Consider the following 461373-nt stretch of genomic DNA (forward strand, 5'->3'; position numbering starts at 1 on the left):
TTCCAGTTTGGGGCGGTGGCCACCATCAACATCTTCGTGGCCTTCGCGGTGTCGTTTATCTTGATGCCGATTGTGTTCACCATTCTGCCGCCGCCCACGCCCAAGCAGCTGGAGCACCTGGAAGCCAAGCCGCTGATGAAGCTGCTGGAGTTCTTCGATTATCTGGTGCTGGAGCGCCGCCGCACGGTGTACATTGCGGCGCTGGTGTTTGCGGTGCTGGCCGGATTTGGCGTGAGCAAGGTGCGCTCGGTGAGCTACATGGTGGATGATCTGCCCAAGGATTCGTCGGTGAACTCCGACCTGAAGTTTTTCGAGCAGCACTTCAACGGCGTGATGCCGCTGGAGCTGGTGGTGGACACGGGCAAGCCCAAGGGCCTGCTCAAGCTCAAAAATCTGGAGAAGATTGACCGGCTGGAAAACTACCTGCGCACCCAGCCCGTGCTGACGACCCCGGTAAGCGTGGTGACCTTCCTGAAAGCCTCCACCCAGGCCTTCTACAACGGCAGCCCTGACTACTACCGCCTGCCCGATAACTCCGAGAAGAACTACGTATTCAGCTACCTGGCCCGCTCCCAGAGCACTAAAGGCAGCGAAGGAGCCCTCACCAGCAAGCTGCTGCGCTCCTTCACCGACAGCACCATGCAGCGGGCCCGCATCTCGCTGAAGATTGCCGACATCGGCTCCCACAACCTCGATACGCTGCTCAACAACGGCATCCGGCCCGAAATCCGCAAGATTTTCAACGGCACCGGCATGGACGTGAAGCTCACGGGCACCACCATCATCTTCACCAAGGGCAACGAATACCTGATTGGTACGCTCAAGGAAAGCCTGCTGATTGCCTTTGCGCTGGTGGGGTTGGTGGTGCTGATCCTGTTCCGCAGCATCCGGGCGGTGTTCTTCACGCTGCTGCCCAACTTCTTCACGCTGCTGCTAACGGGCGGCATTATGGGCTACTTCGGCATCCCGCTCAAGCCCAGCACGGCCCTCATTTTCAGCATTGCGCTGGGCATCGACGGCGACAACTCCATCCATCTGCTGGCCAAGTTCCGGCAGGAAATGGCCGCAAACGGCCGCCGCGTGAAGGCCGCCATCAGCACCACCCTCAGTGAGGCCGGCACCAGCATGATTTACACCAGCATTGTGCTGTTTCTGGGCTTCTCGGTGTTTGCCTTCTCGGAGTTTGGCGGCACTAAGGCGCTAGGCCTGCTGATGTCGGCTAGCTTGCTGATTACCAACTTCTCCAACCTGATTCTGCTGCCCTGCCTGCTGGTTACCTTCGAGCACGGTAAGGACGAGGACGTCATCGACCAGTCGGGCATCAAGCACTACGACGACAACTACCACGAGGAAGACGACGACCTGGAGCTGAACCTAAGCCGCATGCAGATGCAGCCAAAAAGCCTCACGTAGTTGCCTCACTCCTGGGACCTCACCCCCTAGCCCCCTCTCCAAAAGAGAGGGGGAACTAGCTTTAAAAAAGTAGTTTTTAATTCACATTCTCTGCCTCACTAGCCACCCGCTTCTAGTACTAGATAGAAAACTAGTGCTAGTTCCCCCTCTCTTTTGGAGAGGGGGCTAGGGGGTGAGGTTTTCGCAAGAACACCCACAAATGAACTACCCCGAATTCAAGCAGCCGCTCAACTACGGCCAGGTCGGCACCGATATCCTGGCGTGGTGGAAGCAGAACGGCATCTTTGAGAAGAGCGTGAGCACCCGCGAAGGGCAGCCCACGTTCGTGTTTTACGAGGGCCCGCCCTCGGCCAACGGCGCCCCCGGCATTCACCACGTGATGGCCCGGACGGTGAAGGACATCTTCTGCCGCTACCAGACGCTGCTGGGCAAGCAGGTGCACCGCAAAGGCGGCTGGGACACCCACGGCCTGCCCATCGAGCTGCAGGTGGAGAAGGAGCTGGGCATCACGAAGGAGGATATCGGCAAGAAAATCAGCATTGAGGACTACAACCAGCGCTGCCGCGAAACCGTGATGCGCTTCAAGGCCCAGTGGGACGACCTCACCGAGAAAATGGGCTACTGGGTGGACCTCGACGACCCCTACATCACCTTCGAGCCCGAGTACATCGAGAGCTGCTGGGCGCTGCTCAAGAAGCTCTACGACAAAGGCCTGCTCTACAAAGGCTACACCATCCAGCCCTACTCGCCGGCGGCCGGCACGGGCCTGTCGTCGCACGAGCTGAACCAGCCCGGCACCTACCGCGACGTGAAGGACACGACCGTAGTGGCCCAGTTCAAGGTGAAGCGCGACGAAAAATCGGAGCCGTTGTTTGGTAATGTGCAGCTTGACGAAGTGCCCTTGGCGGCCCTCTACGGCGACAATGCCTCGGAGCCGGACGTGTACATCCTGGCCTGGACGACCACGCCTTGGACCCTGCCCGCCAACACCGGTCTGGCTGTGGGCAAGAATATCCCGTACGTGCTGGTGAGCACCTTCAACCCCTACACCTACGCGCCCATCCGGGTGGTGCTGGCGGAGGCGCTGGTGGGCAAATACTTCTCCGAGAAAGGCAAAGAAGCCTCGTTTGAAGACTTCAAGCCCGGCGACAAAGTGCTGCCCTGGCGCATCGAAAACACCTTCAAAGGCTCCGACCTCGTGGGCATCAACTACGAGCGGCTGTTCGGCCAGAACAAAGGCTATCCGGCGTTTGAGGGCGAGGAAAACGCCTTCCGCGTCATCAACGGCGACTTCGTAACCACCGAGGACGGCACCGGCATCGTGCACATCTCGCCCACGTTTGGTGCCGATGACTTCCGGGCTGCCCAGCTGGCCGGCGTGCCCGCCCTGCTGGTAGCCGACGACGAAGGCAAGCTCGGCCCCATCGTGGACCGGACGGGCCGCTACGTGGCCCAGATGGGCGAATTCGGCGGCCGCTGGGTGAAAAACTACGACGGCCACGACGAGTCAGGCGCCGACTACAAAACCCTCGACGAAAGCATTGCCATCCGCATGAAAGGCGACGGCACGGCCTTCAAAGTGGAGAAGTACGAGCATACCTACCCGCACTGCTGGCGCACCGACAAGCCCGTGCTCTATTACCCGCTCGACTCCTGGTTTATCAAAACCACGGCGGTGAAAGACCGGCTCATCGAGCTCAACAAAACCATCAACTGGCAGCCCGCCAGCACCGGCACCGGCCGCTTCGGCAACTGGCTGGAAAACCTGGTGGACTGGAACCTGAGCCGCTCGCGCTACTGGGGCACGCCCCTGCCCATCTGGCGCACCCAGGACGGCACCGAGGAAATCTGCATCGGCAGCATCGAGCAGCTGAACGCCGAAATCGAGAAGGCCGTCGCCGCTGAAGTCATGACCCACAACCCCTACCAGCTGGTGGATGGTAATTGGGTAATGGCCAACGGCTCGACGAACCAAACAACTAAAATCGACCTGCACCGGCCCTACGTAGACGACATCTTCCTGGTGTCGCCCTCCGGCCAGCCCATGTACCGCGAAACCGACCTCATCGACGTGTGGTTCGACAGCGGCGCCATGCCCTACGCCCAGTGGCACTACCCGATTGAAAACGAAGGGCAGTTCCAGAAGAACTTCCCCGCCGATTTCATTGCCGAAGGCGTGGACCAGACCCGCGGCTGGTTCTTCACCCTGCACGCGCTGGCCGTGATGCTGGAGGACTCAGTGGCCTACAAAAACGTGATGGCCAATGGCTTGGTGCTGGACAAGAACGGCAACAAGATGAGCAAGCGCCTCGGCAACGCCGTGGATCCGTTTGCCACCATCCAGCAGTTCGGCCCCGACGCCACGCGCTGGTACATGATTGCCAACGCCCAGCCCTGGGACAACCTGAAGTTCGACGTGGCGGGCATCACGGAGGTACAGCGCCGCTTCTTCGGCACGCTCTTCAACACCTACTCGTTCTACGCCCTCTACGCCAACCTCGACGGCTTCCAGGCCCGCGAGTTTGACCGCACGCCGCACGCCGAGCTGAGCGAGCTGGACCGCTGGATTCTGAGCAAGCTCCAGTCGCTGATTCTGGAAGTGCGCGGCCATTACGACAGCTACGACCCCACGAAGGCCGCCCGCGCCATCCAGGACTTCGTCACCGACCAGCTCTCCAACTGGCACGTGCGCCTCTCGCGCCGCCGCTTCTGGAAGGGCGAGCTGACCGCCGACAAGCGCGCCGCCTACGAAACCCTGCAGGAATGCTTGGTGGTAGTGTCGCAGCTCATGGCCCCGATTGCGCCCTTCTTCGCCGAGTGGCTCTACCAGAACATGACCAACGGCATGCGCGCCGAAGCCATCGAGCGCAACACCCCGCTGGCCGCCGAGTCGGTGCACCTTACGCTGCTGGTAGAAGCCGACGAAACCCGCATCGACAAGGCCTTGGAGGAGCGGATGGAGCTGGCCCAGCGCATTTCCTCGCTCACGCACTCGCTCCGCAAGAAGTCGGTGCTGAAGGTGCGGCAGCCGCTGCAGCGCATCCTGGTGCCGGTGTTCAACGAGAGTACCCGCGCTCAGGTGGCGTTGGTGGAAGACCTGATCTGCGCCGAGGTGAACGTGAAGCACGTGGAGTTCCTCGATGATGCCAGCGGCGTGCTGGTGAAGTCGGTGAAGCCCAACTTCAAGCGCCTGGGCCAGCAGTACGGCGCCAAGCTGAAAGCCGTGGGTGCCCGCATCCAGCAGATGAGCGCCGAGGAAATCAGCACCCTCGAAAAAACCGGCCAGCTGGCCGTGGAAATCGACGGCGAAGCCTACACCCTGGCCCCCGACGACGTGGAAATCCGCACCCAGGACCTGCCCGGCTGGCTGGTAGCCACCGATGGCCCCCTCACGGTAGCCCTCGACGTGACTCTGACCGACGAGCTGCGCCAGGAAGGCGTGGCCCGCGAGCTGGTGAACCGCCTCCAGAACCTGCGCAAAGACAGCGGCCTGGAAGTGCAGGACAAAATCCGCGTGACGCTGCAGCAGCAGCCCGAGCTGGAAGCCGCTGTGCAGAGCTTCGGCGGCTATATCCGGGAGGAAGTGCAGGCTCTGAGCCTGGATTTCGCCCCAGAAATCAGCGGCGGCGCGGTGCTGGAATTCGATGAGTTTTCCGTGCCGGTGCTGCTGAACGTAGCAACTGCCTAAGCCTCAGGTGCCAACCGCTGCCCCCAAAACGGCGGTTGGCACACCGGCGCACAAAGCGCAAATCCGACCCCCGAATCCGGCTTAAAACGGCATAAACTGCCACCCGAAACATATACCAACGACGCACCGGCCCGGCGCTCAGCTCCGCGGCCGAAGTCTAAAATTCTGCGTCACTTTGTGCCACGAGAGGGGAGAGGGACTAGTTCTGACAAGACGTCAGCTCAGCGTCTCACTTCTCACTTCTAACCTCTCACTTCCGAAGAATGAAGTACTGGAAATACTACCTCGTGGCCGTGCTGGTCATCGTCATTGATCAGCTCTCCAAGTGGGCCGTGCACCGCTACATGCCGCTCGGCATGCCCGGCGAAATCCCGCTGCTCGGCGACTGGCTGAAGCTGCACTACACCACCAATCCGGGCATGGCCTTCGGGGTGGAGCTGCCCGCGCCCTACGGCAAAGTGCTGCTCACGCTGTTCCGGCTGGTGGCCGTGACGGGCATTGCTTACTACATTCGGCGGCTGTGGCAGCAGCGCGCGCCGCAGGGCCTGATGGTGTGCATTGCCCTGATTCTGGGCGGCGCCATCGGCAACCTTGTGGATTCCATCTTCTACGGCATTGTGTATGGCCCCGCCCTCACGGTGTACGGCGCCCCCACGCCCTGGCTACACGGGCAGGTGATTGACATGATTTTCGTGGATTTCCCCGACGGTTTCTTCCCCGCCTCGTGGCCGCTGGTAGGCGGCCAGATGATTCCGGACTTCCCTATCTTCAACATCGCCGACTCCAGCATCTTTGTGGGCGTGGTGCTGATTCTGCTGTTCCAGAACCGTTTCTACAGCACCGAAGACGAAAAAGCACACCCGCTGGCCGCCAACGACCCCGCCGCCGCCCAGGCCCGCCACGACGCCGAAGCCTCGTCGGAAGTGGTGTAGCGGCCTATGCCTATATCTTCTGAACAGCCCGCCCCGTTTGGTGCGGGCTGTTTTGCTTATAGCTTTGGCCTGTCAAAACCTTTATCCGCTATATGAAAGCCTTTCTTGCAGCTATCTGCTTACTATCTGTGATGCTTTGTTCGGGCTGCAACAGCGAAACCGAATCAGCTGGTATCAATGCTGTGCTCGGCTTTTATGGCGGCCAAGTGAGCTATTCCAAGGGCGTTAAAAAAACGACTGAAGAAGAGTTGCAAGGCCGCTATTACGAAATCAAACTGAGCGGCGTGGAGGAAAAGATGAAGCAACACTTTTTCTCTCTGAAATTGCCGGCTTCTAACTGTGCCTATTTATTCTATCATGCATTGGCTGCTGATGAAAAGGCCAAATACTCTTTCGTCCGCGTTATCATTCAGGGGGATAAGACAAGCAGTCAATACGATTTCCCTATTGATGACTTGGCTAAAGCGGAAAAGAGCGCCCTGTTAGCTGAGCGTGCGGCAGAGAGTATAAAAACCGGTAACTACGACGCCCTATTATCAAGCTGTAACCCCGAGGCAGCTCCGATGGCTGAATGGAGAAAAATGGGAAAACTATTTCAGCAAATAGATAATGCGTATGGTAAGGTTCAGCAGTTTAGCTTGCAGGGATTTGATTGCCAGACCTCGAATCTTGCCGGAGGTGTAAGGCATTTAGTTCGTTTATCTGGTGTGTTAGTTCGGGACAAGCAAAGCACTGATTTCTCCCTTATGGTAGATCCTTCAGTTTCTGCACAAGGACCATATCTGTACGGACTTACTTTTCAGAAATAGCATAAGCGCAGCATGGTTGGCGCCCAACACAAGTTTACCGCGACGCTGAAGATTTGGAAGTAGCGTAGTAACTCCCCTTTTGCCTGAAAGCGGCCCGCCGGAATCGTTCTGGCGGGCCGTTGTGTTGTAGCGCGAAGCCTTTGCTCCGCGTCTCGTTGTGCAGTTGGCGCTGTGTGGTTCAACTTCTACTGCGACACGCGAAGCAAAAGCTTCGCGCTACATTCGTTTCCCGATTCGTACCTGCTATGTCCCAGCCCATCCTTTCCGTTCGCAACCTCACCATCGACTTCAACAGCCACCGCGGCAACACGCGGGCCGTGCAGGACATTTCCTTTGACCTGCACCGGGGCGAGACGCTGGCCATCGTGGGCGAGTCGGGCTCGGGCAAGTCGGTGACGTCGCTGGCGCTGATGGGGCTGATTCCGCTGCCGCCCGGCCGTATTGTGAGCGGCGAAGCGCGGTTCCAGAGCGAGGCGCTAGGGGAGGTGGACCTGCTGCAGCTCACGGACAAGCAGCTGCAGCAAGTACGCGGCAACGACATCGGGATGATTTTTCAGGAGCCGATGACTTCCCTGAACCCCGTGTACACCTGCGGCAGCCAGGTAGTGGAGGCGTTGCGCCTGCACACCACGCTCAGTGAGAAGGAAGCCGAGGCCCGCACCGTGGAGCTGTTCACGATGGCCCAGCTGCCGCGCCCCGAAAAAATCTTCACCAGCTACCCCCACGAAATCAGCGGCGGCCAGAAGCAGCGCGTGATGATTGCCATGGCCATGGCCTGCAACCCCGCCATCCTCATTGCCGACGAGCCCACCACCGCCCTCGACGTAACGGTACAGGCCCGTATGCTGCGCCTCATCGACGACCTGCGCCGTCAGCACAACACCGCCGTCATCTTCATTACCCACGACCTGGGCGTAGTGGCCGAAATTGCCGACCGGATTCTGGTGATGTACCGCGGCCGGGTGGTGGAGCAGGGCGCCGTGCTCGACATCTTCACCAATCCGCAGCATCCCTACACCAAAGGCCTGCTGGCCTGCCGTCCAAAACTTTCCGTAGGCCGAAAAAAACTTCCTGTAGTGGCCGATTTCATGCGTGAAACGGCCGAAGGAGGCTTTGTCAGCACTGACGCTGACTTCACGCAAGTAGCTGATGGTCTTGTTGCTGAAGCCCCCGCTTCTACCTCTCACAACGATGGTGAAACCGCCAAAACGTTCCCCGTGGAACATCGTGTTTCACGCCCCGAAACCCCGGAATTTGGCCTAGAAACGGCCCCCAGCCTGGAATCCGGCCAACCCCTGCTGATCAGCAGTGGCGCCACCAGTGGTGCTACGAATTCCCCGGAGGGGTTCGTAGTACCACTACCGTTGCACGAACCCGCCACGTCCGCTGCGCCCGCTGCCGCCTCGTTCAACGATAGAGTTACCACGAGGCCTTCGACAACTCGTGGCACCACAGCCCCCTTGCTGCAGGTCGAGAACCTGAACGTGCACTTCCCGATTCGCAAGGGCTTTTTCAACCGCAAGCCCGAGTTTGTGCGGGCCGTGGATGGCGTGAGCTTCGAGGTGTATCCGGGCGAAACTGTCGGGCTGGTGGGGGAGTCGGGCTGCGGCAAGACCACGCTGGGCCGGGCGCTGCTGCGGCTGGTGGAGCCCACCTCGGGCAGCATCCTGTTTGAGGGCGAAGACCTGGCCCGCCTGCCGGCCGAGCAGCTACGCCGCCGCCGCCGCGAGTTTCAGATGGTATTCCAGGACCCCTACGCCGCCCTCAACCCGATGATGACCGTGGGCGAGGCCATTCTGGAGCCCATGCGCGTGCATAACGTAGGCGGCACCCGCCAGGAGCAGAAGGCCCGCGTGCTGGAGCTGCTGCGCACCGTCGGCCTCACCGAAGCCCAGTACCAGCGCTACCCGCACGAGTTCAGCGGTGGGCAGCGCCAGCGCATCTGCATTGCCCGCGCCCTGGCCCTGCAGCCCAAGTGCATCATCTGCGACGAGTCCGTGTCGGCCCTCGACGTGTCGGTACAGGCCCAGGTGCTCAATCTGCTCAACGACCTCAAGCGCGAGTTCGGCATCACCTACCTGTTCATCACCCACGACCTCTCGGTGGCCCGCTTCATGTCCGACCGGCTGCTGGTGATGCGCCAAGGCCAGATCGTGGAAAGTGGCCCCGCCGCCGACATCTACGCAAACCCCCAGCACGACTACACCAAGCAGCTGCTGGCCGCCATCCCTAAAGACACACCTGCCGACATCCGCGCCGCCGTGGCCAGCCGGGCGTAGGAGGGAAGCAGCAGGGTGGAGCCTAGCTTAGCGCGCACTGGCGTTATAGTGGCTGATGCAACGCGCCCCCGGCTGGAAAATCCGGCACTTATCCAGCCGGGGGCGCGTTGGCAGTCGTATTAAGCAATACGCCTGCTTGCCCACCCGATACGATGGCAAGCGGCTGACTGGTCTCAGATAGCTAAGCCATCTTATGCAGCGCCTTCCGGCCTCTGCGTAACGCAACCATAACCGGGTATTTTCAGCCCGGAATAGTTATTGCTCTCTATATTTCGTATCATCTTTCCGAAGCCCGTAAGACGGCCGATATTCCTCATTACGGAAGGTGCGCCGGTTCTGGCCGCTGCTTTCCCATCAACCCCCGCCGCCTGCGAAAACGACAACTTCTGGCGGCTCCCATTTTCTAAATGAAAAGAAAAGACGACTCCGCCGCCCCCCGCGCCAACCGCGCGAAGGCAGCCTCCGGCAGCCCTGACGCTGCCCTCATTTCCCAGGACCTGGTCTTCCGCATCTTCCGCGACAACCCCGAGAAGGTGCTGGCCTACCGCCAGATTTCCCGCCGCCTGGGCGTCACCACCCGCGAGCAGCGCGACGAAGTATTCAGCCACCTGAAGGCGCTGAAGAAAGCCGGCCTGCTGACGCTGGTGCAGAACGACGAATACCGCCTCACCGACCCGGCCAACGCGCCCGCCGCTACGGACGCGGGCAGTGGCCGCAGCTCGCGCAAAAACGAAGCGGCCCCCGCCCGCCGAAGTGCCCGCTCGCCCGAGGCCGAGTTCGGCCAAGACCCCGTGGTGCACCGCCGCCGCGAGGCCGGCTTCGACTTCCCTGACGCCGCCAGTACAACCGACTCACGCCGCCGCCACGCCTCCCACGCCGACACCATTGTGGGCACTGTGGCGCTGGCCACCGACAAGTTTGCCTTCGTGATTTCCGAGGAAAGTGAAAGCGACGTGCGCGTGTTCACGGACCGCCTGCGCTTTGCCATGCAGGGCGACACAGTGCGCCTGCGCCTGCGTGGCTCCCGCGACGGCCGCCCCGTCGGCGACGTGGTGGAGGTGCTCAAGCGGGTGCGCCCCGAGGTGGTGGGCCGCCTGCAGGTGCGCGGCGGTATCGGCTTCGTGAAGCCCGACAACCGCAAGATGTACTTCGACGTGTTTGTGCCCTTCGAGAACCTGCACGGCGCCGTGGACGGTGAGAAGGTGCTGGTGCGCGTCACGGAGTTTCCGGAGGATGATGCCGGCCGCTCGCCTCTAGGCGAGGTGGTGCGCAGCTTCGGGCAGGCCGGCGCCAACGAGGCGGAGATAAACGCCATCATGGCCGAGTTCGGCTTGCCGTTTGAATTCCCGGCCGAAGTGGAGGAGGAGTCGGAGTCGATTTCCGAAATCATCCCGGCCTCGGAAGTGGGGCGCCGCCGCGACTTCCGCCACATCACCACCTTCACCATCGACCCCGCCGACGCCAAGGACTTCGACGATGCCCTGAGCATTCAGAAGCTGGAAAACGGCCACTGGGAAATTGGCGTGCACATCGCCGATGTGACCCACTATGTGCGGCCCGGCACGGCGCTGGAAGAGGAAGCCAAGCACCGCGCCACCTCGGTGTACCTCGTCGACCGCGTGATTCCGATGCTGCCGGAGCGCCTCTCCAACGGCCTCTGCTCGCTGCGTCCCAACGAGGACAAGCTGACTTTCTCGGCCGTGTTTGAGCTCGACGAAAACGGCAAGCTCTACGAGTCGTGGTTCGGCAAAACCATCATTCACTCCGACCGCCGCTTCGCCTACGAGGAAGCCCAGGAGCGGATCGAAGGGCTGGAGTCGGACTACACGGCCGAGATTCAGCTCATGAACAGCATCGCCAAGAAGCTGTGCGCGCAACGCTTCAAGCAGGGCGCCATCAGCTTCGAGACGCAGGAAGTGAAGTTCAAACTCGACGAGAACGGCAAGCCGCTGGGCGTGTACGTGAAGGAGCGCAAGGACGCGCATAAGATGATTGAGGAGTTCATGCTGCTGGCCAACCGCAAGGTGGCCGAGTTCGTGTTCAAGCTCAAGGCCCGCAAGCCGCGCTTCACGATGGTGTACCGCGTGCACGAAGCCCCCGACCCGGACCGCCTGCAGACCTTCGCGCTGTTCGCCAAGAAATTTGGCCACCACCTCGACCTAGCCAACCCCAAAAAGATCAGCACCGAGCTCAACGACCTCTCGATGGAGGTGATGGGCCGGCCCGAGCAGAACGTGCTCCAGACCCTGGCCGTGCGCACCATGAGCAAGGCCATCTACACTACCGAGCCGCTGGGCCACTTCGGCTTGGCCTTCGAGCACTACTCGCACTTCACCTCGCCCATCCGCCGCTACCCCGACATGATGGCCCACCGCCTGCTGGAGCACTACCTGGAAGGCGGCAAGAACGTGGACGTGGAGCCCGTGGAAGAAGAGTGCAAGCACTCCTCGGAGCGCGAGAAAGTGGCGGCCTCCGCCGAGCGCGCCAGCATCAAATACAAGCAGGTGGAGTTCATGTCCGAGGTTATCGGCGAGACGTTCACCGGCGTGGTGTCGGGCCTCACGGAGCGCGGCATGTACGTGGAAATCGAGGAGAACAAGTGCGAAGGCATGGTGCGCCTGAGCGAGATTCCCGGCGACCATTTCGAGCTGGACCGCGACAACTACCGCATCGTGGGCCAGCGCACCAAGCGTATTATTCAGTTCGGCGACGAGCTGCAGGTTATCGTGAAATCGGCCAACCTGCTAGACCGCACCATCGACTTCGAGCTGGTGGACAACCGCCCCGACGCCGTGAAGCAGCGCGAGTTGCAGGAGCGCCGCGAGAACAGCAAGCCCCGCGGCTACCGCCCCGAGCGCAGCAGCGGCGGCGGCGGTCGGCCCGGCGGCGACAAAGGCAAGCGCCGCCGGTAGGAGGATGCTGCCGCAAGGCCGCCTGTCATCCTGAGCAAAGCGAAGGACCTTATTACGTTGAAACGGTTAATGCCATAACGGCCCGTTCTGACGTGATAAGGTCCTTCGCTTTGCTCAGGATGACAGACGTTTTTCGTGGCTTACCAGCCTGCTCAGTTACTCAGCCACTCAGCTACTCTTCCGTACCTTTCCTCTCCGAACCTTTACCCGTTTCTGTGGACCTTACTGCCCTCTCCAACAAACTCACGGCGGCTCTGGCCGAGCTGCACTACGGCGACCAGCCCACGGCCCTCTACGAGCCCATCCGATACATCATGGCCCTTGGCGGCAAGCGCATCCGGCCGCTGCTCACGCTGCTGGGCGCCCAGCTCTACACCGATGACCTGGACGTGGCCCTCAAGCCTGCTCTGGCCGTGGAGGTATTCCACAATTTCACTCTGCTTCACGACGACATTATGGACCAGGCCCCGCTGCGCCGCGGCCAGCCCACGGTGCACGAAAAGTGGAACCCCAACGTGGCCATCCTGAGCGGCGACGTGATGCTGGTGCGGGCCTACGAGCTGCTGTTTGATATGCCGCCCGCCCTGCTGGCGCCCATGCTGCGCCGCTTCAGCCAGACGGCCGCCGAGGTGTGCGAAGGCCAGCAGTGGGACATGAACTTCGAGACGGAAACCGAGGTCAGCATCGACCAGTACGTGGACATGATCCGGCTGAAGACGGCCGTGCTGCTGGGCTTCGCGCTGGAGCTGGGCGCCCGGCTCGGCGGCGCTTCCGAGGAGGATGCCGAGCACCTGCGCCTGTTCGGCGAGGGCATCGGGGTGGCTTTCCAGCTCCGCGACGACCTGCTCGATGTGTACGGCGACGCCGCCACTTTCGGCAAGCGCGTGGGCGGCGACATTCTCAGCGACAAGAAAACCTTCCTGCTGCTCACGGCCCAAGCCCAGGCCAACGACGCGCAGCGCGCCCAGCTGGCCCGCTACATCGGCCAGCCCGTCCAAGATGCCGACGCCAAGGTGCAGGCTGTGCGCGCCCTCTACGACGAGCTAGATATCCGCCCCCAGACCGAGGCCCGCATCAACCACTACTTCGAGGATGCCCTGCAGCACCTGGACCGAGTGAGCGTGCCAGCGCCCCGCAAAGAGCCTCTGCGCCATCTGGCCCTGCAGCTGCTAGAGCGCGAAAGCTAGGCTATTACGCTGTGGCGCGGACTTCAGTCCGCAGCCCCCACGCCTGCGCACGCCGCGCCATTCGTATAGACGAAAGCCGCACCGCACAACCGTGGCGTCGACTTCAGTCCGCAGCCCCTCCGCCTGGGTACATTGCGCCACTTGGGCAGGCATGAGGGCTGCGGACTGAAGTTCGCGCCACATCCACCCGTTTCGGGCGTTTTGCGGGCTTCTGAGCGGCATCAGGCGTACGGCGCTTCCTGAGGCCCACAGTGCGCCTGACGCGACTTAAACGCGCTTATTTTCTTCTCTATCCCCCTCGCATGTCCTTCCTCAACCCTATTCTGATTCTGATAGCCCTCACAGCCGGCATTTCGATGTACGCGTGGTCGAACCGCGCGCTGCTCGATGGCTGGATTCTGAGCCCCTATCTGATGCAGCAACGGCAGCAGTGGTACCGGTTCCTCACCTCCGGTTTCCTACACGCCGACCTGACCCACCTGTTGTTTAACATGTTTGCCTTCTACTCCTTCAGCCCCATTGTGCTGCGCGAGTACGTGGCCGGCTACGGGGTGGGAGCGGGCATCGGGTTCTTCCTGCTGCTGTATCTGGGCGGGATTATTCTGTCGTCGGTGCCCACGTTTTTCCGCCACCGCCACAACCCCGGATACCACAGCCTAGGCGCTTCGGGCGGTGTGTCGTCGGTGGTGTTTGCCAGCGTGCTGCTGTTTCCGGTGGCGCCCGGCGGCGGCGGCATCTACATCTTCCCACTCCCGATTCCCATTCAGCCCTTCATCTTCGGGCTACTCTACCTGGCTTATTCCTACTACATGAGCCGCCGCAACGCCGATAACATCAACCACGATGCCCACTTTTATGGCGCTTTGTATGGTGTGGTGCTCACGTTGGCCATGCTGCCTTCGTCGGCGCTGGACTTCTGGCAACAAGTGCAATCTTATTTAAGTAATGTATTGTAAATCAATTGATTGAATAATTAATATTATGCTATGTATATCTATTCCGGCTACCGGCCCGTAAACGGCCTTCAAACACCAACTCTCTACTCCCATGAATAAGCTCAAAACTCTCGCTAGCCGCCTGCCGGTTGGTATGCTTTCCCTGGCCATGGCTTTTTCGCTGCTGCTTAGCAGCTGCGCTGGCCGCAACAGCAACGGCAACCTCACCATCTTCGGGGTGTTCTACATCATCCTGGCGGTGGCTGCTTTCCTGAGCCTGATCAAGCAGGACTGGTCGACGGGCAAGAAAATCATTTGGGGCCTGATCATCTGGTTCTTCCCCTTCGGTGGTTCCATCATCTACTTCCTGTTCTCAGGTCGCCGCTAGATTCAGGCAACCTCTGCAAGTAAAAAGCCCCGGCACGATTTCGTGTCGGGGCTTTCTGTTGGTGGTGTGGTAGGTGCTACAGGCCTTTCAGCAGGCGCTGCTTTTCCAGCCGCGCTACGTGCTTCAGCAGCTCGCCGGTGTTCGTGATTTCCTTCACCTGCCAATGGTCGCCCTGGTTGCGCATCTTCAGCTCCACCACCAGCGTGGTGTCGTACTTGGGCTGCGTGAATTCCAGGCCTACCAGCGCCTGCTCGCCCTGCTCGGTCACGTACTTGATGTCCTTGAACTGGCTGTCGGGGTTCACCACCTTACCGGCCAGCCCCAGCACCGACACGTTTACCAGTCTATCGGGAGCCGCAGCGGCCGCGGCTTCCACCGAGCCGGTTTCGATGTAGCGCTGCAGCTCCTGGCGGGCCGACTGCGCCAGCTGGGGCTTGAGCAGACGCAGCGCCCCCTTGAACATCATGCCGCCCGGGTTCAGCAGCCCCAGCGCCGAGCCCTGGCTGGTGGCCTGGTCGACGAGGCTGCCGGTTACGCTGCTCACATCGACGTAGCGCTCGAAGTCGGCCATGTCGTGAGTACGCACGGCGTTGGCGGCCTGCATCAGCGCGTATTTAGGGCTTGCCTTCAGGCTCTGATAGTAGAGGTAGCCGCCGGCGGCCAGGGCCACCAGCACGGCCAGAATAATTAATCGTTTCATTAGAGAGAGGAAAGAAGTTGCCAGCGAAAATACAGGATTCGGCTGGTCTTTGTGCGGCGTGGCCGGCCCCGGTCCAGCAGCCTGTCAGCTATCCGGGCAGGGCCTGCGTACTGCTGCTTATGTCTACTCTCACGCCTTCTTCCGCACCTCCCGAAGTGCATGGCCACCGGGGCTGCCGCGGCCTGTTTCCGGAGAATACGCTGCCCGCTTTTCTGCACGCTGTCCGCCTTGGGGTGGCCGTGCTGGAGTTGGATGTGGTGTTGTCGGCCGATGGGCAGGTGGTGGTGTCGCATGAGCCTTGGATGAGCGCCACTATCTGCCTCGACCCCGCCTGCCAGCCTATTCCGGCCGCCACCCAGCAGCAGCACAATATCTACCAGATGCCCTACGCCCAGGTCAGGCGCTACGACTGTGGGCAGCTGCCGCACCCCGCTTTTCCGGCGCAGCAAAACCTGCCGGCGCACAAGCCGCTGCTCCGCGAAGTCGTGCTTGCCGTGGATGAATTGGCCCGGAAGCTGGGCCGGATGCCGCCCCGCTTCAGCCTCGAAGTGAAGAGCGAGCCGGCCGGCGACAACCTGTTTCACCCGGCCCCGGCGGCCTACGTGGCAGTGGTGGTAGAGGAGCTGCGGCGCCTCGGACTGGTGCCGCGCACCACGCTTCTAAGCTTCGACGGACGCATCCTGCAGCAGGTGCGGCGCCAGCTGCCGGAGCTGCCGTTGTGCCTGCTTATCGAAGACGAAGTGCCCCTGTCCAGCCATCTGCAGCAGCTCGGTTTCACCCCGCGGGTGGTAGGCCCGCACCACGCGCTGGCGACGCCGCAGCTGGTAGCCGAAGCCCGTCAGGCCGGCATGCTGGTAGTGCCCTGGACGGTGAACAACCCCGCCGATATGCTGCGCCTGATGGCGCTGGGCGTAGCCGGAATTACCACCGATTATCCCGACCGGCTGTTGTCGCTTTACCCCTCCGGACAGGGCGCAGAGTAGGCCGCTTCCGCGCCCCATCACGCCCTTGCGGGCAGGATATTTACTACCGCATTATCTGAAGCGCCTGTGGCAAATTGTTACAGGTGCTTTGTGTTTTGCTGAACGACCCTCTGGTCGCTGTAAGCGCAGTTGTGGGCGTAACACGAATCATATTGTAATACTGTATCTGTATCAATGAGCACAGTGTGTAATATGTAAAACGTGTAAATATGTATCATGTATACGTGTAATGTGTATCCTGTAACACCCGTTTATTTGTATTCCTGCTTTTGTTATGTGAAACACAATTGTCATATTTACAGACACAACAAATCAGGACGCGTTACTATGCCGCATCAAGGCGAAATACTGCAGGAAACCATCAAAAACAGCGGAATTTCCATCACGCGTATCGTGGACGGACTCGGTATTACACGCCCTACCATATACCGCAAGTTCAAGGAAGAGACACTGGATTACGCATTCGTAAAGCGAGTGGGTGATATTATCGGACACGACTTTTCCATCGACTTTACAGTTGTTCAGCAAGTGACATTGCCTTTTGTAACACAACGCGCCGATGTTACACCTTTACAAACTGTAACGAGCAAGCCTGTCTCTGTATCACAACCTGAGCCAGAGTGCTCCAAACAGCTTTTGGCTCTCCAAACCAAGTACATTTCCCTGCTGGAGGCCTATAATGAACTACTGCTGAAAGTGTATGGCCCCAGGTAACAAAAACGTTCCACGTGAAACATTTTTGTCTGTATAACGGTAGCAATTGTTGCCTGAAATGATAAGCAAGACCAGCCGACGGCGGCCAGCCACAAGGGCCAATCGGTAGGGTTGTAAGAAGGCAAAAGCAGCGGGGCGCAGCAGATTCAATCTGCTGCGCCCCGCTGCTTTTGTTGGCTATAGATACCGGGGTAGGGAAGGGGCTAGTACCCCAGCTGGCACCGCTCAGTTTCGAGCAGGTGCAGCAGGCTGTCGGCTTGCATGCCGGTTCGGGCATCGTTGAACTGGCGGTGGTAGTCGGCGTTGAATTCGCGCCGCTTGATGGCCTCCACAAAGCGTCGGGTATCGTCGGGAGTTTCCAGCAGCAGGCCCGGCACCGGAGTCGGGTTGCCGTCGTCGTCTTTGGCCACCATCGTGAAGTAGGAGGTGTTGGTGTGCTTCACGGTTCCGGTCCGCACGTCCTCGGCAATCACCTTAATGCCGACCAACAGCGAAGTGCGCCCCACGTAGTTCACCGAGGCCAGCAACGACACCAGCTCGCCCACCGCCACCGGCTGCAGGAAGTTCACGCCGTCGACGCTCACCGTGACGCAGTAGGTGCCCGCGTGCTTGGAGGCCGCCGCGTAAGCTACCTTGTCCATGAGCGAAAGCAGGATGCCCCCGTGGATCTTGCCGCCGAAGTTGGCGTAGGAAGGAATCATGAGCTCGGTGAGCGTTACCCGGGAATACGACACGGGCCGGAAGTCGGGGAGAGGGTAGGGAGGCATAGGCACAGCAAGTGGAGGGAGAAACATTCCGGCAGTAGCATTGCCGGACCTGTGCAAGATAAGGGGGCATGCCAGGTCGAGACACCATGCGGTATGCCTGCCGCTATACTGGCCCGGACTCAGGTAGCGGCGGGCACAGCCGGACGCGGCCGGGCCACAGTGGCAAGCGGCGCAGCTCAAGCTAAGCTAAGTTGCGGAGGGTTCCGGTCCGGGGGCTTGGCTGGCCGTGGAATGCACGATGTGGCTGCAGCTAGCAAGGTGATGCGTCTACGCCTGCCACGACCGGCCAGACAGCTAAAAGAGCCGCCGGACCGGAACTCTTGCCAGTGGCCGCCGCGTCATCCGTCACTTAGTTCTGCTAAGCTAGCATGCGAGGTGAGCCAAGCCGCGCACGGCACGGCTAGATAAAATGCTCAATAAATGCTGGTGCAAGCTGCGCTTACGGAGAGAAGCCTGATATGGCGGAGTTCCGCAGCCGGGACGCGAAGCGCTATAGGAATACCACTTCCTTGATGACTGCCTCGCCTACCTCGTCGTTGATGAGCTGCATCACCCGGGTCTTGGCCATCACCAGTTCATGCTTGAGCGGGGCGGAAGAAAGCCGCACGAAAAGCTTGCCGTTGCTCACGTACACCTCCTGGGTTTTCAGCGCCACGGCCTTGCCCATCACTTTCTCCCAGCTGCCCACTACCGTCACCTCGTTGAGCTTGCCCTGCAGCCGGTAGGCCTTCAGCAACGACTGAATACTGTCTTTGAGGGACACGATATCGGCACGACGCGAGTTTTCGGAGTTGCTTGGTTTTTTCACGTCGGGTCGATATACTAATGCGCGGAGAATGCCGCTGCGCCTAGAGCGGCGGCTACGCAAAGGTAAGGCGCCCACGCTCGGCTTACACGGCGCGCACCGTGCCGGCCTCCACCCGAAACCGGTTGATCTGCTCGGTGATGCTGGACAGCGCCAGGTCGGTACGGTCGAGGTGAGTGTCGGTGAGAAAGATCTGCCCGAAGGTATGGTCGGCTACGAGTTGCAGCAACCGCACAATGCGCTTCTCATCCAGCCGGTCGAAAATGTCGTCGAGCAGGAGCAGGGGCTTCTGCTGCTTGCGCGCTGCCAGAATTTCAAACTGCGCCAGCTTGAGCGCAATGACGTAGGACTTCTGCTGGCCCTGCGAGCCATAGCTCTTCACCGGCAGCCCGTCCATTAGAAACACGAAGTCGTCTTTGTGCGGGCCGGCGGTAGTGCGCTGCAACGCCAGGTCTTTGCGCTCCTGCACCCGAAGTAGCTTGGCAAAGTCGGTTTCGGGCAGCTGACTCTTATAGGTAAGCAGCACCTCTTCCCGGCTGTCGGCCAGCAGCTGGTAGTGGCGCTGGAAGAGCGGCTCGAAGTCCAGCAGAAACTGCTGGCGGGCCGCCACCAGCTGCAAGCCCAGCGGCACCAGCTGTTCGTCTAGCACCAGCAGGTAGTCCCGGTCGTATCCGCCTTGGCGCTCGGCGGCCAGCTTCAGCAGCGAGTTGCGCTGCCGCAGCACATGGTTGTAGGAGATGAGGAGCTCCAGGTAGGCATGGTCGAGCTGCGAGATGAGGCTGTCGAAATACTTGCGGCGCTCCTCGCTGCCCTGCCGGATCAGGTCGGTGTCGTAGGGCGAGATGAGCACGGCGGGGTAGCGGCCGATGTGGTCGGCTATCCGGTCGTAGGGCTGCTTGTTGCGGGCCACCACCTTTTTCTGTCCAGCCCGCAAGCTCACCTGAATAGCCTCCGGACCAGCCGCCTCGGCCGCCTCGTCGGCGGGCTGGAAGCGGCCCTTCACCACGAAGAACTCCTCGCCCTGCTTGATGCTCTGGGCATCGACGGAAGTGAAGGCGCTCTTGGTAAGCGAGAGGTAATGGATGGCGTCGAGCAAGTTGGTCTTGCCGCTGCCGTTGTCGCCGATGAAGCAGTTGATGCGCGGCGACAGGCGCAAATTCGCTTCATCGTAGTTTTTGAAGAACAGCAGCTGCAGGCTTTCCAGTATCATGCTCAGGGGTTCGGAATTGCAATCATTTTACGTACTTTCGCATCCCAAACGCGAACAACTGAAAGCAAGATGGCGGAGACGAAAGTAAAGGCTGCCCCCAAGGCTTCCAACTCGGCGAAGAAAACGTCGACCCAGAAGGCCGTGGCCAAAAGTGACGCGGTTACCAAAACGGTAACTCAGCCTGATCCGGTGTTGCCGCCCGCCAACGGCGCGGCTCCTGCCGTTACGAAGAAAGGCGGCAAATCGGCGAAAGGGGCTGAGCCTGCCAAGCCAAAGTTTTCCAAGGAAACCTACCTGCGCTGGTACGAGCAGATGCAGCTCATGCGCAAGTTTGAGGAGAAGGCCGGCCAGCTCTACGGTCAGCAAAAGATCAAAGGCTTCTGCCACCTTTATATCGGGCAGGAAGCCTGTGCCGCTGGTGCGGCCTCGGCCCTGACCAAAGCCGACAAGTGGATTACCGCTTACCGCGACCATGCGCACCCGCTGGCCTTGGGCACCTCGCCCGACGCAATCATGGCTGAGCTGTACGCCAAGGCTACCGGCTGCTCGAAGGGTAAAGGTGGCTCGATGCACATCTTCGATAAGGAGGTGAACTTCATCGGCGGCCACGGCATCGTGGGCGCGCAGGTGCCCATGGGCGCCGGCATTGCCTTCGCCGAGAAATACAACAAGACGGGCAACGTGTGCATCTGCTACATGGGCGACGGCGCCGTGCGCCAGGGCGCCCTTCACGAAGCCTTCAACATGGCCATGCTCTGGAAGCTGCCCGTCATCTTCGTGGTGGAAAACAACGGCTACGCCATGGGCACCTCGGTGCAGCGCACGTCCAACGTGACGGAGCTTTACCACATCGGCCGCGGCTACGACATGCCGTCGGAGCCAGTGAACGGCATGAGCGTGGAAGACGTGCACGACGCCGTGGCCCGCGCTGCTGAGCGCGCCCGCGCCGGCGAAGGTCCCACGTTCCTGGAGTTCAAAACGTACCGCTACAAAGGCCACTCCATGAGTGATCCGGCCAAGTACCGCACCAAAGACGAGCTGGAAGATTACCGCTCGCGCGACGTCATCGAATCGGTTCGCCACACCATTCTCACAAACAACATGGCTACGGAGGACGACCTTACGGCCATTGATGAGAAGATCAAGGCGCAGGTACTGCAGTCGGTGGAATTTGCCGAGACGTCTCCTTATCCTACTGCCGACGAGCTCTACAAAGACGTGTACGTGCAGCAGGACTATCCTTACATTCGCGACTAGTTCTGCCGCGAGCCTCCCCAGGTTTCGGCCCTCGTTTTCCAGTTACTTCTCATGTCGAAGATTCCTTACACGGGTAAAACACCCGGCGCCCGTCAGCCTCAGCAGCCCGTATCGGCCGATCCGCTAGGGCAAGAAACCTATGCTGTGGAACATCCGCTGCTGGAAGATCCGGACGCGCTGGCCGTACGCCTAGCCGATTCCGAGGACTTCCTGCGCCGCAACAAGAACGTGCTGCTGGGTTTGCTGACGGTAGTGGTGCTGGCCGTGGTTGGCGCATTTGCCTTCTACACCTGGCGTTCTTCGCAGGACACCAAGGCGCAGGCCGTGATGTTCCAGGCCGTGAACTACTGGGAGGCTGACTCGCTGCAGAAGGCCATGAAAGGTGACGGCCAGAACCCCGGGCTGGAAACGGTAGCCAACGAGTACAGCGGCACCAAGGCCGGCAACCTCGCCAACTTCTACGCCGGTGTGGCCGCCCTCAAGCAGGGCCAGTACAAAGCTGCCGCCGATTACCTCGAAGACTTCTCGTCCGACGATCTGCTGGTGCAGGCCCGCGCTTACTCGCTGCTCGGCGACGCCAACCTGGAGCTGAACAAGCCTCAGGAAGCTGCCGACTTCTACAGCAAGGCTGCCAACCACAACGCCAACGAGCAGTTCACGCCGGTGTACCTGCTGAAGGAAGCCACCGCCCGCGAGCTAGCCAAAGACACGGAAGGCGCCCTCAAGGCCTACGACCGTATCATCACGGAGTACCCCGCCTCGTTTGAGGTGAACGAGGCCCGCCAGTACAAGGCCCGCGTGGAAGCCCTGAGCGGCAAGTAGAACCGCAGATTTTGCAGAGTAAAAGGATTGCACATATAGCAGAGGAAAGGACGGTCCGGTACCGTCCTTTCCTTTTTAATGCTCCCTGAGTGGCTTCGACTATTCTGCGTTCTGCGTGTTCAAGCCCAGGCCAACCAGCTAGCTCACCAGCCGGCCTGTCTTTAAATCTGTGTAATTCCCTCTAATCAGCAAAATCTGCGATTCATGGCGACTGCCCTTAAAAACCTGAGCGACTACAGCTCCGACCATTTCATCGATATTTCCGACAAGCGGTTCGGGCTGGTGGTGGCCGAGTGGAACCGCGAAATCACCGACACGCTGGCGCAGGGCGCCTACGATACGCTTATCAAGCACGGCGCCAAGGAAGAGAACATCTTCCGCAACACCGTGCCCGGTAGCTTCGAGCTGACGCTGGGCGCGCAGTTGCTGGCCCAGCACGAGCAGATTGATGCTGTCATCTGCCTGGGCGTGGTCATCAAAGGCGAAACCAAGCACGACGACTACATCTGCCACGCCGTGGCCAGCGGCATCACCAATGTGGGCCTCAAGTACAATAAGCCCGTCATCTTCGGCCTCGTGACCACCAATACCCTGGAGCAGGCTTGGGACCGGGCCGGTGGCAAGCACGGCAACAAAGGCGTGGAAGGCGCCGTGGCGGCCATTCATATGCTAAGCTTCTGAGGCGAAGTCCGCGCAACGCCAAAAACCAGGCGCACACCAAGTGATTGTCAGACAAAAGCGTAGCTTTGCGCCCGAAAAAGGGGATAGGGCCCGTTGCGTTCAGGCAGATACTGCCTGCGGTGTAGGCACAGGGATAAACTAATTTCTGCAGCCTGCTGTTAGCGCAAACATCCGGACGGAGGCCCGCCACTTTTATCGTAGCATTTTCTCTCTCCCATTCTTAGTTTACTTTTTCTGACCCCGACATGAGTGACGAAACCATACGCTATTCCAGAGAGGATTTGGCTGAGTTTGAGCAAATCATTCAGGATAAGCTAACCGCCGCCCGCAAAGAAGTATCCTTCATCAAGGAAACCCTGAGCCGCAAAAACGACTCGGGTACCGACAACACCGCCTCGTCGAGCAAGGTGCTGGAAGACGGCGCCGACACGGCCGAGAAGGAGAGCCTCAACCAGCTGGCTTCGCGCCAGATGAAGTTCATCCAGCAGCTCGAAAATGCGCTGGTGCGCATCAAGAACGGCACCTACGGCGTGTGCATCGGTACCGGCAAGCTGATTCCGAAAGAGCGGCTGCGCGCCGTACCGCACACCCAACACTCCATTGAAGCCAAAATGGCTCGTCGCGACTAGTTCCGGCGGCTTTAGTACCAGCGCCCGGGTTTTCGGCCGGCCTTCCCCTGTTGTGGAAGTCAGGCCGTGAGCCCGGGCACTGTTTTCTGGTTGGGTTCGTTAATATCGGGGCCCAACCGGCTATCTTACTGATACATCTGTTTTCACCTGTACCGTAGCGATACGGCACTCATCCTTGCAACCATGGGCAAGAAGCACAATTCCGGCAATGCAGCCGGCGGCCGCGGCCGCACCGACCGTCCTTCCAGCAGCGCTGGCGGCTCCGGCTTTTATCAGAAATTCTCCGCTCCGCGTGGCGCGGGCAGTGGCTCGGCCGGCGAAGGCCGCCCCCCCCGCTTTGGCGGCGACCGTGACCGTTCGGGTGGCCGCTCCGGCGACGCGCCCCGCGGCGACTTCTCTTCGCGTCCTTCCTTCGGGCGTGGCCCCGCTGACCGCACGGGCGGCAGCGGCTTCGGCGGCCCCAAGAAATTTGGCAATGGCGGCGGCAGCTTTGGCGGCCGCAGCGAAGGGGGCTTCGGTGGTAACTCCCGCCCCCGCGACAACGGCGGCGACAGCCGTTCGTTTAGCAGCCGCCCTTCGGGTGGCCGCGACTTCGACCGGGGCGGCTCGCGCCGGGAAGACAGCCGCAGCGGCGGCTTCGGTGGCCCGCGCCGTGACAACGACGACCGCCGCAGCGGTGGTTTCGGAGGTGGTGGCCGTCGCGACGACGACCGCCGTGGTGGCTTCAACTCGACCCCGCGCCGCGACAACGACGACCGCCCGGTGCGGCCGTTTGAACCACGCAAAACCTGGGACGGCCAGCCTTACCGCCAGGAAGGCCGCCCGGCGGTGCCCCGCGGGGCTGCTGGTGAGCGGAACCGCAAGTTTGTGAAAGCCGACCCCAACCAGCCAACTGCCCCCACGGGCTACACGCCGCGCCCGGCCAGCTTCGAGCCGACCCCACGCCTAGAGGATGCCAAAGACCAGGGCCCGGACCGCGCTATCCGGCCGGCCCGCCCGTTTGATTTCCGCAGCCGTCCCGAGGGCCTCGACGCCGAGCGCCCCGCCAGCCCCCGCCCCGAGCGTGGCGCCGATTTCGGGGACCGGCCGCGTGGTGCGTTCAACGACCGCCGCGAGTCGGGCTTCAAGCCCCGCAGCACCGGCGAGCGTCCGGCCTTCGGCAACCGCAGCTTCAACGAGCGCTCGGAAGGTGGCTTCGGCAACCGCAACAGTGCCGACCGCCGCGAGCCCAGCCGTGGCGCCTCGGATGCCGACCGCGACGCCCGCCCGTATGGCACGCGCCCGGAGCGTCCGGCCCCCAAGCGTTTCGGCCATGACGCCTCCACGCCCAACCGTGCCGACAAGCTGAAGCGCGGCGAGGTGGCCGGCCAGGCCCCCGACTATAAAAACCTCAAGCATTACGAGGACGACAAAAGCCGCGGCAACAAGCGCCGCCGCGAAGAGGAAGACGTGAAAGGCGACGAGCTGCGCCTGAATCGCTACATCGCCAACGCGGGCGTTTGCTCGCGCCGTGAAGCCGACTCACTGATTGCAGCCGGCGAAATCAAGGTGAACGGCGAAGTGGTGACGGAAATGGGCTACAAAGTGCAGCCTACCGACACCGTGCAGTACGGCAAAACCAACCTCAACCGCGAGAAGCTGGTGTACGTGCTGCTCAACAAGCCCAAAGACACCATCACGACCACCGAGGACCCCGAAGGCCGCCGCACGGTGATGGATCTGGTGAAGGAGTCATCGAAGGAGCGCATCTTCCCGGTGGGCCGCCTCGACCGCAACACCACGGGACTGCTGCTGTTCACCAACGACGGTGAGGTGGCGCAGAAACTTTCGCACCCTTCGCACCGCAACAAGAAGATCTACCAGGCTGAGTTGGACAAGCCGCTCACCGAGGAGCATCTGGGCATGATTGCGGCCGGCATTGAGCTGGAAGATGGCAAGGCTGAAGTGGACGACGTGGCCGTAGTGGCCGGAAACCCGCACTTTGTGGGCATCGAAATCCACATCGGACGGAACCGCATCGTGCGCCGCATCTTCGAGCACCTCGGCTACGACGTGGTGTCGCTGGATCGGGTGCAGTACGCGGGCCTCACCAAAAAGGACCTGCCACGCGGCAAGTGGCGCTTCCTCAACGAGAAGGAAGTGATTCGCCTGAAGTATTTCATGTAATACGCAACCGCCGACCGGCGGTGTGGCTCTTAGTGGCGGGATGATGCGCGAATGATAGGAGAGAAGGAGGCGGTTTTGCCGGCATTAGCTGCCCGGCCCGACAGCCCGCCTGGCTCCTGCGGTGCGCATCGTCCCGCCACTTTTTTTTTGTTCACCTTTCACGCTTACCTGACTTGCGCACGTTTGCCCTTGATATTGGGAATACGGCCGTGAAATACGGCTGCTTCGACGGGCCGGTGCTGCTGGAAACGGCCACCGGCCAGACGGCGGCGCAGGTAATGGCCGCCGTGGAGCGCCTGCAGCCGCAACATGCCATTGTGGCCTCGGTGGCGGAGCCTACCTCCGACTGGGCAGCTACGCTGCGCCGGCGCCTGCCGGGCACGGTGCTGGAGTTCAGTTCCGCCACCACGCCGCTGCCGCTGCGCAACGCCTACGCCACCCCGCACACGCTGGGCGCCGACCGGCTGGCGGCGGCCGTGGGTGCGGCCTGGCTGCGGCCCCACCAGCACATCCTGATTGTGGACGCCGGCACGGCCATCAAGTGCGACCTGGTGGAAGGTGGGCACACGTTTCGGGGGGGCAGCATTGCGCCGGGGCTGCACATGCGTTTTCGGGCCCTGCATACGTTTACGGGGCGCCTGCCGCTGGTGGAAATTCCCGCTGACGGTGCGGCCCCGCTGCCCCTCACCGGCGACGATACCACTTCGGCTATCCGAAGCGGGGTGCTCAATGGGGCCGTGGCCGAAGTGAACGGCTTCATTGCCAGCTACCAGGCGCAGTATCCGGGCCTCAGCGTGGTGCTGGCCGGCGGCGACGCTGCTTTTTTCCAACCCCGGCTGAAAGGCCCTATCTTTGGCATTCCGGAGCTCGTGCTGATTGGGCTCCACCGTATATTGGCATACAATGTTGAACTCTAAATACGCCGGGCTGCTGGGCCTAACGCTGCTGAGCCTCGGGGCTGCCACGCGCGGCCAGGGCCAGGGCCTGGGCAATTCTCCTTATTCCCGCCTCGGGCTGGGCGACACGTACTTCAACGCGGGCGGTATCCGGCAGATGGGGATGGGCGGTGTCGGTATTTCGGCCCCCAACGGCACCCAGGTAAACGAGCTGAACCCGGCGCTGCTTTACTACATGAACCGCACGACGTGGGAGTTTGCGGCCGTAGGGCAGTACAAAACCATCGAAAACAACCAGACGTCGCAGAAGACGGGCACCGGCAAGCTGAACTATCTGGCGCTGGCCGTTCCGCTTTCCAGCCGCTGGGGAGCAGCCATCGGCCTCAAGCCCTTCAGCTCCGTCGATTTCGAGTCGGTGGAGTCGCAGCGCGTCAACAACGACCCGACGCTGGCGCAGGTGGTGAAGCAGTACCGCGGCACCGGCGAGCTGTCGGAGGCCTACTTTGCGCAGGGTGTGCGGGTGGCCAAAGGCCTCTCGGTGGGCGTGGTAGCCTCCTATGTGTTTGGCAGCATTGACGTGAGCACCGGCACGCAGGTGGTGCCCGACGTGGTGAGCGAAAACGACGCGCTGGAAAAAACCGTCCTGCTCGACCACATTCACTACTCCGACTTCAAGTTCCGGGGCGGCGCCCAGTACCGCAGCAAGCTCAACAGCACCCTCAACTACAACCTGGGCGCAGTCTACAGCTTCCAGACCCAGCTCAACGGCGAGCGGAGCCTCACGCTGGACCGCCAGGCCTTTGCCGGCAACCAGGTGGAGAGCCTCGTGCTGGAAAGCGGCGAAGGCTCGGCCAACCTGCCGGCGCTGGCTCAGTTCGGCGTCAGCCTCGACAACAACAAAAACTGGTCGGCGAGCCTGGACGTGGCCAACCAGCAGTGGTCGAAGTTCCGGGCGTTCAATGAGCGCGGCGGCACGGTGGGCGTGCCCCTGAACAACACGTGGCGCGCGGGCCTGGGCGGCGAGTTTGCCCCCGACCCGACTTCCGTGGATAAATACTTCCGGCGCGTGACGTACCGGGCCGGCGTATCGGTGGCCGAAATGCCCTACCGTCCCGGCGGGCAGGTGCTCTACGACCGGGCCGTGAGCTGGGGCTTCTCGTTCCCGGTGTCGGCCTCGGCGCTTGATGCCACCACGCTCAACATGGGCTTCACCTATGGCCGCCGCGGCAACACCGACGTGCAGCAGCTGAGCAGCGGCGCTACCGAGCGCAACATCCAGGAAAGCTACATCCGCGCCCAGCTGGGCATTTCGCTCAACAACCGCTGGTTTATCAAGCGTCGCATTGAATAAGCTGCCCATGGCTGCCTGCTCGTTTCTGATTCCTGGCCGGCTGGGGCTGGTGGCGCTCTTGGCCGCCGGCCTGCTGGCGGCTGGCTGCCAGAAAAAGGACCCGGCCGCCAGCAAAAAGGAGGTGGAATACAAAGGCCCGCTGCTGGAAACCACCAACGTGCTGACGCTCTACAGCGACTCGGCCAAGCTGCAGATCAAATACACGGCCCCGCTGGAGCAGCAGTTCGAAAGCGGCGACAAGCTCTATCCCAAGGGCATCGACGTGACCTTCTACACTAAGGGCGGCGCCAAGGTGCTCAACACGCTGCGCGGCAACTATGGCCGCTACGACAAGGCCAAAAACCTGTACCTGATCCGCGGCGACGTGCGCGTGAGCAACGTGGAGAAGCAGCAGTCGATGAAAACGGAGGAGATGTACTTCGACCAGAACAAGCAGCTGATCTACAACGACACCACCCAGCTCGTGCGCATCCAGACGCCCACCGAGGTGCTGACCGGCTACGGCCTCACGGCCAACCAGGACTTCTCGCGCTACACCATTCTCAAGCCGGAGGGCGTGTTCACCATCGACCAGGCTGCCACGCAGCCGGCGAAATAACCTGTTTGCATGAAACGCTTCTGGAGTCCCGGCCTCGGGCGCACCATTCTGTTTTCGCTGGCCGTGGTGTCGTTTGTCATCGGCACTTACGAAACCGTCAGCCGCATCGACGACAAAAACGCCCTGCGCGACAATTACTGGCTGTTCATGGTGTCGTTTTCGTGCGTGATGCTCTACCGCTACCTCAAGCCGGAGCCCGAGCCGAAAGCGCCCGCCAAGCAGCCGCCCCAGGCGCCTGCCAAGCCCGTACCCCGCAACAAGCGGCGCAGCTAGCCCCAAATAGCCGCCGCCTGAAACAGCCTGCTGTCCTGCCCTTGCGCCGGATGGCAGGCTGTTTTGGCATGATAGCCTAGCCTTCACTGACTCACCGGATTACCCAATCGGCCCATTGCCTTTGATTCTCCCGCGGATTCTGGTTATTTTGCACCTCTTTCCGCTTTTTCAACCTGCGCTTTTTTACAAGTAAATGGCATTAATTAACACGATTCGAGAAAAATCAGGCTGGGCCGTGGGCACTGTCGCCATCGGCATGCTCTTCTTCATCGTGGGCAGCGACCTTGTCGGGGGTAAAAACCGGCTTTTCAACCGCAACGAAAACGTGGTGGGCGAAGTAGCCGGCGAAAAAGTGGAGCTGGCCGATTTCAACAACACCCTGGAGCAGGCCAAGCAGAGCTTCGTGCAGCAGCAGGGCCGCCAGCCCGACGAGCAGACGATGGGCTACCTGCGCGACCAGGCCTGGAACCAGACCATCTACCGCATTGCCTTCCAGAAGGAGTTCGACAAGCTCGGCCTGTCGGTGTCCGACGACGAGCTGACCGACATGGTGCAGGGCAAGAACATCCACCCCAGCATCCGCCAGGCCTTCACCGACCAGCAGACCGGCCAGTTCGACCGCGCCAAAATCATTCAGTACCTGCAGGGCCTCGACAAGCTGCCGCCCGATGCGCAGGCTGCCTGGCGCAACTTCGAAGCCAACCTCGGCCCGGAGCGCGTAGGCCAGAAATACAACAACCTGCTCAAGCTGAGCACCTACGTAACGTCGGCCGAAGCCAAGCGCTTCGATGAAGACCAGAACACCCGCGCTTCTATGCGCTACCTGTTCGTGCCTTACTTCTCCATCTCCGATTCGGCGGTGAAAGTAACTGACGACCAGCTGCAGGCCTACCTCGACAAGAACAAGGGCCGCTACAAAGTGGAAGACGGCCGCACCATCGAGTACGTGAGCATTCCGGTAACGGCTTCGGTGGAAGACAGCACCGCCGCCCGCCAGGCTGTCGATCAGCTGGCCACGCAGTTTGCCTCGGCTCCGAATGACTCGCTGTTCGTGAAGCTCAACTCCGACCAGCCGTACAGCGCTGCCTACGTGTCGCCGGCTGATATGCCGGAGAAGCTGCGCCAGCAGCTGCCGCTCACGGTGGGCAAGGTATACGGCCCGTTCTCGGAGAACGGTACCACCAGCCTCTTCAAAGTGACGGGTGCCAAAGCCGGTGCTCAGGCTGCCGCCCGCGCCAGCCACATCCTCATCAAGCCCGAAGGCACCACGCCGGAGGCTGATGCGGCGGCCAAAGTGAAAGCCACCGACATCCTCAACAAAATCAAAGGTGGCGCTGACTTCGCGGCTCTGGCCCGCCAGTTCGGCACCGACGGCACCACCGCCACCGGCGGCGACCTGGGCTGGTTCCAGCAGGGCCGCATGGTTCCGGAGTTCGAGAAAGCCGTATTCGGCGCCACCTCGGCTGGCCTGCTGCCCAGCCTCGTGAAAACGTCGTTCGGCTACCACATCGTAAAAATCACCGCACCTAAAACCAGCCAGACCTATCAGGTAGCTGCGGTGCAGAAGCGCATCACGCCTTCGGAAGCTACCAACGAAGCCGCCTACGCCAAGGCTCAGGCCCTAAAAGGTGAGATTACCGATCTGGAGTCGTTCCGCAAGGCGGTAGCCAAAGACAAAACCCTGCAGAAGCAGGAAGCCAAAGGCCTCGGCCGCGGCGAGCGGGCCGTAAACAACTTGCAGAACGCCCGCGAGATTGTGCGCTGGGCCTACGGCACGGCCGGTAAGGAAACCGCCATCGGCGATGTGTCCGAGGTGTTCGACATGGGCGACCAGTACGTTATTGCGGTCCTGACCGGCGAGCGGAGCAAAGGTACCGCCGACGTAGCCAGCCTGAAGCCTGAGCTGCAGGCCGCCGTGCGTAACGAAGAAAAGGCCAAGCAGATCATGGCCAAGCTGCAGGGTAAGACCGGCACGCTGGAGCAGATTGCCGCTACCTACGGCGCGCAGGCCCAGGTGAAAACGGCCGACAACGTGGTGCTGGGCACTGGCACCATTCCGGGCCTGGGCGGCGAGCCGCTGGCCGTGGGCAAGGTATTCGGCCTGAAAGCCGGGCAGAAGTCGGCCCCCATCCAGGGTGAGCAGGGCGTGCTGATTGTGGAGCCGGTGAGCGTGCAGAAGCCTGCCGCCGCCTCCGACGTAGCCGCCATCAAGAAGCAACTCATGGCCCAGCGCCAGAACCGCGCCGACGGCCTCATCTACGAAGCCGTGAAAGCCAACGCCAACATCAAAGACGAGCGCAACAAGTTCTTCTAGGCCTTGCCGCTCCGCAACAGGAAAGCCGCTTCTTCGGGAGCGGCTTTTTTTGTGCGGTGGCAGGGCGGCAGGGTGTGGTGCCACGAGGTGCCGAAGGCCTCGTGGTACCACTACTCGTTGGACGACCACCAGCTGCGCCGTGCAACGATAGTGGTGCCACAAGGCCTTCGGCAGCTCGTGGCACCACACGGCCACCCCACTATTTTCCTGCGTACCTTGAAATGAATCCGACCTGGTAGCCGTTGCTGCTGAATAGCCCTGTTTGTATGCGTCGTTTCCGTTTTGCTTTGTTTCTGATGCTGCTCTCGGCGCCGGCGGTGGCCCAGCAGGAGAGTGGCAATATCTCGCTGGCCAAAGAGTACACCCGTAAGGGCGAGCACGAAAAGGCGGCGTTCCTGTACGCCAAGCTGCCCACTAATGCTCAGCTGGCCTCCAACGTGCTGCCCGACTACCTGGAAACCCTGCAGCAGCTCAAGCGCTACAAAGACGCCGAAAAGCTGGTGAAACGGGCCCAAAAGGCGCACCCTGAGGAGCCCTACGGCGTGACGTTGGGCGCGGTATACGCCGCCGCCGGCGACCAGGCCGCCGCCACCAAGCAGTACGAGCGGGTACTGAGCCAGCTCACGGCCCAGCAGGTGCTGCCCGTCGCGGCCGAGTTTCAGCGCCGCCAGTTGCCCGACTGGGCTGAGAAAACCTATCTGCGCGGCCGGGCGCTGTCCAAAACCGACACCGAATACGGCCCGCAGCTCATCCAGCTCTACACTCAAAGCGGCAACTCCGAGCGCCTGATGGCCGAAACCCTGCGCCTCGTGCAGGACGACGAGCGGCAATTGCCGTTCGTGCGCAACATGCTGCAGAACTCGCTGCAGGATGAGAAGGGCTTTGAGGCGCTGGAACGGGAGCTGCTGAGCAGCGTGCAGAAATATCCCGAGCGCACCGTGTACAGCGAGCTGCTGCTGTGGCTACAGGTGCAGCGCCGCGACTTCACGGGGGCACTGGTGCAGGCCAAGGCCCTGGACCGCCGCGGCCGCACCGAGGGCAGCCGCGTGATGGAGTTGGCTGCCATTGCCCAGCAGAACAAAGACTACGAAAGCGCCATCGGCGGGTACGAATACGTGCTGCGCGAGTACCGCAGCGGCCCGTTCTACGCCATGGCCCGGCAGCGGCTGGTGCAGACCCGCGAAGCCCAGGTGCGTGACACGTACCCGATTGAAACCGCCAAAATCCGCAGCCTGATAGGGGAGTACCAGCAGGTGCTCACAGAGCTGGGCCGCACGCCCCAGACGGCCCCGGTGCTGCGTAGCATGGCCGTGCTGCACGCCTTCCAGCTAGACGAAAAGCCCGAAGGAATCAAGCTGCTGCAGGAGGTAATTGACATGCCCCGCGCCAGCCTCGACGTGGTGGATCAGGCTAAGATTGACCTGGCCGACATCTACCTGCTCCGCGCCGAGCCCTGGGAAGCCACGCTACTGTATTCGCAGGTGGAGAAGTCGCACAAAGACTCGCCGCTGGGCTACGAGGCCAAGCTCCGCAACGCCCGCCTGAGCTACTTCGCCGGCGACTTCAAGCTGGCCAAAAGCCACCTCGACATTCTGAAAGAAGCCACCACCCGCGAAATAGCCAACGACGCCATGCAGCTCTCGCTGCTCATCACCGACAACACCGCCCAGGACACCGCCGGCGTAGCCCTGCGCGACTACGCGGCCGTGGAGCAGCTGGTGTTCCAGAACAAGCTGCCCGAAGCTCTGCGCGGCCTCGATGCGCTGCTGCAGAAGTACCCCGGCCACGCCCTGCAGGACGAAGCTTGGCTGCTGAAAGCCCAGCTGCAGCGCCGCACCGGCGACTACAAAGGCGCCGTGGGCACGCTGGAGAAAATCACGGCCAACCCCAAGTATGACGTGCTCAGCGACGATGCTCTGTTCCTGCTGGCTACCATTCAGGAAGACAACCTGCAGGACAAGGAAGCCGCTAAAACCCTCTACAACCAGCTGCTGGTGAAATACCCCGGCAGCATCTACGTGGCCGAAGCCCGCAAGCACTTCCGCAAGCTCCGCGGCGACAGTTTGTAGTGCGCGCGAGTGGCAGCCCGTCATTCCGAGTGCAGCGAGGAATCTCGCTAGTGTGCTAATCTTATCATGCTTCGCTTTGCTCTGCGTGATGCGACCTTCCGACTACCTGAAAAACAAAAACATCAGCCCCAGGGCCACGATGAAAATCAGGTACATGAGCCCATCGGAGAGGACGTACTGGCCGTATTTTCGGAAGAACTCGCGGAAGCTGGGCATGGCTTAAAGGTACGACAACGGGGTGGCAGGGCGCGGTTTTCTTTGTACTTTTGAAGATAACGCCTACCCGAGCCGCCCTATTTGTTATGGAAAAACGATGGATTCGCAAGCCAGCCCCCGACGCTGAAAAAGTCCGGCACCTGGCCGACGCCCTGCGCGTTAAGGAAGCCATTGTAGCGCTGCTCTGCCAGCGCGAAATCAGCTCTTTCGAGGAAGCCCGCGCCTACTTCCGGCCCGACCTGAGCACCCTGCCCGACCCGCTGCTGATGCGCGACATGGACCGCGCCGTGGCTCGCCTGCGCGAAGCCCTGCACGCCGGCCAGAAGGTGCTCGTGTTCGGCGACTACGACGTGGACGGCACCACCTCCGTGGCGCTGGTGTACAGCTTCCTGCTGCCGTATTTCGGCCCGGAGCGCATCGACTACTACATTCCGGACCGCTACAAAGAAGGCTACGGCGTGTCGGAGGCCGGCATCGACTTCGCGGCCGCCAACGACTACGCGCTGATTATTGCGCTGGACTGCGGCGTGAAATCGGTGGATAAGGTGGCCTACGCCAACGACCGGGGCGTGGACTTCATCATCTGCGACCACCACTTGCCGGGCACCGAGCTACCAGCCGCCGTGGCCGTGCTCGACCCCAAGCGCGCCGACTGCCCTTACCCGTTCAAGGAGCTGAGCGGCTGCGGCGTAGGCTTCAAGCTGATGCAGGCCTTTGCCGAAGACCAGGGCCTCGACGAAGCCCCGCTCTATGACCTGCTCGACCTGGTAGCTGTGAGCATTGCCGCGGATATCGTGCCGATTGTGGGCGAAAACCGCACGCTGGCCTACCACGGCCTGCGCCTGCTCAACGACCCCCAGCGCCCTCAACGCGCCGGCCTCGACGCCCTGCGCGAGCTGGCCGGCCTGCAAACCGCGGAGCTGAACATCAGCAGCCTGGTATTTGGCTTCGCGCCCCGCATCAACGCTGCCGGCCGCATGGGCGACGCCAAACGCTCGGTGGCTATGCTGCTGGCCGGCAGCAAGCAGGAAGCCTTCGACAAGGCCGCCGTGGTGGATAAAACCAACCAGGAGCGCCGCGGCTTCGATACCAGCATCACGAAGGAGGCCTTGGATATGATCGAGGCCGATGCGCTGTTCCAGGACGCCCACACCACGGTGCTGTTCAAGCAGGACTGGCACAAGGGCGTGGTGGGCATCGTGGCCTCGCGCTGCCTCGACAAGTACTACCGGCCCACCATCATCCTCACCGAAAGCAACGGCAAAGCCACCGGCTCGGCGCGCTCTGTGGCGGGCTTTGACGTGCACCAGGCTATTGAGGAGTGCGCCGATTTGCTCGACCAGTACGGAGGCCACATGTACGCGGCCGGCCTCACGCTGCCCGTGGAAAACGTGCCTGCTTTCCGTGAGAAGTTCGAGCGGATAGTGGCGGGCCGCATCCGGCCGGAGCAGATGATTCCGCCCGTGGATATTGACGCCGAACTGCCGCTGCACGAGGTGACGCGCAATTTCCACAAGCTGCTGTGCCAGATGGAGCCTTTCGGGCCCGGCAACAGCAACCCCACCTTCATGGCCCGCAACGTGTACGCCGCCCCCGATTCGGCGCGCGTCGTGGGCAACTCGCACCTCAAGCTGGCCCTCACCCAGGACGGCCACCACGTCGTGGACGCCATCGGGTTTGGCCTGGCCGAGCACCTGCCCCAGATTCAGCAGGGCCAGCCGTTCAGTGTGTGCTACACGGTGGAAATCAACGAGTACCGCGGCGTAAAAACCCTGCAGCTCCGCGTGAAGGACATTCGCTGGGAGTAACGCGAAGCTCCGCTTCGCGACGAGCGTAGCGAGTAGCCGGCGTTACAGCAGGCAGCGCAGTACTGCATACTCGCTCGTCGCAAAACAGCTTTTCGCGTTACTTCCGCACCCACCACACCCAGGCCACCAGCACCGCCTGCAATGGCAGCCGAAGCCAAAGCGCCCACAGCGGCACCGCCAGGCCTGCGCCGTGGCTTTGCAGCATGTACACGTTGGCCGGAAACACGGCTATCAGCAGCAAAACCAGGCCCCAGGCGGCCCAGCGGCGGGTGGCGGGCAGCAGCAGCCCCAGGCCGCCGGCAATTTCGGCCACGCCGCTCAGGTACACCAGCAGCAGCGGCGCCGGCAGATACGGCGGCACGATGCGCATGAAAGCGGCCGGCGCTACGAAATGGGTAATGCCAGCCCCCACAAACAGAAAGGCCAGCAGAAAGCGGCTTAAGCGGCGAAAAACAGGCATGGCAGGCGAAAGAGTTGCTCACAAGATACGCGCCGAAGTAGGTGGCGGCCGAAAGGCCCGACAATACGCATTCGGCAACCCGTTTTTTGCGTTGTAGGGCCGGGCGGCGTCAGGCCGCGCCGCTTCGTTACCTTTGCCGCACGATGATTCTCAGAGCTGAACACCTGGTTAAGAAGTACAAGGCCCGCACGGTCGTCAACGACATGTCGCTGCACGTGGAGCAGGGCGAAATTGTGGGGCTGCTGGGCCCGAACGGTGCCGGCAAAACCACCTCGTTCTACATGACTGTGGGCATGGTGAAGCCTGACGGCGGACGCGTGTTTCTGGACGACCAGGAAATCACGAAGATGCCCATCTACCAGCGCGCCCGCCTCGGCATCGGCTACCTGGCCCAGGAGGCCAGCGTATTCCGCGACCTGAGCGTGGAGGAAAACATCCTGGCGGTGCTGCAGATGACCAAGATGCCCAAGCAGGAGCAGCTCGACAAAGTGGAGTCCCTACTCAACGAGTTCAGTTTGACCCACGTGCGCAAAAACCTGGGCAAGGTGCTGAGCGGCGGTGAGCGGCGGCGCACCGAAATAGCCCGCGCCCTGGCCGTCGACCCCAAATTCGTGCTGCTCGATGAGCCCTTTGCCGGCGTCGACCCGATTGCCACTGAGGAGATTCAAAGCATCGTGGCCCGGCTCAAGCACAAGAATATCGGCATCCTCATCACCGACCATGACGTCAACTCCACGCTCAGCATCGTGGACCGGGCTTATCTGCTTTTCGAGGGTAAGCTGCTGAAAGCCGGCACCGCCGAAGAGCTGGCCGCCGACGAAACCGTACGCCGCGTGTATCTGGGCAAGAATTTCGAGCTGAAACGCAAGCTGTAAGCGCCGCATAGAAGGAGCTTACATAGCTTGCCAGCGTATGGAGGCTGCTGATCTGCGCCGGAGAATTCAGGCCAAGCAGATTGGTAATAGCCCAAACCCACGCGGCGCCCGGCCCGCCAGGGCAACCTTGCCAGCTGTAGTGAAGTAAGGAAAGCCGCTCAACTTCCTGTTCTATCTGTTCTCCTGCCTGTGATTAACGGCATACTCTCCTGGGCCGTTCAGCGCCGCTTAGCCAGCATCTACCACTTCCGCGACAACCCGATGGAGGTGCAGCACACCGTGCTGAAAGAGCTGCTGCACACAGCGCGTACCACGGAGTGGGGCCGCCGCTACGGTTTCGCCGACCGGCCCACGGCCGGCGAGTTTGCCCGGCGGGTGCCCGTGAGCAGCTACGAGCAGCTGGTGCCCGACTTAGAGCGGGTGATGCGTGGCGAGGCCGACGTGCTGTGGCCCGGCCGGGTGCAGTGGTTTGCCAAAAGCAGCGGCACCACCAACGCCCGTAGCAAGTACATCCCGGTCACGCGGGAAGCCCTGCACCAGTGCCACTACCGCGCCGGCCGCGACATGGTGGCGCTTTCCACCCTGCACTACCCCGAGGCACAACTGCTGGGCGGCAAAACCCTCTCGCTGGGCGGCACGCACACCCCCAACCCGCTACGCCCCGAGGACCCCACGTCCCGCGCCGGCGACGTATCGGCTGTCATCATGCAGAACCTGCCTGCCTGGGCCGAGTATATTCGCACGCCGCCGCTGGAGCTGGCCTTGCTGGATGAATGGGAGGAGAAGATTGAGCGGATTGCGCGCCACGTGCAGCACCAGGACGTGCGCGCCCTAGCCGGCGTGCCCACCTGGATGATTGTGCTGCTGCGCCGCGTAACGGAGCTGGCCGGTGCCGCCAATATCACGGAAGTGTGGCCCAACCTGCGGCTGTTTCTGCACGGCGCCGTGGCGTTCGGGCCGTACCGGGAGCTGTTCCGGCAGCTGATTCCGGGCCCGCAGATGCAGTATCTGGAGGTTTACAACGCTTCCGAAGGCTACCTGGCCCTGCAGGACGAGCCCGACTCCGAGGACCTGCTGCTGCTGCTCAACCACGGCATCTACTACGAATTTCTGCCCGCCGACCAGTGGGACGCTGCCGAGCCACAGACCGTGCCGCTGGAGGTCGTGGAGCTGGGAAAAAGCTATGCTCTCATCATCAGCACGAATGCGGGGCTGTGGCGCTATAAAATCGGGGATACGGTGCGCTTCACGAGCCTGCGTCCCTATCGCATCCGCATCACGGGCCGCACCAAGCACTTCCTGAATGCCTTTGGCGAAGAAGTGGTGGTGGAAAACGCCGAAGCCGCCATGGCCGCCGCCTGCCAGGCCACGGCCGCCACCGTGCGCGACTTCACCGCGGCCCCCATCTATTTCGCCGGCGCCGCCGACGGCTCCCGTGGGGGGCACCAGTGGCTGGTAGAGTTCCTGGCGCCGCCCCACGATGCCGCCCACTTCGCCGCCGTCCTCGACCAGACCCTGCGCCAGCTCAACTCCGACTACGACGCCAAGCGCCACCGCGACTTAGCGCTGGTGGCCCCCACGCTCACGGTAGCCGCGCCGGGGCAGTTTGAGCGGTGGCTGGCCCGCCGGGGCAAGCTGGGCGGCCAGCACAAAATACCCCGCCTGAGCAACTCCCGCGACCTGCTGGAGGAGATTCTGCGGGAAAGCGAGTAGGCCGCCCGGTGCTGGTATTCCAGCTTCATGGCCAATATCTTAGCCGAAGTGACGTTGCTATCAACGTCAGGCTTATAGTATTGCTCTATGCGTTGTGTCCTAGCTATACTCACGATAACGGTAGCAATCAGCGGTTGCCGAATGCTGAAGGCTAAAGGCCCCGTCGGCTTCTGGTCAGACCACCGCTACGACCGTGACCTGCGGCCCCACGGTCCCTGGCGCACATATTATCCTGCGTCGGCGCGGCAGGTGTCTGGGCGGGAACGGTACCGGCACGGGCGCCTCGTGGGTACCTCCCGCTTCTATGGCGCCAATGGCGTGCTGGAGCGCAAGGAAGTGTATGTTCGCGCTGCTGAAGGTCTGATGCGCATCACGTACTACCATCCCAACGGCCGCATCTGGCGCACCGGGCAGGCGCGCATCGTAGCCGAGCCCGACGGTTCCCACTTCTACTGGTTCGGCGACTGGCCGGTGTACTCCGCTGCCGGCAAGGCCGAAAAGCTGGAGCACTACGAGGCCGGCAAGCTGGTAAGGGTGCTCCCCGCGGCCGCGCAGCCAGTGCTCCGCCCAAAGTAGCATCTGGCCCCACAAAGCCCCGCAACAAAAGTCACCACCCGGGCTGCCTTTCCAAATAAGCCAATACGATAGAGCACATTGCGCGCTACAGCATAAAGCATGGTCCTCTACTCAGAAAAATCTATATATTAGGGGATTCGTTATAGCTCACTGCTCCCACCGTGTCCGCTTCCGATTCCTCCCACCGCCCCTACGTTTCCCGCCGGAAACGCCGCCGTCTCTCCGAAGAAGTTCCGTTGCTCAGCAACCGCTCCATGTTAGGGCTGCTCGGCCTGCTGGTGCTGGGCCTGATTGTGAGTCTGGGCATCATTGCTGTACAGATGGCCGACCCCGAAATCGAGACGACGGGCCAGCAGTACAGCGCGGCCCCAGCCACCAAAGCGGTGAGCCAGTAGCCGGCTGATATACTACCGAATCCTGCTTATTGGTCGAAGGCGCCCATCAGGTTGCCTAGGATGCCGCCGCTTTCCTTCTGGGCGTTGCCGCCGGTAGGGGCCAGCGCCTGAATCAGCTTCTTCACGGGCATCGACTGTAGCCACACGCGGCCGGTGCCGCGCAGCGTGGCCAGCATCAGGCCTTCCCCGCCGAAAATCATGGACTTGAGGCCCCCAGCGCGGGCAATACTGAAGTCGATGCCGGGCTCGAAGGCGACCACGCAGCCAGTGTCTACCCGCAGCAGCTCGTTGTTGAGGCGCTTCTCGATGACGGTGCCGCCCGCATGGATGAAGGCCTTGCCGTCGCCGGTAAGCTTCTGCAGAATGAACCCTTCACCGCCAAACAGGCCCGCGCCCAGCTTCTGGTTGAAGTGGATGCTGATGCGCGTACCGCGCGCGGCGGCCAGGAAGCCATCTTTCTGCACGATTAGGCCCTGTGGCAGCGTGCCTAAGTCCAGCGGGATGATGGTGCCGGGGTAGGGGGCCGAGAAGGCTACTTTGCTCTTGCCGTAGCTGCCGCGGTGCGTGAAGTGCGTCATAAACAGCGACTCGCCCGTAATCAGGCGCGTGCCGGCCGAAAACAGCTTGCCCATCAAACCTTGGTCGGGCTCCGAGCCGTCGCCCATCTTGGTTTCAAACGCAATGGCTTCCTCCATGTACACCATGGCGCCCGCCTCGGCAATGACGGTTTCGTTGGGGTCCAGCTCCACTTCCAGCACCTGAATGTCGTTGCCCAGAATCTGGTAATCTACGTCGTGCGAGTTCATCGCCATGAGAGAATGAGTGAGGTGAAAAGGTGCCTCAAGTATAGCGAAAACGCAGGGCTTGTAGCATGGGCTTCAGCCGGTGCCGTGGGTTGCCCAGGTGGTAGCGCGTAAATAACCATCCTCACGAAAAAAGCCCTGCCGGCAGCAGGCTACGAACCTCCTGATGACAGGGCTTTTTGTAGGGGCTACTTGAGATGGTATCAGGCAGCTGACGGCACAGGCTGAAGCCTATGCTACATTTCATTCCTCGGGCAGCTCGGCGCGGGTGTCGGCGGCTTCGGCAGCGGCGTCGGGCTCGGCTTTCGCGCCTTTTTTGCGGCTCTCGCGGCTGGTGCGGCGCATAAAGTCCTCTTCCGACTCTTCCGGCTCGATGGCGGCGGCATCTTCCAGCGGAAACTCTTCGTCGTCTTCGGGCTTTTCGCCGAACTGGCCGTCGCGGTTCACCAGTTTCTTGTCGCGCACGTGGCGGTTGAGGAACTGGTTGATGTCTTCGATGGAATAGTTGGAGGTGATTTCGCCGAGCGGATTGACCTTGATTTCAAACCCCTCCAGCTCCTTATGCACGCGGGCTTTCTTCTCGGGGTCGTTCTTTTTCTTTTTCGGGCTGACGGGTTTCTTGGCCATGATAAGCAGACGTAAGGCGTAGAGCGGCAAGCCGGCCGCCCCTGACACACAGCGGGGCCGCTTCCTAGCATCACACTACGAAGCGGCCCCGCTGGCGGATACCAAACGTGCCCTAAACTTTATGGCCCGGCCTTGCTAAGCCGGCAGCGCCGCCACGGCGGCCTCAATACGCTCGGCGGTTTCCTGCGTGCCCAGAATGCTCATGATAGCCATCAGGTCGGGGCCGGCGGCGGCACCCGTGACGGCCACGCGCAGGGCCTGCAGCACCTGGCCAAGCTTCAGGCCCTGGCCTTCCACTACCTGCGTGAGCAGGGCTTTGATGCCGTCGGGCGTAGTGTCGGGGGCGGTGGGCAGCTGGCGGGCAAACTCGGCGAGGGCGCCGGATACCTGGGCGTTCCACTTCTTGCTGATCACCTGCTCGTCGTAAGCGGAAGGGCGCTGGAAGAATAGCTGGGCCTCCTTGGCCAGGTCGGCGGGGAAGGTGGCGCGCTCTTTCACCAGAGCCGCAATCTGCTCAGCCTTATCGGCGGAAACCTCTAGGCCCTGGGCCTGCAGGTCGTGGATGAGATACTGGGCCAGCTCGGCGTCGGGCTTGGCGCGCAGGTACTGCTCGTTGTACCAGCGCACTTTGTTCTGGTCGAAACGGGCCGGGGACTTGCTCACCCGCTCAATCGAGAAGTTCTCAATCAGCTCGTCCATCGTGAACAGCTCCTGCGTGGTGCCTGGGTTCCAGCCCAGGAAGGCCAGGAAGTTGATGAACGCCTCGGGCAGGTAGCCCGACTCGCGGTAGCCGCTGCTTACGGTTGGCTGGCCGTCGGCATCGGTGCCGTGGAATTCCAGCGGGAACACCGGGAAGCCGAGCTTGTCGCCGTCGCGCTTGCTGAGCTTGCCGGTGCCGTCGGGCTTCAGCAGCAGGGGCAGGTGGGCAAACTGCGGCATGGTGGCTTCCCAGCCCAGGTAGCGGTACAGCAACACGTGCAGCGGTGCCGAGGGCAGCCACTCTTCGCCCCGAATAACGTGCGTGATTTCCATCAGATGGTCGTCCACGATGTTGGCTAGGTGGTAGGTCGGCATGCCGTCCGATTTCATCAGCACCTTATCATCCACGGCCGAAGAATGCACCACCACCCAACCCCGGATGAGGTCGTTGAAGCGGATTTCTTCCTTGCGGGGCACTTTCAGGCGAATCACGTAGGGCGCACCGCTGTCCAGCAGCTGCTTCACCTCTTCGGCGGGCAGCGTGAGGGAGTTGCGCATCTGGGCGCGCGTGATGCTGTTGTACTGCGGGTTGGGCACCTTGGCGGCCGTCAGGCGGGCGCGCATGGCATCCAGGTCCTCGGCCGTATCAAACGCATAGTAGGCGTGGCCGCTGTCGATGAGCTGCTGGGCGTACTGGCGGTACATGGGCTTCCGCTCGCTCTGGCGGTAGGGCGCGTGGGGGCCGCCCTGCTCAATTCCTTCGTCGATTTCGATGCCGCACCAGCGCAACGAGTCCATAATGTACTGCTCGGCGCCAGGCACAAAGCGGTTTTGGTCGGTATCCTCAATGCGGAGCAGCATCTTGCCGCCCAGCTTGCGGGCCAGCAGGTAGTTATACAGCGCAGTGCGCACGCCGCCGATGTGCAGCGGCCCCGTGGGGCTGGGCGCAAAACGCACCCGTACTTCTCTTTCCATAAGTCAGTCAGTTCGCGGCGTCTTCGGGATAGAAAAACGCGCCGCAAAGATACGAGAGAGTAGCTGAGTAGTGGAGTAGCTGCGTAATTGTGCTGGCTGGCAGAACCACTTACTCACTGCTGTTACGCGGGGCGTCGGTTTCAGTGACGTTGGGGCAGTAGCGCGAACTTTGTAGTTCGCGTCTCCGCGCCGTTCAGATGATTTGAACGGCGCGGAGACGCGAACCACAAAGTTAGCGCTACTCCCGCTTCCTAACAGCAGTTAATCAGCTACTCGATTACCAGGGCATACTTGGTGAGCAGGCCCGGCAGGCTGTGGCGCGAAAAGCGGGCCTGCCGCACCTCGTTTTGCTCGGGGTCTAGCTCCACGCCGTGGGCGGTCCGGAAATCGGTGCCCACCAGAATGCTCTGGCGGAAAATGGCGCGGGTGAGCTGGCAGTCGTCGAACACGGCTGCCGTCAGGTTGGCCTGCGAGAAATCCGCTTCCTGCAGCGAGCAACCCACGAAGCGAGTAGCCGGCAGGGCGCGGCCCAGAAACGACGCATAGTCCAGCTGGCACCTATCAAAATGCACCCCAAACAGCATATCACGGCAGGCGTGGAAGGGCAGGCCCAGCAGCTTGCAGCCCTCAAAGGCCACGTTTTGCAAAGCCGTTTGGCTGATGTTAGCGCCGGCCAGGTTGCAGTTCTCAAACAGACAGTCGCTGAACCGGATGCCGGCCAGATTGGCTTCGCTGAAGTCGATGTTGCGGAACCGGTATTCCTCGAACTCGCGCTGCCCGGCCAGGGCCGGCGGCAATGCCCGTTCCAGCACGTTTTCGGGCGGGAAGTAGGTGGGCCGGGCCAGTGGCTTCGGGGGCTTGGCAGAAGCAGGACGGCGCATCAGTCGCGGTTGCGGAAGCTCAGCCACAACAGCAGCCCCACCAGCGTGATGCCGCCCCGGATCAACAGCGAGGTGGAGGCGCCCCATTGCTCAATCCAGGTCAGAAACATGAATTTCATGCCCAGAAAAGGCAGCACCAACGACACCAGGCCTACCAAAAACAGGCCAAGTCCAAGTTCTTTCATAACCAGCTGACAGAAAACGGAGAATAGCTACCGAAACTCAGAATACTAGCCGGCCACGGCCACGCACGAAATTTCCACCTGCACGTCTTTGGGCAGGCGGCTTACTTCCACGGTTTCGCGGGCCGGGGCGTAGTCGGGGGTGAAGTAGCTGCCGTAGATTTCGTTGATCAGGCCGAAGTTGCCGAGGTCCTTCACAAAGATGCTGCACTTCACCACGTCGCGCAGCGTGAGGCCGGCCGCCTGCAGTACGGCTTGCAGGTTACGCATCACCTGGTTGGTTTCCTGGGCTACGTCGCCGCCGCCTACCACCTGGCCGGTTACGGAGTCGAGGGCAATCTGGCCGGAAACGTACACGGTAGCACCGGCCTGAATGGCTTGGCTGTAGGGCCCGATGGGAGCAGGGGCCTGGTTGGAATACACAACGGTATGGGGCATAGCGGAAGAAGAAAAGGGTGGGTTTGGAGGAGCTCTAAAGTAAGCGGAAAATATTGGCCGCCCGAGCCGCCACAGGCCGTAGACGGCAGAAAAACCAGCCAGAAAACAAAAAAGTCCACCGGCCGGAGCCGATGGACTTTTGCAAATAGCAGGCTGAAAAAGCGCCTTATTCCACCGTCACCGATTTTGCCAGGTTACGGGGCTGATCCACGTTGCAGCCGCGCAGCACGGCAATGTGGTAGCTCAGCAGCTGCAGCGGCACCACCGATACCAGCGGCACCAGCACCTCCGACGTATGGGGCACCTCAATCACGAACTCGGCCATGGCCGGAATAACCGTGTCGCCTTCCGTCACTACGGCAATGATGCGGCCTTTGCGGGCCTTCACCTCCTGGATGTTGCTCACCACTTTCTCGTACGAGCTGTCCTTGGTGGCAATTACTACCACGGGCATATTCTCGTCGATGAGGGCAATCGGGCCGTGCTTCATTTCAGCAGCCGGGTAGCCTTCAGCGTGGATGTAGCTGATTTCCTTTAGCTTGAGCGCGCCTTCCAGCGCCACCGGGAAGTTGTAGCCGCGGCCCAGGTACAGGAAGTTCGGCACATCCTTGAACGTCTCAGCAATTTCCTTGATTTCGTCGTTGAGCAGCAGCGCCTTCTCGACTTTCGCCGGAATGTTGTTCAGCTCCACCATCAGCTCGCGCAGGCGGGTATCAGACAGGGCACCGCGCTTGTGGCCCACAATCATGGCCAGCAGCGTGAGCACCGTTACCTGCGCCGTGAAGGCCTTGGTCGAAGCCACCCCGATTTCCGGGCCGGCGTGCGTGTAGGCACCGGCGTCGGTAGCGCGGGCAATGCTGCTGCCTACCACGTTGCAGATCCCGAAGATGGTAGCGCCTTTGCTCTTGGCCAGCTCAATGGCGGCCAGCGTGTCGGCCGTTTCACCGCTCTGCGAAATAGCAATAACGATGTCGCGCTCCGTGATGATGGGGTTGCGGTAGCGGAACTCCGACGCGTACTCCACTTCCACCGGAATGCGGGCCAGATCTTCGAGCAGATACTCGGCTACCAAACCAGCGTGCCACGAGGTGCCGCAGGCTACGATGATGATGCGGTCGGCGTTCATGAACTTGCGCTCGTAGGCCCGGATGCCGCCCATGTTCAGGTGGCCGGCTTCCAGCTCCAGACGGCCGCGCATCGAGTCGAGGATGGAGCGGGGCTGCTCGAAAATCTCCTTCAGCATGAAGTGCTCGTAGCCGCCTTTCTCAATGCTGTCGAGCGCCATTTCCAGCTTCTGGATGTAGGGCGTCTGTTGCACATCTTCCTTGGAACGGATGTCGAGCTTGCCGTCTTTGATAACCGCAATTTCGTAGTCGTTCACATAAATCACCTCGTTGGTGTACTCGATGATGGGCGTGGCGTCCGAAGCCAAGAAGTACTCATTCTTGCCGACCCCAATTACCAGCGGCGAGCCTTTACGGGCGGCAATCAGCTGGTTGGGCTCGTCGCGGCTCAGCACCACAATGGCGTAGGCCCCTACTACTTCGTGCAGCGCCAGGCGAACGGCTTCCTCCAGCGTACAGTGCTGCTGCTTCTGAATTTCCTCAATTAGGTTCACGAAAACCTCCGTGTCGGTATCCGAGTGGAACACGTGGCCCTGCTGCTGCAAATGCTCTTTCAGCGCGGCATAGTTCTCAATGATGCCATTGTGAATGATGGCAATGCGCTCCGACGTGGAGTAGTGCGGGTGGGCGTTGGAGTCGTTAGGCTCACCGTGGGTAGCCCAGCGCGTGTGGCCCATGCCAATCTGCGCCTGTGTGTCTTTGCCTTGCAGGAAGGCTTCCAGCTCAGCTACCTTCCCTTTTTTCTTGTAGACATTAAGCGAACCGTTCAGCAGCGCTACGCCGGCCGAGTCATAGCCCCGGTATTCGAGGCGGTGCAGGCCTTTAAGAATGATCGGGCAGGCTTCGCGGTGACCGATATAAGCAACAATTCCGCACATAAGTAGGGAAGCAAAAGAGAGTTTCGTGAAAAAATGGCAGTGAGCCGCGGCATAGCAAATGCTATGCCGCGGCTCAGCAGACATAAAAGCAAAGCAAAGTTAGCGCAGCTGCGAGTAGTATACGCGGAGCTTAATGTTGTTAGCATCCAGTACGGCCCGGTCCAGGCTGAGGCCATAGGAATTGCGCAGCGACGGCGACAGAATAAACGCCGCTGGTGAAACGCCGCCCAGCTTATCATACACGTACGCCTGCACGTAACCAGTCATGATCATGCTGAAGTTCTGGTTGGCATCCGACAGCGTGTAAAGGCGACCGTTGGCAGCATTCTGGTAATACCCTAGCTTATTCGTCGCATCGTCTACAATAGACGACAAACCCGCACCTGTTTGTGGAACACCATCGCGTAGGACAATGCGCTCCACCCGGGTATTGAGCAGAGGGCGGTAAAGCGACTGGTTATTGGCGTTAACTTCGTACAAGAAGCTACTATCCGGCAGCGAAAACAGCAGGTTAGCATAGGGCCGTACCGGAATCAATAGCTCGGCGCGGTTAATGGCAATAGCCGGGTTGCCATTGGCCTGCGGGGCTGCCAGGCCGCGCAGTATCTCGAGGCCCGGAATTTCAAGCTTGGCCCCGAAACCGTTGCCACCCTGCATGTATACCAAGCCATTCGTTTCAGATGCCGCCACCGACTGCGTAGCGCCAGCTGGGCCGCCCAACCGGCTCAGAGGAGAGCCGGTTGGCAACTCGTTGGTCACCTGCGTGAAGTACCGCGGGGCGTCGTTAATCGTCAGCCGGGTCCAGCTGCCTTTGCTGAACGGAATGCTGTAGCGGCCGCTGAGCTGGCCGGTGTTTTTCTTGTTCGTGTAACGGTAGTAGAATACAGCCCGCGTCGTTACAGCGGCCCGCAGCCCTACTACGGCCGTATTGAAGTCGGCCGCCGGCTGCAGCGCAATACCTTTCCAGAGGCCATCCAGCGCAGCCTGGTTGAAGCCGGTCGCTTTAAGGCGCTCGAAAACGGTGGTGGCCAGCGTCGACGTCTGCCCGCCGCCATGCAGCTTCAGGCGCACCGTGCGGTCGGGCACCGTCACCTGAGTTCGATTAGGCTTCGTGCCGACCGAGTCTTTGCGGGTGCCGTTGAGACGAGCGGAAAGCCCACGGGCTATTTCCGGGCCTAAGGCTACCGAGGAGGACGAGTTGTAAGTGGTCCGGTCGTCCAGGGGCTGCGCCAACTGATACACATTCACCCGCAGCGGCGTAGCAGAAGAACCCGACACCTCATCAAACGGCATCTCCAGCACCAGCGAGTCCAGGATGGCGTTGGGGGCCACGACCGTTTCGGCCCGTTTCACCTCGGTTGGGAGCGAGTCTACCGCCAGCGGCCGCAGCTTCAAGTTCAGAAACGCCGTAGCGGCGGTGGAGCCTAGCACGTTTTCGCGCACCCGGCCTACCAGAAACCGGTCGGCTTTCTGCGTTTCGGTGGAGTCGCGCAGGACGGTAGAGGCCGTTACAGGGAAGTCGCGGTATTGGGTATCGGCATTTGCGGTGCCAGGTAATTCCACGCCCAGATCGTTGGCGTCTTCGCAACCGGCCGCCGTAAACAGCAGCGTTGCGGAAAGAAGGGAAACCGACGCGAGCCGGCAGGCACTAATTGGCCAATTCATTATAGAGTGCGTAGTAAGAGGTTAGTAGGTTTTCGTCGGCTCCTACCTGCCCGATCTGTTTGTTCTTCTTGTTCTGCGAGTACTCGGTGAAGATGGCGTTCAGGTTGTCGCTAAAGTCTTCGTCCGATTTCACGATGGTATCAGCGTATTCCATGCCGATTTTGATGAAGCCACCAAAGTCAGCCGTCTTCAGGCCAGCCAGCATGTCGTCATCAATATCCAGCATTTTAGCTTTTTCGATGATATCGCCGCCAAATTTGTGGTCGAATTCGTTGTTGTAAATCGTGAATACCGACTTGGCATCCTTGAAAATCGGGTCCTTCTTGTAGGTCGTTTTCAGGTACATCGGAATCAGGCCCGTCATCCAGTCGTTGCAGTGCACGATGTCAGGAGCCCAGCCTAGCTTCTTCACGGTTTCCAACACCCCTTTGCAGAAGAAGATAGCCCGCTCGTCGTTGTCGGCGTGGAACTTGTCGTTCTTATCAACAAGTACCGACTTGCGGTGGAAATAGTCTTCATTATCAATGAAGTACACCTGCAGCTTTGCGTTCGGGATGGAAGCCACCTTGATGATGAGCGGCTTCTCATCTTCGCCTACGGCAATGTTGATGCCGGAGAGGCGTACTACTTCATGGAGCCGGTTTTTCCGCTCGTTGATGATGCCGAAGCGGGGAACGAAAATGCGGATTTCCATCCCCATTTCCTGCATGCCCTGAGGCAGGCGCCGCAAAAATTCCGCTACTTTGGTGGTCTGCAAAAACGGATCAATCTCCGTAGCCGCGTAGAGGATTCTCAACTTGGACATATCAGTCAGAAAAGGGTAGTTGGGGAAAGGCAACACGTTGGGGAGCACAAAATTAAACAAATTTGGGCGAAAATTCAACTAAACCCCTCTGGGGCCTGTCCAACAAGGCTACTACATCGATGGAGATACTGCACACGGCTGCCGCGTTGCATGCATACACAGAAAATTGCCGGCGCGCCGGTCAGCGCCTGGGCCTGGTGCCTACCATGGGCGCGCTTCATGCCGGCCACCTGCAGCTGGTGCAGGCCGCCGCTGCCGCCTGCGACGTGGTGGTGGTCAGCATTTTTGTGAACCCCACCCAGTTCAACAACCCCGACGACTTCCGGCTCTACCCGCGGCTGCCCGAGGCCGACGCCGCCCTGCTGGGCCCGGCCGGCTGCACCGTGCTGTTTCTGCCGTCGGTGGAGGAGATGTATCCGCAGCCCTCGGTGTTGCACTTTGACTTCGGGCCGCTGGAGCGGGTGATGGAGGGCGCGCACCGGCCCGGGCATTTCAACGGCGTCGCTACGGTGGTCAGCAAACTGTTTCATATGTGCCGGCCGCATCAGGCCTACTTCGGCCAGAAAGACTGGCAGCAGGTGGCCATTGTGCGGCAGCTGGTGCAGGACCTGTCGTTTGATCTGGAGCTGGTGTCGTTCCCGACCGTGCGCGAGCCGGATGGGCTGGCTATGTCTTCGCGTAACCGGCGACTGTCGACGGAGGCGCGGGCGGTGGCGCCGCGCCTCTACGAGGCCCTGGAGCAGGCCGCGGCCGGTGTGCGCAGCGGCGTAGCGCCAACCCAAGTGCAGCAGCAGGCCGCGGCCTACATCATGGCAGAGCCGGCCTTCACGCTGGAATACTTTGAGGTGGCTGATGCCCAGACCCTGCAGCCAGTGGAAGCCTGGGAACCGGGCCGCTCGGTGGTGCTGTGCCTAGCCGCGCATCTGGGCGGCGTGCGCCTGATCGACAACGTAGTGGTAGAGTAACCCTGCTGGCAACCGGCGGGCTTCCCCATCTGCGGGTTTGTATCTTTGCCGCCCTATTCGTCATTTGCTTTTTTTCATGCACATCGAGGTCCTCAAATCGAAGATTCACCGCGTTAAGGTCACGCAGGCCGAGCTGCACTATGTAGGCAGCATCACCATCGACGAAGACCTGCTGGACGCGGCCAACATGGTGGAAAACGAGAAGGTCACCATTGTCAATATCAACAATGGCGAGCGGTTCGAGACGTATACCATCAAGGGCGAACGGGGCTCGGGCATGATCTGCCTGAACGGCCCGGCTGCCCGCCGCGTAGCCGTGGGTGACATCGTCATCATCATTTCCTACGCCCTCATCGACTTTTCCGAAGCCCGGGCGCATCAGCCCACCATCATCTTCCCGGACCAGCACAACCGACTGGTTTAATGGCTAAAAGGCTGCATTGTTAAATGGTTGGCTGTTGCGGGGTTTTTCGTAACAGCCAACCATTTAGCTATTACCTATTTCAACAGTTTCGTTAGTGAAGCAACTTCTAAACATTCTCAAATACGCCCTGCTGCTATCCGTTTCGGGGCTGCTGATGTGGTATGCCGTGCGCGGCCAGGACTTGAGCCGCATCGTGGACACGGTGCAGGGAGCCAACTACTGGTGGCTGATGCTCACGATGGTGCTGTCGGTGCTGGGCTACCTGAGCCGGGCCTACCGCTGGAAGATGCAGCTCGACCCCACCGTAACCGGCTCGAAACCGGCTTTCTGGGACGTGTACCACGCCATGATGGTCGGCAACCTGGCCAACATGGTGCTGCCCGGGCGGGTAGGCGAGGTGGTCCGCTGCTCGCTACTGCAGCGTACTAGCAAGGTGCCGGTGCAGGTGTCCTTGGGCACCGTGATTACCGAGCGCATCATCGACGTGCTGGTGCTGCTGGGTTTGCTGAGCACGGTGCTGCTGCTCGATTTCAAGACGTTCTGGGGCTTCGCCGATACCTACCTGCTGCAGGGCAAGGCCGATGCACTGGCCCGCAACCGCAATGCCCTGGTGGCAGCGGCCGTGGTGGCCCTGCTTGCGCTGCTGATTTCCGGCTACCTGCTGTGGCGCAACCTGGAGCGGCTGCGCCAGAACACCGTGTTCAACAAGATGCTGAGCTTCGTGAAAGGTTTGCTGGCGGGCGTATTCAGCATCGTGCGCATGCCCAATAAAGGCGCTTTCCTGCTGCACACGTTCTTCACGTGGCTGGTCTACTACCTCATGGATTACCTGGTGTTTTTCGCCTTCCCCGAAACCTACGACTTGGGCATGCGGGCAGCGTTGGCAGTTCTCACCTTTGGGGCCTTCGGGATGGCCGCGCCGGTGCAGGGCGGCATTGGGGTGTTCCACCTGCTAGTGCAGAGCACTTTGCTCGTATACGGCATCAGCAAGGAAGGCGGCATTGCCTACGCCCTGGTGGTGCACGGCGCCCAGACGCTGCTGGTGGTGCTGATGGGCGGCATCAGTTTCCTGCTGAGCATGATGAAATCGGGGCAGCTGGCGCGCCGTGGCGCTGTGCTGCCTCTCGAAACTACTGAGCTACCTGCCGATGTGGAGCAAAGATAAAATCCTGACCCGTGCCCAGCTGCTGCCGGTAGTGGCGGCCTGGAAAGCCGAAGGCCAGCGCGTCGTATTCACCAACGGCTGCTTTGATCTGCTGCACCTGGGCCACGTTGACTACCTGGAGAAGGCGCGCCACCTCGGCGACAAGCTGGTGCTGGGCCTCAACACCGACGCCTCCGTTAGCCGCCTCAAGCCCGGCCGGCCCCTGCAGGACGAAATGGCACGTGCCCGCATTCTGGCGTCGCTTTTGTTTGTGGATGCCGTAGTGCTCTTCGATGAGCAAACCCCGCTGGCCCTGATTGAAGCCGTGCTGCCCGACATCCTGGTGAAAGGCGACGACTACCCGATCAGTGGAATTGTAGGCCACGAAGTGGTGTTGCAAAATGGCGGGCAGGTGCTGACCGTGCCGCTGGTGGCCGGCTACAGCACCTCGCGCATCGTCGAGCGAATCCTGACGGGCGCGTAGCTGCCGGTTCTGGTGGGTTGTGGGGGAGGCGTAAGTCTTCCAACCGTCAGAATGGCAGCCGGCTACCGTTCTTCACCCTCTTCCATCCCTCTCACCAATGTACAGTATGAATCCGGCCTATATCATCGTTCTGCTCACCATGCTGGCCAGCTGGCTGATCCAGCGCCGCCTGCAAAGCAAGTTTGAGCAGTACTCGCGGGTGGGCCTGCAAAACGGCCTCTCCGGCCGGCAGATTGCCGAGTTGATGCTGGCCGACCACGGCATTACCGACGTGCGCGTCATCAGCACCGAAGGCCGCCTGACCGATCACTACAACCCCGCCGACAAAACCGTGAACCTGAGCGAAGCCGTGTTTGCCGAGCGCAGTGCCGCTGCCGCCGCCGTAGCGGCTCACGAGTGCGGCCACGCCGTGCAGCACGCCACCGCCTACAGCGCTTTGCAGTTCCGCTCGGCCATGGTGCCGGCCCTGAGCGCCGTGTCCAAGTTCATGCCCATTCTGCTGTTTCTGGGCGTGATTATGCTGCGTACCACGCCGCTGCCGCTGGGCATTGGTGTAGCCTTCTTCGCCCTTACCACGCTGTTTAGCTTCGTGACGCTGCCTGTGGAGTTTGACGCCTCCAAGCGGGCCCTGGCCTGGATGGACAAGCGCAACATCGTAACGCCGCAAGAACACGTGATGGCCAAAGACGCTCTGAAATGGGCGGCCATGACCTACGTGGTAGCGGCGCTGGGCTCCCTGGCAACGCTGTTCTACTACGCCACCCTGCTCATGGGCCGCCGCCGCGACTAACCGTTCGGGCTGGATTTCCGGCCGCTTGCCTGTTGCCGGCCCGCTGGCAAACAAAATAGCGGGTCTGCAGCTTTTCAGGCCGGATTCCGGTAAAAAATCCGGGCGGCGCGCCCAATCTGCCGAATCTGCGCTTTAATTTTGAGGACAGTTTGGCTGCGGTGCAGCCAATATGCTCTGACGTTTTCCCCATCCCACCTCCCCTTACCGCATGGATTTCCAGCTCACCGAAGAACAACTCGCCGTGCAGGCGGCCGCCCGCGACTTTGCCCAGAACGAACTCTGGGACGGCGTGATTGAGCGCGACGAACACCAGAAGTTTCCTGCCGAACAGATCAAGAAAATGGGCGAGCTGGGCTTCATGGGCATGATGGTAAGCCCCGAGTACGGCGGCGGCGGCATGGACACCGTGAGCTACGTGCTGGCCATGGAGGAAATCAGCAAAGTGGATGCTTCGTGCTCGGTTATCATGAGCGTGAACAACTCGCTGGTGTGCTGGGGCCTAGAGAAATACGGCACCGAGGAGCAGAAGCGCAGGTACCTGCCTGGCCTCACGTCCGGCGAAATCATCGGTGCCTTTGCTCTGAGCGAGCCCGAAGCCGGCTCCGACGCTACTAGCCAGCGCACCACCGCCGAAGACAAAGGTGACTACTACCTGCTCAACGGCACCAAAAACTGGATTACCAACGGCACCACGGCCTCGGTGTACCTCGTAGTGGCCCAGACCAACCCCGAGCTGAAGCACCGCGGCATCAACGTGCTGATTGTGGAGAAGGGCATGGAAGGCTTCCAGACCGCTCCCAAGGAAAACAAGCTCGGCATTCGCGGCTCTGATACCTGCTCGCTGCTGTTCACCGACGTGAAAGTGCCCAAGGCCAACCGCATCGGTGAGGACGGCTTCGGCTTCAAGTTTGCCATGCAGGTGTTAGCCGGTGGCCGCATCGGTATTGCGGCGCAGGCGCTGGGCATTGCGTCTGGCTCGTATGAGCTGGCCCTGAAGTACTCCAAGGAGCGTAAGGCCTTTGGCGTGCCGATTTCGCAGCACCAGGCCATCCAGTTCAAGCTGGCTGATATGGCTACCAACATCGACGCGGCCCGTCTGCTGTGCCTGCAGGCTGCTCACGACAAGGATTCCGGCCAGGATTTCGCCAAGTCGGGTGCCATGGCCAAGCTGTTTGCCTCGAAAGTAGCCATGGATACCTCCGTGGAGGCCGTACAGGTGCACGGCGGCTACGGCTTCGTGAAGGAATACCACGTAGAGCGCATGATGCGCGACGCCAAAATCACCCAGATTTACGAAGGCACTTCGGAGATTCAGAAAATTGTAATCTCTCGGGAAATTCTGAAGTAGCAGGCGAATTGCCTAAAAGTCAGAAGTATTGCATTAAACCCAGTCGAATTTCGGCTGGGTTTTTCGTTTTTGTGAATTTTTATATCTTAATTTGCATTACATAAGTCCGGCCACCCCCAATACCGGGTTTACCTCAGTACCCAACCTGCCCTACGAAGATGGAAGATTACAATAAAGTGATAGAGTCGCTTGGCGTACGCTACATAAAAGCGAAGAATTTGGTGCTGCAGCAGCCGTTCACGGTGCGCAACTCCTACGATGTCGGCAACAACCTGATTCTGCTGCACAAAGGCCGTATTACGTTCGGTGAGGAAGAGCAGGTGGTAGAAGAAGGCGAAATGCTCTTCATCCCCGGTGGCCGTGCTACCAAGGTGAACTATGGTGATTCGGCCGGCAAGGTTATCACCAACGACGACCTGATCAGCAACAAAGACAAGTTCTTCCACTCCAACTCCGACCTCGACCTGATCGGGGATGCTGAAGAGAGCCACTCGTTCGTGAGCTTTGAGGCCAAGGTGTTCGATTCGGTGAACTTCTTTGCCTCGCTGGACGTGCCGGCGTTCCTGATTTCCAACAACTCCAAGCTGGGCAACCTCATCATCAAGGTGGTGGAGGAGAGCCTGCAGGAGCTGCCCGGCCGCGAGCGGCTGATTACGATTTACACCGAGAACATCGTGGTGGAAATCGTGCGCTACATCCTCAAAAACAAGATGTTTGTAGAGCAGCTGGCTACCAACAGCACCTACTTCAAGGACCCGCGCCTGATCGACCTGTTCAACTACATCAAGGAGAACATCGGCGGCGACCTGTCCAACAAAGTGCTCAGCAACGTGGCCAACGTGAGCGAGGACTATGTGGGGCAGTATTTCAAGATGCTCACCGGCATCAACCCCCAGGATTACATAGAGTACCAGCGTATGGAGCGCGCCGTATTCCTGCTGCGCACCACTAAGAAGAGCATCCGCGACATCGGCAAAGAAGTCGGCTATAAGGACACGGCGTACTTCTGCCGTCGCTTTAAAATGATGTTCGGGATTCCGGCCGGCAAGATGCGCCGCCGCGAATCGGCCATGAATATCTAAGCTTCAGCAGCGCCATTATTGGCGGTTTTTGCAACAAAAAGCCCCTTGCTACTGAAGTAGCAAGGGGCTTTTTGTTGCTATGGGCGGCCGGAGCCGGGTGGTACTCTGCGGGTGCGGCGCTGGGCTACGCTACGTCGGCCACGGTGTTGAACGATTGCACTACACGGGATACTTCGCCCAGAAACTCCGGGTTCTTCTCTACCTGGTTGCCGACTACAATGACATCGGCTCCGGCGGCAAGGGCGGCCTGGGCTTTATCGGCAGTATTGATGCCGCCCCCCACGATGATGGGTACGTCGACGGCCTGGCGTACGGCCCGGATGGTGGCTGCCGACACCGGGTACATGGCGCCGCTGCCTCCGTCGAGATACATCAGGCGCAGGCCAAGCTGCTCGCCGGCCATGGCCGTGCAGGCGGCAATGGTGGGTTTGTCGTAGGGGAGGGGCGTGGTGCCGCTCATGTAGCTGGCCGTGGTCTGGCGGCCGGTATCTACGAGCAGGTAGCCGGTGGGCAGAATCTGCAGGTTGCTTTGGCGCAGCAGCGGCGCTGCAATGACGTGTTGCCCGATCAGAAACTCTGGGTTGCGCCCTGAAATTAGGCTCAGCAGCAGAATCCCGTCGGCCTGCGGATCGAGGTGCAGGCTATGACTGGGAAAAAGCAGCACCGGCACCGCCGAATGCTGCTTAATCTGCTGGATGAGGGCAGTCTGGTGCGAGTTCATCACCAGACTGCCGCCCACAAAGAAATAATCTACCGGGTGCGTTTCGCTTAGCGCCAGCACCTTGCGGCAGCCTGCTTCAGTCAGATTATCAGGGTCGAGCAGGATAGCCAGGGATTTGCGGCCGTGGGAGCGGCGCTTGCTGAGGCCATCATAGAGGCTGGTGAGGCGCATTCGCGTCGTCGTGGTGATAAGTAAAGTCGATGTCCCGGGTTTCCGGCTCCGCTGGAGAGGTTGCAAGGTCGGGATTTTTGAGCATCGGCAAATACTCATGCACTTTTTTGGCTACTATCCCCATCAACAGGGCCGAAGCCTGGGCTACCAGCATCTTGCCGGTGTCGGACTGCATGAAGGCGCGGAACGTATCGGCCACGATAGAAGAAGCCGCGGCCGGTGCTGGCTCATGCGGGGCATACGCTGCCTGCCGGGCCGGCGCATACGACGACGGTGCAGTGGCGCTGACAGGCTGGAACGGGTCATGCGAAGCATCGTCGTCGGAGGAGGCCAGGGGCATGGCGTGGTATACGTCGGGGGCTAGCTGGGCTCGCTCGTGGTGGGTTGGCTGCTGGCCGCGGTCGGCGTGGTGGCCGGTGCTGAAGCCCAGGTCGTCGGCAGCGAAGCCGGACAGGGCCTGGCGGTTTTTGCGCAGCGAACGGCTGGAGGCTTTGCCGGGCAGGCCCTGCGGAGCCGGGCCGCCACGCAGCACCTTGTCCTTCTTGCCGCCAAACGCCTTCGACAGCAGCCACGCACCGGCCAGAATGCCGGCCCCGATGGCCACGTACTTGCTGGCTTGCTGGGTTTTCTCCTTTATCTCCTCCACGTCGCCCATCAGGGCGCGCTCGTATTCCAGCTTCTGGCGCTCCAGAAACTCTTTTTCGTCTTCAAACAAAGGGTTGGTCAGTTCGGCCATGTCGGATTAGGCTTGACGTTTGTCGGATTTGTAGATGGTGTTGTCGAGCAGCTTATCGGCCACGCCCTGAAATACTTTCTTATCAACGCCTACTAGAAACACAATCAGCAGCACCAGATAGAAGCCGGCCACGATGCCAAAGCCCCAGTAGGAGCTGTCCAGCTGCTCGTTGAGCAGCAGGGCAATAAACAGGTTCAGGAACAGGAAGAACACCAGCCCGATGCCTGCCATAGCCGCGCCGTGCATGGTGCCCACCATGGCCACTTTCACTTTCTGCTGTACTTCCAGCCGCGCCAGGTCGATGCGGGTATCCAGATACCCCTTTAGGTTGCCGATGATATTGTCGGTGCGGGGCGTTTTAGTAGCGTCGTCGTCGTCGGAGAAAAGGCCCATGAGCGGGAGATAATTTGCGGAAAACCATGTTTGGAAAAAAGGCCCTGAACTCCGGGCCCCTGGCCTGGTTTTCAGATAGCCCCTTCATACGGGAAAACCGTGCGCGTGTCTGAAACCCGGCGTATTTTTACCCGCAAGCAGCTGCATCTTGAGCCAGAATCATTACCACGTATTAGGCATAGCCGCCACCGCCACCGCCACCGACGTGAAGCGCGCCTACAAGCGGCTGGCCGTGGAGCTGCACCCCGACAAGCACGGCGGCAGCGCCTTGTACGAGGAGCGGTTTAAGGCCGTGGCCGTGGCCTACGGGGTGCTGGGCGACCCCCAGCGCCGCGCCGCCTACGACCAGCAGCTGCGCCAAGCCGCCCAACGCGCCGCCGAGCAGCAGCGGCAGCAGCAGTACCGCGCCCCCACGCAGCACGTGTACGGGGTGCCCATGCCGCCGCCGGCGCCCCTGCGCACCCGGCGGCCGGCCGGCTCCGGCGAGCGACACTACCGCACCATTCCCAAGCAGCGCCGCTTTACGCGCCGCGACTATTTGCTCACGTTTGGGCTGCTGGCCGCCATTCTGGCGTTTGTGCTGGGGGGCAAGCTGATCATGGACCACGTAACGGCCGTCAGCAACTACGAGGATGGCCTACGGGCATACCGCCGGGCGCGGTGGTCGGCGGCGCACGCCTACTTCACGCAGGCGCTGCACTTCAAGCCCGAGTTCGGGGCCGCGCTGCGGCGCCGGGGCGAGATTGAGCAGCTCATCAACCGCGACTATGCCGCCGCCCGCGCCGACTACGAAGCCGCCCTGACCGATGCCGAGCCGGTTGCCGAGCGGGCCCATCTGCTGTTTCGGGTGGGGCAGTGCCTGGCGGGCCTTGGCGAGGCGGAGGCTGCCGAGCAGAGCTTCACCGTGTCGCTGGCGCTGGATTCCACGCAGAGCACGGCCTGGCTGGCCCGGGGGGAGGTGCGCCTGTTTGAGCAGCAGACCTTCGAGAAGGCTGCCGAAGACCTGAGTACCGGCCTGCGCCTGCGTACCCGCGCCGGGCGCCCGCTGCCCCTCAAATACCTGACGTACCGGGGCCTGGCCTACTACAAAATGCAAGACCTGACCCAGGCCCGCGCCGACTATCGCCAAGTGTTGGAAGCCAATCCAAAAAATGGGCAGGTGCATTTTCTGCTGGGCCGGCTGGCGCAGCAGGAAGGCAACGCCCCGGCCGCCTGCGAGTTTTTCGAGCGGGCCGTGCGCCTCGGCTACACCTACGCCGACGAGGCCCGCCGTCAGAATTGCCCCTGAGTTTAGTTTTTCGTTGTCAGTACAGTTCTGACAACGAAAAACAGACAACGAGCAACTGACAACTACTATCAACCAAAAAAAGCGCCTTCCCAGCCGGGAAGGCGCTTTTTTGCTGGTGTCGAAACACCGGTTGGATTAGGGCATCAGAACTTTGTCGATTACGTGAATCACGCCGTTGCTCTGAGTCACATCGTAGGTGGAGATGGTCGAGACGTTGCCTTTCTCGTCAACCAGCACTACGTTTTTGGGGCCGTTCATCATGGCTTTCAGAGTGCCGCCGCTTACGGTTTTGAGGCTGGCGGTGCCTTTGCCGGCTTTGATGGCGGCCATAATCTTGTCGGCGGTCATGTTGCCGGCTACCACGTGGTAGGTCAGGATTTTGGTGAGGGTCGCCTTGTTCTCGGGTTTCACCAGCGTTTCAACGGTGCCGGCTGGTAGGGCGCTGAAGGCGGCGTTGGTAGGAGCGAATACCGTGAAAGGACCTTTGCCCTGCAGGGTTTCCACGAGGCCGGCGGCTTTCACAGCAGCTACCAGTGTGGTGTGGTCGGCCGAGTTGACGGCGTTTTCCACAATGTTCTTATTCGGGTACATGGCCTGGCCGCCCACCGATACGGTGCCGGGCGTCATCTTGGCCTGAGCCTGAGCCGAAGAAACCGAAGCAGCGCCCATAAAGGCCATTACAGCGAAAGAAAGAAGGGTCTTTTTCATAATCAGGGAAGAAAGAAGAAGGGGGGTGGTTGATTTGAAAGCACTTACGCCCCTGCCTGGATAATTGGATTTATCGGACGTGAAAAATATTTTGACGTAGCGCTAAAAGCAGCCCGTAAGTGCGTGGGCTGCTGCATAAACTGGGGAGGTGCTCCACCAGCGCGCTGCCCACTCAGCCTGCCACCGGCAGCGTGAAGCGGAAGGTGCTGCCGGTGCCCAGCTCGCTTTCCACCCACAGCTGCCCGCCCTGGCTGCCGATGAACTCGCGGGCAATGCTCAGGCCCAGGCCCGAGCCGCCGCGGTAGCCGGTTTTGTCGGGAATCTGCACGAAGCGCTGGAAGATTTTTTCCTGGTACTGGGGCGCAATGCCGGGGCCGTGGTCCTGCACCAGCACCTCCACCTGCTGCCCGCCCGGGGCCAGCGCCGCCCGAATGTGCAGCTGCCCCTGCTCGGGCGAATAGCGGATGCCGTTGGCCAGCAGGTTCAGTAGCACCCAGGTGGTTTTCTCGATGTCGGCGCGCACGGGGGGCAGCTCGGCTGGCACCTGGATGTCGAGGGTGAGCTGCTTGGGCTGGAGCTGGAGCTGAATGGTATCGGCGGCGAACTGCACGATGTCGCGCACCTGGGTGGGCTGGAAGTTGAGCTGGATGTTGCCCGATTCCAGCCGCGACACGTCAATCAGCTCGCCCACCAGCTTCAGCAGCCGCTGGTTTTCCTGCTTGATGGTGGCCAGAATGCGCTGCTGCTCCTCGTTTACGGAGCCCACTTTGCCGTTCTGCAGCAGCTTCAGGCTGAAGTTGATGCTGGACAGCGGCGTTTTCAACTCATGCGACACCGTGGCCAGGAAGTTCGACTTGGCCTGGTCCAGCTTCTTGAACTCCGACACGTTGTGCAGGGTGAGGATAGAGCCCACGAATTCCATCTTATCCAGCGCCTCGTTGAAGCTGATGACGTCGTTCACGGCCACGCGGTAGTACACTTCCTCGTCGTTGCGGGCCAGGGTGAGCACCGGGGCGGCCTCCTGGGGGCGCTGGGCGGCGGGCGTATCGAGGTGGCGCAGCAGCTCCCGGAACAGGTCGTTGTGGCGGGCTACTTCGTCGGCCGGCTGGCCCAGCAACCCGGCAGCCGGTTGGCCCAATAGCTCGGCCGCAACGGGGTTCACCAGCAGCACCCGGCGGTGCTCGTCCACCAGCAGCAGGCCCTCATCGAGGTTGTTCACGATGCTGGCGGCGCGGTTGCGCTCGGCCATCAACTGGGCCAGCGTGGAGGTACGGTAGTCCTGCAGCTGCACCAACATGCGGTTGAAGGCCCGCGCCACGGTGCCAAACTCGTCGTGGCTTTCCACCGGAATGGAGGACGAGTAATCCTGGTTGGTGGCGTTTTCGATGCTGGCCGTGAGCTTGCGCAGGCCCCCCACGGCCGCCTCGGGCACGCTCAGCACAAACAGCAACGAGGTCAGCAGGGCGAAGGTGAGCAACGCCAGCACGTAGCGTTGCTGCTGAGTGGCGGTGCGGTTGGCGGCTTCGTTTTTACGGGTGAGGGCCTGGGTGTTCAGGTCAATCATGCGGTAGGTGAGCGTGCGGAGCTGGGCGGCGTTAGCGGCCTGGGGCAGCCGCTCGTAGCGGGCCAGCGTGGCCGTGAGGCTATCCACCACCGCCTGCTCACCCACTTCCGTTACGTTGCCGGCCTCGCGGGTGAGGGCCTCCCGGAAGCTGGCCAACGCCACCGGCGGCGCGGTCTGCACGCTGTCCAGGGCGCGCAGCATGCGCTGGCCCAGCTCTACGGAGTAGAAGTTGTCCTGCAGCACGTTGCGCGCCGTGCGGTCGAGGCGGTTGAGCGAGAAAAGGGTAAACGCACTCACCCCCAGCAGCAGCAGCAGCATGGTGACGAAGGCCAGGGTGATTTTGGTTTTGAGGTTCATGGGCAGTAGCGCGAAGCTCTGCTTCGCGTATGGTTGAGCAAGGGGCAGCGGGCTGGCGGGGTAGTAGCGCGAACTTTGCGGTTCGCGCCCCCGCGCCGTTCGGATATATATCGTTCTGGGGCGCGAACTACAAAGTTCGCGCTACTGTCCGGGCGCAAAAGCAGATCAGTAACTCACCAGAAACACGTCCACATCCAGCGGGGAGCGGGCTACGGAGCGGATGAGGCGGCGCGTGACGCCGGGGCGCAGCAGGCGCTGCCACCAGCTTTTCTCGCTGGTGACGCCGCAAATCAGCAGCGTGACGCCTTTTTCCTGGGCTACGCGCAGGATTTCGGGCACCGCGTCGGTGGCTTTCACGCGCAAAATCTGGCCGCCCAGCTCGGTGGTGAGCTGCAGGTTGTTGAGCAGGTGGCGCTGGGTGGCTAGGTTGATGCGGTCGGCCGATTCGCGGGGCGTCTGTACGTAGAGTACGGCCCAGGAGGCGGCCGAGAGGCGGTCGGCGAGGCGGCTGGTTTTGCGGATGATTTCCTTGGCTGCCGGGGCGTTGGCGTTGATGCAGGCCAGCAGGCGGTCCTGGTTGCGGCGCTCGGGCGCTACGGGCGCGGCCCCGCCGCCGTCGGTTTCAATCTGGCGGCTGATGAGGTTGGCGGTTTCGCGCACGGCCAGCTGGCGCAGCTGCAGCAGGTTTTCGGCCTGAAAGAAGTTCTGCAAAGCCGTGGGCACCTTGGCCGCATCGTAGATTTTGCCTTCTTCCAAGCGGGCGCGCAGCTCGCCCACGGTCAGGTCCACGTTCACTACTTCGTCGGCCTGCTTCAGTACCTGGTCGGGCACGCGCTCCGTCACGTCGGTGCCGGTGATGCGCAGTACCTGGTCGTGCAGGCTTTCGAGGTGCTGAATGTTGACGGCCGTGAGCACCGAAATACCGGCCCGCACCAGCTGCTCCACGTCCTGCCAGCGTTTCTCGTTTTCGGAGCCGGGCACGTTGGTGTGGGCCAGCTCATCCACCACCACCACCGAGGGCCGGCGCTGCAGAATGCCCTGCACATCCAGTTCCTCCAGCATGCGGCCCTTGTAGAAGATGTGCTTGCGCGGCACGGTGGGCAGGTCGCGCAGCTGGGCCACGGTGCCGGGGCGGCCGTGGGTTTCCACGTAGCCCAGCACCACATCCACGCCGTGGGCGCGCAGCTCGTGGGCCTCCTGCAGCAGGCGGTAGGTTTTGCCCACGCCGGCGGCCAGCCCCAGGTACACCTTCAGCCGCCCGCGCCGCCGCTGCTGCACTAGCCGCAGAAACCGCTCAGCCGATTGGTCGCGCTGTTGGTCGTCGTTCATCGGTGAAATGGTGAGGTGGTGAAATGGTGAGTTTGATGTTCGATTGGCGCGAGTTGGACCGGTCGGCCGGCTACGTTATTTATTCTGGTTTTTCTGGAGGCAGCAGCATGATGCGCCTGATCGAGCCTCAGGCGCGACAGACTCACCATTTCACCACCTCACCATTTCACAGCTAGTCCCGCTGCAACTGCAGCTCGGGGCGGGCGGGCATGTGCAGGGGCACGTTTTCAATGACGAAGGAGCTGTTGTCGAGGCCGAAGCTTTCGGTTTCGGAGGCACCGAGGCGCTTCAGCCAGCCGTGCAGGCGCAGGGCCAGCCGCTGCCAGCCGCGCAGCAGGTACTCATAGGGCAAGGTTTTGTTGAGAATCACGAACTGGAAGTCGCCGGTAACGTCCTGGCCGCGCAGGCTTTCGTAGCGGCTGGTGATGTCCACTTCCCCGTTGCGCACCAGCTCCGACACCACCTGCCGGAACATGTAGTTGAGGGCGTGGTCGATGCGGAAACCCAAGTAGAAATCAATGCGCACCAACTCATTGGGCAGCACGTGCGTGACGTGGTAGCGGCGGGTGTACGGGTCGTCGGTGGTGTGCACGTGGATGAGGTAGTACACATCGGCCCGCTTGGGGCGCTTCTTGAAGATGCTGTGGATGATGCCGTTTTCCACCTGCCGCGCGTCGTCCGACTTGGTGAGGTACACCAGGTGGGTGGCGTACTTGGGCACTGAGGCGTCGTTGCTGAGCTCCTGCAGCAGCGGCAGGTAATCGGCCAGCGGGGTGAATTCGGTGAGGTCGTTGCGCACGCGCTGGCCCACAATCCAGCTCAGCATCACCAGCAGAATCACCGCCCCCAGCAGCACCGAAAGCCAGCCGCCGTGGGTGAACTTGGCCAGGTTGGCCACCAGGTACGAGCCCTCGATGAGCACGTAGGTGCCAATCAGCAGCGCAATCCAGACCGGATTGACGCGGCGCATACGCAGGTAAAACGCCAGCAGGGCCGTGGTCATGAGCATGGTCACCGTCACGGCCAGCCCAAAGGCCGCCTCCATGTTGCCCGACTCGCGGAAGTACAGCACCACGCCCACGCAGCCGGCGCACAGCAGCCAGTTCAGGCTCGGCACGTAGGCCTGCCCGCGCAGCTCGGTAGGGTAATCGACCTTCACCTTGGGCCAGAAATGCAGGCGCAGCGCCTCAATCACCAGCGTAAACGAACCCGAAATGAGGGCCTGCGAGGCAATGATGGTCGCCAGCGTGCACAGCCCAATAGCCGGCAGTAGCGCCCACTGCGGAATTAGGAGAAAAAACAGGTTCTGCTCGCCCAGCGGCGGGCCCAGGTGTTGCAGCAGCCACGCCCCTTGCCCCAGGTAGTTGAGCAGCAGGCAGGTTTTCACGAACGTCCACGACAGGTAGATGTTGGGCCGGCCCACGTGGCCCATGTCGGCGTACAGGGCCTCGGCGCCGGTGCTGCACAGGAAAATGGAGCCCAGCAGCCAGAACGCGCCCGGCACCTGCGTGACCATGTGCAGGGCGTAGTAGGGATTGAAGGCGCGCAGAATGCTCAGGTCCTGCCCCAGATGGTACACGCCCAGCACAGCCAGCATCGAGAAAAACACCGTCATGACGGGCCCGAACAGCTTGCCGATGATCTGGGTGCCGAACTGCTGAAACGCAAACAGCGCCACCAGAATCCCGATGACGATGGGCACCGTGTTGAGGCCGGGCCGGAGGATGCGCAGCCCCTCAATGGCCGAGGCCACCGAAATGGGCGGGGTAATGATGCCGTCGGCCAGCAGGGCGGCGGCCCCTACAATGGCTACCAGGTAGAGGCGGCGCACCGGTAGCCGCCGCAGCCGGGCGTACAGGGCCAGAATGCCACCCTCGCCGTGGTTGTCGGCGCGCAGGGCAATGAGCACGTACTTCACCGTGGTGAGCAGCGTGAGCGTCCAGATAACACAGGAAATGGTGCCCAGCACCACGTCCTCCGTCACGGGCCGGCTGGCAAACACCCCGCGCACCGTGTACAGCGGCGAGGTGCCAATGTCCCCGTACACAATGCCCAGGGCCACCAGCACCCCGGCCGGGGTGGCGCGCCGCAGCGCTGCCGAGGAAGAAGATGAAGTTGTCATGCCCGCAAACTACACGTGAAAGGCCGGCAACTCAACCGGCCTGCCCGTTGGCCAGCTCATCGGCGGTGCGCTGGAGCTGCCGGGCCTGCCGCTGCAGCTGGGTGGCCAGGTGGCGGCGGCGGGTCAGGTCGTCGGCTGCATCGGGCGCGGAGCCGGGGCGCAGGTGGCTGGTTACTAAGTCGAGGGGGCCGCTGGAGTCGATGCGGGGCGTGCCGTCGGCGGTTTCGTAGCCTTCGAGGCGGCGGGCCATGTCGTTGAAGGCCTGGGCCACGGGCGCAAACTCGTCGTGGGCGCGCACGGGCAGGCGCTGGTCGTAGTGGCCCTCGGCTACCCGCCGGATGCCGGCCGTCAGCTCCTCTACCGGCCGGGTGAGGTAATCAGGGAAGCTGAAGATAAAGGAAACCGTAGCCAGAATGCCCAGCGTAGCCAGCAGCCCCAGCGTGCCGATGGTGCGGTTGGCAATGCGGCGGGTGCGCAGGCTTTGCTGCTCAATGGCCCGCAGATTCAGGGTAGCCACCCGGCCCACCTGCCCGCGCACCTGTTGGTAGAGGCCGGCCGGCGCGGCGGCCTGGGCGGCGTACTGCCCAAACGAGGCCGCCAGCGAATCGGCCAGCTCCTGCTCGCCGGGCTCGGTGATGTTGCCCTGTTCGGCCCGCAGGCTGCGCCGGAAGGTGGCCTCGGCCCGGACTACTTCAGCAGCTGGCCCCGCCCGCCGCGCCTCCCGCACATCCGACAACGCATCGGACATGGCCCGGGCGTAGGCCACCGAGCGGTAGTTGTCCTGCAACGTAGCGGCCGAGCTGCGCGAGAGTTGGTAGAGGAAGTACGCCCCCACCCCGCTCAGCAGCAGAATAATCACGAACAGAAAGCTCAGGCCCAGCGTGAGGCGGGCTTTGATGGTACGGGCCATGATGCGTGGTAAGCTAAAGGGTGAAACCATTGCCCAGCCGCCGAACGGCTGGTAGTGAGTACTGGGTAGTTAGTATTGAGTGTTTGGCATTTGTATCTTTAATAAAGCGCTGTCTTACAAATAATTAACATTACTACTCTTTGAAGCTATTCAGGAAGTCGTAAGTAATCAACAGCACGTCATGCTGAGCTTGTCGAAGCATCTCTACCGCTTCGCCAGATAGTATGCAACGAAGCGGTAGAGATGCTTCGACAAGCTCAGCATGACGTGCTTTTCAAGTTCCCAAACACGCTCTAAAACGACAGCGCGATGCTGCTGGTGAGGTTGCCGTAGTTGCGGGTGGGGTTGCCGTTGCGGTCCGTCAGGAAGGGCTGGCGGCCGTGGAAGGTGCGGCCCTCTACCCGAAACGTCACGTTGCTGGTGGGCGCGTAGTCGAGGTTGAGCGAGGCGGCCTGCACCTTGAAATCGGTGGCGGCGGCTACCGGCGAAATGGAGCTGATGATGACGCCCCGGTCGGCGTTGTAGTACTCGGCGCGGGCGGCGGCGGTCCACTTATCGGCCAGCTTGTAGCGCACGAAGGCCGCGCCGGTGTGCCAGGTATCGGCCTTGCCGCCGCGTTGCTCGCTTTCCTGCTTGCCCACGTCGAACACCAGGGCCAGGCTGAGGCGGTCGGTGGCGGCGTAGCTCACGTAGAAATCGTGGAAGTAGCGGCGGCGGCGCACCGAGTCCTGGGGCTGCTCGTTGCCGTAGAAGGTGCTGCTGTTGATGAGCAGCTTATCGGTGGGCTTCCACTGAATCTGGGTGCCCACAGCTTTAGCCTGGTTGTTTTCGCGGATGTTCTGCCAGCCGTTGAGTACCAGCCCGGTCAGCGTCAGCTTGGGGCTCACCTCGTAGGTCAGCCGCGCCCCGGCCTCGTAGTACGGCGAGTTTTCAGCCATCAGGGAGCGGGTCAGCGTCCAGTTGTCCTTGCTGATAGCCGACTCAAACCCGATGTGCGAGCCGAAAATGCCCACGTCGAGCCAGGCTTTTTTGAAGGGGCGGAAACCCGCGTAGGCCTCGTAGAGGTGTTTGAGCACTTGGTCTTCAGCCGCGTAGTTGGCCGATACGTAGGTGCCCGCGTGCAGGCCCAGGGCCCCGCGCACCTGCCCATTGTCGTAGCGCAGACCGATAACGGCGTTGTTCACCGTAAACTCGTTCTGGCGGTTGTGCGAGTACAGGAAGCCGGGCCGCTGGTTGGTGGCCGCGTGCTTGAAATCATAGCCATAGTAGCCATCCACAAACCCGTAGGTAGTAAGCGGATTGGCCGGAGCCGCCGCAGCTGCCGTGGAATCGGGCGCGGTTTGGGCCATAGCAGCCGAAGCCGTGAGCAGTGCAGTAGCGGTAAAAAGAACCAGTGGTTTCATTGGGAGAGAAAGAATGCGGAGGACCTCACCCCCCGGCTCCCGGTTCGCTTGATGCGCGAAGCTTCGGGGAGAGGGGGAACCTGACGTTTTTTGATCAGGCGGGTGGCGGGGAAGTAATACGGAATTGAGGATGTAAAGCAACGAAAACGAGCCGGGAGGCAGTAGCGCGAACTGTGTAGTTCGCGCCCCAGAACGACAATCGTTGCAACGGCGCGGGGGCGCGAACTACAAAGTTCGCGCTACTGGCTATTGCCTCAGGCTACCAGTTGCAGCAGCAGCCACAGCAGCGCCAGGGCCAGCAGGGTGTAGCCGGGGCGGAAGCGGCGGCCACGGTGCCGGTGGGCCCGCAGCCGCCAGTGGGCGCGGGCCCGGTGCGCGGAGGCAGCCACCGGCTAGCGGTTCTGCAGGGCGTCGAGGGCCACGTTCAGGCGCAGCACGTTCACCCGGTCGGGGCCGAAGGCGCTGTGCTGGGTGTGCTCCGTTACCAGGGCCTGCACCTTGGCGGCAGCGAGGTTGCGGGCTTTGGCCACGCGGGCTACCTGCACGGCGGCGGCGGCCGGCGAGAGGTGCGGGTCGAGGCCCGAGCCGGAGGCGGTGAGCAGCTCGGCCGGTACCTGGGCCTTGGTTACGCCGGGGTTCTGTACCAGAAACGTATCGAGGCGGGCCTGCACGGTGGCCAGGTAGTCGGGGTTGCTGGGGCCTTTGTTGGAGCCGGCCGAGCCGGCGGCGTTGTAATCCACGGCCGAAGGGCGGCCCTGGAAGTATTCGGGCCGGGTGAAGTTCTGGCCCACGTTATCGTAGCCTACCACGCGGCCCTTGTGGCTGATGGTTTCGCCCTGCCCGCCGGCCGGGGCCAGCTGGGCACCGGCCCACACCATCACGGGGTAAATTAGGCAGCAGATAACCAGCAGCACAAGGGTCAGGCGGAATGCGGGAAGCAGGTTCTGTTTCATGTTGATTTTATGTTGTTTGTCATGCTGAGCTTGCCGAAGCATCTCTACCGCTTCGTTGAGTTGGTATTGAATACTACTGCGGTAGAGATGCTTCGACTTCGCCTCCGGCTCCGCTCAGCATGACGTTCTTTTTTATCTGTTCAAACGTCAGCTTGCTACAAAAACAGCCCCACCACCAGGTCAATGACCTTGATGCCAATGAAGGGGACGATGACACCGCCCAGGCCGTACACCAGCAGGTTGCGGCGCAGCAGGGCCGAGGCCCCGATGGGCTTGTAGGACACCCCGCGCAGCGCCAGCGGCACCAGCAGCGGAATAATCACGGCGTTGAAAATCACGGCCGAGAGAATGGCCGACTGCGGCGACTTCAGGCCCATGATGTTGAGCGCGCCCAGGGCCGGAATGGCCACCATGAACAGCGCGGGCACAATGGCGAAGTACTTGGCTACGTCGTTGGCAATGCTGAAGGTGGTGAGCGTGCCGCGCGTCATCAGCAGCTGCTTCCCAATTTCCACCACCTCAATGAGCTTGGTGGGGTCGTTGTCGAGGTCCACCATGTTGCCGGCCTCTTTGGCGGCCTGAGTGCCCGAGTTCATGGCCACTCCCACGTCGGCCTGGGCCAGGGCGGGGGCGTCGTTGGTGCCGTCGCCCATCATGGCCACCAGCTTGCCTTGCTGCTGCTCGCGGCGGATGTAGGTCATCTTATCCTCGGGCTTGGCCTCAGCAATGAAGTCATCCACGCCGGCTTTTTCGGCAATAAACTTGGCCGTGAGCGGGTTGTCGCCGGTTACCATCACGGTTTTGATGCCCATTTTGCGCAGGCGCTCAAACCGCTCCTGAATGCCGGGCTTGATGATGTCCTGCAGCTCCACCACGCCCAGCACCTGGTCGTTCTGGCTGACCACCAGCGGGGTGCCGCCGTTGCTGGCAATGGCCTCCACGCGCTGGGTGGTTTCCTGGGGGAAGGGCTGGTTGGCGCGGGCGGCCAGCTGCCGGATGGCGTCGGAAGCGCCCTTGCGCAGGCGGGTGCCGTCGGGCAGCGTCACGCCCGAGCTGCGGGTTTCGGCCGTGAACTTGATCAGCTCAGCGCCCTGCAGGCGGGTGCGCAGACCGGCCACGTCGGAGCGGCGGGTTTCGCCGGCCAGCTCCACAATGCTCTTGCCCTCGGGCGTTTCGTCGGTGAGCGAGGCCAGGGTGGCGGCCTCTACCATCTGAGCCTCCGTGATGCCGGGCGCGGGCCAGAAGTGGGTGGCTTTGCGGTTGCCGATGGTGATGGTGCCGGTTTTATCGAGCAGCAGCACGTCGATGTCGCCGGCCGTTTCCACGGCTTTGCCGCTTTTGGTGATGACGTTGGCCCGCAGGGCGCGGTCCATGCCCGCAATGCCGATGGCCGAGAGCAGCCCGCCGATGGTGGTCGGAATCAGGCACACAAACAGGGCAATGAAGGCCGAAATGGCAATGGGCGTGTTGGAGTACTCGGCAAACGGGGCCAGCGTCACGCACACCAGCACAAACACCAGCGTAAACCCGGCCAGCAGAATGGTAAGGGCAATTTCGTTGGGCGTTTTCTGCCGCGAAGCGCCTTCCACCAAGGCAATCATCTTGTCCAGAAACGACTCGCCAGGGGCCGTCGTCACCACCACCTTAATGCGGTCCGACAGCACCTTGGTCCCGCCCGTCACGCTGGACTTATCCCCGCCGGCCTCCCGAATCACCGGGGCCGACTCGCCCGTAATGGCCGACTCGTCAATGGTAGCCAGGCCCTCGATAATCTCCCCGTCGGTGGGGATGATTTCGCCGGCTTCCACCAGGAAAATCTGGCCTTTCTGGAGCTGGGAGGAGGAAACCGACGACTCCTGACCGTTGGCATCAAGCACGCGGGCGGGCGTTTCCTCGCGGGTTTTGCGCAGGCTTTCGGCCTGGGCCTTGCCGCGGGCTTCGGCAATGGCCTCGGCGAAATTGGCGAACAGCAACGTCAGGAACAGCACCACAAACACGGTGAAGTTGTAGCCGAACGAGCCCTGGGCGGCATCGGGCTTCACCAGCAGCCCCAGCGTCACGAGCAGCATCACCACCGTCCCGATTTCCACGGTGAACATCACCGGGTTGCGGAACATGATGCGCGGGTCTAGCTTCACGAACGCCTGTTTCACGGCCTCCGACACCAGCGCGGGTTGAAAGAGAGATTGAGATTTAGTTGACATTGGGAGTTGAGAAGAAAGAGATTAGAATGAGTTGCAGATATGCCTGAACTCGTCTCATTGCCAGAATACTAGTTGCTATTAATTGCTGCCTCTGGGCACTTACTTTGTGTATCTGAAAATAGCTTTGTATAGACTCGTAGTTATGTGCGAATTATCTATTAATGTCAGCTCACTAAAAGGAGAATTTGAAGGCCACACCGAAATTGATATTTCGGGTACCACTGCTGATTTTCTGAGCTTCTCCTACTGCCTGACTGAATTCCCAACGAAAGAATTTTCACTCAGACAAAGACCTACTATTTACTATCCTATATCATTACACCACCTGTCATTAGAGTTGGTTGACCAGTCAAATCAGCTGATTACAATGCAGATAGAGGGTGTAGGTTTCAAGATTACAGGTGACCTAGAAGCATTCCAGAAACTGAGGAGCTTTTTAGAAAGTCTATCTAACCTGAGACCCGGTGAGCATTTCCATCTTGATTGGTTTGCAGACGAAGATTTACTGGCACCAGCAACTACTATTTCGTCTTTCATCTTTTCAGTTCTGGCAGAAGACCAGAGCAGGATCTGACCCACTACTCAATACTCCCTACTCGATACTAGTAGAGCGAGAAATGCTCGGCCAGCGGCCCCAACGCCAGGGCCGGGAAGAAGGCCAGGGCGGCAATGATGACGATTACGGCCAGTACCATCACCCCGAAGGTGGCCGTGTCGGCGGGCAGGGTGCCGGCGCTTTCGGGCACGTACTTCTTGCGGGCCAGCAGGCCGGCAATGGCGACCGGGCCCACGATGGGCAGGAAGCGGGCCAGCAGCAGCACTACGCCGGTGCTGATGTTCCACCAGGGCGTGTTGTCGCCGAGGCCCTCGAAGCCGGAGCCGTTGTTGGCCGAGGCGGAGGTGAACTCATACAGCATCTCGGAGAAGCCGTGGTAGCCGGGGTTGGCCAGCCAGCCGCTGTACTCGGTGGGGTTGCCGGCGTAGAGGTGGGCCGTGAGGGCCGTGCCGGCCAGAATCAGCAGCGGGTGCAGCAGCGTCACGATGACGGCAATTTTCATCTCGCGGGCCTCAATTTTCTTGCCCAGCAGCTCGGGCGTGCGGCCCACCATCAGGCCGGCAATGAACACGGCAATAATCAGGTAGGCGAAGAAGTTGAGCAAACCCACCCCGCAGCCGCCGTAGAAGGCGTTGGTCATCATGCCCAGCATCTGGCTCATGCCCGAAATCGGCATAAACGAGTCATGCATGGAGTTCACCGAGCCGCAGCTGATGATGGTGTTGGTGATGCTCCAGTAAGCCGAAGCCGCCGCCCCGAGGCGGATTTCCTTGCCCTCCATAGCCCCCAGCGCCTGGTCGACGCCGAGCTTGGCAATGGCGGGGTTGCCGTGCATCTCGTAGTACACCGTGGGGGCCAGCAGGGCCACAAAGCCCACCGTCATCACCCCGAAAATCATGTAGGCCAGCTTGCGGCGCTTCAGGTAGAAGCCCAGCGCAAACACCATGGCAATAGGGATAATCACCAGGGCAATGTTCTCGACGGCGTTGGTGATAAAGTTGGGGTTTTCGAGGGGGTGGGCCGAGTTGGCCCCGTAGAAACCGCCCCCGTTGGTGCCCAGCTCCTTGATAGCCACCATGGCGGCCACCGGCCCGCGGCTCACCGCCACCGAGTCGCCCTGCAAGGAAATCAGCTCCTGCTTGCCCTGCAGTGTCATGGGCGTGCCGTTGAAGGCCAGGATGAGGGCAATCAGCAGCGAACCGGGCAGCAGCAGGCGGGTGAGGCTCTTCACGAAGTAGTCGTAGAAGTTGCCCAGCTTCTCGGTGGTGCGCGTCTGGAGGGCGTTGAACACCACCACGGCCGCCGCAATACCAGTCGCGGCACTCACGAACTGCAGGAAGGTAATCACCACAATCTGGGAGAGATACGACAGGCCCGACTCGCCGGAATAGTGCTGCAGGTTGCAGTTCACCAGAAAGGAAATGGCCGTGTTGAAAGCCAGATCAGGCGACATCGAGGGGTTGCCGTCGGGGTTGAGCGGCAGGCTGCCCTGGGTGCACAGCACCAGCATGGCCAGCAGGAACCACACCAGGTTGATGGTGAGCAGCGCCACCATGTGCTGCTGCCACGTCATCTCGCGGCGGGCATCAATGCCCGAGAGCCGGTAGATGCCATTCTCGACGGGCCGCATGAAGTCGAGCAGGTTCTTTTCGCCCCGGAACACCCGGGCCAGATACGCGCCCAGCGGCAGGGCCAGCACCAGCGTGATGAGGTATATTCCGCCGATGCTGAGTAGTTCGTTGTTCATCTTGGTTGAGTTGCCGGTTGCCGGTTGCCAGTTACCAGTTGTCAATCGTCGAACGACCTGACAACGGGCAACGGGTAACGGGCAACAGAATTAGAATTTCTCCGGGCGCAGCAGCACGTAGCAGAGGTAGCCGAACGTGGCGAGGGAGAGGAAAAACAGGGTGACCATCATGGCGCGACAGGGTTAGATCTGGTCGAAGAAATCGACGGACTTGTAGAAGAGCCAGAAACCGGCCAGGCCGGCGGCCGTGAGCACGGGAATCATCAGGAGCGGAGCCATTGGCAAAGCGGAAAAGCAGCGGCCCTAGGGCAGCATGGTGGTGTGCGGATAGTGGTAAGTCTGGTAGAGGCGGCTGGGCATAAGCTGACGGGCTAGCTGGTTGCCGTAAGTGCTGCCATCGAGGTGCAGGCAGTGCAGGTACACGTTTTCGATGGCGCGGGCCAGGTAGGCGTCGCCCTGGCGCAGCAGGCGGTCGGCCACCTCGAAGCAGCGTTTGAGCAGGGCCAGCTGGCCGGCCTCGGCGGCTTCGCGGGTGAAGGTGGCAAAGCAGCTCAGCTGCCGGTACAGGCTCTGGCGCGTGGCCGGCACCTGCAGTTCCGCCCCCAGTTCGGGGAAGCTTTCCAGCAATAGGGTGGCGGTTTCGGAAGAAGAAGTCATCTGACGAGATGAAAAGAAGTGGAACGGGTCCGTGAGTGAGCCGTGCGTCGGCGGGGCATGGCGCTGGGCTGGTTGTCAGGCACCCCAGCGCCGGCCCCGGTTCGGTCCGTTTGCCGAATCGACGAATGGCTCGGGCGGCTTCTTGCCAATCCAGGCCCACATCCGGCCAGTACCCACTATTTTCATCACATCGACCTGATTATCAGGTCGAAATATTTTCACCTCTTGCCTGCCTCACACATCGGGCACAAAAAAACCGGGTCATTCTGACCCGGTGTGGCGGTCAGAATAACCCGGTTTGGTAGAGTGCTTGTGTCCCAGGGCTTCAGCCCTGGGACGCGCAGGCAGCGTCGTTCAACGACGAGACGCAAGATGTTGCGTCTCTACAGCCCATACTCCTGAATCTTGCGGTAGAGCGTTTTGGTACCGATGCCGAGCTGGCGGGCGGCTTCCATCTTGTTGCCACCGGTATCGTGGAGCACCTGGCGGATCTGGCGCTTTTCCAGGGTGCGCAGGCTGTTGTCGGAGGCTTCGTCGGTGGTGGGGGCGGCGGGCAGGTAGTGGAACTCGGCGGGCAGGTCGTCGGTGGTGAGCGTGTCGCCATCGGCGAGGATGGCGGCGCGTTCCAGCACATTTTTCAGCTCCCGCACATTGCCACGCCAGTCGTGGCGGCGCAGCTGCTCCAGCACCTCGGGCTCCAGGCCGCGCAGGCGGCGGCGCAGCTTGCCTGCAAAGAATTGGAGGAAGTACTCAGCCAGCAGCGGCACGTCCTCGCGCCGCTCGTTCAGGCCCGGCACCGGCACCGTAAACACGGCTAAGCGGTAGTACAAATCGGGCCGGAAGTGGCCGGCTTCGGCTTCCTGGCGCAGGTTGCGGTTAGTGGCGGCCACGATGCGCACGTTCACGCTGGTAGGGCGGGTGTCGCCGAGCTTGGTGAACTGCTGGGTTTCCAGCACCCGGAGGAACTTGGCCTGCACGTTCAGCTCCAGCTCCCCGATTTCGTCCAGAAACAAGGTGCCGCCGTTGGCTTCTTCCAGCAGACCCTTCTTATCCGTCAAAGCCCCCGTAAACGCGCCCTTCTTGTAACCAAACAGCTCCGATTCCAGCAAATCCTTGGGAAAAGCCGAGCAGTTGACGGCCACAAACGGCTTGCTGCGGCGCGGACTGGCCTGGTGAATGGCCTGGGCAAACAGCTCTTTGCCCGCGCCGGTGGGGCCTTCCAGCAGCACAGTGCTGTCGGTGGGGGCGGCGCGCTCGGCCAGCTTGCGGGCCTGCAGCAGCGCCCCGGAGCGGCCAATCATGCTGTCGAAGCTGTACTGAGCGCCTACTTTCTTTTCCAGGTCGGCCACGCGGCGCTGCAGGCGGGCTTTTTCGGCGGCGCGGTCCACTACCACTAGCAGCTGGTCATCGGAGTCGCCCTTGGTGAGGTAGTCGAAGGCGCCCTCCTTCATGGCCCGCACGCCGTCGGGAATGGTGCCGTAGGCGGTCATCAGAATGACTTCGGCCAGCGGAGCCACCTGCTTGTAGCGCGGCAGCAGGTCGAGGCCGTAGCCGTCGGGCAGCTTCACGTCGCTCAGAACCACCAGCACGTCCTCGGCGTAATGGCGCAGCAGTTCCAGGCCGCGGCGGGCGTCGGGGGCCTGCAGCACGGTGTAGTCTTCCAGCTCCAGCACCCGGGCCAGCATCTGGCGCAGGCTGGTTTCGTCGTCGATGAGCAGCAGGGTTCCGTTGGGCATGGGCGGGCAGCAGTAGGAGGGAAGCGCCACGAAGGTAGCCGCCCGGCCGCTAGGCGCGAAACCACCGGCAACTCGCACGGGCTCCGGAAAGCGCCGCCGCTACCGAAACCACCCAAAAACAGCCCGGCCGAAGCAGAAATAAATCCGCTTCGGCCGGGGTAGAAATTCGATAACCAACTCTCAACCCGCAGAAGCAGGGAATGTGGTTTTCGGTGAACAGGAACCGGACGGGGTGGGGCAGACGTCCGGGTAATCACTGTGGGAATTTGCTACCACCCGGCGGGGGGGATTCACCGTGTGATAGCCGGAACAATATTAAGCAAAGAATCCGGGCCGGCATGGTGAGTATCTGCTTTTTAGGTGAGTATTCACTCACTTATAATCTCTCATAAATACGTAAGTGATTTGTTTATAGATATTTGAACAAATCAGGTGGAAAGCCAAAAGCCGGAATTTTGTAAGTGGTTCAACTAACGAATGTTTGTTTGGAGCTCAACGCTACGTACTTTTGATGGCCTTGCGAATGAGTTGTTGGTGGTTTCCTAGACCGGGTGAAACGGTTGTCGGGCTGCTCAGCACTTACATGCAGATGGTGCTACTTTCCATTCATGGCCAAAAAAACCAAGTCCAATAAGCGCCAGATTATTCTGGAAGAAGCCGCCAAGCTGTTCAAGGCCCGCGGCTTCAGCGGTGCCTCCATGCGGGAGCTGGGCGCGCAGGTGGGCATGGAGGCGGCCAGCATGTACAACCACATCAGCTCCAAAGACGAGCTGCTCGACCACATCTGCTTCCACGTTTCCGATACCTATATCTCGCAACTGGCCGAGATTGAGCGCACCGAAGCCTCGTACGTCGACAAGATCAAGGCCCTGATCCGCCTGCACATCCGCCTGATGGTTGAAGACGGCGCAGCCGTGTCGGTGGCCAACAACGACTGGAAGTACCTGCCCGAGCCGCGCCTGACCGAGTTCAAGGAAGCCCGCAAGAACTACGAGAAAGGCTTCGCGGCCCTCATCGAGCAGGGCATCGAAGCCGGCGAGCTGCAGCCCGTAAACGTGTCGGTGGCCCTGTTTACCATTCTGTCGGCGGTGCGCTGGGTGGAACTGTGGTACCGCCCGGGCCGCGGCGTCACGGCCGAGGAGCTCGAAGAAAACATCATCACCATGCTCCTGTCGGGGCTGAGGAAACAGGATTTATAGGGCTTAGTGCTTGGTGCCTGGTGCTTAGGTCGTTCTAGCAATGAAGATAAGAGCGGACAAAGCCCCAGTCACTAAGCACCATGCACCATGCACGAAGCACTAAAAAAATGAGCCGCTTTCATACGCTTAAAGTCAAGAGCATCACCCGCGAAACGCCCGACTGCGTGAGCGTGGCGCTGGATGTGCCCGCCGAGCTGCGCGACACGTTCCGGTTCCGGCAGGGCCAGTACCTCACGTTTCGGCGGCACCTGAACGGCGAGGAAGTGCGCCGCAGCTACTCCATATGTAGCAGCCCGCTGGAGGGTGAGTGGCGCGTGGCCATCAAGCAGGTGCCGGAAGGGCGCTTTTCCACCCACGCCGTGCAGCAGTTGAGCGTGGGCGACGAGCTGGAGGTGATGCCGCCGATGGGCCATTTCACTACCGAACTGCACACCGACCAAGCCAAACAGTACGTGCTGTTCGCGGCCGGTTCGGGCATCACGCCGGTGCTGTCCATCCTGAAAACGGTGCTGCTGACCGAGCCCAATAGCCGCGTGACGCTTATTTACGGCAACCGGGGCCGCAATTCCATCATCTTTAAGGAAGAAATCGAGGGCCTGAAAAACCGATTTCTGCAGCGCCTGAGCGTGTACCACGTGCTCAGCCGCGAGCAGGGTGATACTGACCTGCTGTTCGGCCGCATCGACGGCGCCAAAGCCCGCGTGTTCCTCGACAAGATTATCCCGGCCCAGAAAATCGACGAGGTGTTTCTGTGCGGGCCCGAGGAGATGATTCTGGAGGTGAAAAGCGTACTGCTGGAAGCCGGCGTTGCACCCGAGAAGGTGCATTTCGAGCTGTTTGCCTCGGCCGCTGGCGCCCAGAAAGCCGCCGCCCGGCAGGCCCAGCGCCCCGCCGGCCAAGACGACAAGCACAGCCAGGTAACGGTGCAGCTGGAAGGCACGAAGCGCGTGCTGGAAATGTCGTACTACGGCGACACGATTCTGGACGCGGTGCTCGAAACCGGGGCCGACGCGCCGTATTCGTGCAAAAACGGCATGTGTAGCACCTGCCGCTGCCGCGTGACGGAAGGCACCGTGGAAATGGACGTGAACTACTCGCTTTCCGAAAAGGAAGTGGCCCAGGGCTACGTCCTCAGCTGCCAGGCCCGCCCCACCTCAGAACGGGTAGTGGTGGATTTCGACCAGTAATCGATGGCCTCGTAAATAGAACGTCATGCTGAGCTTGCCGAAGCATCTCGCGTGCTGACGTTGTAATACTAATTTGATTACTGCTGCACGCGAGATGTTTCGACTACGCTTTCAGCTTCGCTCAGCATGACGTTCTTTTAAGATGCTGCAGGCCAGCAGCCCAAATTTTTCCTTACATTTAACTAACGATTGTTAGTTAACCTTTGTTGAAGGCGCATGGAAACCCTAGAACTCACCCAGGAAGAACAGTTTCAGGCCCGCATTGATGCCGATGTGCGCATCGAGCCCAAGGACTGGATGCCCGAGGCGTACCGCAAGACGCTGATCCGGCAGATTTCGCAGCACGCGCACTCCGAGCTGGTCGGCATGCTGCCTGAAGGCAACTGGATTACCCGTGCCCCTTCGCTGAAGCGTAAATCCATCTTGCTGGCCAAGGTGCAGGACGAAGCCGGCCACGGCCTCTACCTCTACTCGGCTGCCGAAACCCTGGGCACCACCCGCGACCAGATGCTGGCCGACCTGCACTCGGGCAAAGCCAAATACAGCAGCATCTTCAACTATCCCACCCTGAGCTGGGCCGATATGGGCTGCGTGGGCTGGCTGGTAGATGGCGCCGCCATTCTGAACCAGGTGCCGTTGTGCCGCACCAGCTACGGCCCCTACGCCCGCGCCATGGTGCGCGTGTGCAAGGAGGAAAGCTTCCACCAACGCCAGGGCTTCGAGATTATGCAGACCCTGTGCGAAGGCGCGCCCGAGCAGAAAGCCATGGCCCAGGAAGCCCTCAACCGCTGGTGGTGGCCCACGCTGATGATGTTCGGCCCCGCCGACGCCGACTCGCCCAACACCGAGCAGAGCATGAAGTGGCGCATCAAGCGCTTCACCAACGACGAGCTGCGCCAGAAATTCGTGGACATGATGGTGCCCCAGGCCGAGTTCCTGGGCCTCACGGTACCCGATGAGAAGGTGCGCTGGAACGAGGAGCGCCAGGCCTACGATTTCGGTGAGGTGAACTGGGAGGAGTTCTGGAACGTGGTGAAAGGCAACGGCCTCTGCAACCAGGAACGCCTGCAGGCCCGCGTAGATGCCTGGGAAGAAGGTGCCTGGGTGCGCGAAGCCGCCCTGGCCCACGCCGCCAAACGCGCCGGCCGCGAGTTGGCCAAGTCGGCCGCGTAGGGACAAGCTTTGATTTTCAGGAACGTCATGCAGAGCGGAGCGAAGCATCTCGCGTGCTGACGTTGCAAGAGTACTCCAGCGTCAGCACGCGAGATGCTTCGCTCCGCTCTGCATGACGTTCTACTAAGCACAAAATGATGACGCAACAAGAATGGCCGCTGTGGGAAGTTTTTATCCGCAGCAAACAGGGCCTCGACCATAAGCACGTGGGCAGCCTCCACGCCGCCGATGCCGCCATGGCCATCCAGAACGCCCGCGACGTGTACACGCGCCGCCTCGAAGGCGTGAGCATCTGGGTGGTGGAAAGCACGCACGTGCACGCCTCCAACCCCGACGACGCGGCCGCTTTCTACGAGCCCGCCAACGACAAAATCTACCGCCATCCGACCTTCTACCAAGTGCCGGATTCCATCAAGCACATGTAACCGATGACGGACGACTTCACGCCCACGCCGGCCCTGGCCACTGTCACCGAAACGCAGCGGCAGCTGCTGCCCTTCGTGTTGCAGCTGGCCGATACCAGCCTGATTCTGGCCCACCGCCTGAGCGAATGGTGCGGCCACGGCCCCATTCTGGAGCAGGATCTGGCCATGGCCAACATTGCGCTGGATCTGCTGGGCGAGGCCCGCAGCTACTACCAGTACGCCGCCGAGCTGGAAGGCCAGGGCCGCACCGAGGACGACCTGGCCTACCTGCGGCCCGCCGTGGAGTACCGCAACCCGCTGCTGGTGGAGCAGCCCAACCAGGATTTCGCCCACACCATCGTGCGGCAGTTTCTCTACGACGCCTTCCACTACCACCTGCTGCTTCAACTCCAGCAGGGCCCCGATGCCCACCTGGCAGCCATTGCCGAGAAATCGGTGAAGGAGGCGGCCTACCACATCAAATGGAGCTCGGAGTGGGTGATTCGCCTCGGCGACGGCACCGATGAAAGCCGGCGGCGCATCGAGAAGGCCATCCGCAACCTGTGGCGCTTCGGCGGCGAGCTGACCACGCCCACCGCCACCGAGCACACCCTGCAAGCCGCCGGCCTCGTGCCCGACTACGCCCCGCTGCAGCAGCAGATACACGCCCACGTTGCGCGCGTATTCGAGGAAGCCACCCTGCCCGTGCCGGAAAACGTGTTTGCCCAGCAAGGCGGCAAAGACGGCCGCCACTCCGAGCACCTGGGCTACCTGCTGGCCGAGTTGCAATACATGCAGCGGACGTATCCGGGCATGCAGTGGTAGACTAACTAGCCCGTCATGCTGAGCTTGCCGAAGCATCTCTACCGCTGACTACATCAGTCGTGAGGACGAAGCGGTAGAGATGCTTCGACTTCGCCTCCGGCTACGCTCAGCATGACGTTCTGACTTTCATCCTCTATGTCCTACCAACCCCACGTAATGCCCACCGAAGCACAGATCTGGCAGCTGCTGGAAGAGGTTTCCGACCCCGAGGTGCCGGTGCTCAGCATCCTGGATCTGGGCATTGTGCGCGGGGTGCGGCTGGAGGGCGAGCAGGTGCACGTCACCATCACGCCCACCTACTCGGGCTGCCCAGCCATGAACACCATTGCCACCGAAATCCGGCTGCGGCTGCTAGCCGAGGGTCTCACCCAGGTGCACATTCACAACCAGCTCAGCCCCGCTTGGACCACCGACTGGATGAGCCAGGCCGGCCGCCAGAAGCTGGAAGACTACGGCATTGCCCCGCCCGTGGATGGCACCGCCACCGGCCACGTCCTCAACCTGTTCGGGGCCGATACGGCCGTGCGCTGCCCGCTCTGCAAGTCCACCCACACCCACTTAGTCAGCCAGTTCGGCTCCACCGCCTGCAAAGCCCACTACCAGTGCGACGACTGCCTGGAGCCGTTCGACTACTTCAAGTGCCACGCGTGATGCAACTGGTATAAGAACGTCATGCTCCATCTGGCGTCCGCTTGCCGAAGCATCTCGCGTGCTGACGTTGCAACGGTAATCCAACGTCAGCATGCGAGATGCTTCGACTTCGCCTCCGGCTACGCTCAGCATGACGGCCGTTTTTCATCCTGTCCCACCCTACTCCCGAACTATGTCCGAAACTTCCTCCCTACTCTTCTCCCTCGAAGCCGGCGTGGCCACTATCCGCTTCAACCGGCCGCAGGTGTTCAACAGCGTCAACAAGGAAGTGGCCCTGGCCTTACAGCAGCGGCTGCGCGAGTGCCAGCAGAACCCCGAGGTGCGCGCCGTACTGCTCACCGGCACCGGCAAAGCCTTCTGCGCGGGCCAGGATCTGGCGGAAATCACCGGCCCCGACAGCCCCGAGGTAGCCGAGATTGTGGAGCAGCTCTACAACCCCATCGTGGAGTTGATTCGGGCCCTGGACAAGCCGGTAGTAGCGGCCGTGAACGGTGTGGCCGCCGGCGCGGGTGCCAACCTGGCCCTGGCCTGCGACATCGTGGTGGCCCGCGAATCGGCCTCGTTTATTCAGGCGTTCAGCAAAATCGGGCTGATTCCCGACAGCGCCGGCACCTACTTCCTGCCCCGCCTCATTGGCCTGCAACGCGCCACCGCCCTGATGATGACCGGCGACAAAGTATCGGCCCCGGAAGCCGTGCAGATGGGCATGATCTATAAGGCCTTCCCCGACGACCAGTTCGACGCCGAAGTAGATGCCCTGACCCGTAAGCTGGCCGCCATGCCCACCAAGGGCCTCGCCTACACCAAGCAGCTGCTCAACGGCACCTTCTCCAACACCCTCACCCAGCAGCTGCGCGCCGAAGCGGACTACCAGCTCCGCGCCGGCAGCACCGCCGACTACAAAGAGGGCGTATCGGCCTTCATGGAAAAGCGCCAGCCGACGTTTACGGGGCAGTAGAACAAGTATTGTACGGCGTAGAGACGCAATATTTTGCGTCTCATCATTGCTGATGTTGTTAAGCCCCACGGTTCCGGGCGGTTCAACGACGAGACGCAAAATATTGCGTCTCTACGCCGTTCACCTGAGTACTAAGCACTAAAAGAATGACCATCGGAATTATCGGGAGCGGGGCTATGGGGGCGGGGATTGCGCAGGTGGTGGCCCAGGCCGGCCACCCGGTGCGCCTGCTCGATCAGAACACGGCCGCGCTGGAACGGGCCGTAGCCGGCATCCGTGGCGGATTGCAGAAGCTCGCGGAGAAAGGCAAAATCACCCCGGAAGCGGCTGAAGCCGCTACGGCCCGCGTGCAGCCCACCACCGACATCAACCAGTTTGCCGACTGCGGGCTGGTGCTGGAAGCCATTGTGGAGGACCTGGGCGTGAAGCAACAGTTGTTCCGGGAAGTGGAGCTAGTGGTGTCGGAAACCTGCGTTTTGGCCTCCAATACGTCCTCGTTGTCGATTGCCAGCATTGCGGCGGCCTGCCAGCGGCCCGAGCGATTTATCGGCATCCACTTCTTCAACCCGGCCCCGCTGATGCAGCTGGTGGAAATCATTCCGGCGGTGCAGACCCGCGCTGGGCTGGCCGAGGAAATCCGCCAGCTGGTGCAGAGCTGGGGCAAGCTGCCGGTGCTGTGCAAAGACACGCCGGGCTTTATCGTGAACCGCGTGGCGCGGCCCTTCTACGGCGAGGCCATCCGGCTGCTGGAGGAGGGCGTGGCCGACATGGCTACCATCGACTGGGCCCTGACCGAACTGGGCGGCTTCCGAATGGGGCCGTTTGCGCTGATGGATTTCATCGGCCACGACGTCAACTACCGCGTCACGGAGTCGGTGTTTACCTCGTTCTTCTTCGACCCGCGCTACAAGCCCAGCTTCACCCAGAAACGCCTGTTCGAGGCTGGCTACTACGGCCGTAAATCGGGCCGCGGCTTCTACGATTACCGCCCCGGCGCCACCCCGCCCGAACCCACCCGCGACGAAGCCCTGGGCCGGTACATCGTGCAGCGCGTGCTGGCCATGCTCATTAACGAAGCCGCCGATGCGCTGGCCCTGAATGTAGCTTCCCGCCAGGACCTGGAGCTGGCCATGACCAAGGGCGTAAACTACCCCAAAGGGCTGCTGGCCTGGGCCGACGAGCTGGGCCTGCAGAACGTGCTGACCACCCTCGACGACCTCTACGCCGACTACCACGAGGACCGCTACCGCGCCAGCCCGCTGCTGCGCCGCCTCGTCCGCTCCGGCCACACGTTTGCCCAGCATGAGCCAGCCGCCCGCTAGCGCCGCCGTGCAGCGCGCCGAAGCCGTGAAAGACCAGATGCTGCAGCACGACGCCTTCAGCCACTGGCTGGGGCTGGAAGTGCAGGAAATGGGCCCCGGCTACTGCCGTCTGCAGTTTCGGGTGCGCCCCGAGATGCTCAACGGCTTCGGCATTCTGCACGGCGGCGTGGCCTTCGCCGCCGCCGACTCGGCCTTTGCCTTCGCCTGCAACAGCCACGGCCGCCAGAGCGTGGCCCTCAGCGCCACCATCGACTACCTCGAACCCGGCCGCCCCGATGACCTCATCACCGTGGAAGCCCGCGAGGAAAGCCTCAAGCACAAAATCGGGGTGTACCAGCTGCGCCTCACCAACCAGCACGACACCCCGCTGGCCCTGTTCAAAGGCACCGCCTACCGGACGAGCAAGGAGGTGCTGTGAGAACGTAAGAGCCAACCAACTAAACCATTCCTTTCCACTGGCACTGCCCAATCGTCCGGCTCCCCTTCTCCTTTTCCGGAGAGGGGGCCGGGGGGTGAGGCGAACCGCCAGAACGACCCCACCCACCCCATGACCCAAGCCTACCTCATCGACGGAATCCGGACGCCCATCGGCAACTTTGGCGGTACGCTCTCGGCCGTGCGGCCCGACGACCTGGCGGCCCACGCCATCCGGGAGCTGCTGCGCCGCCACCCCAGCCTCGACCCCGCCGCCGTGGCCGATGTGCTGCTGGGCTGCGCCAACCAAGCCGGCGAGGACAACCGCAACGTGGCCCGCATGGCCCTGCTGCTGGCCGGCCTGCCTACCACCGTGCCCGGCGAAACCGTGAACCGCCTTTGCGCCTCCGGCCTCTCGGCCAGCATTGCCGCCGCCCGCGCCATCCGCAGCGGCGACGGTGACCTGTTCATCTCGGGCGGGGTGGAAAACATGACCCGTGCCCCGCTAGTGGTATCCAAGCCCAGCAAAGGCTTCGGCACTGACTCGCAGATGTACGATTCCAGCTTCGGCTGGCGCTTCATCAACCCCCAGCTGCAGGCTCTCTACGGCACCGACGCCATGGGCGAAACTGCCGAGAACCTGGTGGACCAGTACCATATCAGCCGCGACGACCAGGACCAGTTTGCGCTCCACTCGCAGCAGAAAGCCGCCGCCGCCCAACAGGCCGGCCGCCTGGCCGAGGAAATTGCGCCGGTACCCATTCCGCAGCGCAAGGGCGAACCGCTGCTTTTCGCCGCAGATGAGTTTTTGAAGCCCGACACCAGCCTCGAAGGCCTCGGCAAGCTGCGTCCGGCTTTCCGCAAAACCGGCACCGTCACGGCCGGCAACGCCTCCGGCCTCAACGACGGCGCGGCAGCTCTGCTGCTGGCGTCGGAAGACGGCATCAAGCAGCACAACCTCACGCCGCTGGCCCGTATCGTGAGCATGGGCGTGGCCGGCGTGGAGCCGCGCATTATGGGCATCGGCCCGGTGCCGGCCAGCCAGCAGGCCCTGCAGAAGGCCGGCCTCACCCTCAACGACATCGATGTAATCGAGCTGAACGAGGCCTTCGCGGCCCAAAGTCTGGCCTGCCTGCGCGCCCTGCACCTCGCCGACAACGACCCGCGCGTGAACCCCAACGGCGGCGCCATTGCCCTGGGCCACCCGCTGGGCATGAGCGGCGCCCGCATCCTCAACGCCGCCGCCCGCGAGCTGCACCGCCAGCACAAGCGCTACGCCCTCGTGACCATGTGCATCGGCGTGGGCCAGGGCTACGCGGTAGTGCTGGAGCGGGCGTAACCTCACCCCCTAGCCCCCTCTCCAAAAGAGAGGGGGAACTAGCTTTTAGTTTTCTAGAGCTAGTTCCCCTCCTTGGAAAGGAGGGGTTAGGGGTGGTTGACGACGTTAGAACGACGCACAAAAGAGCCGTTTGCGTTAGTTTGCGAAACCCAAGCACGATGTAGAGACGCGACACTTCGCGTCTCCCGTTGAACGACCCGAAACCGCACGACCCCAACAACCTCAGCAATGACGAGACGCAAGATATTGCGTCTCTACACCCCAAACTTCCCACCCACAAACCTCACAACCCGCCCAGCTAGAAAACTAGTCCCCCTCTCCCCAAGGAGAGGGGGCTAGGGGGTGAGGTCCTCCAAATCCACCAATGGCACAACTACTCGAAAACTACGCCCTGGGCCGCTGGACGGCGGGCTCCGGCGACCAGCACGAACTCTACGACGCCTCCACCGGCGAGGTGGTAGCCATTGCCGACGGCGAGGGGCTCGACTTCGCGGCCATGCTCGACTACGGCCGCCGCGTGGGCAACCCCGTGCTGCGCCGCATGACCTTCCACGAGCGAGGCCGCATGCTCAAGGCCCTAGCCCTGCACCTCGACAGCAAAAAGGAGGATTTCTACACCCTCAGCTACCGCAGCGGCGCCACCCGCGCTGACTCCTGGATTGACATCGAAGGCGGCATCGGCAACCTGTTCGCCAATGCCTCCCTGCGCCGCAAATTCCCCGATACGCCGTTCTACGCCGAGTCGGACCCGATTGCGCTGTCGAAGGCCGGCAACTTCATGGGCCACCACCTGATGGTGCCCAAGGAGGGCGTGGCCGTGCACATCAACGCCTACAACTTCCCCATCTGGGGCATGCTGGAGAAGATTGCCGTGAACCTGCTGGCGGGTATGCCGGCCATCGTGAAGCCGGCTTTGCCCTCGGCTTACCTCACGGAGGCCGTAGTGCGCGAAATCATCCGGTCGGGCATTCTGCCGGAGGGCGCGCTGCAGTTGGTGGTGGGCACGGGCCACGGCCTGCTCGAGCACGTCACGTACCAGGACGTCGTCACGTTTACGGGCTCGGCGGAAACCGGCCGCAAGCTCAAGGGCCACCCGCGCATTCTGGCCGAGTCGGTGCCGTTCAACATGGAGGCCGACTCGCTGAACGCCGCCGTGCTGGGCCCCGACGCCGTGCCCGGCACCGTGGAGTTTGACCTGTTCATCAAGGAAGTACGCAAGGAAATGACGGCCAAAGCCGGGCAGAAATGCACCGCCATCCGCCGCATCATCGTGCCCGAGAACCTAGTGGAAGATGTGCAGATTGCCCTGGGCAAAGCCCTGGCCCAGACCACCGTGGGCCATCCGCAGGCCGAGGGCGTACGCATGGGCGCCCTGGCCGGCCTCGATCAGGTGAAGCGCGTGCGCGAGCAGGTGCAGCGCCTGGCCCAGAATACGCCCATCGTGTACGGCGACTTGGACAACGTACAGGTTATCGGCGGCGACTGCAAAACCGGCGCGTTCATGTCGCCGATTGTGCTGCTGAACTCCGAGCCGTTCAAGTTCACCGACTCGCACGAAATCGAGGCCTTCGGGCCGGTGAGCACGCTGATGCCCTACAAGAACGTGGGCGAAGCCATCGAGCTGGCCAACATGGGCCGCGGGTCGCTGGTGTGCTCGGTGGCCACCAACAGTCCCGCCACCGCCACCGAGTTTGTGCTGGGCGCGGCCACGCACCACGGTCGCATTCTGGTGCTCAACGGCGAGGTTGCCAAGGAAAGCACTGGTCACGGCTCGCCACTGCCGCTGCTGGTGCACGGCGGCCCCGGCCGGGCCGGCGGCGGCCAGGAAATGGGCGGTCTGCGCGGCGTGGAGCACTTCATGCAGCGCGTGGCCATCCAGGGCTCGCCCAGCATGATTACGGCCATCACCCAGGTGTACCAGCCCAAGGCCAAACAGATCGAGAAGGACAAGCACCCCTTCCAGCACTACTTCGAGGAGCTGGAAATCGGGCAGACTTACACCACCCACCGCCACACCGTGTCGGAGGCCGACATCACCAACTTCGCGCAGGTATCGGGCGACAATTTCTACGCCCACGTCGACGCCACTTCCCTGGACGGCACGCTGTTTACGGGTCGCGTGGCCCACGGCTACTACGTGCTCAGCAAGGCCGCCGGCATGTTCGTAGACCCGCGCAAAGGCCCCGTGCTGCTCAACTACGGCCTCGATGAGTGCCGCTTCACCAAGCCCGTCTACCCCGGCATGACCATCGGCGTGAAGCTCACCGTCAAGGAAAAAATAGCCCAGGAGAAGCGCGATGAGCAGGATGTAGCCAAAGGCATCGTGCGCTGGCTGGTAGACGTGTCCGACGAAACCGGCGAAACCGTAGCTGTCGCTACCATTCTGACGATGGTGAAAAAGAAAGACCAGGAGTAGCCTTTAGAACGTCATGCAGAGGCGCAGCCGAAGCATCTCGCCAGAGGCTAACCATCATGCTGAGTGCAGCCGGAGGCGAAGTCGAAGCATCTCTACCGCTTCGTTGGGTCACTACTGCAACGAAGCGGTAGAGATGCTTCGGCAAGCTCAGCATGACTGACTATTTGCAGCATGACGTTCTTTTTACAACTCAATTCCCCCAATGACCACAGGAACCGTTACCACCCACACCACCGCGGAAGGCATCAGCACCATCCGCTTCTTCCATCCCTCGCACAACTCGCTGCCGGGCGCGCTGCTCACCCAACTGGCCGCCACCATCACCCAGACCGCCCAGGATGAAGCCACCAAAGTCATCATTCTGGAAAGTGAGGGCGAGAAGACCTTCTGCGCTGGGGCCAGTTTCGATGAGCTGATTGCCATTGAGGACGCCACCCAGGGCCTGGAATTCTTCTCCGGCTTCGCCAAGGTGATTAACGCCTGCCGCACCTCGCCCAAAATTATCATCGGGCGGGTGCAGGGCAAGGCCATTGGCGGCGGCGTGGGCGTGGCCGCGGCCACCGACTACTGCTTTGCCACCACCAACGCCAGCGTGAAGCTGAGCGAGCTGGTGGTCGGCATCGGGCCGTTTGTGGTGGGGCCGGCCGTGGAACGCAAGATTGGTACGGCCGCCTTTGCCCAGCTGGCCCTCGATGCCGGTGAGTTCCGCCCCGCCGAGTGGGCGTTGCAGAAAGGCCTCTACGCCGAGCTGCACGATTCCGCCGAAGCCCTCGACGCGGCCGTGCTGGCCTTTGCCCGCAAGCTGGCCGCCTACAACCCCGAGGCCCTCACCGACCTCAAGCGCGTCATCTGGCAGGGCACCGACCACTGGGATGCGCTGCTGCCGGAGCGCGCCGCCATCAGCGGCCGCCTCGTGCTGTCCGACTTCACCCGCGACGCCATCCGCCAGTTTAAGAGCCGGTAAAACGAAGGGTAGCGTAGGCTGCGGCCTGCGCTGCCCTTATGCCGCTTGTAATTCCTTCGTTTGGCAGTTTTGGATGGAGACAATCTGCAGGCCTACCAAACATGGGCTGCGGAATTGTTCGTAGAGGTCGGCGAAGACCTCGCTCACTTCTGAAGTGGCGCTTAGAAGCTGATGTTCAGTGCGTTTGGCGGTAACTATTTCTCCGCAATCCGTCTGCGCAGTTATCACTTGGCAGTGCACTTGGTAGCTGAGATTCTGTTTCATAGCGAGAAGGAGCAGTCAGATCATACAGTAGTCAAAAATACTAATAAAAATAGCAAAAACAACTAATGCCGTGAGCGGGTTTAGTTGTGTAGGCAGTAGGGGATAGTGTAAAAACAAAAAACCCTCTCTGCGCTTTGCAAAGAGGGCTTTCGTGGTAATGATTGGAATCGAACCAACGACACCAGCATTTTCAGTGCTGTGCTCTACCAACTGAGCTACATTACCAGCTCTGGGTGCCCCGAGTGCGTTACCGCCGTTGGGGAGCACAAAAGTAGTAAACCATTTTCAACCTGCAAGCCTAAGCTCAAAAAAATCTTTCAGCTGAAAAGTATGCGGGCAAATTCTGCAATTTGTTATGCATACCGAGTATATTTCGGATCCAACTCCAAACCTACCCTTTCCTGTGCATTTCTCTATTCAAAACCTCCTCTTCCTGCTGGTGGCGGTAGCGGGCTTCGGCCTGTTTGCCTGGCAGGCGCGGAAGATCCGGGCCAATATCCTCGTCGGGCGCGACCGGGACATGAGCGGCCACGTTAATGAGCGCCTCTGGAAGACGCTGCTGGTGGCCTTCGGGCAGCAGAAGATGTTCAAGCGCCTCACGCCGGCTTTCCTGCACCTGATTGTCTACGTCGGCTTCATCGTCATCAACATTGAAGTCATTGAAATCATGGTGGACGGCCTGTTTGGCACCCACCGGTTTCTGCAGTTTCTGGGGCCGCTCTACGATGCCCTGACTGCCACCAACGAGGTACTGGGCGCACTAGTGGTGCTGGCCGTGGTGGCCTTCTGGTGGCGCCGCAACGCCAGCGTGGTGCGCCGTTTCACCGGCCCCGAGCTGCGCGCCTGGCCCAAGCTCGACGCCAACGTGATTCTGTACGTGGAGGTGATTCTGATGGTGGCTCTGTTCACCATGAATGCCGCCGACCTGAAGCTGCACCAGCTGGAAGGCAAGGACCTACCCGGCGCGTTTCCCATCAGCAGCCTGCTCACGGGTCTGTTCCCGGACAACCTCACGGCCCTGGCCGTGCTGGAGCGCGTGGGCTGGTGGGCGCACATTGTGGGCATCCTGCTGTTTCTGAACTACCTGCCCAGCAGCAAGCACTTCCACATCATCATGGCCTTCCCGAACGTGTTCTACTCCCGGCTGGTGCCGCAGGGGCAGTTCTCGAACGTGGACAGCATCACCTACGAGGTGAAAGCCATGATGGACCCCAGCTACCAAGTGCCCGCTCCGGCCACCAACCCCGATGGCTCGGCCGCCGCGCCCACACCCTTCGGCGCCAAAGACGTGGACGACCTGGCTTGGACCAACCTGCTCAACGCCTACTCCTGCACCGAGTGCGGCCGCTGCACCTCGGTGTGCCCGGCCAACCTCACCGGCAAACTCCTCTCGCCCCGCAAAATCATCATGGATACCCGGGATAGGGTAGAGGAGAAGTACAACTCGCCGCTGATTTTCCACCCCAGCCTGTACGGCCCCGAGGCCAAGCACAACCCCCAGGAGCAGCTCGACAAGGAAAACCACACCCTGCTGCGCGGCTACGTGACGCCCGAGGAGCTGTGGGCCTGCACCACCTGCAACGCCTGCGTGGAAGCCTGCCCCGTGAACATCAATCCTCTGGAAAGCATCATCGAGATGCGTCGCTTCCTGGTGCTGGAAGAGTCGGCCGCCCCCAACTCCCTGAACGTGATGTTCAGCAACATCGAAAACAACGGCGCGCCGTGGGCCTTCTCGCCCTCCGACCGGTTCAACTGGGCCGACGACCTGTTCGTGACGGAAAAAACGCCGGTAACGGCCTAGTGTAAGCAGAACGTCGGGTCGCGCGGAGCAAACAGCTCGTGCGCTGGCGTTGTAATCGTAATCAGACATCAGCACGCGAGATGCTTCGGCTCCGCCTCTGCATGACGACCCTAACCACCTCAATATAATGGCTGAGCAAACTGCCAAGCGTCCCGTATCTGTTCCGTTGATGGCCGACCTGGCCGCCCGGGGCGAGTCGCCGGAAATCCTGTTCTGGGTGGGCTGCGCCGGCGCCTTCGACGACCGGTACAAGCGCGTGACCCGCGCCTTCGTCCGTATTCTGGAGCACGTGGGCGTGAGCTACGCCGTGCTGGGCATGGAGGAATCCTGCACCGGCGACCCGGCCAAGCGCGCCGGCAACGAGTTCCTGTTTCAGATGCAGGCCATGACCAACATTGCCACCCTCAACGGCTACGGCATCAAGAAGGTGGTAACGGCTTGCCCGCACTGTTTCAACACCATCAAAAACGAGTACCCCGCGCTGGGAGGCGAGTTTGAGGTGATTCACCACAGCACTTTCCTGCAGCAGCTCATCAACGAGGGCAAGGTGACGGCCAAAGGCGGCGAGTCTTTCAAAGGTCGCCGCATCACCTTCCACGACTCCTGCTACCTGGGCCGCGCCAACAACATATACGAAGCGCCCCGCGAGGTGCTGGAGGTGCTCGATGCCGACCTGCTGGAAATGAAGCGCTGCAAAACCAACGGCCTCTGCTGCGGAGCCGGCGGTGCCCAGATGTGGAAAGAGCCTGAGCCCGGCAAAAAAGACGTGAACGTGGAGCGCGCCGAGGAAGCCCTGGCCACCCTCGATGGCGACGCCGACGTGCTGCTGAACCTGCAGGGCGTGGAAAGCACCGCCCCAGTGCTGCCCGCCGGCTCCAACCGCGGCGGCAGCGTCATTGCCGTGGCCTGCCCCTTCTGCATGACCATGATGGCCGATGGCGTAAAGAACAAGGAGCGCGAGTCCGACGTGCAGGTGTTCGACCTAGCCGAGCTGATTGCCTCCGCCGAAGGCCTCAACGCATAATGAGTTGTCGGTTGTTAGTTGTCAGGACGATGCTGGCAACTAACAACTATAAACTAACAACGAAACAGCAGCCCCGTGCCGGAACTTCCGGGCGGGGCTGTTTCTTTGTATCAGTAGGGGAGGATGCCGCAGGGCGTTCGGCCCCGGTTTTCCCAGATCCTCCATCCTATGTACGTTCCTTTCGACCAGCTGCCGGCCAGTGCCCGTATCTGGATATACCAGGCCAACCGGCCCTTCACGGCCACTGAACTGGAAAACCTGCAGCCGGCGCTGAGCCGTTTCGCCGATGAGTGGACCAGCCACGGCCGTGCCCTAGCCGCTTCGGTGGCCGTGCTGCACCAGCAGTTTCTGGTAGTAGGGCTGGACGAGGCCGTGGCCGATGCCAGCGGCTGCTCCATCGACGCGTCGGTGCGTTTCGTGCAGGGCATCGAGCAGCAATTGGGAATACAACTGCTGGAAAAGTCGCGCATGGCGTTCCTGCTGGACGGCACTGTAACGCTCCTTGACCGCACGGCTCTGAAAGGTGCCGTGGCCGCGGGGCAGCTCGCCGCCGAAACTCCTTACTTCGACGCTACGATAGCGCAGAAGGGGCAGCTGGCTGCTGCGTTTCCGGCGCCGGCAAGCCAGACCTGGCTGGGCCGGTACTTCCCATCGGCAGGCTAATTTTTGTTTTTCGACTATTATACTGTACAAACTTAGTATTATTAGGGCCGGGTTTGCTGACTTGACAGCTAGCTTGTTATCCACTCCATCGTTCACCACCTATGAAGAAATTACTACTGGTCTGTGCTGCGGCCGGCTCTGCCGCCTTATTGAGCGGATGTGCTACCTCCGGCAGCGCCAGCAAAGCAGATAAGCGCTTTGCTCAGGGCGAGTACGAAACCGCTATTGAGCTCTATAAAGCCGATGTTGCGAAAGGTAAAAACGTGGCAACGGCCAACTATCGGGTGGCAGAAGCATACCGGCTGTCTAACCGCATTGAGCAGGCAGAAAGCTTTTACAAAGCGGCAATTGACGGGGGCGTAAAGGCGCCCGACGTGCTGTTCTACTACGGGCAGGCCCTGAAGGCCAACGGCAAGTTCGACGAAGCCGCCCAGCAGTTCGACGCTTACACCCAGGCCAGCGCCGGCCGGGCGCTGGCTCCCCGCGCCGAGATGGAATCCCGCAATGCCAAGATGGCCAACACCATCATGGCGATGCGCTCCAACAACGAGGTGATGGCGCTGGACCAAGTGAACACGCCTTCCTCGGAGTTCGGCTCGACCCTGATGCCGGACACCAAGGAGCTGGTGTTTGCCTCCGGCCGCGAAGGCAAGAAGTACCTGGGCAACGGCGAGAACTTCAGCGACCTATACGCCGTGAAGTTTGATGATGCCGAGAAAATGACCGGGGGCTCGGTGCGCAAGCTGGAGGCTCTCTTCAACACTGAAGACAAGCACGAGGCCAGTGCCACCTACACGCCGGATGGCAAAACGATGGTGTTTGCCCGCTCCAATAACGGCTCCAAAAAAGGCCTGCTGAGCGTGGATCTGTGGATTTCCTACTTCAAGAATGGCGCTTGGAGCGAGCCGGTACTGGCCAACATCAACGACCGTACGGCCGACGATTTCTCGCCGGCTTTCAGTGCCGACGGCCAGACGCTGTACTTTGCCTCGGGCCGCAAAGGAGGCCTCGGCGGCAACGACATCTACAAAGCCACGCTGGGCCCCAACGGCCGCTTCTCGCCCGCCGAAAACCTGGGCGACCAGGTGAACACCGCCGGCAACGACAACTTCCCGGCCGTAGCGCCGGATGGCACGCTCTACTTCTCCTCCGACGGGCAGCCCGGCCTGGGTAAGCTCGACATATTTATGGTGGAGAAGGGCAAGGTGAAAAACCTGGGCACGCCCATCAACAGCGCCGGCGACGACTTCGCACCGTTTTTCACCAGCAAGAACGGGGGCGTGTTTTCCTCCAACCGCGCCGGTGGCAAGGGCTCGGATGACCTGTACATGTTCCGCCAGAAGCCGCTGCGCCTCGTGACCTTCTACGCCGATGGCACGGTGATGACCCGCAACGAGAAAACCGGTGCCATGGCCCCCGCCAGCGGCGAAACCGTGACGTTGTACGGCCGCAACGGCCAGAAAATCCAGGACGTGACGGCTGATGCCGAAGGCAAGTTCAGCCTGAAGCTAGATTCGGCAGCGGCCAACTACGCGCTGGTAGCCGACCGGCCGGGCTTCTTCACGGCCCGGGCGCCGCTGAGCACCGTGGGGCGCAAGCCTGCCCAGGACCAGCTGGTGAACGAAATGACCGACGTGCGGATTCCGGTGGCGCTGACGCTCACGGAAATCGTGAAAAACAAGGCCATCCGCGTCGAGAACATTCTTTACGACTATGATAAGGCCGATATCCGTCCGGATGCGGCGCTGGAGCTGGATAAGCTGGTGGAAACCCTCAACGACAACCCCGCCATCACCATCGAGCTGAGCTCCCACACCGACTCGCGCGGCAAAGACGCCTACAACCAGGCCCTGTCGCAGCGCCGGGCGCAGTCGGCCGTAGACTACATCATCTCGAAGGGCATTGACAAGGCCCGCATCACGGCCAAAGGCTACGGCGAGAGCCGGCCGGAGGTGAAGGACGCCAAAACCGAAGACCAGTTCCAGCGCAACCGCCGCACCGAATTCAAGGTGACCAAGATTGCCGAATAGTATCGCAGATGGTGCAGATGAATGGATAGCGCAGATGAGGACAGTATGTGTGTTGTTTGGTTCAGATGCCTGTTTATAAGCTAGTTGAGTTCTGTTTTTTTAGATTAAAGGAAAGGCCGCTTTATTTAAGGCGGCCTTTCTTTTTATGCCGGTTTATGTCGGCGGGCAGGCCGGCGGAAATACGACGGCGCATGGCCACGCCGCCTGCATCTGCGTCATCCGCATCTTTATCTGCAACATCTGTGATTTGGCATAATCCTTGGCTTAGGTATATAGACGGAGGCAGATGGGCTGCCTTCGGCCAACGACCTACTGCCATGAAAAAGGCGCTACTCTTCTGCCTCAGCCTGCTGCTGCTGACGGCCGCCCACCTGCAGGCCGCTCCGGCCAACATGAACATCACCTCGGAGCGGGGCGTGCCCTTCAATCTGCGCTTCGATGGCCGCACCCTCACGCGCGGCGGCGCCCGCCAGGTACACCTCGACCGGGTTGCGGCCGGCGTACACTGGGCCGAGTTTATGATTCCGGTGAGCTACGGCCGCTCCGTCAGCTACCGCACCCGCGTATTTTTGGACCCCGGCCTGGAAACCAGCTTCGTGCTCCTGACGCGCCCCGGCCGTGGGCCCGAGTTGCGCAAAGTGGCCGCCGTGCCGCTGCGGGGCGGCTACGGCAACGGAGGCTACGGAAATGGCGGTTATGGCAATGGCAGCTACGATGGCTACGGTTATGGTAGTGCACAGGGCAACAGCCAACAGGGCGCTGATGAGGACTACGACGACGATGCTTATGGCAACCAGCCTGCTCCCGGCCAGCCCGGTGGCTACGGTAGCAACGGCTACCCCAACGGCGGCAGCAACAACGGTTATCCTAACGGCAATGGCTACCCCAGCGGCGGCATCAACGGCGGCGGCTACTACCCCGGCAGCAGCGTGAGCTACAACCGCGTGATGGCTCCGCAGGACGTAGACGCCCTGGTGGCCGCCGTGCACCGCCAGTCGTTCGATAAAGACAAGCTGCCCATGGCCCGCCTGGCCCTCAGCGAAACCGGCTTGCGCGCCGAAGACCTGACCCGTCTGATGAAGGAGCTGAGCTTCGAGGACTCGAAAATGGAGCTGGCCAAATACGGCTCCAGCCGCGTAGTAGACCGCCAGAACCTGTACCGCCTCAACGAAGGCTTCACCTACTCGCACTCAGCCAACGAGCTGCAGGAATACCTGGCTCAGCAGGCCCCGCGCTAAGCGTCCTCTCTTCCGAAAACAAGCATATAAAAAGGGCTTCCACGCGAGTGGAAGCCCTTTTTGTTGTGTACTGGAAAGCGTGAATCGCCTACCGAAGGCGGTCCATGCTGCGTACCAGCTGCTCGTCGCGGCGGATGAAGCGGTTGGCCAGCAGGTTCAGCAGCAGCGCCAGCGTGGGCAGGTAGAAGCCGGCCTGGTAGGAGCCCAGCATCTTCACGTTGAGCGCCTGTTCGCCCAGGGTGGAGAAGTAGAAGCCAGCCCCGATGGTGCACAGAATCAGCAGCAGGTTGAGCATGCCCAGCTTGAGCTGCAGGAACCGGTTGCGGAACTGGAAAATCTCGAACAGCGCCACCGCCGCCGAAGCCGCTGCAAACGCTGCAATAACCCAAACTGTGCCGGGTGGCGTGAGGCCTGCGCCGGTTTTGTTGTAGCTAAATCCCAGAGCCGTCATGGTCAGCTCCTGGCCGGTGGTGGGGTCGACTTTGTGCCAGAGGGGCAGAAACAGCACGGCTATCATGCACAGCGCCAGCAGCAGCAGGAATACGCTTTGGATTCTTTGTATCATCTTTGTGTTTTGTCAGTTTAGGCCGTCGGCAGTGCCGCCGGGCCGGCAAAAGTAGCCAACAACGACTGGAATAACTGCATCTGTACATACCAATGCCTACCGCTTACATAGTTGACGCCGTCCGGACGCCCATTGCCCGTTTCGCAGGCGCCCTGAGCAGCGTCCGTCCCGACGACCTGGCCGCCCACATTCTGCGCGAGCTGCTGCGTCGCAACCCTTCCCTCGATAAAAGCGCGGTAGAAGACGTGATTATCGGCGCCGCCAACCAGGCCGGCGAAGACAACCGCAACGTGGCCCGCATGGCGGCGCTGCTGGCCGGCCTGCCCATCACGGTGCCCGGCTGCACCGTGAACCGCCTGTGCGCCTCCGGCCTGCAGAGCATCACCGATGCCTCGCGTGCCATCATGGCCGGCGAGGGCGACGTGTACCTGGCCGGCGGGGCCGAAAGCATGACCCGTGCCCCGTTCGTGATGGCCAAGTCGGAAACCGCCTTTGGGCGCGAGCTGACGGCCCACGACACCACCCTGGGCTGGCGCTTCGTGAACCCCAAGCTGAGCAAGATGCACCACCCGTTTGCCATGGGCGAAACGGCCGAAAACGTGGCCCGCAAGTACGGCATCACGCGCACCGAGCAAGACGAGTTTGCCTTCGATTCGCAGCGCAAATACCACCGGGCCGCCGAAAAAGGGCGCTTCCGCAAGGAAATTGCGCCGGTGTTTGTGGCCAACCCCAAAGGAGCCGCCGCGCTGTTCGACACCGACGAGCCGCCCCGCCTGAGCAGCATGGAGAAGCTGGCCGCCATCCGGCCGGCATTTCAGCCCATTGATGGCACCGTGACAGCCGGTAATTCGGCTGGCATCAACGACGGCGCCGCGGGCGTACTGGTGGTGAGCGAGGCGGCCCTCAAGCGTTTCAACCTCAAGCCGATGGCCCGCGTGGTAGCGTCGGCAGTGGCGGGCGTCGACCCGGCCTACATGGGTCTGGGCCCGGTGCCGGCCACCCAGAAGGTATTGCAGCGCGCCGGCCTGACCTTGCAGGACATCGGCCTGATTGAACTCAACGAGGCCTTCGCCGCCCAAAGCATTGCCTGCGTCCGCGACCTGGACCTGAACATGGATATCGTGAACGTGAACGGCGGCTCCATTGCCATCGGACACCCGCTGGGCGCGGCCGGCTCGCGCATCACGGCCACGCTGCTGCACGAAATGCAGCGCCGCGAAAACGTGCGCTACGGCCTCGTGACCATGTGCGTAGGCGTAGGGCAGGGCGCTTCCGTGATTTACGAGCGGATGTAGATTGGCTGTTGGTTGAGGGATTCTATACGAACGTCATGCTGAGCTTGTCGAAGCATCTCGCGTGCTGATGTTGCAACGGTGTCCAGACGTCAGCACGCGAGATGCTTCGACAAGCTCAGCATGACGTTCGTATGGAAACCAGCAACTGAAACCAACAACCTAATGGCCAACCTGCTGCTTACGCCTACGCTTCCTCTGCCTCAGCCGGGCGCGTGCCTGCGGCCCTGGCAGCCGGCCGATGCCCCGGCCCTGGCTGGCTACGCCAACGACCGGAGCATCTGGCAGAACCTGCGCGACACGTTTCCGCATCCTTACACCACCCACGACGCCGAGTACTTCCTGGCCGCCGTGGCCGACAACCAGCGCGACCTGCACCTGGCGTTTGCCGTTGACGGCGTGGCCGTAGGCAGTATTGGGGTGCATTTTAAGAGCGACGTGCGCCGCCGCTCGGCTGAAATCGGCTACTGGCTGGCGCGGCCGTATTGGGGGCAGGGGCTGGCTACGGCGGCCGTGCAGGCCGTGGCGGCCTACGTGCTGGCGAACTTCGACGTCTGCCGGCTGTATGCCGTGGTGTTTGAGCCCAACGCCGCCTCGGCGCGGGTGCTGGAAAAGGCCGGCTTTGCGCTGGAAGCCACGATGCGCAAAAGCGTGGTGAAAGACGGCCAGATGCTGGACTCCCGCCTCTACGCGCTGGTGGTGTAAACTGTAGCATAGGCTTTAGCCTGTGCCGCGGACCTCACCCAAACCCCTCTCCAAAAGAGCGGGACTCTGGTTTTATAGTATTAGCAGCTAGTTCCCCCTCTCTTCTGGAGAGGAGGCCAGGGGGGGAGGCCCCCGTCATCCCTTCATCACCTCATCACCCAAAACAGTGCGCTACTTCCTTCATCTGGCCTACGACGGCACCCGCTACCACGGCTGGCAGGTGCAGCCCAACACGCTCACGGTGCAGCAGGAGTTGGACCGCTGCCTGTCGCAGGTGCTGCGGCAGCCGGTGTTCTGCCTGGGCAGCGGCCGCACCGATACCGGCGTGCACGCCAGCCACCAGGTAGCGCACTTCGAGGCCGAGTTGCCGGAAACGCTGGACATCAAGACCCTGCTCTACCGCCTCAACCGCGCCCTGCCGCCCGACATTGCCGCCTACGCCCTGCACCCGGTGCCGCCGCAGGCCCACGCGCGCTTTTCGGCCGATGCCCGCACCTACGAGTACTACGTGCGCCAGGTACCCGACCCGTTCAGCGTGGGCCGCGCCCTCTATCTTGACCTTGACCTCGACGTGGCCGCCATGAACGAAGCCGCTGCCCACCTGCTCGGCTCGCGCGACTTCACGGCGTTTTCCAAGGTGAAAGGCGGCGAAAACCACTATGTCTGCGTGGTGTACGAGGCGGGCTGGCACCCCATGCCGGGCGGGCTAGTGTTCCGCATCCGGGCCAACCGCTTTGTGCGCGGCATGGTGCGACTGGTGGTGGGCACGCTCCTGAGCGTGGGCCGCGGCAAAATCACGCCCGCTCAGTTTCAGCAGATTCTGTGGGCCCAGAGCCGCGTAGACGCCAGCGGCGCCGCCCCGGCCCAGGGCCTCTACCTGAGCCGCGTGGAATACACGCCCGATGTGGTGCCCGCCGACCTGGTGCCGCCCGGTTTGCCGTACTTTGTAGGCCGGTAGCCCGTTAGGCAGCGCAAGAACTTCAGGCAGCGGCGCAGGAACGTCATGCAGAGGCGCAGCCGAAGCATCTCGCCCGAGGCTATTGTCATTCCGAACGCAGTGAGGAATCTGGCTTATCTAGTGTTCTAATAAGTTACTGCGCTGGCGAGATTCCTCACTGCGTTCGGAATGACGTTCTACTAAGGTCGTTCTGCCGACCGCTGCAACTTCCCACCGCTGGCCCCGGTTACTACGTTTCACCCCACCCGCTACTTTGGACCCGACTACTGCTACCCCCGCCAAATCCGGCAACATCTTCGACTGGCAGGTGCTGCGTCGGCTGATGGTGTACGTGCGGCCCTACCGGCGCATCTTCTATTTGCTGGTGTTCCTGACCGTGGCCACGGCTGTGCTGGGCACGCTGCGGCCCTTCCTCATTCAGCGCATGGTCGATGTGACCATTGAGCAGAACGACTGGGTGGGGCTGAACCGGGGCTTCGGCATCTTGCTGGTGCTGCTAGTGGCGCACGCCTTCGTGAGCTACCTCCAGACCTACTTCGGCGGTTGGCTGGGCCAGTATATCGTGCGCGACATCCGCGTGGACCTCTACAAGCACATTCTCAACCTGCGCCTCAAATTCTTCGACCGCACGCCCATCGGCGTGCTCGTCACGCGCAATATCTCCGACGTCGAGACGCTTTCCGACGTGTTCAGCGAGGGGCTGGCGGCCATGATCGGCGACATTCTGCAGATCGTGTTCATCATGGCCTTCATGTTCTACATTGACTGGCGCCTGACCTTGGTGAGCCTTTCCGTGATTCCGCCGCTGCTGTTCAGCACCTACGTGTTCAAGGAAAAGGTGAAACGCTCGTTTCAGGAGGTGCGCACGGCCGTAGCCGGCCTCAACGCCTTCGTGCAGGAGCACCTGACGGGCATGAACGTGGTGCAGATCTTCAACAACGAGCAGCGCGAATACCGCAAGTTTCAGGCCCTCAACCAGGAGCACACCCGCGCCAACATCCGCTCGGTGCTCTACTACAGCATCTACTTTCCGGTGGCCGAGGTGCTGGCGGCGGTAGGGGTGGGGCTGCTGGTGTGGTACGCCGCCCAGGGCCAGATCGAGGGCACCATCTCCAAAGGCGCGCTCATTGCCTTCATCATGTACAATGCACTGTTCTTCCGGCCCATCCGCCAGATTGCCGACCGGTTCAACACGCTGCAGCTGGGGCTGGTGAGCACCGAGCGCCTGCTCAAGCTGCTCGACAGCCAGGAGTTTGTGCCCAACAACGGCACGCTGGCCCCGGCCACGCTGCGCGGCGAAGTGGAGTTCGAAAACGTCTGGTTTGCCTATAACGACGAGGAGTGGGTGCTGCGCGACATCAGCTTCCGGGTGGAGCCCGGCCAGACCGTGGCCTTCGTGGGCGCTACCGGGGCCGGCAAAACTAGCATCATCAACCTGCTCAGCCGCTTCTACGACATCAACAAGGGCCACATCCGCATCGACGGCCACGACCTGCCCCTCTACGACCTGAGCGTGCTGCGCCGCCACATCGGGGTGGTGCTGCAAGACGTTTTCCTGTTCGCGGGCACCATCCGCGACAACATCACGCTCGGCCACGAAGACATCACCGACGCCCAGATCTGGGAAGCTGCCGACCTAGTGGGCGCCCGCCGCTTCATCGAGCGCCTGCCCGGCTCCCTCGACTACCCAGTGATGGAGCGCGGCGCCACGCTTTCCGTGGGCCAGCGCCAGCTCATCAGCTTCGTGCGGGCCATGGTCTACCAGCCAGCCATCATCATCCTGGATGAAGCCACTTCGTCCGTCGACTCCGAAACTGAGGAGCTGATTCAGGAGGCCATTGAGAAGCTGATGCAGGGCCGCACCGCCCTCGTCATTGCCCACCGTCTGAGCACCATCCAGAAAGCCGACCGCATCATCGTGCTCGACCGCGGCGAAATCAAGGAATCGGGCCGCCACGAGGAGCTGCTCCGCCAGGACGGCTACTACCGCCAGCTCTACCAGATGCAGTACAAAGACGTGCTGGCCGGCTAACGCCAGCCAAGGTCTACCGGGGCTGGCTTGCCGAAACTACCGGGCCGGGCCCCCTCGCCCACGCTGCTGCCAAACGCACCGTGGCATCTTCAGAAATGCCAGTTGCGGCGTAGCTTTGCTGCTTTCACACTCTTTTGCCGATGGGCGCGTGCAACGCGCCCCTACTTCCTGATTTATGAACCGAATTTTCCTGCTGCTTTCCCTGCTGCTGATTGTGGCCGCCGGCGTGGCCTATTACATGCTGGGCGGCCTGAAAAAAGCCGAGGTGACGCTGGAAACCACCAGCCAGCCCATCTTCCTGGCCGGCCGCTACTTCGAGGGCCCGGCCAACAGCGAGCAGTTCGGCGACCTGACCCGTCAGGCCTACGAGCTGCGCACATCCGGGAAGCTGCGCGGCACCTTCGGCAACCTGTTCTACAACGACCCCGTCAAGGCCAGCGACGACGCCAAGGTGTTCGTGGGCCTGATCCTCGATGATACCGTGTCGCAGCCGCTGCCGCAGGGCTACCGCCACCGCGTCTTTGCCGCCGGCCAGCGTGTGCTGCACGCCCGCATCGAGGCCAGCTACCTCGTGGCCCCCGATAAGCTCTACACCGGCGTGAAAGACTACGCCAACCAGAACAACCTCACCCTGCAGAACATCTATCTGGAGCGGTTCCCCACCACCGGCCCCGTGGAAGTGTGGGCCGTGGTGAAGTAAGAAGCAACAGTTAGCCGCCAATACAACGGCCGCCTCATCCATCGGTTGAGGCGGCCGTTGTGCGTACATAATAGGCTGTTAATTGCTGCCTAAGTAGATAGATGCTCCAATGTTGAGGTTCTGCAAGCCGAAGTATGCACCAAAGCCCGAGGACTTGTTGTCTTGCCCTATTCTTTGCCGCGTTGGTTCCTGCGTGTTTTTATTGTTGTAATAGCCAATGCTGCCAGACGTCAGTTCCAAGCCAATTTTGGGCGTCGGAAAAAAGACAAAGCCAGGCGTCAGATTAGCATATGAGCCTCTATACTTACCATCTGAGCCCTCAAAAAAAGGAGCATTGCTTTCTGAGCGTGAGCGCCCTGTCCGATATCCCCCCGCAAGCTGGCCATAAAACCCAGCTTTTTCGCCTATCATCTTATAGTAGCGAACAAACGGGCCTATGGATTTATAAGACCCGGTGGATTCAAATCTGTAAGTTGAGGGTACTCCTTGGTCATACTCAGTGTAAGGCTGCTTCGTCTTATTGGTCTGGAGGTCTGCTATGAGGCCAACAGCAAGATTATCGGCTACGAAGTAACCTACGCTTGGCGAGAAGCGGAATTCACGCTGGGTTCTTTCCGAGCTAGAAGAGCCAAGGGAACTGGGGGAATACTCCTCTTTAGAAGAACTGTACCCGACGTTGCCGCCAAGCAATACAGTTCCAGCAGATGTTTGAGCGTGGGCCGCTGTGGCCGCACCAAGTAATAGCAAGCTGGTAGCAAGCTTTTTCATATAAGAAAGGATAAAAATGTACAGCGGCGGGCGCTGCAAGTATTAAGCCAGTGATATGTGTAGGGAGGCTCGAATCTATAGATATGTTACTCTTACTCAGACTTTCAGTGTGTTATAAACGCAAATAAAAAAGGCCCTACCGAACATATGTTCAGCAGGGCCTTTTCTTAAAACGAAGTCGGGGTGGCAGGATTCGAACCTGCGGCCTCCTGCTCCCAAAGCAGGCGCGATACCGGGCTACGCTACACCCCGAACTGTGCCGTTGGTGCGATGATCTGCACCGGGCAACTCAGTCGGTTTTGCCGAAAAAAGCCTCCGGGTGGGGTTCCCAGAGGCTTTTCGGGCAAGAAATTCTTCGGTCGGAGTGGCAGGATTCGAACCTACGACCTCCAGCACCCCATGCTGGCGCGATACCAGGCTACGCTACACCCCGATAGAATTGAGACACAAAGGTAAGCGAAGAAGTGAGAGTTGCGCAATAGCTGCCGAAGAAAATTGCGTCTGCGGCGCCCACAGCCGGCTTTTTGGACTCGTTTCCGGGTTGATTTTGCCCTGAATGCGCCTCATATTCTGCAGCTTGTGTTGTGGCACGGCGCCTATGAACTCCGATAAAAAAACTTACGCCGGTATTAGCCTACCCAAAAAAACCGCCCCTTCCGCAGAGCAGAAGGGGCGGTTTTTTTGAGGATGACCCGGATAGAAGCCTAGGGGCGGCGGTTCACGGCGTTCAGGTCTTCGAAGGCCTGCTTGAGGCGGGCAACGAAGGTTTTTTCGCCTTCACGCAGCCATACGCGTGGGTCGTAGTACTTCTTGTTGGGCGAGTCGGCGCCGTTGGGGTTACCGATCTGGCCCTGCAGGAAGCCCTCGTTTTTCACGTAGTTGTTCTTGATGCCTTCCCAGAACGCCCACTGCAGGTCGGTGTCGATGTTCATCTTGATGGCCCCGTAGCTGATGGCCTCGCGGATTTCCTCCTGCGTCGAACCCGAGCCGCCATGGAACACGAAGTCAACGGGCTGCGGGCCGGTGTTGAAGTGCTCCTGCACGTAGAGCTGCGAGTTATGCAGAATCTTGGGCTGCAGCTTCACGTTGCCGGGCTTGTACACGCCGTGCACATTGCCGAAGGCCGCGGCCACCGTGAAGCGGGGGCTCACCTCGCTCAGCTCCTTGTAGGCATAGGCCACTTCCGAGGGCTGGGTGTAGAGCTTGGAACTGTCCACGTCGGAGTTGTCCACACCGTCTTCCTCGCCGCCGGTTACGCCCAGCTCGATTTCCAGCGTCATGCCGATTTTGGCCATGCGCTCCAGATAGCGCTTGCAGATTTCGATGTTCTCCTCAATCGGCTCCTCCGACAGGTCGAGCATGTGCGAGCTGTAGAGCGGCTGGCCATACTGGGCGAAGTGCTTTTCGCCGGCCGTCAGCAGGCCGTCGATCCAGGGCAGGAGCTTTTTGGCGGCGTGGTCGGTGTGCAGGATCACTGGCACATCGTAAAGCTCGGCCATGGCGTGCACGTGCTGGGCGCCCGAGATGGCACCGGCAATGCTGGCGCGCTGGCCATCATTGGAAGGATACTTGCCCGCGAAGAACTGGGCTCCGCCGTTGGAGAACTGAACGATAACCGGCGAGTTTACCTCATGCGCGGCTTCCAGTGCGGCATTTACCGTGTTGGTGCCCGTTACGTTGACGGCCGGCAGCGCAAACGAATTTGCCTTGGCATATTGGAACAGGGATTGAACTTCGTCGCCGTGCAGGACGCCGGCACGCAGCCCGGTCAGTGATTGTGCAGCCATTGCAGGAAAGATGGAGATGGAGTTTGTGAGGCTTCGAACTTACTCACTTTCTGCTTAGCAGCCGCCATCGGGCGCCGTTGGGGCCCAGTGGCGGGCCGTTCACTGCTTCGTCTGGAAAGGATTAATTTTTATCATAAACATTTGATAGTCAATTAATAATGCTTAATGCGCTTTAGGGCTTACGGGAGGCGGACGGCGCTGACTTGTACGGATTGGTTCTGGCACAAAATTCTGGCTCTGGCACGGCTACCCGGCCGGCCGCTCCGGTTCCGGCAGGCCACTGCGTCGATATGAAATATTGGAGAGGCGGAATATTGAAAAATCTGATGGTGAGAACTTTACCAATAGGGTAGCAGTCCGATGTGAATATTGGCTATCTTTACCCGATACTAGCCCTCATCCCTTTCGCGTTAGGCGTGCGTATGAAAACACTCGTTACTCTCGTTTGCCTGGCAATTGCTACAGCATTGTCGGTATCTGCTCAGGCCCAAACCAAGCCGGCCGCCAAAAAGCCCGTGCCCGCCGCGAAGAAGCCCGTAGCAGCCCGTCCGGGCGCCGCAAAGCAGGTAGCCAAGCCCGCCGCGCCGGCCGCCAAGAAGCCAGCCGTGGCCACGGCAGCCAAGCAGGAGGAAGCTCCTGCCGGCCCGCCCGCCCTCGTAACCGACAAAATGGTGCAGCAGCCCACCAATACGGGCCCGCTGAAAGTACGTGCCGAAGCTAACCCCGTGACCAAGCGTCTCACGGTGCGCACCAATTCCAGCAACCCCACCCGCGTGGAAATCAACGGCCCTGACGGCCGCCCCGTCATTACCCGCGACCTGCTCAACAGCAACGAGGTAGCCACCCTCGATGTAAGTAAGCTACCAGCCGGCGCTTACCTGGTGCAGTGCACCTCGGGCGAGCGGCGCGGTATGAAGCGTGTGATGGTAGGGCGCTAGGCGTTGCCCGTCAAAATTCAAAGGCCCGTCTGGCTTACGCCGGGCGGGCTTTTTTGTGCCCGCACTTTGGCGCAAAGCCGCGCGGTCCCTTACTTTTCCGGCATGAGCATCTCAAGTCTTTCCTATTGGGAGCACCAGACGTTTCTGCAAGGCTTCGATGTGATAGTCATCGGGGCTGGTATTGTGGGGCTTACGGCCGCGCTGCACCTGCGGCGCCTACGCCCCACGGCCCGGGTGCTGGTGCTGGAGCGCTCCGTGCTGCCCAACGGGGCCAGCACCAAAAACGCTGGTTTCGCCTGCTTCGGCAGCGTGTCGGAGCTGCTGGAGCAGGAGGCGCGGGGCGGCACGGCCGCGCTGCTGGCCGTGGTGCAGGCCCGCTGGGAAGGCCTGGCCGAACTGCGGGCCCTGCTCGGCGACGAGGCGCTGCAGTACCAGCCGGTAGGAGGCTATGAGCTGTTCCGGCCCGCCGAGGCCGAGCTGGCGGCCCGCTGCCGCGCTGCCCTGCCGTATTACAACGAGCTGCTGTCCCCCATCATCGGCCGCCCCGACGTATTCCGCGACGCCACCGCGCAGGTGCCCGCCACCGGCTTTGCGGGCGTAAGCACCATGCTGGAGAATACGGCCGAAGGCGCGCTGCACACTGGCCGGCTGATGGAGGCGCTGCTGCGGCAGGCCTGGGCGGCGGGCGTGGTGGTGCTGCACGGCTGCGCGGCCCTGGGGCTGGAGCCGGGTCCGGCGCAGGTCCGCATCCGGACGCTGCTGGGCGAAATCCAAGCGCCGCAGGTGCTGCTGGCCACCAACGCCTTCAGCCAGCAGTTCTTCCCGGAGCTCGACGCCCAGCCCGGCCGCGGGCAGGTGCTGGTCACGGAGCCCATAGCCGGCCTGCACCTGCCCGGCACCTTCCACTACGACCGCGGCTATACCTACTTCCGGCAGATCGACGGCCGCATCCTGCTCGGCGGTGGCCGCCACCTTGATTTCGCCGCCGAAGCCACTACCAAGCCCGGCCTCACGCCTCGGGTGCAGCAGTATCTGGAGAAGCTGCTGCGCGAGGTAATCCTTCCCGGCCGCGCCGTGCGCATCGAATACCGGTGGAGTGGCGTGATGGCCTTCGGGGCTGATTTGGAGCCGATTGTGCGGCCGCTGGCGCCGGGCGTGTTCGGGGCGCTGCGCTGCAACGGGATGGGCGTGGCGCTGGGCGCGGGGGTGGGGCGGCGGGCGGCCGAGATGGTGGTCAGCGCGTAAAAACGCGCTGGGCTCGGCTGAGTTGCTCGCAATGCACAGCAAGTGACGCATTGTTTGCAATCAATATTTCACGATCCATTTTACAGCCGAATTCAGTCAGTGAACATTGTTTCCCAAGTTGGCTCCGGTGCAAATAAGTAGTTTTGCAGAATATTCCCGCTGATTTCTTATGTCCGATATTCTGACGAATTGGAGTAAACTACCCCGCTGGTTCTGGCCACTACTCATCGGGTTGAATTTCCTGTTGCACGCGCCCTTCTTCAGCCAGCCTCCGGTAGGCCTGCATACCTGGAGGCAGAGCAATACCATGGCGGTTATCCGCAATTTCTACGAGGAGGATATGAACATCATGCGGCCGCGTGTAGACCGCCGCAACGAGTCGGACGGCGTAACCGGGATGCAGTTTCCTTCCTACGAATGGACAGTAGCGGCGGTATGCAAGGCTGTTGGCTTTCACGAGGGCGTGGCCCGCGTAGTGAACTGGCTGATTTTTGCGGGCGGCGTAATTTTTTGCTACCACCTTTTTCGGCGCATCACTCAGTCGGTGTGGATGGCGGCCGTGGCGGCGTGGTGCCTGTCCTGGAGTCCGGAGTTGTTTTACCACTGTATTAGCGCCTTGCCCGATGTGTTGGCCTTAAGTGCATCGTTGGGTGGCTTGTGGCTGTTTTTGCGGTGGTGGGATACCCGGCACAGTCTGTCTTTCTGGGGTAGTTTGCTGCTGACCACGCTAGCCGGCGCTACGAAGCTGCAGTTTCTGCTTATCGGGTTTCCCATAGCCGGCTTGGTTGTGCAGGCACTATTGAGCCGGCAGTTCGACTGGCGCCGCAGCTTGCTACCCTTGTTCTTTTTCGCGGTAGTGTCCGTCGGCTTACCATTGGCCTGGTACGCCTATTCCCTGCGCTTGATTGAAACCTCAGGGCTGGCTGATTTCGGCCTGGAAGTCCGGCCGGCCGACGACTTGCGCACAGGATTAGGTATCCTGTTGTTTAATATTAAATCGGACTGGCCGGAAATGCTGCTAGGCTACGGGTCGGCGGTGATGGTGCTGGTAGGTGCAGGGCAGATGCGTTTGGCTGGAGTACGCCGCAGCCCGTGGATGTGGCCGGCGCTGCTGTGGGTAGGCGGAGTCGCAGTGTACTACGTATTTGAGCTTCGTCAAATGAAGGACCATGGGTATTATATGCTACCGCTGCTACCCCTGTTTGTGTGGGCCGCCGCCAAGGGCAGCGAGGTACTGCGCCGCAATGTTCGGTGGCACTGGCTGCTGGCGCTCATCCTGTTTTCGCAGCCTGTATGGGCTGGTGTACGGGTGATGAAATACTGGTTGCGCGGGCCGCGCGACGTCCCGTCGGAAATGTACTATCCGCAGAGCCGCGCCCTATTGGAAAACGCGGTTCCCAATGATGCCTTATGTTTGGTCGGGCCCGACGAATCCGGGTGCAAACAGTTTTACTTCGTGCATAAAAAAGGCTTTGGCCTGGAAAGCAGCGAGCGACTAAGCTGGCCCACCACTACGGGCGAGCCATACGTAGCCGATTGTATTGCCCGTGGCGCTCAGTATCTGTATTTGTCTGATAGCACGTTGCTGACCAATCCCTATCTGGCGCCTTACGTTGGGCCACGGGTGGTGCGGGTAGGAGCAGTGCAGGTATTCAAACTACAAATGCCAGCCGGGCGCTAAGCCGTAAAGGCCCCTTGTAAGAGGCTCTGCCTACGCCGCGTCCTCGCTTTGCAGCTGGCGCTCATACAGCGCCCGGTACAGGCCGTTTTCGTCCTGCATCAGGGCTTCGTGGGTGCCGTGTTGTACAATCTGGCCGTCGTCGAGCACCAGAATTTCATCGGCCAGCTTCACGGAGCTCACGCGGTGCGAGATGATGAGGCTGGTGCGGTTGTGCATGATGCGCTGCAGGGCGCCCAGAATGGCGTTTTCGGTGTTGGTATCCACGGCCGACAGCGAGTCGTCGAGGATCAGGATTTTGGGCTCTTTCACCAGGGCCCGTGCAATGCTGACGCGCTGCTTCTGGCCGCCCGAGAGCGTGATGCCCCGCTCGCCCACTTTCGTATCAAAGCCTTCGGGGAAGCGCATGATGTTGTCGTAGACGTTGGCATCTTTGGCGGCTTGCTGCATACGGGCCTCGTCGGGCTGGTCGAGGCCGAAGTTGATGTTGTTGCGGATGCTGTCCGAGAACAGGAACACGTCTTGGGGCACGTAGCCGATTTGCTCGCGCAGGCTGGTCAGGGCGTAGTCGCGCACGTCCACGCTGTCGATTTTGATGGCGCCTTCGCTCACGTCGAACAGGCGGCAGAGCAGCACGGCTATGGTGCTTTTGCCCGAGCCGGTGTTGCCGATGACGGCCAGCGTCTGACCCGGCCGGATGCGGAAGCTCACGTTGCGCAGGGCCTGAATGCCGGTGTCGGGGTAAGTGAAGCTGACGTTGTCGAAGACGATGTCGCCCTGAATTTCCTGCTGCACGTTCTCGCGCAACACGATGTCGGTTTTCTGGTCCAGAAACTCGTTGATGCGGGCCTGCGAGGCTTCGGCGCGCTGCACCAGGCTGCTGGTCCAGCCCAGCGCCGTGACGGGCCAGGTGAGCAGGTTCACGTAAATCAGGAACTCGGCAATGCTGCCCGTGGTGATGGTGCCCCGGATAACCTCCTGCCCGCCTAACCATACCGTGACGATGGTACTGAGGCCCACCAGAAACAGAATCAGCGGGAAAAACAGCGAGTTCACAAAGTTAAGGCTCAGTGACTTGTCCTTGTAGTGCTCCGAGGCAATGGCGAACTGCCGGTGCGAATCCTGCTCCCGCACAAACGACTTCAAGACCCGAATCCCCGAAAACGCCTCCTGCACGAAGGTGGTCATGGCCGCCAAAGAGCGTTGGATTTCGTCGGACTTGCGCTCAATCAGCGTGTTCACGTAGAAAATGCTCACGCTCAGTACCGGCAGCGGCAGCAGCGTATAGAGCGTCAGCTTCACGTTCACCATCAGCATCAGCGGCACGATGAGGATGAACAGGATAACGAGCTGCATGAAATACATCAGGGCCGGCCCGATGTACATGCGCACCCGTCCCACGTCCTCCGAAATGCGCGACATCAGGTCGCCGGTGCTGTGGCGGCGGTAGAAAGCCAGCGGCAGGCTTTGGTAGTGCTGGTAGATTTCGTTTTTCTGGTCATTTTCCACCAGCCGGCTCATCACGATGAGCGTCTGGCGCATGAAGAACAGAAATACGCCACGCAATAGCGCCAGCACAATAATGAGCGTGCCGTAGAGCAGCACGTTGCGCCCGAACAGCGAGTACACCTCGCCCTGCGCCGACGTGCCCGCAAACAGGTGGTACAGGTCGATGCCCTCGCTTACCAGATCGAAGGCGTAGCGCACAATCTGGGCCGGGAAAATGGCCAGCAGCGTGCTCAGGGCCACAAACAGCACGCCGCCTAGGAAGTGCCATTTATAGCGAAACAGGTATTTGTTGGTAGCGGAAAGTGCGCGCACGGCAGAGGAGGATAGAGGCCGGCCACTCTACGGCCCGCCAGCCACGAAGGTAGCGCAACCGATGGCCGGAACCGGAAATAGGGTTACTTTTGCACCCGAATTGAGGCCTGTGCCTCGTCGTGGGGTTCTATACGTACGAAACAGCGGGCAGCACCAAACTGCTCAACTTCAACGTAAATGAAGTCTCGCTTCGCGCTACAGCGTCCAAAGTTACACGCCCCGCTCTCTTCCCTCTCCCTCCTCCTCCCACCCACCCCCATTTCTTCATCCAATGGTTGAAATCCAGCAAGTGACCGATACATCGGTCTTCAGTCAGATTGCCGAGCACCAGCACGAGCAGGTGGTATACTGCCACGACCACGAAACCGGGCTGCGCGCCATCATCGGCATCCACAATACGGTGCTGGGCCCGGCCCTAGGCGGCACCCGCATGTGGCACTATGCCTCCGACGCCGAAGCCCTCAACGACGTGCTGCGTCTCTCGCGCGGCATGACCTACAAAGCCGCCATTTCGGGGTTGAACCTGGGCGGTGGCAAGGCCGTCATCATCGGCGACCAGAGCCTGAAGACCGAAGCCCTGCTGCGCAAGTTTGGCCGCTTCGTGAAAAACCTCAACGGCAAGTACATCACGGCCGAAGATGTGAACATGACCACCAAGGACATGGAGTACATCCGGATGGAAACCAAGCACGTGGCGGGCCTGCCCGAAAGCATGGGCGGCTCCGGCGACCCCTCGCCGGTGACGGCCTACGGCACCTACATGGGCATGAAGGCCGCCGCCAAAAAGGCGTTCGGGTCTGATTCGCTGACCGGCAAGCGCATTGCGGTGCAGGGCGTGGGCCACGTGGGCACGTATCTGCTGGAGTATCTGCAGAAGGAAGGCGCCCAGCTGGTGCTCACCGACTACTACGAAGACCGCGCCCTGGAGGCCGCCGCTCGCTTTGGCGCCCGCGCCGTGGGTCTCGACGAAATCTACGACCAGGACGTGGACATCTACTCGCCCTGCGCGCTGGGTGCTACCATCAACAACGACACCATCGATAGGCTGAAGTGCCGCGTGGTGGCGGGATGCGCCAACAACCAGCTCCAGGACGAAAACACGCACGGACCGGCCCTCGTGGAGCGTGGCATCGTGTACGCCCCCGACTTCCTCATCAATGCCGGTGGCCTGATCAACGTATATTCGGAAGTTATTGGGGGCAGCCGCCAGTCGGCCCTCACCCAGACTGAGAAAATCTACGACATCACCACCCAGGTTCTCAACAAAGCCGAACAGGAGCAAAGCCACCCACAAGCCGCCGCCACCCGGCAGGCCGAGGAGCGCATTGCCTCGCTCGGCAAAGTCAAATCCACTTTTTAAATGGTTGAATGGCTTAATGGTTAAATGGCTGATCGGGCAACGAGTTAGCTGAACGACCAGCCATTTAACCATTAAGCCATTCAACACCCAATTCAATGCTCAACCGTCGCACGCTCCGCATCAAGGTCATGCAGGCCCTGTACGCCTACCATCAGGCCGTCGGGTCCGATTTTTTGTTGGCCAATGACCGGATTGCGGATGCCTTCGCGCCCGATCTGACTTCGCCCGAACCGCAGGACCGGCGCAAGCTGCAGGGCCAGCGCAAGTTGGCGGAGGTGGTGTTCAAGGACTGGCACAAAACCGGCGAAGAACCCGAAAAGGGCGACGACGCTGCCATCCATTCGGCCGTGCAGGACGCCATCAGCTTTTACAAGAAGGCCATTGCCAAAGACGGCACCTTCTACGGCGGCCAGATGGTGCACGCCGCCGAGAGCATTCACGACCAGTACCTGCACCTGCTCAACATCCCCGAGTCGCTGCTGCAGGTGATTGAGGAAGACAAGGCCCGCGCCGCCCGCAAGCACATTGCGTCTGCGGAGCCGGCCCTGGACACCACGCGCCTCGAAGAAAACCTGGTGATTCAGAAGCTTATCGGCAATACGCAGCTGCAGGCCCTCACCATCCGGCGGGCCCAGCAGTGGCACGGCGAAGAGGAAATGGAGGCCCTGCGCATGGCCTGGCGCAACGAAATGCGCCAGGACCCCGAGCTGATCAGCTACCTGGCCGCCCCGGCCGGCAACTACACCGAGGACCAGGAGATGCTCAAGCACCTCTACAAAACCTACGTGTTCAAAGGCGAAAACCTGCCCCGCTACATCGAGGAAGACGACCTGAACTGGGAGGAAAACCGGTCCATCGTGAAAAACCTGGTGCTCAAGACGGTGAAGATGCTCGACGAGCCCGCCACCGAGGAGTTGGAGCTGATGGCGCTGTCGGCGAACTGGGCCGAGGACAAGGAGTTTGCCGAAAGCCTCTATCAGCAGACCCTAGCCGACGACGACAAGTACGAGAAGCTGATTGCCGAATCGGTGCAGAACTGGGACGTGGACCGCGTGGCCCTCACCGACAAGATTCTGCTGAAGATGGCCCTCTGCGAGATGCACCTGTTCCGGGGTATTCCGGTGAAAGTGACCATCAACGAGTACATCGAAATCAGCAAAATCTACAGCACGCCCAAGAGCAAGCAGTTCGTGAACGGGATTCTGGATAAATTAGCCCAGGACCTGACCGCCAGCGGCGCCATACGCAAGTCGGGCCGTGGCCTGCTCGACAACCAGTAAGGCGTGGTGGGAGCCTGGTATCGGGCAAGCAGAGCAGGCGGCGCCGGTTTTGCTGACCCCGGGCAAGTTGCATCTCGTTTGTGCGTTACTTCGTACTCAAGCTCATCAAGTTTGTCTCCTTACTCCCTACTTCATACTCAAGACTAAAAAAATGGGTAGCAAAACCACTACCGGTATTCTGTGCTTCGCGGGCGGAGCCCTGGCCGGCGCCGCCATTGGCCTCCTGTATGCGCCTGAAAAAGGCCGCGAAACCCGCAGCTGGCTGAGCTATCAGCTGGAGAAGTACCGCGAAACCCTGGCCGACCTCACCGAAAACCTGGTGACCAACCGCGCCGACCAGGGGCCCAGCTCGGCCAAGAGCGAAGGCCAGCGCGTGATTCAGGACGCCAAGAGCAAGGCCGAGCAGCTGCTCGGCGACGTGGATCAGCTCATCAACCAGATCAACTCGCGCAAGACAGTTTAAGTGACCAACCGAACGTGACGATGTGCTGAGGTGCTGCGTGCAGGAAACTGTCGGCAGCGCGTCAGCACATTTTCATTTTCAGCACCGGCCGCGCTTGGGTACCTTTGCGCTGCCGATGGGCAACGCTGGTCCTGGCGGCACCTTAGTACATCAAACAATCAGCAAATCAATACAATGCACCTTATCACCCTCATCCCCGGCGACGGCATCGGCCCGGAAATCACGAAAGCTGTTACGGACATCTTCACGGCGGCCCAGGTGCCGGTGCAATGGGAAGAGCAGAACGCCGGCCAGACCACCTTCGACCAGTCGGGCGAGCTGATTCCGCAGGCGCTGCTGACGTCGCTGGAGAAAAACCGCGTGGCGCTGAAAGGCCCCATTACGACGCCGGTGGGCAAGGGCTTCCGCAGCATCAACGTGACGCTGCGCCAGAAGTACGACCTCTACCAGAACGTGCGCCCGTCTAAAACCACCGACGGCATCAAAACGCGCTACGAGGGCATTGATCTGGTGCTGTTCCGCGAAAACACCGAGGGCCTGTACTCGGGCCTGGAAGTGTACGATGAGCGCCTGGGCATTGCCGACTCGTTCAACCGCATCACCAAGGAAGGCTCGCGCAAAATCTGCCGCGCCGCCTTCGCCTACGCCGACAAGCACGGCCGCAAGAAGGTGACTCTGGCCCACAAAGCCAACATCCTGAAGATGGCCGGCACCCTGATGCTGAACGCCTGCAAGGAAGCCAGCAACGAGTTTCCGCACATCGTGTTCGAAGACAAGATCATCGACAACATGTGCATGCAGCTGGTGGGCAAGCCCGAGCAGTTTGATGTGGTGGTAACCACCAACCTGTTCGGCGACATCCTGTCTGACCTGTGCGCCGGCCTCGTGGGCGGCCTGGGCGTGGTAGCCGGTGCCAACATCGGCGACGACATGGCCATCTTTGAAGCCGTGCACGGCTCGGCCCCCGACATTGCCGGCCAGGGCAAAGCCAACCCCACGGCCCTGCTGCGCTCGGCCCTGATGATGCTGCACCACCTCGGCGAGCACCAGCACGCCGACCGGATTGAGAAGGCCCTGGAAGCCACCCTCAAGACCAAGGAAAAATGTACCGGCGACCTGGGCGGCACGGCCTCGACCAGCGAGTTCACCCAGTCGATTATTGCTAATTTGCAGTAGCACCAAGTAGCCCAGGCTCCCGCCTGTGCTGCCGGTCAGCCGAAGCGTGTTTGACCGTTTTCGGGCGGCCGCTTGTTGTGCTGCTATCCGGCCCCGGCGGAAGCCTTGGCTACATTCCAACTCTCATTCCATGAAACGCACGTTCCTTTTCCTGCTGGCCGGCACTCTGCTGACCAGCGCCTGCAACACCGATAAAACCACGGAAGTGGGCGCCGAAGGCATGAATGCCGCCGCCACCGAGGCTGCCGCCAACCCCACCGTGGACAACCCCAACGTGACCAACGAAACGGAGGTGCCCAACCCCAACGCCCCGGTGATGACCTTCGCCGAGTCGGACCACGACTTCGGCGACATCCAGCCCGGCTCGGTGGTGAAGCACACGTTCACGTTCACCAACACCGGCAAAACGCCGCTGCTGATTGGAAACGCCACCGCATCGTGCGGCTGCACCACGCCCAACTGGACCAAAGAGCCGATTGCGCCCGGCGCCACCGGCACGATTGACGTGCAGTTCGACAGCCACGGCAAGTCGGGCATGCAGAACAAGCAGATTTCGGTGCAGGCCAACACCACGCCCAGCACCACGGTTATTGCCATTAAGGCCAACATCCTGCCCGACGGCGCGCAGGGCCCGGTTCGGCAGTAGTGCCTCTTTGCTGAGCCTGGCCGACCCGCCAAGCTGCGCTGCGCCAAGGACCTTATGGCAGCGGAATGCGTCGCGACAACGTCGGCGGTTCTGCTGGCATAAGGTCCTTCGCGTTACCCCGGATGGCAGTACCTTGCCACCTCATTCTTTTTCACCTCCTCACGCCTTTTTACATGTTTGCTACCCTTTTGCTGCAGGCTGCTGCCACCAACGAGAGCTTTATGTCGTATCTGTTTCCGGTGGCCATTGCGGTGGTGCTCTACTTCTTCATGATCCGGCCCCAGCAACGCAAAGCCGCCGAAGCCAAGAAATTCCGCGAGTCGATTGGCAAAGGCGCTACCGTGGTAACCATCGGCGGCCTGCACGGCAAAGTGGTGGACCTGACCGACGAAGCCGTTATCATTGAAGTGGACCGCGGCACCAAGCTCAAGTTCGACCGTTCGGCCATTGCCCGCGAAGTGAAGCCCGCCAAGGACAGCGTAAAAGACACTGTAGCGTAAGCCAGACCCGGGACGAAGGACAACGCCGACAGTGAGTTGCCTTCGTCCTGGCTTGCCAAGCCCGAAACCTTACTCCGTACCCAATGCCGCTAAACCGCTCTGCCCAGTTGATGCGCTGGTTTTTCAGCCCGTTTTACGGGCAGGAGCGGAGCTATTGGCGGGCCGTGACGGCGTGCTTTCTGGCGGCCAGCACGTTCTGGCTGCTCAATGCCCTCAACAAAACCTATACTACCCGCATTGCCTATCCGCTGGCCTGGCGCTACGATGCCACGCGCTACGTACCGGTGCAGCCGCTGCCCACCGAGGTAGCTGTGAACGTGACAACCCGGGGCTGGAAGCTGCTGCGCAAGCACCTGATGCTGGACATGAAGCCCGCCGAAATCACGCTGCCCGGGCTGCCCGCCACGCGCTACGTGACGGGGCGGGTGGTGCGGCCGGCGCTACAGGCCTCCATGGAAGGGCTGCAGTTCAACTACCTGATTTCTGATACCCTGTGGGTGGCCTTCGACCGGCTGCTGAGCCGCCGGCTGCCTTTGGCCCTGAGCCCCGCCGCCGACGGCTCGGCGCTGCCGTTTGCGGCCCGATTTACGCCGGCTTCGGTGGTGTTTCGGGGGCCGGCGCGGCAGGTGCTGGCGCTGTCCAACCCCTACCCGGTGCACCTGCCCCGCGCCCCGGCCAGCAGCTCCAACGGCGACATGAGCGTGCCCATCGGCGGGCCCGACCTGGTGAAAACCAGCGTGCCCGAGGTGCGCGTGCGCCTGCAGCCCCGCCCGCTGGTGAGCGTGCTGATGCGCATTGTGCCCGAGCTATCCGGATTTCCGGCGGGCCGGGAGTACCAGCTGCGGCCGGCCACGGTGCAGGTGCGCCTGCAGTGCTTCCCCGAGGACAGCGCCCGCCTCAGCCAGCAGCGTAGCCAGGTTCGCGTGCAGCTCCACTACGGCCAGTTCGCCGGCCCCGATTCCAGCCTGCAGCCCGTGCTGGCCCAGGTGCCGGCCCTCGTCCGGGGCCGCCGCGTCATCACCCCCACCGTCCGCGTATCTGTGAGTGGGGGTGGGGTGATGAAGTAGTGGGGTGATGGGGGTTATGAAGTAATAGGGTAAAGGAAGAACGTCATTCCGAGCGGAGCGAGGAATCTCGCGTGCTGACGTTGGATTATTATTGCAACATCAGCACGCGAGATTCCTCGCGCTGCTCGGAATGACGTTCTTCCTTTACCTGTCACCTGTCACCTGTCACCTGTCACCTGTCACCTGTCACCTCATCACCTCATCACCTCATCACCCCATCACCCCATCACCCCATCACCAAATAAAATATGCTTCGAATTGGAATTACGGGTGGGATAGGCTCGGGTAAGAGCGTGGTGTGCCGGCTGTTTCAGGTGCTGGGCGTGCCCGTGTACGACTCAGACTTCCGGGCCAAATGGGTGATGGCCAACGATGCGCAGCTGCGCGACGAGCTGGTGGCCGCCTTCGGGCCCGAAACCTTTGACGCGGCCGGCCAGCTGAACCGCGTGCACCTGAGCCGCGTCGCCTTTGCCGATGCCGCCGAGCTGGCCCGCCTCAATGCCCTGGTGCACCCCGCCGTCGGCCGCGACTTTGCTGCCTGGAGTGCCGCCCGCGCCCAGGAAGGCCACCGCTACACACTGAAGGAAGCTGCCCTGCTCTTTGAATCGGGGGCGTACAAGGGCCTCGACCAGATCATCACCGTGTTTGCCCCGCTGCCCGTGCGCCAGGCCCGCGTGCTGCGCCGAGACCCCCACCGCACCCCCGCCGACATCCTGGCCATCATCGGCAAGCAGCTCAGCGAAGAGGAAAAGATGCAGCGCGCCCACTACATCGTTCGCAACGACGACGAGCATCTGCTTATTCCGCAGGTACTTGAGCTGCACGCACAGTTCAGCAAATAGCCTGTCATTGCGAGCGGAGCGAAGCAATCCTTCCTCTCCGTGAGACAAGCGACCCTCAGCAGAAAGCCCTCCGGCAGTAGTGTGGTGCACTAACGCCGGAGGGCTTTGCGGTAAGGAAAGTGCCTGCCACGAGAGGAAGGATTGCTTCGTCCTTCGTCCTCGCAATGACAGGTGTGCAACGACAGTCTACTACCGGATAATCGGGCTGCGCTCGAATGGCCGGTTCCGGTCGAAGAGGTAGCGGTAGGTGATGTGCGTTTTGTAGATGCGCGCCCCGATGGAGCGGATAACGGCTAGCATGCGCGGGTTGAAGTCGCCGATCCAGTTCATTTCAAACTCGGTGTAGCCGGCCCGCATCATCTCGGCGCGGGCGTGCACCATCAGGGCCAACTCGATGCCCTTGCCCTGCCACGCCGGCACCACCCCGAAAATCACGCCGAAGCCTTTTTTGTCGGTGCGCTGCTCGTAGCGGTGCTTCAGCCACAGGAAGCGCAGCTTGTTCCAGAGGTTGAAGTTGCGGCTCACCTGCTTGAACAGCTGGTTCAGCTCAGGCAAGCTCACGAAGAAGGCAATTGGCTCGTCGTTATGATAGGCGAAGTACACCAGGCGCTCATCCAGCACGGGCTTCATCTGGCGCACCAGGTCGCGGGCCTTTTCCAGGGTCATGGCCGCAATGCCGCTATGGTTGGCCCAGGCCAGGTTATACACGTGGTGGAAGTCGCGGGCCATGCGCTCTGGGTCGCGCTTGCTGGCGTGCCGGAACTGGAACTCCGGAAACTGCGCGGCGTAGCGCTCGGTTGCCTCGAAGAAGCGGGCGTGCAGCGGCGCGGCTATTTCGCGGTAGCAGGTATACTGCTTGAAATACAGCTGAAAGCCGTAGGTTTCAAACAGCTGCTGGTAGTAGGGCAGGTGGTAAAACATGCCGTAGTTGGGCTCGGTGAAGCCGTCTGTCAGCAGCCCCCAGTACCGGTCCCGCTCGCCGAAGTTGATGGGGCCGTCCATGGCGTCCATGCCCCGCGCCGTCAGCCACGTCCGGCAGGCCTCGAAGAGCTGGTTGGCCGCCGCTTGGTCGTCAATGCACTCAAAAAAGCCCATGCCGCCGGTGGGCAGCGCCGGCTCGGCGTGGGCGGTGCTGCCGTTCACGAAGGCCGCCACCCGGCCCACTACCTCGCCGGCCTCGGTGGTCAGAATCCAGCGAATGGCCTCACCGTGCGCGAAGTTGGGGTTCTTCTTCGGGTCGAAAACAGCCTCCAGTTCGTGGTCGAGGGGCGCAATCCAGTTGGGGTGGCCGTGGTAGAGGCGAACGGGCAGGTCGCGGAACTGGCGGGCGCGGGCGGTATCCGTAACTTCGAGCAGGAGCATGGCAGGCAGAATAGAAGGAAAGGGGAGCAGCTATACGCAACCCGGCCGCCGCATAGGCAACACTCGCCCGCTGCCAGCCGGCCGGAAACAAAAAAGGACAGCCGGTAGGGCTGTCCTTTTGGGGTGTGGGAGATACTGGGTTCGAACCAGTGACCCTCTGCTTGTAAGGCAGATGCTCTGAACCAGCTGAGCTAATCTCCCGATAGGGTAATGTACTAAAATAAAAAAGTGGGAGATACTGGGTTCGAACCAGTGACCCTCTGCTTGTAAGGCAGATGCTCTGAACCAGCTGAGCTAATCTCCCGTTGGGCGTGTCCCGTTGGGGATGCAAATATGGCAGGTCGTTTCTGATTACGCAACACTTTGTGCGAACTTTAGCACAGAAAAATGTTCGGGACCGGGCTGATTTGCAGGCAACTCTTTTAGAGTCAGAAATTTTCGAAGATTGGGAAAGCTGCGGCGAGTGCTATTTTTTTTTCTGACCGGGCTGGTTTTGCTGGTGGCGGCGGTGGTTGGGGGCGTGTGGCTGGGGCAGGAGCGCATCATTGCGCTTTTTGTGCAGGAAGCCAACCGCTACCTGGCCACGCCCGTGCAGGTGGGCCGCATGGAGGTGTCGGTGCTGGACCAGTTTCCGCGCGTTTCCATCACGCTGCATGAACTGCGCGTAAGCGGCTCGCTGCCCCAGGACACGGTGCCGCTGGCCCGGGCGCGCCGCCTCTACTGCGCCTTCGACGCTTGGGACATGCTGCGCGGCCACTACCGCATCCGGGCCGTGACGCTGGCCGACGGCCGCGTGTGGGTGCGCCACGATGCCCAAGGCCGCCCCAACTACGACGTGCTGCGCTTCGATACCACCGCCGCGCCCAGCAGCCAGCCGCTGGCCTTCGCCCTGGAAAACATCCAGCTGGAGCGCGTGAACACTGTGTACGCCGACGACCAGCGCCAGCAGCGCTACACCGTGCAGGCCCACGACGTGCGCGCCCAACTGGACGTGCAGGGCCCGCTGGTGGATATCGTGGCCCAGGGCCGCACCCATGTGGATGCCCTGCAGCTGGGCCCCGACGCATACTTCCAGAACAAGCCCCTGACCCTGAACACCCGCCTGCGCGTGGACCGGGACGCGCGGCTCGTGACCCTGCAGCCCTCAGAATTGCGCGTGGGGGCCGCATCCTACGAGCTGGGCGGCCGGATTGACTACCGCCGGGCCGTGCAGCTGGATCTGCAGGTGGCGGGCCGCAACACCGATGTGCAGTCGGTGCTGGCACTGCTGCCGGCGCGGGTGGCACGGCGGCTGCGCGCCTACCGCAGCCGCGGGGCCGTGTACTTCGGCGGGACGGTGCGCGGGGAGCTGTCGGGGCGGGCCAGCCCGCGCATTGAGGCCCGGTTTGGTTGCCGCGACGCTTCCTTCTACCACCCCGAGTTGCGGCAGGCCGTGGAGCACGTGTTTCTGGCGGGCACCTTCAGCAACGGAGCGGCCCAGGCGGCGCGGACCTCGGTGCTGAGCTTGCGGGAGGTGCGCGGCACGCTGCGCGGGCGGCCTTTCAGCGGCAGCTTGCGCTACGCCAATTTCCAGGACCCTACCGTGCAGCTGCAGGTGCGCGCCGACCTGGACGTGGCGCAGGCGCTGCAGTTCTACCCGGTGGCGGCCGTGCCGGGCGGGCAGGGGCAGGCCCAGCTGCTGCTGGCGTTTGCCGGCAACCTGCGGCAGTTTCGGGCCCGGCCGGCTACGGCGGCGGTGCAGGCCAGCGGCACGCTGCAGCTCCAGAACGTGCAGCTGCGCCTGCGCGACCTGCGCCAGCCCCTCACGGGCCTTACAGGCAGCTTCCGGCTGCAGGGCCGCGAGGTGGAGGTGGCCGGCTTCACGGGCCGGGTGGGCGGGTCGGATTTCCGGCTGCAGGGGCGGCTGCGCAATGCTTTGGCCTGGGCGCTGCTGCCCAACCAGACGCTGCTGCTCGACGCCGACCTGACGTCGCAACTCCTGGATTTCGACCAGCTCCTGCGCCTTACTACGCCCGCGGGCCCTGCTGCGGCCACTAGCACCGGCGCGCCCGGAGCCGGCAGCTACGAGTTCCGGCTGCCCACCCAGCTGGCCCTGAACGTGCGGGCGCAGGTGGAGCGGCTGCGGTTTCGGCGGTTTCGGGGGCGGCAGCTGCGCGGCACCATCCGGTTGCAGCAGCAGGTGCTGAGCGCGCCGTCCCTGACGGTGCGGGCCGGCGGCGGCCAGGTCAGCTTCCGGGGCACCCTCGATGCCCGCCAGCCGCGGCTGCTGCACCTGCATTCCACCATCAGCTGCCAGCAGCTGCCGCTGGATAGTCTGTTTTACACGTTCGAGGATTTCGGCCAGCAGTTCATTACGGCTCGGCACCTGCGCGGGGCCCTCACGGCCACCGCCGAGTCGGATTTGTACTTTGATGGGGCCCTCACGCCGCTCACCAACCGTCTGGAGGCCGAGCTGAACCTGCAGGTGCGCAACGGGGAGCTCAACAACTTCGAGCCGCTGCAGAAGCTGTCCATGATTGCCGGGCGGGAACGGCTGCGGCATTTGCGCTTCGCCCAGCTCACCACGCCGGTCTACATTCAGAGCCGCACGGTGTACCTACCCGAAATGGAAATCCGCTCCAACGTGCGGGCGGCCTCCCTGATCCGGGTGACGGGCACCCACACCTTCGACCAGCAGATGGACTACCACCTCAGCATCCCGATTCTGCCCGGGCTGCTGCAGCGCACCGTGGGCATGGCCACCGGCCCCAGTTTGCTGCTGGCTATTCAGGGCGATGAAGACAACTTCCGGGTGAGCTACGACCGGCGCCCGCAGCCAGGCCGGGTGCCAACGGCCCCGCGCGAAACCGCCCGGCCCGCCAGCCGCCCCGGCTTGCCCGGGACCAGCTTGCCCGGGCCCGCAGCCCCGGCCGCACCGGCCCCGGAGCCGCGCAAACCTTTCGAGCTGAAAAAGCCGCCCGCAAAGAAGCCCGCGCAGCCCCAGACCGGCGAATACTTCGAATTTTAGCGCGGCGGGCAGTGGCGTACGACAGGGTAGGAGGCCGGGCGCTAACCAAATCAGGTAGCGTGCGTTAAGGAGTGCAGCAAATTCCCCTCCTACTTTCCAACTGCACGACGATGAGCAATTCCCAACTTCTCCAGAACTACTCCGATTCCGAAAAAGCGGCCTACCTGAGTGTTATTGCCAGCCTCGCCTCGGCCGACCGGGAAGCTTCCGCCACCGAAATAGAGTTTCTGCAACAGCTGGCCCACGAAGCTGGCCTGTCCGGCGGGGCTACCCAGCAGGTGCTGGGCGCTGCCCGCGACGCCAGCAACGAAAGCATCAAGAACAACCTCGACGCGCTCCGCAACAGCGACCTGCGCTACTCGCTCGTGACGGACCTCATCAGCTTTGCCCGCGCCGACGGCGCGTACGCCAACGATGAGGAAGCCATGATCAACAAGATTTCGGCCTACCTCGGCATCACGCCCCAGCAAACTCAGACCCTGAACCAGGTGGTAGACCAGGCGGCCCACGTGCCGCACGATGCCAGCGACCCGGCCAAGCAAGGCTTCTTCGGCGGCATCACCGACAAGCTGGAAAGCGCCGGCATCCCGAAAGGCGCACTGATGGCCGGCCTGCTGGGCGTAGTGGCCCCGATGGTATTGTCGAAGGTGATGAGTGGCGGCCGCAGCCAGAGCAGCGGCGGCGGTCTGCTGGGCGGCGCTATGGGCGGCGGCACCCTGGGCGGCCTGATGAGCGGCGCCATGGGCGGCAGCTCGATGGGCGGTTTGCTGGGCGGTCTGCTCGGTGGAGGCCTGCTGAGCGGCGTACTGGGCGGTGGCGGTTCACCAGCCGGGGCGCAGGGTTCTTATGGCAGCCTGCCGCAGCAAGGCTCGCACGTGGGTAGCGGCGGCCTCGGCTCGCTGATGTCGATTCTGGGTGGTTTGGGTGGCCAGCCTGGTTCGCAGCCCCGCAGCGCCGGCGGTGGCGGCCTAGGTGGCTTGATGAGCGGTGGCATGGGCGGCTTGCTCGGCGGCCTGCTCGGCGGCGGCCGCTAGGCGTCAGCTGTAGTTTCCGGAATATAAAAAAGGCCGGCGGCTTCCTGAGGGAGCCGCCGGCCTTTTTTATTGCCGTTTGATCTGCGCACCTTGGCTGCCCAATTCTGAATCGGGAAGCTATGCGCCAATATTTACGTGTCTTTCTGCTGCTTCTGCCCGGGGCCGCCGCCGCTCAAACCTCTACCCCGCTTGTCCCGGCCAGGCCTCCCCTCACCAGCGTAGTGGTGTACCTGAACGGGACGTCGCTGGAACATAAGGGGCAGGTGCAGCTGCCGGCTGGCCTGAGCCGGCTGGTATTCGATAACCTGTCGGCCAAAATCAAATCCGAGTCGTTGGAGCTGCAGCTGGGCCCGGCGGCCGAGCTGGTTTCATTGGATGCCGCCGATGAGCTGCCGGCCTCGCCAGCCAACCAGCCTGCCCTCGACAGCCTGCGCCGCACCCGCGACGAAATAGAGCAGGTGGAGGCCGAGCTGAAAGGGCTGGAAGAAGAGAAGGTGTTTTTGCAGGCCAACCGCACGCTGCCCGCCGGCACCCAGGCCAACTGGAGCGCGGAAGTGCAGAAAGGCGCCACCCTGCTGCGCACCCGCACGGCCGCCATCCTGCGCGAAACCCAGCGGCTGCAGCTGCGCCAGACAGAGCTAAAGAAACAGGCAACGCTGCTGGAACCCCGAACGGCCAAAGACCCTGCCGACCGGGTAGTGGCGCTGGTGCGCACCAAGCAGGCCGGGCCCGTGCCGCTCACGGTGCGCTATTACGTGAGTAGCCGCATGCCGTGGCAGCCCAAGCTGGATATCCGGGCCGATGAAGCGGGGCGGGAGCTGCGCTTCGATCCGCATGGGATGCTGCGTAATCAGTCGGGGCTGGCGTGGCAGCAGGTGCGCCTCACCATCATGAACTACGCCCTGGCCGACGATGTGTCGCGCCCGCAGCTGGAGCCCTGGGCGCTGGACTTTGCTGGCGGCGACCATATCGGCGAGGGCCGCATTGATGAGTTCGTGGTGAAAGGCACGGCCAAAGGCCAGCCCGCCAACGTGGCGCAAAGCACCCGCTACGAGGTGCCCGAGCCCATTACGCTGGCCGTAGGGGGCCGACGCGACGTCTCGTTGCCGCCCCTGCGGCTGGCGGCCCGCCCCGAATACCTGGCCCTGCCCAAACTCTCCGACAAAGTATACCTGACGGCCAAAGCCACAGGCTGGGAAGGCCTGCACCTGCCTGACGATGCGGCCGTGTACCACAAAGGCGGCTACGTGGGCCAAGTTGACCTGAACGAGCGGGCCTACAACGATTCCTTGGAAGTAACGCTGGGCTACGATGAGCAGGTGGTAGTGAGCCGCACCAAGCTCAAAGACTTCAGTGGCAAGGCAGGCCTGAGTGGTAAGCGCCGCGTGCAGCTGGCCTACGAGCTGAACGTGCGCAACCGCCACACCGAACCCATCCGCATCCGGATACAGGATCAGATTCCGGTTGCCAGCGAAAAGGAAATTGAAGTGAAAGCGCTGGAAATCAGCGGAGCCCAGCTAGACGAGCGCACCGGCCGGCTCACGTGGGTGCTGACGCTGGCTCCCGGCACCAGCCAGCGCCTGGGCTTCAGCTTCCAGGTCGACTACCCGCAGGACGAGAAAGTGGAAATCATCCAGCACCGTGCTACCATCAAGTCGCCGAAGTTCCGCTAGCCGGCCGCCCGGCTGCTACACCGTGGGCGTGCCTGCGGAGTTGAGGCCGTCGAAGCGGCTGCCGGGCGCCAGCTGCACCACGGTATTGCCGGTGCTGGCAAAGTGGCCGCCGGCTTGCTCCACCACTTCCACGAGGCGGTAGTTGAGCTCTTCCTTCACCTGCAGGTACTCGTCGTAGTTGGTGGTTTCCACGAAGTACTGCACGGTCACTTCCTTGGCGGCCGGCGTCAGGGCCGAAAACTGCATCTGCACGTCCTTGGTGACCAGCGCATTTTCGGCAATGAGGCGCTTGCCTTCCTCCACGATGCGGTTCAGCTGCTGGCTGGAGGTGGTGTGGCTCAGGGCCAGCGTGAAGCTCACGCGCCGCGCCGTGCGCAGCGAAAGGTTGTCCAGGGGCTTGTCGATCATGGACTTGTTAGGCACCGTGACGTAGCTTTTCTCGGCCGTGCGCAGGCGCGTGCTGCGGAAGCCTACCTTCTCCACCGTGCCCGCCACGCCCCCCACTTCCACCAAATCGCCGACGGCAAAGGGCCGGTCGAGGAAGATGGTGAACGAGGCAATCAGGTTTTCCAGGCTTTCCTTAGCGGCAAAAGCCACGGCCAGGCCCCCGATGCCGAGGCCGCCAATCAGGGCCGTAACATCCACCCCAAATACACGGCCCAGAATGCCCAGAAACGCCAGCACAATGATGAGCACTTTCATCAGGTCTTTGGCAAACGGCACCAGCTCGGCCTGCAGGCTGCCGCCGGCACTGGTGCGGCGCCGAAACACCAGCACCGCAAAATCGACGAGGCGCAGGGCAATCCAGGCCACACCCCAGATAATGCCGATCTGGTAGAGCCGGAACAGCGCCACTTTCGGCCAGGGCTCGTTGTGGGTCAGTTCCGAGCTGCGTACCGGGTAGTCGAGCACCTGAAACGCCAGGTAAATCGTCACGAAAAACACCACGATGGACAGCGGCCGGATCAGCAGCGCCTGAAACTGATCCTCACTGACTCCCTCGGTTTTGCGCCGGATAAACCGGAATACCACCCGCGACACCAGCCGCGACAGCAGCGTTTTGAACGCGTAGCCGAACAGCAGAATGCCCACGCACCACAGGTAGGCGGCTACGTTGTTGCCCAGAAAGCGGTAATGCAGGATTTCGGAAAGGGTCATTCTATCTGTAGAGTTTAGGGAATAGGGCTTCGGCAATAGGGCCTGGTGATATTGGGCCGTCTATTGCCTAACCACCAAGCCCTATTGCCGAAGCCCTAGTAACTATACCAGCTGGCGCAGAGCCATTTCAAACGATTTCTGGGCCACGCCGGTGCGCGAATCGCCCTGCAGGCGGGTGCGCTCCAGGGCCCGGCGGATGATGCGCGAGGTGTCGCCGAAGATGGCCTGGTCGGTGATTTCGGCGTTGGTTTCCATCAGGTAGGCAAACACGCGGGCCATGCCGCAGTTGGCCACGAAGTCGGGGATGACGGACGTGTGCTGGTCGGCAAACTCGCCGGTGGGGCCGAAGAAGATTTCCGGGTCCTGGAACGGCACGTTGGCGCCGCACGAAATCACCTCCAGGCCGCCCGCAATCAGCTGCTCCACCTGCTGGCGCGTGACGAGGCGCGAAGCTGCCGCCGGAATGAAGATTTCGGCGCCGCTGCTCCAGATGCGCTGGTTTACCTCCTCAAACGACAGCAGATCCGGCGCGGTGAGGGCGTTGCCTTCGCGCTGCAGAAACAGCGTCCGGATTTCTTCCAGCGAGAAACCCTCTTCCTTGATCAGGCCGCCGGCCCGGTCGATGATGCCGGTGATGCGGGCGCCCTGGCTGGCCAAGTAGTAGGCCGCCGCGGCGCCCACGTTGCCCCAGCCTTGCACGATGGCGCGCTTGCCGGCCACGCTCCGCTCGCCCCACAACTCGTAGTAGTGGCGCACGGCCTCAGCCACGCCGTAGCCCGTAATCAGGTCGGCGACGGTGTATTTGCGGCTCAGGTCGGGCGTGAAGGCGGCATCTTCCAGCACCTTTACCACACCTTGGCGCAGCTGGCCCAGCTTCTGAATCTTCTGGGGCTCGGTGGCGCGGTAGTGGCCGTTCACGATGCCTTCCTGCGGATGCCAGAGGCCGTAATCCTCCGTAATCGGAATTACGTCGTGGATTTCGTCCACGTTCAGGTCGCCACCGGTGCCGTAGTAGTTCTTGAGCAGCGGAATCACGGCCCGGTACCAGCGCTCCAGCACGCCGCGCTTGCGCGGGTCCTGCGGATCGAAGTTGATGCCCGATTTGGCGCCCCCAATGGCGGGGCCCGACACCGTAAACTTCACTTCCATGGTTTTGGCCAGGCTTTCCACCTCGCGCTTATCCAGGCCCTTGCGCATGCGGGTGCCGCCGCCGGCCGCGCCGCCGCGCAACGAGTTAATCACCACCCAGCCTTCGGCTTCCGTTTCGGCGTCTTTCCATTCGAATACAATTTCCGGGCGCTTATTCTCGAATTTAGCCAGCAGGTCTTTCATGGATGGGTGGAAAAAGGGTGGGGGAGGGAAGGCAATAATTTTGTTGGTCAAAGGTAAGCAGCCCCCCGTAAGAATTGGGGTCTTTGCTGCGTTAGGGCAGCAAATAGCGTTGCCTGCCTGCCCTGTATGGCCCCGGTTTTTCTGGTTCGATTTCTGTTACCGGAACTCTTTGAGGCGTAAATATCGTAGTAGGCATATTCCTGACGACAACGTCCTCCACTTCGCCACCGTAGTACCTCCTTATGAAACCTTTGCTGTCACGCGTAGAATCCAAAAAAGTAGACAAGGCTGCCGCCATGCTCAAAGTGCTGGCGCACCCGAAGCGTTTGGCCATTGTTGATTTGCTGGGCAAAGAGGATAAGATGACCGTAACGGAAATCTACCGCTCGCTCGATTTGCCACAGGCTATTGCTTCCCAGCACCTTATCACCCTCAAAGACCGCGGCATTCTGTCGTCGTTCAAGGTGGGTACCAAAATCTATTACTCGCTGTCCATTCCCAAGCTGCTCGACGTTATCGACTCGCTGGAAGAGTGCTGCGACACGATGTAGGCACTGCCTGCTCGTTCTTCTTAATCGGAAAAGACCGCCATCAGACGGTCTTTTTTCGTTGGTGGGCAGGCCATCCGCCGCAAATATGGCGGGCCCGCCGCAGGCACACTCAGCCGGCTGCCGATGGCGGCGGCAGTCCAGCGTATAGACCAGAAATCCAGAGCCTGGCCTTCCTGCCGGCCCCCGGAATCAACTCCAATACTCGTCTGTAGTCCCCGGGGCAGGCAGCAAAAAAGGCCTTCTTCCGCTGGAAAAAGGCCTTTGCGCTTATGAGGGACTTGTAGAATTGCCGCTTAGGCTATTACGCTACCGTCGGCTGGTGTTCCAGGTCAAACAGGTCGGTGAGCACGTCGATCAGCTGGTCGGCCTCGCCGCGCTTGCAGGCAGCTTTGAGCTGGATGACGGGCTGCTTGAGGATCTTCTGCATCAGCGACTTGGTAACCTCGTCCATGCGGCGGGCTTCCTCGGGACTCATCTTCTTCTGGAAGCGGTCCATTTCCTCCTGCCGGATCTGCTCCAGGGCGTTTTTGAGCTTCTGGATGGTCGGCGACACCATCATTTCCTTGCTCCAGTCGTTGAGGCCGGCAATGCTTTCGGCAATGATGGCGCGCACGTGCGGCACGGCGGCCAGACGGCGCTCCAGCGCGGCCGAGGCCTTGCTCTGGATGGCGTCGATGTTGTAGACGAGCACGCCCGGCACGGTTTCCACCTCGGCCTCAATGCTGCGCGGCACCGATAGGTCGATGAAGAACTTGTAGCTGAGCACGTCGAGGTGCTGCACCATCTCGCGGGTGAAGAAGGGCGTGGCGGCCGCAATCGACGACACGATAACGTCGGCTTCCTTCATGCCCTGCACCAAGTTCTCGAAGTCCAGCACCTTCAGGCCGCACTCTTCGGCCAGCGTTTCGGCCTTGGAGCGGGTGCGGTTGCAGATGGTTACGTCCTGAAACTGCTTGCTGTCGCCGAAGTGGCGGCACACATCGGCCCCGATTTCACCCAAGCCAACCACTAGCACGCGTGGGTTGGCGACGTCGGCGGTCAGCTCCTCTACCAGCTCCAGAGCGGCGTAGGAAGTGGAAGCGGCGCCGTCGCGGAAGCTGGTTTCCTGCTGTACGCGCTTGTTGGTGAAGAACACGGTGTGCAGCAGGCGGTGCAGAAACGGGCCGGCGGCGTCTTCGTCGGCGGCCCACTGGTAGGCCTGCTTCACCTGGTTGCTGATCTGCAGGTCACCAACTACTTGGGCGTCAAGCCCCATGGCTACCTCAAACAGGTGCTGCACGGCAGCATCCGCCTCGGTGAGCAGGTCAAAGTAAGGCTCGTAGCTGCTGGCGTCGGCCAACCCCTTGAGCTTGCCCAGGGCGGCAATAATGGCGGTGCTGTAGTCGAGGTCGGCGGAGTAGTACACTTCCGTCCGGTTGCAGGTGCTTAGCACCAGCAGGTCGGTAAGGCCCAACTCGTGGTGCAGCGTGTGCAGAAAGCGGCGGCAGGCGGCTTCGTCCAGTGCAATAAGCTCCCGAATTTGCAGGGGGGCTTTTTTGAACGAAAGACTGACTGCCTTGAAAGGATGGGACATAGCGGGTGGCTACTGCAATTGCAGAAGGCAAAATTACGGCACAATTTGGTACCGTGAAAACAGCCAGCAACCTATCCTGGTTCGAGAAAGGTTGAAATTGCGTTTTAGGGCTTTAAAGCGTCTTTTTGAATCGATAAACTGACAAAAATCAACTGATAAGCGGCCCGGTGGGTGGCCTTGGGCGTAACGGCAGCGCCCGGCGGCGCGTTGTACCTTCGTTCCGCTCGGCGGGCTTCGGGGTAAACCGGAGCCGGCGCCGCGCCCAGCGGCCCGCTGCTGCCGGACTTTCACCCGCGTTTCCTTCGTGCTTTGATAGCCATCTACGACCAAAAATCCCGCATCAAGCTGCTGATTGTAGCCGTGGCGCTGCTCATTGCGGCAGCTACCGTTATCTACACCAACATTCTGGTGCAGCGCGTATCGGAGCGGGAGCAGCAGCAGATTGCGCTCTACGCCAAGGCCCAGCGCTTCATTATCAACTCCGAGGTCGACTCGAACACCAACTTTGTGTTCGAGGAAATCATCAACGCCAACACCACCATTCCCATCATCCTCACTGATGACGAGGGCAACATCGTGGATGCCAAAAACGTGACCGTGCCCAAAGGCAGGTCGGAAAAGGCGGCCATTGCGTACCTACGGCGCGAAATTGCGGTGATGGAGCAGCAGCACCGCCCCATTATTATTGAGCTGGGCGCCGGGCTGCGCAACCGCATTTACTATAAGGATTCTGTGCTGCTGGCGCAGCTGCGCACGTATCCGCTGGTGCAGCTGGCCGTTATTGCCTGCCTGGGCGTCATTGCCTACTTCGCGTTCAGCTACTCGCGCCGCTCCGAGCAAAACCGCGTGTGGGTGGGTTTGGCCAAGGAAACCGCGCACCAACTGGGCACGCCCCTGAGCAGCCTGATGGCCTGGCAGAGCTACCTGAGCGAGAGTGAGCGGTTCAAGGACGAGCCGATTGTAGAGGAGCTGAGCAAGGACATCCGGCGGCTGCAGATCATCACGGAGCGGTTCAGCAACATCGGCTCGGTGCCGGTGCTCAAGCCCGAAAACATCCTGCGCACCACCCAGAACGCCATTGCCTACCTGCAGAGCCGCGTTTCGAAGAAGGTGACGTTTGAAATCAAGACCGACCTGCCCACCGACACGCCGGCGCTGGTGAACGTGCCGCTGTTCGACTGGGTGATTGAGAACATCTGCAAAAACGCCGTGGATGCCATGGACGGCCGCGGTAGCATCACGCTGCACCTGCGCCGCCCCGTGCGCGACAAAACCGGCATTGCCATCGACATCACCGACACCGGCAAGGGCATCCCGAAAAGCAAGATCGACAACGTGTTCCTGCCCGGCTACACCACCAAAAAGCGCGGCTGGGGCCTGGGGCTAGCGCTAGCCAAGCGCATCATCGAGAACTACCACCAAGGCCGCCTCTTCGTGAAATGGAGCGAAGTCGGGCGCGGCACCACGTTCCGGGTGGTCCTGAAGGGATAGGCAGCGGTGCCTAGCGCGCAGCCGGCGCGGCCGTGGTAGCAGTAGGCGGCGGAGTGAGCGGGTCTTTGCCAGCCTTCCCCCGATTCGTTAGCTCCACGTAGCTGTTGCCGCTTACGGGCTTGCCGTTGTGGGTGCCCTCTACCCGGCACATGCCTTCCCAATAGCGCATCTTGATGCCGGCAAACAGCTTGAGGGTCAGCTCCTGGTCTGCGACGAGGGGCGTGATGGTGAGGTCGTATTGCTGGCTGGGGATGCGCAGGCTCCACTTGCTAGGATAGCGTAGCTTGGAGTGCGGGCTGGTCCAGTATTCCAGCACATCGAGCTGAAAGTCTTTGGCTTCCAGGTCTACGGCCTGGCCCGGCTGGGGGCCGTTGTAGGTGCCGCCGTTTACTACTCTGCTGGAGTTGCGGTCGAACAGCTGGTAGGTCATGATTTCGTGGCGCGTCACGCTGCCCGGCGCGGATGCCGTACCGGCCACGGCGGCGGCAGGCTCATCGAGCTGCAGCGAAAACCAGTCCCAGCCGATGCCTTTGTTGGTGACGGAGTTGCAGTTCCACTGCCGGTCATACCACATGTCGCCGGTTACCTCGTGCACTTTGCCGTCGACTTCAATGGTGCCGGTAGTGGTCAGGCGCGGGTAGCTGTAGTAGCCGGCCTTGGCCACGTCGCCGTAATTTTCGTAGCCGGTGCCGCTGTGCAGCAACACGGGCTTCTGCGGCTTGGTGCTCAGGTTGATGGCGTAGCCTTTGTGGCTGGCCATGCGGCCCTGCAGCTGGTACTCGCCGGTGACGCCGGCCAGGGTCCAGCGCTGGTCGTCCTTTTGCATATGCAGGCTGACGGGCAGCGCCGAGTCGAGCAGCTTGGGCAGGCGCTCCACTTTGTAGTCGTAGCGGAACTGCTTGGTTTGCGGGTCGGTGATGGCGAAGTTCACCATCTGCCAGTCTTTCTTGCCGGTGATGTTGAAGTGGAAGAACACATACTCCACGCCGAACTGCTCGCCGGTTTTCACGTCGCGCAGGTGGCCCGTGAAGTACCACCACTCCAGCGAGTTCTGCTTGTGCACGGCTTCTTCCTGCGGCAGCTGGGCCCGCTCCGTGAATACGTCGTACTTATTGGTGGGCTTGAGGGCGCAGCCCGAGGTGGCAAAAACCAGAAATAAGGCGGCAAGCAACAGATTCTTCATACCCCGGAATAAGGATTTTGGGGGCAGAAAGGTTTAGGCGGCTGCTACCGAAAAGGTGCACGTACCCGATTCCAGAGGCTACGTGGGTGCCAGGGTTTTGCATAGTAACTGCGAGTTACCACTACTTCCCCCAGAGCTTGAGTAGACATTTTCAGTTCAATTGGTACGGTCAGCTGTTGGAGCACGTCCCAGCGAATATCCTGATTTTGGTAGCCGATGCAGGAGATGCTCAACGTAGTAGATGGAGTGAGGACGTAGGAATGCGCAAGGCGCAATTCAAACGTGCCATCCACATTCGTCGACGTACCGATACGTGTGCCCTGTATGAGAATCGTAACGCCAGGCAGACCGTCGCCGGTGCTGGCATCCGTGACCCGGCCGCGCACTACTTGACTCATGCTATCGGTAAGCACTTGATGCTGCGGATGGCGGATGAGCTTGCGCTGGTCCTGGGTCAGAAAATCGGTGTACACAGAAGCCGTAGGCTGCTGCCCGACGCTTTGCTCCGCCGCCAGTTCCCGCAACCCCAGCACGGCGGCCGCTGCCGCCAGCCAGGTGCGCCAGCGCGGTGCCGGCTCCGCCAATGGCCGCAACACGCGCTGCAGCTGGTCTGAGCGGAAACGGCCGCAGGGGGCGGCGGTGCGGTGCAGCAACGCCACTACCTCGGCGTCGCTGAGGGTGGTGAAGTCGATGACGACTTTGGCGCAGGCGGCGCAGTGGCGGCCCTGGGCGGCGGGCGTCATGGCGGCCCAGCTTTCGGAGCAGGACTGCGGAACGGAGAGGCGAAGCAGCTGAGGCATGGCGGGTAGTAGAAATGTTGCCCCTCTGATGCCGCCCGCTGCCCGATTCCACAGCCGTGTTCAAATTTTTTTGTCTGGATAGCTCCGGGTGTGGCACGGACTTCAGTCCGTAGCCCGACTATGTTGCGCCAGCCGGCTCGTTTGGGTGGCGCGCTCTGGCCGTTGCAGTCGGGCTACGGACTGAAGTCCGTGCCACACACAGCGGGCTACTTCAGCGGGGGCTTCTGGGGCGGGTCGTGCTGCACAATCCGGCCCATAATCTGCCCGCGGCCTTCCCGCGACTTCAGGCGCACCGTGAGCGGCGCCGGGGCCGGTGACACGGCCACGGATACCTGCTGCGCCACGAACACGAATGGGCTGTCCTGCACGCGCAGCTGCACGCTGCCGTTCTGCACGGCGGCCCACTTCTGCAGCATCACGAAGCTGAAATTGCCTTGCTCATCGGTGGTAGCGCCGTAAGGCGTGTCGCCGATGAAGATTTCGGCGCCGGGCACGCCCAGGCCGGTGGAGTCATCAAGGACGCGGCCGCGCACGGTCACTTGGCCGTTGGGGGCGTCGGCGAGGGCGTCGGTTTGGGAAGTGGGAGCGGTGCCGGCCGTGGTGGTGGGGGCCGTGGTCTGGCAGGAGCTGACCAGCGGCTTGAAGCTGAGCAGCGCCAATGACGTGAGCACCCAGCGGCGCCAGCGCGGGGCGGGCGGCGCCAGCACGGCGGCGGGCGGCGCAAACTGCCCGGCCCGGAAGAAGCCGCAGACGCTGCCCGCCGCCGGCCGGGCCAGCCAGGCCGTCACTTCGGCCTCGGTCATGCGCGAGAAATCCACGACTTCGTGCTGGCAGCTGCCGCAGTGGCGGCCGTCGGCGGTGGGCGTCATGTCGGCCCAGGCTTTGGGGCAGGGACTCGGAACGGAGAAGGCCATAGCGGAAGGGAAAGGTGAGGGAAAGTAGCAGCAGGCAAGGCAATTAGGCAGTGGCCCGGCCGCCGCCGGGGAAAGCTACCGAAAAATCAGGCCAGAGTCATCTGCCGGGGTTGTGAAGCAGCAATACGCAGCCTAGCCGCATTATTCTGTATCTTTTGCCCCTCTTACCTCGCTCCACTGCTTTGTCTAATACACTACCTCCCTCCCGTTTTGGCGGCCTGTTCCGCCGCAAAAGCCTCACTGATATCCTGCACAACCCGCCTGCCGACGCCGAAGGCCACGGCGGGGGCGGGGGCCTGGCGCGCCACCTCACCGTCCGCGACCTGACGGCGCTGGGCATTGCGGCCGTTATCGGGGCCGGTATTTTCAGCACCATCGGTAATGCCTCGCACGACGGCGGCCCGGCCGTGTCGCTGCTGTTTGTGTTCACCGCCATTGCCTGCGCGTTTTCGGCGCTGTGCTACGCGCAGTTCGCCGCCACCATCCCGGTGTCGGGCTCGGCCTACACCTACGCCTACGCCTCGTTCGGCGAGCTGGTGGCCTGGATTATCGGTTGGGCGCTGATTATGGAATATGCCGTCGGCAACATTGTGGTGGCTATTTCGTGGTCGGACTACTTCACCGGCCTGCTCTCGGGCGTAGGCTGGGATATGCCCGTGTGGCTCACGATGGGCATGCAAAGTGCCCACAAGCATTACAGCGAAGTGCTGGCCCTGATGCAGGCCGGCCAGCCCCTCTCGGCCGCCACAGCCACCCAGCTGGAAGGCTACAACGCCTGGAACTCGGCCCCCACGCTCTTCGGCGACCTGAAGCTGGTGATTGACCTGCCGGCCGGCCTGATCACGCTGCTCATCACGGCCGTGGTGTACATCGGCATCAAAGAATCCAAGAACGCCTCCAACCTGCTGGTGCTGCTCAAGCTGCTGGTGGTGGCCACGGTTATTGCCGTGGGCGTGTTCTACGTGAATCCCGACAACTGGAGCCCCTTCGCGCCCAACGGCGTGGGCGGCGTGCTCAAGGGCGTGTCGGCCGTGTTCTTCGCTTACATCGGCTTCGATGCCATTTCGACGACGGCCGAGGAGTGCAAAAACCCCCAGCGCGACCTGCCCCGGGCCATGATTTACGCCCTCATCATCTGCACCGTGCTCTACGTGGTGATTACGCTGGTGCTCACTGGCATGGTGAGCTACACCGAGCTGGGCGTGGGCGACCCATTGGCGTTTGTGTTCCAGAAAGTAGGCCTCAACTGGCTGGCGGGCGTGGTGGCCGTATCGGCCATCTTCGCCATGGCCTCGGTGCTGCTGGTGTTCCAGATCGGGCAGCCCCGCATCTGGATGACCATGAGCCGCGACGGGCTGCTGCCGCCGGTGTTTGCCCGCGTGCACCCGCGTTTCCACACGCCGTCGTTCAGCACCATCGTCACGGGCTTTTTCGTGGGCGTGCCGGCGCTGCTGCTCAACATGGACCTCGTGATTGACCTGACCAGCATCGGGACGCTGTTTGCCTTTGCGCTGGTGTGCGGCGGCATTCTCGTCATCGACCCGCACGGCCAGAGCGACGCCCGCTTCAAAGTGCCCTACATCAACGGCCAGTTTCTGGTGCCGATCATCATGCTGATCGGGCTGGGTTTGCTGTTCGCCTACAACCAGGCTGGCCTCGCGGCCTTCGGCAGCGCCGTGCGCGGCGACGGTGGCTACGAGGAGTTTCGCCACTACATCCCGATGCTGGTATTCATCGTGTTCTGCATCGGGCTGGCGTGGCTGTCGTTCCGCAAGAAGCTGAGCTTGCTGCCCACCCTGGGCCTGCTCACCAACCTCTACCTGATGACCCAGCTCGGCATCAACAACTGGCTGCTGTTCTTCGGCTGGCTGATTATCGGGCTGTTTCTGTACTTCAACTACGGCTACAAGCACAGCAAGCTGGGGCTGAAAAAAGCCGCGTAGTAGGGGTAGTTCTATAGTTCGGCCACCCTTTTTACAAACCCGCCCGCTGTTGCAGTAGGCGGGTTTGTTGTGTCAGGAAGCCGAAGCTGCCGGCTTGCCTTCATTGATTTTTATGGTGCTTTATGCCTGCTGATTCCCTCCTTGCCGCCCGCCTGGAAGCTGCCCGCCAGGAGCTGCTGGATTTGGGGCTGCGCAACCCGCTGCTCAACTTCCGGCCCTCGAAGGTGCGCGGGGTGGCAGTGGTGGGTGAAGACGCGGCGGCGGTGTACGAGCTGCTGGTGCGACGGCTGCGGGTGCTGCAGTTTGCGCCCCTGCCCGAAGCCCAGGCCGCGCCCCGCCTCGGCTGGAAAGGCGACCCCGCCCGCGCCGCCCGCCGGGCCGAAGCCCTGGGGTTGCCGCTCCCGGAGCCGGTTCCGGCCGCGCCCCCGCTGCCGCCGGTGGTAGACCCACTCGACAGCCGCCTGCAAACCGCCGAAACCGCCGACCAGCTGGAAAGCCGCCTGCTGAACACTTACTACACGGCCCGCACCAGCCTCGAAGAAACCGGCGCCAACATCCTGTACTTGGCGCTGGGCTGCCTCACCTGGTACGAAACCCCCACCAGCCCCGAGCCGCGGCAGGCGCCGCTGCTGCTGCTGCCCGTGGTGCTGGAGCGCGGCACTGTGGCCGAGCGGTTTCGGCTGCTGTATTCCGGCGCCGAGCCCGAAGGTAACCTCAGCCTGCAGGCCCGCCTGAAAGCCGATTTCGGCGTGCACCTGCCGCTGCCCGACCTCGACGAGCAGCCCTGGCCCGATTACGTGGCCGCCGTGCAGGCCGCCGTGGCGGGCCTGCCGCGCTGGGCGGTGGCCCCCGACAGCATCACGCTGGGTTTCTTCTCATTCAGCAAGCTGATGCTCTACCGCGACCTGGACCCGGCTGCCTGGCCCGCCGAAAGCCCGCTGCTCCAACACGCCGCCCTGCAGGCGCTGCTCGGCCCCGAAACCGGCTTTCAGGACCAGCCGCCCACCTTCAGTGAAACCGATTTTCTTGACGACGCTCGCCCCACTGCCGAGCTGCACCAAGTGCTGGACGCCGACAGCTCACAGCTGCTGGCTTTGCTGGCCGTGCATGAAGGCCGCAACCTGGTCATTCAGGGTCCGCCCGGCACCGGCAAGTCGCAGACCATTGCCAACCTGCTGGCCGAGGCTATCGGAGCGGGCAAGAAAGTGCTGTTCGTGGCCGAGAAGATGGCAGCGCTGGAAGTTGTGAAGCGCCGCCTCGACGCGCTGGGGCTGGGCGCCGCCTGCCTGGAACTGCACAGCAACAAAGCCAATAAGAAAAGCCTCCACGACGAATTGCGCGCTACCCTGGCCCTGGGCCGTCCGGCCGCGTCCACCGTGCTGGATGAGCAGATTGCGCAGTTGCCGCCGTTGCGCGAGCAACTGAACCGCTACGCACTGGCCGTGAATGCGCCCCTGGGCCGCAGCCGCCGCACCGCTCAGCAGGTAGCCGGGGCGTTGCTGGCCCTGCGCGAGGAAGTGGGCACGCAGCTGCTGCCGCGCCCGCCCTTCGCTGACCTCGCCACCTGGACTGACGCCGACGCCACCCGCGCCGATGTGCTGGCCGGTCGGCTCCAAGCCACCTTGCAGAAAATCGGACCGCCCCCGCAGCTGCTGTACTGGGGCTCTGGCCTCACCATGCTGCTGCCCGCCGACCAGGAAGAGCTGGTGGCGCGCCTGACCGCTGCCCGCCGGGCCGTAGAGGAATTGGCGCATACCAGCACCGTGCTGGCTGCGCTGCTGGGCTTGCCCGCGCCGCCCGATGCCGCTGCTGTGGCGGCGTTGCGGCCCGTGGCAGAGCAGGCGGAGCGGGAAGCGAAAGCCGCCCACAAGTTGGCAGCTGTGGCCGCTGTAGAGGCTTTACAGACTGCCGCCTCCGGGCTGGCCTGCCTGCTGCAGGCACCGAAACCCACCGGCCGGGCCACCACCGAAATCTTGGTAAACCTGGCCCGGCAGCGGCACGGTGAAGCGCTGGTAGCGCATTCGGGCGAGGCCGAAGCGGCCCTTGGCGCGGTGCAGACGGCATCCGCGGAAATGGCCCGGCTGCTGGGTGTACCCACTCCGCCCGACCACGCTACGGCCGCCGCGCTGCTGCCTCTGGCCGAGCATGCCGCGTTGGCTCCGCCTTTGCCCGGTGTGGCCGTTACCGACGCCTTCTGGCAGCAGCCTCACAGCCCGCTGCCTGCCGCCCAGCAGGCCGCCACTACCCTCAACGAGTTGCGCCAGCGCCATGCGGCCACATTGCTGCCCGAAGCCTGGGACCAGGATCTGGCCGCCGAGCGGGCCGTGCTGCTGACCACCGGCAGCAAGTGGTGGCGCTTTTTGAGCGGCGACTACCGTCGGGCCCGCCGCCGCCTGCAGCAGTTATGGCGGCAGCCCTTGCCTGCTTCGGCCGCCGAAGTCATGACCGTTATCGATGATATCCACGAGGCTGCCCAACACAAGCGGACCCTGCAGGAAGTCAGCCCGCTGGCAGGCAGGCTGTTTAGCACGGGCTGGTTGGCCGAGGCCTCCGACTGGCCTGCTCTCATGCGCGCCGCCGCCTACCTCACCCACACGCACCAACTGCTGACCCGGCAGCAGCTGCCTGCTGCTATCCTGCCTTATCTGGCTGCCAACCCGGAGGCCGCCTCACTGAGTGAGCCGCTGGCAGCTCTCAAAACCACTTTGCCCCGGCACCAGCAGGCGCTGCAACAAGCCGTAGCCGCGTGCCAGCCATCAGCCGATCGGCCGCAAAGCCTCACGAATCAACTGCCCGAAGCTTCATTTGCCGTGCAGGCCGCTGCCTTGGCTGCCTGGGCAAGCGCGACGCCCCGCGCCGATGCTATTGCCGCACAGGTAGCGGCCTGTTCCGCTGCTTTGCAGCAGGTGAAGCAGACGGAACAGGCTATCTGGCAGGCCGTGCCCGGTGCTTTCTTGTTCGGATTGGCTCCTGATTGGACACAGCAACCCTTCAACTCCCAAAAGGAGTTGTTGCGTGCCTGGGTAGCTGCCACGCCATTGCCTGCCGAACTGGCCGCTGCCGCGCAGGCTGTGGAAACTGCCCTGTCTGATCAGCAGCGGACTGTTATGGCGGTGGTGGCGGCATTGGCGCTGGACGAGGCACGCCGCTTCGGCCAGGCTGGCCCGCTGGTAGCGCAGCCACTGCTGGCCCAGTCCGAATTGCTAGCTGCCTGGGCTGCCGACGTGCCGGCTTTGCAGATGGCGCTGGAGTGGAACAACGTGGCCGGCGTGGTACGCACCGAGGGCCGGCCCGAACTGCTGCCGCTGGCCGAAACCTGGTCCGAAGCCCCGCGCTACTTGGTGGCGGCGGTGCGGCAAACCTGGCTGGAATACCTGCAGCGGCTGGCTTACACGCAGTTTCCGGCGCTGCCGCAGTTCGAGCGGGCCGGGCACGAGGACGTGGCCGCGCAGTTCCGCGCGGCCGACCGCGCCAGTCTGTACCACAACCGCACCCGCGCCATGACGCGGCACTTCGACAACCTGCCCAACCCGCTACTGCCCACTGCCGGCGGCCAGATGAGCATCCTTAAAAACGAGTTTGCCAAAAAGACCCGCCACCTGCCCATCCGCCAGCTGATGCAGCGGGCCGGGCGCGTGGTGCAGGCCATCAAGCCGGTATTCATGATGTCGCCGCTGTCGGTGGCCAGCTTCCTGCCGCCCGGTGCCGTGGAGTTTGATCTGGTGGTATTCGATGAAGCCTCGCAGGTGAAGCCCGTGGATGCGCTGGGCGCTATTGCGCGGGGCAAGCGGCTGGTGGTAGTCGGCGACTCCAAGCAGCTGCCGCCCACCTCGTTCTTCGACTCGCTGACCGGCACTGGCGAAGCTGCCGATGAGGAAAACGTGACGGCCGACATCCAAAGTATTCTGGAGTTGTGCAAGGCCCGCCAGATGCCCGAGCGGATGCTACGCTGGCACTACCGCAGTCTGCACCAATCACTGATTGCGGCTTCCAACCACCTGTTTTACGAGGATAAACTGGTGATTTTCCCCAGCCCCGGCGGCAAGGGCCAGCTCGGGCTGCTCTACCATCATCTGCCTGAAACGCATTACGAACGGGGTACCACCCGCACCAACCCGCTGGAGGCGCAGGCTGTGGCCGCCGCTGTCCTTCACCACGCCCGCACTACGCCCAAACTCACGCTGGGCGTGGTGGCGTTCAGCACGGTGCAGCGGCAGGCCATCCAGGATGCGCTGGAAGTGCTGCGCCGCCAGCACCCCGAAACTGAGGTTTTCTTTGCCGCACACCGCCACGAGCCGTTCTTCATCAAGAATCTGGAGAACGTGCAGGGCGACGAGCGTGACGTGATTCTGATCAGCATCGGCTACGGGCGCACTAAAGACGGTTACTTGAGCATGAGCTTCGGGCCGCTGAACGGCGAGGGTGGCGAGCGGCGCCTCAACGTGCTCATCACCAGGGCTAAGCAGCGCTGCGAAGTCTTTGCCAACCTCACGGCCGACGACCTTGATTTGAGCCGGACCCGCGCCCGGGGCGTAGCGGCGCTCAAAACCTTTCTCAACTTCGCCCAGCACGGCCGCCTCAACCAGAACGAGGAAACCGGCCGCGAAATGGAGTCGCCGTTTGAGGAATCGGTGTACCGCGCCCTCTCGGCCCGCGGCTACCAGTTGCGCCCTCAGATCGGTAGCCAGGGCTTCTACATCGATCTGGCCGTAGTCGACCCCGACCAGCCGGGCCGCTACGTGCTGGGTATTGAGTGTGACGGAGCCATGTACCACTCGGCGCGCTCGGCCCGCGACCGGGACCGGCTGCGCCAGCAGGTGCTGGAGGCCGTGGGCTGGCGCCTGCACCGCATCTGGAGCACCGACTGGTTCCGGGACCCCGGCCGCGAAACCGAGCGGGCCGTGCAGGCTATTGAAGAAGCCCGCCGCCTGGCTGCCCTTGATGAGCCCGACGAGCCGGACGCAGAGCCATTGCCCGAGCCCGCCGAGCTGGAACGGGAAGAGCCCGTGGCGCCCGACGTCAACCCGGCCGTTGTGCCCTACCAAGTAGCCTTGCTGCCCGATACCATCCGGCAGCAGGAGCTGCACCAATATAGCCTGGGCCAGGTGGTGAACTGGCTGAACGTGGTGGTAGGCGTGGAAAGCCCCATCCATATCGAGGAAGCCACGCGGCGTCTAGCCAACGCCAGCGGAGCCAGCCAGGTAGGCGCCCGCCTGCGCAAAGTGGGCCGGGATGCGGCCCTGCTGGCTCAGAACCTCCACTACCTGCGCCGGGAAGGCGACTTCCTTTGGGCCCCGGCTATGCAGCAACCTACTCTGCGCGACCGAAGCCAGCTGCCGGCCATCTCGCGTAAACTTCTTTATGTGGCCCCCGAAGAGCTGGCCCTGGCTTTGCGCACGGTGGTCGAGCAAAGCTTCGCGCTGCCTCGGGAGGCAGTGTTTCTGCCAGCCGTGCGGCTACTCGGCTTCGCCCGCCTCAGCGAGGAGATGCGCCAGCAGCTGGAGCCGGTGCTGGCCGGCCTACTGGAGCGTGGCGACTTGGTAGAAATCAATGGGATATTGAAGCCTATCAGCTAAGCAGAGCGGCTCTGCATCCTCTGCGCTAACCGCTGCGCCCTCTGCGGGCTAAAACCGTATGCTTCCACCTCCCGAAACCATCCTGCTCACGCTGCGTCTGGCGGGCTCCGTGCCGGCGCGGGCCGGCCGTGAGCTGCACGCCCAGCGCGTTGCCGCCCAGGAAACGGCGCGTGGTGCCGCCACCGAAACCGAAGCCCAGGCGGCCCACCGCCGGGCCGAGAAGGTGTTTTTTGCGGGGTTTGATGCGCTGCTGGATACCCGCACCGTGGGGCCCGACTATCTGGCCGGGAGAAGGTGGCGGAGGCCGTGGCCGGCGAGCTGCTGATGCTGGAGGAGCAGGGGCTGCGGGTGCCGTGCTTTGTGCTGCTGCCCAACCACCTGCACGCCGTGCTGCAGCTGCCGGCCGGCGCGGGCCTCTCGCTCTACAAAGCCGTGGAGCTTTTGTACCAGCGCACCGCCGCCCAGGCCCGCCGCCTGCTGCGCGGCCAGCTCCCGCCCGAAGCCGACTTCTGGCAAACAGGCTTCCACGAACTGCCCATACTGGATGTCGCCGAGCTGAGCCGCGTGCAAGCGTATCTGCTGGCTCACCCGCAGCGCCTGCGCCTGCCCGAACGGTTTCACAGCTGGCCCTATCTGCCAGAGTAGCCCCATCTGTGACACGGACTTCAGTCCGTAGCCCACCGGCACCGGCTACTTTGTGCAACGTGTTCGGGCTACGGACTGAAGTCCGTGCCACAGGGGGCAAGGCCGAAGTGCGGGCGGCTGCGTAGGTAGCGGAAAGTATTCCTGCTGATGCGCGTATTTCTTCTGCTGCTGTGCCTTACCGCCCGCCTCGCCCAGGCCCAGCGCCCGGACAGCGCCCACACCAGCCCCGACCGGCTGGTGTACTACACTTTCGCCAACGACGCCTTTTTCCGCTCCGACTACTACTTCACCCAGGGCCAGACGCTCATGCTAGTGCTGCCGGGGCTTAGCCGCTCGCCCATAAACCGCCTGCTGGGCCCCGTGCCGGCGGGCAGCACCCGCTACCACGGCATCCGGCTGCACTACGACGGCTTCACGCCGCTGCGCATCCAGGACCCGTTCATCCGGGTCGGCGACCGGCCGTATGCTTCGTATTGGTACGCCGATTTCCTGCGCATCGCCAACCAGCCAGCACGCAGGTTTCGCCTGACGACGGCGCTCAATCTGGGTTTTATGGGGCCGGCGGCCGGCGCCAAGGGCTTCCAGACCAAGCTGCACGAGTGGCTGGGTGCCCCCACGCCCCGCGGCTGGGACTACCAGATCCACAACGATCTGGTGCTGGGCTACGAGGCGCACGCCGAAAAGCAGCTGCTGGCCGTCGGGCGCGGGGCCGAGCTGATTGGGGCGGCGGATGCTTCCCTGGGCACGCTTTACACCTACGCCGGGGCCGGCGCCCGCCTGCGGGTGGGACTGCTCAACCCGTATTTCGATAACCTGGGCGTGAGCGGCCCGGCCACCCGCGCCGGCCAGCGCCGGGTGCAGCTCTACGCCGAAGGCCAACTGGAAGGTCGCCTCATCGGCTACGACGCCACGCTGCAGGGCGGCCTGCTCCGCTCCGACAACCCCTACACGCTGCCCGCCAGCGCCATCCGCCGCACGGTGGCGCGCCGCACCGCCACCCTCGGGCTCGGCTACGCCGGCGTGCGCTTAGAAGCCTCCGCTGTCCACATTTCCCCGGAGTTCGATGGTGCCCGCTCGCACAAGTGGGTGCAGTTTGGCGTGCGGGTAGGGTTTTGAGGTGCTGGAATAGAAGGGGGAGAGCGTCATCCCGATCCTGCGAGGAATCTCGCTAGTGTAGTAAAAATAGCATCACAACGTCAGCACGCGAGATTCCTCGCAGGCTCGGAATGACGTTCTTCATCACCTCATCACCTCATCACCTCATCACCTTCATCACCCAAAGCCACTTCACTTTGCCCGGTGGATGATGAAGACGCCGGCTAGGATGATGACCATGCCCAGCAGGTGCCAGAGGTTGAAGGCTTCGCCGTCGAGCACGCCCCAGGTGAGGGCCACGATGGGAATGAGGTAGGTGTTGGAGGCCGCGAATAGCGTGGTGCTTTGCTGAATCAGCTTGTTGAAGAGCACCATGGCCACGGCCGTGCTCATGGTGGCCAGCAGCGCAATGTAGCCGAGGGCCGTCCAGGCGCCCGGCACGGTGGCTAGCTTGTGCGTGAAATCGGAGACGCCGAATAGGTACAGCAGCCCCAGCGGCCCGATGCTGAGCAGCGTGAGGCTGGTGACGGCCACCGGCGACGGGCCGTGCAGGTGCTGCTTTATCACGTTCACGCTGATGCCGTAGCCGATGGTGGCGGCCACGATGTAGAGCCCGTACCAGGCGTTGGAGTCGCCGGAGGGCGTGGCCGCGCCGCCGCTGCCGCCCAGCAGCATCAGCACCACTGTGCCCACGAGGCCCAGTGCAATGCCCAGCACCCGCAAACTGGTGAGCTTCTGCCCAAACAGCACCGCGCCCACCACCAGCGTAAACACGGCCGTCAGGCCATTGAGCACCCCGGCCAGGCCCGAGGCCAGCTTGGTTTCGGCGTAGGCGAAAAGAAAGGCCGGGAAAAACGTGCCCACCACCCCGCTCAGCAGCAGCCACTTGTAGCGCTCGGCATCGACGCGGCGCACGTTGCGGAGCGCAAACGGCAGCAGCAGCAGCGCCGCAATGCTCACCCGCGCCGCCCCCAGTTCCATGGCCGAAAACACCACCAGTCCCTTCTTCATCAAGATAAACGAGGTGCCCCAGATGGTGGCCAGCACCAAAAGCAGCCCCCAGGCCGAAGCCGTAATTCGCTGCGGCGGTGGCGGCGCTACGGGCGGCAGGGTAGGAGCGGTGGCAACGGCCGGAGCAGGAGGGGTGGGCATGGGCGGGAAACTTGATCCGGCAGAACCGGAATAAAGAAAGAACGTCATGCTGAGCTTGCCGAAGCATCTCTACCGCTGGCTAACTTTCTTGATTAGCACTGCGGTAGAGATGCTTCGGCAAGCTCAGCATGACGTTCTAATGATAAAGAACTACCCCACCAAAACCGGCTCGGCGGCAATGATTTCGTTGAGGATGGCGTGTACTTCCTCGATGGAGTCGGTTTCGACGAGGCGCATGCGCCACTGCTTGGCGCCTTCGAGGCCGCGGAAGTACTGGGCGTAGTGGCGGCGCATCTCGAAGATGCCCACGCGCTGGCCTTTCCACTCGATGCTTTTCTCGAAGTGCATGCGGCACATGTTCACGCGTTCCTCCACGGTGGGCGGGGCCAGCAGCTCGCCGGTGGCCACAAAGTGCTTCACCTCCCGGAAAATCCAGGGGTAGCCGATGCTGGCGCGCCCAATCATCACGCCATCCACGCCGTAGCGGTTTTTGTACTCCACCGCCTTCTGCGGCGAGTCGATGTCGCCGTTGCCGAAGATGGGGATGTGGATGCGCGGGTTGTTCTTGATGGCCGCAATCAGGCGCCAGTCGGCGTCGCCTTTGTACATCTGCACGCGGGTGCGGCCGTGCACCGTGAGGGCCGCAATGCCAATGTCCTGCAGACGCTCGGCCACGTCCTCTACGTTTTTGGTGTTTTCGTCCCAACCGAGGCGGGTTTTCACGGTCACGGGCAGGTGGGTGTTGCGCACCACGGCGCTGGTCATTTCCACCATCTTCGGCACGTCGCGGAGAAGGGCGGCGCCGGCACCGCGGCAGGCCACCTGCTTCACGGGGCAGCCGTAGTTGATGTCGATGAGGTCGGGGCCGGCCAGCGTGCTGATGCGGGCGCACTCGCCCATCGTCTCCACGTCGGAGCCGAAGAGCTGAATGCCGATGGGCCGCTCGTAGTCGAACACGTCGAGCTTCTTGCGGCTTTTGGCAGCGTCGCGGATGAGGCCTTCCGAGGAGATGAACTCGGTGTACATCAAATCGGCTCCGTTGGCCTTGCAGACCGCCCGGAAAGGCGGGTCCGACACGTCCTCCATGGGCGCGAGCAGCAACGGAAAATCAGGCAAAGCAATGTCGCGGATGTAGACCACGGGTAGGGGAGTTAGCGGATTTTACGCAAATTTACGTCTTTCAGCGTCTTGGCAGCAGAACGTCATTCCGAACGGAGTGAGGAATCTCGCTGGTGTAGCAGAATCAGTTAGTACACTAGCGAGATTCCTCACTCCGTTCGGAATGACGTTTTAGAATGACACTACGCACTAAGCACCAATTGCCCATGAAAGGTTTCGTGTCCAGCCGCTTGCACCCAGCGGCCAATCTGCTGTTGCTGGTGGGGCTGATGCTGCTGGCGTTCTGTATTGGCAGCTTTCTGGTGATGGTGTTCAACTACCTGCTGTTTGGGGTGGGGCTGCGCGAGATTGGCGACGTCACGAAGGAGCCCTCGGGCCATCCGCAGGGCTGGGGCGTGTCGATGCTCAGCCAGGGCGTGCTGCTGTTGGTGGGGTTTGGCGGGGCCGCGCTGGCTTTGCCGCGCCTCACCGGCTATTCGCTTGCCGACTATTTCACGCCGCGCCGGCCGGTGCCGCTGGAGTGGCTGCTGGCTGCCGCCGGCCTCATCATTCTGAGCGTGCCCTTCATGTCGGGGCTGATTGAGTGGAACGCCGGCGCGCACTTTCCGGGCTTTCTGAAAGGCTGGGAAGCCGAGGCCCGCGAGATGGAAGACCGCGCCCAAGACCTGACGCGCTACCTCACGCAGTTCAGCACCGCCACCCGGTTTGTGGTGGGGCTGGTAGTAATTGGTGTGGTGCCGGCCATCAGCGAGGAGCTGGTGTTCCGGGGCGTGGTGCAGCGTAACTTGGTACAGTGGACTGGCTCGCGCCACGTGGGCATCTGGCTGGCGGCGGCCGTATTCAGCGCCATTCACTTTCAGTTCTTCGGCTTCGTGCCGCGCTTTGTGCTGGGGCTGGTGCTGGGCTACTTATATGAGTGGAGCGGCAACATTCTGGTGCCCATGGCGGCCCACTTCACCCAGAATGCCTTCCAGATCATCCTGCTCTACGCCCAGCAGCGCGGCGCGCTGGCCGGCGCCGGCTTCGACCCCGACTCGACGGAGGCGCTGCCGTGGTGGTGGCAGGTGGTGTCGTTGCTGCTGAGCGGGGCGGTGCTGTGGCTGCTCTACAAGCGTACCCGCGAGCTGCGCCCCGACCCTTTGCCCACCCAGATGCACACGCTTGGCAGTGGCGGCATGGCTATTGCCCGGCCCACAACGCCGCCCCCCGCCGCCCGTACCATCAGCCACGACGGCGTGGATACCACCCGGTAGCGCCTTTCCCGTTTCACTCTCTCCCTCCTGACTTCGGCGCGCCCCGCCCGCCCTTACGCTCCCTCCCTTGTCCGATACCGTTACCACTGCCTCCACCGACCCCGCCGCACCCGGCAAAAAGCCCATGTCCAACCTCGCGCAGCGGGTCGTTTTCGGGCTGATTGGGGCCGCCATGCTGTTGGGCAGCATCTGGTACAGTGCCTGGACGTTCGCCCTGTTTTTCGGGGCCGTGCAGATGCGGATGCTGTGGGAGTTCTACCGCATGATGCGCGAAGCTGGCTACAAACCGGCCGCGCTGCTGGGTGGGGGGATTAGCATCATAATATTCGCGTCGCTCTTCCTGGTACAGACCGGGGCAACCACAGCTACCGGCCTGAGCTATGTGGAGCCAGGCTGGCACACCGTCATATATCCCGGCAGTAGAATAGGAGCGTTGTTGGGTTTGCCGTTGCTGCTGCTGCCCACCATCCTCATCCTGCGCGAAATGGCGGCCTGGCCCCGCGAGAATCAGAATTTCTCGCCGTTTTCCAACGTGGGCGTGGCGTTGCTGGGCTTGCTCTACGTGAGCTTACCCATGAGCCTGCTCAACGTGGTGGCCTTCACCGAAACCGGCTACGACTACCGCCGCGTGCTGGCGCTGCTGTTCCTGGTCTGGTCTTCCGATACGGGTGCCTACGCGGCCGGCAAAACCTTCGGCAAGCACAAGCTGGCCCCAAAAATCTCGCCCGGCAAAACCTGGGAGGGCGCCATCGGGGGCTTCCTGCTGACGCTGGCCATGGGCTGGGCGCTGGGCTACCTGCTGCCCGAACTCTCGCTGACCTACCGCCTCGTGGTGGCTACGGCCGTGGCCATCTTCGGCCCCCTCGGCGACCTAGCCGAATCCATGCTCAAGCGCAGCGTGGGCGTGAAGGATTCCGGCCGCATCATGCCCGGCCACGGCGGCCTGCTCGACCGGTTCGATGCCTTCCTGTTTATTCTGCCGGTGCTGGCGCTGCTGCAGCTGCTCTGGGGCTGATTTCCGGGTTTCGGTAGATTTATTTCGCGGCCAGCCTCACCCAGGGCTGGCCGTTGCCGTTGAACGGTTCTGCTATCAACAGCACAAACCGAGCAGGGCTGCGGCGAGGCCTTCAACTACCAAAATCCACTCGCCCGCAACTCCACGTAAACCGTTTACCTTTGACGCCACAAATTCCCGCATAGCCGGCGGCGCATCCCCCGCAAAACCGGCCGTGTTATCCCCACCACCACCCCCAAACCCCCACTCCGCATGGCTGCCACCACGGTGTACAAAGAACCGGCCCCTAGAGTAGATGCCGAAAATCCGCTCGAATCCATGATGTCGCGCTTCAACGTGGCCACCGAGATTCTCGGCCTCGATGAAGAAACCTACGACGTACTCAAAGCCCCTGACAAGCAGGTTATCGTGCACATTCCCGTCACGATGGACAACGGCAAAGTGCGCGTGTTCGAAGGCTACCGCGTGGTGCACAACACCATCCTGGGCCCCTCGAAAGGCGGCATCCGCTACGACAAAAACGTGCACCTCGACGAGGTGAAGGCCCTGGCGGCCTGGATGACCTGGAAGTGCGCCGTGGTAGACATTCCGTACGGCGGTGCCAAGGGCGGCATCATCTGCGACCCCACGAGCATGAGCGCCGGCGAAATCGAGCGCCTGACCCGCGGCTACACGCTGGCCCTGAAAGACGTTTTCGGTCCTGATAAAGATATTCCGGCCCCCGACATGGGCACCGGCCCGCGCGAAATGGCGTGGCTGATGGACGAGTTCAGCAAGACGGTGGGCGCTACCTCGCCGGCTGTCGTGACGGGCAAGCCACTGGTAATGGGTGGCTCGCTGGGCCGCACCGAGGCTACCGGCCGCGGCGTGATGGTGTCGGCGCTGGCCGCCCTCAAAAAGCTGAACCTCAACCCCAACGAGGTATCGGCCGCCGTGCAGGGCTTCGGCAACGTGGGCTCCTGGGCTGCCAAGCTCCTGAGCGAGCAGGGCGTGAAAATCAAGTGCGTGTCGGACGTAAGCGGCGCGTACTGGAACGACAACGGCATCAACATTGATGATGCCGTGGCCTACAAAAACGCCCACAAAGGCCGCCTCGACGGTTTCACCGGCGCCACCCTCATGGACAACGCCGACGACCTGCTGACTTCCGACGTGGACGTGCTGGTACCGGCTGCCGTGGAAGACGTCATTACCGAGCACAACGCCCACGCCATTAAGGCCAAGCTGATTGTGGAAGGCGCCAACGGCCCGACTTCGGCCTCCGCCGACCCCATCATCAACGAGAAAGGCATCATGGTGGTGCCCGACATCCTAGCCAACTCGGGCGGCGTGACGGTTTCCTACTTCGAGTGGGTGCAGAACCGCCAGGGTTTCAAATGGACCGAGGAAATGGTGACCGAGCGCGCCGACCGGATCATGTCCGACGCGTTTGAGAAGGTGTACGCCACCAGCCAGAAATACAACATCCCGATGCGCATCGCGGCCTACGTGGTAGCTATCGACAAAGTGGCCCAGACCTACCGCTTCCGCGGCGGCTTCTAACCGCTTCGCCTCCCGCAGATCAGGCGGCTTTTGCTGAGTGCTTCGGTGAAATCAGTGTCTGATGGCGGCGGGGCGCGCTGTAGTGGCCTATCTGGCCGCCGCTGCTTATATTTGCTTTCGGATAGCCCGGGCCGGTGGCTCGGGCTATCTTTGTGTCAGCTGAACCCAACCGGGCTGCCGGGATGGTACCGAGGGTCGGGCGCGTACTTTTATTTTTAGAAAGTCGTCTGAATCAGCGAAATCAACGTAATCAGCGCAAATCTGCGATACATGAAGATTCATAAAGAAGGGCGACGGATACTGTTCTTTACCCTGCTGGCGCTGCTGGCTATCAACCTGCTGCTGTTTCGCGTGAATGCGCGTAACCTGCTGTTCAACCAGATTTTTGCCGGTGCCTCGGTAGTGGCGTTTCTGATTCTGCTGCAGTTTTTCCGGAGCCCGGCGCGCCGCCTGTTCACCCACGAAGACCTCATCATCGCGCCCGCCGACGGCAAAGTGGTGGTAATTGAGGATGTGCACGAGCCGGAGTACTTCGACGATATGCGCAAGCAAATCAGCATCTTCATGTCGCCGATCAACGTGCACATCACCCGCAACCCGATTTCGGGCATCGTGCGCTACTTCAAGTACCATCCTGGCAACTACCTAGTAGCCTGGCACCCCAAAAGCAGCACCAAAAACGAGCGTACCACCGTGGTAGTAGAGTCGGAGGCCGGTCCGTTTGTGCTGTTCCGCCAGATTGCGGGCGCCATGGCCCGCCGCATCGTGTGGTACGTGAACGAAGGCGACGAAGTAAGCCAGGGCGAAGAGTTCGGCTTCATCAAGTTCGGCTCCCGCGTAGATATTTTCGTGCCCATCGACACCGAGGTGAAAGTGCAGATTGGCGAGAAAGTGAAAGGCGGCCAGACGATTGTGGCGCAACTCAAAACCAACGCCCCGTCGCTGTTCTAACCCAGCTATTTGGTTGGAAAAACCACAAAAAAGCCGTTCCGCTGGACAGCGGAACGGCTTTTTTGTGTCTTGTGCTTACTCGGCAGTGTTCAGGCGATAATGCAGCAGCGTCATCCCGTCGGGCCAGGTTTGGGTGTGCAGCAGCTGCAGCGGCTGCGGGTGGTCTTGGTGCCGCCACAGCGGAATGCCAGCCCCAAGCAGGCGCGGCACTACAAACAGCATCAGCTCATCTACGAGGCCCGCGGCCAGCAACGGCGACGCTAGCGTGCTGCCGCCAATCAGCCAGATGGTGCCACCCGTCTGCTGCCGCAGCTGCGTTACGAAGGCCACCGGATCGGTGCTAACGAACTGCACCGAAGGCTCGGGCGACTCAGTGGGCGGCTTGCGGCTGAATACGTAGTTGGTGAGGGTGGGGTAGGGCCATTCGCCCAGCATGAGCACCTGCTCGTAGGTGGCGCGGCCCAGCAGCGTGGCGTCGGCGGTGGCCAGAAAATCGGCGTACCCGTAGTCCTCGCCGGGTGGGGGCGTAGGCAGCCATTCCACCGAGCCATCCGGCGACGCAATGTAGCCGTCGAGGCTGGTAGCAATGTATAATACGACTTTGCGCATAGCAGTGCAGGCCTAAAACCAGGTGGCGGCTAGCTGCATCAGCTGCTCCAGGGCCTGCTGGTCGTCTTGGTCGAAGTCGTTGAGTTGGTCGCTGTCGACATCAAGCACCGCTACCACCTGGCCATCTTTCAGCACAGGCACCACGATTTCCGACTTGCTCTCGGAGCTACAGGCAATGTGGCCGGGGAACTGCTCTACGTCGGGCACGAGCAGCGTAGCGGCCTGGGCCCAGCTGGCGCCGCACACGCCTTTGCCGTGCCGGATGCGGGTGCAAGCAATGGGCCCCTGAAATGGGCCAAGTACCAATTCTTCGCCCTTCACGAGGTAGAAGCCTACCCAGAAAAACCCGAACGCCTGCCGCAGGGCGGCCGCCGTGTTGGCTAGGTTGGCGGTGAGGTCAGGCTCCCCGGTGGTCAGGGCTTCGATTTGCGGGAGCAGCTGGCGGTATTGCTCGGCTTTGGTGAGCGTGGTGTCAAGGGTGAGTTCTTCGGCCATGATGGGTGAGTGGGTTGGGGTGGTGAGGTAGGAGGAGACGAGACAAACAGGAAATAAGTTGAAAGCAAAACCCAACGTGGGCACTAACGGTTCGGCTGCTCCCGGTCGTTTACATACACAAACAGCTCGTCGTCGCCGAGGCGGGTGTGCTGGCGCAGGCCGCAGAGGCCGGGACTGGGGGCCGCCACGCCGCCGCCTAGCCGGCGGGGGCTGCGCAGAATCCGGATTTCGTCCCAGAGGCCGTCTTTCAGCAGCGAGTTAAGCACTGTGGGCCCGCCTTCCACCAGCACCGACTGCACGTTGCGCTGGTAGAGGTTGTGGAAAATCTGCGGAAACAGGTCTTCGGCTTCCGAGAGCCGCACAAAGCCCAGGTTGTCTTTGGTGGCCCGCTCGCGGTAAGTGAAGACCACCGTGGGCTGGCGACCATCGAACAGGTGATGGGTGGGCGGCAAGCTCAAATTTTTATCGATGACCAGCCGGATGGGGTCGGGACCGGGCCACTCGCGCACGTTCAGGTGGGGGTTGTCGTGTAGGGCCGTGCGCGTCCCGATCAGGATGCCGTGCTCCTCGCTGCGCCAGCGGTGCACCGCCACGCGGGCCAGCTCGCCGCTGATGGCTACCGGCTGAAAGTAGGGCCCGGCTAGGTAGCCGTCGGCGGTTTCGGCCCATTTTAGCACCACGTAGGGGCGTTTCTTTTCCTGAAACGTGAAAAAGCGCCGGTTCAGCCAGCGGCCCTCGGCTTCCAGCACCCCGGTTTCTACTTGGATGCCGGCCGCCCGCAGCTTCTCCAGGCCGCGCCCGGCCACCAGCGGGTTGGGGTCGAGGTTGCAGACCACCACTTCCGGGATGCCGTGCGCAATCAGCAAATCGGCGCAGGGCGGGGTTTTGCCGTGGTGGGCACAGGGTTCCAGCGTCACGTAGGCACGGCTTTGGCGCAGCAGCGTCGGATCCGAAACGGCCGCCACGGCATTCACCTCGGCGTGGGGGCCGCCGTACTGCCGGTGCCAGCCTTCCCCGATAATGCGGCCCTCGTGGGTGATAACGCAGCCCACCAGCGGATTGGGCCGGGCGTAGCCGGTGCCGAGGCCAGCCAGGTCTAGGGCGCGGCGCATCATCAGTAGGTCGAAGTCGGGGGAAGCAGGCATGGGCGGGGCGGTGGGGTTGCGGAAAAGCGAAAGTAGCGCGAAGCAGCCGGTTGGCGGCGCGCCGGCCGGGTATAGAATTCCGTCCGGCCGGCTTCGGCCCTGTTCGGCAGCACTCTAAAGCCCGGTGTGGCGTCCGGCATGGGCGGCGGCCGGCCGGTGCGGGCGCTGGGTCGTACTTTTGGGCCATGCCCACGCTCCGCCAGCTCACCCACGACTTTTCTTCTGCCCTGGAAACCATCTACCCGGCTTCGGAAGCGGCCAGCATTGCGGGGCAGGTGCTGGAGCACCTGCTGCAGCTCACGCCCCTGCAGCGCCGTATGCAAGCCGATGCGCCCGTGGCGCCCGACGTGGCCGCGCAACTCCCGGCGCTGCAGGCGCGGCTGCTCCGCCACGAGCCCATGCAGTATGTGCTGGGCGTGGCCCACTTTGCCGGGCTGGAGCTGGAAGTGACGCCCGCCACGCTCATTCCGCGCCCCGAAACCGAGGAGCTGGTGCAGCTGATTGTGGAGGAGCAACGCCACCGTCCGGCGCTGTCGGTGCTGGATATGGGCACGGGCAGCGGCTGTATTCCGCTGGCGCTGTGCCAGGCGCTGGAGCCCACCCGCACCGTGGCCGTCGACATATCGGGCGAAGCCTTGGCCGTGGCGCGCCGCAACGCCAGCCGGTATGGCTGCGAAATCGACTTTCAGCAGCTTGATATCCTGACGCAAATTCCCACAATCGAGCCCCACAGCCTGGATGTGCTGGTGAGCAACCCGCCTTACGTGCTGGAAAACGAGCGGCCCCTGATGCGCCCCAACGTGCTCGACTACGAGCCCGCCACCGCCCTGTTCGTGCCCGACCACGATCCGCTGCTGTTTTACCGCCGCATTGCCGGGCTGGGCACCACGCTGCTGCGGCCGGGGGGCGCGCTCTACTTTGAAATCAACGAGCATTACGCCGCCCAGACGCTGGCCCTGCTCACCGGCCTCGGCTATACGCAGGCCGCCGCCCGGGCCGACATCTTCGGCAAGCAGCGCTTGGTGCGGGCCAGCTGGGAGTAAGCCGCGCCAGGCCCGACACGCTGCCGGTGGCTGAACTGGCTGCTTGTGCCTGGCAGCCCCGGGCATGGCTCAGGCCAAGGCTTATGCTACATGGGCATAAAGCCTTACCTTTGCCCGCTGAACCAGTTGCCCTCTATGACTGACGCCCCTGCCTACTTCGCGCACCCTACTGCCGTCCTCGACGAGGGCAGCCGTATCGGGGCCGGCAGCCGGATCTGGCACTTCTGCCACGTAAGCGCGGGCGCGGTGCTGGGCGAAGGCTGTAGTCTGGGCCAGAACGTGTTTGTGGCCGACGGCGTGATACTGGGCCGCAACGTGAAGGTGCAGAACAACGTGAGCCTCTACACCGGCGTCGAGTGCCACGATGATGTGTTCATTGGCCCTTCGGCTGTGTTTACCAACGTGCTTAATCCGCGGGCGGCCGTGGTGCGCCGCCACGAGTACCAGCCCACCGTGCTGGAGCAGGGCGTCAGCATCGGGGCCAATGCCACCGTAGTGTGCGGCGTCAGGCTGGGAAAATATGCGTTTGTGGGCGCCGGCTCAGTGGTCACGCGCAGCTTGCCGGCCTACGCGCTGGCCTACGGCAATCCGGCCCGCCAACGCGGCTGGATGAGCGAGAAGGGCCATTCGCTGGTGTTTGACGCCGCCGGCCGGGCCTCCTGCCCGGGCAGCGGGGCTGAGTATCTCCTAACCGAAGGGCAGGTTTCTCGTATTAGCCCCGATTCCTGACGCCACTGGCTTTTCGCCGGAACTCCGCTTTCAACTCTTCGAAATTCAAGACTTTACGTCCCTAAGATTCCAATCGTGTACGAGCAACTACTTCGCAAAGAGGCCAAGCTGGCCGTTATCGGCCTCGGCTACGTCGGCTTGCCCATCGCCCTCGAATTCGCCCGCAAAATTCAGGTTATCGGGTTCGACATCAACGCCAAGCGCGTGGACATGATGCGCAACCACGTAGACCCCAGCGGCGAGCTGGAAGCCAAGGATTTCGAAGGCTGCGACATCACGTTTACCGATTCGCTGGACGTGCTGCGCGAAGCCACGTTCTACATCGTGGCCGTGCCTACGCCCATCGACGAGCACGCCCAGCCCGACCTCAAGCCCCTGTTAGGCGCTTCGTCGTCGGTGGGCAAGGTGCTCAAGAAGGGTGATTACGTGGTATTCGAAAGTACCGTGTACCCCGGCTGCACCGAGGACGACTGCATTCCGGTGATGGAAAAGCACTCGGGCCTGAGTTTCGCCAACGGCGACTTCAAGGTAGGCTACTCGCCCGAGCGCATCAACCCCGGCGACAAAGAGCACACGCTCAGCAGCATTATCAAGGTAGTAGCCGGCTGCGACGCGGAGTCTCTGGACGTTATTGCCAAGACCTACGAGTTGGTGGTGAAGGCCGGTGTGCACCGCGCCAGCAGCATCAAGGTAGCCGAGGCCGCCAAGATCATCGAAAACACCCAGCGCGACGTGAATATTGCCCTGATGAACGAGCTGTCGATGATTTTCGACCGCATGAACATCAACACCTACGAGGTACTGGAAGCCGCCGGCACCAAGTGGAACTTCCTCAAGTTCTCGCCCGGTCTGGTGGGCGGCCACTGCATCGGTGTGGACCCGTACTACCTCACCTACAAGGCCAAGGAGCTGGGCTACGACGCCAAGGTGATTCTGAGCGGCCGTACTACCAACGATAACATGGGCGCCTACATCGCACGGAAAACCGTGCAGATGATGATCAAGAAAGGCAAAGACGTGGCCAAAAGCCGCGTGCTGGTGATGGGCGCGACCTTCAAGGAAAACGTGGAAGACATCCGCAACTCCAAGGTGGCCGACGTGATTCAGGAGCTGAAGAACTTCTCGGTGAACGTGGACATCGTGGACCCGCACGCCGACAGCGACGAGCTGCACCACGAGTACGGCTTCCGCCTGACGCCCGCCGCCGAAGTCCGCACCGACTACGACGCCGTCATCGTGGCCGTCAGCCACCAGCCCTACACCCAGCACGACGAAGCCTACTTCCAGTCTATCACTAGCGACAATGCGGTGCTGGTAGATCTGAAAGGCCTGTTCCGTGGCAAGGTGCAGGATATGCAGTATTGGAGCCTCTAAATCGAGTAACTGAGTAACTGAGTAACTGAGTAGGCCGTCTGGTACGCTTGGTTTGTACTCAGCTACTCAAATACTCAGCTACTCAACTATAGATGGAACGCACGAAAATACTGGTAACGGGAGGCGCGGGCTACATTGGCTCGCACGCGGTGGTGGAGCTGTACGAGGCCGGTTTTCAGCCGATTATCATCGACAACTTCAGCAACTCGCGGGAGTCGGCGCTGCGCGGCGTGGAAGAAATTCTGGGCGTGAAAGTGCCGCTGCACCGCATCGACTGCAACGACGCCGAGGCGTTGCGGGCAGTGTTTGCCGAGGAAGGCAGCCTGCGCGGCGTGATTCACTTCGCGGCCTACAAAGCCGTGGGTGAGTCGATGCAGAAGCCGCTAGAATACTACCAGAACAACGTGGGCTCCCTGCTGACGCTGCTGCAGGTGATGCGCGAGTTTGGCGTGGAGGCCCTAGTGTTCTCGTCCTCGTGCACCGTGTACGGCGTACCCGACGCGCTGCCCGTAACCGAGCAGACGCCGACCAAAAAGGCCAGCTCGCCCTACGGCGCTACCAAGCAGATGTGCGAAGACATCCTGCGCGATGTAGCCGCCGCGCCCGACAACACGCTGCGCACCATTCTGCTGCGTTACTTCAACCCGATTGGGGCTCACGCCTCGGCCAAAATCGGGGAGCTGCCGCTGGGCGTGCCCCAGAACCTGATTCCGTACGTGACCCAGACGGCCGCCGGCATCCGCGAGCAACTGACCGTTAACGGCGACACCTACGACACGCCCGACGGCACCAATATCCGCGACTACGTACACGTGGTGGATCTGGCCAAGGCCCACGTGGTAGCCGTGCAGCGCCTGCTGGACAAAACCGGCGAAACGGTGGAAACATTCAATGTGGGTACCGGCCGCGGCAACTCGGTGCTGGAAGTGGTACAGGCCTTTGAGCGCGCCACCGGGCAGAAGCTCAACTACAAAGTCGGCCCGGCCCGCCCCGGCGACGTGCCGGCCATCTACGCCGACGTCACCCGCTCGGTGGAAACCCTAGGCTTCCAGACATCTGCCTCTCTGGAGGAAGCCCTGGCCAGCTCCTGGAAGTGGCAGCAGGCCTTGGGTAAGTAAACGAGAAAAAAGAACGTCATGCTGAACGGAGCGAAGCATCCCGCGTGCTGACTCAGAATTAGTAACTCAACATCAGCACGCGAGACGCTTCGGCACCGCCTCTGCATGACGTTCTAAATACAAACGAAATCAATATGAAAATCATCATCACCGGCGGGGCCGGCTTCATTGGGTCGCACGTGGTGCGCCTGTTCGTGACCAAGTATCCGGAGTATCAGATTCTGAACCTGGATGCGCTGACCTACGCCGGCAACCTGGAAAACCTGCGCGACATTGAAAACGCGCCCAACTACCGTCTGGTGAAAGGTGACATCACCGATCAGGCCTTTGTGGACAACCTGTTTGCCATCGAGCAGCCCGACGCCGTGATTCACCTGGCTGCCGAAAGTCACGTGGACCGCAGCATCACCGACCCACTGGCCTTCGTGAAGACCAACGTGCTGGGCACGGTGCACCTTCTGAACGCCGCCAAAAACCTGTGGAAGCCCCTCAACTACGAGGGCAAGGTGTTCTACCACGTAAGCACCGATGAGGTGTATGGTTCCCTGGACTTCGGCCCCGAAATGTTCACGGAGGAAACCAGCTACGACCCCCGCTCGCCCTACTCGGCCTCCAAGGCGTCGTCGGACCACTTTGTGCGGGCCTGGCACCACACCTACCACATGCCGGTGAAGCTGAGTAACTGCTCCAACAACTACGGCCCCAACCACTTCCCCGAGAAGCTGATTCCGCTGGCTATCCACCGCATTCAGCACGGCGAGGCCATTCCGGTGTACGGCAAGGGCGAAAACGTGCGCGACTGGCTGTTCGTGAAAGACCACGCCACCGCCATCGACGCTGTGTTCCACAAGGGCACTGTGGGCGAAACCTACAACATCGGCGGCGTGAACGAGTGGGCCAATCTGGAGCTGATTCACTTACTCTGCGACACGCTGGACGAGAAAACCGGCAAAGAGAAAGGCACCTCCCGCAAGCTCATCAAGTTCGTGACGGACCGCGCCGGCCACGACCTGCGCTACGCCATCGACTCCAGCAAAATCATGAACGAGCTGGGCTGGAAGCCCTCCGTGACGTTCGAGCAGGGCCTGAGCCAGACAGTGGATTGGTACCTGGAAAACCAGGAGTGGCTGAACAACGTCACCAGCGGCCAGTATCAGGAGTACTACCAGAAGCAGTATAACCGCTAGGTCAAAAAGAACGTCATGCTGAGCTTGCCGAAGCATCTCTACTGCTGACGTTTGAGTAGTATTCAAGCGAAGCGGTAGAGATGCTTCGACAAGCTCAGCATGACGTGCTGATTATCCCCAAGAAATGTATAATACTCCTTTTCACGACCAGCCGCTCGATAACCTGAGCTTCCTCGTTACCGGCGGGGCCGGCTTCATCGGCTCGAACCTGGTGGAATACCTGCTCAAGTACGGCGCCAAAGAGGTGCGCGTGCTGGACAACTTCTCCAACGGCTTCCGCAAGAACGTGGCGCTGTTTGAAGGCAATCCGGCTTTGCGCGTCATCGAAGGCGACATCCGCGACCGGCAGACCTGCATTGATGCCTGCAAGGGTATTGATGTGGTGCTGCACCAGGCGGCCCTGGGCTCCGTGCCGCGCTCCATCAACGACCCCATCACGAGCAACGACGTGAACGTGGGCGGCTTCGTGAACATGCTGGTAGGAGCCAAGGAAGCGGGCGTGAAGCGCTTCGTGTACGCGGCCTCCAGCTCCACCTACGGCGACCATAAGGCCCTGCCCAAAGTGGAGGACCGCATCGGTAAGCCCCTCTCGCCCTACGCCGTGACCAAGTACGCCAACGAGCTGTACGCCGACGTGTTTGGCAAGACCTACGGCATGGAAATCATCGGGCTGCGCTACTTCAACATCTTCGGCCCGCGCCAAGACCCCAACGGGGCCTACGCCGCCGTGATTCCGCTGTTTATTGATGCCGTGCTGGAAGGCCGCCCGCCCCGCATGAATGGCGACGGAGGCCAGACCCGCGACTTCACCTTCGTGGAAAACTGCGTGCAGGCCAATATCAAGGCGGCGCTGGTGCAGAACCCCGAGGCCGTGAACCAAGTGTACAACGTGGCCGTGGCCGACCGCACTTCGCTCAACGACCTGTTCAACATCCTGAAGGCCGAAGCCGGCTCCGACATCACGCCCGAGTACGGCCCCGACCGCGCCGGCGACATCCGCGACTCCCTGGCCGACATCAGCAAGGCCAACAACCTGCTCGGCTACCAGCCCCATATCCGCATCCAGGAAGGCCTGCAAAAAACGCTGGAGTGGTTTAAAACCAACCAGGAGTTTATTGCCGAGCGGAATTAGTCCGTTTGTCATGCTTGATCTGGCGTCCGCTTGCCGAAGCGGTAGAGACGCTTCGGCAAGCGGACGCCAGATCAAGCATGACGTTCTTTTATCCAAGTTCCTAAGTTCATAAGACCCTGCATATGAAAGGCATCATCCTCGCCGGCGGCTCCGGCACCCGGTTGCATCCCCTTACCCTGGCCGTATCCAAGCAGATGATGCCGGTGTACGACAAGCCGATGGTGTACTACCCGCTGTCCATCCTAATGATGGCCGGCATCCGGGAAATCCTCATCATCACCACGCCCCACGACCAGGAGCAGTTCAAGAAGCTGCTTGGCGACGGCTCCAAGCTGGGCTGCCGCTTCGAGTACGTGGTGCAGGAAGTACCCAACGGCTTAGCTCAGGCTTTTGTGCTGGGCGCTGACTTCATCGGCACCGATAAAGTGGCCCTGGTGCTCGGCGACAACATCTTCCACGGTGAAGGCATGGAGGAACTGCTCAAGAGCAACAACGACCCCGACGGCGGCGTGGTGTACGCTTACCACGTGCACGACCCCGAGCGCTACGGCGTGGTGGAGTTCGATGCCAACAACAAGGCCCTCAGCATTGAGGAGAAGCCCGCCAAGCCCAAAAGCAACTACGCCGTACCCGGCCTGTACTTCTACGACAACGACGTAGTGCAGATTGCCCGCGACCTGAAGCCCAGCCCCCGCGGCGAGTACGAAATCACCGACGTGAACCAGGAGTACCTGCGCCGCGGCAAGCTGAAAGTGGGCATCCTAGGCCGCGGCACCGCCTGGCTCGATACGGGTACCTTCGAAAGCCTGATGCAGGCCGGCGAGTTTGTGCGCGTACTAGAGCAGCGCCAGGGCCTGAAGGTGGGCTCGATTGAGGAAGTGGCCTACCGCCAGGGCTTCATCGACGCCGATCAGCTGCGCAAAATCGCCGAGCCCCTGCGCAAGAGCGGCTACGGCGACTACCTCATGCGCCTGCCCGAGCAGCTGATGCTGAAAGGCTAGAAGGCATAATTCAAGAGACGTCATTCCGGGCAGAGCGCGGTGTTTCGCTGGGGTAGTAGATAATTTCGCTACTCCGGCGCAATTCCGCGCTCTGTCCGGAATGACGTTTTTTATGCTGTTCTGCTTTACGGGACAGTATGTAAGCAACGGGCTAAATTTCTGGCGGAAACATATTCCTTGGATATGCCAGACGGACACGGGACGACAGTGGCGGGCTGATTTCCGGCATTCGCCCGATTTTTCCGGCACTGACGCGAAAAGGCAGGTGGGCGCGGCCACTGCGATGCAGTTTTGGGCTGTCAATCACCTCAAAACGATTCCTAACCATGACCACCCAGCAACTTGCCCGCGACGTAAAATTCCTGAAAGCCTACGCCCTAGCTGCCACGCTTATTCCAGTGGCGGGGTTACTTTTCGCCTTCAATAAGCCCGATAAGCCCGTACGCTTCGGCGAAATAACGGTGGAGCGCCTGAATCTGGTGGAGCGCGACGGCACCGTGAAGATGATTATGAGCAACCAGGAGCGGTTTCCGCAGGGCGTTACCATCGATGGCAAACACCTCGACTACAAGCGTCCTCACCCCGGCATGCTGTTCTACAATGCCAAGGGCGAAGAATGCGGCGGCCTGATTTTCGGCGGGCAGAAAGGCCCGGATGGCAAAGTGTCGGCTGGCGGCCACTTCTCGCTCGACCGGTTTGGGCAGGACCAAGTTATTGCTCTCAACTACCAGGAGCAGGGCGGCTTCTATAAGGCAGGCCTCACGTTCAACGACGCGCCCGACGAGTCCATAACGGCCCTGGAAGAGAAATACAAAGCCGCCACGCCCGAGCAAAAGCAACAGGCACAGAAAGACGGCAAGCTGGGCCTGCAGACCCGCATGTTCGTGGGCACTACTGCCGGCCGCTCCTCAGCCATGATCATGGCCGACCAGCGTGGCGAAACCCGGGTGATGCTGGTGGCCAATACCGAGCAGTCGACGCTGGACTTCAAGGACAGCCAGGGCCGCACCCGCCTGACCATCGGCGTGGACAAGAACAACCAGCCAGTGCTGCTCTTCCTGGACGAGAACGGGCAGGCCAGCAAGCAGGCCGCCAAGTAGGCTGGTTAGCTTGTACGGCGTCTTCTATCTTGCGGCCCACAATGCGCAAACCGCCCTGGTTTTATCTGTTCGTCTTCGGCTTGGCCGTGCTGCTGGCCGTCTACACCCGCCTGACAATGGCCGTGCGGTGGGAGGATTTCTACCTGTTCCCTGACGCGCCGTTCTGGTTGTTTCTGGAGGCCTTGCTGGTGGTGTTCCTGCTCGACCGGCTGCACCTGCGGGCTACCGGCCGAGGGCGGGCCAGCGAGCGGGCGGGCTACTACTTCGGGCTGCTATGGCGCGGGGCATTGCCCTTCGTGGGGCTGCTGCAGCTGTTGCAAGGGGCGCTGATGCTGGGCCACGTCGGCCAGGGCGACTACGGCAGCTGGTACGAGCTGGTGCGCTGGCTGGCGTCCACGCTGTTTTTGTACTTGCTGGTAGGCGGCGTATACCTGCCATTTCTCTACCAGCAGCACGCCGGCCAGGTCCGGCTGGCCCTCGAGCAGGCCGAAAAAGCCGCCACCCAGGCCCGACTCCGGGCCCTACAGCAGCACGTGGATCCGCACTTTCTGTTCAACAACCTCAACATTCTTGCTTCACTCATCGAGCCCGATAATGGTGCCGCGCTCGACTACGTGAGCCACCTTGCCAATCTGTACCGCTATCTGGTGCGTGCCGGGCAGCGCGACGTGGTGCCGGTGGCCGAGGAGCTGGCCTTTGCCCACGACTACCAGTTTCTGCTGCAGCGGCGCTTCGGGTCGGCCTACCAGTTTGCCGAGGACGTGCAGCTGCCCGCTGCCGGCCAGACCGAGCGGCTCCTGCCGCCGGGTGTGCTCCAGGAACTGCTCACCAACGCCGTGAAGCACAACCTGGCCAGCCGGCAACAGCCCCTGCTTATTCGCCTCACGCTCACGCCCGAAGCCCTACGCCTGGAGCACCCCCGCCGGTTGCGCCCGGTGCCGCCGGCGGGCACCGGCAGCGGCCTGCCGGGCCTGCGTGCCCGCCTGGCCCTGCTCACGGACTTGCCCTTAGTGGTCGAAGAAACACCCGAAACATTTGCTGTTACCGTGCCGCTGCTGGCGGCCTTACCCACCCTACCTGTTGCTCATGCGCCTGCTCCTGCTGGAAGATGAAGAACCGGCGCTGGACCAGCTGCGCCGGATGGTATTGCAGTTTTACCCCGCCGCCACAGTGGTGGCCGAGTGTCAGCAAGTGAGCGAAGCCGCCGCGTTTCTGCGCACGCACCCGGCCCCCGACCTCATCCTGTCCGACATTGAGCTGCTTGATGGCAACGTGTTTCAACTGTTCAGCCTGGTGACGGTGAGCAGCCCCGTGGTATTCGTGACGGCCTACGACACGTTCCTGACCCAGGCCTTCGAGCAAAACGGTATCGGCTACGTGCTCAAGCCTCTGCGCTATGAGGCCCTGGCGGCGGCGCTGCAAAAGTTTGAGCGCCTGCGTCACGCACTCCAGGCCGATGCCCTGCGCCACCTGGCCGCGCTGGTAGCGCCTGCCCCACGCTATAAGGAGCGGCTCGTGAGCAAGGCCCGCACAGGCCTCTACCTGCTCGAGGTGGCCGACCTGGCGTACTTCCAGCTGCGCCATGGTGTCACGCATGCTGTAGACCACCAGGGGCGCAGCTTTGTGCTAAGCGAGACGCTGAGCCAGCTGGAAGCCGTGCTCGACCCGGCCGCGTTTTTCCGCCTCAACCGTAGCGAAATGGTGCATCTGCGGGCCGTGGAGCGCCTGGAGCCCTATTTCAACGATACACTGGTAGTGCATCTGAAAGGCCAGGCCACTACCCTGACCAGTAGCACTCACCGCACCCCGGAGTTGCGCCGGTGGCTGCTTGGCAGCCAATGATTGCCGGAAACAACAAGGAAGTTTAAAACACCGCCCCGGCCAGCAGCCCCGCCAGCACAATCATATAGGACGGAATCTTCTCCCAGAGCAGCACGAAAAACGTGACGCCGATGAGGGTGAGGTTGATGGGCGTGTCGGGCAGCGGGTGGTAGAGCAGGAACACGGCGGCGCACACCAGCCCGGCTGATACGGCATTCACGCCTTCCAGCGACGCTTTCACGACGCGATATTGCTTGAGCTGGTCCCAGAAGCGGATCAAAAAGAAGATGAGCAGCGTGCCGGGCATGAAGATGCCGGCCGCCGCCACCAGCGCCCCCACCACCTGCCCGCCAATGCCGTAGTCGCGCATGGCCAGGGCCCCGATATAGGAGGCAAAGGCGAAGTTGGGGCCCGGAAGCGCCTGCGTGAGGCCGTAGCCCGACAGAAACTCCGGCGCCGACAGATACTGCTTGAACTCCACAAACTCGGCGAACAGCAGCGGCGCCAGCACCTGCCCGCCCCCGAATACGAGGCTGCCGTTGCGGTAGAAGTTCTCGAACAGCAGCACCGGCAGTTCGCGGGTGTAATGGCCCAGCACGGCCGCCCCGATAAACACACCGCCCCACAAAATGAAGTTGGCCCACTCGATGCGCAGCGGCTGCTTATCCAGGATGGGGGCGTGCTTGCGGTAGCGGAAGGTGGTGACCAGGCCGCCGCCCAGCAGCAGCAGCGGCAGCACCTGCGGCAGCTGGAAGCGGTAGGCCAGCATGGCCGCCCCCACCATCAGCGCCACCGATGTTTTGGTATGGATGACTTTCTCGGAAATCTTATAGGCCGAGTACGCCACAAAGCCTACCGCAATGGGCTGCACGAAGCGCACTAGCTGCGTCACCTGCTCTTTGTCGAGGTAGCTCATGGCCACGCCGGCGGCCGTCATGATGCTCACGGCGGGCAGCATCCAAACCAGCAGCGTGAGGTAGGCCAGGTTGGGCCCGCCCAGCCGAAACCCGATGGCCGTGATGGTCTGGGTGGACGTGGGGCCGGGCAGCAGTTGGCACAGCGCCATAATTTCCAGCAGCTCGGCCGAGGTGAGGTAGCGCCGCTTGTCCACGAGCAGGCGCAGCATCATGGCGGTGTGGGCCTGCGGGCCGCCAAAGGCCGTGACGGCCAGGGCGGCCACGTCTTTCAGGAAGATAATGCCCCGAACCCGACGCGTCCGGGCACCCCGGCGGCGGGGCGGCGGAGCCAGCTGCACGTCATCGGGGGGCGGAAGGGGCGGAGTGGAAAGCACACACCTAAGGTAGCAGAAGCTTTAGTTTGTGCCGGCAGACACCAAGCGAAATATGCGGCAGGCCCTAAAACAGAACGTCACGCAGAGCGGAGCGAAACATCTCCCTAGCGTGGTAAATGACTCTACCACACTAGCGAGATGCTTCGGCTCCGCCTCTGCATGACGTTCTAGCAGACGGGAAACCGGCTTACTTCTTCTTCAGGCCCAGCTCAATCAGGCGCTCGTTCAGGAACTCGCCGGCCGTGATGTCAGCTTCCTTCTTAGGGTTTTCGGGCGTTACGCAGCTTTCCAGCGCGGCCAGGCTCATTTCCGAGCGTGGGTGCATGAAAAACGGCACCGAGAAGCGCGAGGAGTTCATTTTCTCGCGGGCAGGGTTCACCACGCGGTGAATGGTGCTCTTGAGTACGCCGTTGGTGAGGCGCTGCAGCATGTCGCCTACGTTCACCACAATCTGGTCGGGCAGGGCCGTAATCGGAATCCACTTGCCGTCGCGGCGCTTCACCTGCAGGCCATCGGCCGAGGCGCCCATGAGCAGCGTAATCAGGTTGATGTCGCCGTGCTCAGCAGCCCGAACGGCATCGGCCGGAACGGCGTCCGGATCTTCGATGGGGAAGTAGTGGATGGGGCGCAGGATGGAGTTGCCGTTGCGCACTTTGTCGTCGAAGTAGGTTTCGGGCAGCTCCAAGTACAGTGCAATGGCGCGCAGTACGTCCTTGCCGGCTGCTTCCAGGGTGCGGTAGGTGGTGAAGGTGCTCTTCTGGAAGCTGGGTACTTCCGACGGCCAGATGTTGGCGGGGTACTCCTTGCCGATGGGGTCGGTGTCATCTTCCACTTCCTGGCCCACGTGGTAGAACTCTTTCAGGTCGCCGGTGTTGCGGCCTTTGGCGTGCTCCTTGCCTTTGCTGATGTAGCCGCGCTGGCCAGCCAGCTCCGGGTTTTCGTAGCGCTGCTTGGTTTCGTCGGGCAGCGAGAAGAAGTTTTTAACGTCGTCGTACAGCGCCGTGGTCTGTTCGTCGGAGAGGCCGTGGTTCTTGAGGGCCACGAAGCCGATGCTCTGGTAGGCTTCGCCGAGCTGCTGTACGAAGCGGGCCTTGCGCTCCGGGTCGCCGGAACGGAAGTCGGCCAGGTCGAGGGAGGGAATTTCTTCCAGCAGTTTTTCTTCCATCTTAGAAAATCACTATACTTTTGGACAATGAATGCGTACCGCGCAAGGTACTCAAAAACCCAACGTTTTACCGGCGCCGGATGTTTCCGGAGGCTTCGCTCATTCCCACTTTCACACCTGTTTTCAGCGTAGTATGAACTTCTCTCCCCTGATGCTTGGCGCGGTTGTGCTGCTGGGCCTGGCTGCCTGCGACACCGCCAAGCAGGCCACGGAATCCTCGGCCTCCACCACCGATACCGCCGCCGCCACCATGGCCAACACGGCCGCTACGCTGGAAAAGAACGGCATCCGGCTTACGCCCTTCACCAACTCGCCCCGCTTCCCGGAGGCGCAGCTGGCGCTGAAGTCGCCACCGGCCGGCTCGGTGGTGCCCAGCGGCACCGTGGCCTTCGACTACGACTTGAGCAACTTTCAGCTCACTAAGATGACCGGTGGCGCGCACGCCGGCCACCTGGCCAACTCGCAGAAAGGCCAGCACATCCACAACATCGTAGACAACCAGCCCTACTCGGCCCACTACGAAACCGAATTCACCAAGCCCGTAGCCGACGGCCAGCACGTGGTGCTGTCGTTTCTGTCGCGCTCCTACCACGAAAGCCTCAAGCACCGCAGCGCCTACGATCTGCGCGTGATTACCGTCGGCAAGGCCGCCCCCGGCACGCCCGCCTTCGACCTGAAAGCGCCGCACCTGTTCTACAGCCGCCCCAAAGACGTGTATACCGGCGCCGATAAGGAGAAGGTGATGCTGGATTTCTACCTCGTGAACACCACGCTGGAGCCCGGCGGCACGCAGGTGCGCGCCACTATCAACGGCGCCGAGTTCATGCTGGACCAGTGGGCGCCCTACATGATGGAAGGCCTGCCGATGGGCGAAAACACCGTGAAGCTGGAGCTGGTTGACGCCAGCGGCAACCTCATCCCCGGCCCCTACAATTCCGTCACCCGCACGTTCTCGCTGCAGCCGTAGCAATAGGGAGTAGGGAGTAGGGCCTGGGGCTTAGGACCCAGAGGTTCGTCATCGGTTACTGAATGGCGAATTTCTGCTTCATAAGCTCCAGGCCTTATTTCTATGTCCTAATCCCTACGCCCTAAAACTGCCGCACGCGCCAAGCCATGGCCACCTCAAAATAGGGGTAGAGGTTGTGGGTGGCGCGGTCTAGGTCGTCGGGGGTGTAGCTGGGGCCTACGAAGGGGCCGGTACCGAGGCGGTAGCGGTAGAGCGTGCGCAGCTCCTGCAGCCATAGGCTGGCCGAGAGAGCCAGAGCGCCGGCCCGCCGCTCATAGGCCACGTCGGGGCCCTGCTGGCGGGTGAGGGCGCGCAGGTAGATGAGCGAGGAGCCGCCCGCGTTCTGCACCAGCGCGGCGCGAGCGTGGGTGCGCTGCTCCAGAAACCGGTAGCCGAGGCGCAGGCTGCTGGAACTGGCTACCGGCCGGCGGCGACCGGTCCAGCCGTAGCGGAGGCCGCCGCGCAGGTCGTGGGTGATGGTGGTGTCGAGGGGACTTTCCTTGAAGGCGGGCCAGCGCAGCAGCCCCACGCGGTTTTCGCGACGGGCGTAGTCCAGCACCGTGAGCAGGCGGGGCGTGAGCTGGTACGTGAGGTTCTGCTGCTGCTCCAGCACCCGGCTGGCACGGTTGCGCAGCTGCTCGCTGGCCCGGTCGCGCACCTGGTAGCTCACCCACAAGTGGTAGGTGCTCCGAATGCTGAAGCGCCCCGGCGCCCACGTAAAGCCCGGCTCCCAGTGCAGCAGCCGGTCGGTGTAGTTTTCGGCACTAAGGGCGGCCCGGATAAACACAAACTGCCGGTACTCGCCGGCCACTGCCAGGCTGGTGCGGAAGTTGCCGCGCCAGCGGCCGGTCCAGGTGAGGCGCAGCTGGTGCTGGGCCTCGTCGCGGTCCTGCTGGTTGTCTTTGCTGGGGGCGGCTACGCGCAGCAGCTGGGCCGCGCCGGTCAGGGAAAGCGCGTGGCGCGGCAGCGGCAGCCAGGTCAGCTCCCCCTGCCACTGGGTGGTTTGCTCGGTGATGTCCTTGATTCGCTCCCGGGCCAACGCCAACTCGTATTGGGCTGGCGCGAGGTTGCGGGTGTTGCGGAGGTTGTAGGCACGGTTGCGCTGCCGGTAGTTGAAGTTCAGTACGGCCTGCACCTTGCGCGAGCCCAGGCGCAGCTCCTGGCGAGTGTCCAGCTCGCGCTGGCGGTAGCCTAGGTTCTGCAGCGTGTCGGCTTCGGGCCCCAGGCGGCGGTAGGCAAAGGCCCGGCTGGGCAGCGCTACGGCATTCACCGACCGAAACGACACCTTATCCGACAGGCGGTAGGCCCAGGTCAGCTCGCCGGCCAGCGTGTCGCTCTGGATGCGCTGCACGTTGCCGGGCACGTAGTCTTCGGCGCGGTGGGCGCGGTAGGCACCGCGCAGCGTGCCGCTGGAATACTGGTCGAAGGTGTGCTCGTAGTAGCCCTCGGCCAGCAGCCGCTGCCACACGCGCGGCCCCAGCTGGGCGCGGGTGCCCAGCACGCGCAACGCCAGCGGCGGTGCAGCCGCCCCGCGCAGAAACGCCAGCGTCGAGAAGTCGAAGCCGTAGGCCGGGCCGGTGTCCTGGCGGCCGTTGCGCACATCCTGCACCACGCCGCCAAACCCAATCAGCCGTAGCACCGACAGCGAGTCGGTGGCCTGGGAGGGCAGCAGGCGGGGCAAGGCCTGCTCGTAGCCGAGGCGGGCCAGCCAGAGGCCGGTGCGGGTGGCGTTGGCGCGGCTTTGCTCGTAGCGCACAAACTGGCCCGCGCGCCAGCCCCGCCGGCCCAGATCCACGGTGTGCAGGGCGTCGGCGGCGTAGTCTTCGCGCACGAACGGCGGCTGGCCGCGCGAGTCGTAAATCCACTCGCTCAGGAGGCGGTAGCGCAGCTGCTGGCGGCGGCCCAGGTGCAGCGTGCCCAGCGCGGCCGTGCGCTGCGCGTAGGTGCTCACGCCCACGCGCCGGGCTTGTGTGGTGAGCAGCAGCAGCGAGTCGGGGGCGGGGGCAACGGTGCGGGCCAGCAGCGGCAGCGTGCCGGCGTCTACCAACGACTGCGCCAAGCCCGGCAGAGAGGCGAAAAGGAAGCTGAAAATGAGCAGGATTCGCCCCGAAAACCACGGCCGTTTTTCGGCTGTCCGGCAGGCGGTTAGCGGCCCTGCTCCGGCGCCCACGGAATTTGCAACGGAACAGAGAAACTCCATGAGGAAAGCAGCGCAGCGCCAGACGACAAGCAAGTTACTTCATCGGTTGGCGCGCCGCAACCGGCGCTGATTTTTGCGCTTTCATCAAAATTTAACGGGGCTAGGCAGCCTATGTGCGTACCTTTGAGGTTCATGCATCGGGTAGCCGCAACTTCGGAGCCCTACCTCACGTCTCCAATGGCTGGGAAGCTACTGCTTCCGGCTTGCGCGGGGGCACAAGCTCTATTTTTGCCAATCAGCTTATGAGTGTTCAGAAATTTCTACTGTCGGTAGGGTTGGTAGTGGGAGGGTTCGTGAGCGTACAGGCACAGCACGCCGTGTGGGCGGCGAAAGTCGCGGCGGTATCGTCGCAGAAAGCGGAGGGCAAAGAAGCCTTTTCGCCGGAAAAAGTATTGGGTGAGCCCAACGCCCAGCCGCTGGGCCAGGTCAGCAACGAAGCCTGGATTCCGCGCAAGGAAAGCAACGACGAGTTTATTGAGGTGCGGTTTGGCAAGTCTTTGATTGCCAAGCAGGTGACGGTGGTGGAGAACTTCAACCCCGGCTCGGTGGTCAAGATCGAGCTGATTGATACCCGCGGCGGCAAGCACCAGGTGTATGCCAACGACAGCCCGGGCCCGATTCCGGAGCAGTTTCGCTCGCTGCAGGTGACGTTTTCGCCGGGCACCTACCGCACCATCGGCGTGCTCGTGACCATGAACACCAAGGCCGTGAACGGCGTCAACCAGATCGACGCCATCGGCATTGCCGACGTGGCCGAGACGATGGTGAAGAAGGAGTTCAAGGGCGAGTCGGAAGGCGTGAAGATTGACTCGGCCATGGTGAACCTGGGCCCGAACGTCAACTCCAAGTATGTGGACACGCACCCGGTTATTTCGCCCGACGGCCGGACGCTATTCTTTGCCCGTCAGGAAAGCCCCCAGAATGCGGGCGGCGCCAACGACGTGCAGGACGTGTGGTACAGCACCCTCGGCAACGCCAAGAGCAAGGCCTGGAACCCGGCCAAAAATATCGGCGGCCCCATCAACACGCCCGGCCCCAACGGCCTAGCCTCGGTGTCGTCGGACGGTAATACGGCAGTGCTCATCAACGTCTACAACGAAGACGGCACGCTCGACCCTAAGGGAGTGAGCATGAGCAAGCGCACCAAAACCGGCTGGAGCCGCCCCGAGAAGATCAACATCGAGGATTTCTATAACGACGACGAGGAAAACGTCGACTACTTCCTGGGCACCTCGGGCAAGGTGCTGCTGATGGCCGTAGAGCGCAAAGACGGGCAAGGTCAGCAGGACATCTTTGTGAGCTTCCGCAATGCCGATGGCAAGTCGTGGAGCAAGCCGCGCAACCTTGGGCCCAGCATCAACACTAAAAAGCCGGAGTTTGCGCCCTTCCTGGCTTCTGATGGCAAGACGCTGTACTTCGCCTCGGAAGGCCACGGTGGCTACGGCAAGAGCGACGTCTTTTACAGCAAGCGCCTCGACGACAGCTGGACCAACTGGACCAAGCCCCGCAACCTGGGCCCCAACGTCAACTCGCCCGATTTCGACGCATACTACGTGGTATCGGCGGCCGGCGAGGATGCCTACCTGGTGTCGACGCGCAACGGCACTGGCAACTCCAAAGACATCTTCCGCATCGGCCTCACGCCCCAGTTCAAGCCCGAAGTGGTAACGCTGGTGCGCGGCCGGGTCTTGGACGCGGCTACCAAGAAGCCGGTACCGGCCACCATCAAGTACGAAAACCTGCTGACGGGCGAGGAAATCGGGGTAGCCGAAACCAACCCCGTGGACGGCTCCTATACCATCGTGCTGCCCTCGGGCATTCAGTACGGCTACCGCGCCGAGGCCCCCAACTACCTGGCTGAAGCCGACAACCTCGACGTGACGGACCGCCAGAAGTATTCCGAAGTCACGCAGGATTTGTACCTCGTGCCCTTCGCCGTGGGCCAGACCATCAAGCTGAACAACATTTTCTTCGCCCAGAGTAAATACTACCTGCGCGAAAACTCCTATCCCGAGCTGCTGCGCCTGGTGCGCACGCTCAAGGAGTACCCGAACGTGGAAATCAAGCTGGAAGGCCACACCGACAACCAGGGCGACCCGGCCCTGAATCTGAAGCTCAGCCAGGACCGCGTGAACGAGGTAAAGAAGTTCCTGGTGCAGAAAGGTATCAAGAGCACCCGCATTGCCACCGAAGGCTACGGCGACACCAAGCCCGTTGCCAGCAACGACCAGGAAGAAACCCGCAAGCTCAACCGCCGCGTGGAGTTCCGGATTACCAAGAAGTAGCCTCACCCCCCGGCCCCGCAAATGCTTGATGCGCATTATCCCGTGGAGAGGGGGAGCCAGCCGACTGCAACGCTGCATCTTCTGCTGGCGCCTCAGATGCTACTACCACTAAACGCAAAGCGCCCCTACTTTCCGGTAGGGGCGCTTTGCGCTTTTATGCGTTTCATTAAATCGGTAAGCCGTTGCGGAGGCGCCAGCCAACGTGGCGGCGTAGGAGTCGCCTGGCTTCCCCTCTTCACGGAAGAGGGGGCCGGGGGGTGAGGCCCTACGACAGACGCCCTTCGTCGCGGCCGGGCTTGCTGCTGCTGCTCTGACCGCCGGGGTTGGCGATGGAGTCGCGCATGTCGGTGTCGGCCTGCACGTTGCGCATTTTGTAGTAGTCCATCACTCCCAGGTTGCCGGAGCGGAAGGCTTCGGCAATGGCCTTCGGGATTTCGGCTTCGGCTTCCACCACGCGGGCTTTGGCTTCTTGGGTTTTAGCGCGGTTTTCCTGCTCTACGGCCACGGCCATGGCGCGGCGCTCCTCGGCCTTGGCTTCGGCTACCTTGAGGTCGGCGGTGGCTTGGTCGATCTGGAGCTTGGCGCCGATGTTCTCGCCGATGTCGATGTCGGCAATGTCGATGCTCAGGATTTCGAAGGCGGTGCCGGCATCGAGGCCTTTGCTGAGCACGAGCTTGGAAATCTTGTCGGGGTTTTCGAGCACTTCCTTGTGCGACTTCGACGAACCGATGCTGGTCACGATGCCCTCGCCGACGCGGGCCAAGATGGTTTCCTCGCCAGCACCGCCCACCAGCTGCGTGATGTTGGCGCGCACCGTAATCCGGGCCTTGGCAATCAGCTGGATGCCATCCTGGGCCACGGCGGCCACGTTGGGCGTGTTGATGACTTTGGGGTTTACGCTGGTCGTCACGGCCTCGAACACGTCGCGCCCGGCCAAGTCGATGGCGGTGGCCTGCTTAAAGGTGAGCGGGATGTTGGCCTTGTCGGCCGAAATCAGGGCCTTGATGACGCTGGGAATGTTGCCGCCGGCCAGGTAGTGGGTTTCCAGGTCGTTGGCGGTCAGCTCCAGGCCGGCTTTGGTGCTCGTAATCATGGAGTTGACGATGAGGGACGGCGGCACCTTGCGCACCCGCATAAACGCCAGTTGGAACAGGCTCACCTTCACCCCCGAAAACAGCGCCGTAATCCAGAGGCTGATGGGGAAGAAGTACAGGAACACCAGCAGCACAACGGCCCCGACGATAATCGGAAGGAAGGGAGGATTCATAGGGGCGAAATGTAGCACAGGCTTTAGCCTGTGCCGTGAAAGAAAAAGACCTAGCCAGCAGCTGTGGCAGCGTTGGAGGAGCTGGCCGGCGGCACAAGCTAAAGCTTATGCTACACTTTCCACCACAATGCGGTTTTGCTCGATACGGAGCACGCGCACCTCGGTGCCGGCCGCCACAAACTCACCGCGGGTGGTTACCTCACGGCGGTTTTCGGCGAAGAGCACGGTGCCGGCTGGGCGCAGAGCCGAGAGCGTGCGGCCGGTGGTGCCGGGCTGCACGTCGGGCAGGCGGGCGTCGCGTACGTGGCCGCTGTTCACGTCGTTGAGGGCCACGCGGGCCAGATTTTTGGGCCGCAGCCCCACGTACACCAGCAGCCCCGCCACCACCACCGACGAGGCCAGCAGCACGTGCCCGGTGCCGGAGCCCAGGTCGCGGTAGGCAAACCAGACGCCGGCCGCCAGCAGCGCGAAGCCCAGCAGCCCCACCACCGTCGTGCCCGGAATAAAGATGACTTCGGCCGCCAGAAACACCAGGCCAAAAAGCAAAAGCAGCGCAACGGTAAGCCAGTCCATAGCAGGGAAGGAGTTAGGTTAGGAAAAGATAAGCACAGGATCACGGATTTTTTCGGATTAGACGGATTTCACGGATTTTGTGGACGGTGCTGTGTTGCTTTCTTCAGTCGAAAACCAACGGAAATCAGCTGGAACCTACCGGAAACCAGTTAGAACCGGCCGGAAATCAGCTGAAACCCAACAAAAAGAGGCTTGCTGATGGGCAAGCCTCTTTTGCTTTAATAGAACGTCAACCGTTCACAAAATCCGTGAAATCCGTCTAATCCGAAAAAATCCGTGATTTAGTAGGCCCGGGCGAAGTACACGCGGCGCTTGCTGGGCTTGCCGGTCAGGATGCAGGTGCCGTCCTCGTCGGGTTCGGCGAGGGCCATGCACCGGATGGTGGCTTTGGTTTCCTCTTTGATGCGCTCCTCGGTTTCGGAGGTGCCGTCCCAGTGGGCCACCACGAAGCCGCCTTCGCCTTCCAGCGCCTGCTTGAACTCTTCGTAGGTATCCACGCGGTGCGTGTGGGTTTCGCGGAACTGGTGCGCTTTGCGGTAGATGCTGGTCTGGATGTCGTCGAGCAGCGCGGCTACGCTGTTCACGATGTCGGCCAGGGGCAGGTTCATCTTCTCCTTGGTGTCGCGGCGGGCTACTTCTACGGTGCCGGCGTCGAGGTCGCGCATGCCCACGGCCAGGCGTACGGGCACGCCCTTCAGCTCCCACTCGGCAAACTTGTAGCCGGGGCGCTCGGTGTCGCGGTCGTCTACTTTCACCGAAATACCGCGCTCAATCAGCCCCATCTGCATCGGGCGGATGCGCTCCAGCAGCTCGTCGAGCTGGCCGGACTTGTAGATGGGCACGATGACCACCTGAATGGGGGCCAGCTTGGGCGGCAGCACCAGGCCTTCGTCATCGGAGTGGGCCATCACGAGTGCGCCCATCAGGCGGGTGCTCACGCCCCAGCTGGTGCCCCATACGTACTCCAGGCCGCCTTCCTTGCTTTGGAACTGCACGTCAAACGCCTTGGCGAAGTTCTGGCCCAGGAAATGAGAGGTGCCGGCCTGCAGCGCCTTGCCGTCCTGCATCAGCCCTTCGATGCAATAGGTGTCCTCGGCGCCGGCAAACCGCTCGTTTTCGGTTTTCACGCCCTTCACTACGGGCAGCGCCATCCATTCCTCGGCAAACTGGGCGTACACCTCCAGCATCTGGCGGGTTTCGGCTAAGGCTTCCTCGGCGGTGGCGTGGGCGGTGTGGCCCTCCTGCCACAGAAACTCGGCGGTGCGCAGAAACAGGCGGGTGCGCATCTCCCAACGTACCACGTTGGCCCACTGGTTGATGAGCAGCGGCAGGTCGCGGTAGCTTTGGATCCAGCCTTTGTAGGTGCTCCAGATGATGGCCTCCGAGGTGGGGCGCACCACCAGCTCCTCTTCCAGCTTGGCGTTGGGGTCGACGCGGAGCTTGCCGGGATTGTCGGGGTCGGTCTGCAGGCGGTAGTGCGTTACCACCGCGCATTCCTTGGCAAAACCCTCGGCGTTTTTTTCTTCCGCCTCGAACAGACTTTTGGGGACAAACAGCGGGAAATAAGCGTTTTGATGGCCCGTACGCTTGAACATATCGTCGAGCGTACGCTGCATTTTCTCCCAGATGGCGTAACCGTATGGCTTAATCACCATGCAGCCTCGTACAGCAGAGTTCTCAGCCAGACCTGCGCGCTTCACCAACTCATTGTACCACAGGGAATAATCCTCGCTCCGCTTGGGCAAACTTTTGCTCATGTTTCAGGTATCTTTGGTAAGTTGAAAAAGTTCCCGTTTTGGCCCAAGATTTGTGCTAGACATTTCGGCACCGTTTCGTCGCCAAATTACGTTATTAAACCGGAGCCTGTCGTCTCGGTCTGCAACTGGTGTAGGCAAGTCTTCGGTGTTTGAGTAGATACTTTCTTTCGCCCGCCTCCTTTTTTGTTAGCCGTCATGAAAAAAATCCTTTCTACCCTGCTGCCTGCCTTCTCCCTGCTCACGCTGGGAGGCTGCGCAAGCACCGCCGGGCTTTCCACTACGGAAAGCGACGGCGTCTATTATTCTTCCTCTGACCGCACCACGCAAAGCGCGGCGGCGGTAGCGGCGGCCACGCCCGCCACCCGCGACGAGCTCACGAATCCTGATTACACGGAGCAAGGCAGTTCGGCTGCCACCGACGAATCTACCGAATACTACGACGACGACTTTGCGTATTCTTCGCGCATCCGGCGTTTTCACCAGCCGTACTACAGCAGCTTCGGCTACGGTTACAACGACTTTATTTTCTCCGACCCATTCTGGTATGGTGGCCCCGGTTATTACTCGGCTTGGGGGCCCAGCTATGGCTATGGTGGCTACGACCCTTTCTGGGGCTACGGTAGTGGAGTAAACATTTATGTAGGCTTTGGCAGCCCATGGGGCTGGGGCCGGCCCTGGGGCTGGAACCGCTGGGGTGGCTACGGCCGCGGTTATTATGACGGTTTCTATAACGGCTATTATGGCGCCGGCTACGGTGGATACTACAACGGCGGTGGCTATTACAACGGTGGCGGCTTCGGCGGCTACTCCGGTGGCGGCCGCTCAGTGAACCAGCGCTACGGGCCGCGCAGCAGCCGCAGCGCCGAAGCCGTTACGTCGGGCCGCACGGGCTCCGGCACCGGTGTCGGTGGTATGGGTACGAGCACCGGCGGAGGCCGGGGCCGCGTCACGGAAGGTGGCCTGGTGGCTCCGGGCGGCAACACGTCCGGCAACGTGGTGGGAAGCACCCCCGCTACCATGCCCGGCCGCCGCAACGTGCGCATGACGGATGCCGCTACCACTGGTACGCCCGGCGTCCGGGGCACCCGCAACCCTGATCTTGGTACCGATGGGGCCGCTGGCCAGACGGCTCCTGACCGCAACAATGGCATCACGCGTAGCCCGGCGCTGCAGGATGCTGCCACTGAACGGCCTACCCGCAGCTACGAAGGTCGCCGCTGGCGCGTAGGGCAGGATGGGGCCGGCAGCACGCCGCAGCCTTCCACTGACTACTCGCAGTCGCGCGGCCGGAGCCGCAGCATCTACAGCCAAAGCCCGTCGCAGCAGAGCAGCGGTGGCGAGACGATGGAGCAGCCAACGCGCCGGTCTTCGCCGCAACGCACTTATGAGGCCCCGCAGCGTAGCGCCCAACGCTCCTACGAAGCACCTCAGCGCAGCTACGAGGCGCCCAGCCGCGCTTCTGAGTCGCGCAGCTACTCGGCTCCTTCCGGTGGCGGCGGGGGCAACAGTGGCGGTGGTGGCGGCGGCGGCCGTGGCCGGGTACAATAACCGGCGCAACTCTGACCTATACTATGTGACGGGCCGCGTGGCGGCCGCCTTCCTTTCCTTCCAATGAAAAACCTGAAATACTGGCTTGCCGTGGCCTTTGCGGGCCAGGCTAGCTACGGCTTTGCCCAACAGGTAGCCCAGGGCTACCAAGTAGATGCCCTGCGCTTCTCGCAGACCCAGCCCAGCGGCACGGCCCGCACCCTCGGCATTGGCGGCGCCAACGTGGCCGTAGGCGCCGACCTGAGCAGCCTCGTCACGAACCCGGCCGGGCTGGGGCTCTACCAGCGCTCCGAGTTCAGCTTCACGCCGGGTTTGGGCCTGAGCAACGCCGATGCCACGGGCTTCGGCGCCACCACCTCCGACTCGCGCAACAGCCTGCACGTGGCCAGCCTGGGCGCCGCCTTTGTGCGGCGCCGGCCCGATGCCGACAACAATGCGTGGCGCGGCGGCACGCTGGCCATCGGCTTCAACCGCACCAACGACTACAACCAGCGTTTCCGCTACCGCGGCCAGCCCGACCCCAGCCAGGACATCCTGCAGCGCTTCAACGACCCGGAAATCAGCGTGGCCAACGCCGAACAGCAGTTCAACAGCGGGTATAGAACCTTGGATGGTCTGGCGTATGGTGCGTTGCTGACGGACTACTACTACACCAATGGCCAGCCCCGCGACAGTGTTCTAGGCTTGTCTCGGCCATTTGAGGATACGGGCCGGCTCACGCAGGACGAAGTCGTGCTGACCACCGGCTCTCAGACGCAGTTCGACATCGGCTACGGCGCCAGCTACCGCGACCGGCTGTACGTGGGCGGCGCCATCGGCATCGTGAGCACCCGCTACAACTCCACCAGCACGCTCACGGCTTCGGAAGCAGAGCCAAACGGTAACACGGCCTTCAACAGCCTCACGTACCGCGAGATTGTGGAAACCCGCGGCAGCGGCATCAATGCCCGCATCGGGGCCATCTACCGCTTCAACGACGCCGTGCGCTTCGGCGCTTCCATCCAGACGCCCACGCTGACGACGCTGTCGGAAACCTACAGCTCGTCGCTGAGCGCCAACTTCGACCGGCCGGTGCGGGTGGGCAACCAGAGCTACACCAGCCGCGAGGTGAGCACCGGCACCACGCCGTTTGATTACCTGCTGACGTCGCCGTTTCGGGCTTCGGGCGGGGTGACGGCCGTGATTGGCAAGTATGGCTTCATAAGCGGCGACGTGGAGTACGTCAACTACAGCCAGGCCCGCCTCAACACGGCCGAAAACCAAGTCGACAACGACTTCGGGCCCGACAACACGGCCATTAAGGGCTTGTACCAGTCGGCCGTGAACGTGCGGGTGGGCGGCGAGCTGCGCCTGGACGTGTTCCGTCTGCGCGCCGGCTACGCCCGCTACGGCGACGCCTACCGCCAGAGCGACTTCGACCGCACCCAGAACTACTACACGGGCGGCGCTGGCATCCGGCAAAACAACTTCTTCCTGGACGTGGCCGGCGTGTACGGCACCAGCAAGCGGTTCTACAGCCCCTACACCCTGAGCACCAACAACACGCCGGTTGTGAGCGTGGACGCAAGCCGCTTCACGACTACCGTTACGGCCGGATTCCTGTTCTAGGCTGTCATCATTAGCACAACAAAAGCCCCCGTACCAGACAGTGCGGGGGCTTTTTGCGTTTGGCGCCGGCCTATTTCGTGATGCGTACCTGCAGCAGCACGGCCGGGCGAGGAGCCGTGGGGAAATCCTCGATGTAGAGCAGGCCGGTCTTGTTGGTGATGGTGCGGAAGGCTACCACCTGGCCTTTGGTCAGCACGCCGGTGTTGGTGGTGGGGGTGAGGGGCGTGCCGGTGGCGAAGGCGTCCACCAGCTCGGCCTGGCTGTCGGCGGCGGTGAAGCCGGCCTGGTTGAGGGTGGTGCGGCGGAACTCGGTGCGGCGGCGGGTGGTCCAGGCGCGCAGCGTCAGGGCCGGGTCGGCGGGGGCGGCCAGGGCGCGGGCGCCGGCTGCCAGCGGCAGATACACCACGTCGATGGAGTCGCGGTTCTGGGCGGTGCGCGGACCCAGCGCAAACGCGGGCAGCGCCAGCCCCGCCGACAGCGCCAGGTAGCTGCGCGACTTGCGCGTGAGCGGGGCCTGCAGTCGCATCGTGTAGCGGTGATAGGTTAGCAGCGAGTCGGGGTTGCGGAGCGTGAGCACGTAGCTGCGCTGGTTGGACGCGCCTTCGGTGTCTTCTACCTGAAAATTCCAGGTTTCCTGGCCCGAGGTGCTGCGCGTGCCGGCTGTGTACTGAAACACTTGGGCCCGCTTGCCCGCCGGCAGCAGCGAGTCGAGGAACACCAGCGGATCATCTTCGGTGGGTACCTGGTCGGGGTTGTAGGGAGAGGGGTAGATGTAGGGGTTGCGGTTGCGGAAGTATTCGACGGTGATGCGCAGGCGGGTGAGGGCAGGGCCGTTCACGGTGTCGCGAGCTTCGGCAAACACGCGGGTTGAGAACGTGTCGGCGGGCACGGCGCTGGTGCGGCTGGCGCTCAGCAGCGCTGGCGTGGTGCTGCCCACCAGGTCGATGCGCGGGCCGGGGTTGGGCTCGGGGTTGCAGGCGGCCAGCAGCAGCAGGGGCGAGGCGAGAAGCGGAAACAGACGATAACGCATAGGTTCGGTAAAGATCGGGGTTTCGGGCGGATGTGCCAGGTAGCCGGGTTTTGCCGCGTCTTCCGTGCAACCAAGCCCGCGCCATTGGCTACCTTAACGTCCCGATTCCCCCAGACATTTTCCTTCTGCATGAAATTTCGCTCTTTCACGCTGGCCCTGTGGCTGGCTACCGCCGGCCCCGCGCTGGTTCCCGCCCTGCTGCCCACCGCCTCGGCCCAGCAAAAACAGAACATCACCCTCGAAGACATCTGGCAGAAAGGCACGTTTGCCGCCAAGTCGGTGCCCGGCTTCAACTGGATGAACGACGGCCGCTTCTACTCCTCGCTCGATGAGGGCAGCCTCGTGCAGCACGACGTCACCACCGGCCAGCCCGTGCAGACGCTGGTAGCGGCCACCGCCCTGCAGCTGCCCGGCCAACCCCAGCCGCTGCCCGTGGATGGCTACAGCTTCAACGCCGACGAGCAGCAGGTCCTGTTCAGCACCGCCACTGAGCCGATTTACCGCCGCTCCAGCAAGTCCACGTTCTACATCTACAACCGCCAGAGCAAGCAGCTCACGCCCCTGAGCCAGGCGCCCGGCAAGCAGCTCTACGCCACCTTCTCGCCCGACGGCAAGCGCGTGGCCTTCGTGCGCGACAACAACCTGTTCGTGACCGACCTCGCCACCATGCGCGAAACCGCTGTCACGACCGATGGCGCGCTCAACAAGATCATTAACGGCGGCACCGACTGGGTGTACGAGGAAGAGTTCGAGTTTGCGCAGGGTTTCCAATGGTCGCCGGATTCGCGCTACGTGGCTTTCTACACCTTCGATGAAAGCCAGGTGCCCGAGTACAACATGCAGGAGTGGGGCGCGCTCTACCCCAAAGACTACCGCTATAAATACCCCAAAGCCGGCGAGAAAAATTCCATCGTGAGCGTCTCGGCCTACGACGTGGCCGCCGCCAAAACCACCAAGCTGGATGTGGGCCCCGAGCAGAACCAGTACATCCCGCGCATCCTCTGGACCCAAACTGCCGACCTGCTCAGCATCCGGCGCATGAACCGCCTGCAGAACAAGCTCGAAATCCTGCACGCCAACGCCCGCACCGGCCAGAGCCAAGTGGTCCTCACCGACACCGACGCGGCCTACGTGGAAGTCAACGATGATTTGCGCTACCTGCAGGGCGGCAAGGAGTTCCTGTTCAGCAGCGAAAAAGACGGCTACCGCCACCTCTACCTCTACACCATGGGCGGCAAGCTGGTGCGCCAGCTCACCAAAGGCCCCTGGGAAATCACCAGCATCGACGGCTTCGACGAGAAAAAGGGCCTCGTGTACTACACCAGCACCGAAGCCTCGCCGCTGCAACGCCACCTCTACCGCGTGGATCTGAAAGGCAAAGGCAAAACCCGCCTCAGCGAAGCTGGCCGCGGCACCGATGCTGCCAACATGAGTGCCGACACCCGCTACTACCTCAACTACCACTCCGAAGCCGGCGTGCCCGCCGTGGTCAGCCTGCGTAGCGGCCAGGACGGCAAGCTGGTGAAAGTGCTGGAAGACAACGCCAAGCTGCGCGACAAACTCAGCCAGTACAACCTGGCCACGCCCGAGTTCTTTTCCTTCAAAACCAGCGAAGGCGTGGAGCTGAATGGCCAGATGCTGAAGCCCACCAACTTCGACGCCAGCAAGAAATACCCCGTGCTGATGCACGTGTACGGCGGCCCCGGCTCCCAGACCAACGCCGACTCCTGGGGTGGCACCAACTACCTCTGGCACCAGATGCTGACCGAAAACGGCTACATCGTGGTGATTGTGGACGGGCGCGGCACCGGCGCCCGCGGCGCGGCCTTCAAAAAGGTCACCTACGCCAACCTCGGCAAGCTCGAAACTGTGGACCAGGGCGAAGGCGCCAAATACCTGGCCTCGCTACCCTACGTCGATAAGGCCCGCATCGGTATCTGGGGCTGGAGCTTCGGCGGCTACATGACCGCCCTGGCCCTCACCAAAAACGCCGACCTGTTCAAGATGGGCATCTCCGTGGCCCCCGTTACCAACTGGCGCTACTACGACACCGTCTACACCGAGCGGTTCCTGAAAACGCCCCAGGAAAACCCCGCCGGCTACGACGACAACTCGCCCGTGCAGCACGCCGATAAGCTCAAGGGCAAGCTCCTGCTCGTACACGGCACCGGCGACGACAACGTGCACTTCCAGAACTCGGTCGCCTTCACCGACGCCATGATCAAGGCCAACAAAGACTACCAGACCCTCTACTACCCCAACCGCAACCACGGCATCTACGGCGGCACCACCCGCCTGCACCTCTACCGCCAGATGACTGATTTCGTGCTGAAGAATTTGTAGGCAAGCCTGTCATTGCGAGCGAAGCGAAGCAATCCTTCCTCTCAATGCTGAAAACGACCCTAAGCAAGAAGCCCTCCGGCAGTAGGCCAATAACCTACCGTCGGAGGGCTTCTTCTTGCTGAGCCTGTTGACACTGCTGTCACCTTTTCAACGATGAGACGTCAACTATTGCGTCTCTACACCATGTAGAACTCCCAGGCGATACGGTCAGGGTCTTTGAACGCCACATACTGCATCGGCCCCACCGTGTCTTGCTTCACGCCGGTGTTTTCCACGCCTGCCGCTTGCAGGGCGTCCGCTACACGGTGTAGTTCGGTCTCGTCTTCGCAGGCAATGGCAATATGGTCGAGGCCCACGTTGAAGGGCGTAAAGGTGCTGCCGCCGGGATGGGTGGGCTCGGCCTTTTTGAAGCCGATGAATATGGCTCCGACCAGAAAGCCCAGTATTTCGGGAGTTTCAAGCGCGATGGGGAAGCCCAGCAGGTCATGGTAAAACGCCTTGGCGCGGGCGAAGTCGGTGGTACGCAGGGCGACGTGCGCCAAACCCTTGGTTTTTGGTTGGATAGCCATGAAGAAGGGAAAAGAAAGTGTTGGTTGTCTTGAACGGTAAACCAGGGTGAACGGCCCGCCCAACCCAAATCCTACACTTACCACCTGACGCCTCTTTTTCAGCCAGCGCGCCACGTAGTTCCTGCTGAGCCACACATCATCATCCGCTCGACGGAACGCAGCCCCAGATACGTTAACCAGCATCTACCGCTTGCCAGATAGCATCTTCCACTTGCCATTTATCACCTACCAATTGCCAGTTATCATCTACTGCCTACCAGATACTATCTACCGCTTGCCAGTTATCATCTACTGCCTGCCAGTTAGCATCCACTGCCTGCCAGTTAGCATCCACTGCCTGCCAGCACAATTCTTTCGCGGGTAAATACCTATACTTGAGCTAATAATTCCAGCCAATCATCTATTCCGTACACGCAGCCTAGCCTTTTGTTCGTTTGTGCGTAGAAACCTAGCAATGCGAATACCCCGGCTTTCCTCTTTCCTGCTTGGCCTGACGCTGCTGGCCGCCGCGGCCTGCCAGCCCGATCAGCCCGCCACCACCGAGCGGCGCACCCCCGCCCTGGCCGATTCCCTGGCCCTCGATTCCCTGTCCGACCCCGTCGGCACCCTCGATACCACTCCCGTTCGCCGCGACTGGCACCGCTTGGCCCGGCCCACCTCGCGCACGGCCCCGTTGATCGTCTACCGCAGCGTGCGCCGCGCCCCGGCCGGCCTGCTCGGCAGCACCCCGCCCCCTGGCGACGCCACCCTGTTCGACGTGGCCCGCAAAGCCAGCGAGTATTTTCAGATTGATCCTACCCAGGCCGCTGAAGTGCGCGGCCGCGCCGGTACTGTGGTCCGCATCGGCGCTGGTACCTTGGTTGATGCCCAGCAACGCGCCGCCACCGGCCCCGTGTGGGTGGAGCTGAAGGAGTGCCTGACGCCCGCCGAGATGCTGCTCACCAACCTCAGCACCGCCACCACCGACGGCCAGCCCCTCCAGACGGCCGGCATGGTGCTGCTGAAAGCCTCCCAGAACGGCCAGCCCCTGCAAGTCGCCGCCGGCCGCACTGTGCGACTGGAGCTGCCCGCCGCCAACGGCCGCCCGCTGCCCGACATGCGCCTCTACCACGGCCAGGGCACCGCCCCCGTGCGCTGGGAGCTGGCCCCCGAAACCGCCGCCCCCGCGCCCGAAACCGCCGAAACCATCTACACCGACGCCCGCCCCATGCCCGCCTACGGCAGTGGCCCCGCCGACATCAACCGCTTGATCCGGTACCCCCAGCAGGCACTGGCCAGCCGCACGCAGGGCGTGGTGTTTGCCTCGTTTGTGGTGGATGAAGGCGGCAAGGTGCTTAACCCCAAAGTACTCTACGGCCTCGGCCACGGCTGCGACGAAGAGGTGCTGCGCGTGCTCCGCCAGACCTCCGGCCACTGGACGCCCGGCCAGCGCAACGGCGAGTTCGTGAAGGTGAAAATGATGCTGCCCGTACGCTTCTCCTTCAACGAAGGCCAGCTCTCCACCGCCGACAGCACCCCCACCGCCGAGCAGGCCCTGGCCGCCGACCTTCCCGCCGACGAGCCCACTGCCTCAGAACCCGAGCCCACGGACCGCTACGTATTCCACTGCGCCCAGCTGGGCTGGCTGAACGCCGACCGCCCGCAGACCGGCGCCACCACCTCGCTGCAAGCCACTGAGTCCGTCACGTCATCCGCCAATACCCCCGACGGCACCTCGGTACGGCTGGTGCTGCGCGGCGCCACGCCCACCATCCTGGCCGGCGAGGCTGGCGGTGGCAGCTACCAGTTCGACAACGTGCCAGCCGGCCGCCGCGCCGTGCTCATCGGCCTCCGCTATGAAGCCGGCACGCCCTACCTCGCCTGGCAGGAAACCACCACCGGCCAGGAGCCCGACCCGCTGGAGTTTCAGGAAATCACGCTGGACGAACTGGAACGGCGCCTGGAGCGGCTGTAAACCGGTTGTCATTCCGAGCGCAGCGAGGAATCTCGGTGAATTTGTTGCGCTGATTTACTCAGCTTCCTCGCTGCGCTCGGAATGACGGATGACTACAGCTTCACGGTCACGCTTTGCGCCTCCGTGAAGAAGCGCAAAGCCTCCAACCCACCTTCGCGGCCTACGCCGGAGTTCTTCATGCCGCCGAACGGCGTACGCAGGTCGCGGTGCAGCCAGATATTGATCCAGACGATGCCGCTGTGCAGCTGGTGCGCCACGCGGTGCGCCCGATTTAGGTCGCGGGTCCAGATGGTGGCGGCCAGGCCGTAGTCGGTGCCGTTGGCCCAGGTCAGCACTTCTTCTTCGGTATCGAAGGGCGTGAGCGTGACCATGGGGCCGAAGATTTCTTCGCGGTTGACGCGACAGTCGGGCGCAAGCCCCTCAAATACGGTGGGCTGCAGGAAGTAGCCCTCGGCGCAGCGGCCCGGCAACTGCACACGCCGCCCGCCGGCCAGCAGGGTGCCGCCTTCCTCGTGGGCCAGCGCAATGTAGCCCAATACCTTTTGCAGATGTGCCTCGCTCACCAGGGCGCCTTGGCGGCTGGTTTCCAGTTGCGGGTCAGCCACGGTCAGGCCGGCCACGCCCGCCAGAAAATCAACCTTGAACTGCTCGTAGATGCTACGCTCGATGAAGATACGCGAGCCGCACAGGCAGATCTGGCCCTGATTGGCGAAGCTGCTGCGCAGGCTGGTGCGTACGGCCTCGGCCAGGTCGCAGTCGGCGAAGATGATATTGGGGTTTTTGCCGCCCAGCTCCAGCGAGAGTTTCTTGAACATGGGCGCGGCGGTGCGGGCTATCTGTTCGCCGGTTTTGGTGCCGCCCGTGAAGCTGATGCCCTTGATGCCCGGATGTTCGATGATGGGCTGGCCCGCGCCCCGCCCCGTGCCGTGCACGATGTTGAGCACACCCGCCGGCAGCCCGGCTTCCATGCACAGCTCACTCAGCAGAAACGCCGTGTAGGGTGTGATTTCCGAGGGCTTGGCCACCACTGTGCAGCCGGCGGCCAGTGCCGGAGCAATTTTCCAGGTAAACAAATACAGCGGCAGATTCCAGGGCGAAATGCAGCCCACCACGCCCAGCGGGTGCCGCACCGTGTAGTTCAGCGCCACGCCTTCCTGGAAGTGGGTTTCCGATGCAAAGTGCTGCGCCGCCGTCCCGAAGAAGGCGAAGTTGCTGGCGGCGCGCGGGATGTCCACGGTGCGGGCCAGGCTGACGGGCTTGCCGTTGTCCTGGCTTTCGGCCTGGGCCAGACGCTCCAGGTCGCGCTCAATCAGCTCCGAGATGCGCACCAGTAGCCGGCCCCGGTCTTCGGCCGGCAGGCGGCGCCAAGCGGGCAGGGCGGCCTCGGCGGCAGCGGTGGCACGGGCCACGTCTTCGGCATCGGAATCCGGAATGTAGCTGAACACTTGGCCGGTGGCGGGCTCGATGTTGGGCAGGTAGCGGCCGGCGGCGGGCGGCACCAGCTGGCCGTTGAGGTAGTTCTGAAGGTGAAGCATAGCGAAGCGGACGGGACGGCAGGAAACCCCGAAAAGGTACGACTTAGCCGGCAACGGCTACCTTTGCCTGCCCCGGCTGAGGGCCGGCCGGCTCTCTTTTTTCTGCTGAATTCTGCATCTGTATGCCTAACACAAACACTGGTTGGCGGCTGGCGCTGGTAGTGGCTTCCTACTTGGCCGTGTTCGTGGCCTGGACCTGGCCGCTGGCCGCGCACCTGAGCACCACCTTCCCCGCCTTCGCCGACCAGGATGGCTATCTGGAGCTCTGGAATGTGTGGCACTTTCGCGAACAGGTAGCGGCCGGGCACAACCCGTTCTACTCCACCTGGCTGCTCTACCCCGAGGGGGCAGGGCTGTGGCTGCATGCTTATATCCCGATTGTGGGTATGGTCAATGTGCTGATCAACAACGAAATGCTGGCCCTCAACCTCGCGCTGGCCGCCGAATATGCGCTGTCGGGGGCGGGGGCGTGGCTGCTGGCGCGACGCTGGCTGCGGCAGCCGGCGCTGGCGTGGCTGGCGGGGTTATTCTTCGCGTTTTCGCCCTACAAAACCGTGCGGCTGCCTTACCACTACAATCTGGTGCTCACGGCTACGGTGCCGTTTTACCTGCTGGCGTTCCTGAGCGCCTTCCGGTTTGAGCCGGGCCGATTCTGGCCGCAGGTGCGCAGCTGGAAAGCCGTGGCGGCCTGCTTCGGGCTGGGCATCATCACGCTCTTCAGCGACTATTACGTGCTGTTTGCGCTGCTCTACTTCTCGCTGGCCTACGCCGCCTGGTACTGGCTGAAGTTGGGCAGCATCAACTGGCGTCACCGCCGCCCTTGGCTGATTCTGGCTGGTGTGCTGGTCGTGAGCCACCTCGTCATCCGGCTCATGCGCCTGCGCGACGTGCCCGACAACGCCGGCTTCTGGTGGGGTGGCGACCTGGCCGGCTTCTTCCTGCCAGCCGACAACAGCCGCTGGCTGAACTTCGACTGGGCTCAGCAGATCTACCACAATCCAAAGATCTTCAACATGCCGGGCTCCGTGGAAAACGTCATGTTCTTGGGCTACGCGGTGCCGTTGGTGTGCGCGCTGGCAGCGCTGTGGCCGCGGCGGCTAGCCTCCGTACGCAACCTCGACCACCAGGGCCGGCCGCTGGCGTGGGTGCTGCTGTTTTTTGTGCTGCTCACGCTGCCGGCGTTGCGGGTGCTGGGCCACATCAAGCTCAATCTGCCCAACGGCCTGCTGCACTTCATCCCGTTCTTCAATAATATCCGCTGCCCCACGCGCTGGGTGTTGATGGTGACGCTATTGCTGCCCATCGTAGGGTTTGGGGCCCTGGAAGCCGCCTGGGATGCTTCGCACCGACCAGTGCTACGCGCGCTGCTAAGCGGCGTGCTGGTGCTGGTGGTGCTGGTAGAATTCTGGCCCGTGCCACCGCCGCTGGACTCGTCCCGGAAGATGCCAGCGGCCTACCGGGCGGTGGCGGCGCTGCCGGGTGAGGCGTTGTTCACGGTGCCGTTTGGGTTGGTGGATGGCTACCGCCAGCTGGGCAAAGTGGAGCTGCGCAGCTTCCTGCACCAGCCCTACTACCGCAAGAAGATACCCTCCGCCTACATTTCCCGCGTCGGGGCCGAGCAGTTTGCCCGCTTTGAGGCCGATACCGTGGTGCACGCCCTATTGGCGCTGCAGCGCGCCCCCGCCGATACCACGTTCACCGCGCCTTCCGCCACGGCGGCGGCCCGGTTCCGGCAGCACTACCAGCCCGCCGCCGTGCTCGTCAGCCCCACTTGGCGCGACGGCCCGGCCCACCGCTACCTGCGCGCCGTATTCCCGGACTTCGCCGAGCAGCGCTTCCCTGACGGCTACGTGGTGCTGGCGCCGCGAAAGAAGGAGAAGTAGAGCGTCATGCTACCGCAACTGCTTGTCAGTCTGCGGGGCGTGCGTGATATTGGTATCGGAGATGATGTAGAGCGGGCGCTGGCGCACGTTAGCTGAGAGTCGCGCAATGTACTCGCCGATGATGCCCACGGCAATGAGCTGCACGCCCCCCAGAAACAGGATGCTCACCATCAGCGAGGCCCAGCCTGGCTGGTAGTCGCCGCTCACGAAGCGCGCATACAGCGTATAGAGCATCACCACAAAGGCCACCCCCGACACGATAAACCCACCGATGGTAGCAGCTTTGAGTGGCGCGTCGGAGAAGCCGGTGATGCCGTCCAGGGCCAGCCGGATCATCTTGCGGTAGGTGTAGCCGGTTTCGCCACCGGCCCGTTCGGCCCGATCGTATTCGATGTAGGTCTGGCGGTAGCCGATCCAGGAAATCTGGCCCCGGATGAACTTGTTCTGCTCCGGCATCTGCTTGAGGGCATCCACCACCTTGCGCGAGATGATGCGGAAGTCGCCGGTGTCTACCGGAATGGAAATGTTGGTGATGCTGGCCAGAAGCCGGTAAAAAAGCTTGGCGGTGAGCTTCTTGGCGGCACTTTCGCCTTGCCGGGAACGGCGCTTGGCGTACACCACCTCGTAGCCTTCGTGCAGCTTATGGTAGAGCGGCACAATCAGCTCGGGCGGGTCCTGCAGGTCGGCGTCGATAATGACTACGGCCTCGCCCACGGCTAGGTCCAAGCCGGCCGTCACGGCAATCTGGTGCCCGAAGTTGCGGCTGAAATCAATGAAGCGCACCCGCTCGTCGCGCAAGGCCAGCGTCTGCACCAACTGCAGGGACTTGTCGCGCGAGCCGTCGTTGATAAAGATGAACTCGTAGTGCAGCCCCATTGGATCCAGCACCCCGCGCAGCCGGTCGTAGAGCGTCGGGATGTTGCTTTCTTCGTTGTAGATGGGGATGATGACGGACAGATCCACGGGGAGCAGGGCTGGGGAGGGAAAGAAATCAGGCGCGGGGCGCTAGGGCTTGCGGGCAATGGCAAATACGCTAACCCCCACCGGCAGCGGCAGGTGCTGCAGCACCTTGTTTTCGGTTTTGAGCAGCTGGCTGAGCAATCCATTCAGCAAGGGGGGCAACTGTTTCAGGTCGCCGGTATAAGGGATATCAGAGCGGGACCGGACCAGCAGGCGCTGCAGCAGCCGCACGGCCGTAGTCGGGAAAAACAGGGTGGAGTTCCAGTACGACGTGCGCTCCAACTGCAGGCCGGCCTGCTGCAGCACGCGGCGCAGGTGGGCGCCGGTATAGCGCCGATAGTGGTGGTTCACCTCGTCGTGGCGGGTCCAGAGCATCTGAAAAGCCGGCACAAACACAATCATGCGGCCGCCGGGCCGCAGCACCCGGTGCCATTCGCGCACGGCTCGAGCTTCATCCTCGATGTGCTCCAGCACGTCGGAGGCAATCAGTAGATCGAAGGAAGCATCCGCAAAGTCCAGCCGCGCCCCATCCATCACCGATACGTTGGCAACACCGCGCTGCCGCGCCAGGGAAATAGCTTTTTCACTTATGTCAATGCCGGTAAGGTGCTGGTAGCCGTCGGATTGGAGAATCTGCTGTAATGGCCCGGCCGAACAGCCGATTTCCAGAATATCGGCCGTAGCAGGAATGCGCAGACCGTTAATCAGCTTACGAACAGCGTCGCGGCGGCCTGTAAACCACCAGTGCTGCTCTTCCAACTGATGATATTTCTGCTCATACGTAAGGTCCATAGAATCGGCAATGAGTGCGAAAGTATAAAGGTACAGGCTTGGCGCTGGCACAGGCTACAACTGCGGCAAAGTTAGTAATCTTGCCCCCTCGCCAGTATAAGCTTACCAACCATGGCATCCCATAACGCTCATTCTTCTTCCGCCCAGAAACAGACCGTACTGGTGCTGGCGGCCTTCGCTGCGGAACTCCTGTTGTTTTTCTACAGCCGCAATGCCTTCGGGCCGCTCCTGAGTCCGATCCTGTACATGGGAGCCTCCGTGCTGTTTGTTGGAGCTGCTTGGCGGGCTCTGCGCGGGCAGCCATACCTGCTGCCCACAAGCAAAAGCGGGTACGGGCGCCCTCAATGGGCCTATGTGGCCGCAATGGCAATGCTGGCGGTAGCGCTCTACCCGCGAATACAAGAAATCATAGCGCAATATCCGGTAGACGTGAAAATGTCGGATGTGCTACCTTCTCTTGAAGTGTATCTGCGGCGCCTGCAGAATGGTGAGCCAGTGTATGCGCTCATCACCGAGTTCGGGTATGATTTGTCGCCAACATATCTGCCGATGATGTGGCTGCCGTATCTGCTGCCCGATGCGCTGAACATAGATTATCGGTGGCTGGGATTGTGGGTGCTTGGTCTTGGCGCACTGCTCTACGCTTACCGGCTGGCTGCTACCAGGCCTTCGTTTTACGGTGGCATTACCAAGCTGCTGCTGCCATTGCTGCTGTTCTGGCCGCTGCTGGGGCACGACACGCACATTCTGGGTTTGTCCATCGAAACCATGATTGTCGGCTACTACTTCATTTTGGTTGCCGGAGTCCTGAGCCAGTCCACTCTGCTGCGGGCAATAGGGCTGGTGCTGTGCCTGCTTTCCCGGTTTTCCCTGCTGTTCTGGGTTCCGTTTTATCTGTGGCTCATCTATCGGCACGAAGGACCAAAACGGGCTATCTGGCTGACAGCGCTGGTTGCGGTAGGTATCCTGGGTATTTACGTGCTGCCTTTTCTATCAGCAGACTGGTCGGCGTTTATGAAGGGGCAAGGCGCCTACACCACGGCGGCGGTTGCGGAGTGGCAGAATAATCTGAACGCGGAAGGAAATCCGGCGCAGCTGTTCCGCGGAGTGGGGCTGGCTAGCTTGTTTTATACGTATGCCCCCGGCGACTTCGCCACGCGCATCAACCTGCTTCGGCTGGTGCACATGGTGGTGTCCGTTGGCTCGGTGGCGGCAGTGGCAGTGTGGTACTGGGTGAGCCGTGCCCGGCCCACGCTCGACTACCGGCACCTGGCGTTGCTGGCCCTGAAGCTGAACCTCACCTTTTTCTACGCCTTCATCCAGGTTCCCTATGATAACCTGTTGCTGCTGGTTCCTTTCCTGTCGGTTTGGATCATTATGTGCTTGAAAGAGCCTGATCCTGCTCCGGTGCAATCCTCGTAATGCCTGCTGGCGAACTGCGTATTTTCCGCTAGTTTTGGCTGTACAATTACTTTTTGCCCCTTCTTTATGAAAAAACTGCTGTACGCACTTTTGGCAGTAAGCATGGCCTCCTGCGGCGATAAGACGGCGGAACGGCCGGCCAATCAGCTTGCCGGCAACGACTTCGAATCGGTTGATGGCTGGATGGGCGACAATACGCCGAACTCCTTAACCAAAGAAAAAGCACATTCGGGACAGTACGCGCTGAAAGTAGGCCCGGCCGTTGAGTATAGCATGGGCTATAACAACCTGCTGGGTAAGCTCAGCGCCAGCAAGCTGCGCAAGATAAAGGTGCAGGCATGGGTGAATCTGCCCAATGGCAAAACCGAAGCCGTGCTGGTGACGCAGATAACGGACCCAGCCAATCCGGCCGCAAAGCCGATTATCTGGGAGGCCGTAAAGCTGACCGATCAGGTGAAGTCGTTCAACAAGTGGGTGGAAGTGGAGAAGGAGATTACCCTGCCTGACAACATCACCTACGCCAATAAAATCAGCGTGTATCTGTGGCGTACCGGCGCCGCTGAGCCCGCGTACCTTGATGACCTGATTATCAGCAAAAGCGAGTAACAGTCATTGCGTGCCGAAGCAACGCGGCTCTTTGGGGTTGGTATTTGAGCCATTCCCAAAGAGCCGTTTTGCTGTCATAGACGCTCGTTTTGTCTAGCCTGAAAGCCTGTCGGTTACGCCTTGAGCCCAGGCCAACCTGTATATCCCTAGTATGCTGCCGCAGCTTACACTGCTGGTAGCCTGCGGTTCTTTGCGCTTATGAAGTCACTTGCCTCCTATCTGCTGATTGTGGCGCTGGCACTGCTAACTGTGTTTCAGGCCCGTAAATGGGATGCCCACGACGTGCTGATCTGGGACATGGCCGGTTACTATCAGTACCTGTCCAGCCATTTTATTTACGATGACGTGGGCGACGGCACCTATACGGCCGCCGTGCGTGCCCAATACCGCCCCGACCTCGACAGCCGCTACGGCCTGGTGCCCGCACCCAACGGCCGGCAGGTGATGAAGTATTCGTTGGGTATGTCGCTGTTTTACGCGCCCGCGTTTTTTCTGGCGCACGGTATTGCCACCGCATCGGGGGCGGTGAATGATGGTTATTCTCCGCTTTACCAAAAGTCCCTGGTCTTGGTCTGCCTCAGTTACGCTATGCTGGGCTTGTGGCTGTTGCGAATTGTGCTGCGCCGGTTTTTCGACGATACCACCGTGGCGCTGACCGTCCTGGCTGTGGGGCTGGCGACCAATTTTTTCTGCTACGCCACTTATGAGTCACCGATGTCGCACGGCATCCTGTTTCTGCTCAATGCCACGCTACTGCTGCTCACGATCAGGTGGTTGGCCGCGTTTCGCTGGCGTGATGCCGCGTGGCTGGGTGTGGTGCTGGGCCTGCTTGGGCTGGTGCGCGTAACGGAACTCTGGATGGTGCTGGTGCCGGCGCTTTGGGGACTCACCTCGTGGATGGCAGTACGGGAGCGGGCCCGGCAACTCTGGCAGCATCGCGCCCAGATTGCACTGGTAGCCGGCGTAGCCGGGGCACTGCTGCTACTGCAGCCCTGGTTCTGGCACAGCGTAGGCGGTGCCTGGTTTATCGACTCTTACCCCAACGAAAAGTTCGATTTCCGCCACCCACATCTATTAGATGGCCTTTTCAATCCGCGCAAAGGCTGGCTGATTTACACCCCGATTATGGGGCTGGCCTTGCTCGGGATAGGGGTGCTGCGGCGGCAGGTGCGGGCCGCGCTGCCAGTGCTGCTGCTGCTGCTGCCGCTGGTACTCTACGTCACATGGTCGTGGTGGGACTGGGGGTATGGCGGGAGCTTCAGCCAGCGCCCGCTGATTAGTCTGTATCCGCTGCTGGCGTTGCCGCTAGCCAGCGTATTCGACCGCTGCCGCCGCTCTTACGTCTCGCTTTATGGCGTTGCTTTCGTGTTGCTGCTGTGCATTGTGCTCAATCTCACCCAAACCTGGCAGTACTACCGCGGCATTCTCCACTGCTGCGATACCACCTGGGCAATGTATAAGGACCACTTTTTCTGGCTGGAGTGGCCCCCGGCGAAGTAACCAAATCAGCAATCAAGGCTCTGTTGGCATGCGGCTCCGAATTGCCCGGCGGCGTGCGTCGGCGGCTGTAAGCGTACGGCTCCGCTGTTTGTTGCGCCTACCCGAACAGGCCGTACTTCACGATGCAGTAAATGGCCCGGAACCCGTCGCGCCAACCGATTTTCTTGCCCTCGGCATAGGTGCGGCCGTAGTAGCTGATGCCCACCTCGTAGATGCGCACGTCCTTCACCCGCGACACCTTGGCGGTTACCTCGGGCTCGAAGCCGAAGCGGTTTTCTTCCAACTTCAGGCTCTGAATGATGTCGCGGCGGAACAGCTTGTAACACGTTTCCATGTCGGTCAGGTTCAGGTCCGTGAACATGTTCGAGAGGAAGGTGAGCATCTTGTTGCCGATGCTGTGCCAGAAGAACAGGATGCGGTGCGGCTTGCCTCCCATAAAGCGCGAACCGAATACCACGTCGGCAAAACCCTTCAGAATGGGCTTGAGCAGCACGTTATACTCCTCGGGGTCGTACTCCAGGTCGGCGTCCTGAATGATGACGTAGTCGCCAGTAGCCTCGCGGATGCCGGTGTGCAGGGCCGCGCCTTTGCCCTTGTTGACGGGGTGCTGCAGCAGCCGCAAACCCATTTCGGGGTACTGGGCAGCATACGCCTCAATGGCCTGCACCGAGTTGTCAGTAGAGCAGTCGTTTACCAGGATAATTTCCTTCTTGATGTCGTTGACCAGCTTCAGCTCCCGCAGCAGGTCCAGAATCTGGTGAATGGTGCGGCCCTCATTATAAACCGGAATGACGATGGAGAGCTTGTCGATGTGTACCAAAGGGCAGGGCGTATGAAGCGGAGAGTAGGCAAAAGTAGGGTAAATGATGTAATAGCGGCATGGGTAAATGGCTGGTCGTTCAACAACAAGGCTGAAACAACCAGCCATTCCCCAGGCAATTTATAGGCTACCGGTGCGGCCGCCATCTACAGGCATATTGGTGCCGTTGATGTAGCCGGCGGCTTCCGAGGCCAGAAACGCCACGGCGGCCGCCACTTCTTCGGCCTGGGCAAAGCGGCTGGCCGGAATCAGCTTCAGCATCCCCGCCTCAATTTCCTCGATGGATTGGCCGGTCTGAGTGCTTTTCTTCTCGATGAGGGAGGTGTGGCGCTGGGTGAGGGTGGCGCCGGGCAGCACGTTGTTGACGGTGATGCCGTGTGGCCCCAGTTCGTTGGCCAGCGTTTTGGCCCAGCTGGCCACCGCCCCCCGGATGGTGTTGCTCACGCCCAGGCCCGGCAGCGGCTGCTTCACGGAGGTGCTGATGATGTTGATGATGCGCCCGTGCCGCCGCGCCTGCATGGCCGGCACCACCGCCTGTGCCAGCAGGTGGTTGCACACCAGGTGCTGCTCAAACGCGGCCCGGAAGTCCTCCACCGGCGCGTCCAGAATTGGCCCGCCCGCCGGGCCACCGGTGTTATTGACGAGGATGTGGAAGCCGTCGGGGTGCTGCTGCAGGTAGGTGTGAACCACCTGGCGCAGCTCGTCGGGCCGGGCGAAATCGGCGACGAGGTAGTGGTGCTGCTGGCCGTGGGGCGTGGGCAGGGCCGCAGATACCTCGCGCAGGCGGTCTTCGTTGCGGGCCAGCAGCACGACGGTGGCGCCGCGGAGAGCCAGCACTTCGGCCACGGCCCGGCCGATGCCCTGCGTGCTGCCGCCCACCAGGGCGCGTTGGGAAAGGAAGTCCATAGAAATAGGGTGCAGAGGTGAAGAGGGGCAAATTACGGGGCGAGCTGCAACGGACAATGCCGCGGGCGGCTTTACCATAGAATCGGCCAAACGCCTACATTCGTACTCCCACCTGTTTTTCGGTCCACCCCTTCACCTACTCTGCCGCTATGCCCGTCGCCCGCCCCTTCAACCTGCAGCACTGGATTGATGAACACCGCCATTTGCTCAAGCCGCCCGTCGGCAACCAGCAGGTGTTCAAAGACAACAAAGACTTCATTGTGATGGTAGTGGGCGGCCCCAACGCCCGCAAAGACTACCACGTGGACGAAGGCGAGGAGCTGTTTCTGCAGATCGAAGGCGACATCGTGGTGAAGATCATCGAAGACGGTAAGCCGGTGGATATCCACATCAAGGCCGGCGACATGTTTCTGCTGCCGCCCGGCGTGCCGCACTCGCCGCGGCGTCCGGCGGGCTCGGTGGGGGTGGTGCTGGAGCGCTACCGCACGGCCGGCGAGCTGGACGGCTTCCAGTGGTACTGCGAAAACTGCGGCCACAAGCTCTACGAGGAGTACGCCGAAATCACGGACATCGTGAGTCAGCTGCCGCCCATCATGAACCGGTTCTGGCTGGATGAGCACAAGCGCACCTGCCAGGTATGCGGCACCGTAATGGCGCCTCCCGCGCCGGTAGTGGCTGCGGAGTAGATGCGGGCTTCTGGTTATCTGCTCTTGCTGACGGGCGCGCTGCTGGCGCTGCTCATGTTCCAAAACCGCCGCTGGAAGCCGTTGGAGGTGTTCGGTACCGACCCCGGCGGCTACTACGTGTACCTGCCCTCGGCCTTTATCTACCACGACTTGGCCCGCGCCGACTCGCTGGAAATCCTGCACCGCACCTACAAGCCCGGCACCGACGTGAACATCGGGCTGGTGCCCGTGCCGGAGCGGGGCGGCTACATCACCAAGTACCCGCTGGGCGTGGCCCTGGCCGATGTGCCGTGGTTTCTGGGCGCGCATCTCTACGCCGGGCTGTCGGCGGGCAAATACGCGCCCGACGGTTTCTCGCGGCCCTACCAGCAGATCATCATGGTGGCGGGGCTGGCGCACGCGCTGCTGGGGCTATGGGTACTGCGGAAGCTGCTGCGCCGCTACTTCCCCGCTGATGAGCCCACCGTAGCCTGGACGCTGGCGGCCATCGGGCTGGGTACTAATTTGTTTTGCTACGCCAGCCTGGAGGCGGCTATGGCACATGCGCCGCTGTTTTTGTGGCAGGCGTCATTGCTGTACTGCACGGCGCGGTGGTACGAGAACCGGCGACCTCAGTTTCTGCTGGGCATTGGGCTGTTTCTGGGGCTGGCGGTGCTTACGCGCCCCACCGAAATCCTCTACGTGCTGGTGCCGCTGCTCTGGGGCCTGACTTCCGTAGCCGACCTGCGGGCGCGGGTGGCGCTGTGGTGGCAGCACCGCGGCCCACTGCTGGCGGCCGGGCTGGTATTTGGGCTGGTGGTAGGGCTGCAGCCGTTGTTCTGGTGCGTCACCACGGGGCACTGGCTGTTCTATTCCTACCGCAACGAGCACTTTGACTTCCTGCATCCGCACCTGCTCGATGGGATGCTGAGCTTCCGCAAAGGCTGGCTGCTGTACACGCCGCTGGCCGGGTTGGCGCTGTTGGGCGTGGTGGGGCCGCTGCGGCGGCAGCTAGCCGCCGCCTGGCTGCCGGCCCTGGCCACGGCCGTGGCAGTGGTGTACGTCACGTTCAGCTGGGAGCAGTGGTGGTACGGCGGCGGCTTCAGTGCCCGGCCGCTGATCAGCCTGTACCCATTGCTGGCGCTGGGGCTGGCCGCGCTGCTGGTGCGCGCCCGTGCCCACGGCCGCCCCGCCTACACGCTGCTGCGGGCCCTGCTGGTGCTGGGCATCGTGCTGAACCTATGGCAAACCCGGCAGTACGGCGCCGGCATTATCAGCTGGGACGACACCACTGCCGAAGCGTATTTCAGCCACTTTTTTGATGTGAAGCTGTGAGGGGGAAAGTATCGAGTATTGAGTAGCAAGTACTGGCTGCCAGGCTGCGTCCACCAGCGCAACATCGAATACCCAACACTCCCTACTAAATACTCCTTACTAAGTACTCTCTACTAAACACTCAATACTCTCTCGTGCTGTCCGTCGATATCCATACCCACATTCTGCCGGAGCGCTGGCCCGATCTGCGGGAGCGGTACGGCTACGGCGGCTTCATCCGGCTGGAGCACCACAAGCCCTGCTGCGCCCGCATGATGCAGGACGACAAGTTCTTCCGCGAAATCCAGGACAACTGTTGGGACCCCGAGGTGCGGCTGCGCGAGTACGACCAGTTTGGGGTGCAGGTGCAGGTGCTCAGCACCGTGCCGGTCATGTTCAGCTACTGGGCCCGCCCCCACGACGCCCTCGACCTCAGCCAGCTGCTCAACGACCATATTGCCAGCGTGGTGCAGCGCTACCCCACGCGCTTCGTGGGCCTCGGCACGGTGCCGATGCAGGCGCCCGACCTGGCCGTGCGGGAGCTGGAGCGGTGCATGGGCATCGGGCTGGCCGGAATCCAGATTGGCTCGCACGTCAACGACTGGAACCTGGACGCGCCCGAGCTGTTCGAGGTGTTTCAGGCGGCGGAGGAACTGGGGGCCTGCGTGTTTGTGCACCCCTGGGACATGATGGCGCAGCAGAAAATGCCCAAATACTGGCTGCCCTGGCTGGTGGGCATGCCTGCCGAAAGCACCCTGGCGCTTTGCTCGCTGGTGTTTGGCGGCGTGCTGGAGCGGCTGCCGAAGCTGCGGGTGGCCGTGGCCCACGGCGGCGGCACCTTCGCCAGCACCATTGGCCGCATCGAGCATGGCTTCAAGGTGCGCCCCGACCTGTGCGCCGTCGATAACCCCGTGAATCCGCGTGACTACCTGGGCCGCTTCTGGGTGGACTCGCTGGTACATGACCCGCTGATGCTGGACTACCTGGTGAAAACCCTGGGGCCCGACAAAATCACGCTCGGCACCGACTACCCGTTTCCGCTGGGCGAGCTGGTGCCGGGCGAGCTGATTGCCAGCATGCCCTTCTCAGTCGACCTGAAGGCCCGCATGCTGGGCCAGAACGCGCTGGACTGGCTGGGTTTGCCCGAGGCGCAGGTGGCCCAAATTCTGGCGGGCCGATAGGCGGCGGGCACCGTATCTTTGCCTTAATGACCTCCTTCGAACCCACCGCCGAATTCGCCGCCCAACTTGATGCGCAGGACCCGCTGCGCGACTTCCGCCACCAGTTTCACATCCCGCCCGGCCCCGATGGGCAGGACAGTATCTACCTGTGCGGCAACTCCCTGGGTTTGCAGCCAAAAACCGCCCGCGCCGCCGTGGAGCGCCAGATGCAGAACTGGCAGGAGCTGGCCGTGGAAGGCCACTTCCGCGGCGACACGCCCTGGATGACCTACCACGAGCGCCTGGAACAGGCCACGGCCCACATTGTGGGCGCCCAGCCGCTGGAAGTGACGGTGATGAACAACCTCACCACCAACCTGCACCTGCTGCTGGTGTCGTTCTACCAGCCCACGCCCACCCGCTACAAGGTGCTCATGGAAGGCGGCGCTTTCCCGTCCGACCAATACGCCCTCGAAACCCAGGTGCAGATGCGCGGCTTCCGCCCCGACGACGCCATTGTGGAGCTGGTGCCGCGCCCCGGCGAGCATACGCTGCGCACCGAGGACATCGTGGCCAAGATTGCCGAGCTCGGTGATTCGCTGTGCACCATCATCATGGGCGGCATCAACTACTACACCGGGCAGGTCTACGACATGGCGGCCATCACGCAGGCCGGCCACGCCGTGGGTGCCCGCGTCGGGTTTGACCTGGCGCACGCCGCCGGCAACATTCCGCTGCAGCTGCACGACTGGGACGTGGATTTTGCCTGCTGGTGCTCCTACAAATACCTCAACTCGGGTCCCGGCGGTGTGTCGGGCGCGTTTGTGCACGAGCGGTTCGCCGACCAGCCCGAGCTGCTGCGCCTGGCCGGCTGGTGGGGCTACGACGAAAAGGAGCGGTTCAAGATGAAAAAGGGCTTCCGGCCCATGCGCGGCGCGGCCGGCTGGCAACTCTCCAACGGCGCCGTGCTCACGCTGGCCGCCCACGAAGCCGCCCTCAACATCCACGAAGCTGCCGGCGGCATGGTTGCGCTGCGCCGCAAAAGCGAGCAACTCACGGCCTACCTGGAGTTCCTGATCCGGGGGCTGGCGCTGCCGGCCGGCACGCTGGAAATCATCACCCCCCAGGACCCCGCCGCCCGTGGCTGCCAGCTCTCCATCCTGGTGCAAAAGAACGGCCGCCAGCTGTTCGACTACCTGATGAGCAAAGGCATCATCGGCGACTGGCGCGAGCCCAACGTCATCCGGCTGGCGCCCGTGCCGCTCTACAACTCCTTCCAGGACGTGCAGCGCGTAGGCGCCGCCCTGGCGGAGTGGGCCGGACGGGAGTAGTAGAGCAGTAGCGCGAACTCTGTAGTTCGCGTCCCCGCGCCGCTTGGAATCGTTTGGACGGCGCGGGGGCGCGAACTACAAAGTTCGCGCTACTGCTGCCCGCTACTCAGGTGCTCCCTTACTCAGCTACTCGCTCGTGTAATATTTCGGGCATCATTTCCCCGGCCGTGCTGTTCTGCGTAATACCACCGACCTTCGATGGTTTCCTAGTTGACCCCCAGTACCATGTCTGAAGAGTACGCGGAGAAAATGCCCCGCAAAAACCTGTCTGAGCTGCTCCTGTACGTGCGCAACCGCGCTGAGTACCGGGAAGATGCCGTGCTGGCCGCTCTCGAGGAGCTGGACCGGCGCGGTCTGCCCCAGCCCGAAGCCGCCGAAATCCGGGCCGAATACGGCCCGATAGTGGGAAAGCAGGAAAAAGAAAAAAAATCCCGCGAAGCCACCGCCGCCCCGGTGCCGGGCAGCCGCCCGAATACGGTGGCCGGCCAGCCGGTTGCGGCTGAGGAGCCGGCGCTGTACTCGCCGGGCACCATTGTGCTGTTTTCCATGCTGCCCATGTCGATGATGATTGGCGGGGGCGTGCTGATGGCCATGAACCTGTTTCGGTTGGGGCGCAAGCGCGCGGTGCTGGGGCTGCTGCTGTTTATGGTGGTGTATCTGCTGGTGGTTTCCAACGTCATGGCCTGGGCCATGCTGCAGGGGCTGAACCCGTACCTGGCCATTGTGCTGTTTAACGTGCCGGCCGTACTGGCGTATTTGCTCTGGTTCTGGCCCCGCTACGTGCAAAAGGCCACGTACCGCAGCCGCAGCCTGGTGCCGCCCATGGTTATCTGCTTCGCCCTCGTCTGGGGTTTGCAGCTGCTGATGCCTTACATCCTGAAAAACCAGCCCCCGGATGTGAAGCAGCAGATGGAACAGATTATGAAGCGCCAGTAATGGCCCGCTAACCGCTCTGCCCGTGCCGCTGGTTTCCCTGCCTCTGCCCGATGCCGACGTGCTGCTCGACGAGGCGTTCCTGACGCCTGCCGCCGCTGAGGCCCTGCTCCGGGAGCTGACCGACACCATTGCCTGGCGGCACGAGCCCATCAAGATGTTCGGGAAGGAAGTGCTGCAGCCCCGCCTCACGGCCTGGCACGGCGACCCCACGGCCCGCTACCGCTACTCCGGCCTCGCGCTGGAGCCCCAGCCCTGGACGCCCGCGCTACAGCAGCTCCGCCAGCAGCTGGAAGCCGCTAGCGGCGCCCGCTTCAACAGCGTCCTGCTCAACCTCTACCGCTCCGGCCAGGACAGCATGGGCTGGCACGCCGACAACGAGCCCGAACTGGGTCCCGCGCCCGTCATTGCCTCGCTCAGCCTCGGCAGCACCCGCCGCTTCCGCCTGCGCCCCCGCGACCCGGCCCGCACGCCGCACGCCCCCGTTTCCTTGGATTTGCCCGGCGGCAGCCTGCTGCTGATGCGCGGCGCCACCCAGCAGCACTGGCTGCACGCCGTGCCCAAAACCGCCCGCTTCGCCGGCCCCCGCCTCAACCTCACGTTTCGCTGGATTGTGGGCGGGTAGTAGCTGAATATTTTAGCCTCTTGAGTACCCCGGACGCGGAAAAGCTTTATCCTTGCCGGTAGTTACTGCTACCCGCTACCCTTACCGCTGCCGCCCGCATCTATCCTTTACCGCGCCGGGCGGCGCCGCGCCTGCTTCACCTGTTGCCCCTGTTGTACTGCGCATTCCGGCTGCCACTTTGGTTGCCCGTTGCGCCGTGCATCTGGGGCTTTTTCGTGCCTTTCCTTTTTCTCTTTGTACCATGAAAACCACAGTTTCCCTCTTACTCGCCCTGGCCCTGCCGCTCACGGCCGCCGCCCAAGCCCCCGCCGACACGGCCACCACCTACAAGCACCAGCTGGGCCTGACCGCCAGCCCCGTGCTCGATGGGTTTTTCAAAAACAACCGCAGCCTGCCGCTGGGGTTGCTCTACAAGCGGCAGCTGACACCTAACAAAGCATTGCGCCTGCGCTTGGTGGGGCAGTACAGCCAAGCCGATACGGCCAACTTTCAGGATACAGCCCCTGGCTTTACACGAGGTTACGTGACCGGACCCGACCAGAGCCGATGGGGGCTGCAAGGCTTCGCAGGGTACGAGTGGCAACGTTTCTTGAGTCGAAAAGTGGGTCTAGCCTATGGCATAGAGGCTGGTATAGGCTACGAGCGGCAGCGCATAGCTTCTGCATTTATAGAAGCTTACGTCATTGAGGGATCAGTAACTACTTCCCGCGAAGCCATTACGCAGAACTGGCAGTTCCAGGCCCGGCCTTTTGTGGGCCTTTACTACCAGCCTACTTCTCGCCTGCGCTTATTTGTCGAAAGCGCCTTCGCTATAAGCTACATCCGCAGCCGCTGGGAGCGACAATCAAGATCAAAGTTCACTAAACCCAATGAGGCTGACCGCTTTCTACAAGAGCGGGCTCATACCAACCGGTTTGCGGCCACTTTGCGACCTGTGCAGTTCATTGGGGCTACTTATGCTTTTTAGTCTTTTTGCTCACCATAACCTGAAAAAGTATGAAACCGCACTTTTATTTTCTGGCCCTGCTGCTGTTGCTGCTCACGCAGACGCTACCTGCTTGGGCGCAACCCACCCCGGCCGACGCCACGCTCACGCTGCGCCAGCCGGCCGACACCCAGCTCACCCTCTACAACGCCCAGGACCGGGCTATGTACCGGGGCAAGGCCAGTGCGCAGCCCGCCCAGGTGGATACCCGCGCCTGGCCCGCCGGCCTCTACTACCTGCACACCGGCACCGGCCGCACCAGCCAGCGCCACCAGTTGCAGATTCAGCACTAAGCGTTTTCTTTTCCTCTCAAACTCCCCCGCCATGCCTACCCCCGACAACCTGCAAATCAAGCTCTCCGACGCCGACCTGAAGAAAATCACCGACGCGCTGGATGCCCTGGATGCGGCGCTGGCTCCGGTGCTCATCACGCTCACCGGCACCGAAATCAAGCGCCTGCCCAAAGCCTCCGACGCCTCGCTGCCCTTCATCCAGCAGGCCCTGGACCTGGCCGAGCAGCAGCCCCAGTTCGCGCCCGGCTACGTGGACATTCCGGGCCTGCGCCTGGATCTGGCGGCCTGGCAGCAGCTGCAGCGCGTGGCGCGGCGTCTGGAGCCGCTGGCCTCCAACCTGGCCAGCACCAACATCAAGCTGGGCAGCGAGGCCTACGTGACGGCGCTGGCCTTCTACAGCTCGGTGCAGCAGGCCGCCAAACAGGGCGTGTCGGGTGCCCAGGAAGCCCGCGACACGCTCAAAACCCGCTTCGAGCAAAGCGCGGCTAAAAAAGCCGCTAAGGCTGCCCGCCCGGCGTAGAGACGCGTATTCGCGTCTTGTCGTTGGCGCCGCCTGCGCAGGAAGGCGCAGTTCCGGTCGTTCAACGACGAGACGCGACTACGCGTCTCTACAGCGGGCGGCCCTGTCTGCCACGCGGGGCCGGATGAAGTTCATCCGGCCCCGCGTCAGTTTTACAGGAGCTCCCCTGAATTTCATAAGGGGCCACATGAATTTCACGGCAGGTCGGATGAATGGTACGGGAGGCCGGGTGAATTTTATCCGACCTCCCGTATTATTTACCGGCAACCGAATAAAAAAGACAGGAGGCCGGGTAAATTTTACCCGGCCTCCTGTCTTTTTACTGGGGCGCCCTGTCTCCGGCAGGCGGCCGCGCTGTGCGGGGTGGGGCGGCCACGTAGTTGCGGGCTATCAGCTGCTACAGCGGTTTCGCACACGATATACGCTCCGGTCCGACGCCGCAGGCGTCCGACCGGTTGCCGTCCGCGCCGTCCGCGCCGTCCGCGCCGTCCGCGCCGTCCGCGCCGTCCGCGCCGTCCGCGCCGTCCGCGCCGTCCGCGCCGTCCGCGCCGTCCGCGCCGTCCGCGCCGTAGGCGTCCGACCGGTTGCCGTCCGCACCGTTCGCGCCGTCCGCGCCACTGCAACGACACCCTCCCCCGCACGACGACGCAACAACCTCAGCATACGGCAACCGGTCGGACGCCTGCGGCGTCGGACCGGAGCGTGTACGACAACTACTTACTTCAGCTCAAACAGCAGCCCTGCGTAAGCGAGGCGGCCGATGCCGGGGCCGCCGTACACCTGCACGTTCTGGCTGTCGAGGATGTTGGACGCGCCCAGCTGCAGCGTGGCGCCCAGCTTCGGCAGCGTGTAGCCCAGGTAGGCATCCAGCGTGCTGTAGTCGGAGATAGTGCCAGTGGCGAAGGGCATTTCCTGCAGGTGGCCCTGGGTCCAGCGGTAGTTGAGGTTGTAGCTCAAGTGCTGGCCCACGAGGCCCTCGGCGCCCACATTGTACTTGTGCTTGGGGGCGTTGAAGAACGTGGCAAAGCCGGCCGGAATGTCCTTGCGGTCCAGCACGTTCAGGCTGTAGTTGGCCGACACGTGCACGGCGCGGGTGGCGTAGTAAGTCAAACCCACGGCGCCGCCCTGGGTGTTCACCCGGTCGTTGTTGTAGTAGGTGTAGATGAGGCGCGTAGGCTGGCCGGGGCCGAAGTTGGCGGCCTGCGCCGTGGCCAGCTGGGCCTGCGTGGGGCGGGTACCGTCGGTGTTGCCGATGAAGGTGGTGCCCCCGATGAAGTTGCGGTAGCGGCTGTAGAAGTAGTTCACATCGAGGTAGAGCTTGGGCACCAGAATGCCCTTGTAGCCCACTTCGGCCGTGTTTACGCGCTCCAGCTGCAGGCGGTCCAAACTCAGCTCAAACGTGCTGAGCGGGGCCGTGCCGAAGGGCTGGCCCGCCGCGTTGGTGCGGCTGTAGCCCTTGTAGCCGTTGCCGATGTTGCCCTGAATGCGGCCAAACCCGATTTCGGTGGCCGAAAACTGCTCCAGCTGCGAGGGGCTGCGGAAGGCGCGGCCGTAGCTCGCCCGGAAGTTGTGCTGCTTCTCGGCGCCTACCGAATACACGGCCGAGGCCCGCGGCGAGAAGGCCGCCTTGAAGTTGCGGAACTCATCCACGCGGCCGGCCACGGCCAGTTTCAGGCGGTCCTGCAGCAGCAGCTGCGAGAGCTGGGCGTAGCCGCCGTACTCGTAGTTGCGCAGGCGCTTGCCGTCGGTGTCCGCAAACAGGCGGCCATCGGAGCCCAGGCGGTATTCGCGGTAGGCGCCGCCCACCACCAGGTCGGTGGCGTCACCGAACTTGAACTGGTACTGGCCGCTCACGTCGTTCAGGAACGAGTTGAGGGTGTTGCGGGCGCCCTGGGTGTTGTCGGGGTTGTTGATGATGCGCTGGCGCAGCTGGCCGAAGCGCGGGTCGGAGCTTTTCAGCTGGGTGGCGTCGGCCGCGGCTTTGGCCGTGGCCTGGGCCGTGGCGGCGTCCTGGCCGGCGGCACGGGCAGCTTTGTAGGCGCTGTTGTAGCCCACCAGATACTGCTGGTAGTAGGTGGTGCTGCCGCCCTCGGCCGTGGGCGAAAGCTGCAGGTAAGCGCCCAGCAAATTCAACTCGTAGGTTTCGCCGCTGAAATCTTCCGACGAATACGCCCGCAGGAAGCCGCGTGCGCCTTTCAGCTCCACCTTATATTGGTTCAGCCCCAGGTCTTTGATGCGGAAGCGGCTCAGGTTCTGGTACGTGGACGTGCCCACGGCGTGCTTGGCGTCTAGGGTCAGCTTCAGGTCGTCGCGCAGCAGGTAGGCCACGCTGCCCTGCAGCCGGTAGGAGCGGGTTTTGTTGTCCTGGGCCACGGTTTCTTCTTCCGTGAAGCCGGGCATGTAGATGGTTTTGCCGTACAGCTCGGCGCTGGTGCCACCGGGCAGCTGCTGCTGCGGAATGTAGGTGTAGCTCAGGTCGCCGTAGCGGTTCAGAGCCTCGTAGCCCAGCGGCGAGCCCGCGGGGTTCACCGAGCCGCGGGTGGCCTCGAAGTTGCGGGCCACCCAGTCGTTGGCGGTCAGGTAGCTGCCGTTCACCTTGAAAGCGAACTTCTCGCCCAGCTTCTGGGCGTAGCGCAGCTGCCCGTCCAGCAGGTTGCGCTGGCCCCCCCGGATGCGGGCCGTCAGGCCGTCATACACGAACGGGTCTTTGGAGTTGAACAGCACCACGCCGTTGAAGGCGTTGGCGCCGTACAGCGCCGACGACGGGCCGTGCACCACCTCAATGCTTTCCATGTCCAGCTCCGGAATGCCCACCAGGTTGCCGGGGCTCAGGTTCAGGCTCGGCAGCTGCCCGTCGGCGTAGTCGTAGAGCTGAATCACACGCTCCGACTTGGCCGTGTTGAAGCCGCGGGTGCTGATGGACGTGAACAGCATGGAGGCCGAATTCACGTCGATGCCCTTGAACTGACCCAGGCCGGCCAGCACTTCCGGCGTCGAAATCCGCTCGATCTGGCGGGCCGTAATCTTCTCCACCGTTACGGGGGCGCGCATCACCTGCTCCTCCACCCGCGAGGCCGATACCACGGTTTCGTTGAGCTGGGTTGGGCTAGGCGCAAGGCCGATGTTGAGGGCGTTGTCGGGGCGCTTCACCTCGATGTCGCGCGTCTCGAAGCCTACGTAGGAGAAAACCAGCGTCACGGGGCCGTTGGTGAAGTCCACGGCCAGCGCAAACTGGCCCTGGCTGTCGGTGCTGGTGCCGATAAAGGTGCCTTTAATGAAGACCGTGGCCCCGGGCAGGCCCTGGCCTTTGTCGTCGAGTACGGAGCCAATGACGGACTTAACGGGTACATCGGGCGTGTTGCGGAGCAGGGCCGCGGTGCGGGCGGCTTTGCGCGGCTGCTTGTCGCCGGCGGAGGCGGCGGTGGCCGCCTGAGACTGTTGGAGTAGCAAGGCCGCCAGTAGGGGCGGATAAACGTGTTTCATCGAGTAGATAAGTAACCAGAGGTGTGCAGAAGCTTCAAAACTAGCTGGCACCGGGGTGAATCACTGGTACTTTTCGGTGAACCCTGTATATACAGGGGTTGAATGGCAGAATGTAGCGACGAACTTTCTCCTGATCTGAGAAAGATGCGTTTGCGGAAAATCTGTGCTTCTGCCGGTATTCGGGCGTTCCTATAGGATGGGACATAAAAAACGCCGCCTTATTCCCGATGTGGGAATAAGGCGGCGCCTTTTTTATGCGGTATTCCGAGGGGCTACTTGATGTCTACCTGCACGCCCACGAATACGAGGCGGCCGATGTTCGGGCCCCCGTATACCTGGGTGTTGGTGGCATCCAGCAGGTTGGAGCCGCCGGCCTGCAGCGTGGTGTAAAACTGCGGCAGCGTGTAGCCTACGTAGGCATCCACGGCGCTGTAGTCGGCCAGCTCACCCACGGCGAAGGGCAGCTCATAGAGGTGGCCCTGGGCCCAGCGGTAGTTCACGGCGTAGCTCAGACGGCTGTTCACGAGGCCGTTGGCGCCCACGTTGTACTTATGCTTGGGCGTGTTGAAGAACGACTGGAAGTTGTCGGGCAGGTTGCTCCGGTCCAGCACGTTCAGCGAGTAGTTGGCCGTCAGGGTCAGGGGCTGGGCTACGCTGTAGCTGGCGCCCACGGCGGCACCGCGGGTGCGCACTTCCTGGCGGGCGTTGGTCCATACCTGCAGCACGCGGGTCTGGGAGGTGCGCTCCTGGAAGGGCGTACCGGCCGGATTCTGCTGCGGGCGGGTCAGCTCCTGGTTGAGCTGCGTAGCCGTGGGGCGGCTGCCGTCGCGGTTGCCGATGAAGCGCTGCGCGCCGATGAAGTCGTTGTAGTAGCTCTGGTAGTAGTTCACGTCCAGGGCCAGCTTCTCACCCAGCGTGCCTTTGTAGCCAGCTTCGTAGGTGCTCAGGCGCTCCAGCTTGAGGGCGGCGGCACTGTATTCAAACGAGGTCAGAGAAGCGCCCGGCGTGCCAAACGGCTGGCCGGCGGCATTGGTCAGGCTGTAGCCCTGGAAGCCGTTGTCGACGTTGCCCAGCAGCAGCACCTGGCCCACGTCGAGGCGGATGTACTGGTCGAGCTGCGTAGGCGAGCGGAAGGCGCGGCCGTAGGAGGCGCGGAAGTTGTGCTGCTTGCTGGCACCGGCCGAGTACACCACCGAAGCGCGGGGCGAGAAGGCGGCGTCGAAGTTCTTGAAGGCATCCACGCGGCCGGCTACAGCCAGCTTCAGACGCTCATCCAGCAGTTTCTGCGTCAGCTGGGCATAGCCGCCCAGCTCGTGGTTCTGGATGCGGGCATCGTCGTCGGCGAAGAGGTTGCCGTTGGAACCCAGGCGGAACTTGCGGTAGGCGCCGCCCACAATCAGGTCGGTACCTTCGGCCAGCGGCAGGTTGTACTGGGCGTTGCCTTCGTTCAGCAGCGAGCTGGGGTTGAGGCGTGCCCCGCGGCCCGGCGTCGCGTCGCTGATGATCTGGCTGCGCAACTGCTGGAAGCGCGGGTCGGAAGGCTGCAGCTGGGTGGCGTTGGCCGCCGTCTGGGCGCGCTCCAGCGAGCCGGTAGCCCGGAAGGTGCCCACGTAGGTGTTGTAGAAGCGCTGGGCATAGGTCGCGCCAACCCCATCGGGCGAAATCGTCGAAGTCTGGATAAACGAACCCAGGAAGCTCAGGTCATACGACTGCGCCCCGAAGTCCTGCACCGATTGGCCCCGCACAAACCAGCGGTTGCCCTTGATTTCGCCGTGGAACTGGTTGGTGCCGAATTCCTTGAACCGGTAGCGGCTGCTGCTCTGGTAGCTGGCCGTGCCACGGCTGTAGTTGAAGCCGGCCGTCAGCTTCACGCTGCTGGTAAGCAGGTACGACAACGACGGGTGAATTTTCACCGACTTGGCCTTGTCGTCGCCGCCCACTAGGTCCTGCTCCGTGAAGCCGGGCATGAACACCGTTTTGCCGCGCAAAGCGGCGGGCGTGGTGGCGTAGGAGGGGTCGGCAGGGTTGTTGGTGAACGTGAAGCCGCCCAGCTCACCGTAGCGGTTCACGGCGTCGTAGCCCAGCGCCGAGCCTTCGGCGTTGTTGCGGCGCTCTACCAGCGTGCTGGTGGCGGCATAGTTGCTGGCCAGCCAGTCGTCGGCCGTCAGGTACGAGCCCACCACCTTGAAGGCGAACTTCTCGCCCAGCTTCTGGGCGTAGCGCACCTGGCCATCGAAGAAGCTGCGCTGCCCACCGCGCACGCGCACGCTCAGGCCCTCCGTCACGAAGGGGTCTTTGGAGTTGAGCAGTAGCACGCCGTTGAAGGCGTTGGCCCCGTACAGTGCCGAAGCCGGCCCGTGGATGATTTCAATGCTTTCCACGTCCAGCTCGGGCAGGCCGGTCAGGTTGCCGGTGTTCACGTTCAGGCTCGGCGACTGGGTATCGAAGTAGTCGGTGAGCTGAATCAGGCGCTCCGACTTAGCCGAGTTGAAGCCGCGCGTGCTCAGCGAGTTCATCAGCAGGCTGCTGCTGTTCACGTCGATGCCCTTGTAGTGATTGAGGCCCACCTGCAGGTCGGCCGTCGGGATGCGCTCTACCTGCTGGGTGTTGAGCTTTTCCACCGTCACGGGTGCCTGCAAGATGCCTTCCTGCACCCGCGAGGCCGAGGCAATTACCTCGCTGGTGAGCGTGGCATTCACTTTCAGCGTCACCTGCACGGCGTTGTCGGGCTGCGGCAGAGACACTTCACGCGTCTCGTAGCCCACAAACGACACCGACAGTACTACCGGCGGCTCCGAGAAGTCGGCCCGCAACTGGAACCGGCCTTCGCGGTCGGTGCTGCTGCCAATGAACGTGCCTTTCACGAAAACTGTGGCACCGGGCAGCGGTTCGCCCGTGTCGGTCTGTACAACGCCGCTCACCGTAACAGCTGCATCCTGGGCAAGCAGCGGGGCTGCCTGCAGCAACATAAAGAGCAGAGTGAGAAATAGATAGTAAGTTTTCTTCATAGGGAATTTAGAAGCAAAAGGGGGCGAAGTTTGAAAAAAGTTGAAAGGGAATATCCCGCAAAATTATAGTTGTTATGCCGAACAAAAAATAGGGCAAGCATTTGAAAGTCAAATCATTATTGTTAAGTGAATAATGGTATTTAAGCAATATTAAACAAGCCTGATTTTATATCCTGTGGCAGCGCCGCCAAGCCGCCCGACTTATGAATCAGAAACGACGACCCGGGAGGACAAAAAAAAGCCGCCCGAAGGCGGCAGCAAGGCGAAGTCGTCAGACATAAGGATTCATAAGTAGAGTATCTTCAATGCTCTGGCAATTAGATGCTTGAGTAAATAAGCCCAGGCTGCAGGAAAGCCGCGTAGCGGCGTCAGGATTGTATCAAGTCAGGTAGTATCTGCAACAAGCCGCACAACGGCGGCAGTGTTGTAGGAACCCGCTGTCGGCGAATCTGTCGCCTTTACGTGGCTGTTACCGGCTGTTGCTTGATGTACTGCACACTCGTCGCCGCCATGCGGCTTTTCCGCAACCAGAACAAAATCTAACTGCTGACTACTTAATAGCGGATATCGGGGTGGCCGTATAGCTCCGGGCAGTTTGCCTCGCCCACAGTGTAGTCGCCGACGCGCAGCGTGTCGCAGGCCGCCGGGGCGGCAGTCTCAGCCGGCACTTCGGCAGTGGGCTGAGGCTCAGGTACCTCGTCTGGCCCGGTTGGTAGCAGGGCCGAGCGCAGGTGAGCCCACCAGGTGACCGGGCCGGTAGGCACGGGCAGCACAGGGAACCGCAGGCGGGCAGCAGGGCAGGCAGCGAGAGGCATCATAAGCGGGGTTATGTTATATAATTTCGTTTAATAATTCAAATTTACTGCGCGCGAGCTGCAGGGTTCGGGCTTTCCGTCGAAACGGGGTCGGGGCCCGTTGAACGGCACCGCGTTTCAGGCGAAGCCCGGTGCGGGGCCGGCAGAGAATCCGCCGGTAAGCCGTAGCTTCGTAGTTGTTCCACCACCAGCCTGTCTGCCCTATGTCTGCGCCCGTTCACCCTGTTTCCACTGGTTCTGAGTCGCTCACGCTGATGGGAGGCGGCTTGGTTGGCTCCTTGCTGGCACTGTATCTGGCGCGGCGCGGACACTCGGTGCAGGTGCTGGAGCGCCGCCCCGACCCGCGCCGGGTAGGGGCCGCCGAGGGCCGGTCCATTAATCTGGCGCTTTCCGACCGGGGCTGGCGGGCGCTGGAAGGCGTGGGCGTGGGCGAGCAGGTGCGGCAGGTAGCCATCCCGATGTACCGGCGCGTGATGCACGACCTGCGTGGCCAGCTCACGCACCAGCCCTACGGCCACGACCAGCAGGCCATCTACTCGGTGTCGAGGGCGGGGCTGAACCGGGTGCTGCTGGATCTGGCCGAGGCCGAGCCGGGCGTGACGCTGCGCTTCGACCAGCAGTGCCTGCACGTAGACCTGCGCGACCAGGAATTGCACCTGCGCGATACCGCCACCAACGAGGAGTATGTGCAGCCCTACCAGCGCCTGTTCGGGACCGACGGAGCCTACTCCGCCGTGCGCGGCGCCCTGCAAAAAACCGACCGCTACAACTACTCGCAGAGCTACCTCGACTACGGCTATAAGGAGCTCAACATTGCACCCGGCCCCGACGGCAGCTGGCAGCTGGAAAAGAATGCCCTGCACATCTGGCCCCGCGGCCAGTACATGATGATTGCGCTGCCTAACCTCGACGGCTCTTTCACCTGCACGTTGTTCTTTCCCTACGAGGGCCCGCACTCCTTTGCCGCGCTCCAGACCCCGGCCCAGGTGGAAGCCTTCTTTGCAGAAGTGTTTGCTGATGCGCTGCCGCTGATGCCGGAGCTCACCGACGACTTCTTCCAGAATCCCACCGGCTCGCTCGTGACTGTGCGCTGCTACCCCTGGTCGTACCAGGATGAGGTGGTGCTCATCGGCGACGCCTCCCACGCCATCGTGCCGTTCTACGGGCAGGGGATGAACGCCGGGTTTGAGGACTGCCGCGTCCTCAGCGAGCTGCTCGACCAGCACGGCCCCGACTGGCACACCGTGTTCCAGCAGTTTCAGCAGCAGCGCAAGCCCAACGCCGACGCCATGGCCGACCTGGCCATCTACAACTTCGAGGAGATGCGCGACCGGGTGGCCGACCCGCGGTTTCTGCTGCAGAAGAAAATCGAAAGCAAGATATCGGCTCAGTACCCCGACCAGTGGCTGCCGCTCTACTCGCAGGTGACGTTCTCGCCCGATACGCCCTACGCCGAGGCCCTGGCCAACGGGCAGCGTCAGGAGCGCATCATGCGGGGCCTGATGGAGCACATCCAGCAGGAAGCCGACTACGACCTGCCGGCCGTGCAGGAACTGGTGCGCCAGCAGATGCAGCACATGCACGACGAGCCGGCCCCATCGAGCCACGGCGGATTATAACGCTAAGTAACGAGCGTTGACCGGTGAATATAGTGTATTCACCGAGTTGGGGCGAACACACTTGGTTGGGTGCCGTATCGGGCCCATGCTCAACAGCACGGGTACAAAACCCCTGACCAACAGGGAAATGGATTGCCTGGTGCTGTGCGTATTTGGCTACCCCTTATCCGACCTGTGTTCCCTGCTTCCTCTCTCACCTGTGCTTTGCTGGATGGCAATGACCTCCAGCGTACTGCCTTCACGCAACTCCTGCAGCAACTCGACAACCTGACGCTGGTGGCTTCCTGCGCAACTGCCGAAGAAGCCCTTGCTTTCTATCGGCAGGGCGGCCAGGCCGATATTCTGTTTGTGGCCGCCGACACTGCTGGCCTAAATGTGCTGGATACGCTGACGCTGCTGCGCAGCCAGTCGGAACTGATAGTGCTGGCCAGCCAGGAGCAGCATGCCACGCAGGCGCTTGCGCTGCCGGCTGTGTTTTCTCTGCAGTATCCGGTCAGTCTGGCACTGCTGCGGCAAGTGTTGCAGCGCGTGCGCGAGCAGCAGTTGGCGGCCGTGCTGGCCGCGGTGCCGGAGCAGATACCACGCTACACCGCCGCCCTGTTCGTGAAAAGCGGGTCGCGGCTGCTGCGCGTAGACATGGCCGATATCGTGTACATAGAGGCCGTAGACGACTACGCCAGCGTAGTGACGGAGCGGCAGAAGCTGCTGGTCAGCAGCAACCTGAAACTACTGGCGGCGCAGCTGCCGATGGGCCAGTTTCAGCGGATTCATCGTTCCTATATTGTTAATGTAGACCACCTGGTCAGCATCGAGGAAAACACGGTAGGCCTCACGAAAGGCATCCGCCTGCCCATCGGCAAGTCGTACCGCGACAGTTTTTACCGCTACCTGATCCGGGTGTAAGGGCCGGCCGGGCGCGGCCGGGCTGGCTGCCAGTTAAGCGCTAGCTACCGGCTACAGCGACGCTACCAGCCGGCTGGCTGACGCTGGCGCCACCGGGGTAGCACGCTGCACCACCGATGCCCGCACCGGCTGTACGGCACGCAGGGTGGCTGGTGCCACCGGCCCCACCAGTTCCAGAATCAACAGGCCTACCAGGAAGAGAGGAAAAGCGGACAGGGCAAAGGTGCGGAGCAGAGACATCGGAGTAGTATGTGTGGATTGATGTACCTACATACTATCAACGGTTCCTTCCGGATTTGCTCCTTAGCTGCCAATTGGCCCAACCCGGCTTCCCGGCAGGTCAACCGGCCCAAGAACCCGACGAACGGTTGGGCGCCTCAGCCTAGGCCGGCGGCCAATACCAGCGCCGCGCCCAGCCCCAGCCCGGCCCACAGCTGGGCGGGCGTGTGGGCCTGCAGCCGCAGCCGGGCCCAGAACACGGCAGCCGACGCCAGCACCGCCGCCGCCAGCCACCACGCCGCACGCCCGTCGGTAGGGTAGGAGCCGGGGCGCGCCACCAGCAGCGCCAGCAGCCCCATGGCTCCGCCCATTCCCACGCCGTGCGCCGAGATTTTCCACCACAGCGTGATAAGCAGCGTCAGGAGCACGGCCGCCGTAATGCCACCGAGCACCAGCGGCAGCAGCGGCGCCCGGAGAGCCGGCACCCAGGCCACCAGGGCCGTGGCGGCGGCAAAGGCGGCGGCGGCCAGCAGCAGCGGCAGGGGGCGCTGGCGCCGCTCATACAGCTCCACGGAGCTCACGCGGCCACTGCGCACCAGCAGCCACACCGCCAGCCCCGGCAGCCAGAACGTAAGCCCCCACACCAGTAGCAGCGCCTGCCAGCGCGCCTCCCCCGACAGCGGCAGCAAGGCCAGCGGAAACCCATACGCCAGCACAGCCACCAGATAGCTGGGCACCAGCAACGGATGCAAAACGGCCGATAGAAGCGTGGCGAGTGTGCGGGTCAAGGAAGAAGGAGGCAAAGGGGGGAAGTGGTAAAGCACAGGGAACGTCATGCAGAGGCGCAGCCGAAGCATCTCGCCAGCGTAGTAATCAAGGAGGTTACCACACGGGCAAGATGCTTCGGTTGCGCCTCTGCATGATGCTCTTATTTCGGTTCAATACGCCGCTGTCCTACAGCTCTTTGCGCAGGCGGGCCACCGGGATGTTGAGCTGCTCGCGGTACTTGGCCACGGTGCGGCGGGCAATGTTGTAGCCGCGGGCGTTCAGCATTTTTTCCAGCTTGTCGTCACTCAGGGGCCGGTCTTTCTTCTCGCCCTCGATGATTTCCTTCAGGATGTGCTTCACCTCGCGCGAGCTGGCATCCTCGCCCGAATCGGTGGCAATGCCTTCGGAGAAGAAGTACTTGAGCGGGTAGATGCCAAACTCCGTCTGCACCGATTTCGAGTTGGCCACCCGGCTCACGGTGCTGATGTCCATGCTGATTTCCTGGGCTATGTCCTTGAGAATCATCGGGCGCAGCTTGCTCTCGTCGCCCTCGGCGAAGAACTCGCGCTGGTAGCGCACAATGGCGTCCATGGTGCGCAGCAGCGTGTTTTGGCGCTGCCGGATGGCATCAATAAACCACTTGGCCGAGTCCAGCTTCTGCTTCACGAAGGTCACGGCTTCCTTGAGCTTCTTGTCTTTCTTGGCGCCCTTGTCGTAGGCCCGGAACATCTCCGTATAGGCCGGGCTTACGCGCAGGTCGGGGGCGTTGCGCGAGTTGAGCGTGAGGTTGAAGCTGCCGTTGTCGTTGGTCAGGATGAAGTCGGGGATGATGTACTGCACCTTGCCCATGCCCACGGGGCCGGTGCCGCCGGGCTTGGGGTTGAGCTTGAGAATCAGGGCAATGGCATCCTTCAGCTCGTCGTCTTCCAGGTCCAGCTTTTGCTGAATGCGGGGGTAGTGCTTTTTGGTGAACTCGTCGAAGGTTTCGTTGAGGATCTGCTCGGCGTGCTCGGTGGCCTCGTCCTGCGGGCGGCGCTCCAGCTGCAACAGCAGGCACTCCTGCAGGTCGCGGGCCCCGATGCCGGCCGGGTCGAAGCTCTGCACCACGTGCAGCACGCTTTCCACCTCGGCCTCGGTGGCCTCAATGTTCTGGGCAAAGGCCAGGTCGTTGGCAATAGCTGACAAGTCGCGGCGGATGTAGCCGTCGCCGTCGATAGAGCCGATGAGCTGGCGGCCAATTGCTTCCTGCTTCTCGTCGAGGCTGGCGAAGCCCAGCTGGTCGAGCAGGCTGTCGATCAGCGAGCCGCTGGTGTCGGCCAAGGGCATTTCCCGGTCGTCGTCGTCGTCGCCGGGGCCGTCGCCCTGCATTTTGTAGCCGGCTATTTCGTCGTCGTTGAGGTAGTCGCTCAGGTCGAGGTCGTCGGCGCTTTCCGACTCCTTCTGCTCCACGGGCTCATCTTTGGCGGGCAGCTCGATTTCGGGCTGCTCCTCGCTGCCCTGGTCGAAGTCCTCCTCCAGCGTATTGTCGGGGTTGTCGAACTCGGCGTCCGGGTCGTCGAAGTCGTCGGTATCGTCGCCGCTATCGTCGCCGGTTTCCTGGTCCTCGAAGTCGTCGTCGGCTTCGTCGCCTTCTTCCAAAGCGGGGTTGGCTTCCAGCTCCTCCTTGATGCGGGCTTCCAGCTCCACCGTCGGGATTTGCAGCAGCTTAATGAATTGGATCTGTTGCGGGCTCAGCTTCTGCGAGAGAAGCTGCTTCATGTCCAGTCGTTGCATACTCTGAAAAGCGCGTGCACCCTGTTCAGATAGAAAACGGGGTATGGTAGCCAAAGATAGGCCTTTCTGTACTTGCGTTCCGGGGAAAATGTTGGCTTGCGGCCGGCATTCCGGGCGTAGCGCCGGCTGGTAGCAGGCCTGAACGAAACCGTTTCGGGGCACCTCCGCCATGGCCGGTGCCCCCGTTTCGCGCAGGATGACAGCCAGAAGGATATAAACGGGCTGCCAAATCCGCTACCTTTGCTTTCTTATCTATTTCCAAACCTCCGAGAACCGACTACCTCATGTCCGACCTCCGAAAGACCAGCGTGCAGGACCTGCTCCGCAGCACCGACCTGGACCGCGAAGTGCTGGTGAAAGGCTGGGTCCGCACCCGCCGCGGCAACAAATACGTGCAGTTCATTGCCGTGAATGACGGCTCCGGCTTCAATTCCATCCAGGTGGTGGCCAACGCCGAGCAGTTTCCGGAGGAAAAGCTGAAGGCTGACGGCGTGGAAAACGGCGCCGCCATTGCCGTGCGCGGCCAGCTGGTGGCCTCACAGGGCAAGGGCCAGACGGTGGAAATCCAGGCCACCGAAATTACGGTCTACGGCTCGGCCGATACCGCCGAATATCCGCTGCAGAAGAAGGGCCACACCCTGGAGTTCCTGCGCGAAATTGCCCACCTGCGCCCCCGCACCAACACGTTTGGGGCGGTGCTGCGCATCCGGCACGCCATGGCGTTTGCGGTGCACCAGTACTTCAACGACCACGGCTACTTCTACGTCCACACGCCCATCATCACCGGTTCCGATGCCGAGGGTGCCGGCCAGATGTTCCGCGTGACCACCCTGCCCGAGCAGAACCCGCCGCTGGATGAAGCCGGCCACGTAGACTACAAGCAGGACTTCTTCGGCAAAGCCACTAACCTCACCGTTTCGGGGCAGCTGGAAGGCGAGCTGGCGGCCATGGCCCTGGGCAAGATATACACGTTCGGCCCCACGTTCCGGGCCGAAAACTCCAACACGGCCCGTCACCTGGCCGAGTTCTGGATGATTGAGCCCGAAGTGGCCTTCAACGACCTGCACGACAACATGGACCTGGCCGAGGACTTCCTCAAGAGCCTCGTGCGCTACGCTCTGGCCCATTGCCCCGACGACCTACAGTTCCTCAACGACCAATATGACAAGGAGCTGCTGGCCCGCCTGCAGTTCGTGGTCGACAACGATTTCAAGCGCCTCACTTACACGGAGGCCGTGGAAATCCTGAAGTCGGCCAAGCAGAAGTTCGAGTTTCCGGTGGACTGGGGCACCGACCTGCAGAGCGAGCATGAGCGCTACCTCGTGGAGAAGCACTTCAAGAAGCCGGTTATCCTGACCAACTATCCCAAGGATATCAAGGCCTTCTACATGAAGCTCGACGACGACGGCCGCACCGTGCGCGCCATGGACGTGCTGTTTCCCGGCATCGGCGAAATCATCGGCGGCTCGCAGCGCGAGGAAGACCTGCAGAAGCTGCGCACGCGCATGCAGGAAATGCACGTGCCCGAAGAAGACCTCTGGTGGTACCTCGACACGCGCCGCTACGGCAGCGCCCCGCATGCCGGCTTCGGCCTGGGCTTCGAGCGCCTCATCCTGTTCGTGACCGGCATGGCCAACATCCGCGACGTCATTCCCTTCCCCCGCTTCCCGAAATCGGCGGAATTCTAAATCACGGATTTAGCCGGATTTTTCGGATTACACGGATTTTGTGGACGATTACGACGGCAACGGCCGCCTCACGCAAGTGGGGCGGCCGCTTTGCTTTTGGGGTAGCAGGCAATTAGCAGTAATTCCGCAACTCCTTATCATCCACGGCCAGCAGGTTGTCCAGGCGCAGTTCGAAGCCGTCGGCGAGGCGCAGGTATTCCACTTTGTCTTGGGTGTAGAGGTCCTGGATGGTGCCGTGGTAAGTGCTGGGCGGCGTGTCGGGCTCGGTGCGGTAGGTGAGAGTGCAGGGCTGGCCGGTGGTGGCGCGGGCCTCCAGCTCGTCGTAGAAGCTGCAGCTGATGGGTTTGTAGGCGGCGGGCATGGCGGTGGTGAGGATGGTGGGAAGTCTGCATACGCAGCGCCCACTCAACCCGGTTGCGCTGTTCCGCGTTGGCTAAGCAACCCATATCCAGTTCCGCCACCGCTATGCCCACCGAAACCAACCTCGCCCCAGCCGACGCCCTGCAGGACGGCGAAATGCGCACCTACTCCGCCCACGGCACCGACGTGCTGCTGATTCGCCGCGCCGGCCGCTACTACGCGCTGGCTGCGCATTGCCCGCACTATGGCGCGCCGCTGGAAAAGGGCCGCCTGGTGGGCGAGCAGCTGGTGTGTCCCTGGCACCACGCCTGCTTCCGCGTGACGGATGGCGCCCTCTGCGAACCGCCGGCGCTGGATGCCCTGCCCGCCTTCCCGGTGCGCGTGCACGAAGGCCGGGTGTGGGTACAGGTGCCCCGCAACCCGCCCGCTTCCGCCGCTAGCCCCGATGCCACGCCTACTGCCCTGGTGGGCGGCCAGCCCCCGGCCCCCAGCGCCGCTGCCCCAGACAGCCGCACGTTCGTGATAGTGGGCGGTGGCGCGGCCGGCCAGTTTGCCGCCCAGACGCTCCGGCAGGAAGGCTTCGGCGGGCGCATTGTGCTGGTGACGGCTGAAGCAGCCCTGCCCTACGACCGGACCAAGCTTAGCAAGCCCTACCTAGCAGGCAAAGCCGACGAAAAGGCCCTGCCGCTACGCCAGCCCGATTTCTACGAGCAGCACGATATCGAAGTGCTGACCGACACCCGGGCCACCGGCCTGCACCTGCGTACCCGCGAGCTGAAGCTGAGCGGCCGCGGCCCCCTGCACTACGACAAGCTGCTGCTGGCCCCCGGCGGCACGCCCAGCCTGCTGCCCACCCTGCCCGGCCACGACCTCACCAACGTGCTGCCCCTGCGCACCCCCACCGATGCCGACGCCATCCGGAAAGCCGCCGGCCCGGACGCGCGCATCGTTATCATCGGCGCTGGGTTTATCGGGATGGAAGCCGCCGCCAGCCTGGCCGCTGAAGGCCGGCACGTAACGGTGGTAGCCCAGGAAAAAGAGCCGTTTGAGCGGGTTCTGGGGCCCAAGATTGGCGCTATGTTCCGCAACCTGCACCGGCGGCACGGGGTGCGCTTCAAGCCTGAAGCCGCAGCGGCCGAATTGGTAGGGGAGCAGGGCCGCGTGGTGGGCGTGCAGCTCAAAACAGGCCAGCTTCTGCCCGCCGATGTAGTGGTGCTGGGCGTGGGCGTGCGGCCCGCCACCGAGTTCTTGGCCCACACCTTCGAGCTGGAAAAAGACGGTGGCCTGCGGGTGGATGCCCAGCTGCTGGCCGCCGAGCACGTGTACGCCGCCGGCGACATTGCGCGCTTCCCGCTGGCCGCCGGCCTGGGGCAGCACCGCGTAGAGCACTGGCGCGTGGCGCAGCAGCAGGGAGCCGCCGCCGCCCGCAACATGCTGGGCCAGGCCAAACCCTTCGCCGCGGTACCGTTCTTCTGGACCCAGCAGTTCGGCAAAAGCCTGCGCTACGTGGGCCACGCCGAAGCCTGGGACGAAATCATCTTCCACGGCGACGTGCGCCGCCACAACTTCCTGGCCCTCTACGCCCACCAAAACCGCCTGGTAGCCGCCGCCGCCATGAACCGCGACGACGACATGATCTGCATCGAAGCCCTGATGGCCGCGGGAAAGATGCCCACGCCCACCGCCGCCCGCCGCAAGCAGAACTGGCCCAAGCTGCTGGCGGCGGCGCAGGCATAAGCGCCGCCTACCTTTCTCGGTCGGCCATATACTGGGCGTCGTCGTGCACTACTTGCAGCAGGTCGCGGTTCTGCTCGGTGGCTTTGCGGGCCATTTGCTCGGCCCAGTCAGGGCTGGCCAGAATCTGCTTTTCCAGCTTCTGGGTGCGCAGGCTATCCTTGGCAGTACGGGGTACATATAAGTTGAAAGCGTCGTCAATGAAGCCGAAGCCAAACTGGGGTAGGTTCTGTTCTGTAGCCAGTAAAATCACAATGTCGCGGCCTGCGTACTGCTCGCGCAGGTTGAGGTCGTGCACGGTGCGGCTTTCATTGGGCGTCTGTTCGGGCCAGAACGTGTACTGGTTGTAGCTCCAGAAACGGGCCTGTGGTGCAAGCAGCTTATCAAAGTAGGGATAGAAGCCATACAGGCTTTGAGCAAAACTGTCGCCGATGATAAGCGCATTAAGCTGATGCTTGCCTTCAGCTGGCTGAAAAACCACTTCGGGGTAGTACAGTGGATACGGCGCCACGTTCCAGACCAGGTTTAGCAGGTTGCCCAAATCGTTGTCGGTGTGGCGCAGATCGGCTATTTGCGTGCGCACTACGCCGCCGCTGCGCTGGAAGTCCGGCAGGTCGTGGCCAGTGAGGGCTTCGGCCCGCCGGAATAGCGTATCAGCCAGTAGGCTTACTGCGAAGCCGCTCCAGTGCGTGCCAGTGCGTGGGAACAGCGGGTAGTCGACGGTGTCTTTCCAGCGCAGTAGCAGTTGGCCGGCATCCAGCACTGCAATACCCGACTCGGGCAGGCGCCGCGCCAGCACGTCGAGGTTGGAAGGGTGCACTGCCAGCACTTGCGCGCATGAGTCAGGCAGAAACTCCGGTACGATACGGGCCTTGCCGGGAGCCAGCACTACCAATAGCTGGGTGCCGTGGGCCCGCAGAGTGTCCTGCACCCGCCGAAGCCGGCGGAGCCGAAACGCAATTTCGTCGTCGCCGAGAAAGTCGCGCCCGAGGTAAGAGTTGATGGTGGCAAACTGGTAAAGCTGCTCGTCGCGCCCAACGGCAATGGTGGTGTTGCGCAGCCGGCCCAGCAACGAGTAGTTCCACTGGTTGTAGATGCGGATCAGCCATTCGCGAAAACCCAGGCGCTCCTCCGTATACCGCTCGATGGCAGTCTGGTACGTGTTATCGAGCAGGGCTTCCTGGCTGAAGCCCGGGTAAGAGCTGCGCTCCTCAAACCCGCCCAGCGGTTGTAGCTGCACGAAGTGAAACTCGGCTTGCAGAGCTGGCAATAGCAACACCGCCAGCAGGCCGAAGAGTAGAAGTCGTTTCAAGAGCATATCCGGCACGCAACGAACCCGCGGAAAGAAATAAACAGTGTCATGGTCGGATCTGCTCGTAGCGCTGAACGGCCCGCTCGTGTAGCAGCTCGTTGTAGTCGCGGTTGGTGGCGTTAGCTTCCTGCCACAGCGAATCCTGCAGCGCGGTGGACTGCTTCATTTTCTGCTCAATCTGATGGATCTGTGCTGTGTCGGCGGCAGTGAGCGGAAAGAAGATGTTGTAGGCGCTGGCACTGAACCCATTGTCGAAGGTGCCCAGGTTATGCTGGGTGAACATCACCAGAACCACACGCTGTTTCAGAAGCTCGGTTTTGCGGTCCAGTTCGCGCTCTACGGGCGGCCCGCCGGGCTGCGTAGGGTCGCCGGGGCCTACTGCACGGTTGTAGTACCAGAACTGAAATTTCTCGTTGAACAGCTTGGGTAGGAACGGGTAAAATCCAATCAGGCCCCAGCCAAAGCTGTCGGCTATCAGCAGCAGGTTGGGCTTTTGCTGGCCGGCTTTGGGCTCGCTGAATACGATGTTGGGGTAGGCCATCTGAAAGGGCTTCGGCCTTACCAGCAGATTCAGCGCGTCCGCCACATCGGCATCCGTGTCACGGGTGTTGTAGGTGACCTCCCGGCCTTCGCCATGAAAGTCAGGCAGGTCAAGCTGGCCTTTATGCTCGATATAGCGAAACAGCGTATCGGCGGCGCGCGTGATTCCGTAGCCGCTCCAGTGGATGCCACCGCGCGGAAACAGCGGGTAGGCGGCGGTGTCTTTCCACTGCCGGAACACGTGTGCCAGGTCAATCAGGTTGACTCCTTTGATGCGCATTTCCTGGGCGTAGGCCGTGTAGTTGCTGGTGCTGCGCGGCAGGTGTTTGAAACGGTCGGGAAACTGCGTGCTGTAGTAATTGGCTTTGTCCGGGACGATGGCGAATACCAGCAGGATATTCTGCTTGGCCATCGTATCCTGCACGGCCTTGAACCGGCGCACATTGCGCACGATTTCCGCCTGGCCCTTGAAATCCTGCCCCAGATAGGCCCGGATGGCGGTTTCGTCCAGCAGAATGTTGTCGTCGCCGATGAGCACCTTGCTGGCCTTGCCTACGCTGAACAGCGAGTACGCCAGCTGATTGCGCAGCCGAATAAACAGCTCCCGGAAGCCAATTCGGTCTTCCACGTATTTCTCCAGCGCCGACTGATAACTGTTGTCGAGCAAGCCTTCGGTCGTGAAGTCAGGATGCGGGGCCTGCTCCGCGTAGCCATCCAGTTCTGCGGTTTTAAACCAGCCAAACTGCGCTTGTATGGCTGGTAGTATGAGCAGGAGCAGCAGCACACCTAGCAGCAGCTTTTTCAGCCGAGGGGACGAAGAAGCAGCCACAGCCTAAAACCGAAAGTAAATGAACGGATTGAACGAGCTGCCAAGGATGGCGCCTGCGCTCAGCACCAGCAGCACGGCCGTGGCCACGCTCAGGCCCACGGCCCGCGGCAGCGCCAGCCGCTCGCCCGCCAGCAGGCTCACTTCCCAGCGCTCCACCCGCGGCAGCGCCGCCATAAACGAGAAGCCCGCTGCCAGCGCCAGTATCGCCCAGAACTCGGTGGTGAAGTAGGGCAGCGGTGCCAGCCCGCCCCCGAACATGCGCTGCAGATACGCCAGCGCCGCGCCCAGGCTCTCGGCCCGAAACAGCACCCAGCCCACCACCGTCACCAGGAAAGTTGGCACCACGCTCAGCACGCCCAGCCGCTGCGAGACGCGCAGCAGAAACAGCCGGTCCAGCACCAGAAACAGGCCGTGGAAGGCGCCCCACACGATGAAGTTCCAGGCCGCCCCGTGCCAGAAGCCCGAGAGGATGAACACGGTCCACAGGTTCACATACAGCCGGCTCGCACTCACGCGGTTGCCGCCGAGCGGAATGTAGAGGTAGTCGCGCATCCAGCGCCCCAGCGTGATGTGCCAGCGCTGCCAGAACTCGGTGATGGAGCGCGACACGTAGGGGTTGTTGAAGTTCTCGGGAAACTGGAAGCCCATGATCCGGCCTAAGCCGATGGCCATGTCGGAGTAGCCGGAGAAGTCGAAATAGATCTGAAACGTGTAGGCCACGGCCCCCAGCCAGGCCAGCGGGGCCGAGAGCTCGGCCGGGGGCAAAGCGAAGAGGCGGTCGGCCTCGGCCCCGAGCACGTTGGCGATAAGCACTTTCTTGGCCAGGCCGACGCCGAAGCGGAACAGGCCGGCCAGCTTGTGGTCGACCGTGTCGAAGGCGCGACGGTCGGTGAGCTGGCCGGCAATTTCGTGGAAGCGCACGATGGGGCCGGCAATCATCTTAGGAAAGAGCATGATGTAGAGCAGGAAATCCCAGAACGAGCGCAGCGGGCGGTTGACGCCACGGTAGACGTCGATGGTGTAGGTGAGCTTCTCGAAGGTGAAGAAGGAGATGCCAATGGGCAGCACCACTTTCTGCCAGGTGAGGGTCGCGCCGCCGAGGGCAGAGTTGACGGCGCTGGCGTTTTCGAGGAAGAAGTTGGCGTACTTGAAGTAGAACAGCATGGCAACGTTGAGCACTATGCTGATGATGAGGTAAATGCGCTTGTGCCAGGGCACGGCGGCGCGGTCCATGAAGCGGATGAGCACGAAGTTGACGACCACCGAGGCCAGGAACAGGGCCAGGAAGGGCAGGCCACCCCAGGCGTAGAAGCCGAGGCTGGCGAGCAGGGCCACGGCGTTCTTGAGCCGGTGCGGAGCCAGGAAATAGAGCAGCAGGAAGCCCGGCAGAAAGTAAAACAGGAAGAGCGTACTGCTGAAAACCATACGGTGCGGCGTGAACAGGGAAAAGAGCGGCCGAAAATACAGTTTTACCGGATGCCGTAATCCAAAAAAAGCGCCGGCCCCATTGAGGTCGGCGCTTTTCGGTAGTGGTGGGTCGTAGGGGCCGCTAGTGCTTGCCCTTGCCGTGGCCTTTGCCATTCCCGTTGCCGGGGTGGCCGTAGCCGAGCTTCTTGGCCTGGCCGGGCGGCAGACCTTTGCCGTTTTCGAGGCGTTTCACCTGGCCGGGCGGCAGGCTGGCCGGATACTGCTGGCGGTGCCGTCCGATAAGTGTCCAGGGCTGACTTCCTACGTAGTTGATGACTACCGGGTGGAAGCTGCTGGGATTGTACCCACTGAGGCTGCGGACGCGGGTCCAGCGGCCTTCCCGCTGCACCACGTATTGCTGGTCGCGCAGGTCGTAGTAGCCGCCGTACTCGGGCACGTAGTAGTACTGCGTGCCGGCCGGCGCGGCCGGGCCCCAGCTGGGCGGGTTGATGTTGATATTAACCTGGGCCTGCGTGCTATGCGCAACACCTTGCAGCGAAAGAGCCAGTAGGCCCGATAGCGCAAGTTTAGGAAGGAAGTTCATGGGTAGGAGGGAAGCGGTGAAAAAAGGCAAACAGTTGAGGGTATGCCCTTAACGGAGGCAATAAGCGGCAGGTTGGAAAGCTAGAATACCCGGCCGCGGCTGCCCCGGCCGTTGCTGGGAGCCGGCTGGGCGGGCTGCTGTGGCTGGCCGTAGCTACCCCGGTTGTCTTGCTGGTTACGGTCGTCGCTGCGGGTGTTGCGGCCGTCCCGGTCGTTGTAGCCGTTGCGGTAGTCGTCGTTGCGGCGGCTGTAGTAACCTGCGGGGTTTTGCTGCGAGTATTGTGGCCGGCCGGCATGGTAACCGTTGTTGTAGTAGCCGTTGCCAGGATAGCCGTTGCGGTAGCCACCGTAAGGGTTGGCCACGTAGCCACGGCCGGGCCAGCGGCTGCCGTAGTAGCGGCCGGGGCGCACGCCCCACCGGTCGCAGTAGGCGCGGTGGTCGCGCAGGTAGCCCCAGGGCTGCCGGCCCACGTACTGAATCACCACAGGATGGAAGAAGCGCGGGTCGTAGCTGGCGTAGCGCTGGGGCAGCACCGGCGCGCTCACCCACGAGTTGTAGTACGGGTCGAAAAACAGGTAGGAGCGGCTGTAGAGGTCGTAGTAGCCGTCGATTTCCGGGATGTAGTAATACTGCACCTCGGGCCCCACGGCCGGCGCCCAGGCCGGAATGCCGGGGCCGTAGCCATATCCACCCTGCGCGCGGGCCGCTGGGCTGTGCAGCAACAGGCCCAGTCCCAACAGCACCAGGCCCGATTTCAGGAAGCGTTTCATAAAGCAGTGCAAAAAAGGAATGTGCCGGAGCTTACGCAAGAACAACGCCAAATCCGGCCGGGGCGCAACGCCGCCGGCCGGCCGCCCCGGCAACAACTTTAGTGTGCGGCGGGACATTTCAGCAGCCCGCCGTGTTATACACCGTCTACCCCATTCCGACCGGGCGGCCCCTTTCCAGCCAATAGCGCTAAAACTGCTGGCAAATAAACTATTGAGGGTAGCCTGCCGGGCGTGTTTTACGTACTTTTGCAGAATTATTCGCTTCGCTGCTGCATGGCCAAAAAATCAACCGCCGCTTCTGTTTCTTCCCTCGCTGCCCCCAAACCGGCCGCGGCTCCCAAACCTGCCCGTTCGGCCAAGGCGGCGAAACCCACGGCAACTACGGCTGAGCTGAAAGCCAAACCCACCAAGGCCCCCAAAGAAGCTAAAGCGCTCAAGTCAGCCGTTGCCGACAATGCCACTGAGCATAGCACCGCCGCCGTGCAGGCCGTGCCGCGCCAGGAGCAGGTGAGCGAGGCCGTGCTGGAAAACCAGGCCCGCATCCAGGGCCAGCTGCTGGGCCCCGCCGACCTAGAAGCGCCCTATATTGAAGTGTACGGAGCCCGGGAGCACAATCTCAAGAACGTATCCGTGAAGATTCCGCGCGGGAGGCTGGTGGTGTTTACCGGCATTTCGGGCTCGGGCAAGTCGTCGTTGGCGTTTGATACCATCTACGCCGAGGGCCAGCGCCGCTACATGGAAACGTTTTCGGCCTACGCCCGCAGCTTCATGGGCGGGCTGGAGCGGCCCGACGTGGACAAGATTGAGGGTCTGTCGCCGGTTATCAGCATCGAGCAGAAAACCACTTCGCGCAACCCCCGCTCCACCGTCGGCACCATCACCGAGATTTATGACTTCCTGCGCCTGCTCTACGCCCGCACCGCCGAGGCGTTCAGCTACGCCACGGGCCAGAAGATGATCCGGCAGAGCGACGACCAGATCATCAACTACATCCTGAAAGAGTACGACGGCCGCAAAATGGTGGTGCTGGCTCCCGTGGTGAAGGGCCGCAAAGGCCATTACCGCGAGCTGTTCCAGCAGGTGGCTAAGCTGGGCTTCACCAAAGTGCGCGTCGATGGCGAGCTGCTTGACCTCACGCCCAAGATGCAGGTGGACCGCTACAAAATCCACGACATCGAAATCGTCATCGACCGACTGGTGGTGAAGGAGGAAGACCGGTTCCGCCTCTCCGGCTCGGTGCAGAACGCCCTCACCCAAGGCAAAGGCACCATGCTGGTGCTCGACGCCGACAAGAAGAAGGACAACACCCAGTTCTTCTCCCGCTTCCTGATGGACCCGGCCACCGGCATTGCCTATGATGATCCGGCCCCCAACACGTTCAGCTTCAACTCGCCCTACGGCGCCTGCCCCACCTGCAACGGCCTGGGCGAGGTGCAGGAAATCACCGAAGAAACGGTGATGCCCGACAAGAAGCTCAGCATCAGTCGCGGCGGTATTGCGCCCTTGGGCGAGTACCGGGACATCTGGATTTTCCAGCAGCTGGGCCTCATCCTGAAAAAGCACAAAGCCAGCCTCAGCACGCCCATTGAAAAGCTGCCCGCCGACTTGGTGGAGCGGCTGCTCTATGGCGTGCCCGAGGACGAGGACGCCGACCCCAAAAAGGCCAACTATACCGAGCCGTTCGAGGGCATCATCCCGTTTTTGCGCCGCCAGATGGAGTCGGAATCCGACAACATCCGGGAGTGGATTCAGCAGTATACCCAGGCCAAGGAGTGCCCCGAGTGTCACGGCTACCGCCTCAAAAAGGAGTCGTTGCACTTCAAGATTGCCGACCACCACATCGGGCAGCTTTCGGTAATGGACCTGAGCGAGCTGGCCGCGTGGTTTGAGGGCTTGGAAGACCGCCTCTCGGAGCGCCAGAACCTGATTGCGCGGGAGCTGCTGAAGGAAATCCGCAAGCGTATCGGCTTCCTGCTGGAAGTGGGCCTCGACTACCTGAACCTGCACCGCTCGGTGCGCACGCTCTCGGGCGGCGAGTCGCAGCGCATCCGCCTGGCCACCCAGATCGGGACCCAGCTGGTGGGCGTGCTCTACATCATGGACGAACCCAGCATCGGCCTGCACCAGCGCGACAACGAGCGGCTCATCAAGGCCCTGCAGCATCTGCGCGACCTGGGCAACTCGGTGATTGTGGTGGAGCACGACAAGGACATGATCCTGCACGCCGACCACGTGCTCGACATCGGCCCCGGCGCCGGCATCCACGGCGGCCAGATTGTGGCCCAGGGCACGCCTTCCGAAATCTTCACCAGCGGCTCGCTCACCTCGCAGTACCTCAGCGGGCAAAAGCACATCGAGTTGCGCAAGAAAAAGCGGGCCGGTGAAGGCAATGAGCTGGTGCTGCGCGGGGCCAAAGGCCACAACCTGAAAAACGTAACGGCCAAGTTTCCATTGGGCAAGCTCATTGCCGTGACGGGCGTGTCGGGCTCCGGCAAATCCTCGCTCATCCACGACACGCTGTACCCCATCCTCAACCAGCACTTCTTCAACGCCAAGCGCGAGCCGCTGGCGTATGATAAGATTGAGGGGCTGGAGTTCATTGATAAGGTGATTGAGGTTGACCAGTCGCCGATTGGGCGCACGCCGCGCTCCAACCCGGCCACCTACACCGGCGTGTTCACCGAAATCCGCCAGCTGTTTGCCAACCTGCCTGAGGCCAAAATCCGGGGCTACGGGCCGGGCCGCTTCTCCTTCAACGTGAAGGGCGGGCGCTGCGAAACCTGTGAGGGGGCTGGCATGCGCACCATCGAAATGAACTTCCTGCCCGACGTGCACGTGCCCTGCGAAACCTGCAAAGGCCGCCGCTACAACCGCGAAACGCTGGAAGTGCGCTTCAAAGGCAAGAGCATCACCGACGTGCTGGACATGACCGTGGAAAAGGCCGTGGAGTTCTTCGAGTTCCAGCCCCGCATCCTGCGCAAGATTCAGACGTTGAACGAAGTAGGACTGGGCTACCTTACCTTGGGCCAGCAGGCCACCACGCTGTCGGGCGGCGAGGCCCAGCGCGTGAAGCTGGCCACCGAGCTCAGCAAAAAGGACACCGGCAAGACGTTCTACATCCTCGACGAGCCCACCACCGGCCTGCACTTCGAGGACATCAACCACCTTTCCGTAGTCCTGCACAAGCTCGCTGATAAAGGCAACACCGTCCTCATCATCGAGCACAACCTCGACCTGATCAAGGTAGCTGACCATCTCATCGACATCGGGCCGGAAGGCGGCGGGGCGGGCGGCACCATTGTGGCCCAGGGCACGCCCGAGCAGGTGGCCAAGTCCGGCAAAGGCCACACCAGCCGCTTCCTGGCTGAGGAGCTGAAGCTCAGCAAGTACGCCGAGGCGTAGCTACTGCCTACTAAAGAAAACGGCCGGCTCCCGCTTGGGAGCCGGCCGTTTGGCGTTTTCAGGCGTGGTGTGGCCGTGGCGAGTGCGCGGCCTCGTAGGCCTGCATCAGCCGCCGGTAGCGGCGCTGATACAGCATAAACACCGGAAACAGCAGCAGCGGCAGCAGCCGCAACAGCGACGGATGTACCGCCGGCAGCAACGCTACTAGCGCCGAGAAGAGGAACACTGCCGGCGACAACAGCGGCCGCACGGGGTCGAGGTCGGGGTGCTGCTGCTCGTGAGGGGCTACCAGGTGGCTGGCGGGGTTGCGCAGGTAGCGCTGCAGCAGCGTCTGGAGCACGCCCGAAAGCATAATGTTGAGGGCGTACAGCACCCACGGCGTACTCAGCATCCCGTATTCGCTCTGAAAGGCCGTGGTGAAGGGCATGAGCACGATGCTGAGCAGAAACAGCATGTTCAGCCACAGCAGCTTGGGCGTGGTGTGGCGCACAAACCGGAAAATGCGGTGGTGAGCCAGCCAGTACACCGCAATGATGAAGAAGCTCAGGAAGAACCCGATGAACTTGGCCGTCAGGTGCAGCAGCCCGCTCAGGGCCGCGTGTTCCGTGCGCTCGTGCAGTTCCGGCACCTTGATTTCGATGGCCAGCAGCGTAATGGCAATGGCAAACACCGCGTCGGTGAACAGAATCACGCGTTCCAGCTGAAATGCGTCGCGGTTGTGCTGGGCCTTTTCGTTGCCGTCCATGAAAGAGGGTAAAGGGAGGTGAAGAGCAGGCTAAAGTAGCAGATGCCTGTAGCAAATGCACAAAAAAAGCTGCCGGCCCATTGGGTGGCAGCTTCTGATGAGCAGATGCAGTAAGGTCCACTGTCGAAACATCTTCTGTTGCGTTTCGGCAGTATCGGCCGGGAACTGGGACCAGCCAAAGTAGTGGCTTGTGGCGCGTGTGGCGGAGGCCTTAGTTGGGGGCGGCAGCGGTGTCCGGGGCCGGGGCCGTGTCAGGCGGAGCAGTGTTCATGGATGGCTCCGAGGCTACGCCCATCGTGTCGGCGCCGGCCACCGATTCGCCCTTCACCATTTCATCGGCGTGGCGCTCATTGGAGCAGGCGGCGGCGGAGAGCAACACGGCAGCGGCGGCCATATTCAGCAGGATACGTTTCATGGGAAAGGGTTTTGGTTGGGAGCAGGCCAAGCCTGCCTTCCGGTGAAGAAAGTTGCAGTAGCTGTTTGCCGAAGGTAAACGACATGTTTTCAGGCGAGGTTGCTACTGCTCAGCTGGTTGAAAAACAAAGGCCCGGTCTGCCACAACGCAGAACCGGGCCTTCGCAATAGCCTGACGGCCTACAGGCAAGCTTATGGCTTGGGCATGGTGGCCGAGTCGGCGGCCATGGCCGAATCAGCGTTAGCCGTTACGGTAGGTCCGGCATTATTGTCGATTACGGTGGCGTCGGCTTCAACACCCCCATTGGCAGCAGCCTCATCCATGTTCGATACGGCCTCGCCAGCGGTGCCGTCGGTACGTTTTTCGCCACAGCTGCTGAAGGACAGAGCGGCGGCTAACAGGGCAAAAGAAAAAAAGCGCGTTTTCATAAGCAGTTGACTTAGTTAGGAATACAAGGGAAAGGGAATTTATTTAGGGAGCTGGTCGGCCATTTTCTCAGTGGCTTCCAGGTGGTTTTTGAGGGTTGGAAGATGGGAAGCGGCAAAGGTGCGGATGTCGCCGTCGTAGGCGTCGTCGCTCATGTCGTCGAAGTCGTCGATGCTGGCTTTATGCACTTCTTTCAGTAGCTCCACGTATTTGCGGTCGAAGGCCGGGCCGTTGAGGGCTGTCAGCTCGCCTACCTGCTTGGCTTGGTCGGCTCCCAGGCCTTTGGGCAGCACCAGGCCTTTGTTGTTGGCCAGCTGCGTGAGCGCGGCCTGCATCGTGCCATGCTGGCCGGCTATCGTCTGCGCCAGATATTTCACATCGGGCGAAGTGGCTTTGCGTTGGGCAATCTGGCTGATTTCCATGTCCAGCATCGAGCGGCTGGCGGCCGTCACCACAAACTCCGCGTCCTGCTTCTGCCGCTCGGTTACGTTGGCGTCGCCGATGCTTTTTTCGTTCTGGAAGATGACCTCCGCTACGGGGTCTTTCGTGCTTTCGGTGTTGCAGGCACTGAGCGCGAGCAGAACTGCCGCCGCACAGGGCGCAAAGGAAAAACGCATATTATCAGAGGATTGAAGGGCAGGACGGAAGTTTGCTAAGCTATACGGCCGGCTGCGTCCGTGGTTGGGAATGGGCCTGAATGAGGCTGCTGAAAAAAAGTTCCGCAATGCCGTTAAACTATATAGCGCGTTGTGCTTCCAAGCAACGAAACCCCGGGAATTTCACCATACGCCAACGTCTTTACTTCGTCTTCTCCTCAAGCCCTTCGTTCCCATGAAAGCCACTTTCCGTTCTCTCAGCCTGGCTGCCCTCACCGGCGGCGTCCTCCTGCTCGGCACTGCTTCCTGCTCTAAAGATAACGACCCGGCCGCCCCCGAAAGCGTGGTATCGGCCGAAGACTCCGGCGCCGCCGAAGACGAAACCGGCAGCCTCAACGACTTGGTAGAAGCCGCCGCCCCCGCCGATGCCAGCCTGCCAAACGGCGCCGTAGCCGAGCCTGCCGACCTGGCCCGTGTGCTTTCCGGCTGCGCCACCCGCACCTGGGACCCCGCCACCCGCACCCTCACCCTCGACTTCGGCACCACCAACTGCATTAGCCCCAACGGCGTGGCGCACCGCGGCAAAATCGTAGCCGTCTTCGCTGGGCCGTTCCGCCAGCAGGGCTCCACCGTCACCATCACGCTGGTCGACTATTTCCGCAACGACAACCAGCACACCGGCACCCGCGTCATCCGCAACCTCGGCGACGGTTCCTACTCGCTCGACGTGCAGAACGCCAGCGTTATCAAGTCGGATGGCACGCACTCCTGGACTTCGCAGCGCGTCTACACCCGCCTCGCCGGTCAGGCCACCCGCACCATCCTCGACGACCAGTACTCGGTGACGGGCAGCGCCAGCGGCACCAACCGCAACCGCGTGCAGTACTCAGTCACCATCCAGCAGCCGCTACTCAAGGTGTTCACGCCCGGCTGCGCCCGGTTCTTCACGGCCGGCACCGTCAATATCGAGAATTCGCGCGGCAAAAGCCTGCTCCTCAACTACGACCCCACCGGCACCCAGGCCTGCGACAATATTGCGTCCGTGACCTGCAACGGCCGCACGCGCACCATCCGCCTGGGCGGGCGCTAGAATCCGGCTCAAACAACGAAATGGCCGCTCTGCACCTGCAGAGCGGCCATTTCGTTGTAAGCTGAAGTAAGCGTCCTACGCCTGCTGCGTGCGCAGTAGCACCTCGGCCAGCAGCATGTCCTCGGGCGTCGTGATTTTGAGGTTGCGGTAGTCGCCTTCCACGAGTTGGATGGCGTGCAGGTCTTCCACCACGCTGGCGTCGTCGGTGAACGTACTTAGCTCGGGCAGCTGGTAGGCGCGGCGCAGCAGCCCCAGTTCAAAGCACTGCGGCGTCTGCACCAGCCGCAGGCGGGCCCGGTTCAGGGCGTAGGAGCCCTGCTGGCTCAGGTTGCGCACCGAGTCCTTGGGCACTACCGCCGCCACGGCCGCGCCGTGGTTGTAGGCCGCCTCGAAGGTGGCTTCTATCACCCGGTTGGGCGTGAGGGGCCGCACGCCGTCGTGCACGGCCACGGTGCCGGTGGCTTCGTTGTCCAGCAGCGCCAGGCCGCGCTTCACCGACGCCCAGCGCGTAGTGCCGCCGGTGGTCAGCTCGTGCGGCGGCACGTGCGCGTGCTCCGCGCACAGCGCCTGCCAGGTAGCCACCTGCTCGGCGGGCAGCACCACAATCAGCCGGCGCACGCCCAGCGCAGCATGGGCAAAGCGGCGCAGCGTGTGCAGCAGCACCGGCTCGCCCAGCAGCGGCAGAAACTGCTTGGGCTGCTCGGTGCCCATGCGCGAGCCGCTGCCGCCCGCTACCAGAATGGCGAATCTGTCTGTAGACATGAGAAATCAGAAGTTGAAGTTGAGAAGCCAGCCAATGCAAAGGCCCGGCCACCAAAGGTAGCCGGGCCTTGTGGCAAGAAGAAGCGGAGCCTTATTTCGGGCCGCTTACGTCTGCCAGGTGCAGCCTACAGAATCAGCATGGCGTCGCCGTAGCTGAAGAACTTATATTTCTCCTTGATAGCCAGCTTGTACGCCTCAATCAGCAACTCGTGGCCGGCGAAGGCCGAGGCCATCATCATCAGCGTGCTTTCCGGGGTGTGGAAGTTGGTGAGCAGGCAGTTGGCGATTTTGAAATCGTACGGCGGGAAGATGAACCGGTCTGTCCAGCCCTCGTTGGCCTTCAGGCGCAGGTTAGCCGACACCGACGACTCCATGGCGCGCATGGAGGTGGTGCCCACGGCGCACACGCGCTTCTTGGCATCCAGCGCCTTGTTCACCACCACGGCCGTCGAGCCGGGCACGATGAAGTTCTCGGAGTCCATCTTGTGCTTGGTCAGGTCTTCCACGTCTACGGGGCGGAAGGTGCCCAGGCCCACGTGCAGCGTCACGGGTGCTACTTCCACGCCTTTGATTTCCAGGCGCTTCAGTACCTCGCGGGTGAAGTGCAGGCCGGCCGAAGGCGCGGCCACGGCGCCGGTGTTCTTGGCGTAGATGGTCTGGTAGCGCTCCTTATCGGCGGGCTCGGCTTCGCGGGTGATGCTCTCGCGGGGCAGCGGCGTTTCGCCGAGGTTGTGCAGGGCTTTGTAGAACTCCTCGTCGGTGCCATCAAACAGGAACTTGATGGTGCGGCCGCGGGAGGTGGTGTTGTCGATTACTTCGGCTACCACTTCGCCTTCCTCATCGAAGTACAGCTTGTTGCCAACGCGGATTTTGCGGGCCGGGTCTACCAGCACGTCCCAGAGGTGAATTTCCTTGTTCAGCTCGCGCAGCAGGAATACTTCGATCTTGGCGCCGGTCTTCTCCTTGTTGCCGTAGAGCCGGGCCGGGAACACCTTGGTGTCGTTGACCACGAATACGTCGCCTTCGCCGAAATACTCAATGATATCCTTGAACACACGGTGCTCGATCTTGCCCGTGCTGCGGTGCAGCACCATCAGGCGCGATTCGTCACGGTTCTTGGCCGGGTGCTGGGCAAGCAGGGCCTCGGGTAGTTCGAATTTGAATTCGGTGAGCTTCATAGGGTCAGGAAGGGCAATAGCTGGGGAAGCTAACGAAAATTTGAGCCGGCGAAAGTACATAGATTTGCCGGATTAATCGGTACTTTTCGGGCGAAATCACGCTAATGGCTGAATTGCTTAATGGCTAAATGGTTAATTGTTCGCCAGCACCAGAACAACTGTACCGTTTAGCCATTAAGCAATTCAGCCATTTAACCATCAAGTAGATGAAAGCCCTGCGCCTGACTCTGGAAAGCTTCCGCTTCGCGTGGCAAGCCCTCAAAGCGAACCTCCTGCGCACGATACTTTCGCTGCTGGGCGTCACGGTGGGCATTTTCGCCATCATTGCCGTGCTCACCGTCGTCGATTCGCTGGAAGCCAACGTGCGCCAGAGCATGAGCTTCGTCGGCGACAAGGTGATTTACGTGATGAAGATGCCCTGGACCTTCGACCAGCCCGACTACCCGTGGTGGCGCTACTTCCAGCGGCCAGCGCCCACCGTGCGCGAGTTCCGCGAGCTGCAGCGCATGCTCTCCGACAACCAGAAGGGCGTGGCCCTGTACGCCGCCACCGGCGGCAACACCCTGCGCATGGGCTCCAACAGCATGGAAGGCTGTGCGCTGATGGGCGTTTCGTTTGAGTACCGCACCGTGTCGGACCTGCCGATTGCGGAGGGGCGCTACTTCACGCAGCAGGAGATTGATGCCGCCCGCAACGTGGCCATCGTGGGGGCCGATATTGCCACCAACCTCTTTCCGAACGGCTCGGCGCTGGGCAAGCAGTTCAAGGCCAAAGGGCTGTCGTTCACCATCATCGGGGTGGTAAAGAAGGAAGGCAAGAAGATCATCGACACGCCCAGCAACGACACCAACTGCATCATCCCGTTCGGGTCGTTCACCAAGATGTTTGCTTTGAGCACCAACGGCTTTACGGGCGTGACGCCCACCATTGCCGTGAAGGGCCGCGAGGAAGACACCGGCCTGCTCGACCTGGAGTACGAAATGAAGGGCCTGCTGCGCAACATCCGCACCCTAAAGCCCCGCGAGGAAGACAACTTCGCCCTCAACCGCCCCGAAATGCTGACAAACATGGTGGGCAAGCTCTTTTCCGTCATCGGGCTGGCCGGCTGGGTGATTGGGGGCTTTGCTATGGTAGTGGGCGGCTTCGGCATTGCCAACATCATGTTTGTGTCGGTGAAGGAGCGCACCAACATCATCGGCATCCAGAAGTCGCTGGGGGCTAAGAACTACTTTATCCTGTTCCAGTTTCTGTTTGAGGCCGTGTTTCTGTGCCTGTTAGGCGGCGCGGCCGGCATCTTCCTGGTGTGGCTGATTACACTCATTCCTCAGGATGCCATGCCGCTCACGCTCTCGGCCTGGAACATCACGCTGGGCCTCACCGTGTCGGTGGTGATTGGCATGCTGGCCGGCATCATTCCGGCCGTGCTGGCCGCCAACCTCGACCCCGTGATTGCCATCCGGAGCAAGTAGCGCGTCAGACGAAAGCGGCCGCAGTACGTACCTGTCGCCATTTCGTAATGATATAGCTATTTAGTGTTAACAAATCGTTAACTTGCCCGTCCGTACTTTTGGTCGCCCCGTTCTCGCGGGGCGGCTTTCTTTTTTTCAAATTCCCCCATTTCTCCTTTTTGGCCCCCGGCGCGTTGCCGGCCGCCAATGGTAAGTAGCGTACCAGATTATGACCAAGCTTAAGAAGACCAGCCGCACCAAAGTGGCCGATGAAGTGTTGAACGCCGGGAGCGGGCAGACTATCATGCAGCCCAACGTAAACGACAATAAGGTTAAGACAATCAGTGATATACGCGAGCAGACCCACGGCGAGCGGACGGTGCAGGTAGACGACGAGCAGCGCATCCGTCGCGCCTTCGTCGACAAGGACTGGAACGAAATCAAGATTGCCGACTCCTGGCAGATCTTCAAGGTGATGGCCGAGTTCGTGGAGGGCTTCGAGAAGATGTCCAAAATCGGCCCCTGCGTGTCCATCTTCGGTTCGGCCCGCACCAAGGCCGACAACCCGTACTACAAGATGGCCGAGGAAATTGCGGCCAAGCTGGTGCGCCACGGCTACGGCGTTATCACGGGCGGCGGCCCCGGCATCATGGAGGCCGGCAACAAGGGCGCCCACTCGGAGGGCGGCCGTTCGGTAGGCCTCAACATTGAGCTGCCGTTCGAGCAGTTCAACAACATCTACATCGACCCCGACAAAATCATCAACTTCGACTACTTCTTTGTGCGGAAGGTGATGTTCGTGAAATACGCCCAGGGCTTCATCGGTATGCCGGGCGGTTTCGGGACGCTGGATGAGCTGTTTGAGGCCATTACCCTGATTCAGACCAAGAAAATCGGCCGCTTCCCCATCGTGCTGGTGGGTACCAAGTACTGGCAGGGCATGTTCGACTGGATTCAGCAGGTGATGCTGGAAGACGAGCACAACATCTCGCCCGAGGACATGAACCTGGTGCAGCTGGTAGACGACGCCGAGTCGGCCGTGAAAATCATCGACGACTTCTACAGCAAGTACCTGCTGTCGCCGAACTTCTAAATCACGGATTTAGCCGGATTTATCGGATTGCCCGGATTCGTTTTGGGCAGTCTGATGCCCCGGCCGGATGCACGTAAGGAGAAGCCGCTTCCAACGAAGCGGCTTTTTCGTTGTTCTTTAGTGCCCGCATCACGCACCCATAGCCTGCTTCTTCCGTGTCTGCCCCTGTGAAATCCGACGAATCCGTGTCAACCCGTGACTTCGACTACCTGATTGTGGGCGGCGGGGCAGCGGGGCTGAGTTTGGCCTACCACATCAGCCAGGAGCCGCGCCTGGCGGGCAAGCGGGTACTGCTGCTGGAGCCCGAGGCCAAAGACCAGAACGACCGAACCTGGTCGTTCTGGACCGATACGCCTATGCTGTTCGACGGCATTGTGGCGCACGAATGGACGCAACTGGCGTTCCGCAGCCCCGGGTTCGAGCAGGTGTTTCCGTTGAAGCGTCACCGCTACAAGATGATTCGGGGGCTGGACTTTTACCGGTTCGTGCGGGCGGCGCTGGCGGCCCGGCCGGAGCAGTTCACGCTAATGCAGGCCACCGTGGACACGCTGGCCAACACGGCCCAAGGCGTACTGGCCACTGGCTCTGCCGGCACGCACACCGCCCGCTATGCCTTCGACAGCCGCCCGCCGCAACTGGAGCCGCAGCCGCAGAAGTACCGCTACCTGCTGCAGCACTTCGTAGGGTGGGAGGTGGAAACAGAGAAGGATGTTTTCGACCCGGAAACGCAGGAGTTCATGGACTTTCGGAGGGAGCAGCACCACGAGGCGCGCTTCATCTACGTGCTGCCGTTCAGCAAGCGGCGGGCGCTGGTAGAGTACACGCTGTTTTCGGCGCAGGTGCTGCCGCAGGCGGAGTACGAGCACGCCATGCGCACCTATCTGGAGCAGCTCGGCGTCACGGATTTCCGGATTGAGGCCGTGGAGATTGGCGCCATCCCGATGACCGACCACCCCATGCCTGCGTCGGCGGGGCCGAACATCATCAACCTGGGCACGCGGGCCGGGCGGGCCAAGCCCAGCACTGGCTACGCCTTCAAACGCATCCAAGAGCACTCGGCGCGGCTGGTAGCGGCGCTGGCGGCCACCGGCCAGCCCCCGCGCAACCTCACCGGCGACCGGTGGCAGTTTGGGATGTTTGATGCGTTGCTGCTGGATATCATGCAGCGGCGCGGCGAAACCACCCGCGACATCTTCACCGAGCTATTCCGCCACAACCCGGTGGAGCGCATCTTCGACTTCCTGGACGAGCGGACTTCGGCCCTGGCCAATCTGCAGGTGATGAACTCCGTGACGCCCTGGCCGTTTCTGCGCTCCATTGGGCACGTGCTGCGCGGCCGACCGGGGCAGCGCAAGGCTTAAGAGGTTTTGGCGAACAATGTAGAGACGCAATATTTTGCGTCTCGTCGTTGCTGAAGTTGTTTAAAACGACCTTCCGTTCAACGACGAGACGCAAAATATTGCGTCTCTACATCGTGCTGCATGCCCATAAACTAATTCAAAAAGCGTCTAAGCGCTACCTAACTGCCAACGATGCCTCGCTCTCCAGAAACGCGCGGGCGGCCTGCACGGTGGCCGGCGTGAGCGGCTGTAGCGCCGGGGCAGGGTGGGAGAGGTTGAGCAGGTAGCCGCCGGGCAGCGCCAGCAAGTTGTCGAGGTCGTGGGTGATGCAGAGCACGGTGCGCTGCTGCTCCTGTACCCAGCTCGTCAGCAGATCGAACACGCGGCGGCGGTAGTAGACGTCGAGCTGCTGGGTGGGCTCATCGAGCAGGTAGAGGGGCGCATCCTGCAGACTGAGCTGGGCCAGCCACACCAGCTGCTGCTCGCCGCCGGAAAGCAGCGTGAAGTCGCGCTCGGCGAGGTGGGCGCCGCCGACGCGGGTTAGGGCGGCTTCGGCCAGCTGATAATCGGCAGGGGAGTAGGCGCTGAGCAGGCCATGGTGGCGGTAGCGGCCCATCACCACCAGCTCCCGCACCCGAATCGGGAAGCCCACGGTGGTGCGCTGGGGCAGATAAGCCAGGTGGCCGTCAGCGGCCGGGCGGCGGAGCGTGCGCAGGTCGTGGCCGCCTACCGCAATGGTGCCTTGGTAGGGAATCTGGCCGGTAAGGGCCCGGAACAGGGTGGTTTTGCCGCAGCCGTTGTGCCCGACGATGGCTACGAAGGCGGGCTCAGGCACGCACAAAAAAAGGTTGCGGAGCAGAACACGCTGTTCATACCCCGCAACCAGATTTTCGACAGAAAGTATTGAGTACTGAGACATGAGAAGTTAGGCAGTACCGCCTGAAAAACGGGCTTATGCCAATACTAACTACTCAGTACTGCATACTCAATACTACTGCTAGTATTCGTCTTCGTTGAACATGAAGTCTTCTTTGGTCGGATAGTCCGGCCAAACTTCCTCGATGTTTTCGTAAGGCTGGCCATCATCCTCCAGGGCCTGCAGGTTTTCAACTACCTCCATTGGCGCACCTGAGCGGATGGAATAGTCAATCAGTTCATCCTTGGTGGCAGGCCAGGGAGCGTCTTCAAGGTACGAAGCGAGTTCCAGCGTCCAATACATAGTGGTGTGGGCTACTTAAAAAAGGTGGTCGAATGAAAAACTCCGGCTATCAAAAACCCGGCCGGGACGGATAAGCTGACAACGTGGCTTGGCGCGTGGCGAATCCTGTCGGCAGCTTTCGGCAGCCAACGTAAGTTAACCGCTAAGGTTGTGCTACGCAACCAATCGTTGCCGCAATAGCGTAATCAGCTCGTTTTTAGTTCTGATTTTCCGGTCAAAAGCCCGGATTTTTCCCTGCAGCATCTGCCGGAAGGCATCGTTGGCGGGCGTAGCGCTCAGCTTGTCGAGGTTGTCCTGCAGGGTTTCCTTTTCCTGCTGGTCGTACTTGATGAAGTCGCGCAGGGCCTGCACGCGCAGGGTTATCTGCTCCTCGGGAGCGGCGGCGGCGTTTTCGGGGCGCTTGCGGATGAAGTGCTCCAGGGCGCTCATCTCAAACACCTTGTCGCAGGCCAGAATGAACTGCTCCCACACGCGGTCCGACTCTTCGCCGCGCACCGGGCCTACCGTTTTCCAGGCCGCCTGCAGCTCTTTGGCCCGCGCTACGGCCTCGTGCATGGGGCGGCCCAGCAGGGCGGTGGCCTCCGTCACGAGGGCGCGCTTGCGGGTCAGGTTGTCGTCCATGAAGTGCTCCTTGGCGTCGGTGCGCTTGCTGTCGATATGCACCTTCAGGCGCTCGAAAAACAGGTTGTGCGCCGCCCGGAACTGCGTCCAGAGGTCGTTGGCCTGCTTGCGCGGCAGGGAGCCGCCCACTTCCTTCCAGGCCTGCTGCAGCTGCTTGAGCTTGGCCGTAGTGTTCTCAAAATCGTCGGAATACTGCAGCGCCTCGCTCTGCCGGATCAGCACCTTGTACTGGTCGGCAGCGTGGTTGGTCATGGCCTTCTTCTCGCTCTGGAAGGCCTTGCGCCGCTGGAAAAACTCGTCTACGGCCAACCGGAATCGGGTTTCCAGCTCGTCGGTGAGCTGCTTATCTACGGGGCCGGTCTTGATCCAGGCCTGGCGCAGCTCGTGGATCTGCTCGCCGGCGGTGGCCCAGTCGAGGGTGTTGCGTAGCTCCTCGGCCTGCTCGATGAGGCTGATTTTGGTGGCCAGATTTTTTTCGCGGTTGCGGGCCACGGTCACCTTCACGGCTTCCTCGGCTTCGGTGAGGCGGCGGTGCAGGCTCGCGAAGTCGCCGAGGCCGTCGTAGCTGGCCACCTGGTCTTTCAGGTGCAGGGCCTTCATCAGGAAGGAGCCCTTGTTTTCCGATTCCTCGATCTTCTGTAGCAGGTCCTCTACTTTGGCCCGGAACAGGCGGAAACGGTTGGCAAAATACAGTAGAGAAGCATCGGGCGATTCCTTGACCTGGCCTACCTGGCGGGCGGGCAGATCCATAAACGGCCGCAGCCACACCTGGTCGCCTTCGACATAGCCATAGAGGCGGGCATCGGCCAGCAAGTGGTCTTGTTGTTCCATAATTTGATAACGCGGAAGCGAATAGGTGGTGTGATGAAAAGGCGCAGGGGCAACACTCAGGGTGGAAAGATGGGCAAGTTTACGGCATGTTGCAACAATCGGCCCCGGCAGGTGGCATAGCAAACTCCGTGGCCCCTGCCTACCTTTGGCGACTCCGGCGGGCAATTGCGGCCCATCTGGCCGAACGTAACCCTAAATCAGAAGGTTGGGCTACGGGGCCGGAGCAAACGGCTCAACGCTTGAAAATAGCATTTTTCAGCCAATGCGTCAGCCTGCCGGGTTTCAGTGCCACCGCTACACACTTCTTCTCTATGAGCGACCAGCCTACTATTATCTTTTCGATGGCCGGGGTCACCAAGGTGTACCCACCCCAGAAACAGGTTCTCAAAAACATCTACCTCTCGTTCTTCTACGGCGCCAAAATTGGCGTGCTGGGTCTGAACGGCTCCGGTAAATCTTCGCTGCTGAAGGTCATTGCCGGCGTTGACAAGCAGATTCAGGGCGACGTGGTGTGGTCGCCGGGCTACTCGGTGGGCTACCTGGAGCAGGAGCCCCAGCTCGACCCCACCAAGACCGTGCTGGAGGTAGTGCAGGAGGGCGTGGCCGAAACGGTGGCGCTGCTCAAGGAATTCGAAGAAATCAACGAAGCCTTCGGCGGCGAAGACCCCGACTTCGACAAGCTGCTGGAGCGCCAGGGCACCGTGCAGGAGCGCCTAGACCAGCTCGACGCCTGGAACCTCGACAGCAAGCTGGAGCGCGCCATGGATGCCCTGCGCACGCCCGACGCCGACGCCATCATCGGCAACCTGTCGGGCGGGGAGAAGCGCCGGGTGGCCCTGTGCCGCCTGCTGCTGCAGGAGCCCGACGTGCTGCTGCTCGACGAACCCACCAACCACCTCGACGCCGAGAGCGTGCTGTGGCTGGAGCAGCATTTGCAGCAGTACAAAGGAACCGTCATTGCCGTAACCCACGACCGGTACTTCCTCGACAACGTGGCCGGCTGGATTCTGGAGCTGGACCGCGGCGAGGGTATTCCGTGGAAGGGCAACTACAGCTCGTGGCTGGAACAGAAGTCCAACCGCCTGGCCCAGGAAGAGAAAACCGAGAGCAAGCGCCAGAAAACCCTGCAGCGCGAGCTGGAATGGGTGCGCATGGCCCCGAAAGCGCGCCAAGCCAAGAGCAAGGCCCGCCTCGCCGGCTACGACAAGATGGTGAACGAGGACTCAAAGGAGAAGGAGCAGAAGCTGGAGCTGTTCATCCCCGACGGGCCGCGCCTGGGCTCTCAGGTGATTGAGGCCGAGGGGCTGCGCAAGGCCTTCGGGGATAAGCTGCTGTTCGACGGCCTGTCGTTCAACCTGCCGCAGGGTGGCATTGTGGGCATCATCGGGCCAAACGGCGCGGGCAAAACCACGCTGTTCCGCCTCATCACGGAGCAGCTGCAGCCCGATGCCGGGACGTTCGTGGTGGGCCCCACGGTGCAGTACGCCTATGTCGACCAGCAGCACGACACGCTGGACGGCAGCAAATCGGTGTTCGAAACCATTTCGGGCGGCACCGAAACCATGATGCTGGCCGGCCGCCCCATCAACTCGCGGGCCTACGTCAGCAACTTCAACTTCCGCGGCGGCGACCAGGAAAAGAAGGTGGGTAGCCTCTCGGGCGGGGAGCGGAACCGGGTGCACCTGGCCACCACGCTCAAGCAGGGCGCCAACCTGCTGCTGCTCGATGAGCCCACCAACGACCTGGACATCAACGCCATCCGGGCTCTGGAAGACGCGCTGGAGAACTTCGCCGGTTGCGCCGTGATTATCAGCCACGACCGGTGGTTCCTGGACCGCCTCGCCACCCACATCCTGGCCTTCGAGGGCGACTCGCAGGTGGTGTGGTTCGAGGGCAACTTCTCCGACTACGAGGAAGCCAAGCGCAAGCGCCTCGGCGACGTGGAGCCCAAGCGCGTCCGCTACCGCAGCCTGAACTAACCGGCTCTGGAGCCTGATTTACAAACGTCCTCTTCTGGCTTCGGCCGGGAGAGGACGTTTTGTTTTTGGGGGAGGAGGGTGTAGAGACGCAATATTTTGCGTCTCGTCGTTGAACGACGCGGTAAAGGGTACTACAAACAACGTCAGCAACTACGAGACGCAAAATATTGCGTCTCTACACTTTCTTTATCCAGCCTCAATGCGGCATGTGGCTGATTTTGGCTTCGTCGAGGTCGAGCTGGGCTTCTTGGTGGCGGAGCATTTCTTCCTCGAATACGTCTTCGCGGCGGAGTACAAACAGTTCTTCGCGCTGCACCTGCAGCACATCCAGCAGCACGTGGTGGTAGCGTTTCAGGGCCTGGCGTTTGGTGTCGTCGTAGTCGAGGGCTTCGAGCAGGTTGCCGGTGCGCTGGGCCTCGGCCTGCATGCGGTGCTGCAGGGCGTTAATCATTTCGTTGTTCTGGATATCCTCGGGGTAGTGTTGGGCCAGGTGGGCAAGGGCCACGTGGCGCAGGCGCAGCCGGATGCCGGCTTCCTGGGCGTCGGTGGGCATGCGCTCCTCCAGTTTTTCCACGCCGGTGAAGCGGATGAGCAGTGGCAGCGTGAGGCCCTGAAACACCAGCGTTACCAGAATCACCACGAAGGTGATGAACAGCATCAGGTTGCGCTGCGGAAACTCCTGCCCGTTGCTCAGCAGCAACGGCACCGACAGCGCCGAGGCCAACGACACCACTCCGCGCATGCCGGCCCAGCCGATAATCAGCGGCCCCTGCCAGCCGGGGCTGGTTTCCTGCGTGCGGATGCTGCGGAAAAGCCAGCGCGGCACAAAGGCCGCCGGAAACATCCACACCAGCCGGATAATGATGACCAGGGCGCTGATGATGAGGCCGTAGCCGATGGCCTGCCCCAGCGAGTAGGTGCCCAGGCCATCTACCACCACCGGCAACTCCAGCCCGATAAGGATAAATACCAGTCCGTTGAGGGCAAAACCCACGCTGGCCCACACGCTGGTGGCCTGCAGGCGCGTGTCGGCATCGAACACGCGGTGGGAGCGGAAGGAAAGCAGCAGCCCGCCGCTCACCACGGCCAGCACCCCCGAAAAGTGGAATTCCTCGGCCAGCAAATACATGCCGTAGGGCGCAATAAACGTAAGCACCGTGTTGATGCTGGGCGTGGTGGGCAGGTACTTATGAATGAGGTAGAAGCCGTGCGCCACCACCAAACCCACGGCCAGGCCCATCACGCTCACCAGCAAAAAGCTGGAGGCCGCCTGCTGCCACACAAACGTACCCGACAGCACCGTGGCCAAGGCAAACCGGAACACAATCAAACTGCTGGCGTCGTTGATCAGGCTTTCGCCTTCCAGAATGCTGGTGATGCGGCGCGGCACCTGCACGCCCCGGAGCACGGAGGTGGCGGCCACGGCATCGGGCGGGGAGATGATACCGCCCAGCAGAAACCCCAGCGGCAGCGTGAAGCCCGGAATCATGGCCCGGCTCACGTAGGCTACCAGGGTGGAGGTGAAGAATACCAGCCCGAAGGCCAGCAGCGCAATGGGCCGTTTCCAACGCCAGAAATCCTTCCAGGATGTTTCCCAGGCCGCCTGGTAGAGCAGCGGCGGCAGGAAAATCAGGAAGATGAGGTCGGGGCTGATGACAATGCGCGGCAGCCCCGGCACGAAGCCCAGCACCAGCCCGGCCAGCACCAGAAAAATAGGGTAGGAGATGCGCAGCTTCTGGCCCAGCATCACGAGCAGCAGCATGGCAAACAACAGCCCCAGCACCAGCAGGATGCTTTCGTGGAGGGTAGCGTCGGGCATAAGCAGGAGCGGTTAGGTTGGCAGCGGGCTGGAAGGTAGCCGCTGCCAGGCACAAACGCTAGGGCCGCTTCGTTGCCCGGCCTTTGCCGCTTGCCGGGGCCAGCATCACCGTAACGGGCAGGAAGTTGCTGGCCGACAGTTCCTGGCCTTCGCGGCCCATGTAATCGTAGCGGAGGATGTTGATGCCGGCGGGCACCTGCAGCACGTAATGGCCGTTGGCATCGGTGCTGGCGGCGTTGGTAGTGCCTTTCAGCAGCACGGTGGCGCCACGCAGCGGCCGTTTCTGCTCGTCCAGCACGTAGCCGGTAAGGTCTACCAGCGCCGGGGCCGCAACAGTCGGGGCAGCTTCGGGGGCAGTGGGCTCTGGCAAAGGCGCCGGGGCAAACCGGGCCGTCAGGTCCTGCGCCTGGGGAGCGTCAGATTCCTGAGCGAAGGCGCTGGTGGCGGACAGGCTGGCCACGAGCAGCAGGAAGGAGGCAGCAAAGTGTTTCATACAACTGTCTGGTTGGAGTGGACGCAAGAAGACGTTGCAACAGGTGACAGCAGGTAGAGGAGCGGAATAATATCTAAAGTAGATAATACTTAGGTATGTTCAAAAAGAGGCATGTGCGTGTGATTGGTGGAAATGCATCTGCTGAAGCCGACAAGGGCATCGTTTTGTTTCTGAAAACATGTTAATTGATAGCTATTAGCTGTTTTTTTGGCTCTCAATTGTAGAAATTTAGCTAAGGAATAATTATTTATAGTGCTATCATTTTAATAGAATAGTTATATTATAAAATTGTGAATGACTCAGGTTTTTAATCAGACAGACGCACAAAGGCCCGGCCCGCAGAACTGCGGGCCGGGCCTTTGCGGGAGTTGGCAGGCGTGCAGCCGGCCGGCCGCTGGTGCGCACATAGCCGTCGGGAACACGCCCGGCACAGTAGCGCGGACTGTGTAGTTCACGCCTCAGAATGACTGTGCCTCGAACGGCACGGGGGCGCGAACTACACAGTTCGCGCTACTGGCCAACGGTGTTTACTGGTTTTTCAGCCACGCCTGGCGCTGCGCTAGCTGGGCGGGCGTGGGGTTGGGCATTACCGTGAGCTGGTAGCGTTTCACCTCGTCTTTGGCCTGCAGGCGGCAGCGAATTTTCTTCTCGGCGCCTGCGTGCCGGATGGTCAGCTCGCTCTCCTGGCCGACGGGGCTGGCTTCGATGCGCTGGAGGACGGCGCGGGCGTTGGTGAGTTTTACGGGCTCACCTTGATAAGCTACAAACTCGTCACCGTTGGCTACCCCGCAGGCCTGTAGGGCCGCACTCACCTGCTGAAACAGGAGGCGGCCCTCCGCATCGGGGCGGAAGCCGGTGCCGAGCGTGGCCAGGCGGCGCCCGGTGCGCTGCAGCGGCTCGTAGCGCACGCCCACGGTGGCGTAGTACTCGGCCAGCGGCAGGGGCTGGGCCTGCTGCACGTAGCGCGCAAAAAAGTCGCCGATTTCGGGGTAGGTAAGCTGGGTGAAGTCCTGGAAAAACGTCTTTTCCGAGAAGGGCTTGTCGGGGCCGTAGCGCTTGGTGAGCTCCAGAATGACTTCGCGCAGCCCGCGCTTGCCGCCCGACAGCTGCAGCAGGCGCAGGTCGAGTAGGGCCGCCGTAAGGGCGCCGCGCTGGTAGATGTTGCCGTACTGGCGCTGGCCTTCGTCGGAAAAGGAGTTCAGCCCCAGCTTGCTCAGCGAGTAGGTGGTGTCGGTGCGCTGGCGGTCGTAGGCAATCTTGCCGCTCATTTCCTCCAAGTACTTTTCCAGCGGCATCAGGCCGCCGCGCAGCTGCATCATGCCGGCCGCCCACTCGGTGGTGCCTTCATACAGCCATAAATGCTCGGAGCCGGTGGGCTGCACGAAGTTGAACTGCTGGATGATTTCGGAGTGGATGTTGAGCGGCGTCACGACGTGGAAAAACTCGTGGGCGGCAATGCTGGTGATGCCCGCCGCCGACTCCGGTGTGAGCGGCTCTTCGCGCAGCACGTACTCCGAGCTGTAGGAATGCTCCCAGGCGCCAGTGCTGCGGTCGTCGAAGTGGTAGAGGAAGGTGTAGCGCTGCACCGGCAGCTGCACCAGAAATTGCTGGGCGGCCGTCAGCATCTGTTGCATCTCCTTGAGCAGCGGCTCGGCCTGCACCTGATCGGTGCGGGAGTAGCAGAATAGGTCGATTTTGGTGGGGCCGAGCAGGGTGCTGGCCTGCGTGAGGCGGCCCAGCAAAAACGGCGAATCCACGGCTTGGTCGTAGTTTTTGGCAGCGTAGTAGCCCTGGGAATCGGCCGTGAGGGCCGTTCCGATTTTCCAGGCGGCGGGGTAGTTGAGCTTGATGCGCAGCGGCCGGGCCTGCCAGCCCTGCGGGTAGCCCAGCACGGTCTGGCCGTTGAGCAGCGCGTGGTCGGTTTCCAATGACGAGCCGCACATGCGGTAGATGCTGTGCTCGGTCACGGGCGTGTCCCAGGTTTCGGCAATGGTGTAGCGGATTTCGCGCGTCTTTTCGGGCTTCAGCAGCTGCCACTGGTTGGTGGAAAGCTGCTTGGACGGTAGCAACCGGCCCTTCTTGTCGAAGGCCTCAAACTTGCGCACAAACCGGCCGATGTCCATCACCTGATACGTGCCGGGCGCCGTGGCTGCAAACTGGTAGATGCCTTGCTCTTTGCCGAGCTTCGGCAAGGCCAGCTGCACCCGAAACTCGTCGCTGTTGGCGGCCGGGTCGATGGAAATGGTGTAGGTAAGCGGCTCCTGCGCCCGGGCCGCCGTAATCGGCACCGACAGCAGAGCAACAACAAGCAGGGAATGCGCCAAGCGCAACAGGTTTTTCATGAACAAAGAAAGGCCAAAAGGAAGAAACGTAGTGAAGCTGCCCGGCCCCACGCCGTAGGCGCCAGACCGGCGTGTTGCCAGGGACAGCAAAACCGGCTCACCGTTGCCTAACGACGGAAAATCGGGCTGCGAGGCAATAGAGGTCGGCGTGAATGCAGCCTCGTCAGGCACAAAAAAGCCTTCTGTTTCCACAGAAACAGAAGGCTTTCAATTGGGCGTCGGTTGCGCTAAGCAGGCTTGGCGCTGGTGTGTGCCGCGTCCTTCTTGTGGCTATCGTAGCTGGTCTCGCTGTCGTCGCTGATAGCGTCGGCGGCCTTCTTGGCGGCGATGATGGCAATAACGGCTACGCCGGCAATGCCCAAAATGAGTTGGGTGGTGGTGAAGCGCTGCGCGGCTTTCTTGAGCAGCACGCCGCTGTGCTTGATGAGGTCGTCGAGCTGGTCGGACTCGCCCTGGAATACTTTGTAGCCGCTTTGCAGGGCATTGATAACGTCTTCAGGCAGGATCTTTTCGATTTCCTTTTCTACGTTCGAGAGTTGAGTGGCCATATAGCGTAAAGGGAGAGAACAGTGAAACACAAAGCCGGTGGCGCGGCCCCGGAGCCCCTATACGCGAAAACCCGCCGCCGGTTTTTGGGGGAGTAGGGATGAGGGATGAAGGAGTAGGAAGTAGGGCCCTGGCAGACTGGCCCGACGGCAGAGCAGCAGCAGCCACCTGACGGTATGCCACCATTAATACGCTCCTTCATCCCTTATCCCTACTCCTTCATCCCTCATCCCTCCACCACAACTAGCCGGGAGCTGACGCGGGCGCCTTCGCGCACCTGGCAGTGGTAGGAGCCGGCGGCCAGGCCTGTGGCAAACGGAATCTGGCGGCGGCCGCGGGGCTGGTTTCGGTCGAGCAGGCGGGCCACTTCGCGGCCCAGCGCGTCGAGCACCACCACCTGCACGTGCCCGCCTTCACTCTCAAACTCCACCGTGGCGTGGTCGCGCACGGGGTTCGGAAACACGCTGAAGTTGGCCACGTTGGTGGCGGCGGCGGTGCTGGTGCCGTTCACGATACCGGGCCGGATAACCGGCACGTTCGGGAACTGCCCGAGGCTGGACGGCAGCAGGGCATTGAGCGTGGCCTGCGGCACCCGGAACCAGTCGCGGAGCAGGTTGGCGTAGATGGCCCGGAAGTCGAACTGCATCGGCACCTGGTCGTTGACGCCGGCGTTGGCGGGCAGCACGGGGTTATTGCCGTGGATGATGGGGTTGACGCTGGTGCCGAACACGATGAGCGGGGCCGCCGCGCCGTGGTCGGTGCCCTTGCTGGAATTGGCCTTGATGCGGCGCCCAAACTCCGAGAACGTCATGCCCACCACCCGGTCCTGCACCGCAAGGCGCCGCAGATCGTCCTGGAAGGCTTCCAGGGCCTGCGAAATCCGGCCCAGCAGCGTAGCGTGCGTGCCCGTGGTGGTGCTGCCCGTGACGGGCACCTGCGCCGCGTGCGTGTCGAAGCCGCCGAGGTTGCAGACGTACACCCGCGTCTGCAGGCCGCCGGCTACCAGCTGGGCCACAATCTTGAGCTGGTCGGCGAGGGAGTTCTGGCCGGCGGCGGGGTAGAGCGGCGAGAGGTTGCGGGCCCGCGCCGCCGCCGCCTGAATGGCCGTGGTGTAGATCTGGGTCTGGGAAATCACCTGCCGGATGAACGTCAGCTCGTGGCCGGCCGGCGTGTTGGGGGCCGTATCAACCCCGCCCGACAGCAGCTGGTAGAACGAGGTGGTGCTGGCAATGGCCATGCCCATGTTCACGCTGGGGCCCTGCACGCAGTTGCTCACCACCGAGCCGATGCTGATGGCCAGCGGATCGGGGTTCTGGGCGCTGGGGTAGCCGGTGGGGTAGTTGGCGTACTCCGAGTTGAGGTAGCGTCCGGCCCAGCCCGAGGTGATGGTGACGTTGGAATCAGAAGCCGACGTCCAGATGTCGGTGGCGCGGAAGTGCGAGTAGTTGGGGTTGGGGTAGCCCACGCTCTGCACCACGCCAATCTTGCCGTCGTCGAACAGGTTTTTCACGCCCGTCATGGCCGGGTGGATGCCTGTGGCGGCGCGCAGCGTTAGCACCTGGTTTTGTGGAATGGCAATGTCGGCGCGGGCGTTCATCAGGGCCGAGTACTGGTCGGTCGGGATGATCATGTTCAGGCCGTCGTTGCCACCGTTCAGCTGAATCAGCACCAACACCCGGTCGGTCTGGGTTTCGCCGCCGGTCAGCTCAAACAGCTCCGGCGAAAAGCCGTACGCCCCAATCGGCAGGCCGCCCAGCAGCGTGGGTAGCACGGTGGCGGCCGCGGTAGTCTGGAGGAAATGTCTGCGTTTCATACTTCGTGTTAATGGTTAAATGGCTGATTGTTGAATTGCTGACAGCCAGATGGCCGCTGCCTGAGTGAGCAGCCGGCCAGTAAGCCATGCAGCCATTAAGCCATTAAGACAGATGATATTCGGCCAGGCCCATGAGGGTGCGCAGCAACGACTGCAGCTTGGTTTGCACGGCGGCGCGCTTGGCGGCGTTGGTGGGTGCGGCCAGGTACTCGTTCCACTCTATCGTCCACTCAAAATCGGGTAGGCCCGGCAGCAGCGTGTCGTTGAGGTAGGTGAGCTGGGTGGGCGTGAGCTGGATGGGCGTCAGCAGCCGGGCCAGCTCCGCAATCAGCAGGTTGCAGTCGGCGGCGGTGGCGGCGGGCAGGGCCAGCACCAGCGCAATCGGGTCGATTTTGATGGTGGCGCCGCTGGTGGTGTAGCCGTTGTTGCTGATGAGCAGGTCGGTGAGCTGGTTGCGGCGGGGCAGCGTCACGGCGTTGATCCACATTTCGTAGTACTGCGGCGTCTGCCAGTAGGCCGGCCAGCCGGCCACGTTCGGCGGGTCGCCGAGCAGCTGCTGCTGCACGTTCGTGACGCCGTTGAGGTAGTTCCACATGGCGTATTGTGCCGTGACGTTGGTGGCGGGCGGAAAGGCCACCTGCAACTGCCGGGCCGTGCCCACCGTGAAGTCGAGCGGGCTCTTAATCACGCAGCCCATGTTCACGGTGTCGAAGAAATGCTCGCTCCCGAGCAAAGCCCGCAGCACCGGCGCCACCTCGTAGTTGCTTTGCAGCAGCAGCTGGGCCATGGGCTCAATCACCTGGGTTTCGGTGGTGGCGTCAATCACGTAGTACACAAACCAGCGGTAGAGCTTGCGGCACAGGAAGCGCGCCGTTTCCTGCTGCCGGAACACCAGCGCAATCAGGGCCTTGTACTCCTGGTCGGTCTGGTTGCTGATAGTGGCGTTCTGGAAAGCGCTGCTGAAGGTTTTGGTGGTCGTGTCGTGGCGCGAGGCCGTGAAGTAGCCGACCTGGGTGGTGGCGTTGTCGCGCCAGCCCGTGAGCACGCGCGCGGCGGCCTGCACGTCGGCCTCGGTGTAGTTAGTGTAGTTGCCGGTCCCGATGAGTGGGCCCTTGCCTACCGTAAACAGTTCCAGCAGCTCGCGGCCATAGTTTTCGTTGGGGGCTGTGGCGGTGCTCTGGTTGCCGTTGAGGTAGCGCAGCATGGCCGGGTTCACGGTCACGTCTTCGGCCAGGCGCTGGATGTTGCCCAGCGCGTGGCGGCGTAGCAGCGCGCAGTACTGGTAGCCGTAGCGGGCGTCGTTGATGTCGCCAAGCTCCACCACAAAGTGGTTGTGCCAGAACAGCGTCATTTTCTCCACCAACGACGGCACCTGGCCCAGCAACTGCCCCAGCCACCAAGCCCGCAGCGAGGAGCGCCGCACGCCCTCGAAGTTCTGGTCGAAGGCCTGCGTCACCCAGGTCTGGCCCAGCGGCACGCTCGTATCCGTGGCCGACACGTTGAGCGGCGGCGCGGGCGCGGCTGGTGCCGTGAGCAGCGTGGTGAGCACCTGCGGCATGCTCCGGCTGGCCGCCGTCAGGATTTCGGAGCGGGTGGGGCCGAACAGCGTGCGGCGTAGCAGGTGCGCGGCCTGGGCGTAGCCCCACGGGCCCGTGTAGGGGTTCAGGCCGGCCGTAGAGCGGGGCGCGGTGGGCAGGCTGGTGTTGGCGTAGCGGCTCACGGTTTCGTCGCCGGAGCCGGTGGGCGGGTCGGTGCCGGGGGCGGGCGGCTCCGACATGGCGGCGGCCGGGGCTACCAGGGCAGAGGCGGGTTTGCGGAGGAAAGCTCTACGGTCCATTGGCAGATAGTTGAGGTGGAAGGGCAGCAGCTGGTAAAGGCCTTGAAAGGAAGAGGTTAATCCGGCGCCTTACAAGGGCGTGTACTATCGACTTATTAAAATAGTGAAAGTTTAATAGACGATTCTTTTCAGGGTGCCATGCCTTTCTTGAAAGAGTGCCGGCCGCCAGCCACCAAACCCCGGCCATGTGCCCACAGCCCGGTTCCTGGCTTGCGGGTGCCGCCCGCAAATCCACAAAAAAAAGCCCCGCCGGATGAGGGCGGGGCTGAAAGAAAGCCGGAGCAAACCGGGGCTATTCGTAGACTTTCACCACAAACACGTAGTCCTGAAGCTTGCGAATCTGCTGGGGGCGCGAGGTGCCGGCCAGCTGGTTGGTGCGGGGCAGGTTGTAGGGCTGGGCCTGCGTGGCCGCCGCGCTCAGCGAGTCTACCAGCCGCATCAGATACGACGACTTGGTGGCGAAGGCCGCGCTCTGCGCGTCCATCTGGCGGCCGCTGATGATGCCAATCAGGTTGCCCCGATCATCGAGCAGCGGGCCGCCCGAGTTGCCGGGGTTCACCGGAATGCTGATCTGGTAAAAGGCCGAGTCACCTTCAAAGCCCGAGCGGGCGCTCAGCGAGCCATCGTTGAACACCAGGTCTTCGCGCGGATAGCCCAGCGTATACACTTTCTCGCCCAGGTCGGCGGTGCCGCGCTTGAAGGAGTAGGGCAGGCGGCCGAAGCCATTGAACTGCTTGTCGTTGATGCGCAGGATAGCCAGGTCGTGGGCCACGTCGGTGAACACCGGCTCGGCGCGGTAGCTGCGCCGGTCGCGGCCCTCAATCAGCAGCGAATCGGCCCCCTGAATGACGTGGTAGCTGGTCACCAGGTAGCCGTCAGCTGTCAGGGCGAAGCCCGTGCCGCTGAACTTGCCGGGGTTCACGGTTTCCGGCGCCGGTGCCTGGCCCCGGATGGCACGATTCATGGCCAGCTGGGTGCGGCGGATGCGCTCCACTTCTTTGCGCAGCACCGTGTAGCCGTACAGCGACGGTTTCTGCGAGGCGCGCCACCACTCAATGCCCAGCAGCGTGGTGAACACGGCCAGCACGGCCACCGAGGCGGCCACCATCATAGTGGCGCGGTGCCCCTGCCAGAACCGGCGCAGCTGCTGCTCGGTGCGCGAAATATGCAGCTGCGGCATCAGCGGGTTGCCGGTTTCCAGCACTTCGCCGTCTTCGGCGTCGGTCAGTTTCACGGCCTGCTCGGCGTCCAGCTCAGCCTGAATGGCGCGCAGCTTGCGGCGCACGCTCAGGCGCTGGCCGTAGCTGTGCAGCGTATCGGTCAGGGAGGTGAAATCGGCGTAGCGCTCGGCCAGCACGGGGTCGGCGGACAGGCGGCGCTCTAGGTCGGTGCGCGCCGGCGCCGCCAGCTCGCCACGCTGGTAGGCCTCGAATAAAGCGTAATAGTCAGCTTCCGTCATCATAGGGCTAAGCGGGTGGGTGAGGTCCGCTGTTGTCTGGTACAGCGCGGAAAGGAAAACGGGTGGCTGCCGGTGGGCAGGCGTATTTCCTCAACACGCGCTTGTCTGATCATGTCTCACTTTCCTGGTACTGCGTGAAAAAGAGCTTTTTCAGCCGCACCAGGCACTTGTACTTCTGGTTTTTGGCATTGTCGGCGTTGGTATAGCCGAAGTCTGCCGTGAGTTGCTGCATCGACTTGTCGAGCAGATAAAAGCCTTCCAGCAACGAGCGGCACGGTTCGCCGAGGCGTTCCATGGCTTCGTTCATGGTGGCGAAGCGCCGGTCCCGCTCCTCGGCTTCCTCCAGGTCGGCCTCGGCCCCTGTCTCCAGAAAAGGCTCGTGGTCGTCGAGGCGGGTGCCGAAGCGGGTTTTCTCGGCGAGGCGTTTCAGCCAGAGGCGGCGGCACACGGCGTAGAGGTAGGTTTTGATCTGGCAGCTCAGCTCCAGGGAGTTGTCGCGCACCTTCTCGTAAAACACCATTACGCCCTCCTGGTACACGTCCCGGGCGTCGTCTTCGGTGCCGCTGTTCTGCAGCACGTAGTGCGACACCATGGGCAGATGCAGCCGGTAGAGCTGCGCCAGGGCGCGGTCGTCGCCGCGGCGGATGGCCGCCACGAACTCGTCGTCAGTATAAGAAGCAGTGGCCTTCGCCATTCACTTTAGCAGTTAATACCCTGGAAGCAGTGGGGTAACCCCCTACGAAAATAAATTTCGGCGGTGGGTTACCTTTCGGCTTATTCTGGATGAACGGGGTTTTCAGACAAATTTTCCAAATTTACCACAACGATGAACAACCTCCTGAAGGTATCCGCTCTGTTCTGCGCCGTAGCTCTGGCTTCGTGCGAATCTAAGCCCGCCACCACCGAAGCTACCACCACCACCGAAACCGGTACCGTAGAAACCACGGCTCCTGCTATGGACACCACGGCTATGGCTACGGACACGACGGCTATGGCTGCTCCGGCTACCACCGAGGCTCCTGCTACCACCACGGAGGCTACGTCGACCACGACGACCACCACCACCGAGCAGAAGTAATTGATACGGAGCTGACTCTGGTCAGGCTCCGGCAAAAGCCCGGCTTCCTTTGCGGAAGCCGGGCTTTTTTGTTTTTCTGGCGGCGCGACTGGAAATAATCTAAAAATATTTAAGTATTTGATATTTAAAATGCAAACTTTGCACTTTGGCTTGCTGGGTTGTTACCGCCGCCATATAGCTTATCTAATCTGCCTTCGCCGTGCCGCGCGCCACTCATCGTATTACCACTCCGCAGAACGTCTTTGCGAGTGAACCAGCCGCCACGGAGCCTATAAGCTCAGAAGTGCCCACCACGCCAGCCGAAGAAATGCCTCTGGCCAATTCGGTGTTTATGGTCGGCGAGTATCTGGTAGGAGACGGCGAAGACGCCCGGCTTGGCGGCCACCCAGATATCCGGTATTAGTAGCTGTTAAACTGCTCCCGTCGGAAGTAGAGGGAGGGTGAATCGTGAAGGGCACTGTACTGACCGATTAGAGTTTTTCCTCCAGCCACAAAAAGCCGGCAGCCAGCACAAACAGCGCTACAAACCAGCCGGCGGGCCACGCCGCCTGCCGCTGCGCTGGCTCCGAGATATAAGCCGATGTCGCTGGTTTGGGAAGGGTGGCCACACGGCGCAGCGCCTCAGGGCCCTGCCAGTCCGGCGCCCCGAAAACATACAGCCACTGCGCCTGCTGCCCAGGCCGCTGCAGCTGCTGCCAGCCAGATTGGGTTGGCCAATACGTAGCCGTGCTCCACTCCGGCAGCAGGGCATCCTGGCGCAGCGCCAGCCGGGCCAGCGGCGCACCAGCCGCATCCGACACCAACAGGGGCCGCGTGGCAGATGCGGAAGCGCCAGCCAGCTGCAGCGCTACCGGCAGCCCGGCACAGGGCCAGGGATCCAGCGCCAGCCACTCGGTGGCGGCGGCTTCCGGCCGGCCGGCCGCAGAAAGTAGCCGGCTCCAATAGGCGGCGTACGTGGCGGTTTCGTTTTGCAGCAGCCATGGGTACGTTTCGGGCAGCACCGAAACCACCACCGTGCCCACCCCCAGGCGCTGGGCCGCCACCACCGCCCGGGCCGGATTGGCTGTGCCCACCAGCAGCCGGGCTGGGGCACTCAACTGCAGGATAGCCGGCATTACGGCTTTGGTGGCCGGCCACGCCAGGCGCTGCGGACGGTCGGTGGCGGGCTGAGGCAGCACGCGCATGGTGGTGGCACCGCCCAGGCTGCGCGCGGGCGTGGTGGTTTCGGCCAGCACTACTAGGCCCAGGCCTGCCGTGCGCTGGGCTGTGCGTACGGCCTGCGCCTCGGGGCCGGCAAGGCCGCCCAGAGCAGCCGCGTCGGCCACTACCACATCGTAGCGGGCCAGCAGCGCCAGCGTCAGGCGGCTGAGGTCGGTGGCGGGCTGGTTGCTGAACTCGGTTTGGGTGAGGCCGCGGCTGATGCCGGTGCGCCAGGCTACGGCGTGCTGCCGCGCGGCCAGGTGGTTGCGCAGGAACTTCAGCTCAAACGAAGGCGTAGCCGCCAGCAGCAGCACCCGCAGCGGACGAGTCGGCAGCACCTCGGCGGGCACCGGCTCAGCGGCCAGCGGACGGCGCAGCGGCCCGGCCGAAACCGTGGCTACCAGCCGGCCGGCAGCTTTGGGCGTGTAGCGCAGCTGAAACCTGCCACTGCCGCCCGGGAGTTGCACCGAGTCGTGGGTGGCGCCGGCAGCCTGCAGCCGCACCCATACCGGGCCGGGGGCGGCGGCGCGGTAGCGGCCTTCCACTACCAGCGGCTGGCCCAGCTCCAAACGTCGGTTCCAGGCGGCGGCCTGAAATCCAGCCGGGGCGGGCGGCGTATGCCAGAGAAGTCGAATGGAATCCAGCTCTGGCACGACGGCGGCGGGCAGCCCGGCGCCCAGCAAGTGCAGGTAGCGCAGCGCCGGCCGCTGCTCGGCTAACGCGCCCAGTCGGGCCACGGCCTTGGCCCCCGTTGGAACGGCCACACTGGAATCAGGCGCATAAAACCAAACACGCGTGGTTGGTCCCAGGCGGCGCAGCAGGGCTAGTAGCGTGTCGGGCTGATAGCCAGGGGTGAGTAGAATGGCTTCGGAACGCGCTACCGCTACCGAGTGCCGGGGCGGGAAGGCCAGCAGCCAGAGCGCGGCTACGGCCACCAGCCCGGCCAGCACGCGCAGCAGCCGGCGGCGCCGGTCGGGGCGGTAGAAAGTGGCCAGGGCCACGCCCAAGCCCGCCAGCAGGCAGGCGCTCAGTAAAACGTATAGCATCATAGCGCTTGCAGGTAGCGTTGGCCCAGGCGGTCGGGGCGGGGCGAGCGGGTGGGGGCGGCCGGCGGCGCCGGGAGCAGGGCGGCCAGGGCTTTTTCGGCGGGCGCGAAGCAGGGGGCGCAGGTGGGGCGGGCGGCGCGGGCATCGGCGGCCAGTTGGCGCAGGGCCCGCACGGCGGCCAGGTAGGCGCCGGGGCGCTGCAGCGCGGCCTGAGCTACGGCCTGCCCGGCGCGGTCCAGCAGCACGGCGTCGGCAGGAGTGGCAGGCTGGCCGGCGCGCAGAGCCGCCAGCAGCCGCACCGCCGTCCTGATTTCAGGCTGCGTGGCTGGGGCCGGCAGCTGCCGGGTGCGGCGGGGGGCGGCGGCGTTGCCCAACTCACCGGACAGGCGCAGGGTGGCTTCGGGCAGGGCGGGCGGGTTGTAGCCGGCGTTGCGCACGTAGGCGCGAGTTTGCTGCTGCACCTGCTTGAGCAGACGCAGGGCGCGGTACTCGTAGGGCAAAGCCTCAGCGGGTTTGGCCAGCCGCAGCCGCAGCTCGGCCTCCCACATCTGGCTGAGCACCCCGCGCAGCTTGGCCTTCACTTCGGGCTCCAGGAAGTCGGCGGTTTCGGAGTCGTCGTGCTTGTGCACGTAGGCGTCCATGAGGGCCGCGGCGCCGCTGGCGGCACTGGTTTCGCCGGCCGGCGAGTGGTCGGCGTGGCCGTGGTCGTCGTGGCCGGCGTGCTCGGCGGGGTTTTCGGTGGCGTGGTCGGCTTCGCCTTCCTTATGGTCGTCGTCTTTATCGGCAGCGGAAGGGCCGGCGGTTTCGCCGATGCTGCCCTCGAATTCTTCGCCCAGAAACTTGCCGTAGCGCAGGCGCAACACTTTCTGGTCGAACCCCAGGTTGTTGCCGCGCTCGGCGAAGTCGGTGGCTGTCAGCCTGGGCTTTTCGGCCAGCAGCTTTTCGGTGTCGATGATGATCTGGCGCTGGCTACGGAAGTAGGCCGGCACCACATTCACGCTTAGCGAAATATCGGTGAGGCCGTCCTGCACGGTGGTGTCTTCCCACTGCACGAGGTAGGTGTCGGAGCGGGTGAGCTGGCGGGCATTGTCGCGGGTCTGGACGTAGAAGTACACTTCGTCGCCGTAGGTGAGGCCCAGCGCCGGCAGGTTCAGCACTGAGGCCAGCGTGGCCTGCCGGGGCTGGCCGCGCAGGGCGGCGCTGAGGTTGGTTACTACCTCCTTGAACTTCACGGCCTCGCCCTGGCCCTGCGCCACGGTGGCCACCAGCTGGGCCTCGCTCAGGCCGTAGTCGTCGCGCAGGGCTACACGGACCGCCACCTGGGGGCGCTGGCCGAACTCGATGAGGGTGTAGGGCTTGGGCGTCTGGAGCTGGAGGGTGGGGGCGCGGTCGGGCTGCACGTCGAGGGCGTACTCCTCGGAGTTCTGCCCCGCGAAGCGCAGGTGATACAGGCCCGAGGTCGTGGCCGGCAGCTCCACCACAAACTGCGTGGGCTGGCCCGTCACGGCCCGAAACGGCTGCCTAAATTTGCCCATTTCCAGCACGGGCGGCGTACTACCGGCCGCACTCACCTGCACCGTCCAACGCACCCGCGAACCGACCGGACAGCTGAAGCTGAGGCCGGTGGGAGCATAAACAGCCCGGCGCGTGTAGGCCGGCGGCTGCACCCGGATGCGGGTGCCCAGCAGCCGGGGCGGCGCCGACTGGCCCGGTTTAGCGGCCGCCACTGCCGCCGCCGGAAAGCGCACAGCCAGCAGCGGGGCTGATGTAGGCTGGGGAGGATGATAAAGCCAGCCCCCAGCCGCCAGCAGCAGCAACGCCCCCACGCCGCCTGTTACCGGCTTCCAGGCGAATGGCAGCAGCTGCGGCTGCGCCTGCTGCAGCTCCGCCAAGCGCTCCTCGATGCGCTGCTGCTGCAGCTGCTCCAGCAGGTTGAGGGGGCGCGCCGGGTTGGGCAGCAGCAGGCCGGTGCTGTCTTCCAGCGAGGGATAGAGGCGGTCGAGGCGGCGGGCCAGGACCGGCAGGCGGGGCTGGTGCAGGCGGTAGAGCAGCAGCGCCACCACAATCAGCAGCGCCACCAGTAAGCCGATCAGAAGCGGCGCGGCGGTGGGCCAGTGCCGACCCCAGGCCCACCCGGCCAGCCCAGCCGCCGCCGCCAGCAGCAGCACGGCCCCGCTGGCGCGGCGGGCCTGGCGGCGGGCAATGCCGGCCAGAAGCGCCGCGCCGGAAAAGGTATCGGTGGTGGTCGGCATCAGGCGGTAGCAAGGGTAGGCGAAACAATGGACCGGCGGTAGGCCAGGCCTCTTTCCAGGGCAAACAGCAGTAGGGCCGCCAGCACCACCCAGGCCCGCACATCCACCAGCACCGGCGGCGGCAGCTGCCGCCGGCTCTGGGCGGGCAGACGTCTAACCGGCTGCCACGGCGCTGCACCCAACTGCCGGGCATCCAGCCGGCGGCGCTCGGTGGGGGCGGGCCGGGCGGCAAATAGCGGCGCATCGGCCGACTCGGTGCGGAGCAGGTGTAGCAGCAGGGTGGGCAGGGCGGCGGTTTCGGGGAGGCTGGTGGCGGCGGGCTGCAGGTGGGTGCGCAGCAGGTAGCGGCTGCCGCGGCCGGCTGGCTCGCGCAGCAGTACCGGCTGGCCGGCCCCCGTCTGCCAGACGACGGCCTGACTGGCCGGAACGCGGCTGGTATCCAGCCGCAGCACCTCCACGGGGGCGGTGGCATCGGGTAGGAGGCCGGTAAGGTGGAGGCGGCCGACGACGGGCGCGCCAACGGCGGCGGTTTCCTGCCAGAGGTGGCCGCCCCGTTGCGCCCGTGCCAGCCACGCAGCCGGAACTGGCTCGTCACTCAGCCAAAATAGCCAGTCGGGCGAGGTAGATAAGTCGGCGGCAGGCGTCACGGTGCGGATTTCTAGCGGCCGGGCCAGGCCAGGGGCCACGGCCTGCAGCGCGGCGCGCAGGTAGCGGGCGGCGGCGGCGTGGCGGCTATCCGCATACAGCACCACTCGCAGCGGCTCGGTTTGCACCACCACCTCGGGCTGGCCGGCCTGCTGCAGCTTGGCCAGATTTCCGGTTTGGTAGCGCAGACCGGGCAGCCCGGCCACCGCCAGCGGCCCGCTGCTACGCGGCCGGGCCAGGCGTACTATCCGGAACGTGGTGCCTTCTTCCTGGCTGCTGCCCACCAGCAGGCGCAGTGAATCAGGCGAAAACTGCCCGGCCTGCGCCAGCCACGCGCTGGAGTCGGGTAGGGGCACTGTTTGCCAGGTGAGGCGCGCCGGCAGGGTGGGGCGGGCGCCGCGGAAGTGCGGCAGCGCCGCGCCGCTCAGCACCCGCAGCGGCCGGCCCGGAAAAGAGTCGGCGGCCTGGCGGGCGCGCAGCCAGTAGTCGTCGGGGGCGGCGCCGGTTGCTGGCCGGAGTAGCGCCAGTGAATCGGGCTGCTGCCAGGCGGCGGCGGAAATCAGGCGGAAGTTGGGCGCGAACTGCCGCAGCTCGTAGCCGCGGCGGCGCAGGGAGTCGAGGGTGGGGCGCAGGCCGGGCAGCACCTCGGGATGCAGCACTTCCGGCGCCAGCAGCACCAGGCCCCGCACCGGGCGGGCCGGGCGCTGCTGCTGCCACTGGGGGCCAGCCAGCGCCAGCGCTACCAGCCCCACAATGGCTGTCCGTAGCAGCAGCAGCGCCAGCTGCTCCAGCCGCAGGTTGCGCAGGCGGCGGTTGGCGGCGGCCTGCAGCCAGCGCACACTGCCCATCGGCACCGTGCGCCCCGGCCGCCGGTTCCACAAGTGAATAGCCACCGGAACCGCCAGCGCCAGCAGCGCCAGCCAGCCGGCAGCAGCATCAGAAAGAAGAATCGTGGGCAAAACGAACGGCAGGTGAAGTGGCGAAGGGAAGGTCGTGAATTGGGGTGGCAGGCTGCGTGGGGTAGTAGGTGAGTTGTTGGAGTAGCGCCGTCATCCTGAGCTTGCGAAGGACCATATCACGCCTGAGTTACTACTTAAAGATGTCGTTCTACTGTAATAAGGTCCTTCGCAAGCTCAGGATGACAGAAAATTACCCCATAGCATCGCGGCGGCGCAGGAACTCGCGGATGGCCTGGGTGAGGGGTTCGGCGGTGCTGAGCTGGTGGTAGTCGAAGCCGTGGCGGCGGGCCTGCTGGGCGGTGGCGCGCAGCCACTGCTGCAGCTGCGGCTGCCAGGTGGCGCGCTGCTGGTCGGCGTTGAGCTGCAGGCGCTGGCCGGTTTCTAGGTCCTCGAACGTCACGGCGCCGCGGAAGCTGAAGTTGAGCTCGTTGCCGGCCATCAGGTGCAGCAGCAGCACCTCGCCCGAGGCGGCACGCAGGCGCGTGAGCAGGCGCTCCATTTCGGCATCCTGCTCATACATATCGGTAGCGCACACCACCAGGGCGCGCTGGCGGCGGGCCGTGAGGGGCGCCAGGGTTTCCTGGGTGGGGAAGGTGCCTGCCGCTTCGGCGGTTTCGAGGGCGTGGTAGAGGCGCGGCAGCTGGCGGGCGTCGGCGCGGGGCGGCAGGTGGCGCAGGCCGGCCGGGTGCAGAATGGTGAGGCCCACGGCGTCGCCCTGCTGCTGGGCCAGGTAGGCCAGCGCGCCCAGCAGCAGCCGGGCGTAGTCGAGCTTGGTGAGGCCGTTGTCGTCGGGGTGGTTCATGCTGGCGGTGGCGTCCAGCACGAGGTGCACGGTCAGGCTGGTGTCCACGTCTGATTCGCGCAGGTAGTACCTATCGGAGCGGGCGGCCAGGCGCCAGTCGAGGCGGCGCAGGTCGTCGCCGGGCTGGTAGGGGCGATACTGGCTGAACTCCATGCCCGCGCCCTTGCGCCGGCTTAGGTGCGCGCCGTGCAGAAAGCCCTCAGCCGCCCGCTTGGCCGCCAGCGGCAGGTTGTGTAAGGCGTGAAGGAGTTCAGGGGAAAGCATGTGGTTAGTTTCAATTAGTGAACGTCATGCTGAGCTTGCCGAAGCATCTCTACCGCAGTGCTAATCAAAAAAGTTAGCCAGAGGTAGAGATGCTTCGGCAAGCTCAGCATGACGTGCTTTTAGACCGCCCCAAGCCCTACACCGCCACTGCCTTCAGCAGCGCGGCCACGGCGTCGTCGGAGGTCAGGTTCTCGGCTTCGGCGTTGAAATTGAGCAGCACGCGGTGGCGCAGCACGGCCGGGGCCAGCGCCCGGATATCTTCCAGAGTAGCGGCGAAGCGGCCCTGCAGTAGGGCGCGGGCCTTGGCGCACAGAATGAGCGCCTGCCCGGCGCGCGGACCGGCGCCCCAGCGGCCATAGTCGCGGATAAACTGTACCTCCGACGTGGCCGGGCGCGTGGCCCGCACCAGCCGGTTCACGAAGCTCAGCAGCTCGGGGCTCAAACTCACCTGCCGCACCAACTGCTGCAGCTGCCGCACATCCTCGCCCGCCAGCACCGACTTCACCTCGGGCCGTGCCGTGCCGGTGGTGCCGCTCAGCACCGCCAGCTCTTCCTGCTCGGTGGGGTAGCCGATGCGGATGTAGAGCAGAAACCGGTCGAGCTGGGCCTCGGGCAGCGGGTAGGTACCGCTTTGCTCGATGGGGTTTTGGGTGGCCAGCAGAAAGAACGGCTTGGGCAGCGCGTGCTCCTGGCCGGCGTAGGTCACGTGGCCTTCCTGCATGGCTTCCAGCAGCGCCGCCTGCGTCTTGGGTGGCGTCCGGTTGATTTCGTCGGCCAGCACGAGGCTGGCGAAAATGGGGCCTTCATTGAACTTGAACGAGCGGTGGCCGGTGCCGTGGTCTTCCTCCAGAATCTCGGTGCCGAGAATGTCGGTCGGCATCAGGTCGGGTGTGAACTGGATGCGGCGGAAGGGCAGGTCGGTGGCCTGGGCCAGGGTGCGCACGAGCAGGGTTTTGGCCAGGCCCGGCACGCCTTCCAGCAGGGCGTGGCCGCCGGCCAGCAGCGCCACCAGCACCTCATCCAGCACGGCCTCCTGGCCTACAATCACCTTGGCAATTTCCTGGCGCAGCGGCGGCAGCTTCGCCAGCAGGGCATGAACGGCAGTTTCGGTTGAAATCACAGAGAAAAACAGAAGGTAGAGGAAGGCTTATAAAGTCTGATGCAAGGTTGGCTTTTCGGCTTCTATGCGGCCATAAAGCAGGAAGCTGATGGAAAGGTAAAGTCGGAGGAACGGCGCGAATGGTTTGCCCACCGGCCACCCTTCGCGCACTTTTGATTCATCCTTATCCACCTCGCCACATTCACTGCATTATGAACACGTTTACTGGTTGCCGGACGCTCTTCTACAAACGCGCTTTGCTGCTCTTGGCTGCATCGGGGATGGCCTTTGCTGCCGCCGCCCAGCACCAGCACCAAGAAACGGCCAACCCCAGTGCCATCAGCGCGCAACAGCTGCGGCAGCTGCTGGCCGGCCCGGCCGGCGCCCCTGGCTCTGCGACTAGCGTCTTCGCCAGCAACGACTCCAGCCGTGCTACGTCGCCAAGATACGAGCAGCCGGCAGATGGCCCAGGTCGAGCCACCGACGCCGGTACGCCGGCGCCAGCAGCCACTCCTGCCACCGCAGGCCGCAACGCGCTGCGCGTGGATCTGGCCAATATGGTGTTCGAAAACGCAGTCAACTATGATCTGTTCACCCCGAAGCCCTGGGCGCTGCCGGTGTTGCTCAGCTACGAGCGGCAGCTGGGCAAGCGCACCAGCGCAGGCCTGGAGGTGCTGCTGAACGGCGGCAACTCCGAGCAGCGCCGGGGCGGCGGCGGGCTGCAGCTCCGATACTACGCCGTGCCCAGCCGCCGGGTGTCGGCGCTGGCGGGTTTCTACGTGGCTCCCACGGTATCGTACCGCAAGATTGGGTTTCAGGATGAGCGTATTCTGGCCGGCAAGCCCTACGCCACGGTGCGCGCCGCCGGGGCTGGCGTATACGGCGGCTGGCAGGCCGGCACCCGCCCTAACGCCCACGGCCGGCGCCTGATTCTGGACGTGGCGGTGGGGGCCATGCACTGGGTGCCCACCAGCACCACCTTCAACGGCGAGGCCGCCGTGCCCAACACCTACGATTACCGCTGGACCCGCACCCGCACCGCCCTGGATGCCCGCATCGGGCTGGGCGTGCAGTTTTAGGGCGCCACTACGCCGTGAGGGCATACAGCAGAATGTTCACCCCGAACTTGGTATTGTCTTCGGCCAGGAAGCGCTTGTTGCGGAAGTCGTAGTCCCACTCGCAGCCGTAGTCTTTGTTGGAGTAGAGCACGCCCAGCCGGCCGTTGATTTCGATGCCTTTCAGGTAGTCGTGCACCAGGTCGTCGCCCCAGCCGTTGAGCTCGAAGGAAGTAGGCGGCGGGCCATCCGGAAACTGGAAGAACTGCGAGTAGATGGCGTGGGTCTTAGGGATTTTCTTCAGCGCCCCGGCCCCGAAGCACTGCCGCATCTGCTCCTCAAAGCTGCGCGCAAACAGCCCGTCGATGTCGTGGTTGCAGTCGTCCACGAACACGAAGCCGCCGTTGCGCACGTACTGTATGAAGTTCTTTTTCTCTGCAGCTGAAAACTGCACCAGCCGGTGCCCCGACAGGTAGCAGAACGGGTAGCGGAACAGCTCCGCCGAGTCGAGGGCCACTACTTTCTCCTTTTGCACCACCGGCACTTTGGTGTACTGAATCAGCGAATGGAGCAGGTTGGTGGGCATCCGCTCGTCCACGCCGTTCCAGTCGCCGGAGCGGTATTGCAGGCGCACAAAGGTGAAGGGAGCGGGCATTTATTTGGGGGTGATGAGGTGATGAAGTAATGGGGTGATGAGGTAACAGGTAACAGGTGAAGGGTTTTTGGCCTGCAACAGCTACAGACGCGGCAGAGGCGGCAAGGTGGCTTCGGCGGCAAAATACGGTGCGGCGCGCCTTGTGCAGCCTGCCGCTGAAACTTACCCGTTCGGAGTATATGCGCGGAGCCGGTAGCTTCGTTACTTCTTCAGAGCGTAAGGCATACGTAATCAGTGGTTGGCTTTTCTTTAACTCTCTGATCAGCGTGTTCTTGGCAGTTGTCTTGACACGCGGTATGTATGCTTTTCTGCTTGAAGTCTTCGACACCCACTACCTGCTCTGCCCTATGAAACCACACGCTCTGTTGCTTGTATTGCCGCTGCTGGCCGCCGCCGGTAGTGCCCACGCCCAGGTCGGCATCAAGGCCGGCGTCAACGGGGCGGTGCTCAACGGCGAGAACATCGGCATGGACACGCGCTACAAAACCAGCTACCACGTTGGCGTCTTCGCGCGCATTCCGGTGGTGGGGCCGCTGTCCATTCAGCCTGAGGTGCTGTACTCACTGCAGGGCTCAGAGTTCCGCTCCATGCTGGCCAACTACGACACCAAGCTGCACTACCTCAACGTGCCGCTGCTGGCCCACCTCAAGGTAGGGCCGGTGTACGTGGAGGGCGGCCCGCAATTCGGCCTGCTGCTGGGCGCCCGCGAAGACGGCACGCTGCGCATCAGCGCCGCCGACGGCTACGGCCCCGTAGACCGCGACGCCGCCAACAACTACAAAAAGACCGATTTCAGTCTGGCCGCTGGGGCCGGCCTCGAAGTCGGGTCGTTTATTCTGGGGGCCCGCTACACGGCCGGCCTCAACGACGTGAATGACGTGGCCGACCTGAACGGCGCCAACGACCCGCGCCTGAAAAACCGCGTCATCCAGGTGTCGGTGGGCCTGAAGTTTGGCGGAGATTAGGCGCCGGCTGAGGGTGTAGGAGAAGGAGACGAAAACGCAGTTATTTGCGCATATTTTCATCTTCTTCCCTTTTATGAAATTACCTCTATTATCAGCGGCTTTGCTGCTGGCGGCCACCGGCAGCAGCCTGGGCCAGACCACCGGCACGCAGTTTGGCCTGCAGGCCGGCGTCACGCAGTCTGTCCTCGACGGCACCATCAACAACAACGCGCAGTTCAAGACGGGCTACGTGGTGGGCGGTTTCGTGCGGTTCCGGCCCAGTGCCCGGGTGGCGTTTCAGCCCGAGCTGAACCTGACGCGGCAGGGCTCCCGCAACGAGCAGCAGGTAGGCTACGGCACCATCCTGCGCAACAGCACGCACCTGACGTATCTGAACGTGCCGCTGCTGCTGAAGGTGTACCTCGGCGACGTGGTGAACCTGCAGGCTGGCCCGCAGCTGGGCTTGCTGGTTAGCGGCCGCGAGAAAGGCCAGGTAGGCTACATTTCCAGCAGCAGCGGCAGCGGCTACGTGGAAGGCGACGAAGACGTGAAGGCCGATTATAAAAGTGACGTGGCTGTGTGCTTTGGCCTCGGCGCCGACCTCAAAAACGGCCTCTCCGTTGCTGCCCGCCTCAACTACGGCGTCACCGACATCGAAAACAACGACCTCCGCAAGTCTTTCCGCGAAGCATACGATATAGGCGGCCTGCACAACCGCACCATCCAGCTCACGGTCGGCTACGCCTTCGGGTCGAAGTAAGCCCTGATACCCGTACTGTAACTGACAAGGCCCCGCCGGATGCTTCCGGCGGGGCCTTGTCAGTTGTGCGACAGCTGACATGCGGGCCTGCCGTGGCGGCTACCGGGCGCTGGCGCCCGCCTGCTGGTTGTACTCGCCGATGATGCGCACCATGTCCTGGTAATGGTAGCCGTCGGCTTTGCCTTTGACTTTGGCCGCCAGCTCGGGCTGCGCGCTCAGGTACTCACTGATCTGCTCCTCAAACTTGCCGCGCTTCACTTCCACCAGCTCGCCGCCGCGGCGCAGATACCAGTGGTTTTTGGTGTACGGGATGCCCACAATCGGTACCAGAACTGCGCCCGGTATCGGGATGGGAAGCGGCACCGATTTGGCTTCTGCGAAGTTGAACAGCTCCACCGGACCATCAACCAGCCGGGCCGCCAGCAAGTGCAGGCTCTTGCCGTTCAAGGCCAGTGTTTCGGAGTATTGGCCGCGCACTGTCATGCTCCGGATTTTATCGACGCTGATAAAGTGCGGCTTCGGAAATGGCCGGACTTCCGGGTGCGAGTAGTAGTAAGAAATGGTTTTCTCGAACCCATTCACGCTGATGGGGAAATAGGCTTTCACCAGCTTCCCATCCGGTGTCACGACTTCGCCCGGAGCGTATTCGCTTTTGCTACTGGTTTCGGCAGCGCGGGTGGTGTCGGTGGGGGCGGCAGAGGAGCTATTCTGGGCGTAGGAGGCAGTAGCGAGTAACAGAAGGAAGCCGGATAGCAGTGCTTTCATCAGACGAAGGAAATCGAGTATTTAGGCTATAAAAAACGGCCTCTCCGTGCTGCCAGGCAACACAAAGAGGCCGAAGATACAAAGTACTGTCATGCCTGACGTGCCGGCACCCTGCTATACCGCGTCGGAGAGGCTGGTGAATGTGAAGTCGCGGATTTTCAGCGGGGGCACCATGTTGCCGCCCAGCCGCTGGGCCTTCCCGATGGCCTCGATGTTGTTGAGCATAATCACCGGGCTTTCGTTGAAGCGCATGTTTTTGATGGGGTGCTTGATTTTGCCGTTCTCGATGTAGAAGGTTCCGTCGCGCGTCAGGCCCGTGACCAGCAGCGTCTGCGGGTCTACGTCGCGGATGTACCACAGGCGCGTGACGAGGATGCCCTTGGCGGTGCCTTTGATGAGGTCTTCCACGCTTTGGGTGCCGCCTTCCATCACGAAGCCGCTCGGGAAAGCCGTGGCCTGCTTCTTGTTTTTCTCGGCCCAGAAGCGCGAGTAAAACAGGTTTTTCACCACGCCTTTTTCCACCCAGTTCATGCGCTTCACGGGCAGCCCATCGCCGTCGAACACGCGGCCGGGGGCGGTGGCGTTCAGCGGGTCGGAGTAAATGGTCACGCGCGGGTCGAACATCTTTTCGCCGAGCTTATTGCCGCCTCCCTTTTTGCTCAGAAACGAGCGGCCTTCGTCGGCGCTACGGGCATCCAGCGCGTAAATCAGGCGGTTCAGGATGCCCTCATCCGACACCAGCGCGGCCGGCTCCAGAATCACGGTGTACTTGCCCGGCTCAATGGCCTTGGCATTCACCGAGCCCGAGGCCTTGTCGGCGGCGCGCTTGGTGAGGGATTTGGCGTCGAACTTGGTTACGTCGGTGTAGTCGGCCACGGCGTAGCCCGAGCCGGTGCCGTCGGGCGTGCGCACCGTCACGGAGAAGTCGAGGTTGGTGAGTTGCTGGTAGCCTTCGAGGCCCTTGTTGTTGCGGATGGCCGTGAACGTGGGGCCGTCTTCGAGGTAGCCGGCGGCCGTGAGCTTGCGGGCTTCGCAGAGCGCAATGCTGTCCTGGGCCACCTGGGCGCGGAAGTCGGGCGTGATGCCGGCCGTGCTGGCGGCGTAGGTGGTGGGCGTCAGGTATTGCTGTGGGCCCAGCATAGGCATGTACTCGGGGTCCTCGGGGGCGAGGCGCGCAATTTCCTCGGCCCGCTGCACGCAGCGGCGCAGGGTGGCGTCGTCGAACTGGTTGCAGGTGGCCACGCCGCTGCGCTTGCCGAAGCGCGCCTCCACGGCCAGACTCACGTTGCTGGACGAGCCGGCCGTGCTGACGTTGTTGCGGGCGTAGCGGATGTTGCCGGTGGTGCGCCCATCAAGCTGGGCCGCGCACTCGTCGGCGGTGGAAAAGCTCAGCACCTTCTTCAGGATGGCCTGGGCTTCGTCTTGGGAAAGGATTGCCATGTATGTTGATGTCGTTTGGATGGGAAGTAGCCCTAGCTGTAGTTGCCTCACCCCAACCCCTCTCCCTTTGGAGAGGAGGCCAGGGGGTGAAGTCCTCGTCGCTAGATTTTCCGGGCCGTGTTGATGACGTTGACGCCGTTGAAGCGGGTAGTGCTGCTGCCGTGGCTCACGGCCGACACCTGGCTGGGCTGGCCCTTGCCGTCGAAGAAGGTGCCCAGGAAACGGTAGTCGGAGGCGTCGCAGGAGCCGGCGCAGGAGTTCCAGAACTCCTGGGTGTTGGCCTGGTAGGCCACGTCTTCGAGCATGCCCGTGATTTTGCCTTTCTCGATGGCATAGAACACTTTGCCGCCGAACTGAAAGTTGTAGCGCTGCTGGTCGATGGAGTAGGAACCCTCGCCGGCAATGTAGATGCCCTTGTCCACTTTGCTGATCATCTCGTCCACGCTCAGCTTTTCGGTGCCGGGGCGGAGGCTCACGTTGGGCATGCGCTGAAACTGCACGCTGCTCCAGGAGTCGGCGTAGCAGCAGCCGTCGGACTCGGTCTGGCCCACAATGGCCGCCTGGTCGCGGATTTTCTGGTAGTTCACCAGCTTGCCTTCCTTGATGAGGTCCCACTCCTTGGTTTTCACGCCTTCATCATCGTAACCGACGGCGCCGAGGCTGCCCGGCTGCAGCTTGTCGGCCACAATGTTGACCTGCTTGGAGCCGTACGGAATGTTCTTGGCTTTCCATTCCAGCGTGGCGAAGGAGGTGCCGGCAAAATTGGCCTCGTAGCCCAGCACGCGGTCCAACTCCAGCGGGTGACCTACGCTTTCGTGAATCGTGAGGCCCAGGTGCGAAGGGTCCAGTACGAGGTCGTACTTGCCGGGCGTTACGGATTTGCAGGTGAGCTTTTCCTTGGCTTGTTTGGCGGCCAAGGCGGCGTCTTCCAGCATGTCGTAGCGCTGCTTGTAGCCGATGACGCTAGTGCCCTGGGGGCCGGCCATCTTGTCGGCGGCGCGGGGCGTGAGGTACTCGTAGCCGAGGCCCATCGGCGAGGCCATGGCGCCGCGCGAGCGGAACTTGCCGGTTGTGCGGTCCACCACCGTCACGTCGAACGTGGGCCAGATGCGGTGGATGTCCTGGTCGATGTAGGAGCCGTCGGTGCTGGCGAAGTACTTCTGCTCGTTCACCTGAAACAGGGCCGAGTTGACGTAGCTGGCGCCGTTGCTGAGGGCCGCGCCATTGGCGGCCAGCAGCAGGTCCACCTTCTCCTTCACGGGCACCTCGGCGAAGTTGCGCTCAATAGGCGTCTTCCAGCTCACCTCGCCGTAGCCGCGCTGCGGGGCCAGCTGCACGGGCTGCTTCTGCACCTTCTGGTTGGCTTTGGCAATGGCCACGGCCGTGCGGGCGGCTTCGGCCAGACCGGCCTCGGTTACGGTGTTGGTGGAGGCGAAGCCCCAGGCCCCGTTCACCAAGGCCCGCACACCCGCCCCGAAGCTCTCGGTGCTCACAATGTTCTGCACCTGCTTTTCGCGCGTAAACACGTACTGGTTGAGGTAGCGCCCGATGCGTACGTCGGTGTAGCTGGCACCGGCGGCTTTGGCGGCGTTGAGAGCCGCATCAGCCAGCCGCTTTTTCAGGGCCGGGTCGATGACGTCGAGCAGCTGCTCGGGCTCGACGAAGATGCCGCCCATGCCCGGCAGGCTGGGGAGCAGCAGACCGCCGGCCGCCAGGCCGGTGAGTCCCACAAAATCACGTCTTTTCAAAGTGCGGAAAGGTTAGGGGGAGAAGGAATACACACGTCAGGCAATAGATGCGGCAACCGGGAGCAGGGTTGTTTGGCGCCGCCGTAATATTTGGAAAAGCTAATAAAAAAAACCGCCCGGAAATGTCCGGGCGGTTTGGCGGGTCGGCCTGAAGCGCACAAGGCCGTCATGCTGAGCTTGCCAAAGCATCTCTACCGTTTCGTCTACACGACTGAGTTAGCCAGAGGTAGAGATGCTTCGACTTCGCTCAGCATGACGTTCTGTGAACAGCAGCCTTAAATCTTCCTTGCAGTGTTGATGACGTTGACGCCGTTGAAGCGGGTGGTGCTGGAGCCGTGGCTCACGGCCGAGCTTTGCGAGGGCTGGCCTTTGCCGTCGTTGAAGAAGCCTGCCAGCCGATAATCGGAGGCGTCGCAGGAGCCGGCGCAGGAGTTCCAGAACTCCAGCGTGTTGGTCTGGTAAGCCACGTCTTCGAGCATGCCCGTGATTTTTCCTTTCTCGATGGCATAAAACACCTGCCCGCCGAACTGGGAGTTGTAGCGCTGCTGGTCGATGCTGAACGAGCCGTTGCCGGCAATGTAGATGCCCTTGTCCACCTTGCTTACCATCTCGTCCACGCTCATCTTGGTGGGGCTGGGGCGCAGGCTGACGTTGGGCATGCGCTGGAACTGCACGTCGCGCCACGACTGCGAGTAGCAGCAGCCATCCGACTCAGTCTGGCCCACGATGGCCGCCTGGTCGCGGATTTTTTCATAGTCCACGAGCGTACCTTCCTTGATCAGGTCCCACTCCTTGGTTTTCACACCTTCGTCGTCATAGCCCACGGCGCCCAGCGAGCCGGGCTGCAGCTTATCGGCCACGATGTTGACCTGCTTGGAGCCGTAGGGCGTGCCTTTGGCTTTCCATTCCAGCGTGGCGAAGCTGGTACCGGCGTAATTAGCCTCGTAGCCCAGCACGCGGTCCAGCTCCAGCGGGTGGCCCACCGATTCGTGGATCGTGAGGCCCAGGTGGTGCGGGTCGAGCACGAGGTCGTACTTGCCGGGCGTCACGCTCTTGGCGGTCAGCTTCTGCTTCACCTGCTTGGTGGCGCGTACCACGTCTTCCAGGATGTCGTAGGAGTTGCGGTAGCCGAACACGTCGGACCCTTCGGGGCCGGCAATCTTGTCCTCCGCTTTGGGCGTGAGGTACTCGTAGCCCAGCCCCATCGGCGCGCTCAGCGACTGCCGCGAGCGGAACTTGCCCGACGCCCGGTCGATGGCCGTCACGCCGAACGTGGGCCAGATGCGGTGCACGTCCTGGTCGATGTAGGAGCCGTCGGTGCTGGCGAAGTACTTCTGCTCGTTCACCTGAAACAGCACCGAATTCACGAACGAAGCGCCGTTGTCGAGCGCCTTGGCGTTGGCGTTCAGCAACAGATCCACCTTGTCTTTGATGGGCACGGCAAAGGCGTTCTGCTGAATCGGGGCCTTCCAGCTCACCTCGCCAAACCCGCGCTGCGGGGCCAGCTGCACCGGCTGCTTCTGCACCTTGGAGTTTGCTTTGGCAATCTGCACGGCCAGCTGCGCGGCCTTGGCCAAGCCGGCTTCCGTCACGATGTTGGTGGAGGCAAAGCCCCAGGTGCCGTTGGCAATTACCCGGATGCCCGCCCCATAGCTCTCGGAGCTGACGATGTTCTGCACCTGCTTCTCGCGGGTGAACACGCCTTGGTTGAGGTAGCGCCCGATGCGCACGTCGGCGTAAGTAGCGCCAGCCGACTTGGCCGCATTCAGCGCCGCATCAGACAGCCGCTTCTTAATAGCAGGGTCGTCGGCTGCGTCCAGCAGACGCAGCGGGTCCACGGCCGTGCCTTCGCCGAAACCTGGAATAGTAGGCAGCAGCAAAGCGCCGGTAGCCAGGCCCGTAAGGCCTACAAAATCACGTCTTTTCATAGGAGAAAGGATATTGTCATTCCGACGAAGGAGGAATCTGAGTTATACTTGAGAGTACAATTTTACCCAGATTCCTCCTCCGTCGGAATGACAAGATTCGAAAGCAAAAACCGATGCGCTACCACCACTATTTCGTTTACATCGTGACCAATCCCAAGCGTACCGTCCTTTATATCGGCGTCACCAACGACCTGGCCAGAAGACTGGAGCAGCATCTTGAAAACGAAGGCCGGAAACATACATTCGCCGGTCGCTACTTCTGCAATCTGCTGATGCATTGGGAAGCCTTCGGCGACATCAAACAGGCAATTGCGCGGGAAAAGGAAATCAAGGGATGGCGGCGCGAAAAAAAGGATGCGCTGATAGCTGCACATAGCCCGGAATGGCGGGATTTGCACCCCGATATCATCGGGTAATTGTCATTCCGACGAAGGAGGAATCTGAGTGAAAACGTTCAACGGTTTCAACCAGATTCCTCGCTCCGCTCGGAATGACAGTGCCTACACCGCGTCCGACAGGCTGGTGAACGTGAAGTCGCGGATCTTGAGCGGGGGCACGAGGTTGCCGCCCACGCGCACCGGCTTGCCGATGGCTTCCAGGTTGTTGAGCATGATAATCGGCGACTCGTTGAAGCGGAAGTTCTTCACCGGGTGCTTGATGCGGCCGTTTTCGATGTAGAAGGTTCCGTCGCGGGTGAGGCCGGTGTAGAGCAGCGTCTGTGGGTCGACGGGGCGGATATACCACAGGCGCGTCACGAGGATGCCCTTGGCCGTGCCCTTGATCATGTCCTGCACGCTCTGGGTGCCGCCTTCCATTACCCAGCCATCGGGGCGAGGCAGGTCGGGAATGCCAGCTTTCTGAGCCCAGAACCGCGACGAGTACAGGTTCTTCACCACACCCTTCTCAATCCAAGTGGTTTTCTTCTGCGGGCGGCCGTCGCCGGAGAAGCTGAGGCTGGCAATTTCGGGGTTGGTAGGGTCGGAGTAAATGGTTACCCGCTCGTCGAAGAGCTTTTCGCCCTTCTTGTTGCCGCCGCCTTTTTTGCTCAGGAACGAGCGGCCTTCGTCGGCGCTGCGGGCGTCCATGGCGCTCATCAGGGCCTGCAGCAGCGAGGCATCGGTGTTGGCCACCAGGGCGGCCGGCTCCAGAATAACCGTGTATTTGCCGGGCTCCAGGGCCTTAGCGTTGCGCGACATGGCGGCCTTATCGGCGGCTACGCGGGTGAGGGCGGCGGCATCGAACTTGCCGGAGTCGTTGTAGTCGGCGGTGGCGTAGCCCGAGCCGGTACCGTCGGGCGTGCGCACCGTGATGCTGAACTCCAGGTTGGTGAGCTGCTGGTAGGCCTCCAGGCCCTTGCTGTTGCGCTTGGCGATGAAGGAGGCGCCGTCGTTGAGGAAGGCCGCCGACGAAAGCTTCTTCTCGTCGCAGATTTTCATGCTGGCTCCCACCTGCTGGGCGCGGTAGTCGGGCGTGATGCCGGCCGTGCTGGCCGCGTACGACTTAGGTGCGGCCACGTACTGCTGGGCACCCAGGAAGGGCATGTACTCGGGGCTTTCGGGGGCGAGGCGTGCAATTTCCTCGGCCCGCTGCACGCAGCGGCGCAAGGTGGCGTCGTCGAACTCGTTGCAGGTAGCTACGCCGCTGCGCTTGCCGAAGCGTGCTTCCACGCCCAGGCTCACGTTATCCACGGCGCCGCTGGTGCTGATGGAGTTGCGGGCCGAGCGGACGTTGCCGCCGGTTTCGCCGGTGAGCGTGGCTTCACACTCGTCGGCGGTAGCAAAGCTCAGCACCTTTTTCAGGATAGCCTGCGCCTCGTCTTTGGAAAGAATTGCCATATGGTTGATGTGCTGATGTTGGATGAGTGGATGGGCCCTAGCTGTAGTTGCCTCACCCCAACCCCTCTCCAAAGGGAGAGGGGTTCTAGCTTTAGTGTTCTAGCTGGGCTATCTTTTTAGAGCTAGTTCCCCCCTCTCCCTTTGGAGAGGGGGCTAGGGGGGGAGGCCGCCGTTGCTATACTTTCCGGGCCGTGTTGATGACGTTGACGCCGTTGAAGCGGGTGGTGCTGGAGCCGTGGCTCACGGCCGATACCTGCGAGGGCTGGCCTTTGCCGTCGAAGAACGAGCCGAACAAGCGGTAGTCCGACTGGTCGCAGATAGCGTTGCAGCTGTTCCAGAACTCCTGGGTATTGGCCTGGTAGGCCACGTCTTCGAGCATGCCCGCAATCTTGCCTTTCTCGATGGCATAAAACACCGTGCCGCCGAACTGGAAGTTGTAGCGTTGCTGGTCGATGCTGAACGAGCCGCGGCCGGCAATGTAGATGCCCTTGTCCACGCCTTTTACCATATCGTCCACGCTCATCTGCGAGGTGCCGGGCTTGAGGCTGATGTTGGCCATGCGCTGGAACTGCACATCCTGCCACGACTGCGCGTAGCAGCAGCCGTCGGAGTGGTCCTGGCCCACGATGTGCGCCTGGTCGCGGGTTTTCTGGTAGTCCACCAGCTTGCCTTCCTTGATGATGTCCCACTGGCCGGTTTTCACGCCCTCATCGTCGTAGCCGACGGCGCCGAGGCTGCCCGGTTGGGTTTTGTCGGCCACAATGTTCACTAGCTTGGAGCCGTAGGGCGCGTTCTTAGCTTTCCACTCCAGCGTGGCGAAGCTGGTGCCGGCGTAGTTGGCCTCGTAGCCCAGCACGCGGTCCAGCTCGGTGGCGTGCCCGATGCTTTCGTGGATGGTCAGGCCCAAGTGATTAGGGTCGAGCACGAGGTCGTACTTGCCCGGCGTCACACTCTTGGCCGTCAGCTTTTCTTTAGCCTGCTTGGCCGCCAGGGCGGCATCTTCCAGGATGTCGTAGGAGTTGCGGTAGCCCACCAGACCGGTACCGGCCGGCCCGTTGATGCGGTCGGCGGCTTTGGGCGTGAGGTACTCGTAGCCCAAACCCATCGGCGCGCTCAGGGCCTCGCGGGTGCGGAACTTGCCGGTGCTGCGGTCAATTGCCGTGGCGCTGAACGTGGGCCAAATGCGGTGAATGTCCTGGTCGATGTAAGAGCCGTCGGTGCTGGCGAAATACTTCTGCTCGTTGATCTGGAACAGCGACGAATTCACGAACGACGCGCCGTTGTCGAGGGCCTTGGCGTTGGCAGCCAGCAGCAACTCCACTTTCTCTTTCACGGGCACCTCGAAAGAGTTCTTCTCTATGGGTGTTTTCCAGCTTACCTCGCCGTAGCCATTCTGCGGCGCCAGCTTCACCTGGTCTTTCTGCACTTTGGCGTTGGCCTTGGCAATCTGCACGGCCAGCTGCGCGGCCTTGGCCATGCCGGCCTCGGTCACGGTGTTGGTGGAAGCAAAACCCCAGGTGCCGTTGGCAATTACCCGGATACCGGCCCCGTAGCTTTCCCCGCTGGCAATGTTCTGCACCTGCTTTTCGCGGGTGAAGATGCTCTGATTGAGGTAGCGCCCGATGCGCACGTCGGCGTAAGTGGCGCCGGCGGCTTTGGCCGCGTTCAGGGCCGCATCGGCCAGCCGCTTCTTGATGGCCGGGTCTACGGTTTCCAGTAGCCTGAGCGGATCAACAGGTGTCGCGCTCAGGCCCGGAATGGCGGGCAGAAACAGGGCGCCGGTTGCCAGGCCGGTGAGGCCCACAAATTCGCGTCTTTTCAAAAGAGTAAAGGTTTGGTGATGGAGAGTGGAAGGACAGAGGAAGCAGGGTAACTAGCTGTTGCAATCTACTGACGCAACTGCGGTTTCAGGGCTGCATTCGTTCATAAAACCCACAATTTTATTGCCGATCCGGCAATTGCAGCAGACCCAGCAGATCCGCCGCAATACCTTCCCAGGGCTGGGCCAGATCCAGCGTGACCACGCGCACCGGGTGGCCGCCGAGCGTGTAGCGCACATCCAGGGTTTGGGCGGCGGCCGGGTAGAGCAGGATGCCTTCCAGCTGCTGGCCGGGCAGCGCGGGCTGGTTTTGCAGGTAGGCGTAGAGCTGGTAGAGGTGGGGCGAAATCAGCTTTTGCTGCTGGTAGCGCGGGCGCAGCGCGGCCGTATAGTACTTGGTGTCGAGGATGATCTTGCGCTCGGGGCTCTCCAGCGACGTGTCCGTAATCATGGCCGGCAGCAGGGCCAAGGCTTCGGCGGTTTCGGCCTCGGCCTGCCACGGAATGGTTTCCGACGACACCCGGAACTGTTGCTGCTCCAGCCGGTAAAAGTTGCGCACAAACTGCTCGAACAGCTGCGCCATCAGCCGCTCGTCGCGGCGGAAGTCGTGGAAGCGGGAGGCGCCGGCCGCATCGGGTGTGGGCAGGGCGCTGTGGTGAATCAGCTCACACACGTTTAGTAGAAAAGCAGACAGTCCGGTGGGCCGCAGCCGGCGTACGGCGCGCAGCGTAGCCGCCGAAAGCGGCAGTGGTGCCAGGGCCGGCGGAAACCGCCTTACAACTTGCTTTATTTCGTGGCGTAGGGCGGCGGGTAGTGGGCGGGCGCGGGCCAGCTGCTGCAGGGTGCCCAGCAGCAACTGGTTGGCGGGCGTGGCCGCACTCAGCTCATCATAGGTGCAGATGGCGCGGCCCTGGGGCAGTAGGTTGCGGGCCAGGGTGGGGGCCAGCAGCAGGCGGCCGCGCAGCTCGGGCAGCTCCTGCGTTTGCTCGGAATAGCCGGTGGGCAGACCCTGCCGGAGCAGCCGCCGGGTACCCGTGAGTAGCAGGCGCGCCAGCAGTTCCAGCGGCCGGTGGAAAGCGGCCGCCTCCACGATCTGTTGCTCGGCCGGTTCCGGCAGGCGGTTCCAGGCATAGCAAAGCAGGTAGTAGAGGTTCTGAATCGGAATCATGTAGAACACGCTTTAGCTTGTTCGCGCTGGTGAGCGGCGGTGTAAGTGCGGACGGCGCGGTTTCAACTGGCCGCTACGCGTCCTCCGGTCGGAGACCGGGGCGATACGCCGGCCACCGGTCTTGCAGCTGTGCCGCGCAGACCGGGCCCGCACTACTCCGCTGCCTCTCCACGACCAGCCATCTAACCATTCAGCAATTCAGTTATTTACCTACCCCAGTAGCTTCTTTTTCTGGGCGGCGGCCTTGGCGGGCTGGTCCAGCCAGTAGTCATCAAGCAGCGGCCCGATTTCCTGCTCCAGAATCAGGGTGAGCCAGGATTCGGCCTCGGCGGCCGTGGCAGGGGGGAGGCAGAAGTAGCTGTGGCCGATGCGGAACTCCGGGCCCAGGTCGGGGTCGTCGGTGATGGTTTGGTTGAGGGCGGTGAGGCGCTGCGTGAGGCGCTGCACCACGGCGGCCGGCACGCCCTGCGCCGCCAGCAGTTGCTGCAGCGGTTCCCCAAACTCCGGCTCCAGCTCCACGAAAGCAAACCGCCGCCGCAGGGCATAGTCCAGCGGCGCGAGGCTGCGGTCGGCCAGGTTCATGGTGCCGATGAGGTACACGTTTTCGGGCACGAAGAAGCGCGGGGCCTCTGCCGGGCTGTAGGGCAGGCGCACGGCTTGGGCCGGGCCGCGCTTGTCAGCTTCCAGCAGCAGCAGCAGCTCCCCGAAGATGCGGCTCAGGTTGCCGCGGTTCAGCTCGTCAATCAGCAGAAAATAGGGCCGCTCCGGATCCTGGGCGGCGCGGCGGCAGAAGTCGGGCAAAATACCTTCCTGCAGCCGGAACACCCCCTGCGCATCGGGCCGGAAGCCCTGCACGAAATCCTCGTAGCTGTAGCTCGGGTGAAACTGCACCAGTTCCACGCGCGTGGCGTCAGTGGCGCCCAGCTCCAGCCAAGCCAGGCGCCGCGCCAGGAAGGTTTTGCCGGTTCCGGGCGGACCCTGCAGAATCAGGTTGCGGCGGCGGCGCAGGCCGGCCAGCGCGTCGGCCAACTTGCCTTCCGAAACAAACAGCTCCTGCAGTGCCTGCTCGCGGCCGTACGGCTCGGTGGGCAGCATGTAGGCGGGGGTGGGCTCGTGGGCCTGCACCTCCGTTTCAGTGGTGAGAGCCGGAGTTTGTTTCGGTGGTTTCGGGGCGGCTTCGGGGCCTACGTACAGCGCCTGCATATCCTGCTGGGCGGCCACGTCGCCATCCAGTGGCGAGTTGGCCAGGGTGGGGCGCTTGGTGGCAATGGTGAAGTCGAGGCGCTCCAGCACGCGGTTGGTGGGCGCGCCGGCGGCCAGGGGCCACGCGGCCTCGGGCTGCCCCAGCGCCAGCCGAAACGCCAGCTGCGCCACGGCCCGCGGCGCGTAGCGGCGGCCCCGGTACACCAGGTCGTAGACGGTGCTCAGGGGCATGCGCGGGCCTTCGCGGTCGAGGTGGCGCAGGGCGCGCAGCACCTGCTCGCGGGTGAGCTGCGTGGGGTCGAGGTCGGGAGTGGGCATGCGGGTCTAAAGTACACGCAAAACAGCGGCGGGCCGAATAAAATGCCGGAAGCGGGCGGTGGGGCGCCACAAAAACGCCCGGCTTCCTGGGAGGAAGCCGGGCGTCCGGGAATGCAGGGCAGCTTACTTCTGCTGCGTGGTTTTCTTTTTGCCGTCGGGCTTGTCCTTCACCGTTTCCTCGTTCTTCTTTTCGTCGCGCTTGGTTTCGGGGTCGGTATGCTTGGGGGTGGAGGCGGTCTGGGCCATGGGGCTATAAGCTAAGGTGAATGGATGCAGGAGTGTACGCAGCAAGCTGCGGCAGGGCTGCTAAAAGCCGGGATTTTGTAGCCCGGCCCGGCACAGTTTCGGGCTTCTGCCTACCTTCAGGCTCGCTGTATCCTTTTATCCTGATTCGCTTACGATGCCCATAATTACCCGTGTCCTCTACCTGCTGACCGCCTTGCTGCTCACGGCCGCCACCGCTGCCGCCCAGCAGCTGCGCCCCGAAACCGATTCGTTGGGCCAGGTGCTGCAGCGCGCCCGGCAGCTGCGCAAGCCGGTGTTCTTGTTTTTCCCGGCGGCGCCCGCGCCCGGCAAGCTCACCAAACAGCAAATGGCCCAGCGCTACAAATCCGGCTTCGATGATGCGGCCGTGGTGCAGGTGCTGCAGCAGGAGTTTCTGGTGGTGAAGGCCAACATGCGCGAGCCCGCCGGCCAGCGCCTGGCCCGCCGCTACGCCATCAATACCTTTCCTACCTACCTCTACCTGCACCCCGACGGCACGGTGCTGCACCGCAGCTACAGCAACACCCCGGACGCCGCCCGCTACTTGCGCGACATCGACACGTTCCGGCAGAAGCTGGCCAGCCCCGACAACCTGAGTGCGCTGGAGCAGCGCTACGCGCAGGGCGAACGGGCGCCGGAGTTTCTGCGCCAGTACATCGGAGCGCGCCGCAGCGTGGGCGCGCCCATCAGCCCGGAGCTGCTGGACCAGTACGTGCGCGAGTTGCCCGTCAAGGCATTTGAGCGGTTGGAGCAGGTGGTGTTCGTGTATGAATGCGGGCCGCTGGTAGACAGCCGCGCCTACCGCCTAGCCCGCCTGAACCAGCGCCTCGTGGATAGCATGTATGCCACGCTGCCGTTGCCCCGGCGGGTGGCACTCAATAACGGCATCATCTCCAATACCATGCTGGCGGCCATCAAGGCCAAAGACGAAAAGCTGGCTGTGCAGGGCGCCAATTTTGCGCAGGGCAGCTGGCAAGCGTCGCGCAACTACCAGATGGCGGCGCGGGCCTACAGCGGCAACATGCTGCACTACTACAGCGCCGTGCAGGACACCGCCCGCTACCTGCCTATGCTCACCAGCTTCTACGAGCGGTTTTACATGAACACGCCCGCCGACACGGTGCGCAGGTGGCAGCAGCGCCAGCAGGCCGCGCGCAGCCCGTTCCAGAACGAGCTGCCGTACCCCAACCTGGCCCGGCTGGACTCAGGCGTGAAGGTGCGCATCATGCCGCCCACCATGCAGTTCGATCCGGTGGACGCCGACCTCAACAATGGCGCGTGGGCGTTGTACAAATCAGGAACCCGGCGCAACAGCTACCTGATGCAGGCGTTGCGCTGGAGCCAGCGTTCTGTGGCGCTGGACCCCAGAGCCGCCTACTACGATACCATGGCGCATCTGCTCTACGCGCTGCATTTTCCGGCCGAAGCCGTAGCCACGCAGCAGCGGGCGGTAGCGCAAGCCAGGCAGGCCAAAGAGCCAGCTGATGGGTTTGAGCAGACCTTGCGCAAAATGAAGGCAGGCACGCTGAATTGATACTATAGGGCGGTGGCGGATATGAATATTTGTTTCGTGAAATATTATTTATACAGTACCTTGTTTTGCATACTACCGATTGATATGTTTGTAGCAGTAATCCCTACTGCATAGCAAACCCGCCGGAAGCTGCAGCCTCCGCGCCATTGCGGTGCCCTTGCTTTCCCTTCCCTTCCTTCCATACTCATGAAAAACCTGCTTACTGCTGCCGGCTGCGTGCTGGCTACCACGGCGGCGCTGGCCCAACAGGCCCCACCCACGCCGCCCGCCAACCCGGCCCTGCAGATCTACCGCGCCTCCGCCACCAAGGTCAACGACTTGGTGCACACCAAGCTAGATGTGCGGTTCGACTACGCCAAGCGCTACCTCTACGGCAAGGAGTGGGTGACGCTGAAGCCCCACGCCTACGCCACCGACTCGCTGCGGCTCGATGCCAAAGGCATGGACATCAAGCAGGTGGCGCTGGTGAACGGCCTGCAGCTGACGCCGCTGAAGTTCGACTACACCGACCAGAATAACCTGCGCATCTACCTGGGCAAGGCCATGGCGCCCGGCACCAGCTACACCGTCTACATCGAGTACACGGCCAAGCCCGACGAGCTGAAGGTGCAGGGTAGCGCGGCCATCAGCGACGCCAAAGGCCTGTACTTCATCAACCCCGACAGCGCCGTGGCCGGCAAGCCCGTGCAGATCTGGACCCAGGGCGAGACGGAAGCCTCTTCGGCGTGGTTTCCGACCATCGACCGGCCCAACCAGAAAACCACCTCGGAAATCAGCCTGACGGTGCCCAGCAAGTACGTGACGCTAAGCAACGGCGCGCTGGTGAGCCAGACGCCCGCCGGCGCGGGCCTGCGCACCGACACCTGGAAGATGGATTTGCCCCACGCGCCCTACCTGTTCATGATGGCCGTCGGCGACTTCAAAATCTACAAGGAAACCTGGCGTGGCAAAGAGGTGAGCTACTACCTCGAGCCCAAGTACGCGCCCTTCGCCAAGCAGATTTTCGGCAACACGCCCGACATGCTGGAGTTCTTCTCCAACCGCCTCGGCGTGGAGTATCCCTGGAATAAATACGCCCAGGTGGTGGTGCGCGACTACGTGAGCGGGGCCATGGAAAACACCTCGGCCACGCTGCACGGCGAGTTTGTGCAGATGACCGACAAGCAGCTGCTGGACCGCGAATACGGCAACGAGTCGGTCATTGCCCACGAGCTGTTCCACCAGTGGTTCGGCGACTACGTCACGGCCGAAAGCTGGAGCAACCTCACGGTGAACGAGAGCATGGCCGACTTCTCCGAAGGCCTCTACGCCGAGCACCGCTACGGCGCCGACGCCGGCGACTCGCACAACCACCGCAACCTGCGCAGCTACCTGCGCAGCGCCCCCGACGCCCAGAAAAACCTGGTCCGCTTCCATTATGCCGATAAGGAGGAGATGTTTGACCTGGTGAGCTACCAGAAGGGCGGCGCCATTCTGGACATGCTGCGCACCTACCTCGGCGACGACGTGTTCTTCGCCGGCCTGCAGAAATACCTCCAGGACAACAAGTTTGGCAACGGCGAGGCCCACCAGCAGCGTCTGGCCATGGAGGCCGTGTCGGGCCAGGATCTGAACTGGTTCTACAACCAGTGGTACTTCGGCACCGGCCACCCCGTTGTCACGATTGACTACGCCTGGGACGCTACCCAGAAGGTGCAGTCCGTGACCGTGAAGCAGACCCAGCCCGGCCAGCCGTTTCAGCTGCCCTTCGCCATTGATTATTACGTGAACGGCCAGCCCCAGCGCCAGCGCGTGATGATGACCCAGGGCACCCAGACCTTCCAGATGCCGCTTTCAGCCAAGCCGAACCTGGTGGACGTGGACGCCGAGAAAACGCTGGTGTGGCAGCAAACCGACAACAAGTCCGTGGCCGAGTTTGCCTACCAGTATGCCCACGCCCCGCTCTACGTGGCGCGCCGCGAGGCCCTGCTGGCCGCCGCCGCCAAGCAGGACACCGATGCCGCCGCCCGCAAGCTGCTGCTGGCCGGCCTCAACGACAAGTTCAACAACCTGCGCATGGTGGCCGCCGAGCGCCTGAAGCTCGACAACAAGAACATTGCCAAGGAAGCCGCGCCGGCGCTACGCAAGCGGGTAGCCACCGAAAAAGACCCGCACGCCCTGGCTACTGAGCTAACGGCGCTGGCCAAGCTCAAGGATAAGAAGGATGAGAAGCTGTTCAGTCGGCAGTTGAGCGCGCCGTCGTACACGGTGCAGGCGGCTGCGCTGCAGGCGCTAGGTGAGGTGCAGCCCGCCCTGGCCCTGACCAAAGCGCAGGCCCTGGAATCCAGCGAAGACGCCGGCATCAGCCAGGCCGTGGCCAGCGTCTACAGCCAGCACGGCGGCGACGCCCAGTGGGCCTACGTACGCACCCGGTATGATGCCGCCGATGGCCAGAACAAGTTTGGCTACTTCGAGGGCATGGGCGCGATGCTCACCCGCCTCAATGACCCCAAGGCCTTCACCGAAGACGTGGAGCGTCTGCGTGACCTGGCCATCAAGTACAAGCGCTACGGCGCCGCGGAGCCCGTAATTGAGGCCCTGCAGGCCGGCGCCAAAGCCCAGGCCGGCAAGCCCGCCGCCGCGGCCAACCAGGCCACCGCCGAAAAAGCCATTGCCGATATTCAGGCCGCGAAATAATCTGATTTGTTTGAGTTGAAAAGGCCACTCTGCGCAAGCAGAGTGGCCTTTTTCATGGTCTGCTGTGCGGGAATGAGCCTGGAATTCCTGCCTAGCCTGCTGGCAGGTTGGCGCAACTAGTACGCTTGGAAAGGTAAATACTATCGGTAGTTACTTCGCAAAGCTTCGTGTGGTAGACGCACTCGTAGCACTTCTGGCTGAGGCCTGCGTATACTGTCTTATGTTCGCATAATACGCTATGGGAGAAGGATAAGCGGCCACATGTTGCTGTCCTTTTTTGTGATTTTGAATGGTTGGTCAGCCTTTAAAAACAGCAGATATGAGCCCCACGCTACGCACGGTTTTTTCCCTCCTTTTGGCCCTGCCTTTCTACAGCTGCTCCAGCGAAAAAGGGACGGCGGCCGAACCAGAGCCAGCAGCGAGAATTCTGGTCTTCTATAAAACGGCTGGCTTCTATCATTCCTCTATTCCCGTTGCCATTGCCGCCCTACAAAAGCTGGGGGCTGAAAACAATCTGGTGGTGGATACCACCAAAGTAGCTGCCCAGTTCAACCCGGCCAATCTCGCCAGGTACAAAGCGGTTGTGTTCCTGAGTACAACCGGCGACGTGCTGGACAACACGCAGCAGCAGGCCTTCGAACAATACATCAGTGCCGGAAATGGCTTTGTGGGCATCCATGCCGCCACCGACACCGAGTACGACTGGCCATGGTATAATGGGCTGGTTGGCGCGTACTTCAAAGACCATCCCGCCATTCAGCCGGCCACCATTCAGGTAATCGACAAAAACCACGATGCCACGGCTTCTCTGCCCGATACATGGCAGCGCACCGACGAGTGGTACAACTTCCGAAGCCTGGACCCAGGCGTGCAAGTGCTGGCAAACCTGGATGAGCAGACGTATTCCGGCGGCAGCCACGGCAGCAGTCACCCGATTGCCTGGTACCACGGGTATCAGGGCGGGCGGGCCTTCTACACTGCGGGCGGCCATACAAACGAGAGCTACCAGGAACCGCTGTTTCTTCAGCACCTACTGGGGGGCATTCGGTATGCGGCCGGCGCATCAACTCGGGTGATGACTCCGAGCCCCAATCCGACCTATCTGTGGAATAATATGCTCGACCAGAACCTGACGCAGTGGGATAAATTCATAGGGGTGCCACATTACACCCTCAACCTGCCGGGTTACCCGTTGGGAGATGGGATGAACGGCACTCCCATCGGCTTGAATAATGATCCGCTGCAAGTGTTCAAAGTCGAGCAGGAGAATGGGAAGCCCGTGCTCCATATTTCCGGGCAAATCTATGGCGGGTTGAGCACCAAGCAGGAGCTAGGCAACTACCATTTTAAAGCGGAATTCAAGTGGGGTACGCGCAAATACGAGCCCCGCCTGACGGCCAAGCGCGACAACGGCATTCTGTACCATGCCAAAGGCAACCACGGCGCTTTCTGGAATGTGTGGATGCTCTCCCAGGAAATGCAGATCCAGGAAGACGACATGGGGGATTATTTTGCCATAGGGCCGGGCATGGATATACGCGCTGCCTACCGCACCGAAGACAACGAGCTTGATTGGATATATGACCCGGCGGCGCCTCTCAAGTCTTTCGGTATAGGACAACCCGGGCGTTGTCGGCGGGGCCGCAACCGGGAGCGGCCGTTGGGCCAATGGAATACAATTGAGCTTATTTGCCTGGGGCCAAAAAGCCTCCATATCATCAACGGCGAAGTGGTGATGGTGCTGGAGAATTCCCGGGAAACGAAGCCAGATGGCTCGCAGGGGCCGCTGACTAACGGTAAAATTCAGATTCAGTCGGAAGGTGCCGAAGCGTACTACCGCAACATGCAGATTCGGCCCATCACGGCAATTCCAGTCGAATACCGTTAGGGGCAAACAGTCGGTGACGCATAGACCGAAGCTCGGCTGGCAAAGCGGCCTTCGACTATCTATATTGAGTTTTACGGCTGCGCCCGATTGGCTTGTTTAGGTACCCGCTTCCACCGTGCGCCTGATGCCCAGCTTCTTCATGCGGGCCTCCAGTGTTTTGGGGTTGATGTCGAGCAGGACGGCGGCGCCGTTGGGGCCGCTGACCCGGCCGTTGGTGCGGTGCAGCGCCGCCAGAATATGGTCGCGCTCCTGCTCGCGCAGGGTTTTGAGCGGTCCGCCGGCATCGGAAGTGGCGGGAGCGGCCTGGGTGGCCGCCGCAAAGCCCTGAAACTCCAGAAACGGCCCTTGGCTAACTATCACGGCCTGTTCCAGCACGTGCTCCAGCTCGCGCACGTTGCCCGGCCAGCCGTATTGCTGCAGGGCGCGCAAATCCCGCTCGCGCAGGCCGCGCACGGGCTTGCCCATCTGCTTGGTGAAGCGCTCCAGAAAGTGCCGCATCAAAGGCTCAATGTCTTCGGTCCGCTCGCGCAGAGCCGGCAGCCGGATTGGAAAAACGTTGAGGCGGTAGTAGAGGTCGGCGCGGAAATGCCCGGCGGCTACTTCCTCTTCCAGCACGCGGTTGGTGGCCGCGATGACGCGCACATCAGCCCGGATGACGCGCCGCCCGCCGATGCGCTCAAACTCCTTTTCCTGCAGTACCCGCAGCAGCTTGGCCTGCAGGTCGAGAGGCAGTTCCCCAACCTCGTCCAAGAAAATGGAGCCGCCGTCGGCCAGCTCAAACTTGCCGATGCGCCGGTCGTGGGCGCCCGTAAACGCGCCTTTCTCGTGCCCGAACAGCTCACTCTCGATGAGCTGGGCTGGCAGCGCGGCGCAGTTGAGTTTGATGAGGGCGCGCTCCTTACGCGGCGACAGGTTGTGCAGGGCCCGCGCCACCAGTTCCTTGCCGGTGCCGGTTTCGCCCTGGATAAGCACCGTGGTATCGGTGGGCGCCACCTGCCTGATGCGGGTCTGCACCAGCTGCATCACCGGGCTGGTCCCGATGAAGTCTTCGAACTTGGCTGTGGTGTTGATTTCGTCGAGCAGGTAGGTTTTTTCGCGTTCCAGCTGGGCGCGCAACGCCTCAATCTGCTCGAAGGCAAACAGGTTTCGCATAGCCAGCGTGATTTGCGGGGCCAGGCCCGCCACTAGGTCCAGGTCGGCGGTGGTGAAGGCATCGGGGCGGCGGCTGGCCAGCACCAGCACGGCGGCCTGGGTGTCGTCGGTCCAGAGCGGCACGCCCAGCATGGCGCGGGTGCCGTTTTTCTCCATCGTGTACTGCAGCATGCGGTAGCGGCGGGCGGCCAGCTCGTAATCGGGGCCGGTGAGCAGCAGCGGCTGCGAGAAGATGCCGAAGGTTTCGCGCTGCATCTGCTCCCGATTGGCTACCCCGTCCCAGCGGCTTTCTTCCAGTGGCGCAAACGTGCCGTCGGGCTGCTTGGCAAACTCCGCAAAGCCTTCCGTGGCCGTTTCCCGCCGCTGAATGCGCAGCCCGAAGTAGTCGAGCGGCACAATGCGGTTGATTTCCTCCGCCACAGTCTGAAACAGGGCCTGCCGGTCTTTGCTGCTCAGCAGCACGTTGGTCACCGACAGCTGCACCGATTTTTCCCGCTCGCGCCAGGCTATTTCCTCGAAGGCCAGGGCATTGTTCACGGCCACCGCCACCAGGCTCCCGATTTTTTCCAGCAGCGCCAGGTCGGCGGGCAGTAGGGCAGGGGCACGCCGCGCCGCCATGCACAGCAGCCCAATCAGCTGGCCGCCGGTGCGTAGCGGCACCACCGTCAGGTAGTGCACCTTGCGCTGCTCCAGCAATACAAACGGCATGAAGTCCGGGTAGTCCGCCGTCAGCTCCCGGATGTCAATCTGCTGCACCCGTGGGTCGCGCACAAACAACTCAGTCGGGGAGTTTTCCACCGGCATCATACCGGCTACCGTTTGCGGCATCGGGTAGGGCACCTCGCCCAGATAATCGCGCATGAACAGCCGCTTGTAGCGCTGGGCGCTATCGAGCGTGATGATGGCAATCATATCGAACGGAAAAATCAGCCGTAGTTTCTCTGTTACGAGCTGAAAGAGCTTGTCTTTGCTGCGCGTGGTGGCAATGGCCTCGTTGAGGTACAGCAGCAGCGACTCTTCTGACTGGGGCATGTTATTTTGCTGAAATATCAGGAACAAGGTTCAGGTAATCCTGATATAGCAGGAAAACGTAACTAGGCGAAATTAGGTTGTTTAAGGAGGGAGTAAAAAAATAACTGCTTATACAGCCTGTAAAAGCGGTTTTTGTGCGGGTTAAAATCATTTTAATGATTTGGCACTGGATTGGGTAAGGGCGGTGTACCAACAAGCTGTAACCCGATGCTTTCCCGACCTCAATTTGCCGCTTCACTCCTGACGCTAGGGCTGCTGACCGCCGCCGGTGCCGCGCAGGCCCAGGTGCTATCCGATTCGCTGACGCTGGATGGTACCATCCGGTCGGTGCTGGATGCCAACCCGGCGATTACCACGCTGGAAGAAGAAGTGAATGCCGCCACCAGCCGCGTAACGCAGAGCCGCGGCGGTTTTCTGCCCCAGATTACGGGTACGGCCACCTATACCCGCATCGATCCGGTGGTGAAGCTGCAGCTCAGCCCCGACGCGCCAACGTTTCAGTTGGCCCCCAACAACAACTACGACGCCCACATCACGCTGCAATACGGCCTGCTGGACTTCGGTAAGAAGGACGCCACGTATAATCTGGCCGAAAGCCGCCGCCTGACCGCCGTCGACCAGATCAACGTGACCCGCCGCGACCTGGCGTACTCGGCGGCGCAGGCTTACTACAACATTCTGTTTGTGCGCGAAAGTATCAAGGTACAGAACGCCCAGATTGCCTCGCTGCAGCAGCACAAGCGCGAAATGGAGAAGCGGGTGGAAGGCGGCGTGAGCACGCGCTTCGACGTGACCACCACCGATGTGCGCATCACCCAGGCCCAGAACACCAAAATCGACCTCGAAAACCAGCTTCGTAACCAGCAGGTGCAGCTGGCCCGCCTGCTGCACAAGCCCGAGTACGTAGATGTGCCGGTGCGCGGCACCTTCGCCTACCAGCCTACCGCCGTGGACCTGAACCAGGCCCTGGCCCAGGCCATCGAAAACCGCCCCGAAGTGAAGCTGGCCCGCGACGCCGAGCAGACCGCCAACCTCAACCTGAAGCTGATTGAGCGTGCCAACACGCCCACGCTGGGCGTAGGGGCGCAGCTGGGCGGCAAAAACGGCTACCTGCCCAACCTCGACAAGTTCCGGCCCAACTCGGTAGGCGTGGTGCAGTTTTCGGTGCCGATCTATGACGGCAACAAAAACAAAAACCAGCGGGTAGAGGCCCAGGCCAACATCCGCGGCTCGCAGGCCCGCATCCAGGACACGCAGGAGCAAATCCGCGCCGACGTGCGGCAGGCCGTGAATAACCTGCAGTCGAGCACCGCCCGCTACGACAATGCCCAGCTGCAGATCAGCCAGGCCACCGACGCCCTCACCCGCGCCAAGGCCCGCTACCGCTACGACGTGGGCACCAACCTCGACGTGCTGGACGCCGAAACCTCGCTGGCCCAGGCCCGCCTGGCGCGGCTGCAGGCCATCTACAACTACACGCTGGGCCAATACCAGCTCAAGCGCGCCACCGGCGAGCAAATCTGGGCCGGTACAGCACCTGCCAAGTAGCCGCCGCGCCTTTCGTTTCGCCGTTTTCTATTTCCGCCCCGCATGACCATCGCCACCGTTCTTTGCCCAGTCGACTTCTCAGAAGCTACGGCGCCGCTGGTCGCCTATGCGGCTGCGCTGGCCGCCGGCACCCACGCCGAGCTGCGCCTGCTGCACGTGCTGGAGCCGCAGCCGGTGCTGGAAAACCTGCCCGATCTGGCGCTGGCCCAGCAGCTGGCCCATTATCATGCGCTGGCTACGGCCGCCGGGGCCCGCGTCAGCACGGCCGTGGTGCACGCGCTTGATGTGGCTCAGGCTATTGTGGCGGAAGCCCGCCGGCATCCTGCCGACCTCATCGTAATCGGGGCGCACGGCCGCACCGGCCTGAACCGGTTTCTGATGGGCAGCACGGCCGAAACCGTCGTGCGTACCGCTTCGTGCGTCACGCTGCTGGTGAAGTCGCCAGTGGATACGTCCTACCGGGCTTCGGCTTAGTGGTCAGTTGCTGATTGTCAGTTGTCAGATTCCAGAACAACCGATGATCAGCATCCAGCAATGGCCAACCAACAACTAACAACTCCCAAAAAACCTCCTTCTTATTCTGACATGGCAACTCCCGTTCAACAAGATCCGGCCGTAGCTACTTCCCGTCCTGCTGCTCCCGCCTACGAGCCCGCCGTGGACGAACAGCCCGCCGGCCGCTCCAAGCGTCCTATCATTCTGATTATTGTGGCGCTGGTGCTGCTGGTTGGCGGCTACTTCGGCTGGCAGCGCTACCAGTTTGGCCTCAGCCACGAAGAAACCGACGACGCCCAGGTGGAGGGCGACGTGTACCCGATTCTGCCGCGTGTTGGCGGACCCGTGGTAGACGTGAAGGTGCAGGACAACCAGACCGTGAAAAAAGGTGACGTACTCGTTACCCTCGACCCCGCCGACTATCAGCAGCGCGTGAATGCCGCTGAAGCAGCCCTGGCAGCAGCCCAGGCCAACGTAGTAGCAGCCCAGGCGGGCGTAGGCACCGCACAGGCCAACGTAAGCAGTGCCCAGTCGGCCATCGGCGTCAGCGACGCCAACCGCTCCCGCCTCGAAAAAGACCTGAAGCGCAGCGCCTTCCTGCGTAAGGAAGACATCATTCCACAGAGCGAGTACGACGCCGTGCAAGCTAACCTGAAGTCGACCAGCGCCCAGCGCTCCACGGCTCAGCAGCAGGTGCGCGTGGCCCAGCAGCAGGTAGCCGCCGCCCGCCAGCAGATTGCCGTAGCCGAAGCCGTGGTAAAGCAGCGCCAGGCCGACCTCGATAACGCTAAGCTCCAGCTCAGCTACACCACCATCACGGCCCCCGGCAACGGCGTGGTCAGCAAGAAAGGCATACAGCCCGGCCAGGTGGTAAGCCCCGGCCAGCAGATGATGGGCCTGGTGGCTTCCGAGCAAACCTGGATCATCGCCAACTTCAAGGAAACCCAGCTGGAAAACATGAAAGTGGGCCAGCCCGTGAGCGTAGAGGTTGACGCCTACCCCAACGAGGAGTTCCAGGGCCACGTCGAGTCGCTGTCGGCTGCTACCGGCGCCCGCTTCGCCTTGCTGCCCCCCGACAATGCCTCCGGCAACTTCGTGAAGGTGACCCAACGCGTCCCCGTCAAAATCGTGCTCGACAAAGCTGACCCCGAACACCCCCTCCGCGCCGGCATGAGCGTGGTAGCTACGGTGAAGGTAAAATAGTGCCTGGCTTTCGGGCCGGATAAAATCAGCCCGCCCCAAGTACTAAGCCCTAACAACTAAGCACAACTAAATGGAAACCGGATTAACGAAATGGATCATCGTGGCGACGGTGGTGTTGTGCACGCTGCTGGAGCTTATCGATACCAGCATCGTGAATGTAGCCCTGACGCAAATGATGGGCAATCTGTCCGCCACTCAGCAGGAAGTAAGCTGGGTGGTGGCTTCCTACGGCATTGCCAACGTCATCGTCATCCCGATGACGGGCTTTCTGGCCGAGCAGTTCGGCCGCCGCAACTACTACCTCTTCTCCGTGATTCTGTTTACGCTGGCTTCCATGGCCTGCGGACAGAGCACCAACATCTGGGAGCTGGTGGCGTTCCGCTTCATTCAGGGTATTGGTGGGGGCGCCCTCATGGCCACCTCGCAGGCTATTCTAATTGATACGTTTCCGCCCAAGCAGCTGGCGCTCGGGCAGGCCTTGTTCGGCATGGGCGTGATTATCGGCCCCACCATCGGCCCCACGCTCGGCGGCTACATAGTCGACAACTACTCTTGGCCCTGGATTTTCTATGTGAACGTGCCCGTAGGCATCATCGCCTCCTTCTGCACCGTTCTCTTCATCCGCGACCCGGAGCGCATCAAAAATGCCATCCCCCGGCCCCTGCGCGACATCGACTGGACTGGTATCTTCCTGCTTATCCTGGGCGTCGGCTCCTTGCAGCTGGTGCTGGAGCAAGGCGAGCGGGAAGAATGGTTTGAAAGCGCCTACATTCTGGCCTTCACCGCCGCCTCTATTATAGGTGTCGTCGGATTCATCTGGCGCGAGCTAACCGCCGAGCAGCCCATCGTGGATCTACGCGTGCTCACCAAAAGCCGCAACCTAGCTGTCGGCGCGTTCCTGTCGTTCATTCTCGGGTTCGGCCTGTTCGCCTCCGTGTTTGTGTTCCCCATCTTCTGCCAGCGCATCCTGGGCTTCACCGCCGCCCAGACCGGCCTGCTGCTCCTGCCTGGCGCCCTGCTCTCCGGCTTCATGATGCCCGTGGTGGGCAAGATGATTCAGCGGGGAGTGCCCCAGAAGTTCATGCTCCCCATCGGCTTCGGCGTCTTCTTTATCTTCTCCTACTGGATGAGCCGCCGTATCACACCCCTGGCCGGCGAAAGTGACTTCTTCTGGCCCCTGATGCTGCGCGGCTTCGGCTTGGCATTGCTGTTCCTGCCCATCACTACTATGTCGCTATCTGGCATCAGCGGCAAAGATGCCGGCCAGGCCGCCGGCCTCACCGGCATGATCCGGCAATTGGGTGGCTCGTTCGGTGTCGCTTTAGTCGGTACTTATATAGAGCGCACCTCCTTCCACAACCGCGTGGCCCTGCTGCCCAACATCTCCCTCTACGACCCCGAGACGCAGCAACGGGTCCAAGGCCTCACCGCCGGCTTCATGGCCAAAGGCGCCTCTTTGATGCAGGCCCAGCAGCAAGCCTACGTCGCTCTGGAAGGAATGCTCATGAAACAGACCGCCATCATAACCTACGGCCAGACCTTCCTGCTGATCGGTCTCTTCTTTCTAGCATGTCTGCCATTGGTGCTCATCATCAAACGCGCCCGTCCCGGCGAAAAGGTCGACTTGAACGCAGCCCACTAAGCCCATTACATACCATATAGTATAGAGTAGCGTGTTCGGGCCAGCAGTATCGTCCATCTCTATCTGCCCAGCCACAGGCCTGCTCAGCACAGTTTGCGGCAATGAGCGGTAGTATTTGCTACTAGGTAACAGCGGCTGTTGAGGCTGTTCCAGATAGTCGATCAAGTTTTTAAGTATGAAGCCTCACCGCCAGTCCTAAGCCAAAAGGATTGGTTGTGAGGCTTTTTACTGGAATTGGTATCTGATAAACGATGCCAGGAGGTACGCTCAACGCAGTTTTTGTCAAAAGCCACTTGTAAAAGCAAAAAGGCGTCTTACCTTTGCACCCCGCTTCAACCGGAGGCGGCCACTGAGAAACACAGCACAGAAAAACACGAAAAGTTTTTCTTGCAAATCAGGAACCGCTTCTTACCTTTGCAGCCCGCTTCGTTCGGAAGGGGCTAGCAAGAAAGAAAGGCCAGCGAAAAACACGAAAAGTTTTTCTTGCCGATTGCAAAAAGCTGCTTACCTTTGCAGCCCGCTTCGCTCGGAAGGGGAAAACGAAAGACAAGCTTACCGACTCACTTGGTGAGTCACTGAGTTCAGCCAATTGGGCCGGACGCACGTTCTTTGAATGGATGGAAATGACAAATAGGTAAGCTTCGCGGCTTGTTTTTCTTCGGAAAGGCAGGCGCAAGAAGTAAAAGAAGCGTGACGCTGGTAACACTACGAGCAGTCAACAATACCGGGTCGGATCAGCACTTGACATCAGCCCATGTTCGCATGGGTGTAGAGAATTTCTTACAATGGAGAGTTTGATCCTGGCTCAGGATGAACGCTAGCGGCAGGCCTAATACATGCAAGTCGAACGGGTATAGCAATATACTAGTGGCGCACGGGTGCGTAACGCGTAACCAACCTGCCCTGAACTGGGGGATAGCCCGCCGAAAGGCGGATTAATACCGCATAAACCAACAGAACGGCATCGTTTAATTGGTAAAGATTTATTGGTTCAGGATGGGGTTGCGTGACATTAGCTAGTTGGCGGGGTAACGGCCCACCAAGGCGACGATGTCTAGGGGACCTGAGAGGGTGATCCCCCACACTGGCACTGAGATACGGGCCAGACTCCTACGGGAGGCAGCAGTAGGGAATATTGGGCAATGGGCGAGAGCCTGACCCAGCCATGCCGCGTGCCGGATGAAGGCCTTCTGGGTTGTAAACGGCTTTTCTCAGGGAAGAAAAAGAGGATGCGTCCTAAACTGACGGTACCTGAGGAATAAGCACCGGCTAACTCCGTGCCAGCAGCCGCGGTAATACGGAGGGTGCAAGCGTTGTCCGGATTTATTGGGTTTAAAGGGTGCGTAGGTGGCCCGTTAAGTCCGGGGTGAAAGCCCACAGCTCAACTGTGGAACTGCCCTGGATACTGGCGGGCTTGAGTCCAGACGAGGTTGGCGGAATGGAAGATGTAGCGGTGAAATGCATAGATATCTTCCAGAACCCCGATTGCGTAGGCAGCTGACTAGGCTGGTACTGACACTGAGGCACGAAAGCGTGGGGAGCGAACAGGATTAGATACCCTGGTAGTCCACGCCGTAAACGATGGATACTCGCTGGTGGCGATAGACAGTCACTGGCTTAGCGAAAGCGGTAAGTATCCCACCTGGGGAGTACGCTCGCAAGAGTGAAACTCAAAGGAATTGACGGGGGCCCGCACAAGTGGTGGAGCATGTGGTTTAATTCGATGATACGCGAGGAACCTTACCTAGGCTAGAATGCGCGTGACCGGTTCAGAGATGGACCTTTCCTTCGGGACACAAAGCAAGGTGCTGCATGGCCGTCGTCAGCTCGTGCCGTGAGGTGTTGGGTTAAGTCCCGCAACGAGCGCAACCCCTACATTTAGTTGCCATCAGGTTAAGCTGGGGACTCTAGATGGACTGCCTGCGCAAGCAGTGAGGAAGGCGGGGACGACGTCAGGTCATCATGGCCCTTACGCCTAGGGCTACACACGTGCTACAATGGACGGTACAGAGGGTCGCTACCTGGTGACAGGATGCCAATCTCACAAAGCCGTTCTCAGTTCGGATCGAAGTCTGCAACTCGACTTCGTGAAGCTGGAATCACTAGTAATCGCGTATCAGCAATGACGCGGTGAATACGTTCCCGGGCCTTGTACACACCGCCCGTCAAGCCATGGAAGTCTGGTAGACCTGAAGCTGGTGCTCCGCAACGAAGCCAGTTAGGGTAGAACAGGTAACTGGGGCTAAGTCGTAACAAGGTAGCCGTACCGGAAGGTGCGGCTGGATCACCTCCTTTCTGGAGCTATCCGACTCGGTTGACCACTCGGTCGCCAGTCCAACACGGTTCACCCCCGTTTGTCATTTCCTTCATTCAAGTTATATAGATACAGCACAGGCATGTTCTGCATCTACTTTCTATTCCAACAGGGAGTAGAGACGTTCTTTGGCGTAAGGATAACAAGAGAGAAAAACAAAGAAAAGAAAGTGATTAACCTATGGTTAGTCACCCGAGCCCGTTCTTTACCGCAAGGTAGAGAACACAAGAGAAGTAAGTAAGGGCACACGGGGGATGCCTAGGCTCTCAGAGGCGACGAAGGACGCGATAAGCTGCGAAAAGCTGCGGGGATTGGCACATACGAGGTGATCCGCAGATGTCCGAATGGGGCAACCCCACTACGTGAAGCGTAGTGACCATCTACAGTAAGTAGAATGGGGCAAACCCGGGGAACTGAAACATCTAAGTACCCGGAGGAAAAGAAAATAACAATGATTCCCCAAGTAGTGGCGAGCGAACGGGGAGGAGCCCAAACCGGGTTGGTTACGGCCAGTCCGGGGTTGTAGGACCACAACATCTGATTATGCAATCTTAGCTGAACGACGTGGGAAAGTCGATCATAGAGGGTGAGAATCCCGTAGGCGACCTGATTACATACGGTAGTGGAATCCTGAGTAAGGCGGGACCAGCGAAATCCCGTCTGAATCCGGCGGTACCATCCGCCAAGGCTACATACTCCTGAGAGACCGATAGTGAACTAGTACCGTGAGGGAAAGGTGAAAAGAACCGGGAATACCGGAGTGAAAAGAACCTGAAACCGTGTGCTTACAAGCAGTTAGGGGGCATTCGTTGCCTGATAGCGTGCCTTTTGCATAATGAGCCTACGAGTTACTCCTCTCTGGCAAGGTTAAGTGCTTGAAAGCACGGAGCCGCAGCGAAAGCGAGTCTGAATAGGGCGCAGAGTCAGAGGGGGTAGACGCGAAACTTTGTGATCTACCCTTGGGCAGGTTGAAGGTTGGGTAACACCAACTGGAGGACCGAACCAGTTTCCGTTGAAAAGGATTTGGATGACCTGAGGGTAGGGGTGAAAGGCCAATCAAACTGAGAAATAGCTCGTACTCCCCGAAATGTATTTAGGTACAGCGTCGGCGTTGAGTTACGTGGAGGTAGAGCTACCGATAGGACTAGGGGGTGTCATAGCCTACCGAATCCTGACGAACTCCGAATGCCACGTAATATAGCCGGCAGTGAGGCTTGGGGTGCTAAGGTCCCAGGCCGAGAGGGAAAGAACCCAGACCATCTGCTAAGGTCCCTAAATTCGGACTAAGTTGAACAAAGGAGGTCCACTTGCTTTGACAGCCAGGAGGTTGGCTTGGAAGCAGCCATTCCTTTAAAGAGTGCGTAACAGCTCACTGGTCGAGCGAGAGGGCATCGATAATACGCGGGCATCAAGTCCGGTACCGAAGCAATGGATTTAGCGTGAAAGACCGCTAAGTGGTAGGGGAGCATTCCAGCAGCGGAGAAGGTGTGTCGTCAGGCATGCTGGAGCGGCTGGAAAAGCAAATGTAGGCATGAGTAACGATAAAGGGGGTGAGAAACCCCCTCGCCGATAGACTAAGGTTTCCTGCTCAACGCTAATCGGAGCAGGGTTAGTCGGGACCTAAGGCTACGCCGAGAGGCTACGTCGATGGACAGCGGGTTGATATTCCCGCACCTAGGATTTGGAGTGATGCAGTGACGCAGAAGTGAAAGTACCGCGGGCGGACGGAAGTGCCCGTTAAAGTGCGTAGGTATAGGGTTGGTAGTCAAGTACGCCGACTTTGCTGAAACATGATAGTACTCTACGGCCTCGGCCACGGAGATAGTGTACCTAATCAGACTGCCAAGAAAACCTGCTAAGCGTTTACTGAATTCTAGCCCGTACCGCAAACCGACACAGGTAGTCAAGGAGAGCATCCTGAGGCGCTCGAGTGAATCACGGCCAAGGAACTCGGCAAAATGGACCTGTAACTTCGGGAGAAGGGTCGCTTCCTCTGTGCAAGCAGAGAAGCCGCAGTGAAAAGGCCCAGGCGACTGTTTAACAAAAACACATGACTTTGCGAACGCGCAAGCGGAAGTATAAGGTCTGACACCTGCCCGGTGCCGGAAGGTTAAGAGGGGAACTTAGTGGCGCAAGCTGCGAAGGTTTGAATCGAAGCCCCGGTAAACGGCGGCCGTAACTATAACGGTCCTAAGGTAGCGAAATTCCTTGTCGGGTAAGTTCCGACCTGCACGAATGGTGTAACGATCTGGGCGCTGTCTCAGCCGTGAGCTCGGTGAAATTGTAGTCTCGGTGAAGATGCCGAGTACCCGCCACGGGACGGAAAGACCCCGTGCACCTTTACTATAGGTTGACATTGACGCTGGGTAACACATGTGTAGCATAGGTGGGAGACGTTGAGCCAGGGCCGCTAGGTTTTGGGGAGTCGCCGTTGAAATACCACCCTTGTGTTGCTTGGTGCCTAATCTGGCAACGGAGACAGTGTCTGCTGGGTAGTTTGACTGGGGTGGTCGCCTCCAAAAGAGTATCGGAGGCTTTCAAAGGTCCGCTCAATCCGCTTGGTAACCGGATGTAGAGCGCAATAGCAGAAGCGGGCTTGACTGTGAGGCCTACAAGCCGAGCAGGGTCGAAAGACGGATATAGTGATCCGGTGGTTCCGCATGGAAGGGCCATCGCTCAAAGGATAAAAGGTACGCCGGGGATAACAGGCTGATCTCCCCCAAGAGCTCATATCGACGGGGAGGTTTGGCACCTCGATGTCGGCTCGTCACGTCCTGGGGCTGGAGAAGGTCCCAAGGGTTCGGCTGTTCGCCGATTAAAGTGGCACGCGAGCTGGGTTCAGAACGTCGTGAGACAGTTCGGTCCCTATCTGTGGTGGGCGTTGGATATTTGACAGGACCTGACTTTAGTACGAGAGGACCGAGTTGGACCAGCCGCTCGTGCACCGGTTGTGACGCCAGTTGCAGCGCCGGGTAGCGACGCTGGGATGAGATAAGCGCTGAAAGCATCTAAGTGCGAAACTCACCTGAAGATGAGATATCCTATATAGGAAGAGTCGTCGTAGACCACGACGTAGATAGGCGGTAGGTGTAGAGGCCGAAATGCCACAGCCGAGCCGTACTAAGGACTCGAACGCTTTGCTTGACAATGCTCGAACCTTCGCTGTTTTTCTCTTTTGTCCTTACGTCAACGGTTTTGTTGGCAGCTCGCCATTGAACACAGAGCTGCCGCACCAGTAATGGTGGCTTTAGCCCGGGTGTTCACCTCTTCCCATTCCGAACAGAGTCGTTAAGCCCCGGAGCGCCTATGGTACTGCCTTCATCGGTGGGAGAGTCGGTCGCCGCCAACCTTACTGCATTTGTCCGCTGCCCCCGTGCCGCCCCTTTCCCGGGGCCTGGCGCGGGGGCAGCGGCGTTTATAGCCTTGGCTGGGGACGCGCGCTGCGGCGCCACCCGTGCTTGGTCAGGTGTGATTCTACATAGGGGAGCCTATTGGGACGCGATACGATAGGTATGACGCCAACTGGACCGCCGATATACCGTGGTCCATGCGGGTTATAGCAAACATTGTATTTCTGTTGTCTAATCAATTTTGGTTTGATCATAAGAAATAAATTATTCAAAATATTAACAGAATAATAATAATATAGTATTATTGTATATAACTGCTCACGTTTTAGTGCCATGCCCATTACAGCTGCTATTACAACGCTATATGAGCGTTGTGATGGATGCAGTTTTGTAAGGATCATGGAGGGGCGTTTGTGGATTTTGCCTTCTATTCCTCTCCGGTCATGTTTCGCTCAGCTACTAGTTCCAATCATTTGACAACTGCTTCGGGCATCTTTCGCTATTGCGCCTTTGCACTTGTAGTAAGCTTTGGTATTGTTGATAGCAGCATGGCTGCCAGCTTTGAAAAGAGCCTAAATGAACCGACGGAGGTAGTTGCAACTGCCGTCGTGCGTGGACGAGTACTTGATGAAGTGGGCAAGCCGTTAGCTGGGGCTACTGTGTTGTGGAAAGGAAGCCCTTACGGCGTCACTACGGACTCGCAGGGCAACTATCAACTCCCATTAGCTGCTGGGCATACTGTGGTGCTATTTAGCTACGCAGGCTATGTCAACGAAGAGGTACAGGTACGGGGGGCGGGAGTACAGAATATAACTCTGCTTCCTGCTGAGTCGAGTGAGCCTGCATCTGGAGTGCGCGAAAAAAAGCTATTGCGCAGCTTACGCTAGATTGGCTGCATACACAGGTTCCTATAAACAGAAAAACGCGGCCGTATTAGCCGCGTTTTCTGTTTATAGGAACCTCTGACGTTTACTGGTACTGAATGTACAGAGGCTTTGGGTTTAATTCAGCTAACACTTCCTTGGGTGTCATCAAGTGAGAATTCTTTGGCTTGATGTCGTACTCATAGAACAGTTTGAAGCCAGTGTACTGCACGGGCTGCTTCTCAATGTATGCCTTATATGAATCCTTCTTGAGCGTTGGGTCGCCCCAGCCGTCCATGTGCATGACTACCTGCACGCGTGGATCGAGCTTGATGTTTTTGTAGTTCGTTATCATGCCCTGGGTGAAGCGGTGCACCGTCAGGACTTTGGGGGGAAGCTTGTTTTCGCTGACGATGCGGGCCAGGAAGTTGATGGCGTAGTTGACATCCTTGGCATCGTAGGTGCCGATTTTCTTGCCGGGACGCACGCCTTTTGTGGCCATGGCAAACTCGGGGTCGATGCCCATGTGGACGATGGGGTCTTTGAGGTAGGGCTCCAGCTTGTGCAGCTCGTGCTCCAGGTCGCTCAGGCCCACTTGCACGTCCAGGAAGATGATGCAGTTGTTATCCTTGGCCCATTTGATGGTTTCCTCAATGGTGGCCTTGGAGTTCATCAGGCGGTACTTACCATCTTTGCCGGCATCTGCTTGGGCGGTAATGGTAACGCTGTGCAGCGCGGGCTGAATAGGCAGGCCGGGCTCGGCTTCCTGCCATTCCTTCTGCACCTTTCGGAACTTAGCCAGCATCTGCTCTTTGGGTTCGCGGCCCAGGATGCCCATGCCTTTCGAGCGGATGTTGCCGTAGAACGCCACGATGCGGTGGCCGGGCAGAATGGCGCCGGGTAGCTGACCGTTTTTCTTGGCAATCGAATCAGCCAGCAGCGAGTCGCGGCGCATAGCCTGCAGCTTGAGCTGCACGGTATCCACGACCACGGGCTGGGCGGCGGTGTCGGCTACGGCTGCTGGGTTCTCGGAATCGGTGCCGGAGCGGGAACCGCAACCGGGCAGCGTGGTGAGGGAAAGGGCCAGGCCCAGTGATGTGAGCCCGAGGCTGAAGGAAGAAAAATGCCGCACTGAAAAACTAAAAAGGAGTAAGGTAGTTGCCGAAAGTTACGTTTTCCGTGGGCAGCTACCGTAATCAGGGCGGTATTTTTTGCTAAGCTGACCGTGCGCTGTGCTTGCTAACGCCGGCTGGCATGCGCAGGGACTTAGGTTTGCCTAAACTATTGGTATTGAATATAAAGCGGGGTGGGGGTGAGGCTGGCGACTTCCTGCGGTGTCATGAGGCGGGAGTTGGGGCGGCTGTCGTTGCGGTAGAATATTTTGAAACCTGCATATTCAACTGGCTCCCGGCGGATGAATTTGCGGTAAGAGCTGCGTTTTACGCTAGGGGTGCCCCACCCATCCATATGCATCACAATCTGCACACGCGGGTCGAGCCGGATTTGCTGGTAGTTGGTAACCATGTCCTGACGGAAGCGGTGCACCACCAGCACTTTGGGAGGCAGGCCGTTTTCGCTCACTATGCGGGCCAGAAACTGCCGGGCGTAGTTGATGTCGCGGGCATCGAACTCTCCGACTTCCGTGCCGGGGCGCCGGCCCGACTTCATGGAAAACTCCGGGTCGATGCCGAGGTGCACGTATGGCAGGCGCAGGTATTTCTCCAGTAGCGGGAGCTCCTGCGGCAGCGTGCTAAGGCCCACCTGCACATCCAGAAACACGAGAGCCTTGTGCTCCTGGCCCCAGCGGATGACGCGCCGGATGGTGCTATCGGGCAACGACAGCCGGTACATGCCATCGGCTCCGGAATCACGCTGGGCGATGATGGCCGTCATGTGCAGGGCGGGGCGGACGGGCAATGAATCGGCTTGCTGCCATTGTGCGGCCTGCTGCTGTAGGCGCTGCAACATCTGGTCTTTGGGCAGGGCGCCCAGAATACCCATGGCCTTGTGCAGCGGGTTGCCATAGAAGGCCACAATGCGGTTGTTGGGCAGAATGGCCCCGGGCAGCTGGCCATCGGCGCGGCTGATGGAGTCTGCGCGGAGCGAATCGAGGCGGAGGCTACGAGGCCGCGGGGGAACCTGGGCCACGCCCGCAGTGCCTTGGGGTGGGGTAGGCTCGCAGCCACCCAGGGCGGCCGCCAGCAGCGGCAATGCCAGGACGCCGCCGGTAAGGCGGGCGCTTGAAAACAGTAATTTCAACAGAAAACCTCCAGGTACAACATCAGCAGCCCTGCCTCGTGAGCAAGGCCTCTACCCTGAGTCTGCTACGGGTAGAGGAAATCAGATAACACGCCTACGGAAGTTAAGTTGCATAGGATGCCGTATTTGGCATGGGCAGCCACTCAGGCGACCGGGCGGGGCCGGATGGCCTGCCGGGCCCAGGCGCCGGCCAGGGACGCTATTCCGCCCACCAGCCCGCCCAGCAGGGCCGTAACCAGCACCAGCGCCACTGCCGAGCCGCCCAGCGGCAGCAACTGCGCCACCCGTTGCGCCAGCAGGTGGTGGTTTTGGAGGCTAAGCCAACCAGCCAGCCCCAGCCACCCAACTGCAATGCCCAAGAAGCCAGCTCCAAATGCCGCGCCTGGCGTGGCGGCCGAAAAAAAGGCTAGCCCCATGCAGAGCGGCGTAATCACCCACCAGGGCAGGAACAGCTGGGCCACCGTGGACAGGGCCAAAATCATCAGCAACAGAAGCAGCGTAGGTTTCATGAGAGAGTGAGGAGAAGCAACAAAAAATGCCTGGGCTTTAGCGGAGCACCGCCATACTAGAATCGGCTAGCGGGGTATTTTCAAACACAGCGGGTCGGCTGTTGCGCAGGTAGTGCCGGCTCTAATCAATACGGCCACGAGGGGGCAGCTCAGCGGCGGGCATTGGGATGATGACCTGCTGCCGGACTGATACGGGCTGGTTGGCGGCGTTGCGGGCCGGGGTCCAGCGGGGCATGGCCCGCATAAGGCGCAGGGCTTCTTCGTCGCAGCTACGGCAGAGAGGACGCGTGATTTCCGCGGCACCAATGCTGCCATCCGCCTGCACCACGAAGCGCACTTCTACGGCGCCGCGCAAGTCCTCCTGCTTTAGTACTTTGGGCTCCTTCAACTCTTTGGTAAGGTATTGCCGCAGAGCCAGACCGCCGCCGGGAAATACGGCTGGCATAGCCACCTGGCCTCCTTCGAATACGTGGTTGGGTCCGAGCATTTGCACGGGAACGGTGAACTGTACCGCTACGGCGCGCCCATTTTGCTTGCCCGGCTCGAATGGTGGTAACGCCCGCACGGCCGCCAAGGCGGCTGCGTCGCAGGCAGGGCAGAGGCCGCGAACCACTTTCAAGTCAGAGATAGTGCCAGTAGACTGTACCACGAAATTCAGGAACACGGTACCCTCGGAGCGGCCTTCGCGCACTTCCGGCGGTAATACTAGTGCCTGCTGAATGGCGATACTCAGCGTAGTGCGGCCGGCGGGGCCACTCAAGGTCGGCATCTGCTCCACGTAGGTGTACACTTTCTCCGGCTCAGGCTGCGGAGGCACCGGTGTGGCTTGAGCGGGCATGTCCATCAGGTCGGAGGAGCGGGGCGGAGTAACGTTGAACACGACCGGAACGGTGTAATAAACCGGTACCTGCTGCCCGTTCTGCTTGCCCGGCTCGAAGCGTGGCAGGCTCCTGACTACCCGTACGGCTTCCTCGTCGCAGCCCGCGCCAATGCCTTTCTGCACCTGCACTTCTCTGACGAGGCCCTTGGTATCCACGACGAACCGAACGAACACACGGCCTTCTACTTTCTCGCGCAGGGCTTGCGCCGGGTATTTTACATGCTGCTGAATGTAAGCACGTAGACTATCCATGCCGCCCGGAAAAACCGGCATTTGCTCCACAAAAGTGTAGGCCTTGGACATACTGGTATCCTCGATGATAGTCCCAGCGGCGGGTGTATTCGGCGTTTTTCCGGCTGGAGTTTCAAAAACCACTGGCACGGAATGACGCACGGCCACCGCTTTATCTAAGCGGCGGGCGGGCCGCCAGGCAGGCATGGCTTTTATCAGGTGTAACGCCTCCGCGTCGGTGCCCGAACTCAGGCCACGTAGCACGCTGATATCGGTCAGGCGTCCATCTGAGCGCACCACAAAGCTTACGTACACCGCGCCTCGGATGCGCCCCTCACGTACTTCAGCGGGTAGCCGTGCGCTCTTGAGGTATTGCTTGAGGGCGAAAAGGCCAGCCGGATACTCCGGCCATATTTCCACCTGCTGCGTTTCGTACACGGGCTCCGTAGCGTGGGCAGATGGCGGCTGCCTGTTGGCAGCTGGTTGCTTCTGAGCCAGTAAGGGCAGCAGCGGCAGTGCCGTCAGCAGGCCTGTCAATAGAAGGCAGCGGGAGGAAGTAGCGGATAGCAACGACATATAAGTAGAGTTGAGCAGCGAAGGTAACGCCTCAGCGTTCCAGCATCCAGGCGGCTCGAACGCGCGGGTTGGGCTCGGTGGCCGAGCGCAGGAAGATCAGCTCGTTGAGCTGGCCCACGCGCCAGGTTTCCAGCATGTCGTCGTAGGCCACGGAGCCGGGGTTGCCGCTCTGCCCGCCCGGAAACACGCCGTAGGCCTTCACGCGCGGCCCCAGTGCCACCACCATGCGCCACGAAGGACCAGTGCGCTCGGTAGTAGCATTCACGATGCCCGCGCCGCCGCCACAGTCCAGGTCCATGTGCCCGAAGCCGGGAATCTGGAGCATGTGCAGGATGTCGGTGCTTTTCTGATTCTTCCAGGCCCAGCGCGGGCCCAGCGGTCCGTATTTGCGGGTCAGCGAGTCGGTGGCGAAGCGCAGGCTGCGGCGCACCAGCTGCGGCAGCGTCTCGCGCTGCGGCGTGCGTTGGTCGTCGATCCAGCGGCTGTCGGCTTCGCGCAGGATGAGGGTTTTGGTTCGGTCGCGGGCGGGCATGCGCATTTCCAGGCCGGTGGCTTTCAGCCCGAAATCGTCGGACCAGATGCGCTTGACGAGGTTGCCGTACCACAGCTCATACACGCTGGGCGCCAGGGCGTCGGCGGTGTAGTGGTAGTTCCAGCGGCGCAGCTCGGCTAGTACGCGGGCCTCGGGCGAGCTGGCTGCAACCAGGGTGTCGGCGTTGGCGGGGCCGGCGGCCAGCTGTAGCAGGCGGGGTAGCAGCAGCTGGGCCGTCAGGTTGAGGTTGTCGTTTTGCAGCATCCGCAGGCTGTCGGGCGTAACCTGGCGCATGCTGGCCAGCCGCTCGTTGATGCGGTGGGCACGGTCGTAGCTGCCATCGCCGTAGTTCCAGTTGAGGTAGTAGGGGTAATCGGGGCCGGTGGAAAACTGGTTGGCCGACGACACAAACTGCCGCGGTGGGTTCAGCACGTGCGGGTTCTGGGCGGCCGGAATCCAGCCCTGCCAGTCGTAGGCCGGGTCGGTGCCATCAAGGATGAACTTGCCTTGCTCGCGCCACTTCAGCGGGAAGCGGCCGTTGGGCCAGATGGCAATGTCCTTGTCGGCGCTGGCGAAGATGAAGTTCTGGGCCGGCGAGCCGTAGGTGCTGAGCGCGGCCGTGTAGTCCTGGTAGTTGCGGGCGCGGTTGAGGCGGTAGAAGGTCTGGTACTCGTTGGCGGCATCGTGTGCGGTCCAGCGCATGGCGTGGGCCACGGGCGCGTGGGCGGGCAGGAAGGGCTTCTCCGGCTTATCGTACACGATGGGGCCGTGGTGGGTATAGAGCACGGTGTCGAGGCGGTCGGGCTGGCCGCGCACGGTAATGCGCTCCACCACCCGCCGGATGGGTTTCCAGCGGCCATCGTGCCAGTATTCGCGCCGCGTGCTATCCTTGAATTTCAACTGGTACCAGTCCAGCACGTCGGCGGCCACGTTGGTCACGCCCCAGGCCACCTGCTCGTTGAAGCCGATGATGACCGTGGGCGTGCCCGGAATGCTCACGCCGTACACATTCAGGCCGGGCGCGGCCAGCTGCACCTGGTACCAGATGCTGGGCAAGTTGAGCTGTAGATGCGGGTCGTTGGCCAGCAGTGGGAAGCCCGAGGCCGACTTCGCCCCGCTCACCGCGAAGTTGTTGGAGCCCAGCTCGGGGTCGGGCTCGTTCTGCGGCACCTTGCCCGACATGGCCGCCAGAAAGCCCGGCGGCGTGGCCGGCACCGGCAGGGGCGTAAAGTCGAGCGGCGTGCCTACGGGCACGATGGGGTCTTCCTGCATCGGGTAGTCCGGAAACAGGTCCTTGATGACGGCCGGGCCATAGCGGGCCAGCGCGTTGCTCATGCGCAGGTCGTCGGAGCGGCCGCTCAGGTCGAAGGCCATGTATTTCAGAATCAGGGCGCTTTTCAGCGGCTCCCAAGGCTCGGGCTGGTAGTCGAGTAGCTTGTACTCGAAGGGTAGCGTCTGGGGCGTGAGGCTGCCGATGTAGGCGTTGGCCCCGTCGGCGTAGGATGTCAGCACGGTGCGCGTCACCGGGTCGGTCATGGCCGAGTCCAGGGAGCGGCGGGCTCCAAACGGCAGGCCCATGCGCCGGAAAAATCGGTCGGTTTCCAGCCGGGCGGGCCCCACAATCTCCGACAGGCGGCCAGCGGCCACGTGGGCAATGAAATCCATCTGCCAGAGCCGGTCGCGGGCCGTGAGGTAGCCCTGCGCATAGTACAGGTCGTGGTCGTTCTGGGCGAAGATGTGGGGCACGCGCCGGTCGTCGAAGCGGACCTGCACAGGCTGACGCAGGCCCGGCAGGCGCAGCGTCTGGAGGGCGGCGGGCGCGGCGGCAGGTTCGGCGTTGCGCCAGAACCCACGGAACGGGCTCAGGAACTTGCCGAACGGCGGCACGTCGCCCTGCCGGGTGTTGAGCACCCACGTCAGCGAAACACTGACGAGCAGCGCCAGAACAGGTTTGATAATACGCAGCATAGCAGGCAGTCCGGATAATCTCAGTCTCGTGCCACAACATCCGACAAAAAAACGCGGCGCGCAAACCACTGGGGGTTTGCGCGCCGCGTTGTGCAGGCAATAAGCTTCGGCAAGCTTACTTGGCCGCCGCGCCTTTCGAGGGCAGGAACACGGCAAAGCCGGCCGAGACGTTGAGGGCGCCGGCACTGTCGTAGTCGCCGATGCCATAGCGGCCGTAGCTGGCCACTACTTCCAGCGCTGCGCCCGGCGTCAGGAAATAGTTGTAGCCCAGGCCCGCGCCAAGCGTGAGGGAAGTCTGGCTGCTGCGCTGATCTTCTTTGGTGATAACCGCCTGACCACCGGAGGCGAAGTACATGCCCTCCGCCTGATACCGGTAGCTACCACGCGCAATGCCTGCCTGCAAGTGCCCGAAAAAGCGGTGCGCCCCCGTGCCCGGCAGGTAATAGCGCGCAAATGGCACCAGCCCTACCGCTACCTCGCGGCGCGTGCTTTTTTGAAAAGTGGTTTCAAAATGACTGCGTGAGTAGCTGATCGGCAGGCCGGCTCCCAGCAGAAAATTGTTGCCCACGAATACGCCTGCCGAAGGCGTCAGGGTGGCCGAAATGCTGTTGTTCTTGTCGCTGCGGCCATAGCTCAGGTTGCCCACGTTGGCCCCGATGTAGCGGGCGCCTTTTTCGGTTTGGGCAAAAGCCGAGGAGGCCAGCGCGCAGCTCAGGCCGAGGAGGAATAGGTGTTTCATTGAATGAAAACAGATAAAAAAGGGAGATATAACCGTCAGGAAGAGGCTGGACGTTGGCCAAAGGTTGCACAAAAAAGAGCTGCCCACACAACGTGCCGGCAGCTCTCCTTCTATATCAGGCAGATACTTTTTACAGGTTCTCGCTCTGCCGCACCAAACCGGCAATGCCCCATTCCTGCAGGCGCAGGCGGACCCGGTCGGCCTCGGCGCGGTCCTGGAAGCCGCCCACCAGCACGCGGCTGACGGGTTTGCCTTCCTTGGTGCCGGCGGCCAGCGTCACGGCCAGCGTGCGGTCTAGGGCCATGATCTTGTCGAGTACGGCCTGGGCGTTGCGCGTATCGCCGAAGGTGCCGGCCTGTACCACAAAGGTGGGCTTGGGCTCGGCCACCACTACTACGTCGGCAGCTTCGGTGGCGCCAGGCAGGATGGTAGTAGTGGCAGTGAGGGTATTCAGCGAGTCAGAAGCCAGGGCGGCGAGGTCTTCGGGGGCATCGGTGGGGCCGAGGGGAGTGGTAGCAGGTACTACTTCGGCTATTACACTCACGGCGCCGTTCTGCACGATGCCCAAAGGGCGGGCGGCAATTTCCGCCAGGTCCAAGATGCGCTGGTGGCGGAACGGGCCCCGGTCGGTAACCCGAACTACCACGGCCTGGCCGGTGGTGGGGTTCGTGACGCGCAGGCGGGTGCCGAAGGGTAGGGTTTTGTGGGCGCAGGTGTACTGGTTACGGTCGAACCGCTCGCCGTTGCTGGTGCGGTGGCCCTGGTGCTCCCGACCATACCATGAGGCGCGGCCCCGCAGCACAGTGGCGCGGCGGGCGGCGGTAGCGGGCGTTTTGTCGTCGTCGGCACGCCCGAGGGCGTAGGAGGCCGGTGCAAAGCCGGTCAGCAGCACCAGAACGAGGGACATCAGCCAGCCCATGGTATGTAGTCGTAGAGTAACCGTCATCAGTACGCGGCGTTGGTGAACACGACAAATCTAAAATTGCTGACCAAACTCCGACCCGATTCCCAAGTGCGTTAGTATTGTGGAGGCGATTAAAATTGTCTTTTTTCTACAAAATTTGCATTTAATTTATTGCTGCCAGAAAGGGCCAAATAGGGTTTTGTGTTTCCTGAAGGGTGATTTTGTATTATAATAGGAAGGCTGACAGGTAGGCATTAAAATGAGACTATGCGCCGGTCAAAAAATATTGGCCATCGGAGGCCGGAAGCCTTTCCGGGCTGGTTGCAAAAGTCCCGGAATTTCACTAAGGGTGTAGGCGGCGGCGCAGGGCCAGATAAGTGCTGATGAACGTGTTACGAACTGCCACCGAAAAACCGGCTGGCAGCAGGGGGCAGAATTAGGCGCGGCGCGGCATTTTGCCGTATGTTGCCGTATGGATTTCGGCCGCCTTTCTGACTTACGCTACGTTGACTTCCGGCTCCCTTCGGACCACCCCGATACGGCCGCGCTGCTGGCCCGGGCGCCGGCCCCTGCCAGCCCTGGCCTCTACGTCGGCTGCCCCATCTGGACCAACAAGGCCTGGCTGGGCTCCTACTTCCCGGCCGGCATCCGCGAGGCGGACTATCTGCAACACTACGGCCGGCAGTTCAACAGCCTGGAGCTGAACACCACGCACTACCGCATCCCCGACGCGCCTACCGTGCGCAAGTGGCGCGACGCCGTGCCGCTCGGCTTTCGGTTCTGCCCCAAGCTGCCCCAGATCATCAGCCACGACCGGGCCTTATATAATGTCGACGACCTGACCACCACGTTCTGCCGGTCCATTGTGGAGCTGGAGGACCGACTGGGTTGGTGCTTTCTGCAGCTGCCGCCCACCTTCGGCCCCGAGCACCTGAGCCGGCTGGAGCGCTACCTGCTCGACTTTCCGGCCGATGTGCCGCTGGCCGTGGAACTGCGCCATCCGGCATGGTTTGCCGATTCCGTGGCGTTTGCCGCCGTGGCGGCTATGCTGGAAGCCCTGGGCAAAACGCTGGTGATAAGCGACGTGGCCGGCCGCCGCGACGTGCTGCACATGCGCCTGACCACGCCCACCGCCTTCATCCGCTTCAACGGCCACGGCTTGGTTGCTTCCGACTACCAGCGCGCCGACGCCTGGGCCGAGCGCATTGCGGGGTGGCTGCAGCAAGGCCTGCAGACCGTGTATTTCTTCGTGCATCAGAAGGACATCATGCATACGCCCCTCTGGACGCAGCACTTCCTGGGCCGCCTGCATACGCTCACGGGGCTGGGCGTGAATCCGCCCCGTATCATCCCGCAGGCGGTGCAGGGCAGCCTGTTTTAAGCATACCTATTACTCATCCGGCAGAAGAGCCTGCCGAAACCACGTTGCCTCATGAAGCACCCTGCGCACCTGTTGCTGGCCCTGGCCCTGGCTTTTTCCGGCGAAGTGCAGGCGCAATTCGCTCAGCTGCCGCCCGCCGAAGCCCGCTGCTTGGTACTGCCCCTGAGTCTGGCGGAGCGGGCCGCCGTTGCGCCGCTGGTGGTAGAAGCCGAGGTGCTGAGTGCCCGCAGCTTCTGGGATGCCGGCCACCGCCGCATCTACACGGCGCACCAGCTGCGCGTATTCAGCGCTCTGAAAGGCACGGCCCCCACCCAGCTAACCGTGCTGACGGAAGGCGGCACCGTGGGGCTTGACCGCCATCAGCTCACCAACACGCTGGAGCTGCGCCCCGGCCAGCAGGGCGTGCTGTTTCTGGTGCCGGCCAGCTTCGCCGACACGGCCGCCGAGGCCGGGGCGTGGGCAGTGTATGGTAGTGAGCAGGGCTTTCTGCCCTATGACTTGGCTACGGCCACAGTCGCCGACCTTTTTCGGCCCCTGGGCGCTATTGATGAAGCCTTCTACCAACAGCTGACGGAGGCTACCGGGCAGGCGCGGCAGCTGGTGCAGCCCAACGCTGCCCTAACCGCCGTCCGGCAGCGGCTGGCAGCGCCCGTAGTGGCGCGTGGGCAGGCCCCGGTAGTCAGCAGCCTGAGCCCGGCCACGGTACCTGCCGGAACGGGCGCGGTGCTCACGCTGGCCGGCTCGGGCTTTGGCGCGACGCGGGGCGTGGGCTTCGTGGAGTTCCCTAATGCTGATAACGGCGGAGCCTCCCTTGTGAAGCCCCAGGACGCCGACTACGTGAGCTGGACCGATACGCGCATTGTGGTGCGGGTGCCGGCCCTGGGCCAACCCGCCGCCCCGGCCGGCAGCGGCCCGGTGCGCGTCACCACCAACGACCAGCAGCAGGCCACCAGCGCCACTTCGCTCACGGTGCCTTACGCCGTGAGCAACGTGCTCAGCACGCCCGGCAACCAGCTGGTGCGCCCCAACCACATCAGCCAGAACGGCCGCGGCGGCTACAGCTTCCGCTTCGAAACCACCTTTGCCGCCAACACCGCCGCTACTGCCGCCTGGAACCGGGCCCTGGCCACCTGGCGCTGCCAGACCGGCATCAACTGGGACGCCGACGCGCCCCCGCGTACCAGCCGCGGAGCCGCCGAAGACGGCGAGAACAGCATCGGCTTCGACCAGGGCGGCGAGCTGCCCGCAAACGTGCTGGGCCGCACCACCAGCTACTACCGGGGCTGCTTCCGGCCCGACGGGCGACTGGTGTTCTACGTGCAGGAAATCGATATGCAGTTTGACGACGCCACCACCTGGCAGTTTGGGCCCGCGCCGGCCGTGGGCACGCAGCTGGATTTCGAGTCGGTGGTGGTGCACGAGCTGGGACACGCGCAGCAGCTGTCGCACGTGATTCTGCCGCGGGCCATCATGCATTTTGCCGTGGCGCGCGGCCAGAATACCCGCTTCCTCGCCGCCGATGACGTGGCGGGTGGGCGGGTGGTGCTGCGCAAGCGCAGCTTTGCGGTGCAGGGCTGCGGGCCGGCGCCTATGCTGCCGGCGCCGCTCACGGCCTTTTCGGCCGCGCCATCTTCGGCGGGCATTGTGCTGAGCTGGGCCACGCGTGCCGAGTGTTTCCTGAGTGGGTTTGAGGTGCAGCGCGCTCAGGGCACCGATACCACCGCCTGGCAGACGCTGGCCGCCGTGCCGGTATCGGCTGCCTACACCTACCTCGATGCCCAGCCCCAGGCCGGTCTGCGCTACTACCGCCTGCGCCTGCGCCGCCCCGATGGCAGCTTCGATGCTACCGCGCCGGTGCTGGTGAGTGCCGATGCCGCGGCGGGCAGCCAGCCCAGCGTATTCCCGAACCCGACGGCGGGCCAGCCGCTGCAGCTGTATTACCCGGCCACGACGGCCGGGCGCCTGCGGGCCGAGCTGTTTGACGCCGTGGGGCGGCGGGTTTCCACTACGTTTCTGGAGTATCAGCCCGGCCTCAACCTGCTGCCGGTGCCCACCGAAACCCTGAAAGCCGGCTGGTACGTGCTGCGCTACCTCGATACCGACAGCCGCACCGGCGCGCTACGGTTTGTGAAGACCGGCGAGTAGCGGCTGGCGCTAACGGATGGGCAGCGTGAAGGCCACCGTGCCCGGCCCCACCTGCAGCCCGCTCAGCAGCGGATACAGCCGCTGGGAGGCATGGCGGTGGTGAGCCGCAAACATCAACCCATCAAAAGCCAGCAAAAAGCCACCCTGCAGCAGCAACGACTGCCCATAGCCGCGCAGCTGCTGCTGGCGGCGCACGGTGGGGCGCGAAGCGGCCCGCTCCCGCAGATACAGGCCCGTGGCCAGATAGGCCACATCGAGGCCGGCGTTGAAGAGGTACAGGTTTTCGGTGCGCAGCTGTGTGCGGACCAGCGTGGCGCGGTCGGTGGGGGCGGCTGGCGGGCGGCGCGTGGCCCATAGCGAACTGCCAGCCAGCGCCAGGTTCACTACGCCCCAGCCCACGTTCATCTGATGAAAGTATTTCTCGCGGCCTTCGGTGGCGAAGTAGCGTGCCCCGCTCACGCCTACGTTGCCGAGGGCCCAGCCACCCAGCACCAGCATGCCGCGTTGGTCCAGCGTGGTGCGCCGGGCCTGAAACTCGGTGGCCGGCAACGGCAGCTGCTGCGCCGCCAGTTCGTTAGCTGCCAGCAGGGGCAGGACAAGCAGAACAAGGGAGCCGCGCATCAGCAAGAGCGTTTTCAGTTGACTTGATGGGTTACCGCTCCAGCAGCATAGCCCCGTAGGAATAGCCGCCCCCGAACACCGTGATGATAACCCGGTTGCCGGGCTGCAGACGCGGCCAGGTGTCGCCGAGGCCGATGGCGGCGCCGGCACAGCCCGTGTTGCCCAGCCGCTCGATGTTAGATACGGCGCGCTCGGGGGGCAAGCCCAGCTGCTGCAGCACGTTTTTGGTGATGCGCAGGTTGGCCTGGTGCGGAATCAGGTAAGTGAGGCTGTCGAGGTCCAGGTGCTGGCGCTCCAGCAGCTGGCGGGTCACGCGGGCCATGTACTGGCAGGCGTACGTGAAGACGTCGCGGCCGTGGGGCATCACAATGCCGCGTTCCACGGGCTTCAGCGTTACGGCTTCGTCGGCTTTGCCGGCCACGGCCGCGCCGCCGGTCAGCACCTCCACCACGCGCAGGTCGGTGGGGGCGAGGCGCTCCTTGGTGAGCAGCAGGGCCGAGGCGCCGTCGCCCCAGAGATGGCCGGCCACAGTGTCGCTCTCGTTGTTGTAGGCGGTGTTGTGCTCACTCACCACCACCACGGCGCGGCTGGCCTTGCCCATGGCGAAGTAGCCTTCCACAATCTCAATGGCGTTGAGCAACGACGAGCACGCCGACGAAATGCTCACCACCGGAATATCGTTGATGCCCAGGTCGCGCTGCACGGCGTGGGCCAGTGTGTAGATGGTGTCGTGCGGGGTGTAGGTGGCCCCCACGATGAGGTCGAGCTCGGTAACCGGAAATGCCGGGGCCTGGGTTAGCACGCGGCGGGTGGCCTCAATAGCCATGGTATTGGTGTTTTCGCCGGGACCAGCCTTGCGGCGCTCCCGAATGCCGGTGCGCTCAATGATCCAGTCGGCAGAGAGGCCGTTGAGATTGGTAAAATGCTCGTTGGTAACGACTTGCTCTGGCAGATAGGATGCCACCTGGTGAATGTACACGGACGGAAAGCGAATGAGTTGGGCCTAAAACTACGGCAATGTACGCGGTGCGGGCCCGGGCGTCCGGCAAATTAGCGGCCGTGGCCCGTACTTTGCACCGAGCTTGCGCGTTCAAACGCCCACACAGCAGGCTCCGTTCGCTTCGTCTCGTTACAAGATTATGCTATTTCGCTTTCGTCGTCGTGGCCTGCTGCCCCTGCTGGGGCTGGGCCTGCTGGCTGCCAGCCCGGCTGCCGCCCAGAAATACCGCACGGCGGCCGGCCTGCGCCTGAGCCCGGGCCAGTACGGCCTCACGGTGCAGCAGAAGTTTTTGCCCGGCGCCACCCTCGAAGGGCTAGCGCTGGCCGGCACCCGCGAAGTAAGCGCTACGGTACTGGCCGAGCGCCACTTCGGCATTCTGGGGCCCAGCCTCAACTACTACCTCGGGGCCGGCGGCCACGTTGGTAACCACAAGGATACCGGCACGTTCGGGGGCGTGGATGGCATTGTGGGCGTGGAGTACAAAGTGGCCCTGACGCGGCTGGTCATCTCCGCCGATTTCAAGCCCAGCATCGAGTTCGGCTCCGACGACTGGGCCCGCTTCCCGACGGCCTTCTCCGTGCGCTACATCCTGATTAAAGAGAAGAAAACCGGCCTGCTCGACGGCGTATTCGGCGGCGGCAAAGACAAGTCGAAAGCCAAGGATAAGCCCCGCAGCTCCGGCCGCCGCGGCCTGTTTGACTGGTAGCCGATAGGCGGGGCTTGCTACTTTTTTCCGGCGATGCTTCCATCGGCATACCGCTCCTCCGGGGTTGCTCCGCGACTTAGGATACTCAAAGCCTGCTGTTACGCAGGGCGTTAGTTTTAGTGGCGTTAGAGCAGTAGCGCGAACTTTGTAGTTCGCGGCCCTGCGCCATTAACATCCAACGGCGCGGAGACGCGAATTACAAAGTTCGCGCTACTACCGCCCCGCCACGGCTAATCCGCGACTTAACCTACTTAAAACATGATCAGCCCGCCCAGCGCTACCAGCGTCAGGGCCAGGGCCAGTGTGAAGCCGTAGCTCAGGCCTAGGAGCAGGGATTTTAGCACTGTTTTCGGCCAGCTTTGCTGATAGAAGTTGCGCAGGGACAGCAGAAAGTATATGCCCGGAATCAGCAGGACATAGTCTTGGGCCCAGGCCATAAAGCTGAGCTTGCTCAGCAGCAGTGCCACTGCGAAGTACACAAACAGGAAGCAGTGGATGTGCACCGTGAAGATGAGGTGGCTGATGTAGTGCCGGCGCTGCCGGAAATACGCGCCCTTCAGCAGCAGCGCCGCCAGCGGCATAATCAGGAAAATGAGCAGCGACAGGCCGCGCAGAATCTGGTGCATGGCTTCCTCGCTCGTGACGTGGTGCCAGCGCACGGCCCGCTTCACGCCCAGCCGGTTCCAGAAGCCGGGCACGGCACCCTTGCTACGCAGCACAGAGTCCACCTGCGCCTGCGTGATGTCATCGGGCAGCTTTGCCACCTCTTCTTCCGGGAGCTTGACGCCCATCACCGAGAGGTTGAGGCCGTCGGAGGCGCTTCTGCGGGTTGTTGAGTCTGTGGTGGCCTGCGTGAGAGCCTGCGGCGGCCGGCCGGCTTTTTGGCGCTGCTGCATCAAATCCGTGAAGAGGCGCTGCAGACTGTCACTGCGGGCCGGCGACTGCGCCTGAGCAATGTCGCGAAGCAGTTGCAGTTCCTGCTGCCGGGCAGGATCGTTGGCGGTTTCTGTCAGGGTGGCGGCCTGCCGGGCAAACAGCTGTACCGGCCGCTCACGGCCGTGTTCAGGCTTGGTAACCGACGATAGGAGCAGGAAAAACACAAAGCTCAGGAACACATAGAGCCGCACCGGCGGCACGTAGGGCATGCGCCGGCCCTCCAGAAAGCGCCGCGTGAGCACGCCCGGCCGAAACAGCAGCAGGCCCGCCGTTCGGAATACCTTGCCATCGAAGTGGAACAGTCCTTCCAGCGTTTCTTCCACTAAGTGGCCGAAGGAGATATTGACTTCGTGATTCTGTTGGCCGCAGCGGGGGCAGAATTCAGCCGGCGTGTCGGCCGGAAACGAGTAGCCGCAGTTTGCGCAGGCCGGTAAGTGGGTAGCGTGGTGCGCCATAGGGAAGAGCTGGGGCCGTACCGAAGCTGCAACTGGTGGTACGTTGGCGCAAGTAAGCATTTTCCGGCCGGCACATGCAAGGCGCTCGCACTGGTTGCGTGGGGGGCGCGGGCGCTCTGCCGGAAGACTTAGCACAGCCTGCTGGGTGCGTGCCTGATAGTTTATTTATAATGCAAAATAAAATTAGAATGTTGCAATATTATAAAATAACTATTACATTCACTCAGAGTAGTTGCCGTCTTCTTTCACCATTATGCTTTGAGGCTCATGAAGACAATCTTTACCACTCTGCGAATAACCGGTCTTGGTTGTCTGCTAGCTTTGTGGACGCTGTTGAGCAGTGGGTCCAAGGCAATGGCCCAACCCAACAACTGCATCGGCCAAGACCCGAGCGGTAGCCCAGCTACCAGCGGCTTATATGCCGAGTACTACAGTGGCTACTTCGACGATGACCAGCTGTTCTTCACAAATCGGGCGGCTGGCCTGATCCGAACAGATGTGCAGGCCAATTTCCCCAACAGCGGGTTTGGCGACCTGACGACTGTGGCCGCCAATACGCTTGCGGACCCGGATGGCTTTAGTCTGCGTCAGCGCGGCAGTTTGGCCATTACTACGGCCGGCATGTATACATTTTATCTGTATTCTGACGACGCGGCCTACTTCTGGCTTGACAATGCAGCGCTAGCCAGCCCGGCTATTTTGGCGCAGGCCACCATTGCCAACGGCGGGATGCACAGTGCCTCCGTGGCGCAGCAGGCCAGCGTGTATCTGGTGGCCGGGCTGCATAACATCCTGCTACACTACGGCGAAATGGGCAGCGCCAACACGCTGATACTGGAATACGAAGGTCCTGATGCTCCTGCCCGGCAGGTAGTGCCTGCCAGCGTGTTCTGCACGGCCGTGCAGCCCGTGCGGACCCTCCCTGCCAACCTGATGTACGCCAACGATAATCAGACGGTGACTGTGGGCACCGGCACTATGTCGTCGGTGCCAACAGTGACGGGAGTAGGGGCTACGCCGCAGTTTCTGTTGGCAAATGCTGCCAGTCTGCCAGCCGGCATAAGCCTCAACGCCGCCACAGGCCAGCTGACGTTTGGCGTGAATGTGCCCACGGGCCTGTATCAGCCTAATATACTTGTGATTGGCAGCCAGGGCGCTACGTTGTTTCGGCAGGCCTACACCTTTGTAGCGGCTGTGCCGCCGGCTGCCGGCTGCATGAGTGTCCGCCCCGACCGAGGCCCCCCAACGCAAGGGCTATACGGCGAATACTACCAAGGCTATTTTGCGGATGATCCGGCCTACTTCTCGGCTAATCGGCCCGGCCTAGTACGCCTGGAAAGCCACCTCAACTTTGATACTGATGGCAGCTGGGGCGACCTGACTGCTGTGGCCACGGGCACTGCCACCGATGCTAACGAGTACAGTGCGCGCTTTCGGGGAAGTTTCACCATCAGCACTTCCGGCCTTTATACACTCTATCTCCGGTCTGATGATGGCTCCCGGCTGTGGCTTGATACCTACGCGCTGATGTCGACCCCACCCAATAACATGGCCACCATCAATAATGGGGGCATGCACCCCGACTCCACAGTAGCCGTTACGCTGCCTTTGCTCGCCGGCCAGCATGACCTGCAGATTCATTTTGGCGAAAACGGTGGGCGCAACAAGCTTGTGCTAGAATACGAAGGCCCGGATGCCCCAACGCGGCGCGTAATGCCCCCTAGCATTTTTTGCTCGGGCGGTAGTGGGCGGCCCCTTGGCGTCCGGCCAGTTGCCCGGCAGTCAAGTATGGTAGTAGCTCCTAACCCCAGCAAAGGCAGTTTTGGAGTTCGTATTGCGCAGCCACAACCGAGCCCGGGCACCCTTCAGCTGCTGGATATACAAGGCCGCCTCTGCTACCAAACCAGCCTGTTGGATGTTGCCGAGCAGCAGGTGCAGCTTCAGCTACCTAGTTTACCAGTGGGGGTGTACTTGCTGCGTCTCACTACCGAAACCGGCACTGCTACTCAGAAAGTAGTGATAGAGTAAACGGCACAGCCTGTCCACAGAAAAGGGAGTTCCGGCTGAACAACGCTGCAGCCGGAACCCCCTTTCTCATGGTGACGAATGACGTCAAAAGTTACTCTTTGCGCACCCGGCCGGAGCCGGCAATTTTGCTGCTGACGTTGGCGCCGCCGCGTACGTATACGTTGCCGGAGCCGGCAATGCTGGCCTCCAGCGTACGGCTGGCGTAGAGGCGGCCGTTGCCAGAGCCGCTGATGCCGATGGTGCTGGCCTCGGTGCGCAGCTCGGTGGCCAGCACGTTGCCGGAGCCGCTGATGCGGGCCTCATGCCGCGGGCAGGTGCCGGCCACCTGAATTTCGCCCGATCCCGATACGGCCGATTTTAGCTCGCTGGCTGTGAGCCGGGGCAGCAGGATGCGGCCGGAGCCGCTGACCGCCAACGACAGGCGGTCTGCCTTCACGGCCTCTTCGGCTTTGATCTGGCCGGAGCCGCTCACGCTGAGCTCTGCCACGTCGGTCATGGTCACGTACACCGTCACCGGGCCTTCGAGGTTGTCGCCGGACCACATTCTGCCGTTCTGCTGCTTGGTGCTGATGCGCAGGCGGCCACCTTCCACCACGGTTTCGATGCGGGCCAGGTCGGCAGTGGTGGCTTCCACTTCCACGCGCTGCGGGCTGCCCTGCCGCAAAACTATCTTGGCCGAATTGGCCACGCCCAGGCGCGTGAAGGCCGCCACAGAGCGTATTTCGCGGTTGGGCGCAGCCAGGAGCAAAGCGGGCAGCAGCAGAGCCAGCAGCAGGGTCAGGGAGGCGTAGCGTAAGCGTTTCATAAGTGGAGAAGGTTGAAGGTGAGGGGTATGCCCGGAAAGATGGACAGCCGCCCGCAACAGTTGCCTGCAGCCAGGCCGGCCATAAAAAATAACCAGTGACCCGGCAGATAAAGCTCTGCCTGCGTGCCCCGACGCTCGTGACACCATCCTAAAAAAACACCGTCCTGCAGGCAGCCAGGGGCGGTGTTTTTTGTGCAGCTTTGAGCCGCAGGCCGCGTTGCACTTTCGCGCTGTCTGCTAGCCCGGCCATGCACCCGCACGAACAGCTTCTTCACCGCTTCTACCAAGCCTTTCAGCGTCGCGACCATGCCGCCATGGCCGCCTGCTACCATCCCCAGGCCACCTTCGAGGATGCCGCGTTTCAGCTTCAGGGGGCCGATATCGGGAAGATGTGGCGCATGCTCTGCGAGCGGGGCAAAGACCTGCGCCTCGCCTACAACGACCTCCACGCCGACGACCACGCCGGCCGCGCCACCTGGGACGCCCGCTACACCTTCTCGCAAACCGGCCGCAAGGTGCACAACCACATCCAGGCCCGCTTCACGTTCCAGGACGGCCTCATCCTCACCCATCACGACGAGTTCAGCTTCTGGCGCTGGTCACGGCAGGCGCTGGGGCCGGTGGGGTGGCTGTTGGGCTGGTCGGGGTTTCTGCAGAACAAGGTGCGCAAATCGGCGGCGCAGGGGCTGGCGGCGTACCGGCCGCAGCTGAGCCAGTAACCAGAACGTCATTCCGAGCGAAGGCGAAGCCGTAGTCGAGGAATCTCGCTAGTGTAGTAAATAATGCTACTACAACCTCAGCACGCGAGATTCCTCGACTACGGCTTCGCCTTCGCTCGGAATGACGTTCTACTCTTTTTCTCTCAACTACCGCTGCTACCAAATCGTCACGCGGGCGGAGTCGGGGCGGTAGAGCTTGTCGGTGGGCTTCACGTTGAAGGCCTCGTAGAAGGCCGGCACGTCGGCGAAGGGGCCGTTGACGCGGTAGCTGGCCGGCGAGTGCACGTCGGTGAGGATGCGCTGGGCCAGCACTTCGTCGCGCTGGTGGTTCTGCCAGCCCAGGGCGTAGCCCAGGAAGTAGCGCTGCGTGGGCGTCAGGCCCCCGATTTTCTCGTTTTTCTTGTACTGTTCTGTTTTCTTGAAGGCATCGAAGGCAATGACGATGCCGCCCAGATCGGCAATGTTTTCGCCGGCCGTGGCCTTGCCGTTGATGTGCAGCGAGTCGAGCACGGTGTAGCCATTGAACTGGCGCACGATGCCATTTACGCGCTGCTGGAAGGCGGCGCGGTCTTTTTTGCTCCACCAGTTGCGCAGGTTGCCGTTCTCATCGAACTGGCTGCCCTCGTCGTCGAAGCCATGGGTCAGCTCGTGTCCGATGGTGCTGGCGCCGGCGTAGCCGTAGATGATGGCGTCGTCGGCGTCGGCATCCTTGAGACCGGGCACCGCGAAGATGGCGGCCGGCAACACGATTTCGTTGTTGCTGGGATTGTAGTAGGCGTTATAGGTCTGGGGCGTCATGCTCCATTCGGTGCGGTCGACGGGCTTGCCCAGCTTGCTGAGCTCGTAGCGGTAGCGCCACTGGTTGGCGCGCATCATGTTGGCGGCGTAGGAGTCGCGCTTGATGTCCAGGGCCGAGTAGTCGCGCCACTTGGCGGGGTAGCCCACTTTCGGGGTGATTTTGGTGAGCTTTACCAGGGCCTTCTGCTTGGTGGAGTCGCTCATCCAGTCCAGGGCCTGAATATGCTCGCGGAAGGACGCTACCACGTTCGTGGTCAGCTTTTCGTAGCGGGCCTTGGTTTCGGGCGTGAAATACTCTTTCACAAACAGCTGGCCCAGGGCCTCGCCCATGGCGCTTTCCTCGTCGTCGAGCACCCGCTTCCAGCGGGGGCGCTGCTCTTTGCGGCCCTGCAGCACGGTGCCGTAGAAGCGGAAGTTTTCGTTGTCGAAGGGTGCACTCAGGCGCTCGGCGTAGGTGTGCAGCAACTGCCACTGCAGGTAGGCGCGCCAATCTTCCACGGGGGCCGTGCGCAGCAGGCGGGCGGCTTCGCGGTAGAACTCGGGCTGGCCCACAATCACCGTATCCACGCCGGGGATGCCGGCCTGCGTGAACCAGGTTTTCCAGTCGAGGCCAGGCGTGAGCTGGTTGAGCTGGGCCAGGGTCATCTTGTTGTAGTTGGCGTAAGGGTCGCGCAGGGCTTCCAGCTTGCGCGAGGCCCCGGCCAGGGCCGTTTCCAGCTTCACCACCTGGGCGCTGTGGCGCTGGGCAGTGGCGGCGTCTTCGCCCATCAGCCCCAGCATTTTGGCCACGTGCGTGCCGTACTCCTTACGGATGTTGGCGGTGCGGGCGTCCTTGTTGAAGTAGTAGTCGCGGTTAGGCAAGCCCAGGCCGGCCTGGTACAGGTACAGCGCCATCTTCTCGCTGTTTTTTGCGTCCTGCGCCACGTAGGGGCCTACCAGCGCATTCACGTTCAGCGGAATCAGGCGGGCCATGGCAGCCTGCACGTCGGCGGGGGTGCGCAGGGCAGCCAGGCGGTCCAGCTCGGCTTTCAGCGGCGCCAGGCCCTGCTTGTCGATGGCCACGGAATCCATGCCAGTGGCCCAGAAGTCGCCGATTTTCTGCTGCGTGCTGCCGGCGGCGGCGTTGGCTTTGGCGGCTTCCTGGTTGAGGGCGCGCAGGCGGGCGTACACCTCATTCTGCACTTCCTTGCCGATGCCCCAGCTGCTTTCCGAAGCCGGAATGGGGTGCTGCTTCAGCCAGCCGCCGTTGGCGTACTGGAAGAAGTCGTCGCCGGGGCGCACGGTGGTGTCGAGGTTGGCCTGGAGCAGGTCGGGCTGGGCGCTGCCGGAGTTGGTGCCGGAGTTGCAGCCGGCCAAAGCCAGCAGCAGGGCGGGGGCAGCCAACCAGCGGCGCGAGGAGGGAAGGAAGGTCATGAAAAAAGGGAGGTTGAAATCAATTACGGACGCAACCTAACAGTTCTGCCAAACACCTGTTAGGTTGCAGCTATGCCGTTAAAATTTCTGCTGCTGCTCAACTTCGCGCTGGCCGCCTACCTCACGGGCCTCATCTGGACGGTGCAGCTCGTGCACTATCCCGGTTTCGCCTACGTGGCGCCCGAGAAGTTCGGGGCGTTTCATCAGCACCACACCCGCACCATGAGCTTTGTGGTACTGGCCCCGATGGTGCTGGAGCTGGGGTTAGCCGTGTGGCTGGCCTGGCAGGGCCGCAGCACGCTGGGCGCGGCCGGCTGGTGGGCGCTGGCGCTGGTACTGCTGATCTGGGCGGCCACGTTCTTCATCTCCGTGCCATTCCACAACCGCCTCGCCGCCGACGGCTACAGCTATGTGGCCATCGACGGGCTGGTGCGCACCAACTGGCTCCGCACCGTGGCCTGGACCCTGCGCAGCGGCCTGCTGGGCTGGCTGCTCTGGAAAATATTGTAGCGCAAAGCCTTTGCTTCGCGTATCGTTGATAAGATAGCGCAGGCGTCCCAGAGCTGAAACCTTGGACGTCAGCGAAACTGCCAAAACGGAACGTAGAAACCTTCCGTAGCCTAGGGCTTCAGCCCCGGGCCGCCCGCGCCGTCCTTTCTTGTAACGATACGCGAAGCAAAGGCTTCGCGCTACAACATCTTTCAAATCAGCACCTCAACCCATGCTGCCTGCCGCCGCCGACTTCCTGCCCGAACTTCAATTCCAGACCAGCCGCAGCAGCGGCCCCGGCGGGCAGAACGTGAACAAGGTGGAAAGCCGCGTGGAGCTGCGCTTCCGGCTGCTGGAGTCGCAGCTGCTCACTGATGAACAGAAGCAGACGCTGCAGCAGAAACTGGCCTCCAAGCTCACCTCCGAGGGCGAGCTGCTGGTAGTGGCGCAGGAAGACCGCAGCCAATTGCGCAACAAGGAAACGGCGCTGCAGAAGTTTCATGAGCTGCTCACCAAAGCCCTGCACAAGCCTAAAGCCCGCAAAGCCACCAAGCCCAGCAAAGGCGCCGTGCGCCAGCGCCTGGAGTCCAAAAAGAAGCATGGCGACAAGAAAACCAACCGCGGCCGGGTGGATTTTTAGTTGCCGTTGCTAGCTGCAAGCATAAATCCTCAGGCTACAAGTTTTTCTGCCTGTGTCAAGCCAATGTGCTACAGCAGTAAGCTTGGTATTTACAGTTTGAAAATCAGTTCAAATCCAGCCCGAACAGCACCCCAAACCACGGCCGATGCTGGTAAATCCAGTGGCGCTGGTCGGGGCCGAACAGGTGGTCGGCGCCGGCGGCCAGCCCCACGTTGAACACGCGGGCATCGTAAATCAGGGCTGCGCCGACGTGCGAGACCAAGCCTTCGTATTCGGCAATGGCCGTCTGCTGACGGGTAACGTCGGGGTTGATGACGGCCGCCCCCAGGCCCACAAACACGCCGTAGCCAATGCCCGTGTCGCGCAGTACCGGAGCATTGCCGGGCCGGTGCCGGGTGGGCGTGCTCACATGGTAAAAATCGAGGCGCCGGCCCAGATACAGGGCCGCATTGAAGCTGGTATTGAGCTGCACCGGCAGCGGCGCCCGGGCCGGCCGAATCTTGAAGGGCAGCGTGAATACATCCACATCGAAACGGCGGCTCAGCAGCACGCTACTGTGGCGCCGGGCCAAGAGCAGCGGGCTGGCTATGGCCGAGTCGGTGGCCGCTAGCAGCAGCGTGTCGGTGGCCTGGCGTAGATACACGGGCTGCCTCCGATAGGCCTGCAGCGTTGGCGCCGTGGAGCGCAGCACCCAGTAACGCCCGGTGGGCAGCTGCTCTACCCGGCCCACGGCGGCGCAGCCGGTCAGGATGGAGCCAGCAGCCAGACACAAGCACAGGCGCAGCAAACCGGGCATAGCAGACGTCAGCATACAACAGAGAATCAACGAGAAATAGGGGAAGCTTAAATCCAGCCCTTGCGCTTGAACCAGACGTAAATCCCCACCGAAATAACCACCATCGATAGGATGGAAACCGGGTAGCCCAGCTTCCAGGTCAGCTCGGGCATGTAGTTGAAGTTCATGCCGTAAATGCCGGCAATGAAGGTGAGGGGCAGGAAAAACGCCGAAAATACCGTCAGTACCCGCATGGCCTCGTTGGTGCGCTGCGACGAGAGCGAGAGGTAGAGGTTCATGAGGTTGGTGGCGCCGCCGTCGAGCTGCTGGTACATGGTTTCCACCTTCACCTGCAGATCCTGGGTGTCCTGTAGCAGCGTATCGTCCGTGACGGAGGTGGCCAGCTGCCGGCGCAGCATCGTCAGGATGTCGCGCGTGAGCAGCAGCAGCTGCTTGGCGGCGGAGGCTTTGCGCTTGAGGAAGTACAGGCCCTGCAGGGCGTTGGGCACTTCCTGCTTCAGGAAGATTTCGGCCTCGTAGTCGTCCAGCTCCCGCGTGAGCGTGAGGGCGGGCTGCATGTAGCTGTTGAGGGCGTAGCGCACCAGATGGAAGGCCACTTCGGCGGGCGTGTTGCACTCCTGACCGGGGGCGCGGGCCACCCGTTTCAGCTCGTTTAGCACCGGGTGCGGCAGCCGGTGCACCGTAATCAGGTAGTCGGCGGCGTAGAACACGGCAATCTTGGTGCTCAGCTCCTGAATGGTGTCGGCCTCGTTGGTTTTGGGCGGATTAAATACCCGCAGAATCACGAAGCTCAGCCCGTGGGTGGCCTCAAACTTGGGCAGGTGGGTGGGCTCCAGACAGTCGCGCACCAGCGAGTCGGGCAGGTCGTACTGCGCGGCCACGGCCTGCAGCTCGGCCACGGTGGGGCTGGTAATATCCAGCCAGGCAAAGGCGGATTCCTGATGGGTGAGGAGGGTTTCGGTCATGGGCAGTGCAGTTGGCAACAGGTCCTGTAACGCGAAATTCCATTTCGCGACGAGCGAAGCAAGTATCCGGTAACGTGCCGCCTGGTTGTTGTGCAGTGCCGGATACTCGCTTCGCTCGTCGCGAAATGGAATTTCGCGTTAAAGCAGCGTGCCGCGCAGCACCAGTGTAGCCACTGAGAAATAGATAATCAGGCCCGTTACGTCCACGAGCGTAGCCACGAATGGGGCCGAGGCCGTGGCCGGGTCGAGGCCCAGGCGCTTGAGCAGCATGGGCAGCATAGCCCCCGACAGCGCGCCCCACAGCACTATGCCCAGCAGCGAGAAGCCCACCGTTACGGCAATCAGTTGCCAGTACGGCCCGAAGTAGCCCGGGTCTACCACCTTGGCCCATAGCACGATGCGCATGGCACCCACCACCCCCAGAATGCTGCCCAGAGCCAGCCCCGACACGATTTCGCGCCGCATTACCAGCCACCAGTCGGAGAGGGTGAACTCGCCCAGGCTCATAGCCCGGATGATAAGCGAGGTAGCCTGCGAGCCGGCATTGCCGCCGGCCGAAATAATCAGCGGAATAAACAGCCCCAGCACCGCCGCCTTCTGCAAGTCGTCCTCGAAGTGGTGCATGGCCGAGGTGGTCAGCATCTCGCCAATCAGCAGAATCACCAGCCAGCCGGCGCGCTTTTTCACCATGCTCCAGATGGACGTGGCCAGGTACGGCTCATCCAGCGCCGCCGAACCGCCCAGCTTCTGGATGTCCTCGGTGTCTTCTTCTTCCCGGATGTCCAGAATGTCGTCGATGGTCACGATGCCAAACAGCACGCCGTCATCGTTGACCACGGGCAGGGCCACCCGGTCGTTTTTGCGGAACACGTCGATGGCCGCTTCCTGGTCCTGCATGGCGTTGAGCTTCACGTAGCGGCGGTCCATCAGCTCGCTCACGGGCCGGTCGGGCGCCGACAGCAGAAACTCTCGGATGCGGATATCGTCGATGAGCACGCCGCGCTGGTCAGTCACGTAGAGCACGCTCAGCGTCTCCGACTGCCCGCCGTGGCGCCGGATGTAGTCCAGCACCTGCTGCACGGTCCAGCTCTCCCGAATGGCAATGTAGTCGGGCGTCATCAGGCGGCCCACCGAGTACTCGGGGTAGCCCAGCAGCTCCAGCGTCACCTTGCGCTCCGGCTCGCTCAGCGTCTGGATCAGCTCCTTCACGAAGTCGTCGGGCAGGAATTCCAACAGCGCCGTCCGGTCGTCGGGCGACATTTCGTTGAGGATGTCGGAAATTTTCTCCTGGCTCAGGTTGGCCAGAAAGTGCTTCTGCACCTCCAGGTCGAGGTATTCGAACACCTGCGTGGCCAGCCGCAGCGGCAGCAGCCGGAACACAATCAGCTGCTCACGCTCCTCCTCGGCCTCAATCAACTCCACCAGCTCGGCGGGCTCGTAATGCTTGAGAATCTCCTTGAGCTTGAAAAACTCTCCCTCCTGAATCAGGGACGTAATGTGGTCGGCGGTCGGGTTCTGATTCATGTAACGCAGAGGGTATGTCTCGCTAGGCAGGAGGGTTGGTGACAAAAAAGCCCGCAAAAATAGCCATTCTGTTTCGGGATGCAGACTCCGGCCGCTAATAATATATCGGCGGCCAAGCCAGCATTGGCCCCTGGCTGAAACGACACTGATAATAAGCCCAGTATCTGCCAGATATTGGGCGGCTGGCCGGGCCTGCAGCGCCGCCGCAATACTTCTGCGGCGTGGGCGGTAGCAAATCAGGAGGCTGCCCGTACATTTGGGCCCGCTTCTTCGCGCTTTCTATGCCTCACCAGACGCCTGCCGCCCCGCCGCTCGGCACCCTTGTTGCCCTCGGCGGCGGCGACGACGACGCCATGCTGGCTTTGCTCTGCGACCTGCTGCCGAGCCCCGCCACCGCCGTCGAAATCGTGACCGTGGCCTCCCGCGACGACACCCGCTCCGGCCGCGCCTACGAGCGGGCCCTGCGCGAGCTGGGCTGTACCGGCGCCCGCCACCTGCGCATCAGCGAGCAGCACCCGGCCGATGCCCCCGACACGCTGCGCCGCTTGCGCCACGCCGGCCTCGTGTTTTTCAGCGGCGGCGACCAGGAGCGCATCACCGATTTTCTGCACCACACCGAGTTTGCGCGGGTGCTGCACGAGCGGTACTACCACGATGCCACCTTCATTATTGCGGGCACCAGCGCCGGCGCGGCTGTGCTGCCCGAGTACATGATAGTGGACGGCCACGGCTGGCGCGCCCTGCGCAAAGGCGGCATGCAAACCAGCGCCGGCCTCGGCCTGCTGCCCCAGCTGCTCATCGACCAGCACTTTGTGGAGCGCGGCCGCTTCGGGCGGCTGGCCCACGCGCTGCTGGCCCACCCCATGTGCCTGGGCCTGGGTTTGGCCGAGGAAACCGGCCTCATCATCCGGGGCGGCACCGAGGCCGAGGTGTTCGGCGACGGCGTGGTGATGGTGGTGGACGGGCGCCAGCTGCACGGCAACAACCTGGGGCGCATCGGGCGCGGCGAGCCGGTAAGCGGGCAGGATCTGCGAGTGCATCTGCTGGTGGCCGGGCAGCGCCTGCAGCTGCAGAATAGGCGGGTGATAGGAGAGGATCCGGATACAAGGTGAGCTTCAACTCACCATATTTGCACGCCGCCGGCCGCACGCCAGACTTTCCGGGCTTTCCGGTTCGTTCTACGGTGCGTAACAAATAGTCGGCAAGCCGACTAACCAAGCATTTTTCTCCCTACATTTAAGTCGCGACAACCCCTAATTCTCACCTTTCTCACTTTTTTATGACTTTCAAATCTCTACTCCTCGTGGGTGGTGCGCTACTTACGGGTACGGCCGCATCGGCGGGCGGCTACCAGGTGACGCTGGCCGGGATTAAGAACAACGGTATGGGCGGCGTAGGCGTCGGCCTGTCGCTGGACCAGGCGGCCATGTTCTACAACCCCGGCGCCCTGGCCATGGTGAAGGAGCGGGGCGTGCAGCTCGGGGCCAATGCCACGCTGGCCCGCCAGGCTTTCCGCGCCGAAAACGGCAGCGTGCAGCGCGAGCTGCAAAACAACACGACTACGCCGTTCAGCCTGTTCGCTGGCTTCGGTCCTTCGGAAGGCAAGTTCCGCGCGGGCATTGCCGTCTACACGCCTTTCGGCAACAAGCTGCAGTACGCCGACGGCTGGGAAGGCCGCTTCGCGCTGACGCAGATTGACCTGAAAGCCATCTACATCCAGCCTACCTTCAGCTTCGCCGTTACCGACAAGCTGAGCATTGGCGCCGGCCTGACGTACCTAGCCTTGGGTTCGGTGAACCTGCAGCGCGACATTCCGGCCCAGAACGCCGACGGCCAGTTCGGCAGCATCGAGCTGGACGGCGAGGCTGAGCGCAAGTTTGGCTTCAACGCCGGCGTGTTCTTCAAGCCTTCCGAGAAGCTGAGCGTTGGTATCAGCTACCGCTCCAAGATTGATGCCCAAGTGAAAGACGGCGACGTGACGTTCCGCAACCTGTCGGCTACCGTAGCCCCGCGCTTCCAGGCCACGAAATTTGCCGCCACGCTGCCGCTGCCTGCTACCACCTCCATCGGTATCGGCGTGATGCCAACCGAGAAGCTGACCATCGGCCTCGATGTGAACTTCGTGGAGTGGAGCGCCTACAAGAACCTGACGTTCGATTTCAACGCCCCAGTAAACGGCTCGCCAACCAGCACCTCGAAGCGTTTCTACGAAGACGCCCTGACGTTCCGCATTGGCGGCCAGTATCAGGTAACGAGCGGCCTAACCGTGCGCGCCGGTGGTGCCTACGACAACTCGCCGGTGAAAGACGGCTACATCACGCCTGAAACGCCCGATTCGGACCGTGTAACCGGCACGCTGGGTGCTTCCTACAAGTTCGGCGAGAAATTCGGTGTAGACCTGAGCACGCAGTTCGTGAACCTGAAGAAGCGCACGCAGACTCAGGATGAGTTGCTCAGCAACGGCACGACTGACCGGGTAGCTGGCACCTACAAGACCAGCGTGGTAGTACCCGGCATTGGCCTGAACTACACGTTCTAATCTTCCTCGTATTTCCCACTCACTGAGATGAAAAATTATTCGTTGAAGCGCACCTTGCCGGCCCTGGGCCTGCTGGGCTTGGGTCTGGCTGGCTGCCAGCCCGAACTGGAGGAACCTACCTCCAACAAAGGCACGGCTGATTTCACCAAGTACGTGGCAGTCGGCAACTCTCTCACCGCTGGCTTCATGGACGGCGGCCTGTACCGCGAAGGACAGTTGAGCTCCTACCCCAACCTGCTGGCTATGCAGATGGCCAAAGCAGGTGGTGGCGCTTTTGTACAGCCTCTGTTCTCAGAAGCGCAGTCCAACGGTTCGGGTTATCTGAAACTGACGGGCTTCACCGCCACTGGTTCGCCTATCACGGCCAGCGTCACGACCAATCTGGCACTACGGGCTGGGGCTACCGCTGCCCGGCCTTTGTATACCAAATTCACGGAGCCGGTAAATAACCTGGGTGTACCCGGTATCCGCATGTCGGATATCGAAACGGCCGGTTATGGCAGCGTGCAGGGCAACCCATACTTCGAGCGGATTACGCCGGATGCTTCTCCTACCCAAACCTACCGTCAGCGCGTAGCGGCTTCGCAGCCGACGTTCTTCACGTTCTGGCTTGGTAACAACGACGTACTGGGCTACGCTACCAGCGGTGGCGCCGGTGCGGGTATCACGTCAAACACTGTGTTCACCACGCTGGCCAACGGCATTCTGGATGATCTGACGGCCGGTGGCGCGAAAGGTGTGGTGGCTACCATCCCGGACGTAACCAACATTCCGTTCTTCACCACGGTAGGCCCAACCCTGCGGGCAACGCTGACTGCCGGTAACGTACCCGGCATTGTGGTAACTACTGGTACTTTCTCCACTACTCCCGGTACGCCTGCCACGCGCAAGACCATTGCCACTACCGCCATCCGCGACGCTAACGGCAACGGTAACCAACTGTTCACGCTGACGGCTGCTCCTTATCTGGGGCTGCTGGGCCGGACCAACAACGGTAAAGCATGGCGCGATGTATACGGTCAGGTTCGCGGCGCTTTGCCACCTGCCGTTTCCCTGAGCGTGTTCCTCGCCATCCAGGGGGTTGATACCACGCAGGCGTTCGGAGTATCGCCCGGCAACCCGATTCCTAGCACGCTGGTGCTCGACGACGTGGAGCAGACGACGGTACGCACGGCTACCACTGCTTTCAATGCAGCTCTCACGACCAAGGCTACGGCTAAAAACCTGGCAATATTTGATGCCAACGCCTTCTTCTCCCGCGTAGCAGCAAATGGCGTTGTCAGCAATACCGTAACCAACACGGCGGCATACATCAGTGGCAACCTGTTCTCACTCGATGGTGTGCATCCAACGCCCCGTGGCTATGCAATTATTGCCAACGAGATGATTAAGGTTATCAATACCAAATACGGCTCAACTCTACAGCCCGTAGATCCAAATGCTTCGCGTGGTGTTCTGCTGCCCTAAGTAATTGATAGTTGAATAGAAAAGCCCGCTTCCTGATTCAGGAAGCGGGCTTTTTTGTGGCCGTCGGCGGCACGCTGTTGCTACGACAGCTGCACCTGCTGCAGCACTTCGGGCAGTTTTGGGGCAGCCTCGCCGGCCAGGCGGGCGGCAATGAGCTGGGCGTGGTAGCGGCCGTTTTCGATAAACCAGCGGCTGGTGTTGAGGCCGCCGCACACGGTACCGGCCAGGTAGAGGCCGGGGCGGTTGGTTTCCAGCGTGTCGGCGTTGTGAGTGGGCGTCTGGGCGGCGTCGGCTTCGCAGGTGATGCCCAACGTATTCAGGAAGGAGAAGTCGGGATGGTAGCCGGTGAGGGCGTACACGTGCTGGGCCGGCAGGGTGCGCGGGCCGTCGGGCATGTTCAGCTCCACGGTGGTTTCGGTGATGCTGGCCACGGTGCTGTTAAACAGGCAGCCGATGCGGCCTTCCTTGATGCGGTTCACCAGATCGGGCCGGATCCAGTACTTCACCGACTCGCTGATTTCCGAGCCGCGCACGACCAGCACAGGCCGGGCGCCGGCGCGCAGCAGCTGCAGCGCCGCTTTGGCCGAGGAGTTTTTGGCCCCGATAACCACTACGTCCTGGTCGGCGTGGGCGTAGGGCTCCTTGTAGTAGTGCGTGACGTGGGGCAGGTCTTCGCCGGGCACGCGCAGCAGGTTGGGCACGTCGTAGAAGCCGGTAGCCACAATCACGAAGCGCGCCTTGATGCGGCCCTTCTCGGTTACCACTTCAAAGCTTCCCTGCTCGCCTTCGAGGCCGGTTACCCGCTCGTAGAGGCGCAACGTCAGCCTTTCGGTCTGGGCCACGCGGCGGTAGTAGTCGAGGGCGTCTTCGCGCAGCGGCTTGTAGTGCAGCGTCGTCATGGGGTGCCCCCCGATTTCGAGCAGCTCGGGCGTGGAGAAGAACTCCATGTTGGTGGGGTAGCCGATGATGGAATTCACCAGCGCGCCCTTGTCGAGCACGCACACCGAGAGGCCGCGCCGCTGCACTTCCAGCCCGCAGGCCAGCCCCACGGGTCCGGCCCCGATTACCACTATATCAAAAGAAACGTCGGTTGTCATACGCTGTAATACCGGCTCGGCGGCCGGGAGTTTTGGCCGGGCTTTAGTAGCGGCGGTACCAGGGGCTTACTTGCGGCGCTGCAGATGCTTCAGCGCGCCGGTGCTCCACAGGGCTACGCCGATAAGCACGGGCTGGAAGAACAGCCGCGCCAGGCGTTTCTGGTCAGTGTCGAGGTTGAAGGCGGAAAGGTGGTGCGTATACTGGTGGATGTTGCCGGGAAATACGGCCGCGTAAAAACCAGCCAGTCCGAGGCCCATTTCCACCCGCCGCTTTTTCCAGAACAGCAGCGCCAGTCCCAACCCGATTTCCACCACGCCCGAGGCCAGTACCGTGGTGTCCTTGCTTAAGGGTACGAAATCGGGCACCTGAGCCTGAAAATCCTGGCGCTGGAAGGTGAGGTGGCCGGTACCGGCTACTACCATAAAGGAGCCCATCAGCACGCGGGCTACGTTTTGCAGGGTGGTGGTATGGGGTTGAGGAGCCATAGGAGGACGTGTTAGCGTGAGCGTGTAAGCCGGCTATACGGCCACTTCGCCCACGCGGATACCTTAGGAGTCTTCCCGCCCGCAGCAGTGGCTCCTAGTGCAGGCCAACGAGGCTATGCCCCCGCTACCAGGCGTCCAAAAGCCGACGCAGCAGGATGATTTCGCCGGTGTGGTAGGCGGCATGGTCGGCCAGCAGCATGGCTTCGCGCAGGATGGTCTGGCCGTCGCCGTGCGGAATGGGGGCCAGCAGGTCCGTATCGGGGGCGTGCAGCAGGTCTATAAAGCGCTGCTGGTCGGTCTGGATCTGGGTGAGCGTCTGGTGCCAGGTGGCTTCGTCGGCGGTGGCGGTATCGGCGGGCCAGTAGCCGGTGGGCCAGTCCGGCGAAACGTGGTCGGCGCCGAGCGAAAACTCCACAATATCCCACTGCGCGATGCGTACGTGCTCTGCCAGCTGCCAGATGGTGTACGGCGCCTCCGGCACGCGCTGGTTCAACTGCGCGGGTGTGAGGTCGGCGCAGGCGTCGACGAACGTGACGTGGGCGTTGGCCTGGGTCAGCAAGCTAATCAGCTCCGCGACTATTCCGGCTTTCGTGGCGTGGTCCATGGAATTTGGGAATAATGGTGGCAGAAAGCAGTAGCGCGAACTTTGCAGTTCGCGCCTCCGCGCCGCTCGGGTATAGTGCTATCGGCGCGGGGACGCGAACTACAAAGTTCGCGCTACTATGTTCTGTTTCGGGGCGTTAGTGCGCCTGCAGCCAGTTCTGGCCAGTGCCTACTTCCACTTCCAGCGGCACGCCGTGGGGCAGGAGCAGGGCGGTGGCCATCAGCTCCTTGATTTTGGGCGTGATGTAGGCTACTTCCTCCTGCACGGCGTCGAACACTAGTTCGTCGTGCACCTGCAGAATCATGCGGGTGCCGAGCTTTTCCTGGCGCAACCACTCGTGGATATTGATCATGGCCTTCTTGATGATGTCGGCCGCGGTGCCTTGGATGGGGGCGTTGATGGCGTTGCGCTCGGTGTAGCCGCGCAGGGTGGCGTTGCGCGAGTTGATGTCGCGCAGGTAGCGGCGGCGGCCCAGCAGGGTGGTGGCGTACTCCAGCTCCCGGGCCTGGTTGATGCTCTCGTCCATGAACTGCTTCACCCGCGGAAACTCCTGGAAGTACGTCTCGATGATGTCGGTAGCCTCCTTGCGGCCGATGCCGATGCGCTGGGCCAGCCCGAAGGCCGAAATGCCGTAGATGATGCCGAAGTTGACGGTTTTGGCCTTGCGGCGCATCTCGCCGTCCACTTCATTCAGCGGCACTTTGAACACCTTGCTGGCCGTGCTGGTGTGAATGTCGAGGCCCTGGCGGAAGGCTTCAATCATGGTCTGGTCGCCCGAAAAATCGGCCATGATGCGCAGTTCCACCTGCGAGTAGTCGGCGGCCAGCAGCACGTGGCCGGCGTCGCGGGGTACGAAGGCCTTGCGGATTTCCCGGCCTTTCTCGGTGCGGATAGGAATGTTCTGTAGGTTGGGGTTGGTGCTGCTGAGGCGGCCGGTGGCCGTCACGGCCTGGTTGAAGCTGGTATGCACGCGGCCGTCGGCTACGTTCACTAGCTGGGGCAGGGCCTCCACGTAGGTGCTGCGCAGCTTCGTGAGCTGGCGGTACTCCAGAATGAGGGCAGCAATGGGGTTGTCGGCGGCCAGCTGGCTCAGGATTTCCTCGCCGGTGGCGTACTGGCCGGTCTTGGTTTTCTTGATTTTGCCTTTGCCAATGTCCATCTTATCAAACAGCACCTCACCCAGCTGCTTCGGCGAGCCAATGTTGAATTCCTGGCCGGCTTCCGCGAAAATCTGCTTTTCGAGGTCCACGATGTAGCCCTGCAGCTCGGCCGAGTACTCGCCCATGGCCGAGGAGTCGATTTTCACGCCCTCGTACTCGATATCGGCCAGTACCGGCACCAGTGGGTTTTCCACCTCATTGAGCAAATCCAGCAGGCCCACTTCCTTGAGCATGGGCTCGAATACGTGCTTGAGCTGCAGCGTCACGTCGGCATCCTCGCAGGCGTAGTCCGATACCTCGGCCGGGGGCAAGTCGGCCATAGTTTTCTGGTTTTTACCCTTGGGGCCGATGAGGTCGGTGATGGGCACCGGCGTATAGTGCAGGTAGGTTTCGGCCAGCACGTCCATGCCGTGGCGCATGTCGGGCTCCAGCAGGTAGTGGGCCAGCATAGTGTCGAACAGCGGCCCGCTCACCTGCACGTGGTAGTGCTTGAGAATGGTGAGGTCGTACTTGATGTTCTGGCCGATTTTGAGGATGTGCTGAGCCTCGAAGAACGGGCAGAACTCGTCCACCAGGGCCTGGGTGGCGGCGTGGTCGTCGGTGGGCACGGGCACGTAATAGGCCTCGCCGGGCAGCCAGCAGAAGGAGAGGCCCACCAGTCGCGCCGTCATAATATCCAGCCCGGTAGTTTCGGTGTCGAAGCTGACCTCGGTTTGCTGCAGCAGAAACGCCAGCAAAGAAGCGCGCAGCTCGGGCGTGTCCATCAGGTGGTACTGGTGCGGTACGTCCTGCAGGGTGCGGCGCGGCCCGGCCGGCGCGCCAAACTCGCCCGTTTCGCCTTCCTCAGCGCCAATAGCCACCGCCGCATCCACCGACGAGCCGAATAGGCTGCCCTGGCCTTCGGCGGTTTTGGGCCGCCGCGCTCCGCGCGAGGCCGGGGCGGCACTTACGCCGGCGGGGCTGCCGCCGCCCAGCACGCGGGCGGCCAGCTGACGGAATTCCAGCTCGTCGAACAGCTGGCGCAACTGTTCAGCATCAGGCTGGTCCAGCACCAGCTTGTCGGCCTCAAACTCAATGGGCACGTCCAGGTGGATGGTGGCCAACTCCTTGCTCATCAGGCCCTGCTCGGCGAAGTTGCGCACGTTTTCCTGCTGCTTGCCCTTGAGCTGGTCCACGTTGGCAATCAGGTTTTCGACGGAACCGTACTTCTGAATCAGGGTCTTGGCCGTTTTCTCGCCGATACCCGGAATGCCTGGAATGTTGTCGGAAGCGTCGCCCTGCAACCCCAGAATATCAATCACCTGCTCCGGCCGCTCCACCTCGAAGCGCTGCAGCACGTGCGCCACGTCTAGGATTTCGGCGGCGTTGCCCATGAAGGCCGGCCGGTAGATTTTGATGCAGTCCGTCACGAGTTGGCAATAGTCCTTGTCGGGCGTCATCATGTACACCTCGCCAAAGCCCTGGGCCTCGGCCCGGCGGGCCAACGTGCCAATCACGTCGTCGGCCTCGTAGCCTTCCACCATCAGAATGGGGATGTGGAAGGCTTTGATGATCTGCTTGATGTAGGGAATGGCTAGGCCGATATCCTCGGGCATGGCCTGGCGCTGGGCCTTGTACTCGGCGTATTGCTCGTGGCGGAAGGTCTTTTTGGCGGCATCAAACGCCACCCCAATGTGGGTGGGCTTCTCCTTCTGCAGCACCTCCACCAGCGTGTTGGTGAAGCCCAGGATGGCTCCGGTGTTGAGGCCCTTGGAGTTCACGCGCGGGTTTTTGCTGAAGGCAAAGTGGGCGCGGTAAATCAGGGCGAAGGCGTCGAGCAGGAAAAGTTTGTGGGGCTGGGCAGCGGGGGCGTCGGACATAGGACGAATGTACGCAGGGAAAGCTTGTAGGGTCTGCACAATTCTTCGGTGTGGCGCACTGCTGACGGCTTGCCTCAGGTGAAAATAAAAGTGTGTTTATAGACAAAATGCATAGGCATAGATTTTTGCGTCTGCAGTGAAGATGCCTTGTAGTTGCACTAACTTGTAACCGAATTTCTAACCTTCGCTATGCTCAAATTTCTACTCACTTCTCTCTGTTTCTGGTCTTGTATTATTCTGCTAACGATCAGTAACCTGACCACTGGAATGGCCCAAACGCTCGATCCGTCATTTGCGCTCAATGATGTATGGCTGGCGGGTTTTGTAAAGGATATAGCTGTGCAGCCCGATGGTAAGCGCATTATTCTCGGGGGCTTTAACCGGGCGGAAGGCCAGACGGCCAGCAACCTAGTACGCTACAACGCCGATGGCACGTTGGACCAAGCTTTTCTGCTCAACGTTCGCAGCTATGTCTGGGTGCCCGAGCGGCTGATTATACTGCGCAGCGGTAAATTACTGGTACAGGTTTCTGGTACGGCAGAGTTGATACCGGGCGCCAGCCGTAGATATCTGGTTCGATTGAATGCAGATGGCACGCTGGATACTAGCTTCAACATTGGATCAGGACCTAATACTACCTTGCCAATACCGGGACGAAATGGCGTATTGCTGGAGCAGCCTGATGGGCGGGTGCTGGTAGGAGGTGTCTTCACGTCCTTCAATGGGCAGCCAGCTAACCAGCTAGTGCGCTTGCTGGAAAGCGGCGCAACAGACACCAACTTCTCTCCTCCACTGCTCAGCACAAGCGGCCGTATTAATCACCTGATTTTACAGCCGGACGGAAGTATTGTGGTAGGTGGATTTTTCGTCGTTGCGGGAAGGAACTTGGTAAACCTCATTCGTTTGCTGCCCAATGGAACCTTGGATACTGGGTTTCAATATGTATCACCTCCAGGTTTTATACATGCTGTAGTACAGCAACTTGATGGCAAGCTGCTGATTTCACACGGCTACTATGTTGCACGTTATTCTGCTAATGGCGCGTACGATAATAGTTTTCTGAACCCTACACTTACTCTGGGTGGCATCGTTAGCCTTTTGCTGCCTCATGCTGATGGTTCGGTTTACGTGGGAGTACCGGCCAACAACGGTACCGGGCAGCCGGTTACCGGCTTGGCCCGTCTGAACAGCACCGGCACTCTCGACCCTAGCTTTAGCTTACCTCCTGCCTTGGCCAGCCGTTCGTGGACAGCCTCGGTATTGGTGCAGCTAGCAGACGGTAAGCTCTTGGTGACTAGCCCTAACATTCTCTACCCATCAGGCAATCTTTTAAAAGCAAGTCGATTGATGGTGCTAGAGGCTAGTGGAGCATTGAGCACTGTTTTCACGCCCGAGATTCTGACGCCTGGCATCGTGCGGTCTTTAGCTCTGCAGCCTACCGGTGAAGTGCTGCTGGGTGGCACTTTCACTAAAGTTGGCGAACGAGCTGCCGGGAATGTGGCTCGCCTACGTCCTGATGGGCAACTGGATACGGCTTTTGTACGCCAAAGCGCGCTTGATGGCACTGTACACAAAATTATGCGGCAATCTGCGGGAGGTATCGTAGTTGGCGGCAATTTCGGGCGTGTAGGCCAAACCAATACTCGCTCAACCATTCGTTTGACTACCGCAGGTCAGCTTGATCAGTCCTTTGCCTATCAGCCTTGGAACTATGCCAGTTTTGGGGCCGATTTGACCCTGAACGACCAAATTGTGGTGTATGGATACCGCAACGGCAACAACAACCTGGCAACATTGTATCGTCTGCAGGCAGATGGGACGTTGGATAATACGTTTTCAGTAGTTACGACCTCCAGTATAAATGAAGTAGATCAGTTCAAAGTGCTGTCCGATGGGCGTATCATGGCCAGTATGGTTGATGCTGCTGGTAATGCTGAGTTGGTCCGCCTGCTAAGCTCTGGTACGCGTGATGCTTCTTTTATTCCTGTCGCAGTTGGCGCATCTGGCAGTGAAACCATTGCAGCGCTGGGAGCTGATGCCCAAAATCGAACGATAGCGGCAACCTATAACAACAGCACCCAGCAGTATCGAATAGTACGTTATTCGTTAGCCGGCAATGCGGCAGATACAGGCTTTGTTAGCCCACTTGGTCCAGACGATTATGTGTACACCTTTGTGCCCCAGCCCAATGACCGAATGCTGCTTGTTGGCGACTTCCGAACCGGTAACGTTAGCACGGCGGTCCGCCGCCTTCTGCCAGCTGGCCAAGCGGATACTTCATTCAACGGGGACTTTCTGTCGGGAGTTGGATATACTGGCATAATACAGTCCGATGGAAAGCTGCTGATTGGCGGTACTCGGCTTGGTGGCAGCGCTGGTGTAGTACGGCTGACTGCCCCTAATGTGCTGCACATAACTTCTAAGCATGCTGCTACGCGCGTAGATGCGTGGCCTGTGCCCGCTCACCACGAACTGCACGTAAGCTTGGATGTGGCTGCCCACCCACAATCCATAAGGCTTATAGACTCTATGGGGCGTATAGTCTACAAACAGCCAGCACACCAAGCGCAGCTAACGCTTGATATTCGCCACTTGCCTGTTGGTATCTACTTGCTACGTGTCGACTATGCCGCTGGCCCCGTGACGCGCCGCGTGGTGCTGGAGTAGCTTAAGAGGAAAGTAGGAGTATGAAATACTTATTCATTATGCTCGGCGTGACTGTGCCTTCCAACATTGCCCTTGCCCAAGTCACTTCCCCGCACCCTAAAGAAGCAGAGCACGCCCGCCAAGTAGCGGCCTTTCAGCAGGAGCTCAACACGGAGTTCCGCGACTCAACCCGCACGCCGCTGCCCCGCCCGGCCCGCGCCACGTTTGCTGGGCTGCCGTTTTACCCGGTCCGCTACGCCGCCTGCGTGGTAGCTCGTTTCGTAGCTGATTCGCTCTCGGCCCCGTTCCCGATGCAAACCAGCACCCTGCGGCGGCCACTCTACCGCAAGTACGGCGTGCTGGAGTTCGTCCTCGACGGCCAGCCCCAGCGGCTCACCGTGTACCAGAGCCTGGACCTGCTGAAAACCGCCGAGTACCGCGACTACCTGTTCGTGCCTTTCACCGACCGCACCAATGGCCACGGCAGCTACGGCGGCGGCCGTTATATCGACCTGCGCCGGGGCCAGATCCGCGGCGGCCAGGTGCTGCTTGACTTCAACCGGGCCTACAACCCGTACTGCGCGTATCAGACCGGCTACTCCTGCCCCGTGCCCCCGCCCGAGAACCGCCTAGCTGTGGAGGTGCAGGCCGGGGTGATGAGCGCGCACTGAGCCGCCTGAACATCGGTCTGAACTCATAATACCAACGCCCGGTATCTGCGTCAGATACCGGGCGTTTACCTTGTAAAAGGCCAGGAAGTGCTTTACAGCGCGCCCTTCACTTCCAGTACGAAGCTGGTGCTGCCCGCCTGCCCGGTGGAGGCCAAGCCCTGCACGACCACCAGGTAGCGGCCTGGCTGGTCGCCGGTGAAGAAATCCACAGTGCTGGCGGTGGGCCCGGTGGTGGTGATGGCTGGGTTCCAGTACAGCAGGTTGCGCAGGTCGGGTAGGCGGCTTTGCCAGGCTTCGGCGGTTTCGTAGCGGGGGGCGTAGAACTCGCGCTGTGCCTGCAGGCCCTCGTACTGCTGCACCAGCACCCGCGGGTCGAGCTTGAATCCTTCCAGATCACCCTTGTAAGTGGAGAAGCTCACTACCCCGTCGTAAATGGCGGAACCGTGGAAGTAGCGCGCATCAATGACATCCAGCTTGCGAATGCTGAGCGGGTTCATCGCCATGATTTTGTTGATGTTGAACACGGGTACACCGTCCAGCAGCACCATCGGGTTTTCATCCAATACGGTCTGGTTTACCTTGTCTATGACCAGGAAATGAAAGCCGTCTTTCCGGATCCTGACGATGACGCCCGGTACGTACTCCCGCATCACCTCTTCCATCACCTTGAAGCGCGTGTACTTGTCCAGCAGGTAGGTCTCGTCGGGCGAGCCGTAGAAGGCGGCGCTGTCGGGCCGAAGTGGGGTATACCGGTTGCGGTATTTCCCGAAATACTGGGTTTGCAGCTGCGCCTGCAGGTGGCGCGCGGCATAGCTGGGCTGCAGCCGGAGGGCGGGTGCGGCTGCCATGGGGAAGGCGGGGGTGTACTGGCTGGCAAAAGCCGGCAGAATTTCCAGGCGGCAGGTGCTGTCCTGGGCCGGGTTGGTTTGCATGATCAAGTCACGCGGCCCGTATAGGTCGTTCATCTCAAACCGTACCCGGCCCTTGGCGTCGCTGACGGCATTGTTGAGCCGTACGATGAGGCTCGGCGACGACAGATACGTGGTGATGCCTGCCACGGGCTGGCCGCTGACCGGGTGCAGCACCCGGCCCTCCACAACCGGGCCGTGCAGCTCCGGCAGGTACGTGAAAACCGGTGGGATAGCGGCCAGCGCCTGCTCCCATTTGAAGCGGCTCCAGCCCTGCGTCAGCATCAGGTTGTCGGTAGCTTCCGGCAGGTCCGGGGCCGTGGACTGCAGGTAGTACTCCGGGTGTTCCACCCTGCCTCGCAGGTCGGCGGTGAGCTGCAGGTAGCTGTGGATGTCCGGCCCCGTTTTGGCGCTCAGAGAATCCAGCCGATACACCGCCATCGATAGGTTGGCCCGGGAATCTGTGGCGCCGGGGGTGGCTACGGCAATGCGCACGTTGCCGCGGGTAGGGTAGGCCTGCTGATCAGCAACCGCCGTAATGGCCAGGGGCGGCGGCGGTGGTTGGAAGAACAGCCGTTCGCACAGCGGCTGCTGGTTAGCCCCAAACACAGTAAAGTGCGACACGCCGGGGAGCAGCTGTTGTGCATCGACGGTGAAAGTAGCCTGCCCATTGATAAGCTGGCTCTGCGCCGCCACTACCACCTGCTGGCGTGCGTGCGCCAGCAGAAACACGGCTTCCGGTTGCTTCTGCGTCGATTGCACGGCAATGGTGAGCTGCCGCGAGGCAGTGCGCTCCAGGCGCATCACCACGCCCTGCGGAAAGGCCCGCGGTAAGTCCCGGCTGATGGTTGGCCCGTTGCGCACCGTCACGATGGCCTTGTAGGTGGCGCCTGCTTCGGGCGTTAACATAAAGCTGCCCATGCCGTGGCGCAGCGTCCGGAAGGTAGCCACGGGCTTGTTCTGCTGGTTGAGCACGCGGCCCTCAACTACCACGCCCTGGCCCGCGGCATTCACGGCCTTAAAAGCCACCTTGCTGCTGAGGCCCGCTACCAGGTTGCCGCCCTCCGGATAAAACTGCACGTCGTAGGCTACGGAATCCTTGGCCGCTTGGGCGCCTGCCGTCGTGAACGTATTGACTACCGTCACGGCCTGTTGATAGAAGGACTCCGCCCCAAAATTCTTCATCCAGCTGGTGTAGGCCCGCACTTGGTAGGTGCCCGACGGCATACTGGCGGGTAGCAGGAACGAGCCGTACCCGGTCGCCTGGGCCAGCGCAATCTTGGTTTGCAGCACGGGCGTATTGCGGGCGTCCAACACTTCCACGTAGGCCACGCTGCTCATGGCCAGCGGGCGGTTGTGGGTGCCATCCACGGTATAGGCCTTAAACCACATGGTTTCGCCGCTCAGGTATAGCGGCCGGTCGAGGTGCAGAAACAGCTTTTCCGGTACGGCCTTCTGCTGATAGCTGGAAAACTGGCGGGCAAGTGAGCTGAAGTCAGTTGTCTGACCGTAGGCGCTGGCCCCTGCAAACAACCCCACGAGTAGCAGGAACAGCAGCCGACAACTGCGGCGCAATCGAGAAAAAGGAATAGCCATTAGCATAAGGACATAATAACAGCACTGCTTATTGCCAGAAGCTGGGCCGGACGGAAGTTCCCCGCAGCCGGCAGTCCACACAGTCTTTGGTGGCGGAAGTGTAGCCCCGCAATGCGCCGCCTGTCGTATACACAGCCCGCACGGGTACCACCTTGTTGCCCCCGAAGACGTTGTGGATAGCAGGCAGCTCCACGGTATCAGGCGGAATGCAGTCCTCGTAGCCGGTCAGGGGGCGCCAGGCCCGCGGCAGCTGGTCGCGGTCGATGAAGAGTCTTTGCTCACTGATGCCGTGCGCGCCTACGTATCCCAGGGCCAGTTCCTGGCCGTCGTTGAGGCACTTCACGTTGCCGGTAAGCTGCGACGGCAACGGGTCGAACAAGGTTCCGATGTTCTCGGTGTTCTTCTGGAGCTGCTCCCAGTACTGGTACTCCTGCGGCGTCTGGGCGTACTGCTTCACCAGAATGCTGTATTTGCGCAGCAGGCGCTGACTGGTAGTACTGATGGAAATAAGCGGATAATCGGCCACCACATCCTGGGTGAGGGCCGTGGTTTTGCTGAGCCGGATAGGCGTCGACAGCTGGCTGGCCCAGCAAAGCTCCGGGTAAGGCGTTACTATCGGGCGCATCGAGCGGTTGATGTAGGCCACGGTGGGCACTAGCAGCGGCTTGATTTCCCAGGTCTCCTGGAACTCCCAGCGGTAGTACTGCGTGGCTCGGGTGTCGTCGTGGGCATTCACGTACACGGTCAGGCCGTCTGCGCTGGGGCGCCACGTCACGCTGTCGATGGGCGGGGTGGCTTTGGCCTGCACAAATTCTGAAGCGTACATGAGCCCGGCCGCGGTAGTGATATGCAGCCGGTACAGGTTGCCCGCTACCAGCGGCAGCGGTGCGGCCGTATACACGCCGTCCGCCCCTTCAGCCAAAGGATAGCGCTGGCCGTTTTCGGCTTCGATATACAGGGCGGCCCGCAGCTCGGCGGGCGGCTGGCCCCCGGCTTTCACGTCGTAGGTGCGCGACAGGCGGATGGTGGTTGGGCCGCTGAGGTTGATGAAGCCATCGACCACCAGAAAGCTGCGGGTCGAGCCGATATCTTCCGGTAGGTAGGGCTCGATGCAACTGCCGAGCAGCAGGCTCCACAACAACGATAAACGAGCAAGCAGGGGTAGGATAGCGCGCATCTAGAATCGGAAGTTATAGGTGACAGTCGGAATCGGGCGGCCGAAAATCGACAGCTTGTAGCCATTGATTTTGCCTTCCTCGGCCTTGAAGTAGATGGAATACGGATTCTGGCGGCCGGTCAGGTTATACACCCCAACCGTCCAGGAGCTGTGGGCCAGCTTTTTCACCTTGTGGTTGCCCTCAATGTTCAGGGCCAGGTCGGCCCGGTAGTAGTCGGGCACGCGGTAGGCGTTGCGGTCAGAGTAGTACACGCGCAGGGAGTTGGCAACGTAGTACTTGGCCAGTGGCAGTGTAATGGGCCGGCCGGTACTGTAAGTGAAATTGAGCGAGGTGCTAAAGCGGCGGCTGAACCGGTAGTTGCCGATCATCGTCACGTCGTGCGGCTTGTCGAAGTTGCTGGGGTAGTAGCGGCCGCCGTTGATCATCTCGGCCGTGGTGCCCGCATTCACCTGCACCAGCGAGCGGGAGTACGTGTAGCTCACCCAACCATTGAGCTTGCCGGTGAGCTTCTTCACCATCAGCTCCACCCCATAGGCCTTGCCCAGTGCATTCACAATGTCGGTTTCAATGTGGTCGTTGAGCAGCAGCGTGGCCCCGCTTTTATAATCCACGAAGTCGCGCAACGACTTGTAGTAGGTTTCCACCGACGTCTCGATGGTGTTGGCTTTGAAGTTGCGGTAGTAGCCCACCGACACCTGGTCGCCGACCTGGGGCCGCACGTGCGAATCGCTCAGCTTCCAGATGTCAGCCGGCGACACCGAGGCTGTGTTCGACAGTTGATGGATGTACTGGCGCGTGCGGTTGAAGCTGGCTTTCACGGAAGAATTCTCGGAAAGCGAGTAGCGGGCCGATACCCGGTATTCGGGGCCGTGGTACGTGGCCAGCACCTTGCCGGAGCCGTAGCGGGTGGTGTCGGCAATGGTGCTGGTGGACTTCGGCAGGCCAGGGTCGTACCCGTACACGTCGCGCGGACCCAGCGCCTGGAAGAGCGAGTAGCGCAGCCCCAGCGAGAGCGACAGGCGTTGCGTCAGATCAATCCGGTCGGAAATGTACAGGGCGCTTTCGAGCGCCTTTTCCCTGGGCAGAACCTTTCGGGCAATTAGCGAGCTTTCGCCGCGCGGCAACAGGCTGCCGGGCGAAATGGTGTAAAACAGCGAGCTGACCCCAAAATCGATGGTGTGCTTGGCATTGGGAAAGTAGCTGAAGTCGGCCTGCAGGCTGTTCTGGTTGATGTCGTACTGCAGCCGCGACGCATTGACCGGGTTTTTCTCGCTGCTGATATCGTAGGCGTAGCCGCTGTAAGCGCCCGTAAGCACGCCGTACAGCTGGTTGCTGAAGTTGTGCTGCCATTTCAGGCTGGCCGTGCGGTTCTGGTACTGATAGGTGGTGTCGCTGGCCAGCCGGAACCGGTCGGAGCTCAGATACCCGGTGGCGTAGAGCGTGTTTTTCTCGTTGATCTGGTGGTTGACGTGCGCCGAAACATCCGAGAAGGCGGCGGCACTCTGCCGGAAGCTGCTGTTATCAAGCCGGCGCAGCAGCCAGTCGGAGTAGCTGGCCCGGCCACTGACGATAAAGGCGCTCTTGTCCTTCACAATGGGGCCTTCCAGCGTCAGGCGGCTGGTGAGCGGCCCAATGCCGCCGGAGCCTGCCAGCTTCTTTTTGTTGCCCTCACGCGTCTTAATTTCCAGCACCGACGACAACCGGCCGCCGTACTTGGCCGGAATACCGCTCTTGTACAGCTCCACTGTCTGCAGAATATCGGGGTTGAAGGCCGAGAAGAAGCCGAACAGGTGCGACGGATTGTAGATGGTCGTGCCGTTGAACAGAATCAGGTTCTGGTCGGTGCCGCCGCCGCGCACGTTGAGGCCGGTGCTGCCTTCCCCCACCGACTTCACGCCGGGCAGCGTAAGCACCACCCGCAGAATATCGGTTTCGCCGAACGCCGTGGGCACCTGCCGCATCGTCTTGATGTCGAGCTTTTCCAGGCCCATCTGCATCCCCGACACGTTTTTGTCTTTCTCGGCCTCAATCACCACCTCTTTCAGCGGGGTGATGTCCTCCTCTACCTCAATTTCCAGCTTGCCGCTGGAGCGCAGCATCACCTGCCGCCGGGTGTTTTTGATGCCAATGCCCCGGATATTGAGCTCGTGGCGGCCCGTGGGCAGCGTGAGCGAGTAGTAGCCGAACTGGTCGGTGCTGGTGCCCACGCCGGTTGCGCCAACGTAAATGGTCGCCCCAATAGTGGGCTCCCCCGATTTCAGGTCCCGGATGTGCCCCGCCAGCGTCGCCCGCCCGCTGCCGGAACCCCCGGCGCCAATTTCGTAGAGCCGTACTTCGGCCTCACGCACGTAGCGCGCCCGGCCTGCTACCGTGGTAGCCGGCGGCGGCTCGTCAGAAGCAAGGTCAGCGGGGGCGCCGCTGGTACCGGGGCGGAAAAAGTCGGCCGGCAGCTCTGTGCTGATGCGCGGGCCGGCGGTGATAAATATGCGGTGCTCCTCGTCGGCCACCCACGAAAAGGCCGTGCCCTGCAGGGCCCGCGTTACCACGGCTTCCACGGGTTCGTCGCGGGCCTCCAGCGTCACAAAAACACTATCGACGGCGGCTTCTTCAAAGAAAAAACGCGTAGGCACCTGGGTTTCCAGCTGCCGCACAAAATCGATGAACAGCGTATGGTCGAAGCGGCCGCTCACCCGGTCCAGCGGCCTTTGCTGGGCACTCACTCCGCGCCCTGCTCCGGTTAGGCATAGCAGCAATAGCAGTAACCGTCGATAGAAATGCATCATAACGAAAAAATCAGGTAGATAAATGAAAGCGTCGCTTATTGAGACAACTGTTCAAAATAATTTACAGTACTTATAACGCTGGATTCTCTTCGCTTTATATCAAATTTAAGCTTATTGCTCTTGACATATTTTTTCAAATTATCTTCTTTGCTTCCTATCGCCAGGATAAGGTTTTTCTTGCTGTTAATATCATAGAAAACGCCAGATTTTTCCAAGTATAAGCGGGTTTCAGGCGTGAATTCCAAGGTGATTTTCTGTTGATCTATTCTTTCCAGAGTGCCCTTCTTCCGTTGGGCAAAAATTCTGAAGCTTTTGTCTGATAACAATTCATAAAACCCTGTTCTGACTACTGTCTGCTTGCTGCTATCAGCTACTATGCGTTGAAAATAATGACCGTCGATAGTGAAATTCTGTATATTCCTATTAATGAGTTTCAGCGTAAATGGATTATTAGCATGTTGTACAACTACCTGGTTGCGTGCTATGTCGTAAGCTATTTTTATGTTTTCGAATAAATGATTGTCGTACGTGACGCTGCCGTTTAGCTTCTGGTCTGATAAGAAAAACTGGTGCCCTTTGATGGCAGCATAAAGCTTGGTGTAATCAATATATTCAGATCCGTTATATAATTTAGTTAGGCCTATTTCATCTTTATAATAGTCTTGTTTGATAGAGGCTGCCGGACTATAAGTCAGGGCAGTACTATCAGGCCGCTGCTGACAGAAGGATGGGCAAGCAGCCGCAAGCAAAGCAATGAGTAGTATGGTTCGAAGCATAAGAAACTACGGGAGAATAATTTGCGAGATAGTACCTGTGCCTTGCAGGAGTATAGTGAAGGCAATGGCATGTGGTGATTTGTAAATATAGGTAGTTGAGATTGACTGATGAGTATAAAAGAAAGAAAATGAGCAGGGCATAAGGTGTTGCTTTTTATTGTGTTAGCTATATATATAGCTTGCTTACAGCATTCTGATCAATGTCAGTGCAGATTTACGGAGGCAGGCGGTATGGCTCTAACCAGCCGTATAGTATGCCGTAAGCAAGCTCCTATGCGCTACATCTCCCTTGACCTTGAAACCACCGGCGGCAACTCTGAACGTCACCAGATTCTGGAGTTGGCCGCCGTGGTGGAAAACACCCGGCACCTGCTGCCGCTAAACGAACTGCCAGCGTTTCGCCGGGTGGTGCGGCATCCGGAGCTAACCGGTACGGCCGGGGCGCTGGCCCTCAATGCCGGATTGCTGCAGGAACTGGCCCGCAAAGAGCCCAACCCCGAGCTGTGCATCCCCGATGAGCTGCTGCCCCAACTGCGGGAGTTTCTGCTGGATCAGGGCTTCAAAACCGATAAAAAAGACTGCGTAGCCGTGACGATGGCCGGCAAAAACATTGCCTCCTTCGACCTAGGCTTTCTGCGCCAGCTGCCCGGCTACGGCCGCCTGGTGCGGGCCGAACCAGCCATGCTCGATCCGGCCGCCTTTTACCTCAACTGGCGCAAAGACACCCGCCTGCCCACCATGCAGATCTGCAAGGCCCGTGCCGGCTTCGAAGACGACACAGTAGCCCACCAGGCCCTGGCCGACGCCCTGGACGTAGTGCAGCTGCTGCGCCCGTTCTACGAGCTGCCGGTCTACAAGGGAGTGACTGAGTAGCTGAGTTGCTGATTAAAAAGGATATAAAGGAGTGGCGAAGTAGCTGGACATTCAGTTCGTAGAGGTGTAGCTGAGCCATAGGGCCACAAAAAAGTAGCTGAGTGGTTGTTCTGGTGCCCGCATAGTGCGCACCAGAACAACCACTCAGCTACTCAATCACTCAGCTACTTTTTTGCTCAACTATTCGTCTACCAGTCGCCGGAGGCGCCGCCGCCGCCGGAGCTGCCGCCGCCGAATCCGCCGAATCCGCCGCCCCCACCACCGCCGAAGCCACCGCCGCCCCCGAAGGTGCCACGGCCGCCGCTGAAGTCGCCGAAGATGATGGGCGGAATCATGCCGCCCCCGAAGCCGCGGTTGCGCCCGTTACCGCCGCCACCGCCGCGGTTACGGAGCAGCATAAACAGCACCAGCGCCCCGATAATCAGCCAGAACAGCCAGCCGGAGCCGCTGCTGTCGTTGGCGCGGGTGCGGGCCGGAGCCTGAGTCTGGTCGGCCTTGTATTCACCTGCTGCCAACGCAATCAGCTGGTCTGCCGCTTTGTCAATGCCAACGTAATATTGCTTCTCGCGGAACGCTGGAACTATGGTATTAGTGATAATGCGCTTAGACAATGCATCAGTAATAGCACCTTCCAGGCCATAGCCAGGCTGAATACGGGCCTTGCGTTCCTGCTCCGCAATCAGAATCAGGACGCCGTTGTTGTTGCCTTTCTGGCCAATGCCCCAGCTCTCGTAGAGCTGTTGCGCAAAGTTAGCAATGTCGTCGCCGCCCAGCGTGGGCACGGTCACAACGGCAATCTGCGAAGATGTGGAGTCGTTGTAAGCCACCAGCTTCTGCTCGAGCGCCTGCACCTCATCCGGCCGCAGCATGCCGGCCAGGTCATTGACGAGGCGCGGTGGGTTGGGGCGCGGGGGTAGCTGCTGGGCCACGCCGGCCCAGCAGACCGCCAGCAGCAGCGCTACCAGAAGCGGCCGCAGCCAGAGCGGCGGCCGTAATACGAGGGAGTGTGTCATTTGCGGGGAGGCTGGGGCGTGCCACCACCATAGGAAATGGAATCGTCGAGTTCGTTCTGGTCGGTGGCGGCGTCGTAGGGGAAATAGCGCTGGAGCTGCTCGCCCACCAGCCGGATGCCGTTTTCGAGCCCGCCCGCGTATTTCTCCTGCCGAAACAGCTGGAGCACGTTTTCCTTGGTGGTTTCCCAGAAGTCGTCGGGTACAGCCGCATTGATGCCAGCGTCGCCGATGACGGCGAACTGCCGGCTCTGCCAGGCTAGATAGAACAGCACGCCGTTGCGCTGCGCCGTCTTGTGCATGTTGAGCTCGGCAAACACCTGCGCCGCCCGGTCGAGCGGGTCGGGCGTGGGGCAATGGTCTTCCAGGTGCACCCGGATTTCGCCCGAGGTCAGGATTTCAGCCTGCCGGATGGCCTCTACCAAGGCCTTTTCCTGCTCTGCGGTGAGAGGGTTGTTCATGTTTTAGTGCTTGGTGCCTAGGGATTATTGCTTAGGGCTTAGAAACTGGTGGATAGTGCCCGGCAGCATAACGGTCAAAAAAGCCGACCCCTGGCTGCCAAGCCTTAAGCATCAGGCCCCAAGCCCTAGGCCCTAAGCACTACATTAGAACTGAACCGTAGGCGCCTTCTGCGCGGCAGCGTCGGCCTCGAAGTATGGTTTTTCGGCAAAGCCGAACATCCCCGCGAAAATGTTGTTCGGGAAGGACTTCACGAAGCCGTTGTAGTCGTTGGTGACGGTGTTGAGCTTGTTGCGCTCTACGTTGATGCGGTTCTCGGTGCCCTCAATCTGGGCCTGCAGCTCCTGGAAGTTGGCGTTAGCCTTCAACTCGGGGTAGTTTTCTGAAACGGCCAGCAGGCGGCCCAGGCCGGCACTCACCTGCGACTGGGCTTCCTGGAACTGCTTCAGGTTTTCGGGCGTGAGGTTGTCGGCGTTCAGCTGCACGCTGGTGGCTTTGGCCCGGGCTTCAATCACCTCGGTCAGGGTCGACTTTTCGAAATTGGCGGCGCCTTTCACGGTGTTCACCAGGTTCGGAATCAGGTCGGAGCGGCGCTGGTAGGCGCTCTGCACGTTGCCAACCTGCGATTTAACAGCCTGGTCGCGCTCAACCATGCCATTGTAGCCGCACGACGACTGGGAGAGTAGCAGCACTAGGCCGGCAAAGTAGAGAAGAAAGCGTTTCATAAAGAGTAGGAAAGAAATGAAAGGGAGAGAAAACAGAGTAGGAAGAGGGTGGCCGGTGCCGGCAACAAGGCCGGGCACGCTGAAACAGGCGGCCTTCTGCCGGCAAAGTACGAATTCGCGCCGCAGCGGTTGTGTTGCGCGCTGCTCCCGCCCCGATTCGCTATTTTGCGGACTTACGCCACGCCAGTAATTCATGAAAGCCATTATTCCCGTCGCGGGCATTGGGTCGCGCCTGCGCCCGCACACGCACACGCAGCCCAAATCCCTGGTTCCGGTAGCCGGCAACACCATCCTGGGGCACATCATCGACCGGCTGAGCGTGGCCGGCGTTCAGGAGTTTGTCTTTATCATCGGCTACCTCGGCGAAAAGATTGAGAGCTACGTGCGCCGCCAGTATCCGCAGCTACGGTGCTCATTTGTAGTGCAGGAGCCGCGCGAAGGCATTGCCCACGCCCTCTGGCTGGCGCGGGAGCAATTCCGCCACGAGCAGGACGGCATCCTGATTTTGCTCGGCGACACCATCGTGGACATTGACCTGCCGCATATGATGGCCATGCCCGGCAACGTGCTGGCCGTGAAAGAAGTGAAGACTCCTTCGTTGTTTGGGCTGGTGGAAACTGGCGCCGGTGGCCGCGTGACGAAAGTGGTGGAGAAGCCGCGCATTCCGAAGTCCAACTACGCCATGGTGGGGCTGTACAAGATTGCCAACCCCGACTGGCTGGCCTCGGCCCTGGAGCGCATCATCGACCAGGACCAGCGCACCCACGGCGAGTTTCAGCTCACGGATGCCCTCATGCTCATGATTCAGGACGGGGCCGAAATGACGACTACGTCGGTGGATAACTGGTTTGACTGCGGCCGGAAGGAGAGTCTTCTGGAAGCCAACGCCCGCCTGCTCAACCGCCCCGAGTTCCTGAAGCGCCGCGAGTACCCCGAGTTTCCGGATACCATCATCATCCCGCCCGTCAGTATCGGCCACGACTGCCAAATTTCGGGGTCCATCATCGGCCCCAACGTGGCCATCGGCGACCGGACCATCGTCAAGAACACCATCCTGACCGACTCCATCATCGGCTCCTACTCCGAACTGCGCTCCGCTGTCATGCACGACTGTATCGTGGGCTCCGACGCCCTGTTCCGCGGCACCCGCCACAGCCTCAACATCGGCGACAACACAGAAATCGACTACAGCTAGGCGGTGAAATGGTGAGGTGGTGAAATAGTGAGTTGGATGTTCTGACGGCGTTACCTACGCAAGCGGAACATCCAACTCACTATTTCACCACCTCACCATTTCACCGTTCATGTATCCGCTGCGGGTAGATTGTCGTTACTTTAGCCCGATGCGCTACCCGACCTCCTTTCCCCGCCTGCTGCCCGCCCTGGGCCTGACGCTGCTGCTGCTGCCCGGCTGCTACTCCCGCTCCGATATGAAATCGGAAGAAGGAGCGGCCACTACTGATGTCAAAACGGAGACTCCGGCTGCCTCTGCGCCGGTCGCTACGTCTGCACCCGACGCTCCCGAAGAAGCTGCTGATGTGGTCAGTGGCGCCGCTGCCCAGCCGCTGCAGGCTGTGAACGTGTTTCTGGAAGTGTCGGGCTCGATGGAAGGCTTCATGCCCAAAACCGGGGCCAGCGGCGAGAATACCCAGTTTCAGCAACACGTGGCGCAGCTGCTTTCGGAAATCAACCGGACGCCGGCCGCCCGGAAAAAGGCGTTCTTCCGCATCAAGGAGAAGCCCTACGCCGATACGTACCAGGGCATTTCGGCAACGGTGCGCAGCGGCATTCAGCAGCCCGCCAAAAGTACTGAGCTGCCCGCCGTGCTCGATACGCTGATGACGCGCTACTACCAGCCCGGCACCGTGAGCGTGCTGATTTCGGACTTTATTTACTCCCCGAAAAACGCCGGAGCCATTCCCTACATCAAAACCGACATCACCGATGCCCTCCAGCGCAACGGCGCGCAGCCGGAAATGGCCGTGTCGGTGTACGGCTACACCTCGGATTTCCGGGGCACGTACTACCCGGCTTTGAAGGCGGCCGGCAAAAAAACTGCCTGCTGCGACACCGAAATACCCTACTACATCTGGGTGCTGGGGCCGGCGGCGGCCGTGCGGCAGTTTGATGCCGCCCTGCTGGAGCAGCAGCCCGCCAAGCAGGCCCACTTCGGCGTCACGTATCCGCGGCCGGCGTATTCGCTGCTGAGCAAGTTCCAGAACAAGGGGAGCTGGTACTACGGCGACGCCGGGGCCAGCAAGCGCACCGCCGACGCCTACCGCGTGGTGGCCGTATCGGAAGCCTCGGCGCAGCAGCCGGTGGAGTTTGTAGTGGGGCTGAACCTGGGCCAGCTGCCCGGCCAGTACCGCGACGTAGCCTACCTCAAGCAGAACCTGACCCTGCAGGGCGTGGACACCGACGCCAAGCTGCTAGACCTGCAGGCCGCCTCGGCCCAGACCAAGGCCAGCAGCGGCCCGGAAAGCAAGTTCACGCACTTCGCCAAAATCCGCCTCACGAAAGCGCCCAAAGCGGCCCGCCCGCTGGTGCTGCGCCTCCAGGACCAGCGCCCCGCCTGGGTAGCCCAGTGGACCACCCGCAACGACGGCACGCCCGCGCCCAAAACCTTCGCCCTCAGCTCCCTGCTCGACGGACTGGAGCCGCAGGCAGCCGGGGAGAAGCGCCCGGTGTTTGAGCTGCCCCTGACCGTGCAGCCCGCCGAGTAGCAGCATAAGCAGTAGCGCGAAGCCTTTGCTTCGCGTATAGCCGCGTACAAACGCACACTGAGCGCCACATTACTTGGCACGATAGTCGTTCAACACCGCGCAAAGCAAAAGCTTCGCACTACTGACAATTTCGCCCCTCGTCGTATCGTTCCACCACTCGCGAAGGGGAACTTCGCGTTACTTCCTTTCATGAAAGCACTCTTCCGCTTCCTCTACGAACTCATCGGCGCCCCCCAACCACCCGCCGACACCCCCGTGTACCGCGACGTTATCTTCCCCAACCTGGGGCTGCTGAACCTGGGCGTTTCGCTGGGGCTGGTGGTGGTGTTTTACCTGCTCATCAACCGGGCTATGGGCGTGGCTACCTTTAACAAGGGCCGGCACTGGGCGCTGTTTCTGGGGCTGAATGCGCTGATTGCCTTCTTCGTCACCATCTGGCAGACCAACGCCCAGCAGGTCACCGACCACAGCTACATCTACTGGCTGGCCACTTGGAACGCCATCCTGGGCTTGTTCTGGTTTTTCCTGTTCTCGGTACTGCTCAAGCGCGCCTCCACCAACGCCAGCACGACACCGTTTTAGAACTAAAGCTAAAAGCTAGTTCCCCTCCTTGGAAAGGAGGGGCTAGGGGTGGTTGATAATCGTTGGACGATGCAGAGCGAAATCGTTCCATTAAACAACATCAGCAACGAGCCAGCCACCCCAGTTCAGCCTTGCGGCTGAACGTCCCCTCCTCAGCTGATGAGGGGAGTTTCGTTCAACATCAGCAACTCATGGCTAAACTCTTTTTATTCGGCATTGGCGGCACGGGTTCCCGCGTGATTCGCTCGCTCACGATGCTGCTGGCGGCGGGCGTGGAGCTGCCCAACTGCGACCGGGTAGTGCCCATCATCATCGACCCCGACGCGCACAACGGCGACATGAACCGTACGGTGCAGCTGCTGCAGAGCTACCAGCAGATCTACAAGCGCCTCGGTCCCCGCGAAGAAGGCTTCTTCAAGACCGATATCAGCACGCTGAGCGGCATTTCGCAAGACGTGAACGGCTCGGTGAAAGACACCTTCATCTTCGATTTCGGCGGCATCAACCAAAGCTTCCGGCAGTACCTGAGCTACGACGGTCTGAGCGTGGACTCGAAGGGGCTGGTGGATCTGCTGTTCACCCAGGACAACCTGGAAAGCCCGCTGACCATTGGCTTCCGCGGCTCCCCGAACGTGGGCAGCATTGTGCTGAATAAGCTGGTGGAAAGCCCGGAAATGCGGTTTTTCGCCGATAACTTCCAGGATGGCGACCGGGTATTCTTCGTGTCGAGCATCTTCGGCGGCACGGGCGCGGCGGGTTTCCCGCTGATGCTCAAGAACCTGAAGGACACGAACACCCGCCTCAGCAACGCCCGCTACCTGCGCGACGCGCCCACCGGCGCCGTGACGGTGATGCCCTACTTCGCCCTCCAGAGCGAGGACAACGCCGTTATCGACTCCAACAACTTCCTCACCAAAACCAAGGCGGCGCTCAGCTACTACGAGCACAACCTGCAGGGCCTCGACGCGCTGTACTACCTCGCCGACACGCCCGACACGCCCTACGAAAACCAGCCCGGCGGCACCCAGCAGAAGAACAAGGCCCACGTAATTGAGCTGCTGGCAGCCCTGAGCATCGTGGATTTCATGCGCTACTCGCCCGCCGAGCTGCGCACCGGCGGTCCGCACTTCCACGAGTACGGTCTGCAGACCGACTCACCGGAAATCCAGTTCAGCCACCTGCCCGATGAGACGCGGGAAATCATGGCCAAGCAGCTCACGCAGTTCCTGTACTTCACGCGCTACCACAAGCAGCACCTGCCCACCGACAAAGCGCCCTACGCCGACAACCTGAAGCTGGACTACGCCATGCGCAACGAGCCCATCTTCCGGGAGCTGAACACCTTCCTGCACAGCCAGGACATGGGCGTGGATCAGTGGCTGCAAGAGCTGGCCCAGAACCGCCGCGCCTTCCGCCCCTTCGACCTCCAAACCGACGACTTTAACGCCATGATCCTGGGCAAGCCGGTGGAAAAGAAGTGGAACGACTTCTTCAACAAGGGCCTCAGCCACAACTACCTGCTCGACAACCTCAACAAAACCGAGAAGTCCATCCAGGAACCCGACAACTTCCGCAAGCTGCTGGAGCTGTTCTATGATGTGACGGATAAGGCGTTTGAGGAGAAGGTGAAGGTGGTGTAATGTCAAGTCCCAAGACCTTGCCTGCATATTTGGAAGTCACATACCAAGTGCTTAAAAGCAGCTGGGGTATTTCGATATGTATGGGTGCTTGGGGAACAATCGTCAATGATGTGCTTCTCGATTCTGCAGATGTTGTAGTAGCCGAATCTGGTGTAAGTGTGAGGAATAAATCAGGGATTGTTCTGACGGATAATGAGAATAGTTTTTTCATAAAAGCAGTAAACCGAATCGAGCCGATTGCCAGAGAAATTCTGGGTGACAAGCGTATCGTAATTGATATAACCAAGCTCGATTTCAGCCACTGCGACTATCAGGAAGAAGGTGTCTATGCGGTTTTTATTAAGTGGTTTACCCGATTTTTTGAATTACAGGAGATAGAAGTTCCTGCTACATATGATAGATGCAGCAACAGATATGTTTTTCAAATAGGATGAAGTCCTGCGCAAAAGTGAAATAGAATGGCCAAAGTCCTTCGCTTACATAACAACGGCTCCCAGCAGGTGCAGGGCTGGCAGAAAACCGCCCCCGTTACCAGCACCGAAATCAATACCGTGACCGACCCCGCGGGCGGCAAGTCGCGCAACCTAGCCGTGAGTATCCCGACGCCGTTTGCGCGGATGCACCTGTTTGAAACGGCCTTCGACTTTCTGGCCCGGGAGGGGCAGCGCAACCCCGGCTCGGTGTACCACGAGCTGACCACGCACTTCTGGGATTTGCTGGAGTTGCTCTACAACTACCACCTCTACACCCAGGCCGGCCGCAAAATCACGCTGCGCCGCTGGAATGCCGAGGCCGAAATCCGCCGGATGCGGCAGGACGAGGGTACGCGCCTGCTGGGCGAAACCCTGCAGCTATACATGCAGGACGAGCGGTTCCGCGACTTCTCGGATATGTATCTGGTGTACTATGAGTCGCCGGAACTGGCGGGAGGCACGCGCCTGCTGGGCGGTACCTCGCCGCTCACGATCCTGTTCACCGGCCCCGCCGTGAAGCCCCTGGACTTGGAGCGGCCCCAGGCCCGCGGCCACTACTTCGACCAGCAGACCGTGCTGCTCGAAGACCGCGACCCGCAGTTCCGGGAGTTCGTGTATGAGCTGTTTCTGGCCTATCCGCAGCTGCAGCGCCGCGAGTTTGCCGGCAGCGTGTACGCCGGCCTCGACCGCTCAAAAATCAACCAGCTCCAGATGCAGGGCGACCGGAGCGCCCAGCAGTTTGCCGCCCGCTACCCGGCCTTGGCCGACGTGCAGGGCAACCTGGTGAGCGTGAAAGGCGTGCCCCTGCCCGGCCGCGCCGACCAGTCGGCCGTGACCAGCTCCGACCTGTTCATCCAGCCCACCCGCGAATCGACGACGGGCCGGCCGCGCCCCCTGGTGCTGCGCCCGAACCTGACGATGCCTGGCGCCAACTACCTCAATGGCCAGCCTTGGGACGACCGCACGCCGGTACCGTACTACGATGAAGTGGCGCTGGAAAGCCGCGTGCTGCCCGGCAAAGGCTTCAAGTACCCCTACCTCACGGTAGGCGACCTGCTGGAAGACTCCCTGGTGGAGCTGCCCTACGAGTTGAATACCCAGCGCTTCCACACCGGCAAAGTCACCTTCCAGTATGGGGCTGATGGTCAGGGCCGGGCGCGATTTCCGTATCTGCTGCCGCTGAAACAGGCGTTTTTCGAGTATTTCACCGAGAACGAGCTGGCCGAGCTGCTCACCTTCACCATCGACCTGAGCCACGTGCGCGTGCAGCTGCGGGTGCCGGTGCAGGCAGGCCGCTTCATCACCTTCGAGCGCAGCTACTACCACAATCCGCAGAACCCCAAGGACGCCCAGGGCCGTGAGATTCTGGAGAAGGGCCGCATTGTGAAAGCCGCCGTGGGCGTGGGCGTGTTCCCGTTCTACAAGGTGCGTTACCAGCCCGAGTACAACGACCTCTACAAAGTGATGCTGGTGGATGCCGACAACGCGCCCACCATGCTCAACCGCCGCTACGACCTCACGTTCTTCGTGAACGGGGAGCGAATCACGGAGCAGGGAGCCGCCCGTCGCGCCACCCGCTATGAGCGCACCCAGAAGAGCATGGCCACCGCTGGCAGCACGTATTACGAAGTCACCGGCACCCATTTCGACTTGGCTGAGCTGACCTGCCCGCCCGCCACCATCGGGGCGGAGCCAGCCCGGGGCCTGCTGGTGCCACGCTGGCGCGAGCTGGACCGCGGCACCCGTCGCTTCACGTTTGCCGTCGACTTCGGCACCACCAACACCCACATTGCCTACGCCGATTCGCCGAGTGCCCACCCGCGCCCCCTCACCATCGGCGAGGCCGATGTGCAGGTAGAATGGCTGCACGCGCCGGTAGCCGACCAGGGCCTTTCGGCCGCCCAGCGCTACCGCACCGGGGCCGGGCAGATCTGGGACAACATTGCCACCCTGCAGAACCGGGAGTTTGTGCCCTCGTTCGTGGGCGAAGGCGGCTCGGTGTATGAGTTTCCGATTCGGACGGCGGTGTGCGAAACCACGTCGTTCGCCAACGAGCCGGCCAAGGTGCTCAGCAACACCAACATCGGCTTTAGCATCAACACCGAAAACACGGCCGAGCTGCCCCAGAACCGGTTCGTGACCAACCTGAAATGGTCGGCTGAGCTGGACCCGCAGGGTGTGGCCCGTATCGAGGCGTTTTTCCGGGAAATTCTGCTGCTGCTGCGCCACAAGGCAGCTCTGCACGGCGGTATTCTGGAAGACACCCGCGTGGTGTGGTTTGCGCCGCTGAGTTTTGATGGGTTCCTGCGCAACCAGTTCCAGCAGGTCTGGGATGAGTCGTTCCAGCAGGTGTTCAAGACGCGCCGCGCTACCATCTGCCTCACCGAGTCGGTGGCCCCGTACTACTACCTCACCGCCACCAACCAGGTAGTGCCCAACCGCGACGAAAACGTGGTCAACATCGATATAGGCGGCGGCACCACCGATTTGCTGCTCTTCGCCGACCAGAAGCCGGCCTACAGCACCTCGTTCCGCTTCGCCGGCGACGACCTGTGGGGCGACGGCTACGCCCGCGTGCAGGGCGCGCCTAAGCAGAACGGTCTGCTACGCCTCGGCGTGGGCCACGTGGAAAGCCTGCCCGATTCCGAGCAAAACCAGGAATACAAAGGCTACCTGCGCGCCGCCCTCAGCAACACCGATTTCGGCTCCGCCGACGTGACCAGCCTGCTGTTCAAGTACGATGATGCCCTGCGTTTCACCCAGGCCTTGGGCCTCGGCAAAGGCCGGCAGTTGCGGGTGCTGTTCTACCTGCACTACACCAGCATCATCTACCACACGGCCCAGCTCACCAAGCACCTCGGCCTGAAAACGCCGCGCTACCTCTGCTTCTCGGGCAAAGGCAGCCTTTACCTGCGCCTGCTGGCCGGGGGCAGCTCCCTGGTGGCCATTGAGAAGATTACGAAGGCCATCTTCCAGGCCGTGACGGGCGTGGAGCCGCCCCACAACTTCCGCGTCATCCTGGCCGACAACCCCAAGGAAGCCACCACCAACGGCGGCGTGCTGTTCGAGGAGAAAACCACCACCGACTACGACAACATCAAGCCCGTGAAGTACAGCGGCGCCGTGGAAGGCACCGAGCTCAACCAGCAGCGCCTGAAGCTGAACCAGGTAGATGCCGAGCTGAAAAACACGGTGCTCGACAACGTGCGCAACTACCTCACCCTGGTGCTGGAAGGCGACGACGTAGCGCCCTACCTGCGCGAAGTAGGCGTGGACGTGGACCGTCAGCGCGTAAAAGACATCCTGCTCCGCGAAATCGAGGACAGCCTGAGCCTGGGCCTGCACCAGTTCCAGCGCCAGCTTTCCTCCGACGAAACCCTGCCCGAAACCCTGTTCTTCCTGCCGCTGAAACAGGCCCTATACAACCTAAGCCGCGAATTGCAGGCGTAGCTAAATGGGTAAAAGATCAGTAAAGCAACTAGTATTTTTTACAGCCTTCGGGGTATTTGTGTACTTCATGCACTCCAGCGGAAAAGAAGGTGATATAAAAGTGTATGCAAAGAATATCAGGAGCGAATACAGGGGAGTAATAATTGAAAAGTACCGTCGAAAAACAGGCTACATCAAAATTCGTACGGAGGATTCAATTATCGATATTCCTTTGCTAAGCCCTACGCTCGAAGAGAATGCGCAAGTAGGAGATTCAATAAAAAAGATTGCCTTAAAGAATGAATGTGTACTCACGAAAAATGGGCAGGTTATGCACATGGAGTATGTCTTCATTTCAGAATCAATAAGGAATGATAGTCGTTGGCCCAAAGACTTGTCACATGTAGTTGCCTCTGACGAATAGTACATTCATTGATTCGAATAAAAAAAGCCCGCTTCCTACCCCAACACCCTATGACCCTTTCCCGCCGCGTTGCTTCTTTGCTTACCGGCCTGCTGCTGCTTGCGGCGGGCGGCCATGCCCAAACGCCCCTCGGCCAGCCCACGCTGGAGGAGCGCAAAGTGCAAATCTGGTGCGCTACGGCCAAGTTCGTGTATGAAGACACGGGCCACCCCGAGCTGAAAAGCCAGCTGAAATGCGGCGGCCCGCTGAAGGAGTTTGCCGGCAGCATCAAGGCCGATGAGCAGCGCGTGTACTCGGCGCTGTACCAGCCGCTGGAGGTGCAGGGCGTGATGTACAAGGGTCTGGGCTCGGATAACTCCCGCCTGCAGACGCTGGTGCGCGAAATCATCAACCGGCTGCGCACCTCGCCCGCCCGCAAGGGCAATACCGCCCGGCTGGCCGGCGTAACGAAGCTGGAAACGGCCCTGAAAAACTACCTCGACCAGGGCACGCCCATCGGCGACCTGCCCGCGGCCGAAGCGGCTGCCGAAACCGAAACCGTCGATACCACCGCCACCACCGACGAGGCCACGGCTGCCGCCCCCGGCGACGCGGGCCTGGACGAGGCGGGCGTGGCTACTCCCACACCAGCCGCCGCATCCGGGGCCGGGGAAAGCCTGATGAACAAGTTTTTTGGCCCTCTGGGGCTGATTCTGGCCCTGCTGAGTCTGGTGCTGTACGCGCTGATGCGCAAGAGCCTCGGGGAATTTCAGAAGGAGCTGAGCGCCCGCATCGACAAGCGCCGCGACGAAATTCTGGCCCTGCAAACAACGCCCGGCAGCAGCGGTAAGCCCGCCGAGCGGTTCTCGCCGGCCCAGCTGCGCGAGCTGGAACAATTGATTCAGCAGCGCGTGGAGCAGGAACTGCAGAAGCGCCAGACCGCGCCGAAAGCCAACGTAGCTGCTGCCGCTCCGGCCCCGGCTCCGCAACCCGTAGCGCCTGCGCCGGCTCCGGTAGCACCGCCTGTGCCGGCGGCAGCGCCCGCGCCGGCTCCGGTGCCGCCCACGGCTGCTCCGGCCGCCCCGGTAACCAGTCCCGCCGCCCCGCATGAGGAGTTCGACAGCCTGATACCGCCCGTGCAGCTGCCAACTGCGCCCGCCGCTGCCCCGGCCGTATCCGCCGCCGACCTGCCCCGCACGCGCTACGTGAAGGTGCCCGTAAACGGCGTGTTCAATGAGTACGACTTCTCCGACGAGCCCCAGCACGACAGCATCTACGAGATTCACCTGGACCCCCAGTGGCCCGAGCTGGCCACGTTCAGCGTAACGCAGAACCCGGCCGTGCACGCCTACGCCATCCAGAGCGCCCAGTATTCCCTGCGCGAAGCCTGCAAGTACCAGCAGCCCGCCGGCCCGGTCACGCGCATCGTGACGGAGGAAGAAGGCGTGCTGCGCAAAGCCGCCGGCTCCTGGCAGATCGAGCAGAAAGCCGCCATCCGGTTTGAGTAGATAACGCCTGTCATCCTGAGCTTGCGAAGGACCTTTTTACGTTTGAGCGAACCTCGTAATACTGGCTTGTTCTCGCGTGATAAGGTCCTTCCTTCGTCAGGATGACAGCGTGGGAATGCCGTACTTTACTGTTCTATGCTTGAAATCATCCTCGAAGTTCTGGTGGTGACCGTGGTGGTGGGGCTGCAGATTCGCACGTTTCTGCGGACGCGGGCCAATGCCCGGCGACTGGCCGTGCTGTATCCGCCCAAGGAAAGCCTGCGCGTGGAGCACCGCATTGTGCTGCCCGACGGCCGCGACCTGCCCGAATACGCCGCCGACGCCCCGCCCGAGTCCTTCGCCTCCAACCTGCTGAAGGCCGAAAACGCCTCGCCCGAGTTCCAGGAAATCCTGCTCGATACCAATGACTACCTGCGCCACAACAAGGGCGCGGCGGCCGATTTCGGTATTCTGAAGGACATTTCGGAGCGCCAGAGCGAGGTGCTGGACAATGCGGTGCAGGCCGAGGTGGCCACTCCCCTGTATCTGGGGCTGCTGGGCACGTTTCTGGGCGTGATTCTGGGCCTCGTGGGCATTGCCCGCAACGGCGTATCCGATGAAAACGCGCTGACGCCCTTCCTCACCGGCGTGCTCATTGCCATGACGGGCTCCTTCGTGGGGCTGCTGCTCACGCTGCTCGGCAACGGCGTGTTGCGCCAGGCCCGCCACCAGCTCGACCGACTCCAGAACCAGTACTACACCTTCCTGCAGGCCCGCCTGCTGCCGGTGCTGCACGCCGATATGGCCAGCTCGCTCACCAACCTCAAGTCGGTGCTCGATGCGTTCAACCAGCAGTTTGTGGGCCAGGTGGAGCTGTTCAACCCGCTCATGGAGAAGGTCACGCAGAACATCCGGGTGCAGAGCGACTTCCTGGAGCGCCTCGATACCATCGGCTACGACAAGATGGCGGCGGCCAATATCCTGGTGTTTGAGAAGGTGCGCGAGTCGGCCGAAATGTTCAGCGCCTTTACCGGCTACCAGCAACGCCTCAACGAGATGCTGCAGAATGGCTACCACTCGGCCGAGGCCGTGAACAGCATCCTGGACCGACTGCGGGGCTTCGAGAAGGGTATCAACGACCTGGGCCAGTACATCGGCGGCAACAACAACTCGGTGCAGCTGATGCTGGATTTCTTCCAGAAGCACCAAGTGGAGCTGCGCAACCTCAAGGACCGCGCCGAGCAGCACATCGACCAGGCCGGCGTCGGCCTCGCCGATGTGATGAACAAGCGCCTAGCCTATAACGAGCGGCAGGCCCAGCTGGCCTACGAGAAGTGGCAGCAGTATTTCGAGCAGCTCAACGCCGACAACGTCTTCGAAAAGCTGCTGAAACAGCTGGAGCCCTTCCAGAACCTTAACACCCAGCAAGCCGACCTCAGCCGCGACGTCACGGCCACCCAGCGCGAGTTGCTGCGCAAAGTGGAAGTCGATTCCCAGATTCAGGCCAAGCTGCTGGCGGAGTTGTCCAACCTGAACACCGTGCTGGTGAAAGCCACGTCCAAGAACCGTTTCCAGCGGTTTATGGACAAGCTGTTTGGCGGGGTGAAGCCGCAGTAGTGGCAGTGTCGACATGGATTAGAGCTAAAAGCTAGAAGCTAGTTCCCCTCCTTGGAAAGGAGGGGCTAGGGGTGGTTGATTCGTTGAACGACCCGCTAGCTTTAGTAACCGTTCTAACGCGAGGTCAACCACCCCTAACCCCTCCTTTCCAAGGAGGGGAACTAGCTCTCTAGCTCTAATTACTTTCCTCTCCATGAACAACACCACCTCCAACAAACGCCAAAGCAACGACTTCTTCTGGCCCAGCTACGTGGACCTGATGACATCCTTGTTCGTGGTGATGCTGGTGCTGTTCGTGTACAGCTTCAAACTGTTCAAGGACCGGGAAGGGGAGCTGAAGCAGGCCAACGGCGAGCTGAAAGCCAAGGCTATCGAGCTGGAGCAGATTACCCGCATCCGGGAGTCGCTGCGGCGGCTAGAGGGGCGCTACTTCCGCTACGACCCCCAGAACGAGCGGTACGAACTGAAGCTAAACGTGCAGTTCAAAGCCGGCCGCGACGAAATTCAGGATAGCTACAAGCCGGCACTGCTGCAGGCCGGCCAGCTGCTGCGGGAGCGGCTGCGCAGCCTTAGCGCCACCAACCAAGGCCAGAACGTGCGCTACTTGGTGATTGTGGAAGGCATGGCCGCCCGCTACCCCCAAGGCGACCCGCGCAACCAGCGCGAGGAGCAGGCCACCTACCAGCTCAGCTACCGCCGGGCCCTCAACCTGCTCAACCTCTGGAAGGAGAACAACCTCAACTTCAGCCAGGACCGCAGCATTGAGCTCATCATCGGCGGCAGCGGCTTCTACGGCACCGGCCGCTACACCGGCCGCCGAGAAGGCGACAACAAACGCTTCTTGATTCAGGTGATTCCGAAGGTAGGGCGGATGTAGAACAACTGTCATCCTGAGCACAGCGAAGGACCTTATCACGCTAGAGCAAGTCGTTGTTACGGCTCGTGCTGATGTGATAAGGTCCTTCGCTGTGCTCAGGATGACAGGGGAAAATCACACCGCCTGCAGTCGCGGCTTCTTCTTGGTTTTGTTGCGGCGGCCCCACCAGATGATGGTGCCGGTGACGGGCAGGCTGGCGCAGATCAAACTCACCAGAAACGCCACGAGCTTGCCGCCGAAACCCAGGATTTGGCCCACGTGCAGGTCGTAGTTCATGTCGGAGAGCTTGGTGCCGGCGCTTTTGGTGGCGTGGAAGCGGGTTTCCAGCAACTGGCCTGATACCGGGTGGAAGGCGTACTCGTCGCGGTGGTAGTAGTGCAGGGCTTTCTGGTAGGTCCAGCAGAACGCGGGGTCTTTGCCTGTGCCGGTGGGACCCAGTAGAATCATCTCGTGGTCGGGGGAGAGGTGGCGCGCCGTGCGATACACGATATCCGGCAGGGGCTGGGGCGCGGCGGTGGCAGTTTGCAGCGTATCGAGCTTGGTTTTCATGATTTCCTGCGGAGCCGGCCGGCCGCCATCCACGGCCAGTACCAGCGGCTCCAGAAGCCACGGATACAGCATAAACAGCCCCGACAGCGCCAGCACCAGCCCAATGCTGGCCGCGTAGAAGCCCAGCACGTTGTGCAAATCGTAGTTCACGCGCCGCCAGCGGGCTCCCCATTTGATGGTGAAGCGCTGCTTGCGTTCCTGCTTGCGCTTGGGCCACCACAGCACCAGGCCCGTGAGCAGCATCACCACAAACACGCTCACGCCGCCGCCTACTACCCACTTCGCCACGGCCTCGGGCAGTAGCAGGTGCATGTGAATTTCCTGCACAATGGTGAAGAAGTGCGTGCGCAAATCCTGCTCGTGCAGCACCCGGCCGGTGTAGGGGTTCAGGTACACCTGCGTGGGCGCGCCGCTTTTATCCGTAAAAAACACGGTAGCCGAGCGCTCCGGCCCGAAATACGTGACCCAGGTAGTGGCAGCATCCACGCCCGGGTGCCGGGCCAGCGCAGCCGCCTGCAGCCGGGAGGGGAGCACCAGCGCCGTAGTCTGGGCCTCCACCTTGCGCCAGGGCTCCGTCAGGTCCCGGATGTCGTCCTGAAACACGAAAATGGCCCCCGTCAAACTCACGATGAACACAATCAGCCCCGAGGCCAGCCCCAGCCACAGGTGCAGCTTACCGACAGTTTTCTTGAGTGTGCTCATAGGAGAAAGGAAGAAACGGCGCTGTCATCCTGAGTTTGCGAAGGACCCTATCCCGATAGAACTAGCCGTTGGTACGAGAACAGTTCAAGGGTGAAAAGGTCCTTCGCAAGCTCAGGATGACAGCGCCTGATAAGCTAGAATTTATACGCCACGCTGCCCACCACGCTGCGTACTTTCTGCGCGTTCATGGTGGAGTAGCCGATCCAGTACTGCTGGTTGGTGAGGTTGTCGACCTTGGCCGAGATGCGGAACCGGGGCTGGTCGTAGAACACCGAGGCGTTGAGCACGGTGTAGCTGGGCAGCGTAAACACGTTGGTGCCGGTGTTCACGATTTTGTTGTCGCTGGCGTAGTTGCCACCGATGCCCAGGCCCAGGCCCTGCACCGGGCCGGCCGGCAGGCGGTAGCTCAGCCACAGGTTGGCCAGGTACGGCGAGCCGGCCGTGGCGGGGCGGCGGCCGTTCACGCCTTCCTCGGCGCGGGTCAGCTTGGAGTCGTTGTAGCTGAAGCCGGCCACGGCGTTGAAGCCCTCGAATGGGTTGGCTACCACGTTCAGCTCCAGGCCCTGGCTGCGCTGGGTGCCGTCCTGAGTTTGGGCAAACTTGGCGGCGGCTTCCAGGCGCGGGTCGGTGCGCAGCAGGTTATCCACCCGGATAGCGTAGTAGCTCAGGGTGGTGGTCAGCTTGCCGGCGAAGGCATCCAGCTTCACGCCGCCTTCCCACTGGTTGGCCTGCTCCAGGCGGGCCGTGCGCAGCTCGGTGCTGTCGGGCAGCGCGGCCGTATTGTAGGCGCGGTAGGAGCCGGGGCTGCGGAAGCTGTTCTGGTAGTTGGCAAACACCGAAACCTTGTCTTTCACCGGCTGATATACCACGCCAAACTTCGGCGACACGGCCGTTTGCTTGAACGGCTGCACCGCGCCGCCCACCAGACCGCCCTTGTTCTCAAACCGATCCACGCGCACGGCGGCCAGCACGCTCAGCTGCTCCGTGAGGTTGAGCACATCGGAAGCAAAGGCGCTGTAGGTTGTGAGCTGGGTGGTGATGGGGTACGTGAACTGCGGCGGGCCGGCCGCGTACTGCGCTGCCAGCGCCCGGCCGTTGAAATCGGTGTAGGCCTGGCTGCCCAGCCCCAGGGCCACCGGCGCCCCAAACGTGCTGCCGAAAAACGTCTGCTGGTTGTCCACGTTCAGGTAGTCGAGGCCCAGCACCACGCGGTTGCGCAGGCCCGCCACCTGAAAGTCGCCATTGAAGAGCTGCTGCACTTCCGTCGTGAAGGCCCGGCTGTCGCGCGTCGACTGGTCGGCGCGGCTCAGGAAGTTGGTGCTGCCCAGGCGTGTCGGGTCGCCGGAGCTGATGCTGTCGGCAATGGGCGTCACGTAGAAGTAGGCCCCGAAGCCTTCGGAAAAGCTGCGGCTGTGCGTGAAGTTGGTGGACGACGTGAAGCCCGGCGCCAGCTGGTAGTTCACCTGCGCGAAGTAGTTAGAGCTGCGCGAGTCCAGACTCAGCCCGTTGCCCAGATACGACTGCCGGTAGTCCAGCCCCAGCTCCTTGGGCTGCGAGGCCTGCAGAGCGCTGGTCGGGAAGTAGAAGAAAATAAGCTGCTTACCCACGCCCTGGGTGCGGTACAGCTCGGCGTCCAGGTTGATGGTGAGGCGCTCGGTGGGCTTGTAGGTGAGGGTCGGGGCAATGGCCAAGCTCTTGTCGAAACCCTGGTAGCCGCGGTTCTGGAAATTGCGCTCGTACTGGCCGGCTGTGTTCAGGCGCAGCAGCACCTTTTTCTGCTTGTCGAGCGGCGTGTTCACGTCGGCGCTCAGGCGCTGCAGCCCGAAGCTGCCCGCCGAGTACGCCACCTCACCCCCAAACCGGTCGTAGGCTTTCTTCGTGACGCGGTTGATGAGGCCGCCGTAGGAGGTCAGGGCGCTGCCAAACAGCGTCGCCGAGGGGCCTTTGATGACCTCCAGCTTCTCCAGATTCGCCGCGTCGACGCTGCTGGTGACACCGCCGGCCACGCCGTTGCGCAGCTGGCTTTGGGTGATGTAGCCGCGCAGGTTGTAGTAGCTGCCGCCGTCGCCGGCGCGGCCCGTGGCTTCCCACATGCGCTGCAAACCCGGCACGTTGCGGGTGGCGTCGTCGGCCGTGAACACCAGCTGCTCGGTCAGCAGCTCCTTGCCCACGGTGGCGTACACCTGCGGATTCTCCAGGTTGCTGAGCGGCATCTTGCTCACGTACTCCGACTGCTTGCGGGCAAACTTGTTGGTGCGGCTGCCGCTCACCACCACTTCCTGCAGCTGCTGGGCGCTTTCCGTCAGCGTGAAGTCGGCGCTGGTGGTCTGGCCGGCCGCTACCGTCACCGTCCGCTCATCGCCCTTCAGCCCGATGGCCGAAATCACCAGCGTGTACTGCCCTGGCCGCACCCGCTCCAGCACAAAGTCGCCTTGGCTGTTGGTGATGGTGCCCTGGCCGCGGCCCTTCAGTCCCACCGTTACGGCCTCGGCCGGGCGGCCGTCGGCGGTGGTAACGCGGCCCCGGATGGCGGCGGTTTGCTGGGCTTGCGCCACCAGGGCGCAGGTGGCGAGGGTAGAAGTAAGGCCCAGCAGGCGAAGATTCAGCATGGTGTGTTTCTTTAGAATCAGTCCAGATTGCTACAAAGGAACACTCTAAAATCTATTTAGAAAAATTCTTAATAAAAATATGTAGCTACAGACGAGCTTGCCGGATTGTTGGAATTTGAAAGAATCTGCGGCTGCCGGCCAATCTGTAGCATCTGTGATTATCTTCGGCGCTTCTCCCGCTATTCCCATCCGATGCAGAAATTTGTTCTTCCCGTAGTAGCCCTGGCGGCGCTGGCCTCGTGCCGCTCCACCCAGTCGAAGGCCCCCGGGGCCGGCGCTGCTACCGTTTCTACCACTACTTCCGCTCCCGTGCAATACCCCGACACCAAGAAAGTCGACCACAAGGACGACTACTTCGGTACTTCCGTGGCCGACCCCTACCGTTGGCTCGAAGACCTTGACTCGCCCGACACCAAGGCCTGGGTGACAGCCGAAAACAAGGTCACCTTCGGCTACCTGGAGCAGATTCCGTTCCGCGACAAAATCCGGGAGCGGCTCACCACGCTCTGGAACTACGAGAAATTCGGGATTCCGCAGCAGGAGGGCAGCCAGCTCTACTTCAGCAAAAACGACGGCCTGCAGAACCAGGCCGTGCTCTACACCCAGCAGGACGGCCAGCAGGGCCAGCCTGACGTGCTGCTCGACCCCAACAAGTTCTCGGCCGATGGCACCACCGCTTTGGCCGGCACCTACTTCTCCAACGACCACCGCTACATGGCCTACGCCACCAGCGGCGGCGGCTCCGACTGGCAGAAGCTGAAGGTACTCGACCTGAAAACCCGCCAGCCGCTCTCTGATGAGCTGCAGTGGGTGAAGGTATCGGGCGCGGCTTGGTACAAGGACGGCTTCTTCTACAGCCGCTACGGTGCGCCCAAAGCCGGCGAAAACCAGCTTTCCGGCAAAAACGAGTACCACAAGGTGTACTACCACCAGCTCGGCAAGCCCCAGAGCTCCGACAAGCTGGTGTACGAAGACCCCAAAATGGCTTTGGGCTTCCGCACCGTGGGTACCACCGAGGACGAGCGGTTTCTGGTGCTCTACCTCACCGATGGCAAGGCCGACGGCAACCGCCTGCTGGTGCGCGACCTGACCGACCCCAAGCAGGCCAACAGCTTCATCACCATCATCAACAGCTACGACGACAACAACTCGGTAGTGGGGAACGTGGGCGGGCAGCTGCTGGTGCAAACCAACTACAAGGCCCCCAACTACCGCGTGGTGCTCATCGACCCCAAGAAGCCGCAGGAGGCCAACTGGAAAGAGGTGCTGCCCCAGACCGAGCAGAAGCTGGAAGGCGTCGACCACGTGGGCGGCTACCTGGTGGCCTCGTACCTGAAGGATGCCAGCAGCCTGATTAAGGTGTACTCCGAAACCGGCGAGTTCAAGCACGATGTGGCCCTGCCGGCCATCGGCACGGCCAGCGGCTTCGGCGGCAAGCGCGACTCGAAGTCGGTGTACTACGCCTTCACCTCGTTCACGTACCCGACCACCATCTATAAGTACGACCTCGCCTCGAACACCAGCACCGTGTTCCGCGCCCCCACCGTGGACGTGAAGCCCCAGGACTACGTGACCACCCAAGTGTTCTACGCCAGCAAGGACGGCACCAAAATCCCGATGTTCATCACCCACAAGAAAGGCGTGAAGCTCAACGGCCAGAACCCCACCTACCTGTACGCCTACGGCGGCTTCAACATCTCGCTCACGCCGGGCTTCTCGGTGGCGCGTATGCTGTGGCTGGAAAACGGTGGCATCCTGGCCATTCCGAACCTGCGCGGCGGTGGCGAGTACGGCGAAAAGTGGCACCAAGCCGGCATGACGCCCAACAAGCAGAACGTGTTCGACGACTTCATTGCGGCGGCCGAGTACCTGAAAGTGCAGGGCTACACCAGCACCGAGAAGCTGGCCATGGCTGGCGGCTCCAACGGCGGCCTGCTGGTGGGCGCCACCATGACCCAGCGCCCCGACCTGTGCGGCGTGGCCTTCCCGGCCGTGGGCGTAATGGACATGCTGCGCTACCAGAAGTTCACCATCGGCTGGAACTGGGCTCCAGAATACGGCACCAGCGACAACTACGCGCAGTTCCAGAACCTCTACAAGTTCTCGCCCCTGCACACGCTGAAGGCCGGCACCACCTACCCCGCCACCATGATTACCACCGCCGACCACGACGACCGGGTGGTGCCCGCGCACTCCTTTAAGTTTGCCGCCGCCCTGCAGGCCGCCAACAGCGGCCCCAAGCCCCAACTCATCCGCGTGGACGTAAACGCCGGCCACGGCGCCGGCAAAAGCACTAAGCTCCAAATCGAAGAGTGGGCCGATGTGTGGTCCTTCGCCTTCTACAACATGGGCGTGAATCCGTACGGCAAGTAGAACGTCATGCAGAGCGAAGCGAAGCATCTCGCTAGTGTGGTACAATCACTACACTAGCGAGATGCTTCGCTTCGCTCTGCATGACGTTGTATTTTGGTAATGCATCACAAACTGCTTCGTATCTTCGCGGCCGCAACGCTCGTAATTGCTTCTGACTTTCTGCTTTTTATATGAAAAAAACGCTCCTTTTCGGTCTGTTGGCCGGCTCGCTGATGCTGTCTGCCACGTCTTGCAGCAACCCCGATTACAAAACTGACGAAAACGTGACCGTAAAGCCGCTCGAGTATCCGGCTCCGGCCGACACGACTGGTGGCAAAGTAGACCCCGCTACCCGCGAGATAAACGCCCTGAACGCCACCGAGGATATCAAGAAGATGCAGCCGGTGATGTAATTGCCGTGAGCAACGAATAGTGAGGAATGAGCAACGGCCCCGGGCTGTTGCTCATTTTTCTTTCCGGAAACGCGCAGCAGGCCTCACCAGCCCCCGTACCTTCACCACTCACCACTCACCACTCACCACCATGAATATCCGCCGGGGCCGGGAGGCCGATTTGCCGCAGGTGCTGGCCCTGATTCAGGAGCTGGCCGAATACGAGAAAGCGCCGCAGGAAGTCACCAACACGCTGGCCGATATGCAGCGCGACGGGTTCGGCCCGGAGCCGATTTTCAAGTTCTTCGTAGCCGAAGACGCGGCGGGCGTCATCATCGGCATTGCGCTGTATTACACGGCCTACTCCACCTGGAAGGGCCGCATGCTGTTTCTGGAAGACCTGGTAGTCACCGAAGCCCAGCGCGGCACCGGCCTGGGCCGCCAGCTGTTTGATGCCGTAGTAGCCGAAGCCCGGCAAACGGGCGCCAACCGCATGAAGTGGCAGGTGCTGAAATGGAACGAGCCCGCCATCGGCTTCTACAAAAAGCTGGGCGCCAACCTTGACCCCGAGTGGGACAACGGCAACCTCAGCCACGAGCAGCTCCACGCCTACGCCTGCCACCCGGCCGCGGAAGCTGCCGTGCAGCAAGGAGAGTAAACGCAAAACGGCCATTCCGCGCAGGAATGGCCGTTTTTGGCGTTGTGAGTTGGCATGTGCGCCGGGCCGGAGCTATGGCGGCTAGGCTACCCCAGCACTTCCAGCATGGTGCGGAAGGAGGCGTAACGGCCACCGAAGTGCTTTTCCATCTCCTGGATCAGGCCGGGGGCGGCCAGCTGCTGGTATTCCTCCAGCTGCTCTAGGCTCACGCAGTAGTACTGCGAGGCATAGGTGATGCCGTTGTCTTCCTCATTGAGCAGCCGGCAGAGCTGGCTTTTTACGAAGAAGCCGGTAGCCATTACCTCCGGCATATGGGTCTGCTGCATATACGACACCCACTGATCTTCGATTTCCGGATCGAGGCTGGTCGTGACGTTGTATAGAATCATGGTTTCTGGCTTCTTAGGTATGTGTGGGCTGGTTTGATTGCGGCCGGTGACGACACGCGAATAGGCGTAACGCAAAAGTCGGCCAAAAAATCCAAGACCCTAAGCCCGCAAGTCCCCAAACCTCTGACATCACACCCGCAGATGGTCGAAGTGGAAGTCCTGGATGCGGGCCTGAATATCTTTGGAGCTGAGCTTTTCGCGGATGGCGGCCTGCGTGAGTTCGGCCAACTCGGCGTCGCCGGCGAAGCGCAGGGCCAGGATCTGGCTGAGCTGAAGCTGGCTTTCTAAGGGGCGCAGGCTCTGGCCCGTCACCTCGAAATAGCGCTGGCGCACCTCCAGCCGAATCAGGCGGTCCTGGAGCTGTAGGGCGTAGTGCTGGCGGAGCATCACCAGCACGCCCAGGCCTACCACCGCCAAGGCCATTACGGTGAACCACAGGCGCGACATCTCCGAGTCTTCGCCGGACACGCCCAGGTAGCGCCGGATGCCGTAACCGGCCAGAATGAGGGCAGCCGGCAGCAGCACGAAATGGTGCCAAGAGTAAAGCATGGGAGTGTTTTTGGTAGGTTGACTGGCCATAAAAGGGGCGTGTGGAAAGGTGATTCTGAAAGGGAAAACAAGAAAAAACTCCTGCCGGAAGCAGGAGTTTTTGAAAGGGATATGTTAGCGGCTACGCCTACATTTTGGCAGCTTTCTTGGCTTCGCGGGCTTTGCGCTTTTCGTCGCGGGCGGCCTGCTTGGCGGCCGATTCCTGGCGGCTGGCCTCCTTAGCGGTGTCGCGCTGACGCTTGAGCTCAATCTTCTGTTCCTTCATCTGGCGCTTCTGCTCGCGCATGGCGTTTTCCTGGTCGCGGAGTTGAGCTTTAGTCTGGTCGACGTTGCTGCGGGTAGCGGCAGTTTCCTGCTTACGGGCATCCAGCGCGGCCTTGGCTTCGGCGGCGCGTTGCTGTTGCATCTGCAGGCGCATCTGCGTCGAGTCGGGGGCCGTTTGGGCCTGCGCGTGGGAGGCGGTGAGGGCGAGGCCGGCAACGGCCAGTAAGGCAACTATCTTTTTCATAGGAAGGGGCGGAAGTCGAAATGAAATCCGCGCCTTGTACGCGCGCCGGTGGGCAAGGTTGAGCTATTCTTCCACGAAGTCCAGATCCTTGCCGAAGCTTTCGGGCAGGGTGCTCACGGCCCAAAACGCCACCACCAACGACACCAGCCCCAGCACGGCGGCGCTGCCCAGCAGCCCCAGCGGCCCCCGCAGCGCCTGAAACAGCGGCACAAGCACAATCACGGAGCCGCGGGCGAAGTTGGGGGCCGTGGTGGCCACGGTGGCGCGCAGGTTGGTGCCAAACTGCTCGGCGGCCACCGTTACGAACAACGCCCAGAAGCCCACCGAAATGCCCAGTACGAAGCAGGCCACGTAGAAAATGGTGGGTGTCGCGCCCTTCAACGCAAACAGGTACACGGCCACCATCAGGCCGCAGAACACCAGAAACAGCTGCAGCGCGCGGTTGCGGCTGCGCAGCACCTGGCTGAGCGTGCCGCTGGCGAAGTCGCCGAACACCAACCCGAAGTAGCACCAGAACACGCCCAGGCCGGCTGTTACGGGTCCCGTAATGCCCAGCTCTGCCCCAAACTCGGGAGCCAGCGTAATCAGAATGCCCACCACAAACCACAGCGGCACCCCAATCAGTAGGCACTTGGCGTAGCGCGCCAGCCGGGCCCGGTTGGTGAACAGGGCAAAGAAGTTGCCGCGCTCCACGTCACTCTTTTTGGTTTGCTCGAACATGCCCGACTCGTACACGCCCACCCGCAACGCTAGCAGTGCCAAACCCAGCCCGCCGCCCACGAAATAGGCGTTGCGCCAGCCAAATTTGGCGCCTACCCAGTAGGCCAGCATGGCGCCCGATACGCCCACCGTGGCCACAATCATGGTGCCGTAGCCGCGCTTTTCCTTGGGCAAGGTTTCCGATACCAGCGTGATGCCCGCGCCCAGTTCCCCGGCCAGCCCGATGCCGGCAATCAGCCGCAGCCAGGCGTATTGCTCCACGCTTTGCACGAAGCCATTGGCAATGTTGGCCAGCGAGTAAATCAGGATGGAGCCGAACAGCACCGAAAGGCGCCCCTTCTTGTCGCCCAGAATGCCCCACAGCACGCCGCCGAGCAGCATACCGCCCATCTGCATGTTGATGAGGTAGAGGCCTTGGTTGGTGACGGCCTCCTTGGCCGTAATGCCCAGCTCGTTGAGGCTCTCCACGCGCACGATGCTGAACAGAATCAGATCGTAGATGTCGACGAAGTAGCCCAAAGCGGCCACCACCACAATAGCGCTCAGCAGGCCGGTGGTTTTGGGGGGAGAGGAAGTAGGATGGGAATTCATGCGGGAAAGGGAATTAGGGCCCGCAGATTACGAAGATTTACCGTTATCCTGCGCGGAACGATGGCCCTGACAATGTAGAGACACGTACTCGCGTTTAGCCGTCGAACGACCGGAACGGCACCACCTCAACAACATCCCCAACGACGAGACGCGAATACGCGTCTCTACACCATTTTAACTTCCGCTACTTGCTCGTCGCAGCAGCCGTGGGCGCCCATCAGCGGGAATTCGTCTTCCAGCTGCACGGTGCAGTGGCGGATGTTGAACTCGTGGAGTAAATCGTGCTGCAGTTCGCGCAGGAACTGGTTGCCGTTGGTGGCACCGGGGCGCACGAGGTGCACGGTCAGGGCCGTGTCCTGGGTGCTGAGGGGCCAGATGTGCAGGTCGTGGAGGGCCGTGACGCCGGGGCGGGCCAGCAGGAACTGCCGCACTGCGGCCACCTCAATGCCGGCCGGGGCCGCTTGCAAACCTAGCTGTACGGTTTCACGCAGCAGCCCCCAAGAGCCGAAGCCAACCACCGCCAGAATCACGAAGCTGATGGCCGGATCGAGCCAGAGCCAGCCGGTGAAGTACACCAGCGCCCCGCCCACCACCACACCCACCGACACCAGCATATCCGTCAGCATGTGCAGATAAGCGCCGCGCACGTTCACGTCGCCCTTCTGCCCGCTCCGAAACAGCCAGGCCGTGAAGCCGTTGATGAGGATGCCCAGCCCGGCCAGCGCCATCACCACCGGCCCGTTCACCGGGGCCGGGTGGCGCAAATGGTCAACGGTGTCCCACAGAATAAAGCCCAGGGCCAGGTACAGCAAGGCCGCGTTCAGCAAAGCGGCCTGAATGGTGGCGCCCTTGTAGCCGTAGGTGAATCGCTCGGCGGCGCGCCGCCGGGCCAGCAGCGTGGCGCCCCAGGCCAGGGCCAGGCTCAGCACGTCGCTCAGGTTGTGGCCCGCGTCGGAAAGCAGGGCAGAGGAGTTGGCCCACAGCCCGCCGGCGGCCTCGCCAGCCACAAACAGCAGGTTCAAGACAATGCCCCAGCCAAACGCTTTGCTGAAATTACCATCGGCCGGCGGGCCATGGTGATGGGCGTGGTCGTGGGTGCTGTGGTCGTGGGCCATAAGGTTGCGTGTGGTGGTGCACCGTAGACAGTAGCGAACTAACAATAGGTAGCAGGCTGAACGATGTAGAGACGCAATATTTTGCGTCTCGTCGTTGCTGACGTTGTTCAGCTAGCGTGGTTACGGTTGTGCAACGACGAGATGCAAAATATTGCGTCTCTACATCGTTCGCTCTACTGCTCGTGCTAACTTACTTAAATGACAACGGCACAATCAGTTTCACGCTTAGGTTGCGGCCCATGTTGAACACGCCCTGCCGGCCGGTGGCGTAGTTGATGGCTGTGTATTTCAGGCGGCTAAGGTGGTTCTGGTACGCCACGTCGAACACGTTATTCAGTGTCAGATACACCGAAAACAGCGTTTTGTCTTTGGCGTTGGTCAGGTCGGAGCCCAGGCCCAGGTTCACGAGGGTGTAGCCCGGCGTGCGGGTTTCGGTGTCGAAGGCCGAGAAGATGCGGTTCTGCTGTAAGTTGTGCTCCACGGTGCCGCGGGCGTAGAGGTTGCGCAGCCGCGAGGTGCCCACCTTGCTGAAGTTCACCCGCAGCTCCGACTGCAGCCGGTCGGCCGGAATGAAGGGCAGGTTCTGCTGGCCTTCAGGCTGGTCGAACTGCAGCGCCCGCACCATGGAGAAGCTGTTTTCGAAATGCAGCCAGTCGAGCGGGTGGGGGTGCAGGTCGAGGCTGACTTCACCGCCGGCCAGCCGCGCGTCGCCCTGCCCGTAGCGGAACACCCGGTCGCCGTCCACCGACACCGAATCCTGGCCGGTGGGCGTGCTCAAAGCGCGCGGGAAGATGTAGTTGCTGATCTGGTTGCGGAATACATCGGCCGACAAGCTCACGTGGTCCGACACGAAGCTCAGGCCGCCATCCACCTGCAGGCTGGTTTCGGCCCGCAGGTCTGGCTCCCCGATTTCGTAGCGCACGGTGCCCTCGTGGATGCCGTTGGAGCCCAGCTCGGCAATGTTGGGCGCCCGGAAGCCGCGGGCCACGTTGGCTTTCAGCAGCCACTTGTCGTTGAAATTGTAGGCCCCGCCCACGCTGCCGCTCACGTTGCGGAAGGTGCTCCGAAAGCCGGCAAACTTGGTTTCGCCCTGGCCGGCGGGTACCGGCTGCTCGTCGTCGTTGAGGTATAGCGCATCGGCCGTGATGCGGCGCGCATCGTAGCGCAGGCCGCCGCTGAGGTCGAGCTTGCCGAAGCTCTTTTTGGTGACGCCGAACAGGCCACCGTCGAGTAGGCGGTAGGCCGGAATCAGGAATTCCACACCCTTGTTCTGGTTTTCCTGCTGCATGCCGCTCACGCCCACGGTGGTGTTCCAGCCGTTCATTTCGGGCAGAAACCAGCGCAAAGCGTAGTCCACGGTGCGCAGCTGGAAGAACAGCGACTTCTCGTAGTAATCAGTGGGGTTGCCGAACTCGCGGCGCAGGTTCTGCTGCCAGCCCACGTTCAGCGTGAGGCGGTGCTGGCCCAGAATGAAGTTGTTGTCGGTGCCGATGCGCAGGTGGTTGATCTGCTGGCGCGGCACATCCAGGTTGAGCGTGCGCAGATCGTCGTCGTCGGTAATCACGCCGGCCAGGGCATCCCCGCCCAAACTCACGGTCTTCAGAAACCGGCCTGTGGTGCTGTCCCGTTCGCCCTCAATCAGCCCCAGAATCTGGTTGAAGCTGCTGACGGTGAGGTGGGAGTAGCCCCAGCTCTTGTTGACGCCCACGTAGCCGCTGCCGTTTAGCTCCCGGAATCCGGAGTTATACACGCGGCCGTCGTAGCGGTTCTGGTAGGCGCCGGCCACTTTGCCCGAGCCGCGCACCTGCCAGTTCAGGCCGTTGAGGTTGCCGGCGTTCCAGAGCGAGTAGCCCTGCTGGCGGTTGTTGGTCTGGTAGTTGGCCGCCACCGAGCCCACAATGCGGCCGTCCTCCACCGGGTCGGGCGCCAAAAAGTTGATGACGCCGGCCAGCCCGTCGGAGCCATATAATAAGGAGCCGGGCCCCTTGATGATTTCCACCCGGTCGATGCCGAACTCGTCGATTTCGATGCCGTGCTCGTCGCCCCATTGCTGGCCTTCCTGCTTAGCGCCGTTGTTGAGCGTAATCACGCGGTTGGCCCCCAACCCCCGGATAATGGGCTTGCTGATGGCGGCACCGGTGGTAATCTGGCTGAGGCCGGGCGTGTGCGCAATGGCATCCACGGCGTTGGTGGCCGAGGTCTGGCGCAGGCGCGTCTGGTCTACCACGCTGGTCGGGATGGCCGAGCGGCGCATCTCGGTGCTGGCCGAAACGCCCGTTACAATCACCTGCCCGATTTCGGTTTCGGCAGGCGTGAGGGCCACGTCGAGCGGCTGGCCGCTGCCGGTGTCTACGGTGCGCACCACCGGCGTGTAGCCCACAAAGCGCACCTGCACCAGAAACCGCCCTTTGGGCAGGTTGGCAAACCGGAAGTTGCCGGCCGCATCCGTAGACGTGGCCTGCTTGAGGTCGGAGAAGTACAGCGTGGCGCCGGGCAGGGCCTCACCGGTAGCCGCATCGGTGATGCGGCCGGTAACGGGCGTGGCCGGGGCCACCGTGCGGGCCGGGCGGGCGGGCGGCGTCTGGGCCAGCACGCTGCCAGCACCCAGCAGACAGCCGGCCGTGAGGAAAGAACGAAGCATAAAAAGCAGGAGTAAGCGCAGGCGAATGAACGGCAAAAGAGCCCGCAGGATGCGTTGGCCCCAAATAAAAGAAGGCCCCGACCACCGGCCGGAGCTTTCCCGTTGTTCTCCACAACCAAACCAGGGAGAAAAGGCGCGGAGCCGTTTGCAGCCAGCCCCGCTATATTTTTTGGTGATGAGGTGACAGGTGATGAGGCTGAACGTCATGCAGAGGCGCAGCTGAAGCATCTCGCGTGGGCCTCACCCCCCGGCCCCCTCTCCCGTGGAGAGGGGGAGCCAGACGGATTTTTTCAGGTGATACAGTTTTGGGGAATTAGCCCGCTGGCGAGATTCCTCGCAAGCTCGGAATGACGTTCTTCCTTGTCACTTGTCACCTCATCACCAAAAGTCCCCAACTTACCGCACGGCCGTGGGGAAGGTCACTTCCACGTCGGTGTCGCCGGGGGTGGCGGAGCCGTCTTTGGTGCCGGGCTGGTGGCGCAGCGCGATTTTCAGCGAGCCGGTGGTGCCGGCCGTGTTGGCCGCGCCCGCCACGGCCCGCGTCGCCAGCCCAATTTCCAGGTTCTTGCTGTCACGGTCGGTGCGCGTGATGGTCAGGTTTACGCCGGAAGGCGTGAAGACCAGCAGGTGCTCGTCGGCTTCCTGCTGCACTTCGGCCGTGATGTTTTCGGCCGGCGTTTTGGTTTCGTCCAGCAGCGTTACGGCGCCAGTGTAGGTGGTGCCGGGGGCCAGCACCAGCGTGGCCGGCGAGATGGTTGCCGCCGCGCCGCCGTCGCCGTCCAGGTCGCGGTAGGTGATGGAAACCGGCGTGCCGCCGCCCTGCGGCGTGAGCGTGTAAGTCAGGGTCGTGATTTGCTCGTTGTCCTCGTCGGGCGTCGGGTCGTCGTCATCGTTGCTGCAGGCGCTGAACAGGGGCGCCGCAATCAGCAGGGCCAGCAAGGATTTGGAAAGCAGGGGATTGTGCATGTTGCTGAAAAATGAAGGTGGAAAATGAGTTGAAAAGACTGGCAGCAGCCCTAGCGGCGGCTGAATTCGAGTGGCACGCGCACGCGCAACGTCACGTTGCGGCCCATTTCGTCGGTGAAGTAGCGGTAGCGGTTGAGGTAGTCGCGGTAGCGGTGGTTGAGCAGGTTGGAGCCCGCCACGCTCAGCTCCAGCGGCAGGCGGCCCCAGTGCAGGGTGCCGCCCAGTTCCAGGTTCAGCAGGCCGTAGCCGGCGGGCGGAGTTAGCAGGTCGCGGGCCTCGTAGTTGCGGGGCACGCGGGTCTGGCGCGCCACGGCCACGCCGCCCAGCTGGGCGTAGGGGCTGCGCAGGCGCCCGGCCGGGCCAGTCGTGGGCCAGTCGTAGCGCACCGATACTTCGGCGCGGTCGGCGGGCATCAGAATCTGCCACTCGTTGGCGCGGGTGTCGCGGGTGCGCACCACCGAGCCTTTCAGACTCAGCAGCAGCTGCGGCGTGAGCAGGTAGGAGCTGCTCAGGTCCAGGCCCCGTAACGTGGCATCGGTCTGCAGAAACTGCCAGCTGATGTGTGCGCCCCGGATGGTCTGGACCAGCGGCAGCAGCGGCACCTGGTAGATGAAGCCCCGGATGCGGTTCTGGTACACGGTCAGCTCGCCGTTGAAGCGCGGGTTGTGGTGCAGCGTGGCCGTCAGGCCCACGTTGAGGGCCGTTTCGGGCGTGAGCGGGGCGTTGCCGGGCACCAGGTCGTTGCCCAGCTCATACATACCGTTGTGTACTCCGTCGCTGAACCGCTCGTTGGCGGCCGGCGCGCGGCGGGTGAGGCCGGCGTTCAGGCCCAGCGTGAGGTGAGCTGAGGCGTCGTAGGTGGCGCCCAACGAGGCGGCGGGCGTGGTGTACTGAAAGCGGGTGCGGTCTACGAAAAAGGCGCCCGTCGTGTCACGGTCGGCGCGGCGTACGGCCAGGTCGCGGCGGTCCAGGCGCAGGCCGCCTTCCAGCAGCCAGCGGCCCTGCTGCCACTTCTCAATCAAGAAGGCGCCGCCGGTCAGGTTGGTGTAGAACGGGATGAACTGCCGGCTGCCGGCGGCGTAGCGGTTGGCCTGGTACGTGCCCGACACGCCCACGCTGCCCGTGAAGCCGTGCCAGGGCCGGTGCTCCCACAGCAGCTCCCCGATGTTGGTGCGGTTGGTGTAGCTCAGCTCCGGCTTGCCGGCCGCGGCCCGCTCGTCGTTGCGCGGGCGGGACTTGTCGTACTCGTCGCGGAAGTCGGTTTGGTGGCTGAGTGTGAGCTGCAGGCGGCCGGCGTTGCCGGTGCGCACAAAGCCGCTGAGCTTGGCCACGTCGTGGCGCACCTGCTGATAGGCCCGGATGATGTCGTAGGAGAAGCCGGTGGTTTCCAGCGGCCGTTCCCGGCCCACAGCCAGCAGCAGGTCGGACTGGTTGCCGGCGTGGGCGGCCGGCAGAATGCCGATGCGGCTGTTGAACTGGCTATAGAAAGCCTCCACGCCGTACGCGTCTTTTTTCCAGCCCACGGCCCCGGAGAAGTTGCCTTCCTCAAAGCCCGAGTTCTTGAGATAATAGCCCGGCGCGCGCATGGTGCCGGCCTTGCGCAGCGTGCCCTGGGCGCGCCAGCTCAGGGCCGGCAGTTGGCGGAAATTGCCTTCCAGCGTGGCTGAGGTGGCCCCCAGCCCATTGTTGCTCATGCCCACCAGGTTCAGCTCGCCGCCCACGCCGGTCGAGTCGCGCAGCGGTTTGGGTTCCACCAGTACCACGCCGCCAATGGCATCGGAGCCGTAGCGGACGCTGGCCGCGCCCTTTACCACCGTCAGTCGGGAGGCAATAAACGGGTCGATTTCCGGGCCGTGCTCCACGCCCCACTGCTGGCCTTCCTGGCGCACGCCGTTGTTAAGCAGCGTCACGCGGTTGGAGTGCAGCCCATGAATCATGGGCTTGAAGATGCCGGGGCCAGTCTGGATGGCCGTTACGCCGCTCACGCGCTGCAGCGCTTCGCCCAGGGCCTGGCCGCGGGTTTGCTGCAGTGCCTGACCGGTGAGGGCCGCCGTGGTCTGAGTAGTGGGCGCGTCCAGCCGCTCGCCCCGCACCACGGCCCCGCGCAGCAGCACGGCATCGGGGTGCAGCTGCACGTCGCGCACGGCCGAGGCAGTGGTCAGGCGCAGGTCCAGCACCTCGGGTGCATAGCCCACAAAGCTGACCTGCACGCGGTAGGTGCCGGGGCACAGCTCCAGATGATAGTGGCCATCAACATCAGTCTGAGTGGCTTGCTGACTGCCCAGCACCACTAGGGTAGCGCCAGGCAGCGCCGCCCGCGACTCGTGGTCGGCCACGCGCCCACTGACGGTCAGGGTGCACCCGGGCTGGGCGCTGGCCGCCTGTGCCACGCTCCACAGGAGCAGCAGCCACAGCCAGCGCCACGCCGCCCCCGGCGCAGCCGGAACACGGAAAAGCATAGGAAAAGGAATGGAGCCGGTGAGCAACTAAACCGGCCGCCGCCGTGCCCGGCCGTACGTCGGCGGGCAGGGGAGAGGGTCTGGGAAACCAGACGCGGGGCGCTTCGGCAGGCAACGCCGAAGCCGCCCAGGCGGCCACAAACGGGTTTAGCTCAGGCTGGGCGGGCCGCGCAAGTCGGCCGGGCGGCACAGATCAGCCCGCCAGACGGCTGTTACCGGGGTAGCAACGCTCCGCTGATACGCCCGGAAAACCTCGGGCAGCTGCACGGCCATGGCCGGCTGAAACGGTACGTCGCAGAAATGGTCGACGGCGCAGTGCTGGTGCTTGGCGCTCAGCAGCGCCTTGCCTTTATCGGCTCCCGGCAGCTGCGTGGGCTCCTCGGTGGTGTGTTCGTGGGCGTGCAGGTTCAGCACCCACGCCTCCGGCAGCAGCACCCGCGTAAAGCAGAGCAGCAGCAGTATAGCCAGCCGGGAGCGAAGGGTTTGCATTATGCAACAATGTGTCGAACGAAGGCAAATGTACACGGAAATTTCAAATCCAGCTTCTGCCCGGCGGGAAATGTGCGGTATCCCTGAGCCGTAGTTTACAAAAGCATAACTGCATGAAAACGTGCAGGCAACACCATAGCCAGACCTTTGCGCCAGGATTTGACCTGATGCCTGTACCTATGAAAAAGCTGACTGCCCGCCTGATTATCCGCGTTGCCCAGGCCTTGCGCCCTTCGTTCCAGTTGCCCTCCGTCTCAACCCCCGAAGCGCTGTTTGTATGAGCAAAACGCCGTTTTTCTACCGGCCGGCCCGGCAGGGCTACCGCCGGCCAGCCACGGTTTTTCGTGCCGCTCCGGCCCGGCCCGCGCCTGCCCTGGCCGCCTCAGCCGAACGCCCGGTAGCGGCCGCCAGCCCGCCGCTGCGCTGGGCACTGGCGGCTTAAATAGTTCACCGGTAAAAGGCTGCTGTTGGACTGGTTACCAGGCAGAACAGCCGAAAAGGCCGGCGCCGCGCCGGGCCGGATTCTACATTCGTGCCATCCGAAAGCTGCCGGGTTAGGGCAGCGCGGGCGGCTATGCTATATATCCACGATTCGCTGCTTCTTCAGCTACAAACCGACCTGCACCTACTGCGCTGGCAGTGGCGGGGCCCCATGCAGCTTCCGGCCTTTCAACTGGCCTTCAATCAGCTGATGAACTACTCCCTCCGCTACGGCGTCACGCACATGCTGGCCGATACCAGCACCATGCCCCCGGTGGGCACCCGCGAGCAGGCGTGGCTGAGCGAGGCATGGCTGCCCCGCGCCCGGGCTATGCGGTTGCAGCACCTGGCGCTGGTATTGCCGGCCAGTTTACACAACCAGCTGGTGGTGGAGCATGTGGTGCAGGATGGCCGCTTCTACCTCGATACGCAGGTACACTTTTTCTCTGACGATTATTCGGCCCTGGACTGGCTGGCCAATGGCGAAGCCGTAGTGGCCGCTATGGAGCACGAATGGCATAGCGGCCGCGCCAGAAGTCAGCCGGAAGGGCAGCTGGCCGGGCGCTGAACGCTGTCAGGATGACAGCGCCCGGCAGGGTGGAATAGGATTTGAACCGCACCGGCCAACGACGTCAGGGCTTTGGGTCACTGGCAGATCGTCCGGTTTTTACTTGTTCACCTCCATTTTTCACGCGCCATGCAAGAGAAAGGCAGTATCTCGATCCATACCGAGAATATTTTTCCGATCATCAAGAAGTTCCTGTATTCCGACCACGAGATTTTCCTGCGGGAGCTGGTCAGCAATGCAGTAGATGCCACCCAGAAACTCAAGAGCCTGGCCCAGCTGGGCGAGTTCAAAGGCGAGCTGGGTGAGCTGAAAGTGCGGGTGACCGTGGATAAGGAGGCCCGCAAAATTACGATTTCGGACCGCGGCCTGGGCATGACGGCCGAGGAAATCAAGAAGTACATCAACCAGATTGCCTTCTCCGGCGCCACCGAGTTTGTGGAGCAGTACAAAGAGAAGGACGCCGCTACCAAAGACCAGATCATCGGTCAGTTTGGCCTAGGCTTCTACTCGGCCTTCATGGTGGCCAAGGAAGTGGAAATCTGGTCGAAGTCGTACAAAGACGACACTCTCACGGCCCACTGGACCTGCGACGGCAGCACCGAATTCACCCTGGAGGAGCCTACCGGCGAGCACGCCAAGGCCGAGCGCGGCACCGATGTAGTGCTGCACGTAGCCGAAGACTCCGACGAGTTTCTGGAGCCGGCTCGTCTGAAGGGCATCCTCACCAAGTACTGCAAGTTCCTGCCCATCGAAATCGAGTTTGAAGGCGAAACCATCAACCAGACGGCCCCCATCTGGACCAAGCAGCCTTCGGAGCTCACCGACGAGGACTACGTGAAGTTCTACCAGGAGCTGTATCCGTTTTCGGAGCCGCCGCTGTTCTGGATTCACCTCAACGTGGATTACCCGTTCAATCTGACCGGCATCCTGTACTTCCCAAAGGTGAAGGACGAGCTGCAGTTCCAGCGCAACAAAATCCAGCTCTACTCGCGCCAGGTATTCATCACCGACGAGGTGAAGGACGTGGTGCCCGAGTTTCTGATGCTGCTGCACGGCGTCATCGACTCGCCTGATATTCCGCTGAACGTGTCGCGCAGCTTCCTGCAGGCCGACGCAGCGGTGCGCAAAATCAACACCTACATCACCAAGAAGGTCGCTGATAAGCTCAGCAGCCTGTTCAAGCAGGACCGCGCCGGCTACGAGGCCAAGTGGTCGGATATCGGCCTGTTCGTGAAGTACGGCATGCTCTCTGACGAGAAGTTCTACGACAAGGCCAAGGACTTTGCGCTGGTGCAGAACGTGGCCGGCAAGCTATTCACGCTGCCCGAGTACCAGGAGTTCGTGCAGGCCAACCAGAAAGACAAGTCGGAGCAAACGGTAGTGCTCTACACCACCGACGCCGAAGCGCAGCACGGCTTCGTGCAGGCCGCCCAGGACCGTGGCTACGACGTGCTGGAGCTCAACGGCCCGCTCGACTCGCACTTCATCGGGCAGCTGGAGCAGAAGCTGGAGAAAACCACTTTCAAGCGCGTGGATGCTGACACGGTGGGTAAGCTGATCGAGAAAGAGGAAACCACCGAGAGCGTCCTCAGCGACGACGACAAAACCAAGCTGCAGGAGCTGTTCAAAACGGCCATCAGCAACGAGCAGATGCACGTGCAGGTGGAGGCCCTCTCGCCGCAGGATGCGCCGGTTATCATCACGCTGCCCGAGTTCATGCGCCGCATGAAGGACATGCAGCGCTCCGGTGGTGGCGGCGGCATGCAGATGTTCGGCTCCCTGCCCGACAGCTATACCGTGAGCGTGAATGCCAACCACCCCGTGGCTCAGCGCGTGCTGCACGCCGAGGGCGAAGCCGGCCAGAAGCTGGCCCGCCAGGCCTTCGACCTGGCCCTGCTGGCCCAGAACATGCTGAAAGGTGAGGCGCTAACCGCGTTTGTGAAGCGTAGCGCCGATTTGCTGGCCGCCGAGTAGCACAAAAAAGTATCAGTAGTTTTAAACGGTATAAAAGCACCGGTTGCCTGTGGCGGCCGGTGCTTTTGTTTGAGTGGCACAACTGCGCATGAAGCCTGTGCCCTGCAACGGCGCCCACTTCTGGCAAGCTGCTCAGCTACTCCATTACTCAGCTACTCTGATGGGCACCAAATCCCTTTATCTTTACGTTTGATGCTGCGAAAACTGCCTGTATTTCTGCCAATGCGCTTTCTCCGTCCCCATATTCTGTTGTTGCTGCTGACCGCCGCCGGTATGCTGGAGGCCTGCTCCAAAAAGACGGTGTCCTTCAACAGCCGCCCCGACGCCGGCAGCACGGCCCTGGTAGCCGACACGCTCACCACCACCCGCGACACCACCAACGCGCCGTCGTTGGAGGCCAAAAAGCTGGGCCTGACCAAGGAGCAGGAAAAAGCCGACAAGGAAAAGCAGAAGCTGGCCCAGCGCCAAAGCAAAAAGAAGAAGAAGAACATCTTCCTCGGCGAGCGAATCAAGAAGGGCTTCACCAAGTCGGGGCCGAAGGGCAAAAACCAGGTGCTGGAGGTATTTTACTACCTCAAGGCGTTTCAGCAGCCCAATGCCTACGCCATTTCGGTGTACTACTTCAACCCCCGCAAGCGCAAGATCTTCAAGGCCAACACCGAGCTGAACCCGGCCACCGACAAGGTGTTGCACGGCCCCTACAAGAAGTACCAGGGCGGCAAGCTGGTGGAAACCGGCTTCTTCGCCATGGGCACCAAGCACCTGCGCTGGGAGAAGCTAACCAAGGACAACGTGCTGGTAAACAAGCAGCACTACGAAATGGGCTTCCCGCGCGACGCCAACGTGACCTACTACGACGCCGCCAATAAGCTGCTGAAAGAGGTGGTGCCCTACGTGAACGGCAAGCTGGAAGGCGACTACGTGAAGTTCACCGAGACCGGCAAACGGGAGTGGGAAGGGCAGTTTGAGAACGGTAAGAAAGTAGGGGAGTGGACCCGGTACTGGGGCTTCCGCAACACCAAGGACCGCCGCCACTACGTGTACGCCTACGGCGAGTCGGGCTACGATCCGGAAGTAACCGAGCCAGTGCTGGTGAAAGAGTACAACCGCAACGGCGTGATGGTCTACGAGAAAGACAAGTTCGACAAGCGCGACGCCGTAACGGACCGCCCCGGCAGTAAGCGGTAAATGGTCGAATTGCTGAATGGTTAGATGGATGGTTTTTGATAGGTCAATGCGTTGAACGGCCAACCATTAAGCAATTCAATAAAACGCGTCCTCGAAGTGCTCGATGCGGAAGCCGCCGGCTACGGGCGTCACGGCCAGGATGTCGAACCGGATGTCGCCGCGCCAGTCCAGGTCGTGCTGTAGCTGCTCGGCGGCCAGCCGGAACAGCTGCTTCTTTCGCTCCGACACGAAGGTTTCGGGGTAGCCGTACTGGCTGGAGGAGCGAGCTTTCACTTCCACGAACACGAGCAGCTGCCGGCCTTGCCGGACCACTAGGTCCACTTCGGCGCGACCGTGACGGTAGCTGCGGTACAGCACCTCCAGACCCTGCTGCCCCAGATAATCGGCGGCGGCTTGCTCGCCGGCGTGGCCCAGGTCGTGCGCGGCAGTTGCCATTGGTGGTCTGAGTGGAAGGGCGTGCCGGCTGCTGACCAGCAAATTGAGTTTGGCTTCGAATCTAGTAACTTTGTGCGTTTTCCGGGGAAGGCTTTCACTGACCTAGGCAGATTTCAGCTTCCTATCCGGCAAACGTGCGTGTTGTTCGTTGCCAAGTGCCCATTGCCATGCCCGCAAATTCCCTTCCAGTAGCGTCTTCCGGCGTGGCTCCGGCCCCGGCCGAGGGTGCCTCGCCACCTGCTGCCAGCCGGCTGATCCGGGTAGAACAGCTGGGCCTGATGGGCTACGAGGCGGCCTGGGCGTATCAGGAGGAGCTGCTGGCCCACACGCTGCACGTGAAAACCCACAACCGGCTGGCCACCGAAGCCGGCCAGGCCACGCAGCCCACGGCCAACTACCTGCTGTTGTGCGAGCATCCGCCGGTATATACGCTGGGTAAAAGCGGCAAGCCCGAGCACCTGCTGCTCGACGAGGCCGGCCTGGCCACCCACGGCGCCACCTTCCACCGCATCAACCGCGGCGGCGACATCACCTACCACGGCCCCGGCCAACTGGTCGGCTACCCTATCCTCGACCTCGACAACTTCTTCACCGACATCCACCGCTACCTGCGGCTGCTGGAAGAGGCCATCATCCTGACGCTGGCCGACTACGGCCTGCGCGCCGGCCGCATTGCCGGCCTCACCGGCGTGTGGTTCGATTTCGAGGAAGGAGCGCCAAATCCGCGCAAAATCTGCGCGATGGGCGTGAAATGCAGCCGCTGGGTAACCATGCACGGCTTCGCCCTCAACGTCAACACTGACCTGTCGTATTTCGGCCACATCGTGCCCTGCGGCATCACCGACAAAGCTGTAACGTCCATGGCGCAGGAGCTGGGCCGCGAGGTACCGCTGGCCGAAGTGTCGGCGCGCCTGCTGCCGCACTTGGAGCGCCTGTTCGAAGCCGAATTACAGTTGGCCACCGGGCGTCCGGTGCTGCCAGCTCCTGCATCTGAAGTATCCGCATGAAAGAAGACATCAAATTCGACCCCGTAGAAGGAGTAACGGTAGCCGTAGTGCCCGAGGAAGCCGCGGCGACCGAGGAAGGCAAGCAGGGCTGGCTGGTTTATCTGATCAATCATAACGACTACGCCCTGCAGAACGTCATCGTCAACTCGCACGGCTACGGCACCCAACCCGATGGCGAAGCGGTGAAGACGTCCACGCTGCGCCACGTATTTGCCGAGGTGGAGGCCCGCAGCGCCGTCCCGGTCGAGCCCATCGACCCCGCGCTGTTCCACCTCAACAACCAGTATTGGGTGAGCTACTACCGCGACGCCCAGATTTTCGATAAGAAGTTCATCTTCGTACCCGATTCCATCGTACCCGCCAACCTGACGCCCATCACCCTGCTCGGCCGGGATGGTGTGCTGCACGTCTAGCTATCCTTTGCAGTTCACGGCGTCTGCCTTCACTGCTTCCTTTCAAGCTGCCTGCTTATGACCCCCCTCGGAATACAATTAAGCTTGTCCTTTCTCTGGGCGTTTCTGGTGGCTCTGTTCGCCGTGCCGTCCATTATCTATATCGCCCACCTCAAAAACATGCTCGATACGCCCAACGTGCGTACCGTGCATGAGTCGCTGACGCCGCGGCTGGGCGGGGTGGCCGTGTTTGCCGGCTTCATGTCGGCCCTCACCATCTTCGCCGATCTGGGCAACGGCATCCAGCAGCTGCTGGCCGGTTGCATCGTGCTATTCTTCGTGGGCCTCAAGGATGATTTGGTGTCGATTTCGGTGTCCAAGAAGTTCGTAGGCCAGCTGCTGGCTACCGGCATCGTCATGATTATGGCCGATGTGCGCCTGACCAGCTTCCAGGGCATCCTCGGGATTCAGGAGCTGCCCATAGGCATCAGCTATGCCTTCACGTTCCTGGCCATCGTGGGCATCACCAACGCCATTAACCTCATCGACGGCCTCGACGGCCTCGCCGGTACCATTGTCCTGACCATCGTCAGCACGCTGGGCTACTATTTCGTGCGCTACGGCGGCCCAGGCTTCAGTAACTACGTGTTTGTGTCGGTGTGCCTGATGGGCGGCATCATCGGGTTCCTGCGCTACAACTTTCACCGGGCCACCATCTTCATGGGCGATACCGGGTCGCTGGTGTGCGGATTTATCGTGTCGGTGCTCACCATTCAGTTCATTGAGATGGGCCTGAAAGTGGGCCAGCCGTTCGGGTCGTCGGCGCCGTCGGTAGCGGCTGGCATCCTATTCGTGCCTTTGTTCGATACGCTCCGTGTGTTCATCGTGCGCATGATGGCCGGCCGCTCGCCCTTTTCCCCCGATAAAAACCACGTCCACCACCGGATTCTGGCCATGGGTTTTCAGCAGATCAGCACCGTAGTACTGCTGGCGCTGCTCAACATTGTCGTGATTCTGTTCGTCATCAACTTCGCCTACCTCGGCAACACCATTTTGATTGGCTGCCTGGTTGGCTTTTCTATCGTGCTGAGCGTGTTTCTGGGCGTGTATCGTAGCCGCAGCACCGAGCAGCGAGTTGCTTCCTGAAGCAGCCTACTTCACCGATGAGTCGCCGGCACCGCAGCACCTGGGTATCAGCACAGCACTGGCTCCTGTGCCTGCTGTGCCTGCTGGCTGGCTACTCCGCCCCGGCCGCCGAGTACCGGCCGCTGCCCCCCGCCTTGCGCAGTGGCCTCTCGCCCGACTGGCTCATCCACGATGAGGGTCGCAACCGGCTCGTACTCTACCTGCCCGATTATCATGCCCCGGCGCACGCCTATTACCAGTGGCTGACGTTGCGGCCTCAGCGCCCCTTTATCGTGTCGTTCACGGCCCGCAGCGGGCAGAGCCTTTTTCTTGATAACCGGCTGGTATTCACGGCGCCGAAGGCTTCAGATTATACGCTGGACCTTGCCCGGCTGCTTCCGGCGGGCTCGGTGCCCGGGCCGCATCTGCTCTGTGTGTGGCACCCGCAGGTGGCCCCCAACCTCAGCTCCTTCGTAAACGTCCGTACGGCAGACCCCACGGCGCAGCCCGGGCTGGTAAAAACGCCCGCCGCCCAACTGCTGGCCCAGCCGCTGGCGCGCAGCCACCCCGGCGAAAATGTATTTCTGCTGTTTCTGCTCCTGATTGGGTTGCTCTACGGCAGCATTCGGGCCGTGTATCAGCCCGGGTTTGCGCGTATCTACCAGGTTGACAACGTGTGGAGCAAGTCCACCGCCGAGCAGGAATTTCTTGTCAAGCCTACCGTAACCTGGCTCAATATCTTGCTAGTGCTGGTGTTCTCGCTGTCGTTTGCGTTGCTGCTGGTAGCCATTCACACCAACGTGCAGAACATTGCCGTGCTGCAGCGTCTGTTCGATGTGCCTGAATCTGCCTTGGTGCTGCGGATACTGCTCTACACTGCCACTATTGCGGCCTTCGTGATGGGTAAATACCTCTTCCTGGAGCTGATGGGCTATATTTTCGACGTTGGTGAGCTGGTAGTCGTCCAATACCGGGAATTCATCCGGACGCTGCTTTTCCTGGGGCTCTGCCTGCCGCTGGTTATGCTGCTCTACCTGGGCCTCAACCAAACGCTGCCGGCGGCGGTGCTATGGGTATCCAACGGCGTGGTTTCCTTGCTGTTGGTAGGTACGGTTATTCGCGTAGCCCGCACAATTCATCGCAGATCCTCCCTGCTGAATCTGCATTTGTTTTCGTACCTTTGCGCCACAGAAGTGATTCCATTGGTCATTCTGCTCAAGTTGATCGTTTTCACCTACTAAGGCTTTGGTGCTCAAGTCCCAGGCTGCCATCATCTTTCTTATTGCCCTAGACTTACCCTTTTCTTTACAATATGGCCGAGAGCAAAGACAAACCGGGTACGGGCCGTCATGCTAACCGAATCAGCAGCATTCTTGTCACCCAGCCTAAGCCCACCAATGATGTGTCGCCTTATTTCTCCATTGCGGAGAAGTACGGTATCAAAGTGGATTTCCGGGAATTTATTGACGTTCAGCCGGTTTCGTATAAAGATTTTCGTAAGGAAAAAGTAAATATTCTGGAACACACGGCGGTGATTTTCACCAGCCGCAATGCCGTCGACCACTTCTTCCGCATCTGCCAGGAAGCCAAGCTGGAGATGCCGGCCGAGATGAAGTATTTCTGCATCTCCGAGCAGACTGCTAACTACCTGCAGAAGTATATCGTGCTGCGCAAGCGCAAGCTGTTTGTTGGCCAGCGTACCGCAGTCGACCTGTTCGAGGTGATCAAGAAGCATAAGACGGAGAAGTTCCTGTATCCGTGCTCCGACATCCGTAAGGACGATATTCCAGAGTTCATGCGGGCCAACGGCTTCAAGTTCACGGAAGCCGTCATCTACCGCACCGTCGCCAGCGACCTGTCGGATCTGTCGGATGTGAAGTACGACTGCATCGCCTTCTTCAGCCCTTCCGGCATCAGCTCGCTGTTCATCAATTTCCCTGATTTCGAACAGAATGGCACGCGTATCGCCGCTTTCGGCCCCACCACTGCCAAAGCCGTGATAGACGCCGGGCTAGAACTGGATATCGAAGCGCCCCATCCCAATGCGCCGTCCATGACCGGTGCCATCGAGGCGTACATCCGCCACCACCACAGCCCGGACGTAGGCAAGGAGAAAAATAAGTCGGGCAAGCAAAGCGCTTAGCCAAAATGAAAGAGGAAGCCGTTAATTCTGCTTCCTCTTTTTGTTTTTTGCTCAGGATTTGTTGCACAGGGTTTTTTCCATACATTTGGAAACACCTTACGTTACCTTACCCTTCTTGTAACGAACCCAAAATCAAGACTTTCTATGAAAGGAACTCTACTTTCTTTGCTATTTCTGACTGCGGCTGCAGGTACCGCTTTTGGCCAGCAGCAACCCCAGTTTACGCACTATGGCTTCAATGGTATGTACCTCAATCCTGCTTACGCAGGCATTAAAGGGCAAGGAGAGATAACTACAATCGGGCGTTACCAATACCTGGGGTACAATGCGTCATTCGACGATGGTGGCTCCCCCCAAACCGGCCTTCTCACCGCTTCGCTGCCGGTTCGGGCTATTGGTGGGGGCCTTGGGCTGAGCGTGAGCTACGATAAATTCGCCGTAATGAAAATGGTGAATGCGCAGCTTTCGTATTCCAAGCACATAAAAGTAGGCGAAGGGACGCTGGGCTTGGGTATCCAAGGGTTGTTCAACAACCTGAGCAGCGGTAAGCACCGCTTTATCGACCCCAATGATCCGAGTGTGCCATTGGAAGGCTCTGATAATAAGTTTGATGTAGGCGCTGGCCTGTGGTACGAGTCGCCTACGCTTTACGCTGGTCTGAGCGCCAACAACCTGCTGCGCTCCAAATACAGATTCAGGAGCGAAGCTGGCGACAACACCGCCCAGTTCATTGCTGAAAACCATTCGTACCTGACTGCCGGCTACAATATCGAAGCGTCTTCTTCCGTTGTGGTAACACCCTCTGTATTAGTGAAGATGGTGATGCCCGGTAAGTTTGGCGACAGCGGCAAGTTTACGTTCAAAAACAACTCATACGAGGCAAACGTCCGGGCGACGTTCAACGACAAGTTCTGGGGTGGCCTCGGCTACCGCTACCAGGAATCCTTCACGGGCATGGCTGGCCTGGCGCTGGCCAAGGATAACGCACTGCGAATCGGTTATGCGTTTGATTTTGTTGCATTTAACCAAGATGCTCGTGCACTCAGCTCGCACGAGATTATGCTGTCCTACCGTCTGCCCAAGCCTGGTATGCTCATCCGGCCGGCCATCCGTACGCCACGGTATAGTTTCTAGACTTTTTGGCTGTAGTGGACCGTTTCGGTGCCCTGATTATGTGGAGAAAGGATTTCTGAGCCGCGCGCACTAACTCATTGCCCGTCATCGTTTAACTGGCATTACCGTCAGTTCGTAGACAAACGGCCGGCATTGAGCGATAGGCTTGCGCACGAACGTAAGTTTCGCTAGATTTGCCAGCTCACAAAATTGTAATCTTCGGATATCGCCGGCTCAACAGTCATTTTCTTCCTAACATGAACAAGTTTCTCTTATTGCCTCTCGTTGCCATTTCGGCTCTGATTTTGGGAGGCTGTGGTTTTGGCAAGGGCCCGCAGGGTGACCTCGTCGGAGCAGAGGACCGTCCCGAGTTCAATCCTCAGGAAGTTCCTTTCGGCATGGTTCCCTGCCCCGGTGGTACGTTCCACATGGGCCAGACCGACCAGGATATATCAGCATCTATGGTGAACATGAACAAGCAGGTAACTATTGCCGGCTTCTACATGGACGAGACTGAAATTACCAACAACGAATACCGTCAGTTCATGAATGCCATCCGGCAGGACTCAATTGACGTGTTGGGCGAGGAATATGTGATGACTGAGCTGTACCCCGACACTACGGTGTGGGTGCGCGACTTCACCTACCACATGGGTGACCCGCTGATGGAGTACTACTACACCCACCCGGCTTTCGATGACTATCCCGTAGTGGGGGTTGACTGGTTTGCTGCCAAGTACTTCTGCAACTGGCGCACCAAAAACAAAAACGCCGCCAACGAAGAAGCCGGTCTGGCCCCAACGCCAAACTTCCGCCTGCCTTCGGAAGCTGAGTGGGAATACGCCGCCCGCGGTGGCCGCGACCTGGCTACGTACCCATGGGGTGGCCCATACCTGCGCAACTCCAAGGGTTGCATGCTGGCCAACTTCAAGCCCGGCCGTGGCGACTACGCTTCGGATGGCTACGCTTACACCTCGCCGGTAGGCTCGTTCTTCCCGAACGACTTCGGCCTGTACGATATGTCGGGCAACGTATCGGAGTGGTGCGATGATGCTTACATGGAAGCCTCGGTGCCGGTAGTATGGGACATGAACCCCACCAACCCGGACGACAACGAGCCCCGCAAAGTAGTGCGCGGCGGTTCGTGGAAAGACATTGCGTACTTCCTCGAAACCGGCACTCGTAACTTCGAATACCAGGATTCTTCGCGCTCCTTTATTGGTTTCCGCACGGCCATGATTCAGATCGGCATGGGAACCAACAACAGCCTCAACTAAGAACCGCTCTGCTTTCGCAGCAAATTCCCTACCCCGAGTTTTTCGCGTTTTCAACCAACCATCACTTCTTTCCAACAATCAATTCACATGGCAGCTAAAGGCGGTAACTTCCTCTATGATGTACTTATGCCCAAGATTTATGGCATCGGGGCCGCAGTCGTAATCATCGGGGCACTATTCAAGATTCAGCACTGGAAAGGAGCTGACATTATGCTAATCGTAGGCCTCGGTACCGAAGCCGTTATTTTCTTTCTGAGCGCTTTCCAGCCACAGGCTAAAGAGCACGACTGGTCTTTGGTATATCCAGAGCTGTCGGAAGGCTATGACCCTTCGACCAACAGCAACAACCGTTTCGTAGAAGAGAATAACAGCAAAGGTCTCACGCGCAAGCTGGACGACATGCTGAAAGATGCTAACGTGACTCCAGAGGCTATTTCCTCGCTGGGCCAGGGCCTGAACCGCCTGAGCACCACCACGCAGCAGCTCTCGACCCTCGGCGACGCTACCAGCGCTACCGACGAGTACACCGCCAAAGTTCGCTCGGCTGCTACGTCGCTGGAGCGCATCAACGAAGCCTACTCCAACACGGCTCAGGCCATGGGCGCTATGGCCGATGCCACCAAGGATGCCAAGGAGTACCACGTACAGGTGCAGAACGTAACCAAGAATCTGGGCGCTCTGAACGCAGTGTACGAAATGGAACTGCAGGATGCCAACACGCACCTTAAGTCCATGAACCAGTTCTATGGCACGCTCAGCCAGGCCATGCAGAACATGACCGAAGCCGGCAAAGACACCGAGAAATTCAAAGACGAAGTGGCGGCCCTCACCGGCAACCTGAACTCGCTCAACCGGGTGTACGGCAACATGCTGAACGCCATGCGTGCCACCAGCTAAGGCTGGCGCAACGCGAGGAAAATTTCGGTCCCACCCTTACATATAGATAGGCAGACACGATGGCGGGAGGTAAAGAAACTCCACGGCAGAAGATGATTGGCATGATGTACCTGGTACTGACTGCACTTCTGGCCCTTCAAGTAAACTCAGCAATTCTGCTCAAGTTCAAATTTTTGGATGACAGCCTTTTCGGCATCAACGAAAAGGTATCGAAATCCAATGATGGCACGGTTAAAGGCATTGCAGCCCAGGTTGAAAAAAACCGCAATACTGCCGCCGACGTTGCCGTTCTGAAGCAGAGCGAAGAAATTCGGGAGCGTACCAAGCAGATGATTGATTATCTGCGCGGTGTACGCGACAAACTCGTAACGGCCACGGAAAACACCAAAGGCAAGAACGAGTACAAAAACATGAGCGCCGAAGACAAGGTGGCCATCACCATGCTCGGCGGCAAAAAAGACGGTGCAGCCTATGAGATGAAGAACAAACTCAACGAGTATTCTTCTTACATCAAGACGTTTGTACCCGGTGCCGAGCCGCTGGCTCTCGATGCCAAGGACGACAAGATGGTGACTGATCCGGAGCAGCGCTCCAAGAACTTCGCCGAGTTGAACTTCGAGAACACGCCGCTGGTAGCTGCTTTGGCTACGTTGTCGCAGAAAGAAACCGAAGTATTGAAGTACGAGTCGGATGCTCTGGCTGCACAATCGGCTAAAGTAGGTGGCAACATCATCGTATTCGACAAAGTAGGCGCTTTCGCCTCCGCTGAGTCGAACACGGTAGCTGCTGGCACTAAGTACAAGGCAGAACTGTTCCTGACGGCTTCGGCTACGGGCTTGCGTCCTACCATGACCCTGAACGGCTCGCCTCTTTCGGTTGATGCTTCTACCGGCAAAGGCAAAGTGGAATTCACGGCTCGTCCGGGTTCTTTTGACGCCGCTGGCAACGCCAAGGCGCAGTGGACCGGTACTATCCGCTTTAAGCAGAACGGCCGCGACACCACGTTTAAAGTGACGGTTCCTTACACCGTAACCAAGCCTGTAATGCAGATCCAGTCGGCTTCGGTGCAGGCGCTGTATTTCAAGTGCGGCAACAAGCTGAGCGTACAGGTTCCTGCCCTGGGTGCCCAGTACGATCCAAGCTTCTCGGCTTCGGGTGCTTCTACCATCAAAGGTTCGGCTAAGGGCGAAGTAACGCTGGTGCCAAACTCGCGCGAAGTAACCCTGAGCGTAAGCAGCGGCGGCAACCCAATCGGCTCGCAGACTTTCCAAGTTCGCCCGATTCCAAAGCCGGAGATTAAGTGCATCGTTGGTGGCCGCGAGGCAAACGAAAAGCAAGGCACGCCTATCACGGCTGTGCGCAACATGAGCCTGAAGGCCGTTCCGGATGCTGGTTTCGCTACGTTCCTGCCCGAAGATGCTCGTTACCGGGTAACGCGCTACGAAGTAACGCTGGTACGTGGTAAGCGTCCGGCTATGCCGACGCGCACGGTCAACGGTCCTGACGTTAGCCTGAACGACGTAGTAAACTCGGCCCGCGAAGGCGACCGTCTGTACATCGAAGTGAAAGAAGTTCAGCGCATGAACTTCCAGGGCAACACCGAGCAGGTAAACGTGTCGAAGCAGTTCAACGTGCCGTTGCTGTAAGCTGTAGTTGGTGAACTAAAAAGGGGCGATTCGCTTTCACGCATTATGAACAAGGTTCTCTCTTTCGCTGTCTTGGCTGCCGGCCTCACCCTTTCGGGGGCGGCTTCGGCTCAGGAACAAGCCACCACCGCGAGCAGCAATGGCTCGTACCGTCCGATCCCGAACTCGGATATCATGTTCCGCAAGACCATCTGGCGGGCCGTGGATCTGCGCGAGAAGCAGAACAAGCCCATGTTCTCGGAGGGTAAAGAAATCAGCCGGGTTATCATCGAAGCCGTGAAGCGCGGTGAGCTGGTAGCCTATCGCAACGATTCGCTGACCACGACCTTCACCGGCAACGAGGTAACGTCGAATATGTCGTATGCCGAATCGAATGCTGGCCTGAGCGACGAAGAACGCGCTGCTGGCTTCTCTGAGGATACGGGTGACGACTGGGGCGCTGCACCGAAGAAAAAGGGCGCAAAGCCTGTTGCCAAGAAGCCTGTTGCGCCGCCAAGCTACGAGTACCGCTATAAGGACTTGTATCAGATGGAACTGAAGGAGGATATGATCTTCGACAAGAAACGGTCGCGGATGTATCACGATATCAAGACCATCACGCTGCTGGTGCCTTCCACGCTGAGCTCCAATGCCTCGGGCATTGAAAAGCCCATCGGTACGTTCAAGTACAGCGACCTGGTGAAGGTGTTCCGCAATAATCCGGACAAAGCCATCTGGTTTAACTCGCAGAACGATGCCCAGCACAAGAACCTCGCTGATGCATTTGAGCTGTGGCTGTTCAACTCGTACATCGTGAAGGTGTCCAACCCGAATGATGCTCGTCTGGACGAAATCTATGGCGGTCAGCAACAGGGTATCCTTGCTTCGCAGCAGGCGGCTTCCGACCTCATCGAGTACGAGTACAACCTGTGGTCTTTCTAAATCACGGATTTAGCCGGATTTATCGGATTACACAGATTTTGTAGTCGATTCGCTTTGTACAGAAAAGCCCCAACCAGTTTGCTGGTTGGGGCTTTTTCGTTGATTGTTGCGCTTCGTGAAACCGAGCTATTCGGCGGCGGGGGTTGGCGTTTCCTGCTCGCTGAAGTACATGAGCAGGATGCGGGTTTTGGCTTTGCCTACTTCCTCAACTAGCTGCGCTTCTGTTAGCTCCTTGATTTTCTTTACGGACTTGAACTTGGTCAGCAGCTTATCTGCCGTGACGGGGCCGAGGCCTTTCACGTCGGTCAGCTCGGTTTTGAGCGTGGCGGCGTCGCGGCGGCTGCGGTGGAACGTGATACCGAAGCGGTGCACTTCGTCGCGCATGCGCTGGAACAGGCGCAGGGACTCGCTCTTCTTATCGATGTAAAGCGGGAGCGGGTCGTTGGGGACGTAGATTTCCTCGAGGCGCTTGGCGATGCCAATGACGGCCATTTGGCCCCAGAGGTTCAGGTCTTTCAGGGCCTTTACGGCCATGCTGAGCTGCCCTTTGCCACCGTCTACGATAACCAGCTGCGGCAGGCTGGCGCCTTCATCCACGAGGCGGCGGTAGCGGCGCGACACCACTTCGTACATGGAGTCGAAGTCGTTGGGGCCCACCACGGTTTTGATGTGGTAGTGGCGGTAGTCTTTCTTGCTGGGCTTGGCGTTGCGGAAACACACCATGGCGGCCACCGGGTTGTCGCCCTGGAAGTTGGAGTTGTCGAAGCATTCGATGTGCTTGGGCAGCTCCGTAAGGCGCAAATCCTTGCGGATGGTTTCCATGATGCGCACCTCGTTGAGGTCTTTGCTCCGGTCGTTCATGCTTTCCTTCTCCTTGCGCAGGTACAGTACGTTCTTGATGCTGAGCTCCAGGAGCTTGCGTTTGTCGCCGATTTGGGGCTGGGCAATGACGACGCCCGGCAACGGCAATGCGGGTATGGCTACGTTAGTCAGAATTTCCTTGCTCTGGCTCTCAAACTCCTCCCGCATCTGCATAATCATGGGGGCTAGGATTTCGTCGTCGGGCTCATCGAGCTTCTTGTGCACCTCCACCGACTGAGTCAGGATGATGGAGCCATTCATCACCTTGAGGTAGTTGATGAAGGCCAGCTTCTCTGTGGAGGCTATGCTGAACACGTCGATGTTGGACAGAGAGGCGTTGACGATAGTACTTTTGCTTTGGAATTCGTCGAGGCGGTCAAGCTTGATTTTGAACTGGTGGGCCAGCTCGTACTGCATTTCCTGCGCCGCCTGGGTCATTTTATCGCGGAAGTACTGCTTGGGCAGGCGCAGGTCGCCGTTGAGGATCTGGCGGATCTGCTGGATGTAGCCGTTGTAGGTTTCCTCGTCTTCCTTGGCCACGCAGGGCGCTTTACAGTTGCCGAGGTGAAACTCCAAGCAGGGCTTGAATTTGCCGGCCTCCACGTTTTCGGGCGAGAGGTTGTAGGTGCAGGTGCGCAGCGGATACAGCGCCCTGATCAGCTCCAGCAGCAGGTTCATGCCCGTCACGTTGGCGTAGGGGCCGTAGTAGCGGCCGTCGCCGGGGCGCTTGTTGCGGGTCGGAATCAGGCGCGGAAACCGCTCGTTGGTCAGCAGCAGGTACGGATACGTCTTGCCGTCTTTGAGCAGGATGTTGTACTTGGGCTGGTGCTGCTTGATGAGGTTGTTTTCCAGCAAAAACGCGTCGGACTCAGAATCCACGATGGTGAATTCGATGCGCTTGATGTTCTTGACCAGCTGCTGGGTCTTCTTGTTGTGGTCCTGCTTGGTGAAGTAGCTGCTGACACGCTTGCGCAGGTCAATGGCCTTACCCACGTAGATAATGGTATCCTCGTCGCCGAAATACTTGTACACGCCCGGGCGGTGCGGGAGCTGGCGGATCTGTTCCTGTAGATGTTCTTTGGCAGCCATGAATCGCTGATTTGCGCTGATTGACGTGATTTCGCTGATTTCTGTGCTCGGTCAGCAGGGGCGGTATACGTACGGAAACATACGGCAGCAAGGCAATGCGCTGCATCCTGCAAGTAGCAGCGCATTAAACACAACAAAAAACCTGACCGGTTTATCCGGTCAGGTTTGTGAAAAATCTGCGTAATCAACCTAAGCTGCAATATCTGTGATTTAGATATCCTCCTCGCTCAAGTCGCCGAGCTCTACCTGGTTGAGCTTCTGGTCGTAGGGGATAGTGTCGCGCTGAGTAGCGCCGTTGTAGTAGCGCGAGCAGTCGATTTCGACGTCCAGCGGCTTGCTGGGCTTGGGGAACGGGCCGGTGTTGATGCCGATGCTTTTGTCGGCGTACACCTTCTTCATGAACGTGCCGTAGAGCGGCAGCGCCAGGCGTGAGCCCTGCCCGTAGGCCCCGGTGCGGAAGTGAATGCTGCGGTCTTCGCCGCCCACCCACATGCCGCATACCAAGTCGGGCGTGAGGCCCATAAACCAGCCATCGGAGTAGTTGGAGGTGGTGCCGGTTTTGGCGCCCATCTCGTACGGAAACTTGAAGCCGCCCTTCAAAATGATGCTGGTGCCGCCCTGTTCCTCGGTGGCGCCGCGCAGCATGTAGGTCATCAGATAGGCAGTTTGCTCCGTGAGGGCTTCGCGGGTCTGAGCCACGAACTCGCGCAGCACGTTGCCGTTTTTGTCTTCGATGCGCGTCACCATGATGGGCGCGGTCCAGACGCCCTTGTTCACGAAGGTGCTGTAGGCGCCGGTCAGCTCGTAGATGCTCACGTCAGAGGAGCCGAAGCCAATGGCCGGCACGGCATCAATAGGGGAGGTGATGCCCATGCGCTTGGCATAGCTGGCCACCACGTCGGGGCCCAGCTTCTGCACCAGCCACGCCGTGATGGAGTTCATGGAGCGGGCCAGTGCCTGCCGCAGCGTGAAGGTGCGGCCCGAGAACGAGCCCTCGAAGTTGCGGGGCGTGTAGGCGGGCCGGCCGCGTTCGGCCGGGAAGGTGGTAGCCACGTCGGGGCGCTGGTAGCAGGGCGAGTAGCCCTGGTCGATAGCGGCCACGTACACGAACGGCTTGAACGTGGAGCCCGGCTGGCGCTTGCCCTGCTTCACGTGGTCGTATTTGATGTACTTGTAGTTGATGCCGCCCACCCAGGCCTTAATCTGGCCGTTGAGTGGGTTCATGGCCATAAACCCGGCGTGCAGCAGGCGCTTGTAGTAAGCCAGCGAGTCCATCGGCGACATATTCACTTCCTTCTCGCCGCCCTGCCAAGTGAACACCTTCATCTTGTACTTCTTGTTGAGATAGTACTTGATGGAATCCTTGTTGCCCTCGAAGCGGGCGTTGAGCGACTGGTAACGGGCCGTGCGCTTGATGGACGAGCTCAGGAAGTTGGGAATCAGGCGGCCGTTTTCGTCGCGCCAGGGCTGCTGGCCTTTCCAGTGCTGGTCGAACCACTTCTGCTGCAGCTTCATGTGCTCGGCCACGGCTGACTCGGCGTACTTCTGCATCCGCGAGTCAATCGTGGTGTAGATTTTCAGGCCGTCGGAGTACAGGTCGTGGTCGGTTTCCTTGGCCCAGTCGCGCAGGGTTTTGCTGAGCTCGGTACGGAAGTAGGGCGCAATGCCCTCGTTCTGGTTTTCCACCTTGTAGTCCAGCTTGATGGGCTTCTGGATGGTGGCGGCGTACGTCGGCTCGTCGATGTACTGGTACTTGCTCATCTGGCTCAGCACCCAGTCGCGGCGCTTTTTGGAGCGTTCCGGGTTACGCACCGGGTTGAACCACGACGGCCCGTTCACCAGCCCCACCAGCAGCGCCGACTCTTCGAGCGTCAGCACCCGCGGCTTTTTGTTGAAGAAGGTTTTGGCCGCTACGTTGATGCCGAAAGCATTGGAGCCAAAATCGGCCGTGTTAAGGTACATGCGCAGGATTTCGCGCTTGGTGTAGTTGCGCTCCAGGCGCACAGCCAGAATCCACTCCTTGGTTTTGGTGATGACCATGCCCAGCAGCGGCGCTTCGTTGAGGCGGCCGTTGTTGAGGTCTTCGCGGGTGCGGAACAACATCTTGGCCAGCTGCTGGCTGAGCGTGGAGCCGCCGCCGTTCTTGCCGCCGCGCACGACGCCAGATGCCACGCGCGCCAGGGCTTTGGGGTCGATGCCGGAGTGTTCCTCGAAGCGGGCATCCTCGGTGGCAATCAGGGCATCAATCGTGGTCTGGGCCAGCTCTTCGTAGGCCACTGGCGTGCGGTTTTCGCGGAAATACTTGCCCATCAGCACGCCATCGGCCGAGTACACTTCTGAGGCCAGCTCACTGCGGGGGCTCTCCAGCGTCTTCAGGTTGGGCATCTGCCCAAACAGGTTCAGAAAGTTGATGCTGACGGCAAATACGAACAGCAGCATGCCCACTACGCCGGCGCCAAATAGCAGCCACATGGTGCGGGCCAGGCCCGTGAACCGGCCCGGGTGTTGGGGTTTGCGGGAGGTAGTTTTGGTCTTGGTGGCGGGGTAAGCCATTTTTCTTAATTAGTAATTAAGGATTAGTAATGAGGAATTGGCAACTGACTCACTGGCTGCATTGCGTATTTCTGCAGCTCGTAAGGCAATTACCAATTCCTCATTTCTAATTCTTAATTCATGTTAACGGTACGTCTGCTGGTAGAAGCGCTGATATTCTTCTACGTCGCGGCGCTGGAGCAGCAGCGGCAGATTATCAATACCAATGATGAGGGTTTGGTAACCCGCGCCGCGCAGCTTGCTGAGCGGCGACTGGGGGCCGCGCAGCTTCAGGCCGTAGCTCTGGGCCACTTTGGCGCCCACCAGGCCTTGCACCACCACCAGCTCCAGCGAGTCGCCGAGGGGCTGCTGCTGCACCTGTAGGTTGTTGGCGCGGTAGAAGCGGCCGTTGTAAGTGCTGAGCTGCGTCTGCAGGTCTTTCAGAGCAGCGGCCCCTTTCGGGAAAACGAGCACTACGGCATGGCCGGCTACAGCATTGGCAGTATACGGCGAAGCAGGGGCCGCCGGAGCTGGCGCTGCCGGCGCCGGGGTAGCAGGCGCTGGCGCAGTTGAAGTGGCCGGAGTGGTAGAAGCAGGCGCCGGGGAAGCCGGATTGCTGGTAGCAGGTGCTGCCGGAGTAGGAGAGGGGGCCGTAGCCGGCGTTGTGGTAGCCGGGGCAGCTTTCGGTACTTTCTTGCCGCGGGCCCGCGCCTGCGCCGCCGCCATGCGTGCCGCCTTGGCCGGGTCCATGGCCGGCGCTGCCGGTTTGGCGGCCGCCGCCGAATCCGTGGCTGGCGTTGGCGTGGCTGGAGTAGTGGCCGGAGCCGCCGGAGTGGTGGCCGGAGCCGTAGCTGCGGGAGAAGTGCTGGTGGTTGGTGCCGTTTTAGGGCTGGAATCCGTCGGGGCGGGCTGCTTGGTGGCTGGTGCGGGCGCTGGGCGGGGCGCCGGGGTTTCGTTTTCGCCGTACAGGATCCGCATGCGGTTGTTTACCTCGCCGGGCCGGAACATAGACACATCGGGCTTCTGCGTGGAAGCCAGTGCCCCCACGATTTCGCCAGCCTCATACTTTTTGTAGGAGCCTAGCAGCGTGCGGGCCTCGGTGGCCAGCGGCGAGGAGGCGTAGTCGGTGGCGAACTTCTCCAGCGTGGCCCGGGCCACCAGCGGCGGCTGGGTGCGTAGCGCAATCAGGGCGCGCAGGTAGGCTATCCGGTCGTTGAGGTCGGACTCCGGAAACTGCTTGGTGGTGCGCGCCAGCACCGCCGACGACTTCTTGAACTCCTGTTCCTTGTAGAGCGCAAACGCCGAATCCACCTTCACCACCACCTGCGCATTTACCAGCGAGGTGCGGCGCAGATACTCGGGGTCGGCGGCCAGCCGGGCGTAGGCCGAGGTCGGAAACTCCTGGCGGAGCCGCTGGGCGTACACTTCAGCTTTGGCTAGCTCGTTTTGCTCCTTGTAAATCAGGTACAGGCTGTAATAGGTTTCCGGCAGGTGCTTGCTGGCCGTGTAGCGCTCCAGCAGCTTCTCGTAGGTCTGGGCGGCCGGCACGGGCTCCCGTAGCTGCTGGTTGTAGATGCCGCCCAGCGCAAACAGGGCTTCTTCCACCTGGCTGTTTGAGGTCTTCAGCTGCTCACTCGTGAGCGGAATGTTTTGCCGGTACTGGGCCACCAGCGCCCGTTGCTGCGCTTCCGGGTCGTCGGCCACCTTGCCCAGCGCCGTGGTGGCGCCGGCCGTGACGTTGGTGCTGCCGGCCCCCACCGTATTCACGGGCGCCCCACCGTTGCGCGCCGCCACCGGCGACGAGCTGGCCACGCTCACGAAGCGCCAGTTGTCCTGCAGCGGCCGGTCGCCCCACTTCCGGATAAAGTCGGCGCGGGCCGTGCTCAGGGCCGTCGGGTTGTCGAAGTACCACTTCGCGCCCGTGCTGCCCTCAATGAAGTCGGCCGGGTCGAGGCCGGTCTGCAGGTCGCGGGAGGAGCTGGGGCCGGTGGCCGTCTGGCGGCGGCTGGCCAGCTCCTGCCGGGCCGCGGCGGCTTCGGCGGCCTTGCGGCGGGTGGTTAGCTCGGCATCGGCGTAGGCCACAAGGCGGGTGCGCAGGGCGCTGGTGTCCAGCCGGGCTAGCGCCTGCAGGCTGTCCTGGGTTTCAATGATGGTGTACTGCGTGGCAAAGTCCTTCAGGATGGCCGCCCGCTCGGCCGTGGCCGCGTAGCCGATGGCCTCTTTGGGCAGGTTCTGCACTGTGCTGTCGTAGTAGGCGGCCGCCAAGCGGTACTTCTGCAGGTTCTCATAATAGATGCGGCCAGCCAGCAGGTAGGTGTACGACTTCTGGGCCTGGTTGCTGGTAGCAGCCCGCGCCGACTTCTGCAGCAGCCCCAGCGCCTCCGGGTAGCGCTTCTGCCGGTAGTCGAGCCGCGCCATCTCGTAGTAGATTTTGTCGAGGTACTCCTTGTTCTTGGAGTCCTTAAGCAGCTTGGCGAAGTACTTGTCCAGCCGGGCCTTGTCGTTGTTGTTGAGGTCCGAAACCTGCCCCAGCATCAGCTTGGCGAAGAAATCCAACTCGTAGGGCGGGTTCTTCTTCAGAATCTGGTTGAGCTCGGCGTAGGCCTTCTTATCGTCGCCCTGCTCCTGGTAGAGCTGCGCCAGGATATAGCGCGTGCGCGACCGTTCGTTTTTCGGTTCAATCAGCGGAATGGCCTTTTCCAGGTTCTCAATCGCCTTGGCTGGCTCCCCCACTTTCAGGTAGTAATCGGCCCGCGTCAGAAACAGCTCCTTGGCGTTGGCCTCGCGGCCTTCCTCCTTGTCCAGTAGGTCCGATACAGCTTTGGCGTTTTCCAGCTCCTTGGTGGCCACAAACGTGCGCATCAGCCAGATCAGGGCCTCGTGCTTGGCATCGGCATCCTTGCTGATGCTGTTGACATACTTAAATGTCTTGGCCGCATCCTCATACTCCATCTTATAGAAGCGGCTCTTGCCGATGAGGATGTAGGCATCGTCGGTCCAGTCGGAAGCCGAGCGGTACTGAATCGGCAGCGAGGCCTTCTTCACTACCTCGTCCATATCGGCCGTAATGGCCTTGGCGGCGGCCTCGTCCATCGTCGGGAACAGCGGCAGCACGCGGTTGTAGTCGTTCAGGCGGGCCTTGTACAGCTTGTCTTCCGTTTCGCGCATTTTCTCACGGGCCAGGAAGTAGCCATTGTCGCGCGCTACCACGTTGTCGTAGGCGTGGCCTACAACGCCGCGCCGCTCAGAAGCGCAGCCCCCCACGCCTGCTACTACCACCAAAGCGGCCACAGAGCCGGAAAACAGACGAAAAACCGGAGAAGAAGTCAACACAGATGTCGGGAGCATAGCTTACGAATACGCCAACGCGCAAAACCAGCCGGAATGTTCAGCTTTGGCGCAATGCAGAGGTCATAACGACGCACGTTGGGTAAAATTACGCCTTTTTCCCAGCCGCGCCGGTATCTGCCGAAGGAGCGGTTTGCGTACACCCGTTCCAGCCCGTATTCGGTTACCTTCGCCACTCCCAACCCGCCCCGTCATGCCCGATACTCCCACTCCCCCCATGCCCCCCGGGGGCAATTTTGCCCGTTTTATGGGCGTCGGCTTTCAGATGCTGGCCACCATCGGCCTGTGTACCTGGCTGGGCGTCTGGCTGGATGGGCGCTACGGCAGTGAGCCGTGGGGGACGGTGGGGCTCACCCTGTTCGGCGTGTTTGTCGCCATGTATCTGGTCATCCGGGAGGTATCGGAGAAGTAGCTGCCCGCGGGTGCGCGGTCCGGCCGGCAGCGAAAATACGCTGAATGCGTGGTTGGTAGCCGCGGGCGCCGTACCTTTGCGGCCCCATCCTCTAAATCCCCCCGCGTTGCTCCGCTTTTTCCGCCTGCTGCTGCTGCTGGTTTTGCTGCTCTACGGCACGCTCTACCTGCTGAATGCCCGCTACGGCACTGCCGTCGTGCATCCGCTGGCGCCATATCTGCTGGGGTTTTTCGCGGCACTCACAGCCCTTATCTATTGGTTCACGGCGCGGCTGGTCCGGGCCAACCCCAACCACTTCATGGGAGCCTATTTCGGCTCGATGGTAGCGCGCATGCTGCTGTCGGCGGGCTTGGTGCTGGTGTACCTGCTTACGGGAGGCCGCCGCGAAGGCAACGGGCAGTGGGCATTCGTAGGAAGTTTCTTTGTCTTGTATTTTCTCTTTGCCGGATTTGAAGTCTGGGCCGTTCTGAGTAACTTGCGCCCGTTTTCAAAACCGGGTGAATCGGCGAAATAAGTATTTTGCCATCAAAACCCTAAACCGTTCTGAATGAAGCGCTTACTTGTAGCTCTCTTCTGCTTCCTCTCAGTTGCTGCTCACGCCAACGAGCCTGCGGCAACAACTGTGGAGGCCACCGATAAGGAGGCGTTTAGTCCCGGCGAGATGATTCTGCACCACATCGGCGATTCGCACGAGTGGCATTTCGCTACTATCGGCGACGAAGCCCAGGGCAAGCACCTCACCATTCCGCTGCCCGTTATTGCTTACCGCGCCGGCCACGGCCTGAGCGTATTCTCGTCGTCGCAGCTGGCTGAAGGCAAAGTGTACGACGGCCTGAAGCTGGAGCACGAGCACCTCGAGTCGGAAGACGGCAGCAAGGTATACGATTTCTCCATTACCAAAAACGTGGCTTCGCTGATGCTGAGCGCTGTGCTGCTGCTGCTGGTGTTCACGGCCGTAGCCCGCGGCTATGCCAAGCGCGGCACCGGCGCCCCCAAAGGCATTCAGTCGTTCTTCGAGCCGGTTATCGTGTTCATCCGCGACGAAGTAGCCAAGAAGTCCATCGGCCCGAAGTATGAGCGCTACATGCCGTACCTGCTCACCGTGTTCTTCTTCATCTGGTTCAACAACCTGATGGGCCTGATGCCCGGTGGCGCCAACCTCACCGGCAACATCGCCGTTACGCTCACCCTGGCCGTCCTGACGCTGCTCATCACCCTGTTCAGCTCCAACAAAAACTACTGGCACCACATCTTCGCTACGCCCGGCGTACCAAAGGCCCTGCTGCCCATCATGATTCCGGTGGAACTGATTGGTATTGTGGTAAAGCCGTTCTCGCTGATGGTGCGTCTGTTCGCCAACATCACGGCCGGCCACATCGTAATCCTGAGCTTTATCTCGCTCATCTTCATCTTTGGCAGCGTGGGCGTAGCTCCCGTAACGCTGGCCTTCGGTTTGTTCATCAACATGCTGGAGCTGCTGGTTGCCATTCTGCAGGCCTACATCTTCACGCTGCTGACGGCCATGTACATTGGTGGCGCAGTGGAAGAGCACCACGATGCCGACTACCAGATGGGCGGCGGCGACGGTGCCGACACGGCCCACACCCATTAAGCTCACCCGCGTTCGTTTTTTCTGATTTTTTTGTTTCTCACTTCCCCCAAACCTTTTTTTATGCTTCTTTCTCTGTTGTTGCAGATTGCTAACGCCGCTGGTCTGGCTGTATTTGGTGCCGCTATCGGTGCTGGTCTGGTTGCTCTGGGTGCAGGCCTGGGTATTGGCCGCATCGGTGGTCAGGCTATGGAAGCCATCGGCCGTCAGCCAGAGGCTTCGGGCAAAATTCAGACTGCCATGCTGATCGTAGCTGCTCTGATCGAGGGTCTGGCCCTGTTCGCAGTAGTAGTCTGCCTGCTGATTTCGTTCAAACTCTAGGGATAGAGGTAGTACACGAGCAGCCCGCTGCGCGCGTCGCTTCAGCGCACGGCGTAGCGGGCTGTCTTGGTTTTTCCGGGCTGGCCGGCTGAGCAGCTGTGTTATGGCTGCATCATCGTTGCGGCCCGGATTTTACGGATTCACTACTGATTTCTCTACTCCCTCATGCAAATTGTAACGCCCGAATTAGGCCTTATCTTTTGGCAGCTGGTGATTTTCGGCATCGTGCTGCTCTTGCTGCGCGCGTTTGCCTGGAAGCCCATCCTGAGCTCGTTGAAAGAGCGGGAAAGCTCCATCGATGATGCCCTGCGCATGGCCGACCAGGCCAAGCTCGAAATGCAGCAGCTCAAAGCCGGCAACGAAAAGCTGCTGGCCGACGCCCGCATGGAGCGCGACCGTATTCTGAAGGAAGCCACTGAAGTGTCCAACCAGCTCATCGAGACGGCCAAGACCAAGGCGACGGAAGAAGGCGGCCGCATGATTGTGCAGGCCCGCGAAGCCATTCAGAACGAGAAAAACGCCGCCCTGGCCGAGGTGAAAAACACCGCCGCCAAGCTGTCGATTGATATTGCCGAGCGTATCCTGCGCCGTGAGCTGGCCGACCAGCCCGCCCAGCAGCAGCTCGTCGACTCGTACCTGAAGGAAGTAAACCTGAATTAGTAGCGAGTATTCAGTATTAAGTAGTGAGATTGGGGATGCCCCAAGCCAACCTGTCTTAATACTTACTACCAACTACTCAATACTACAAGCAATGTCTGAACTACGAGTTGCCTCCCGCTATGCCAAGTCGTTGCTCGATTTGGCCGAGGAGCAGGGTACGCTGGAGCAGGTGAAGGACGACATGGACTTGTTCAACAAGACGTTGACCGAGAGCCGCGACCTGCGCCTGTTGCTGCGCAACCCCATCGTCAAGCACGACAAGAAGCTGGCCATCCTGCGCGCCGTATTCGGGGGCAAGGTGTCGAACCTCACCGAGAAGTTCTTCACCATCGTCACCCAGAAAAACCGCGAAAGCGCGCTGGAATTTATTGGTGCCGAGTTTCTGACCCAATACAACAGCCTGCGCGGTGTGCAGCTGGCCGAAGTCACGACGGCTATGCCGCTGACGCCGGCCCTGCGCACGGAGCTGGAGTCGCTGGTTCGCCAGCAGACCGGCCTCCAGCAGGTGACCCTCACCGAGAAGGTGGACGCTTCGCTGATTGGCGGCTTCGTGCTGCGCGTCGGCGACCGGCTCCTCGACGACTCTGTGAGCTTCCGGTTGCGCAAGCTGCGCACCGAATTCTCGAAGAACCCCTACCAATCTCAACTATAATCCACATGGCAGAAGTACGTCCGGATGAAGTATCCGCCATTCTGCGGGAGCAGTTGTCCAACTTCAAAACCGAAGCCGAACTCGAAGAGGTTGGTACGGTATTGCAGGTTGGCGACGGTGTAGCCCGCATCTACGGCCTGGGCAAAGCCCAGTCGGGGGAATTGCTCGAATTTGAAAACGGCCTGCAGGCCTTGGTGCTCAACCTTGAAGAAGACAACGTAGGTGCCGTAATGCTCGGCGACTACAGCGAAATCCGCGAGGGCGCCACGGTGCGCCGCACCAATAAGATTGCCTCCATTCAGGTAGGCGAGGGCATCGTGGGCCGCGTGGTAAACACGCTGGGCCAGCCCATCGACGGCCGCGGCCCTATCCAGGGCCAGACCTACGATATGCCCCTGGAGCGCAAAGCACCCGGTGTAATCTTCCGTCAGCCCGTAACGGAGCCGATGCAGACCGGTATTAAGGCTATCGACGCCATGATTCCGATTGGCCGTGGCCAGCGCGAGCTGATCATCGGTGACCGTCAGACGGGTAAGTCGACGGTAGCTATTGACACCATCCTCAACCAGCGCGAGTTCTATGAGCGCGGCGAGCCGGTTTTCTGCATCTACGTAGCCGTAGGCCAGAAAGCCTCCACCGTGGCCCAGGTAGTAAACGCCCTGACCAAGGGTGGTGCTATGGACTACACCGTAGTGGTTTCAGCTTCGGCCTCTGACCCCGCTCCGATGCAGTTCTTCGCGCCCTTCACGGGTGCCGCCATCGGCGAGTTCTTCCGCGACACGGGCCGTCCGGCTCTGGTAGTGTACGATGACTTGTCGAAGCAGGCTGTGGCCTACCGCGAGGTGTCGCTGCTGCTGCGTCGTCCTCCCGGACGTGAGGCATACCCTGGTGACGTGTTCTACCTGCACAGCCGCCTGCTGGAGCGTGCCGCGAAGATCAACGCTTCCGATACCATCGCCAAGGACATGAACGATCTGCCGGACAGCATCAAGCACTTGGTGAAAGGTGGTGGCTCGCTGACCGCTCTTCCACTCATCGAAACCCAGGCCGGTGACGTTTCGGCGTACATCCCAACCAACGTAATTTCGATTACGGACGGCCAGATCTTCCTCGAAACCAACTTGTTCAACTCCGGTATCCGCCCTGCTATCAACGTAGGTATCTCGGTATCGCGCGTGGGTGGTAACGCCCAGATCAAGTCGATGAAGAAAGTGGCTGGTACGCTGAAGCTCGATCAGGCCCAGTTCCGCGAACTGGAAGCCTTCGCCAAGTTCGGCTCCGACCTCGATGCCTCGACCAAGCTCACCATCGAGCGTGGCCGTCGTAACCTCGAAATCCTGAAGCAGCCCCAGTTCTCGCCCCAGCGCGTGGAAGATCAGGTGGCCGTTATCTACGCCGCTACCAACGGTCTGCTCGACCAGGTGCCCGTAAATAAGGTGCGCGAGTTTGAGAAGGAGTTTGTGCAGGTACTCAACACCCGCCACCCCGAGGTGCTGCAGGGTCTGAAAGCTGGTAAGCTCGACGACACCATCACCGGCGCCATCCGCCAGGTTGCCAAAGACCTGTCGGCGGTATACGCTTCGAAGTAATTCATTAGTTGTCAGTTGTTGGTTGTCAGTTGTCAGGAAGAAGGTGCCGCAAGGCCGCTTCACTAAAACTGACAACCGACAACTAGCAACTGACAACTCATTTTCACGAGAATGGCTAGCTTAAAAGAAGTCCGTAACCGCATCGTATCGGTGCAAAGCACGCAGCAGATCACCAAAGCCATGAAAATGGTGGCGGCGGCTAAGCTGCGGCGGGCGCAGGACAACATCCTGCGTATGCGCCCCTACGCGCAGCGGCTCAACAGCATCCTGACGAATCTGACGGCCCAGGTCGGCGACGACGTGGTGAGCGAATACGCCGAGCAGCGCGAGGTGAGCCGGGTACTGGTGATTGCCATTACCTCGGACCGCGGCCTGGCCGGTGCGTTCAACAGCAACGTGTTCAAGGGCGTGAATGCCCTGGTACAGGAGCGCTACGCCGCGCAGGCCGCCGCCGGCAACGTCGCCTACATGGCTATCGGCAAGAAGTCGCACGACTACTTCAGCCGCCGTGGGGCAGTGGTAGGCAACTACACGCACGTGTTCGGCAAGCTGTCGTTTGACACGGTGCGCGAAGCGGCCGAGCAGGCCATGGACGGCTTCCGGGCCGGCCAATACGACGAGGTGGTGATGGTCTACAACGAGTTCCGCAACGTGGCCACGCAGATCATCCGGACGGAGCAGCTGCTGCCGCTGGTGCCAGCCGAGCCTAACCCGACCGCCGTGCAGACCTCGAACGTGGATTACATCTTCGAGCCCTCGAAAGAGGAAATCGTGCAGACCCTGATTCCTCAGTCGCTGAAGGTGCAGCTGTATAAAGCTGTACTGGAAAGCAACGCTTCGGAGCACGGCGCCCGCATGACGGCAATGGAGAAGGCCACCGAAAATGCCGGTGAGCTGCTCAAGTCGCTGAAGCTGACCTACAACCGGACGCGTCAGGCCGCCATTACCACCGAGATTCTCGAAATCGTGGGTGGTGCGGAAGCCCTGGCTGCCAGCCGGTAAGACGAGTCGTTTTACAGAAAAGCCCCGTGACCGGTTGGTCGCGGGGCTTTTTTTGTGCCTGGCGGGGCCTCCTATCAGCCAAGGGTCGCATCTCTACACCGTCCCAACGGCGCGCACCACCGGGTGTTGCGGCGCGACCCTTCGCGTCTCGTCGTTGCTGAGGTTGGTATAGCCCGGCGGCTCTGGTCGAGCGAACAGGAGACGCGAAGGGTTGCGTCTCTACGCTGCGCCGGCCTATTGTTTCGGGCCTATCGTTTCGGACGCGTCCGAAATGGTGGTGGCCGTCACCGGGGCGCGGTATGGTGGCCAAGAACGCAGGTGCGCCGGGGCCTGCGGGCCGTGTTTTCTATCCTCCACCGTTTACCTCGCTTACCATATGGCAACCCGCCGACTAATTACCAATTTCGATAACTTGCCCAATATGGACATTGGCCCGCTGGCCCAGAACTGCCTGACCAATATGGCCGGCAACTCCCGCTACCCCAATGCCAAGCCCCAGACCGATGCCCTGCAGGACGCTCTGACGCCCTACCAGACGGCGGCCAGCGTGCTGCACCCGACGCCCACCCAAACCGCCGAGCTGGCCCAGCTGCGCGTCGTCCTCAACCAGAGCCTGGGGGCCGTGGCCAGCATGGCTAACGGCCTGTTCCCTACCGACGAGGCCGCGCTGCTCAGCACCGGCCTGCCCCTGAGCAAGGAGCGCGAGCGGCACACCGTGCTGGAAGTGCCCGGCAAGTTTCAGCTCACCGACGGCCCCCAGCCCGGCACGCTCTGCGCCAAGGCCAAGCGCCCGCCCTACGCCGTGGCCCTCAAGTACCTCTACACCCTCGACGCCACCAAGCCCGACAACCAGTGGCTGACGGTGGTGGTGCGCGACGGCGACGCCCTGCTCACGGCCTGCAAAACCGCCGACCGGGTGTACTGCAAAGTGGCCGCCGTGGGCGGCGACACCGACCAGCAGCCCTACACCGAGGTGCTGAGCCGCTTGGTGCAGTAGGGGAGGCACGCCCCCCGGCCCTGGCCCCGCCCCGTTTGGGGCGGGGCTTTTTGTTGGCTGGTGGGGCAGAGGGCGGCGGCCGCCGTGGCCCGGCAAGCAAGCCGCCAGCCGGAGGCCGCCCTTCCCAGCTGGCCTGCGCCGGCCACAGCCGGGAGGCAGCCGGCAGGGGCGGCGGCTACGTAAAAATAATTGTTGAAGTTGTTGTAGTAATCATAGGATAAACTGTCTGCTGCCCGGTATCTTTGCTGGGATATCTTCTTTGCATACTGCGTATTGGCTAATCTTTTCCACTGCTCTTGCCGGGAGCTTACCTGCCGGAGGCGGCGATCTATTTCCTGCTTTTCAACGGATTGTCTCCCGGGACCGGCCTAGCCCGGCCCGCTTCGGCCGGGCTAGCCGGCTGGTACAGCCCCTAGCCGCTGTTGGCAGCCCCGGTTTCGTCTGCCCGGCCCGCCCTGCCGGCCTGCAAGCTGCCCGGTTTGGCGGCGCTTGGCGCATTGGCCGAGGCTCCGGCAGCTGGCAGGCGCAGCACCGGTAGGAGCGGGGCTGCCGCCGTGGCGTAGGCCGCCACCCTGCTGCTTTTCTCTTCTGACTTTATCACTTTCCACTTTTTCCTTTTTCTACTTATGCGTCTGAACGCTACTCCCAAAACCCTGAACGCAGCTTCCGCGCCGCTCACCCCGGCTTCGGCCAACCAGGAACGCCGCGGCTGGCTGAAAAAGCTGGGCGCCGCCCTGGGCCTGGGCATCATGGCCGGCCCCGCCGCCGCCGCCCGCGGCACCCGTGGTACCCTCGGGGTGCAGGGGCCCGACGGGGACTATATTGGGCAAATCATCCTGTTCGCCGGCTCCAACTGGCAGCTTCAGAACTACCTGCCCTGCAACGGGCAATTGTTGCCGATTAATCAATACACGGCGCTATTCTCCGTCATTGGCCCCACCTATGGCGGCAACGGCCGAGATAACTTCGCATTGCCCGACCTGCGCGGGCGGGTGCCGATGGGCGCGGGCCAGGGGCCGGGCTTATCCAACTACAACGTCGGCCAGGCGGGCGGCACCGAGACGGTCACGCTGACCGCTGGTAATCTGCCCACGCACACCCACTGGCTGAACGTGGCGGCCGGGGCAGCCACCACGGCCACGGCCAGCGGCAACTTTCCGGCCGCCGCCACCGGCCAGACCGCCGGGGGCGAAAACCTGCTGGTGAACAGCTTTAATACCGCCGGCGGCGCTATCGCCAACTCGGCTGCCATCAGTCCCGCCGGCAGCAGCCTACCCTACCTCAACATGCCGCCCCACCTGGCCATGACCTACTATATCTGCGTGAACGGCTATTACCCGGTGCGGAGCTAAGCAGCGCGGGCAGGCGGACTGGGTATCTTTCATCAGTTTTCTTTCTTCTATGCTTTCTTTCTATTCTGCATTTCGCGGCCGGCTGCTGCCATTGCTGGCGGGGCTGCTGCTGCTGAGCGCCGGCCCGGCCCGCGCCCAGACGGCGGCCACCCGGCTCTACTGGGTACAGAGCAGTACCACGGCCGCCGACGACCAGCTGGCCAGCAGTACCCTCACCGGCAGCGGCGCCGCCGCGCTGGCTTCGGGCAACTCCGCCACTACCTTCCAGAATCCTAGTGCCCTGTGGGTGGACGTGCCCACCAGCACCCTCTACGTAGGCGATGGGGCCGCCACCGGCAGCACGGGCATCTCGCGCTTCTCGCTGAGCGGCACTTACCTCAACACCCTGGTAGCGGGCAGCACTGCCTATGGCATCAACGCCGTGCAGGTGGTAGGCTCCAAAGTGTACTGGGTGCAAAGCAGTAACACCGCCGCCGACGATAAGCTGTGCGTGATAAACACCGATGGCACCGGCCTGACGGTGCTGGCCTCGGGCGCCGCCAGCTTCGACAACCCCCGGTCGCTGTGGGTGGATGCCGCTAACGGCCTCATCTACGTCGGGGACGGAGCCAACGCCGCCACCACCGGCATTCGCACCTTCACGCTCACCGGCGCGTCGCCCACTACGCTAGTGGCCGGGGTACCGGGTGCCAGCATCAACGGTCTACAAGTGGCCGGTGCCAAGCTCTACTGGGTGCAGAGCAGCAATACGCCCGCCAACGACCAGCTGGCCAGCATCAACCTGGATGGCACCAACCAAACGGTGCTGGCCTCGGGCAACTCGGCCACTACCTTCGCCAACCCCCGGTCGTTGCGGGTAGACGTGCCGAACGGCGCTATCTACGTCGGCGACGGCGCGGTCACGGGCAGCACGGGTATCTCGCGCTTTTCGCTCGCGGGTGGCGCGGGCAGCTCCCTAGTAGCGGGCAGCGCCACCGTGAGCTACAACGGCGTGGCCACCAATGAGGCGGCCGTGGCACCCACCGTCACGACGGCGGCGGCCGGTACCATTACGGGCACCAGCGCCGTGCTGGGCGGCAACGCCACGGCCGACGGCGGCGCGGCCGTGTCGGCGCGCGGCGTGGTGTACAGCACCACCAACACCACGCCCGCCCTCGGCGGCACCGGTGTAACGCAGGACGCCAACGGCACGGGCACAGGCAACTTCTCTGAAACCATAACGGGGCTCACGGCCGGCACCACCTACTACGTGCGGGCCTACGCCACCAACAGCGCGGGCACCAGCTACGGCACGGTGCAGACGTTCAGCACCGCCACCACCGTCACGTCCATCGTGCGGGCCGGCACCATCAATCCCGCCAACGCCAGCCAGGTGAGCTTCACTGTGACGTTTGCCAACGCCGTGTCGGGGATATCCACCAGCAATTTCAGTGTCACGACGACTGGCGCTGTCAGCGGCGCTACCATCAGCAGCCTGGCCGGCTCGGGCACTACCTACACCGTGACGGTTAATACGGGCACGGGAGACGGCACGCTGCGGCTGGATCTGACCAACAGCACCGGCATTTCGCCCACGGTAAGCAACGTGCCCTTCACGGGCGGCGAGCAGTATACCATCGACAAGACGCGCCCCGCCGTGGTCATCAGCAGCACGGCGGGCGCCAGCGGCAGCACCACCACTACCACGCCCATTCCGTTCACAGTGACCTTCGCGGAAAACGTGAGCGGCTTCGTGGCCGGCGACGTGACCGTGACCAACGGCTCCATCACGGGCAACGTGGTGAACGGCACCAGCCCCGGCACCACGTACACCTTCACGGTGACGCCCGCCGCCGGCGGCACCGCTACCACAGTAGCCGTACCCGCCAACGTGGCCCAGGACGCGGCCGGCAACGGCAACACGGCCGCGCCTGCGGCGTACGCGCTTACTTACCAGCAGCCCACGGCCACCGTAAGCTCCGTGACGCGGCTGGCGCTGTCGCCCACGGCGGTGAGCACGGTGCAGTACCGGGTGGTGTTTAGCACCAGCGTGACCGGCGTAACGGTCAGCAACTTCAGTGTGACGACCACCGGCATCAGTGGGGCCAGCGTGGTCAGCACCAGCGGCTCGGGCACTACCTACACCGTCAACGTGAACACGGGCACGGGCAACGGCACGCTGCGCCTGGACGTGGCCAACAGCGCAGGCACCACGCCCACGATTGCGAACGTGCCCTACACCGCCGGCGAGGTATACACCATCTCCAAGAGCTTCGCGGCGGCCCCCACCCTGCGCATTCAGTCGGTGGGCAGCGCCAGCGGCAACTCCGACGTGACGGCCTTCGTGGACGCGGTGCAGGTGGTGCAAAACGGCACTGCCACTGTGGTGCCCAACGGCCTGCAGAACGGCAGCTTCGAAACCAACAACGTAGCGGCTAACACCTTTCTGTATCAGACGCAGGGGGTGATAGCCACGCCCTGGACGTTTACCGGTGCGGGGAGTGGCGTGTCGCGCAACAACAGCGCCTTCGGCTCGACGGCTATTGACGGCGGCGCGGTAGCGCTGCTGCAAAACAACGATATGGCCATCTCGCAAAACCTGGCCGTGCCTACGGGCAACTACCAGATCAACTTCCGGACCATCCAGCGCAACTACACCTCGCTCGACCAGCGCCTGAACGTGTTCGTCAACGACGTGTTCGTGGGCAGCATCCAGCCCAACAACATTCCCACGTACGATACCTTCACCTCGGCTTCGTTCAGCGTGACGGCCCCGGCCCTGACGGCCACCGTCAGTAGCACGGCCGCCGCCACGGGCGGTACCACCGCTACCACGCCGATTCCGTTCTCGGTGAGCTTCTCGCAGAGCGTAGGCACCAGCTTCACCGCCACCGACCTGACCGTGGGCAACGGCAGTGTGACTGCCGGCAGCTTTAGCGGCAGCGGCGCGGGGCCTTATTCCTTTACCGTAACACCCACTACGCCCGGCACCGCCACCACGGTGAGCCTGGCGGCCGGCGTAGCGCAGGATGCCAACAACACCCTGAACTCGGCCAGCAACGCATACAGCGTTACCTATGTCCCGTCGGCGCCGGTGCTCCTGGCTCCCTCGGGCACGCCCGTGGGGCTGGGCCAGGCCCTTACGCTCACGGGCAGTGACCTGAGCAGCCCCACGGCCCTGACAATCAACGGCGCCGACGCGCTGTCCGGCATCATCAGCAACACGGGCAGCAGCTTGGTGGTGCGGGTGCCCGTAACGGCGGCGGCCAGCGGCACCATAAGCCTGAGCACGGCCAACGGCACCAGCAACAGCGTGGCCTTCCAGGTGCTGGCTGCGCCCGGCAACGCGCTGGCCTTCGACGGCACCAACGATGTGGTGAGCATCCCGTCTGCCCCGGCCCTGAACCTGACTACGGCCTTCACCATCGAGGCCTGGATCAACCCGGTGGGCACAGGCAACGCCACGCAGAACGTGGTGTGCAAGTCGTCGCAGGCGCAAAACACCGGCTACATCTTCCCGCGCACCGACGACACCTGGGCCAGCGTGCGGCTGTGGCTGCACCGCGGCGGCGGCTGGAGCCAGTACACCATCCCGTACGGCCCAAGCAAGCTGGGCCGCTGGCACCACCTGGCCGCCACCTACGATGGCACCACCGTGCGCCTCTATCTGGATGGGGAAGAGGTGCCGAATGTCGCCACCGGCAGCATCCAGTCCGGCGCGGTAACCACCAACACCAATCCGCTCACGCTGGGCAGCCAGCCGGGCTATACTGAGTTCTACCGCGGCAAATTGGACGAGGTGCGCGTGTACAACGCGGTGCGCACGGCCGCCCAGATCCAGAACGACATGCGCACGGTGCCCGCCGGGCTGCCGGAAGCCGGGCTGGTGGAGTACCTGAACTTCGACCAGGGCACGCCGGCCACGGCCAGCACGGGCAACAATACGGGCCTGACTACGCTCTACGACCTGGCGAGTGCCCAGCCTGCCACGCTCACCGGCTTCGCGCTGGCCAGCGGCAACACCACCAGCAACTACGTGGGGAGCCTGGCGATGGTAGTGCCTATCGCCACGGCTGCCACCAACCGCCAGCCCAACAGCTTCACGGCCACCTGGACGGCCCCGGCCGTGGGCACCGTCACCAGCTATGTGCTGGACGTGGCCACCAACGCCACCTTCACGGCGCCTGTGGCTGGCTCGCCTTTCACGGTGGCGGCCCCGGCCACCAGCTACACCGTAACGGGCCTGGCCAACACGGCCAGCACCTACTACTACCGCGTGCGGGCTCTGGCAGCCCCGTTGGCCGATGAGGGCACGTTCTCCAACACCATCACCACGGCGACGCCGCTGCCCGTGGAGTTGACTGCCTTCACGGCCACGGCCACCGGCCCGCAAGTTGTGCGCCTGGCCTGGACGACGGCCACGGAAGTGAACAGCGCCGCCTTCGGGGTGGAGCGCAGCCTCGACGGCGTGACGTTCCGGACGGTGGGCACGGTGCCCGCCGCGGGCACCAGCGCCACGCCCCGCACCTACAGCCTGCTCGACCAGCAGCTGCCAGCCGGCGTGCCGGTGCTCTACTACCGCCTGCAGCAGCTCGACCAGGACGGCACGTTCAGCTACTCGCCGGTGCGCGCCGTGGCCCTGAGCAACGCGGCCCCCACGCGCCTGACGCTGGCTCCCAACCCCACCACGGGGGCAGCCACGCTGCGCGGAGCCGCCGCCCACGCCCCCGTGCAGCTCTATGACGCCGTGGGCCGCCTGGTGCTGACGGCCACCGCCGACGCCACCGGCACGGCCCGCTTGGTGTTGCCCGCCGGGCAGCCGCTGGGCGTGTACGTGGTGCGCACCGGTGCGCAGGCCACGCGCCTCGTGCTGGAGTAGCCGACGGATGCGGTAAACACAAGAGCCCCGGCGCCTGGCGCCGGGGCTCTTCGCGTGTAGGGGTGCGCCGCCCGGGGTTTCGGCATCCGGGCCGCCGGGGTGGGAGCGGGGAACAACGTCAGCAACGGGAAGACACGAAGGGGCGCGTCTCTACATGGGTCTGGGGAGAGAAGCGGCTAGGGCTTGCGGGGCTTCGGCGCGTCGGGGTGCTGTTCCAGCAGCTCCAGCAGGTGCTCGGGCGTCAGCTCCGTGAAATCCTTGATGTAGGCTAATGGCGCCTGAAAGTCGGCGGCTTTGAGGGAGGTGCCCACGGCCACGCAGCGCATGCCGGCCCGGTAGGCGGCCTGTTCGCCCAGTACGGCATCTTCTAGCACCACGCACCGCTCGGGCGGGATGCCGAGCTTGCGGGCCGTGGTGAGGTAGGTGTCGGGGTGGGGCTTGCCGTGCTGCACGTCGTCCTTGCCTACTATCACATCGAAGTAGCGGCGTAGGCCCAGGTGGTCGAGGATGTAGCCGATGGTGTCCTCGCCGGAGCCGGTGCCCAGGCCGATGCGGAAGCCGGCAGCGCGGGCGGCCTGCAGAAACGCGGTGAGGCCGGCCACCTCGCGGCGCTTGTTCCAGTAAAGCACCCGGTAGAGCAGCTCGCGCTGGGCGGCGTATTCTTCGAGCTGCTTCTTCGGGACGGGATTGGTGAAGACCGTAGCCAGAATCTCGGAGGCCGGCATGCCGTTGAGGCGGCGCAGCAGTCGGCGGGCGTTGGTGGTGAGGCCCAGGTCACGGAAGAGCAGCTGGAAGGCTCGGGCCTGCTCGGGCGTGTTGTCGATGAGCACGCCGTCCATGTCGAAGAGCAGGGCGTAGGGGAGGGCAGGCGTAGGCATGGCAGCGGGAAATAATACCAGTGATAGAGCAGCGTATACGGACGCCGCCGGCCCGCGCACGATTTAGGTGCCGGTGAAGCAATTCCGGCCGGCGGCCTCTATCTTTGGGGCCGCTTCGGCGGGCGGCGGTTTCGTCGTGGGTTTCTAACTGCTTCTCGATTTGAAAAAGAGCCTGTTATTGTTGCTGGCCGCCACGCTGGCGGGGTCTGCCGTTGGGCAGAAAAAATCCGCCACGCTGGCCCGCCCTAAGCTGGTCGTGGGCATTGTGGTGGACCAGATGCGCTACGACTACCTCTACCGCTACTGGAGCAAGTACGGCAGCGGCGGCTTCCGGCGGCTGCTGGGCGAGGGGTTCAGCTACGAAAACACCCACTACAACTACGTGCCCACCTACACCGGCCCGGGCCACGCCAGCATCTACACCGGCACCACGCCTTCGTTCCACGGCATCGTGGGCAACAACTGGTTTGAGCGCGAAACCGGCCGCGGCACCTACGTCACCGAGGACAAAACTGTGCAGCCGGTAGGCGGCACGGCTGCCGCCGGGCAGCAGAGCCCGCGCCATATGCTCACGAGCACCATCACCGACGAGCTGCGGCTGGCCACCAATTTCCAGAGCAAGGTGATTGGAGTCTGCATCAAAGACCGGGGCTCGATTCTGCCGGCCGGCCACGCCGCCAACGGCGCCTACTGGTACGACGGCGCCAACGGGGCCTTCATCACCAGCACCTTCTACCAGAACACGCTGCCCGAGTGGGTGACGAAGTTCAACGCCGAGAACCGCGCCGCCCAGTACCTGGATAAGCCCTGGGAAACGCTGTTGCCCATCGGGCAGTACACCGAAAGCTCGCCCGACGACGTGGCCTGGGAGGCGACGTTCAAGGGCGAAGCCAAGCCGGTGTTTCCGCACAACCTGCCGCAGCTGAGCGGGGCGCTGCCCGCGCCGGTGAAGGGCGCCCTCAAGGCGGAAGGCGAGAAAACCGCCCCGGCCCGCAACCTCGACCTGATCCGGAGCACGCCCTTCGGCAACTCGCTCACCCTGGACTTTGCCCTGGAAGCCGTGCGCGCCGAGCAGCTGGGCCAGCGCGGCCAGACCGATTTCCTAGCCCTGAGCTTCAGCAGCACCGACTACGTGGGGCACCAGTTCGGGGTGAATGCCATTGAAACCGAAGACACCTACCTGCGCCTCGACCAGGACCTGGCTCGCCTGCTCGACTACCTCGACCGGACCGTGGGCAAGGGCCAGGCGCTGGTGTTCCTCTCCGCCGACCACGCCGCCGCGCACTCGCCCGGTTTCCTGGCCGACCACCACCTGCCCGGCGGCTCGGTGGGCCCGCGCCTGATGCAGGATTCCATTCAGCAGCAACTGGTGCGCCGGCACGGGGCCGGCCAGTGGGTGCTCAGCTACGAAAACCAGCAGGTGTACCTCAACCGCCCGCTCATCGCCGAGAAGAAGCTGAACCTGCGCGTAGTGCAGGATGAGGTGGTGGACATTGCCAGCCAGCTGGCCGGCGTCAACCGCGCCATCACGGCCGACGATCTGCAGAAGTCGCACTGGGAAAGCGGGATGCTGATGTACCTGGAAAACGGCTTCTACCCCAAGCGCAGCGGCGACGTAATGGTAGTGCTGCAGCCGGGCTGGCTGGAGTCGTACAGCTACCCCGTGAGCAAAGGCACCACCCACGGCTCGCTCAACAACTACGACACCCACGTGCCGCTGGTGTTCTGGGGCTGGCGCGTGAAACACGGCGAGTCGAGCCACCCCGCCAAAATCACCGATATTGCGTCCACGCTGGCCAGCTGGCTCCACATTCAGGAGCCGAACGGCAATACCGGCACGCCCCTGCAGGCCGTGCTGGGCCGATAAAAGGGGATTTCGTTTCTGGTTGTTCGTCTTGCGGTTGCGTATAGCCGCCGGGAAATGACGCCAAGCCGAAACGTCCCCTACTAAACACGAAAAACAAACAACGAATAACGAACAACCTGATAATGGCTCATTTTAATCCCTGGCACGATGTGGAGCGCGGCGACGACGCTCCGAAAGTGGTAAACGGCATCATTGAAATCCCGAAAGGCTCTAAAGGCAAGTACGAGCTGGACAAAACCAGCGGCCTGCTGAAGCTGGACCGGGTGCTGTTCTCCGCCGTGCACTATCCGGCCGCCTACGGCTTTATTCCGAAAACCTACTGCGACGACAACGACCCGCTGGATATTCTGGTGCTGTGCTCGGTGGACATCGTGCCCATGTGCCTGGTGGAGGCCAAGGTTATCGGCGTGATGCAGATGATTGACGGCGACGAGGAAGACGACAAAATCATTGCCGTGGCCGCCCACGATATTTCCGTGAACCACTACAACGACCTAGCCGACCTGCCCCCGCACACGCTCAACGAGATGCAGCGCTTCTTCGAGGACTACAAAGCCCTGGAGCACAAGCACGTGAGCGTAGAGCGTTTCATGGGCCGCGAAGATGCCTACCGCATCATCGAGGAAAGCATCAAGCTCTACAACGAAACCTTCCCAAAAGGCAACCCTGCGGACGAGAAGGACGTGAAGGAAGCCCTGAGCTAGCCTTCCGCCTCCCTTGCGGGTTTATCAGCAGCCCCCGGTCGTCAGGTTCTGGCGCCGGGGGCTGTTGCGTGTCGGCTGGTGTGGGCTGGCAGGCGTATCTTGCCGTTTCCCTGACCACTTGTTATGTCCGTTGCGCGCGCAATACCCGGGTTTCTGCTGTCGGTGGGGCGGCGTCTGCGGCGCCCGCTCGATGCCGTGCTTTATAGCAGCGCCTGGCTTTCGGCGGCGGCGCTGGGGCTGATGTGGGCCACGTTTCTGTTCTGGCGGGTGCATATTCCGGGGCGGCTGGGGGTGCTCATTTTCGCGGCCACGTTGTGCCTCTACAACCTCGACAGCGTGCTGCCCTACAAGCACAGTCAGCACCCGGGCGTGTCGGGCCGCAAGCGCTGGATGCGGCGCCACCGCTGGCCACTGGCGGCCGTGGCCCTGGTAGCCGGAGCGGTGGCCGGCGTACTGTTTCTGGCCGATGACCGCCTGCGGCCACTTACCCCGTTTCTGGTGCACTTGGCCCTCATTTCGGGGCTCTATTCGCTGCCGCTGGTCAGGCGCCATGGCCGCTGGCGCGCCCTCCGCGACCTGCCGCTGCTTAAGGTGTTCCTGATTGCCTATGTGTGGGCGGGCGTCACCGTCTGGATTCCGGCGCTGTACCTGGGGCGGCCGCTGGCCGAGCCGGCGGTGCTGGCTCTGTTTGCCCGGCGATTCCTGTTCGTGCTGGCGCTGGCGCTCGTGTTCGACATCCGCGACCATACCAAGGACCGCCTGATGGGCACCCTCACATTTCCGGGCGTGCTGGGGGTGCCGGCCACCAAGTATCTGGCGCTGGCGGCGCTGGTGGCGGCCAACGCCTGGCCGCTGCCCCAAATGTTGGCAGGGCAGGTACTGGTGCTGGCGCTGCCCTCCGTGGCCGGGGCCGCCGTCATCTGGCACGCCCACGAATCCCGCCCCGACTACTATTTCGCCCTACTCACCGACGGCGTTATGCTCCTGCAGTTTCTGGCCGCATTGGTAGTGAGTATCTAGTAGGGAGTGGTGAGTATGTGGTAGGAATAAAGATTTTGATAATCAGAACATTAGTTGGATTCGGCTTCCCGCTGCTGGATTCTTGCCACTGAGTACTCACTACCAAATAATTCCCACTCAGCCCTCCAGCTCCCGTAGCGCCGGCCCGATAAACTGCACTAGGTCGCCGGCAATCAGGCCGGCCTCGCCGGTTTCGGCAGCGGCTAGGTCGCCGGCGCGGCCGTGGGCGTACACGGCCAGCAGGGCTGCATCCAGGGGCGAGAGGCGCTGGTCGGCGCGCAGGGCCAGCAGCAGGCCGGTCAGCACGTCGCCGCTGCCGCCGGTGGACATGCCGGGGTTGCCGGTGCTGTTGAAATACATTGGGCCGTGCGGGGTGCCTAGGGCGGTGTAGGCACCTTTGAGCACGCAGTAGCAGCGGTGTTCCCGGCAGAAGGCGCGCAGCTGCTCCAGGCGGTGGTAGTCGTCGCGGGCCGGCTCGCCGGTCAGCCGCTCAAACTCCTTAAGGTGAGGCGTGAGGACGGTGTCGGGCGGCAGCTTGCCCAGCAGCTCGCGGTGCGTGCTCAGCAGGTTGAGGGCGTCGGCATCGAGCACCAGCGCCCGCCGGCTGCCGGCCTGCCGGAGCAGCTGCCGCAGCACCTCCGCCGAAGACACCTCCTGGCCCAGGCCGGGCCCCATTGCCACGGCGGCGTAGGGCTGTAGCTCCGGTAGCTCGGTCACGAAGTCGTGGCTCGGGTCGGGGAGGGCCATGGCTTCTGGAACCGACATTTGCAGCACGGTATAGCCCACGGCTGGCGTCCGGACCGTGAGCAGGCCCACGCCGCCGCGCAGGCAGGCCCGGGCGGCCAGCACGGCTGCGCCCAGCTTGCCGTAGCTGCCGGCCAGCAGCAGCGCGTGCCCGAAAGTACCTTTGTGCGAAAACCGCGCCCGCCGCGGCAGCCGGCCCGCCAGCGAAGCGGCATCCACAAAATAGTTATCCACATCTGTGTTGTGGATAAACGACTGGTCCAGCCCGATGGGCAATACCGTCCACTCGCCCACAAAATCCGCGTTTCGCGGCATCAAAAACGCCAGTTTTGGCAGCTCGAAGCTGAGCGTGTGGTGGGCCCGCACAATGGCCGAGCCAGCAGGTTGGGGCGAGTCGGCGAGCAGGCCCGAGGGCATATCCACAGCCACCACGGTAGCCTCCGTCTGGTTCAAATGCTTCACGATCGTTGCCGGCAAACCTTCCAGCGGCCGCGTAAGCCCTGTCCCGAACAGCGCATCCAGCACCAGCGCCCCAGCCGGTAGCATCGGCAGCCGGCGGGCGCTCAGTTCCTGGCAGCGGATGGCTTGGGGCAGTTGCTGCCGGTTGAGCAGGAAGTCGGCGGAGTGCTTGTCGGCGGGCAGCAGCCAGACCTGCGGCGCGTAGCCTGCCGTGTGCAGCTGCCGCGCCACGGCCAGCCCGTCGCCGCCGTTGTTGCCGGGCCCGCACAGCACGTGGATTTCGGTGCTGAAGGCCAGCTGCAGCTCGTCGAGCAGCCAGAGGGTGCAGGCCGTGGCCGCGCGCTCCATCAGTTCCAGGGAGGTAATGCCTTGCGCTTCAACGGTGGCCTGGTCGAGGGCCCGGGTCTGGGCGGCGGTGAGGAGTTTCATACAATGCCTATACTTACAACCGGCTTTCTCAGATACAGTATGCGTCGACTTCTCTGGCTGGCGGCGGTAGCGCTGGCTGCCTGCTCCTCCGATCCAGACACCTCCGCTCCCGGCAGTAACACGGCACTCAGCCCGCCCGATTCAAACGGGCCGCTGCCTGCCGCCACATCGGCCGCGGCCTTCGATTCGGCCGCCGTAGTCAGTCTGCCACCTGCGCAAATGCCAGCCGGCGTACCTCGTGTGCCGGGCCAGGTGCTGGAGCTGAAACAGTGGACAGATGCCAATGGCCGAAACCTGCTGGTTGTTGCGCGCACTGCGGCACGCACGGTGCCCGCCCGTGCGGATGACCCCAACGACACAAAGTCGGTGAGCCTGTACGCCCGCCAGTTTGTGCAGCGTGCCGGAAACTGGCAGGAGCTCTGGCGGCTGCAGGACGCCGTGGAGCGGTGTGCGTTCGATACCTGGCTGGGCCCGGTGCCCGGGGCCACGGCCATCACCGACCTGGATGCTGATGGCCAAACGGAAACCACCTTGCTATATCGGCTAGTCTGCCGCAGCGACGTGAGCCCGGCCCAGCAAAAGCTGATCCTACGCGAAGGAGCGGCCAAATACGCCCTGCGCGGCTATTCAGTGGTGCAGTACGATTCTGTACCGGCTGCCCAGCGGGTGCCACTCATAGCCTGCTGTCTGGATACGATTCCGCCGGCCCGACTGGAGGCACACTACGAACTGCTGGACGGGCGCTATGAAACCGAACGGGAATTCCGGTCGGCCCCGCCTGCTTTTTTAGCCTTCGCCCGCCGGCAGTGGCGGCGCTGGTCGATAGAGGAAGCATTTGGGCAGCTGTAAAAACCCGGCCGGAAAACTTCCCGGCCCGCTGGTGCGTTTGCTATTCGGGCGATTTACCGCTCCATCCCCGATTAACACTTCGCGATATGCAAACATGGAATGATGTAATCCGGCTGGCCAACCACGGCAGCCCCACCCCGCCCCGACGGGTAGAAAAAACCGATGCCGAGTGGCGGCAGCAGCTCACCGCCGAGCAGTACCACGTTACGCGGGAGCACGGCACCGAGCGGGCCTTCACCGGCGAATACTGCGAAGCCCACGAAGCCGGCCTCTACGCCTGCGTGTGCTGCGGCACCCCACTCTACGACTCGCGCACCAAGTTCGAAAGCGGCACCGGCTGGCCCAGCTTCACGCAGCCCGTCGACGAAAGCGCCATCCGCTACAAGAAAGACACCAGCTACGGCATGACCCGCGTGGAAGTGCTCTGCAACGTCTGCGACGCCCACCAGGGCCACGTTTTCCCCGATGGCCCGCCGCCCTCCGGCCTGCGCCTGTGCATCAACTCGGCCAGCATCAAGCTGGTGAGTGAGGCCAAAGAATCAGCTCCGGCCGGATAGGATAATTGCCGCAGCCACCATAGTTTAGAGGCCGGGGAAAGGGTTGAAAAACCGCTTTTTCCGGCCTCTATTTATGTAGTGCTGTATGACTCGTGAACAATTTCTGGCCCGGCTGGGCCAGCTCAGCCCGTTGGCGGAAGCCGACCCGGCTGCTTACCGTCGGCGCGTGTGGCTGTGGGCGCTGCTGGGCTACGGCTTCATCCTGTTGCTTCTGCTGGGCACCGTCGGGCTGATGGGGGCCGTGGCCGCCCTGGCCCTGTTCACCAAAGCCGTTGGGCTCATCTGGAAAGTGCTGATAGTGCTGGGCGTGTTTGCGTGGCGGGTGGTGCGCTCCTTGTGGGTGAAGTTTGAGGCGCCGGAAGGATTGCCGCTCACGGCCACCGAAGCAGCCCCACTCCTGACATTGCTGGAGCAGCAGACGCAGACCCTGAAAGCCCCCCGGGTGCATCGGGTGCTGCTCACTTCCGACTTCAACGCCGCCGCGGTGCAGGTGCCCCGGCTGGGCATCTTTGGGTGGCCGCGCAACTATGTGCTGGTAGGGTTGCCGCTGCTGCAGGCCCTTTCGCCAACGCAGGCTGCCGCGGTGGTGGGACACGAGCTCGGACATTTGCGCGGAGGCCATGGCCGGTTTGGGGCGTGGATATACCGGGTGAGCCAGACCTGGAGCCAGCTGATCGAGCAGATGGAACAGCAGGCCGGCCGCACTATTTTCTCCCGTTTCACAACGTGGTACGTGCCGCGCTTCAATGCCTGGTCGCACCCCGTGCGGCGCACCGATGAGTTTGCCGCCGATGCCGCTGCCGCGCAGCTCACCAGCCCGGCCGCCATTGCCGAAGCCCTCTGCGCCCTCGTCACCCGCGACGCCGCTCTTGATAAGTTGCACTGGGATGTGCTCACGGCTTCGCTGGCCGAGCGACCCACGCCGCCAAGTGACGCCATTAGCCGTCTGTTGCCGCTGGCAAAAACCAGCCGCCTGCCCGAAGCCGACGAGCAGAAGGCGCTGGCCAATGCCTACGAGGCCGACCCCGACTTATTCAGCACGCACCCCAGCCTAGGGGAAAGGCTGAATGCCTTAGGCGAAAAGCCCAGCGTGCCACCGTTGCCGGAAGTTTCCGCGGCCGAAGCCTGGCTGGGCAGCAGCCTGCCACAGCTGGCGGCCCAACTGGATGCCGCCTGGGCGGCTGATCGGGCGGCCGTGTGGCAGGAGCGGCACGCCGTGTTGCAGCAGCAGCGCGTGCGCCTGCAGCAACTGCGCGACCAACAAGCCGCCGGCGAAACCCTGCCCCCCGACCAGGCCTGGGAACTGGCCGATCTGACGGAAGACCACGTAGGGGCGGCGGAGTCGCTGCCGCTGTTTCAGGCATTGATTGAGGATGCCACCTGGGGCACCGCCGCCCGCTTCTCGGTAGGCCGCATCCTGGTCAATCTCGACGATGCCGCCGGGCTGGCGTGGCTCACGGAGGCTATGGAGCGTGATCCGACGTATGTGGCTCCGGGCCTGGCGCTGCAGGAAGCCTACCACCAGCGCCTCGGCAACCGCGAAGAGGTGCGGCAACTGGGGGCCAGCCAGCTGCGCCACGCCGATTTGCTGGATGAAGCCATGGCCGAACGCGCAACCATCACGCCGGCCGACCACCTATTGGCGCACGAGCTGACGGAAACGCAGCTACAGGCTCTGAGAGGGGAAATAGCGACTCCTGAATACGGAATCGCGCAGGCCTGGCTGGTTCGCAAGCAGGTGCAGCATTTCGCCAACAAGCCGCTCTACGTACTGGTAGTGGCTCCCTTGCCTGAGAAAAAGCTGACCAAGACAGAAACTATTGGCCACTGGGTACAGGACCTGGCCGCCAAGCTGGTGATGCCTGGTGAAGGATTCGTGATAGGCGTTGGGAAAGAGTACCGTTGGCTGGAGAAGAAAGTCAAGGACATGGGAGCTGAAATAGAGATGAGGTGAGTTTTCGGCCGGCTTTTGCGTAGGTTCGTAGTCCAGATAAACCGGAAAGCTGCTGCACCATATAGCAGCTTTTTTGGTTTTAGCAGGGCGCTTATGTAACGTTCTGTTGTCGCCCTACTCACCTAATTTCCACCCCCTCATGTCGCTGCTTTTCACTGATTTTGCCTCCTGGCGTGCGCACTGCGCCGCCACCGGCGAGCCCCTCTACCAACCCGTGCTGGCCTACGAAATCGAGCAGAAAGGCCGCACGGAAGACCAGATCTGGGACGGCCTGCAACGGGCCTACGACGTGATGCGCGACGCCGTGCAAACCGGCCTCACCCAGGACATGACTTCCCGCTCGGGCATGATCAACAACGGCGCGAAGAAGATTGCGGCCTCGCCCGTTACGGTGCTGTCGCCGGAGTTTAAGCAGCTGGTCACGCGGGCCATGGGCGCCAAGGAGGTGAACTCCTGCATGGGCCGGGTGGTGGCCGCGCCCACCGCTGGGGCTTCGGGCATCCTGCCCGGCGTGCTCGTGACGTTGCAGGAGCTGCATAAGCTCTCCGACCGCCAGATTCTGGAAGGCCTGCTGGTGGCGGCCGGCGTGGCGCTCATCATCGAGCAGAACGCCTCGCTGGCCGGCGCCGTGGGCGGCTGCCAGGCCGAAACCGGCTCGGCCGCGGCTATGGGCAGCGGCGCCATCGTCTACTGCCTGGGCGGTACCGTCGATCAGACGTTTGCGGCCGTCGCCGTCACCATCCAATGCATGCTGGGGCTGGTGTGCGACCCGGTGGCGGGGCTGGTGGAGGTGCCCTGCGTGGTGCGCAACGCCTCGGCCGCCGCCATTGCTTTCAGCTCGGCCCAGATTGCCATTGCCGGCATCGACCCCGTCATTCCGGTAGACCAGTGCGTGGCGGCTCTCGGCGAAGTGGGCCAGAGCATGGAAACGCGCTACAAGGAAACCGCCCTCGGCGGCCTCGCCAATACCCCCCGTGGCCGCGAAATCGAGAAGATGGTGTTGGTGCAGGACGTCCAGATTCTGCCCGACGAAGGAGAATAAGTAGCAAGTACTGAGCGTCGGGTAGTCAGACATAGGTACTGATTATTGAGCTTCTCACTACCCAATACTTATATCCAGCTACTCATCAGAAGCTGCCACAAAAAAGGGCCTTCCCAACTGGGAAGGCCCTTTTCGTTGCGTTTATAAGCCTCGGGCTTATTCCTTGGTGATGCGGCGCACATCAAGCCCACCTTCGGTGCGGGCACGCAGGATGTAGACGCCGGCCGGCAGCTGGCGCAGATCCAGCGTAGCGGTCTGCACGCCGGGCTGGCCCGACAGCGTACGCTCCAGCACCTGCTGGCCTACGGCGTTGTAGACACGCAGCTCCGTGGCTTTGGTATAGCCGCGCAGCTCCACGGTCAGGTTACCGTCGGGCGTAGGGTTGGGGTACACGCTCAGGGCCGCGCCGGCCAGCGGCTTCACGCTGCTGTTGACGAGCAGCGGGGCCGAGGGCAGCGAGGCGCAGCCCGTGGCAGCGTTGGTTACCACCACCGTGTACTGGCCAAACTGGGCCGTGGTGTTCACCACGTACGTGGGGTTGGTAGCGCCGGGAATCAGCGTGCCGTTGAGGTACCACTGGTTGCCCGTAGCGCTGGAGCTGGTGAGCGTGGTGGTGGCCCCGTTGTACACCGGCGACACCGTAGGCTGGGCCGGACGGGCGTTGATGGTTACCGTGAAGGTAGCCGTAGTAGCAGCGCAGGCGCCCGAAGCTGCCACCGTGTTGGTCACAACGTAGGTGCCAGCCGTGGAAGTGCCTGGCGTGATAACGCCGGTGGTGGCGTTAATGGTCAGGCCGGTAGGGGCGCTGAACGTGCCAGCGGTAGCGCCGGTGGACAGCGTTGGCGCGGCCGTGCCGGTAGCGCCGGCGCAATAGGCAGCATTCGCGTAGCTGAACGTCGCTACCGGAGCCGCCGTAATCGTCACGCTGAACGTGGCCGTAGCCGCGGCGCAACCGCCGGATGCCGCTACCGTGTTGGTCACGGTGTAGGTGCCGGGCGTGCTGGTGCTGGGCGTGATGGCGCCCGTGGTGGCATTGATGCTCAGGCCCGTAGTGGAGCTGAATGTGCCGGCCGTGGCACCCGTGGCCAGCGTAGCAGCGGCCGCAGTGGTCTGCGAGGCGCAGAAGCTGGTGGCTGCGTAGCTGAAGCCGGCCGTGGCCGGAGCCGTGATGGTCACGCTGAACGTGGCGGAGGCGGGGCAGGCGGTGCCGGCCGTGTACGTCACGGTGTACGTGCCGGGTGTCGAGGCCGTCAGGTTGATGGCACCGGTGGCAGCGTCAAGGCTCAGGCCGGTAGGAGCGCTGAACGTACCGCCGCTGGTGCCCGTCACGGTAGCTACCGGGTTGGTGCCGCTCTGGCAGAACGTGGCAGCGCTGTAGCTGAAGGCAGCCGAGGCGGCCGGCGTAATTGTAACCGACTGCGTGGCCGATACTGCCGGGCAGGCGCCCGAGGCGGCAACAGCGTAGGTCACGGTGTAGGTGCCGGGCGTGCTGGACGAAGGCGTGATGGCGCCCGTGGTGGCGTCAATGGTCAGGCCGGTAGGGGCGCTGAACGTGCCGCCCGTAGCTGCACCGCTGGCCAGCGTGGCCGCCACCGGAGCAGTGGAGCTGGCGCAGATGGTTCCGGCGGGGTACGAGAAGGCCACCGTGCGCGGCGTGCTCACGATGCTCAGCGGCGTAGCCAGGGTGTTGTTGGCGGCGTTTTCGTCGCCGGTTACGGCCACCGTGGCCGTCAGCGAGTACGTACCAGCGGCCGACAGGTCGGCGGTGCCAACCGGCACTACCAGTGAGGCGCCGGGAGCCAGCGTGCCGGTGTTTACCGTGGCGGTCAGGGTCTGGGGCGTGGCGCCGCCCGTTACGGTAGCCGTAATGGTGGCCGGCGTAACGGCGAAGTCCAGCGCGGTAGCAGCGTTGTTGCGGATCGTGACGGACACGGCCTCCGTGGCCGAGTAGCAGCCGGCGCCGGCCGTAGGGCCGGTAAGAGCGGCCGTGGCCAGGTCGAGCAGCGCGAATTCGTCGGCCCCGATGTCGGGCGTGTTAGCCGCGCGGGTCTGGCCATCGAAGTCCACCGTGATACCCGCTACGGGTACGCCGGCGTTGTTGAGGGCCGCGCTGGTGCTGTGCAGGTCCGTGGCCGAAACAAACTGCGGATCGGCAGTTTTCGAGGTGGCCGGATTGTCCTGGCCAGTTTCGGTGTTGAGGTCGGCCAGCGTGGTGCGGGCAATACCTGCCGGCACCAGGCCGCCGGTCTGGCCTACCAGGAAGGCAGCGCCCGAACCCACAAAGAAGTCGTTGTTGGAAGACGTCAGGCCTGCGTAGGCACCGGTGGTGCTGCTGTAGGCCAGGCCCAGGGCCACGCTTTTGCCGGTGCCCGTGGTCTGGGTGATGGCCAGCACGTTGTTGCGGATGTCAACGGTAGGCGTGGTGCCGCCCACTGCCAGCGCGAAGTTGGGCTGGTTGCCGCCGGTCTGGGTGCCGCTCATGTTTACTGAGTTGAAGGCTACCCGGGTGGTCGAGCCGGTTCCGCCGCCCAAGAAGATGCCCGCCCCGAAGTCGCCGGCCGTGCCGTTCGACGAAACGCCGGCCACCATGTTGTTGCTGATAACCGACGTGCCCGACGTGGCCGCGGCCAGCGCAATGCCGGCGGCCGAATAGGTATTGGTCTGCTGCACCGTGCCCACATAGTTGCGGTCAATGGTGGCGTTGGTTACCTCGTTGCCGGCATACACGTTGTTGGTGATGCCAGTGAAGCCCAGGTTGATGCCCCACACGTCGGCGCTAGCCGCCGAGTTGATGCCATCCACCCGGTTCTGCGTCACCTGAATACCGTCCTCGAACAGGCCGGTGATGCCGTAGCGCCCGATGGCACCGGTACCCGTCACGGTCATGTCGTTCTGGGTGATGATGGTGCCGGTGTTTTTCACGGTAGCGCTGGGGCCTACCGAGTAGATACCGAAGGTCGCGCCCGATACCGCATTGTTCTGCACCACGTTGTTGGCGTTGCCGACGGTGTTGGTGGTGGCGGAGAGCATCAGAATGCCGGCCTGCGCCGTAGCGCCGCCGCTGCCGCTCACCGTCAGGTTGCGGAACGTGTTGTTGGAGGCGTTGTCGGCACCGGAGTTGGGTACCGTCAGCACGATGCCGTTGCTGGTGGTGGCCGTGCTGGTGTTGCTCAGCGTCCAGTTGCGGCTGGGGCGTGGGTCGGTGCCGGAAATGGTGCCGCCGCTGTTGCCGTCAAGTATTACGTAGTCGGCGCCTACCAGCGCAATCAGCGCCGTGGCGTTGCTGCCCGTCAGGCTGGTCGAGAGGCCGGACACGGGTTTGATGGTGAGCGTGTTGGTGGCCGAAGCCGTGGTGTTGTTGGAAATCAGAATCGGGAACGTCTCAGCCGGGCCGTAGCTGGTATCCAGCAGCAGGAACGTCACGGGGCCGGCCAGCAGGTTGTTGCTGTAGGCCTGCGTGGCCGCCGTCAGGGTGGCGTAGGTGCGGGTGGGGTCAGGCGAAGTGCCCGTGCCCACGTAGTAGGTGCCGCTGAGCTGGCCCTGAATCAGGAACTGATACACGCTGGTTGGCGCCGTAGTGAACGTGCCGCCCGCAGGGTTGCTGCTCACGTTGGCGTTGGTGCTGGCATCCTGCGCCACCACGTAGTACTGAATGGCATCGAAGCCCGAAACGCCGCCCACCAGGGCAAAATCAAACGTGAACGTGTACACGTCGCCGCTCACGCTGCTGGCTGTCACGCTCTGGAACGCGCCGCTGTTGCCCTTGCGGAAAAACAGCCGCGGGGCGTTGGCGCCGGTGGCAATCCCGCTGGCATCCACAATCGTGACGGACAGAGTCCGGTTGGCGGTGCTGGTCGTGTTGCTGAGGGGAGTCAGGGTGATGACCGGTACGCTCATGTCAAGCGGCACAAAAGTGCCCTCGTCGGCCCCGATATCGGGTAGCGTCCCACGGGTTTCGCCGTCGTAGTCCACGGTCAGGCCGCTGATGGGAGCAGCGGCGCTTTCCGCCTGCGTGGGCACGGAAGGACTCAGATGCAGGAAGCCCGCAGCCGTTCCGGTGGTGCTCACAAACGTCGGGTTTTCCGTCAGCGAGTTCTGCTCGCGCGCGGCCACGTAGGCGCGGTAGGCGGCCAGCGTCTGCTGCGGGTTGGCCAGGGTGGTTGTGCCCTCGGCGTAAATCAGGTTGGCCGCACCGGGCGTGCCGGCGTAGTAGATGTTGTTGTTGGTGGTGCCAGCCAGGCTGCTGCCCGGCGCGGCCGTGTAGCGCAGTGCCACCGTAGCGCCGCCCGTGCTGCCCGGCGTGGAGTTGTTCACCACCAGGTTGTTGCGCAGGTCCACTACCGGCACCAGGGACGCCGCGTAGATGCCCGACGTGCCAAAAGTGGCCGAGGACGACACCGCCGCCAGGTACAGCGTGTTGTAGTACAGGTTGACGTTGGTGCCGCTGTTGATGAACACCCCGCTCACGGCATTCATGCCGCTGGAAGTCGGGGCCGTCAGGTCGCCGATCAGGTTGTTGCTGGCCGTAATGGCCGAGCCGGTGCTCAGAAACAGGCCATACACTGTGCCGGCCGTAGCGGCGGCGGAGAGGCCGTAGATCTTGTTGCGCGAAATGCTCACCGAGTTGCCGGCAATCGACTGAATGCCGTACACCGTGCCGCCTACCGCTAGACTCAGATTGCCGATGACGTTCTGGCTGACGAGCTTGGTGGTGGTGCTGGCCGGGTTGGTCAGAATACCACTGATGGCCGAAGTCGACGAGGACGTGCTGCCCTCCACCGAGAGGTTGGTGATGATGTTGTTGGTCACCGTTTCCGAAGGCGGCGAGCTGAAGTTGTAGTACCCGTTTAGGGTGGAGCTGCTCGTGCCGCTCGATACAATGCGGTTGTTGCTGATGGTGTTGCCCGAGGCCGTAACGGCCGCCGTGCCCGCACTGATGCAGAACATAGTGCCGCTGGTACTGGCCGTCGAGCCACCTTTGGTATTGCCGCTGAGCTGATTGTTGAGGATGTTGAGCGTTGTGGGGCCGCTGCCCGATATCAGGTAGAATGCCCCCGTGCCCGGCACCGTGTTGTTGCTGACGGTATTGCCCGAGATATTGACCGTGCCCGCCGTGGCTGAGTTATACAGGCCGTAGAAAATGCCGCTCGTGGCCGTGGTGTAGGTGCAACCCGTCACGGTATTGCCCGTGATGTTGATGGTGTTGGTCGTGCCCGTCGCTCCGATGCCGCTCTCGATGCCCGACAGCTGCGACGTGGTGGCGCCGCTGGCCAGGGTCACGGTGTTGTTGAGGAAGTCGAGGCTGGCGGCGGCGCCGGCGTTGCCGTAGATGCCGCGCAGCGTGCTCGTGACGGTGGAAGCCGCTACCGGCGTCGAGGCCGTGGCCGAAGTGTAGTTGGCCGTGCTGTTGACCAGGTTGTTGGCCACTTTGTAGCCGTTCTGGTAGTTGCCGCCAATGCCCCATCCCGAAGCCGAGCCGCCGAAGTTGCCGACGGTGTTGCCGGCTGCCGCGCCGGCGGGCGTCAGGCCCACCTGGTTGTTCTGGTCGAAGTTGGCCAGTGGCGTAGTGGCACTGCCCGCCGAGAAGTCAATGCCTTTCAGAGCATTGCTCACCACGTTGCCGTACACCAGGTTGTTGGAGTTGGCGCCGGCCGGGCTGGTGGCCGGTATTGCCGTAGCGCTGGCCGTGCCCGAAGCCAGCCCCGCAATACCGATGGTAGCGGCATTGGTCTTGTTGAGCGTCACCACGCAGTTGCGGATGATGTTGTTCTGGCAGCCATCCGTAGCCGAAGCCCGAAACAGCCCGTAGCCAAACTCCATCTGCGTGGTTGTGGTGGTATTGGTGGCGCTTTCCGCCACATCAAGGCCGTCAAACGTCACGTAGTCGGCCCCCGAAAGCCGGATGATGCCATCGGTGGTGGTGCTGGCCCCGGCGCCGGCCGTGATGAGCGGATTGGCCCCGGTCCCGGCTTTTTGGAACACGATTGGGTTAGCCGCCGTGCCGCTCGCCGTCAGCGTGAGGTTGGCGGCGGTTTCGGTGTAGCCCGCCGCAATGTTGATGGTGACCCCGCCCGCCGGCACGCCGTTGGTATTCAGGTCGGTGATGGCCGCCGCTAGGGTGGCATAGTCACCCGGCAGGGTGCGCACCGTCTGGGCCTGGGCCGCCGTGGCCCCCAGCAGACCCAGCAGGGCCAGCAGCGGCAGGCGCCGCTGCCAGCGGCCGGTTTGCAGCCCCGGGGCGGGGTGGGTCCCGTCGGTGGCTGCTGTTAGTAAAGATGTAAGCATAGAAAAGAAAAAGAGGGTAAAAAAAGAGGAAGCAAAGCAGGTAGGCGGGTGCGCTCGGCAAAGCCTCAGCAGCGGGTAGGGCTACTGGGCGGCGGAGCCGGCGAAACGCGTGAACAATCAGAGAAGATGCGGCATAAAGAAGGGCCAGAAGAGGGCGGAAGTATAATAAAGCCCTGATTGCATATTCATGGGATAAATACAGTATGGGCGGCGTAAAGTACAGGTTTCGCGTCACTATCCAATAGCGTTCTTTGAGGTGCAACTGCCTGACAGGCTGCCGTAAAATCCAAAGCGGCCCTGGCATACGCCAGGGCCGCTTTGCAGCAATGAAAATGAGGCCGAAGGAGCAGTTTGCGGAGGCTTCCGCAATAGCCGGCGGTTCAGTTGTATCTACAGGTCCTTTACCGCCGGCGCCATGGTGATGCGGCCCAGAAACTCCAGAGCCGTAGTGTAACGGCTGCGCAGCTCGTGGTAGTGCTGCCAGGCCTCGTCGCGGTTGGCCCGCAATGGCAGGCCGCCTTCCGTCAGCGTGGTATACGCCTCGTTGAAGGCAGTGCGGGCCGGGTCGTCCAGCGGATCATTATCGGGCAGCAGCTCGCTGGGCTCTGTGTGAATGTCGTCGCTGAAAAAGCGGAAAATCCGGTTTATCGACAGGCAGCCGGCCTTGAAGGTCAGTTCTGCCTGCTGGTCGTGGGGGCCGTCTGAGGTGCTGAACAGCAGGGCCGCCGAATCCAGAATCAGCGCCGCCGTAGTCACCCAGGAGCGCCCCGGCTGCGGCGAGCGAAAAAACGACAGAATCGGCAGCGACGTGTGGCTTTCCTCCAACTCCATAAACCAGCCTTCCCAGGCTTCCCACTGGGCCGTGTCGGGCGCTTGCACATCGCGGCGGTGCAGCCACAGCAGCAGCGCGCTGGCGGTAGGTGGGGCGCCGGCCCGCAGCTCCACCCTAGACACCATCATCTCGCGCCGCGAAAAGGCTTGGTAGATGGTAGGTAGGTAGGAGATGAGCAGCGTGAGCAGCAGCAAGCCCAGCGTGGCCTCGGCAAAGGTGAAAACGGTGACGATGGGGCCGCGCGTTTTGTGGGTGCCCAGCGTGAGCAGAGAGCTGCCGCTGAGCTGAAAACAGTCCAGCCAGTCGCCCTCATTCATGCCCCAGTAGATACCGGTAAACCCGACAGCCACTACCGCCAGCCACACCACCGGCAGGGCCACCAGCGCCACGGGCGCGTAGTGGGCCTGCACCCGGTCGCGCCCGCTGAAGGTTTTGTGCCGGGAGGCGGCCAGGTCGAACACCGTGCGCAGCGCCCGGAACACATAGGCATTCAGCTTCACCACCTCGTTGCGCGGCAGCACAAACGAGCGGATAGCGGCCGAGAGCGTGAGAATGACCAGGAGCACACCAGCCGCAAAAGCCAGCGCGTGCAGCGCGTAATAGAGCATAGAAAAGCAAAACCGCCACCCAGGCGGGTGGCGGTTGTTGTACTGTGTTGTGTGTGATAGGGTTGGCGGGCGGCCATAATGGGCTTGCCCAGCGCTACCCCCGCGCCTTCCACATCTTCCGGAACGACTGCGGGGCCACTTCCAGGGCGTCGCGGCGCTTGCTCCAGCCTACTTGGCTGAGCAGGCGCAGCAGCACCCAGTTTTTGGCGCGGGCCGGCAATAGGTCCAGCAGGCGGCGGTTTTTCATGGCCAGCAGCCACAGCCGGATGGCCGTGCGCTCTTCTTTGTCGGTGAGGTTTTCGCGCACGGCCTGCTGGCGGTTTTGCAGCAGCAGGTTATGAATCGGAATCTTGACCGGGCACACCGAGGTGCAGGCGCCGCACAGGCTGCTAGCGTAGCTCAAGTGCTTATTATCGGCCATGCCGGCCAGGTGCGGGCTGATAACCGAGCCGATGGGGCCGGAGTAGGTGGTTTCGTAGGTGTGGCCGCCGATGTTCTTGTACACCGGGCAGATGTTGAGGCAGGCCCCGCAGCGGATGCAGTGCAGCGCCTCGCGCTGGGCGGGCTGGGCCAGTAGGTTGGTGCGGCCGTTGTCGAGCAGCACCACAATCATTTCGTCGGGGCCGTCTTTTTCCAGCGGCTGGCGCGGGCCAGTATAGATGGTGTTGTATACCGTCACCTGCTGGCCGGTGCCGCTGGTGCTGAGCAGGGGCCAGAACAAAGCTAGGTCCTCCAGCTTCGGAATCACCTTCTCGATGCCCACAATGGCAATATGGGTGCGCGGAAAGGTGGCCGAGAGGCGGGCGTTGCCTTCGTTTTCGGTTACGGCCACTGCACCGGTATCCGCAATCAGGAAGTTGCCGCCCGTGATGCCCACTTCCGCCGAGGTGTACTTGTTGCGCAGCAGATGGCGCGCCGTGAGCACCAGCTTCTGGGCGTCGTCGGTGTACTCGATGCCGAGGTGCTTGACGAAGATGTCGGCAATATCGAGCTTGCTCAGGTGCATGGCCGGCGTCACGATATGGTAGGGCCGCTCGCCGTTCAACTGCACAATGAACTCGCCCAGGTCCGTCTCCACCGACTCGATGCCGTTCTGCTCCAGAAAGTGGTTGAGGTGGATTTCCTCGGTGGTCATGCTCTTGGCCTTCACCACGGTGCGGGCGTGGCGCCGGCTCATGATCTTGCCGATTTCGCGCAGGGCCTCGTCGGCGTCCCGCGCCCAAATCACCTTGCCGCCGCGGGCCGTGAAGTTGCGCTCAAACTCCAGCAGGTAATCGTCGAGGTGGTTGATGGCCTGCGCCTTCAGGTACGACGCCCGTTCGCGGGCCAGCTCGTGGTCGTGGTAGAAGCCCAGCCCGGTGGTCACGGCCGCGTTGTACTTCCCGATATTGAAGCGGATTTTGCGGCGGTGCTCCAGGTCGAAGGCCTTGTTCTCGCTGTCGAGCTGAAACTGACTGGATTTCGTGGCTATCATGGCGGTACGCTGAAATTACTCCTGCAAATTACTCAATCAACCCCAGCATGACATCTGTCGTCATCCCACAGCCCTTGCCACCCGACGGCTTCCCGGTGCCCATAGCCCGGATCGACAGCGCCTTCCGGCTGCTGGGGTTTCTGCCCGGCTACTCCCACAACGACCTCACGTGCCGGCTGGTACTGCACGAAACGCACTGGGAAATCAAGATACTGACCACGCAGCAGCATTCCTACCCGGCTATAAAGCAAGTGGATTTCAAGCCCGAAAGTTTCTGGAGTGGCGCGCGGGTGCTGCTCAGCGTGCAGCCCGACCACCTCGAATACACAATAAAACCCTCGTCCGGGGCTGTTGCCAGAGCCTTGCTCCGGTTCTGCCTCGAACGAGGGCTAACACTGACGCCGGCTGCCCGCCAGCAGGCGCTGGCCGGCTAGGGCGCTATTTCTTGTTGGAGTCTACCACAATCCGCGTGTCGCGGTTGGCCAGCTCCCAGGCCGAATGGAACACGAGGCGGGCCCGCTTTTCCATCTTCGGAAACTCGATTTTCTCTACTTCGTCGCCGGCACCGTGATAGTCGTCGTGCACGCCGTTGAAGAAGAACGCCACCGGAATCTTGTGCTTGGCGAAGTTATAGTGGTCGGAGCGGTAGTAGAAGCGGTTGGGGTCTTCGGGGTCGTTGAAGCGGAAGTCCAGGTCCATCTTCACGTACTGCGCGTTGGCGTTGAGCACGATTTCGTGCAGCTCCGACGAGAGCTTGTCGGAGCCGATAACGTACACGTAGTCGCCTTTGCCTTCGTGCTCCTTGTCGGTGCGGCCCACCATGTCGGTGTTCAGGTCGGCCACGGTCTGGGCCAGCGGAAACACGGGGTGGTCGGTGTAGTACTCCGAGCCGAGCAGGCCTTTTTCCTCGCCCGTTACGGCCAGAAACAGGATGCTGCGGCGCGGACCGTGGCCTTCGGCTTTGGCTTTCATGAAGGCCTGGGCCATTTCTAGCACCGTCACGGTGCCGGAGCCGTCGTCGTCGGCGCCGTTGTTTACCTCGCCGTTAATGATGCCGATGTGGTCGTAGTGAGCCGACAGCACCAGCACTTCATCTTTTTTATCGGTGCCTTCGAGGTAGCCCAGCACGTTTTCGGTGGTGAAGTCCTCGCGCTTCTTGGGGGCCGTGATGGTGAATTTCACCGGCTTGAAGGGGCTGGCAACGGGCTTGCCGGCTTTGCCGGTGGCATCCATGTACTTGGTTACGGCCGCGGCGTTGGAGCCCAGCAGCTGGTAGCCCAGCTTCGGCGACAAAAAGAACGCCGCGCGACGGCCATCGGGCTTGGCATCCTTGAACGAGATGCTGGGCCGGCGCAGGTACGGCATCATGCGCGGTACCAGCTTGTCGAAGTTGTTGTTGGGGTCGAAGCTGACGAAGAACACGCTGCGGGCGCCTTTCTCGGCGGCTTTGGCGGCCTTGGCGCGGTAGTCGTTGCCCCACTTGCTGGGGGCGCCGTCTTTGCCCAGCACGGGCTTGCCGTCGGGGCCGGTGGGCTCGCCCAGCAGAATCAGCACGTCCTTGCCCTGCACGTCTTTGCCGGTGTAGTCGGAGTAGCCATCCTGCTCAATACCGTAGCCCAGAAACACCGGCTGCACGCTGGTAGCCTGCTGAAACGGCGAGTTGCCCATGGCGTAGAAATCCGTCAGCCACTTGTAGGTCTGAGTGCCGGCCTTGATGGTGGCGGTTTCCTCCCAGGTGCTGCGCTCCATCGTGAAGTGCTGCAGATACGGGTTGTCGGAGCCCGTAACGGGGCCGGCTAGGCCCAGCTTCTTGAACTCGGTGCTGAGGTAGTCGGCGGCCATTTTCTGGCCTTTCTCGCCGGTTTCGCGGCCTTCGTAGGCATCAGAGGCCAGCACGGTCAGGTGCTGGCGCAGGTCTTCCTGCGTGATGGTGGCGGCGTAGGTGCCGGCCCACTCGGTGGGCTTGTCGGTGGCCAGGGTGGGCGTCGTCAGTACGGCGCCGTCGGTGGGCTGCACCACGGCCGGCGCCTCGGTTTTGGCGCCGCGCTTTTTCTTGACTTTGATTTTGTCGGGAGCCTGCTGGGCTACCGCCGAAACGGTAGCGCCAACCAGCAGCAGCCCGGCCAGAAAGGAGGAGGAGGTGGACATAGAAGGTCGGTTTAAACGACGGTAAGGACGGAATTTCTGCCGAAGGCTGCACGCGGCGCGCCGCCTTGCGCGGGCTACTTGCTGATCAGCACCGAGGCGTAAGCGGCCACGCCTTCGCGGCGGCCCACGAAGCCCAGCTTCTCGGTGGTGGTGGCTTTGATGCTGATATCGTCGGCGTCGATGCCCATTACTTCGGCCAGCACGCGCTGCATCTCGGCAATATGCGGGTTGACTTTGGGGGCTTCGAGGCAGATGGTGGAGTCGATGTTGCTGATGCGGTAGCCGCGCTCCGTGAGCAGGCGCACCACTTCCTTCAGCAGCCGCTTGCTGTCGATGCCCTTGTACTGCGGGTCGGTGTCGGGGAAGTGGAAGCCGATGTCGCGCAGGTTGGCCGCGCCCAGCAGCGCGTCGCAGATAACGTGGATGAGCACGTCGGCATCGGAGTGGCCGAGGGCGCCGTGGGTGTGCGGTACCTGAATGCCGCCGAGCCAGAAAGGCAGGCCCTCTTGGAGCTGATGAACGTCATAGCCGAAGCCGGTCCGGATTTTCATAGGGGTGGGGTTCGTTTTTCGATTTTTCGCGCCTCGTTTTTCGGGTTTGACTTTTCGGTTTGTGGCGCTGCTGAGGCCAGAAAACGGAAAACGAAGCACGAAAAACCCATTAGGCAGTGCCAAGGTACGGCAACGGCGCGGTTGGGTGCTCGGAGAAAAAAAACGGGCCGCGGCTAAAGTAAAAACCGCCGCCGTGCGTCGCCAAAGGCACCGGCACTGGAATCGGTGAAAATGGATAGCAAAAAATTAATGGAAACTATGGAATCAGTAAAAGTTTCCGCAGTACCTTTGCTGCCGTAATCATGGAAATCAAAGACCGAATCCTACAAGCCGCCATCGGCCTCTTCACCCGTAACGGGATTAAGAGCGTGTCGATGGACGACATTGCTACCCACCTGGGTATCTCGAAGAAGACGCTCTACAAGTGGTTCGAAAACAAGGACCAGATTGTATCAGCCGTCATTCATAACCACCTGACCGGAGTACAGGGCGAGTGCGAAGGCATCATCAGCCACGCCCGCAACGCCGTGGACGAGATGGTGCAGATGATGGACTGGGCCAAGCGGCAGTTTGCCAACGTGAACCCCAACGCCATCCACGATTTGCGCAAGTACTACCCTGCCGCCTGGGGCCTGTTTCACGAGCACAAGAGCAGCTTCATTCTGCAGCAGATTCAGGCCAACCTGCGCCGGGGCGTGCAGGAAGGCCTCTACCGCGCCGACCTCGACATTGAGGTGCTCTCGCGCCTGCGCCTGGCCCAGATTGACGTGCTCTTCGACCCGGAAGTATTCCCGCCCGCGCAGTTCGACCAGATGCGGGTGCAGATGGCCTCCAACGAGCATTTTCTGCTGGGTGTGGTGTCTTTGAAAGGCCACAAACTCATCAACGAGTACCGTCACGTGACGGAAGAAGAATAAGCTTCATCACCGCTTTTCCTGATATGAAAACCAATCTTCGCGTGTTGTTGCTGGCCGCCGGGCCGGGCCTGCTGGCCCCCGCCGGGGCTGTGCTGGCGCAAACCGCCCCGGCCCAGCAGCCGGCGCTGGCTACCTCCACGGCCACTGGCCTCATGCCCCTGAGCCTGCAGCAGGCCATCGACTACGCCGTCAAGAACAAGTCGTCGTTGCTGGCCACGCGCCTCAACGAGCAGACGGCCCGCGCCAAAGTGGGCGAGATTCGGTCGGCCGGCCTGCCGCAGGTGAACGTGGCGGCCAACGTGGCCGACAACTTCAAGCTGCAGAAAAGCCTCGTGGACTTTGGGGCCCTGGGCGGCGGAAGCTCCGCAACCACCCTCACGCCAGCCGACATTGCTGCCGCTCAAAGCGGCCGGACGGTAAACCTGGGCACGGTTTCGTTGCCCTCGGAGCCGGTGCCGCCGCAGGCGTTTGCCTTTGGCCTGCAGTGGGCCGGCAACACCAGCGCCTCGGTGTCGCAGCTGCTGTTTGATGGGGCCTACCTCATCGGCCTGAAAGCAGCCAAAGTGTACGAGCAGCTGGCCCAGAAGCAAACCCAGCAGGCCGAAATCGACGTGGTGGAGCAGGTGAGCAAAGCCTACTACAGCACGCTGGTGGCCCGCGAGCGGCTGCAGCTGCTTTCGCGCAACGTGCAGCGCCTCGACACCATTCTGTACCAGACCAACGAAACCTTCAAGGCGGGTTTCGCCGAGAAGCTGGACGTGCAGCGCCTGCAGGTGCAGCGCAACAACCTGGTAGTGGAGCAGCAGAAAGCCAGCCGCCTCACCGAGCTGAGCGTGGCGCTGCTGAAGTTTCAGATGGGCCTGCCGCAAACTCAGGAAGTACAGCTTTCGGACTCGCTCGGGGCGGCCGTGGTCGATGCCGGGGCTTTGCGCCAGCGTCTGGGCGTGGCCAGCGCCACCACTGGCGGCGGCGTAACCGGCCTGGGCGGCGTACCCACCGGCACGGCTCCGACCTCCGGCAACACCGACGCCCAGCGCCAGCAGGACCAGCAGACGGCCCTCAGCGGGGCGCGCACCGGCCAGTTGGCCGCGGCTTTCAACTACAACAACCGCATCGAGTTCAGCACCCTGGAAACCCAGCAGGCCCTGGCTGGCCTGGATCTGGCCAACCGCCGGGCCGGCGCCTACCCGCGCCTGCTGGCTACGGCCGCCTATGGCTTCTCGGGCTCCGCTAAGAATCCCGGCGACCTGTTCGCCTTCCGCGGGCCTGATTCGCGGTCTGGCAACGGCTTCCCCAACCAGAACTGGTTTGGGTTCGGCAACGTGGGCCTGAGTTTGCAGATTCCGGTGTTTGACGGCTTCCGCCGCAAGTACCAGGTGCAGCAGGCCCGCATTCAGCAGCAGACCATCGAGAAAGGCTTCGAGACCCTGCGTCAGAGCATCGATTTACAGGATGCCCAGAGCCGTACCACGCTCATCAACGCCCTGGACGTGCTGGACAATCAGAAAGCCAACCTCGACCTGGCCGCCGACGTGGCCCGGGTGTCGCGCATCAAGTTTCAGGAGGGCGTGGGCTCGAACCTGGAAGTGGTGACGGCCGAAACCGAGCTGCGCTCGGCCCAAACCAACTACTACGCCGCCCTCTACGACGTGCTGGTAGCCAAAGTGGACCGCGACAAAGCCACCGGCGAGCTGTACAGCCAGGCCCGGAAATAAGGAGCCAGAAGTCAGAAGCTAAGAGCTAGAAGCTTCTGACCCGGCCGCGTACCCATGTTCTAGCTCCTCACTCCTTCGCTACTATCTTCCTCCAACGATGAAATCGTTTACTTCTGCCTTTCTGCTGACCCTGGGGCTGCTGACCGCCTGCGGCGGCGAAAAAGATCCTCAGGCCGAACTGGCCAAGCTGAAAAAAGAGCAGGCTGCCAACCAGGCCAAAATTGCCGAGCTGGAAGCCAAGTCCGGTGCCAAGGCCGAAGGGGCCGCCGCTCAGACCACGCCCGTTTCGGTGATTAAAGTGGCCCCCGAGAGCTTCAAGAGCTACCTGGAGCTGCAGGGCCGCGTGGACTTCGACCAGAACGCCAACGTATCCGCCCGCGCCGCCGGCACCCTCACCAGCCTGCGCGTGCAGCGCGGCGACCGGGTGAGCAAGGGCCAGACCCTGGCCACCGTGGACGCCAGCATCCTCGACGCCAGCATTGCCGAGCTGCGCACCCGCATGGATTTGGCCCGCGTAGTGTACGAGAAGCAGAGCCGCCTCTGGAAGCAGGAAATCGGTACCGAAATCCAGTACCTGCAGGCCAAAAACAACTACCAGGCTCTGCAGCGCAACCTGGCTACGCTCAACCAGCAGCGTGCCCTCTACACCGTGGTGGCCCCGTTCTCGGGTACCGTGGATGACGTGCTGCCCAAGCTGGGCGAAACCGTAGCCCCCGGCGCGCCCGTGGTGAAGCTCATCAGCAGCAGCGGTACCGGCAAGATTCTGGCCGATGTATCGGAAGCCTACGCCTCCCGCATCAAAGCCGGCGACCAGGCCCTGGTAACCATTCCGGACCTGGGTGGCGAGGAGCTGCCCGCCACGGTGCGGGTAGTATCCAGCACCATCAACCCCACCAGCCGCACCTTCACCACGGAGCTGCGCCTGAGCGGCAGCAAGGCCGGGCAGCTGCGCCCCAACATGGTGGCCAACGTGCGCATCCAGAACTACGCCCGCCAGAGCGCCACGGTGCTGCCCGTGGACTTGGTGCAGAAAGACGAGCAGAACAGCTACGTGCTGGTGGTGAGCGACAAAGGCGGCAAGAAAGTGGCCGCCAAGCGCATCATCCAGACCGGCCAGACCTACAACGGCAAGGTGGAAGTAACCGGCGGCCTCCAGGCCGGCGACCAGGTGATTTCGGCCGGCTACCAGACCCTGAACGAAGGCCAGCTGGTGACGCTGTAGGCGTTGCACAAACCGCCAAAACCCCAACAATATGCAGGATCTAGAGAAAGAGTTTGGGCCGACCAGTTGGTCGATTAATAACAAAACCAGCATCTACATCATCACGGTGCTGCTGTGCGTGGCGGGGATTTTTGCCTACATCAAGCTGGGCAAGGAGAAATTCCCCGACATCGTGATTCCGCGGATTATCGTGGCCACTATTTACCCCGGTACTTCGCCGGCGGATATCGAAAACCTGGTGACGCGCCAGCTCGAAAAGGAGCTGAAAAGCGTGAACGGGGTGAAGAAAATCAACTCCACTTCCAACCAGGACTACTGTATCGTCGACATCGAGTTCAACTCGAACGTGGACGTGCAGTACGCCAAGCAGCTGGTGAAGGACGCCGTGGACAAGGCCGCGCCCGAGCTGCCCAACGATTTGCCCTCGCCGCCTACGGTGAAGGAAATCAACATCTCGGAGCAGCCCATCATGTTTGTGAACCTGAGCGGCAACCTGCCCGCCGTGCAGCTCAAAAAGTACGCCGACGACTTCCAGGATAAGATTGAGGCCCTGCCCGAAATCACCCGCGTGGACATCGTAGGCGCCCTCGACCAGCAGGTGAACGTGGACGTGGACCTGAACAAGCTGCGGGCCTCGCGCCTGGGCTTCTCCGACATCAGCAACGCCATTGCCCGCGAAAACGTGACCATTTCGGGTGGCTCCATTGATGTGGGCTCCCAGAAGCGGGCCGTGCGCGTGGCCGGCCAGTACGTGCGCGCCGAAGACATTGCCGACATCCAGGTGAAGAACCTCAACGGCGCGGCCGTGCGCCTCGGCGACATTGCCACCGTGCAGGACGGCTTCAAGGACCGGGAATCCTACGCCCGCCTCGATGGCAAGCCCGCCATTACCCTGAACGTGGTGAAGCGCCAGGGCGAAAACCTGATTGATGCCTCCGACAAAATCAAGGCGCTGGTAGCTGAGTCCGAGAAAACGCTGCCCCGGGAGCTGAAGGTGACCATCACCGGGGACAGCTCCAACGACACCCGCGTAACCCTCCACGACCTGATCAACACCATCGTTATCGGCTTCCTGCTGGTAACGGCCATCCTGCTGTTCTTCATGGGCACCACCAACGCCATGTTCGTGGGCCTTTCGGTGCCGATTTCGATGTTCCTGGCCTTCCTGATTATTCCGGGCTTCGATTTCTCGCTGAACATGATTGTGCTCTTCGCCTTCCTGCTGGCCCTAGGCATTGTGGTGGACGACGCCATTGTGGTAATCGAAAACACCCACCGCCTGCTGCACGAGCACCCCGAGCTGAGCACCGAAAAGGCCGCCAAATTCGCGGCTGGCGAGGTATTCGTGCCCGTACTGGCCGGTACGCTCACCACGGTGGCGCCCTTCGTGCCGCTGATGTTCTGGCCCGGCATTGTGGGCTCGTTCATGTACTACCTGCCCGTCACGCTCATCATCACCCTGATGTCGTCGTTGGTGGTGGCCTTCATCATGAACCCGGTGTTTGCCGTGAGCTTCATGGAGCGCGAGGAGCACTTCGAGGAAGACCTGCACAGCAAACCCAAGCTCACCAAAGGCCTCAAAATTGCCGTGGGCGTGCTGGTGGTGCTGGGCATCCTGTTCAACGTGCTGGCCCTGGGCGCGACGCCCGAGGTAGGCCCCGACGGCGAAACCAGCGGCCTGATTGGGCACTTCGTGGGCAACATCTGCCTGGCCCTGGCCGGCTTCATCCTGCTCGACAAGTTTGTGCTGGTGAAGATGATTGCCTGGTTCCAGACCCGCGCGCTGCCCAAGTTCCAGAACGGCTACGCCAGCCTGGTGCGCTGGTCCATCAACCACCCGGCTTTGGTGATGATCAGCGTAGTGGTGCTGTTCCTGGGCTCGTTTGTGGCCATCGGCATGCGCGGCCCGAAGATTGACTTCTTCCCCAAAGGCGACCCGAAATTCATCTATACCTACCTGAAAATGCCGGTGGGTACCCGCGTGGAAATCACCGACTCCATCACCAAAGTGCTGGAAAACCGCATCTACGGCGTCATTGGCCGCCAAAACCCCGACGTGGAATCGGTGATTACCAACGTGGCCATCGGTGCCGGCGACCCGAGCGACGCCTCGTCGTCGAGCGGCACGGCTATGTCGAACATGGGCAAGGTGGCTGTGGCTTTCAAGGAACTAAGCGACCGGACCGGCCCCGCCACCGGCACCTACATGGATAAAATCCGGGAGGTAGTGAAAGGCATTCCCGGCGCCGAAATTTCGGTGGACCAGGAAGCCAGCGGTCCGCCCCAGGCCAAGCCCATTGCCATTGAGGTGATTGGCGACGACTATCCCACGCTGGCCAAGCTCAGCAAAAAGGTAACCCGCTACGTCGATTCGCTCAACATTGGCGGCGTGGAAGCCCTGCGCTCCAACCTGGAGGACCGCAACCCCGAAATTGCCGTGAACATTGACCGGACCCGTGCCAACCGGGAAGGCATCAGCACCGGCCAGATCGGTCTGGAAGTGCGCACGGCCATCTACGGCTCGGAAGCCAGCAAATTCAAGACCTCCGACGACGAGTATCCCGTGCAGGTGCGCTACGCCAAGCCCTATCGCAACGACGTGGACGCCATCATCAACGCTCCACTCACGTTCCGCGACGCTACCGGTGCGGTGCGGCAGGTGCCCATTTCGTCCATTGCCCAGGTAACCTACGGCAGCACCTACGGCGGTATCCGGCGCAAAGACACCAAGCGCGTCATCACCATCAGCTCCAACGTGCTCAACGGCTACACTGGTCCTGATGTAGTGGCTAATATCCGCACCGCGCTCCAGTCGTTCCCCACGCCGGCCGGCTACACCATCAAGATGGGCGGGGCTGAGGAAGACCAGAAGGAAACCACCGACTTCCTGCCCCTGGCCGGCCTCGGGGCCCTGGCTCTCATCTTCCTGATTCTGGTAACGCAGTTCAACTCGTTCAGCAAGCCGGTTATCATCCTCTCCGAAGTGCTGTTCTCCATTGCCGGCGTGTTCTGGGGCCTGGCCATCACGGGCCAGAACATCTCCATTGTGATGACGGGTGTGGGTATCATCGCCTTGGCCGGTATTGTGGTGAAAAACGGGATTCTGCTGGTCGAGTTCATGGACATCCTGCGGGCGCAGGGTATGCCGCTGCGCGAAGCCATTGTGCTGGCCGGCCGCACCCGCCTCAACCCGGTAATCCTGACGGCCACGGCCGCCACCCTGGGCCTGATTCCGCTGGCCATTGGTCTCAACATCGACTTCTACGAGCTGTTTGCCAGCGGCGACGCCCACTTCTTCATCGGCGGCGAGTCGGTGGTGTTCTGGGGCCCGCTGGCCTGGACCATCATCTTCGGGCTGGTGTTTGCTACCGGCATCACGCTGGTAGTAGTGCCCGTGATGTACCTGCTGAGCGAAAGCCTGAAGCTGCGCCTGAAAGGTACTCCTGAACCCGTAGCCGACGCCGAAGAGGTGAAGGCCGCCACCCCGCCCATTTTTGTAGAGCAGGAGGCATAGTCCGTAATCCAGACCGGCCGCAGCTAGTGCGGCCGGTCCAGAATTTCAACCACCGATAGTTTTTTGCCGGGCCGGTGCAACCATTCACCGGTGCTGCGGACTCCTCCGCCCGAACGGGCGCCCGCTGGAGTTGGCTGGCCAGGCTGCCGCAATTTTTTTCAGTACCCCACGTTTCCGTCGTTCCTATGATCACCTCAACGACCTCCGCCGCCAAGTCCATTCAGCAGCAGGTGCTGCGCATCATCAGCAAGCGCAAGGCCATCAAGGCCCGGCGCCTGCGTATCGGCAGCAACCTCAGCCGCGAGCTGGGCTTCGATACCGTCGACGTGGTCGACATCATCCTGGAGCTGGAGCGCAACTTCCACATCACCATTCCCGACGAAGTGCCCCTGGCCACCGTCGGCGACTTCGTGAGCTACGTGGCGTCACACGCCAAAGCCGCCTAGCCCTGCCATATTGCGCAATCAGGAGCCTGTCGTCCATTACGTAGGCGGCAGCCCGGATAGGCACAAAAAAGCCCTGCATCAGCTGATGCAGGGCTTTTTCTATGCATTTCGAAGCAGGTGCTTTTCTAGCGGACGTTGCCGCCGGCGTCGCCCCCGGCTGGCCGCGAGTCGGCGGATGGGCTTGCTTCACGGCTGCTGTCGGAGGTATGAGCAGGTTCGTCGGAATATGATGGGCCGGTTGTTGCCGGGCTGTGGCTGCTGGCGGTAGCAGACTGGGTGGACTGCAGAGCGGGGGCTTCCACCGGGGCGGTTTTGGGGGCGCCGGCCGAGGCTTTATCCTCAAACGGCCGCGACTCCTCTACTACCATCGGGCGGGTTTTCTCCCACTCGGCAAACCGGTCCATTTCTTCCTTGATTGTGGTGCTGAACCAGGCCACCAGCGCTACGTCGTCGAGCAGGCCCAGTACCGGGATGAAGTCCGGAATCAGGTCGATGGGGCTCAGGAAGTAGATGGTAACGGCTACGGCGCCGACCACGGTGCTGGTGGGCAGGCCGGTGTACTCGCCCGAGATGGACGCCCGGATCAGGCGCAGCAGGGTCTGGAGCGTTTCCCAAGCTTCGTGGGCAATGGTGCCGAGGTCGTTTTTCTCGCTGGCCTTGGTGTACGCGTCGTTCAGCAGCTGCTTCACGCGGGTTGGCTTCTTGATGTATTCTTCGGCCTTGCCAAGAAATTTCTTGAAGATGGGGGAGGAGGCAATATGCTCGCCTTTGGGGGTGGACTTATCCATCAGGAGGGAAGAGTAAGAAGTAGAAAAGGCTGGGTGGGCTGGTGGCTGGCCTCTGCACGGTCCGGCCACTGCCTGCCTATACTGTTTCAGCGCAAAATAGTTATCCGGCGCCGCACGCCCGCAAAAGAAAACGCCCGACTCCTTGCGGGGCCGGGCGTTTACAGATGCTGGTGCGCAAGGCTAGTTGGTAGCAACCCGGCCGGCGGCGTAGAAATTGCGGCTGTAGTAGGCTTGGTTGAGGGAGCTCACCATCACGCCGCCGTTGCAGGCCGAGTGGGCGAATTTGCCGTCCTTCAGGTAGATACCCACGTGGTAGATGGGCTGGCCCGGACCCCGGCGGAAGAATACTAGGTCGCCGGTTTCCATTTCGGTTTTGGCTACATGCTTCACGCTGCTGAACATGGAGCGGGAGCTGCGCTGCAGCGTGATGCCGTACACTTCCTTGAACACACGGGTAACGAAGCCCGAGCAGTCGGTGCCCTTCTTGGAGTCGGCACCGTAGCGGTAGGGAGTGCCGATCCAGTCGAGGACGGTGCGCAGCAGAGTGGTGTTTTCGGTGCGGGCGAGGCGCAGGCCCAGGGCCTGCCCGTAGTACTCGTAGGCGGCCGAGTCGCTGGCGGCAGCGGCGGGCTTCTCTTCCTCATCGAGAGAGAAACCAGAGAATAAAGACGCTTCGGCAGCAACAGGAGCGGAAGCGGAGGGAGCGGTGGGCGTTTGTTCGAAGAAGAAAGACAGGGCCATGGAGGCCGCGGCGAGGCAATACAGGAGTGGGTTCTTCATTGTCCGTCGTGGAGTGGCAAAAGTGGCTTTCGGCTAAGGCCGGGAAAACCAGGAAGTACTTCTTTCGTCTATAGAAGCGGGATGAAAAAGAGGTCGAAAAAACCGTTTGAAACCGAAGAAACAGATGGACTCTGTTTTCCCCTGATGGTTAAAGCTAAGTCTAAAGTTTGGAAACTGCCTAGCTTGCGCCGCAGGAAAGGTAAAGATTCTTCCTGAAGTTCTACTTTTTATTTAAATAATTTTGGAGTGTAGCACAACCACGCTGCCGGCCTGCATCGTATAACGCGCCCCACTTTTTGGCTATGTCTCAGCCCCGTATCATCGAGAATTCGCCTTTGGCCCGCCTGGCCCGCCTGAAGCTCGGGACGCGCAGCGTGGCCATGGTACTGGGCCGGCAGATTCACCTGAGCGGCGCCACTAAAGAGGAGTTTCTGAACGACCCCTACTGGGTGGCTCACGAAATGGAGCACATCCGACAGTTTGAGCAGTATGGCCGGCTGGGGTTTCTGTGGCGCTACCTGCTGGGCTGGGCGCGGCACGGCTACTACAACATCCCGTTTGAGGCCCAGGCCCGGGAAGCTGGCCGCCGCAACGCGGCCCTCTACGCCCGCGGCCAGCCGCTTCCCGACCCCGCCACCATGCACCAGGGGCCTAAGAATAGCTGAGTAAGTACGGCGCCGCTTTTCGTGTTGCTGCTACGCACAACCGCCCGGCCCATCTCATTGGAGAGGAGCCGGGCGGTTGTGCTGTAAACCCTGCTGCCTAGTGAGTAGCCCGACGCTCGGAGCCACAGGCGTACTTGCGTATAATACGACTACTTATAGCGCGGCCAAGCGGCCACCGTCGGCTACCAGGGTGGTGCCGTTGATGAAGCTGGCTTCGGCGGAGGCCAGAAAGCAGATGGCGGCGGCCAGCTCGGCGGGCGTGCCTACCTGGCCGGTAATCTTTTCCTTGCCGCTTTTCACGTTGGGGTTGCTCCAGAGCATGGGTGTGTCTACGGCACCGGGCGCCACGGCATTGATGCGGGCGTGGGTGTGCGGAATTTCCTGGCTGAGGCCGCGCACGAAGGCTTCCATAGCGCCTTTGCTGGCAGCGTAGGGCACCACGTGCGGCGTGGTTTGGTGGGCATGCACCGAGCTGACGGCCACAATGCTACCCTGCTTCATGTGGGGCAAGCACAGCTGCGTGAGCCGGAACAGACTGCGCAGGTTCACGTGCATGAGCGTGTCCCAGTCTTTGGGGTCGAGCTTGAGAATGGGCTCAAACGTCATCATGGCGGCATTGCTGACCAGCACATCAATCTGGCCCCAGGCGGCCAGGGTTTTATCGACGGCGGCCACCAGCTGGGCGTCGCGGCCTACGTCGGTGCGGATGAAGATGGCCTCGCCGCCGGCTGCTTTTATCTCGCGCACTATGGCGCGGCCGTCCTGGGCGTCGCGGCCCAGCACGGCCACCCGGCCTCCTTCACGGCCCATCTGCAGCGCCACGGCCTGCCCGATGCCCGAAGTGGCACCCGTCACGAAACACACTTTATTCTTGAAACGCTGCTCCATACCAAGTCTGAGAAGAAGGAAAACAGCGGCCGGTAGCTGGCCGCATCCGCAGAAACGGCCAGTCGGCATAGAAGTTTAGCGCCCGGCCCGAAACGGTCCCGCTGCCCGCCGCCACCACTGGTGCTAGCCGGCGCGGCAGGATGCATAAACGGCTATGTCCGCAGGAATTACGGCGGCGGCGAAACCGGCGTACCGAATAAAATAGGTAACCCCGCGTCCGGTTTTTTCGAATACAACCCGGAGGCTGCCGACCGGCAGTCTGTACTCAGTCATCTACTTTCTAACCTTCTACTATCATGGATACCAAGCAAAATCAGCCGAATGCCGGCCAGAACTCTGCCGCCAACGCCGCCAATAAGCCTGCTTCCACCTCTGCCGCTCCTGCGGCTGCTTCGGCTCCTACCAACTCCACCACGCCGGACACGGCCCGCAGCAGCCAGCCCACTCCGGCTGCCGCCGCTACGCCTTCGACTACCACTCCCTCGGCTACTTCGACCTCAACCAGCACCGATAGCCGCTCCGAAGGCATCAGCCGCGTAATTGCCGGCGCCGATACAACGGCCGGCCGCAAGTCGTGGCTGGACCAGGAGCAGTGGGCGAAGGGCATCAACGAGCTGCCCAAGTCGCTGAAGGATTTCGGCACCAAGGCCCTTGACCAGGTGAATTCGCTGACGCCCACCCAGAAAGTGGTAGGCGGCGCGCTGCTGGTAAGCGGCCTGAGCTGGCTGGCCCTGCGCAGCAAGAGCAATAAATCGTCGGTAGCGGGCACGCGCTACACGCCCAAAGCCGAATCGAAGTGGAAGCCCAGCAGCGAGTCGGTGTACCGCGGCAGCACTGCATCGGAGCGCGACACGGACTTTGACAACGACAGCTTCTAGACAGCCGATCCGCACAAGTTTTGTCTTGTGCGGATGAGGCTGCCGTTTAGCTGAAAAGCGCCATCTGCCCCGGGCAGATGGCGCTTTTTGTTTTGCGGGCTGATAGCTATGTCTGGCCCGGGAGTTAGCGGGCGGGCAGTGGCAGCGTAATCGTGAACCGGGTGCCTGTGCCAGGCTGGCTCTGCACCCCGATGCTGCCCCCGGCGTTTTCCACAATACGCTTCACCATATACAGCCCTACGCCCGAGCCCTCCACATGCGTGTGCAGGCGCTGAAACATCACAAACAGCTTGCTCTGCTGCTCCTGCGTCAGCCCCAGCCCGTTGTCCTGTACTTCCAGCTGCACGCGGCCGGGCAGACAGATGCTGCGCACCTGCACCACCGGTGGCCGGTCGGGGTGGGCGTATTTGAGGCCGTTGCTGAGCAGATTGTAGAGGATGCTGCGCAGGTTTTTGGGCGAGAAGTACACTGTGGGACAATCAGCCACCTGCATCAGCAGCTGCCCGCCAGAAGCCAGCAGCATCGGCACCAGGTCGAGGCGCACGGCCTCGATGTGGGCGGCTAGGTCCAGGGGCTCGGTGGGCTCGGTCTGGGCCAGCTGCAGCATGGCCACGTCGGAGAGGTAGCCCAGGGTTTGCTGGAAGCGTGCCACCGAGTCCTGCATCAGGTCCAGTACCTGCGTCACCTGGGCGGCGGCCAGCGCTTCGGCGGGCAGCTGCTCGCGCAGGGCCAGCAGCAGCCCCTCGATATTGGCAATGGGGGCTTTCAGGTCGTGTGACGCCGTGTACACGAAGGTGTCGAGGTCGGTGTTGGTGCGGGTGAGCTGGTCGTTGGTGGCCTGCAGGGCTTCGGTCAGCTGCTTGAGCTGCTGGGCCGACATTTCCGAGGCCTGCCGCGCCAGCACCTGCGCCGTTACCTCGTTGCCTAGCGCAATCAGCCCTGTGGGGCGGTTGTCGCCGTCGTAGAGCGGCTGGAAGATGAAATTGAAATACCCGAGGGTGGGCTGGCCGGTGTGGGCGCGTGCCAGTGTCACGGGCATATCGGTGATGGAGTGGGGCGTGCCGCTGGCTACCACATCGGCCAGCACCTGCTCCAGACCCTGGCCGGCCGTGTCGGGCAGCGCTTCAAAGAAGGGCCGGCCTAGCACCTGCGGCAGCGTCCGGCCCCACAAACGGATAATTTCCTGGTTGGCCAGCTCCAGCACCAAATTTGGGCCGCGCATAATGGCAATGGCCACCGGAGCCTGCTCGAAAATCCGCTGCAGCTCGGCCTGCTGGGCTTCGCGCTGCTGGCGGGCCAGCACCTGCTCGGTAGCATCAAACGCAAACACTGATACGCCGGCCACCTGCCCCTGCTCGCGGTAGGCCTGGTACGTGAAGTTGAAATAGCGAGGCGGCAATACCTGGCCGTCGGGTTGCACCACGCTGAAGGGCAGCTCGTTGCCGACATACGTTTCGCCGGTCTGAAATACCCGATCGAGCAGCGCCAAAAATCCCTGTTCAACAGCCTCCGGCTGAGCCTCCGCAATGGTGAGGCCTCGGAGCTGCCGCCCCGGAAACAGGCGCCCGTACGCCGGATTGAAGTACTCGATGACGTGGCCGGGCTGGCGCAGCAGCAGCACGGCCGCCGGCGTCTGCTCAAATATCTGATACAGATTCTCGCGCTCCAACAGCCGGCGCTGCGCGGCGGCCAGCAGCTCGGCCTGCATGGTGGTCATCTGCTGATGCGCCACCACCTTGTCGGTTACGTCGATGATGAAGGCCAGAATTCCCGGCGTCTGCGTGCCGTCATTAAACAGCGGCTGGTAGCTGAAATCCACGTACCGTTGCTCGGGAAGGCCGGTGGTGGAGTTTTGCAGAAGCAACGGCACTTCAGTACCGATAAATGCCTCGCCGGTAGTAAACACGCCGTCGAGCAGGTTGATAAAACCCTGTGCTGCGACTTCGGGCAGGGCTTCGGCGACGGCCAGGCCCCGGCGGGCGCGGCCGGTTACCAAGCGTTGGTATTGCTCATTGAAGAACACATACCGGTGCTCCGGCCCGCTGAGCGTGGCTACGGCGGCCGGTACCTGCTCCAGAATCTGATGCAGCATGGCTTGCTGCAGGCGCAGCAGTTCCCGTTGCTGCTCGGCTTCGTGCAGGGCCTGCTGCATCTCGTGGGTGCGCTCTGCTACCCGGGCCTCCAACTGCTGATTGAGCAGTTGGAGCTGCTGCTGCGTCTTCGATAGCTCCGTGTTAGCCAGCAAGAACTCGGCATTGCTGGCGCGCAGCTCGTCGTTGATGGCCGCCAGCTCCTGGTTCAGATCCTGCACTTGCTGGCGGGCCAGCACCTGCGCCGTTACTTCATAGGCAAAAACGAAAATGCCGTTTATGTCGCCGGCGGCCGTGTGGCGGGCCTTATAGATGAGATTGAAGTAGTGCTTTTCCTGGTTTTGCAGCTGAGAGCCTTCTTGGTCGAGCTGCACCATCATTTCGGAGGCCCGGAAGGTTTTGCCGGTGCGGTACACGTTGTCGAGCAGATCGAGAATGGCGTGGCCGGCCAGTTCCGGCACCGCCTCAGCCATGGGCCGGCCTACCAGCAGCCGGTCGCCTACCAGGGCCTGATAGGGCGGGTTCACGAACTGGTAAACGTGCTGGGGGCCTTCTAAGACGCAGATCATGGCCGGCGCTTCCTGAAACGTGTCGTACAGCTGCTGGCGTTGCAGCGCTACGGCATTGTGCAGTAGCTTCTCCTGGGTTTGGCTGATCTGCAGGGTTTTTTCGGTACGCACTTTTTCCGTCTCATCGAACACCCCATGGAGGATGTGGCGCACCTGGCCTTCGGCATCCAGCACTGGCACATTGCGCGGCAGCCAGTAGCGCTCCAGAAAGTGGTCGGGCTGGTCGGGAGCCGGAATATCGTAGCGCTGGCGCGCCATGGTATGCGGCTGCCGGGTGGCCAGCACCTGGTTGAATGAAGCCTGCAGATTGACTGCGGCATGGGCTTCGAGTGTTGCCGGGTTTTCAGGAAAGACGTCGAGGATATGTCGCCCCAGCAGGTCTTCGCGCTTGGATAAGGACACCAGCAGATATGCCTCGTTTACGGCCTCAATCACCAGCTCGGGCGAGAGCAGCAGATACGGATCGGGCAGTACGTCGAAAACCGGTAGGAGGGAAGGTAGATCAGGGGTATAAGCGTCGGGCATGAGGAGCAGGCTACGGCAGGCAGTATAGTATACGGCGCCCTGACGAAAGCAGTCCGGCAAGCCCTTGTTGATCTTCTGTAAACCCAGTGACTCCAAAGCGGGCGTCCCGTTGCTTACCGGGATACGCTGCTCAAGCCATAAGCCCGGGTCGGGTCAGTACAAAGCTAGTCGGGTAGAAGCAGAATAGTCAGATAAGGCTTGATTACAAGAGACATAAGGGTAGGCGAAACAGGAGTTGCGCCAGCAGCAGCCGGCGCCGCCACCCGGCGCTGCTGCCGCCCTAAGCGCGGTCCGCCGGAGCCGCCAGAAACTCCCGGATTTCATCGACGGTGGCCCGGGCCGAGCGCCCCACACCAATAAGGGTGGCCGAGGCGAAGCCGGTCCAAGAACCGTAGCCCACCAGCCACAGGCCCGCGGCGGCAGTGGCGCGGGTGCCGGCCGTGGCCACCCGCCCATCTGCTTGCAGCACGCCCAGGCCGCCCAGAAACGCCAGCGCCGGCCGAAACCCAGTGCACCAGATAACGGCGTCAAAATCTTCTGTTCGGCCATCGGGCCACAGCACGCCGGTGGCCGTGAGCTGCCGGAAGGGCCGTACGCTGTGCAGCACCCCGCGCCCCCGGGCCGCGCGCACCGGCTCCACCATCACCACGTCGCCGAGGGTAGGGGGCGAGGCGGTCTGGCCGGTGTGGTAGCGCTGGGTGGCTTGTTGGAACAGCACGCGCCCGTCCACGTCGTCGGGCAGGAAGCGGGGCGCGTGCTCGGTTACCCAAATGGCGCGCGCCACCTCCGATACTTCGGCCAGAATCTGGGCCCCGGAGTTGGCACCGCCCACCACCAGCACCCGCCGGCCGGCAAAGGGTGTGGCGTGGCGGTACTGGGCCGAATGCACCTGCACGCCGGCAAACAGCTCGCGGCCGGGGTAGGGCGGAATGTAGGGCTGGCTCCAGGTGCCGGTAGCGCACACCACGGCCCGCGCCGCCCAGGTGCCGTGGCTGGTGCGCACGGCATAGCCGGTGGCCGTGCGGGCTACGTCCTGCACGCGCACGGGCCGTTGCACCGGCAGGGCGTAGCGCGCTTCGTACTGCGTGAGGTAATCGATGACTGCGTCGCGGGCCGGGAAGCTGTTGTCGGGCGGGCGGGGCATGAGCCAGCCGGGCAGCGAGCTGGCATCGGCCGGCGAGAACAGGCGCAGCGAGTCCCAGCCGTGGCGCCAGGCGCCGCCCGCCGCCGGTTGCTCATCAAGCAGCACAAACGACACGCCGGCCCGCCGCAGGTAGTAGCCCACCGCCAGCCCGCTCTGCCCGGCCCCGATTACCAAAACTTCTACTGCAGTGGGCGTCATCATCAGGCTGGCCGGCAAATAGACGGTCTACGCAAACTCTTCCTGCACAAAGGCCTGGGCGTAGGCTTTGATCTGGTCGCGCACCTGGCGGAACTGCGCCATCACCTCCTCGTCGGTACCGGTAGCCTTGGCCGGGTCGGGGAAGTTGTGGTGCCGCTTCCGGGCCGACGACGGAAACACCGGGCACACCTCCTGCGCATGGTCGCAGACGGTAAGGACGTAGTCGAACGGTACGGCGGCGTACTCGTCCACGTGGTTGCTGGTGTGCTGGCTGATGTCGAGGCCGTCTTCGGCCATAGTGCGCACGGCGCGTGGGTTGAGGCCGTGCACTTCCACGCCGGCGCTGTATAGGGCCGCGCGTGCGCCCAGCAGGCTGGCCAGGTAGCCGTGCAGCAGCTGGCTACGGCAGGAATTGCCGGTGCAGAGCACCAGAATGTTTTTCGGGGTCATGGGCAGATACAAACAAAGGAGAGGACCGAAAAGAAGCCTGGAGCGCGGCTAGCAGCACCCGCCGCCCGGCGTGCAGGCGGCCGGCTGCAACTGGCCCAGCGGAATGTAAGCCGCCGGAATGCCGCAGGCATCCTGAGCCAGGCAGGCGGTCTGTTTGGTGGTCAGCTGGAAGTCGGTGCCGTCGAAGTACAGGCCGAACTTGCCGATGGTGGCTTGCTGGTATTCCACTTCGATGTCCAGATCATCAGGCCCCAGAATCTTCTCCGACAGCTGCAGGATGTGCAGAAATTTCTGCGGCGCGAGGCGGTGGTCGTAGTCGCCGGCCTCCCAGAGCTGGAAGTTGGCCACGGTTTCGCGCCGCTCCACGCCGCCGCAGTCGATGAAGTGCTTGCTCACCAAACCCACCTCCGTTACGTGGAAGTGCGCGGGCAGCTGGGTGCCATCGGGCAGGCGGAAGCTGACGGCCTCCAGGCCCGCCAGGGCGTGCTTCATTTCAGATATTTTCATGGTTTCCAAGGATAAGAAGGTGGAAAAGTCATTCGAAAAGCAGCCGGCGCTAGCAACTGCAGGCGTCGGCGGGGCCGCAGGCAGGGTTGCTGGTTGCCTCGAGGAAGAAGGCGGTGAACTGCTGCTGCACCTCGCGCAGCAGTTCCGTGTTGAGGCAGTAGCACACGGTCAGCCCGTCAATCTCGCCGCGGATAAGGTCCAGCGCCTTCAGCTCCTGCAGGTGCTGCGATACGGTGGTGCGGCTCAGGGGCAGCTCGGCGGCAATGTCGCCGGAGATGCACGTGGTTTTGGAGGCCAGCAGCTGCACAATGGCCACCCGGGCCGGGTGCGCCAGCGCCTTGGCCACCCGGGCCAGCTGCTGCTGCTCCTCGGTGAAAGCAGCGGTTTTGGCGTGCGTCATACTAAGGATGTTCGGCAGGAAAGAGAAGAGAAAACGAGCCCCGGGCCCGTGTGGCAGCAGGCGGCGCAGCACAGTGCCGGAGGTTCTATGACGTAAACATACGACATACTATGACGTATGTTTACGTCATAGCTATATTTATTGCCGCGCTGCATCCCAGGTGCAGCCCGGCTGCCGCCGCGCTTCGCCTCAGGAACTGCCGGGAAGGGTGGCGGAAGCAGCCCATCGGGCACCGCGCCAGCCACCGGGCTCTTCGTGCCGAGGTAGATCCGGCCGAGCCAAGCATTCATCTTCGCGAAAAACGCTTTACATTAACGAATTAGCCAGGGAGTTCCAGCTTGCTCCGCCTTGACGGCCGGCGGCTGCTGAGCCTTATTACCCGATTCGTTTCTACTGTATGGTTGAATTAGAAGTGGTTACTGGGCGTGCTCAGACTGCCGGATTCCTGAAGCGTATGGCTGCAGGTGGGTGGTGGGCGATGCTGCTCCTGGTAGCCGGCTGCCAGCCGGTCGCGAAGGAGGCGGTGTACCGCATTGGCTTTTCGCAGTGCACCACCAACGACGCCTGGCGCAAGGCTATGCTGGCTGGTATGCAGAAGGAGCTGAGCTTCCACCCGAACGTGGAGTTTCAGATGCTGGACGCGCACAACAACAGTGACCTGCAGCGCCGGCAGGTGCGGGAGCTGATCCGGCAGCGCGTAGATCTGCTGCTGATTTCGCCCAACCAGTCGGGCCCGCTGACGGAGCTGGCCGAGGCCGCCTACAACCAGGGTATTCCGGTCGTGATTCTGGACCGCCGCACCACCTCGCGCCTGTACACAGCCTACGTCGGCGGCAACAACCTGGAAGTGGGCCGCACGGCCGGCCACTACGCCGCCCAACTGCTGCAGGGCCGCGGGCAGGTGCTCGAAATCACCGGCACGCCCGGCTCGTCGCCCGCCACCGACCGCGACAAAGGCTTCCGGCAGGCGCTGGCGGCACACCCGGGTGTGCAGCTGGCCGCGCAGGTGGAAGGCAACTGGCTGCCCGGCTCGGTAATGGAGCAACTGCCCGCCGTGCTGCGCGCCCATCCCGAAACCAAACTCATCTTCGCCCACAACGACCCCATGGCGCGGGCCGCCTACCAGGTGGCGCGCCGCCTCGGCATCGAGCGGCGCCTCCGCATCATCGGGGTGGATGGGCTGGCCGGCCCCGGCAACGGCCTGCAGCTGGTGGAAGAGGGCATCATCCAGGCCACGCTGCTCTACCAGACCGGGGGCGAGGAAGCCATCCGCACGGCTCTGCGCATCTTACGGCACGAGCCCTTCCTGAAAGACAACGTGCTGGGCACCATGGTCATCGACTCATCGAACGTGACCACCATGCGCACCCAGACCGAGCAGCTGGTAGACCAGCAGCAGGACCTGGAGGGGCAGCAGCGCCACCTGCGCGAGCAGCAGCGCCGCTACGCCAACCAGGAGCTGACCGTGTACCTGCTGCTGGCCAGTTTGCTGGGCGCCGTGGTGCTGGGGGCCCTGGCGTGGCGCTCGTCACGCCTCAACCGCCGTATCCGGCGCATGGTGGAAGGCCAGAACGCCGAAATCAGCGCCCAGCGCAACCAAATTGCCGAGCTGGCCGAGGAGGCCCGCCGCTCCTCGGAAGCCAAGCTGCGCTTCTTCACCAACTTCTCGCACGAGCTGCGCACGCCGCTCACCCTCATTCTGGGGCCCGTGGAAGACATGCTGGCCAGCCCCACCGACCTCTCGCCAGCCCAGCGCCATGACCTGGCTCTGGTGCGCCGCAACACCCAGCGCCTGATGCAGCTGGTAAATCAGCTGCTGGCGTTCCGCAAAATCGACGTGGGCAAGATGGCCGTGCGGGCCGTGGAAGGCAACCTGGTGGAGTTTGTGCGCGAAATCATGGACGTGTTCGAGAAAACCGCCCAGAAGCGCAACATCACCTTCCGGTTTCTGCCCGCTCAACCCGTCATCTTTCTGTGGTTTGATGGCGACATCCTCGACAAGGTGTTCTTCAACCTGCTCTCCAACGCCTTCAAGTACACCCCCGACGGCGGTCGGATTGTGGTGAGCATGCAGCAGGACGTGGCCGCCGACACCGTGCGCATCAGCGTCGAAGACAACGGCCAGGGCATTGCCGAGGCCGACCAGCCGCACATTCTGGAGTGGTTCTACCAGGGCCGGCAGCAGTCGGCCAACAGCTCGGGGCTGGGGCTGGCGCTGGCCGAAGGCCTCACGCGCTTGCACCAGGGCACGCTTTCATTTCGGAGCCAGCCCGGCCACGGCACCACCTTCGACGTGACGCTGCCGCTCACCAAGCCGGCCACTTTCCTGGATGCCCCGGCCGGCCACACGCTCACGCCCCTCACTCTCGACACCGAGGAGGAAGTGCCGCTGGCCGCCGTTGCCTCGCCCGCCGACCCCGCCGCTCCCCCGGCCCCCGAGCCCACGGCCCTTATCATCGAAGACCACGACGAACTGCGCGGCTTTCTGGTGCAGAAGCTGCAGCCCCACTTCCGGGTAAGCACCGCCGCCGACGGCGCCACCGGCCTGCGCCTGGCCGCCGAAACCATCCCCGACGTGATAGTGTGCGACGTGAACCTGCCTGAGCTCAGCGGCCTGGAGGTGGCCACCGCCCTGAAAGGCGACTGGCGCACCAGCCACATTCCGCTGGTGCTGCTCACGGCGCGCAGCGCGCCTGAGCAGCAGGTGGAAGGCGTGCAGGCCGGCGCCGACCTCTACCTTATCAAGCCGTTCAACCCCACGTTTCTGCTGGAAAGCCTGCGCACACTGCTGCGCAACCGCGACCAGCAGCGCGAGCATTTCCGGCGGCAGCTCTCGGGCGCCACGCCCACCGTGGCCCCGCAGCGCGTCGACCAGAAGTTCCTGGCCGACCTCACGGCCATTATCGAAGGCCGCCTCGACCAGCCCGACCTGAGCGTGGATGGCATTGCCCACAGCCTCGGGGTGTCGCGCACGCAGCTCTACCGCAAGGTGAAGGCGCTGCTGGGCATCGGGGTGAACGAGTACATCCAGGGGCTGCGCCTCACCAAGGCCCGGCAGCTGCTGCTGCAGGAAGGCAGCACGGTGGCCGAAGTGGCCTACCAGACCGGCTTCTCCTCGCCCTCGTATTTCTCCACGGCCTTCAGGGGCAAGTACGAGGTGTCGCCCACCGAATTCAAGGCCATGCACACGCCTATGCGCACCTGACCCAATTTTGCAAGTGGCGCATCAAAAGTGAATGTGGGGCTGGTGCGAGGAAGGTGATTGGGATTGTATAGGTTTGATATATAATGTTTTGTCGAGGTGTATAGACCTGCACCAATTCTTAAAGTATTTGGCATGATTGGGCACGTGGCGGGCTGAGAATAGCCGGATGTTTACGAAAACTTCTTCGGCTATGCTTCCACGCAACGTACTCTTCTGGTCCATCGTCACGGCGCTCGGCGGCTTCCTGTTCGGCTTCGATACGGCCGTGATTTCGGGCGCCGAGAAAGCCATTCAGCAGCTCTGGCACCTGAGCGCCTTCGAGCACGGCTTCACCATTTCCATTGCCCTGATCGGGACGGTTATCGGGGCCATCTTCGGCGGTATTCCTTCCGATAAGCTGGGCCGCCGCCAGACACTACGCGGCATTGCGGCGCTGTATCTGGTGTCGGCAGTGGGCACGGCGCTGGCGCCGGGCTGGGGCCTCTTTATGGTGTGCCGGTTTCTGGGCGGGCTGGGTGTAGGGGCTTCGTCGGTTACGGCGCCGCTGTATATCTCCGAGATTTCGCCAGCGGCCTCGCGGGGCAAGCTGGTGGGGCTGTTTCAGTTCAACATTGTCACGGGCATTCTGGTCGCCTACCTCTCCAACTACCTGCTGGCGGGCCTCGGCGAGCATTCGTGGCGCCTGATGCTGGGCGTGCAGGCCGTGCCCGCCCTGATTTTCCTGCTGCTGCTGTTCCGGGTGCCCGAAAGTCCCCGCTGGCTGCTGCTACACGGCCGCCTCGACGAAGGCCGGCAGGTGCTGGCCCGCATCAGCCCCGGCACCGTCGATGCCGACGCGGCCGCCATCCTCACCAGCCAGGCCGACACGGCCCACCACAGCGAGTCGTTGTGGGCCGGGCAGTACCGCACGCCGGTGCTGCTGGCCGTGGCGTTTGCCTTCTTCAACCAGGTGTCGGGCATCAACGCCATCATCTACTACGCTCCGCGCATCTTCGAAATGACGGGGCTGGGCCAGGGCGCGGCCTTGCTGTCGTCGGCCGGTATCGGGCTTGTGAACTTCATTTTCACGCTACTGGGCGTGAACCTGATTGACCGGTTTGGGCGGCGCACGCTCATGCTGGTAGGCTCCGTGGGGCTGATTGCCACACTGGGGCTGGTGGCGCGGGCCTTCTACACCGAGCAGTTTGGGGGCGTGCTGGTGCCGGTGCTGCTGTTCGTGTACATCGCCTTTTTCGCTTTCTCGCAGGGCGCCGTCATCTGGGTATTTATCTCCGAAATCTTCCCCAACGCCGTGCGGGCCAAAGGCCAGGCGCTGGGCTCGTCTACACACTGGGTGATGGCCACGGCCATTGCCTTCACCTTCCCCTACTTCGCCGAAAAGCTGGGCGGCGGCAACACCTTCGCCTTCTTCTGCGCCATGATGGTGCTGCAGCTGGTGTTCGTGTGGCGCTTCATGCCCGAAACCAAAGGCACCAGCCTCGAAAGCGCCGAACGGGTGCTGGTGATGCACTAACTGGGGTGGGGGATTGGCGGGTTGGTGTATTTCGAGGCTGCCCATCCACCAACCCGCCTATCCACCAACCCACCACCCCGCCCATCCACCAATCCGCCAACCTCTCAACCTACCACACATGGCTATTACCTGCTTTGGAGAGATGCTGTGGGACATTCTGCCTACGGGAAAACAGCCGGGCGGGGCCCCGCTGAACGTGGCGGTGCACCTGCACAACTTCGGCTTGGAGGCCCAGCTCATCAGCCGGCTGGGCCACGACGAGCTGGGGGCGGAGCTGCGCGAATTTGTGGAAGGCAAGGGCCTGAGCACCCGCTACGTGCAGCAGGGCGAAACCCACCTGACGGGCGTGGTGAAGGCCAACGTGAGCAACAACCAGGAAGTGACCTACAAGATTGTGCAGCCCGTGGCCTGGGACTACATCCAGTACGCGCCCGACCTGAGCGCGCTGGTGGAGGCCTCGGAGGTGTTCGTGTACGGCAGCCTGGCCGCCCGCAGCTCCGGCACCCGCGAAACGCTGTACCGGCTGCTGCAGCAGGCCCGCCTGAAGGTGTTCGACGTGAACCTGCGCGCCCCGCACTACTCCCGCGACGTGGTGACTTACCTGCTGCGCCAGGCCGATCTGGTGAAGCTCAACCACCATGAGTTGGCCGAAATAATGGGCTGGTTTGGGGCCAGCGCCGCCGAAGAAACTGCCTTGGAGTGGCTGGCGGCCCGCTTTCAGCTGGAAGCCGTGTGCGTGACCAAAGGCGCCGACGGCGCCGTGCTCTGGACCGGCGGCCAACTCTACCGCAGCCCCGGCATTGCGGTGCAGGTGCAGGACACCATCGGGAGCGGCGACGCCTTTCTGGCGGCCCTCATCCGGGGCTGGCGCGGCCGGCAGGCCCCGGCCGAGTACCTGGCCTTTGCCTGCGCGGCCGGCTCGCTGGTGGCCAGCTGCCGCGGCGCCACGCCCGCCATTACCGAAAGCCAGGTGCGCAGCCTGCTGAATGCCGCGCCGGCCGTCTGAACTGCTTTGTCTCTTTTCCTTTCTATGAAATCCATCCTCTCCTGCGCTCTGGTTCTGCTCGGCACGCTTCCGTGTGCGGCCCAAACCCCTGCGCCCGACCCTTACCGGCCGGTGTACCACTTCACGGCCCCCAAAAACTGGATCAATGATGCCAATGGCCTGATCTACAGCAACGGGCAGTATCAGCTGTTCTACCAGTACAACCCCTACAGCGCCGACCCCGGCCACCTCAGCTGGGGCCACGCCACCAGCCCCGACCTACTGCGCTGGACGCCTCAGCCCGTGGCCCTCACCGAGTACAAGAACCCCGACGGTAGCAATACCATGATTTTCTCGGGCAGCGCCGTGGCCGACAAAGACAACACCTCCGGCCTGTTTCCGAAAGGCCAGACCGACGGCCTAGTGGCCTTCTACACCGGCCATGTGGAGCGCCCGGGCGTGGTGCTGCGCCAGCACCAGAACCTAGCCTACAGCCTCGACCACGGGCAGACCTGGCAGCGCTACGCCCAGAACCCCGTGCTCGACATCGACAGCAAGGAGTTCCGCGACCCCAAGGTGTTTTGGTATGCGCCCCAGCAGAAGTGGGTGATGGCCACCGTGAAGGCCGACCGCCAGGAGGTGTACCTCTACGAGTCGAAAAACCTGAAAAACTGGACCTTCCTGAGCCGCTGGGGCCGGGCCGGCAACACCGTGCGCGAGTGGGAGTGCCCCGACCTGTTTGAGCTGCCTGTGCCCGGCGGCGGCACCAAGTGGGTGCTGCTGATTTCGGCCGGCAACCCTACCGAGCAGTTCCGGGGCCAGCAGTACTTTCTGGGCAGCTTCGATGGCCGGAAATTCACGCCCGACCAGCCCTACGAGGAGCCCAGCTACCTCGATTTCGGTAAGGATTTCTTTGCCGGCGTGACCTTCAACGACGCCCCCGGCAACCGCCGCATTCTGGTGGGCTGGACCAACGACTGGGCCTACGCCCGCGACGTGCCCACCGGCACCGAGTGGCGCGGCAACTTTGCCGTGCCCCGCGAGCTGAGCTTGCGCCGCACCGCCCAGGGTTTGGCGCTGGTGCAGCAGCCGGTGCCGGAGCTGCGCAAAATCGGCAAGGAAGCCCTAGCCCTGAAAAACCAGGCCCTCAAGCCCGGCGCGGACGCCTACGAGCTGCCCTTCAAAAGCGAGTCCTACGACCTGGAGCTGACGCTGAAGCCCGGTGCAGCCAAGGCGCTGACCCTGAATGTACTGCAAAGTGAAACCGAGCGCACCACGCTCCGCTATGACGTAGCGCGCCAGGAGCTGACGCTCGACCGCACCCAATCGGGCAATGTTGCCTTTCACCCCTTGTTCGCCAGCAGCCTTGAATCGGCGCGCGTGCCCCTGCGCGACGGGCAGCTGCAACTGCGGCTGCTGGTGGACAAGTCGGTGGTGGAGGTATTTGCCCAGGACGGCGAAGTCACGCTTACCGACCTGGTGTTTCCACGCCAGCACGCCGGCCGCATCACGCTCAGCGCCGACGGTGGCCCGGCCCAGATAACGGCCCTGCGCCTCACCGACCTCCGCCAGCCCCTTGTGCCTTAGCGGGCGTCACTCTCTGCCACTTCTTTTTTCACTTCACTCACCTTTCTTCTTCCCATGATGCTGCACTTTACGCCCCCACACTAAGCCAGCGGCCTACAACAGCGTGGCCGCTGCCACCCGCCCTGCCGCCGTGGTAAGCACGCGGCGGGCCTGCTCTTCCGGGCTGCTGCCTGGTCTGCTGCTTCCGGTACCGAGTGCCCTGTACCACAGGCTCCGGGCCGGAAGCCCCCGATGGAAACCGGACTCAACTCCGGCAAGCTTACCCATTCCCACTTTTCATCTTTTCACTTATGAGCCATAACTGGTACAAACAGTACAACTCGGATGCGCAGCCGGCCGCCTTGGCGGGGCTACGGCATCCTGCGGGCTTTCGGCTGCTGCTGCTCAGTATTCTGCTGGTGCTGCTGCCGCTGCTGAGCCAGGCCCAGAACCGCGCTATTTCGGGCCGGGTGCTGGATGCGCAGTCCAACCCGCTGCCGGGCGTGACGGTGGTGGTAACCGGTACCACCATCGGTACCAGCACCGGCTCCGATGGCCGGTTTGAGCTGCAGGCGCCCCCAACGGCTACTACGCTCAATATTTCCTACGTGGGCTACTCTGCCCAGCAGATCAGCATCACCGACAAAACCTCGGTGCAGGTGACGCTCAAGGAAGATGCCCAGGCCCTCGGCGACGTGGTGGTAGTGGGCTACGGAACGGCCCGCAAGCAGGACGTAACCGGCGCGGTGACGGTGATTGGCGAGAAAGACTTCAACCGCGGCACCTTCACCTCGCCCGACCAGCTGCTGCAGGGCCGCGTATCGGGGGTGCAGGTGAGCAACAACAGCGGCCAGCCCGGCGGCCCGTCCACCATCCGTATCCGCGGCAACTCGGCCGTGACGGGCAGTGGCCAGCCGCTGTACGTGGTAGATGGGGTGCCTCTGGACGGGCGCACCGCCCGGCCCGGTCTGGTAGCCTCAGCCGATGTGGGAGCAGGAGCCGACAGCAACCCGCTCAACTTCCTCAATCCGGATGATATTGAAACCTTCACCGTGCTGAAGGACGCTTCGGCCACGGCCATTTATGGCTCGCGCGCCGCCTATGGCGTGGTACTCATCACCACCAAAAAAGGCAACACGGGCGCCCCTGTGCTGAATGTAGGCGCATCTACGGGCTTCTCGACGCTGCTGCGCCGGCCCGAATTTCTTGACGCCAGCCAGTACCGCGAAGCTATCCGCTACTATGGCGCGCCGGCCGCCAACGACAAGGGCGGCGACGTAGATGCCCTGGATGAGATTTTGCGCACCGGCTACCTGCAGAACTACAATGTAGGCATGAGCGGCGGCAGCGAAACCGGCCGCTACCGCCTGTCGCTGGGCTACCTCAACCAGGATGGTATCGTGCGCAGAACCGGCTTCAAGAAGTACAGCGCCAACCTGTCTACGAACCTGCAGTTTCTGGAAAGTAAGAAGCTGGGCCTCGACATCAACATTGCTACCAGCCAGTTCCGCGAGCAGCTGGCCAACATCACCACCGACGCCGGCTTCCGGGGCAGCCTCATCGGGCAGGCTCTGCAGTGGAACCCCACGCAGCCGCTGCGCAACCCCGACGGCTCCCTCTACATCGTGGCCGGCGACGTGGTAAACCCACTGGCCGCGCAGGAGCTCTTCAACGACAACTCCCGGGTGAACACCATCCTGGCCAGCATTGCGCCTTCGTACAAGTTCACCGACTGGCTGAACTACCGCGTGGCGCTGAGCGTGAACTACAACAGCGGTGAGCGGCGCACGTCCCTCAACCAGCGCCTGATCAACTACCCCGGCATTGAAAATCAGGGCTTCGCTGCCATCAGCAACAACGAGCTGACCACGCAGCAAATAGCGCACACCCTGAACTTCAACAAGGCGGTTACGACCAACCTGAACCTGAACGCGGTGCTGGGCTACGAGTACACCAAGTTCATCAACCTGGGCTCCAGCCTGAGCGGCTTCGGCAACCCGGCTACGGGCGGCTTCGGCAACTTCGGCCTCGACTACACCGACTACATCCAGACGTCGGCCACCGGCTCGCGCAGCATCACCTCGTTCAACGACCCTACCTCGTCGTTGCAGTCGTTTTTCGGGCGGGCTATTCTGAACTTCAAGAACCGCTACGTGCTGACCGGTACGATCCGTCGTGACGAAAGCAGCAAGTTCGGCGACAACGAGAAAGTCGGGTATTTCCCCTCGTTTGCCGTGGCCTGGGATTTAAGCCAGGAAGCCTTCTTCCCGGCCGAGCGGCTCACTCAGCTGAAGCTGCGGGCCGGCTACGGCCTCACCGGCAACCAGGAGTTTCCGGCTGGTGCCGCCCAGGACCGTTTCGAAATCCGCGACAACGGCGCGCAGATTCCTCTCAACAGCCGCAACGAGAATCTGAAGTGGCAGGCTGACCGCCAGTTCAACGTCGGTATCGACGTGGGGGCCCTCGACAACCGCGTCACCTTCTCGGCCAACTACTTCAACAAAACCACGAGCGACATTCTGTTCCCAACCGTGCCCGGCCAGCCCGCGCCCCAGGTACAGGCTATCTTCTGGGACAACCTCGACGGCAAAATTGTGAACCGGGGAGTGGAAATGGAGCTGAATACGGTGCTGGTGCGCAATGAGAAAGTAGAAGTCGGCTTCAATGCCAATGCTACCTTCATCCGCAACGAAGTGCAAGACCTGGTAGGGCCCGACATTATCACCGGCGCCATCAACGGGCAAGGCCTGTCGGGGGCTACGTCGCAGCTGATCCGCAACGGCTACCCCATCAACGCCTTCTTCCTGCCCCAGTACAACGGCCTCAACGAGCAGGGCCTGTCCAACCCAGTAGACCTGGCCAACCCAGTGTACGCTGGCAGCCCGAACCCCCGCACGCTGCTGGGTTTGAGCGCCAATGCCCGCTACGGCAAACTATCGCTGATTGCCAACATGACCGGCGCCTTCGGCCAGTACGTCTACAACAACACGCTCAACGCAGTCGGCAACGTGGGCCAGATCGGGGCCGGCAAAAACATTGCCCTGTCCACGTTTGAAAACTCCATCAAGGAGTCCATCGGCAACCCGGCGGCAGCCACCACGCGCTACCTGGAGAAAGGCGACTATCTGAAAATGTCCAACCTGACGCTGGCGTACGGCTTCGGCGACGTGGGCAGCTTCGTGAAAGGCGCCCGGGTGTACATCACGGGGCAGAACCTGTTCGTGATTACCGACTACGACGGGTTCGACCCGGAAGTAAACACCGTGAAGCGCGGAGCCAACCAGGTGCCTTCGGTGGGCATTGATTACCTGCCGTACCCCAGCGCCCGCACCTTCACGCTCGGCGTCAATTTCAATCTGTAACCTTTAAGTTCTTCCACCATGAAATACGCTAAGATTGCCTATGCCACCGCCCTGCTGGCGGTGCTACAGGGAGCCACTAGCTGCGATGTTGATGAAACGCTACAAGGGCAGCTTGCACTAGACCAGATTCCGCGCGGCGACCCCGCGGCGTTGCTCCAGGGGGTGTACAATGCGCAGCGCGACCCGATTCAGGGCCACGTGAGCGTGTTTGCGCTGGCTGAGGTATCCACCGATGCCCGCATCATGCCTACCCGCGGGCCAGACTGGGACGACAACGGCAAGTGGCGGGCGCTGTTCAACCATACCTGGGACGGCAACAACGAGCGGGTGCGCGACACCTTCAACCAGCTGGAAGGCATCATTTTCGCCTCCACTGACTTGCTGCGTTTCAACCCTACCGTGCAGCAGGATGCCGAGTCCCGGTTTCTGCGGGCCTGGGCCACGTTCCTGCTCCTCGACCTCTACGACCAGGTGCTGTACCGCGAGCCAGGCGAGCCGCTGAACGAGCTGGCCAAGGTGCGGAAGGGCACCGAGGCACTCAACTACATCGTGAGTGAGCTGACTGCCATTCAGGCCAGCCTGCCCGACGCCCCCGTTAGCCGCGCCACCAAGGATGCCGCCCGGGTGCTGCTGATGAAGTGCTACCTCAACAAGGGCGTGTACGCCAACCGCGCCTCCCCGACCTTCGCCGCCGCCGACATGAACCAGGTGATTGCGCTGGCCGACCAGATCATCAACAGCAACCGCTACTCGTTCACGCCAAATTACTTCGACAACTTCGCGCCCAACAACGGGGCCATTGGCCGGGAAAACATCTTCACGCAGGAAAATACCTTC

Annotated in this window: 367 protein-coding genes, 5 tRNA genes, 3 rRNA genes and 1 pseudogene (2 of these 376 cut by a window edge); 210 read left to right on the forward strand and 166 right to left on the reverse strand. The window is 62.0% G+C overall.

Annotation, left to right across the window (positions count from 1 at the left end; translation table 11 throughout):
• From O9Z63_RS17285 to O9Z63_RS17325, 9 genes are all read left to right on the forward strand, one after another.
• Positions 1 to 1413, forward strand: partial view of an efflux RND transporter permease subunit gene (locus O9Z63_RS17285; protein ID WP_270126615.1) — the 3' portion only. 1026 nt of this gene lie to the left of the window's left edge; the window shows 1413 of its 2439 coding nt (coding positions 1027-2439); its start codon lies beyond the left edge, outside the window; its stop codon occupies positions 1411 to 1413.
• A 199-nt stretch (positions 1414 to 1612) separates the two neighbouring features.
• Entirely contained in the window at positions 1613 to 5101 is a 3489-nt protein-coding gene (gene ileS / locus O9Z63_RS17290) for an isoleucine--tRNA ligase (RefSeq protein WP_270126616.1), read from the forward strand.
• 263 nt (positions 5102 to 5364) lie between these two features.
• Positions 5365 to 6033: a lipoprotein signal peptidase gene (locus O9Z63_RS17295; protein ID WP_270126617.1), complete on the forward strand. Its 669-nt coding sequence runs from the start codon at positions 5365 to 5367 to the stop codon at positions 6031 to 6033.
• Positions 6034 to 6125: 92 nt separating this feature from the next.
• Positions 6126 to 6842 (forward strand): hypothetical protein, encoded by a 717-nt coding sequence (locus tag O9Z63_RS17300; RefSeq protein ID WP_270126618.1) that lies wholly within the window; start codon positions 6126 to 6128, stop codon positions 6840 to 6842.
• Positions 6843 to 7087: 245 nt separating this feature from the next.
• On the forward strand, positions 7088 to 9121 hold the full coding sequence (locus O9Z63_RS17305; protein WP_270126619.1) for an ABC transporter ATP-binding protein: 2034 nt from the start codon (positions 7088 to 7090) through the stop codon (positions 9119 to 9121).
• Between the two features lie 407 nt (positions 9122 to 9528).
• Positions 9529 to 12033, forward strand: coding sequence for a ribonuclease R (rnr, locus tag O9Z63_RS17310; RefSeq protein ID WP_270126620.1), 2505 nt, complete (start codon positions 9529 to 9531; stop codon positions 12031 to 12033).
• A gap of 215 nt (positions 12034 to 12248) precedes the next feature.
• The gene (locus O9Z63_RS17315; RefSeq protein WP_270126621.1) at positions 12249 to 13220 is read left to right on the forward strand and encodes a polyprenyl synthetase family protein; all 972 of its coding nucleotides are present in this window, start codon (positions 12249 to 12251) and stop codon (positions 13218 to 13220) included.
• A gap of 302 nt (positions 13221 to 13522) precedes the next feature.
• The gene (locus tag O9Z63_RS17320) at positions 13523 to 14176 is read left to right on the forward strand and encodes a rhomboid family intramembrane serine protease (protein ID WP_270126622.1); all 654 of its coding nucleotides are present in this window, start codon (positions 13523 to 13525) and stop codon (positions 14174 to 14176) included.
• Between the two features lie 91 nt (positions 14177 to 14267).
• Complete coding sequence (locus O9Z63_RS17325) at positions 14268 to 14543, forward strand: PLD nuclease N-terminal domain-containing protein (protein ID WP_270126623.1); 276 nt, start codon at positions 14268 to 14270, stop codon at positions 14541 to 14543.
• A gap of 76 nt (positions 14544 to 14619) precedes the next feature.
• On the opposite strand, the gene O9Z63_RS17330 is transcribed toward O9Z63_RS17325, so the two are convergent.
• Positions 14620 to 15243 (reverse strand): DUF2939 domain-containing protein, encoded by a 624-nt coding sequence (locus tag O9Z63_RS17330; protein WP_270126624.1) that lies wholly within the window; start codon positions 15241 to 15243, stop codon positions 14620 to 14622.
• Between the two features lie 119 nt (positions 15244 to 15362).
• Between O9Z63_RS17330 and O9Z63_RS17335 the strand changes: the two genes are divergently transcribed.
• Positions 15363 to 16226, forward strand: coding sequence for a glycerophosphodiester phosphodiesterase family protein (locus tag O9Z63_RS17335; protein ID WP_270126625.1), 864 nt, complete (start codon positions 15363 to 15365; stop codon positions 16224 to 16226).
• 276 nt (positions 16227 to 16502) lie between these two features.
• A complete protein-coding gene (locus O9Z63_RS17340; protein WP_270126626.1) occupies positions 16503 to 16940 on the forward strand; it encodes a helix-turn-helix domain-containing protein in 438 nt (145 codons plus the stop codon).
• A 203-nt stretch (positions 16941 to 17143) separates the two neighbouring features.
• On the opposite strand, the gene O9Z63_RS17345 is transcribed toward O9Z63_RS17340, so the two are convergent.
• From O9Z63_RS17345 to recF, 3 genes are all read right to left on the reverse strand, one after another.
• Positions 17144 to 17707, reverse strand: a complete 564-nt coding sequence (locus tag O9Z63_RS17345) for an acyl-CoA thioesterase (RefSeq protein ID WP_270126627.1) — start codon at positions 17705 to 17707, stop codon at positions 17144 to 17146.
• Positions 17708 to 18197: 490 nt separating this feature from the next.
• Complete coding sequence (locus O9Z63_RS17350; protein ID WP_270126628.1) at positions 18198 to 18515, reverse strand: DUF721 domain-containing protein; 318 nt, start codon at positions 18513 to 18515, stop codon at positions 18198 to 18200.
• 82 nt (positions 18516 to 18597) lie between these two features.
• Positions 18598 to 19722, reverse strand: a complete 1125-nt coding sequence (gene recF / locus O9Z63_RS17355) for a DNA replication/repair protein RecF (RefSeq protein WP_270126629.1) — start codon at positions 19720 to 19722, stop codon at positions 18598 to 18600.
• A 69-nt stretch (positions 19723 to 19791) separates the two neighbouring features.
• On the opposite strand from recF, the gene pdhA reads away from it, so the two are divergent.
• From pdhA to recJ, 12 genes are all read left to right on the forward strand, one after another.
• A complete protein-coding gene (gene pdhA, locus O9Z63_RS17360; RefSeq protein WP_270126630.1) occupies positions 19792 to 20979 on the forward strand; it encodes a pyruvate dehydrogenase (acetyl-transferring) E1 component subunit alpha in 1188 nt (395 codons plus the stop codon).
• 51 nt (positions 20980 to 21030) lie between these two features.
• Positions 21031 to 21801, forward strand: coding sequence for a tetratricopeptide repeat protein (locus O9Z63_RS17365; protein WP_270126631.1), 771 nt, complete (start codon positions 21031 to 21033; stop codon positions 21799 to 21801).
• Between the two features lie 204 nt (positions 21802 to 22005).
• Positions 22006 to 22482, forward strand: coding sequence for a 6,7-dimethyl-8-ribityllumazine synthase (ribH, locus tag O9Z63_RS17370; protein ID WP_270126632.1), 477 nt, complete (start codon positions 22006 to 22008; stop codon positions 22480 to 22482).
• A 245-nt stretch (positions 22483 to 22727) separates the two neighbouring features.
• Positions 22728 to 23111, forward strand: a complete 384-nt coding sequence (locus O9Z63_RS17375; protein ID WP_044015125.1) for a TraR/DksA family transcriptional regulator — start codon at positions 22728 to 22730, stop codon at positions 23109 to 23111.
• Positions 23112 to 23294: 183 nt separating this feature from the next.
• Positions 23295 to 25277 (forward strand): pseudouridine synthase, encoded by a 1983-nt coding sequence (locus tag O9Z63_RS17380; protein ID WP_270126633.1) that lies wholly within the window; start codon positions 23295 to 23297, stop codon positions 25275 to 25277.
• Positions 25278 to 25450: 173 nt separating this feature from the next.
• Positions 25451 to 26194, forward strand: coding sequence for a type III pantothenate kinase (locus O9Z63_RS17385; RefSeq protein ID WP_270126635.1), 744 nt, complete (start codon positions 25451 to 25453; stop codon positions 26192 to 26194).
• Positions 26181 to 27524: an OmpP1/FadL family transporter gene (locus tag O9Z63_RS17390; RefSeq protein WP_270126636.1), complete on the forward strand. Its 1344-nt coding sequence runs from the start codon at positions 26181 to 26183 to the stop codon at positions 27522 to 27524. Before O9Z63_RS17385 ends, O9Z63_RS17390 begins: the two co-directional genes overlap by 14 nt.
• Positions 27517 to 28122: an LPS export ABC transporter periplasmic protein LptC gene (gene lptC / locus O9Z63_RS17395; RefSeq protein ID WP_270126637.1), complete on the forward strand. Its 606-nt coding sequence runs from the start codon at positions 27517 to 27519 to the stop codon at positions 28120 to 28122. The genes O9Z63_RS17390 and lptC overlap by 8 nt, the downstream gene beginning before the upstream one ends.
• Positions 28123 to 28131: 9 nt before the next feature.
• Entirely contained in the window at positions 28132 to 28395 is a 264-nt protein-coding gene (locus O9Z63_RS17400; protein WP_270126638.1) for a hypothetical protein, read from the forward strand.
• 193 nt (positions 28396 to 28588) lie between these two features.
• Positions 28589 to 30709, forward strand: a complete 2121-nt coding sequence (locus tag O9Z63_RS17405) for a peptidylprolyl isomerase (protein WP_270126640.1) — start codon at positions 28589 to 28591, stop codon at positions 30707 to 30709.
• A gap of 266 nt (positions 30710 to 30975) precedes the next feature.
• On the forward strand, positions 30976 to 32778 hold the full coding sequence (locus O9Z63_RS17410) for a tetratricopeptide repeat protein (RefSeq protein WP_270126641.1): 1803 nt from the start codon (positions 30976 to 30978) through the stop codon (positions 32776 to 32778).
• A 302-nt stretch (positions 32779 to 33080) separates the two neighbouring features.
• Positions 33081 to 34802, forward strand: coding sequence for a single-stranded-DNA-specific exonuclease RecJ (recJ, locus tag O9Z63_RS17415; protein ID WP_044015113.1), 1722 nt, complete (start codon positions 33081 to 33083; stop codon positions 34800 to 34802).
• A 97-nt stretch (positions 34803 to 34899) separates the two neighbouring features.
• On the opposite strand, the gene O9Z63_RS17420 is transcribed toward recJ, so the two are convergent.
• Complete coding sequence (locus O9Z63_RS17420) at positions 34900 to 35262, reverse strand: DoxX family protein (RefSeq protein ID WP_270126642.1); 363 nt, start codon at positions 35260 to 35262, stop codon at positions 34900 to 34902.
• Between the two features lie 143 nt (positions 35263 to 35405).
• Between O9Z63_RS17420 and lptB the strand changes: the two genes are divergently transcribed.
• The 4 genes from lptB to O9Z63_RS17440 all read left to right on the forward strand — a co-directional run bounded on the left by lptB (position 35406) and on the right by O9Z63_RS17440 (position 38821).
• On the forward strand, positions 35406 to 36137 hold the full coding sequence (lptB, locus tag O9Z63_RS17425; RefSeq protein WP_270126643.1) for an LPS export ABC transporter ATP-binding protein: 732 nt from the start codon (positions 35406 to 35408) through the stop codon (positions 36135 to 36137).
• Between the two features lie 183 nt (positions 36138 to 36320).
• Complete coding sequence (locus O9Z63_RS17430; RefSeq protein WP_270129284.1) at positions 36321 to 37850, forward strand: GH3 auxin-responsive promoter family protein; 1530 nt, start codon at positions 36321 to 36323, stop codon at positions 37848 to 37850.
• Positions 37851 to 37991: 141 nt separating this feature from the next.
• On the forward strand, positions 37992 to 38426 hold the full coding sequence (locus O9Z63_RS17435; RefSeq protein ID WP_270126644.1) for a toxin-antitoxin system YwqK family antitoxin: 435 nt from the start codon (positions 37992 to 37994) through the stop codon (positions 38424 to 38426).
• Between the two features lie 161 nt (positions 38427 to 38587).
• Positions 38588 to 38821, forward strand: coding sequence for a hypothetical protein (locus O9Z63_RS17440; protein ID WP_270126645.1), 234 nt, complete (start codon positions 38588 to 38590; stop codon positions 38819 to 38821).
• A gap of 26 nt (positions 38822 to 38847) precedes the next feature.
• On the opposite strand, the gene O9Z63_RS17445 is transcribed toward O9Z63_RS17440, so the two are convergent.
• The 9 genes from O9Z63_RS17445 to O9Z63_RS17485 all read right to left on the reverse strand — a co-directional run bounded on the left by O9Z63_RS17445 (position 38848) and on the right by O9Z63_RS17485 (position 47898).
• A complete protein-coding gene (locus O9Z63_RS17445; RefSeq protein ID WP_270129285.1) occupies positions 38848 to 39627 on the reverse strand; it encodes a TIGR00266 family protein in 780 nt (259 codons plus the stop codon).
• Positions 39628 to 39867: 240 nt separating this feature from the next.
• Positions 39868 to 40251: a hypothetical protein gene (locus tag O9Z63_RS17450; RefSeq protein ID WP_071884502.1), complete on the reverse strand. Its 384-nt coding sequence runs from the start codon at positions 40249 to 40251 to the stop codon at positions 39868 to 39870.
• 135 nt (positions 40252 to 40386) lie between these two features.
• A complete protein-coding gene (gene gltX, locus O9Z63_RS17455; protein WP_270126646.1) occupies positions 40387 to 41925 on the reverse strand; it encodes a glutamate--tRNA ligase in 1539 nt (512 codons plus the stop codon).
• A 269-nt stretch (positions 41926 to 42194) separates the two neighbouring features.
• The gene (locus O9Z63_RS17460; RefSeq protein ID WP_270126647.1) at positions 42195 to 42806 is read right to left on the reverse strand and encodes a pentapeptide repeat-containing protein; all 612 of its coding nucleotides are present in this window, start codon (positions 42804 to 42806) and stop codon (positions 42195 to 42197) included.
• Entirely contained in the window at positions 42806 to 42991 is a 186-nt protein-coding gene (locus tag O9Z63_RS17465; RefSeq protein WP_270126648.1) for a hypothetical protein, read from the reverse strand. Before O9Z63_RS17465 ends, O9Z63_RS17460 begins: the two co-directional genes overlap by 1 nt.
• Before the next feature lie 45 nt (positions 42992 to 43036).
• The gene (locus O9Z63_RS17470; RefSeq protein WP_270126649.1) at positions 43037 to 43426 is read right to left on the reverse strand and encodes a Rid family detoxifying hydrolase; all 390 of its coding nucleotides are present in this window, start codon (positions 43424 to 43426) and stop codon (positions 43037 to 43039) included.
• A gap of 166 nt (positions 43427 to 43592) precedes the next feature.
• Positions 43593 to 45428 carry a glutamine--fructose-6-phosphate transaminase (isomerizing) gene (gene glmS, locus O9Z63_RS17475; RefSeq protein WP_270126650.1) on the reverse strand — a complete coding sequence of 612 codons (1836 nt, stop codon included), beginning with the start codon at positions 45426 to 45428 and terminating at the stop codon, positions 43593 to 43595.
• A 99-nt stretch (positions 45429 to 45527) separates the two neighbouring features.
• Positions 45528 to 47093 carry a DUF4270 family protein gene (locus O9Z63_RS17480; protein WP_270126651.1) on the reverse strand — a complete coding sequence of 522 codons (1566 nt, stop codon included), beginning with the start codon at positions 47091 to 47093 and terminating at the stop codon, positions 45528 to 45530.
• A complete protein-coding gene (locus O9Z63_RS17485; protein ID WP_044018448.1) occupies positions 47077 to 47898 on the reverse strand; it encodes a glycogen/starch synthase in 822 nt (273 codons plus the stop codon). The genes O9Z63_RS17480 and O9Z63_RS17485 overlap by 17 nt, the downstream gene beginning before the upstream one ends.
• A gap of 119 nt (positions 47899 to 48017) precedes the next feature.
• Between O9Z63_RS17485 and panC the strand changes: the two genes are divergently transcribed.
• The 7 genes from panC to O9Z63_RS17520 all read left to right on the forward strand — a co-directional run bounded on the left by panC (position 48018) and on the right by O9Z63_RS17520 (position 54135).
• A complete protein-coding gene (panC, locus tag O9Z63_RS17490; protein WP_270126653.1) occupies positions 48018 to 48863 on the forward strand; it encodes a pantoate--beta-alanine ligase in 846 nt (281 codons plus the stop codon).
• 76 nt (positions 48864 to 48939) lie between these two features.
• Entirely contained in the window at positions 48940 to 49287 is a 348-nt protein-coding gene (gene panD / locus O9Z63_RS17495; RefSeq protein ID WP_270126654.1) for an aspartate 1-decarboxylase, read from the forward strand.
• A gap of 94 nt (positions 49288 to 49381) precedes the next feature.
• Positions 49382 to 50452: a lysylphosphatidylglycerol synthase transmembrane domain-containing protein gene (locus O9Z63_RS17500; RefSeq protein WP_270126655.1), complete on the forward strand. Its 1071-nt coding sequence runs from the start codon at positions 49382 to 49384 to the stop codon at positions 50450 to 50452.
• Entirely contained in the window at positions 50436 to 50915 is a 480-nt protein-coding gene (gene rfaE2 / locus O9Z63_RS17505; protein WP_270126656.1) for a D-glycero-beta-D-manno-heptose 1-phosphate adenylyltransferase, read from the forward strand. The genes O9Z63_RS17500 and rfaE2 overlap by 17 nt, the downstream gene beginning before the upstream one ends.
• A 106-nt stretch (positions 50916 to 51021) precedes the next feature.
• Positions 51022 to 51705 (forward strand): zinc metallopeptidase, encoded by a 684-nt coding sequence (locus tag O9Z63_RS17510; protein ID WP_044015072.1) that lies wholly within the window; start codon positions 51022 to 51024, stop codon positions 51703 to 51705.
• A gap of 208 nt (positions 51706 to 51913) precedes the next feature.
• The gene (locus tag O9Z63_RS17515; RefSeq protein ID WP_270126658.1) at positions 51914 to 53053 is read left to right on the forward strand and encodes an acyl-CoA dehydrogenase; all 1140 of its coding nucleotides are present in this window, start codon (positions 51914 to 51916) and stop codon (positions 53051 to 53053) included.
• Positions 53054 to 53211: 158 nt separating this feature from the next.
• Positions 53212 to 54135, forward strand: a complete 924-nt coding sequence (locus tag O9Z63_RS17520) for a helix-turn-helix domain-containing protein (RefSeq protein ID WP_044015067.1) — start codon at positions 53212 to 53214, stop codon at positions 54133 to 54135.
• Positions 54136 to 54259: 124 nt separating this feature from the next.
• Here the strand turns inward: O9Z63_RS17520 and O9Z63_RS17525 are convergent, their stop codons facing one another.
• From O9Z63_RS17525 to O9Z63_RS17535, 3 genes are read right to left on the reverse strand one after another with little or no spacing between them, the layout of a single operon-like run.
• Complete coding sequence (locus O9Z63_RS17525; protein WP_270126659.1) at positions 54260 to 55027, reverse strand: geranylgeranylglyceryl/heptaprenylglyceryl phosphate synthase; 768 nt, start codon at positions 55025 to 55027, stop codon at positions 54260 to 54262.
• The gene (locus tag O9Z63_RS17530; protein ID WP_270126660.1) at positions 55005 to 55763 is read right to left on the reverse strand and encodes a hypothetical protein; all 759 of its coding nucleotides are present in this window, start codon (positions 55761 to 55763) and stop codon (positions 55005 to 55007) included. The genes O9Z63_RS17525 and O9Z63_RS17530 overlap by 23 nt, the downstream gene beginning before the upstream one ends.
• 6 nt (positions 55764 to 55769) lie before the next feature.
• A complete protein-coding gene (locus O9Z63_RS17535) occupies positions 55770 to 56156 on the reverse strand; it encodes a phage holin family protein (protein WP_270126661.1) in 387 nt (128 codons plus the stop codon).
• 148 nt (positions 56157 to 56304) lie between these two features.
• Here O9Z63_RS17535 and O9Z63_RS17540 point away from each other — a divergent pair, with 148 nt between their 5' ends.
• A complete protein-coding gene (locus O9Z63_RS17540; protein WP_270126662.1) occupies positions 56305 to 57444 on the forward strand; it encodes a J domain-containing protein in 1140 nt (379 codons plus the stop codon).
• Between the two features lie 135 nt (positions 57445 to 57579).
• Here O9Z63_RS17540 and O9Z63_RS17545 read toward each other — a convergent pair whose 3' ends face one another.
• The 9 genes from O9Z63_RS17545 to kdpB form a co-directional block, all read right to left on the reverse strand.
• Positions 57580 to 58152: a fasciclin domain-containing protein gene (locus O9Z63_RS17545; RefSeq protein WP_044015061.1), complete on the reverse strand. Its 573-nt coding sequence runs from the start codon at positions 58150 to 58152 to the stop codon at positions 57580 to 57582.
• Between the two features lie 172 nt (positions 58153 to 58324).
• Positions 58325 to 60073, reverse strand: a complete 1749-nt coding sequence (locus O9Z63_RS17550) for a HAMP domain-containing sensor histidine kinase (RefSeq protein WP_270126663.1) — start codon at positions 60071 to 60073, stop codon at positions 58325 to 58327.
• Positions 60074 to 60238: 165 nt separating this feature from the next.
• A complete protein-coding gene (locus tag O9Z63_RS17555) occupies positions 60239 to 61402 on the reverse strand; it encodes a sensor protein KdpD (RefSeq protein ID WP_270126665.1) in 1164 nt (387 codons plus the stop codon).
• 172 nt (positions 61403 to 61574) lie between these two features.
• On the reverse strand, positions 61575 to 63524 hold the full coding sequence (locus O9Z63_RS17560; RefSeq protein WP_270126667.1) for a KUP/HAK/KT family potassium transporter: 1950 nt from the start codon (positions 63522 to 63524) through the stop codon (positions 61575 to 61577).
• A gap of 31 nt (positions 63525 to 63555) precedes the next feature.
• Positions 63556 to 64434: a HAMP domain-containing protein gene (locus O9Z63_RS17565; protein ID WP_270126668.1), complete on the reverse strand. Its 879-nt coding sequence runs from the start codon at positions 64432 to 64434 to the stop codon at positions 63556 to 63558.
• Positions 64435 to 64727: 293 nt separating this feature from the next.
• A complete protein-coding gene (locus O9Z63_RS17570; protein WP_270126670.1) occupies positions 64728 to 65837 on the reverse strand; it encodes a porin in 1110 nt (369 codons plus the stop codon).
• A 254-nt stretch (positions 65838 to 66091) separates the two neighbouring features.
• Entirely contained in the window at positions 66092 to 66226 is a 135-nt protein-coding gene (locus O9Z63_RS17575) for a hypothetical protein (RefSeq protein WP_261990105.1), read from the reverse strand.
• A 3-nt stretch (positions 66227 to 66229) separates the two neighbouring features.
• Positions 66230 to 66790: a potassium-transporting ATPase subunit KdpC gene (gene kdpC / locus O9Z63_RS17580; protein WP_270126672.1), complete on the reverse strand. Its 561-nt coding sequence runs from the start codon at positions 66788 to 66790 to the stop codon at positions 66230 to 66232.
• A 155-nt stretch (positions 66791 to 66945) separates the two neighbouring features.
• Complete coding sequence (gene kdpB / locus O9Z63_RS17585) at positions 66946 to 68994, reverse strand: potassium-transporting ATPase subunit KdpB (protein ID WP_270126674.1); 2049 nt, start codon at positions 68992 to 68994, stop codon at positions 66946 to 66948.
• A 142-nt stretch (positions 68995 to 69136) separates the two neighbouring features.
• Between kdpB and O9Z63_RS17590 the strand changes: the two genes are divergently transcribed.
• A complete protein-coding gene (locus tag O9Z63_RS17590; RefSeq protein WP_270126675.1) occupies positions 69137 to 69568 on the forward strand; it encodes a hypothetical protein in 432 nt (143 codons plus the stop codon).
• Between the two features lie 28 nt (positions 69569 to 69596).
• Here the strand turns inward: O9Z63_RS17590 and kdpA are convergent, their stop codons facing one another.
• The 4 genes from kdpA to O9Z63_RS17605 form a co-directional block, all read right to left on the reverse strand.
• Positions 69597 to 71297 (reverse strand): potassium-transporting ATPase subunit KdpA, encoded by a 1701-nt coding sequence (gene kdpA / locus O9Z63_RS17595; RefSeq protein ID WP_190784559.1) that lies wholly within the window; start codon positions 71295 to 71297, stop codon positions 69597 to 69599.
• A gap of 90 nt (positions 71298 to 71387) precedes the next feature.
• On the reverse strand, positions 71388 to 71468 hold the full coding sequence (kdpF, locus tag O9Z63_RS21205; RefSeq protein ID WP_071883060.1) for a K(+)-transporting ATPase subunit F: 81 nt from the start codon (positions 71466 to 71468) through the stop codon (positions 71388 to 71390).
• A 132-nt stretch (positions 71469 to 71600) separates the two neighbouring features.
• Entirely contained in the window at positions 71601 to 71954 is a 354-nt protein-coding gene (locus O9Z63_RS17600; RefSeq protein ID WP_052346111.1) for a DUF7674 family protein, read from the reverse strand.
• 383 nt (positions 71955 to 72337) lie between these two features.
• Positions 72338 to 73690, reverse strand: coding sequence for a sigma-54-dependent transcriptional regulator (locus O9Z63_RS17605; RefSeq protein WP_270126677.1), 1353 nt, complete (start codon positions 73688 to 73690; stop codon positions 72338 to 72340).
• Positions 73691 to 74298: 608 nt separating this feature from the next.
• Between O9Z63_RS17605 and O9Z63_RS17610 the strand changes: the two genes are divergently transcribed.
• From O9Z63_RS17610 to O9Z63_RS17665, 12 genes are all read left to right on the forward strand, one after another.
• Complete coding sequence (locus tag O9Z63_RS17610; RefSeq protein WP_044015044.1) at positions 74299 to 74889, forward strand: TetR/AcrR family transcriptional regulator; 591 nt, start codon at positions 74299 to 74301, stop codon at positions 74887 to 74889.
• 107 nt (positions 74890 to 74996) lie between these two features.
• Positions 74997 to 76076 (forward strand): 1,2-phenylacetyl-CoA epoxidase subunit PaaE, encoded by a 1080-nt coding sequence (paaE, locus tag O9Z63_RS17615; protein WP_270126679.1) that lies wholly within the window; start codon positions 74997 to 74999, stop codon positions 76074 to 76076.
• 216 nt (positions 76077 to 76292) lie between these two features.
• Entirely contained in the window at positions 76293 to 77249 is a 957-nt protein-coding gene (paaA, locus tag O9Z63_RS17620; RefSeq protein WP_044001582.1) for a 1,2-phenylacetyl-CoA epoxidase subunit PaaA, read from the forward strand.
• Positions 77250 to 77383: 134 nt separating this feature from the next.
• Positions 77384 to 77674, forward strand: coding sequence for a 1,2-phenylacetyl-CoA epoxidase subunit PaaB (gene paaB / locus O9Z63_RS17625; RefSeq protein ID WP_408613550.1), 291 nt, complete (start codon positions 77384 to 77386; stop codon positions 77672 to 77674).
• A 3-nt stretch (positions 77675 to 77677) separates the two neighbouring features.
• Positions 77678 to 78478 carry a 1,2-phenylacetyl-CoA epoxidase subunit PaaC gene (gene paaC / locus O9Z63_RS17630; RefSeq protein ID WP_270126681.1) on the forward strand — a complete coding sequence of 267 codons (801 nt, stop codon included), beginning with the start codon at positions 77678 to 77680 and terminating at the stop codon, positions 78476 to 78478.
• 135 nt (positions 78479 to 78613) lie between these two features.
• Positions 78614 to 79129, forward strand: a complete 516-nt coding sequence (gene paaD, locus O9Z63_RS17635; protein WP_270126682.1) for a 1,2-phenylacetyl-CoA epoxidase subunit PaaD — start codon at positions 78614 to 78616, stop codon at positions 79127 to 79129.
• Positions 79130 to 79301: 172 nt separating this feature from the next.
• Entirely contained in the window at positions 79302 to 80087 is a 786-nt protein-coding gene (locus O9Z63_RS17640; protein WP_270126683.1) for an enoyl-CoA hydratase-related protein, read from the forward strand.
• A 146-nt stretch (positions 80088 to 80233) separates the two neighbouring features.
• Positions 80234 to 81409, forward strand: a complete 1176-nt coding sequence (locus O9Z63_RS17645; protein WP_270126684.1) for a 3-hydroxyacyl-CoA dehydrogenase NAD-binding domain-containing protein — start codon at positions 80234 to 80236, stop codon at positions 81407 to 81409.
• On the forward strand, positions 81390 to 81827 hold the full coding sequence (paaI, locus tag O9Z63_RS17650) for a hydroxyphenylacetyl-CoA thioesterase PaaI (protein WP_270126685.1): 438 nt from the start codon (positions 81390 to 81392) through the stop codon (positions 81825 to 81827). Before O9Z63_RS17645 ends, paaI begins: the two co-directional genes overlap by 20 nt.
• 129 nt (positions 81828 to 81956) lie before the next feature.
• Complete coding sequence (gene pcaF / locus O9Z63_RS17655; RefSeq protein ID WP_270126686.1) at positions 81957 to 83162, forward strand: 3-oxoadipyl-CoA thiolase; 1206 nt, start codon at positions 81957 to 81959, stop codon at positions 83160 to 83162.
• A 364-nt stretch (positions 83163 to 83526) separates the two neighbouring features.
• Positions 83527 to 85578 (forward strand): phenylacetic acid degradation bifunctional protein PaaZ, encoded by a 2052-nt coding sequence (paaZ, locus tag O9Z63_RS17660; RefSeq protein ID WP_187317368.1) that lies wholly within the window; start codon positions 83527 to 83529, stop codon positions 85576 to 85578.
• 202 nt (positions 85579 to 85780) lie between these two features.
• Positions 85781 to 86542 (forward strand): enoyl-CoA hydratase/isomerase family protein, encoded by a 762-nt coding sequence (locus O9Z63_RS17665; RefSeq protein WP_270126687.1) that lies wholly within the window; start codon positions 85781 to 85783, stop codon positions 86540 to 86542.
• Between the two features lie 36 nt (positions 86543 to 86578).
• Here the strand turns inward: O9Z63_RS17665 and O9Z63_RS17670 are convergent, their stop codons facing one another.
• Entirely contained in the window at positions 86579 to 86806 is a 228-nt protein-coding gene (locus tag O9Z63_RS17670; protein WP_044015026.1) for a hypothetical protein, read from the reverse strand.
• Positions 86807 to 86958: 152 nt separating this feature from the next.
• Positions 86959 to 87031, reverse strand: a tRNA-Phe gene (locus O9Z63_RS17675).
• A gap of 178 nt (positions 87032 to 87209) precedes the next feature.
• On the opposite strand from O9Z63_RS17675, the gene O9Z63_RS17680 reads away from it, so the two are divergent.
• The 5 genes from O9Z63_RS17680 to O9Z63_RS17700 all read left to right on the forward strand — a co-directional run bounded on the left by O9Z63_RS17680 (position 87210) and on the right by O9Z63_RS17700 (position 93562).
• The gene (locus O9Z63_RS17680; RefSeq protein WP_270126688.1) at positions 87210 to 88607 is read left to right on the forward strand and encodes a 4Fe-4S dicluster domain-containing protein; all 1398 of its coding nucleotides are present in this window, start codon (positions 87210 to 87212) and stop codon (positions 88605 to 88607) included.
• Between the two features lie 127 nt (positions 88608 to 88734).
• Complete coding sequence (locus O9Z63_RS17685; RefSeq protein ID WP_231569798.1) at positions 88735 to 89631, forward strand: (Fe-S)-binding protein; 897 nt, start codon at positions 88735 to 88737, stop codon at positions 89629 to 89631.
• 168 nt (positions 89632 to 89799) lie between these two features.
• Positions 89800 to 90294, forward strand: coding sequence for a hypothetical protein (locus tag O9Z63_RS17690; RefSeq protein WP_270126689.1), 495 nt, complete (start codon positions 89800 to 89802; stop codon positions 90292 to 90294).
• Between the two features lie 101 nt (positions 90295 to 90395).
• Positions 90396 to 92324, forward strand: coding sequence for an OmpA family protein (locus O9Z63_RS17695; protein ID WP_270126690.1), 1929 nt, complete (start codon positions 90396 to 90398; stop codon positions 92322 to 92324).
• A gap of 317 nt (positions 92325 to 92641) precedes the next feature.
• Complete coding sequence (locus tag O9Z63_RS17700) at positions 92642 to 93562, forward strand: DUF4476 domain-containing protein (RefSeq protein ID WP_270126691.1); 921 nt, start codon at positions 92642 to 92644, stop codon at positions 93560 to 93562.
• Between the two features lie 88 nt (positions 93563 to 93650).
• Here the strand turns inward: O9Z63_RS17700 and O9Z63_RS17705 are convergent, their stop codons facing one another.
• Entirely contained in the window at positions 93651 to 94127 is a 477-nt protein-coding gene (locus O9Z63_RS17705; protein WP_270126692.1) for a DUF4293 domain-containing protein, read from the reverse strand.
• 92 nt (positions 94128 to 94219) lie between these two features.
• On the opposite strand from O9Z63_RS17705, the gene O9Z63_RS17710 reads away from it, so the two are divergent.
• The 5 genes from O9Z63_RS17710 (at position 94220) to O9Z63_RS17730 (ending at position 99814) form a co-directional block, all read left to right on the forward strand.
• Positions 94220 to 95422, forward strand: coding sequence for a thiolase family protein (locus O9Z63_RS17710; RefSeq protein ID WP_044015014.1), 1203 nt, complete (start codon positions 94220 to 94222; stop codon positions 95420 to 95422).
• 120 nt (positions 95423 to 95542) lie between these two features.
• On the forward strand, positions 95543 to 96124 hold the full coding sequence (locus tag O9Z63_RS17715) for a GNAT family N-acetyltransferase (RefSeq protein WP_270126693.1): 582 nt from the start codon (positions 95543 to 95545) through the stop codon (positions 96122 to 96124).
• Positions 96125 to 96290: 166 nt separating this feature from the next.
• Positions 96291 to 97082 (forward strand): tRNA pseudouridine(38-40) synthase TruA, encoded by a 792-nt coding sequence (gene truA / locus O9Z63_RS17720; protein ID WP_270126694.1) that lies wholly within the window; start codon positions 96291 to 96293, stop codon positions 97080 to 97082.
• A 322-nt stretch (positions 97083 to 97404) separates the two neighbouring features.
• A complete protein-coding gene (locus O9Z63_RS17725; protein WP_270129286.1) occupies positions 97405 to 99114 on the forward strand; it encodes an ABC transporter ATP-binding protein in 1710 nt (569 codons plus the stop codon).
• Positions 99115 to 99289: 175 nt separating this feature from the next.
• Positions 99290 to 99814 (forward strand): hypothetical protein, encoded by a 525-nt coding sequence (locus tag O9Z63_RS17730; protein ID WP_270126695.1) that lies wholly within the window; start codon positions 99290 to 99292, stop codon positions 99812 to 99814.
• Between the two features lie 78 nt (positions 99815 to 99892).
• Here O9Z63_RS17730 and O9Z63_RS17735 read toward each other — a convergent pair whose 3' ends face one another.
• The 4 genes from O9Z63_RS17735 to fbaA form a co-directional block, all read right to left on the reverse strand.
• Positions 99893 to 100582 carry a hypothetical protein gene (locus O9Z63_RS17735; protein WP_270126696.1) on the reverse strand — a complete coding sequence of 230 codons (690 nt, stop codon included), beginning with the start codon at positions 100580 to 100582 and terminating at the stop codon, positions 99893 to 99895.
• A gap of 178 nt (positions 100583 to 100760) precedes the next feature.
• Positions 100761 to 100834, reverse strand: a tRNA-Pro gene (locus O9Z63_RS17740).
• 107 nt (positions 100835 to 100941) lie between these two features.
• Positions 100942 to 101015 (reverse strand) — tRNA-Pro (locus O9Z63_RS17745).
• A gap of 271 nt (positions 101016 to 101286) precedes the next feature.
• Positions 101287 to 102369 (reverse strand): class II fructose-bisphosphate aldolase, encoded by a 1083-nt coding sequence (fbaA, locus tag O9Z63_RS17750; RefSeq protein WP_270126698.1) that lies wholly within the window; start codon positions 102367 to 102369, stop codon positions 101287 to 101289.
• A gap of 467 nt (positions 102370 to 102836) precedes the next feature.
• On the opposite strand from fbaA, the gene O9Z63_RS17755 reads away from it, so the two are divergent.
• The 3 genes from O9Z63_RS17755 (at position 102837) to O9Z63_RS17765 (ending at position 106233) form a co-directional block, all read left to right on the forward strand.
• Positions 102837 to 103307, forward strand: coding sequence for a T9SS type A sorting domain-containing protein (locus O9Z63_RS17755; RefSeq protein WP_270126700.1), 471 nt, complete (start codon positions 102837 to 102839; stop codon positions 103305 to 103307).
• 102 nt (positions 103308 to 103409) lie between these two features.
• Positions 103410 to 104552 (forward strand): NAD(P)/FAD-dependent oxidoreductase, encoded by a 1143-nt coding sequence (locus tag O9Z63_RS17760; RefSeq protein WP_270126701.1) that lies wholly within the window; start codon positions 103410 to 103412, stop codon positions 104550 to 104552.
• A gap of 169 nt (positions 104553 to 104721) precedes the next feature.
• Entirely contained in the window at positions 104722 to 106233 is a 1512-nt protein-coding gene (locus tag O9Z63_RS17765) for an ArnT family glycosyltransferase (protein ID WP_270126703.1), read from the forward strand.
• A gap of 30 nt (positions 106234 to 106263) precedes the next feature.
• On the opposite strand, the gene O9Z63_RS17770 is transcribed toward O9Z63_RS17765, so the two are convergent.
• The gene (locus O9Z63_RS17770; protein WP_270126705.1) at positions 106264 to 108051 is read right to left on the reverse strand and encodes an ABC transporter ATP-binding protein; all 1788 of its coding nucleotides are present in this window, start codon (positions 108049 to 108051) and stop codon (positions 106264 to 106266) included.
• A 271-nt stretch (positions 108052 to 108322) separates the two neighbouring features.
• Between O9Z63_RS17770 and O9Z63_RS17775 the strand changes: the two genes are divergently transcribed.
• The 8 genes from O9Z63_RS17775 (at position 108323) to coaE (ending at position 115385) form a co-directional block, all read left to right on the forward strand.
• On the forward strand, positions 108323 to 109411 hold the full coding sequence (locus tag O9Z63_RS17775; RefSeq protein ID WP_044014996.1) for a Glu/Leu/Phe/Val dehydrogenase dimerization domain-containing protein: 1089 nt from the start codon (positions 108323 to 108325) through the stop codon (positions 109409 to 109411).
• 95 nt (positions 109412 to 109506) lie between these two features.
• On the forward strand, positions 109507 to 110691 hold the full coding sequence (gene nusB / locus O9Z63_RS17780) for a transcription antitermination factor NusB (protein ID WP_270126706.1): 1185 nt from the start codon (positions 109507 to 109509) through the stop codon (positions 110689 to 110691).
• Positions 110692 to 110842: 151 nt separating this feature from the next.
• Positions 110843 to 111154 carry a YtxH domain-containing protein gene (locus O9Z63_RS17785; protein ID WP_044014992.1) on the forward strand — a complete coding sequence of 104 codons (312 nt, stop codon included), beginning with the start codon at positions 110843 to 110845 and terminating at the stop codon, positions 111152 to 111154.
• A gap of 174 nt (positions 111155 to 111328) precedes the next feature.
• Positions 111329 to 112330 (forward strand): isocitrate/isopropylmalate dehydrogenase family protein, encoded by a 1002-nt coding sequence (locus O9Z63_RS17790; RefSeq protein ID WP_044014991.1) that lies wholly within the window; start codon positions 111329 to 111331, stop codon positions 112328 to 112330.
• 130 nt (positions 112331 to 112460) lie between these two features.
• Complete coding sequence (locus O9Z63_RS17795; protein ID WP_270126708.1) at positions 112461 to 112976, forward strand: DUF1573 domain-containing protein; 516 nt, start codon at positions 112461 to 112463, stop codon at positions 112974 to 112976.
• A 173-nt stretch (positions 112977 to 113149) separates the two neighbouring features.
• Positions 113150 to 113476, forward strand: coding sequence for a preprotein translocase subunit YajC (yajC, locus tag O9Z63_RS17800; RefSeq protein WP_270126709.1), 327 nt, complete (start codon positions 113150 to 113152; stop codon positions 113474 to 113476).
• A gap of 83 nt (positions 113477 to 113559) precedes the next feature.
• The gene (locus O9Z63_RS17805; protein WP_270126711.1) at positions 113560 to 114543 is read left to right on the forward strand and encodes a hypothetical protein; all 984 of its coding nucleotides are present in this window, start codon (positions 113560 to 113562) and stop codon (positions 114541 to 114543) included.
• Positions 114544 to 114791: 248 nt separating this feature from the next.
• Complete coding sequence (gene coaE / locus O9Z63_RS17810) at positions 114792 to 115385, forward strand: dephospho-CoA kinase (RefSeq protein WP_270126712.1); 594 nt, start codon at positions 114792 to 114794, stop codon at positions 115383 to 115385.
• A gap of 189 nt (positions 115386 to 115574) precedes the next feature.
• Here coaE and O9Z63_RS17815 read toward each other — a convergent pair whose 3' ends face one another.
• The 3 genes from O9Z63_RS17815 to O9Z63_RS17825 form a co-directional block, all read right to left on the reverse strand.
• On the reverse strand, positions 115575 to 116747 hold the full coding sequence (locus O9Z63_RS17815) for a hypothetical protein (RefSeq protein ID WP_270126713.1): 1173 nt from the start codon (positions 116745 to 116747) through the stop codon (positions 115575 to 115577).
• Positions 116748 to 116873: 126 nt separating this feature from the next.
• Positions 116874 to 116948 (reverse strand) — tRNA-Val (locus O9Z63_RS17820).
• A gap of 28 nt (positions 116949 to 116976) precedes the next feature.
• Positions 116977 to 117051, reverse strand: a tRNA-Val gene (locus tag O9Z63_RS17825).
• A 159-nt stretch (positions 117052 to 117210) separates the two neighbouring features.
• Here O9Z63_RS17825 and O9Z63_RS17830 point away from each other — a divergent pair.
• The 3 genes from O9Z63_RS17830 (at position 117211) to O9Z63_RS17840 (ending at position 122461) form a co-directional block, all read left to right on the forward strand.
• Positions 117211 to 119754, forward strand: coding sequence for an AsmA-like C-terminal region-containing protein (locus O9Z63_RS17830; RefSeq protein ID WP_270126715.1), 2544 nt, complete (start codon positions 117211 to 117213; stop codon positions 119752 to 119754).
• A 110-nt stretch (positions 119755 to 119864) separates the two neighbouring features.
• Positions 119865 to 120788, forward strand: coding sequence for a TerB family tellurite resistance protein (locus O9Z63_RS17835; protein ID WP_270126717.1), 924 nt, complete (start codon positions 119865 to 119867; stop codon positions 120786 to 120788).
• Between the two features lie 119 nt (positions 120789 to 120907).
• Complete coding sequence (locus O9Z63_RS17840) at positions 120908 to 122461, forward strand: DUF4139 domain-containing protein (protein ID WP_270126718.1); 1554 nt, start codon at positions 120908 to 120910, stop codon at positions 122459 to 122461.
• 15 nt (positions 122462 to 122476) lie between these two features.
• Here O9Z63_RS17840 and O9Z63_RS17845 read toward each other — a convergent pair whose 3' ends face one another.
• Entirely contained in the window at positions 122477 to 123619 is a 1143-nt protein-coding gene (locus tag O9Z63_RS17845) for a mechanosensitive ion channel family protein (protein ID WP_270126719.1), read from the reverse strand.
• Between the two features lie 102 nt (positions 123620 to 123721).
• Positions 123722 to 124951, reverse strand: a complete 1230-nt coding sequence (locus tag O9Z63_RS17850) for a Glu/Leu/Phe/Val dehydrogenase dimerization domain-containing protein (protein WP_044014974.1) — start codon at positions 124949 to 124951, stop codon at positions 123722 to 123724.
• 242 nt (positions 124952 to 125193) lie between these two features.
• Here O9Z63_RS17850 and O9Z63_RS17855 point away from each other — a divergent pair, with 242 nt between their 5' ends.
• Complete coding sequence (locus O9Z63_RS17855; RefSeq protein WP_044014970.1) at positions 125194 to 125502, forward strand: ArsR/SmtB family transcription factor; 309 nt, start codon at positions 125194 to 125196, stop codon at positions 125500 to 125502.
• Positions 125503 to 125803: 301 nt separating this feature from the next.
• Here the strand turns inward: O9Z63_RS17855 and hemA are convergent, their stop codons facing one another.
• Complete coding sequence (hemA, locus tag O9Z63_RS17860; RefSeq protein ID WP_044014965.1) at positions 125804 to 127075, reverse strand: glutamyl-tRNA reductase; 1272 nt, start codon at positions 127073 to 127075, stop codon at positions 125804 to 125806.
• Positions 127076 to 127384: 309 nt separating this feature from the next.
• On the opposite strand from hemA, the gene O9Z63_RS17865 reads away from it, so the two are divergent.
• Positions 127385 to 128566: an ATP-binding protein gene (locus O9Z63_RS17865; RefSeq protein ID WP_270126721.1), complete on the forward strand. Its 1182-nt coding sequence runs from the start codon at positions 127385 to 127387 to the stop codon at positions 128564 to 128566.
• Positions 128567 to 128576: 10 nt separating this feature from the next.
• Here O9Z63_RS17865 and O9Z63_RS17870 read toward each other — a convergent pair whose 3' ends face one another.
• The 3 genes from O9Z63_RS17870 to O9Z63_RS17880 form a co-directional block, all read right to left on the reverse strand.
• Complete coding sequence (locus tag O9Z63_RS17870) at positions 128577 to 129749, reverse strand: lipocalin-like domain-containing protein (protein ID WP_270126722.1); 1173 nt, start codon at positions 129747 to 129749, stop codon at positions 128577 to 128579.
• Positions 129750 to 129793: 44 nt separating this feature from the next.
• Positions 129794 to 130549: a carboxypeptidase-like regulatory domain-containing protein gene (locus O9Z63_RS17875; protein WP_270126723.1), complete on the reverse strand. Its 756-nt coding sequence runs from the start codon at positions 130547 to 130549 to the stop codon at positions 129794 to 129796.
• Positions 130550 to 130755: 206 nt separating this feature from the next.
• Positions 130756 to 131463: a carboxypeptidase regulatory-like domain-containing protein gene (locus tag O9Z63_RS17880; protein ID WP_270126724.1), complete on the reverse strand. Its 708-nt coding sequence runs from the start codon at positions 131461 to 131463 to the stop codon at positions 130756 to 130758.
• Positions 131464 to 131645: 182 nt separating this feature from the next.
• Here O9Z63_RS17880 and O9Z63_RS17885 point away from each other — a divergent pair, with 182 nt between their 5' ends.
• From O9Z63_RS17885 to O9Z63_RS17905, 5 genes are all read left to right on the forward strand, one after another.
• Complete coding sequence (locus tag O9Z63_RS17885) at positions 131646 to 133406, forward strand: amino acid permease (RefSeq protein ID WP_270126725.1); 1761 nt, start codon at positions 131646 to 131648, stop codon at positions 133404 to 133406.
• A 122-nt stretch (positions 133407 to 133528) separates the two neighbouring features.
• Complete coding sequence (locus tag O9Z63_RS17890) at positions 133529 to 138982, forward strand: DUF3320 domain-containing protein (RefSeq protein WP_270126726.1); 5454 nt, start codon at positions 133529 to 133531, stop codon at positions 138980 to 138982.
• A gap of 58 nt (positions 138983 to 139040) precedes the next feature.
• Positions 139041 to 139307, forward strand: coding sequence for a hypothetical protein (locus O9Z63_RS17895; protein WP_270126727.1), 267 nt, complete (start codon positions 139041 to 139043; stop codon positions 139305 to 139307).
• Positions 139277 to 139627 (forward strand): hypothetical protein, encoded by a 351-nt coding sequence (locus O9Z63_RS17900; RefSeq protein WP_270126728.1) that lies wholly within the window; start codon positions 139277 to 139279, stop codon positions 139625 to 139627. Before O9Z63_RS17895 ends, O9Z63_RS17900 begins: the two co-directional genes overlap by 31 nt.
• 147 nt (positions 139628 to 139774) lie before the next feature.
• Complete coding sequence (locus O9Z63_RS17905; protein WP_270126730.1) at positions 139775 to 140743, forward strand: lipid A deacylase LpxR family protein; 969 nt, start codon at positions 139775 to 139777, stop codon at positions 140741 to 140743.
• Positions 140744 to 140914: 171 nt separating this feature from the next.
• On the opposite strand, the gene O9Z63_RS17910 is transcribed toward O9Z63_RS17905, so the two are convergent.
• Both O9Z63_RS17910 and dusB read right to left on the reverse strand, forming a co-directional pair.
• Positions 140915 to 141874 carry a DMT family transporter gene (locus O9Z63_RS17910; protein ID WP_270126737.1) on the reverse strand — a complete coding sequence of 320 codons (960 nt, stop codon included), beginning with the start codon at positions 141872 to 141874 and terminating at the stop codon, positions 140915 to 140917.
• Between the two features lie 150 nt (positions 141875 to 142024).
• Positions 142025 to 143014, reverse strand: coding sequence for a tRNA dihydrouridine synthase DusB (gene dusB, locus O9Z63_RS17915; protein ID WP_270126740.1), 990 nt, complete (start codon positions 143012 to 143014; stop codon positions 142025 to 142027).
• 185 nt (positions 143015 to 143199) lie between these two features.
• On the opposite strand from dusB, the gene O9Z63_RS17920 reads away from it, so the two are divergent.
• From O9Z63_RS17920 to O9Z63_RS17935, 4 genes are all read left to right on the forward strand, one after another.
• Positions 143200 to 144246 (forward strand): CPBP family intramembrane glutamic endopeptidase, encoded by a 1047-nt coding sequence (locus O9Z63_RS17920; RefSeq protein WP_270126741.1) that lies wholly within the window; start codon positions 143200 to 143202, stop codon positions 144244 to 144246.
• Between the two features lie 67 nt (positions 144247 to 144313).
• Positions 144314 to 145261 (forward strand): phosphatidate cytidylyltransferase, encoded by a 948-nt coding sequence (locus O9Z63_RS17925; RefSeq protein WP_270126742.1) that lies wholly within the window; start codon positions 144314 to 144316, stop codon positions 145259 to 145261.
• 252 nt (positions 145262 to 145513) lie between these two features.
• Positions 145514 to 146803 (forward strand): Glu/Leu/Phe/Val family dehydrogenase, encoded by a 1290-nt coding sequence (locus tag O9Z63_RS17930; RefSeq protein WP_270126743.1) that lies wholly within the window; start codon positions 145514 to 145516, stop codon positions 146801 to 146803.
• Positions 146804 to 147073: 270 nt separating this feature from the next.
• Positions 147074 to 147754: a phosphatidylserine decarboxylase family protein gene (locus O9Z63_RS17935; protein WP_270126744.1), complete on the forward strand. Its 681-nt coding sequence runs from the start codon at positions 147074 to 147076 to the stop codon at positions 147752 to 147754.
• A gap of 75 nt (positions 147755 to 147829) precedes the next feature.
• On the opposite strand, the gene O9Z63_RS17940 is transcribed toward O9Z63_RS17935, so the two are convergent.
• From O9Z63_RS17940 to ribD, 3 genes are all read right to left on the reverse strand, one after another.
• Positions 147830 to 148363, reverse strand: a complete 534-nt coding sequence (locus tag O9Z63_RS17940) for a dihydrofolate reductase family protein (RefSeq protein WP_270126745.1) — start codon at positions 148361 to 148363, stop codon at positions 147830 to 147832.
• Positions 148364 to 148375: 12 nt separating this feature from the next.
• On the reverse strand, positions 148376 to 148858 hold the full coding sequence (locus O9Z63_RS17945) for a GAF domain-containing protein (protein WP_270126746.1): 483 nt from the start codon (positions 148856 to 148858) through the stop codon (positions 148376 to 148378).
• A gap of 83 nt (positions 148859 to 148941) precedes the next feature.
• Positions 148942 to 150003, reverse strand: coding sequence for a bifunctional diaminohydroxyphosphoribosylaminopyrimidine deaminase/5-amino-6-(5-phosphoribosylamino)uracil reductase RibD (gene ribD, locus O9Z63_RS17950; RefSeq protein ID WP_270126748.1), 1062 nt, complete (start codon positions 150001 to 150003; stop codon positions 148942 to 148944).
• A gap of 185 nt (positions 150004 to 150188) precedes the next feature.
• Here ribD and prmC point away from each other — a divergent pair, with 185 nt between their 5' ends.
• From prmC to O9Z63_RS18000, 10 genes are all read left to right on the forward strand, one after another.
• Complete coding sequence (gene prmC, locus O9Z63_RS17955) at positions 150189 to 151046, forward strand: peptide chain release factor N(5)-glutamine methyltransferase (protein WP_270126749.1); 858 nt, start codon at positions 150189 to 150191, stop codon at positions 151044 to 151046.
• A 135-nt stretch (positions 151047 to 151181) separates the two neighbouring features.
• Positions 151182 to 151775: an acyltransferase gene (locus O9Z63_RS17960; RefSeq protein WP_270126750.1), complete on the forward strand. Its 594-nt coding sequence runs from the start codon at positions 151182 to 151184 to the stop codon at positions 151773 to 151775.
• A 75-nt stretch (positions 151776 to 151850) separates the two neighbouring features.
• The gene (locus O9Z63_RS17965) at positions 151851 to 153149 is read left to right on the forward strand and encodes a nucleotide sugar dehydrogenase (protein WP_270126751.1); all 1299 of its coding nucleotides are present in this window, start codon (positions 151851 to 151853) and stop codon (positions 153147 to 153149) included.
• Between the two features lie 92 nt (positions 153150 to 153241).
• Positions 153242 to 154267, forward strand: coding sequence for a UDP-glucose 4-epimerase GalE (galE, locus tag O9Z63_RS17970; RefSeq protein WP_270126752.1), 1026 nt, complete (start codon positions 153242 to 153244; stop codon positions 154265 to 154267).
• Between the two features lie 134 nt (positions 154268 to 154401).
• Positions 154402 to 155454: a dTDP-glucose 4,6-dehydratase gene (gene rfbB / locus O9Z63_RS17975; RefSeq protein ID WP_270126753.1), complete on the forward strand. Its 1053-nt coding sequence runs from the start codon at positions 154402 to 154404 to the stop codon at positions 155452 to 155454.
• 124 nt (positions 155455 to 155578) lie between these two features.
• Positions 155579 to 156586, forward strand: a complete 1008-nt coding sequence (locus O9Z63_RS17980; RefSeq protein ID WP_270126754.1) for an SDR family oxidoreductase — start codon at positions 155579 to 155581, stop codon at positions 156584 to 156586.
• A gap of 122 nt (positions 156587 to 156708) precedes the next feature.
• Positions 156709 to 157587 (forward strand): glucose-1-phosphate thymidylyltransferase RfbA, encoded by an 879-nt coding sequence (gene rfbA / locus O9Z63_RS17985; protein ID WP_270126755.1) that lies wholly within the window; start codon positions 156709 to 156711, stop codon positions 157585 to 157587.
• 326 nt (positions 157588 to 157913) lie between these two features.
• On the forward strand, positions 157914 to 158687 hold the full coding sequence (locus O9Z63_RS17990) for a hypothetical protein (RefSeq protein ID WP_270126757.1): 774 nt from the start codon (positions 157914 to 157916) through the stop codon (positions 158685 to 158687).
• Between the two features lie 41 nt (positions 158688 to 158728).
• Positions 158729 to 159799 (forward strand): sensor histidine kinase, encoded by a 1071-nt coding sequence (locus O9Z63_RS17995; RefSeq protein ID WP_270126758.1) that lies wholly within the window; start codon positions 158729 to 158731, stop codon positions 159797 to 159799.
• Complete coding sequence (locus O9Z63_RS18000) at positions 159774 to 160529, forward strand: LytR/AlgR family response regulator transcription factor (protein ID WP_270126759.1); 756 nt, start codon at positions 159774 to 159776, stop codon at positions 160527 to 160529. Before O9Z63_RS17995 ends, O9Z63_RS18000 begins: the two co-directional genes overlap by 26 nt.
• 22 nt (positions 160530 to 160551) lie before the next feature.
• On the opposite strand, the gene chrA is transcribed toward O9Z63_RS18000, so the two are convergent.
• On the reverse strand, positions 160552 to 161757 hold the full coding sequence (gene chrA / locus O9Z63_RS18005; RefSeq protein ID WP_270129287.1) for a chromate efflux transporter: 1206 nt from the start codon (positions 161755 to 161757) through the stop codon (positions 160552 to 160554).
• Positions 161758 to 161986: 229 nt separating this feature from the next.
• On the reverse strand, positions 161987 to 162964 hold the full coding sequence (locus tag O9Z63_RS18010) for an isopenicillin N synthase family dioxygenase (RefSeq protein ID WP_270126760.1): 978 nt from the start codon (positions 162962 to 162964) through the stop codon (positions 161987 to 161989).
• A gap of 133 nt (positions 162965 to 163097) precedes the next feature.
• On the opposite strand from O9Z63_RS18010, the gene O9Z63_RS18015 reads away from it, so the two are divergent.
• On the forward strand, positions 163098 to 163931 hold the full coding sequence (locus O9Z63_RS18015) for a hypothetical protein (RefSeq protein WP_270126761.1): 834 nt from the start codon (positions 163098 to 163100) through the stop codon (positions 163929 to 163931).
• A 121-nt stretch (positions 163932 to 164052) separates the two neighbouring features.
• Here the strand turns inward: O9Z63_RS18015 and O9Z63_RS18020 are convergent, their stop codons facing one another.
• Positions 164053 to 166029, reverse strand: a complete 1977-nt coding sequence (locus O9Z63_RS18020) for a hypothetical protein (RefSeq protein WP_270126762.1) — start codon at positions 166027 to 166029, stop codon at positions 164053 to 164055.
• A gap of 383 nt (positions 166030 to 166412) precedes the next feature.
• Between O9Z63_RS18020 and O9Z63_RS18025 the strand changes: the two genes are divergently transcribed.
• Positions 166413 to 168455, forward strand: coding sequence for an OmpA family protein (locus O9Z63_RS18025; RefSeq protein WP_270126763.1), 2043 nt, complete (start codon positions 166413 to 166415; stop codon positions 168453 to 168455).
• Positions 168456 to 168720: 265 nt separating this feature from the next.
• Here O9Z63_RS18025 and floA read toward each other — a convergent pair whose 3' ends face one another.
• From floA to proS, 3 genes are all read right to left on the reverse strand, one after another.
• A complete protein-coding gene (floA, locus tag O9Z63_RS18030; protein WP_044014920.1) occupies positions 168721 to 169722 on the reverse strand; it encodes a flotillin-like protein FloA in 1002 nt (333 codons plus the stop codon).
• Positions 169723 to 169827: 105 nt separating this feature from the next.
• Complete coding sequence (locus O9Z63_RS18035) at positions 169828 to 170295, reverse strand: NfeD family protein (protein WP_269559371.1); 468 nt, start codon at positions 170293 to 170295, stop codon at positions 169828 to 169830.
• Positions 170296 to 170576: 281 nt separating this feature from the next.
• Positions 170577 to 172052, reverse strand: coding sequence for a proline--tRNA ligase (gene proS, locus O9Z63_RS18040; RefSeq protein WP_270126767.1), 1476 nt, complete (start codon positions 172050 to 172052; stop codon positions 170577 to 170579).
• A 195-nt stretch (positions 172053 to 172247) separates the two neighbouring features.
• Here proS and O9Z63_RS18045 point away from each other — a divergent pair, with 195 nt between their 5' ends.
• Both O9Z63_RS18045 and O9Z63_RS18050 read left to right on the forward strand, forming a co-directional pair.
• A complete protein-coding gene (locus tag O9Z63_RS18045; protein WP_270126768.1) occupies positions 172248 to 173600 on the forward strand; it encodes a hypothetical protein in 1353 nt (450 codons plus the stop codon).
• 63 nt (positions 173601 to 173663) lie between these two features.
• Positions 173664 to 175208, forward strand: a complete 1545-nt coding sequence (locus tag O9Z63_RS18050) for an OmpP1/FadL family transporter (protein WP_270126769.1) — start codon at positions 173664 to 173666, stop codon at positions 175206 to 175208.
• 70 nt (positions 175209 to 175278) lie between these two features.
• Here O9Z63_RS18050 and O9Z63_RS18055 read toward each other — a convergent pair whose 3' ends face one another.
• The gene (locus tag O9Z63_RS18055) at positions 175279 to 176238 is read right to left on the reverse strand and encodes a hypothetical protein (protein WP_270126770.1); all 960 of its coding nucleotides are present in this window, start codon (positions 176236 to 176238) and stop codon (positions 175279 to 175281) included.
• A gap of 129 nt (positions 176239 to 176367) precedes the next feature.
• Between O9Z63_RS18055 and O9Z63_RS18060 the strand changes: the two genes are divergently transcribed.
• On the forward strand, positions 176368 to 178581 hold the full coding sequence (locus tag O9Z63_RS18060) for a S9 family peptidase (RefSeq protein ID WP_270126771.1): 2214 nt from the start codon (positions 176368 to 176370) through the stop codon (positions 178579 to 178581).
• Positions 178582 to 178757: 176 nt separating this feature from the next.
• On the opposite strand, the gene O9Z63_RS18065 is transcribed toward O9Z63_RS18060, so the two are convergent.
• A complete protein-coding gene (locus tag O9Z63_RS18065) occupies positions 178758 to 179150 on the reverse strand; it encodes a VOC family protein (RefSeq protein ID WP_270126772.1) in 393 nt (130 codons plus the stop codon).
• A 454-nt stretch (positions 179151 to 179604) separates the two neighbouring features.
• Between O9Z63_RS18065 and O9Z63_RS18070 the strand changes: the two genes are divergently transcribed.
• Positions 179605 to 181104 (forward strand): energy transducer TonB, encoded by a 1500-nt coding sequence (locus O9Z63_RS18070; RefSeq protein WP_270126773.1) that lies wholly within the window; start codon positions 179605 to 179607, stop codon positions 181102 to 181104.
• 92 nt (positions 181105 to 181196) lie between these two features.
• On the opposite strand, the gene O9Z63_RS18075 is transcribed toward O9Z63_RS18070, so the two are convergent.
• On the reverse strand, positions 181197 to 182639 hold the full coding sequence (locus tag O9Z63_RS18075) for an aldehyde dehydrogenase (protein WP_270126774.1): 1443 nt from the start codon (positions 182637 to 182639) through the stop codon (positions 181197 to 181199).
• A gap of 122 nt (positions 182640 to 182761) precedes the next feature.
• Here O9Z63_RS18075 and O9Z63_RS18080 point away from each other — a divergent pair, with 122 nt between their 5' ends.
• Complete coding sequence (locus O9Z63_RS18080) at positions 182762 to 184522, forward strand: glycosyltransferase family protein (protein WP_270126776.1); 1761 nt, start codon at positions 182762 to 182764, stop codon at positions 184520 to 184522.
• Positions 184523 to 184531: 9 nt separating this feature from the next.
• Here O9Z63_RS18080 and O9Z63_RS18085 read toward each other — a convergent pair whose 3' ends face one another.
• Positions 184532 to 185485: a glycosyltransferase family 2 protein gene (locus tag O9Z63_RS18085; protein ID WP_270126777.1), complete on the reverse strand. Its 954-nt coding sequence runs from the start codon at positions 185483 to 185485 to the stop codon at positions 184532 to 184534.
• Between the two features lie 42 nt (positions 185486 to 185527).
• Positions 185528 to 186274, reverse strand: a complete 747-nt coding sequence (locus O9Z63_RS18090; RefSeq protein ID WP_270126778.1) for a class I SAM-dependent methyltransferase — start codon at positions 186272 to 186274, stop codon at positions 185528 to 185530.
• A gap of 111 nt (positions 186275 to 186385) precedes the next feature.
• Here O9Z63_RS18090 and O9Z63_RS18095 point away from each other — a divergent pair, with 111 nt between their 5' ends.
• The 3 genes from O9Z63_RS18095 (at position 186386) to O9Z63_RS18105 (ending at position 189802) form a co-directional block, all read left to right on the forward strand.
• Positions 186386 to 187696, forward strand: coding sequence for a hypothetical protein (locus O9Z63_RS18095; RefSeq protein WP_270126779.1), 1311 nt, complete (start codon positions 186386 to 186388; stop codon positions 187694 to 187696).
• A 66-nt stretch (positions 187697 to 187762) separates the two neighbouring features.
• A complete protein-coding gene (locus O9Z63_RS18100; RefSeq protein ID WP_270126780.1) occupies positions 187763 to 188302 on the forward strand; it encodes a carbohydrate binding domain-containing protein in 540 nt (179 codons plus the stop codon).
• Positions 188303 to 188500: 198 nt separating this feature from the next.
• The gene (locus tag O9Z63_RS18105; RefSeq protein WP_270126781.1) at positions 188501 to 189802 is read left to right on the forward strand and encodes a hypothetical protein; all 1302 of its coding nucleotides are present in this window, start codon (positions 188501 to 188503) and stop codon (positions 189800 to 189802) included.
• A gap of 97 nt (positions 189803 to 189899) precedes the next feature.
• Here O9Z63_RS18105 and O9Z63_RS18110 read toward each other — a convergent pair whose 3' ends face one another.
• Together O9Z63_RS18110 and O9Z63_RS18115 are read right to left on the reverse strand one after the other, a co-directional pair.
• Complete coding sequence (locus tag O9Z63_RS18110) at positions 189900 to 190622, reverse strand: glycosyltransferase family 2 protein (protein ID WP_270126783.1); 723 nt, start codon at positions 190620 to 190622, stop codon at positions 189900 to 189902.
• A gap of 120 nt (positions 190623 to 190742) precedes the next feature.
• A complete protein-coding gene (locus O9Z63_RS18115; RefSeq protein WP_270129288.1) occupies positions 190743 to 191534 on the reverse strand; it encodes an SDR family oxidoreductase in 792 nt (263 codons plus the stop codon).
• 143 nt (positions 191535 to 191677) lie between these two features.
• On the opposite strand from O9Z63_RS18115, the gene O9Z63_RS18120 reads away from it, so the two are divergent.
• From O9Z63_RS18120 to O9Z63_RS18160, 9 genes are all read left to right on the forward strand, one after another.
• On the forward strand, positions 191678 to 192214 hold the full coding sequence (locus tag O9Z63_RS18120) for a 3-hydroxyanthranilate 3,4-dioxygenase (protein WP_270126785.1): 537 nt from the start codon (positions 191678 to 191680) through the stop codon (positions 192212 to 192214).
• Positions 192215 to 193528: a glycosyltransferase family 39 protein gene (locus O9Z63_RS18125; protein ID WP_270126786.1), complete on the forward strand. Its 1314-nt coding sequence runs from the start codon at positions 192215 to 192217 to the stop codon at positions 193526 to 193528. It begins immediately after the preceding gene.
• Positions 193529 to 193662: 134 nt separating this feature from the next.
• Positions 193663 to 194688, forward strand: a complete 1026-nt coding sequence (locus tag O9Z63_RS18130) for an amidohydrolase family protein (protein ID WP_270126788.1) — start codon at positions 193663 to 193665, stop codon at positions 194686 to 194688.
• A 26-nt stretch (positions 194689 to 194714) separates the two neighbouring features.
• A complete protein-coding gene (kynU, locus tag O9Z63_RS18135; RefSeq protein ID WP_270126789.1) occupies positions 194715 to 195998 on the forward strand; it encodes a kynureninase in 1284 nt (427 codons plus the stop codon).
• A 225-nt stretch (positions 195999 to 196223) separates the two neighbouring features.
• Entirely contained in the window at positions 196224 to 196934 is a 711-nt protein-coding gene (locus tag O9Z63_RS18140) for a hypothetical protein (protein WP_270126790.1), read from the forward strand.
• A 22-nt stretch (positions 196935 to 196956) separates the two neighbouring features.
• Positions 196957 to 197556, forward strand: a complete 600-nt coding sequence (locus O9Z63_RS18145; protein WP_270126792.1) for an alpha-ketoglutarate-dependent dioxygenase AlkB family protein — start codon at positions 196957 to 196959, stop codon at positions 197554 to 197556.
• A 241-nt stretch (positions 197557 to 197797) separates the two neighbouring features.
• On the forward strand, positions 197798 to 198523 hold the full coding sequence (locus tag O9Z63_RS18150; protein ID WP_270126794.1) for a hypothetical protein: 726 nt from the start codon (positions 197798 to 197800) through the stop codon (positions 198521 to 198523).
• A 29-nt stretch (positions 198524 to 198552) separates the two neighbouring features.
• On the forward strand, positions 198553 to 198834 hold the full coding sequence (locus O9Z63_RS18155; RefSeq protein ID WP_270126795.1) for a T9SS type A sorting domain-containing protein: 282 nt from the start codon (positions 198553 to 198555) through the stop codon (positions 198832 to 198834).
• A 31-nt stretch (positions 198835 to 198865) separates the two neighbouring features.
• Positions 198866 to 199354 carry a hypothetical protein gene (locus tag O9Z63_RS18160; RefSeq protein WP_270126797.1) on the forward strand — a complete coding sequence of 163 codons (489 nt, stop codon included), beginning with the start codon at positions 198866 to 198868 and terminating at the stop codon, positions 199352 to 199354.
• Positions 199355 to 200071: 717 nt separating this feature from the next.
• Here the strand turns inward: O9Z63_RS18160 and O9Z63_RS18165 are convergent.
• The 3 genes from O9Z63_RS18165 to O9Z63_RS18175 form a co-directional block, all read right to left on the reverse strand.
• Positions 200072 to 202837 carry a TonB-dependent receptor gene (locus O9Z63_RS18165; RefSeq protein WP_270126798.1) on the reverse strand — a complete coding sequence of 922 codons (2766 nt, stop codon included), beginning with the start codon at positions 202835 to 202837 and terminating at the stop codon, positions 200072 to 200074.
• A gap of 272 nt (positions 202838 to 203109) precedes the next feature.
• Positions 203110 to 205845 carry a TonB-dependent receptor gene (locus O9Z63_RS18170; RefSeq protein ID WP_270126799.1) on the reverse strand — a complete coding sequence of 912 codons (2736 nt, stop codon included), beginning with the start codon at positions 205843 to 205845 and terminating at the stop codon, positions 203110 to 203112.
• A 554-nt stretch (positions 205846 to 206399) separates the two neighbouring features.
• The gene (locus O9Z63_RS18175; RefSeq protein WP_270126800.1) at positions 206400 to 206663 is read right to left on the reverse strand and encodes a hypothetical protein; all 264 of its coding nucleotides are present in this window, start codon (positions 206661 to 206663) and stop codon (positions 206400 to 206402) included.
• Positions 206664 to 206863: 200 nt separating this feature from the next.
• Between O9Z63_RS18175 and O9Z63_RS18180 the strand changes: the two genes are divergently transcribed.
• Together O9Z63_RS18180 and O9Z63_RS18185 are read left to right on the forward strand one after the other, a co-directional pair.
• Positions 206864 to 208279: an FAD-dependent oxidoreductase gene (locus tag O9Z63_RS18180; protein ID WP_270126801.1), complete on the forward strand. Its 1416-nt coding sequence runs from the start codon at positions 206864 to 206866 to the stop codon at positions 208277 to 208279.
• A 174-nt stretch (positions 208280 to 208453) separates the two neighbouring features.
• Positions 208454 to 209182: a LytR/AlgR family response regulator transcription factor gene (locus tag O9Z63_RS18185; RefSeq protein ID WP_270126802.1), complete on the forward strand. Its 729-nt coding sequence runs from the start codon at positions 208454 to 208456 to the stop codon at positions 209180 to 209182.
• 51 nt (positions 209183 to 209233) lie between these two features.
• On the opposite strand, the gene O9Z63_RS18190 is transcribed toward O9Z63_RS18185, so the two are convergent.
• The 3 genes from O9Z63_RS18190 to rpoN all read right to left on the reverse strand — a co-directional run bounded on the left by O9Z63_RS18190 (position 209234) and on the right by rpoN (position 211942).
• Positions 209234 to 209422: a hypothetical protein gene (locus O9Z63_RS18190; RefSeq protein ID WP_270126803.1), complete on the reverse strand. Its 189-nt coding sequence runs from the start codon at positions 209420 to 209422 to the stop codon at positions 209234 to 209236.
• A 137-nt stretch (positions 209423 to 209559) separates the two neighbouring features.
• Entirely contained in the window at positions 209560 to 210189 is a 630-nt protein-coding gene (locus O9Z63_RS18195) for a hypothetical protein (RefSeq protein ID WP_270126804.1), read from the reverse strand.
• Between the two features lie 166 nt (positions 210190 to 210355).
• A complete protein-coding gene (gene rpoN / locus O9Z63_RS18200) occupies positions 210356 to 211942 on the reverse strand; it encodes an RNA polymerase factor sigma-54 (RefSeq protein WP_270126805.1) in 1587 nt (528 codons plus the stop codon).
• A 284-nt stretch (positions 211943 to 212226) separates the two neighbouring features.
• Here rpoN and asnS point away from each other — a divergent pair, with 284 nt between their 5' ends.
• On the forward strand, positions 212227 to 213630 hold the full coding sequence (asnS, locus tag O9Z63_RS18205) for an asparagine--tRNA ligase (protein WP_270126806.1): 1404 nt from the start codon (positions 212227 to 212229) through the stop codon (positions 213628 to 213630).
• Positions 213631 to 213742: 112 nt separating this feature from the next.
• Here asnS and O9Z63_RS18210 read toward each other — a convergent pair whose 3' ends face one another.
• The gene (locus O9Z63_RS18210) at positions 213743 to 213991 is read right to left on the reverse strand and encodes a hypothetical protein (RefSeq protein ID WP_270126807.1); all 249 of its coding nucleotides are present in this window, start codon (positions 213989 to 213991) and stop codon (positions 213743 to 213745) included.
• A gap of 104 nt (positions 213992 to 214095) precedes the next feature.
• Between O9Z63_RS18210 and O9Z63_RS18215 the strand changes: the two genes are divergently transcribed.
• Positions 214096 to 215727, forward strand: a complete 1632-nt coding sequence (locus O9Z63_RS18215; RefSeq protein WP_270126808.1) for an FAD-dependent oxidoreductase — start codon at positions 214096 to 214098, stop codon at positions 215725 to 215727.
• A gap of 7 nt (positions 215728 to 215734) precedes the next feature.
• On the opposite strand, the gene O9Z63_RS18220 is transcribed toward O9Z63_RS18215, so the two are convergent.
• From O9Z63_RS18220 to O9Z63_RS18240, 5 genes are all read right to left on the reverse strand, one after another.
• Positions 215735 to 217036: an alginate O-acetyltransferase AlgX-related protein gene (locus O9Z63_RS18220; protein WP_270126809.1), complete on the reverse strand. Its 1302-nt coding sequence runs from the start codon at positions 217034 to 217036 to the stop codon at positions 215735 to 215737.
• Between the two features lie 46 nt (positions 217037 to 217082).
• Positions 217083 to 218405, reverse strand: coding sequence for an alginate O-acetyltransferase AlgX-related protein (locus O9Z63_RS18225; RefSeq protein ID WP_270126810.1), 1323 nt, complete (start codon positions 218403 to 218405; stop codon positions 217083 to 217085).
• Between the two features lie 3 nt (positions 218406 to 218408).
• Complete coding sequence (locus O9Z63_RS18230) at positions 218409 to 219830, reverse strand: MBOAT family O-acyltransferase (RefSeq protein ID WP_270126811.1); 1422 nt, start codon at positions 219828 to 219830, stop codon at positions 218409 to 218411.
• Between the two features lie 124 nt (positions 219831 to 219954).
• Positions 219955 to 220416, reverse strand: a complete 462-nt coding sequence (locus O9Z63_RS18235; RefSeq protein ID WP_270126812.1) for a hypothetical protein — start codon at positions 220414 to 220416, stop codon at positions 219955 to 219957.
• Positions 220417 to 220496: 80 nt separating this feature from the next.
• Entirely contained in the window at positions 220497 to 221186 is a 690-nt protein-coding gene (locus tag O9Z63_RS18240) for a hypothetical protein (RefSeq protein WP_270126813.1), read from the reverse strand.
• A 273-nt stretch (positions 221187 to 221459) separates the two neighbouring features.
• Here O9Z63_RS18240 and uvrA point away from each other — a divergent pair, with 273 nt between their 5' ends.
• Positions 221460 to 224588: an excinuclease ABC subunit UvrA gene (uvrA, locus tag O9Z63_RS18245; RefSeq protein ID WP_270126814.1), complete on the forward strand. Its 3129-nt coding sequence runs from the start codon at positions 221460 to 221462 to the stop codon at positions 224586 to 224588.
• Positions 224589 to 224646: 58 nt separating this feature from the next.
• On the opposite strand, the gene O9Z63_RS18250 is transcribed toward uvrA, so the two are convergent.
• From O9Z63_RS18250 to O9Z63_RS18265, 4 genes are all read right to left on the reverse strand, one after another.
• Positions 224647 to 225333, reverse strand: coding sequence for a TMEM175 family protein (locus O9Z63_RS18250; protein ID WP_270126815.1), 687 nt, complete (start codon positions 225331 to 225333; stop codon positions 224647 to 224649).
• Between the two features lie 211 nt (positions 225334 to 225544).
• Entirely contained in the window at positions 225545 to 225748 is a 204-nt protein-coding gene (locus tag O9Z63_RS18255; RefSeq protein ID WP_270126816.1) for a hypothetical protein, read from the reverse strand.
• Between the two features lie 191 nt (positions 225749 to 225939).
• Positions 225940 to 226176, reverse strand: a complete 237-nt coding sequence (locus O9Z63_RS18260) for a hypothetical protein (protein ID WP_270126817.1) — start codon at positions 226174 to 226176, stop codon at positions 225940 to 225942.
• A 39-nt stretch (positions 226177 to 226215) separates the two neighbouring features.
• Complete coding sequence (locus tag O9Z63_RS18265; RefSeq protein WP_270126818.1) at positions 226216 to 226791, reverse strand: DUF4142 domain-containing protein; 576 nt, start codon at positions 226789 to 226791, stop codon at positions 226216 to 226218.
• A gap of 214 nt (positions 226792 to 227005) precedes the next feature.
• On the opposite strand from O9Z63_RS18265, the gene O9Z63_RS18270 reads away from it, so the two are divergent.
• Positions 227006 to 227860, forward strand: a complete 855-nt coding sequence (locus tag O9Z63_RS18270) for a hypothetical protein (protein WP_270126819.1) — start codon at positions 227006 to 227008, stop codon at positions 227858 to 227860.
• A 75-nt stretch (positions 227861 to 227935) separates the two neighbouring features.
• Here O9Z63_RS18270 and O9Z63_RS18275 read toward each other — a convergent pair whose 3' ends face one another.
• A complete protein-coding gene (locus O9Z63_RS18275; RefSeq protein ID WP_270126820.1) occupies positions 227936 to 228622 on the reverse strand; it encodes a 2-C-methyl-D-erythritol 4-phosphate cytidylyltransferase in 687 nt (228 codons plus the stop codon).
• A gap of 125 nt (positions 228623 to 228747) precedes the next feature.
• Positions 228748 to 229800, reverse strand: coding sequence for a tRNA preQ1(34) S-adenosylmethionine ribosyltransferase-isomerase QueA (gene queA / locus O9Z63_RS18280; RefSeq protein WP_044014836.1), 1053 nt, complete (start codon positions 229798 to 229800; stop codon positions 228748 to 228750).
• Between the two features lie 206 nt (positions 229801 to 230006).
• Here queA and O9Z63_RS18285 point away from each other — a divergent pair, with 206 nt between their 5' ends.
• From O9Z63_RS18285 to O9Z63_RS18295, 3 genes are all read left to right on the forward strand, one after another.
• Positions 230007 to 231269, forward strand: coding sequence for an ABC transporter permease (locus O9Z63_RS18285; RefSeq protein ID WP_270126822.1), 1263 nt, complete (start codon positions 230007 to 230009; stop codon positions 231267 to 231269).
• 208 nt (positions 231270 to 231477) lie between these two features.
• Positions 231478 to 232341, forward strand: a complete 864-nt coding sequence (locus tag O9Z63_RS18290) for an LOG family protein (protein WP_156109080.1) — start codon at positions 231478 to 231480, stop codon at positions 232339 to 232341.
• A 167-nt stretch (positions 232342 to 232508) separates the two neighbouring features.
• The gene (locus tag O9Z63_RS18295) at positions 232509 to 233702 is read left to right on the forward strand and encodes a lycopene cyclase family protein (RefSeq protein ID WP_270126824.1); all 1194 of its coding nucleotides are present in this window, start codon (positions 232509 to 232511) and stop codon (positions 233700 to 233702) included.
• Positions 233703 to 233856: 154 nt separating this feature from the next.
• Here the strand turns inward: O9Z63_RS18295 and O9Z63_RS18300 are convergent, their stop codons facing one another.
• The 3 genes from O9Z63_RS18300 to O9Z63_RS18310 all read right to left on the reverse strand — a co-directional run bounded on the left by O9Z63_RS18300 (position 233857) and on the right by O9Z63_RS18310 (position 236352).
• Positions 233857 to 234600 carry an ABC transporter ATP-binding protein gene (locus tag O9Z63_RS18300; RefSeq protein WP_270126825.1) on the reverse strand — a complete coding sequence of 248 codons (744 nt, stop codon included), beginning with the start codon at positions 234598 to 234600 and terminating at the stop codon, positions 233857 to 233859.
• Positions 234601 to 234678: 78 nt separating this feature from the next.
• Positions 234679 to 234900, reverse strand: coding sequence for a DUF2795 domain-containing protein (locus tag O9Z63_RS18305; RefSeq protein ID WP_019948259.1), 222 nt, complete (start codon positions 234898 to 234900; stop codon positions 234679 to 234681).
• A 153-nt stretch (positions 234901 to 235053) separates the two neighbouring features.
• Positions 235054 to 236352 (reverse strand): DUF349 domain-containing protein, encoded by a 1299-nt coding sequence (locus O9Z63_RS18310; RefSeq protein WP_270126826.1) that lies wholly within the window; start codon positions 236350 to 236352, stop codon positions 235054 to 235056.
• Between the two features lie 311 nt (positions 236353 to 236663).
• On the opposite strand from O9Z63_RS18310, the gene ettA reads away from it, so the two are divergent.
• The gene (gene ettA / locus O9Z63_RS18315) at positions 236664 to 238331 is read left to right on the forward strand and encodes an energy-dependent translational throttle protein EttA (protein ID WP_270126827.1); all 1668 of its coding nucleotides are present in this window, start codon (positions 236664 to 236666) and stop codon (positions 238329 to 238331) included.
• A 196-nt stretch (positions 238332 to 238527) separates the two neighbouring features.
• On the opposite strand, the gene O9Z63_RS18320 is transcribed toward ettA, so the two are convergent.
• From O9Z63_RS18320 to O9Z63_RS18355, 8 genes are all read right to left on the reverse strand, one after another.
• A complete protein-coding gene (locus O9Z63_RS18320; RefSeq protein ID WP_270126828.1) occupies positions 238528 to 240150 on the reverse strand; it encodes a Na+/H+ antiporter in 1623 nt (540 codons plus the stop codon).
• 58 nt (positions 240151 to 240208) lie between these two features.
• Complete coding sequence (locus O9Z63_RS18325; RefSeq protein WP_270126829.1) at positions 240209 to 240643, reverse strand: carboxypeptidase-like regulatory domain-containing protein; 435 nt, start codon at positions 240641 to 240643, stop codon at positions 240209 to 240211.
• Between the two features lie 527 nt (positions 240644 to 241170).
• The gene (locus O9Z63_RS18330; RefSeq protein WP_270126830.1) at positions 241171 to 242985 is read right to left on the reverse strand and encodes a M61 family metallopeptidase; all 1815 of its coding nucleotides are present in this window, start codon (positions 242983 to 242985) and stop codon (positions 241171 to 241173) included.
• A gap of 227 nt (positions 242986 to 243212) precedes the next feature.
• The gene (locus tag O9Z63_RS18335) at positions 243213 to 243533 is read right to left on the reverse strand and encodes a hypothetical protein (RefSeq protein ID WP_270126831.1); all 321 of its coding nucleotides are present in this window, start codon (positions 243531 to 243533) and stop codon (positions 243213 to 243215) included.
• Positions 243534 to 243757: 224 nt separating this feature from the next.
• Positions 243758 to 245344 (reverse strand): DUF1501 domain-containing protein, encoded by a 1587-nt coding sequence (locus O9Z63_RS18340; protein ID WP_270126832.1) that lies wholly within the window; start codon positions 245342 to 245344, stop codon positions 243758 to 243760.
• A gap of 103 nt (positions 245345 to 245447) precedes the next feature.
• Positions 245448 to 247181, reverse strand: a complete 1734-nt coding sequence (locus O9Z63_RS18345; protein WP_270126833.1) for a DUF1800 domain-containing protein — start codon at positions 247179 to 247181, stop codon at positions 245448 to 245450.
• A 292-nt stretch (positions 247182 to 247473) separates the two neighbouring features.
• A complete protein-coding gene (locus O9Z63_RS18350) occupies positions 247474 to 248643 on the reverse strand; it encodes a S1 family peptidase (protein WP_270126834.1) in 1170 nt (389 codons plus the stop codon).
• Between the two features lie 106 nt (positions 248644 to 248749).
• A complete protein-coding gene (locus O9Z63_RS18355) occupies positions 248750 to 249334 on the reverse strand; it encodes an RNA polymerase sigma factor (protein ID WP_270126835.1) in 585 nt (194 codons plus the stop codon).
• Between the two features lie 132 nt (positions 249335 to 249466).
• On the opposite strand from O9Z63_RS18355, the gene O9Z63_RS18360 reads away from it, so the two are divergent.
• Positions 249467 to 249718, forward strand: coding sequence for a hypothetical protein (locus O9Z63_RS18360; protein ID WP_270126836.1), 252 nt, complete (start codon positions 249467 to 249469; stop codon positions 249716 to 249718).
• Positions 249719 to 250188: 470 nt separating this feature from the next.
• On the opposite strand, the gene O9Z63_RS18365 is transcribed toward O9Z63_RS18360, so the two are convergent.
• The 5 genes from O9Z63_RS18365 to O9Z63_RS18385 form a co-directional block, all read right to left on the reverse strand.
• Positions 250189 to 251967 carry a hypothetical protein gene (locus O9Z63_RS18365; protein ID WP_270126837.1) on the reverse strand — a complete coding sequence of 593 codons (1779 nt, stop codon included), beginning with the start codon at positions 251965 to 251967 and terminating at the stop codon, positions 250189 to 250191.
• Positions 251964 to 254216, reverse strand: coding sequence for a hypothetical protein (locus O9Z63_RS18370; protein WP_270126838.1), 2253 nt, complete (start codon positions 254214 to 254216; stop codon positions 251964 to 251966). Before O9Z63_RS18370 ends, O9Z63_RS18365 begins: the two co-directional genes overlap by 4 nt.
• A complete protein-coding gene (locus tag O9Z63_RS18375; RefSeq protein ID WP_333490323.1) occupies positions 254216 to 255820 on the reverse strand; it encodes a BatA domain-containing protein in 1605 nt (534 codons plus the stop codon). Before O9Z63_RS18375 ends, O9Z63_RS18370 begins: the two co-directional genes overlap by 1 nt.
• A gap of 190 nt (positions 255821 to 256010) precedes the next feature.
• Positions 256011 to 256886: a DUF58 domain-containing protein gene (locus O9Z63_RS18380; RefSeq protein ID WP_270126839.1), complete on the reverse strand. Its 876-nt coding sequence runs from the start codon at positions 256884 to 256886 to the stop codon at positions 256011 to 256013.
• A 136-nt stretch (positions 256887 to 257022) separates the two neighbouring features.
• Positions 257023 to 258006, reverse strand: coding sequence for an AAA family ATPase (locus O9Z63_RS18385; RefSeq protein ID WP_270126841.1), 984 nt, complete (start codon positions 258004 to 258006; stop codon positions 257023 to 257025).
• A gap of 191 nt (positions 258007 to 258197) precedes the next feature.
• Between O9Z63_RS18385 and O9Z63_RS18390 the strand changes: the two genes are divergently transcribed.
• Entirely contained in the window at positions 258198 to 259064 is an 867-nt protein-coding gene (locus O9Z63_RS18390; protein ID WP_270126843.1) for a hypothetical protein, read from the forward strand.
• Positions 259065 to 259071: 7 nt separating this feature from the next.
• On the opposite strand, the gene O9Z63_RS18395 is transcribed toward O9Z63_RS18390, so the two are convergent.
• Positions 259072 to 259695, reverse strand: coding sequence for a DUF4159 domain-containing protein (locus tag O9Z63_RS18395; RefSeq protein ID WP_270126844.1), 624 nt, complete (start codon positions 259693 to 259695; stop codon positions 259072 to 259074).
• Positions 259696 to 260042: 347 nt separating this feature from the next.
• Between O9Z63_RS18395 and O9Z63_RS18400 the strand changes: the two genes are divergently transcribed.
• Together O9Z63_RS18400 and O9Z63_RS18405 are read left to right on the forward strand one after the other, a co-directional pair.
• On the forward strand, positions 260043 to 260660 hold the full coding sequence (locus O9Z63_RS18400) for a porin family protein (RefSeq protein WP_270126845.1): 618 nt from the start codon (positions 260043 to 260045) through the stop codon (positions 260658 to 260660).
• A 73-nt stretch (positions 260661 to 260733) separates the two neighbouring features.
• Positions 260734 to 261399, forward strand: a complete 666-nt coding sequence (locus O9Z63_RS18405; protein WP_270126846.1) for a porin family protein — start codon at positions 260734 to 260736, stop codon at positions 261397 to 261399.
• Positions 261400 to 261498: 99 nt separating this feature from the next.
• On the opposite strand, the gene O9Z63_RS18410 is transcribed toward O9Z63_RS18405, so the two are convergent.
• From O9Z63_RS18410 to O9Z63_RS18425, 4 genes are all read right to left on the reverse strand, one after another.
• Positions 261499 to 262164 (reverse strand): hypothetical protein, encoded by a 666-nt coding sequence (locus tag O9Z63_RS18410; protein WP_270126847.1) that lies wholly within the window; start codon positions 262162 to 262164, stop codon positions 261499 to 261501.
• 114 nt (positions 262165 to 262278) lie between these two features.
• A complete protein-coding gene (locus O9Z63_RS18415) occupies positions 262279 to 263604 on the reverse strand; it encodes a TldD/PmbA family protein (RefSeq protein ID WP_270126848.1) in 1326 nt (441 codons plus the stop codon).
• A gap of 101 nt (positions 263605 to 263705) precedes the next feature.
• Positions 263706 to 265352: a TldD/PmbA family protein gene (locus O9Z63_RS18420; protein ID WP_270126849.1), complete on the reverse strand. Its 1647-nt coding sequence runs from the start codon at positions 265350 to 265352 to the stop codon at positions 263706 to 263708.
• A 275-nt stretch (positions 265353 to 265627) separates the two neighbouring features.
• Positions 265628 to 267280, reverse strand: a complete 1653-nt coding sequence (locus tag O9Z63_RS18425; RefSeq protein ID WP_270126850.1) for a TldD/PmbA family protein — start codon at positions 267278 to 267280, stop codon at positions 265628 to 265630.
• Positions 267281 to 267393: 113 nt separating this feature from the next.
• Between O9Z63_RS18425 and O9Z63_RS18430 the strand changes: the two genes are divergently transcribed.
• Entirely contained in the window at positions 267394 to 267696 is a 303-nt protein-coding gene (locus O9Z63_RS18430) for a GIY-YIG nuclease family protein (RefSeq protein ID WP_270126851.1), read from the forward strand.
• Between the two features lie 84 nt (positions 267697 to 267780).
• Here O9Z63_RS18430 and O9Z63_RS18435 read toward each other — a convergent pair whose 3' ends face one another.
• The 5 genes from O9Z63_RS18435 to O9Z63_RS18455 all read right to left on the reverse strand — a co-directional run bounded on the left by O9Z63_RS18435 (position 267781) and on the right by O9Z63_RS18455 (position 273869).
• Positions 267781 to 269115 (reverse strand): TldD/PmbA family protein, encoded by a 1335-nt coding sequence (locus O9Z63_RS18435; protein WP_270126852.1) that lies wholly within the window; start codon positions 269113 to 269115, stop codon positions 267781 to 267783.
• A 175-nt stretch (positions 269116 to 269290) separates the two neighbouring features.
• Entirely contained in the window at positions 269291 to 270937 is a 1647-nt protein-coding gene (locus O9Z63_RS18440) for a TldD/PmbA family protein (protein ID WP_270126853.1), read from the reverse strand.
• A gap of 118 nt (positions 270938 to 271055) precedes the next feature.
• Complete coding sequence (locus O9Z63_RS18445; protein WP_270126855.1) at positions 271056 to 272102, reverse strand: 5-methylcytosine restriction system specificity protein McrC; 1047 nt, start codon at positions 272100 to 272102, stop codon at positions 271056 to 271058.
• 210 nt (positions 272103 to 272312) lie between these two features.
• Complete coding sequence (locus O9Z63_RS18450; RefSeq protein ID WP_270126857.1) at positions 272313 to 273623, reverse strand: AAA family ATPase; 1311 nt, start codon at positions 273621 to 273623, stop codon at positions 272313 to 272315.
• Positions 273624 to 273746: 123 nt separating this feature from the next.
• Positions 273747 to 273869 (reverse strand): hypothetical protein, encoded by a 123-nt coding sequence (locus O9Z63_RS18455; RefSeq protein WP_262489704.1) that lies wholly within the window; start codon positions 273867 to 273869, stop codon positions 273747 to 273749.
• Positions 273870 to 274023: 154 nt separating this feature from the next.
• On the opposite strand from O9Z63_RS18455, the gene O9Z63_RS18460 reads away from it, so the two are divergent.
• The 3 genes from O9Z63_RS18460 to O9Z63_RS21125 all read left to right on the forward strand — a co-directional run bounded on the left by O9Z63_RS18460 (position 274024) and on the right by O9Z63_RS21125 (position 279985).
• On the forward strand, positions 274024 to 275421 hold the full coding sequence (locus tag O9Z63_RS18460) for a hypothetical protein (RefSeq protein ID WP_270126859.1): 1398 nt from the start codon (positions 274024 to 274026) through the stop codon (positions 275419 to 275421).
• 186 nt (positions 275422 to 275607) lie between these two features.
• Complete coding sequence (locus O9Z63_RS18465; protein ID WP_270126861.1) at positions 275608 to 278097, forward strand: M1 family metallopeptidase; 2490 nt, start codon at positions 275608 to 275610, stop codon at positions 278095 to 278097.
• Between the two features lie 355 nt (positions 278098 to 278452).
• Positions 278453 to 279985 (forward strand): ThuA domain-containing protein, encoded by a 1533-nt coding sequence (locus tag O9Z63_RS21125; protein WP_408613551.1) that lies wholly within the window; start codon positions 278453 to 278455, stop codon positions 279983 to 279985.
• Positions 279986 to 280081: 96 nt separating this feature from the next.
• On the opposite strand, the gene O9Z63_RS18480 is transcribed toward O9Z63_RS21125, so the two are convergent.
• Positions 280082 to 282169 carry a sigma-54-dependent Fis family transcriptional regulator gene (locus O9Z63_RS18480; protein ID WP_270126862.1) on the reverse strand — a complete coding sequence of 696 codons (2088 nt, stop codon included), beginning with the start codon at positions 282167 to 282169 and terminating at the stop codon, positions 280082 to 280084.
• A gap of 207 nt (positions 282170 to 282376) precedes the next feature.
• Here O9Z63_RS18480 and O9Z63_RS18485 point away from each other — a divergent pair, with 207 nt between their 5' ends.
• The 8 genes from O9Z63_RS18485 to O9Z63_RS18520 all read left to right on the forward strand — a co-directional run bounded on the left by O9Z63_RS18485 (position 282377) and on the right by O9Z63_RS18520 (position 293608).
• Entirely contained in the window at positions 282377 to 283717 is a 1341-nt protein-coding gene (locus O9Z63_RS18485; RefSeq protein ID WP_270126863.1) for a TolC family protein, read from the forward strand.
• A gap of 42 nt (positions 283718 to 283759) precedes the next feature.
• On the forward strand, positions 283760 to 284191 hold the full coding sequence (locus O9Z63_RS18490) for a universal stress protein (protein WP_270126864.1): 432 nt from the start codon (positions 283760 to 283762) through the stop codon (positions 284189 to 284191).
• A 111-nt stretch (positions 284192 to 284302) separates the two neighbouring features.
• A complete protein-coding gene (locus O9Z63_RS18495) occupies positions 284303 to 285415 on the forward strand; it encodes an HlyD family secretion protein (RefSeq protein ID WP_270126865.1) in 1113 nt (370 codons plus the stop codon).
• Between the two features lie 70 nt (positions 285416 to 285485).
• Positions 285486 to 287057 (forward strand): DHA2 family efflux MFS transporter permease subunit, encoded by a 1572-nt coding sequence (locus O9Z63_RS18500; protein WP_270126866.1) that lies wholly within the window; start codon positions 285486 to 285488, stop codon positions 287055 to 287057.
• A gap of 782 nt (positions 287058 to 287839) precedes the next feature.
• Positions 287840 to 289352 (forward strand): 16S ribosomal RNA (locus O9Z63_RS18505).
• Positions 289353 to 289598: 246 nt separating this feature from the next.
• Positions 289599 to 292515: ribosomal RNA gene (locus tag O9Z63_RS18510) — 23S ribosomal RNA — on the forward strand.
• 93 nt (positions 292516 to 292608) lie between these two features.
• Positions 292609 to 292720, forward strand: a 5S ribosomal RNA gene (gene rrf, locus O9Z63_RS18515).
• The 16S, 23S and 5S rRNA genes sit together here, the layout of an rRNA operon.
• Before the next feature lie 444 nt (positions 292721 to 293164).
• Positions 293165 to 293608 carry a carboxypeptidase-like regulatory domain-containing protein gene (locus O9Z63_RS18520; protein ID WP_270126867.1) on the forward strand — a complete coding sequence of 148 codons (444 nt, stop codon included), beginning with the start codon at positions 293165 to 293167 and terminating at the stop codon, positions 293606 to 293608.
• 82 nt (positions 293609 to 293690) lie between these two features.
• Here the strand turns inward: O9Z63_RS18520 and O9Z63_RS18525 are convergent, their stop codons facing one another.
• The 7 genes from O9Z63_RS18525 to O9Z63_RS18555 all read right to left on the reverse strand — a co-directional run bounded on the left by O9Z63_RS18525 (position 293691) and on the right by O9Z63_RS18555 (position 302185).
• Positions 293691 to 294716 (reverse strand): hypothetical protein, encoded by a 1026-nt coding sequence (locus tag O9Z63_RS18525; RefSeq protein ID WP_270126868.1) that lies wholly within the window; start codon positions 294714 to 294716, stop codon positions 293691 to 293693.
• Between the two features lie 149 nt (positions 294717 to 294865).
• Positions 294866 to 295843: a hypothetical protein gene (locus O9Z63_RS18530; RefSeq protein WP_270126869.1), complete on the reverse strand. Its 978-nt coding sequence runs from the start codon at positions 295841 to 295843 to the stop codon at positions 294866 to 294868.
• Positions 295844 to 295986: 143 nt separating this feature from the next.
• The gene (locus O9Z63_RS18535) at positions 295987 to 296352 is read right to left on the reverse strand and encodes a hypothetical protein (protein WP_270126870.1); all 366 of its coding nucleotides are present in this window, start codon (positions 296350 to 296352) and stop codon (positions 295987 to 295989) included.
• A gap of 121 nt (positions 296353 to 296473) precedes the next feature.
• Entirely contained in the window at positions 296474 to 298039 is a 1566-nt protein-coding gene (locus O9Z63_RS18540) for a TonB family protein (protein WP_270126871.1), read from the reverse strand.
• Positions 298040 to 298070: 31 nt separating this feature from the next.
• Complete coding sequence (locus tag O9Z63_RS18545) at positions 298071 to 300539, reverse strand: penicillin acylase family protein (protein ID WP_270126872.1); 2469 nt, start codon at positions 300537 to 300539, stop codon at positions 298071 to 298073.
• A 115-nt stretch (positions 300540 to 300654) separates the two neighbouring features.
• Positions 300655 to 301278 (reverse strand): outer membrane beta-barrel protein, encoded by a 624-nt coding sequence (locus tag O9Z63_RS18550; protein ID WP_270126873.1) that lies wholly within the window; start codon positions 301276 to 301278, stop codon positions 300655 to 300657.
• 130 nt (positions 301279 to 301408) lie between these two features.
• Positions 301409 to 302185: a septal ring lytic transglycosylase RlpA family protein gene (locus O9Z63_RS18555; protein WP_270126875.1), complete on the reverse strand. Its 777-nt coding sequence runs from the start codon at positions 302183 to 302185 to the stop codon at positions 301409 to 301411.
• A 469-nt stretch (positions 302186 to 302654) separates the two neighbouring features.
• On the opposite strand from O9Z63_RS18555, the gene O9Z63_RS18560 reads away from it, so the two are divergent.
• Together O9Z63_RS18560 and O9Z63_RS18565 are read left to right on the forward strand one after the other, a co-directional pair.
• Entirely contained in the window at positions 302655 to 303563 is a 909-nt protein-coding gene (locus tag O9Z63_RS18560) for a DUF72 domain-containing protein (RefSeq protein WP_270126876.1), read from the forward strand.
• 51 nt (positions 303564 to 303614) lie between these two features.
• Entirely contained in the window at positions 303615 to 305708 is a 2094-nt protein-coding gene (locus O9Z63_RS18565) for a matrixin family metalloprotease (RefSeq protein WP_270126877.1), read from the forward strand.
• 9 nt (positions 305709 to 305717) lie between these two features.
• Here the strand turns inward: O9Z63_RS18565 and O9Z63_RS18570 are convergent, their stop codons facing one another.
• Both O9Z63_RS18570 and O9Z63_RS18575 read right to left on the reverse strand, forming a co-directional pair.
• Positions 305718 to 306329 (reverse strand): DUF6992 family protein, encoded by a 612-nt coding sequence (locus tag O9Z63_RS18570; protein WP_270126878.1) that lies wholly within the window; start codon positions 306327 to 306329, stop codon positions 305718 to 305720.
• 31 nt (positions 306330 to 306360) lie between these two features.
• Complete coding sequence (locus O9Z63_RS18575) at positions 306361 to 307308, reverse strand: 3-oxoacyl-ACP synthase III family protein (RefSeq protein ID WP_270126879.1); 948 nt, start codon at positions 307306 to 307308, stop codon at positions 306361 to 306363.
• 160 nt (positions 307309 to 307468) lie between these two features.
• Between O9Z63_RS18575 and O9Z63_RS18580 the strand changes: the two genes are divergently transcribed.
• The gene (locus O9Z63_RS18580) at positions 307469 to 308035 is read left to right on the forward strand and encodes a hypothetical protein (RefSeq protein WP_270126880.1); all 567 of its coding nucleotides are present in this window, start codon (positions 307469 to 307471) and stop codon (positions 308033 to 308035) included.
• Positions 308036 to 308286: 251 nt separating this feature from the next.
• On the opposite strand, the gene O9Z63_RS18585 is transcribed toward O9Z63_RS18580, so the two are convergent.
• Entirely contained in the window at positions 308287 to 309426 is a 1140-nt protein-coding gene (locus tag O9Z63_RS18585) for a DUF3667 domain-containing protein (RefSeq protein ID WP_270126881.1), read from the reverse strand.
• Positions 309427 to 309780: 354 nt separating this feature from the next.
• Here O9Z63_RS18585 and O9Z63_RS18590 point away from each other — a divergent pair, with 354 nt between their 5' ends.
• Positions 309781 to 311454, forward strand: coding sequence for a PA14 domain-containing protein (locus O9Z63_RS18590; protein ID WP_270126882.1), 1674 nt, complete (start codon positions 309781 to 309783; stop codon positions 311452 to 311454).
• 91 nt (positions 311455 to 311545) lie between these two features.
• On the opposite strand, the gene O9Z63_RS18595 is transcribed toward O9Z63_RS18590, so the two are convergent.
• Entirely contained in the window at positions 311546 to 312259 is a 714-nt protein-coding gene (locus O9Z63_RS18595) for a head GIN domain-containing protein (protein WP_270126883.1), read from the reverse strand.
• A gap of 248 nt (positions 312260 to 312507) precedes the next feature.
• On the opposite strand from O9Z63_RS18595, the gene O9Z63_RS18600 reads away from it, so the two are divergent.
• Entirely contained in the window at positions 312508 to 312978 is a 471-nt protein-coding gene (locus O9Z63_RS18600) for a nuclear transport factor 2 family protein (RefSeq protein ID WP_270126884.1), read from the forward strand.
• A 156-nt stretch (positions 312979 to 313134) separates the two neighbouring features.
• Here O9Z63_RS18600 and O9Z63_RS18605 read toward each other — a convergent pair whose 3' ends face one another.
• Positions 313135 to 315189 (reverse strand): M13 family metallopeptidase, encoded by a 2055-nt coding sequence (locus O9Z63_RS18605; protein WP_270126885.1) that lies wholly within the window; start codon positions 315187 to 315189, stop codon positions 313135 to 313137.
• Positions 315190 to 315261: 72 nt separating this feature from the next.
• Between O9Z63_RS18605 and O9Z63_RS18610 the strand changes: the two genes are divergently transcribed.
• Together O9Z63_RS18610 and arfB are read left to right on the forward strand one after the other, a co-directional pair.
• Positions 315262 to 315699, forward strand: coding sequence for a hypothetical protein (locus O9Z63_RS18610; RefSeq protein ID WP_270126886.1), 438 nt, complete (start codon positions 315262 to 315264; stop codon positions 315697 to 315699).
• Between the two features lie 211 nt (positions 315700 to 315910).
• Positions 315911 to 316318: an alternative ribosome rescue aminoacyl-tRNA hydrolase ArfB gene (gene arfB, locus O9Z63_RS18615; RefSeq protein WP_270126887.1), complete on the forward strand. Its 408-nt coding sequence runs from the start codon at positions 315911 to 315913 to the stop codon at positions 316316 to 316318.
• Positions 316319 to 316421: 103 nt separating this feature from the next.
• On the opposite strand, the gene O9Z63_RS18620 is transcribed toward arfB, so the two are convergent.
• The 3 genes from O9Z63_RS18620 to mgtE form a co-directional block, all read right to left on the reverse strand.
• A complete protein-coding gene (locus O9Z63_RS18620) occupies positions 316422 to 317129 on the reverse strand; it encodes a hypothetical protein (RefSeq protein ID WP_270126888.1) in 708 nt (235 codons plus the stop codon).
• A 32-nt stretch (positions 317130 to 317161) separates the two neighbouring features.
• Positions 317162 to 318079: a magnesium transporter CorA family protein gene (locus O9Z63_RS18625; protein ID WP_270126890.1), complete on the reverse strand. Its 918-nt coding sequence runs from the start codon at positions 318077 to 318079 to the stop codon at positions 317162 to 317164.
• A 138-nt stretch (positions 318080 to 318217) separates the two neighbouring features.
• Positions 318218 to 319603 carry a magnesium transporter gene (gene mgtE, locus O9Z63_RS18630; RefSeq protein WP_270126891.1) on the reverse strand — a complete coding sequence of 462 codons (1386 nt, stop codon included), beginning with the start codon at positions 319601 to 319603 and terminating at the stop codon, positions 318218 to 318220.
• Between the two features lie 281 nt (positions 319604 to 319884).
• Here mgtE and O9Z63_RS18635 point away from each other — a divergent pair, with 281 nt between their 5' ends.
• The 3 genes from O9Z63_RS18635 to O9Z63_RS18645 all read left to right on the forward strand — a co-directional run bounded on the left by O9Z63_RS18635 (position 319885) and on the right by O9Z63_RS18645 (position 323609).
• A complete protein-coding gene (locus O9Z63_RS18635) occupies positions 319885 to 320715 on the forward strand; it encodes a cyanophycinase (protein WP_270126892.1) in 831 nt (276 codons plus the stop codon).
• Positions 320716 to 320882: 167 nt separating this feature from the next.
• Positions 320883 to 322142: an OmpP1/FadL family transporter gene (locus O9Z63_RS18640; RefSeq protein ID WP_270126893.1), complete on the forward strand. Its 1260-nt coding sequence runs from the start codon at positions 320883 to 320885 to the stop codon at positions 322140 to 322142.
• A 27-nt stretch (positions 322143 to 322169) separates the two neighbouring features.
• Entirely contained in the window at positions 322170 to 323609 is a 1440-nt protein-coding gene (locus tag O9Z63_RS18645; protein WP_270126894.1) for an SGNH/GDSL hydrolase family protein, read from the forward strand.
• Positions 323610 to 323689: 80 nt separating this feature from the next.
• Here the strand turns inward: O9Z63_RS18645 and O9Z63_RS18650 are convergent, their stop codons facing one another.
• The 4 genes from O9Z63_RS18650 to polA form a co-directional block, all read right to left on the reverse strand.
• Entirely contained in the window at positions 323690 to 324706 is a 1017-nt protein-coding gene (locus tag O9Z63_RS18650) for a YpdA family putative bacillithiol disulfide reductase (RefSeq protein ID WP_270126896.1), read from the reverse strand.
• A gap of 66 nt (positions 324707 to 324772) precedes the next feature.
• Positions 324773 to 325192, reverse strand: a complete 420-nt coding sequence (locus O9Z63_RS18655; protein WP_270126897.1) for a DoxX family protein — start codon at positions 325190 to 325192, stop codon at positions 324773 to 324775.
• 124 nt (positions 325193 to 325316) lie between these two features.
• Positions 325317 to 325796: a DinB family protein gene (locus tag O9Z63_RS18660; protein ID WP_270126898.1), complete on the reverse strand. Its 480-nt coding sequence runs from the start codon at positions 325794 to 325796 to the stop codon at positions 325317 to 325319.
• A gap of 136 nt (positions 325797 to 325932) precedes the next feature.
• Positions 325933 to 328815, reverse strand: a complete 2883-nt coding sequence (gene polA / locus O9Z63_RS18665; protein WP_270126899.1) for a DNA polymerase I — start codon at positions 328813 to 328815, stop codon at positions 325933 to 325935.
• Positions 328816 to 329082: 267 nt separating this feature from the next.
• Here polA and O9Z63_RS18670 point away from each other — a divergent pair, with 267 nt between their 5' ends.
• Both O9Z63_RS18670 and O9Z63_RS18675 read left to right on the forward strand, forming a co-directional pair.
• A complete protein-coding gene (locus tag O9Z63_RS18670) occupies positions 329083 to 331482 on the forward strand; it encodes a T9SS type A sorting domain-containing protein (RefSeq protein WP_270126900.1) in 2400 nt (799 codons plus the stop codon).
• Positions 331483 to 331502: 20 nt separating this feature from the next.
• The gene (locus O9Z63_RS18675) at positions 331503 to 332132 is read left to right on the forward strand and encodes a DUF1684 domain-containing protein (protein ID WP_270126901.1); all 630 of its coding nucleotides are present in this window, start codon (positions 331503 to 331505) and stop codon (positions 332130 to 332132) included.
• 92 nt (positions 332133 to 332224) lie between these two features.
• Here the strand turns inward: O9Z63_RS18675 and O9Z63_RS18680 are convergent, their stop codons facing one another.
• The 4 genes from O9Z63_RS18680 to O9Z63_RS18695 are packed head-to-tail and all read right to left on the reverse strand — an operon-like array spanning position 332225 to position 339373.
• Positions 332225 to 334615: an MG2 domain-containing protein gene (locus O9Z63_RS18680; protein ID WP_270126902.1), complete on the reverse strand. Its 2391-nt coding sequence runs from the start codon at positions 334613 to 334615 to the stop codon at positions 332225 to 332227.
• Between the two features lie 49 nt (positions 334616 to 334664).
• A complete protein-coding gene (locus O9Z63_RS18685; RefSeq protein WP_270126903.1) occupies positions 334665 to 335813 on the reverse strand; it encodes a DUF4249 domain-containing protein in 1149 nt (382 codons plus the stop codon).
• On the reverse strand, positions 335814 to 338597 hold the full coding sequence (locus O9Z63_RS18690; RefSeq protein WP_270126904.1) for a TonB-dependent receptor: 2784 nt from the start codon (positions 338595 to 338597) through the stop codon (positions 335814 to 335816).
• Positions 338598 to 338632: 35 nt separating this feature from the next.
• Positions 338633 to 339373 carry a hypothetical protein gene (locus O9Z63_RS18695; protein ID WP_270126906.1) on the reverse strand — a complete coding sequence of 247 codons (741 nt, stop codon included), beginning with the start codon at positions 339371 to 339373 and terminating at the stop codon, positions 338633 to 338635.
• Between the two features lie 273 nt (positions 339374 to 339646).
• Between O9Z63_RS18695 and O9Z63_RS18700 the strand changes: the two genes are divergently transcribed.
• Positions 339647 to 340246, forward strand: a complete 600-nt coding sequence (locus O9Z63_RS18700; protein WP_270126907.1) for a 3'-5' exonuclease — start codon at positions 339647 to 339649, stop codon at positions 340244 to 340246.
• 188 nt (positions 340247 to 340434) lie between these two features.
• Here O9Z63_RS18700 and O9Z63_RS18705 read toward each other — a convergent pair whose 3' ends face one another.
• The 3 genes from O9Z63_RS18705 to O9Z63_RS18715 form a co-directional block, all read right to left on the reverse strand.
• Positions 340435 to 341259, reverse strand: a complete 825-nt coding sequence (locus tag O9Z63_RS18705) for a TPM domain-containing protein (RefSeq protein ID WP_270126908.1) — start codon at positions 341257 to 341259, stop codon at positions 340435 to 340437.
• Entirely contained in the window at positions 341256 to 341717 is a 462-nt protein-coding gene (locus tag O9Z63_RS18710) for a TPM domain-containing protein (protein ID WP_270126910.1), read from the reverse strand. The genes O9Z63_RS18705 and O9Z63_RS18710 overlap by 4 nt, the downstream gene beginning before the upstream one ends.
• Positions 341718 to 341861: 144 nt before the next feature.
• Positions 341862 to 342440, reverse strand: coding sequence for a LemA family protein (locus tag O9Z63_RS18715; protein ID WP_270126911.1), 579 nt, complete (start codon positions 342438 to 342440; stop codon positions 341862 to 341864).
• A 193-nt stretch (positions 342441 to 342633) separates the two neighbouring features.
• Here O9Z63_RS18715 and O9Z63_RS18720 point away from each other — a divergent pair, with 193 nt between their 5' ends.
• From O9Z63_RS18720 to O9Z63_RS18765, 10 genes are all read left to right on the forward strand, one after another.
• Positions 342634 to 343635 carry a sugar phosphate nucleotidyltransferase gene (locus tag O9Z63_RS18720; RefSeq protein ID WP_270126912.1) on the forward strand — a complete coding sequence of 334 codons (1002 nt, stop codon included), beginning with the start codon at positions 342634 to 342636 and terminating at the stop codon, positions 343633 to 343635.
• 148 nt (positions 343636 to 343783) lie between these two features.
• Entirely contained in the window at positions 343784 to 345163 is a 1380-nt protein-coding gene (locus O9Z63_RS18725) for a hypothetical protein (RefSeq protein WP_270126913.1), read from the forward strand.
• A gap of 189 nt (positions 345164 to 345352) precedes the next feature.
• Positions 345353 to 345745 (forward strand): hypothetical protein, encoded by a 393-nt coding sequence (locus tag O9Z63_RS18730; protein WP_270126914.1) that lies wholly within the window; start codon positions 345353 to 345355, stop codon positions 345743 to 345745.
• A 191-nt stretch (positions 345746 to 345936) separates the two neighbouring features.
• Positions 345937 to 347385, forward strand: a complete 1449-nt coding sequence (locus O9Z63_RS18735) for a hypothetical protein (RefSeq protein ID WP_270126915.1) — start codon at positions 345937 to 345939, stop codon at positions 347383 to 347385.
• Between the two features lie 29 nt (positions 347386 to 347414).
• A complete protein-coding gene (locus tag O9Z63_RS18740) occupies positions 347415 to 347819 on the forward strand; it encodes a hypothetical protein (RefSeq protein WP_270126916.1) in 405 nt (134 codons plus the stop codon).
• A gap of 24 nt (positions 347820 to 347843) precedes the next feature.
• A complete protein-coding gene (locus tag O9Z63_RS18745) occupies positions 347844 to 351308 on the forward strand; it encodes an acetate and sugar kinases/Hsc70/actin family protein (protein WP_270126917.1) in 3465 nt (1154 codons plus the stop codon).
• Positions 351309 to 351312: 4 nt separating this feature from the next.
• The gene (locus tag O9Z63_RS18750) at positions 351313 to 351711 is read left to right on the forward strand and encodes a hypothetical protein (protein WP_270126918.1); all 399 of its coding nucleotides are present in this window, start codon (positions 351313 to 351315) and stop codon (positions 351709 to 351711) included.
• Between the two features lie 50 nt (positions 351712 to 351761).
• Positions 351762 to 353198 carry a hypothetical protein gene (locus O9Z63_RS18755; RefSeq protein WP_270126919.1) on the forward strand — a complete coding sequence of 479 codons (1437 nt, stop codon included), beginning with the start codon at positions 351762 to 351764 and terminating at the stop codon, positions 353196 to 353198.
• A 135-nt stretch (positions 353199 to 353333) separates the two neighbouring features.
• Positions 353334 to 354794 (forward strand): hypothetical protein, encoded by a 1461-nt coding sequence (locus O9Z63_RS18760; protein ID WP_270126920.1) that lies wholly within the window; start codon positions 353334 to 353336, stop codon positions 354792 to 354794.
• Between the two features lie 193 nt (positions 354795 to 354987).
• Complete coding sequence (locus O9Z63_RS18765) at positions 354988 to 355671, forward strand: hypothetical protein (RefSeq protein ID WP_270126922.1); 684 nt, start codon at positions 354988 to 354990, stop codon at positions 355669 to 355671.
• A gap of 114 nt (positions 355672 to 355785) precedes the next feature.
• Here O9Z63_RS18765 and O9Z63_RS18770 read toward each other — a convergent pair whose 3' ends face one another.
• A complete protein-coding gene (locus tag O9Z63_RS18770) occupies positions 355786 to 356922 on the reverse strand; it encodes a PepSY-associated TM helix domain-containing protein (protein ID WP_270126923.1) in 1137 nt (378 codons plus the stop codon).
• A 134-nt stretch (positions 356923 to 357056) separates the two neighbouring features.
• A complete protein-coding gene (locus O9Z63_RS18775; protein ID WP_270126924.1) occupies positions 357057 to 359531 on the reverse strand; it encodes a TonB-dependent receptor in 2475 nt (824 codons plus the stop codon).
• Between the two features lie 192 nt (positions 359532 to 359723).
• Here O9Z63_RS18775 and O9Z63_RS18780 point away from each other — a divergent pair, with 192 nt between their 5' ends.
• From O9Z63_RS18780 to O9Z63_RS18790, 3 genes are all read left to right on the forward strand, one after another.
• Entirely contained in the window at positions 359724 to 361904 is a 2181-nt protein-coding gene (locus tag O9Z63_RS18780; RefSeq protein WP_270126925.1) for a prolyl oligopeptidase family serine peptidase, read from the forward strand.
• 170 nt (positions 361905 to 362074) lie between these two features.
• Positions 362075 to 362296 carry a hypothetical protein gene (locus tag O9Z63_RS18785; RefSeq protein WP_270126926.1) on the forward strand — a complete coding sequence of 74 codons (222 nt, stop codon included), beginning with the start codon at positions 362075 to 362077 and terminating at the stop codon, positions 362294 to 362296.
• A gap of 130 nt (positions 362297 to 362426) precedes the next feature.
• The gene (locus O9Z63_RS18790; RefSeq protein WP_270126927.1) at positions 362427 to 362933 is read left to right on the forward strand and encodes a GNAT family N-acetyltransferase; all 507 of its coding nucleotides are present in this window, start codon (positions 362427 to 362429) and stop codon (positions 362931 to 362933) included.
• 86 nt (positions 362934 to 363019) lie between these two features.
• Here the strand turns inward: O9Z63_RS18790 and O9Z63_RS18795 are convergent, their stop codons facing one another.
• The 9 genes from O9Z63_RS18795 to O9Z63_RS18835 all read right to left on the reverse strand — a co-directional run bounded on the left by O9Z63_RS18795 (position 363020) and on the right by O9Z63_RS18835 (position 373360).
• Positions 363020 to 363322 (reverse strand): DUF4286 family protein, encoded by a 303-nt coding sequence (locus O9Z63_RS18795; RefSeq protein ID WP_044014699.1) that lies wholly within the window; start codon positions 363320 to 363322, stop codon positions 363020 to 363022.
• 129 nt (positions 363323 to 363451) lie between these two features.
• Complete coding sequence (locus O9Z63_RS18800) at positions 363452 to 363901, reverse strand: DUF6526 family protein (protein ID WP_270126929.1); 450 nt, start codon at positions 363899 to 363901, stop codon at positions 363452 to 363454.
• Between the two features lie 97 nt (positions 363902 to 363998).
• Positions 363999 to 364379, reverse strand: a complete 381-nt coding sequence (locus tag O9Z63_RS18805; RefSeq protein ID WP_270126930.1) for a hypothetical protein — start codon at positions 364377 to 364379, stop codon at positions 363999 to 364001.
• A gap of 63 nt (positions 364380 to 364442) precedes the next feature.
• The gene (locus tag O9Z63_RS18810; protein ID WP_270126931.1) at positions 364443 to 365690 is read right to left on the reverse strand and encodes an MFS transporter; all 1248 of its coding nucleotides are present in this window, start codon (positions 365688 to 365690) and stop codon (positions 364443 to 364445) included.
• Between the two features lie 164 nt (positions 365691 to 365854).
• The gene (locus O9Z63_RS18815; protein WP_270126932.1) at positions 365855 to 366805 is read right to left on the reverse strand and encodes a cation diffusion facilitator family transporter; all 951 of its coding nucleotides are present in this window, start codon (positions 366803 to 366805) and stop codon (positions 365855 to 365857) included.
• Positions 366806 to 366995: 190 nt separating this feature from the next.
• Positions 366996 to 369446, reverse strand: a complete 2451-nt coding sequence (locus O9Z63_RS18820) for a TonB-dependent receptor (protein ID WP_270126933.1) — start codon at positions 369444 to 369446, stop codon at positions 366996 to 366998.
• Between the two features lie 396 nt (positions 369447 to 369842).
• On the reverse strand, positions 369843 to 370412 hold the full coding sequence (locus tag O9Z63_RS18825) for a hypothetical protein (protein ID WP_044014694.1): 570 nt from the start codon (positions 370410 to 370412) through the stop codon (positions 369843 to 369845).
• 50 nt (positions 370413 to 370462) lie between these two features.
• The gene (locus tag O9Z63_RS18830) at positions 370463 to 372871 is read right to left on the reverse strand and encodes a TonB-dependent receptor (RefSeq protein ID WP_270126934.1); all 2409 of its coding nucleotides are present in this window, start codon (positions 372869 to 372871) and stop codon (positions 370463 to 370465) included.
• A gap of 147 nt (positions 372872 to 373018) precedes the next feature.
• The gene (locus O9Z63_RS18835) at positions 373019 to 373360 is read right to left on the reverse strand and encodes a hypothetical protein (protein WP_270126935.1); all 342 of its coding nucleotides are present in this window, start codon (positions 373358 to 373360) and stop codon (positions 373019 to 373021) included.
• A 277-nt stretch (positions 373361 to 373637) separates the two neighbouring features.
• On the opposite strand from O9Z63_RS18835, the gene O9Z63_RS18840 reads away from it, so the two are divergent.
• From O9Z63_RS18840 to O9Z63_RS18855, 4 genes are all read left to right on the forward strand, one after another.
• On the forward strand, positions 373638 to 373802 hold the full coding sequence (locus O9Z63_RS18840) for a hypothetical protein (RefSeq protein WP_270126936.1): 165 nt from the start codon (positions 373638 to 373640) through the stop codon (positions 373800 to 373802).
• A 132-nt stretch (positions 373803 to 373934) separates the two neighbouring features.
• The gene (locus O9Z63_RS18845) at positions 373935 to 374408 is read left to right on the forward strand and encodes a hypothetical protein (RefSeq protein ID WP_270126938.1); all 474 of its coding nucleotides are present in this window, start codon (positions 373935 to 373937) and stop codon (positions 374406 to 374408) included.
• Between the two features lie 129 nt (positions 374409 to 374537).
• Positions 374538 to 376382 (forward strand): molecular chaperone HtpG, encoded by a 1845-nt coding sequence (gene htpG / locus O9Z63_RS18850; RefSeq protein ID WP_270126939.1) that lies wholly within the window; start codon positions 374538 to 374540, stop codon positions 376380 to 376382.
• A gap of 222 nt (positions 376383 to 376604) precedes the next feature.
• Complete coding sequence (locus tag O9Z63_RS18855; RefSeq protein ID WP_270126940.1) at positions 376605 to 377570, forward strand: toxin-antitoxin system YwqK family antitoxin; 966 nt, start codon at positions 376605 to 376607, stop codon at positions 377568 to 377570.
• Between the two features lie 75 nt (positions 377571 to 377645).
• Here the strand turns inward: O9Z63_RS18855 and O9Z63_RS18860 are convergent, their stop codons facing one another.
• A complete protein-coding gene (locus O9Z63_RS18860; RefSeq protein ID WP_270126942.1) occupies positions 377646 to 378005 on the reverse strand; it encodes a YraN family protein in 360 nt (119 codons plus the stop codon).
• Positions 378006 to 378172: 167 nt separating this feature from the next.
• Here O9Z63_RS18860 and lipB point away from each other — a divergent pair, with 167 nt between their 5' ends.
• The 10 genes from lipB (at position 378173) to porN (ending at position 388526) form a co-directional block, all read left to right on the forward strand.
• Entirely contained in the window at positions 378173 to 379012 is an 840-nt protein-coding gene (gene lipB / locus O9Z63_RS18865) for a lipoyl(octanoyl) transferase LipB (RefSeq protein WP_270126943.1), read from the forward strand.
• On the forward strand, positions 379009 to 379425 hold the full coding sequence (locus tag O9Z63_RS18870; protein WP_044014682.1) for a hypothetical protein: 417 nt from the start codon (positions 379009 to 379011) through the stop codon (positions 379423 to 379425). The genes lipB and O9Z63_RS18870 overlap by 4 nt, the downstream gene beginning before the upstream one ends.
• 84 nt (positions 379426 to 379509) lie before the next feature.
• The gene (locus tag O9Z63_RS18875; RefSeq protein WP_270126944.1) at positions 379510 to 380550 is read left to right on the forward strand and encodes an MraY family glycosyltransferase; all 1041 of its coding nucleotides are present in this window, start codon (positions 379510 to 379512) and stop codon (positions 380548 to 380550) included.
• Between the two features lie 17 nt (positions 380551 to 380567).
• Positions 380568 to 381770: a DUF4271 domain-containing protein gene (locus tag O9Z63_RS18880; RefSeq protein ID WP_270126945.1), complete on the forward strand. Its 1203-nt coding sequence runs from the start codon at positions 380568 to 380570 to the stop codon at positions 381768 to 381770.
• A 71-nt stretch (positions 381771 to 381841) separates the two neighbouring features.
• Positions 381842 to 382672 (forward strand): uroporphyrinogen-III synthase, encoded by an 831-nt coding sequence (locus O9Z63_RS18885; RefSeq protein WP_270126946.1) that lies wholly within the window; start codon positions 381842 to 381844, stop codon positions 382670 to 382672.
• Positions 382673 to 382816: 144 nt separating this feature from the next.
• Positions 382817 to 383806, forward strand: coding sequence for a PorP/SprF family type IX secretion system membrane protein (locus O9Z63_RS18890; protein WP_270126947.1), 990 nt, complete (start codon positions 382817 to 382819; stop codon positions 383804 to 383806).
• A gap of 236 nt (positions 383807 to 384042) precedes the next feature.
• A complete protein-coding gene (gene porK / locus O9Z63_RS18895) occupies positions 384043 to 385062 on the forward strand; it encodes a T9SS ring complex lipoprotein PorK/GldK (RefSeq protein ID WP_270126949.1) in 1020 nt (339 codons plus the stop codon).
• A gap of 126 nt (positions 385063 to 385188) precedes the next feature.
• Positions 385189 to 385959, forward strand: coding sequence for a type IX secretion system motor protein PorL/GldL (gene porL / locus O9Z63_RS18900; protein ID WP_270126950.1), 771 nt, complete (start codon positions 385189 to 385191; stop codon positions 385957 to 385959).
• Between the two features lie 59 nt (positions 385960 to 386018).
• Positions 386019 to 387605, forward strand: coding sequence for a type IX secretion system motor protein PorM/GldM (gene porM, locus O9Z63_RS18905; protein WP_270126951.1), 1587 nt, complete (start codon positions 386019 to 386021; stop codon positions 387603 to 387605).
• Positions 387606 to 387650: 45 nt separating this feature from the next.
• A complete protein-coding gene (porN, locus tag O9Z63_RS18910; RefSeq protein ID WP_270126952.1) occupies positions 387651 to 388526 on the forward strand; it encodes a type IX secretion system ring subunit PorN/GldN in 876 nt (291 codons plus the stop codon).
• A gap of 126 nt (positions 388527 to 388652) precedes the next feature.
• Here porN and uvrC read toward each other — a convergent pair whose 3' ends face one another.
• From uvrC to porW, 3 genes are all read right to left on the reverse strand, one after another.
• The gene (gene uvrC, locus O9Z63_RS18915; RefSeq protein ID WP_270126954.1) at positions 388653 to 390476 is read right to left on the reverse strand and encodes an excinuclease ABC subunit UvrC; all 1824 of its coding nucleotides are present in this window, start codon (positions 390474 to 390476) and stop codon (positions 388653 to 388655) included.
• Positions 390477 to 390686: 210 nt separating this feature from the next.
• Positions 390687 to 393029, reverse strand: a complete 2343-nt coding sequence (locus O9Z63_RS18920; protein WP_333490326.1) for a penicillin-binding protein 1A — start codon at positions 393027 to 393029, stop codon at positions 390687 to 390689.
• Between the two features lie 123 nt (positions 393030 to 393152).
• Positions 393153 to 396341: a type IX secretion system periplasmic lipoprotein PorW/SprE gene (gene porW / locus O9Z63_RS18925; protein WP_270126956.1), complete on the reverse strand. Its 3189-nt coding sequence runs from the start codon at positions 396339 to 396341 to the stop codon at positions 393153 to 393155.
• Between the two features lie 208 nt (positions 396342 to 396549).
• Between porW and O9Z63_RS18930 the strand changes: the two genes are divergently transcribed.
• From O9Z63_RS18930 to O9Z63_RS18980, 11 genes are all read left to right on the forward strand, one after another.
• Entirely contained in the window at positions 396550 to 396768 is a 219-nt protein-coding gene (locus O9Z63_RS18930) for an AtpZ/AtpI family protein (protein ID WP_197062960.1), read from the forward strand.
• A gap of 10 nt (positions 396769 to 396778) precedes the next feature.
• A complete protein-coding gene (locus O9Z63_RS18935; RefSeq protein WP_270126958.1) occupies positions 396779 to 397282 on the forward strand; it encodes a hypothetical protein in 504 nt (167 codons plus the stop codon).
• A 33-nt stretch (positions 397283 to 397315) separates the two neighbouring features.
• Positions 397316 to 398380: a F0F1 ATP synthase subunit A gene (gene atpB / locus O9Z63_RS18940; protein WP_270126959.1), complete on the forward strand. Its 1065-nt coding sequence runs from the start codon at positions 397316 to 397318 to the stop codon at positions 398378 to 398380.
• A gap of 60 nt (positions 398381 to 398440) precedes the next feature.
• Positions 398441 to 398698 carry an ATP synthase F0 subunit C gene (gene atpE / locus O9Z63_RS18945; protein ID WP_044000749.1) on the forward strand — a complete coding sequence of 86 codons (258 nt, stop codon included), beginning with the start codon at positions 398441 to 398443 and terminating at the stop codon, positions 398696 to 398698.
• A gap of 165 nt (positions 398699 to 398863) precedes the next feature.
• Positions 398864 to 399358 (forward strand): F0F1 ATP synthase subunit B, encoded by a 495-nt coding sequence (locus O9Z63_RS18950; RefSeq protein ID WP_044014664.1) that lies wholly within the window; start codon positions 398864 to 398866, stop codon positions 399356 to 399358.
• A gap of 91 nt (positions 399359 to 399449) precedes the next feature.
• Positions 399450 to 400010, forward strand: a complete 561-nt coding sequence (gene atpH, locus O9Z63_RS18955; RefSeq protein WP_270126962.1) for an ATP synthase F1 subunit delta — start codon at positions 399450 to 399452, stop codon at positions 400008 to 400010.
• A 5-nt stretch (positions 400011 to 400015) separates the two neighbouring features.
• Positions 400016 to 401599, forward strand: a complete 1584-nt coding sequence (atpA, locus tag O9Z63_RS18960; protein ID WP_270126964.1) for a F0F1 ATP synthase subunit alpha — start codon at positions 400016 to 400018, stop codon at positions 401597 to 401599.
• Positions 401600 to 401710: 111 nt separating this feature from the next.
• Entirely contained in the window at positions 401711 to 402601 is an 891-nt protein-coding gene (atpG, locus tag O9Z63_RS18965) for an ATP synthase F1 subunit gamma (protein ID WP_270126966.1), read from the forward strand.
• 376 nt (positions 402602 to 402977) lie between these two features.
• Complete coding sequence (locus O9Z63_RS18970; RefSeq protein ID WP_270126967.1) at positions 402978 to 403598, forward strand: hypothetical protein; 621 nt, start codon at positions 402978 to 402980, stop codon at positions 403596 to 403598.
• A 626-nt stretch (positions 403599 to 404224) separates the two neighbouring features.
• Positions 404225 to 404950 carry a phage tail protein gene (locus O9Z63_RS18975; RefSeq protein WP_270126968.1) on the forward strand — a complete coding sequence of 242 codons (726 nt, stop codon included), beginning with the start codon at positions 404225 to 404227 and terminating at the stop codon, positions 404948 to 404950.
• 49 nt (positions 404951 to 404999) lie between these two features.
• Entirely contained in the window at positions 405000 to 409808 is a 4809-nt protein-coding gene (locus tag O9Z63_RS18980; protein ID WP_270126969.1) for a beta strand repeat-containing protein, read from the forward strand.
• Positions 409809 to 409984: 176 nt separating this feature from the next.
• On the opposite strand, the gene O9Z63_RS18985 is transcribed toward O9Z63_RS18980, so the two are convergent.
• A complete protein-coding gene (locus O9Z63_RS18985) occupies positions 409985 to 410686 on the reverse strand; it encodes an HAD family hydrolase (RefSeq protein ID WP_270126970.1) in 702 nt (233 codons plus the stop codon).
• A 160-nt stretch (positions 410687 to 410846) separates the two neighbouring features.
• On the opposite strand from O9Z63_RS18985, the gene pafA reads away from it, so the two are divergent.
• The 3 genes from pafA to O9Z63_RS19000 all read left to right on the forward strand — a co-directional run bounded on the left by pafA (position 410847) and on the right by O9Z63_RS19000 (position 414277).
• Positions 410847 to 412553 (forward strand): alkaline phosphatase PafA, encoded by a 1707-nt coding sequence (gene pafA, locus O9Z63_RS18990; protein WP_270126971.1) that lies wholly within the window; start codon positions 410847 to 410849, stop codon positions 412551 to 412553.
• 122 nt (positions 412554 to 412675) lie between these two features.
• Positions 412676 to 413257, forward strand: coding sequence for an inorganic diphosphatase (locus O9Z63_RS18995; protein ID WP_270126972.1), 582 nt, complete (start codon positions 412676 to 412678; stop codon positions 413255 to 413257).
• A gap of 123 nt (positions 413258 to 413380) precedes the next feature.
• The gene (locus O9Z63_RS19000; protein ID WP_270126973.1) at positions 413381 to 414277 is read left to right on the forward strand and encodes a UbiA prenyltransferase family protein; all 897 of its coding nucleotides are present in this window, start codon (positions 413381 to 413383) and stop codon (positions 414275 to 414277) included.
• Positions 414278 to 414394: 117 nt separating this feature from the next.
• Here O9Z63_RS19000 and O9Z63_RS19005 read toward each other — a convergent pair whose 3' ends face one another.
• A complete protein-coding gene (locus tag O9Z63_RS19005) occupies positions 414395 to 415909 on the reverse strand; it encodes an NAD(P)H-hydrate dehydratase (RefSeq protein WP_270126974.1) in 1515 nt (504 codons plus the stop codon).
• A 39-nt stretch (positions 415910 to 415948) separates the two neighbouring features.
• Between O9Z63_RS19005 and O9Z63_RS19010 the strand changes: the two genes are divergently transcribed.
• The 4 genes from O9Z63_RS19010 (at position 415949) to sdaAA (ending at position 420311) form a co-directional block, all read left to right on the forward strand.
• A complete protein-coding gene (locus O9Z63_RS19010; protein WP_270126975.1) occupies positions 415949 to 416758 on the forward strand; it encodes a M949_RS01915 family surface polysaccharide biosynthesis protein in 810 nt (269 codons plus the stop codon).
• Between the two features lie 86 nt (positions 416759 to 416844).
• Positions 416845 to 417315, forward strand: coding sequence for a peptide-methionine (R)-S-oxide reductase MsrB (gene msrB / locus O9Z63_RS19015; RefSeq protein WP_270126976.1), 471 nt, complete (start codon positions 416845 to 416847; stop codon positions 417313 to 417315).
• Positions 417316 to 417400: 85 nt separating this feature from the next.
• The gene (locus tag O9Z63_RS19020) at positions 417401 to 419269 is read left to right on the forward strand and encodes a M48 family metalloprotease (protein WP_270126977.1); all 1869 of its coding nucleotides are present in this window, start codon (positions 417401 to 417403) and stop codon (positions 419267 to 419269) included.
• A 139-nt stretch (positions 419270 to 419408) separates the two neighbouring features.
• Complete coding sequence (sdaAA, locus tag O9Z63_RS19025) at positions 419409 to 420311, forward strand: L-serine ammonia-lyase, iron-sulfur-dependent, subunit alpha (RefSeq protein WP_044014640.1); 903 nt, start codon at positions 419409 to 419411, stop codon at positions 420309 to 420311.
• A 156-nt stretch (positions 420312 to 420467) separates the two neighbouring features.
• Here the strand turns inward: sdaAA and O9Z63_RS19030 are convergent, their stop codons facing one another.
• From O9Z63_RS19030 to O9Z63_RS19040, 3 genes are all read right to left on the reverse strand, one after another.
• Positions 420468 to 426596: a T9SS type A sorting domain-containing protein gene (locus tag O9Z63_RS19030; protein WP_270126978.1), complete on the reverse strand. Its 6129-nt coding sequence runs from the start codon at positions 426594 to 426596 to the stop codon at positions 420468 to 420470.
• Between the two features lie 390 nt (positions 426597 to 426986).
• Entirely contained in the window at positions 426987 to 428036 is a 1050-nt protein-coding gene (locus tag O9Z63_RS19035) for a hypothetical protein (RefSeq protein WP_270126979.1), read from the reverse strand.
• Positions 428037 to 428130: 94 nt separating this feature from the next.
• The gene (locus O9Z63_RS19040; protein WP_270126980.1) at positions 428131 to 429510 is read right to left on the reverse strand and encodes a LutB/LldF family L-lactate oxidation iron-sulfur protein; all 1380 of its coding nucleotides are present in this window, start codon (positions 429508 to 429510) and stop codon (positions 428131 to 428133) included.
• A gap of 47 nt (positions 429511 to 429557) precedes the next feature.
• Here O9Z63_RS19040 and O9Z63_RS19045 point away from each other — a divergent pair, with 47 nt between their 5' ends.
• The gene (locus O9Z63_RS19045; RefSeq protein WP_270126981.1) at positions 429558 to 429944 is read left to right on the forward strand and encodes a hypothetical protein; all 387 of its coding nucleotides are present in this window, start codon (positions 429558 to 429560) and stop codon (positions 429942 to 429944) included.
• A gap of 4 nt (positions 429945 to 429948) precedes the next feature.
• On the opposite strand, the gene O9Z63_RS19050 is transcribed toward O9Z63_RS19045, so the two are convergent.
• Positions 429949 to 431658, reverse strand: coding sequence for a M28 family peptidase (locus O9Z63_RS19050; RefSeq protein ID WP_270126982.1), 1710 nt, complete (start codon positions 431656 to 431658; stop codon positions 429949 to 429951).
• A 74-nt stretch (positions 431659 to 431732) separates the two neighbouring features.
• The gene (gene ispF, locus O9Z63_RS19055) at positions 431733 to 432209 is read right to left on the reverse strand and encodes a 2-C-methyl-D-erythritol 2,4-cyclodiphosphate synthase (protein WP_270126984.1); all 477 of its coding nucleotides are present in this window, start codon (positions 432207 to 432209) and stop codon (positions 431733 to 431735) included.
• A 302-nt stretch (positions 432210 to 432511) separates the two neighbouring features.
• Here ispF and O9Z63_RS19060 point away from each other — a divergent pair, with 302 nt between their 5' ends.
• The 5 genes from O9Z63_RS19060 (at position 432512) to O9Z63_RS19080 (ending at position 440023) form a co-directional block, all read left to right on the forward strand.
• Positions 432512 to 433126 carry a TetR/AcrR family transcriptional regulator gene (locus tag O9Z63_RS19060; RefSeq protein WP_270126985.1) on the forward strand — a complete coding sequence of 205 codons (615 nt, stop codon included), beginning with the start codon at positions 432512 to 432514 and terminating at the stop codon, positions 433124 to 433126.
• Positions 433127 to 433149: 23 nt separating this feature from the next.
• Positions 433150 to 434841, forward strand: coding sequence for a TolC family protein (locus O9Z63_RS19065; RefSeq protein ID WP_270126986.1), 1692 nt, complete (start codon positions 433150 to 433152; stop codon positions 434839 to 434841).
• A 97-nt stretch (positions 434842 to 434938) separates the two neighbouring features.
• A complete protein-coding gene (locus O9Z63_RS19070) occupies positions 434939 to 436063 on the forward strand; it encodes an efflux RND transporter periplasmic adaptor subunit (protein WP_270126987.1) in 1125 nt (374 codons plus the stop codon).
• A 31-nt stretch (positions 436064 to 436094) separates the two neighbouring features.
• Positions 436095 to 439577 (forward strand): efflux RND transporter permease subunit, encoded by a 3483-nt coding sequence (locus O9Z63_RS19075; RefSeq protein ID WP_270126989.1) that lies wholly within the window; start codon positions 436095 to 436097, stop codon positions 439575 to 439577.
• Positions 439578 to 439762: 185 nt separating this feature from the next.
• Positions 439763 to 440023, forward strand: a complete 261-nt coding sequence (locus O9Z63_RS19080; RefSeq protein WP_269559565.1) for an acyl carrier protein — start codon at positions 439763 to 439765, stop codon at positions 440021 to 440023.
• A 434-nt stretch (positions 440024 to 440457) separates the two neighbouring features.
• On the opposite strand, the pseudogene O9Z63_RS19085 reads toward O9Z63_RS19080, so the two are convergent.
• Both O9Z63_RS19085 and O9Z63_RS19090 read right to left on the reverse strand, forming a co-directional pair.
• A pseudogene (locus O9Z63_RS19085) lies at positions 440458 to 440811 on the reverse strand (YkvA family protein); the annotation flags it as partial.
• A gap of 180 nt (positions 440812 to 440991) precedes the next feature.
• Positions 440992 to 441552, reverse strand: a complete 561-nt coding sequence (locus O9Z63_RS19090; RefSeq protein ID WP_270126991.1) for a C40 family peptidase — start codon at positions 441550 to 441552, stop codon at positions 440992 to 440994.
• A 341-nt stretch (positions 441553 to 441893) separates the two neighbouring features.
• Between O9Z63_RS19090 and O9Z63_RS19095 the strand changes: the two genes are divergently transcribed.
• The gene (locus O9Z63_RS19095; protein WP_270126992.1) at positions 441894 to 442256 is read left to right on the forward strand and encodes a hypothetical protein; all 363 of its coding nucleotides are present in this window, start codon (positions 441894 to 441896) and stop codon (positions 442254 to 442256) included.
• A 153-nt stretch (positions 442257 to 442409) separates the two neighbouring features.
• Here O9Z63_RS19095 and O9Z63_RS19100 read toward each other — a convergent pair whose 3' ends face one another.
• Positions 442410 to 443144, reverse strand: a complete 735-nt coding sequence (locus tag O9Z63_RS19100) for an SDR family NAD(P)-dependent oxidoreductase (protein WP_270126993.1) — start codon at positions 443142 to 443144, stop codon at positions 442410 to 442412.
• Between the two features lie 296 nt (positions 443145 to 443440).
• Between O9Z63_RS19100 and O9Z63_RS19105 the strand changes: the two genes are divergently transcribed.
• Positions 443441 to 444022: a hypothetical protein gene (locus O9Z63_RS19105; protein ID WP_270126994.1), complete on the forward strand. Its 582-nt coding sequence runs from the start codon at positions 443441 to 443443 to the stop codon at positions 444020 to 444022.
• A gap of 124 nt (positions 444023 to 444146) precedes the next feature.
• Here the strand turns inward: O9Z63_RS19105 and O9Z63_RS19110 are convergent, their stop codons facing one another.
• From O9Z63_RS19110 to O9Z63_RS19130, 5 genes are all read right to left on the reverse strand, one after another.
• Positions 444147 to 447206 (reverse strand): PAS domain-containing protein, encoded by a 3060-nt coding sequence (locus O9Z63_RS19110; protein ID WP_270126995.1) that lies wholly within the window; start codon positions 447204 to 447206, stop codon positions 444147 to 444149.
• A gap of 280 nt (positions 447207 to 447486) precedes the next feature.
• Entirely contained in the window at positions 447487 to 448551 is a 1065-nt protein-coding gene (locus tag O9Z63_RS19115; protein WP_270126996.1) for an ArsO family NAD(P)H-dependent flavin-containing monooxygenase, read from the reverse strand.
• 24 nt (positions 448552 to 448575) lie between these two features.
• Positions 448576 to 448998 (reverse strand): arsenate reductase ArsC, encoded by a 423-nt coding sequence (locus O9Z63_RS19120; RefSeq protein WP_270126998.1) that lies wholly within the window; start codon positions 448996 to 448998, stop codon positions 448576 to 448578.
• A 48-nt stretch (positions 448999 to 449046) separates the two neighbouring features.
• A complete protein-coding gene (locus tag O9Z63_RS19125; protein ID WP_270126999.1) occupies positions 449047 to 449505 on the reverse strand; it encodes a DUF6428 family protein in 459 nt (152 codons plus the stop codon).
• A 49-nt stretch (positions 449506 to 449554) separates the two neighbouring features.
• A complete protein-coding gene (locus O9Z63_RS19130) occupies positions 449555 to 449905 on the reverse strand; it encodes an ArsR/SmtB family transcription factor (RefSeq protein WP_270127000.1) in 351 nt (116 codons plus the stop codon).
• A 454-nt stretch (positions 449906 to 450359) separates the two neighbouring features.
• On the opposite strand from O9Z63_RS19130, the gene O9Z63_RS19135 reads away from it, so the two are divergent.
• The 6 genes from O9Z63_RS19135 to O9Z63_RS19160 form a co-directional block, all read left to right on the forward strand.
• On the forward strand, positions 450360 to 453110 hold the full coding sequence (locus O9Z63_RS19135; RefSeq protein ID WP_270127001.1) for a hybrid sensor histidine kinase/response regulator transcription factor: 2751 nt from the start codon (positions 450360 to 450362) through the stop codon (positions 453108 to 453110).
• 190 nt (positions 453111 to 453300) lie between these two features.
• Entirely contained in the window at positions 453301 to 454623 is a 1323-nt protein-coding gene (locus O9Z63_RS19140) for a sugar porter family MFS transporter (protein WP_408613552.1), read from the forward strand.
• A 118-nt stretch (positions 454624 to 454741) separates the two neighbouring features.
• Positions 454742 to 455629: a carbohydrate kinase family protein gene (locus O9Z63_RS19145; RefSeq protein WP_270127003.1), complete on the forward strand. Its 888-nt coding sequence runs from the start codon at positions 454742 to 454744 to the stop codon at positions 455627 to 455629.
• Positions 455630 to 455653: 24 nt separating this feature from the next.
• Entirely contained in the window at positions 455654 to 457195 is a 1542-nt protein-coding gene (locus O9Z63_RS19150) for a glycoside hydrolase family 32 protein (RefSeq protein ID WP_270127004.1), read from the forward strand.
• 290 nt (positions 457196 to 457485) lie between these two features.
• Positions 457486 to 460536: a SusC/RagA family TonB-linked outer membrane protein gene (locus tag O9Z63_RS19155; RefSeq protein WP_270127006.1), complete on the forward strand. Its 3051-nt coding sequence runs from the start codon at positions 457486 to 457488 to the stop codon at positions 460534 to 460536.
• Between the two features lie 18 nt (positions 460537 to 460554).
• Positions 460555 to 461373: the 5' portion of a RagB/SusD family nutrient uptake outer membrane protein gene (locus O9Z63_RS19160; protein ID WP_270127007.1), read on the forward strand. 747 nt of this gene lie beyond the right edge of the window; only the first 819 of its 1566 coding nucleotides appear in the window; the start codon lies at positions 460555 to 460557; its stop codon lies off the right edge, out of view.

The organism is Hymenobacter yonginensis, assembly GCF_027625995.1.
GTDB classification, from domain to species: Bacteria; Bacteroidota; Bacteroidia; order Cytophagales; family Hymenobacteraceae; genus Hymenobacter; species Hymenobacter yonginensis.

Excerpts from the sequence above, each read along its gene's own strand:
- fbaA (WP_270126698.1), bottom strand. The coding sequence starts at position 102,369 with ATGGCTGCACAATCACTGACCGGGCTGCGTGCCGGCGTCCTGCACGGC.
- O9Z63_RS17605 (WP_270126677.1), bottom strand. The coding sequence starts at position 73,690 with ATGCCCAACGGAACCCTGCTGCTCATCGACGACGAAACCAGCCTGCGC.
- O9Z63_RS18715 (WP_270126911.1), bottom strand. The coding sequence starts at position 342,440 with ATGAAACGCTTTCTTCTCTACTTTGCCGGCCTAGTGCTGCTACTCTCC.
- O9Z63_RS17990 (WP_270126757.1), top strand. The coding sequence starts at position 157,914 with ATGACCACCCAGCAACTTGCCCGCGACGTAAAATTCCTGAAAGCCTAC.
- O9Z63_RS18790 (WP_270126927.1), top strand. The coding sequence starts at position 362,427 with ATGAATATCCGCCGGGGCCGGGAGGCCGATTTGCCGCAGGTGCTGGCC.
- O9Z63_RS18445 (WP_270126855.1), bottom strand. The coding sequence starts at position 272,102 with ATGATTCCGATTCAGAACCTCTACTACCTGCTTTGCTATGCCTGGAAC.
- O9Z63_RS18405 (WP_270126846.1), top strand. The coding sequence starts at position 260,734 with ATGAAATTACCTCTATTATCAGCGGCTTTGCTGCTGGCGGCCACCGGC.
- O9Z63_RS18305 (WP_019948259.1), bottom strand. The coding sequence starts at position 234,900 with ATGTATTGGACGCTGGAACTCGCTTCGTACCTTGAAGACGCTCCCTGG.
- O9Z63_RS17510 (WP_044015072.1), top strand. The coding sequence starts at position 51,022 with ATGAATCCGGCCTATATCATCGTTCTGCTCACCATGCTGGCCAGCTGG.
- O9Z63_RS18100 (WP_270126780.1), top strand. The coding sequence starts at position 187,763 with ATGAAAAAACTGCTGTACGCACTTTTGGCAGTAAGCATGGCCTCCTGC.
- O9Z63_RS18455 (WP_262489704.1), bottom strand. The coding sequence starts at position 273,869 with ATGGCCCAGACCGCCTCCACCCCCAAGCATACCGACCCCGAAACCAAG.
- O9Z63_RS17645 (WP_270126684.1), top strand. The coding sequence starts at position 80,234 with ATGACCATCGGAATTATCGGGAGCGGGGCTATGGGGGCGGGGATTGCG.
- O9Z63_RS19155 (WP_270127006.1), top strand. The coding sequence starts at position 457,486 with ATGAGCCATAACTGGTACAAACAGTACAACTCGGATGCGCAGCCGGCC.
- O9Z63_RS18355 (WP_270126835.1), bottom strand. The coding sequence starts at position 249,334 with ATGGCGAAGGCCACTGCTTCTTATACTGACGACGAGTTCGTGGCGGCC.
- O9Z63_RS18570 (WP_270126878.1), bottom strand. The coding sequence starts at position 306,329 with ATGCGCGGCTCCCTTGTTCTGCTTGTCCTGCCCCTGCTGGCAGCTAAC.
- O9Z63_RS18590 (WP_270126882.1), top strand. The coding sequence starts at position 309,781 with ATGGCCCAACCCAACAACTGCATCGGCCAAGACCCGAGCGGTAGCCCA.
- O9Z63_RS18640 (WP_270126893.1), top strand. The coding sequence starts at position 320,883 with ATGACTTTCAAATCTCTACTCCTCGTGGGTGGTGCGCTACTTACGGGT.
- O9Z63_RS17550 (WP_270126663.1), bottom strand. The coding sequence starts at position 60,073 with ATGAACCTCAAAACCAAAATCACCCTGGCCTTCGTCACCATGCTGCTG.
- O9Z63_RS18260 (WP_270126817.1), bottom strand. The coding sequence starts at position 226,176 with ATGAAAACGCGCTTTTTTTCTTTTGCCCTGTTAGCCGCCGCTCTGTCC.
- O9Z63_RS19145 (WP_270127003.1), top strand. The coding sequence starts at position 454,742 with ATGGCTATTACCTGCTTTGGAGAGATGCTGTGGGACATTCTGCCTACG.
- O9Z63_RS18725 (WP_270126913.1), top strand. The coding sequence starts at position 343,784 with ATGCGCTACCCGACCTCCTTTCCCCGCCTGCTGCCCGCCCTGGGCCTG.
- O9Z63_RS17775 (WP_044014996.1), top strand. The coding sequence starts at position 108,323 with ATGGTTGAAATCCAGCAAGTGACCGATACATCGGTCTTCAGTCAGATT.
- rpoN (WP_270126805.1), bottom strand. The coding sequence starts at position 211,942 with ATGCAACGACTGGACATGAAGCAGCTTCTCTCGCAGAAGCTGAGCCCG.
- O9Z63_RS18450 (WP_270126857.1), bottom strand. The coding sequence starts at position 273,623 with ATGCCCACTCCCGACCTCGACCCCACGCAGCTCACCCGCGAGCAGGTG.
- O9Z63_RS17790 (WP_044014991.1), top strand. The coding sequence starts at position 111,329 with ATGCACCTTATCACCCTCATCCCCGGCGACGGCATCGGCCCGGAAATC.
- O9Z63_RS18290 (WP_156109080.1), top strand. The coding sequence starts at position 231,478 with ATGACCAAGCTTAAGAAGACCAGCCGCACCAAAGTGGCCGATGAAGTG.
- O9Z63_RS17560 (WP_270126667.1), bottom strand. The coding sequence starts at position 63,524 with ATGACAACTTCATCTTCTTCCTCGGCAGCGCTGCGGCGCGCCACCCCG.
- O9Z63_RS18230 (WP_270126811.1), bottom strand. The coding sequence starts at position 219,830 with ATGGTTTTCAGCAGTACGCTCTTCCTGTTTTACTTTCTGCCGGGCTTC.
- panD (WP_270126654.1), top strand. The coding sequence starts at position 48,940 with ATGCACATCGAGGTCCTCAAATCGAAGATTCACCGCGTTAAGGTCACG.
- asnS (WP_270126806.1), top strand. The coding sequence starts at position 212,227 with ATGTCCGACCTCCGAAAGACCAGCGTGCAGGACCTGCTCCGCAGCACC.
- O9Z63_RS18250 (WP_270126815.1), bottom strand. The coding sequence starts at position 225,333 with ATGGACGGCAACGAAAAGGCCCAGCACAACCGCGACGCATTTCAGCTG.
- O9Z63_RS17600 (WP_052346111.1), bottom strand. The coding sequence starts at position 71,954 with ATGACTTCTTCTTCCGAAACCGCCACCCTATTGCTGGAAAGCTTCCCC.
- rfbA (WP_270126755.1), top strand. The coding sequence starts at position 156,709 with ATGAAAGGCATCATCCTCGCCGGCGGCTCCGGCACCCGGTTGCATCCC.
- O9Z63_RS18670 (WP_270126900.1), top strand. The coding sequence starts at position 329,083 with ATGGCCCAAACGCTCGATCCGTCATTTGCGCTCAATGATGTATGGCTG.
- O9Z63_RS18075 (WP_270126774.1), bottom strand. The coding sequence starts at position 182,639 with ATGCTTCACCTTCAGAACTACCTCAACGGCCAGCTGGTGCCGCCCGCC.
- O9Z63_RS18660 (WP_270126898.1), bottom strand. The coding sequence starts at position 325,796 with ATGGACCACGCCACGAAAGCCGGAATAGTCGCGGAGCTGATTAGCTTG.
- O9Z63_RS17850 (WP_044014974.1), bottom strand. The coding sequence starts at position 124,951 with ATGAAAGACCTGCTGGCTAAATTCGAGAATAAGCGCCCGGAAATTGTA.
- O9Z63_RS18585 (WP_270126881.1), bottom strand. The coding sequence starts at position 309,426 with ATGGCGCACCACGCTACCCACTTACCGGCCTGCGCAAACTGCGGCTAC.
- O9Z63_RS19130 (WP_270127000.1), bottom strand. The coding sequence starts at position 449,905 with ATGACGCACGCCAAAACCGCTGCTTTCACCGAGGAGCAGCAGCAGCTG.
- O9Z63_RS18240 (WP_270126813.1), bottom strand. The coding sequence starts at position 221,186 with ATGAAACGCTTCCTGAAATCGGGCCTGGTGCTGTTGGGACTGGGCCTG.
- O9Z63_RS18235 (WP_270126812.1), bottom strand. The coding sequence starts at position 220,416 with ATGAACTTCCTTCCTAAACTTGCGCTATCGGGCCTACTGGCTCTTTCG.
- O9Z63_RS17420 (WP_270126642.1), bottom strand. The coding sequence starts at position 35,262 with ATGCCTGTTTTTCGCCGCTTAAGCCGCTTTCTGCTGGCCTTTCTGTTT.
- pcaF (WP_270126686.1), top strand. The coding sequence starts at position 81,957 with ATGACCCAAGCCTACCTCATCGACGGAATCCGGACGCCCATCGGCAAC.
- O9Z63_RS19105 (WP_270126994.1), top strand. The coding sequence starts at position 443,441 with ATGGATACCAAGCAAAATCAGCCGAATGCCGGCCAGAACTCTGCCGCC.
- O9Z63_RS18165 (WP_270126798.1), bottom strand. The coding sequence starts at position 202,837 with ATGAAACACGTTTATCCGCCCCTACTGGCGGCCTTGCTACTCCAACAG.
- O9Z63_RS17695 (WP_270126690.1), top strand. The coding sequence starts at position 90,396 with ATGAAGAAATTACTACTGGTCTGTGCTGCGGCCGGCTCTGCCGCCTTA.
- O9Z63_RS18465 (WP_270126861.1), top strand. The coding sequence starts at position 275,608 with ATGAAAAACCTGCTTACTGCTGCCGGCTGCGTGCTGGCTACCACGGCG.
- O9Z63_RS19040 (WP_270126980.1), bottom strand. The coding sequence starts at position 429,510 with ATGATAGCCACGAAATCCAGTCAGTTTCAGCTCGACAGCGAGAACAAG.
- O9Z63_RS17530 (WP_270126660.1), bottom strand. The coding sequence starts at position 55,763 with ATGGCCGAACTGACCAACCCTTTGTTTGAAGACGAAAAAGAGTTTCTG.
- msrB (WP_270126976.1), top strand. The coding sequence starts at position 416,845 with ATGCAAACATGGAATGATGTAATCCGGCTGGCCAACCACGGCAGCCCC.
- O9Z63_RS17450 (WP_071884502.1), bottom strand. The coding sequence starts at position 40,251 with ATGGCCAAGAAACCCGTCAGCCCGAAAAAGAAAAAGAACGACCCCGAG.
- O9Z63_RS18300 (WP_270126825.1), bottom strand. The coding sequence starts at position 234,600 with ATGTCTCAGTACTCAATACTTTCTGTCGAAAATCTGGTTGCGGGGTAT.
- O9Z63_RS18425 (WP_270126850.1), bottom strand. The coding sequence starts at position 267,280 with ATGAAAAGACGTGATTTTGTAGGCCTTACGGGCCTGGCTACCGGCGCT.
- O9Z63_RS18080 (WP_270126776.1), top strand. The coding sequence starts at position 182,762 with ATGCCTAACACAAACACTGGTTGGCGGCTGGCGCTGGTAGTGGCTTCC.
- O9Z63_RS18690 (WP_270126904.1), bottom strand. The coding sequence starts at position 338,597 with ATGATGCATTTCTATCGACGGTTACTGCTATTGCTGCTATGCCTAACC.
- proS (WP_270126767.1), bottom strand. The coding sequence starts at position 172,052 with ATGAGCAAAAGTTTGCCCAAGCGGAGCGAGGATTATTCCCTGTGGTAC.
- O9Z63_RS18035 (WP_269559371.1), bottom strand. The coding sequence starts at position 170,295 with ATGGACTGGCTTACCGTTGCGCTGCTTTTGCTTTTTGGCCTGGTGTTT.
- O9Z63_RS19135 (WP_270127001.1), top strand. The coding sequence starts at position 450,360 with ATGGCTGCAGGTGGGTGGTGGGCGATGCTGCTCCTGGTAGCCGGCTGC.
- O9Z63_RS18140 (WP_270126790.1), top strand. The coding sequence starts at position 196,224 with ATGTCTGAAGAGTACGCGGAGAAAATGCCCCGCAAAAACCTGTCTGAG.
- O9Z63_RS18045 (WP_270126768.1), top strand. The coding sequence starts at position 172,248 with ATGAAAAAAATCCTTTCTACCCTGCTGCCTGCCTTCTCCCTGCTCACG.
- O9Z63_RS18545 (WP_270126872.1), bottom strand. The coding sequence starts at position 300,539 with ATGCTGCGTATTATCAAACCTGTTCTGGCGCTGCTCGTCAGTGTTTCG.
- O9Z63_RS17700 (WP_270126691.1), top strand. The coding sequence starts at position 92,642 with ATGAAAAAGGCGCTACTCTTCTGCCTCAGCCTGCTGCTGCTGACGGCC.
- O9Z63_RS17760 (WP_270126701.1), top strand. The coding sequence starts at position 103,410 with ATGAGCATCTCAAGTCTTTCCTATTGGGAGCACCAGACGTTTCTGCAA.
- O9Z63_RS18065 (WP_270126772.1), bottom strand. The coding sequence starts at position 179,150 with ATGGCTATCCAACCAAAAACCAAGGGTTTGGCGCACGTCGCCCTGCGT.
- O9Z63_RS18370 (WP_270126838.1), bottom strand. The coding sequence starts at position 254,216 with ATGCCGACCACCACCGATACCTTTTCCGGCGCGGCGCTTCTGGCCGGC.
- O9Z63_RS18705 (WP_270126908.1), bottom strand. The coding sequence starts at position 341,259 with ATGACACACTCCCTCGTATTACGGCCGCCGCTCTGGCTGCGGCCGCTT.
- O9Z63_RS17805 (WP_270126711.1), top strand. The coding sequence starts at position 113,560 with ATGCCGCTAAACCGCTCTGCCCAGTTGATGCGCTGGTTTTTCAGCCCG.
- O9Z63_RS18350 (WP_270126834.1), bottom strand. The coding sequence starts at position 248,643 with ATGATGACGGAAGCTGACTATTACGCTTTATTCGAGGCCTACCAGCGT.
- O9Z63_RS18800 (WP_270126929.1), bottom strand. The coding sequence starts at position 363,901 with ATGGCCAGTCAACCTACCAAAAACACTCCCATGCTTTACTCTTGGCAC.
- O9Z63_RS18735 (WP_270126915.1), top strand. The coding sequence starts at position 345,937 with ATGGCTAAACTCTTTTTATTCGGCATTGGCGGCACGGGTTCCCGCGTG.
- paaB (WP_408613550.1), top strand. The coding sequence starts at position 77,384 with ATGATGACGCAACAAGAATGGCCGCTGTGGGAAGTTTTTATCCGCAGC.
- O9Z63_RS18330 (WP_270126830.1), bottom strand. The coding sequence starts at position 242,985 with ATGAAAAACCTGTTGCGCTTGGCGCATTCCCTGCTTGTTGTTGCTCTG.
- O9Z63_RS18345 (WP_270126833.1), bottom strand. The coding sequence starts at position 247,181 with ATGGACCGTAGAGCTTTCCTCCGCAAACCCGCCTCTGCCCTGGTAGCC.
- O9Z63_RS17765 (WP_270126703.1), top strand. The coding sequence starts at position 104,722 with ATGTCCGATATTCTGACGAATTGGAGTAAACTACCCCGCTGGTTCTGG.
- O9Z63_RS18780 (WP_270126925.1), top strand. The coding sequence starts at position 359,724 with ATGCAGAAATTTGTTCTTCCCGTAGTAGCCCTGGCGGCGCTGGCCTCG.
- O9Z63_RS18635 (WP_270126892.1), top strand. The coding sequence starts at position 319,885 with ATGCCTCACCAGACGCCTGCCGCCCCGCCGCTCGGCACCCTTGTTGCC.
- O9Z63_RS18500 (WP_270126866.1), top strand. The coding sequence starts at position 285,486 with ATGGAAACCGGATTAACGAAATGGATCATCGTGGCGACGGTGGTGTTG.
- O9Z63_RS18320 (WP_270126828.1), bottom strand. The coding sequence starts at position 240,150 with ATGCCCGACGCTACCCTCCACGAAAGCATCCTGCTGGTGCTGGGGCTG.
- floA (WP_044014920.1), bottom strand. The coding sequence starts at position 169,722 with ATGAATCCTCCCTTCCTTCCGATTATCGTCGGGGCCGTTGTGCTGCTG.
- O9Z63_RS18650 (WP_270126896.1), bottom strand. The coding sequence starts at position 324,706 with ATGACAACCGACGTTTCTTTTGATATAGTGGTAATCGGGGCCGGACCC.
- O9Z63_RS19095 (WP_270126992.1), top strand. The coding sequence starts at position 441,894 with ATGTCTCAGCCCCGTATCATCGAGAATTCGCCTTTGGCCCGCCTGGCC.
- kdpC (WP_270126672.1), bottom strand. The coding sequence starts at position 66,790 with ATGAAACAGAACCTGCTTCCCGCATTCCGCCTGACCCTTGTGCTGCTG.
- O9Z63_RS17710 (WP_044015014.1), top strand. The coding sequence starts at position 94,220 with ATGCCTACCGCTTACATAGTTGACGCCGTCCGGACGCCCATTGCCCGT.
- O9Z63_RS18795 (WP_044014699.1), bottom strand. The coding sequence starts at position 363,322 with ATGATTCTATACAACGTCACGACCAGCCTCGATCCGGAAATCGAAGAT.
- O9Z63_RS18335 (WP_270126831.1), bottom strand. The coding sequence starts at position 243,533 with ATGGCCACTCAACTCTCGAACGTAGAAAAGGAAATCGAAAAGATCCTG.
- atpA (WP_270126964.1), top strand. The coding sequence starts at position 400,016 with ATGGCAGAAGTACGTCCGGATGAAGTATCCGCCATTCTGCGGGAGCAG.
- O9Z63_RS17840 (WP_270126718.1), top strand. The coding sequence starts at position 120,908 with ATGCGCCAATATTTACGTGTCTTTCTGCTGCTTCTGCCCGGGGCCGCC.
- paaE (WP_270126679.1), top strand. The coding sequence starts at position 74,997 with ATGAGCCGCTTTCATACGCTTAAAGTCAAGAGCATCACCCGCGAAACG.
- O9Z63_RS18120 (WP_270126785.1), top strand. The coding sequence starts at position 191,678 with ATGCCCGTCGCCCGCCCCTTCAACCTGCAGCACTGGATTGATGAACAC.
- O9Z63_RS18095 (WP_270126779.1), top strand. The coding sequence starts at position 186,386 with ATGGCATCCCATAACGCTCATTCTTCTTCCGCCCAGAAACAGACCGTA.
- paaC (WP_270126681.1), top strand. The coding sequence starts at position 77,678 with ATGACGGACGACTTCACGCCCACGCCGGCCCTGGCCACTGTCACCGAA.
- O9Z63_RS18700 (WP_270126907.1), top strand. The coding sequence starts at position 339,647 with ATGCGCTACATCTCCCTTGACCTTGAAACCACCGGCGGCAACTCTGAA.
- O9Z63_RS18285 (WP_270126822.1), top strand. The coding sequence starts at position 230,007 with ATGAAAGCCCTGCGCCTGACTCTGGAAAGCTTCCGCTTCGCGTGGCAA.
- O9Z63_RS17520 (WP_044015067.1), top strand. The coding sequence starts at position 53,212 with ATGGAAGATTACAATAAAGTGATAGAGTCGCTTGGCGTACGCTACATA.
- O9Z63_RS19035 (WP_270126979.1), bottom strand. The coding sequence starts at position 428,036 with ATGCTCTATTACGCGCTGCACGCGCTGGCTTTTGCGGCTGGTGTGCTC.
- O9Z63_RS17960 (WP_270126750.1), top strand. The coding sequence starts at position 151,182 with ATGACTGACGCCCCTGCCTACTTCGCGCACCCTACTGCCGTCCTCGAC.
- gltX (WP_270126646.1), bottom strand. The coding sequence starts at position 41,925 with ATGGAAAGAGAAGTACGGGTGCGTTTTGCGCCCAGCCCCACGGGGCCG.
- O9Z63_RS18550 (WP_270126873.1), bottom strand. The coding sequence starts at position 301,278 with ATGAAACACCTATTCCTCCTCGGCCTGAGCTGCGCGCTGGCCTCCTCG.
- O9Z63_RS18380 (WP_270126839.1), bottom strand. The coding sequence starts at position 256,886 with ATGCTTTCCCCTGAACTCCTTCACGCCTTACACAACCTGCCGCTGGCG.
- porK (WP_270126949.1), top strand. The coding sequence starts at position 384,043 with ATGAACAAGTTTCTCTTATTGCCTCTCGTTGCCATTTCGGCTCTGATT.
- O9Z63_RS18400 (WP_270126845.1), top strand. The coding sequence starts at position 260,043 with ATGAAACCACACGCTCTGTTGCTTGTATTGCCGCTGCTGGCCGCCGCC.
- coaE (WP_270126712.1), top strand. The coding sequence starts at position 114,792 with ATGCTTCGAATTGGAATTACGGGTGGGATAGGCTCGGGTAAGAGCGTG.
- rfaE2 (WP_270126656.1), top strand. The coding sequence starts at position 50,436 with ATGTGGAGCAAAGATAAAATCCTGACCCGTGCCCAGCTGCTGCCGGTA.
- O9Z63_RS18765 (WP_270126922.1), top strand. The coding sequence starts at position 354,988 with ATGAACAACACCACCTCCAACAAACGCCAAAGCAACGACTTCTTCTGG.
- O9Z63_RS17590 (WP_270126675.1), top strand. The coding sequence starts at position 69,137 with ATGTGCGAATTATCTATTAATGTCAGCTCACTAAAAGGAGAATTTGAA.
- O9Z63_RS18815 (WP_270126932.1), bottom strand. The coding sequence starts at position 366,805 with ATGGCCCACGACCACAGCACCCACGACCACGCCCATCACCATGGCCCG.
- O9Z63_RS18050 (WP_270126769.1), top strand. The coding sequence starts at position 173,664 with ATGAAAAACCTGAAATACTGGCTTGCCGTGGCCTTTGCGGGCCAGGCT.
- O9Z63_RS17685 (WP_231569798.1), top strand. The coding sequence starts at position 88,735 with ATGGCTGAGCAAACTGCCAAGCGTCCCGTATCTGTTCCGTTGATGGCC.
- O9Z63_RS18805 (WP_270126930.1), bottom strand. The coding sequence starts at position 364,379 with ATGAAAAAGATAGTTGCCTTACTGGCCGTTGCCGGCCTCGCCCTCACC.
- panC (WP_270126653.1), top strand. The coding sequence starts at position 48,018 with ATGGAGATACTGCACACGGCTGCCGCGTTGCATGCATACACAGAAAAT.
- O9Z63_RS17545 (WP_044015061.1), bottom strand. The coding sequence starts at position 58,152 with ATGAAAAAGACCCTTCTTTCTTTCGCTGTAATGGCCTTTATGGGCGCT.
- O9Z63_RS17870 (WP_270126722.1), bottom strand. The coding sequence starts at position 129,749 with ATGAAGAATCTGTTGCTTGCCGCCTTATTTCTGGTTTTTGCCACCTCG.
- O9Z63_RS17410 (WP_270126641.1), top strand. The coding sequence starts at position 30,976 with ATGCGTCGTTTCCGTTTTGCTTTGTTTCTGATGCTGCTCTCGGCGCCG.
- O9Z63_RS17665 (WP_270126687.1), top strand. The coding sequence starts at position 85,781 with ATGACCACAGGAACCGTTACCACCCACACCACCGCGGAAGGCATCAGC.
- O9Z63_RS18980 (WP_270126969.1), top strand. The coding sequence starts at position 405,000 with ATGCTTTCTTTCTATTCTGCATTTCGCGGCCGGCTGCTGCCATTGCTG.
- kynU (WP_270126789.1), top strand. The coding sequence starts at position 194,715 with ATGACCTCCTTCGAACCCACCGCCGAATTCGCCGCCCAACTTGATGCG.
- galE (WP_270126752.1), top strand. The coding sequence starts at position 153,242 with ATGGAACGCACGAAAATACTGGTAACGGGAGGCGCGGGCTACATTGGC.
- recJ (WP_044015113.1), top strand. The coding sequence starts at position 33,081 with ATGGAAAAACGATGGATTCGCAAGCCAGCCCCCGACGCTGAAAAAGTC.
- O9Z63_RS18155 (WP_270126795.1), top strand. The coding sequence starts at position 198,553 with ATGAAACCGCACTTTTATTTTCTGGCCCTGCTGCTGTTGCTGCTCACG.
- O9Z63_RS18125 (WP_270126786.1), top strand. The coding sequence starts at position 192,215 with ATGCGGGCTTCTGGTTATCTGCTCTTGCTGACGGGCGCGCTGCTGGCG.
- ettA (WP_270126827.1), top strand. The coding sequence starts at position 236,664 with ATGAGCGACCAGCCTACTATTATCTTTTCGATGGCCGGGGTCACCAAG.
- O9Z63_RS18485 (WP_270126863.1), top strand. The coding sequence starts at position 282,377 with ATGCTTTCCCGACCTCAATTTGCCGCTTCACTCCTGACGCTAGGGCTG.
- O9Z63_RS17930 (WP_270126743.1), top strand. The coding sequence starts at position 145,514 with ATGGCTGCCACCACGGTGTACAAAGAACCGGCCCCTAGAGTAGATGCC.
- lptB (WP_270126643.1), top strand. The coding sequence starts at position 35,406 with ATGATTCTCAGAGCTGAACACCTGGTTAAGAAGTACAAGGCCCGCACG.
- atpB (WP_270126959.1), top strand. The coding sequence starts at position 397,316 with ATGAAGCGCTTACTTGTAGCTCTCTTCTGCTTCCTCTCAGTTGCTGCT.
- O9Z63_RS17980 (WP_270126754.1), top strand. The coding sequence starts at position 155,579 with ATGTATAATACTCCTTTTCACGACCAGCCGCTCGATAACCTGAGCTTC.
- O9Z63_RS17565 (WP_270126668.1), bottom strand. The coding sequence starts at position 64,434 with ATGGCCCGTACCATCAAAGCCCGCCTCACGCTGGGCCTGAGCTTTCTG.
- O9Z63_RS19115 (WP_270126996.1), bottom strand. The coding sequence starts at position 448,551 with ATGATGACGCCCACTGCAGTAGAAGTTTTGGTAATCGGGGCCGGGCAG.
- O9Z63_RS18340 (WP_270126832.1), bottom strand. The coding sequence starts at position 245,344 with ATGAAACGCAGACATTTCCTCCAGACTACCGCGGCCGCCACCGTGCTA.
- O9Z63_RS17640 (WP_270126683.1), top strand. The coding sequence starts at position 79,302 with ATGTCCGAAACTTCCTCCCTACTCTTCTCCCTCGAAGCCGGCGTGGCC.
- O9Z63_RS17460 (WP_270126647.1), bottom strand. The coding sequence starts at position 42,806 with ATGCGCCGTCCTGCTTCTGCCAAGCCCCCGAAGCCACTGGCCCGGCCC.
- O9Z63_RS18770 (WP_270126923.1), bottom strand. The coding sequence starts at position 356,922 with ATGAGCACACTCAAGAAAACTGTCGGTAAGCTGCACCTGTGGCTGGGG.
- O9Z63_RS18860 (WP_270126942.1), bottom strand. The coding sequence starts at position 378,005 with ATGGCAACTGCCGCGCACGACCTGGGCCACGCCGGCGAGCAAGCCGCC.
- O9Z63_RS18430 (WP_270126851.1), top strand. The coding sequence starts at position 267,394 with ATGCGCTACCACCACTATTTCGTTTACATCGTGACCAATCCCAAGCGT.
- O9Z63_RS17295 (WP_270126617.1), top strand. The coding sequence starts at position 5,365 with ATGAAGTACTGGAAATACTACCTCGTGGCCGTGCTGGTCATCGTCATT.
- O9Z63_RS17610 (WP_044015044.1), top strand. The coding sequence starts at position 74,299 with ATGGCCAAAAAAACCAAGTCCAATAAGCGCCAGATTATTCTGGAAGAA.
- O9Z63_RS18265 (WP_270126818.1), bottom strand. The coding sequence starts at position 226,791 with ATGCGTTTTTCCTTTGCGCCCTGTGCGGCGGCAGTTCTGCTCGCGCTC.
- O9Z63_RS18655 (WP_270126897.1), bottom strand. The coding sequence starts at position 325,192 with ATGGCTCCTCAACCCCATACCACCACCCTGCAAAACGTAGCCCGCGTG.
- O9Z63_RS17895 (WP_270126727.1), top strand. The coding sequence starts at position 139,041 with ATGCTTCCACCTCCCGAAACCATCCTGCTCACGCTGCGTCTGGCGGGC.
- O9Z63_RS17690 (WP_270126689.1), top strand. The coding sequence starts at position 89,800 with ATGTACGTTCCTTTCGACCAGCTGCCGGCCAGTGCCCGTATCTGGATA.
- O9Z63_RS17875 (WP_270126723.1), bottom strand. The coding sequence starts at position 130,549 with ATGCCTCAGCTGCTTCGCCTCTCCGTTCCGCAGTCCTGCTCCGAAAGC.
- O9Z63_RS19070 (WP_270126987.1), top strand. The coding sequence starts at position 434,939 with ATGAAATCGTTTACTTCTGCCTTTCTGCTGACCCTGGGGCTGCTGACC.
- O9Z63_RS19140 (WP_408613552.1), top strand. The coding sequence starts at position 453,301 with ATGCTTCCACGCAACGTACTCTTCTGGTCCATCGTCACGGCGCTCGGC.
- O9Z63_RS18620 (WP_270126888.1), bottom strand. The coding sequence starts at position 317,129 with ATGCTGACGTCTGCTATGCCCGGTTTGCTGCGCCTGTGCTTGTGTCTG.
- O9Z63_RS18490 (WP_270126864.1), top strand. The coding sequence starts at position 283,760 with ATGACCATCGCCACCGTTCTTTGCCCAGTCGACTTCTCAGAAGCTACG.
- paaA (WP_044001582.1), top strand. The coding sequence starts at position 76,293 with ATGGAAACCCTAGAACTCACCCAGGAAGAACAGTTTCAGGCCCGCATT.
- O9Z63_RS17435 (WP_270126644.1), top strand. The coding sequence starts at position 37,992 with ATGCTGAAGGCTAAAGGCCCCGTCGGCTTCTGGTCAGACCACCGCTAC.
- glmS (WP_270126650.1), bottom strand. The coding sequence starts at position 45,428 with ATGTGCGGAATTGTTGCTTATATCGGTCACCGCGAAGCCTGCCCGATC.
- yajC (WP_270126709.1), top strand. The coding sequence starts at position 113,150 with ATGTTTGCTACCCTTTTGCTGCAGGCTGCTGCCACCAACGAGAGCTTT.
- kdpF (WP_071883060.1), bottom strand. The coding sequence starts at position 71,468 with ATGATGGTCACCCTGTTTTTCCTCTCCCTCGCCACGTTCGGCTACCTC.
- O9Z63_RS17940 (WP_270126745.1), bottom strand. The coding sequence starts at position 148,363 with ATGCGCAAAGTCGTATTATACATTGCTACCAGCCTCGACGGCTACATT.
- hemA (WP_044014965.1), bottom strand. The coding sequence starts at position 127,075 with ATGTCCCATCCTTTCAAGGCAGTCAGTCTTTCGTTCAAAAAAGCCCCC.
- O9Z63_RS18000 (WP_270126759.1), top strand. The coding sequence starts at position 159,774 with ATGCGCCTGCTCCTGCTGGAAGATGAAGAACCGGCGCTGGACCAGCTG.
- rnr (WP_270126620.1), top strand. The coding sequence starts at position 9,529 with ATGAAAAGAAAAGACGACTCCGCCGCCCCCCGCGCCAACCGCGCGAAG.
- O9Z63_RS17935 (WP_270126744.1), top strand. The coding sequence starts at position 147,074 with ATGAAGATTCATAAAGAAGGGCGACGGATACTGTTCTTTACCCTGCTG.
- O9Z63_RS19000 (WP_270126973.1), top strand. The coding sequence starts at position 413,381 with ATGTCCGTTGCGCGCGCAATACCCGGGTTTCTGCTGTCGGTGGGGCGG.
- O9Z63_RS18270 (WP_270126819.1), top strand. The coding sequence starts at position 227,006 with ATGAAAGCCACTTTCCGTTCTCTCAGCCTGGCTGCCCTCACCGGCGGC.
- pdhA (WP_270126630.1), top strand. The coding sequence starts at position 19,792 with ATGGCGGAGACGAAAGTAAAGGCTGCCCCCAAGGCTTCCAACTCGGCG.
- lipB (WP_270126943.1), top strand. The coding sequence starts at position 378,173 with ATGCCCGCAAATTCCCTTCCAGTAGCGTCTTCCGGCGTGGCTCCGGCC.
- O9Z63_RS18610 (WP_270126886.1), top strand. The coding sequence starts at position 315,262 with ATGCCGTTAAAATTTCTGCTGCTGCTCAACTTCGCGCTGGCCGCCTAC.
- O9Z63_RS17390 (WP_270126636.1), top strand. The coding sequence starts at position 26,181 with ATGTTGAACTCTAAATACGCCGGGCTGCTGGGCCTAACGCTGCTGAGC.
- O9Z63_RS18970 (WP_270126967.1), top strand. The coding sequence starts at position 402,978 with ATGGCAACCCGCCGACTAATTACCAATTTCGATAACTTGCCCAATATG.
- O9Z63_RS19060 (WP_270126985.1), top strand. The coding sequence starts at position 432,512 with ATGGAAATCAAAGACCGAATCCTACAAGCCGCCATCGGCCTCTTCACC.
- O9Z63_RS19005 (WP_270126974.1), bottom strand. The coding sequence starts at position 415,909 with ATGAAACTCCTCACCGCCGCCCAGACCCGGGCCCTCGACCAGGCCACC.
- O9Z63_RS17670 (WP_044015026.1), bottom strand. The coding sequence starts at position 86,806 with ATGAAACAGAATCTCAGCTACCAAGTGCACTGCCAAGTGATAACTGCG.
- O9Z63_RS17920 (WP_270126741.1), top strand. The coding sequence starts at position 143,200 with ATGAAAGGTTTCGTGTCCAGCCGCTTGCACCCAGCGGCCAATCTGCTG.
- O9Z63_RS18395 (WP_270126844.1), bottom strand. The coding sequence starts at position 259,695 with ATGCCCGCTCCCTTCACCTTTGTGCGCCTGCAATACCGCTCCGGCGAC.
- O9Z63_RS18150 (WP_270126794.1), top strand. The coding sequence starts at position 197,798 with ATGAAAACCACAGTTTCCCTCTTACTCGCCCTGGCCCTGCCGCTCACG.
- O9Z63_RS17305 (WP_270126619.1), top strand. The coding sequence starts at position 7,088 with ATGTCCCAGCCCATCCTTTCCGTTCGCAACCTCACCATCGACTTCAAC.
- O9Z63_RS17785 (WP_044014992.1), top strand. The coding sequence starts at position 110,843 with ATGGGTAGCAAAACCACTACCGGTATTCTGTGCTTCGCGGGCGGAGCC.
- O9Z63_RS17730 (WP_270126695.1), top strand. The coding sequence starts at position 99,290 with ATGAACCGAATTTTCCTGCTGCTTTCCCTGCTGCTGATTGTGGCCGCC.
- O9Z63_RS18325 (WP_270126829.1), bottom strand. The coding sequence starts at position 240,643 with ATGAAACACTTTGCTGCCTCCTTCCTGCTGCTCGTGGCCAGCCTGTCC.
- uvrA (WP_270126814.1), top strand. The coding sequence starts at position 221,460 with ATGGCCAAAAAATCAACCGCCGCTTCTGTTTCTTCCCTCGCTGCCCCC.
- O9Z63_RS17335 (WP_270126625.1), top strand. The coding sequence starts at position 15,363 with ATGTCTACTCTCACGCCTTCTTCCGCACCTCCCGAAGTGCATGGCCAC.
- O9Z63_RS19065 (WP_270126986.1), top strand. The coding sequence starts at position 433,150 with ATGAAAACCAATCTTCGCGTGTTGTTGCTGGCCGCCGGGCCGGGCCTG.
- atpH (WP_270126962.1), top strand. The coding sequence starts at position 399,450 with ATGTCTGAACTACGAGTTGCCTCCCGCTATGCCAAGTCGTTGCTCGAT.
- O9Z63_RS17345 (WP_270126627.1), bottom strand. The coding sequence starts at position 17,707 with ATGCCTCCCTACCCTCTCCCCGACTTCCGGCCCGTGTCGTATTCCCGG.
- O9Z63_RS18160 (WP_270126797.1), top strand. The coding sequence starts at position 198,866 with ATGCCTACCCCCGACAACCTGCAAATCAAGCTCTCCGACGCCGACCTG.
- O9Z63_RS19075 (WP_270126989.1), top strand. The coding sequence starts at position 436,095 with ATGCAGGATCTAGAGAAAGAGTTTGGGCCGACCAGTTGGTCGATTAAT.
- uvrC (WP_270126954.1), bottom strand. The coding sequence starts at position 390,476 with ATGGCTGCCAAAGAACATCTACAGGAACAGATCCGCCAGCTCCCGCAC.
- O9Z63_RS18625 (WP_270126890.1), bottom strand. The coding sequence starts at position 318,079 with ATGACCGAAACCCTCCTCACCCATCAGGAATCCGCCTTTGCCTGGCTG.
- O9Z63_RS18920 (WP_333490326.1), bottom strand. The coding sequence starts at position 393,029 with ATGGCTTACCCCGCCACCAAGACCAAAACTACCTCCCGCAAACCCCAA.
- O9Z63_RS18710 (WP_270126910.1), bottom strand. The coding sequence starts at position 341,717 with ATGAACAACCCTCTCACCGCAGAGCAGGAAAAGGCCTTGGTAGAGGCC.
- atpG (WP_270126966.1), top strand. The coding sequence starts at position 401,711 with ATGGCTAGCTTAAAAGAAGTCCGTAACCGCATCGTATCGGTGCAAAGC.
- O9Z63_RS18170 (WP_270126799.1), bottom strand. The coding sequence starts at position 205,845 with ATGAAGAAAACTTACTATCTATTTCTCACTCTGCTCTTTATGTTGCTG.
- O9Z63_RS17480 (WP_270126651.1), bottom strand. The coding sequence starts at position 47,093 with ATGAATTGGCCAATTAGTGCCTGCCGGCTCGCGTCGGTTTCCCTTCTT.
- O9Z63_RS17910 (WP_270126737.1), bottom strand. The coding sequence starts at position 141,874 with ATGCCCACCCCTCCTGCTCCGGCCGTTGCCACCGCTCCTACCCTGCCG.
- O9Z63_RS17995 (WP_270126758.1), top strand. The coding sequence starts at position 158,729 with ATGCGCAAACCGCCCTGGTTTTATCTGTTCGTCTTCGGCTTGGCCGTG.
- O9Z63_RS17705 (WP_270126692.1), bottom strand. The coding sequence starts at position 94,127 with ATGATACAAAGAATCCAAAGCGTATTCCTGCTGCTGCTGGCGCTGTGC.
- O9Z63_RS19045 (WP_270126981.1), top strand. The coding sequence starts at position 429,558 with ATGACATCTGTCGTCATCCCACAGCCCTTGCCACCCGACGGCTTCCCG.
- O9Z63_RS17905 (WP_270126730.1), top strand. The coding sequence starts at position 139,775 with ATGCGCGTATTTCTTCTGCTGCTGTGCCTTACCGCCCGCCTCGCCCAG.
- O9Z63_RS17515 (WP_270126658.1), top strand. The coding sequence starts at position 51,914 with ATGGATTTCCAGCTCACCGAAGAACAACTCGCCGTGCAGGCGGCCGCC.
- O9Z63_RS18775 (WP_270126924.1), bottom strand. The coding sequence starts at position 359,531 with ATGCTGAATCTTCGCCTGCTGGGCCTTACTTCTACCCTCGCCACCTGC.
- O9Z63_RS18460 (WP_270126859.1), top strand. The coding sequence starts at position 274,024 with ATGCCCATAATTACCCGTGTCCTCTACCTGCTGACCGCCTTGCTGCTC.
- O9Z63_RS17815 (WP_270126713.1), bottom strand. The coding sequence starts at position 116,747 with ATGCTCCTGCTCGAAGTTACGGATACCGCCCGCGCCCGCCAGTTCCGC.
- O9Z63_RS18055 (WP_270126770.1), bottom strand. The coding sequence starts at position 176,238 with ATGCGTTATCGTCTGTTTCCGCTTCTCGCCTCGCCCCTGCTGCTGCTG.
- O9Z63_RS18310 (WP_270126826.1), bottom strand. The coding sequence starts at position 236,352 with ATGGAACAACAAGACCACTTGCTGGCCGATGCCCGCCTCTATGGCTAT.
- queA (WP_044014836.1), bottom strand. The coding sequence starts at position 229,800 with ATGAAGCTCACCGAATTCAAATTCGAACTACCCGAGGCCCTGCTTGCC.
- O9Z63_RS17835 (WP_270126717.1), top strand. The coding sequence starts at position 119,865 with ATGAGCAATTCCCAACTTCTCCAGAACTACTCCGATTCCGAAAAAGCG.
- O9Z63_RS18760 (WP_270126920.1), top strand. The coding sequence starts at position 353,334 with ATGCTTGAAATCATCCTCGAAGTTCTGGTGGTGACCGTGGTGGTGGGG.
- polA (WP_270126899.1), bottom strand. The coding sequence starts at position 328,815 with ATGTCCGACGCCCCCGCTGCCCAGCCCCACAAACTTTTCCTGCTCGAC.
- O9Z63_RS18105 (WP_270126781.1), top strand. The coding sequence starts at position 188,501 with ATGAAGTCACTTGCCTCCTATCTGCTGATTGTGGCGCTGGCACTGCTA.
- paaZ (WP_187317368.1), top strand. The coding sequence starts at position 83,527 with ATGGCACAACTACTCGAAAACTACGCCCTGGGCCGCTGGACGGCGGGC.
- porM (WP_270126951.1), top strand. The coding sequence starts at position 386,019 with ATGGCGGGAGGTAAAGAAACTCCACGGCAGAAGATGATTGGCATGATG.
- O9Z63_RS18810 (WP_270126931.1), bottom strand. The coding sequence starts at position 365,690 with ATGAATTCCCATCCTACTTCCTCTCCCCCCAAAACCACCGGCCTGCTG.
- O9Z63_RS18580 (WP_270126880.1), top strand. The coding sequence starts at position 307,469 with ATGCTATTTCGCTTTCGTCGTCGTGGCCTGCTGCCCCTGCTGGGGCTG.
- O9Z63_RS17725 (WP_270129286.1), top strand. The coding sequence starts at position 97,405 with ATGGTGTACGTGCGGCCCTACCGGCGCATCTTCTATTTGCTGGTGTTC.
- O9Z63_RS17525 (WP_270126659.1), bottom strand. The coding sequence starts at position 55,027 with ATGCGCCTCACCAGCCTCTATGATGGCCTCAGCAAGCGCCGCTCCCAC.
- O9Z63_RS18540 (WP_270126871.1), bottom strand. The coding sequence starts at position 298,039 with ATGTCGTTGCTATCCGCTACTTCCTCCCGCTGCCTTCTATTGACAGGC.
- O9Z63_RS18880 (WP_270126945.1), top strand. The coding sequence starts at position 380,568 with ATGAGTCGCCGGCACCGCAGCACCTGGGTATCAGCACAGCACTGGCTC.
- O9Z63_RS18695 (WP_270126906.1), bottom strand. The coding sequence starts at position 339,373 with ATGCTTCGAACCATACTACTCATTGCTTTGCTTGCGGCTGCTTGCCCA.
- O9Z63_RS17945 (WP_270126746.1), bottom strand. The coding sequence starts at position 148,858 with ATGGCCGAAGAACTCACCCTTGACACCACGCTCACCAAAGCCGAGCAA.
- O9Z63_RS17380 (WP_270126633.1), top strand. The coding sequence starts at position 23,295 with ATGGGCAAGAAGCACAATTCCGGCAATGCAGCCGGCGGCCGCGGCCGC.
- paaI (WP_270126685.1), top strand. The coding sequence starts at position 81,390 with ATGAGCCAGCCGCCCGCTAGCGCCGCCGTGCAGCGCGCCGAAGCCGTG.
- O9Z63_RS18480 (WP_270126862.1), bottom strand. The coding sequence starts at position 282,169 with ATGCCCCAGTCAGAAGAGTCGCTGCTGCTGTACCTCAACGAGGCCATT.
- nusB (WP_270126706.1), top strand. The coding sequence starts at position 109,507 with ATGCTCAACCGTCGCACGCTCCGCATCAAGGTCATGCAGGCCCTGTAC.
- O9Z63_RS18255 (WP_270126816.1), bottom strand. The coding sequence starts at position 225,748 with ATGAAACGTATCCTGCTGAATATGGCCGCCGCTGCCGTGTTGCTCTCC.
- ispF (WP_270126984.1), bottom strand. The coding sequence starts at position 432,209 with ATGAAAATCCGGACCGGCTTCGGCTATGACGTTCATCAGCTCCAAGAG.
- O9Z63_RS19120 (WP_270126998.1), bottom strand. The coding sequence starts at position 448,998 with ATGACCCCGAAAAACATTCTGGTGCTCTGCACCGGCAATTCCTGCCGT.
- O9Z63_RS17535 (WP_270126661.1), bottom strand. The coding sequence starts at position 56,156 with ATGGGCCTTTTCTCCGACGACGACGACGCTACTAAAACGCCCCGCACC.
- O9Z63_RS18565 (WP_270126877.1), top strand. The coding sequence starts at position 303,615 with ATGAAGCACCCTGCGCACCTGTTGCTGGCCCTGGCCCTGGCTTTTTCC.
- O9Z63_RS17735 (WP_270126696.1), bottom strand. The coding sequence starts at position 100,582 with ATGAAAAAGCTTGCTACCAGCTTGCTATTACTTGGTGCGGCCACAGCG.
- O9Z63_RS19090 (WP_270126991.1), bottom strand. The coding sequence starts at position 441,552 with ATGGCCCTGTCTTTCTTCTTCGAACAAACGCCCACCGCTCCCTCCGCT.
- kdpB (WP_270126674.1), bottom strand. The coding sequence starts at position 68,994 with ATGTCAACTAAATCTCAATCTCTCTTTCAACCCGCGCTGGTGTCGGAG.
- O9Z63_RS18015 (WP_270126761.1), top strand. The coding sequence starts at position 163,098 with ATGAACTTCTCTCCCCTGATGCTTGGCGCGGTTGTGCTGCTGGGCCTG.
- O9Z63_RS18685 (WP_270126903.1), bottom strand. The coding sequence starts at position 335,813 with ATGCGCGCTATCCTACCCCTGCTTGCTCGTTTATCGTTGTTGTGGAGC.
- kdpA (WP_190784559.1), bottom strand. The coding sequence starts at position 71,297 with ATGAACAACGAACTACTCAGCATCGGCGGAATATACCTCATCACGCTG.
- O9Z63_RS17715 (WP_270126693.1), top strand. The coding sequence starts at position 95,543 with ATGACGTTCGTATGGAAACCAGCAACTGAAACCAACAACCTAATGGCC.
- O9Z63_RS18555 (WP_270126875.1), bottom strand. The coding sequence starts at position 302,185 with ATGTCCCTCGTTCTGGTGCTGCTGACCGGCTTTGCACCGGCCTCCTAC.
- O9Z63_RS18090 (WP_270126778.1), bottom strand. The coding sequence starts at position 186,274 with ATGGACCTTACGTATGAGCAGAAATATCATCAGTTGGAAGAGCAGCAC.
- porN (WP_270126952.1), top strand. The coding sequence starts at position 387,651 with ATGAACAAGGTTCTCTCTTTCGCTGTCTTGGCTGCCGGCCTCACCCTT.
- O9Z63_RS18495 (WP_270126865.1), top strand. The coding sequence starts at position 284,303 with ATGGCAACTCCCGTTCAACAAGATCCGGCCGTAGCTACTTCCCGTCCT.
- O9Z63_RS18720 (WP_270126912.1), top strand. The coding sequence starts at position 342,634 with ATGAAAGCCATTATTCCCGTCGCGGGCATTGGGTCGCGCCTGCGCCCG.
- porL (WP_270126950.1), top strand. The coding sequence starts at position 385,189 with ATGCCCAAGATTTATGGCATCGGGGCCGCAGTCGTAATCATCGGGGCA.
- O9Z63_RS18070 (WP_270126773.1), top strand. The coding sequence starts at position 179,605 with ATGCGAATACCCCGGCTTTCCTCTTTCCTGCTTGGCCTGACGCTGCTG.
- O9Z63_RS18535 (WP_270126870.1), bottom strand. The coding sequence starts at position 296,352 with ATGAAACCTACGCTGCTTCTGTTGCTGATGATTTTGGCCCTGTCCACG.
- O9Z63_RS18755 (WP_270126919.1), top strand. The coding sequence starts at position 351,762 with ATGACCCTTTCCCGCCGCGTTGCTTCTTTGCTTACCGGCCTGCTGCTG.
- O9Z63_RS18365 (WP_270126837.1), bottom strand. The coding sequence starts at position 251,967 with ATGATGCTATACGTTTTACTGAGCGCCTGCCTGCTGGCGGGCTTGGGC.
- sdaAA (WP_044014640.1), top strand. The coding sequence starts at position 419,409 with ATGTCGCTGCTTTTCACTGATTTTGCCTCCTGGCGTGCGCACTGCGCC.
- O9Z63_RS19150 (WP_270127004.1), top strand. The coding sequence starts at position 455,654 with ATGAAATCCATCCTCTCCTGCGCTCTGGTTCTGCTCGGCACGCTTCCG.
- O9Z63_RS18520 (WP_270126867.1), top strand. The coding sequence starts at position 293,165 with ATGTTTCGCTCAGCTACTAGTTCCAATCATTTGACAACTGCTTCGGGC.
- htpG (WP_270126939.1), top strand. The coding sequence starts at position 374,538 with ATGCAAGAGAAAGGCAGTATCTCGATCCATACCGAGAATATTTTTCCG.
- O9Z63_RS18410 (WP_270126847.1), bottom strand. The coding sequence starts at position 262,164 with ATGAAAGCACTGCTATCCGGCTTCCTTCTGTTACTCGCTACTGCCTCC.
- O9Z63_RS18560 (WP_270126876.1), top strand. The coding sequence starts at position 302,655 with ATGGATTTCGGCCGCCTTTCTGACTTACGCTACGTTGACTTCCGGCTC.
- O9Z63_RS18830 (WP_270126934.1), bottom strand. The coding sequence starts at position 372,871 with ATGCTTTTCCGTGTTCCGGCTGCGCCGGGGGCGGCGTGGCGCTGGCTG.
- O9Z63_RS17330 (WP_270126624.1), bottom strand. The coding sequence starts at position 15,243 with ATGAAACGATTAATTATTCTGGCCGTGCTGGTGGCCCTGGCCGCCGGC.
- O9Z63_RS19050 (WP_270126982.1), bottom strand. The coding sequence starts at position 431,658 with ATGTCCACCTCCTCCTCCTTTCTGGCCGGGCTGCTGCTGGTTGGCGCT.
- O9Z63_RS17795 (WP_270126708.1), top strand. The coding sequence starts at position 112,461 with ATGAAACGCACGTTCCTTTTCCTGCTGGCCGGCACTCTGCTGACCAGC.
- O9Z63_RS17300 (WP_270126618.1), top strand. The coding sequence starts at position 6,126 with ATGAAAGCCTTTCTTGCAGCTATCTGCTTACTATCTGTGATGCTTTGT.
- O9Z63_RS18025 (WP_270126763.1), top strand. The coding sequence starts at position 166,413 with ATGAGTGTTCAGAAATTTCTACTGTCGGTAGGGTTGGTAGTGGGAGGG.
- O9Z63_RS18060 (WP_270126771.1), top strand. The coding sequence starts at position 176,368 with ATGAAATTTCGCTCTTTCACGCTGGCCCTGTGGCTGGCTACCGCCGGC.
- O9Z63_RS18840 (WP_270126936.1), top strand. The coding sequence starts at position 373,638 with ATGAGCAAAACGCCGTTTTTCTACCGGCCGGCCCGGCAGGGCTACCGC.
- O9Z63_RS19080 (WP_269559565.1), top strand. The coding sequence starts at position 439,763 with ATGATCACCTCAACGACCTCCGCCGCCAAGTCCATTCAGCAGCAGGTG.
- O9Z63_RS18930 (WP_197062960.1), top strand. The coding sequence starts at position 396,550 with ATGCCCGATACTCCCACTCCCCCCATGCCCCCCGGGGGCAATTTTGCC.
- O9Z63_RS18275 (WP_270126820.1), bottom strand. The coding sequence starts at position 228,622 with ATGTCTACAGACAGATTCGCCATTCTGGTAGCGGGCGGCAGCGGCTCG.
- recF (WP_270126629.1), bottom strand. The coding sequence starts at position 19,722 with ATGATACTGGAAAGCCTGCAGCTGCTGTTCTTCAAAAACTACGATGAA.
- arfB (WP_270126887.1), top strand. The coding sequence starts at position 315,911 with ATGCTGCCTGCCGCCGCCGACTTCCTGCCCGAACTTCAATTCCAGACC.
- O9Z63_RS18675 (WP_270126901.1), top strand. The coding sequence starts at position 331,503 with ATGAAATACTTATTCATTATGCTCGGCGTGACTGTGCCTTCCAACATT.
- O9Z63_RS17320 (WP_270126622.1), top strand. The coding sequence starts at position 13,523 with ATGTCCTTCCTCAACCCTATTCTGATTCTGATAGCCCTCACAGCCGGC.
- mgtE (WP_270126891.1), bottom strand. The coding sequence starts at position 319,603 with ATGAATCAGAACCCGACCGCCGACCACATTACGTCCCTGATTCAGGAG.
- rfbB (WP_270126753.1), top strand. The coding sequence starts at position 154,402 with ATGAAAATCATCATCACCGGCGGGGCCGGCTTCATTGGGTCGCACGTG.
- O9Z63_RS18890 (WP_270126947.1), top strand. The coding sequence starts at position 382,817 with ATGAAAGGAACTCTACTTTCTTTGCTATTTCTGACTGCGGCTGCAGGT.
- O9Z63_RS18390 (WP_270126843.1), top strand. The coding sequence starts at position 258,198 with ATGAACACGTTTACTGGTTGCCGGACGCTCTTCTACAAACGCGCTTTG.
- O9Z63_RS19110 (WP_270126995.1), bottom strand. The coding sequence starts at position 447,206 with ATGCCCGACGCTTATACCCCTGATCTACCTTCCCTCCTACCGGTTTTC.
- prmC (WP_270126749.1), top strand. The coding sequence starts at position 150,189 with ATGCCCACGCTCCGCCAGCTCACCCACGACTTTTCTTCTGCCCTGGAA.
- O9Z63_RS17485 (WP_044018448.1), bottom strand. The coding sequence starts at position 47,898 with ATGTCCAAGTTGAGAATCCTCTACGCGGCTACGGAGATTGATCCGTTT.
- O9Z63_RS17405 (WP_270126640.1), top strand. The coding sequence starts at position 28,589 with ATGGCATTAATTAACACGATTCGAGAAAAATCAGGCTGGGCCGTGGGC.
- O9Z63_RS18435 (WP_270126852.1), bottom strand. The coding sequence starts at position 269,115 with ATGGCAATTCTTTCCAAAGACGAGGCGCAGGCTATCCTGAAAAAGGTG.
- O9Z63_RS17375 (WP_044015125.1), top strand. The coding sequence starts at position 22,728 with ATGAGTGACGAAACCATACGCTATTCCAGAGAGGATTTGGCTGAGTTT.
- O9Z63_RS19010 (WP_270126975.1), top strand. The coding sequence starts at position 415,949 with ATGCGTCGACTTCTCTGGCTGGCGGCGGTAGCGCTGGCTGCCTGCTCC.
- O9Z63_RS17555 (WP_270126665.1), bottom strand. The coding sequence starts at position 61,402 with ATGAACGACGACCAACAGCGCGACCAATCGGCTGAGCGGTTTCTGCGG.
- O9Z63_RS19020 (WP_270126977.1), top strand. The coding sequence starts at position 417,401 with ATGACTCGTGAACAATTTCTGGCCCGGCTGGGCCAGCTCAGCCCGTTG.
- O9Z63_RS18190 (WP_270126803.1), bottom strand. The coding sequence starts at position 209,422 with ATGTCTCTGCTCCGCACCTTTGCCCTGTCCGCTTTTCCTCTCTTCCTG.
- O9Z63_RS18180 (WP_270126801.1), top strand. The coding sequence starts at position 206,864 with ATGTCTGCGCCCGTTCACCCTGTTTCCACTGGTTCTGAGTCGCTCACG.
- O9Z63_RS17570 (WP_270126670.1), bottom strand. The coding sequence starts at position 65,837 with ATGAAACCACTGGTTCTTTTTACCGCTACTGCACTGCTCACGGCTTCG.
- O9Z63_RS18995 (WP_270126972.1), top strand. The coding sequence starts at position 412,676 with ATGGCTCATTTTAATCCCTGGCACGATGTGGAGCGCGGCGACGACGCT.
- O9Z63_RS18415 (WP_270126848.1), bottom strand. The coding sequence starts at position 263,604 with ATGGCAATCCTTTCCCAAGACGAAGCCCAGGCCATCCTGAAGAAGGTG.
- ribH (WP_270126632.1), top strand. The coding sequence starts at position 22,006 with ATGGCGACTGCCCTTAAAAACCTGAGCGACTACAGCTCCGACCATTTC.
- O9Z63_RS18210 (WP_270126807.1), bottom strand. The coding sequence starts at position 213,991 with ATGCCCGCCGCCTACAAACCCATCAGCTGCAGCTTCTACGACGAGCTG.
- O9Z63_RS17365 (WP_270126631.1), top strand. The coding sequence starts at position 21,031 with ATGTCGAAGATTCCTTACACGGGTAAAACACCCGGCGCCCGTCAGCCT.
- O9Z63_RS17465 (WP_270126648.1), bottom strand. The coding sequence starts at position 42,991 with ATGAAAGAACTTGGACTTGGCCTGTTTTTGGTAGGCCTGGTGTCGTTG.
- ribD (WP_270126748.1), bottom strand. The coding sequence starts at position 150,003 with ATGCCTGCTTCCCCCGACTTCGACCTACTGATGATGCGCCGCGCCCTA.
- O9Z63_RS18595 (WP_270126883.1), bottom strand. The coding sequence starts at position 312,259 with ATGAAACGCTTACGCTACGCCTCCCTGACCCTGCTGCTGGCTCTGCTG.
- O9Z63_RS17855 (WP_044014970.1), top strand. The coding sequence starts at position 125,194 with ATGAAACCTTTGCTGTCACGCGTAGAATCCAAAAAAGTAGACAAGGCT.
- O9Z63_RS18785 (WP_270126926.1), top strand. The coding sequence starts at position 362,075 with ATGAAAAAAACGCTCCTTTTCGGTCTGTTGGCCGGCTCGCTGATGCTG.
- O9Z63_RS18975 (WP_270126968.1), top strand. The coding sequence starts at position 404,225 with ATGCGTCTGAACGCTACTCCCAAAACCCTGAACGCAGCTTCCGCGCCG.
- O9Z63_RS18645 (WP_270126894.1), top strand. The coding sequence starts at position 322,170 with ATGAAAAATTATTCGTTGAAGCGCACCTTGCCGGCCCTGGGCCTGCTG.
- O9Z63_RS17890 (WP_270126726.1), top strand. The coding sequence starts at position 133,529 with ATGCCTGCTGATTCCCTCCTTGCCGCCCGCCTGGAAGCTGCCCGCCAG.
- O9Z63_RS18605 (WP_270126885.1), bottom strand. The coding sequence starts at position 315,189 with ATGACCTTCCTTCCCTCCTCGCGCCGCTGGTTGGCTGCCCCCGCCCTG.
- atpE (WP_044000749.1), top strand. The coding sequence starts at position 398,441 with ATGCTTCTTTCTCTGTTGTTGCAGATTGCTAACGCCGCTGGTCTGGCT.
- O9Z63_RS17400 (WP_270126638.1), top strand. The coding sequence starts at position 28,132 with ATGAAACGCTTCTGGAGTCCCGGCCTCGGGCGCACCATTCTGTTTTCG.
- paaD (WP_270126682.1), top strand. The coding sequence starts at position 78,614 with ATGTCCTACCAACCCCACGTAATGCCCACCGAAGCACAGATCTGGCAG.
- O9Z63_RS18745 (WP_270126917.1), top strand. The coding sequence starts at position 347,844 with ATGGCCAAAGTCCTTCGCTTACATAACAACGGCTCCCAGCAGGTGCAG.
- O9Z63_RS18870 (WP_044014682.1), top strand. The coding sequence starts at position 379,009 with ATGAAAGAAGACATCAAATTCGACCCCGTAGAAGGAGTAACGGTAGCC.
- O9Z63_RS18820 (WP_270126933.1), bottom strand. The coding sequence starts at position 369,446 with ATGCTTCGTTCTTTCCTCACGGCCGGCTGTCTGCTGGGTGCTGGCAGC.
- O9Z63_RS18360 (WP_270126836.1), top strand. The coding sequence starts at position 249,467 with ATGAACAACCTCCTGAAGGTATCCGCTCTGTTCTGCGCCGTAGCTCTG.
- ileS (WP_270126616.1), top strand. The coding sequence starts at position 1,613 with ATGAACTACCCCGAATTCAAGCAGCCGCTCAACTACGGCCAGGTCGGC.
- O9Z63_RS19030 (WP_270126978.1), bottom strand. The coding sequence starts at position 426,596 with ATGCTTACATCTTTACTAACAGCAGCCACCGACGGGACCCACCCCGCC.
- O9Z63_RS18600 (WP_270126884.1), top strand. The coding sequence starts at position 312,508 with ATGCACCCGCACGAACAGCTTCTTCACCGCTTCTACCAAGCCTTTCAG.
- O9Z63_RS18175 (WP_270126800.1), bottom strand. The coding sequence starts at position 206,663 with ATGATGCCTCTCGCTGCCTGCCCTGCTGCCCGCCTGCGGTTCCCTGTG.
- O9Z63_RS18885 (WP_270126946.1), top strand. The coding sequence starts at position 381,842 with ATGGCCGAGAGCAAAGACAAACCGGGTACGGGCCGTCATGCTAACCGA.
- O9Z63_RS17470 (WP_270126649.1), bottom strand. The coding sequence starts at position 43,426 with ATGCCCCATACCGTTGTGTATTCCAACCAGGCCCCTGCTCCCATCGGG.
- O9Z63_RS18855 (WP_270126940.1), top strand. The coding sequence starts at position 376,605 with ATGCGCTTTCTCCGTCCCCATATTCTGTTGTTGCTGCTGACCGCCGCC.
- O9Z63_RS19100 (WP_270126993.1), bottom strand. The coding sequence starts at position 443,144 with ATGGAGCAGCGTTTCAAGAATAAAGTGTGTTTCGTGACGGGTGCCACT.
- O9Z63_RS18950 (WP_044014664.1), top strand. The coding sequence starts at position 398,864 with ATGCAAATTGTAACGCCCGAATTAGGCCTTATCTTTTGGCAGCTGGTG.
- O9Z63_RS18215 (WP_270126808.1), top strand. The coding sequence starts at position 214,096 with ATGCCCACCGAAACCAACCTCGCCCCAGCCGACGCCCTGCAGGACGGC.
- O9Z63_RS17880 (WP_270126724.1), bottom strand. The coding sequence starts at position 131,463 with ATGGCCTTCTCCGTTCCGAGTCCCTGCCCCAAAGCCTGGGCCGACATG.
- O9Z63_RS18750 (WP_270126918.1), top strand. The coding sequence starts at position 351,313 with ATGGGTAAAAGATCAGTAAAGCAACTAGTATTTTTTACAGCCTTCGGG.
- O9Z63_RS18845 (WP_270126938.1), top strand. The coding sequence starts at position 373,935 with ATGCTATATATCCACGATTCGCTGCTTCTTCAGCTACAAACCGACCTG.
- O9Z63_RS17445 (WP_270129285.1), bottom strand. The coding sequence starts at position 39,627 with ATGAACTCGCACGACGTAGATTACCAGATTCTGGGCAACGACATTCAG.
- O9Z63_RS18985 (WP_270126970.1), bottom strand. The coding sequence starts at position 410,686 with ATGCCTACGCCTGCCCTCCCCTACGCCCTGCTCTTCGACATGGACGGC.
- O9Z63_RS18010 (WP_270126760.1), bottom strand. The coding sequence starts at position 162,964 with ATGGAAGAAAAACTGCTGGAAGAAATTCCCTCCCTCGACCTGGCCGAC.
- O9Z63_RS17845 (WP_270126719.1), bottom strand. The coding sequence starts at position 123,619 with ATGACCCTTTCCGAAATCCTGCATTACCGCTTTCTGGGCAACAACGTA.
- O9Z63_RS18730 (WP_270126914.1), top strand. The coding sequence starts at position 345,353 with ATGAAAGCACTCTTCCGCTTCCTCTACGAACTCATCGGCGCCCCCCAA.
- O9Z63_RS18835 (WP_270126935.1), bottom strand. The coding sequence starts at position 373,360 with ATGCAAACCCTTCGCTCCCGGCTGGCTATACTGCTGCTGCTCTGCTTT.
- O9Z63_RS18825 (WP_044014694.1), bottom strand. The coding sequence starts at position 370,412 with ATGCACAATCCCCTGCTTTCCAAATCCTTGCTGGCCCTGCTGATTGCG.
- O9Z63_RS19125 (WP_270126999.1), bottom strand. The coding sequence starts at position 449,505 with ATGAAAATATCTGAAATGAAGCACGCCCTGGCGGGCCTGGAGGCCGTC.
- O9Z63_RS17325 (WP_270126623.1), top strand. The coding sequence starts at position 14,268 with ATGAATAAGCTCAAAACTCTCGCTAGCCGCCTGCCGGTTGGTATGCTT.